We start from the raw sequence: 461,373 nt of genomic DNA, 5'->3' as shown, positions 1-461,373 counted from the left end.
TCCTGCCGAACGGGATGAATATTGAATGGACGGACCTGAGTTTCCAGCAGGCCACCCAGGGCAATACGGCGCTGATCGTCTTCCCGGTCGCGGTGCTGCTGGCGTTCCTGGTGCTGGCGGCGCTGTATGAAAGCTGGACGCTGCCGCTGGCGGTGATCCTTATCGTGCCGATGACGATGCTCTCCGCGCTGTTCGGCGTCTGGCTGACCGGGGGCGATAACAACGTCTTCGTGCAGGTGGGGCTGGTCGTGCTGATGGGGCTGGCCTGTAAAAACGCGATACTTATCGTGGAGTTTGCCCGCGAGCTGGAAATTCAGGGCAAAGGCATCATGGAGGCTGCGCTGGAGGCGTGCCGCCTGCGTTTACGCCCGATTGTAATGACCTCTATCGCCTTTATTGCCGGGACCATTCCACTGATCCTAGGTCACGGGGCAGGGGCAGAAGTCCGCGGCGTCACCGGGATCACCGTCTTCTCCGGGATGCTGGGCGTGACGCTGTTTGGTCTGTTCCTGACGCCGGTCTTTTACGTGACGCTGCGTAAGTTCGTGACGCGCGGCAAAGCGGAAAGAGAGGTGTTGCCTGCGTAGGACGTAGCAGATAACAAAAAGCCGCCTTCATTGTGAAGGCGGCTTTTTTTCGCAATCCGTCAGGATTAAGGCGCTTTTTTATGCTGCGTACAGAGTTCCGGCACCGGATCGCACCCGCTGGTATCGGCTTTTTTCACCTCTTCCAGCGCGCTGGCGACGGTATGGCGCGCTAAAACCGCTAACGAAGCCTGCTCCGCTTCATCAGCGATTGATTTGAAGTACCAGCAGGCGTTGGCGCTGACCACACAGCGGGCCGGGACGTCAGGACGGGACGCCCACAGCTTTTTATCTTCAGTGACGGAAAGGTAGATATCACGCAGGGTGATCTCTTCAGCCGGGCGGCCAAGGTGAATAGAGCCGTTGCGGCCAAGCGTGGAGACGATAATGCCGTCCCGGGCGAGAGGAACCATTAATTTGCGGATAAAGCTCGGATTCGCTTCCAGGCCGTAAGCCAGGATTGCACTCGTCGAACGTTCACCCGATTGCTCCGCCATCGCTACGCTGAGAACCATCTGCAAAGCTGTCGGGAAGCGGTAATCTAACATTTTTCTGTCCTGGGTTGCGGTGAATCTTGTTCTTTTTGGCACCGCAGAGGTGAATAATCAGTAAGTAACAATATAACAAATACGGTAATTTTATTGAAGCAATCTGCGGCATACGTGAAGTAACGCTGCGCTGACACATGTCAGGACGTGTAGCGCCGGGTTTACGTTCATGCGAACGCCGGATTCGGGAAATCAACGGTCACCATAAGACCACCTTCGGCTGACGTACTCAGATTGACCCTGCCGTTGTGTTGCTGCGTAACGGCTTTGACGATGGCAAGCCCCAGTCCACTCCCGCTTTGGGTCTGATTAGGATCGCGGAAAAATCTGTCGAACACGCGCTCCCGCAGTTCAACCGGGATACCGGGGCCCGCGTCTGAGACGCGCAGCTGAGCGGACTTATCACGCGATTGCAGTTGTACCTCAATGCGTCCACCCTCAGGGCTGTACTTCACGGCATTCTCAATTAAATTGTCGATCAGCGACACCAGACGTTCCCGAATGCCTGCGACATGGATTTCATCGTCGGCGAAGAATTCAAACTCAATCCCGCGTGCCGATGCCAGCGGCTCCAGTGCGGCCATTCGCTCCTGAATAAGCGTTGTCAGCGGCACAGGCTCCATTACCGTGTCGATGTGCGCTTCGCTGTGCTTCATCAGCAGAAGCTGATTGACGAGACGAGCAGCACGGCTATTGCTGCGAACAATGCCTGCAAGCAGCTCCTGCTGGCTTTCGCTGATGACCCAGGACTGCAGCGCCTCGACGTTGATTCGCATCGCGGCCAGCGGCGTACGCAGCTCGTGCGCGGCATCGGCAATAAACACCCTTTCCCTTTCGGCGCTTTCCCGCACCCTAGCGAGAAAGTCATTAATCGCGTCCACCGTCTGGCGCAGCTCCCTGTGCCTGGGAACGGCTTTTAAGGGAGAGAGATCGTCTGGCGTGCGCAATGAAATTTCATTCACTACCCTGTTCCAGGGGCGCATCGCGATGCGGATTGACAGCCACGCGGGAAACAGAAGAAAAGGGATGCATACAAGCAGCGGCATGACGTAATAGCCGCGCGAGTTCAGGTAGATAAAGAAATTCCAGCTGCCGGCCGGGGTGAAAAGGGTGACCTCCACGTCGGAGCGCGCAGATTTGAGCGTGCGGCTCGTCCAGGTGTGGTCTCCGGTCCGGACGCGCTGCATTTCCCCCAGGCGGCTATTTTTCACCTCCGTTGGCGCGCCACGCGAAGAAAAAATAATCTCATTATGCTTGCGAACGATCAGGTTGATAGCGAGTTCCGGATCTTCACCGCCGCCATACCCCTCCCGCAGCGCCTTGCTGAACGCGGCCAGCACCTCATTACGCGCCTGCGGCCTATCCTCCATGCTCTCAACCAGGGAAAAGAGGGTTGCGTAAGTCTCACTGCCCGTGAGTATTGGAGGGCTGCGCAGGTCCTCCAGCAAAATGAAGGTTAAAAAGAAACACCAGAGCAACGTAAGCAGCAGCATCTGGGCGACCAGCATTCGCCTGACCAGCGTAGGGAGCCTGAGGCGGTACCAAAAATTACGCATCAACCTGCCGCCTTCTGAACCGGTACGGTATCAATGACGTACCCTACGCCCCGCACCGTTCGCACAAAGCCATCGCCAATTTTTCGCCGCAGGTTACCCATATGCACGTCGAGCGCGTTGCTGAGATTTTCTTTCGTGCCGAATATCCTCTCTTCCAGATACCGCCGCGTAAGCACGCGATCGGCGCGCAGCATTAACGTTTCAAGCAGCGCATATTCGCTTGCCGTCAGCTCAATGTGGCGTGCGCTCACCGTTACGCGACGCGTCGGAATATGAAGCGACAAACCGCGAATTTCTATTGCCTCATTTTCAAAACCGTAACTGCGTCGCGCAAGGGCTCTCACGCGTGCCAGCAGCTCGGCGAGAACAAAAGGTTTGACCAGATAGTCGTCCGCGCCCGCGTCCAGCCCGCACAGGCGGTCCTGCAGCGTGCCTCGCGCCGTCAGGATAATGACGGGCATCCCCCGGAGTTGCTGACGCAGGCGCGTCATCAGGCTCATGCCATCGCCATCGGGCAGCCCCAGGTCGAGCAGAATAAGTTCCGGCACGCAGAGTTCAAGCTGATGCAGCGCATCCTCTTTCCGGCGTACCCATATGACATCAAATCCTTGATCTGCAAGGGCGATACGTACGCCGTTGCCGAGATCCAGGTCGTCTTCAATTAGTAGAATTTTCACAAAGGTAACGGTATCAGCAGTGGATGAAGAACAGCTTAAGAAAAAAACGGTATCAGGAAATCATTCAGCTTTACATAACCAGCACGTGCTTCAGCGTTTCTTCATTTTCGGCTCATAAGAACCTTAGGGAGGGTATTCAGAATGAGCGCGCTGGCGTTTAACACCGCCTGAATCGTAACCATCTGAATCCAAAAGGGCTTCTTTAATGAGAAACTGCAAACTGCGTCACAGGTTCCCCCGTTCACTCATCGGTCGCAGCGTGAAAAGCATCCTGTCGGGGGCCGTCCTGGCGTTACTGGCTACCCCGGCGCTGGCGGCCGGGCAGCGCCAGGACAACGTGTTAACCCTGGGGGGCGGCGTGGATGTTGCGCCACGCTATTCCGGTTCGGATAAGAGCCGCGTTACTGCGGCTCAGGTGGTTGATTACGCGATGGCAAATGGGTTCTTTATCAGTACCACCCGCGGGCTCGGCTACGGCAACCGCGTTGGCAACCTGGATTACAGCGCTGCGCTGAGCTATCGCGCAGGACGTAAGGATCGCGACGTAAGCAGCGATTCAATCGCCTCCGGCAGCGACTACCTGCGGGGGATGGGTGACATCAAAGGCTCGGCCGTCGTTGTGCCGGGGCTGGGGTACAGGATAACTGACTGGCTTAACGTGCAGCTGCAGGCTGAGGTCCCGGTTTCGGAAAGAGACAACGGTGAGGCTGTGCACTTTGGCATTGCCAGCCCGCTCTACACCTCTCCTGAAAACTCGGTGACGCTGGCGCTGACCGGCAACTGGGGATCCAGCAAGTACATGCAAACGTACTACGGGGTCAGCGCCGCCCAGTCGGCCGCATCGGGATTTGCCCGACATGATGCCGGATCGGGCATATACGCCTATTCGCTGAACCTGGACTGGACCCATAAGCTCACCTCCCGCTGGAGCCTGCTTGCCGCAGCTGGCGTTACGCAGCTGACGGGAGAGGCGGGCGATAGCCCCATTGTTCAGCGAAAAACGTCTCCTGTGGGAAGTTTGAAGGTGACGTATAGCTTCTGATGGTTCAGTGAGGGCGAAGGCGCGTTTGTGACAAAACCGCACATAACCCCGTTACAGGAGCCGGAAGTACATAAAGCCCGTAGGATGGCGTGGCCCGAAGTCGAACCGTTCATCATGCGGGCTTTTTTTATCACTGTTGACCCGATAACGCCTGTTCAATCGTACGGGTAACAACGTCCGGCTGGCTGACCATCGATACATGGCTTGCCGCAACCTCCGTGGTGTTGGCGTTGATTTTCTTCGCCATTGCGCGCTCAAGCTCAGGATTGATCATCCGGTCATTTTTGCTGACCACATACCAGCTCGGTTTGTCATGCCAGGCGGCATGCGCGACTTTCTCCCCAAACGCATTGGCCTTAATGGGGCTCTGCGTCGCGGCAATAACGCTGCGCTCAACGTCCTTCACGTCAGGGGCAAAATTCTCGCTGACCGCTTTTGTCGGCAGATATAAATACCCCTCTGCCGTTTTAGCGAGGCTGGCGCTCCCTGGCGGATCAGGGAAGCTATTTGCCAGTTCTGCCGTCGACTGGCCGGAATCCGGCGCAAAAGCGGCAACGTAAACCAGTGACTTCAGCGGGCATTGTTTCCCGCCTCGCTGATTACCGTCCCGCCCCAGGAGTGACCGACCAGCACCACATCCCCATGAGCCCGGGCAATAGCACGCTGCGTGGCGGCGACATCATCTTTCAGAGACGTGAGCGGAAGTTGTACCGCAATGACCTCGGTATGGTGTTTTTGCAGCCGGGTGATCACCTTATTCCAGCTGCTCCCGTCGGCAAACGCCCCGTGCACCAGCACCACGCTGGCTTTCGTCTCTGCCAGCGCGTTGGTGGAAACCGCCAGCAGCGCCGCTGTTAATACAGACAATGCTTTCATAACAGGCTCCTTAAAAGTGATGAACCGCCGCGTGGGGCGGTACGGTGAATTCAACGGTTTTATGGTCGATGGGCTTATGCATCGGGTCGGCAACGATGATGGTTAACTTGTGTTTCCCGGCGGGCAGCCCGACCAGGATCACCGGCTCGCCGCTGGTATCAGCCCAGTGCCAGGGCGCGTCATCCACCACTACGTGAATATGGCCGATACGCGGAGTGACTTTCAGCGCGTCGGGTCCAAATACAGGTTCAATGCGCAGGTTTTCGACGCGGTACTGAATAAAGACCGCACCTTTACTCAGCGGTCCCGCCAGCGGTGGGTCGACGATCAGTTTTGCTGGCGGCTGGGGTTTTTCCTGCGGCGCTACGGCGGCCGGGCCATTAACATCAGCGGCGCTCAGGCCATCCAACGGTGCCGCCAGTGCGCCAGCAAAGGACGTCAGCGCAAATACAGGAAGCAGGAAATATCGACGAATCATCTGTGTCTCTCCTCATCAGTTTATTATGGCGAGGGACACAGAAGACCATTTTTATGTATCGGGGATGTTTGCTTTTGCGGGCGTTTTGTACCGGTTTGTCAGCGTAGCGCTCGGGATACAGTGCGATACAGTTTGTCTGCCTGGAGCGAACATGCTTTAGCGCTCGGGCGAATCCACTACAAGACCTGATTGCTGTGACTGAATTTTGTCCTGATGGTGATACCAGGCGCCAATGGAGGAATAAACAAAGCGGCCAAAGAAAAACAGGAAACTGATGAGCAGTATGATGCGGGTCATCCGGGTGTTAAATCGATGTCGTTTTCGCATACGCGTAGCCTGACTCACTTTCTTTTCCTGAGTATACCCTTTTGGGCGATACGGCTATTAAGGCACAGCCGCAAGTCGGGGTCAATTCAGCGAAATGTAAAATACCGTCAATGCTTACATTAATTTATGTTATTAAAAACAACGCTTTTATTTATCGCATTGATAATTACAGGAAAAATATTCAAATAAAACGTAAGAAATGTTTATTCAGATAAATTAATTTGATTTAGGTCAACGGCATCTCGTCGTTGATATTTAAAATCCCACCTCCACTGTGCTTGCCAGGAATTTTCCGGGCATCGTGTACGTCAGGTTGGATGCCTGTCTTCATTTACCCTCTGGAGCGCAAGGGTTGTAAACGAGCATCTATGAATATTCACCACATCCTGAAGCAAAATAAAGACCGCTGGTGGGCACTTCCTCTTATATTACCCGTCGTGTTACTCCCGGTGCTTAGTGTGGCTAATACCTTAACGCAGCTGGGCGACGGTATCGTTGCGCTCTATTATCTCCCGCTCTCCTTTCTGCTGACGCTGATGTTGTTCTTTGGCCTGGAAGCCCTTCCCGGAGTGGTGGTGTCGCTGTTTTTACGTTATTACCCGTCCGTTGGGTTGTTTGAAACCGTGACCGGCATTTTGCATTTTATCGTCCCCCTGGTGCTCAGCTGGGGCGGTTACCGCGTGTTTGCGCCCCGACGCAATATGACCGCTTACGGTGACATACGCCTGATGGGGCAACGTATCTTCTGGCAGGTGTTTTGCCCGGCAACGCTTTTTCTGGTGCTATTTCAGTTTGCGGTTTATCTCGGGGTCTATGAGAGCCGCCAGAGCCTTGCAGGATTGAATCCCCTCAATATTCGGACCCTTATTAACTATCAGGGGCTGCTGGTGAGCGGGCTGACGGGTGTGCCGCTAAGCTACCTGCTGATCCGCCTGATACGTCATCCGCGCTATATCAAGGGACTGATGTCCCAGCTCCGCACGCAAATAGACAAAAAGGTGACGGCCGTTGAGTTTGTGGTGTGGTTTTTAGCTCTGGGTGGGTTGCTGGCTATGCTGCTGCTGCCCATGAATGAAAACAGTTCCATTTTCAGCACCAACTACACTTTGTCACTGCTGATGCCCGTGATGCTCTGGGGGGCGATGCGCTTTGGCTACAAGCTAATGTCAATCATCTGGACGCCGGTCCTGCTGGTGTCGATTCACTTTTTTTATCACTACATTCCGGTGCAGGAGGGTTATGGCATTCAGCTGGCGATCACCTCATCCAGCTATCTGGTCTTTTCCTTCGTTGTGACGTATATGTCGATGCTGGCGACACGTCAGCGGACCATCAATATTCGCTCCCGCAGTCAGGCTTTTCTCGATCCGGTGGTGCATATGCCCAACCTGCGGGCGCTGTCGCGAGAGCTGGCCAGTAACCCCTGGTCGGCGCTCTGTTTTCTGCGCGTGCCCGAGCTGGAAGTGCTGGGGCGTAATTACGGCGTACTGCTACGGATCCAGTATAAGCAGCAGCTGGCGCAATGGATAAATGGCACCCTTCAGCCAAAAGAGCAAGTCTATCACCTCACCGGATATGACATGGCGGTGCGACTGGAGGCGGAGTCGCATCAACAGCGCATTGAGACGCTGGACGAGCATATTAAGCAGTTTGTTTTTATCTGGGATGGTATGCCGGTGCAGCCTCAGGTTGGCGTGAGCTACTGCTATGTACGCTCACCCGTCAATCACCTCTATCTGGTGCTGGGGGAACTGGGCATCGTGGCTGACCTCTCCCTCTCAACGAATCACCCGGAAAATCTTCAGCAGCGCGGGGCTGTTCACTTGCAGCGTAGCCTGAAAGATAAGGTGGCGATGATGAGCCGTTTGCAGACAGCGCTGGAGCAGAATGCTTTTAGCCTGTTAGTTCAGCCTGTTCGCGGCCTGCGCGGCGATCATTACCACGAAGTGCTGCTGCGAATGCGTGATGATAACGGCGCGCTGATCTTTCCCGAGCAGTTCCTGCCCATAGCACAGGAGTTTGGTTTATCGTCGCGTGTCGATTTATGGGTACTGGAGCGTACGTTGAGTTTCCTGGCACAGCACCGCCAGCGTTTGCCGGGCCAGCGCTTTGCCATCAACCTCGCACCTTCAACCGTCTACCGGGCGCAGTTCCCGCTTGAAGTGAGCCGCCTGTTAGCCAGATATGCCGTTGAAGCATGGCAGCTGATCTTTGAAGTGACCGAAAGTAGCGCCTTTGGTCATGCGGATCTGGCGGCATCCACCCTCAGGCAATTGCAAAAAATGGGAATACGGATCGCCATTGATGATTTTGGCACCGGCTACGCCAGCTATGCGCGGTTAAAAAGCGTGGACGCCGACATTCTCAAAATCGACGGCGGCTTTATTCGCAATATTGTCAGCAACAGCCTGGATTACCAGATCGTGGCATCCATTTGCCATCTGGCCCGGATGAAGAAAATGCTGGTGGTGGCGGAATGTGTGGAAACAGAAGAGATACGTAGCGCGGTGCACGCGCTAGGTATCGATTATGTGCAGGGCTACTTGATTGGGTTGCCAGTTGAGCTTGATACGTTGCTCGAAACACAGCCTTCTCAGGAGAGCGCCTTAGCCGTTACGCTGCCGCCTCAGAACTCTCTTCTTCAATCTTCAACAGCCAGCCGGTGACCGCTTCCCAGTACTGCTGCTCTTTTTCCAGATCCAGCAGCACCAGCGCGTTCTGGCTAAACCAGTCGTGCGGGAAGCTCAGCGTCCAGTGATAGTCATCCGTTTTAAGCTTCAGTGTAGGCGGTGTGGTGGTCGCCTGCCGCTGATTATTGAGCAGCACGCCCAGGCGCAGAAGCTGAATGAGTGGCAGGAACTGCTTTTTCTTAAATAGCGTAAAGCGCGGCAGATCGTCGAGCTTGATGGCTTTGCGGTGATAGCGCACCAGCGTCGCCATCATGGTTTGCTGCTCCTGGTTGAAGCCAGGCAGATCGCTATTTTGCAGAATATAGGCTGAATGACGATGCATTCCGCTGTGGTTAATGTTCAGCCCCACCTCATGCAGCATCGCGGCCCATTTTAACAGCGCGGCCAGCTGCGGATGCGCCAGCTTTGGATTCTGCTCCTCCCACTGCTCGTACATCTGAACCGTGGTTTCCAGCACCCGTTTCGCCTGTTCGCGGTCGATATTGTACTGGTTGGCAAGGCTCTGCGCGGTGCGGCTGCGAATATCCTGGTGACGGAAACGGCCTTCCATCTCATACAGCACACCTTCGCGCAGGGCGCCGTCAGAGAGGCGCAGCTCTTTGATCGCCAGCGCGTCAAACACGCCGCAGAGGATCGCCAGCCCCGGTACGAACACCGCTTTACGCTCGTCGGACAAGCCCGGCAGACTCAGGGCGTCGAAGCTCTTGTGCTTAAGCACCTCTTCGGTGAGTTTCACCAGGCGCTCAGGCGTAATAAACCCGTCCTTTTCACCCATCGCTAGCAGCACTTCATGGGCCGCTTTAATCGACCCCGATGCGCCCAGCGCCACGTTCCAGCCCTGAATACGATACTGCCAGGCCAGATTTTCCAGTTTTTGCACGGCGGCCATGCGCGCGCGCTGGAAGTTTTCGCGGGTGATGACGCCGCCCGGAAAATACATTTGCGCGAAGCTAACGCAGCCCATACGGCGGCTTTCAACCAGACGCGGCTCGAAATCTTCGCCAATCACCAGTTCGGTTGAGCCTCCGCCGATATCAATCACCAGCTTGCGGCCTTTTTCCGGCTGCGTATGCTCCACGCCCATAAAAATCAGGCGCGCTTCTTCGTTACCAGAGATGATCTCAATCGGGTAGGGGATAACCTTTTCCGCGCGCTTAAGAAATTCCGGCGCGTTCAGCGCCTGGCGTAGCGTATGCGTCCCGACGATGCAGACGCTGGAGGGCGAAAAGCCTTGCAGACGTTCTGCGAACAGCGACAGGCAGTTAAGCCCGCGCTCCATTGCCTCTTCGCTCAGCATGTTACGCGCGTCGAGCCCATCGGCCAGATGCACGCGCTGCTTCAGACGACCGATGATCTGCATCGCGCCATCCACCTCGCGGGCGATGACCATATGGAAACTGTTTGAGCCAAGATCGACCGCAGCGAACTCCTGCGGGCGTGGGGTATTATCGTTTATTGGCATAGGTTAATCGGGTTGCTCAAGTGATTTGATGTAATCGTAAATCGCCAGCTGCGACCGCACTTTACGGCGATTGCCGCGCGGTACATAGCGATTACTGAGTTCTTTGTCGATATAACGTGCTTTCACCGTATCGCTGAACAGGATCTCGATAATGTCCAGGATACGCTGCTTCAGGCGAGGATCCAGCAGCGGTGCCGCCACTTCAATACGGTAATCAATATTACGCGTCATCCAGTCGGCGGACGAGAGGTATACGCGCTTATCACCGGCGTTATCGAAAATATAGACGCGATCGTGTTCAAGATAGCGATCCACAATGCTGATCACGCGGATGTTGTCGCTGATGCCTTCCAGTTCCGGAATGAGCGAGCACATGCCGCGAATGAGCAGATTTACCGGAACGCCGGAGCTGGAGGCCGCATACAGGCGATCCACCAGGCCTTTGTCCACCAGATTGTTGAGCTTCAGCGTGATGCCGGACGACAAGCCGTTCTGCGCATTGGCAATCTCTTTGTCGATCATATCGTACAGCAGGCGCCGTGAGTTCTGCGGTGACACCAGCAGATAATCGAAGCTCACCGGGCGGTACGGGTTCTCAATGAAGTTGAACACCCGACGCACTTCGTTGGTGATGCGGGCATCGGCAGTCAGCAGCGAATAGTCGGTGTAAATACGCGCGGTTTTCTCGTTAAAGTTCCCGGTACCGATATGGGCGTAGCGCACCACGTCGTCGCCCTCTTTACGGGAGATCAGGAACAACTTGGCGTGAATCTTCAGCCCCGGCGCGGAGAAGATGACGTGCACGCCCGCTTCCGTCAGTCGGCGCGCCCAGTGGATGTTGGCCTCTTCGTCGAAGCGAGCCTGGAGCTCAACCACCACGGTCACTTTCTTGCCGTTGTGCGCTGCGTGGATCATCGCATCGATGATGCGGGAATCTTTCGCCACGCGATAAATGTTGATTTTAATCGCCAGCACGTTCGGATCGAACGAGGCCTGACGCAGCAATTCCAGCACGTGTTCAAAGGTGTGATACGGATAGTAGAGCAGCACATCCCGCTCGCGGATGGCATCGAACCCGTTGCGGAATTTATCGAACCAGATATGGCGCAGGCGCGGCAGCGGTTTGTTTACCAGATTGGCTTTGCCGACGTTCGGGAAGCCAATGAAATCTTTAAAGTTGTGGTAACGCCCACCGGGGATTATGGAGTCGTAGCGGGAGATGGTCAGCTTATCGCGCAGCATCTCCACCATCGCGTCCGGCATATCGCGCTGATAGACAAAACGCACCGGCTCTGCCGTCAGGCGCTGCTTGAGGCTGGAAGACATCAGCTCCATCAGGCTGGCCTCCATCTCATGCACCAGATCGTACTCGGCGTCACGGGTCATCTTCATCGAGTAGGCGTTGAGCGCGTCGTAATCGAAGAAACCTTTGAAGATATCGTCCAGACAGTAGCGCAGAATGTTATCCAGCAGGATCATCGGCTTACGTCGGCGCGGGGTTTCCGGCGGCAGATTTACAAAGCGCGGGACTTTATCAGACGGTATTTCCAGCAGCGCGTAGTTAATGGTCTCACCACGAATGATTTCTACCGCCAGATAGGTGTAATCATCTTTCAGGAACTGCACCAGATCGGTTTCACGGTTGATCAGAATCGGGGTGATATGCTGGCGCAGATAGTGTTTGAAATAGTGGCGCAGCCAGTTTTGCTGATTCGCGGAGAGCTGGCGTTCGTTGATCAGGAAGATTTGGTTGCGTGCCATTTCCAGCAGCAGCTCGTTATAGAGGCCATCAAATTCCTGATCGGCTTTCATGACGCGAGACTGGATTTTTCCAAGCAGATGCCGCGAGTGGGAGTTTAAGCCCTGTTCTTCGCTGATGATGATTCGGCGTTTCAGTTCGGCGAAGCGAACCTTGTAGAACTCATCCAGATTGTTGGAATAGATGCCTAAAAAACGCATACGCTCAATCAGCGGGTTGCTTTTATCGGCCGCTTCCTGAAGTACACGTTCGTTGAATGCTAACCAGCTTAGCTCTTTCTCGATATATAACTTTTCCTGACCCATTACAGCTCACACTCCAGTTCAATCACAGGACGTGGTAAATCCGTCTCGTCCTTATTATGGCGAGCATTTCCACGATATGTCCAACAGTGCCAGAAAAGTATGACAGTTATTTTTTTTGTTGGGGATTTTAGGGGGTTGGAGAAGGGAATATCGGGTAATGCAATATGTAGGTCGGGTAAGCGCAGCGCCACCCGACAGAACAAACTACTCTTCAGCCGCATGACCCTGCGGGGGTAACTTCACGCCGTCCAGCCAGGCGGCACCGTCGCGCATCTCAAGACGGCCGTCAACAAACCAGCTTACCACCAGCGGATAAATGGCGTGTTCCTGAGCCTGTACACGTTCCGTCACGTCGTCTTCGTTGTCACCGTCAAAGACCGGTACTTTTGCCTGCAAAATGACCGGACCGCCGTCCAGCTCGTCGGTAACGAAATGCACGGAGGTACCATGCTCCTCATCGCCGTTCTCCAGCACCTGACGATGGGTATGCAGGCCAGGATATTTCGGCAGAAGAGAAGGGTGGATATTCAGCAAACGTCCGTTGTAATGCGCGACGAAGGACGGGCTCAGGATACGCATGTAGCCCGCCAGCACCACCACGTCAGGCGCGTAGGCGTCAATCTCCTGCACCAGCTCACGGTCAAAGGCTTCACGCCCGGCGAACTGGCTGGCTTCCAGCGCGTGCGCAGGAATGTTCGCTTCCCGCGCGCGCTCAAGGCCGAACGCATCGGCCTTGTTGCTGAATACTGCCCGAATGGTGCCATTGATTTTCTTCTGTTTGCAGGCGTCTATAATTGCCTGCAAATTGCTTCCGTTGCCGGAAATGAGCACCACGATGTTTTTCATTCAATGACCACACGCTGTTCGGAATCGGAAGCTTTAATCGTACCGATTTTCCACGCGTTTTCACCTTTTTCTGTCAGCAGTTTAACCGCTTTATCCGCTTCGCTGGCTGGCAGGGCGATAACCATGCCCACGCCGCAGTTAAAGGTGCGATACATTTCATGCTCGCTCACGTTGCCTGCGGATTGCAGCCAGTTGAAGACGGGCGGCCACTGCCATGAGGAGGCGTCGATCACCGCCTGGGTATTGTCCGGCAGCACGCGCGGAATGTTTTCCCAGAAGCCGCCGCCGGTAAGGTGAGCGATGGCGTGCACCTCAACGTTCTCAATCAGCTCCAGCACGTTTTTGACGTAGATACGGGTCGGGGCCAGCAGGTGATCGGCCAGCGGTTTGCCGTCCAGCTCGGTGGTCAGCGGGTCGCAACCGCTCACTTCGAGGATCTTACGCACCAGAGAGTAGCCGTTGGAGTGCGGACCGCTGGAGGCCAGCGCAACCAGCACATCGCCGTCAGCCACTTTGCTGCCGTCGATAATTTCTGATTTTTCTACCACACCGACGCAGAAGCCTGCGACGTCATAATCTTCACCGTGATACATGCCTGGCATTTCAGCGGTTTCACCGCCGACCAGCGCACAGCCGGATTGCAGACAGCCTTCGGCGATACCGTTAATGACGCTGGCTGCGGTATCCACATCCAGCTTGCCGGTCGCGTAGTAATCCAGGAAGAACAGCGGCTCAGCGCCCTGTACCACCAGGTCGTTGACGCACATCGCCACCAGATCAATACCAATCGTATCGTGACGCTTAAGATCCATCGCCAGGCGCAGTTTTGTACCGACACCATCCGTACCCGAGACCAGCACAGGTTCACGATATTTTTGCGGCAGCGCGCACAGTGCGCCGAATCCACCCAGGCCACCCATCACTTCCGGGCGGCGGGTTTTTTTCACCACACCTTTGATTCGGTCAACCAGCGCATTACCTGCGTCAATATCAACACCGGCATCTTTGTAGCTGAGAGAAGTTTTGTTGGTCACGGCTTAAATCCCCACGCGATTGCATAGCTAGTAAGAAAAATCGGCGCAATTCTAACAGTCCAGGCAAACGTTTGCGAGCCTATTCTCGGCGCGAGGATCTTTTTTTCTGTGCGGACTGTCCAGGGCAACAAACTTGACTCCGTTCACGAAAATGAAACCGGTTTCGGCGATCTGCTTGCAACGGCTATCCCCTTTGCACATCATCAAAATGAAACCGGTTTCTGTAACTGTTTTTGCAGAAAATAACGCAGAATGAGGGAAAGCGAATGTCAGGATTTAAAGCAGGTTTTCTGTGGGGTGGGGCCGTTGCGGCGCACCAGCTTGAAGGCGGCTGGAAAGAGGGCGGCAAGGGCGTGAGCGTTGCCGATGTCATGACGGCAGGCGCCCACGGGGTACCGCGTGAAATCACCAACGGCGTGCTGGAGGGGAAAAATTACCCAAACCACGAAGCCATCGACTTTTACCACCGCTATAAAGAAGACATCAAACTCTTTGCCGAGATGGGGTTCAAATGCTTCCGCACCTCCATTGCCTGGACGCGTATCTTCCCGAAAGGCGACGAGCTGGAGCCGAACGAAGCGGGACTCAAATTCTATGACGATCTTTTCGACGAGTGCCTGAAGCACGGCATCGAGCCGGTGATCACGCTTTCCCACTTCGAGATGCCTTTCCACCTCGTAACGGAATACGGCGGCTGGCGTAACCGTAAGCTGATCGACTTCTTTGTCCGCTTCGCGAAGGTCGTTTTTGAGCGCTATCAGCACAAAGTGAAGTACTGGATGACCTTTAACGAGATCAATAACCAGGCCAACTTTCACGAAGACTTTGCGCCGTTTACCAACTCCGGGCTGAAATATGCGCCGGGAGAAGATCGCGAGCCGGTGATGTTCCAGGCGGCGCACTATGAGCTGGTGGCCAGCGCCCTGGCGGTGAAAGCGGGGCGTGAGATCAACCCGTCACTGCATATCGGCTGCATGATTGCCATGTGCCCCATCTATCCGCTGACCTGTGCCCCGGACGACATGATGATGGCGATGAACGCCATGCATCGCCGCTACTGGTTCACCGACGTTCACGTGCGCGGCAAGTATCCGCAGCATCTGCTCAACTACTTTGAACGTCGCGGCTTCGCGCTGGATATCACCGAAGAAGATAAAGTGGCGCTGACGCAGGGCTGCGTGGATTACATCGGGTTCAGCTACTACATGTCGTTCGCCACCAAAGCGACGGCGGATAATCCGACGCTGGATTATGACGAGAGCAAGAGCCTGGTTTCTAACCCGTACGTGCAGAAATCGGACTGGGGCTGGCAGATCGATCCTGTCGGGCTGCGCTACTCTCTGAATTGGTTCTGGGGTCACTATCAGCTGCCGCTGTTTATTGTGGAAAACGGCTTTGGCGCGATCGACGTGCTGGAGAGCGACGGCACGGTGAACGACCAGTACCGCATCGACTACCTTTCCGCCCACATCCGCGAGATGAAAAAAGCGGTGGTGGAAGACGGCGTGGATCTGATGGGCTATACCCCGTGGGGCTGTATCGACCTGGTCTCTGCCGGCACTGGCGAAATGAAGAAACGCTACGGTTTTATCTTTGTCGATAAAGATAACGAAGGTAACGGCACGCTGAACCGCAGCAAGAAGAAATCGTTCGACTGGTATAAGCAGGTGATTGCGAGCAACGGCGATAACCTGTAATTGTCGGGTGGCGCTAACGCTTACCCGACCTACACTACACGTAGGCCCGCGTAAGCGCAGCGCCACCGGGCAAGACCCCGCACCCAAACCGGAGCCCAGCCTCCGGCTTTTTTGTTTTTGATTGATGTACATCAAGCAACATGGGTATGGTGCAATCCGAAAAAAGCGGTATAATCCCGCGATTTTTTTGCGGATGCCACCTCAGAGGAGAAAGAGAATGAAGATTGTGGAAGTGAAACACCCACTCGTTAAACACAAGTTGGGCCTGATGCGTGAGCATGACATCAGCACGAAGCGTTTTCGCGAACTGGCTTCTGAAGTGGGTAGCCTGCTGACCTACGAAGCGACCTCTGATCTGGAAACGGAAAAAGTGACCATCGAAGGCTGGAACGGCCCGGTACAGGTTGAGCAGATCAAAGGTAAAAAAATTACCGTGGTGCCAATCCTGCGTGCGGGTCTGGGCATGATGGAAGGCGTGCTGGAGCACGTCCCAAGCGCGCGTATCAGCGTGGTAGGTATCTACCGTAACGAAGAGACGCTTGAGCCGGTCCCATACTTCCAGAAGCTGGTCTCTAACATTGATGAGCGTATGGCGCTGGTAGTTGACCCGATGCTGGCGACCGGTGGTTCGATGATCGCCACCATTGACCTGCTGAAACAAGCAGGCTGCAGCAGCATCAAAGTGCTGGTGCTGGTCGCGGCGCCGGAAGGTATCGCGGCGCTGGAAAAAGCGCACCCGGACGTTGAACTCTATACCGCGTCTGTCGACCAGGGACTGAACGAGCACGGGTACATTATCCCGGGGCTCGGCGATGCCGGCGATAAGATTTTTGGGACTAAATAATCGAATAACGATAAAGAAGCCGACTTTGATAGTCGGCTTTTTTTTGAATAAAAACCAACAATGACACTCAGAGGAAAACACTATGACGCGCCGTGCTATCGGGGTGAGTGAAAGACCGCCGCTTTTACAGACAATCCCGCTTAGTTTGCAGCACCTGTTCGCCATGTTTGGCGCAACCGTGCTGGTGCCAATCCTGTTTCACATTAACCCGGCTACCGTGCTGCTGTTTAACGGCATCGGTACGCTGCTTTACCTCTTCATCTGTAAAGGCAAAATCCCGGCCTATCTCGGGTCGAGCTTCGCGTTTATCTCCCCGGTACTGCTGTTGCTGCCGCTGGGTTACGAGGTCGCGCTGGGCGGCTTTATCATGTGCGGCGTGCTGTTTTGCCTGGTCTCCTTCATCGTGAAGAAAGCGGGTACCGGCTGGCTGGACGTGATGTTCCCGCCTGCGGCAATGGGGGCAATCGTTGCCGTCATCGGCCTGGAACTGGCGGGTGTCGCGGCGAACATGGCTGGGCTGCTGCCTGCGGACGGTCAGTCACCGGATTCTAAAACCATTATTATTTCGCTGGTGACGCTGGGCGTGACGGTTTTCGGTTCCGTCCTGTTCCGCGGCTTTATGGCGATTATCCCGATCCTGATCGGCGTGCTGGCGGGTTACGCGCTCTCCTTCGTGATGGGCGTTGTGGATACCACACCGATTGCCGAGGCACACTGGTTCGCGCTGCCGACCTTCTACACCCCACGCTTCGAATGGTTTGCTATCTTCACCATTCTGCCTGCTGCACTGGTGGTGATTGCTGAGCACGTTGGCCACCTGGTGGTGACGGCGAACATCGTGAAGCGTGACCTGATCCGCGACCCGGGCCTGCATCGCTCCATGTTTGCCAACGGTTTCTCCACCATCATCTCCGGTTTCTTCGGCTCCACGCCTAACACCACTTACGGGGAGAACATCGGCGTAATGGCGATCACCCGCGTCTACAGCACCTGGGTTATCGGCGGCGCGGCGATCATCGCTATTCTGCTCTCCTGCGTCGGCAAACTGGCGGCGGCGATCCAGATTATCCCGGTTCCGGTGATGGGCGGCGTTTCCCTGCTGCTGTACGGGGTGATCGGTGCGTCCGGTATTCGCGTGCTGATTGAATCCAAAGTGGATTACAGCAAGGCGCAGAACCTGATCCTGACCTCCGTTATCCTGATCATCGGCGTGAGCGGCGCGAAGGTGCACATCGGCGCGGCAGAGCTGAAGGGTATGGCGCTGGCGACCATCGTCGGCGTGGGCCTGAGCCTGATTTTCAAGCTGATCTCGGTCATTCGTCCGGAAGAAGAAATCCTGGACGCTGACGATAGCGAAAAAGCACCACATTGATCCTTTAACCGGGCGGACGATCCGCCCGGTTCTCTCCTTGCTGGTTCCGTGTTAAACTCCATTCCGATTTTATGTAAGATCTCTGGTTGAGGTATTTCTGAACGGACCGGCACAGCTCTCTCTGCCACTTTATCTCCCTGACGACGAAACTTTCGCGAGTTTCTGGCCGGGTGATAACCCCTCTTTACTGGCTGCACTGCAAAACGTGCTGCGCCAGGAACACAGCGGATACATCTATATCTGGTCACGCGAAGGCGCGGGACGCAGCCACCTGCTGCATGCCGCCTGTGCGGAACTTTCGGCGCGCGGTGACGCGGTAGGCTATGTGCCGCTGGATAAACGCACCTGGTTTGTGCCTGAAGTGCTGGAGGGCATGGAACATCTCTCCCTGGTCTGCATCGATAATATTGAATGCGTGGCGGGAGACGAGCCGTGGGAAATGGCGATCTTTAACCTCTACAACCGCATTCTGGAGTCGGGCAAAACCCGGCTGCTGATCACCGGCGATCGTCCGCCGCGTCAGCTCAATCTGGGGCTGCCGGATCTGGCGTCTCGTCTGGACTGGGGGCAAATCTACAAGCTGCAACCGCTGTCGGATGAAGACAAACTCCAGGCACTTCAGTTGCGCGCCAGACTGCGCGGATTTGAACTACCGGAAGACGTAGGGCGCTTCCTGCTCAAGCGTCTGGATCGGGAGATGCGCACGCTCTTTGATACGCTCGATCAGCTCGATCGCGCCTCCATCACCGCCCAGCGCAAGCTGACCATTCCGTTTGTGAAAGATATTCTTAAGCTGTAGTTATGCCGGGTGGCGGCTGCGCCTTACCCGGCCTACATATGGCACCTGTAGGCCCGGTAAGCGCAGCGCCACCGGGCTAAAGATCCCCCATCAGGTGCTCAACCAGCAGCGGAATCGGTCTTCCCGACGCCATGCTTCTGCCGTTCTCACGCCACAGCGCCGTCCCGCTGATATCCAGATGTGCCCATGGGATCGCCGGCGGACAGAAGTGATGCAGCAGCCACGCCGCCGAGGCGCTTATCGCCGCATTGTTAGTCGGTGTGTTGCACAGATCGGCAATCGCGCTGTCGGTCTGCTTTTTCAGCCGTGCGTCCAGCGGCAGAGACCACACCTCGTCACCGCTCCGTTTTCCTGCCTGCGTCAACGCGGCGCGCAGCGGTTCATCCTGGGTCATCAGCCCGCTCAGCTCATACCCCAGCGCTTTCACCACTGCGCCCGTCAAAGTCGCCATATCAATGATGTAGCGGGCCTGCGGGTACCGCTGGCTGGCCCAGGCAATGGCGTCAGCCAGCACCAGCCGGCCCTCGGCATCGGTATTATTGATTTCAACGGTGGTTCCGTTACAGGCTGTTGCCACCGTGCCGGGCTGCATGGCGTCGGGGCCGATGGCGTTTTCCGCCAGCGCCAGCACGCCCATGATGCGCACGGGTAATTTCAGCTCCGCAACGGTCAGCATCAGCCCCAGTACGTTGGCCGCGCCGCACATGTCATATTTCATGGTGTACATGCCCGCGCCTTCCTTCAGCCACAGGCCGCCGGTGTCAAAGGTAATGCCTTTTCCCACGTAGCAGCGCATCGGGCCGTCGTTGGCACCATCATAATGAATAGCCAGCAGACGCGGCGGGCAGGTCGCCCCTTTGCCAACGGCGTGCAGCAGTCCAAGACCCTGCTCAGCAATATCTTTTTCGTGCAGCACCTCGCAGCGCAGGGCAGGGCTGGCGGCACACAGTTTTTGCGCCTCTTCCACCACAAACTGCGGCGTGCAGCGGTCGGACGGCATATCCGCCAGACGTCGCGCCGCGATCATGCCGAGCGCAATGGCCTGCTGCTGGCGGAAGGTCGTCTCCAGCTTCGCCTGCTGTTCCGGCAGGCAGAGGGCAGTGATGCAGGTAAGACGCACCGCTTCGTCCGTCTTCTTCAGCTTCAGGTCACTGAGCCTGTGCGCCTGATTAAAGAGAAAACGCAGCACCTGCGCCAGCACCACATCGTCGATATCCGTCACGTCCAGCACGAGTTCGGCGCTGGCGGGGGCGGTAAGCAGCGGTCGCAGGGCGGTGAGCAACCCTTCGGTCAGGGCGTCATGCCATAGCGCGTCCGGCAACAGAGTAATGCGCGCAAACGGCGCGCAGCCAAAGCGAGCGTCCGCGACGGTGCTCTGCTGGCGCATTTCAGCGACAAGAGCGCTTTCCGGTAACAGGGAACTGTCAGCGCGCGCAATCAAATGGCTGTTCGGCTTCGCGTCTGAAAGCGCGTTGATAAACTGGTAAGTGATCATCATGATTCCTCAATCGGCGCGCGGATCCGTGCGGCATAGGCCTGCATCCACTCCTCATCTACCGCGTGATAGTGCGTTTTCTCCCGCAGGCGTTCAGTACGAAAAACGGTGAGGGGCTGGCGAGCCGTCGCCACCACGAACGAGAAGGTTTTTATGTTAGTCGCGGCGCCAAATTCGCCCTGGTTGTTCATGCACACCACGGAGAGATCGCCCGCGCGACCGAAGCGCGACATCAGCTTGTCTTCCAGTTCGAATACGACTGAATCCGCCGCCTGCTGCGGCGTCATCCCTTGCGCCATCCGGCGAACGATTTCGTAGCTGGTACAGCCCTTCATCAGGTCTTCACCGACGCCTGTGGCGGTGGCCGCGCCGGTTTCGCTGTCGCAGTAAAAGCCGGAGCCGATGATGGGTGAGTCACCGAGGCGACCGCGTTTTTTCATAAACAGGCCACTGGTGGAGGTGGCGACGCTCATCGAACCCTGTTTATCAAGGCCAATGATGCCGACGGTGTCATGTCCGTCGTAGGGGCTTAACCCCTTATCCAGCGTTTCGCGGCAGCGCTTGCGGTAGTGCTGCATGGCGCGATCCGTGAGCATGGTTTTGTCGGCAAAGCCCTGGCTCAGCGCCCATTCGCGCGCGCCCTGGCCGACCAGCAGGCTGTTATAGCGTTGACGGCTGAGCGCGTGCGCCACGCGCACCGGGTTGGCGATATCCACCAGATTCCCCACGGCGCCGAACGCCAGCGTGTCGCCGTCCATATACGCCGCGTCCAGCTCCACCTCGCCGTTCTCGGTCGGCAGGCCACCGTAGCCGACGGATTTATACAGCGGAAAGTCTTCCACGGCAGCGACGGCATCGACCACCGCCGAAGCGACCGGTTTTCCCGCCGCCAGGGCAGACGCGGATTCCGTTACCCCTTCAAGTGCCATTCGCCAGGTTGCGATAATTCCCCACATGCTTTACTCCTGTTTTGCAAGGGTGGTGTCGGGTTGCGTAGCGGTAGTCAGCTCCGCGGCGCGGTACTGTTTATCCAGGATACGCATGAAAGGCAGGTACAGCATGGCGCCAATCAGCAGGTTGATCAGCTGCATCACGCTGCCGCTCAGGTGCCCGGTGACGATAAAGCCGCTGATAACCGGCGGCAGCGTCCAGGGAATAAACACCCCGGTGGTGACGGCGACCGCGCCAATTTTCATCGCCGCATACTGCACGGTGACCAGCACCAGCGGCACCAGATTAAACGGGATGAGCATGATCGGGTTCATGATCACCGGCAGGCCAAACAGGATCGGTTCGTTGATGTTAAACACCGAGGCACCCGCACCGAGGCGCGCCACCTCTCGCATGTTTTTGCTGCGGGCGAAAATCAGCATCGCTATCACCAGCGACAGCGTGGCGCCCGCGCCGCCCATCCAGATCATGTCAAAAAACTGTTCGGTGATGATGTGCGGCGGCGTCGTTCCCGCCTGAATCGCGGCGATGTTGTCGGTCTGGTTTTCCATCCACAGCGGGCGAATAATGCCGTTGATCATCGAACCGGAGTTAATGCCCACTGACCACAGAATGGTGATACTGAATACGGTCATCAGCGCACCGAAATAAGAGGTGCCGTAGTGGCGCACCGGGGTGGCAACCACTTCATAAATAAACTGGTGGATGGTGTGGTAGTGGGTGTTTTCGAAGATGATGCGGATAATAAGCACCAGAATCATCACCAGCAGGGCCGGGATCAGCGCCGCGAACGACTCCTGTACCGCCGGTGGTACGCCGTCCGGCATTTTGATGACCAGCTTTTTGCGCTTCAGCCAGCAGAACAGTTCCGTCCACAGCAGGGAACCGATCATCGCCACAAACAACCCTTTGCTGCCAATCCACTCCACGGGCATCACGGTAATGCCGCCGTTTTCCGCCACTTTGATAAAGGGCGTCAGGATCAGGAAGGCGACCAGCGCCAGGATGCCGCAGGAGATGCGGTCCTCGCCATAGTGCTCAGCCAGGCGGTAGGCCACCAGGAAGCTGATAAACAGCGACATGGTTGAGAATACCGCGTTGAATGGAATCTCTATAATCGCACTCCAGCTCTCACCAAAGGCCTGAGACATAAACTGCTGATAGGCCTGATTCGGGAAGGAGGAGATCACCAGCAGGATGGAGCCGACGATGATAAACGGCATGAATGAAACGTAGGCCCCACGAATGGCCCCAAGATGACGCTGCTGGGCCGTTTTCGCCGCCAGCGGCATCAGTTTTGCTTCAAGAAATCCCAGAACATTGTTCATTGTGAACTCCGTACAAGATTGAGAGGTGTTGTTTATGTTATGTCTGTGGATTATCAGTGAAGCGCGGCGAGCGAAAGGTGAAATCGGTCACAAAGCATTCGCTGCTCTACTATAAATCTCATAAGATTAGTTGCGGAGAGAGACGCGATGGAAATCAAACTGCATGCTAACGCCACCACCACACCGCGTATCCGTCGCTATCTTCAGCAGTCAGATAAAAGCGACAGAGAGCTAGCTGTTGAACTGGGGATCTCGGTCACCACCGTCAGGCGCTGGCGCAACCGCGACCAGGTTTCGGATAACCACACAACGCCAAAAGTGATACACAAAGCATTGAGACAAGAGCAGGCGGCACTGATAAATGCCCTGCGGGATATCACTGGGGCACCGCTGGATGAACTGCTGCTGCTGGTGAATGACGGACTCGGGATCGCCGTTTCCCGCGCGACCCTGAACCGCTATCTCAAACCGGCTTCGGTAAGACAAAAGGGGGCGTCGTTGCAGGGCAAAAAGGCACTGAAGGCCGGTATCATGCCGCAGAAGCTACTTCTGCATCATCAGCCGCTATCGCTGCATATGGACGACGGTGGGGAGCAACACCTGCTCTGGGCGCGTGAACCCGTCAGCGGCTGGTGCTACGCCCGGCTTTATGCCGGTGTCTCGCCGCAGTTGCTGACCCGCTGGACGAACGAGGTGCTGGCTGCCTGTCCGGCTGATATTCAATCTATTGAGACTTTTGGGCTAGAAGTGAACTTGCCGGAGCATAACGTCACCGTAAAAGTGCATTCACAGTATTATCTTGCCCTTCAGGTCGCCGTGCCGTTACGTGAGATCATTCCGCGCGTGAATAGTGAACCGGCGGGAGAACTGTTGATCCAGCTGTGTGAATTTTTCAACCGGGGAAAAGCGCAGAAAAAGCTGGGGGAGAGTACGCCGCAGGCGTTTCTGGAAGCGCTGCGGCGTAACGATTAGACGATCCCGAGTACGTCTTCCGGCGGACGGCCGATACGCGCCTTGCCGTTCGCCACGACAATCGGGCGCTCAATCAGCTTAGGATTGTCGACCATCGCCTGAATCAGCCGATCTTCGGTGAGACTGGTATCATTCAGATTGAGCGATTTATACAGATCTTCTTTCTGACGCATCAGCTCGCGTGCGCTGCCCATGTTCAGCATCTTCAGCAACTGGCGGATCGTCTGCGCGTCCGGGGGCGTCTCCAGATACAACACCACTTCCGGATCGATGTCGTTAGACTTCAGCAGATTCAGAGTCTCGCGGCTCTTGGAGCAGCGAGGGTTATGGTAAATTTTTACCGCGTCTGTCATGACTTCTCCTTTATTACATCTTCTCGTACGGCTTAAAGCGTTGTTGCAGGCCACGCAGCTGGTCGATTCGCGCATCGTAGCGGGCCTGTTGCAGGCTGCCGAGCTTCACCTGTGAGCTGGCGCTGCTTAGCAGGGAAATGGCCTGATCGAGGCGCCCCGCCAGCGCCAGACCTTCCGCACGCGCGGCCAGCTCCTGATCGCGATTACCCAGTTGCCCCTGGGCCTGGGCGAGCAGCTCCCAGCCGTTCTGGTCATCTTTATTGTTAAAGGTATAGCGGTTCAGAATGGTCACCGCCTCGCCGGGCTGGCCGCCCTGTAAGTAGGCGTTCGCCAGGTTTAGCTGCAATACCGGATTGTTGCGAATGTCTTTCGCCCCTTTCAGACGGTTGATCGCATCGGTCGCTTTTTTCTGTCCTAAATCGATATCGGTTGCGAGGTCGAGATACCACGGATTGTCAGGCGCCGACGCCAGCAGCGGCTGTAGCGCTTTACGCGCTTCATCGTACTTGCTTGCTTCCATCGCCTGGAGTGCCTGACCATACTGCGCGGCGTTCTTCTCGCGCACGTTGCCTTTCGCCAGCGCGTCCAGCAGATCGCTGGTGAGCTGATTACGTCCGGAGTTGTACATGCCAAGCGTTCTCACTTTGGCCATGTAGAAATCCTGCGAGGACTGCACGACGACCGGACGCATCTGGTTAGCACGGTTACGCGCATCCGAGAGACGGCTTTCCGGCAACGGGTGGGTCAACAGAATTTCAGGCGGGCGCGACGAGTAGCGTGCCTGGTCGAGCAGTTTTTCCAGGAAGCTCGGCATGGCCTGCGGGTCAAAGCCGGAACGCTGTAAAACCTGAATGCCGATGCGGTCTGCTTCCTGCTCGTTCTGCTGGGTAAAGCTGATCATCCCCTGACGCGTTCCCGCCAGCGTCCCGGTAAGCGCCGCCATTCCGGCCTGCGGGCTGGCCATCGCCAGCAGAATAGAGCCCAGCGCGCCCACCCAGGTCAGGGGGGCGTTACGCTTCTGATCTTCCATCGCACGCGCCAGATGGCGCTGGGTGACGTGCGAAATTTCGTGCGCCATGACGGACGCCAGCTGGCTTTCGTTATCGGAATAACGGAACAACGCCGAATGCAGCACCACGTTCCCGCCAAAGAAGGCGAAGGCGTTGATTTCGTCGTTATTGATTAAATAGAAGTGGAAGGGCGTTTTTACCGAGTCTGCGTGCGCCACCAGTCGCATCCCCAGACCGTTGATGTACTGCACCAGCAAAGGGTCGTTAATCAGCGGAGCACTGCCGCGCAGCTGGCGTACGTAATAATCACCCATCTGCATCTCCTGCCCGATGGAGAGCGTGCTTCCTGCCGTGGTGCCCATGTCCGGCAATGAATCGGACGAGTCAGCGAAAGCGGGCAACACCTGACCCACCGTCACGGCGGCAATCAGTGTCGCAACCAGTGTTTTTCTCAACTGCCTGAACATAACCACTGTCCTGTATGTTGGATGTGCTAATTTGACCGATGAACCCGCATAACGTTCATCTCCGCTGCTCTGCGAGTGTAGCCGTGTTAAGAGATGAAGAAAATCCCATTCATCAGGGTTTTGCGAAACCTGACAGTGAAACAAAAAGGAAAGTCTTTTTTGTGACAGTTAGATACAATTCACCGTCTCACTCCCGCCATTCGATTCAGGGAAGGGTTGTATGCTCGAAATGTTAATGCAGTGGTATCGGCGTCGGTTTAGCGATCCGGAAGCCATTGCTTTGCTGGTCATTCTGGTTGCCGGATTCGGTATCCTGTTCTTCTTTAGTGGCCTGTTGGCACCGCTTCTGGTGGCAATTGTGCTGGCGTATCTGCTGGAGTGGCCCACCGCGCGTCTGGAACATATCGGCTGTTCCCGACGCTGGGCGACCAGCATTGTCCTGGTGCTGTTTGTCGGCATTCTGCTGCTGATGTCCTTCGTGGTGATGCCCATCGCCTGGCAACAGGGGATCTACCTGATCCGCGACATGCCCGGCATGCTGAATAAACTGTCTGATTTTGCCGCCACGCTGCCGCGCCGCTATCCTGCGCTGATGGACGCCGGGATCATCGATGCGATGGCCGAAAACATGCGCGCCCGCATCATGACCATGGGTGACTCGGTGGTGAAATACTCTCTGGCCTCGCTGGTGGGGTTGCTGACGCTGGCGGTTTACCTTGTTCTCGTGCCGCTAATGGTGTTTTTCCTGGTCAAAGATAAAGAGCAGATGCTGAATGCGGTGCGCCGCGTGCTGCCGCGCAATCGCGGTCTCGCAGGACAGGTCTGGCAGGAGATGAACCAGCAAATCACCAACTACATTCGCGGCAAAGTGCTTGAGATGATTGTGGTGGGCGTGGCGACCTGGATTGGCTTCGTGATTTTCGGGCTGAACTACTCGCTGCTGCTGGCGGTGTTGGTCGGATTCTCGGTTCTGATCCCGTATATCGGCGCGTTTGTGGTGACCATTCCGGTAGTCGGTGTGGCGCTGTTCCAGTTTGGTCTGGGTACGGAGTTCTGGAGCTGTTTCGCCGTATACCTGATTATTCAGGGACTGGACGGGAACCTGCTGGTACCGGTGCTGTTCTCAGAAGCAGTTAACCTGCATCCGCTGGTGATTATCCTGTCAGTGGTGATTTTCGGCGGGCTGTGGGGATTCTGGGGCGTGTTCTTCGCCATTCCGCTGGCGACGCTGATTAAAGCCGTGGTCCACGCGTGGCCGGATGTGCCGGCGGTGGAGGAGAAGTAGATTTAGTGCGGGCTGATGCCCTCACCCCAACCCTCTCCCACGGGGCTGAGGGATCCCCAGTAATTTTTTTATGCAGAAGCAATAAAGTTGCTTTCTAAATGACTGAGGGCTGTCAGCGATGCTCTGGTCCGGCTGTAAATCGCTGAGGCGTTTGCCTTCCGGCCGGGGCGAGGCGCAGGGATGCGCCGAGAGGGCGGCTGTACAGGGACGTTGCCTCCGCCCATACCCGATAAGCCGGAAGGAATAAGCCGAGGGCACCGCGAAGCGGCGATTTACCGCCGGGAGCCCGGGTCGCCAGGGTGGTGGCGACTGAGCCACCCTGGCACGTTCACCGGTCATGTCGTTACAGAGTAGCAAGGAACATAAAGTGAACGGAATGACCACCACCGCCGTATGTTCCCCTCACCCTAACCCTCTCCCCGGAGGGGCGAGGGGATTGCTCAGTGCTCGCATTAATTTGTGGGGAACCCTCAGCCCACGGGGAGAGGGGGCAAACACTAAAAACGGCAACCTGGGTTGCCGTTTTGCTGTTTATCAGGCGCTTTGTTTCAGCCAGTTCAACACCACGTCGTGGTGGTTGCTGGTTTTGAAATCATCAAACACGTGCTCAACTTTACCGTCAGCGTCAATCAGGAAGCTGATGCGGTGAATACCGTCGTACGTTTTGCCCATAAAGGACTTCTCACCCCAGACGCCAAACTGCTCGCAAACCTGGTGGTCTTCATCGGAAAGCAGCGTGAAGTTCAGCAGCTCTTTTTCCGCAAAACGTGACAGCTTCTCTGGTTTATCGGTGCTGATGCCCAGCACTTCCACACCGACCTTTTTCAACTCATCCATGTTGTCGCGTAAACCGCAGGCCTGTACGGTACAGCCCGGGGTCATGGCTTTCGGGTAGAAATAGACCAGAACACGCTGTCCCTGGAAGTCGGTCAAATTTACTTGCTCGCCGTCTTGATCCGGTAAGCTAAATTTCGGTGCGATATCACCGGCTTTCAGTGGGTTCATTACTCAACTCCATCCTGTTCGTGCTGCGAATAATCGACGACGCTTATACTGCCTTGCGCGTGTAATTCTGTACAGAGGGCTTTGAACGCTTGCTCGATATTTGACGCATCCTGCGAGGCAGGGCTGTGGGCGGTAATTTGAATAAACAGCGTCGGGATGGCGTTTTCATCGCCAGGCTGCGTGCGGGAAACCAGTTCGGCAATGTTCATCTGATGGCTGTCAAACAGTGCCGTAAAACGTTCAATCAGATGAGGTGAATCAGGCACTTCAACCTGTACCCAGACTGTGGCAGGCAGAGCCGGACGCGGGCGCGCGGTGGTGCGCTTCATCACAATCAGTAAATCCAGCTCTGCGCCTTTCAGCGGCAGGGTAGATTCGATGAGGGTAATGGCATTCCATGTTCCGGAAAGCAGCATGATGAACGTGAATTCTTCGCCAAGCATAGCCAGCCGGCTGTCTTCGATATTGCAGCCGCAGCTGCTCACGTGGCGAGTGATGGTATTCACGATACCCGGCCTGTCAGCACCCAGCGCAGTGATAACCAGGTAATGTTGTGATGAGGTTGTCAAACCTGTTCTTCCTTTGCGTGGTTAAGTCTTCCTAAGGAAAGCATAAAAAAAACATGCATACAACCGCCTGAGAGCCTCAGGTCGCTTGCTTTTATTACAGTTCCAAACGTAACATTGAGGCTCTTGTTCGCACAGAGGATGGCTCATGTTCACGGGAAGTATTGTCGCGCTTGTTACACCGATGGATGAAAAAGGTAATGTCTGCCGGTCAAGCATGAAGAAGCTCATTGATTACCATGTCGCCAATGGAACCTCGGCGATCGTTTCGGTAGGGACTACCGGTGAATCCGCCACGCTGAGCCACGAAGAGCACGGCGATGTTGTGATGCTGACCCTGGAACTGGCGGACGGGCGTATTCCGGTCATCGCGGGTACGGGCGCAAACGCAACGGCAGAGGCCATTAGCCTGACTCAGCGTTTTAACGACAGCGGCATTGTTGGCTGTCTGACGGTGACCCCTTACTACAACCGCCCAACTCAGGAAGGTTTGTTCCAGCATTTCAAAGCCATCGCTGAACATACTGACTTGCCACAAATTCTGTATAATGTGCCGTCCCGTACCGGTTGCGATATGCTGCCGGAAACCGTTGGCCGTCTCTCGAAAGTAAAAAATATTATCGGGATTAAAGAGGCGACAGGGAACTTAAGCCGCGTTCATCAGATCAAAGAGCTGGTTTCAGACGACTTTATCCTGCTGAGCGGTGATGATGCGACCGCACTGGACTTTATGCAGCTCGGTGGTAACGGCGTGATTTCCGTGACGGCGAACGTGGCGGCGCGTGATATGGCTGACATGTGCAAACTGGCCGCAGCCGGTCACTTTGATGAAGCTCGCGTGATTAATCAGCGTCTGATGCCGTTGCATAATAAATTATTTGTCGAACCCAATCCGATCCCAGTGAAATGGGCATGTAAGGAGTTGGGGCTTGTAGCAACCGACACGCTGCGTCTGCCAATGACACCGATTACCGACCATGGTCGTGAAATTGTCGCTGGCGCGCTGAAGCATGCCGGTTTGCTGTAAAGTTTAGGGAGATTTGATGGCTTATTCAGTACAGAAGTCGCGCCTGGCCAAGGTTGCGGGTGTTTCGCTTGTTATGCTCCTCGCTGCCTGTAGTTCAGACTCGCGCTACAAGCGCCAGGTGAGCGGTGATGAATCCTATCTGGATGCGCCGCCGCTTGCTGAACTTCACGCGCCTGCCGGCATGATCCTGCCGATCCAGAACGGTGATTATAATATTCCGGTTACCAACGGCAGCGGCCTGGTGGGTAAAGCGCTCGATATTCGTCCACCAGCTCAGCCTCTGGCGCTGGTGAGTGGCGCACGCACGCAGTTCACCGGTGATACAGCTTCTCTGCTGGTGGAAAGCGCACGCGGTACCACGCTGTGGCCGCAGGTTGTGAGCGTCATTCAGTCGAAAAACTATACGATTGATAAACGCGACGACGCCAGCCAGACCTTAACCACCGACTGGATTGAGTGGAACCGTCTCGATGAAGACCAGCAGTATCGTGGTCGTTATCAAGTCTCCGTTAAGCCGCAGGGTTATCAGCAGGCGGTTACCGTTAAGCTGTTGAATCTTGAGCAGGCAGGTAAACCGGTTGCCGATCCGTCCGCCATGCAGCGCTACAGTACCGAAATGCTGAACGTGATTGCAGCGGGTCTGGATAAGAACGCTGCTGATGCCGCAAACGCCGCGCAGAACCGTAACGGCTCAACGTTTGACGTGCAGAGCGGTGCAGACGATACCGGCCTGCCAATGCTGGTGGTGCGTGCGCCGTTTAACCAGACCTGGCAGCGTCTGCCAGCCACGCTGGAAAAAGTGGGCATGAAGGTGACCGACAGCACCCGTTCAACGGGCAGCATCACAGCGACCTATAAGCCGCTGTCTGAAAGTGCCTGGCAGGAGCTGGGGGCAAGCGATCCACAGCTGCCTTCCGGTGACTACAAAATCCAGGTCGGCGACCTCGATAACCGCAGCAGCCTGCAGTTTATCGATCCGAAAGGACACACGCTGACCCAGGCGCAGAACGATGCGCTGGTCGCTGCCTTCCAGGCCGCATTCAGCAAATAATAGTGAGGGCTGGTTAATCCAGCCCTTTTTATTTTCGTGCCACGCAAACGTGTGCGTGGCATAATATAGCCAGTTTTGAATACAAATCATCACACCAGGAGTAATGAAGATGCAGAAGCAAGCTGAGTTGTATCGTGGCAAAGCGAAAACCGTATACAGCACGGAAAACCCGGATCTGTTGGTGCTCGAATTCCGCAATGATACGTCAGCAGGAGACGGCGCACGCATTGAGCAGTTCGATCGTAAGGGCATGGTGAACAACAAGTTCAACCACTTCATTATGACCAAACTGGCCGAAGCCGGTATCCCGACTCAGATGGAAGCGTTGTTGTCCGATACGGAATGTCTGGTAAAAAAACTGGATATGGTGCCGGTTGAGTGCGTGATCCGTAACCGTGCCGCAGGCTCCCTGGTGAAGCGTCTGGGCATTGAAGAGGGTATCGAACTGAATCCACCGCTGTTCGATCTGTTCCTGAAAAACGACGCCATGCATGACCCGATGGTCAACGAATCCTACTGCGAAACCTTCGGCTGGGTCAGCAAAGAGAACCTGGCGCGCATGCAGGAACTGACCTACAAAGCCAACGACGTGCTGAAAAAGCTGTTTGATGACGCGGGCCTGATCCTGGTCGACTTCAAGCTGGAGTTCGGTCTGTACAAAGGCGAAGTGGTGCTGGGCGACGAGTTCTCTCCTGACGGCAGCCGCCTGTGGGACAAAGAGACGCTGGATAAAATGGACAAAGACCGTTTCCGCCAGAGTCTGGGTGGCGTGGTGGAAGCGTACGAAGCGGTTGCTCACCGTTTAGGCGTTAAGCTCGACTAAACTGCGCATTTGCCAAAGGATGTTGGCATCCTTTGGCGTCTTATCCTTGTTTACTATGGTAATCCTTTCATTAACCGCCTACGATCATAGCTATTATAAATGGAATAGTTCGAGGTGTTTATGCGCTGGCAAGGGCGTCGTGAAAGTGACAACGTAGAAGACAGACGCAGCAGTGGTGGCGGTGGGCCGTCTATGGGCGGGCCAGGTTTCCGGTTACCCAGCGGCAAGGGCGGTATTATTCTGCTGGTCGTCGTGCTGGTAGCGGGCTACTACGGTGTCGACCTGACCGGTTTGATGACCGGCGAAACCGGGCAACAGCAGCAGTATTCTCAGCGCTCCATCAGCCCGAATGAAGATGAAGCGGCGAAATTTACTTCCGTTATTCTCGCGACGACCGAAGATACCTGGGGTCAGCAGTTCGAGAAAATGGGGCGGACTTATCAGCCGCCAAAACTGGTGATGTACCGGGGCGCAACCCGCACGGGCTGCGGCACCGGGCAGTCCGTTATGGGGCCGTTCTACTGCCCGGCGGACAGCACCGTCTATATCGATCTCTCCTTCTATGACGACATGAAAAGCAAGCTGGGCGCCGACGGCGATTTTGCCCAGGGCTACGTGATCGCGCATGAAGTCGGCCACCATGTGCAGAAGCTCCTCGGCATTGAACCTAAAGTGCGTCAGATGCAGCAGAATGCGTCTCAGGCGGAGGTGAATCATCTCTCCGTACGCATGGAGCTTCAGGCCGACTGCTTCGCTGGCGTCTGGGGACACAGCATGCAGCAGCAGGGCGTGCTGGAAACAGGCGATCTGGAAGAGGCCCTGAATGCCGCACAGGCGATTGGTGACGATCGCTTGCAGCAGCAAAGCCAGGGGCGCGTTGTGCCGGACAGCTTTACCCATGGCACCTCAGAGCAGCGCTACAGCTGGTTTAAGCGTGGCTTTGACAGCGGCAACCCGTCGCAGTGTAATACCTTCGGCAAAGCTATGTGATGTTGGGGGTTGAACAGCTGGTTAACCAGCTTCAGCGTACCGGGCACCGCCGGCTGGTGGTGCTTAGCGGCGATGAAGCGTGGACGTTGAGCCAGGCGACCATCCTGCGCGATACGTTACCAGGAGACTGGCTGTGGCTGGAGGAAAACCCCTCTAAGGCCATCAGCGGCCTGCTGGGACGTGAATATCTGCACGCCGTTTTTGACGCGCGTCGCGGGTTTGACGTCTCGGCCTTCGCCGCCCTCAGCGGGACCCTGCGCGCCGGAAGCCTTCTGGTGCTGCTGGTGCCGCCGTTCTCCGTCTGGGCTAACAGGCCCGACGCGGATTCTCTACGCTGGAGCGACAGCGCCGAGCCGATCGCCACCCCGCACTTTGTTTACCATTTTTGCCGGACGCTGGCCGCCGATTCAGATGCTATCGTCTGGCATCAACATCGTCCTCTGTGCCTTCCCGTTGCGCCAGATTTACCCGCCTGGCAGCCCGCCAGCGGTGAACCGCAGCGCGAGCAGGCTGAGATCCTCGACGCGCTTCTGACCATGCCTGCTGGCGTGGCTGCCGTGACGGCCCCGCGCGGACGAGGAAAGTCCGCCCTGGCGGGCATGTTGCTCAACGGCATTCAAGGTAGTGCTGTAGTGACCGCACCGGCAAAAGGGGCGACGGATGTCATCGCGCGTTTCGCCGGGGAACATTTTCACTTTATGGCCCCGGATGCGCTGCTGGCCTCCACAACAGAAGCTGACTGGCTGATTGTCGATGAGGCGGCCGCCATCCCCGGCCCGCTGCTCGAGAAACTGACGATGCGCTTTCCCCGCGTGTTGTTGACCACTACGGTGCAGGGTTATGAAGGCACGGGCAGGGGATTTCTGCTGAAGTTCTGCGCCCGGTTCAGCGGTCTGCGGCGATATACCTTATCAACTCCTGTACGCTGGGCTGCCGGATGTCCTCTTGAGCGAATCGTGGCGAACGCGCTGCTGTTCGACGATGCGCTTATCGATCGCAAACCGGTAGGGGAGGTAAGTTTAACGTCGCTGGAGCCCGGGGTGTGGGAGAGCGATCCGGCGCGCGGGGCAGGCGTGTATGAACTGCTGTGTGCCGCGCACTACCGGACGTCCCCCCTCGATTTACGCCGGATGATGGACGCCCCCGGCCAGCACTTTGCTGTTGCTCAGGCGGGCGCGGAGATCGCTGGCGCGCTCTGGCTGGTGGAGGAGGGCGGCTTATCCCCAGAGCTTAGTCGCGCGGTGTGGGCGGGATTTCGTCGGCCGCGTGGAAATCTGGTGGCACAGTCGCTGGCTGCCCACGGCGGATCGCCTCTCGCGGCGACGCTGAAAGGCCGACGCGTCAGCCGTATTGCGGTTCATCCTCATCGCCAGCGGGAAGGCATCGGCCAGGGGCTGATCCGCAGTGCCAGCGGAGAAGATTATCTCTCGGTCAGCTTTGGCTATACCGACGAGCTGTGGCGTTTCTGGCGGCAGTGCGGGTTTGTGCTGGTGCGAATGGGCAGCCACCGGGAGGCCAGCAGCGGGTGCTATACGGCGATGGCGTTGCTGCCGCTGAGCGAGGCGGGGCATCAGCTCTGCGAAGAGGCGCATCAACGTTTATGTCGTGATATGCGCGTCCTGTCGGCCTGGAATGGCGAAAAGATCCCGGTGATGGATGCATGGGAAGCTACCCTTAATAGTGACGACTGGCTGGAGCTGGCGGGGTTTGCCTTTGCGCACCGGGCGTTTTCAACCTCGGTTGCGGCGCTAACGCGATTGTTGTTAGCCGTGGATATGCCGCTCCCGGCGCTGCGTGGGAAAATGGAAGGGAATACGCACGATTTCGGGCGCAAAGCGTTGCTGGCGAAGCTACGCGAGGAAACCGCTCACGCGCTTGAAAGGCTTGATTACTCCCGTAGCCAGCGGCTGAAAGCCGACATTTTGCAATGGCAATTTTTTCAATGACTTCTTCAGTAAAGTGGCATGGTCATTACCCCGCAGAGGCGTAAAATCCTGCTTAACAATTAAGGAGATCGCCATGAAACATGACCATTTTGTTGTGCAAAGCCCGGATACACCTGCTAAACAGCTACTGCTTCTGTTTCATGGCGTGGGCGACAATGCCGTCAATATGGGACAGATTGGCAGCTGGTTTGCACCCGTTTTCCCACACGCGCTGATCGTCAGTATCGGCGGCGTGGAGCCCTGCGGTCCGGACGGGCGGCAGTGGTTTTCCGTCGAGGGCGTGACGGAGGAAAATCGTCAGGCACGTATTGATGCCGTTATGCCAGCCTTTATCAATACCGTGCGTTACTGGCAGCAGCAGAGCGGCGTAGGTGCCAATGCAACAGCGCTGATTGGCTTCTCTCAGGGCTCAATCATGTCGCTGGAAAGCGTAAAAGCGCAGCCCGGACTGGTGTCCCGCGTGATTGCCTTCAATGGGCGTTTTGCGACGTTACCGCAAAGCGCGACCACGCAGACCACGATCCATCTCATTCATGGGGGTGAAGACCGGGTAATTGAGCTTTCGCATGCGGTAGCTGCCCAGGATACGCTGATGCGCGAGGGCGGGGATGTGACGCTGGATATCGTGGACGATCTGGGGCATGCCATTGACGATCGCAGCATGCAGTTCGCGCTCGATCATCTGCGTTATACCGTACCGAAGCACTACTTTGATGAAGCGCTCAGCGGCGGTAAGCCGAATGACGATGATATCGTCGAGTTTATGTGAGGTTTCCCCTCTCCTTAGGGAGAGGGGAAACAGAGCGATTACTTCTTCTGGTCCTTCTTCGGCCAGTCGTCTTCATCGTCCCACTTGTCGTTAAAATCACGGTGCGGCGGAAGATCCGGTTTGTTGGCAAGGAACTTTTTGTGGTCAACGCGCTTGAGATCTTTAATCACGTTAAGCAGCACGCCTACCAGAAATACCAACACCAGAATCCACCAGTACTTTGAAAGCCAGTCCATTCGCTAATCCTCTTTAAGCACCCGTCAGGCGACGAGCTGCTCCATAATACGTTGATACATGCGGGCCAGCAGTTGTAAATCGGCAGCGTTCACGCATTCATTAATTTTGTGAATCGTCGCGTTAACCGGACCCAGTTCGACAACCTGTGCGCCCATGCGGGCGATAAAGCGTCCGTCAGACGTGCCGCCCGTTGTCAGCAGCTGTGGCTTAATCTCATTATAGTGCGCGATGGCGTTCACTACCGCATCCACCAGTTTACCGCGCTGCGTCAGGAACGGCTGGCCAGACAGCCACCAGTCGAGGGTATAGCGCAGCTGGTATTTTTCGAGCAGCGCAATCACGCGTGCTTTGATCATCTTGTCGGTCAGTTCGGTGCTGAAGCGGAAGTTAAACTGGACGAAGAGATCGCCGGGAATGACGTTGTTGCTGCCGGTGCCGGCCTTGATGTTGGCTATTTGCATGCTGGTTGGCGGGAAAAATTCGTTGCCTTTATCCCATTCAATGCCCACCAGTTCGTTCAGCATCGGCGCGGCGCGGTGTACCGGGTTATCCGCCAGGTGCGGATAGGCAACGTGGCCCTGCACGCCATGAATGGTCAAATTGCAGGTCAGGGATCCACGGCGGCCATTTTTCACCACATCGCCCACCACTTCGGTGCTGGACGGTTCGCCCACCAGACAGTAGTCCAGACGTTCATTGCGCGCCATCAGCGCCTCAACGACCTTCACGGTGCCGTTGTGGGCGCTGGCTTCTTCATCGGAGGTAATCAAAAACGCAAGACGGTTTTTATGGTTCGGATGCTGGGCGACGAAACGCTCTGCCGCCACCACCATCGCAGCCAGGGAACCTTTCATATCCGCAGCGCCGCGTCCGAAAAGCATGCCGTCGCGGATGGTTGGCTCAAAAGGCGGGTTGATCCAGCGGTCTGCGTCGCCTGCGGGAACTACGTCGGTATGTCCGGCAAACGCCAGCGTCTCCCCCTGACCGCGCCATGCCCAGAAGTTCTGCGTATCGCCAAAATCCATGTGCTCGACGGTAAAACCGATGGCACGCAGGCGCTCAATCATTAATGCCTGACAACCTGCGTCGTCCGGGCTAAGGGAAGGACGGCGAATAAGCTGCTGAGTCAGCTCAATGACCGGGCATGACATAGACTACACCTCAACGAATAAATCTGAATAAAGGGTTTCACTGAAACCCAGCAGCATAGGCTGACCTGGCTTGCAGAGCAATGGGCGTTTGATGATTGCCGGCATTTCAAGCATCAGTTTGGCTGCGCTGTCGGCGTTGTTGATCGTGGCCCGGAGAGATTCATCCATTTTTCGCCAGGTGGTCCCGCGGGTGTTCAGCAGCGCTTCCCAGCCCAGTTCATTGATGGCGGAATGGAGAAACGCAGGGTCAAGCCCGTCGGCACGGTAATCATGGAAGCGATAGTCGATGTTGTGTGCTTCCAGCCAGCGGCGGGCTTTTTTAATCGTATCGCAATTCTTAATGCCGTACATCACAACCATAGTGAATCCTTTTGTTCTTGTGTGGATTAAATGTTCAATATTTTCGAAGATATATCCTTAAGTGGAATATAACACATTCGGAATTTTTCGTGATTTACAATTCTCCATAATTCAACGAACAGCTGTACGCTGAATAGTGTTCCATCTTTTAAGCATAGTTGTCCACTCTGTATAAATTGCCAATAAACTCAGGGGGAAATTAAAAATGCTGTCATTTTTCTGACTATTTCAAAATATTGCTGTAGGTCACATAAAATTTACCCGGCAACGCTCATAGTGATCCTAAACCTACCAGCACAGCGGGGCTCAATCACAGCAATCGGTTAAAGTGGCTTCACAATGATGATACGTTTTCGTAGAATGCACATAATAATAAGAGAGGTTGTTATGATTGAACATGAACTGGGGAACTGGAAAGATTTTATCGAAGGCATGCTTCGTAAATGAATTTCCGGTAAGAAATGCAAGAGCACTTAATTAACTAAAATAACCATAGTGTGAAAGAATCACACAATAAAAAGGCGGCCTGTAAAGCCGCCTTTTTTTTATTTCAACGGGTTATTCCGGCTTATCCTTCAGCGGGAAACGACGGCGTATCAGCACAAAGAACAGCGGTACGAAATAGATAGCCAGAATCGTCGCGGAAATCATTCCCCCCATAACGCCCGTTCCCACCGCGTGCTGGCTGCTGGAGCCTGCGCCGGAGCTGGTGGCCATCGGCAGGACGCCAAATACAAACGCCAGAGAAGTCATCAGGATCGGGCGCAGGCGCTGACGACAGGCGTGCAGCGTGGCGGCCATCAGTTCGTGACCTTTGGCATTCATCTCATTGGCAAATTCGACGATCAGAATGGCGTTTTTCGCCGACAATCCGATTACGGTGAGGAGTCCGACCTGGAAATAGACATCGTTTTCCAGGCCACGCATCCAGGTTGCCAGCAGCGCGCCGATGACCCCGAGAGGCACCACCAGCATTACCGAGAACGGCACTGACCAGCTTTCATACAGCGCCGCCAGGCAGAGGAACACCACCAGCAGCGAAAGGGCATACAGGGCAGGCGCCTGCGCGCCGGAAAGCCGTTCCTGGTAGGACATCGCCGTCCACTCCAGGCCAAAGCCGGTCGGTAACTGCTGAACCAGTTTTTCCATAATGTCCATTGCAGTACCGGTACTAACGCCAGGCGCGGCTTCACCGACAATCTCCAGCGCCGAATAGCCGTTGTAACGCTCCAGACGCGGCGAACCGGTCTCCCAGCGTGACGTCGCAAACGCCGAGAACGGCACCATGCCGCCGGTGTTATTGCGCACATACCAGCGGTTGATATCGTCCGGCAGCATGCGGTATTTGGCAGCAGACTGAACGTAGACCTTTTTCACGCGACCGCGATCCATAAAGTCATTCACGTAGCTTGAGCCCCATGCCGTTTGCAGGGTGTCGTTAATGTCGTCGATGGAGACGCCCAGCGCCTGCGCTTTACGCTGGTCAATATCCACCTGTAGCTGAGGGCTGTCATCCAGACCGTTATGACGAACGCGGGTAAGCTGCGGATCTTTCCCGGCCAGCTCGAGCAGTTTATCGCGAGCTGCCATCAACGCGTCATGCCCGGCACCCGCGTGATCCTGAAGCTCCATATCAAATCCGGCTGAGCTGCCCAGGCCACTGATAGCGGGCGGGCTGCTGGCGAAAACGCGCGCTTCCTTGATTTTGTTGAACGCTTTAGTTGCACGTTCAATGATGGCAAAGGAGGAGCCGCTATCGCTGTCGCGCTGGTCCCAGTCTTTCAGGCGCACAAACATACGCGCCACGTTCTGCCCGTTACCGCCAGGGCCAGAGCCGACGGTGGAGAAGACGGAGACCACGTTATCCTTCTCCTGAGTATGGAAGTAGTTCTCAACCTTCTGCACCACTTTCAGGGTCTGCTGCTGGGTCGAGCCGCTCGGTAACTGTACGGAGGTGATAAACATGCCGCGATCTTCCAGCGGCAGGAACGAGGTTGGCAGCCGCAGGAATAAGAAGACCATGCCGCCGAGCAGCAGGACATAGACCACCATCCAGCGCACGCTGCGGTGCAGTACTTTACCCACGCCCGCTTCATAGCGCGCCGCATTTCGGTTAAACATGCGGTTAAACCAGCCGAAGAAGCCTTTTTGACCGTGGTGTTCGCCCTTATGCAGCGGTTTGAGCAGCGTCGAGCACAGAGCAGGGGTAAGGATCATCGCCACCAGTACGGAGAGCACCATCGCAGAGACGATGGTGATCGAGAACTGGCGATAAATCGCGCCCGTAGTGCCGCCAAAAAACGCCATCGGGATAAATACCGCCGACAGCACCATGGCGATACCGACCAGCGCACCCTGAATTTGCCCCATCGATTTACGCGTGGCCTCGCGGGGCGAAAGCCCTTCCTCGCTCATGATGCGCTCGACGTTTTCCACCACCACGATGGCATCATCCACCAGCAGGCCGATGGCCAGCACCATGGCAAACATGGTCAGGGTGTTGATGCTGTAACCGAAGGCATACAGCACCGCAAAGGTTCCCAGCAACACCACCGGCACCGCAATGGTGGGGATCAGCGTGGCGCGGAAGTTTTGCAGGAACAGGTACATCACGAGGAACACCAGCGCGATAGCTTCGAGCAAAGTTTTCACCACATCTTCGATGGAGGCTTTTACGAATGAGGTGGTTTCGTAGGCGACTTTGTACTCCAGTCCGTGCGGGAAGTAATGCGACAGCTCATCCAGACGCTCTAACACCCGCTGCGCGGTCGCCATTTCGTTGGCACCGGAGGCCAGTTTCACCCCCAGGCCGGACGCAGCATTGCCGTTAAAGCGACTCAGGTAGTCATATTTTTCCGCCCCCATTTCCACTGTGGCGACATCCCCCAGACGCACTTCGGAACCATCCTGATTCACGCGCAGAGTGATATTGCGGAACTGTTCAGGCGTCTGGAGCAGCGACTGGGAGTTGATGGTGGCGTTAAGCGCCTGGTTATCCACGGACGGCGTACCACCGAGCTGCCCCACGGCAATCTGAGCGTTCTGCGATTCGATGGCGTCGGTGACATCTTTGGCGGTCATCTGCACGCTGTTCAGCTTGTTGGGATCCAGCCAGATACGCATGGAATACTGCGAGCCGTAGGCGTCGATATCACCCACGCCGTTGATACGGCTGAGCGGGTCCTGAATATTACTGGCGACGTAGTCCGCGATGTCCTGCTTATCCATCGAGCCATCGGTTGAAACAAACGCGATGGTCAAAATATTGGTGTCACCGGTCTTACGCACGGTCACCCCCTGGTTCTGCACCGCCTGAGGCAGTTTACGCAGGGCCGATTGCAGCTGGTTTTGCACCTGCTGCACCGCTTCGTCCGGATCCGTGCCCGCCGTAAAGCTCAGGGTTACCGTCGCCTGGCCCGTGGCGCTGCTCTGCGAGGACATGTACATCAGGTTATCAAGACCCGTCATGTTCTGCTCGATAACCTGCGTGACGGTATTTTCCAGCGTCTGTGCCGAGGCGCCAGGGTAGTTCGCCGTGATACGCACGTTAGGGGGGGCGAGGTCGGGGTATTGCTCAACAGGAAGGGAAGTAATCGCCAGGACACCCGTCAGACACAACAGGATTGCTAGCACCCAGGCAAAAATGGGGCGATCGATGAAAAAATTCGCCATTAAAATGTGACCTCGTTTTGCTGCACGTCATTATTGTTTATTGCCCGCCTAACTTTAGCGGTAAGGCCCAGGTCAAACGTGGAGAAATAAAGGAGATAATGTAAATTATCATGCGCTTTTTTCAGCGCGCCTTCTTTCCCGCTATTTTTCAGCCTGCGCCGCAGGTGTCCGGAACGTCACGCTGACCTGTGTACCGCCCTGTGGCGGCTGAGAAAAGAGTAATGTTCCGCCGAGCCGTCCCGCGCGTTCGCGCATGATATTCAGCCCGTAATGCCCCGGCGGTTCACTGGCGTCGCCGATACCAATACCGTTGTCACGGATCGTGACCGTGTGAGTACCGTCCGCGGTGGTGACGCAGCTGACCACAATCTCTCTGGCGTCGGCATGTTTAATCGCATTCAGCACTGCCTCACGCACAATCTGTAAGAGGTGCACCTGTTTTTGCGCGTCCAGCGCAAGCGATGAGAGACGGCAGTCGAGCACCAGCTTCGCGCTGGTCTGGCTTTGCAAACCGTCGAGAGACTCCTGTAGCGCGGCAGGAAGATTGGCGTGGTTGAGCGTCAGGCGGAAGGTGGTGAGCAGCTCGCGTAGCTGATGCCAGGCGTTATTCAGCTCGCGGGAGAAGTCCGTAATGATGGTCTGCGCCGGGGCATTGTCGCCCGGCACGGCATGCTTCAGCAGCGTAAGCTGAATACGCAAATAGGAGAGCACCTGCGCCAAAGAATCATGTAGCTCACGCGCGATGGTGGCGCGCTCTTCCATCAGCAGCAACTGCTGATAATGTTTCTGCGCCTGATTGAAATAGAGCCCCCGGCCCAGCATCGTCGCCACGCTCTCCATGAGCGGCAGCGGAACATCCCCGGTCGCGCTTTGCCAGCGCAGTTCGCCGTACAGGGTGTCCTGCATTAATACCGGTAAATTGTGCATTTTCTCACCCGGGGACTCCTGTCCTTCGTAAAGCTGCCAGTCGTCACTGGTGCGCAATTGCAGGTAATTCATCTGCGTATAGTCATGCACAATTTGCAAAATATGCCGGAAGCAGTGGCTGTCTATCTGCCCGGTATTCAACGCCTGTGAGCATTTGAACAGCATTTCAAGCTGCTGATGCGCTTCATTCAGGTGGCGGGTTTTTTCGGCAACGGAGTGCTCCAGGGAACGGTACAGGGTGTGTAATTCCGCCGACATATGGTTGAAGGCGCGGGAAAGCTGGCCCAGCTCGTTGGGAAGCATAATATCCGGCGCGGGGGTATCGAACTGCCCCTGTTCGATACGCTCGCTCGCTGCCACCAGATTATTCAGCGGCAGCACAACCTGACGGCGGATGCGCCGCAGGGTCATCACCGCCAGCAGCAGGATGCCCAGGCCGCCCGTCAGCGACATGAAAATCACCAGCTGTATCTTATGTTCGGTGTAGTGCTGTAGCGCCAGCACAAAGGCATCTATCCGGCCCACGAAATCCTCTATGTGGCTCTGATACCACCCGGTATCGCCGCTGGCGATACGCGTGTCCATCTCCTGCCAGCCAAGCTGCAACTGCTGGTAACGCTGTTTGACGTCCTCTGGCACATACCAGCGGTTGAGCTTCTGCAACGCAGGCGCGCTCAGCGTTTTCTGCCAGACCGCGCGGTGCTCTGCCAGTGACGGGCTGGCGCGCTGCATTTCGTAGCCCAGGCGGTAGCTCTGCATGCGCAGCGATCCGGCGATGTTAATCGCCTCGGCGTCGCGCTGGCTGCTGGCGAGTGTAACCAGCGCAATGGCGCTGATCAGAACGGACAAGACAATCATCGAAAAGAAAGCCCGAGCCAGGCTTCCCGATACGGGGCGTTTAACGGTCACTCATCAGCTTCCTGAATTAAATTGATCTGCCACAGGTTCACTGGAAATAGTTCGCCTTCCTGGGCATTTGAACATTGCGTCGCCATGCCGCTGTGGGTAAATACGATAACAATAGAAAGAATAAGGTTATTGAACCAAAAACAGGTGTTGTTATGAATCGTTTTATTATGGCCAACGCTCAACAGTGTATCGGTTGTCGCGCCTGCGAAGTTGCCTGTGTGATGGCGCACAACGGGGAGCAGCACGCGCTGAGCGAGCGCCATTTTCATCCCCGCATTACGGTCCTTACCTCTGGCTTGCGAAAAAGCCCAGTGACCTGCCACCACTGTGAAAATGCGCCCTGCGCGCAAAGCTGCCCGAACGGAGCCATCACGCAACACAGCGACAGCGTACAGGTCAATCAACAAAAATGCATTGGCTGTAAAGCCTGCGTGGTGGCCTGCCCGTTTGGCACGATGGACATGCTGATCACCCCGCTTGAAAACGACAGCGTAAAGGCCTCGGCGCACAAATGCGACCTCTGCCTGGAAAGGCCGCAAGGCCCGGCCTGCGTTGAAAACTGCCCGGCGGAGGTGCTTACGCTCGCCACCCCAGCCGTGCTGGATAAGCTGGTTAAACAGCGCCGACAGCGCAGCGCAAGGCTGGACGCGCTGCCGTGGCACAGCGAGGCGGTTCAATCAGCCCCTCCGCAAACCAAACGGCAACAGATGCAAAACACCCCGGCGCGCGGTGAGCCGGATAAGCTCAGCCCCGACGCGCGCGCCGGCCATTTTAACGAGATCTACTTGCCGTTTCGCCCGGAACAGGCGCAGCGCGAAGCATCCCGGTGCCTGAAATGTGGCGACCACAGCATTTGCGAGTGGACCTGCCCGCTGCATAACCATATTCCGCAGTGGATTGAGCGGATCAGGGCGGGGGATATCATCGGTGCGGCTGAGCTTTCTCACCAGACTAACTGTTTACCGGAAATTACCGGCCGCGTCTGTCCACAGGATCGATTATGTGAAGGCGCCTGCACCCTGCGGGATGCGTCAGGGGCGGTAACCATCGGTAATATCGAACGATATATCTCGGATCGGGCGCTGGCGATGGGCTGGACGCCGGACGTCAGCCACGTTACACCGGTCGGTAAGCGCGTCGCCATCATTGGTGCCGGTCCGGCAGGGCTGGCCTGTGCCGACGTACTGGTGCGCAGCGGCATCGGTGTGACGGTCTACGATCGCCATCCGGAAATCGGCGGATTGCTGACCTTTGGTATTCCGGCCTTCAAGCTGGATAAATCCCTGTTAGCGCGGCGCAGAGAGATATTCAGCGCGATGGGTATCCGCTTCGAGCTGAACTGCGAGGTGGGAAAAGACGTGTCGATGGTCCAACTGCAAAACGACTACGATGCCCTGTTCATCGGCGTAGGGACCTATCGTTCCATGAAAGCAGGTATCCCTCATGAAGACGCGCCGGGCGTGTACGACGCGCTGCCGTTTTTAGTGGCAAATACGCGGAATGTGATGGGCCTTGATCCTGCCGCAGACGAGCCGTTTATTGACACGCAGGGGTTAAACGTGGTGGTGCTGGGCGGGGGCGATACGGCGATGGACTGCGTGCGCACCGCGCTGCGACATGGCGCGGCGAAAGTAACCTGCGCCTATCGGCGGGACGAGGCCAACATGCCGGGCTCAAAGAAAGAGGTTAAAAACGCGAAAGAAGAGGGCGCGGCGTTTGAATTTAATGTCCAGCCGGTTGAGCTCACGCTGGATACCGACGGGAAGGTCAACGGTATCCGGATGCTGCGCACCCGTCTGGGCGAGCCGGATGCGCAGGGGCGGCGTCGTCCTGTCCCGGTGGCGGGCAGTGAGTTTGTCATGCCAGCGGATGCGGTGATCATGGCGTTTGGGTTTAATCCGCACGCCATGCCGTGGCTTCAGGCGCAGGGCGTCGACACCGACGACTGGGGGCGCATCAGGGCCTCCGTGGAGAGCCGTTATCGTTACCAGACCTCGAATCCGCAGATTTTTGCTGGCGGTGATGCGGTACGTGGTGCGGATCTGGTGGTCACCGCGATGGCGGAAGGGCGCCATGCCGCGCAGGGGATCATGGACTGGCTTGGCGTGCCGCCGCGCAATATGCATTAACGCAGACGGGCGACAAAGCGGGCATCACGGCGTAGTATAAACAGACTCATTTTGCCGTGGAGCCCGTATGTCCCTGAACATTACCGTTATTAAAGACAAAATCCTTTCTGAAAATTACTTTGTCCTGCGTAACATCACTTACGATCTCACCCGTAAGAGCGGGGACGTCATTCGCCATAAACGCGAAGTCTACGACCGGGGCAATGGTGCAACCATTCTGCTGTATAACCGTGAAAAGCAAAGCGTGGTGCTGATCCGCCAGTTTCGCATCGCGACATGGGTCAATGGCAACGCGGACGGACGTCTGATTGAAACCTGTGCAGGTCTACTGGACGACGATGAGCCGGAAGTGTGTATCCGCAAAGAAGCCATTGAAGAGACGGGTTTTGAGGTGGGGGCGGTGCAGAAAGTCTTTGAGCTGTTTATGTCCCCTGGCGGGGTTACCGAGCTGGTTCACTTCTTCATTGCGGAGTACACCGATGCCCAGCGCACGCACCGGGGCGGTGGCGTGGACGATGAAGACATTGAAGTGCTGGAAATGCCTTTCGCTCAGGCTGTCGACATGGTGAAAAGCGGCGAGATCCGCGACGGTAAAGCGGTGATCCTGTTGCAGTATCTGCAAACCAGCGGTTTGATGAATGCTGCGTCGGTAGCGTGATAAGTTGTATTTCAGATAAATCTATCCGATAAATCCGATTGAGCCAGCCCGCCCAGGGCACGAAGATACGCCCCAGATTGACCTATTCGTTTCCGGGGCTGTGCCGTTCATGCGCTACTGCGTTTTTCTTCTCTTCTTCATTTGCGTGCTTCCCGCGCCTTTGGTGTGGGCTGCGCCTGCGCAGCAGTCTTTTTCAGACTGGCAGGTGACCTGCAATAATCAGAATTTCTGCGTAGCGCGCAACACCGGCGAGCATCGCGGTCTGGTCATGACGCTGAGCCGCAGTGCGGGGGCAAAAACGGACGCCAGCCTGCGCATCGATCTCGGCGGTCTTTCGACGCCTCCGGTGAAAGAGCCTGACATTGCCCCGCGCCTGCTGCTCGACAATGTGCCGCTTCAGCTCACGTCGCAACACTGGCAGTTAACCCCCTGGCATCTTAAAACAGACGATACGGGCACCATCACCACGTTTCTGAAAACCATTCAGGAGGGGCAGGCGCTGACCCTGCGCGAGGGGAAGCAGACGATCTCTCTGGCCGGTCTGAAAGCGGCGCTGCTGTTTATTGATGCCCAGCAAAAACGCGTCGGAAGTGAAACGGCATGGATTAAAAAAGGGGATAGTCCACCGCTGAGCGTGCCGCCTGCGCCGGCATTAAAAAAGGTGGCAGTGGTGAACCCCACGCCAACGCCGCTGACGCATAACGAACTTAACGATCTGCTGGATTACGGTACCTGGCGCATGAACCACAGCCAGTGCTCCCTCGATCCGAACCGGCGTGAAGTGCGCGTGACCGCGTTGACCGATGACAAAGCGCTGATGATCATCAGCTGTGAGGCGGGGGCGTACAACACCGTCGATCTGGCGTGGCTGGTGTCGCGTAAAAAACCGTTTGCTGCCAGAAGCGTGAGATTGCGCCTGCCGTTTACCCCTTCCAGCCAGAGTAGCGACATGGAGCTGATGAATGCCAGCTTCGATGAAAAAACGCGCGAGCTGACCACGCTGGCACTGGGACGCGGGATTGGCGACTGTGGGATCCAGACCCGCTGGCGTTTTAACGGCCAGCGTTTCCGCCTGGTGCGCTACGCGGAAGAGCCAAGCTGCGATAACTGGAATGGGCCAGATGCCTGGCCCACGCTGTGGATCACCAGGTAGGGCGCTGTCGCTTACCGGGCCTACGTTTTAGCGATTTGTAGGCCCGGTAAGGCGTAGCCGCCACCGGGCACGAAGACGGCACTACAGCACGCTCAGCGCCTTCTCCACCACGTTCTCAACGGTAAAGCCGAAGTACGGGAACAGCTTATCGGCCGGGGCGGATTCACCGTAACCCTTCATGCCGACAATCGCCCCTTTCAGACCCACATATTTGTACCAGTAGTCGGCAATGCCAGCTTCAACCGCCACGCGCGCCGCGACGTTTGAAGGCAGCACCGATTCGCGGTACGCCTCATCCTGGGCATCAAAGATATCCGTTGAAGGCAGGGAAACCACGCGCACCGCGTGACCCTCGGCGGTCAGTTTCTCGGCCGCTTTTACCGTGATTTCCACCTCTGAACCGGTGGCAATCAGGATCACGTCCGGCTTACCGCCGCTGTCTTTCAGGATGTACCCGCCGCGGGCGATATTTTTCACCTGCTCCGGCGTGCGCTCGATCTGCGCCAGGTTCTGGCGCGACAGGATCAGCGCTGTGGGTCCGTTATGGCGCTCTACGGCCAGCTTCCAGCCCACAGCCGCTTCAACCTGATCGCACGGACGCCAGGTACTGAAGTTTGGCGTCAGGCGCAGGCTCGCCAGCTGCTCTACCGCCTGGTGCGTCGGCCCATCTTCACCCAGTCCGATGGAGTCGTGGGTGTACACCATAATTTGCCGCGCCTTCATCAGGGCCGCCATACGCGCCGCGTTACGGGCATATTCAACAAACATCAGGAAGGTGGCGGTGTACGGCACGAAGCCGCCGTGGTGGGCGATACCGTTGGCAATGGCGGTCATCCCGAACTCGCGCACGCCGTAGTGGATATAGTTCCCGGCAATGTCTTCCTTCAGGGATTTAGAGCCAGACCAGATGGTGAGGTTACTTGGCGCCAGATCCGCCGAGCCGCCCAGCAGTTCGGGCAGGACAGGGCCAATCGCGTTCAGGGTGTTTTGTGACGCCTTACGGGTGGCAATTTTCGCCGGGTTAGATTGCAGGTTTTCAATCAGCGCCTGAGTTTTCTCTTCCCAGTCTTCCGGCAGGCCACCGCTCATGCGGCGGTTAAATTCGGCCGCCAGCTCCGGATACGCTTTTTTGTAGGCAGCAAACTTCTCGTTCCAGGCCTGCTGCGCTTTTTCACCTGTTTCGCGAGCATCCCAGGCCCTGTAGATCTCTTTTGGGATCTCAAAGGCCGGGTGTTTCCAGCCCAGTTTCTGGCGGGTCAGCGCCACTTCCTCTTCACCCAGCGCCGCGCCGTGCGCCTCTTCTTTACCCGCTTTGTTCGGCGAGCCGAAGCCGATGGTGGTGCGGCAGACGATCAGGGACGGTTTGTCCTTCACGCTCTGCGCTTCCTGAATCGCTTTTTTCACCGCCTCAGGATCGTGACCGTCGATCTCGTGAACCACGTGCCAGTGATAGGCTTCAAAGCGTTTTGCCGTGTCGTCGGTAAACCAGCCCTCGGTTTCCCCGTCAATGGAGATACCGTTGTGATCGTAGAAGCCAATCAGCTTGCCCAGCCCCAGGGTGCCCGCCAGCGAGCAGACCTCGTGGGAGATCCCCTCCATCAGGCAGCCATCACCCATAAAGACATAGGTGTAGTGATCGACAATCTCGTGGTCGGGCTGGTTGAACTGCGCGGCCAGCGTACGCTCTGCAATCGCCAGGCCGACGGCATTCGCCAGCCCCTGGCCCAGCGGGCCGGTAGTGGTTTCAACACCCGGCGTATAGCCGATCTCCGGGTGGCCCGGCGTTTTGGAGTGCAGCTGGCGGAAGTTTTTTAACTCCTCAAGCGGCAGGTCGTAGCCGGAAAGGTGCAGCAGGCTGTAGAGCAGCATCGAGGCGTGACCGTTGGAGAGAATAAAACGGTCGCGATCGTACCAGGTCGGATCGGTCGGGTTGTGCTTCAGGAAGTCGTTCCACAGCACTTCGGCAATATCAGCCATACCCATGGGGGCGCCAGGGTGGCCGGAATTGGCTTTTTGTACGGCATCCATGCTGAGGGCGCGAATGGCGTTGGCGAGCTCTTTACGGGACATAGTTCACTCCGTGGCAAGGTTAAAGTTTGGCAGCGAGAAGATCTTCGAGTTTGCGCTGGTCGACGGCGAACTGACGGATGCCGTCCGCCAGTTTTTCCACGGCCATTGGGTCCTGATTGTGCTCCCAGCGGAATTCCGCTTCGGTCATGGGTTTTGGTTTTGGCAGAACGGTAGAGGTCGGTACCAGCTTGCGGATCACCGTCTCTTCACTCTCCTGAAGCTTTTTCAGCAGGTCAGGAGAGATGGTCAGACGGTCACAGCCCGCGAGCGCCAGGATCTGCTCGGTGCGGCGGAAGCTGGCCCCCATCACGATGGTCTCGTAGCGATGCTGCTTGTAATAATCGTAGATATTACGCACCGATTTTACGCCAGGATCTTCTTCCACCACGTACGGATCCATTGGCTGTTTCGCCTGATACCAGTCGTAGATACGCCCAACAAACGGTGAAATCAGGAACACGCCCGCTTCGGCGCAGGCACGCGCCTGGGCGAAGGAGAACAGTAGCGTCAGGTTGCAGTGGATCCCCTCTTTCTCCAGCACTTCCGCCGCGCGGATGCCTTCCCAGGTAGACGCAAGCTTGATCAGAATGCGTGACTTATCGATCCCCTGCTCCTGGTAGAGTTCCACTATGCGGCGGGCCTTGTTAATGCTCTTTTCCTGGTCAAACGAGAGGCGGGCGTCCACTTCGGTAGAGACGCGTCCCGGTATGCTTTTAAGAATTTCCGCACCGATATTGACCGCCAGCTTGTCGCTGGCTTCGGCGACCTGCTGTTCCTGCGTTTTCCCGCGCTGTTTGCCGTAGGCAAGGGCGTCATCAATCAGATGACTAAAGTGCGCAAGACCGGCCGCCTTGAGTAGCAGAGAGGGATTGGTGGTCGCGTCTTCCGGCTGGTAGTGACGAATCGACTCGATGTCGCCGCTGTCTGCAACCACGGTGGTAAATTGTTTGATGCCGTCTAGCTGGTTCATAATTACTCCTTGGAAATAAAAGAGTTAGTCGAGTGCGTTAGTTCACACTTCTGAGAAAATCATGATGGACTTAACAAAAAAGCATAGCAGACGGGGGAGGCATTGCTTTCTGAGACGGGTAACATGGCTGTTATAAATTGATAACAATTTTTATTCTGCAATGGTGAGAGTTTGGCAGCCTTCAAAGTTTAGGAGCCTGCCTGCGGCGATACTATGCGGCACACCAGGGTGTGCATAGGAACGTCGACATCACCCTTTTTGACCGAAACGTGAAAGGAATAACAAGATGGATGATCAGTTAAAACAAAGCGCTCTCGATTTTCACGAGTTTCCTGTTCCGGGTAAAATCCAGGTATCCCCGACCAAACCGCTGGCGACCCAGCGCGATCTGGCGCTGGCCTACTCGCCGGGCGTGGCTGCTCCGTGTCTGGAAATCGAAAAAGATCCGCTGGCAGCGTACAAATACACTGCGCGCGGTAACCTGGTGGCCGTTATCTCTAACGGTACGGCGGTGCTGGGGTTAGGGAACATCGGTGCGCTGGCTGGTAAGCCGGTGATGGAAGGGAAAGGCGTTCTGTTTAAGAAATTTGCCGGTATCGACGTCTTCGATATCGAAGTGGACGAACTGGATCCGGATAAATTCATCAACGTGGTGGCGGCGCTGGAGCCGACCTTCGGCGGCATCAACCTGGAAGACATCAAAGCGCCGGAATGTTTCTATATCGAGCAGAAGCTGCGCGAGCGTATGAACATTCCCGTGTTCCATGACGACCAGCACGGCACGGCGATTATCAGTACCGCCGCCATTCTGAACGGCCTGCGCGTGGTGGAGAAAAATCTCTCCGACGTGCGCATGGTGGTCTCCGGCGCAGGCGCCGCGGCCATCGCCTGTATGAACCTGCTGGTGGCGCTGGGCATGCAGAAGCACAATATTGTGGTCTGCGACTCCAAGGGCGTGATCTACAAAGACCGCGAGCCAAACATGGCGGAAACCAAGGCGGCCTATGCGGTGGAAGACGACGGCAAGCGCACGCTTGAAGACGTGATTGACGGTGCTGACATTTTCCTCGGCTGTTCAGGCCCGAAAGTGCTGACCCAGGAGATGGTGCAGAAGATGGCGCGCGCGCCAATGATCCTGGCCCTGGCGAACCCGGAGCCGGAAATTCTGCCGCCGCTGGCGAAGGCGGTGCGTGAAGACGCTATCATCTGCACCGGACGTTCGGACTACCCGAACCAGGTGAACAACGTGCTCTGCTTCCCGTTCATCTTCCGCGGGGCGCTGGACGTCGGCGCCACGGCGATCAACGAAGAGATGAAGCTGGCTGCCGTTCATGCTATCGCAGAGCTGGCGCACGCCGAGCAGAGCGAAGTGGTGGCCTCCGCCTACGGCGATCAGGATCTGAGCTTCGGCCCCGACTACATCATCCCTAAACCATTTGACCCGCGTCTGATCGTGAAGATCGCGCCAGCGGTGGCCAAAGCGGCGATGGACTCCGGCGTGGCGACGCGGCCGATTGAAGATTTCGATGCCTACGTCGATAAACTCACCGAGTTCGTTTACAAAACCAACCTGTTTATGAAGCCGATCTTCTCCCAGGCGCGCGCCGACGCGAAGCGCGTGGTGCTGGCGGAAGGGGAAGAGGCGCGCGTGCTGCATGCCACGCAGGAGCTGATCACCTTAGGGCTGGCGAAACCGATCCTGATTGGTCGTCCGAGCGTGATCGAGATGCGTATTCAGAAGCTCGGCCTGCAAATAAAGCCGGGCGTGGACTTTGAGATCGTTAACAACGAATCCGATCCGCGCTTCAAAGAGTACTGGAACGAATACTATTCGATCATGAAGCGTCGCGGGATCACCCAGGAGCAGGCGCAGCGGGCGGTGATCAGCAACACCACGGTGATCGGCGCGATCATGGTTCATCGCGGTGAGGCGGATGCGCTGATCTGCGGCACCATCGGCGAGTACCATGAGCATTTCAGCGTGGTACAGGAGATCTTCGGCTATCGCGAGGGCGTCCATACTGCCGGCGCAATGAACGCGCTGCTGCTGCCAAGCGGTAACACCTTTATCGCCGATACCTACGTCAACGACGATCCCTCCCCGGACGAACTGGCGGAAATCACCGTGATGGCGGCGGAAACCGTGCGCCGCTTTGGTATCGAGCCGAAAGTGGCGCTGCTGTCGCACTCAAACTTCGGGTCATCCAAATCTGCGGCGGCGTGCAAAATGCGCCAGACGCTGGACCTGGTGCGAGCGCGCGCGCCGGAGCTGATGATCGACGGCGAGATGCACGGCGACGCCGCGCTGGTGGAGAGTATTCGTAATGAACGTATGCCGGACAGTCCGCTGAAAGGCTCGGCGAACGTGCTGATTATGCCGAACGTGGAAGCGGCGCGTATTAGCTATAACCTGCTGCGCGTGTCGAGTTCTGAAGGGGTGACCGTCGGGCCAGTGCTGATGGGGGTGTCAAAACCGGTGCATGTGTTAACGCCGATTGCCTCCGTGCGTCGTATCGTCAACATGGTGGCGCTGGCGGTGGTTGAGGCGCAGACGCAGCCGCTGTAATTTATTGCCCTCGCCCCTCACCCTAACCCTCTCCCCATAGGGGAGAGGGGACTGCTCTGAGCCGTCTTTTCACCCTCGCCCCTTTGGGGAGAGGGCCGGGATGAGGGGTAAGGGTTAAACCCAGTCCCGAACCTTAATAAACTCACTCAAGGCAGCCTCCGGGCTGCCTTCTTTTGGCGCGTAGCTGTATTCCCAGCGCACCAGCGGCGGCATCGACATCAGAATGGACTCCGTGCGCCCGCCGGTTTGCAGGCCAAACAGCGTCCCGCGATCCCACACCAGATTAAACTCCACATAGCGCCCGCGACGGTAGAGCTGGAACTCACGCTCGCGCACGCCGTAGTCGGTGTCTTTGCGGCGTTCGACAATCGGAAGATAGGCGTCGGTAAAGCCTTCACCCACCGCGCGCATAAAGCTGAACGCGGTATCAAAATCCGGCGTGTTGAGATCGTCAAAGAACAGCCCGCCGATGCCGCGCTGCTCGTCGCGATGCTTCAGATAGAAATAATCATCGCACCACTTTTTGTATTTCGGGTAAACGTCTTCGCCAAACGGCAGGCAGAGGTCGCGCGCGGTGGTGTGCCAGTGCACGGCGTCCTCTTTAAAGCCATAGTAAGGCGTTAAGTCGAAACCGCCGCCAAACCACCAGACCGGATCGGCTCCCGGTTTTTCCGCGATGAAAAAGCGCACGTTGGCGTGGCTGGTTGGCACAAACGGGTTATGCGGATGCACCACCAGCGATACGCCCATCGCCTCGAAGCTGCGGCCCGCCAGTTCAGGCCGATGCGCCGTGGCGGACGCTGGCATTGCATCACCGTGGACGTGGGAGAAGTTGACCCCGGCCTGTTCAAAAATACCGCCGTTACGCAGCACGCGGCTGCGCCCGCCGCCGCCCGCTTCGCGCTGCCAGGTGTCTTCCTGGAATTCACCGCCGTCTGCGGCGGTCAGTTTCTGGCAAATCGCGTCCTGGAGCTGCATCAGGAAAGTTTTGACCAGCTGTGCATTCGGTTTCATCAACGTTTCCTGGAGTGCGCTTTTTGATTATCGAACCAGTTGAAATAACTGATGACCCCGGAGGCGATGGCGTTCGCGATCTTCTGACGAAACGCCTTAGTGCCGAGTAAACGCTCTTCTTCCGGGTTGGTAATGAACGAGGTTTCCACCAGCACGGACGGAATAGACGGTGACTTCAGCACCACAAACGCGGCCTGCTCGGTGCTTTTACTGTGCAGACGGTGCACGGGCTTAATCCGTTTGAGGATATGCGAGCCGAGCGTCAGGCTGTTTTTGATGGTATCGGTCTGCACGAGATCGAACAGAACCTGCTGTAACAGATGGTCTTTGTCGGTGGCTTTTTTCCCGGCCACTTCATCCGCCCGGTTTTCGCGATCGGAGAGGTATTTCGCCATGGCGCTACTGGCGCCACGGTTGGAGAGCGCAAATACCGAGGCGCCTGCGGCGGAAGGGTTTGTGAAGCCATCCGCGTGAATGGACATAAACAGATCGGCGCCGTGCTTGTGGGCAATCTCCACGCGATCGTACAGCGGGATAAACGTGTCGCCCGTGCGCGTCAGGCGGGCGTCAATACCGTTGCTGCGTAAAATTGTGCGCACATTTTTTGCAATTGCCAGCACGACGTGTTTTTCTTTCGACCCGTTTCGGCCAATGGCGCCGGTGTCGATCCCGCCGTGGCCCGGATCGAGCATGACCAGACGCTTTGCGCCAGCTTTTTTGGTTTTCGGCTTGCTGTGTCCGTTACTGGTTTTAAGCGTGCTCTCTTCTTTTGCCTGAGCCTGCTTTGCGATACCCGATAACGTTAAGGCCGCCAGCCCCGCTTTGAGAACCTGACGACGCGATGTGAGTGCTTTTAATGGTTTGAATGTGCTCATGCGGCCTGAATTGTAAAAATTGGGGTCCTGGTGTTATATCGTATCGTGTTTCCCGTTACGACAGTCCTTATTGAGAATTGTTTTACTTTTCATTTCAATACGTGACAAAGTGACATTATGCCAAATTTTGGCGAGTTTTTCCCCGGTTATTGGCTAAACGCCCTGTTCACGCCATAATCACTGTTTTTAAACCCGAAAAGGCGGTTAATACCATGGAGATACGCGTTTTTCGCCAGGAAGATTTCGAAGAGGTGATCACCCTTTGGGAGCGCTGCGATCTGCTGCGTCCGTGGAACGATCCGGAAATGGACATCGAACGGAAGGTGAATCACGACGTCAGTCTGTTTCTGGTCGCTGAGGTCAACGGCGAAGTAGTCGGGACGGTGATGGGCGGGTACGACGGCCACCGCGGCTCGGCCTACTATCTGGGCGTGCACCCGGAATACCGCGCGCGCGGCATCGCCAACGCGCTGCTTAACCGTCTGGAAAAGAAACTGATCGCCCGTGGCTGCCCGAAAATCCAGATTATGGTCCGGGAAGATAACGACGTGGTGCTGGGCATGTATGAACGTCTGGGCTACGAGCACGCGGATGTACTGACGCTGGGTAAGCGCCTGATCGAAGATGAAGAGTACTGAGTTCCACCCTGGCGACTACGACATTCACGGTCGTCTGCGTCTGCCTTTTTTGTTCTGGTGCGTTCTGCTGTTGCAGGCCCGAACCTGGGTGCTGTTCGTGATGGCTGGCGCGTCGCGCGGGCAGGGCGATACGTTACTGAATCTCTTTTATCCCGATCACGATGCGTTCTGGCTGGGGTTACTGCCGGGCGTACCGGCGGTCCTGGCGTTTCTGTGCAGCGGACGGCGGCAAGCCATTCCGCGCTTCTGGCGCGCGCTTCGCTGGCTGCTGATCCTGGCGCAGTTTGTGCTTCTGGTCTGGCAACCCTTGCTCTGGCTGTACGGCGAGCCGCTTTCCGGTATCGGGATTGCACTGGTGGTGGCGGATATTGTCGCGCTGCTGTGGCTGGTCACGAATCCCCGTTTACGCGCCTGTTTTACGCAAGAGCCAGATTAAAACGGCACTTTTTGTCGATACTGCACTCCAACAAGCGTTGATTTACTACGTAAGGACGTCTCAATGAAATCGCTGCGTTTACTTTTATGCGCTCTCCCGCTGGCGTTAACCGGCTGTTCCACGCTCTCATCCATCAACTGGTCTGCGGCCTATCCGTGGAACTGGTTTGGATCCTCAATGGAAGTGACCGAGCAGGGCGTGGGCAAAATCACCGCCTCGACGGCGCTGGATCAGGATGCCATTCAGGATGCCATCGGCAGTGATTATCGCCTGCGCAGCGGCATGAAAACCGAGAACGGCAACATCGTGCGCTATTTCGAAGCGTTGAAAGATGACAAGGTGGCAATGGTCATCAACGGCGATAAAGGTACGGTCAACCGCATTGCGGTGATGGATGAAGAGATCCCGACCTCAGGTGGCGTGAAGGTGGGAACGCCGTTTGGCGAACTCTATCAGAAAGCGTTTGGCCACTGCGCCAGTGTGCCATCGGAGGAGAGCGTGGCGGTCGAGTGTAAGGCCGACGGCAGCCAGCATATTAGCTATGTGTTCAGCGGCACCTGGAACGGTCCGGAAGGGTTAATGCCGTCTGACGACACCCTGAAAAAGTGGAAAGTGAGCAAAATTATCTGGCAGCAGTAATTTGCGCCTGAGCAAGCCGCCTCGCTGAAATCCGGGTATAATAGCCGCCATCAATGCCACGCTGTCGTGGCATCTTTATTTCAGGAGGAGCGATGTCTCAGGTTCAGAGTGGCATTTTGCCAGAACATTGCCGGGCGGCGATTTGGATTGAAGCCAACGTCAAAGGGGACGTGGATGCCCTGCGCGCGGCCAGCAAAGTTTTCGTTGATAAACTGGCCACCTTCCAGGCCAAATTCCCCGAAGCCCATCTGGGCGCGGTGGTCGCCTTTGGCAGCACCGTCTGGCGTCATCTGAGCGGCGGCGAAGGCGCAGAAGAGCTGAAAGACTTTATTCCTTATGGCAAAGGTCTTGCGCCCGCCACCCAGTATGACGTTCTGATCCATATCCTCTCCCTGCGTCACGACGTGAACTTTTCTGTCGCTCAGGCTGCGATTGAGGCCTTTGGTGACAGCATCGACGTGCAGGAAGAGATCCACGGTTTCCGCTGGGTGGAAGAGCGCGATTTGAGCGGCTTCGTCGACGGCACCGAAAACCCGGCCGGGGAAGAGACGCGTCGCGAGGTGGCTGTAATCAAGGATGGCGTGGACGCGGGCGGCAGCTATGTGTTCGTCCAGCGCTGGGAGCATAACCTCAGGCAGCTTAACCGCATGAGCGTGCATGACCAGGAGATGATGATTGGCCGTACCAAAGATGCCAATGAAGAGATTGACGGCGATGCGCGTCCGGTCACTTCCCACCTGTCCCGCGTTGACCTTAAAGAAGACGGTAAGGGGCTGAAGATTGTTCGCCAGAGCCTGCCGTACGGCACCGCGAGCGGTACGCACGGCCTGTACTTCTGCGCTTACTGCGCACGCCTCTACAACATCGAACAGCAGCTGCTGAGCATGTTTGGCGATACCGACGGTAAGCGTGACGCCATGCTGCGCTTCACCCGCCCGGTGACCGGCGGCTACTACTTTGCGCCGTCCGTTGAGCGCCTGCTGGCGTTGTAAATCGCTCTCCATTCGTAGGCCGGGTAAGCGTGAGCGCCACCCGGCAATTTCTCCTGCACCTCTTATTCCCTTTTCTGCTTCTAAATCACCAAACGGTATATAAAACCGTTACTCCTTTAGACTCCGTTATAAATATTATGACTATAAGATAGTCATCACATTTATAAGGGTGCGCAATGGCCGTTACTGTACTGAAAAAAGGATCGCTGGCACTGGCAGGTTTACTGCTGGTGGCGCAGGCGCAGGCAACCGAGTTGCTGAACAGTTCTTATGATGTTTCGCGCGAGCTGTTTGCCGCCCTTAATCCCGCATTTGAACAGCAGTGGGCGAAAGAGAACAACGGCGACAAGCTGACCATCAAGCAGTCGCACGCTGGCTCATCCAAGCAGGCGCTGGCCATTTTGCAGGGGCTGAAAGCGGACGTGGTGACCTACAACCAGGTCACGGACGTGCAGATCCTGCACGACAAAGGCAAACTGATCCCGGCGAACTGGCAAAGCCGCCTGCCGAACAACAGTTCGCCATTTTACTCCACCATGGGCTTCCTGGTGCGCAAGGGCAACCCGAAGAACATCCACGACTGGAACGACCTGGTGCGTTCAGACGTAAAGCTGATCTTCCCGAATCCGAAAACCTCCGGCAACGCACGTTACACCTACCTGGCGGCGTGGGGCGCGGCGGACAAAGCTGACGGTAACGATAAAGCGAAAACCGAACAGTTTATGACCCAGTTCCTGAAAAACGTCGAGGTGTTTGATACCGGCGGTCGTGGCGCAACCACCACCTTCGCCGAGCGCGGGCTGGGCGACGTACTGATCAGCTTTGAATCCGAAGTGAACAATATTCGTAAACAGTACGAAGCGCAGGGCTTCGAAGTGGTTATCCCGAAAACGAACATTCTGGCCGAGTTCCCGGTGGCGTGGGTGGATAAAAACGTTAAGGCTAACGGCACAGAAAAGGCGGCGAAAGCCTACCTGAACTATCTGTACAGCCCGCAGGCGCAGACCGTTATCACCGACTACTACTACCGTGTCAACAACCCGGACGTGATGAGCAAGCTGAAAGACAAATTCCCGCAGACCGAGCTGTTCCGCGTGGAAGATCATTTCGGCGCCTGGCCTGAGGTCATGAAAACGCATTTTGTCAGCGGCGGTGAGTTGGACAAACTGCTGGCAGCGGGGCGTAAGTAATGTTTGCAGTGTCCTCCAGACGTGTGCTGCCGGGCTTTACCTTAAGCCTCGGGACCAGCCTGCTGTTCGTCTGTCTGATTTTGTTATTACCGCTCAGCGCGCTGGTGATGCAGCTCGCTGAGATGAGCTGGTCCCAGTACTGGGAAGTGATTACTAACCCGCAGGTGGTGGCGGCCTACAAGGTCACCCTGCTGTCTGCGTTCGTGGCCTCGATTTTTAACGGCGTGTTTGGCCTGCTGATGGCGTGGATCTTAACTCGCTATCGCTTCCCGGGCCGCACCCTGCTCGACGCGCTGATGGATCTGCCGTTTGCCCTGCCGACGGCGGTTGCCGGTTTGACGCTGGCGTCGCTCTTCTCCGTGAACGGGTTTTACGGTGAGTGGCTGGCGAAGTTTGATATCAAAGTGACCTATACCTGGCTCGGTATCGCGGTGGCCATGGCCTTTACCAGCATCCCGTTTGTGGTACGTACCGTGCAGCCGGTGCTGGAAGAGTTAGGACCCGAATACGAAGAGGCCGCAGAAACGCTCGGCGCCACGCGCTGGCAGAGTTTTCGCAAGGTCGTGCTGCCGGAACTCTCTCCGGCGTTGCTGGCGGGTATCGCGCTCTCCTTTACCCGCAGCCTCGGTGAGTTTGGCGCGGTCATTTTTATCGCCGGGAACATCGCGTGGAAAACCGAAGTAACCTCGCTGATGATTTTTGTCCGTTTGCAGGAGTTTGATTATCCGGCCGCGAGTGCGATTGCCTCGGTGATCCTTGCCGCGTCGCTGCTACTGCTGTTCTCGATTAACACTCTGCAAAGTCGCTTTGGTCGACGTGTGGTAGGTCACTGATGGCGGAAGTTACGCAATTGAAGCGCTATGACGCGCCCCGCATCAACTGGGGCAAATGGTTTCTGATTGGTACCGGCGTGCTGGTCTCCGCATTCATTCTCGTCGTGCCGATGGTGTACATCTTCGTTCAGGCCTTCAGCAAAGGGATTATGCCCGCGCTGCAAAACCTGGCCGATCCGGACATGCTCCACGCCATCTGGCTGACGGTCATGATTGCCCTGATCACCGTCCCGGTGAATCTGGTGTTTGGCGTATTGCTGGCCTGGCTGGTAACGCGCTTTAACTTCCCGGGGCGTCAGCTGCTGCTGACCCTGCTGGATATCCCGTTTGCGGTGTCACCGGTGGTGGCGGGTCTGGTTTATCTGCTCTTCTACGGTTCCAATGGCCCGCTGGGCGGCTGGCTGGATGAACACGACCTGCAGATCATGTTCGCCTGGCCCGGGATGGTGCTGGTGACCGTCTTTGTCACCTGTCCGTTCGTGGTACGCGAGCTGGTGCCGGTGATGCTCAGCCAGGGCAGCCATGAAGATGAAGCCGCGGTGCTGCTCGGCGCTTCCGGCTGGCAGATGTTCCGCAGCGTCACGCTGCCGAATATCCGCTGGGCACTGCTTTACGGCGTGGTACTGACCAACGCCCGTGCGATCGGTGAGTTTGGCGCGGTGTCGGTGGTATCCGGCTCGATTCGCGGCGAAACCCTGTCGCTGCCGTTACAGATTGAATTACTGGAACAGGACTACAACACCGTCGGTTCCTTTACTGCCGCAGCGTTGCTGACGCTGATGGCGATTTTGACCCTATTTTTGAAGAGTGTGGTGCAGTGGCGTTTAGAGAATCAGGAAAAACGTCAGCATCAGGAGGGAAATCATGAGCATTGAGATTGCCAATATTAAGAAGTCTTTTGGTCGCACCCAGGTGCTGAATGATATCTCGCTGGATATCCCTTCCGGACAAATGGTGGCGCTGCTGGGACCGTCTGGCTCCGGTAAAACCACGCTGCTGCGTATTATCGCCGGGCTTGAGCACCAGACCAGCGGACATATCCGCTTCCACGGTACGGACGTAAGCCGTTTGCATGCCCGCGACCGTAAAGTGGGTTTTGTATTCCAGCACTACGCCCTGTTCCGCCACATGACGGTATTCGACAACATCGCGTTTGGTTTGACCGTACTGCCGCGTCGTGAGCGTCCGAATGCGGCCGCCATCAAAGCGAAAGTGACCAAACTGCTGGAGATGGTGCAGCTGGCTCATCTGGCGGACCGCTTCCCGGCACAGCTTTCTGGCGGGCAGAAACAGCGCGTGGCGCTGGCGCGTGCGTTAGCCGTGGAACCGCAAATCCTGCTGCTGGACGAACCGTTTGGCGCGCTGGATGCGCAGGTGCGTAAAGAGCTCCGCCGCTGGCTGCGTCAGCTTCATGAGGAACTCCAGTTCACCAGCGTTTTCGTGACCCACGATCAGGAAGAGGCGATGGAAGTAGCCGACCGCGTGGTGGTGATGAGTCAGGGCAACATTGAGCAGGTTGACGAGCCAGAGCAACTCTGGCGTGAACCGGCGACCCGCTTTGTGCTGGAGTTTATGGGGGAAGTAAACCGCCTTCAGGGTACTATTCGCGGCGGTCAGTTCCACGTTGGCGCGCACCGCTGGCCGCTGGGGTATACCTCCGCGCACCAGGGGCCGGTGGATCTGTTCCTGCGCCCGTGGGAAGTGGACGTCAGCCGCCGTACCAGCCTGGACTCACCGCTTCCGGTGCAGGTGCTGGAAGCTAGCCCTAAAGGTCACTACACCCAATTAGTGGTACAGCCCCTGGGCTGGTACACCGAGCCGCTGACCGTGGTTATGCGTGACGACGAGCCGCCGCACCGGGGGGAACGCCTGTTTGTGGGGCTGCAACACGCGCGCATTTATCACGGGAACGAGCGCATCGAGACGCGCGAGGATATTGCTCTGGCGGAGTCAGCCTGATAGGTTATTGAGTATGTTTTTCGCCCGGTGGCGTGATGCTTACCGGGCTTTTTATTGAGTAAAAAACGTGAATACACTCGAACACACCATCGGCAACACACCTCTGGTCAAACTTCAGCGCATGGGGTGTGACAACGGCAGCGAAATCTGGGTCAAACTTGAAGGCAATAACCCGGCGGGGTCGGTGAAAGACCGGGCGGCGCTGTCGATGATTGTTCAGGCCGAAAAGCGCGGCGAAATAAAGCCCGGCGACGTGCTGATCGAAGCCACCAGCGGTAACACCGGTATCGCACTGGCGATGATAGCCGCCCTGAAAGGCTATCGTATGAAGCTGCTGATGCCGGATAACATGAGCCAGGAGCGCCGTGCCGCCATGCGTGCCTACGGGGCCGAGCTGATTCTGGTGAGCAAAGAGCAGGGTATGGAAGGGGCGCGAGATTTAGCGTTAGCGATGGCGGAGCGCGGGGAAGGCAAGCTGCTCGACCAGTTTAATAACCCGGACAACCCGTACGCGCACTACACCACCACCGGCCCGGAAATCTGGCAGCAAACCGGCGGGCGCATCACCCACTTTGTCTCCAGCATGGGGACCACGGGCACGATCACCGGTGTGTCACGTTTTCTGCGCGAGCAGGAGCAGCCGGTGACGATTGTCGGCCTCCAGCCGGAAGAGGGAAGCAGTATTCCGGGCATTCGCCGCTGGCCCGCGGAGTATATGCCGGGCATCTTTAATGCGCAGCTTGTGGACCAGGTGCTGGATATTCATCAGCGCGAGGCGGAAAATACCATGCGTGAGCTGGCCGTGCGTGAAGGCATCTTCTGCGGCGTCAGTTCGGGTGGCGCGGTAGCGGGGGCGATTCGGGTGGCTAAGGCAAACCCGGGTGCAGTAGTGGTAGCGATTATTTGCGATCGCGGCGATCGCTACCTGTCGACCGGCGTCTTTGGTGAAGAGAGTTATTCGCAGGGGGCGGGGATTTAAGCGTCATGGAGATGATTTTATTCCGGGATAACACCCGGGCGCAGCAAACCGATATTGTCGCCGTTCAGTCGCAGGTGGTGTACGGCAGTGTGGGAAACAGCATCGCGGTGCCAAATATTCGCACCCATCGATTGAACGTTACCGCCGTGCCGACGGTGCTGTTCAGCAATACGCCTCACTACGACACCTTCTACGGCGGGGTGATCCCGGACGAGTGGTTCAGCGGCTACCTGAAGGCGCTGGAAGAGCGCGAGATCCTGCGCGAGCTAAAAGCGGTCACTACCGGCTATATGGGCAGCGCCAGCCAGATCGTGCTGCTGGCGCAGTGGCTGAAGGCGATCAAAGTTCAACATCCCGATCTGCTGGTGCTGGTCGACCCGGTAATCGGAGACATCGACAGCGGGATGTACGTGAAGCCGGATATTCCTGAAGCCTACCGTGAGCACCTGCTCCCGCTGGCCCAGGGCATTACGCCCAACGTGTTTGAGCTGGAAGTGCTGAGCGGCAAACCGTGCCGTACGCCGGAGAGCGCCATTGCCGCCGCGCAGGGGCTGCTGTCTGACACGCTTAAATGGGTGGCGATCACCAGCGCGCCAGTGGCTGACGATCCGCAAAATATCCACGTCGTGCTGGTGAGCGAGGAGGGCGTTACCGTAAGCGCACACCCGCGCGTTGAGACGGACCTGAAAGGGACGGGGGATCTGTTCTGTTCGGAGCTGGTGAGCGGTATCGTCGGCGGTAAAACCGTGGCCGACGCCATTCGCATGGCGGGCGACAGGGTGACTGACGTGATGATCTATACGCAGTCGAAAGGCTACGACGAGCTTATTCTGCCTGCATAAACAAAAATGGCGCCCGAAGGCGCCATTTTACCGTGCGGCAAGAATTACTTCTTGATGCGGATAACCGGGGTTTCACCCACGGTAACGCTGCCAGACAGTTTGATCAGCTCTTTGATTTCGTCCATGTTGGAGATAACAACCGGAGTCAGGGTAGACTTCGCTTTTTCTTCCAGCAGTGGCAGATCGAATTCAATTACAGGGTCGCCAACTTTAACACGCTGGCCTTCTTCCGCGATACGTTTGAAGCCTTCGCCTTTCAGTTCAACGGTGTCGATACCGAAGTGAACGAACAGTTCGATACCGCTATCGGATTCGATAGAGAACGCATGGTTGGTTTCAAAAATCTTACCAATGGTACCGTCAACTGGAGCAACCATTTTGTTGCCAGTTGGTTTGATAGCAATGCCATCACCAACGATTTTCTCAGCAAACACTACATCCGGCACGTCTTCGATATTGACGATCTCGCCGGAGAGCGGAGCAACAATCTCAATAGTTCCGGAGTCGCTATTGCTTTTGTCACCGAACAGTTTACTAAATAAACCCATTAGACTTATCTCCTAAGCAGTAATTTGGGCCGCATCTCGTGGATTAGCAGATTGTTTTTTCTTCAATGAACTTGTTAACCAGCGTCATTAACTCGTCCGTTGTCGGTTGAGCAAGAGCCTGCTCTGCTAATACCTTCGCATCTTCGAAGTTCGTGTTACGGATAATCTTCTTGATGCGCGGGATGGAAATGGCGCTCATAGAGAATTCGTCCAGACCCATACCCAGCAACAGAAGTGTAGCACGTTCGTCGCCTGCAAGCTCACCACACATGCCAGTCCATTTACCTTCTGCATGAGAAGCATCAATAACTTGCTTGATCAAATTCAGTACAGACGGCGACATTGGCTGGTAGAGATGTGAAATCATATCATTACCACGGTCAACTGCCAGGGTGTACTGCGTTAAATCATTGGTACCGATACTAAAGAAATCAACTTCTTTGGCTAAATGACGTGCAATGGTCGCGGCTGCCGGTGTTTCCACCATCACGCCGATCTCGATTGACTCGTCAAATGCTTTACCTTCGTCACGCAGTTCCTGCTTGTAGATTTCAATCTCTTTCTTCAGTGCACGCACTTCTTCAACAGAGATGATCATCGGGAACATGATGCGCAGCTTACCGAAAGCGGATGCACGCAGGATAGCGCGAACCTGGTCACGCAGGATCTCTTTGCGATCCATGGCGATACGTACGGCACGCCAGCCCAGGAACGGGTTCTCTTCTTTCGGGAAGTTCATGTACGGCAGCTCTTTGTCGCCACCGATATCCATGGTGCGGACGATAACGGCCTGCGAGCCGCACGCTTCCGCAACCGCTTTGTACGCTGCAAACTGCTCTTCTTCCGTTGGCAGGGCGTCGCGGTCCATGAACAGGAATTCAGTACGATACAGACCTACACCTTCCGCACCGTTGCGCTCAGCGCCGTCAACGTCACGTACGGTACCAATGTTAGCGCACACTTCAACCTGATGGCCGTCCAGCGTGATGGCTGGCAGATCTTTCAGTTTAGCGAGTTCCGCTTTCTCGGTAGCAACCTGCTCCTGAACGGAACGCAGCTGCTCGATCACATCGTTAGTTGGGTTGACGTAAACCACGTTGTTTACGGCATCCAGAATCAGATAGTCGTCGTTTTTCACCTGCGAGGTGACGCTACCGGTACCCACGATGGCTGGCAGCTCCAGAGAACGCGCCATGATAGAGGTGTGGGAGGTACGTCCACCTGCATCAGTAATGAAACCCAGCACCTTGTTCAGGTTCAGCTGTGCGGTTTCAGACGGGGTCAGGTCAGCGGCAACCAGGATGACTTCGTCCTGAATCGCGCTCAGATCGATGATGGCCAGACCCAGGATGTTGCGCAGCAGGCGCTTACCGATGTCACGTACGTCAGCCGCACGCTCTTTCAGGTATTCATCGTCCAGTTCTTCCAGGGCAGTTGCCTGACCTTCGATAACTTCATGCGCAGCCGCGTCGGCCGTCATGCCTTTATCTTTAATCAGGGCTATGATTTCCTGCTCCAGCTCCTCATCTTCGAGCAGCATAATGTGCCCTTCGAAGATGGCTTCTTTTTCTTCACCGAAAGTTTCGCCAGCTTTAGTTTTAATCGCTTCCAGTTGCGCAGATGCCTTGGCACGACCGCTCAGAAAACGTTCAACTTCCTGATCAACCTTGTCGGCAGAAATTTTTTTCCGGTCAATGACGATTTCGTCTTCTTTCAGCAGCAATGCTTTGCCGAAAGCGATACCCGGGGATGCTAAAATGCCTGAAATCATAACCCTACCTTACTTGTGACTGATATTGAAAAGAACCCGGTAAACTTACTCGAGTTCAGCCATCAGCTTAACCAGATGCTCAACTGCTTTCTGCTCGTCTTCACCTTCAGCGGAGATGGTAACAACGGTACCCTGAGTCAGACCCAGAGTTTGCAGCTTGAACAGGCTTTTTGCGCTAGCGCTTTTGCCGTTGGAAGTCACAGTGATTTCAGAAGTGAAGCCTTTCGCTTCTTTAACAAACTGAGCAGCAGGGCGGGTGTGCAGACCGTTCGGAGCGGTAATGGTAACTTCTTGCTGGAACATTGTATTTCCCCAACTTATAGGTTTAGTGTTGTGGAACTAAAGTCTAGCCTGGCGACTTAACTTTAGCCTGTATAGTTAGCGCTGACGTTTCAATCGTCATTAAACATTATGCAGTGAAAGCAAGACTTGAACCAAATCATAAAATCGATTCAGCAGCGCTATTTCGTTCACCGATTAATTTCGCGCATCAAAATAATTGCTGGTTTAAATACCAGACCCAACGGGGTGAAGCAATGCCAGGAGGGGTAAAACTTTGAAGCAGGCCACAAAAAAGCACCTGAAAAGGTGCTTTTTTACGCGTTTTTAACATGCTGGCATCACTGTTGCAGTTCTTTCTCTGTGAACAGATCGGCAAACAGTGCTGTGCTTAAGTAACGCTCACCCGAAGACGGTAGGATAACCACAATATTCTTGTTGGTAAAGGTTTCGTCTTCCAGCAGTTTGAGAGCTGCAGCAACCGCCGCACCGGAAGAGATACCCGCCAGAATGCCTTCCTCGTCCATCAGGCGACGCGCCGTGGAGATGGCTTCTTCATTGGTGATTGCGACCACTTTATCGATCAGCTTCAGATCGAGGTTGCCTGGAATAAAGCCAGCGCCGATACCCTGGATTTTGTGCGGACCTGGTTTGATCTCTTCGCCTGCCAGCGCCTGAGCGATAACCGGAGAGTCGGTTGGCTCAACGGCAACGGTAATCAGATCTTTTTTACCTTTCGTGCCTTTAATATAGCGAGACACCCCGGTCAGCGTACCGCCGGTGCCTACGCCGGAGATAAACACATCAACCTGACCGTCGGTATCTTCCCAGATTTCCGGGCCGGTGGTTTTCTCATGAATTTCCGGGTTGGCCGGGTTGCTGAACTGCTGGAGCAGCAGATACTTTGCAGGATCGCTGGCGACGATTTCTTCGGCCTTCTGAATCGCGCCCTTCATGCCTTTCGCGCCTTCCGTGAGGACCAGATTCGCACCCAACGCTTTCAGCAGCTTACGGCGCTCAATACTCATGGTTTCAGGCATAGTCAGCGTCAGCTTATAGCCGCGCGCAGCCGCAACATAGGCCAGGGCGATACCGGTATTGCCGCTGGTGGGTTCAACCAGCTCAACGCCAGGTTTCAGCACGCCACGCTTTTCAGCATCCCAAATCATATTCGCACCGATACGGCATTTAACGCTGAAGCTTGGGTTACGAGATTCCACCTTCGCCAGAATGCGTCCATTACCGATACGGTTCAGTCGAACCAGGGGCGTATGACCGATAGTCAGCGAGTTGTCTTCATAAATCTTACTCATGGCCTGTCCTTAACTGTATGAAATTGGGATACCGACCCAGCATACCTGTTGAACAGGTATGGGGAAGTAAGGAAATCGCATATCTATATGCTGCAAGGAAATAATGGGGATCAGTATGGAATAAGGGGCGGCATAAGCCACCCCTCTTTTACACATTTTTGCATTACTTCCATAACGCGTGCTTAGCACGGTAGCAGTCCACCCACATCGCCGTCGCGCCGCAAACGGCAACGGGCATGATGAACAGATTCAGGAAAGGGATCATGGTGAACAGGCTGGTAAGGGCACCAAACTGCATATTGGCAACCTTCTGAGTGCGCAGGGCAGTGCGCATCTCTTTAAACGGCACTTTGTGGTTATCGAACGGATAATCACAGTACTGGATAGCAAGCATCCAGGCGCTGAACAGGAACCACAGCACGGGTGCGACCGTCTGGCCGATCCCGGGTACAAAATAAAGGATGAGCAGCACAATCGCCCGCGGCAGGTACCACGCAAACTTCTGCCATTCGCGCTTCATGATGCGGGGGACATCTTTCACGATCCCCAGTACGCCCGTGTCAGGCGGCGCCGCACCGGTCAGGCGCGCTTCCAGCTGTTCGGCCAGCAGACCGTTGAACGGCGCGGCTATCCAGTTAGCTATCGTCGAAAAGAAATAGCCGAAAACCAGCAGCACGGAGATAACCGCAATCGGCCAGAGCAGGTAGTCCAACCACTGTAACCAGTCCGGCACATAGCTCATCAGGGAAGGGATCCAGCTTTCCAGTCTGGTGAACAGCCACCAGAACGCGCCCCCCATCAGAATAATGTTGATCAGTAACGGCAAAACAACGAAGCGTCGAATGCCCGGCAGGGAGACCAGTTTCCAGCCCTGAGAAAAGTACCAGACCCCGCTACGTGGGGCAGAAGAAGATGTTGAAACCATACCAGGCTGTACTCCTTTTTACACAACCAGTGGAATTGCCCGCCTATATTATCCAGTTACGGGCCAATGACCAGTTCGGAAATGTTCGAAAAACCAGCAAAAAGCACGATTTAGTTCATCTTTATGCTGTGAATGCTCTGCATACACTTGCACTTGACGTAAACGGCAAATACTCTTAGTGAGTAAATGTTTGCCGTGGTGGCAAGGTGTTAGAACAACAGAGAATATAATGATGCAGGATTTGCGTCTGATATTAATCATTGTTGGCGCGATCGCCATAATCGCTTTACTGGTACATGGTTTCTGGACCAGCCGTAAAGAGCGTTCCTCTATGTTTCGCGATCGTCCACTGAAGCGCATGAAGTCCAGTCGCGAAGACGATGACGTTGAAGACGACATCGACGGTCTTGACGACGACGGCGTGGGTGAAGTTCGTGTTCATCGGGTCAATACTGCGCCCGGCGCAGCGCATGGAGAGCATGAAGCTCCCCGCGCTCCGCAGCACCAGTATCAACCACCGTATGCCTCTGCCCAGCCGCGCCAGCCAGCGCCGCCGCCAGTGGAAGAACCTGTTCGTCATCCGTCGCAGCAGCCTGTGCAACAGCAGCCCGTTGCGCCACAGCCTGTACAGCAGCAACCTGTGCAACAGCCTGCACAGCCAGTGCATCAGCCACAGCCAGTGCAACAGCCGCAGCCGGTAGAACAACCGCAACCTGAATCTGCACCGCCTGCGCCACAGCCCGCTCCGCGCGTTGAGCCAGAGCCTGTTGTTGAGCCAGAACCGGTTGTTGAAAAGCCGCAGCGTAAAGAAGCGGTAATCATCATGAATGTGGCTGCTCATCATGGCACCCATCTGAACGGTGACGTGCTGCTTAACAGCATCCAACAGGCAGGCTTCAAGTTCGGCGACATGAATATTTTCCATCGCCACCTGAGTCCTGACGGCAGCGGTCCGGCGCTGTTCAGCCTGGCCAATATGGTCAATCCAGGCACGTTTGACCCGGAAATGACCGGTGATTTCGTCACGCCTGGGGTTACGATCTTTATGCAGGTGCCGTCCTACGGTGACGAGCTGCAAAACTTTAAGCTGATGCTACAGTCCGCTCAGCACATCGCCGACGAAGTGGGCGGTGTGGTGCTCGACGATCAGCGTCGTATGATGACGCCGCAGAAACTGCGCGAATATCAGGACCGCATCCGCGAAGTTAAGGAAGCTAACGCGTAATCGTCGCGTTTACTTCAACTCCTCCTCAACCCCCGCCTGTCGGGGGTTTTTCTCATTGATGGTGCGATATGGACTCAATCGAACAACAACTTACTGAACTGCGAACCACGCTTCGCCATCATGAATATCTCTATCATGTTATGGACGCACCGGAAGTGCCGGATGCGGAATATGACCGCCTGATGCGTGAACTGCGCGAGCTGGAAGCGCAGCACCCCGAACTGATTACGCCCGATTCCCCAACGCAGCGCGTCGGCGCGGAACCGCTGGGTGCTTTCAGCCAGGTGCGCCACGAAGTGCCGATGCTGTCGCTGGATAACGTGTTTGATGAAGAGAGTTTTCTGGCTTTCAACAAGCGCGTGCAGGATCGCCTGAAGAGCGTCGACAATCTGAGCTGGTGCTGCGAGCTAAAACTGGATGGTCTGGCCGTCAGCATTCTTTATGAGAACGGCGTGATGGTACGTGCCGCAACGCGCGGCGACGGCACCACCGGGGAAGACATCACCACCAATGTGCGCACCATTCGTGCGATCCCGCTGAAGCTGCGTGGCGATAACATTCCTGCGCGGCTGGAAGTGCGCGGGGAAGTTTTCCTTCCGCAGGCGGGCTTTGAGAAGATCAATGAAGAAGCGCGTCGTACCGGGGGTAAAGTGTTTGCAAACCCGCGTAACGCGGCGGCAGGTTCGCTGCGCCAGCTCGATCCGCGCATCACCGCGAAGCGACCGCTTACTTTCTTCTGCTACGGCGTCGGGATCCTGGAAGGCGGTGACCTGCCGGATACCCACCTGGGTCGTTTAATGCAGTTCAAAGAGTGGGGTTTGCCGGTAAGCAACCGCGTGCAGCTTTGCGACTCTCCAGAGGCGGTGCTGGCGTTCTATCACAAGGTTGAAGAAGATCGTCCCACGCTTGGGTTTGATATTGATGGCGTAGTGATCAAGGTTAACTCCCTGGCATTGCAGGAACAGTTGGGTTTTGTTGCCCGGGCGCCACGCTGGGCAGTGGCCTTTAAGTTCCCGGCGCAGGAGCAGATGACCTTCGTTCGCGACGTGGAATTTCAGGTAGGACGTACGGGGGCGATTACGCCTGTGGCGCGTCTGGAGCCTGTGCAGGTGGCTGGCGTGCTGGTCAGTAACGCTACGCTGCATAACGCCGATGAAATTGCCCGTCTGGGGCTGCGAATTGGTGACAAAGTGGTGATTCGCCGCGCGGGCGATGTGATCCCGCAGGTGGTTAACGTAGTGGAATCAGAACGTCCTGCCGATACCCGTGCCATCGAGTTTCCTGCCCATTGTCCGGTATGTGGTTCGGATGTTGAGCGCGTGGAAGGTGAAGCGGTAACGCGCTGTACGGGCGGGTTAATCTGCGGCGCGCAGCGTAAAGAGTCCCTGAAGCACTTCGTCTCCCGCCGGGCGATGGACGTCGACGGAATGGGTGACAAGATCATCGACCAGTTAGTTGAGAAAGAGTATGTCCATACGCCAGCGGACCTCTTTACCCTGACGGCAGGTAAGCTGACCGGTCTTGATCGTATGGGGCCGAAATCTGCCCAGAACGTGGTCAATGCGCTTGAGGCGGCCAAAAATACTACCTTTGCCCGTTTCCTTTACGCGCTCGGCATTCGTGAAGTCGGAGAGGCGACGGCGGCAGGGCTGGCGGCGTATTTCGGCACGCTGGAGGCTCTTGAGAAAGCCACCATCGACGAACTACAGAAAGTCCCTGACGTTGGTATAGTGGTCGCTAGCCACGTCTTCAACTTCTTCGCCGAAGAGAGCAACCGTGAAGTGATTGGTAAATTACTGGAACAGGGCATTCACTGGCCCGCACCGGTAGTGGTTAATGCAGAAGAGATCGACAGCCCGTTTGCCGGTAAAACGGTGGTGCTGACCGGCAGTCTGAGCCAGCTCTCGCGTGATGACGCGAAAGCGCGCCTGGTGGCGCTTGGGGCAAAAGTGGCGGGAAGCGTGTCAAAGAAAACCGACCTGGTGATCGCCGGGGAAGCGGCCGGTTCGAAGCTGGCAAAAGCGCAGGAGCTCGGCATCGAGGTGATCGATGAAGCGGAAATGATGCGCCTTTTAGGAGAGTGATGTGGAAAAAGAGCAGCTCGTTGAGATCGCCAATACGGAGATGCCGTTCGGTAAATATAAGGGCCGCAGGCTGATTGATTTACCGGAAGAATATCTGCTGTGGTTTGCCCGTAAGGATGAGTTTCCTGCCGGGCGTCTTGGCGAGCTGATGGCTATCACATTACTGATCAAAACAGAGGGGCTGACCCAGCTGGTGCAGCCCCTGAAACGTCCTTAAACTTTCGCGGCGCGGGTCTCTTCCTGCGCCAGCTTTTCAGTCTGTGCCTTGTAACGCCGCGCCAGTACCGCACACACCATCAGCTGGATCTGATGGAAAATCATCAGCGGCAGTACCATCATCCCAATGACCGACGTCGGGAACAGAATATTGGCCATCGGGATCCCGTTGGCCAGGCTCTTTTTCGATCCACAGAATACGATGGTGATTTCATCGGCCTTATTGAAGCCGCATTTGCGGGCCACAAAGACGTTAACCGCGATCACAATTGTCAGCAGAACAATGCTTACCACCACAATAAACAGCAGCGATCCTGCGCCCACCCTGTGCCAGATGCCGTTCACCACGGCTTCGCTGAAGGCCGTGTAAACCACCAGCAGAATGGAGCTTTGGTCCGTTTTCCCGATCCATTTTTTGTGTTTCGCCACAAACGCCCCAATCCAGGGGCGGGATAAGTGTCCGAGCACAAACGGCAGTAGCAGTTGCAGACAAATTTTACCCACCTGCTCCAGATTACCTTCTGCACCATGCATGTTCATCAGCAGACCGACCAGCAGCGGTGAAACAAAGATCCCGAGCAGGCTGGAAGCCGAAGCAGAACATACCGCCGCCGCGACGTTGCCGCCCGCCAGCGAGGTAAAGGCAATAGCAGACTGCACGGTGGCCGGCAAAATGCACAGATAAAGGAAACCGGTATAGAGTGCCGGATCGACATTCACCGGCGCCCACCAGGCAAACAGCACGCCCAGAACAGGGAAGAGGATAAAGGTGCTGCACATTACCCAGAGGTGCAGTCGCCAGTGGCTACCGCCTGCAATAATGGCTTCCCGGGAGAGTTTGGCGCCATGCATAAAGAACAACAGGGCAATGGCTGCCGTGGTCAGCCCTTCAATGACCGGAACGAAACCGCCCCGCGCCGGGAAGAACGAGGCCAGCAAGACGACACCAATCAGGGTCAGCGTAAACGGATCAAGGATACGAAAAAGTTTCATAATCACTCCTGAAAACAGATGCCGCTATTGTGCTTTCTTCCCTTTGAGAAATAAAATTGATTTATTGCATCCATTCATGAATTAAACAGATGAATTATTCACTACGTCAGCTTCGTGTTTTCGTCACCGTCGCGCAGGCCCGCAGCTTCAGTCGGGCAGGGGAGATGATTGGCCTCAGCCAGTCGGCGGTGAGCCATAGCGTGAAAGAGCTGGAAACTCAAACCGGCGTGAAGCTGCTCGACCGCACGACGCGCGAAGTGGTGCTCACCGAAGCGGGACATCAGCTGGCAACGCGTCTGGAAAGGCTGCTGGATGAACTGAACAGTACGCTGAGGGACGTCGGACGGCTTGGACAACAGCTTTCCGGTACCGTGAGAGTGGCGGCGAGCCAGACGATTTCGGCGCATCTTATTCCCCAGTGCATCGCTGAAAGTAATCACCGCTATCCGGATATCGATTTTGTTTTGCACGACAGGCCGCAGCAGTGGGTACTGGAGAGTATTCGTCAGGGGGATGTGGATTTCGGGATTGTTATCGATCCCGGAGCGGTAAGCGACCTGGAATGTGAAGTGGTACTCTCGGAACCCTTTTTATTGCTCTGCCGCGATGATGATCCTCTGGCATCGCTGTCGCAGGTGGCCTGGCAAGCCTTACAGGGGGCAAACCTGGTGTTACAGGATTATGCATCAGGTAGCCGCCCGCTGATAGATGCCGCACTGGCCGCACAGGGCGTAAAGGCAACCATTGTGCAGGAGATTGGGCATCCTGCCACGCTCTTCCCCATGGTCGAAGCGGGGATTGGGATCAGCGTTCTGCCTGCGCTGGCGCTGCCACTGCCGCAAGGAAGTCGTTTAACGGTGAAGCGTTTCCTGCCCTGCATTGAACGCCAGCTGATGCTGGTACGCCGTAAAAACAGGTCTCTTTCCGGAGCGGCTCATGCCTGCTGGGATGTGGTGCGTATGCAGGCCAGGCGTCTGATGGAGGCCCGCACGCGCGATCCACTTTTTAACGAAACCAATGATCAGATATAGATATCAATCTGATGTTCTGCGGAGGGTTTATTGACGCCTTCCGCCACGGCCTGACCGCTTTCCTGTTTTGGCATCGCCTCTTCTGCCTGCTGACGCTGCAATTGCGCCAACTGTGCCTGCAACATTGCCAGCTGAGATTCGAGCAATTCTTGCTGCTTTTGCTTTTCTTCCGCTGTGGCATCACCCATGGCGACTTCTTTGAGTTGCTGAGTGACTTTCGTTATCTGTTTGGTCAGACGGGTGATCTGGGAAGCAATGTCGTTTCCGCCGGAGCTGTTATCTACGCTGCCGATTTCCATCGCCGACAGAGAAACGGGCTTAAGAGTTGTCATATTGAGATCCTTTTCGCCATAAAATAGAGGTATCGGCAAAGAAGGCGTGAGCTTGAGTAAAACAAGCGGTTTGGCTGCAATGGGGATGTGCTATATCGCAGATAGCAAAAAAGCGCCTTTAGGGCGCTTTTTTACATTGGTGGGTCGTGCAGGATTCGAACCTGCGACCAATTGATTAAAAGTCAACTGCTCTACCAACTGAGCTAACGACCCGAAATGGTGGGCGATGACGGGCTCGAACCGCCGACCCCCTCCGTGTAAAGGAGATGCTCTACCAACTGAGCTAATCGCCCATTTCGGAACTGCTACGATAAGGTGAGAATGGTGGGCGATGACGGGCTCGAACCGCCGACCCCCTCCGTGTAAAGGAGATGCTCTACCAACTGAGCTAATCGCCCAATCTCAATTCTTATCTACACTGCGAGTCTACCGAAGTAGATGGTGGGTGATGACGGGCTCGAACCGCCGACCCCCTCCGTGTAAAGGAGATGCTCTACCAACTGAGCTAATCACCCCCGCTGTGTGGAGTCGCATTATAGGGAGAGTTGAAAATGAGTCAACGCATTTTCTAAAGTTTTTATTCGTTCGTCGTAAAATTAGTCAAAACGATCGCAAAACGGACTGTGGTGCATGATTTCTAAACAAAAACAGCAATCTCGAACCGGATAAAGTGATCGACATTGAGGAATCGGCCCACAGTGATAGAATATTGCCCATTGTTTTCTTCCCAGGATTTGCCGATTACCGGCATCTTTATAACGTAAGGCCATTTCATGAAAATCAAAACTCGCTTCGCGCCGAGCCCGACAGGCTATCTGCATGTCGGTGGTGCACGTACTGCTCTCTACTCCTGGCTTTTCGCACGCCACAACAAAGGTGAGTTTGTGCTGCGTATTGAAGACACCGACCTGGAGCGCTCAACGCCGGAAGCAATTGAAGCCATTATGGATGGGATGAACTGGCTGAATCTGGAGTGGGACGAAGGCCCATACTTCCAGACCAAACGTTTTGACCGCTATAACGCCGTAATTGACGAGATGCTGGTCGCAGGCACGGCCTATAAGTGCTACTGCTCAAGGGAGCGTCTGGATGCGCTGCGTGAAGAGCAAATGGCAAAAGGCGAAAAACCGCGTTATGACGGTCGTTGCCGTCATGACCACAGCGAGCATGCTGCTGATGAGCCTTGCGTAGTGCGTTTTGCTAACCCGCAGGATGGCTCTGTTATCTTTGATGACCAGATCCGTGGCCCGATCGAATTCAGCAACCAGGAGCTGGATGACCTCATCATTCGTCGTACTGACGGCTCGCCAACCTATAACTTCTGCGTAGTTGTGGACGACTGGGATATGGAAATCACTCACGTGATCCGTGGTGAAGACCATATCAATAACACCCCGCGTCAGATCAACATTCTGAAAGCGCTGAACGCGCCTGTACCGGTGTATGCGCACGTATCGATGATCAACGGTGACGACGGTAAAAAGCTGTCCAAACGTCATGGCGCGGTGAGCGTGATGCAGTACCGTGATGACGGCTATCTGCCGGAAGCGCTACTGAACTATCTGGTGCGTCTGGGCTGGGCTCATGGTGACCAGGAGATCTTCAGCCGCGAAGAGATGATCGAGCTTTTCTCTCTGAACTCGGTAAGCAAATCAGCCAGCGCGTTCAACACTGACAAACTGCTGTGGCTGAACCATCACTACATCAATACCATGCAGCCAGAGTATGTGGCGACTTATCTGCAATGGCACATTGAGCAGGCAAACATCGATACCCGTACGGGCCCTGAACTGGCGGATCTGGTGAAGCTGCTTGGCGAGCGTTGCAAAACGCTGAAAGAGATCGCCGAGAGCTGCCGCTACTTTTATGAAGAGTTTGACGCGTTCGACGCCGATGCGGCCAAGAAACACCTGCGTCCGGTTGCGCGTCAGCCGCTGGAAGTGGTGCGAGATAAACTCGAAGCCATTACCGAATGGACTGCAGAAAATGTTCACCACGCGATTCAGGCAACCGCTGATGAGTTGGAAATTGGCATGGGTAAAGTCGGTATGCCGCTGCGCGTTGCGGTGACGGGGGCAGGCCAGTCTCCGGCGCTGGACGTGACCGTTCATGCCATTGGCAAATCACGTAGCGTTGCGCGTATCAACAAGGCGCTGGGCTTTATTGCTGAGCGCGAAAGCCAGCAGTAATGCTCGTGAAATACAAATAACGGCAGGGTAACCTGCCGTTTTTTATGTCTGTTATTCAGCAATACCAAGACGCGTGAGAAAACCCTGCAAACCTTCGCGAGCGAGCAGCTTGTGCAAACGTTCCTGTTCGACAGTTGTCATGTTTTCCAGCGAGTCGATAATTTGTGGAAGCAGGCTGGATGAGGTCGCCACGCCATAGAGTGAAGGGCTTTCTGCCACATGGTAAACAGCCCGACTGTTACGAATGGCGGGAAGGCTAATGATGTGCTCCTTAACGTGCGCATCGATACATATCACCCTCGCTCTTCCGCCTTTTACACCGTTGATACCCTCCGTTTTCCATCCTTTCTGTCGTATCCAGCGATTAACGGTTTGTCGGGCGACGCCCAGACTGTCCGCCAGCTCTTCCGTGGTCATTTTACTGCGTAATCTTTTCATATTAGCGTTGGTCGCGAATCCCTAAGCGTTGTAACAATCCGGTAATCCCTTCCCGCAGTAACAGAGATGTCATCTGCTTTTGCTCATCCGGCGTCATTTCATTCGCCAGCGTCAGGAGCAGGGCGTGAAGCGAGCCTTCGTGGTACGCCTTTTCTGGCATTTCCGGCGACTCTGTTACCCTGCGTGCGCTGCGAATAAAGTCGCGCACTTTTTCATTGACGTGTACCAGACGCGCCTTGCCGCCCTGAACGCCTGGTTTTGGTGATGTAATCCAACCCTCTTTGCGTACCCATTTATTGATGGTCTGTCGGCTATAGCCAGTCAGCAGGGCTAACTCTTCTGGCGTCATTCGTTCCTTGATCATATAATTTCCTGAATATCTGTGGGGTTAATTAGTGGTTCATTTTATAGCACCGTTTTACGTGAAAACGTGACAAGCTTAACTCCTGGCTGCGAGCAGACTCGCAAAGTGATTCATTTGCATGATTTTTCGGCGGTTGAAAGGCTGAGGTTGAATTTGCCGTTGACACTGTGCGGTGGAATTCATATTATGCCGCCCGTCAACATGACAGCTTTACGATGGGGCTATAGCTCAGCTGGGAGAGCGCCTGCATGGCATGCAGGAGGTCAGCGGTTCGATCCCGCTTAGCTCCACCAAACTCTGAACCCAACAGAGTACGGTAGGTAAAGTAACATGTGGGGCTATAGCTCAGCTGGGAGAGCGCTTGCATGGCATGCAAGAGGTCAGCGGTTCGATCCCGCTTAGCTCCACCAAAATTTAAACCCTCGTCGTCAGACGGGGGTTTTTTATATCTTGTAAAATATTTAGACTGTTTTTGTTGCAATTAACGTCATTTTCTATACCTCACCTCAATCCAAATCAATAAATAAGTCCATAAATAGACCTAAACTTGATTCGTCCAATTAATAAACCTATTATCGATCCGGTCAATAAGACGATGGTTAAATAGATTACCCGGATTAATGAATAGAAAAATTTACAATAATGTAAAAATATTTATGATTGCCCTGGCGCTAAGCCTGATTGCGATCCCCTTTTCCCGTTATATCTCTCCGCGCGCTATCGTTAACGAAAATGATGTTTATTTAGCGTGGCTGCCCTTAAGCGCCATGCTCGCCATCGTGTTGTTATTTGGACGACGGGCAATCATTCCTTTGTTGCTAAGTTTTAGTGTTACTAATGCTTATTACTTTGATTTAGCCCCGCTACAATCTATCGTTTTATTATGTTGTCAGACGTTTTCCGTCTTCGCCGCCTGTGGCGTTATCCGTTTGATGCTGGGCAAGCGCTGGCGCCACAGCATGCCGAATAAGTACATTGGTATACGTATTTTATGGCTCGGATTTATGGTGCCTGTGGGCATCAAATTATCGATGTATCTGGCGGGGTATTTATTTGATTTCCCGGTAACAATCTCCTCCTATTTCGGCGAAGGCTCTGCAATTTATAACGTTATCGATATTCAGAGTCTGATTTGCGCCGCCCTGATTTTCACCATGATGTTCTATTATCCATTAAGAATGATTATTAATCCTCGCTATGCCCGAACATTCTGGCGGCGAAGCGTGAAGCCCCTCTTTTGCAACAAAAAAGCGTTATTTATCGTTGTGTGGCTGATGCTGTTGGTCTCAATGATCGCTATTTTATGCGCGCCTTTTGAGTCGCAGTTTATTGCGGGTTATTTGATGCCGACCGTTTTCATTCTTTTTACCCTGGGTATTGGTCGTTTGAGCTATGCGCTCATCTCTTTATTCTGGGCAGCCTCAGCGCTCATGTTGTTGACCTATAATTATAATTTTCTCAATGGCGTTGAATCGGGCCACTCGCTCTCCTTTATTCTGTCGGTACTCATCTCTTTCGCTATCTGCCTGCTTTACATGTCGCAGATCTATCAGAAAAGTGAATGGCTTAAACAGGGGTGGCAGGAGAGGGCGCTTACCGATCCGCTCACCGGTCTGCCTAACATTCGTGCGCTGGAAGTTTTTCTACAGCATCATCCTGAGGCCAAAGTCTGCTGCTTGCGTCTGGATAATCTGGAATTCCTGAGCCGTCACTACGGCATCCTCATGCGCGTGCACTGTAAAAAGATGATCACCGCGTCGCTGCAGCCGTTATTGCAAAAAGACGAGAAGCTCTTCCAGTTACCAGGCAGTGAACTGATGTTGGTCTTGCTGGGACCGGGCACGGCTGAACGTCTGCAATTTATGGTTGACCATCTGAACAGCCGTAAAATTATCTGGAACAAGACTGAGCTCGACATTGAGTTTGGTGCCTCCTGGGGGGAAGTGCCAAATGGAGAAAGCGTGCATCACACGCTGGGTCAGTTGAGCTGGCTGTCCGAGCAGTCCTGTTCCGGGCATAACGTCCTTGCGTTAACCAACAGTCTGGATGATGTTTCTGGTCATACGACGGACAGGGTGCTAATGCTGGCCCGTATAAAACGCGCCCTTGATATCGGTGGTCTCCATCTTTACGCGCAGCCAATTCACAACGCGCGCGGAGAAGGGTACTTTGAAATCCTTTCGCGTCTTGAAAGTGATGGTGAGATCATCACCCCTGACCGCTTTATTCCGCTGATTGCTCAGTTCAACCTGAGCCACCGATTCGACCTGAACGTGGTGGAAAAATTGCTGATGTGGATGCGCAGTCATCCATCCGGACGGGCCGGAACGCGGTTCTCCGTTAATCTGATGCCGCTGACGCTGATGCAGAACGAGATTGCAGCTGAGATCATCGCGCTTTTTGAACGCTACGCCGTTGCACCGCAAGATATCGTCATTGAGATCACCGAGGAACAGGCTTTCTCTGACTCGGGAAGCAGCATCAACAATATCCAGCAGCTGCGGGATTATGGCTTCCGCATTGCTATCGATGACTTTGGTACCGGCTATGCCAACTTTGAGCGCCTGAAGCGACTGGAGGCCGATATCATTAAGATCGATGGCTGCTTCGTGAAAGATATCTGCACCGACAGCATGGATGCGATGATCGTGCAGTCCATTTGCAACATGGCAAAAACGAAATCGCTTTGTGTGGTGGCTGAATATGTGGAATCGGCTGAACAACGCGAGATGTTGCTGCGATACGGCGTTGATTATTTGCAGGGCTATTTGATTGGTAAACCACTGCCCCTGACGGCGCTGGAGACATAAAAAAACCGGGAGCGATGGCTCCCGGTTTTCATTGAGCGGTATGGATTACAGCACCAATGCTGCGATAGAGGCAGACAGGACGCTCACCAGCGTTGAACCGTAAACCAGCTTCAGGCCAAAGCGAGAAACGACGTTACCTTGCTCTTCGTTCAGGCCTTTAATCGCACCAGCGATAATACCGATGGAAGAGAAGTTCGCGAAGGAGACCAGGAAGACGGACAGGATCCCTTCCGCACGCGGGGAGAGCGTGCTGGCAATCTTCTGAAGATCCATCATCGCCACGAATTCATTGGATACCAGTTTCGTTGCCATGATACTGCCCACCTGCAACGCTTCGTGAGCGGGCACACCCATTACCCAAGCGACGGGGTAGAAGATATAGCCCAGAATACCCTGGAACGAAATACCAAGTACGGCCGCAAACAGGGCGTTCAGCGCAGCGATCAGTGCGATAAAGCCAATCAGCATCGCGGCAACGATAATCGCAACCTTGAAACCCGCCAGAATGTATTCACCCAGCATTTCGAAGAAGCTCTGTCCCTCGTGCAGGTTTGACATCTGAATGTTCTCTTCGCTGGCATCCACGCGGTACGGGTTAATCAGCGAAAGAACAATAAAGGTGCTGAACATATTCAGAACCAGCGCTGCAACCACGTATTTAGGTTCCAGCATAGTCATATACGCGCCCACGATAGACATGGAAACGGTAGACATTGCTGTCGCCGCCATGGTGTACATGCGGTTACGGGACATCTTGCCGAGGATATCTTTATACGCAATGAAGTTCTCAGACTGACCCAGGATCAGCGAGCTGACTGCGTTAAAGGATTCCAGCTTGCCCATGCCATTAACTTTCGATAACAGGAAGCCGATTGCACGGATAACCACCGGCAGAACACGAATGTGCTGGAGGATCCCGATCAGGGCAGAGATGAAGACGATAGGGCAGAGCACTTTCAGGAAGAAGAAGGCCAAACCCTGATCGTTCATGTTGCCAAAGACAAAGTTAGTCCCGTCGTTGGCAAATCCGAGCAGTTTTTCGAACATTTCGGAGAAGCCTTTCACGAAGCCGAGGCCTACGTTGGAGTTCAGGAAGAACCACGCAAGTAAAACTTCAATGACCAGCAGCTGGACAACATAGCGAATACGAATATTTTTGCGGTCAGTGCTGACCAGCAATGCGAGTGCAGTAACGACAACGAGTGCCAGGACAAAATGAAGGACGCGGTCCATATTTGCTCCAAATATGAGGCAGGTTTAATTTCCGTGCACATTCTATGTAACAAGCACAAAGAAAACGAGATCAAGCCCACACTATAGTTACATCCTGTGACGAGTCTCAAAAATAGTGATCAACAATACATTTTTGTTATGTTAGGTAAATGAGTGAAAAGTTAAGTTTGTGTGCTACGCTTCACAAATGTCTGCGCATTTTCACATTCTGTGACCTTGCTCCACCTGCCTGTCTATTGTCCCTGGCTATCAGAGTAATCATGTTAACCATTACAAATGAACTTGATAATCATTCTCATTTTGATAGCATAAAACATAGCACAGGCTATATTTCCAGAGGCAGAAATGACGAATAGTCGCGTAGAGAGTAGCAGCGGCAGGGCGGCACGCAAGCTGCGGTTCGCATTAATGGGACCTGCATTCATTGCCGCGATTGGCTACATCGATCCGGGTAATTTTGCGACCAATATTCAGGCCGGGGCCAGTTTCGGCTATAAGCTGCTGTGGGTTGTGGTGTGGGCCAACCTGATGGCGATGCTGATTCAGATGCTTTCCGCGAAGCTGGGTATTGCCACCGGGAAAAACCTGGCGGAGCAAATCCGCGATCACTATCCGCGTCCGGCGGTATGGTTTTACTGGGTCCAGGCGGAAATTATCGCCATGGCCACCGATCTCGCCGAGTTTATCGGGGCGGCGATCGGCTTTAAGCTTATTCTGGGCGTCTCCCTGCTACAGGGCGCCGTGCTGACCGGTATCGCCACGTTCCTTATTTTGATGCTCCAGAGGCGGGGACAAAAACCGCTGGAGAAAGTCATCGGCGGCCTGCTGCTGTTCGTCGCTGCCGCCTATATTGTTGAGCTGATTTTCTCCCAGCCGAATCTGGTGCAGTTGACGAAAGGGATGGTGATCCCGTCGTTACCCACCTCTGAAGCCGTATTTCTGGCCGCCGGGGTGCTGGGGGCGACCATTATGCCGCACGTAATTTATCTGCACTCTTCTTTAACCCAAAATCTGCACGGCGGGACGAGTAAAGAGCGCTACTCCGCCTCGAAATGGGATGTGGCAATTGCGATGACCATTGCCGGATTTGTGAATCTGGCGATGATGGCGACTGCCGCCGCCGCGTTTCACTTTAACGGGCATACCGGGGTTGCCGATCTCGACCAGGCGTACCTGACGCTGGAGCCGTTGCTGAGCCATGCCGCTGCCACTATTTTTGGTTTAAGCCTGGTTGCTGCGGGACTTTCCTCTACGGTTGTGGGGACACTGGCCGGGCAGGTGGTGATGCAGGGGTTCGTACGTTTCCATATTCCACTGTGGGTTCGCCGTTCGGTAACGATGCTGCCTTCCTTTATTGTAATTCTGATGGGGCTGGATCCGACCCGCATTCTGGTGATGAGTCAGGTGCTGCTGAGTTTCGGTATTGCGCTGGCGCTGGTGCCGCTACTGATATTCACCAGCAACAAATCGCTGATGGGCGATCTGGTGAATTCGATGTGGGTGAAACGCGCCGGGTGGGCCATTGTGGTCGTGGTGGTGGCGTTAAACATGTGGTTGCTGATAGGCACAGCAGCAGGCCTGTAAAAGAAAAAGGAGCCGTGAGGCTCCTTTTAGCTGTTAATGGTGATGGCCGTGACCATGGCCTCTGCCTTTTCCGTGCCCCCTGCCGCCACGGCGGTCGTCACGATCGTTCCAGCCTTCGCGGTAGCCGCGCTCGTAGGCCTTACGCTTATCCCAGCCACGGTGATAGCCGTTATCGTGTTTCCACCAGCGGTTTTTACGCCACTCATAATGTCGGTGCCAGTAGTCACGGTCGCGCCAGTAGCCACCGTCCCAGTATCTGCCGTAGTCATCACGATCGCCAATTTGTAATTTAATCGATGGCAACAGGGTGATTTCGCCCGCATTGGCGACCAGCGGGGCCGAAGCCAGTAGTACCGCTGCAAGAATCAGTGACCTGAACATACTCTTCTCCTTCACGATCGGGGCCGCTGTGCGACCTGTTAACGCAATTTTACGAGTTGGTAAACATTCGTTTCATCGCCTCAACTCCTAAATCATGAACGAGAGCACTTTTTGCTAAAAGTGTTTTTAATCTGAACTGGACAGAATCGCTTCTATCGTCTTCAGCTCTTCTGCGGAGAAATGACGATTTTCAAGCATGCCTGCAGCATCTTCAATTTGTCCGGTTTTGCTTGCGCCGATGAGCACTGATGTCACCGCATCGTGGCGCAGGAGCCAGGCCAGTGCCATTTGCGAAAGCTTTTGCCCCCGTTTTTCCGCCAGCGCATTCAGCTTGCGTACCTTTTCCAGCTTTTTGTCGGTGACCTGTTCCGGATTAAGGAACTTACTGCCGCTTGCTGCGCGAGAATCTGCCGGGATGCCGTTCAGATAGCGATCGGTCAACTGTCCGCCCGCCAGGGGAGAGAAGGGGATACATCCCACCCCATTTTGCTGCAACACGTCCAGCAACCCCTCTTCAGGCGCACGTTCAAACATGGAGTACTTCGGCTGGTGGATTAGACAGGGCGTGCCCAGATCCTCCAGTATTTCAATCGCCTGCCGCGCCAGTTCTGCCGGGTAGTTGGACAGGCCGATGTACAGCGCTTTGCCCTGGCGCACCACATGGTCAAGCGCTTTCATCGTTTCACGTAGCGGCGTTTGTGGATCGGGGCGGTGGTGATAGAAGATATCAACGTACTCCAGCCCCATACGCCTGAGGCTCTGGTCCAGGCTGGAAATCAGATATTTACGCGAGCCCCAGTCGCCGTAAGGCCCGTCCCACATGGTGTAGCCCGCTTTGGTGGAGATGATTAGCTCATCGCGCCAGGGCAGGAAATCCTCCTGCAGGATGCGCCCGAAGTTGCGTTCGGCTGAACCAGGAGGTGGGCCGTAATTATTAGCAAGGTCAAAATGTGTAATACCCAAATCGAAGGCGCGCTGTAAAAGTTGACGGCTGTTTTCGAGCAGCGTCGCGTCGCCAAAATTATGCCAAAGCCCCAGCGAGATGGCGGGAAGCTTGAGGCCGCTTTGTCCACAGCGGCGATATTGCATTGTCTGGTAACGATTTTTGTCAGGTTGATAACCCATGAGCGAGACCTCTGGCGCTGGAAAGAAAAATCAGTGTATGCGTTTACACTAACCTGAAGAAAATGAGCATAGCTCAGCTTTTTTCGTAAAGCATTCTTTCCAGCCCCTGATTGTCGCCAATTCTGGACACCCTTCACGCTTATTTAATACTCAGAGTGAGGTCAACGTCAGAAGGACACCTATAATATGCGTACCCCCTATTGCGTCGCCGATTACCTGCTGGACCGACTAACAGATTGCGGTGCCGATCATCTGTTTGGCGTGCCGGGCGACTATAACCTGCAGTTTCTCGACCATGTGATAGACAGCCCGGACATCTGCTGGGTGGGCTGTGCCAACGAGCTGAACGCGTCTTACGCCGCAGACGGCTATGCCCGCTGTAAGGGATTTGCCGCACTCCTGACGACTTTCGGCGTTGGGGAGTTAAGCGCCATGAACGGTGTAGCGGGCAGCTTTGCCGAACATGTCCCCGTGCTCCATATTGTGGGGGCTCCGGGTATGGCGGCGCAGCAGCGAGGAGAGTTACTGCACCACACCTTAGGCGACGGCGAGTTCCGCCATTTCTACCACATGAGCGAACCCATCACCGTTGCACAGGCGGTGCTTACCGAACAAAACGCCTGCTATGAAATTGACAGAGTCCTGACCACCATGCTGCGGGAGCGCCGTCCGGGCTACCTGATGCTGCCCGCCGATGTGGCGAAAAAAGCCGCTACGCCCCCTGTAAGCGCTCTCACTCTTAACTCCGCACCAGCCGATTCAGCCTGCATGCAAGCGTTCCGTGAGGCTGCCGAAAAGCGTTTGTCAACGAGCAAACGCACCGCGCTGTTAGCGGACTTCCTGGTGCTGCGCCACGGTTTGCGCGCGGCCCTTCAGACGTGGGTGAAAGAGGTGCCGATGGCACACGCCACCATGCTGATGGGCAAGGGCATTTTTGACGAACGACAGAGCGGTTTTTATGGCACCTACAGCGGATCGGCGAGCGCCGCGGCGGTCAAAGAGGCAATCGAGGGGGCTGATACGGTGCTGTGCATTGGCACGCGCTTTACCGATACGCTCACTGCCGGGTTTACCCACCAGCTGACGCCAGATCAGACGATAGAGGTTCAGCCCCACGCGTCCCGCGTCGGCGACGTCTGGTTTACGGGTATCCCGATGAGGGAGGCCATTGAAACGCTGACAGCGCTGTGCAAAACGCATGTACGTGATACGCGAGCGCCATCGGATCACAGCAGCTCTTCTTTCCCCACTATCGAAGGGGCGCTGACTCAGGAGAGCTTCTGGCGTACCCTGCAAACGTTTATTCGCCCCGGAGACATTATTCTGGCTGACCAGGGGACGTCTGCTTTCGGCGCTATCGATTTGCGTTTACCGGCAGACGTGAACTTTATCGTCCAGCCGCTTTGGGGATCGATCGGCTACACGCTCGCGGCGGCGTTTGGCGCGCAAACAGCGTGTCCGAACCGACGCGTGATTGTCCTGACGGGTGACGGTGCCGCGCAGTTGACCATTCAGGAGCTGGGCTCGATGCTGCGCGACAAGCAGCGCCCGATTATTCTGGTGCTTAACAACGAGGGATACACGGTTGAGAGAGCCATCCACGGGCCGGAGCAGCGCTATAACGATATTGCCCTCTGGAACTGGACGCAGATCCCGCAGGCGCTGAGCCTGGCGCCAGAGGCAGAATGCTGGCGCGTCAGCGAAGCGGAAACACTGGCGGAGGTGCTGGATAAAGTAGCACACCACGAGCGACTATCGCTGATCGAGGTGATGCTGCCGAAAGCCGATATTCCGCCGCTGCTGAGCGCGCTGACCAAAGCGCTGGAGGCGCGCAATAACGCCTGATTACCTGTCGTTTCGCCATGCCATCAACATCGGTTTGCCCGCCAGCAGGAGCCAGGCGGGCAACATCACGATACAAAGGAGCGGCAGAAGCGTGGTATCCGGCACCACAACGGCCGCCATAAACAGACTCAGCCACGCATCGCGCGTTACCACCAGTACCAGCCCCAGAATGGAGCAGGAGACGGTAATCGCCGCAGGGACAGCGTCGACGTGCTCATGCAGCATCAGCCCCAGCGCGACGCCAACAAATACCGCAGGGAAGATCCGTCCTCCCCGGAAACCACAGGCTGCAGCGATCACCAGCGCCGCCAGTTTTACCAGCGCGAACAGCAGATAATCGGAGACGCCAAAGACCTGGCTGAAGGCCAGCTGCTGCATCTCGTCCAGACCCTTAAACAGCGTAACCGTCCCGCCGATAGCGCCTAAAACGCCCAGAATAAAACCGCCCATACCCAGAATCAGCACCGGATGCTTCAGCCTGTGCATCAGACGATGCAGGCGCGGAAGACACCACACTGCGATCATTCCCAGCGCAATGGCTATCGCGACGACGACGGCACCGCTGACAATATCGGTGAGTTGCATCTGGCCATAGTGGGGGATGGGGAGTGAAAAATGAGGATGGAAAAACAGGCTGGTCGTGAGGGCCCCTGCTGCGGCGGCCATCAATGGCGCAAAGAGTTTATCCCACAGCGGCACATCATTGTCGCTGCTGAGCGTTTGCGAAAAGATGAGCGCAGCCGCTATTGGGGTACCAAACAGTGCCCCGATGGTACCGGCGGAAGCCAGAATCGTCCAGTCCAGCGCGCCAACGCGCGGGAAAAGACGCGCTCCCAGAAAGACCGCCAGCGCGATATTAACCGCCATAATGGGATGTTCAGGCCCGAGACTTACGCCGCCCGCAAGACCGATAATCAGCGCGATAACAAGCCCCGGCAGAGCAGAGGGAGATACTGGCGCACCAATCAAGGGTTCCAGTGCCGGGTCCGGCCCGGCATGGCCCGGGCTATAGCGGATCACCAGACCTACGGCAATTCCGGTCAGGGTCAGCATCATCATGATCCACCCTGGCGAGTCAGTGCTGATGCCAAGTTTAACCGGCAGCGCGGTCCATAAAATCGTTTGCAGCACTGCCGCTACTTTCATGACGACGATGAGCACCAGGCTCGACGCTACGCCAATAATTAGCGCCGGGACAGCCAATAACAGCATGGTTCTGGCTCGCGGATGGAGCATGATGATTTCCTTGTACAAAACGGCTTAACGTTACTTTGCACAATCAGCATTGTGGCAATAGTGCAAAAGGTGCTGAAACGGTAAAGTTATTATGTGACGAAGATCGATAATCCATGGGCAGTCACCTTCTGGTCGTTGTTGTTATCACGCCTTGAATTTACAGTGTCCCAAAGATTTATTCTGACTTTAGCGGAGCAGTAGAAGAATGACAAAGTATGCTTTGGTAGGTGATGTTGGCGGCACCAATGCGCGCCTTGCCCTGTGCGATGTAAACAGCGGTGAAATTTCTCAGGCGAAAACCTATTCAGGGCTGGATTACCCAAGCCTGGAAGCGGTAGTTCGCGTCTATCTTGAAGAGCATAAAGTGAGCGTTGAAGACGGTTGTATCGCCATCGCCTGTCCGATCACCGGCGACTGGGTGGCGATGACCAACCACACGTGGGCCTTTTCAATTGCCGAAATGCGGAAAAACCTCGGTTTCTCGCACCTTGAAATTATCAACGATTTCACTGCGGTTTCCATGGCTATCCCAATGCTTAAACCTGAGCATCTGATTCAGTTCGGCGGTACGGCCCCGGTTGAAGGCAAACCCATTGCTGTTTACGGCGCCGGAACCGGTCTGGGGGTGGCGCACCTGGTTCACGTCGACAAACGCTGGGTCAGCCTGCCGGGTGAGGGCGGCCACGTGGATTTTGCGCCGAACAGCGAAGAAGAGGGCATTATTCTTGAGGAGCTACGCGCCGAGATTGGTCACGTGTCGGCCGAGCGCGTGCTTTCTGGTCCGGGTCTGGTGAACCTGTATCGGGCGATTGTAAAATCAGACGGTCGTCTGCCGGAAAATCTGCAGCCTAAAGATGTGACCGAACGCGCGCTGGCCGACAGTTGTATTGACTGCCGTCGTGCTTTGTCGTTGTTCTGCGTCATTATGGGGCGTTTCGGCGGCAACCTGGCCCTGAATCTCGGCACCTTTGGCGGGGTCTATATTGCGGGCGGGATCGTGCCGCGCTTCCTCGATTTCTTTACCGCCTCCGGTTTCCGTGGTGGCTTTGAAGACAAAGGCCGCTTCAAAAGTTACGTGCAGGACATTCCGGTTTACCTGATTGTCCACGACAATCCGGGCTTGCTTGGCTCCGGGGCGCATCTGCGTCAGGTACTTGGCCAGATCCTCTGACATCCGTCTCCCTCTCCTGCGGGAGAGGGAACGCGCTACAGGTGCATGAGCTGGCGGAACGCTTTCACTCTGCTGCGGCTTACCGGCACCTGAAAATCCAGATCCTTCAGACGCAAAATATAGGTGTTATTAAACCAGGGTTCGATCTCGCGGATCTTGTTCAGGTTGACGCAGAACGAGCGGTGGCAGCGGAAGAAGTGCGCTGCCGGGAGTTTGTTGCAAAATTCGGTGATGTTCATCGCCATTACGTAGGCCTCACGCCGCGTATAGACAAACGTCATTTTTTCGTGCGCTTCAGCATAGTAAATATCGTCGACAGGCGTGACGATGATCCGTTCGTCCTTGACCAGATTAATGGTGTCGTTTTCCCGCGCTACCGGACTGGCACTGGCGGGCAGCGACTGCTGCTGCCATGCGGCTTCCAGCTTATGCAGCATGCTGATAATACGCGACTCCTGATACGGCTTGAGAATATAGTCAAACGCCTCCAGCTCGAAGGCTTCCACGGCATGCTCTTTCCACGCGGTGACAAACACAATAAACGGCTTGTGGGCGAACTGATTGATATTTTGCGCCAGCAGAACGCCGTCCAGAGACGGAATATTAATATCGAGAAAAATCGCGTCGACCCGGTTATGCTGCAAAAATTTCAGCACGTCCAGGCCATCCTCAAAACAGCAAACAATCTCCATCTGGCTGTGGGTTTTGATAAGCCAGCTCAACTCCTGCTGAGCCAGAATTTCATCTTCTACGATGATGACTTTCATCTGTTACTCCGGCCTACGGCAACAAGGATATGGGGGCATTAACGGGCGTTCGTTCGTTCGGAACATAAAAAGCAATCTCGGTGCCCGGCTCAAGGCGGTGAATGTGCAGCCCGTCACCGTACAGCAGCTTGACCCGGTGGTGCACGTTCAGCAGCCCGATTTTATTTCCCGGCATTTCGTTTGATTCGACGCGCTCGATCACTTTTGGATCGATGCCGTGTCCGGTATCGCGCACGGCGATTCGCACGCGGTTACCGCTTTCCGTCACGCTAATCGTGACCACGCCTTTTCCTTTACACGGCTGAATGCCGTGAACAATGGCGTTTTCCACCAGCGGCTGGATCAGCAGGCTTGGGATCACGCAGTTGACCTCTTCATCAATATCGTAAATGACCGTCAGCTTATCGCCAAAGCGTGCCTGCTCAATCGCGATGTAATCCTTGATTTGATACAGCTCTTTTTTGATGTCGATCTGCTCGTCGTCTTTTAACTCAATGTTGTAGCGCAGATAGCGCGACAGATTAAAAATCAGCTGCCGCGCGGTATCCGGATTAAGACGAATGGAAGAGGAGATAGCGTTCAGCGCGTTAAACAGGAAATGGGGATTGATCTTGCTTTGCAGGGCACGCAGCTCTGCCTTATTTGCCATCTCGCGCAACTGCTCCGCACGCGAAACTTCGAGTTGGGTGGAGATGATCTGCGACAGGCCAATCGCCATCTCCTGGAGCGAGGAGGTGATTTGGTGCGCATGGCAGTAGTAAATTTTCAGCGTCCCCGTGACCACGCCTTTTTCCCACAGCGGGATCACCAGCATTGAGTGGATCTCTGGCGTCCGGTGGGCTTCATCATTGTTTTTAATGATGATTTTTCCGTAGTTAATCGCCTGTCTGGTGGTCGGGCTGATGGTATCGTCGCTGTCGCGATAATTGTGCTCACCGACGCCAACATAGGCCAGCACGTGGTCAATATTGGTGATGGCGACCGCATCGGCGTGAATATCCCGGCGGATGATATCGCAAACCTGACGTAAAGATTCGGTGTTAACGTGTCGGAAAAGCGGCAGCGTTTTGTTGGCAATATCCAGTGCCAGCTTCGCCTGACGCGCGGCGCTGGCCTCTTTTTCGCCTTCCACGCTTTGCACCAGCAGCACGATAAAGCCTATACAGACGCTCCCGAGGATCATCGGAATACCGATCTTCGAGACGATATCCAGCCCCAGCGCAGTGGTCGGTGCCCAGACGACGACCAGGATCATGGTCAGCGTTTCGCAGACCATCCCCGCGATAATCCCCGCACGCCAGTGCTGTTTTTTCGGGATTTTGCGGTTAATCCAGCCGGAGAGTACCCCGGCAATAATGCTGGTGATAAAGCAGGGGACTGCCGTCACGCCGCCAATATCAATCAGGTATCGATGGGTGCCGGCGATAATGCCTGTGATAATCCCGACCCAGGGACCAAAGAGGATCCCGCCCGACATGACGGCGATGATGCGCACGTTCACCAGCGAGCCTTCTACCGGCACGCCGGACCAGGTGCTGAACAGGGCAAACATCGAAAAGATAAACGTAACGGCCAGCAGCTCTTTTGGCGAGTGGGCAGATTTATGCAACAGTTCGCGAAACAAGCGGATGCGGATAAGGAAAAAGAGACAGATCAGCATTAATGCCGCGCGGTCGAACACCGCCAGGAGCATATTGAAGATTTCGTGCACGGTCAGGCCTGGGAAAACGGGAAAAATCTATGATAGAAAACATAGGGCCAGATGACCAGCTATCCATCAGATTTATCAAATGGGGAAAAACCATAATTCTCAAAGGGGATTGCTGGCTTTTGACTGAAAGTCGCTGCTTTTTCGTTTGTGGAGAAACGTCAGGTAACGATACTGAAAACATTGTGTTAAATCGCAGCGCTTAAAACTGCCTGATCACGATAAGAGTTCCGCTTTTCACTACAATCGCATTCCCGTTTTAGCGCAATATATTGTTTTGCCGTTATCCCCTCGACAGCGTCTTTTTCTTCAGGTTATTTTCTAAGCATGCCACACGGGTGGCAGCGTCGCTCGGACGGTCCGGGCGCTAACGTGACTCTGAGGAATCTATGGCTGAATTCAGTCCTGAACGCCGTTTTACGCGTATCGATCGTCTCCCCCCTTATGTTTTCAATATCACTGCTGAACTGAAAATGGCTGCGCGTCGGCGCGGTGAAGACATTATCGATTTCAGTATGGGTAACCCTGACGGCCCAACGCCGCCGCATATCGTTGAGAAACTCTGCACAGTTGCCCAGCGTCCCGATACCCATGGGTATTCAACCTCACGCGGCATTCCACGCTTGCGTCGGGCTATCTCCCGCTGGTATCAGGATCGTTATCAGGTGGATATCGACCCTGAAAGCGAAGCGATTGTGACCATTGGCTCCAAAGAGGGGCTGGGCCACCTGATGCTGGCGACGCTCGATCACGGCGATACCGTCCTGGTGCCGAATCCGAGCTACCCAATTCATATTTATGGGGCGGTGATTGCTGGCGCGCAGGTGCGTTCTGTTCCACTGGTGGAAGGCGTCGACTTCTTCAACGAGCTGGAACGGGCGATTCGTGAAAGCTATCCGAAGCCGAAAATGATGATCCTCGGTTTCCCGTCCAACCCAACGGCACAATGCGTCGAACTCGAATTCTTTGAGAAAGTGGTCGCGCTGGCTAAGCGTTACGACGTGCTGGTGGTACACGATCTCGCCTATGCTGATATCGTTTATGATGGCTGGAAAGCGCCGTCAATTATGCAGGTACCGGGTGCCCGTGATGTGGCGGTTGAGTTTTTCACCCTGTCGAAAAGCTACAACATGGCGGGCTGGCGAATTGGATTTATGGTGGGAAACAAAACGCTGGTGAGCGCCCTGGCGCGTATTAAAAGTTACCATGACTATGGTACGTTTACGCCATTGCAGGTCGCGGCCATCGCGGCGCTGGAAGGGGATCAGCAGTGCGTGCTTGATATTGCCGCCCAGTACAAGCGCCGCCGTGATGTGCTGGTAAAAGGGCTTCACGAAGCGGGCTGGATGGTTGAAATGCCTAAAGCTTCCATGTACGTCTGGGCGAAAATCCCCGAGCCGTATGCGGCGATGGGATCTCTGGAATTTGCCAAAAAACTGCTTCAGGACGCGAAGGTTTGCGTTTCTCCAGGCATTGGCTTTGGTGACTACGGTGACACGCATGTGCGTTTCGCGCTGATCGAAAACAGCGACCGTATCCGTCAGGCTGTGCGGGGGATTAAAAGCATGTTCCGCGCGGATGGCCTGCTTGCAGTTAAGAGCGTCGTGGAACAACCCGAGTCGTAACGGACACCAAAAAAACAGGCGCCAACGGCGCCTGTTTTTTTGACTGCATTTTCTTAACTAGATCATCAGAGCAAACGTTCCGGCCCAAACTAAAACAATAACCGAAATGCCCATAAAGAAATATTTCACGTTTCATCGCTCCGCGTATCTTCCGGTACGCATTAAAAAAACAGAGTCCAACTGAGTATAGAGAGTTGAAATCATGCGAAAGGGGAAATCGGAATTATCCCGTTACGTCGCTAACTTCAGCTCTGAATTCTGTGCTTTCCTGTCGCCAGACGGCGCTAATGTACGCCTAAATTTCAGGAGTGACAAGAGGCATTTTTTTAAATAATTTCCGATACTTACGAGTGTCGTGGAACGGCGACAGTTTGATTTCGGTACGCAATAAATGCCTGTTGAGCGACGGTCGAAAAAAGCCGTTACGCACTGCGATTACAGGTGCTTGAAAAGGTTAGTTTCTTAGCGAAACTAACCTTCGAAAGGGGTTAGATATAAAGCGAGGCTTCGCCCAGAGGGCGGGTTTTAAAGCGGCGGTGCATCCACAGATACTGCTCAGGTGCTCGCATAATCTCAAACTCAATCACCTTATTGATAAAGGTCGCGGCTTCACTCTCATCCTCAGGATAGTTCGCCATCTCCGGTGAGATATGCAGACGATAGCCTGACTTATCCGCTTTTCTGACCATGGTCACCGTTAACATCGAGGCGCCAGAGAGACGTGAAATCACAAAGGTACCGTTCGTCGTAGCGACATCTTTAACCGCAAAGAAAGGGGCAAAGCTGCTGCCTTTAGGGCCGTAGTCCTGGTCCGGGGCAAACCAGACGGCTTCACCTTTTTTCAGGGCGCCAACCATACCGCGCAGATTGTTACGGCTGATCATCGCCTTATTTGAACGCATGCGGCCCCGCGTTTGTACCCATTCCATCAGTGCGCTGTTATGCGGGCGATAGGTTGCCATCATCGGCTGACAAAGACCCATAACGCGGCCGCCCAGCTCAAGCGACATAAAATGCACACCCACAACCATCACGCCGCGTTTTTGCATCTGGGCATGTTTGAGGTTATCCAGACCTTCAACGTCAAACCATTTACGGACACGCTCGTCTGGCCAGAACCAGGCCATACCGGTTTCAAGCAGCGCCATACCGATAGATTTAAAGTTTTCAGCGATCAGCGTTTCACGCTGCTGCGCGTTGTAATGCGGAAAGCAAAGTTCAAGATTTTTTCGGGCAATGGACTCGCGACGCTTAAGAAAGTGACGCGATGCGCTGCCGAGCTTCGAACCCAGGAAGCGAATCACGGGATAAGGAAGCTGGACCAGCAGCCAAAGTACGCCAAGGCCGAACCATGTAAACCAGTAGCGCGGGTGCAGAAACGCCCGCTGAAATTTGGATTGAGACAAAATAGTGGAACCTTTGTAAAGCCTGTGAAGGTAGCGCAGACTTCGCGATACCACGTGCCATTGAGACCGTAGGACGAGGTCATGGTTGCAGGCTTTACCGTTCTTTACGACGTTGCCTGGCCATTGCTGACTTGGGTGGGCGGCTTAATGTAGCACCGTTATACATTATGAGCTATTACTCGTTTTTGCTTAAAAAAGCGGCAATTGCGAAGCGGATTGATAAATCAGGCATTATAGTGGGAAATTAAAAGTGTCCCCTGCAGGAATCGAACCTGCAACTAGCCCTTAGGAGGGGCTCGTTATATCCATTTAACTAAGGGGACGAAGCGGCAAGAGTATAGCGTTATTTACACTTCTCGTTAAGCGCATTGCCGCCTGACTGGTCAAAGAGTCACCGTTCACGCCGATTTTTCGGCAGTTTTATCCTTTTTTTCCTGAGCCTTAAGTTCGGCCTTACGCTTGTTGGACATGTCGTTACGGATTTGCGCATGGCTCAGCAGTGCAAAGATAAAGGTTCCGCCACAAATGTTGCCTGCGAGAGTAGGCAGGGCGAACGGCCAGAAAAAGTCGCTCCAGTGGAGTGTGCCGTTAAATACCAGATAAAGGATTTCAACGGTCCCGACAACAATGTGCGTGGTATCGGCGAGTGCGATAAGCCAGGTCATCAGGATAATCACCACGATTTTCGCGCTGCCCGCTGACGGGAACATCCAGACCATAGTGGCGATGATCCAGCCGGAGATAATGGCATTAGAGAACATTTCAACCGGCGTATTTTTCATTACGTCCATGCCAATCTTCACGAATGCGTCGCGGGTCGGTTCATCAAAGATTGGCATATACTCGAAGGCCCAGGCTGCAACGCCCGTACCGATCAGGTTCCCCAGCAGCACGACGCTCCAGAGGCGCATCAGTAAACCAAAATTACCAAGGGTCGGATTTTGCATGACGGGCAGTACGGCAGTGACGGTGTTCTCCGTGAAAAGCTGCTGTCGCGCCATAATGACGATAATAAAGCCGAACGTGTAGCCTAAATTCTCCAGCAAAAAACCGCCCGGCACGCCTTCCAGTTGAACGTGAAATATACCTTTGGCGAGCAGAGAGGCACCCATCGACAGACCGGCTGCGATGGCCGACCACAGCAGGGCCATTGCGTCACGCTCCATCTCCTTTTCGCCATCCTGGCGAATATGCTCATGAATGGCCATGGCACGCGACGGCAGGCGATCCTCATCGACTTCTATCTCTTCTCCCCGGTCTTTCTCCTCACTTTCAATCTCATGTTCCTCATTGTTCTCGCCAATTTTTTCTTCGTTAATATCTTTCATAACTGCTCCTTCGGGGTAATCGCTCATTTAAGCGTAGCGGCTTTTGGCGCCTTGCCCGTGGGGAAGCTCTTAAATTGCTGAAAATGGCAATAAAGGTGAGACATCTCTTTCAAAGCCAATATAAAATTGCCAGCGAAACGAATTCTTAAAGACAGGCTATGCTGAAATTAGCGTGATGACGCGAGCGGGTCGTCATTGTCCTCGTAGACATCGGTAAGCGTGCTGTTACAATCACTTGCACGTTTCAGGCGGAGCCTCACAGGATCCGTCACAGATGGCATTCAACGATAGCCATATTGAACAGGGAGAAATATATGAAGCTTCGGCTGTCGGCGCTTGCGCTGGGCGTAACGATGCTTGTGGGCTGCGCCAGCTCTGGCGAGCAAACGGGACGCTCCGATCCTCTCGAAGGATTTAACCGTTCAATGTACAACTTTAACTATAATGTGCTGGATCCATATCTGGTTCGTCCGGTTGCCGTGGCATGGCGTGACTACGTTCCGCAGCCAGCGCGTAACGGGCTGAGCAACTTTACCAGTAACCTGGAAGAGCCAGCGGTGATGGTGAACTACTTCCTCCAGGGCGACCCGTATCAGGGGATGGTGCATTTCACCCGTTTCTTCCTGAACTCTCTGCTGGGTATGGGCGGCTTAATAGATGTCGCAGGCATGGCGAACCCGAAATTACAGCGTGAACAGCCGCATCGTTTCGGCAGCACACTGGGGCATTATGGCGTAGGTTATGGGCCGTATGTGCACCTGCCATTCTACGGCAGCTTTACCGTGCGTGATGATGGCGGCGATATGGTGGATACGCTGTATCCGGTGCTGTCATGGCTCACCTGGCCGCTGTCGATTGGTAAATGGACCGTGGAAGGTATTGAAACGCGTGCGCAACTGCTGGACTCTGACGGTCTGCTGCGTCAGTCTTCCGATCCGTACATCATGGTCCGCGAGGCCTATTTCCAGAACCATGACTTTATTGCCAACGGCGGTAAGCTGAAGCCGGAAGATAATCCGAACGCGAAAGCCATCGAGAACGAATTAAAAGATATCGATTCGGAATAAATAAAAAAGGTGAGCGATGCTCACCTTTTTTAATCGTGTTGGGATTAGAACGCGTAGTTGAAGTTGGTACCAAACAGCCAGGCTTTACCTTCAGAGGTAAACTCGTAAGGGCCTTCCTGGAAGGTCACTTTCTGTCCATGCATGTACGACACGCCCGCGTCGATAGAGGCATTCTCGTTGAACGCGTAGGTTGCCCCCGCACTTACCCAGAAACGGTCCTGATCCGGAATGGAGATAGAACGCTTATCTGCCGGTACCGGACTGTCATCAAATGCCACGCCGGTACGGAACGTCCAGTTGTCATCCATATAATAGGTCGTACCAAGTGCGATACGGTAAGCATCGTGGAAGCTTTCGTCTTTATAGAACAGCGTCTGGCCGTTGCTGCCGGTGGCTTTCAGCTCCTGGAACTGGCTCCAGCTGGTATACGCGAGGCTATAGTGAATAGCCCACTGCGGCGCAACGCGGTTATAACCTGACACTTCCCACATTTCTGGCAGATGCAGTGACAGTGAACCCGGTACGGTTTGATTCGAGGTACCCCATGGAATGGTGGTGCCTGCGCCCGGTACCATACCGTTGACTGGGCTCAGGATGCCGCTTTTGTAATCGCCATCGAAGTCAATCTTCACTTCTGAGCGGTAGGTCAGACCCCAGCGGTTGTTTTTATCCAGTTCATACAGGATACCGGCGTTCCAGCCGTAACCCCACTCGTCACCTTTCAGGCTGGCAATTTTATTGCTGTTTTTCGGCAGCGCAGCAGTTTGCTCCCCGGAATAACGCTCGATTTTTGCATCAGCGTAGACAGCATCAAAGCCCAGACCAAAGCTCCAGTTATCGTTCAGACGATATGCGCCGCTCAGGTTAAGGTTCAGGGTCGTCAGGTCGGTTTTACCGCCGTATTCCCCGGCCGGGTAGTTGTTATTGAACTCCGTTGCCAGGCCATAGTTAGAGGTGACAGAGGCACCCCAACCAAACTGTTCATTGATTGGCGCAACAAAGTGCAGGTTAGGCACCCACGCCGTTGGTGCAATGTTATCCGCCTTCAGATCTGCGCCGGTATACTGAGATTTGCCAGAAATGTTGACATCAGGATCGATGTAAACCGCACCGGCAGAGAAGGTAGGGCGATCAAACATCATGATAAGCGCCGGGTTACGGCTTGCGTTGCCTGCGTCATCGGCAATCGCACCTTCCCCGGAATACGCACGGCCAAGGCCAGAGGAAGAAAATTCGTTTAACTGGAAGCCCGCTGACCAGGCGGACGTTGAGACGATTGCCACTGCAACTGCTAAAGCAGTTTGTTTGAACAGGGTTTTCTGGCTCATGACCATAACCTCATTGAGTTATTTTTATTCAATAATTGTTACATACCGTAACAGGAGCGCGAAGTGTAGGGTCTGAGGTATGACATACAAATCAGACCAGTGGCGAGAGTATAGGTCTGACCAGCTGGGATGTTGCAAGTTTGTTTATTAATATTTTCAAACATGTTTCATGAAACGAGATCTGGTTGGCAAAATTGTGACCAGTACGATTCATCCGAAAAGGTGAATTTTGTTTTAGATCATTTTTTAGTGTGATATTGCTCACTTATCCGGTTTTGCGCCATTAACGGCTGGAGGGGGCTCGTCCGGGGGCGTAAAATAGTCGCATCGTGTTTATCTCGCGCGCTGCGCGAATACAGAGGAAATTGAGCTATGAGTAAATGCAGTGCTGATGAAACCCCGGTTTGCTGCTGTATGGATGTTGGCACCATTATGGACAACACCGATTGCACCGCCTCTTACAGCCGCGTATTCCCTAACCGCGCTGAAGCGGAAGAGACGCTGGCCGCGCTGAGCAAGCGTGCGCGTGAAGTCGAATCCGATCCATGTGAAATCAAATCTACCTTTACGGAAGTAGAAGGCGGCGTGCAGCTGGATATCGACTTTGTGTTCGCCTGCGAGGCAGAAACGCTGATCTTCCAGCTGGGCCTGCGTTAATTCCTGCGGTCTGGTGCCCTCACCCCAACCCTCTCCCACGGGAGAGGGCGCAAACACTAAAAACGGTAACCCACGGGTTACCGTTTTGCTTTTACCCTGGGCATTTTCTTTTTCTTCTCTGTGCCTTAGCTCGCAATTTTTCGCTTCCCCGATTGGCTCAATGTAAAAAAATAGTTAAGACTATTATCAGGTCAGACCACTTAACGTGCGCGCAAAATTTTTTTACAGGGGAGTGTTATGAGTCAGGCATTACCGCTTATCACCCGACACGGTGACCGCATTGCCATTGTCAGCGGGTTACGTACGCCGTTTGCACGTCAGGCAACCGCGTTTCACGGTATACCGGCTGTCGATCTGGGAAAAATGGTGGTGGGGGAGATGCTGGCTCGCAGCGAGATCCCGCCAGAGGTTATTGAGCAACTGGTTTTCGGCCAGGTGGTGCAGATGCCGGAAGCACCCAATATCGCGCGTGAAATCGTGCTGGGTACCGGCATGAATGTTCATACCGACGCCTACAGCGTCAGCCGCGCCTGCGCTACCAGTTTCCAGGCGGTGGCGAACGTGGCGGAAAGCCTGATGGCGGGGACCATTCGCGCGGGAATTGCCGGCGGCGCTGATTCCTCCTCCGTGCTGCCCATCGGCGTCAGCAAACAGCTGGCCCGCATTCTGGTGGATGCCAACAAAGCTCGCACTACCGGTGCAAAGCTTAAACTCTTCTCGCGTTTACGCCTGCGCGACCTCATGCCCGTGCCACCTGCCGTTGCTGAATACTCCACCGGCCTGCGCATGGGCGATACAGCCGAGCAGATGGCAAAAACCTATGGTATTACCCGCGAACAGCAGGATGCGCTGGCGCATCGCTCGCATCAGCTGGCAGCGAAAGCCTGGTCGGAGGGCAAACTGACCAACGAAGTGATGACCGCCTATGTACCGCCTTACCGGGAACCGCTCGCGGAAGATAACAACGTTCGCGGCACCTCAACGCTGGCAGATTACGCAAAACTGCGACCGGCCTTTGACCGTAAACATGGCACCGTTACGGCGGCCAACAGTACGCCGCTGACGGACGGTGCCGCCGCCGTGATCCTGATGACGGAATCCCGGGCGAAAGAGCTGGGCATCACACCGCTGGGCTATTTGCGCAGCTATGCCTTTACCGCCATCGATGTCTGGCAGGACATGCTGCTCGGACCGGCCTGGTCCACGCCGCTGGCGCTGGAGCGCGCGGGGCTAACGCTCTCCGATCTCACGCTAATTGATATGCACGAAGCCTTTGCCGCACAAACGCTGGCAAACGTGCAGCTTATGGCGAGCGAACGTTTTGCCCGCGACGTGCTGGGCCGCGCACATGCCACAGGCGAAGTGGATCAAAGTAAATTCAATGTGCTGGGTGGCTCCATTGCTTACGGTCATCCGTTTGCAGCGACCGGGGCGAGAATGATCACCCAGACGTTGCACGAACTGCGTCGCCGTGGCGGCGGCTTTGGTCTCGTCACCGCCTGTGCGGCGGGCGGCTTGGGCGCAGCAATGGTTCTGGAGGCTGAATAATGGAAACGACATCTGCATTTAACCTTGCTGTTCGCCTTGATAACGTGGCCGTTATCACCATTGATGTGCCCGACGAAAAAATGAATACCCTGAAGGCGGAGTTCGGCGTTCAGGTGCGTGCGATGCTCAGACAGATCCGCGAAAACAAAGCGATACGTGGCCTGGTATTTATCTCGGCAAAGCCGGATAACTTTATTGCCGGGGCCGATATCAACATGATTGCCCGGGCGACAAGCGCTCAGGAAGCAGAAGATCTGGCGCGTCAGGGGCAGCAGGTGATGGCGGAGATCCATGCGCTGTCGATACCCGTTGTCGCTGCGATCCACGGGGCTTGCCTGGGCGGCGGGCTTGAGCTGGCGCTGGCCTGCCACAATCGCATTTGTACCGACGATGCGAAAACCGTACTCGGACTGCCTGAAGTACAGCTTGGATTGCTGCCCGGTTCAGGTGGCACGCAGCGCTTGCCGCGGCTGGTGGGCGTCAGTACTGCGCTGGAGATGATTTTAACCGGTAAACAGCTGCGCGCCCGTCAGGCGTTAAAGGCGGGTCTGGTTGATGAGGTCGTTCCGCACGCAATCTTGCTTGAGGCTGCCGTTGAGCGGGCGCTGAAAGGTCGTCAGGCGAAACGCCCCCTGCCGGTGCGTGAGCGTATCCTCGCCGGGCCGCTGGGGCGCACGCTGCTGTTTAATATGGTGGGTAAAAAAACCGAGCAAAAAACCAGAGGGAACTATCCGGCAGCGACGCGCATTCTGAAGGTGATTGAAACCGGTTTATCGCAGGGCAGCAGCAGCGGTTATGCCGCGGAAGCGAAAGCGTTTGGCGAGCTGGCGATGACGCCGCAGTCGCAGGCGTTGCGCGGCATTTTCTTTGCCAGCACGGAGGTTAAAAAAGATCCGGGCAGTGAAGCTGAACCGGCTCCGCTGCGCGCCGTTGGGGTTCTGGGTGGTGGGCTGATGGGCGGCGGCATCGCGTTTGTCACCGCCAGCAAAGGCAAATTGCCCGTACGTATCAAAGATATCAATCCTAAGGGCATCAACCACGCGTTGCAGTACAGCTGGCAGAACCTTGATCGCAAAGTGAAACGCCGCCATATCAAGGCCAGCGATCGCGATAAAACCCTCGCGATGATCACTGGCGCCACCGACTACAGTGGGTTTGCACACCGCGATCTGGTGATTGAAGCCGTGTTCGAAGATCTGGCCCTTAAGCAGCAGATGGTAGCGGACGTTGAACAGCATTGCGCGCCGCACACCATTTTCGCGTCAAACACCTCGTCTTTGCCGATCGGCGACATCGCGGCGAAAGCCATGCGCCCGGAGCAGGTGATAGGGCTGCACTATTTCAGTCCTGTCGAAAAAATGCCGCTGGTGGAGGTTATCCCTCATGCCACAACCAGCCCGCAAACTATTGCCACCGTGGTGAAGCTGGCGAAAAAACAGGGCAAAACTCCTGTTGTGATCGCGGACAAAGCCGGCTTCTACGTCAACCGCATTCTGGCACCATATATTAACGAAGCGATGCGGTTGCTGACGGAAGGGGAGAAAATTGAGCACGTCGATGACGCCCTGGTGAAGTTTGGTTTCCCCGTCGGCCCAATCCAACTTTTGGATGAGGTAGGAATTGATACGGGGACTAAAATTATCCCTGTGCTGGAAGCGGCTTATGGCGATCGTTTTGCGCCGCCTGCAAACTTTGTTTCCGCAATTTTGAAGGACGATCGCAAAGGCAGAAAAAATGAACGCGGTTTCTATCTTTACGCCGCGAAAGGGCGTAAAAGCAAGAAACAGGTCGACCCTTCGGTTTATGCGCTTATTCCTGTCACGGGTCAGGGAAAACTGTCGGCGGTTCAGTGTGCTGAGCGCTGCGTGATGATGATGCTCAATGAAGCGGCGCGCTGCTTTGGTGAGCAGGTGATCAAAAGCGCGCGCGACGGCGACATCGGTGCCGTGTTTGGTATCGGTTTTCCGCCATTCCTTGGCGGCCCGTTCCGGTATATGGATACCCTCGGGGCGGGTGAAGTGGTTGCGATCCTGCAACGTCTGGCCTCGCAATACGGTCCACGGTTTACACCTTGTGACGAATTATTGCAGATGGCGGAACGGGGTCAGACATTCTGGCCCGCAAGGGAAACTGATTGCGTAAACTGAAGTCAAAGAAGGGTAAATCCTGAGGTGATGGAACCTGTTCTGGCGAAATTGTAAACAGAGATTGACTATACTTACGCCATTGAGGTAAAAAACAGCGTTTCATTCACCGAATGGATCAGGCACAATGCCCGGCCATCGGGTTTTCTACCTCAGAGCATTAATCGCGGGTAGTTAACGCCGGTGATTCTGGTTAACAAAAGCGGTGCAATATGCAAGTTTTTATCATGCGTCACGGCGACGCGGCACTCGATGCCGCCAGTGACTCAGTACGTCCTTTAACCGTCTGTGGCTGCGACGAATCCCGTCAGATGGCGACATGGCTTAAAGGTCAAAAAGTGGACATTGAACGCGTTCTGGTGAGTCCGTTCCTGCGGGCAGAACAGACGCTGGATGTGGTAGGGGAGTGTATGAACCTGCCATCCAGTGTGGATGTTCTCCCTGAACTCACGCCGTGTGGCGATGTTGGCCTTGTCAGTGCTTACCTTCAGGCGCTGTGCAACGAAGGTGTCGCTTCCGCACTGGTCATTTCCCACCTGCCGCTGGTCGGCTATCTGGTATCTGAGCTGTGCCCGGGCGAAACGCCGCCGATGTTCACAACGTCCGCCATTGCCAACGTCACCCTCGACGAAACCGGCAAAGGGGTCTTTAACTGGCAAATGAGTCCATGCAACCTGAAGATGGCTAAAGCCATCTGACGTGACGTGCGATATGGCGGGGTGCCGCGTGCCTCCCGCCATCCTGTCAGGGCAACTCTGGCGGCTGCCACTCCTCCACCTCAATCAATACCAGCAATGCGGCATCTCCGCCGTACTCTTTCGGTGCCTGATGAAAAGCCATCACGTGTGGATGCTGAGCCAGCCACAGCGGCGTCTGTTGTTTGAGAATATGTTTGCCGTGACCGTGCATCACGCAGGCGCAAAAAACATGCTCGCGTCGGCACGCCGCGATCAACGCCCCCAGCTCCTGCTTCGCCTGCATCTGGGTCAACCCATGCAGATCGAGGAACAGCTCCGGCGAGTAATCTCCCCGGCGTAATTTTTTCAGTTCAAAATGGCTGACGTCTTCGCGCACGTATTTCACCGCGCCCTGCGTATTTAGCAGCGGCTGAAACTCATCTGAAAAATAGTGGCTGTTATCGGCCTGCTCCTGAAGCAACCGTTTGACCGGAACCTCGCTGATTTTTTTACGCTGTGGGCGATGGACAATGGTGTCGTGCGTGATTTTACGCGTCCCGGTCATCAGCTGGCGGAAGAGAGCCTGATCCTCCTCGCTGAGCGATGTTTTCTTTTTCATTCGTCATTCTCATCTCGTATTTCCGATAGTGTACCCGACTAAACGCATTTTTTAACCTCAAGCGACACGCGTCATTGCTGATTTATCGCCGTCTTCATGGCAAACTAGCCGCCGAAAATTATGCGAGCATGCCCTGGAGGAAAGAGTGGATAAAATTTTTGTCGATGAAGCAGTAAACGAGCTGCATACCATACAGGACATGTTGCGCTGGTCGGTTAGCCGCTTCAGCGCCGCCAATATCTGGTACGGACACGGCACCGATAACCCGTGGGATGAGGCCGTCCAGCTGGTGCTGCCGTCACTCTACCTGCCGCTGGATATTCCGGAAGACATGCGCACCGCGCGCCTGACCTCCAGTGAAAAACACCGCATCGTTGAGCGCGTGATCCGTCGCGTGAACGAGCGTATTCCGGTGGCTTACCTGACCAACAAAGCCTGGTTCTGCGGCCATGAGTTCTATGTTGATGAGCGTGTGCTGGTGCCACGTTCGCCGATTGGCGAGCTGATCAACAACCACTTTGACGGCCTGATTAACCATCAGCCGCAGCATATTCTTGATATGTGCACCGGCAGCGGCTGCATCGCGATTGCCTGCGCGTACGCCTTCCCGGAAGCGGAAGTGGACGCCGTCGATATCTCCACCGACGCGCTGGCCGTCACCGAGCACAACATTGAAGAGCACGGCCTGATCCATCACGTCACGCCTATCCGCTCTGACCTGTTCCGCGACCTGCCGACGCTGCAATACGACCTGATCGTCACCAATCCACCGTACGTGGATGCCGAAGACATGTCCGATCTGCCGAACGAGTACCGTCACGAGCCGGAGCTGGGCCTGGCGTCAGGCTCTGACGGGCTGAAGCTGACCCGCCGCATCCTGGCCTGCGCGCCGGATTATCTGACCGACGATGGCGTTCTGATTTGTGAAGTGGGTAACAGCATGGTACATCTGATAGAGCAGTACCCGGATGTGCCGTTCACCTGGCTTGAGTTCGACAACGGCGGTGACGGCGTCTTTATGCTGACCAAAACGCAACTGCTTGATGCACGCGAATACTTCAGCATTTACAAAGATTAATCCAGCGGGCTTCGGCCCGTTTCACAACGCTCAAACACAAACAACAACATCGGAGCCGTGATGGCAGGAAACAGTATTGGACAGGTATTCCGTGTGACCACCTTTGGCGAGTCGCACGGTCTGGCACTGGGTTGTATCGTTGATGGCGTCCCGCCAGGCATCGAACTGACCGAAGCCGATTTACAGCATGACCTTGACCGTCGTCGTCCGGGTACCTCTCGCTACACCACGCAGCGTCGCGAGCCGGACCAGGTCAAAATTCTCTCCGGCGTTTTTGAAGGCCGTACCACCGGGACCAGCATTGGTCTGCTGATTGAAAACACCGATCAGCGCTCCCAGGACTACGGCGCGATTAAAGACGTCTTCCGTCCGGGCCACGCCGACTATACCTACGAACAAAAATATGGCTTTCGCGACTATCGCGGCGGCGGACGTTCTTCCGCGCGTGAAACCGCGATGCGCGTGGCGGCAGGTGCGATTGCCAAAAAATATCTCCAGCAGAAATTCGGCATCGTTATCCGCGGCTGTCTGACCCAGATGGGCGACATTCCGCTGGCAATCAAAGACTGGGATCAGGTAGAACTTAACCCGTTCTTCTGCGCCGATGCCGACAAGCTGGACGCGCTGGACGAGCTGATGCGTGGCCTGAAAAAAGAGGGCGACTCCATTGGTGCGAAAGTCACCGTGGTGGCCGACGGTGTGCCGGCTGGCTGGGGCGAGCCGGTATTTGACCGCCTCGACGCTGACATCGCCCACGCGCTGATGAGCATCAACGCGGTGAAAGGCGTTGAAATCGGCGACGGTTTTGACGTGGTTAAGCTTCGCGGCAGCCAGAACCGCGACGAAATCACGAAGGCGGGTTTCCAGAGCAACCATGCGGGCGGCATTCTGGGCGGCATCAGCAGCGGGCAGCAAATTATTGCCAATATCGCGCTGAAGCCAACGTCCAGCATTACCGTGCCGGGCCACACGATTAACCGTTCAGGCGATGAAGTAGAGATGATCACCAAAGGACGGCACGATCCATGCGTGGGGATCCGCGCGGTACCGATCGCAGAAGCGATGCTGGCGATCGTGCTGATGGATCACTTCCTGCGCCAGCGCGCGCAGAATGCGGATGTGTCGACCACCATTCCACGCTGGTAACTATGAAAAAAACCGCAATCGCTCTGCTGGCGCTGCTGGCCAGTGGAGCAAGCCTGGCCGCCACGCCGTGGCAGAAAATCACCCACCCGGTAGCGGGAAGCGCGCAGTCCATTGGCGCTTTCTCCAACGGGTGTATCGTCGGCGCGCAGGAACTTCCGCTGCAGTCGGACACCTATCAGGTGATGCGCACCGACCAGCGCCGTTACTTCGGCCATCCTGACCTGGTGCTGTTTATTCAGCGTCTTGGCAACCAGGTGCATAACCTGGGGCTGGGGACGATGCTGATTGGCGATATGGGGATGCCTGCAGGTGGTCGCTTCAACGGCGGTCACGCCAGCCACCAGACCGGACTGGATGTGGACATCTTCCTGCAACTGCCGAAAACGCGCTGGAGCTCAGCGCAGCTGCTGAAACCGCAGGCGCTGGATCTGGTCTCGGCCGACGGTAAACGGGTCGTGGCCTCGCGCTGGTCGCCGGAAATTTCCAGCATGATTAAGCTGGCGGCAGAGGATAACGACGTCACACGGATCTTTGTTAACCCGGCCATCAAGCAGCAGCTTTGCCTGGATGCGGGAACGGATCGCGACTGGCTGCGTAAAGTGCGCCCGTGGTTCCAGCACCGGGCGCATATGCATGTTCGCCTGCGCTGCCCGGCGAACAGCCTGGAATGTGAAGATCAGCCGCTGCCACCGCCTGGCGATGGTTGTGGTTACGAACTGCAAAGCTGGTTTGAACCGGCCAAGCCTGGAACCTCTAAGCCTGAGAAGAAGACACCGCCTCCGTTGCCGCCTTCCTGCCAGGCGCTACTGGATGAGCATGTACTTTAATGGATAATTTCGTCGATCTGTTTATGGTGTCACCGCTGCTGCTGGCGGTGCTCTTTTTTGTTGCGATGTTAGCCGGATTTATCGATGCCCTGGCGGGCGGTGGCGGGTTGCTCACCGTTCCGGCGCTGCTGGCGGCAGGCATGAGCCCTGCCCAGGCGCTTGCCACCAACAAACTCCAGGCATGCGGCGGTTCGCTCTCCTCATCGCTCTACTTTGTTCGGCGCAAAGTGGTGAATCTTGCCGATCAGAAGCTCAATATCCTGATGACGTTTATTGGCTCGACGGCGGGCGCGCTGCTGGTCCAGCACGTACAGTCCGACATTCTGCGCCAGATCCTGCCGATTCTGGTTATCTGTATTGGCCTCTATTTCTTACTGATGCCAAAGCTCGGCGAGGAAGACCGGGCGCGGCGACTGCACGGCCTGCCGTTTGCGCTGATTGCCGGTGGCTGCGTCGGTTTTTACGACGGCTTCTTTGGTCCGGGAGCAGGCTCGTTTTACGCGCTGGCATTCGTGACGCTGGCCGGGTTCAACCTCGCCAAATCCACCGCCCACGCCAAAGTCCTCAACGCAACCTCCAACGTTGGCGGTCTGCTGCTGTTTATCATTGGCGGCAAGGTTATCTGGGCTACCGGATTTGTGATGATGGCGGGGCAGTTTTTGGGCGCGCGCGCAGGCTCGCGTCTGGTATTAAGCAAAGGGCAAAAGCTGATCCGCCCGATGATTGTTGTCGTCTCGGCGGTGATGAGCGCCAAACTTCTTTATGACAGCCATGGACAGGAGATCCTCACCTGGTTGGGGATGAACTAATGAACAGTACGCATAAATACGAACAGCTGATTGAGATCTTCGACAGCTGTTTTGCTGATGATTTTAATACCCGTCTGATTAAAGGCGACGACGAACCGATCTATCTTCCTGCTGATGACCAGGTTCCATACAACCGCATCGTCTTTGCCCACGGCTTTTACGCCAGCGGTTTGCACGAGATTTCGCACTGGTGCATCGCGGGGAAAGCGCGTCGCGAGCTGGTGGACTTTGGTTACTGGTACTGCCCGGACGGGCGCGACGCCGCCACCCAAGGGCAGTTCGAAGATGTGGAGGTGAAACCGCAGGCGCTGGAGTGGCTGTTCTGCGTGGCGGCGGGTTTCCCGTTCAACGTCAGCTGTGACAACCTTGAAGGCGACTTCGAGCCAGACCGTATCGTCTTCCAGCGCCGCGTGCATGCGCAGGTGATGGAATATCTTGAGAAAGGCATCCCGGAACGTCCGGCACGCCTGATCGAGGCTTTACAAAATTATTACCATACGCCGGAGATCACGGCGGAATGCTTCCCGTGGCCGGAAGATTTATAACAGAGGAAAGAAGATGATCGCAGAATTTGAATCACGCATTCTGGCGTTAATTGATGACATGGTGGAACACGCCAGCGATGATGAGCTGTTCGCCAGCGGTTATCTGCGTGGTCACCTGACGCTGGCGGTAGCCGCGCTGGAAGCCGGGGACGATCACTCTGCCGACGCCGTTCACGCGGAAGTTACTCGCAGCCTTGAAAAAGCCATTCTGGCCGGGGAACTGTCTCCACGCGACCAGTCTTTAGTGCTGGGCATGTGGGACAATTTGTTCCAGCAGGCTAAACGCTAAGTTGCCGCCTTCTCTTCCCTCTCCCTTTTGGGGAGAGGGCCAGGGTGAGGGCACCAGACCGCACCCTACTTAACCCTTTTCCCCTTCAGCAATTTCCGCACCCACAGTCGGTTCGGATTAAGCCCCGCGAGCGTAACCCTGTCCAGCGGAACCGGCTCATCGCTCATTTGCGCGGCTAGCACTTCAGCCAGCAATGGCGCGGAGCATAATCCCCGCGAGCCTAAGCCACCCAACATAAACAGTTCCGGATAAACGGGCGCACTTACCGCCGTTTCTTTGTTGTCTGTAAGATCCTGATAGACTTCAAGCGTGGCGTCATAGTCCGGCACGTTTCCCGCCATCGGCAGGTGATCGCGGGTCGCGCAGCGTACGCCGCAGCGCGCCTGACCCTCACTGACATCAACCTCTTTCGCCCACGACGCATTCGGGAAACAGTCGAGCAGGCGCTGGCGGTTTTGCTGCTGATCCGCTTCGCTGTACTGAATATCTGTTTCACCGCGATGATAGCTGGCACCGATGCAGTGATGGCCGTTGGACGGATTTTGCGGCGTCGCGTAGCCGTCGTAACACAGCACCTGACGCAGTTTGCTCAGTTCGGGCGCGGTCGGGATATGGCTCACCTGGCCGCCGACTGGATAAACCGGCAATGACGCTGTCTGGGTAAACTGAGTGATGTGATGTCCGTTGGCCAGCACAACGCTGGCATGCTGCGACGCTTTGCCGTCAGCAAAACGCAGTTCCCAGTGCGCAGTGCGGCTTAGCGATTGAACCTTATGGGCATAATGCACTGTCAACCCACGCGACTGCCCGAGGGCTATCGCCGCAGAAGTCAGTTCAGCCGGACATAGCCAGCCGCCGAGTGGATACTGAATTCCGCCGCAGCCGGTGTCGACGCCAGCGGTCTCAGCAACCTGCTGAGCCGTCACTGCATGGGCGATGGTTTCCGGCAGCCCCAGCGACAGCATTTGGGTGATTTTCTGTTGGCTCTTCTCATCCCAGCCCAACTGCGTCACACCGCACCAGTCGTGGTCGAACGCAACCGGCAGGCTATCGTAAAGGCGACGAGCAAACGTAAACGCAGCCGGGAAGAACTGGAACAGTGCGGGATCGTGTGAACTTAATAAGGGATAAAGCGCGCCCTGACGGTTGCCTGATGCACCCATCGCCGGTGCCTCGTCAGCGCAGTAGAGCGTCACCTGCCAGCCACGGTGCAGCAGCGCCAGTGAGAGCAGGGCGCTGGCAATACCTCCGCCCACAATGGCGACCTCACGCGACGCACTGGGGCGGCGAGCAAACCAGGGTGCCTGTGCCGGGATCGCCAGATCCTGCTCCATCACCCCCACCAGCATGTCGCGTTTGCGGCCAAAGCCTTTGGTTTTCCGCATGGTAAACCCCGCCTCCTGCAACCCACGGCGGACAAAGCCCGCCGAGGTGAAGGTGGCAAGCGTCGCGCCCGGGCGTGCCAGACGTGCCATTGCGCTGAACAGGTGCGGACTCCACATGTCAGGGTTTTTGGCGGGCGCAAAACCGTCCAGGAACCAGGCGTCCACTTTCTGATGCATTGAGTCATCGAGCTTATCGGTCAGGTCGTTAATGTCGCCAAGCCACAGGTCGAGCGTGACGCGTCCGTCGTCCAGAATCAGACGATGACAGCCGCCGATAGCCGGTGGCCACTGGGCCTGAAGCTGTTCCGCCCAGTGGGCAAGCTCCGGCCAGCGCTGATGGGCAAGCCGCAGATCGTGCGCGGTAAGCGGAAATTTTTCGAAACTGATGAAATGTAATCTTTGTAAGGTAGCCTCGGGGTGTGCAGCGCGAAACTGGTCGAAGGCCTGCCAGAGGGTCAAAAAATTCAGCCCGGTGCCGAAACCGCTCTCCGCGACGACAAACAGGCTGCGCGGATGCTCAGGGAAGCGGGTGCTGAGATGATTTCCTTCGAGGAAGACATAGCGCGTCTCTTCCAGTCCGTTATCATTAGAAAAGTAGACGTCATCAAAATCTCGGGAAACAGGTGTACCCTCAGCGTTGAATTCGAGGTTGGCAGGTTGTATGGCGTTTTGTTTCACGTAAGTTACTCGTCCGACAGGCAGTGGCACGATCTTAGCGATGTGAGCCCATCGGTGCAAATTTCCACAGAAAATCGCTGATCGGACTTGTTCGGCGTACAAGTGTACGCTATTGTGCGACTCGAAACTTTTTATAGTGCGACTTACAGAGGTATTGAATGAAACGTGCAGTGATTACTGGCCTGGGCATCGTTTCCAGCATCGGTAATAACCAGCAGGAAGTCCTGGCATCTCTGCGTGAAGGACGCTCCGGGATCACTTTCTCTGAAGAGTTTAAAGATTCTGGAATGCGTAGCCACGTATGGGGTAACGTTAAACTGGATACCACCGGTTTAATTGACCGTAAAGTGGTTCGTTTCATGAACGATGCCTCTATCTACGCCTATCTTTCCATGCAGGAAGCGATCAAGGATTCTGGTCTGAGCGAAGACGCTTACCAGAACAACCCACGCGTGGGCCTGATTGCAGGCTCCGGCGGTTCCTCTAAAGCTCAGGTGTTCGGTGCTGACGCCATGCGCAGCCCGCGCGGCCTGAAAGCGGTTGGTCCATATGTTGTGACCAAAGCGATGGGTTCAGCGGTTTCCGCGTGCCTGGCAACGCCGTTCAAAATCCACGGTGTGAACTACTCCATCAGCTCCGCATGTGCGACCTCCGCACACTGTATCGGTAATGCGGTTGAGCAGATCCAGCTGGGCAAACAGGACATCGTATTTGCTGGCGGCGGCGAAGAGCTGGGCTGGGAAATGGCCTGTGAGTTCGACGCGATGGGCGCACTGTCCACCAAATACAACGAAACGCCAGACAAAGCATCCCGTACCTATGATGCACACCGCGACGGTTTTGTTATCGCTGGCGGCGGCGGTATGGTTGTGGTTGAAGAGCTGGAACACGCTCTGGCGCGTGGCGCGCACATCTACGCTGAGATCGTGGGCTACGGCGCAACGTCTGACGGCGCTGACATGGTTGCTCCATCCGGCGAAGGCGCGGTGCGCTGCATGAAGATGGCGATGCACGGCGTTGATACCCCAATCGACTACCTGAACTCCCATGGCACCTCAACGCCGGTAGGTGACGTGAAAGAGCTGGGTGCGATCCGTGAAGTGTTCGGCGACAACAGTCCGGCTATCTCTGCAACCAAAGCCATGACCGGTCACTCTCTGGGTGCGGCGGGCGTGCAGGAAGCGATCTACTCTCTGCTGATGCTGGAAAACGGCTTTATCGCGCCAAGCATCAACATCGACGAGATGGACGAGCAGGCGGCAGGCCTGAACATCGTGACCGAAACCACCGAACGTGAGCTGACGACCGTTATGTCCAACAGCTTCGGTTTCGGCGGCACCAACGCCACGCTGGTGATGCGTAAGCTGAAAGCGTAAGCGTTTGAAGATATAGTAGAAGGGAGCCACGCGGCTCCCTTTTTTTATGCCTGAACACGGAGTTATGCATGACGGCTGTTACCCCTGAGAAGAGCGCTCCTTCCGGGAACCTTTCCCTTTTCCGCATCGCCTTTGCGGTGTTTCTGACCTACATGACCGTTGGTCTGCCGCTGCCGGTGATCCCCTTGTTCGTTCACCAGGAGCTGGGCTATGGCAACACCATGGTCGGTATTGCGGTGGGCATTCAGTTTTTAGCGACGGTATTAACCCGGGGCTACGCCGGTCGCCTCGCGGATCAGCACGGCGCAAAACGCTCGGCGTTGCAGGGCATGTTTGCCTGCGGGCTGGCGGGGGGAGCCTGGCTGCTGGCGGCGCTGTTGCCGATAGATGCAGCGTATAAATTCGCGCTGCTGGTGGCAGGGCGCCTGATCCTCGGCTTTGGCGAAAGCCAGCTGCTGACTGGCACCCTGACCTGGGGAATGGGGCTGGTGGGACCTGCGCGTTCCGGAAAAGTGATGTCCTGGAACGGGATGGCGATTTACGGCGCGCTGGCGGCAGGCGCACCACTGGGGCTGCTGATCCACAGCCAGTTTGGTTTTGCGGTGCTGGCAGGCACCACCATGGTATTACCGCTGCTGGCGTGGGCGTTTAACGGTTCGGTGCGCAAGGTGCCCGCCCATAAAGGCGAGCGTCCTTCGCTGTGGAGCGTGGTGGGGCAAATCTGGCAACCGGGGCTTGGGCTGGCGCTTCAGGGAGTGGGCTTTGCGGTTATCGGTACCTTCGTCTCCCTCTATTTCATGAGCCGCGGCTGGGCGATGGCAGGCTTTACGCTGACGGCTTTTGGCGGCGCGTTTGTATTGATGCGCGTGCTGTTTGGCTGGATGCCGGATCGCTTTGGCGGCGTGAAGGTGGCGGTGGCGTCACTGGTCATTGAGACCGCGGGTCTGGTACTGCTCTGGCAGGCGCCGTCCGCATCCGTTGCGCTGCTGGGTGCAGCGTTAACCGGCTGCGGCTGCTCGCTGATCTTCCCGGCGCTGGGCGTTGAAGTGGTGAAGCGCGTGGCTCCGCAGGTGCGCGGCACGGCGCTGGGCGGCTATGCGGCGTTTCAGGATATCTCATACGGCATCACCGGGCCGCTGGCGGGGCTGCTGGCAACGTCGTTTGGCTATCCTTCCGTATTTCTCGCCGGTGCGGTGTCAGCGGTGGTGGGGATTGTGGTGACGCTGGTGGCGTTTCGCAGGTCGTAGTTTTTGCCCGGTGGCGCTCCGCTTACCGGGCCTACAACCGCGCGAACCGTAGGCCGGGTAAGGCGTAGCCGCCACCCGGCAGTTTTAAGCAACCAGCCAGAAAATCGCCAGCGAAATCAGCAACGCGATAAACATCAATCCCGGACGGGCAGAAAGCGTTTTGAACGTGTCAACAACGGGGGCAAACAGCGGGTTGTAGATCGGCTGAATGTTTCTTACCTCTGGCACGCCGCCTTCCCGCTCGGCGCGGCGAACGAAGATCTGATTCAGTAAATCCTGTACCTGCGCGGTGGTCAGCACGGTTTGCGGTGTCGCCTGCCAGCTCTGCTGGGCGTAATCCCGGATCATATCGAACTCGTGCGGTTCCAGTGGTTGTTTCAGTGCCGCCTGTACGCTGTGCAGGGTCGGAGCGCTCTGGGTGCTGAGCGTCTGACGCGCCTGGAGCCAGGTGACCAGATGGGTAAACAGTTTTGCCGGGATCATCTCGCCCGCTTTCACACCGGAAAGTTCCAGCATGGATTGCCAGATAAGCTTTGTCGGTTCGCCGGTGGCGGCAGCCAGCTTAGTGACCATCTGCTTGAGCGTATTATGCTCCGCAGGCTGTAATGGCCGCTCTGTAGACGGGCGCTGTTGCGGCTGCGGGATAGAAAGCTGATTGCTTTGCAGCAGGGTCAACACGGTTTTCAGCTGTTCCGGCGAAAGCTGGCTCAGGGCGGTATGACCGTACTGTTGACGGATAAAATCACTCACCGCCTGACGATTATTCCCCTGGCCCAACAGCTCGGTCAGCTGCGAGATAATCTGGCGGGTAGTATGTTGCTGCTGTGCGCTGGTAAGACGCTGGTTCAGGTTTTGTTCGGCGGCAGGGAAATGGCGCGACTGTAGCGGCGCATCGTTTCTGACGCCCAAATCGTGCTTAACGCCGGCCCATACCTCTGCGTTTTGCTGTGAGGTCAACGCAATAAGACGCGTGATAAGACGCTCCAGTACGGTGCGTTGCTGCGTGGAGAGCGGTTGTTCGCCTGGCGTGTTGGGCGTTACGGGGCCTTCACCCGGAGGGCGCGGAGGCGTACCTGAAATGGGCTGCATCGTCAAAAATCCTTAAAGTCAAACTCTGCGTAACCGGGCGGAGATATATGCCCGGCGGCGAGATTATGGCACACTTGGCAGGTTTACTTCCTCTCAAACAGGTACTCAGACGTGAAAATCCTCGTTGATGAAAATATGCCTTACGCCCGTGAGCTGTTCAGCCGCCTGGGTGAGGTTAAGGCTGTCCCTGGTCGCCCGATTCCGGTCAGCGAACTGGACGATGCAGACGCCCTGATGGTGCGCTCGGTGACCAAAGTAAATGAGGCGCTGCTCACCGGCAAAGGGGTTAAATTTGTCGGGACGGCAACGGCCGGGACCGATCATGTGGATGACCAGTGGCTTAAGCTGGCGGGGATTGGTTTTTCCGCGGCGCCAGGCTGTAACGCCATTGCCGTCGTGGAATATGTATTCTCCTCGCTATTGATGCTGGCCGAGCGCGATGGTTTTGCGCTGAAAGACCGCACCGTCGGGATTGTGGGTGTGGGCAACGTGGGCGGACGTCTGCAAAAGCGTCTGGAAGCCTGGGGCATCCGCACTCTGCTGTGCGATCCGCCGCGTAAGGATAACGGCGATGAGGGCGATTTCCGCACGCTGGATGAGCTGGTCGACGAGTGCGACGTCATCACCTTCCATACGCCGCTCTTTAAAGAAGGGCCGTACAAGACTCTGCACCTGGCCGACGAAAAGCTGATCCGCCGTCTGAAGGCTGGCACTATTCTGATAAATGCCTGCCGGGGACCGGTGGTGGATAACGCGGCGCTGCTGACATGTCTCGACGAGGGACAAGATCTTAGCGTCGTACTGGACGTCTGGGAGCCAGAGCCGGATCTCAACGTCGCATTGCTGAATAAGGTGGACGTGGGTACCGCGCATATCGCGGGTTATACCCTTGAAGGCAAAGCGCGTGGTACAACCCAGGTGTTTGAGGCTTACAGCGCCTTTATCGGCCATCCGCAGCAGGTAGCGCTGGATACGCTGCTGCCCGCCCCGGAATTTGGTCGCATTACCCTTCATGGACCGCTGGATGAGGCAACGCTGAAAAGACTGGTGCATTTGGTGTATGATGTGCGCCGCGATGACGCGCTGCTGCGTAAAGTGGCGGGTATTCCGGGTGAGTTTGACAAGCTGCGCAAAAATTACCTTGAGCGCCGCGAGTGGTCCTCCCTGTATGTGATGTGCGATGACGCCCCCGCGGCGGCGCTGTTGCATCAGCTGGGATTTAACGCCGTTCACCACCCGGCACGTTAATGTCTTCTTAATGCTCCCTGTCGGATATTCCGGCAGGGACGCTTTTTTATTTCTGGAGTAAACCACCATGTCTGAAGGCTGGAACATTGCCATTTTGGGTGCCACTGGCGCCGTGGGCGAAGCCCTGCTTGAAACCCTTGCTGAGCGTCAGTTCCCGGTGGGCGACATTTACGCGCTGGCGCGTACCGACAGCGCAGGAGAACATCTGCGTTTCGGCGGGAAATCCGTGATGGTGCAGGATGCCGCCGCGTTTGACTGGACACAGGCTCAGCTGGCGTTTTTTGCCGCAGGTGCGGAAGCCACGGCATCCTACATTGAAGAAGCGACCAATTCAGGCTGTCTGGTGATCGACCTGAGCGGCCTGTTCTCCCTGGAGCCGGATGTGCCGCTGGTGGTGCCGGACGTCAACCCGTTTGTGCTGGCTGACTACCGCAACCGCAATATCATTGCAGTACCGAACAGCCTCACCAGCCAGCTGCTGACCGCGCTGAAGCCGCTGATCGACGACGGTGGCCTGTCGCGTATTTCCGTGACCAGCCTGCTGTCAGCCTCCGCTAACGGCAAAAAAGCCGTAGACGCACTGGCAGGGCAGAGCGCGAAGCTGCTGAACGGTATCCCGATCGACGAAGATGATTTCTTTGGCCGCCAGCTGGCGTTCAACATGCTGCCGCTGCTGCCGGATCGTGAAGGTTCGGTGCGGGAAGAGCGTCGTATCGTCGATGAAGCACGCAAAATTCTGCAGGATGACGGTCTGATGATCTCCGCGAACGTCGTGCAGTCTTCGGTCTTTTACGGCCACGCGCAGATGGTCGGGTTTGAAGCCCTGCGTCCGCTGGCGGCTGAAGAAGCCCGCGACGCGTTTGGCCGCGGAGAGGACCTTGTCCTGTCCGAAGAGAGTGAATTCCCGACGCAGGTGGGCGACGCTACCGGCAGCGCGCATCTCTCTGTGGGCTGCGTGCGTAACGATTACGGTATGCCTGAGCAGGTGCAGTTCTGGTCCGTTGCCGACAACGTGCGTTTTGGCGGCGCGCTGATGGCGGTCAAAATCGCGGAAAAACTGGTGCAGGAGTATCTGTACTGATGTCAGATGTGGAACAAAAGCCGGTCCACAGAATTGCCCTCGGCATTGAATACGATGGCAGTAAATACTATGGCTGGCAGCGGCAGAATGAGGTGCGCAGCGTCCAGGAGAAGCTGGAGAAAGCGCTCTCTCAGGTGGCGAATGAACCGATAAGCGTCTTCTGTGCGGGCCGCACCGATGCCGGCGTTCACGGCACGGGGCAGGTGGTGCATTTTGACACCACCGCCGTGCGCAAAGACGCGGCCTGGACGCTGGGTGTAAATGCGAATTTGCCTGGTGACATTGCCGTGCGTTGGGTGAAAGCTGTGCCGGATGATTTTCACGCGCGTTTCAGTGCGACGGCGCGGCGCTACCGTTATGTCATCTACAACCAGCGCCTGCGCCCGGCGGTGTTAAGCCAGGGCGTGACGCATTTTTATGAACCGCTGGATGCAGAACGTATGCAGCGTGCGGCGCAGTGTCTGATTGGAGAGAATGATTTTACGTCGTTTCGTGCGGTGCAGTGTCAGTCCCGTACGCCGTGGCGTAACGTCATGCACATTAACGTCAGTCGTTATGGCGCGTATGTGGTGGTGGATATCAAAGCCAATGCCTTTGTACATCATATGGTGCGGAATATTGTAGGCAGCCTGATGGAAGTGGGCGCCGGACACCAGCCGGAGAGCTGGATTGCAGAACTGCTGGCAGCGAAGGACAGAACGCTTGCGGCAGCAACGGCGAAAGCGGAAGGTCTGTATCTGGTTTCGGTGGATTACCCGGACCGGTTCGACCTGCCAAAACCGCCAATGGGCCCGCTGTTTTTAGCGGACTAAACAAAGGCGCAATTAGGGCTTAGACAATATGGACGTAATACGTTTTCTGATTGATTTCATCCTGCACATTGATGTTCACCTGGCGGAGCTGGTCGCGCAGTACGGCGTCTGGGTATACGCCATTCTGTTCCTCATTCTGTTCTGTGAAACCGGCCTTGTGGTTACGCCGTTCCTGCCGGGAGATTCACTGCTGTTCGTGGCGGGCGCGTTATCCGCACTGCCAACGAATGACCTGAATGTCCACCTGATGGTCGTCCTGATGATCATCGCCGCGATTATTGGTGATGCGGTCAACTACACTATCGGGCGGGTGTTTGGCGAGCGGTTGTTCAGTAATCCGGACTCGAAGATTTTCCGCCGCAGTTATTTAGATAAGACCCATGCGTTCTATGAGCGCCATGGCGGTAAAACCATTATCCTTGCCCGTTTTGTGCCTATTGTGCGCACATTTGCACCGTTTGTGGCGGGAATGGGTCACATGTCCTATCGTCATTTTGCCATGTACAACGTGGTGGGCGCGCTGCTGTGGGTACTGCTGTTTACCTATGCGGGCTACCTGTTTGGCGATCTGCCGGTGGTTCAGGAAAACCTTAAGTTACTGATTGTAGCGATTATTGTGCTTTCCGTTCTGCCGGGTGTGATCGAAATTATTCGTCACAAACGCGCGGCGGCAAAACAAGCGAAGTAAATGCACGCTGGCGGTTCGACCACTTTTTTATCCAAAGTTTCGGGCTGTTATGTTTTAATGTGCAACATTCATGGTCTGTTGGAGGCAAAAATGGCATTATTCGCCTCTTACAGCAAAACTGGCATACGACCAGGTTCAGGCAGAAAGGTTATCAATGAGCTGGATTGAACGAATTAAAAGCAACATTACCCCAACGCGTAAAGCGAGCATTCCTGAAGGGGTATGGACGAAGTGTGATAGCTGCGGCCAGGTTCTGTATCGCGCAGAGCTGGAACGCAATCTTGAGGTGTGTCCGAAGTGTGACCACCATATGCGTATGTCGGCGCGCAACCGCCTGCATAGCCTGCTGGACGAAGGTTCTCTGGTAGAACTGGGCAGCGAACTGGAGCCAAAAGATGTGCTTAAGTTCCGCGACTCCAAAAAATACAAAGATCGTCTGGCCTCTGCACAGAAAGAGACCGGCGAGAAAGACGCGCTGATCGTCATGAAAGGCACCCTGCATGAGATGCCGGTGGTTGCCGCCGCGTTTGAGTTCGCCTTTATGGGCGGCTCAATGGGCTCTGTGGTTGGTGCGCGTTTCGTGCGTGCCGTTGAGCAGGCGCTGGAAGACAACTGCCCGCTGATCTGCTTCTCCGCCTCCGGTGGCGCACGAATGCAGGAAGCGCTGATGTCCCTGATGCAGATGGCGAAAACCTCTGCCGCGCTGGCGAAAATGCAGGAGCGCGGTCTGCCGTACATCTCGGTACTGACCGACCCAACCATGGGCGGCGTTTCTGCAAGCTTCGCGATGCTGGGCGACCTGAACATCGCTGAGCCAAAAGCGCTGATCGGCTTTGCCGGTCCTCGCGTTATCGAGCAGACCGTACGTGAGAAACTGCCGCCGGGCTTCCAGCGCAGTGAGTTCCTCATTGAGAAGGGTGCTATCGACATGATCGTCCGCCGCCCGGAGATGCGCCTCAAACTGGCAAGCGTCCTGGCGAAGCTGATGAATCTGCCGTCGCCGAGCCCGGACGAGCCGCGCGAAGGCGTGGTGGTACCGGATCAGGAACCCGAGGCCTGATAACTGAAAAGGGCAGGGCCAAATGGCGCTGCCCTTTTGCTTTCTAAACCGTTAATGACAACCGGGCATCATGGAAAATAAAAGCATTCCTCAAGCCACGTCGCCCCTGGCCGCGTGGCTTTCTTATCTGGAAAACCTGCACAGTAAAACTATCGACATGGGCCTTGAGCGCGTAAGCCAGGTTGCCGCGCGCCTTGACGTGCTGAAACCTGCGCCTTTCGTGTTTACCGTGGCCGGCACTAACGGTAAAGGCACCACCTGCCGCACGCTGGAATCTGTCCTGATGGCAGCCGGTTATAAGGTAGGCGTTTACTGCTCGCCGCATCTGGTGCGCTACACCGAGCGGGTGCGGGTGCAAAACACCGAGCTGGCCGAATCGGCCCATACGGCGTCGTTTGCCGCTATCGAAGCCGCGCGCGGCGATACCTCATTAACCTATTTCGAATACGGCACCCTGTCGGCGCTGTGGCTGTTTAAGCAGGCGCAACTGGACGTGGTGATCCTGGAAGTGGGTCTGGGTGGACGTCTGGATGCCACAAATATGGTAGATGCGGATGTCGCCGTCGTCACCAGCATCGCGCTGGATCACACCGACTGGCTGGGGCCCGACCGCGAAAGCATTGGCCGTGAGAAGGCCGGTATTTTCCGGGCCGATAAGCCTGCCGTGGTTGGCGAACCGGACATGCCACATACCATCGCTGAAGTGGCGAAAGAGAAGGGTGCTCGTCTGCTGCGTCGCGGCGTGGACTGGCAGTATGAGGTGCAGGACAACGGCTGGCGCTTCAGCGATGCGCAGGGCGTGCTGGAGAATCTGCCGCTGCCGCAGGTGCCACAGCCTAACGCGGCGACTGCGCTGGCAGCCCTGCGCGCCAGCGGGTTAACGGTGAGCGAGCAGGCAATCCGCGATGGCATTCAGAACGCACTGCTGCCGGGACGTTTTCAGATTGTGAGTGAGTCACCGCGTCTGATTCTGGATGTTGCACATAACCCGCATGCGGCGGCGTACCTCGCAGGACGTCTCAAATCGTTACCAAAAACCGGGCGCGTGCTGGCGGTTATCGGTATGCTTCATGATAAAGATATCGGCGGCACGCTGGCCTGCATGGAGAGTGTGGTCGATAGCTGGTATTGTGCTCCTCTGGAAGGGCCGCGCGGCGCGACTGCTGAGCAGTTGATGGAACATCTCGGCAAAGGCGAAATCTACAGCAGTGTGGTTTCGGCCTGGCGTGCCGCGATGGCGGAGGCTAAACCAGAAGATACCGTGCTGGTGTGTGGGTCATTCCACACGGTGGCACATGTCATGGAAGTGATGGACGCGGGGAGAACCGGTGGCGAGTAAGTTTCAGAACCGTTTAACAGGAACCATTGTGCTGGTCGCGCTCGGGGTGATTATTCTCCCGGGATTGCTCGACGGGCAGAAAAAGCATTACCAGGATGAATTTGCGGCCATTCCGCTGGTACCCAAACCGGGCGATCGCGACGAGCCCGATATGCTGCCAGCGGCAACGCAGGCGCTGCCAGCCCAGCCGCCTGAAGGCGCAGCGGAAGAGGTGCGCGCAGGTGATGCAGCCGCGCCGTCTCTTGACCCGTCGCGTCTGGCCGCGAATAACAATGTTGAAATCGATCCCGTACCGGTAGAGCAACCCAAACCGGTTGAAAAACCGAAACCGGTAGAGAAAACGCAGCCTAAACCGCAGCGTGACAAAGCCGACGAGCAGCTGGCTGCGGCAACCGAAACGCCGCCACCGGCCAAACAGACCCAGCAGGAGGCTGCCCCTACGGGCAAAGCCTATGTCGTTCAGCTCGGTGCATTGAAAAATGCAGATAAGGTCAATGAGATTGTGAGTAAACTGCGCGGCGCGGGATACCGTGTTTATACTTCACCCACCACGCCGGTACAGGGTAAAATTACCCGTATCCTCGTGGGGCCGGATGCGTCTAAAGATAAGCTCAAAGGTTCGCTTGGCGAGCTGAAGCAAATCTCCGGCCTGAGCGGTGTGGTGATGAACTACAGCGCAAATTGACAGAAATTACCCCCTCACCCTAACCCTCTCCCCAAAGGGGCGAGGGGATGGTTTGCTCCCTCTCCCTTGAGGGAGAGGGCCGGGGTGAGGGGGGGGCAGACGTTCACAGAAACGTCAAAGGTGCGGTGGCGTTGAGCATTTTTTCAGCGCCTTTTTTATTTACGCGTGGGAAGGAAATCCCTACGCAAACGTTTTCTTTTTCTGTTAGAATTCGCCCCGAACTGGATGACAGGGCGTTTAATCGTGGGACACATATGGTCTGGATTGATTACGCCATCATTGCGGTGATTGGTTTTTCCTGTCTGGTTAGCCTGATCCGTGGCTTTGTTCGTGAAGCGTTATCGCTGGTAACCTGGGGTTGTGCTTTCTTTGTTGCCAGTCATTACTACACTTACCTGTCTGTCTGGTTCACGGGCTTTGAAGATGAACTGGTCCGAAACGGAATCGCCATCGCGGTGCTGTTTATCGCGACGCTGATTGTCGGCGCTATCGTCAATTACGTGATAGGCCAGCTGGTCGAGAAAACCGGTCTGTCAGGAACGGACAGGGTGCTCGGCATCTGTTTCGGCGCGTTGCGAGGCGTGCTCATTGTGGCCGCGATCCTGTTCTTCCTGGATACCTTTACCGGGTTCTCCAAAAGTGAAGACTGGCAAAAATCGCAGCTCATTCCGGAGTTCAGCTTCATCATCAGATGGTTCTTTGACTATCTGCAAAGCTCGTCGAGTTTCTTGCCCAGGGCATAAACCCTGAGATGTGGCTTAACGAGGAAAAGACGAATGTGCGGTATTGTCGGTATCGCCGGTTTCATGCCGGTAAACCAGTCGATTTATGACGCGTTAACGGTGCTTCAGCACCGTGGGCAGGATGCTGCGGGTATCATCACCATTGATGCAAACAATTGCTTCCGTTTACGCAAGGCGAACGGCCTGGTAAACGATGTGTTTGAAGCCCGCCATATGCAGCGTCTGCAAGGTAATATGGGGATCGGTCACGTTCGTTATCCTACTGCTGGTAGTTCCAGCGCCTCTGAGGCTCAGCCTTTTTACGTTAACTCCCCGTATGGCATCACGCTTGCCCACAATGGCAATCTGACCAATGCCCACGAGCTGCGTAAAAAGCTGTTTGAAGAGAAACGTCGCCACATTAATACCACCTCTGATTCTGAAATCCTGCTCAATATCTTTGCCAGCGAGCTGGATAACTTCCGCCATTATCCGCTGGAAGCAGACAACATTTTTGCCGCCGTTGCCGCGACTAATCGCCAGATCCGTGGCGCGTACGCTTGCGTGGCGATGATTATCGGTCACGGCATGGTGGCCTTCCGCGATCCAAACGGCATTCGCCCGCTGGTGCTCGGCAAACGTGACCTCGGCGATGGCCGTTCCGAGTACATGGTTGCCTCCGAAAGCGTGGCGCTGGACACGCTGGGCTTCGAATTCCTGCGTGATGTCGCGCCAGGCGAAGCGGTCTACATCACCGAGAAGGGCCAGCTGTTTACCCGCCAGTGCGCCGACAACCCGGTGAGCAACCCGTGCCTGTTCGAATACGTTTACTTCGCGCGTCCGGACTCGTTCATCGACAAAATTTCCGTTTACAGCGCGCGCGTCAACATGGGGACGAAGCTGGGCGAGAAGATTGCCCGCGAGTGGGACGATCTCGACATCGACGTCGTGATCCCAATCCCTGAAACCTCCTGTGATATCGCGCTGGAAATTGCCCGTATTCTGGACAAGCCGTACCGTCAGGGCTTCGTGAAAAACCGCTACGTTGGCCGCACCTTTATCATGCCGGGCCAGCAGCTGCGTCGTAAGTCCGTACGTCGTAAGCTGAACGCTAACCGTGCCGAGTTCCGCGACAAGAACGTGCTGCTGGTGGACGACTCCATTGTGCGCGGCACGACGTCTGAGCAGATCATCGAGATGGCGCGTGAGGCCGGGGCGAAGAAAGTATATCTCGCCTCCGCAGCGCCGGAAATTCGCTTCCCGAACGTGTATGGCATTGATATGCCAACCGCTAATGAGCTGATTGCGCATGGCCGTGAAGTGGATAAGATTCGCCAGATCATCGGGGCCGACGGCCTGATTTTCCAGGATCTGAACGATCTGATCGATGCGGTGCGCGCCGAGAACCCGGATATTCAGCAGTTCGAATGCTCGGTATTCAATGGGATCTACGTGACAAAAGACGTAGACCAGCAGTATCTCGACTACCTTGATTCTCTGCGTAACGACGATGCGAAAGCCGTCCAGCTGCAAAACGATCTCGAAAGCTTAGAGATGCACAACGAAGGTTGATGCTCCGGCAAGTGAGGGGGCTCGCCCTCACTTGCAACTCCCCGTAAAATCCTGCACAGTCAGCCCTGAAATCAGCAAGGGCAAAAATCATGAAACGACTCATTGTAGGGATCAGCGGTGCCAGCGGCGCGATTTATGGCGTCCGGCTGTTACAGGTGCTGCGTGACGTTGCAGGCGTAGAAACTCATCTGGTGATGAGCCAGGCGGCGCGTCAGACCCTCTCTCTTGAAACCGATCTCTCTCTGCGCGACGTTCAGGCGCTGGCTGATGTTGTCCACGATGCCCGCGATATCGCCGCCAGCATCTCTTCGGGCTCGTTTAAAACGGCCGGCATGGTTATTTTGCCCTGTTCGATTAAAACCCTCTCCGGTATCGTAAACAGCTATACCGACACGCTGGTGACGCGTGCGGCGGACGTGGTGCTGAAAGAGCGTCGTCCTCTGGTGCTCTGCGTGCGGGAAACGCCGCTACACCTGGGACATCTGCGTTTAATGACGCAGGCAGCCGAACTGGGAGCTGTGATAATGCCGCCGGTCCCCGCGTTCTATCATCGTCCACAAACGCTGGACGATGTCATCAACCAGACCGTTAACCGCGTGCTGGATCAGTTCGATATAGACCTGCCGGAAGATCTCTTTACCCGCTGGCAGGGGCGTGAAGCTGTGCACAAGCAAGGTGCATGAAATGACTGTTTGCCCTGTTTCAGGGCAAAACTGCAACCGCGATCATATCCTCGACATTTAATTCGCTTTTTCCCTTTTTCTCTTTCCGGTTCGTTCGGCAGACCTGCTATCTTTCACCATTAAGGCAGTATCGCAACGTTTTATTAACATATTTAACGTCGTAGTTTTAACCCGACGACAATGTGGCATAAGACCTGCAAGAGCAGCCTGCAACACAACACACAACATAAACCATAATAAAATCACGGTTCTTGAGGGTAAATGTATGAAGAAGACGGTTCTGGCTCTGTCTTTGCTCGTGGGCTTGAGTGCAGCAGCAAGTAGCTATGCAGCGCTACCACAGACAGTTCGTATCGGTACAGACGCAACCTACGCGCCATTCTCCTCCAAGGATGCGAAAGGCGACTTCGTGGGGTTTGATATCGATCTGGGAAATGAGATGTGCAAACGCATGGAAGTGAAATGCACATGGGTGGGCAGTGACTTTGACGCGCTGATCCCGTCGCTGAAAGCCAAGAAAATTGATGCCATTATCTCTTCTCTCTCCATCACGGAAAAACGTCAGCAGGAGATCGCCTTCTCAGAGAAGCTCTACGCTGCCGACTCACGTTTGATTGCCGCGAAAGGCTCGCCAATCCAGCCGACCATCGACTCGCTGAAAGGCAAACATGTTGGCGTGCTTCAGGGCTCGACCCAGGAAGGTTACGCCAATGCTAACTGGCGCGAGAAAGGCGTCGATGTGGTCGCTTACCAGAACCAGGATCTGATCTACTCTGACCTGGCGGCAGGCCGTCTGGATGCCGCGTTTCAGGATGAAGTCGCCGCGAGCGAAGGCTTCCTGAAACAGCCTGCGGGTAAAGAGTACGCCTTTGCCGGCCCGTCGGTGAAAGACAAAAAATACTTTGGCGACGGCACCGGTATTGGCCTGCGTAAGGATGATACCGAGCTGAAAGCCGCCTTCGACAAAGCGTTTAATGAGCTGCGTAAAGACGGTACCTACGACAAACTGGCGAAGAAATACTTTGATTTCAACGTCTACGGTGATTAATACCTGAATGAGATGCACTGATGTGGTGCATCTTTAGGGGAAGTGTTCCAGCATGGTGCAAGCAATGCACCATATTGGAACGCTGTGTGCATAGTTAAGCATTTTAAATGCAAAAATTCCCGTTCAGAGGCATTAATCTTTGCCTGAGTGAGGGGATTAATGGCACATTAACGGCACCCCGTAGTCGTAAAATCTCGTATTTAGACAGTTTGTTGAGGACAGATATGAAAAAACTGGTGTTGTCACTTTCTCTGGTACTGGCCTTTTCCAGCGCCACCGCAGCATTCGCAGCCATTCCGCAGAAAATTCGTATTGGGACTGACCCAACCTACGCGCCTTTCGAATCGAAAAATGCGAAGGGGGAACTGGTCGGTTTTGACATCGATCTGGCTAACGAGCTGTGCAAACGCATTAAAGCGCAATGTACCTACGTTGAAAACCCGCTGGACGCGCTAATCCCGTCCCTGAAAGCGAAAAAAATTGACGTGATCATGTCCTCCCTGTCTATCACCGAAAAACGTCAGCAGGAGATTGCCTTCACGGACAAACTCTACGCGGCTGACTCACGTCTGGTGGTGGCGAAATCCTCTGACATTCAGCCAACCCTTGAATCTCTGAAGGGCAAACGCGTGGGCGTGTTGCAGGGTACGACGCAGGAAACCTACGGTAACGAGCACTGGGCGCCAAAGGGGATTGAAATTGTCTCTTACCAGGGTCAGGAAAACATCTACGCAGACCTGACGGCAGGCCGTATTGACGCGGCATTCCAGGATGAAGTGGCGGCAAGCGAAGGCTTCCTGAAACAGCCTGTGGGTAAAGATTACAAGTTCGGGGGTCCGTCCATTAAGGACGAAAAACTCTTTGGCGTTGGTACCGGTATGGGCCTGCGGAAAGAAGACAACGAACTGCGTGAAGCCCTGAACAAAGCGTTCGCCGAGATGCGCGCGGACGGCACTTACGACAAGCTGGCGAAAAAGTACTTCGATTTTAATGTTTACGGCGGCTAATCGCCCCGTCTGATAACGTGCGGCCCCTCCCGTTGCGGGAGGGGAAAAGACACGGTTCTACCACTCACGAGACGACAGGGCACGCGGTATGCTGTACGGATTTTCTGGCGTTATTTTACAGGGCGCGCTTGTCACCCTTGAGCTGGCTATCAGCTCCGTGGTGCTGGCGGTGCTGATAGGCCTGGCGGGCGCGGGGGCAAAGTTATCCGCCAACAGACCGCTGGCGCTGATATTTGAAGGCTATACCACGCTGATTCGCGGCGTGCCTGACCTGGTGCTGATGCTGCTGATCTTTTATGGCCTGCAAATCGTACTTAACGGCGTCACGGATGCCATCGGCATGGATCAGATCGATATCGACCCGATGGTGGCCGGTATTATTACCCTTGGTTTTATCTACGGTGCTTATTTCACTGAGACCTTTCGCGGCGCTTACATGGCTGTGCCGAAAGGGCACATTGAAGCGGCGACCGCCTACGGTTTTACCTCCTCACAAACGTTTCGCCGGATCATGTTCCCGGCCATGATGCGCTACGCGCTGCCGGGCATCGGTAACAACTGGCAGGTTATTCTCAAGGCAACGGCGCTGGTCTCCCTGCTGGGTCTGGAAGATGTGGTGAAGGCCACGCAGCTGGCGGGTAAAAGTACCTGGGAACCGTTCTATTTTGCGGTGGTCTGCGGCGTAATCTATCTGGTCTTTACGACCGTCTCCAATGGTGTGCTGCTTCTGCTCGAACGTCGCTACTCCGTGGGTGTGAAGAGGGCTGACCTGTGATTGAGATTATTCAGGAGTACTGGAAATCCCTGCTGTGGACGGATGGCTACCGCTTTACTGGCGTGGCGATCACGCTGTGGCTGCTGATCTCCTCGGTGGTCATGGGCGGCATTCTGGCGGTGTTCCTCGCCATTGGCCGCGTGTCGAACAATAAATTTATCCAGTTTCCGATCTGGCTGTTCACCTACGTGTTTCGCGGTACGCCGCTGTACGTGCAACTGCTGGTGTTCTATTCCGGAATGTACACGCTGGAGATCGTGAAAGGCACCGAGATGCTGAACGCGTTCTTCCGCAGCGGTCTGAACTGTACGGTGCTGGCGCTGACCCTCAATACCTGCGCCTATACCACCGAAATCTTCGCCGGGGCCATTCGTTCCGTGCCGCACGGTGAGATTGAGGCGGCGCGCGCGTATGGCTTTTCCTCCGTAAAGCTCTACCGCTGTATTATTTTGCCTTCAGCGCTGCGCATTGCGCTGCCGGCGTACAGCAACGAAGTGATTTTAATGCTGCATTCGACGGCACTGGCGTTTACCGCCACGGTGCCGGATCTGTTAAAGATTGCCCGCGATATTAACTCTGCCACCTACCAGCCGTTTACGGCGTTTGGCATTGCGGCAGTGCTCTATTTGATCATTTCTTACGTCCTGATCAGCCTGTTCCGTAAGGCTGAAAAACGCTGGTTGCAGCATATAAAACCGTCGACGCACTGAGAATTTATGATGGCTGAGAACAAATTAAACGTAATTGATTTGCACAAGCGCTACGGCGAACATGAAGTGCTGAAAGGGGTGTCGCTGGAGGCTAACGCGGGCGACGTGATCAGTATTATCGGCTCATCAGGTTCGGGTAAAAGTACCTTCCTGCGCTGCATCAACTTCCTCGAAAAGCCGAGCGAAGGATCGATTGTGGTGAGCGGACAGAACATCAACATGGTCCGTGATAAAGACGGTCAGCTTAAGGTGGCGGATAAAAACCAGCTGCGCCTGCTGCGCACACGCCTGACCATGGTATTCCAGCACTTTAATCTCTGGAGCCACATGACGGTGCTGGAGAACGTGATGGAAGCGCCGGTTCAGGTGCTCGGCTTAAGCAAGCAGGAAGCCCGCGAGCGTGCGGTGAAATACCTGGCGAAAGTGGGTATCGACGAGCGGCAGCAGATCAAATATCCGGTGCACCTGTCAGGGGGACAGCAGCAGCGTGTTTCCATCGCCCGCGCGCTGGCGATGGAGCCGGAAGTATTACTGTTTGACGAACCGACTTCCGCGCTGGATCCTGAACTCGTTGGCGAAGTGCTGCGCATCATGCAGAAGCTGGCGGAAGAGGGCAAAACGATGGTGGTGGTGACGCACGAGATGGGCTTTGCCCGTAACGTTTCTAACCACGTTATCTTCCTGCATCAGGGAAAGATTGAGGAGCAGGGTCATCCGGACGAGGTGCTGGCGAACCCGCAAAGCCCGCGTTTGCAGCAGTTCCTGAAAGGCTCGTTGAAGTAGGTTTGGCCTTTCTCCCTCTCCCTGTGGGAGAGGGCCGGGGTGAGGGCATCAGGCCGCAGAGCCGCCCAATTGCCCGGTGGCGCTTCGCTTTCCGGACCTACAAAAACCGTAGGCCGGGCAAACGCAGTGCCGCCCGGCATTCAGACCGCACCACACTCCAGCCGATACACCCAGTCGTCATACCGTACGCCGTCAATCTCATACGCCTTTTCCAGCACCTGCGTACGCACAAACCCCGCTTTCTCCAGTACCCGCACAGATCCGCCGTTGTCCGCCAGCACGTACGCGTTAATCGCTTTTACGCTGGTCTGGCTAAACGCATAGTCACATACCGCGCGCAGCGCCTCGCTGGCGATGCCTTTTCCCTGTGCGGCAGGCACAACCGTGTAGCCGATATCCGCCTCTTCACGGTTCTCAGGGCTGATTTGCAGGCCGATATCGCCCAGCGGCGTATCGTCATTCTGAAAACGAATCACGAAAACATGCTCCGCCATCAGACGTGCGGCAAACACGCGTCGGGTCTCTTTTTCGGGTGCAATAGCGGCCATATAGCGCATGATGTCGCGGTTTTCGCGCAGCGAGCGGAAGAACGCCCAGTCAGAGGGTTCGAAAGGGGTGAGGTGAAGCCGGGGAGTGGTGATGGTTGCCATTGTTACGCCATTCCGATGAAATTGGCTTATTACCTTAACACCGGAATGTAACTGGCGGACAGAATGGATTTTGGTGATGGAGGTTAGCGTTTGGTCCTCATTAACTGAGAACGATCAACATAGTTGCCATATTGATCGTAGTAGCGACTGGGCCAGATCGACGCCGCATCTTTTTCTAGTGCCTCCGCGATGATCTTTTCCCCCTTGGGCCACGGCCTGGAGAGCGCGTTTGCAAGAGTAGAAGAACTCAAACCAGCCTGGCGGGAAAGAGCTGCCAGTGAAAGTTTACGCTTATGGAGCATGGCGATGATATCCGCTGGGTGCATGTCCTGATCTCTATTCATATATTTTCCTTTATATATAATTTTGTTCAAATTGCAGACACAAATGCTAAGTAATACTTAGTGTAATTTCAATAACGGAATACCAGAATCATGACTCTACTTCCAGATTTTGAAGAGTTATCATGCTTCCCCATCGACTTAAAGCGGCTAGGCTGAAAGCCGGACTATCACAGCAAAAACTTGGGATCCTCGCGGGGATTGATGAAGCGACTGCTAGCGCACGTATGAACCAGTATGAAAAGGGGATCCACACGCCTGATTTCGTACTGGCGTGTAAATTGGCTGAGGTGCTGAATATCCCGGCTTGTTATTTTTATACTGTTGAGGATGATTTGGCTGAGTATATTTACACTTATCTTATTAAATAAATTTTAATTAGGAATCGAGTTATGAGAATAGAGCAGAGATTAAAGCAGCTTGCTGAAGGTAACCCTAATTACTCATTATTATGGGCGCAGTGGGAATTTGATAAAAAATTATTATCAAGAGCGCTTAATACAGTATCAAGAGATTTCCCTCATTACAGTTTACATGACGCATCACATTCATCCACAATAATTACACAAATAGAGAAAGTTATTTCTCCAAATATTTATAAATTGACCGCAACAGATTGTTGGTTGCTGTTAGAGTCTTGCTACTGGCATGATGCCGGTATGGTAATTACTAATGAAGAAAAAAAGGAACTCTTAAGAGATCCGTCATTTCATTTTTATCTTGAGGAGTTATCCCAAAATGAAAGTGAACTATCAAAACATGCAAAAGAAATATTACAACGTAAAAATGAAAATGATATCATAAAAGCACTTTCTATATCTAATTCTTTGACATTTGTTTTAGCTGATTATTTCAGGAAATTACACGCAGATAGATCTGGACACTTTGTAAAAGAACCATCAAAGATAAATGTATTTTCACCTAGAACTTCATTAATTCCACAAAGGCTGTTTAATTTTGTGGCGCAAATAGTTCAGTGCCATGGAAGAAATCCCGATGCCATTTTGGAGCTTGCAAAGTATAATGATGGAATGGATGCAGAAGATTATGCTCACCCTCGATATATAGCAGCTTTATTAAGAATAGGAGATCTATTGGATATTGATGATGGCAGGTTTTGCCCTACTTTATTAGCAAATATTGGGAATGTACCTGTTTCCTCTAAAAATCATCAAGAAAAACATGCATCAATAAAACACTTATTTATAAATAGCGAAGTAATTGAAATAAAAGCTGAGTGCGAACAATATGGAGCATATCACGCACAACAAGGTTGGTTTAATTATATACAAAATGAATTCGATTATCAGAAGAGGGTTTGGAATGAAATAGTTCCCGATAGTGATTTCAGGGCTTTGCCGACCATCGGTATACTTGAGTGTAGAATAAAAGACTATATAGCTATTGATGGCAAAGTACCAAAAATAACTTTAAATCCTAAACGAGTTTATGAATATATTACAGGCTCTCAGATATATAGTGAGAAATATCCTTTCGTTCGTGAATTGTTACAAAATTCTATTGATGCAACATATTATAAAGTTTGGGATGAGCTGATTTCTAATAGCAGTTTATCTCATGATGATGTAAAAGATCGAGAGTTTTTTATAAATGAATTAGAGAAATATAAAATAGAATTGTTAATTGAAGAATATGACAGTGAAGAAGGTGTGAAATTTAATAGTTTCATTATTAAAGATTTTGCCCTTGGCATGGATATTAATGATATAAGGAAGATTCTAGTAGTAGGATCGGAGTCAGTTGAATTAATAAAAAAATTAAATTGAACAATGCCAGATTGGGCAAAGCCGTCTGGATATTTCGGTATTGGCCTTCAGACAGTTTTTAAATTATGTGATGAGGTTGTAATTAAAACTAGGAAAAAGGAAAATCCTTGCTATGAAATAAAGGTTATAAATAATGCCGATAATGAATTCTTTGATATCTCAATAAAAGAATTGGATGATAGACGATTTGAAGGAACTGAAATCAAATCAATTTTTAAAAGCAAAAATGAGAATTTTATAAATTACAGAGGTCGCCGTATTGAAAACTATGAAGATCCATTGCTTTTAGAACAAAAAAACGATTTTTATCAAAATGTAATGCAGATGTTAACCTCAGATTTTAAAAAGTCCCATATTCCATTAATAATCAATAAAACTAAATTAGAAAGGAGAGTTGACGTTGAAAATAAAGAAGGTAATGTTTTTATGTCAGACTATTCTCTTGGTGCAGATTTTAGCATAAAAATAAACATGGAAGATTACATTTTTGCTAATCTAACCTTCAAATATAAAGGCGTTGAATTTGATACAAGTTTTAATGTTAAATGCTTGGTTGGCGAACTGGATATTTTCAAAAACAGTGCTGGATATTGGTTAACGATAGATAGAAAAAAAGGTCGAACAGACAGGCATAAAGAAATTGAAGAAATCATCACTTATATACTTGAGAATCATTCATCAAACTTGAGGGAAAATACTAAAGATGATAAGTTATCTGATTTTTATTTATATTCCGTGACTGGAAAGTCTATTAACTATGAATGGAAACAATATGAGATAAATGGGATAAAATTAGAGCAGTATATATCTGGTGAAAACGATCTGTTTGTTTATGAACACAAATATGGTTTTTTATATAATACTAAATTTAATGACATTGATTTGAATGTCATGCAAATACTGTCTGGTATTTTCAAAAAAGAATCATTATCTCTAGTTGTTGAAGAATATTATGGCGATTTGCCATTTGATGAATCTGAAAGCTATGATGAAGATGATGGTATTGGTTTTATATTCAAATTTAAAAATGATGGGTTAAAAACTTTTACCTGTCCGTCAGCATTATTAAGAAAAGAAATTGAGTTGAATGTTTCTGAACCACCTACGAGAAGATTAATTCCGTGCTATAACGAATATTACAGCGACATATCTATTTGTGAGGGAGATATACCATTAAATATTAATGTTGGCTCATCTTTCAATCGTTGGGTTGATAAGTTCATGTTCACGCCAATGATTTCTTCACCTTCAAGTGAGTTTGATTTGGAACAGCAGTTATCTTTACTTTTAAATTTTTATATATCATTAAATATATTAAGTTGTACTGAGGATAGTTTCAAGGCTAAATATAAAGAGTGTTGGCTTGAGTTGGGGTTTATTAATTAACATTAAAAACGAAATAAGCCTCAGTTAATTTACTATTAGCATTGAGGCTTAAATGATATTATTAGACTACATCCCCCAGCGCCTCTTCTAAATCATACCAGCGGAAGGCAAACCCGGCCGCTTCCAGACGTTTTGGCAGCGCGCGCTGCCCGCCCAGCACCAGCACCGATGATTCTCCCATCAACAGCCGGATCGCCGTCGCAGGCACGCGTAAAATCGCCGGACGATGCAGGGCATGCCCCAGCGCGTGGGCAAACTGTTCATTACGCACCGGATAGGGCGCAACCATGTTAAACGGCCCGCGCAGATCGTTATCCAGCAGCCAGATAATGCCGTTCACCATATCGTCGATGTGGATCCACGCCAGATACTGACGCCCGTTGCCAATTGGCCCGCCGAGCCCCAGCTTGAAGGGAGGAAGCATTTTACCCAGAATGCCGCCTTTCGGCGCAAGTACCACGCCGGTACGCAGCAGGCAGACGCGGGTACGATCGCTCTGCGCCGCGCAGGCGATACGCTCCCACTGGGCGCAGAGTTTATGGGTAAATTCATTATGCGGCGGCTCCTCTTCGGTCACCACCACTTCGCCGAGATCGCCGTAATAGCCCGTCGCAGAGCCTGAAATGAGCACCGATGGCGGCGTATGGCTGTTGCGAATCAGCTCGACCAGCTTCTCGGTGATAGTCCAGCGGCTGCTGCACAACCGCTGCTTCTGCTCTTCGGTCCAGCGCCTGTCGGCAATGGGTTCACCCGCGAGGTTGATGACGGCGTCAAAGCCGTCCAGATTCTGCTGCTCAGCCAGACCTTTCCAGATGTCGACACCTGCCCCCAGCACCTGACGTGCTTTCTCCGGGCTGCGCGTCACCACGGTAATCTCGTGATGCAGCGCGTGCAGACGGGGAATGAGATGGCGACCAATCAGCCCCGTACCGCCGGTGAGCAGGATCTTCATACAACCTCCAGGTTTACGCCTGGCGCTGCCAGCTTAACGTCATGGAGACGGAGTCGGCGTAGCGCAGGGCGTGAAGTTTATCGATCTCCACTTCAGCATAAGTGACCCAGTGGTGTTCGCGTGCGATGTCGAGCACATCCTGAGTTAATTTTTCCAGTAGCGCAAAACGGTTGTTCTCAACGTACTGGATGATGCTTTTGGTGATCGTGCGATAGTTCAGCGCGTCATTGATGTCTTCGCTGGCGCGCGCCTTGTCTGCCGGGTAATGGATCACGACATTCACCACGATATCCTGGCGATTCGCGATCTCCTCCTCTTTGATACCAATGAATGTGCGTAAGCGTAGGTTTTTTATACGAATAATAGCGTCATGCTGGGACATTGCAGGTCTTCTCCGTGTCAGTATTTTTACCTCATCATACATGAGGAGAACACCTGCACCCAACGGGGCACAGGCTCAAATCTGATGGATTTTTTGCATGGCGCGTTCGGTTGCCGGGCGGGTCCGGATGCGCTCAAACCAGTTGTTCACCGCCGGATAAGTGGCCAGGTCGATCCGGTGGCGTTCATGGGTGTTGATCCACGGCCAGCAGGCGATATCTGCGATGCTGTAATGCTCACCTCCCAGCCACGGTGATTTTTCCAGCCGACGGTTCAGGACTCCGTACAGGCGCTGGGTTTCGACCTGATATCGCTCAATGGCGTAAGGGATCGTCTGCGGCGCATAGGCGGTAAAGTGATGATTCTGCCCCAGCATCGGCCCCAGGCCGCTCGACTGCCAGAATAACCATTGCAGCGTGTGATGACGCTCGCGCAACTCCCCGCTCAGGAGCTTGCCGGTTTTCTCTGCCAAATAAAGCAAAATCTCTCCGGACTCAAACAGGCTTAACGGTTTGCCCCCGTCAGAAGGCAGGTTATCAATGATGGCCGGAATTTTATTGTTGGGCGAGATGGCCAGAAAAACGGGGCGGAACTGATCGCCTTTGCTGATATCCACGCGAATGATCCGGTAGTCCAGTTCGGCTTCTTCAAGAAAGAGGGTGATCTTATGGCCATTAGGGGTGGGGGCATAATAGAGATCTATCATTCTCAACTCCTGTCAGTGCGAATAGTGTTGCCATGAAAAATCAGTATAGGTGCTTGTTGTAAATCGTGAGTTTTCATCAAGTGACAGCGAGGCAAAGAGATTATATGTTGAGTGAAAACCGATCAGCCGATGAGGATGTTATGAGCCAGCCTGTAATAACGTTGTGGTCCGATGCGAACTTTTTTTCTCCTTATGTCATGAGCGTTTATGTGGCGCTGGCAGAAAAGGGGCTAACTTTTAGTCTGAAAACCGTTGACCTGGACAGCGGCGAACATCTGAAGCCTCAGTGGCAGGGCTACGCGCTCACCCGCCGTGTCCCTGTGCTGGAGATTGACGGTTTTGAGTTGAGTGAATCCTCAGCGATTGACGAGTACCTTGAAGACCGCTTTGCCCCACCAGAGTGGGAACGCATCTATCCTCACGATCTGCAAAAGCGCGCCCGCGCCCGCCAGATCCAGGCGTGGCTGCGTAGCGACCTGGTGCCGATTCGCACAGAACGCTCCACGGACGTGGTGTTCGCTGGCGTCAAAAAGCCCGCCCTCAGCGAGGAAGGCTTATCCAGCGCCCGGAAGCTGATTGAAACGGCGTCATCGCTGCTGGCGCAGGGTAACCCCAACCTGTTTGGCGAGTGGTGTATTGCCGACACCGATCTGGCGCTGATGCTCAATCGCCTGATCCTCAACGGCGATGACGTCCCACAGCTACTGGTGGATTACGCCACATTCCAGTGGCAACGCGCGTCGGTACAGCGCTATCTGGCACTCTCTGCTAAGCGCGCGGGCTGATAAGACGGGGCGCTTGAGGTATGATAGGGGCAGTCTGAATTCCCGAGGAGTAACTGATGAAACTGATGTTTGCGTCGGATATTCATGGATCGCTGCCCGCGACCGAACGCGTGTTATCTCTGTTTGCCCAAAGCGGGGCGCAATGGCTGGTGATCCTGGGCGATGTGTTAAACCACGGCCCACGCAATGCGTTGCCGGAAGGGTATGCTCCCGCGCAGGTGGCGGAAAAACTTAATCATTTTGCCTCGCGCATTATCGCCGTTCGCGGCAACTGCGACAGCGAAGTTGACCAGATGCTGCTGCAATTTCCCATCACCGCTCCCTGGCAACAGGTGTTGATGGAAAACAGCCGTTTGTTCCTGACCCACGGGCACCTGTTCGGCCCGGATAACCTGCCGTCACTTGCCGCTGGCGATGTCCTGATTTATGGTCATACTCATATTCCGGTGGCGGAAAAACGCGGGGCGTTTTATCACTTTAACCCCGGGTCTGTCAGCATTCCTAAAGGCGGCAACCCGGCAAGTTACGGCATGTATGAAGACGGGACATTAAGCGTTATCGCACTTAATGATCAGCAAGTTATTGCGCAGATAGCGATTAATCCGTAAGTTACACCACAACTGCAAACGCGCCGAAAGAGCGCTTAGACGAGAAGGTTTCCCGATGGTGGAGCAGAATCATTTGGCAAGTACTGAGTGGGTTGACATTGTCAGCGAAGAGAATGAAGTGATCGCGCAGGCCAGCCGCGAACAAATGCGTGCGGAGCGTCTGCGTCACCGCGCGACGTACATCGTTGTTCATGACGGCATGGGCAAGATTCTGGTCCAGCGTCGCACCGACACCAAAGATTTTCTTCCTGGTATGCTGGATGCCACAGCGGGTGGCGTCGTGCAGGCCGATGAAGTATTGCTGGATTCCGCGCGTCGTGAAGCGGAAGAAGAGTTAGGTATCGCTGGCGTGCCGTTTGCCGAGCACGGACAGTTTTATTTCGAAGATGAGCATTGTCGCGTCTGGGGCGGGCTGTTTAGCTGCGTTTCCCACGGACCTTTCGCCTTGCAGGAAGAGGAAGTGAGCGAAGTGTGCTGGATGACGCCGGAAGAGATCACCGCGCGTTGCGACGAATTCACGCCGGATTCCCTTAAAGCACTGGCGCTGTGGATGACCCGCAACGCCAAAAACGAATCCGCTAAACCGGAAAATAAGGCGGAAAAAGAGGAAGAGGCTGAGTAAGCCTTAACAGCTTTCCCGCAGACACAGGCTGGACGCGATGGGTTTATGGTCGCGCCAGTCTCCGTCATTCAGACGTTCCAGTAACGCTTTCCCGGCTTCAATCCCAATCTTGCGATGCGGTACTGCCATCGTCGTCAGCGGCGGCTGACAGACGCGGCTGACGTCGCTGTCGCCAAAGCCCACGACCGCTAAATCGTCCGGCACCTTGATGCGCCGACGCTGGCACTCATACAGCGCGCCGCAGGCCAGTTCATCTGATACGCACACCAGCGCATCCAGCTCCGGCCACGCCAGCAGAAACTCCGGCAATTGTGCCGCACCGGTGGAGAAGTTCGGCGGCATGGCGGCATTAATCACTCTGTTTGGCGCCAGGTGGTGGCGCAGCATCGCCTTGTACCAGCCCTGCAAATGCTGCTGAAAAATCCACTGCTCCTGGTTAGCGCACAGCAGGCCAATATTCTGGTAGCCGCGCTGAATCACCATTTCGGTAAGTTCATACATGGCGGCGACGTTATCAATCCCGATATTCATATCAATAGGATCGGCACGCATTGCACCCATTTCCATCACCGGGATAGAGGCGTTTTTTAGCCAGTGTCGCACGGTATCGGAGTGCTCGACGCTGAGCAGTATCGCCGCGGCGATGTTCGAGGCCAGCAGCGTTTCAAGCAGTTTCTCTTCCTGTTCAAGACGATGCTGAGATTCCGCCAGCATAATCTGATATCCGGCTGGCTGGAGCACCTGCTGTAGCCCGGCGAACATCTCGGAACAGCCAGCTTCGGAAAGATTGGGTACTACCATCGCAATCGTCCATGACGATGCCGATGCCAGTGCGCTGGCGGCAAGATTGGGCATGTAACCCAGCTCCTGCACCGCGGCTTCAATTTTTTCACGCAGTTTATCGGAAACCTGTTCGGGCGTGCGGAGGGCACGGGAAACAGTCATCGTGCCTACGCCGGCAAGCTGCGCGACATCCGCGAGCGTTACTTTTCCGGTACTGCGCCGTTTTCGGGTTAAAGACATACATCTTCCTGCTGACAGGACGCGATTTAGTTTCATCCTTCATTTTACGTGACAGGCAGTATACGCCTTAAATCCCTTTTTTTGCTGTGATTTCGCACCAGGATAGCAATTTGATAGCGCTATCACAGTTCTGCATGTTGGTTGTTGGTAGCGCTATCTTTGTGATCGCGATCGCAGTCATTAATTGATGGGTTGAATAGAGTTTGCCCATGTCTGGTCTTTAGCGGGAGTGAAAAATGCTCAAAAAGTGGATATATGATACAACCATCATCCTACAGGATAGCGTTGAAAGCTGGCCCCAGGCGCTGGAACTGTGCGCGAAACCGCTGCTGGATTTGCAGGTCATTGCGCCGGAATATGTCACGGCTATCATTGAGCAGCATCACAGGTTAGGTCCCTACTATGTGCTGGCTCCTGGGCTGGCAATGCCACATGCGCGACCGGAAGAAGGGGCGAAAGGACTTGGCCTGTCATTATTAAAACTGAAACAGGGCGTCTCATTTGGTGCTGGTGAGTTTGACCCCGTCGATGTGATTGTGATGCTGGCGGCGCCGGACAAACATAGCCATATCGAAATGATCTCCGCCTTAGCAGAATTATTTTCCAGCGACGAAGATATGGCTGAATTACATCGGGCGAATACGCTGGAGGAGATAAAAACCGTCATCAATCGCTTCTGATTTAATTATTTAATCCGATTCATCTCAACATTACGCGTCAGCGTGATGGGGCGTACTCTACTCAAAAAAGGGGATAACAATGAAAATTATGGCTATTTGCGGCTCCGGCCTGGGCAGCAGTTTTATGGTCGAAATGAATATTAAAAAGGTGCTCAAAAAACTGGAAATTGAGGCAGAGGTTGAACACTCCGATCTCTCCTCGGCCACGCCGGGCGCGGCGGACCTGTTTGTAATGGCGAAAGACATTGCCGCCAGCGCCAGCGTGCCGGAAAGCCAGCTGGTGGTGATCAACAATATTATCGATATCAACGAACTCGAAGCGCAGCTGCGCGCCTGGTTCGAAAGACAATAATCCTGAAAAGGCGAGGTGGATATGTTTATCCTTGAAACGCTGAATTTCGTTGTTGATATCTTAAAAGTCCCTTCAGTCCTGGTCGGCTTAATTGCCCTGATTGGTCTGGTGGCGCAGAAAAAAGCCTTTTCAGATGTGGTAAAAGGCACAATTAAAACCATTCTCGGCTTTATTGTACTGGGCGGCGGCGCAACCGTGCTGGTGGGCTCTTTAAATCCGCTCGGTGGTATGTTTGAGCACGCCTTTAATATTCAGGGCATTATTCCCAACAATGAAGCTATTGTGTCGATTGCCCTGGAAAAATATGGTGCCTCCACCGCGCTCATTATGGCTTTCGGGATGGTGGCGAATATTATTGTCGCGCGCTTTACCCGCCTGAAGTACATCTTCCTGACCGGGCATCACACCTTCTACATGGCGTGCATGATTGGCGTGATCCTGACGGTCGCAGGCTTCGAAGGGGTAGGGCTGGTCTTCACCGGTTCGTTGATCCTCGGCCTGATTATGGCCTTCTTCCCGGCGATTGCGCAACGCTATATGAAGCGTATTACCGGCAACGATGAGATCGCCTTCGGTCATTTCGGCACGCTGGGCTACGTGCTGTCCGGCTGGATTGGTAGCAAGGTCGGTAAAGGCTCGCGCTCCACCGAAGAGATGAACCTGCCGAAGAACCTCAGCTTCCTGCGCGACAGTTCGATCTCCATCTCACTGACCATGATGATTATCTACCTGATTATGGCGGTGAGCGCCGGGCGTGAGTACGTGGAGGCCACCTTCAGCGGCGGCCAGAACTACCTGGTGTACGCCATCATTATGGCCATCACCTTCGCGGCAGGCGTGTTTATCATCTTGCAGGGTGTGCGCCTGATTCTGGCGGAAATTGTCCCGGCCTTTACCGGCTTCTCGGAAAAACTGGTGCCCAATGCGCGACCTGCGCTGGACTGCCCGGTGGTCTACCCGTATGCGCCAAACGCGGTGCTGATTGGCTTCCTGTTCAGCTTCCACGGCGGGATTGTAGGCTTGTTCATCTGCGGTCAGTTTAGCTGGGTGCTGATCCTGCCGGGCGTCGTGCCGCATTTCTTCACCGGTGCAACGGCGGGCGTGTTTGGGAACGCCACCGGCGGACGTCGCGGGGCGATGATTGGCGCCTTTGCTAACGGCCTGCTGATCACCTTCCTGCCGGTCCTGCTGCTGCCTGTTCTGGGCGCGATTGGCTTTGCGAATACGACCTTCTCGGACGCCGACTTTGGCGCCGTCGGGATTGTGCTCGGCAACCTGGCGCGCTTCCTGTCGCCGCTTGCCATCACCGGACTGGTTGTTGTGTTGTTTGCGCTGCTGGTGGCCTACAACGTCTTCGCTAAAAACAAACCTGCCAGCGGTAACGCGCAGGAAAACCCCGGAGCCAAATCATGAATGAAAATGAAATAACCGAACTGGCGCGTCAGATCCGCCTTGAGACGCTGAAATCCCTGACGCAGCTGGGTTTTGGTCACTACGGCGGCAGCATGTCAGTCGTTGAAACACTGGCCGTTCTGTACGGCGCGGTAATGAAAATTGACCCGGCCGATCCGGACTGGCCAGAGCGCGATTACTTTGTGCTGTCGAAGGGACATGCGGGCCCGGCGCTGTACAGCACGCTGGCGATTAAGGGCTACTTCCCGATTGAAGAGCTGAGCACGCTAAACCAGAACGGAACGCGTCTGCCAAGCCACCCGGATCGCCTGAAAACACGCGGCGTGGATGCCACCACCGGATCGCTGGGGCAGGGGATCTCCATTGCAGGCGGCATGGCGCTGTCGCACAAGCTGGCAGGAAGGCCAAACCGGGTGTTTTGCATCGTTGGCGATGGGGAGCTGAACGAAGGGCAGTGCTGGGAAGCCTTCCAGTTTATTGCTCACCATCGACTGAACAATCTGACGGTGTTCGTGGACTGGAACAAACAGCAGCTCGACGGCGAGCTGGACGAAATCATCAGCGCCTTCGATCTGGAAGGCAAATTCCGCGCCTTTGGTTTTGACGTGGTGACGGTGAAAGGGGACGACATTCCGGCGCTGCTGGAGGTGACCGCGCCGATCCCTGAGACCGATGCGCGTCCGCGGGTGGTGATCCTCGACAGCATCAAAGGGCAGGGGGTGCCATACCTGGAACAGCTCAGCAACTCGCATCACCTGCGATTAACTGAGGAGAGCAAAGCGGCGCTCAACGAGACGATTCGCCAACTGGAGGCTTCACATGATTAAGGTTGCACCGACAGGACAGAAAGATGCCGTTGAGATGCGTAAGGTCTATGCGGGTTTTGTGGCAAAACAGATTGAGGCCGGGAGCGAGATTATTGCGCTCGAAGCGGATCTGATGAGTTCGATGGCGATGGACGGCGTAGCGCGTGATTATCCACAGCACGTCATCAACTGCGGCATTATGGAGGCCAACGTGATTGGGACGGCCGCCGGGCTGTCGCTCACCGGACGTAAGCCGTTCGTCCATACCTTTACCGCCTTTGCCAGCCGTCGCTGCTTCGACCAGCTGTTTATGTCCCTGGACTACCAGCGCAATAATGTGAAGGTGATTGCCTCGGATGCGGGCGTGACGGCCTGCCACAACGGCGGGACGCATATGTCGTTTGAGGATATGGGCATCGTGCGCGGTCTGGCGCATTCAGTGGTGCTGGAGGTGACCGATGCGGTGATGTTCGAAGATGTGCTGCGTCAGCTTATCGACATGGAAGGCTTCTACTGGGTGCGGACCATCCGTAAACAGGCGCCGAGCGTCTATGCCCCGGGGTCAACCTTCACCATCGGCAAGGGCAACGTGCTGCGCGAGGGAACCGATATTACCCTGATTGCTAACGGCATTATGGTGGCGGAAGCGCTGGAGGCGGCGCGCCAGCTGGAGCAGGAGGGGGTAAGCGCAGCGGTCATCGACATGTTTACCCTGAAGCCTATAGATCGGATGCTGGTGAAAAATTATGCCGAGAAAACCAGGCGTATTGTGACCTGCGAAAACCACAGCATTCACAACGGGCTGGGGTCGGCGGTGGCGGAAGTGCTGGTGGAAACCTGTCCGGTGCCGATGCGGCGGGTTGGGGTGAAGGAGCGTTACGGTCAGGTAGGCACGCAGGACTTCCTGCAGAAGGAGTATGGCCTGACGGCACATGACATTGTGTCGGCGGCACGAGAGTTGCTGTAATAAAAAAGGCGACCCGTTGAGTGGTCGCCTTTTTTTGCCGGATGGCGCTTCGCTTATCCGGCCTACAAAACCCTGGGCCCGGTAAGCGCTAGCGCCACCGGGCTTTTTAGCTTACTGCTGCTGCGAAGACTGGATCGCCGTCAGCGCGATGGTGTAGACGATATCGTCTACCAGCGCACCACGAGACAGGTCGTTCACAGGCTTGCGCATACCTTGCAGCATTGGCCCGATGGAGATCAGGTCTGCTGAACGCTGTACCGCTTTATAGGTGGTGTTACCGGTGTTCAGATCCGGGAAGATGAACACGGTAGCGCGACCTGCAACCGGCGAGTTAGGCGCTTTAGATTTCGCAACGTCAGCCATTACCGCGGCATCGTACTGGAGCGGGCCGTCGATCATCAGATCCGGACGTTTTTCCTGCGCAATGCGGGTCGCTTCACGGACTTTCTCTACGTCGCTGCCTGCACCAGAAGTACCGGTGGAGTAGGAGAGCATCGCTACGCGCGGTTCGATACCGAAGGCAGTCGCGGAGTCCGCAGACTGGATAGCGATTTCTGCCAGCTGCTCTGCGGTTGGGTCCGGGTTGATCGCGCAGTCGCCGTAAACGTAAACCTGTTCAGGCAGCAGCATGAAGAACACGGAGGAGACCAGAGAGCTGCCCGGTGCGGTTTTGATCAGCTGCAACGGTGGACGGATGGTGTTCGCGGTGGTGTGAACCGCACCGGAAACCAGGCCGTCAACTTCGTCCTGCTCCAGCATCAGCGTACCCAGCACGACGTTGTCTTCCAGCTGCTCGCGCGCAACGGCTTCGGTCATGCCCTTGTTCTTACGCAGCTCAACCAGGCGGGCAACGTAGCTTTCGCGAACCACTTCCGGGTCAACGATCTCAATGCCAGCGCCCAGCTCAACGCCCTGAGACGCCGCAACGCGGTTGATCTCATCCGGGTTACCCAGCAGCACACAGGTCGCGATACCGCGCTCTGCACAGATGGCCGCCGCTTTAACGGTACGTGGTTCGTCACCTTCTGGCAGAACCACGCGTTTGCCCGCTTTACGCGCCAGCTCGGTCAGCTGGTAACGGAAGGCTGGAGGAGACAGACGACGGCTGCGCTCGGACGTCGCCGTCAGGGATTCAATCCAGTCTGCGTTGATGTAGCCCGCAACGTATTCCTGAACTTTCTCGATACGCTCGTGGTCATCAACCGGCACTTCGAGGTTGAAGCTTTGCAGGCTCAGGGAGGTCTGCCAGGTGTTGGTGTTCACCATGAAGACTGGCAGGCCAGTGGCGAACGCACGTTCGCACAGCTTGCTGACGCGCGGGTCCATCTCGTAGGCACCGGTCAGCAGGATCGCACCGATTTCCACGCCGTTCATCGCAGCCAGGCACGCTGCAACCAGCACGTCTGGACGGTCAGCAGAGGTCACCAGCAGGGAACCTGCGCGGAAGTGTTCCAGCATGTGCGGAATGCTGCGCGCGCAGAAGGTCACGGACTTCACGCGGCGGGTGTTGATATCGCCTTCGTTAACGATGGTGGCATTCAGGTGACGCGCCATATCGATTGCACGGGTGGCAATCAGATCGAAGCTCCATGGCACCGCACCCAGCACCGGCAGTGGGCTGGAATCCTGCAGCTTAGCCGGGTCAACTTTGATGACTTTCGCTTTGGAAGAGTCGTCGAAGATTTCGGACAGGTCAGGACGCGTACGGCCCTGCTCATCTACTGGCGCGTTCAGCTTGTTAACAATCACGCCGGTGATGCTGGTGTTTTTCGCACCGCCGAAGCTGCTGCGCGTCAGTTCGATACGCTCTTTCAGCTGCTCTGGGGTGTCCGTGCCCTGAGACATCACGAAAACAATCTCTGCGTTCAGGGTTTTCGCGATTTCAAAGTTCAGAGACTGGGCAAACTGGTGTTTACGGGTCGGGACCAGGCCTTCAACCAGCACCACTTCAGCGTCCTGCGCGTTTGCGTGGTAGTTGGCGATGATCTCTTCCATCAGCACGTCTTTCTGGTTGCTGGAGAGCAGAGATTCAACGTGGCTCATCTTCAGCGGTTCAGCCGCTGGCAGATTGGAGTTCTTACGAACGATGGAGGTGGTCTGGTCTGGCGCATCGCCACCGGCACGTGGCTGGGCGATAGGCTTAAAGACACTCAGACGAACGCCTTTGCGTTCCATAGCGCGGATCACGCCGAGGCTGACGCTGGTCAGGCCGACGCTGGTTCCGGTAGGGATCAGCATAATAGTACGGGACACGGTTTATCCTCTTTCGTTACCGCCGCGTTGGGCGGGCTACAAAACAGCACCGCCAGCATTGCTGGCGGTGTGGAATCAGGCAGTCAGGCGGCACGCGTCTTGCGCGATGACCAGCTCTTCGTTAGTTGGGATAACGATAGCCGGGCGGGTGCCTTCTTTGTTGATGAAGCCAGACTTGCCGAAGCGGGCAGCCAGGTTACGCTCGTGATCGACTTCGAAGCCCAGTACGCCCAGTTTGCCCAGGGACAGCTCACGTACCATTGCCGCGTTCTCACCGATGCCGCCGGTGAAGATAACCGCGTCCAGACGACCGTCCATCAGCGCGGTGTAAGAACCGATGTACTTCGCCAGACGGTGGCAGTAAACGTCCATTGCACGTTTAGCGTCAGCTTTTTCTGCGTAGTTGTCTTCAACGTAACGGCAGTCGCTGGTGACTTCGGTCAGACCCAGCAGGCCAGACTCTTTGGTCAGCATTTTGTTGATGTCGTCAACGCTCATGCCCAGGGTGTCGTGCAGGTGGAAGATGATCGCCGGGTCGATATCACCGGAACGGGTACCCATCACCAGACCTTCCAGCGGGGTCAGACCCATAGAGGTATCAACACACTTACCGTTGCGGATAGCAGAAACAGAGCCACCGTTGCCCAGGTGGCAGGTGATGATGTTGACTTCTTCAACCGGCTTGTTCAGTACTTTTGCGGCTTCCTGAGTCACATAGAAGTGGCTGGTGCCGTGTGCGCCGTAGCGACGTACGCCGTGCTCTTTGTACAGGCTGTATGGCAGGGCATAGAGGTAAGACTCTTCCGGCATGGTCTGATGGAACGCGGTGTCAAACACGGCCACGTTTTTATCTTTCAGATTCGGGAAGGATTTCAGTGCTTCAGCGATACCGATCAGGTGAGCCGGGTTATGCAGCGGTGCGAAAGACGCAGAGTCTTTGATGCCCTGAATCACAGAGTCGTCGATTACCACGGAGCTGGTGTATTTTTCGCCGCCGTGGACGATACGGTGACCAATCGCAGTCAGCTGAGCAGACAGTTCTGGTTTTTGTGCCAGAATAGTGTTAACGATAAAGTTCAGCGCTTCACTGTGAGCGGCGCCTGCACCTAAAGCCGCTTCTTGTTTGCTGCCGTCCATCTTCCACTTGATACGTGCTTCAGGCAGATGGAAACATTCGGCCAAACCAGAGAGGTACTCATCACCGTTGAGCGCATCGATGATGGCGAATTTCAGTGAAGAGCTACCGCAGTTCAGAACCAGTACTAACTTACTCGACATGGAAGTACCTATAATTGATACGTGGCTAAAAAAACGTCAATAAGTCTAAAGCGTAACGCATGCTGACTCAGACATTTATGATTAACATCATGCCAAACGAACATTCTGGCAGGATGGAAGAAATACCTATGATTTTAAGCCATTTTGAACATTTTTCAGACAATGGCATAATATGCGATAATTTGACGAGTTAACGCTTCTCGTCTACGGCCTATCAGGCTGGCACAGGATACCCGATACGGGGTAGCGATGACAAAATATTTTGAACGTTGTCATAGCCTGTTGTGGTTTTGCACGAAAATTTTAATTTTTATATGTGAAGTTGAGGTACAGCCATGTCAACACCTGAAATCCCGTCCGTGAACTTTTTTAGTCTGTTTCGTCGGGGACAGCATTACGCAAAGACATGGCCGATGGAAAAGCGCCTCGCGCCCATGTTCATTGAAAATCGCACTATTCGCGCCACGCGCTATGCGATTCGCTTTATGCCCCCGATCGCTGTCTTTACTCTTTGCTGGCAAATTGCGCTGGGTGGACAGCTTGGACCTGCCGTCGCGACGGCGCTCTTTGCGTTAAGCCTGCCGATGCAGGGATTGTGGTGGTTAGGTAAACGTTCCGTCACGCCACTTCCGCCTTCTATTTTACACTGGTTTTATGAAGTGCGTGGAAAACTGGAGGAGGCCGGCCAGGCGCTCGCCCCGGTTGAAGGCAAGCCGGATTATCAGGCGCTGGCGGACACCCTCAAGCGCGCGTTTAAACAGCTTGATAAAACATTCCTCGATGACTTGTGATTGATCATCGAAACGACGACCAAAAGAAGGCACAGTAACAATCAGTTACCGTGTCTTTTTTTTACAGTGCAATGCGCTACAGGAGTCGAAAGATGGAAATGACCCATGCTCAACGTCTGATTTTGTCTAACCAGTACAAGATGATGACAATGCTTGATCCCGATAACGCTGCGCGCTACAGCCGCCTGCAAACCATTGTTGAACGTGGTTTTGGCTTGCAGATGCGTGAACTGGATCGCGAATTTGGCGAACTGAAAGAGGAAACCTGCCGTATCGTTATCGACATCATGGAGATGTATCATGCGCTGCATGTGTCCTGGACCAATCTGAAAGACCAGCAGTCCATTGATGAGCGCCGCGTGACGTTCCTGGGCTTTGATGCCGCGACGGAAGCGCGCTATCTGAGCTATGTGCGCTTTATGGTGAACACCGAAGGGCGCTACACTCATTTTGATGCGGGTACGCACGGCTTCAACGCCCAGACCCCAATGTGGGATAAGTATCAACGTATGCTGAGCGCGTGGCACGCCTGTCCGCGTCAGTACCATTTAAGCAGCAACGAAATTCAACAAATCATTAATGCCTGACGGAGGTGCGTGTGCAGTGTAAAGGTTTTCTGTTTGATCTGGACGGTACGCTGGTGGATTCGCTGCCGGTAGTGGAGCGTTCCTGGTGTCATTGGGCCGACAGGCACGGCATTGACCATCAGGATGTACTGAATTTCATCCATGGCAAACAGGCCATTACCTCATTGCGGCACTTCCTGGCGGGACGTCCTGAGGAAGAGATTCAGGCGGAGTTCAAATATCTGGAGCAGATTGAAGCTACCGACACTGAGGGCATCACCGCGCTGCCCGGTGCGCGCGAATTGCTTGAGCATCTGAATGAAGCGCAGATCCCGTGGGCTATCGTCACCTCCGGCTCGGTTCCTGTCGCGCATGCCCGCCATAAGGCGGCCGGTTTACCGACGCCGGACGTCTTCATTACCGCTGAGCGCGTAAAGCGCGGCAAGCCCGAACCGGATGCGTTTCTGCTCGGCGCTGAACTGCTCGGCCTTGCGCCAGCGGAGTGCGTGGTGGTGGAAGACGCGGCGGCAGGCGTGCTGGCCGGGCTGAACGCCGGAAGCCACGTCATTGCCGTTAACGTCCCGGCGGGGTCCCCCCGGCTGGAGGAGGCGGATTTTGTGCTTAATACTCTGACCGCCATCGACGTCTCGAAGGCATCAGACGGCGTTGTAACCGTCTCGCTAAAAATGTAATCCCATGATATAGCCCCGCATTACCGGGGCTTTTTTATGGCAAAATTGCTTCTCCTCCACTGACAAGGACATGTTGTGAACGGTGAACTGATTTGGGTCCTGAGCCTGCTGTTAATCGCCATCATTCTTTTTGCCACAGGCAAGGTGCGCATGGATGCCGTCGCCCTGTTTGTGATTGTCGCGTTCGTTCTGAGCGGTACCCTTTCCCTGCCGGAAGCCTTTTCCGGGTTTAGCGATCCCAACGTTATTTTGATTGCCGCCCTGTTTATTATTGGCGACGGGCTGGTACGCACCGGCGTGGCGACGATGATGGGGTCGTGGCTGGTTAAAGTGGCGGGCAGCAGCGAAACCAAAATGCTGATTTACCTGATGCTGACGGTCGCCGGACTGGGTGCGTTTATGAGCTCGACGGGCGTCGTGGCCATCTTTATTCCGGTTGTGCTGAGCGTCTGCATGAGGATGCAGATCTCCCCGTCGCGGCTGATGATGCCGTTGAGCTTTGCCGGGCTCATCAGCGGCATGATGACGCTGGTCGCGACGCCGCCGAACCTCGTCGTAAACAGCGAACTGATCCGTGAGGGGCTTGAGGGGTTTAGCTTTTTCAGCGTCACGCCGATCGGGCTGGTTGTACTGGTGATGGGCATTATCTATATGCTGTTGACCCGTTTCGCGCTGAAAGGGGAGAAGCAGGACAAAGCCAAAGAGGGCTGGAAGCGGCGAACTTTTCGCGATTTGATCAAAGAGTACCGTCTGACCGGGCGCGCCCGTCGGCTGGCTATCCGCCCCGGTTCGCCGATGATAGGCCAGCGGCTGGACGACCTTAAGCTACGCGAACGCTATGGCGCGAACGTCATCGGGGTTGAGCGCTGGCGTCGTTTTCGTCGGGTAATCGTTAACGTGAATGGGGTGTCAGAGTTTCGCGCGCGTGACGTCCTGCTGATTGATATGTCCACCGCGGACGTGGATCTGCGAGAGTTTTGTAGCGAGCAGCTGCTGGAGCCGATGGTGCTGCGCGGCGAGTATTTCTCCGACCGGGCGCTGGATGTGGGAATGGCCGAGGTGTCGCTGATCCCGGAATCGGAGTTATTGGGCAAAACCGTGCGCGAAATCGGCTTTCGTACCCGCTATGGCCTCAACGTAGTGGGCCTGAAGCGCGATGGCGTAGCCCTTGAAGGGGCGGTGGTGGATGAGCCGATCCTGCTGGGGGATATCTTCCTCGTGGTCGGCAACTGGAAACTGATTAGCCAGCTCGGGCAGAAAGGCCGCGATTTTGTGGTGCTGAATATGCCGATTGAAGAGAGCGACGCGTCACCGGCGCACAGCCAGGCGCCCCATGCGATTTTTTGCCTGGTGTTGATGGTCGCGTTGATGCTGACAGACGAGATCCCTAACCCGGTGGCGGCGATAATCGCCTGTCTGTTAATGGGCAAATTCCGCTGTATCGACGCCGAAAGCGCTTACAAAGCGATTCACTGGCCAAGCATCATTCTCATCGTTGGGATGATGCCCTTTGCCCTGGCGCTACAGAAAACCGGCGGGGTGGATTTGATCGTAAAAGGCTTAATGGACGCGGGCGGGGGATATGGTCCGTACCTGATGATGGTTTGCCTGTTCGTCATGTGCGCCACCATTGGTTTGTTCATCTCCAATACCGCAACGGCGGTGCTGATGGCGCCTATTGCGCTGGCGATGGCAAAATCGATGGGCGTTTCGCCCTATCCGTTTGCGATGGTGGTAGCGATGGCGGCGTCCGCGGCATTTATGACGCCGGTATCTTCCCCGGTCAATACCCTGGTGCTGGGGCCGGGAAACTATCGATTCAGCGATTTTGTAAAGCTGGGCGTGCCGTTCACCGTGCTGGTGATGCTGGTATGCGTGGTGCTGATTCCGGTGTTATTCCCGTTCTGAGAACATCGCCGGGTGGCGGCTACGCCTTACCCGGCCTACGTGATTCGTAGGCCCTGCAAGCGCAGCGCCGCTGGGCGAAAAACTACAGCGGCGAATCCTTGCTAATCTCATCCAGCGACTTCGTGAAATTGGCGTGCCGTTCACCGTGCTGGTGATGCTGGTATGCGTGGTGCTGATTCCGGTGTTATTCCCGTTCTGAGAACATTGCCGGGTGGCGGCTACGCCTTACCCGGCCTACGTGATCCGTAGGCCCTGCAAGCGCAGCGCCGCTGGGCGAAAAACTACAGCGGTGAATCCTGACTGATCTCATCCAGCGACTTCGTGAAATTGGCGTGCCGTTCACCGTGCTGGTGATGCTGGTATGCGTGGTGCTGATTCCGGTGTAATTCCCGTTCTGAGAACATCGCCGGGTGGCGGCTACGCCTTACCCGGCCTACGTGATCCGTAGGCCCTGCAAGCGTAGCGCCGCTGGGCGAAAAACTACAGCGGCGAATCCTTGCTAATCTCATCCAGCGACTTCGTGAAGATTGGCGTGCCGTTCACCGTGCTGGTGATGCTGGTATGCGTGGTGCTGATTCCGGTGTTATTCACGTTCTGAGAACATCGCCGGGTGGCGGCTACGCCTTACCCGGCCTACGTGATTCGTAGGCCCTGCAAGCGCAGCGCCGCTAGGCGAAAAACTACAGCGGTGAATCCTGACTGATCTCATCCAGCGACAAATGGAAGCTCGGCACAAACACCTGCATAAAGTAATCCATCTCTTCGCTACGGCGGGAGTCGAGCGTTTTCTCCAGGCGCGTTTTCGCCAGCAGGAACTCGTTATTCCCCGCGGATAACTCTTCCAGACATTTCAGGTAGGCGCACAGCGCATCGGCCTGCTTAACCAGGGATTTCTCCTCTTCCGTATACTGATGCTCGTCGATCAGTGGCCCGAAGATATCACGCAGCTCATCAGGCACCATATCGATCAGCTTCTGCTGGGCAATCTTCTCAATGGCCTTATATTCCTGGGCAATCTGCGAGTTGAAATATTTCACCGGCGTAGGCAGATCCCCGGTCAGCACTTCCGATGCATCGTGGTACAACGCCAGCAGGGCGATACGTTCGGCATTAACCTGCCCGTTGAATTTGCGGTTTTTAATCGCGGCCAGCGCATGAGCGACCATGGCAACCTGCAAACTGTGCTCAGACACATTTTCAGTGCGCACGTTGCGCATCAGCGGCCAGCGGTTGATGAGTTTCAGGCGGGAGAGGTGGGCAAAGAAATGACTCTGACTCATAGGTTACCTTATGTCTTCACTGCGACGGACTTCATTGTGCGGGGAGGGGAGGGAAGATGCAAATTTGCAGATGTTACAGGCCGGGTAAGCGCAGCGCCACCCGGCGGAAAGTTAGCGTTACTGATGGTACCCCGAGAGGAATCGTCCGAAGCGGCTGATGGCCATTTCGAGATCGTCTTCGCGCGGCAGGGTTACAATACGCACGTGATCCGGCCACGGCCAGTTAAACGCCGTCCCCTGAACCAGCAGCACTTTTTCCTGCAACAGGAAGTCGAGCACCATTTTCTGGTCGTCGTGAATATTGAAGCGCTTCGCGTCGATTTTCGGGAACATATACAGCGCGCCGTTAGGCTTCACGCAGGAGACGCCCGGAATATCATTAATTAATTCCCATGCACGGTTGCGCTGTTCATAGAGGCGGCCGCCTGGAACGATAAACTCGCTGATGCTTTGATAGCCCCCGAGTGCTGTCTGGATCGCATGTTGCGCCGGTACGTTGGCGCACAGACGCATGGATGCCAGCATCTCCAGCCCTTCAATGTAGCCTTTCGCATGTTTTTTCGGACCGTTCAGTACCATCCAGCCCTGACGGAAACCGGCAACGCGGTAAGTTTTAGACAGTCCGTTAAAGGTGACCGTCAGCAGATCGGGCGCCAGCGCGGCGATAGAGTGGTGCTGCGCCGCGTCGTACAGGATCTTGTCGTAAATCTCGTCGGCAAAGATGATCAGGTTGTGCAGGCGGGCGATCTCGACGATCTCCATCAGCAGCTCTTTTGAATAGACCGCGCCCGTCGGGTTATTCGGGTTAATGATCACGATTCCCCGGGTGCGCGGTGTTATTTTGGCGCGAATGTCATCCAGATCCGGGAACCAGTCCGACGATTCATCGCAAAGATAGTGCACCGCTTTACCGCTGGAGAGCGATACCGCAGCCGTCCACAGCGGATAGTCTGGAGCGGGAACCAGCATTTCATCGCCGCTGTTCAGGAGCGCCTGCATCGCCTGAACGATCAGCTCCGAGACACCGTTGCCAATGTAGATATCTTCAACGGTGACGTCGCGCATACCGCGAGCCTGATAGTGCTGCATAATGGCTTTACGGGCGGAATAAAGCCCTTTTGAATCGCAGTAGCCTTGTGCAGTGGGCAGGTTACGGATCACATCCACCAGGATCTCATCCGGCGCTTCAAAACCAAATGGCGCGGGGTTGCCGATGTTGAGTTTCAGAACCTTATTGCCTTCCTCTTCAAGGCGTTTTGCCTCTTTGAGTACCGGGCCACGGATGTCGTAACAGACGTTGTCGAGCTTGCTGGATTTTTCGATAGGGGACATGAACCTTTAACCTTTTCGCTATTATTGCAACTTCCTGCCGTGGAAGCAGCACGGAACAATGTACTCCCACCGCGCTTCGTTTTGAAGGGCGCACAGAAGAAGATTTTGTCCAACCAGGCAGCACTGCTGTGATTGCTTAATCTAATGATGGAGTGATTTTGCGCCTGAAATTACCGTGAAAACGCTTAATGTTGGGTTTTTTATGCTGAAAGTTTCACATAAATATTAATATTATTCTGATTTAAATAAAAAGACGATCCGGGCTGAAGCGTTAGTCCCCCTGAGTGACCATTCGTAAAACCTGAATGCTGAGATACAGTTTGCTCTATTAGCAAAGCCAGGTTAAAAGTTACTCATGTGAAATTAATGTTAAGTGTTATTAATGAATGGCCTGAATCTAAATTAAACTTTATTTATTATTAACGACGAAAATGCAACTTTCGTTAATTTTAATAAAAAGAGTGTAGTTGCTTATCATTGGCGTTAAATCCGTTATATTGTAATAAGACTTATAAATATAGTGGATTTGGGTTAAGATGTGTTTTGGGAATGCAGCGTAGCGATAGGTCTGTTACGTATATCAGCTTCTGCCTTCCTGTATTAATCGATTGTTATTGTTAAAGTAATCTCTGGCTGATTGGGTAAGTCACATCTTGCTACGCTGGCAACGCCGCGATATAGATGGCAGAAAACATGTCTTACTCTTAATGGAATTTACATCTACCTTCAGATAACGAAATATCCTGAACGCAAGAGAATAAAAATAACGTCATGAAACGTGATTTCTGACTGTTGATATACCAAAGTACAATAACTATCTGTCAGGCAGTCTGCCGGGCCGGGACGCGAGGGAAACTCTTCAGAAGGAATTGCTTAACTGTTACACACAGCTTCAACCCGGGCAGCTCCGCACGAGCAACCTGAAAGTGAAAAGATATGATAAATGCAAATCGTCCGATAATGAATCTCGACCTCGATCTGCTGAGAACGTTTGTTGCGGTCGCCGATCTCAACACTTTTGCAGCAGCTGCTGCCGCCGTTTGCCGTACCCAGTCCGCCGTGAGTCAGCAAATGCAGCGGCTGGAACAACTGGTTGGTAAAGAGCTTTTTGCGCGTCATGGACGTAATAAGCTTTTAACAGAACATGGTATTCAGCTTCTGGGTTATGCCAGAAAGATACTGCGCTTTAATGATGAAGCCTGTATGTCATTAATGTTTAGCAACCTTCAGGGAGTGTTAACATTAGGGGCGTCAGATGAATCAGCAGATACCATTTTGCCCTTCCTTCTCAACCGAATTAGCTCGGTTTATCCGAAGCTTGCCCTGGACGTTAGCGTTAAACGCAATGCCTTCATGGTTGAGATGCTGAAAGAAAACGAGGTTGACCTGGTGGTCACCACGCATCGACCTGGCCAGTATGACTGCCTGACGCTGCGTACTTCTCCTACGCACTGGTACTGTGCCGCGGAGTACGTATTGCAAAAAGGTGAGCCAATACCCCTGGTCCTGCTGGACGATCCTAGTCCGTTCCGCGATATGGTGCTGACTGCGCTCAACGAAGCCAGTATTCCGTGGCGCCTGGCGTACGTTGCGTCAACGTTGCCTGCGGTACGAGCGGCAGTGAAGGCCGGACTTGGCGTAACAGCCCGTCCGGTGGAGATGATGAGCCCCGATCTGCGTGTGCTGGGTCAATCTGAGGGACTCCCGTCGTTGCCGGATACGGAGTACCTGCTGTGCCATAATGCCGCCAGCAACAACGAGCTAGCGAAAGTGGTATTCGAGGCAATGGAAAACTACCACAATCCATGGCAGTACGCGCCTGTTACTCCGGAAGGAGGGGATGACTCCCTGATTGTGGAAAGGGATTTTGAGTGATCATTCCCCCAAAATTCTCGTAACAAAATGTAAGTGCAAAAAAGAGCCACTCGCATGATTTTTTCCTGCGAGTGGTTTTTTTTGCTATTCATAACCGCGAACGGAGCAGGGTTAAAGCAAATACCGCTTATTTATCAATGCAGAAAATGCTTTTGGTTAAGGTGTAAACGATACCTCTTCTAACTTGCCTAATACCCCGCCGATGTTAAAAAAACAGGAAATATGTTGCTGTTTTTTTGATTGAATTAACAAAAGCGTGTCTCAGATCAAGAAAATACTCCCATTTGGGGGGAGGAATCGTTGGCAAATCCTGTCAAAATAGGAGGGTTATTTTTTTTACTTCCAAAACGGACACGATTCAACAAGATGCATTTGACGTAAAGTCATGTACCCACCAGGGTTAAAGGGCACCAAATGTTAATGAGAATCGCACGTTGTAATTTAATGTGAAGAAACCTTTGTTAAAGTTGACAAAAGGTTATAGAAAGGAGTAAAAAACCCCATCATTTTGCTGTCTATGTCTCATTTCTGACAGTTAGTGTAAGGTTATTTTGTTCCTCCCCATGAATCGATGTGATGCCCATCTGCCAGCAAGAGCAGTGTCGTCGGTATCACTTTTGATGAGTAAGCAATGAGTATGTCAACATCCACAGAAGTCATCGCTCATCACTGGGCATTCGCAATCTTTCTTATTGTAGCCATTGGCCTGTGCTGCCTGATGTTAGTCGGCGGCTGGTTCCTGGGCGGTCGCGCCCGCGCAAGGCACAAGAACACACCTTTCGAATCAGGTATTGATTCAGTAGGTACCGCTCGCTTACGCCTGTCTGCCAAGTTCTACCTGGTAGCCATGTTCTTCGTCATTTTCGACGTGGAAGCGCTTTACCTCTTCGCGTGGTCTACCTCCATTCGCGAAAGTGGTTGGGTGGGCTTTGTCGAGGCCGCAATTTTCATTTTAGTGTTACTGGCCGGTCTGGTTTATCTGGTGCGTATTGGCGCGCTGGACTGGACACCTGTGCGTTCACGCCGTGAACACATCAACCCGGAAAACAGTATCTCTAATCGTCAGCAGTAACAGCGAGGCAATAAGATGGATTATACGCTCACCCGCATAGATCCTAACGGTGAGAATGACCGTTACCCCCTGCAAAAACAGGAGATCGTAACCGACCCCCTGGAGCAAGAAGTCAACAAAAGCGTGTACATGGGCAAGCTCGAACATGCCATGCACGATATGGTCAACTGGGGTCGTAAGAACTCCATCTGGCCATACAACTTTGGCCTTTCTTGCTGCTACGTTGAAATGGTGACGTCATTCACTGCGGTGCATGACGTTGCGCGTTTTGGGGCCGAGGTACTGCGTGCTTCTCCACGTCAGGCTGACCTGATGGTGGTGGCCGGGACCTGCTTTACCAAGATGGCACCGGTTATTCAGCGTCTTTATGACCAGATGCTGGAGCCAAAATGGGTTATCTCCATGGGCGCATGTGCAAACTCCGGCGGTATGTACGACATTTATTCCGTTGTGCAGGGCGTTGATAAGTTCATTCCGGTGGATGTGTACATCCCGGGCTGCCCGCCGCGTCCAGAGGCCTATATGCAGGCGCTGATGCTGCTGCAGGAGTCAATCGGTAAAGAACGCCGTCCGCTCTCCTGGGTTGTTGGCGATCAAGGTGTCTATCGCGCGAACATGCAGTCTGAGCGCGAGCGTAAACGTGGTGAACGTATTGCCGTCACCAACCTGCGTACGCCTGACGAAATTTAATTTGCGCCTGTGGGCCTGGAGAACACCTTCGCATATCACTACTCAAATAGCGCGAAGCCAGGCTTAACAGTCACCACGGACCATTTGCAATGGTGAACAATATGACCGACTTAACCGCGCAAGAAGCCGCCTGGCAGACCCGGGATCATCTCGATGACCCCGTCATTGGCGAACTGCGCAACCGTTTTGGGCCGGATGCCTTTACTGTTCAGGCCACCCGCACCGGGGTACCCGTTGTTTGGGTGAAGCGTGAGCAATTACTGGAAGTTGTCGATTTCCTCAAGAAATTGCCAAAACCTTACGTCATGCTGTTTGACTTACACGGCATGGACGAACGTCTGAGAACGCACCGCCAGGGTCTCCCTGCTGCGGATTTTTCCGTTTTCTACCACCTGATCTCAATAGACCGCAACACGGATATCATGCTCAAGGTGGCATTGTCTGAAAACGACATGCATTTGCCGACGATCACCAAACTTTTCCCAAACGCTAACTGGTACGAGCGTGAAACCTGGGAAATGTTCGGCATGACCTTCGACGGCCACCCGCATCTGACGCGCATCATGATGCCGCAGACCTGGACCGGCCACCCGCTGCGTAAAGACTACCCGGCACGCGCCACCGAATTCGACCCGTTTGAGCTGACCAAAGCCAAGCAGGATCTGGAGATGGAAGCGCTGACCTTCAAGCCGGAAGACTGGGGCATGAAGCGCGGCACCGAAAACGAGGACTTCATGTTCCTTAACCTCGGTCCAAACCACCCGTCTGCGCACGGTGCATTCCGTATTATTCTTCAGCTTGACGGCGAAGAGATTGTCGACTGCGTGCCTGACATTGGCTACCACCACCGTGGTGCTGAGAAGATGGGCGAGCGTCAGTCCTGGCACAGCTACATTCCGTATACCGACCGTATCGAATACCTCGGCGGCTGCGTAAACGAGATGCCATACGTGCTGGCTGTTGAGAAACTGGCAGGCATCACCGTCCCGGATCGCGTTAATGTGATTCGCGTGATGCTGTCTGAACTGTTCCGTATTAACAGCCACCTGCTGTACATCTCCACGTTCATTCAGGACGTCGGCGCGATGACGCCGGTCTTCTTCGCCTTTACCGACCGTCAGAAAATCTACGATCTGGTGGAAGCGATTACCGGTTTCCGTATGCACCCGGCCTGGTTCCGCATCGGCGGCGTGGCGCACGATCTGCCGCGCGGCTGGGACCGCCTGCTGCGTGAATTCCTCGACTGGATGCCGAAACGTCTGGCGTCTTACGAGAAAGCCGCGCTGCGTAACTCCATCCTGAAAGGCCGCTCCCAGGGCGTTGCTGCCTACGGCGCGAAAGAGGCGCTGGAGTGGGGAACCACAGGTGCTGGCCTGCGCGCAACCGGTATTGATTTCGACGTGCGTAAAGCCCGTCCTTACTCTGGCTACGAGAACTTCGACTTTGAAGTCCCGGTTGGCGGCGGCGTTTCCGACTGCTACACCCGCGTGATGCTGAAAGTGGAAGAGCTGCGCCAGAGCCTGCGCATCCTTGAGCAGTGCCTCAACAACATGCCGGAAGGCCCGTTCAAGGCGGATCACCCGCTGACGACGCCGCCACCGAAAGAGCGCACGCTGCAACATATCGAAACCCTGATCACCCACTTCTTGCAGGTTTCCTGGGGCCCGGTCATGCCGGCACAAGAATCCTTCCAGATGATTGAAGCGACCAAGGGTATCAACAGCTACTACCTCACCAGCGACGGCAGCACCATGAGCTACCGTACCCGCGTGCGTACGCCAAGCTTTGCGCACCTGCAGCAGATCCCGGCCGCCATTCGCGGCAGTCTGGTCTCCGACCTGATTGTGTATCTGGGTAGTATCGATTTTGTTATGTCAGATGTGGACCGCTAATTATGCACGAGAATCAACAACCACAAACCGAGGCTTTTGAGCTGAGTGAAGCAGAGCGTGCCGCCATTGAGCACGAGATGCACCACTACGAAGACCCGCGTGCGGCGTCCATTGAAGCGCTGAAAATCGTACAGAAACAGCGTGGTTGGGTGCCGGATGGGGCGATCTATGAGATCGCAAAAGTGCTGGGCATTCCGGCAAGTGACGTAGAAGGCGTAGCCACGTTCTACAGCCAGATCTTCCGTCAGCCGGTCGGCCGCCATGTGATCCGCTACTGTGACAGCGTTGTCTGCCACATTACCGGTTATCAGGGCATTCAGGCTGCGATTGAGAAGAAACTTAATATTAAGCCGGGCCAGACCACGTTCGACGGACGCTTTACCCTGCTGCCAACCTGCTGCCTGGGTAACTGCGACAAGGGACCGACCATGATGATTGATGAGGACACTCACAGCCATCTGACGCCGGAAGCGATTCCTGACCTGCTGGAGCAGTACAAATGAAAACTGTAATTCGTACTGCTGAGACGCATCCGCTGACCTGGCGTCTGCGCGATGACAAACAGCCGGTCTGGCTCGACGAATATCAGAGCAAAAACGGCTATGCCGGTGCGCGTAAAGCCCTCGGCGGCATGGCACCAGACGACATCGTTAATGCGGTAAAAGATTCTGGCCTGAAAGGGCGCGGCGGTGCGGGCTTCTCCACCGGTCTGAAGTGGAGCCTGATGCCGAAAGATGAATCCATGAACATCCGTTACCTGCTGTGTAACGCCGATGAAATGGAGCCGGGTACCTATAAAGACCGCCTGCTGATGGAACAGCTGCCGCACCTGCTGGTGGAAGGCATGCTGATCTCCGCGTTCGCGCTGAAAGCGTACCGTGGCTACATCTTCCTGCGCGGCGAATACATCGAAGCGGCTGAAAACCTGCGTCGCGCGATTGCCGAAGCCACTGAAGCCGGACTGCTGGGTAAAAACATCCTGGGCACCGGGTTTGACTTCGAGCTGTTCGTGCACACCGGTGCCGGGCGTTATATCTGCGGTGAAGAAACCGCGCTGATTAACTCCCTGGAAGGCCGCCGCGCGAACCCGCGCTCCAAGCCACCGTTCCCGGCAAGCTCCGGCGTGTGGGGTAAACCGACCTGTGTAAACAACGTCGAAACCCTGTGTAACGTTCCGGCTATCCTTGCGAACGGCGTGGAGTGGTATCAGGGCATCTCATCAAGTAAAGATGCCGGTACCAAGCTGATGGGCTTCTCCGGTCGCGTGAAGAATCCTGGCGTCTGGGAGCTGCCGTTCGGCACCACCGCACGTGAAATTCTTGAAGACTACGCCGGCGGCATGCGCGATGGCCTGAAATTCAAAGCCTGGCAGCCGGGTGGGGCAGGGACAGACTTCTTAACCGAAGCCCACCTTGACCTGCCAATGGAGTTCGAAAGCATTGGTAAAGCAGGCAGCCGTCTGGGTACCGCGCTGGCGATGGCCGTCGACCACGAGATCGGCATGGTATCCCTGGTGCGTAACCTGGAAGAGTTCTTCGCCCGCGAGTCCTGCGGCTGGTGTACACCATGCCGTGACGGTCTGCCGTGGAGCGTGAAGATCCTGCGCGCTATCGAACGTGGCGAAGGCCAGCCTGGCGATATCGAGACACTTGAGCAACTGTGTCGATTCTTAGGGCCAGGTAAAACCTTCTGTGCTCACGCACCGGGTGCCGTCGAGCCGCTGCAGAGCGCGATTAAATATTTCCGCGACGAATTCGAAGCAGGCATCAAGCAGCCGTTCAGCAATACCCATTCTATCAATGGTATTCAGCCGAACCTGCTGAAAGCACGCTGGTAAAAACAGAATTTTGATTAACGCTCGGTTTCGGCCGAGCCAACTGGAAGCATGCTAATGGCTACGATTCATGTAGACGGCAAAGAATACGAAGTCAACGGGGCGGACAACCTGCTGGAAGCTTGTCTGTCTCTTGGCCTCGATATTCCGTACTTTTGCTGGCATCCGGCGCTGGGCAGCGTCGGTGCTTGCCGCCAGTGTGCGGTGAAGCAATATCAAAACGCGGAAGACACGCGTGGTCGACTGGTGATGTCCTGTATGACGCCAGCCACCGAAGGCACTTTTATTTCGATTGATGACGAAGAAGCCAAACAGTTCCGCGAAAGCGTAGTGGAGTGGTTGATGACCAACCACCCACACGACTGTCCGGTGTGTGAGGAGGGTGGTAACTGCCACCTTCAGGATATGACCGTCATGACTGGTCACAGCTTCCGTCGCTATCGCTTTACCAAGCGTACTCACCGAAATCAGGATCTGGGGCCGTTCATCTCTCACGAAATGAACCGCTGCATCGCCTGCTACCGCTGCGTGCGTTACTACAAAGATTATGCAGACGGTCAGGATCTGGGCGTGTATGGCGCGCATGACAACGTTTACTTCGGTCGTCCGGAAGACGGTACGCTTGAAAGCGAATTCTCCGGTAACCTGGTAGAAATCTGCCCGACCGGCGTGTTCACGGATAAAACCCACTCCGAGCGTTACAACCGTAAATGGGACATGCAGTTTGCGCCAAGCATCTGCCAGCAGTGCTCCCTCGGCTGTAACACCAGCCCGGGTGAACGTTACGGTGAACTGCGTCGTATCGAAAACCGTTACAACGGTACCGTTAATCACTACTTCCTCTGCGATCGCGGTCGTTTTGGCTATGGCTATGTGAACCTGAAAGACCGTCCGCGTCAGCCGGTTCAGCGCCGTGGCGACGACGTCATTACCCTCAACGCTGAACAGGCGATGCAGGGCGCGGCAGATATTCTGCGCCAGTCGAAGAAAGTGATCGGCATCGGCTCCCCGCGCGCCAGCATCGAAAGCAACTTCGCGCTGCGTGAGCTGGTTGGGGCGGAAAACTTCTATACCGGTATCGCCCATGGCGAGCAGGAACGTCTGCAACTGGTGCTGAAAGTGCTGCGTGAAGGCGGTGTACACACGCCTGCGCTGCGCGAAATCGAATCCTATGATGCGGTTCTGGTGCTCGGGGAAGACCTGACGCAGACCGGCGCACGCGCGGCTCTGGCGGTTCGTCAGGCGGTGAAGGGTAAAGCACGTGAAATGGCAGCGGCGCAGAAAGTGGCTGACTGGCAGATTGCGGCGATCCTCAACATCGGCCAGCGCGCGAAGCATCCTCTGTTTGTGACTAACGTCGACAACACCCGTCTGGACGATATCGCCGCGTGGACCTACTGCGCACCGGTTGAAGATCAGGCGCGCCTCGGCTTTGCCATTGCCCACGCGCTGGACAGCAACTCGCCGGCCGTTGAACTGGATCGCGACCTGCAGAACAAGGTCGACGTGATTGTTCAGGCGCTGGCGGGGGCGAAAAAACCACTGATCATTTCCGGTACCAACGCCGGTAGCGCTGAAATCATTCAGGCCGCAGCGAACGTTGCCAAAGCCCTGAAGGGCCGTGGCGCTGACGTCGGTGTGACCATGATTGCCCGTGCGGTGAACAGCATCGGACTGGGCATGATTGGCGGCGGCTCGCTGGAAGAAGCGTTAAGCGAACTGGAATCCGGTTCTGCTGATGCGGTGGTAGTGCTGGAAAATGACCTGCATCGCCACGCTTCCGCCGCTCGCGTTGACGCCGCGCTCTCCAAAGCACCGCTGGTGATGGTTATCGACCATCAGCGCACCGCGATCATGGACAAAGCACACCTGGTGCTCTCTGCTGCAAGCTTCGCAGAAAGCGACGGGACGGTGATCAACAACGAAGGCCGCGCACAGCGCTTCTTCCAGGTTTATGACCCGGCCTACTACGACAGCAACACCGTGATGCTGGAAAGCTGGCGCTGGCTGCACTCTCTGCACAGCACCGTGCAGAGCCGTGAAGTGGACTGGACGCAGCTCGACCACGTTATCGACGCGGTTGTTGAGAAACTGCCTCAGCTGGCGGGCATTAAAGACGCCGCGCCTGACGCAAGCTTCCGTATTCGCGGCCAGAAACTGGCGCGTGAGCCGCACCGCTACAGCGGTCGTACTGCGATGCGTGCCAACATCAGCGTGCACGAACCGCGTCAGCCGCAGGATAAAGACACCATGTTCGCCTTCTCGATGGAAGGGAACAACCAGCCGTCTGCGCCGCGTTCGCAAATCCCGTTTGCATGGGCACCGGGCTGGAACTCCCCGCAGGCATGGAACAAATTCCAGGCTGAAGTGGGTGGTCATCTGCGCCACGGCGATCCGGGCGTGCGTCTGATTGAAGCCACCGAAACCGGTCTGGACTTCTTCTCTACCGTTCCGGAACGTTTCCAGGCACAGGAAGGCCACTGGCGTATTGCGCCGTACTACCATCTGTTCGGTAGCGACGAAATGTCCCAGCGTTCTCCGGTATTCCAGCAGCGTATGCCGCAGCCGTACATCAAGCTCAACCCGGCGGATGCCGCGAAGCTTGGCGTTAACGCGGGTGCGAACATTGCCTTTAGCTACGACGGCCAGACAATCAGCCTGCCGCTGATTATTTCGGAAAGCCTGTCAGCAGGGCAGGTGGGTCTGCCGATGGGTATGCCTGGCATCGCGCCGGTCCTGGCGGGTGCGCATCTTGATAACCTTCAGGAGGCAAAAGCATGAGTTGGTTAACGCCGGATCTTATCGACATCCTGCTGAGCATTCTGAAAGCGGTCGTCATTCTGCTGGTGGTCGTCACCTGCGGCGCGTTCATGAGCTTTGGTGAACGTCGTCTGCTCGGTCTGTTCCAGAACCGTTACGGACCGAACCGCGTGGGCTGGGGTGGTTCACTCCAGCTGGTGGCGGACATGATCAAGATGTTCTTTAAAGAGGACTGGGTTCCGCGCTTCTCGGACCGCGTGATCTTTACGCTGGCGCCGATGATCGCCTTTACCTCGCTGCTGCTGGCGTTTGCTATCGTTCCCGTCAGCCCGACCTGGGTGGTGGCTGACCTGAACATCGGCATTCTGTTCTTCCTGATGATGGCAGGCCTCGCGGTGTACGCGGTGCTGTTCGCAGGCTGGTCCAGTAACAACAAATACTCGCTGCTGGGTGCGATGCGTGCTTCCGCGCAGACGCTGAGCTACGAAGTGTTCCTGGGGCTCTCCCTGATGGGCGTGGTGGCGCAGGCCGGTTCATTCAACATGACCGACATCGTCAACAACCAGGCCGACATCTGGAACGTTATCCCGCAGTTCTTTGGTTTTGTGACCTTTGCTATCGCGGGCGTGGCGGTGTGTCACCGTCACCCGTTTGACCAGCCAGAAGCCGAACAGGAACTGGCCGACGGTTACCACATTGAATATTCCGGTATGAAATTCGGTCTGTTCTTCGTGGGCGAGTACATCGGTATCGTCACCATTTCCGCGTTGATGGTAACGCTGTTCTTTGGTGGCTGGCATGGCCCGTTCTTACCGCCGTTCATCTGGTTCGCGCTGAAAACCGCGTTCTTCATGATGATGTTCATTTTGATTCGTGCGTCCTTACCGCGTCCGCGTTATGACCAGGTAATGTCCTTCGGCTGGAAAGTGTGCCTGCCGCTGACGCTCGTCAACTTGTTGGTAACGGCGGCTGTCATTCTCTGGCAGCAGCCATAAGGGGCTTTGAGATCATGACCTTAAAAGAATTACTCGTAGGCTTTGGCACCCAGGTACGCAGTATCTGGATGATCGGCCTGCACGCGTTTGCCAAACGCGAAACCCGGATGTATCCGGAAGAGCCGGTATATCTGCCGCCGCGCTACCGTGGCCGTATCGTGCTGACGCGCGACCCGGACGGTTCCGAGCGCTGCGTAGCCTGTAACCTGTGTGCGGTAGCGTGTCCGGTAGGCTGTATCTCTCTGCAGAAAGCCGAGACGGTAGACGGCCGCTGGTACCCTGAGTTCTTCCGCATCAACTTCTCACGCTGCATTTTCTGCGGTCTGTGTGAAGAAGCGTGCCCAACCACGGCGATTCAGCTGACTCCAGACTTCGAGCTGGGTGAGTACAAGCGTCAGGACCTGGTGTACGAGAAAGAGGATCTGCTGATTTCCGGTCCGGGCAAATACCCGGAATATAACTTCTACCGGATGGCGGGTATGGCAATCGACGGCAAAGATAAGGGCGAAGCAGAGAACGAAGCTAAGCCTATCGACGTCAAGAGCCTGTTACCGTAAGGAGAGGGGAATGGAATTCGCTTTTTATATCTGTGGCCTTATCGCCATCCTGGCTACGCTGCGAGTGATCACGCACACCAATCCGGTGCATGCGTTGCTGTATTTAATCATTTCGCTGCTGGCTATTTCCGGGGTGTTCTTTGCGCTGGGCGCGCACTTCGCCGGTGCGCTGGAAATTATCGTCTACGCGGGTGCCATTATGGTGCTGTTCGTGTTCGTGGTGATGATGCTCAACCTGGGCGGCTCTGAAATTGAGCAGGAACGTCAATGGTTAAAACCGCAGGTGTGGATTGGCCCGGCAATTTTGTCGGCCATCATGCTGGTGGTGATTGTTTACGCTATTCTGGGCGTTAACGACCAGGGCATTGACGGCACGCCAATCAGCGCCAAGGCTGTTGGTATTGCGCTGTTTGGTCCGTACGTTCTGGCGGTTGAACTGGCCTCTATGCTGCTGCTGGCGGGCCTGGTTGTTGCCTTCCACGTCGGTCGCGAAGAACGTGTGGGTGAGGTGCTGAGCAACCGCACTGATGACCGTGCGAAAAGAAAAACGGAGGAGCGCGCATGATCCCCTTAACACATGGACTGATCCTCGCTGCGATTTTGTTCGTTCTGGGCTTAACCGGTCTGGTTATCCGCCGCAATCTGCTGTTTATGCTGATCGGTCTGGAAATCATGATCAACGCTTCCGCGCTGGCCTTTGTGGTCGCCGGCAGCTACTGGGGCCAGGCCGACGGTCAGGTGATGTACATTCTCGCCATCAGCCTCGCGGCTGCCGAAGCGAGTATTGGCCTGGCGCTGTTGCTGCAGCTCCATCGTCGCCGCCAGAACCTGAACATCGATTCAGTAAGTGAGTTGCGTGGATGAACATGCTTGCCTTAACCATTATTTTTCCGCTGATTGGCTTCGTGCTGCTGGCATTTTCTCGCGGCCGCTGGTCTGAGAATCTGTCTGCCACCGTGGGCATTGGCTCAATCGGTCTGGCTGCGCTGGTGACAGCGTATGCGGGTATCGATTTCTTTAACAATGGACGTCAGGCCTACAGCGTGCCGCTGTGGAACTGGATGTCGGTCGGTAACTTCAACATCGGTTTCAACCTGGTGCTGGATGGTCTGTCTCTGACCATGCTCTCCGTGGTCACCGGCGTGGGCTTCCTGATCCACATGTTCGCCTCCTGGTATATGCGCGGTGAAGAGGGATACTCCCGCTTCTTCGCCTACACCAACCTGTTTATCGCCAGCATGGTGGTTCTGGTGCTGGCCGATAACCTGCTGCTGATGTATCTGGGCTGGGAAGGCGTGGGTCTGTGCTCTTACCTCCTGATCGGTTTCTACTACACCGATCCGAAGAATGGCGCAGCGGCCATGAAAGCGTTCGTCGTGACCCGCGTGGGTGACGTCTTCCTCGCTTTCGCGCTGTTCATTCTCTACAACGAACTGGGCACGCTGAACTTCCGCGAAATGGTGGAACTGGCGCCAGCGCACTTCGAAGCAGGCAACAACATGCTGTGGTGGGCAACGCTGATGCTGCTGGGTGGTGCTGTGGGTAAATCCGCACAGCTGCCGTTGCAGACATGGCTTGCTGACGCGATGGCGGGTCCAACCCCTGTCTCCGCGCTGATCCACGCCGCGACCATGGTCACCGCCGGTGTCTACCTGATTGCGCGTACCCATGGCCTGTTCCTGATGACCCCGGAAATTCTGCATCTGGTGGGTATCGTCGGTGCGGTTACGCTGGTGCTGGCAGGCTTTGCCGCGCTGGTGCAGACCGACATCAAACGCGTTCTCGCGTACTCCACCATGAGCCAGATTGGTTACATGTTCCTGGCGCTGGGCGTTCAGGCGTGGGACGCAGCCATTTTCCACCTGATGACGCACGCGTTCTTTAAAGCGCTGCTGTTCCTCTCATCCGGTTCGGTGATCCTGGCCTGCCACCACGAGCAGAATATCTTCAAAATGGGCGGACTGCGTAAGTCCATCCCGCTGGTCTATGTCTGCTTCCTGGTAGGCGGCGCGGCGCTGGCGGCACTGCCGCTGATTACCGCAGGCTTCTTCAGTAAGGATGAAATCCTGGCGGGTGCCATGGCGAATGGTCATATCAATCTGATGGTTGCGGGTCTGGTCGGTGCGTTTATGACTTCCCTGTACACCTTCCGTATGATTTTCATCGTCTTCCACGGTAAAGAACAAATTCACGCCCACGCAGGGAAGGGGATTACCCACCACCTGCCGCTGATTGTGCTGCTGGTACTCTCCACCTTCGTTGGCGCGATGATTGTGCCACCGTTGCAGGGCGTACTGCCGGCAACAACCGAGCTTGAGCACGGTCGCGTTCTGACGCTTGAAATCACCTCCGGCGTTGTGGCTATCGCGGGCATCCTGATTGCCGCATGGCTGTGGCTGGGCAAACGCACGCTGGTGACTGCCGTTGCCAACAGCGCGCCGGGCCGTCTGCTGGGCACCTGGTGGTACAACGCATGGGGCTTCGACTGGCTGTACGACATGATCTTCGTGAAGCCGTTCCTGGGCATTGCGTGGCTGTTGAAGCGCGATCCGCTGAACAGCCTGATGAATATCCCGGCGATCCTCTCTCGCTTTGCAGGTAAAGGCCTGCTGTACAGCGAGAACGGCTATCTGCGCTGGTATGTGGCATCCATGAGCATCGGTGCGGTTGTCGTGCTGGCGCTGCTGATGGTGTTGCGATAGTGGTTTTTGCCCGGTGGCGCTGCGCTTACCGGGCCTACGAGACCGTAGGTCGGGTAAGCGTGAGCGTCACCCGACACCACAAACCGCACTAACACGTGAATTTTGTCGAATTCGTTGAAAATCGGTCCCTGAGGGACTTTAACAAGGAATAAAAATCGCCATGTTATTACCCTGGCTAATATTAATTCCCTTCATCGGCGGCTTCCTGTGCTGGCAGACTGAACGCTTTGGCGTGAAGATGCCGCGCTGGATCGCGCTGATCACCATGGGATTGACGCTCGCGCTTGGCCTGCAACTGTGGTTGCAGGGTGGCTACTCATTGACCCAGTCTGCGGGCCTTCCGCAGTGGCAATCTGAGTTCATTCTGCCGTGGATCCCACGTTTCGGTATCACGATCCACCTTGCGATTGACGGTCTGTCGCTGCTGATGGTCGTGCTGACCGGTCTGCTCGGCGTTCTGGCGGTACTCTGCTCCTGGCGAGAAATCGAAAAATACCAGGGCTTCTTCCACCTGAACCTGATGTGGATCCTGGGCGGCGTTATCGGCGTGTTCCTGGCCATCGACATGTTCCTGTTCTTCTTCTTCTGGGAGATGATGCTGGTGCCGATGTACTTCCTGATCGCGCTGTGGGGCCACAAGGCATCCGACGGTAAAACGCGTATCACGGCGGCCACCAAGTTCTTCATCTACACCCAGGCGAGCGGTCTGGTGATGTTGATTGCCATCCTGGCGCTGGTGTTTGTGCATTACAACGCCACCGGCGTCTGGACCTTCAACTATGAAGATCTGCTGAAGACCCCGATGTCCCACGGCGTGGAATACATGCTGATGCTCGGCTTCTTCATCGCCTTCGCGGTGAAAATGCCGGTGGTTCCGCTGCACGGCTGGCTGCCGGACGCCCACTCTCAGGCGCCAACGGCGGGTTCCGTTGACCTGGCGGGTATCTTGCTGAAAACGGCGGCCTACGGTCTGCTGCGTTTCTCCCTGCCGCTGTTCCCGAACGCCTCCGCAGAGTTTGCGCCGATTGCCATGTGGCTTGGCGTGATCGGTATCTTCTACGGTGCATGGATGGCCTTCACGCAGTACGACATCAAACGTCTGATTGCTTACACCTCCGTATCCCACATGGGCTTCGTACTGATTGCCATCTACACTGGCAGCCAGCTGGCGTACCAGGGCGCGGTGATCCAGATGATTGCGCACGGCCTGTCCGCTGCCGGTCTCTTCATCCTGTGTGGTCAGCTGTACGAACGTCTGCATACCCGCGACATGCGTATGATGGGCGGCCTGTGGGGCAAAATGAAATGGCTGCCTGCACTCTCCATGTTCTTCGCGGTTGCCACCCTGGGTATGCCAGGTACCGGTAACTTCGTTGGCGAATTTATGATTCTGTTCGGCAGCTTCAAAGTGGTTCCGATGATTACCGTCATCTCCACCTTTGGTCTGGTGTTCGCCTCCGTGTACTCGCTGGCGATGCTGCACCGCGCCTACTTCGGTAAAGCGAAGAGCGAAATTGCTGCTAAAGAACTGCCGGGGATGTCGCTGCGTGAGCTGTCCATCATCCTGCTGCTGGTCGTACTGCTGGTGCTGCTGGGCTTCTATCCGCAGCCGATTCTGGATACCTCGCACTCCGCAATGGGTAACATCCAGCAGTGGTTTGTTAATTCTGCTTCTACTACAAGGCCGTAATTCGCCATGACAATAACTCCACAACAACTGATCGCGCTGCTACCGCTGCTGATCGTCGGATTGACGGTGGTGGTTGTGATGCTCTCCATTGCGTGGCGACGCAATCACTTCCTGAATGCGACCCTGTCCGTTCTGGGTCTGAACGCTGCGTTAGTCTCCCTCTGGTTTGTTGGCCAGGCGGGCGCAATGGACGTCACGCCGCTGATGCGCGTTGACGGCTACGCCATGCTCTACACCGGTCTGGTGCTGCTGGCGAGCCTGGCAACCTGTACCTTTGCGTACCCGTGGCTCGAAGGGTACAACGACAACAAAGAAGAGTTTTACCTGCTGGTACTGATTGCCGCACTGGGCGGCATTCTGCTGGCGAACGCGAACCACATGGCCGCGCTGTTCCTCGGTATTGAGCTGATCTCACTGCCGCTGTTCGGCCTGATTGGTTACGCCTTCCGCCAGAAACGCTCACTGGAAGCGGCTATCAAGTACACCATCTTGTCCGCTGCTGCGTCGTCGTTCCTGCTGTTCGGTATCGCGCTGCTGTATGCACAGACGGGTAACCTCTCCTTCCTGGCGCTCGGCAAGAGCCTCGGCGACGGCATGATGCATGAGCCGCTGCTGCTGGCGGGTCTGGGCATGATGATTGTAGGCCTTGGCTTTAAACTCTCTCTGGTGCCGTTCCACCTGTGGACGCCAGACGTTTATCAGGGTGCGCCAGCGCCGGTCTCTACCTTCCTGGCGACGGCGAGTAAAATCGCTATCTTTGGCGTGGTCATGCGTCTGTTCCTGTACGCCCCGGTGGGTGACAGCGAAGCGGTTCGCGTAGTGCTGGGCATTATCGCGTTCGTCTCCATCATCTTCGGTAACCTGATGGCGCTGAGCCAGACCAACATTAAGCGTCTGCTGGGCTACTCCTCAATCTCCCATCTGGGCTACCTGCTGGTGGCGCTGATTGCGCTGCAAAGCGGTGAGATGTCGATGGAAACCGTGGGTGTGTATCTGGCCGGTTACCTGTTCAGCAGTCTCGGCGCGTTCGGCGTGGTGAGCCTGATGTCCAGCCCGTACCGTGGCCCGGATGCAGATTCCCTGTTCTCCTACCGTGGTCTGTTCTGGCACCGTCCGATTCTGTCTGCGGTAATGACCGTGATGATGCTCTCTCTGGCGGGTATCCCGATGACGCTGGGCTTTATCGGTAAGTTCTACGTGCTGGCCGTCGGTGTGCAGGCGGGTCTGTGGTGGCTGACTGCCGGTGTCGTTATCGGCTCCGCGATTGGTCTTTACTACTACCTGCGTGTGGCTGTGAGCCTGTACCTGAGCGCGCCTCAGCAGCTCAACCGTGATGCACCGTCCAACTGGCAGTACAGCGCCGGGGGGATCGTGGTGCTGATCTCCGCGCTTCTGGTGCTAATCTTCGGTATCTATCCGCAGCCGCTGATTGAGATTGTGCAGCGCGCGATGCCGCTGATGTAAAAGCAAAAAACCCGCCTCGGCGGGTTTTTTATTGCCCAGCGGCGCTACGCTTGCAGGGCCTAAGGGTCTTGTAGGTCGGGTAAGCGAAGCGCCACCCGACTAAGCTAACTGCTTCCTGCTTATAAGCGGCCCGTCAATCTTCTTCATCGAGCGGTCCAGCACCTCTTCAATCACCGACGACAGCTCATTCAGCTCAAACTTCGCCACATAGCCGTCAGCCTTCACTTTGCGTATATGATCTTCGTTCGCGTTGCCGGAAAGAGACGAGTGGATCACCACCGGAATATCTTTCAGTACCGGGTCAGTTTTGATTTTGCGCGTCAGCGTAAAGCCGTCCATCTCCGGCATTTCGAGGTCGGTTAATACCAGGGCAATCTTATCGGTAACGGGGACGCCCTCAGCCTGAGCCTGCGCGGCCAGCTGAGTGATTTTCTCCCATGCGTCTTTGCCGGTGATATGTAGCTGAGCCGGGATCTCCATTGCCTGCAATCCCTTCTCCAGCATTGAGCGCGCTACTTTCGAGTCTTCAGCAACAATCGCGACAGAGCCAGGCTTGATGTTGAATTTGGTGGTTTCCAGATGGGTGGCGTGCAGATCGTGGTTCGCCGGGGTGATGTCATACAGGATCTGCTCCACGTCGAGCACCATTGCCAGATCGTTGGTATCGGTCTTTTCGTCCAGACAGGCAATGCTGGTGATGTAGCGACCGCTGACGGCGGTTTCCGCGGCGTGCACCTGCTTCCAGTCGAGACGCATGATGTTCTCCACCGATTCCACGGCAAACGCCTGCACGCTGCGGGCATATTCGGTGATCAGCAAAATGTTTAGCCCGGTGGCTGGCTTGCAGCCGGCGACGGCGGCCAGATCGATCACCGGGATCACCTGGTCGCGAATATTTACCATCCCCATCAGCGGAGACTTCATTCCCGCTGGTTTGGTGAAGGTCGGCATCGGCACAATTTCGCGCAGTTTGAACACGTTGATGCCGAACAGCTCGGATTTATTTTCGTTCAGAGAGGTGCCAAGACGGAACAGCAACAGTTCAAAACGGTTGGACTGGGTCAGGTTCGCCCTGTCATCAATATCTTTCTGGAAATTATCCATTCTACCCTCAAGAGAAATGCTGGCCTTTTAATCGTTATCGGCACCCTGAGGGAAAAATGAAGGACTAAACGCTGACCTGAGCAAAATCTTCCGCCAGCTCGCATGCCGGGAACACCTCCCGACACTCTGCCAGCAGGCTTTCACAGCCGCGGACGTCATAGCGTGAGCTGACGTGAGTGACAATCAGTTTCCGGACGCCAGCCTCGCGCGCCAGCTGCGCAGCCTGACGCGTTGAGCTGTGCCCCCGGCTGTTGGCTTTTTCTTCCATCGCCGCTTCCAGCGTTGCCTCATGCACCATCACATCCACACCCCCGGCAAGCCGGAGCGCCGAAGGGCAGGGGGCGGTATCCCCAAAAATAGCCAGTTTTTTGCCCGGCTGCGGCGGCGCAAGGTAATCCTGACCGTTGATGACGCGCCCGTCTTCCAGCGTGACGGTCTCGCCGTGCTTCAGACGCTGGAACAGCGGGCCAGGTTTCACCCCATCGGCCTGCAACGCGGCGGCGTTCAGCGCGCCGGGCTTGTCATGCTCCTCAACGCGATAGCCGTAGCATTCCACCGGATGGTTAAGCGGGTAAGCGCGCACCTGGTAATCTCCGTCGTCGAACACCAGACCTTCGCCGATCTCAACCACCTCCAGCGGATAATCGGTCCACGAGCCGCTCAGGCGCAGCGTGGTCTCAACGAATGCCTGAATACCCGCAGGGCCATAAATGGTCAGCGGGTTAGCGTTACCGGCCATCGAACGGCTACACAGCAGGCCCGGCAGGCCAAACAGATGGTCGCCGTGCAGATGGGTGATAAATATTTTATCCACTTTCCCCGGGTGGTATGAGGTATGCAGCAACTGATGCTGCGTACCTTCGCCGCAGTCAAACAGCCACAGCCCGCCGCGGGTAGGATGCTTAAGATCCAGCAGAATCGCCGTCACGTTTCGTGAGCGGGTTGGCACGCCCGCGGACGTACCCAGAAAAATCAGTTCCATAACGCAATCAGCCCTTTGCCGAATGGGAAGGGGTTTAGTATAACGTGATGAACCCCAGGAAGGAGAAACACATGATCCAGTGGCAAGATCTACACCACAGCGAACTGACTATTCAGTCACTCTACGCCCTGCTCAAACTGCGCTGCGAAGTTTTTGTGGTTGAACAAACCTGCCCGTATCAGGATATCGACGGCGATGACCTGGTCGGCGAGAACCGGCACATCCTCGGCTGGCGCGATAACGAGCTGGTGGCGTATACGAGGATTCTGAAAAGCGAAGAGGATTTTGACCCTGTCGTCATTGGCCGCGTCATTATCAGCGGAAGCGCGCGCGGTGAAAAGCTGGGCTATCAGCTGATGGAAAAAACGCTGGACGCATGCCTGAAACGGTGGCCAGACAAGGCGTTATACCTGGGCGCGCAGGCGCATTTGCAATCATTCTATGGCCATTTTGGTTTTACCCCAGTCACGGACATTTACGATGAAGATGGCATCCCACATATTGGTATGGCGCGCGAAGCGAAACAGGCGCAATAGCGAGACGTTGTCTATAGTTATCGGACTGGTGTACTAACATGGAGAAAAATATGTCATTTCAATCCTGGGATACCCGAGCAGACGACGATTTAACGCTGTTAAGCGAAACGCTGGAAGAAGTACTGCGCTCTTCAGGCGATCCTGCCGATCAGAAGTACATTGAGCTCAAAGCCCGCGCCGAGCAGGCGCTGCATGACGTGAAAAACCGCGTCAGCAACGCATCCGACAATTACTACTACCGCGCCAAACAGGCGGTTTATCGTGCCGACGATTATGTGCACGAAAAGCCGTGGCAGGGCATTGGGGTCGGTGCGGCCGTAGGGCTGGTGCTGGGCCTGCTGTTAGCCCGTCGTTAAGCCGGTAAACCCCTCCCTACACGTGGGTACTGCTATTTATCATCAGTACCCCGTATAATGTAAGGTTTTAACAGGGAGAGGTTCGCGTGCATTCGATTTCCATCGCGCTGGAACGCCTGCGCACTCAGCTTGCGCAAGCGTTACCCGCTACACCCGGTTTACGCCATTTCGATGTCTCTTTCCCGTTAAACGACGCCTTCGATCCGCTGGCCTGGCTGGGTGTGCAGCGATGCTATCCCCAGTTTTACTGGCAACAGCGGAGCGGTGATGAAGAACTTGCCGCGCTCGGAAGCCTCGCCCATTTTGACTCTCTGGCCTCGGCCTCCCGGTTTTTGCACACCCATGACGTAGCCAATGATACCCGTATCTGCGGCCTGAACGCCTTCAACCCGGCACAGGGAAAGCTGTTTTTACCGCGCCTTCTCTGGCGACGGTCTGGCGGGGTCGCCACGCTGCGCCTGCAACTGTGGAGCGAAACGTCGCTGTGTGACGATGCCGGTGACGCACTGAAGTTTATTGATAACCTGCGCGACGCCGCGCCGATCCGCCCGTTGTCCGTGCAGATTGTGCAGGAAACCCATCATCCGGAAAAACCGGAATGGCTGGCGTTGATTCGTCAGGCGACGGATACCCTTGCTCGCGGCGATTTTGAGAAAGTGGTGCTCGCACGTGCTACAGACGTGCAGTGCCGGCAGCCCGTGAACGCCATCGCGCTAATGGCCGCCAGCCGCGCGCTAAACCTCAACTGCTATCATTTTTGTATGGTCTTTGACGCCAGCAACGCGTTCCTCGGCTCGACGCCCGAGCGACTTTGGCGGCGACGCGGCATGCTGCTGCGCACTGAAGCGCTGGCAGGCACCGTCGCCAGCCATTCTGACGATAAGCAGGCCCAGCGTCTGGGCGACTGGCTGATGAACGACGACAAAAATCAGCGGGAAAATATGCTGGTGGTGGAAGATATCTGCCAGCGTCTTCAGCACCATACCCGGACGCTGGAGATCCTCCCAGCGCAGGTGCTGCGTCTGCGCAAGGTGCAGCATTTACGCCGCTGTATCTGGACCGAACTCAAACAGTCTGATGACGAGCAGTGTCTGCATATTCTGCAACCGACGGCGGCGGTGGCCGGGCTGCCGCGTCAGGCAGCGCGAGAATTTATTGCGAAAGTGGAGCCGTTTGACCGGGAGTGGTACGCCGGATCGGCGGGCTATTTATCGCGCAATCAAAGCGAGTTCTGCGTGGCATTACGCTCCGCCCGCGTTCATGACGCCGCGCTGCGTCTTTATGCGGGGGCGGGCATCGTCAGCGGCTCCGATCCAGAGCAGGAGTGGCAGGAGATCGAAAATAAGGCCGCCGGGCTGCGTTCCCTCCTCCTGAGGGATTAATACTGATTCGTGCAATCCCGATTCATATCAAAATTCTGACTTTTTCTATTATTTATACTGTGTCGCATTCTTGATACTGGACAATCTCATGTCAGTAAGTTCTTTTAACCGACGCTGGGCGACGGTGATCCTTGAAGCCCTGACTCGCCATGGTGTCAGGCATGTGTGTATTGCTCCGGGCTCTCGCTCCACGCCGCTCACCCTTGCTGCGGCGGAAAACAGGGCTTTTATTCATCACACCCATTTTGACGAGCGTGGTCTCGGCCACCTGGCGCTCGGGCTGGCGAAAGTCAGCAACGCGCCCGTGGCGGTGATAGTGACTTCCGGCACGGCGGTGGCAAACCTCTATCCGGCGCTGATTGAAGCGGGGTTAACCGGCGAAAAGCTGATTTTACTCACCGCCGATCGTCCTCCGGAACTTATTGACTGCGGCGCGAACCAGGCGATTCGTCAGCCTGGCATTTTTGCCTCGCATCCTTCACAGACGGTCTCGTTGCCGCGCCCCACCCAGGATATTCCCGCCAGCTGGCTGGTCTCAACTCTCGACCACGCCATGAACGCACTGCGCAGCGGCGGGCTGCACATTAACTGCCCGTTTGCCGAACCGCTGTACGGCGAAATGAACGAGACCGGCCTAGCCTGGCAACAGCAGCTGGGAGAATGGTGGGAGAGCGAAAAGCCCTGGCTGCGTGAGCAGACGCATCTGGAAAGCGCTAAGCAGCGCGACTGGTTCTTCTGGCGCCAGAAGCGCGGGGTGGTGATTGCCGGGCGGATGAGTGCGGCGGAAGGCAAGCTGGCGGCGGAGTGGGCACAAACGCTTGGCTGGCCGCTGATTGGTGACGTGCTTTCCCAGACGGGCCAGCCGCTGCCCTGCGCTGACCTCTGGCTGGGGAACGCGAAAGCGGTCACCGAGCTGGCGCAGGCGCAAATTGTCGTCCAGCTGGGCTCGAGCCTGACGGGCAAGCGACTGCTCCAGTGGCAGGCCACCTGTACGCCAGAAGAGTACTGGCTGGTGGACCCGCTCGAAGGACGCCTTGACCCGGCGCACCATCGCGGTCGCCGCCTGGTGAGCGATATTGACAGCTGGCTGGAATTGCATCCGGCGGAAAAACGCAAACCCTGGGCGGTGGAGATCCCGGCGCTGTCGCGTCAGGCGTGGGAACTCACCAAAGCGCAGTGCGAGGAGTTCAGTGAAGCCGGGCTGGCGCACCGTATCCGCAAATATCTTCCCGAGCAGGGGCAACTTTTTGTCGGTAACAGCCTGGTGGTGCGCCTGATTGACGCCTTTTCGCAGCTGCCCGCGGGTTATCCGGTATACAGCAACCGGGGCGCGAGCGGCATTGACGGGCTGATCTCCACCGCCGCTGGCGTACAGCGGGCCAGCGCAAAATCCACGCTGGCGATTGTGGGGGATCTCTCAGCCCTCTACGATCTCAACGCGCTGGCGCTCCTGCGTCAGGCGTCGGCTCCGTTCGTGCTGATTGTTGTTAACAATAACGGCGGACAGATTTTCTCCCTGCTGCCGACGCCGCAAAGCGAACGTGAGCGCTTCTATCTGATGCCGCAAAACGTGCAGTTCGAACACGCCGCCGCCATGTTCAGCCTGAAGTACCATCGCCCGGAAAACTGGGACGCGCTGGAGACGGCGCTGAACACCGCCTGGCGGCAGCCTGGCGCGACGCTGATTGAGCTGGTGGTAAACGATTCTGACGGCGCGCAGAAGCTGCAACATCTGCTGGCGCAGGTGAGTCACCTGTGATCCTCGCTGGCGTCACTCAGCCCGGAAAACCAGGCTACCCCTGGCTGGTTTTCCTGCACGGTTTTTCCGGCGACTGTCGTGAGTGGCAGACCGTTGGGGCGTCGCTGCATGACTACCCCAGGCTCTACCTTGACCTGCCCGGGCACGGTGGTTCAGCGGATACGGGCGTGACGGGGTTTGCAGAGGTAAGTGAATTGCTCACGTATACCTTAATTAGTTACAACATACTAAATTACTGGCTGGTAGGGTACTCACTCGGTGGCCGCATTGCGATGTTCCATGCCTGCCAGCATCCTGCGGGGTTAGACGGGGTGATTGTGGAAGGTGGACACCCTGGGCTGCAAGACGTCGAGGCGCGCCAGACGCGGCTGACCTCGGACCGCCGCTGGGCGTCACGTTTTCGCAGTGAGCCGCTTGAAGCCGTCTTTGCCGACTGGTATCAACAGCCGGTCTTTACCTCCCTTACGGATGAACAGCGCAACGCGCTGATCGCGCTGCGTAGCCGGAACAACGGCCCGAGGCTGGCTGAGATGCTGGAAGCCACCTCGCTTGCCGTTCAGCCTGATTTACGTCCCGCGCTCACCGCGCGTGATTTTTCTTTCGACTATCTCTATGGCGAACGTGACGGGAAGTTTGCAGCCATCGCTGCTGAACTTAACGCCATGCGTCATGCTATCCCTCATGCCGGACACAACGCCCACCGGGACAACCCGGAAGCGGTTGCCGCGAGTCTGGCTCAGATACTGCGTTATCGAACAAAGGACACGCTATGATCTATCCTGATGAAAACATGCTTTACGCGCCGGTTGAATGGCAGGACTGCTCCGAAGGCTACACCGACATTCGCTACCACAAATCCACCGATGGTATCGCCAAAATCACCATCAATCGTCCACAGGTACGCAACGCGTTTCGTCCGCTGACCGTAAAAGAGATGATCCAGGCGCTGGCGGATGCCCGCTACGACGACAACATCGGCGTCATCATCCTCACCGGGGAAGGGGAGAAAGCCTTCTGCTCGGGCGGCGATCAGAAAGTCCGCGGCGACTACGGCGGATACCAGGATGATGCCGGCACGCACCACCTGAACGTGCTGGATTTCCAGCGCCAGATCCGCACCTGTCCAAAACCAGTGGTTGCGATGGTGGCAGGTTATTCCATCGGCGGCGGTCACGTGCTGCACATGATGTGTGACCTGACTATCGCGGCGGAAAATGCCATTTTCGGTCAGACTGGCCCGAAAGTTGGCTCCTTCGACGGCGGCTGGGGGGCGTCCTACATGGCGCGCATCGTCGGCCAGAAAAAAGCCCGCGAAATCTGGTTCCTGTGCCGTCAGTACAACGCCCAGGAAGCGCTGGACATGGGGCTGGTTAACACCGTGGTGCCGATCGCCGATCTGGAAAAAGAGACCGTGCGCTGGTGTCGCGAAATGCTGCAAAACAGCCCAATGGCGCTGCGCTGCCTGAAAGCGGCCCTCAACGCCGACTGTGACGGTCAGGCGGGACTTCAGGAGCTGGCGGGTAACGCCACCATGCTGTTCTATATGACCGAAGAGGGTCAGGAAGGGCGCAACGCGTTCAACGAAAAACGCCAGCCAGACTTCAGCAAATACAAACGGAACCCGTAATGCGTCGCGCGCAGGTTTACCGCTGGCAGATACCGATGGACGCGGGCGTGGTACTGCGTGAAAGGCGGTTAAAAACCCGTGATGGCTTTTTCGTGCATCTCCGGCAGGGCGAGCGGGAAGGGTGGGGCGAAATCGCCCCGCTTCCGGGCTTTAGCCTGGAAACGCTGGATGAGGCGCAGGCGGCGCTGATGGCCTGGACGCACGAATGGCGTGAGGGGGCAGATCCGTCGCTGCCGGACGTTCCTTCCGTCGCGTTCGGCATCAGCTGCGCGCTGGCAGAGCTGGACGGCCGTTTGCCGGATGCGGCGAATTATCGCGCCGCGCCACTCTGTTCCGGCGATCCGGATGAACTTTTCGTGCTGCTCTCCGGGATGCCTGGCGAGAAGGTGGCGAAAATTAAGGTCGGCCTGTACGAAGCGGTGCGCGACGGAATGGTGGTTAACCTGTTACTGGAAGCCATTCCCGATCTGCACCTGCGCCTGGACGCCAACCGCGCCTGGACGCCGCTCAGGGCGCAGCAGTTTGCGAAGTACGTCAACCCGGCGTACCGCAACCGCATCGCGTTTCTCGAAGAGCCGTGCAAAACGCGCGACGACTCTCGCGCCTTCGCCCGGGAAACCGGCATTGCCATTGCCTGGGATGAGAGCCTGCGCGAAGCCGGTTTTACGTTTGCCGCCGAGCCGGGCGTCGGTGCCGTGGTCATTAAGCCAACGCTGACCGGCAGCCTCGACAAGGTGCGCGAGCAGGTTGCGGCGGCCCATGCCGCAGGGCTGACGGCGGTGATCAGTTCATCCATCGAATCCAGCCTCGGGCTGACGCAACTGGCGCGCATCGCTGCATGGTTAACGCCGGACACCGTTCCCGGTCTTGATACGCTAAACCTGATGCAGGCCCAGCTGATTCGCCAGTGGCCGGACAGCACCTTGCCGTGCCTCGATGTCGGGACGCTGGAGCCGCTGCAATGACTTTTACCGACTGGCCGTGGCGGCACTGGCGCTCCAGGAGTGCCGATACACCCGCGCTGCGTTTAGACGATATAACGCTCAACTGGTCACAGTTGGGCGAGCGTATCGATCGTCTGGCAGCCGGTTTTCAGTCTCAGGGTGTCAGGGACGGGGACGGCGTCATGCTGCTCGCCCACAACCATCCGCAGACCCTGCTGGCCTGGCTGGCGCTGCTTCAGTGCGGCGCCCGCATTTTGCCGGTGAACCCTCAGCTTCCCCGTCCACTGCTGGACGTCCTCCTGCCGCAGATGACCCTGCGCTTTGCGCTGGTGCTTAACGGTGAGTATGACGGTCTGCCTGGGCTGGTATTAAGAGAGGGCGAGGAGCAGGGCGGCGTGACGTGGCGGGCAGAACGGCTGGCCTCGATGACGCTCACCTCCGGCTCCACCGGCTTGCCAAAAGCGGCGGTGCACACCTGTGCCGCCCACCTTGCCAGCGCAAAAGGCGTGTTGTCGCTGATGCCTTATGGCGGTGATGACGACTGGCTGCTGTCCTTGCCGCTGTTTCACGTCTCCGGTCAGGGGATTTTGTGGCGCTGGTTGCAGGGCGGAGGCCGTCTCACCGTGCGTGAAAAACAGCCGCTGGAGCAGGCCCTGCAGGGCTGTACCCACGCCTCGCTGGTGCCGACGCAGCTGTGGCGGCTGCTCAATTCACACCATCCCGTTGCGCTGAAAGCCGTGCTGCTCGGCGGGGCGGAAATCCCCGTTGAGCTGACCGAACAGGCGCGCAAGCAGGGGATCCGCACGTTCTGCGGCTACGGTCTGACCGAGTTCGCCTCCACCGTCTGCGCCAAAGAGGCCGACGGCGCGCCGGACGTGGGCAGCGCGCTGCCGGGCAGAGACCTTCAGGTGGTGAACGGTGAAGTCTGGATCCGGGCGGAAAGCATGGCGGCGGGCTACTGGCGAGACGGCGCCTTACTGCCGCTGGTCAACGAGCAGGGCTGGTTCGCCACCCGCGATCGCGGCGAGTGGCATGACGGACGCCTGACCATTCTGGGCCGAATGGACAATCTCTTTTTCAGCGGCGGAGAAGGGATCCAGCCGGAAGCGCTGGAGCGCGTTATCGTCACACATCCGCAGGTAAGCCAGGTGTTTATCGTCCCGCTGGATGACGCCGAATACGGGCAACGCCCGGTGGCGGTAGTGGAATGTGAGCCGGGCACGGATATCACGCTGTTGCCGGAGTGGGTTCAGGGCAGGCTGGCGCGCTTTGAGCAGCCGGTACACTGGCTGGCGCTGCCGTCAGAACTGAAAAATGGCGGGATAAAGATCTCCCGCCAGGCGTTAAGGCAGTGGGTCAATGCCCTGTTGAGGGGCTAATCAGCCGATATCCGGCTGCGGTTTCTGCTGGCGTCGACGCATCCAGCGCAGCACCGGCGGCACGACAATCACCATGATCGCCATCGCCAGCAGGATCTTCGTCACGCTGCTCTCCCACAGGATCGCCATGTTGCCATTGCTGATGGAGAGGGCGCGGCGCAGGTTCTGCTCCAGCATTTCCCCCAATACAAACCCTAAAATCAGCGGCGACATCGGGAAGTGCATCTTGCGCAGAATGTAGCCCAGCACGCCGAGCAGCACCATTAACACCAGGTCGAAGGTGGTGCTGTGCACTGCGTACACCCCAACCGCAGAGACGGCGGCGATGGCCGGGACCAGGAACCACAGGGGAATGGTCAGCATGCGGGTGAACAGCCCGATCAGCGGGATGTTCATCACCAGCAGCATCACGTTGGCGATCAGCAGCGCCGCAATCAAGCCCCAGACGATATCGGGCTGCTCGGTAAACATCGCCGGACCCGGGGTGATGTTATAGAGCGTCAGCGCGCCCATCATCACCGCCGTGGTGCCGGAGCCCGGCACGCCGAGGGTCAGCATCGGGATAAACGAGCCGCAGGCCGAGGCGTTATTCGCCGCCTCCGGTGCCGCCACGCCGCGGATATCGCCTTTGCCGAAGCTGTCGCTGTTACCGCTCAGCTTTTTCTCGGTCATGTAGGTGATGGCGCTGGCGATAGTCGCCCCCGCGCCGGGCAGAATGCCGACGAAGAAACCGATCACCGCTGAACGCAGGGTGGCACCCACACACTGCGCCCCCTCTTTGGCATTAAAGAGCATACGTCCGGTTTTACGCACCAGCGTCTGCCCGCTGCTGGTATGTTCCAGCATCAGTAAGATTTCTGAGACAGAGAACAGACCAATCACCACGACGATAAACTGCACGCCGTCAGACAGGTGGACGCTGTCGAAGGTAAAGCGATAAACCCCGGTGTTGGCATCCACGCCGACGGTGGCCAGACTGAGGCCAATCAACGCAGACAAAAACGACTTCAGCGGATTCTGCGCCATCATGCTGCCGAGACAGGCGATGGCGAATACCATCAGGGCAAAATACTCGGCCGGACCAAACGCCAGCGACCACTGGGCCAGCGCCGGGGCGAAGAGGATGATGCCGCCAATGGCGATCAGGGAGCCAAAGAACGAGCTGACGGCGGAAATAGAGAGCGCCACGCCGCCGCGTCCCTGCTGCGCCATCGGATAGCCATCCAGCGCGGTCATAATGGCAGCGGCATCGCCGGGCACGTTAAGCAGTATCGAGGAAATACGCCCCCCGTATTCGCAGCCGATATAAACCGTCGCCAGCAGGATCAACGCCGATTCCGCAGGCAGGTGCAGCGCAAAGGCCAGCGGCAGTAAAATCGCCACGCCGTTGATAGGCCCAAGGCCCGGCAGCAGGCCAACGATCGTCCCGACGAAACAGCCGATCAGGGCGATCACCAGGTTTTCCGGGGTCATCGCTACCGCGAACCCCTGAGAGAGATAGATCCAGGTATCCATAGCGTGCTCCGTTAGTTAAACCATGCGCCGAGCGGCAGGGTCACGTCCAGCAGGCGGTCGAAGGCGTACCAGAGTAAAATGCCCAGTACGACCCCGGAGATCCCCGCCGCAGGCAGCGAGGCGTTAAACAGTATGCCAATCACCATCGTCAGCAGGGCGGTGGCGATCGGGAAGCCGAGCCACTCAAAGCCCCACGCGTACATCAGCAGAACAATCACCATTACCAGCAGACGTTGCAGCGTGCGGCGTGGCGGCCACTCCACGGTGTCCGGATGGCGCAGCAGCAGGGCCACCGAGCAGAGCAGCATCAGGCCGACAATGCCTACGGGAAAGGGGCGTGGCCCCACGGGTTCATAGCTGTATTCGCTGTGGATCTGCCAGGCGACGAACAGGCCGCCAATGCAGAGCAGCAGCCATATCCCGGCAAAAATGCGATCGCTCATAGCGCCTCCGGTTATTTCGCAAGACCAAAGGCTTTCGCCTGTTCGCGATAGTCATTCACCTGTTTTTTCACGTACTCGTCCAGCTGCTTGCCGTTCAGGTTGAACTCAAACAGCCCGCGCAGATCGCGCTGTTTTTTGAACTCCTCGGTTTGCTGAAGTTTTGCGAAGGTATCCACCCACCACTGGTACTCGGCGTCGGTCACTTTTGGCCCGACGAAGAAGCCACGGATGATCGGCCAGACCAGGTTATAACCCTGCTCTTTGGCGGTTGGGACGTCTGCCAGCTGGCCCGGCAGACGGTTTTCTGAGAAGACCGCCAGCACGCGGATCTTATCCCCGCTCAGGTAGGGCACCATTTCGCTGAGATCGCCCGATACTGCCTGCACGTGATTGCCCATCAGCGCCGTCACCGGCTCACCGCCGCCTTCAAAGGCCACGTAACGCATTTTGTGCGGATCTACTTTGGCCTGCTGCGCCAGCAGCGCGGCTTTCATCCAGTCCTGGCTGCCGATAGAGGCGCCTGCGCCAATCACCACGCTGTTCGGATCTTTTTCCATGGCGGTCAGCAGATCTTTCAGGGATTTCCACGGGGAGTCCGCGCGAACGGCGATCATGCCGTAATCGGTGCCCACGGTGGCGAGCCAGCGCACGTCATTTACGTCATAACGACCAAATTTCCCCTGCGACAGGTTCAGCAGCGAGCCGCCGGAGAAGGCCACCACGGTGCCGGGTTCAGCAGGGCGCTGGGCGACGATGGCGTTATAGGCTACCGCGCCCACGCCGCCGGGCATGTAGGTGACGCGCATCGGTTTCTCAATGGCCTTCGTCTCCAGCAGGCTGACCTGAATCAGCTTACAGGTCAGGTCGAAGCCGCCGCCGGGTTTGGCCGGGGCGATACACTCGGTGCGGGACGGGGTGTCCTGCGCCTGGACGACAGAGGCACTCAACAGCAATGCGCTTGCAGCAAGGGTAGAAAGTAATTGTTTTTTCATCGTTTATCCTCACGCCGGAGAACCGGGAGTACGAGTACGGGTGTCTTTTTTCTGATTATGTGAACCACCTTGTAGCGGTTCCGTTGCGTGATTGTTAAAACAATAACCTTTCATTTCCCTTTCACTGCGACACCAACTTTACAGGATGTGATATGCGTCTCTTACTCGCGGAAGATAATCGTGAGCTGGCTCACTGGCTGGAGAAAGCGCTGGTACAAAGCGGATTTGCCGTGGATTGCGTCAACGATGGACGGGCGGCCGATCACCTTTTGCAGGGGGAAAACTATGCCGTCGCGATCCTTGATATCGGCATGCCCGGCTTCGGCGGGCTGGAGGTGGTGCATCGTCTGAGAAAGCGCGGGCAGACGCTGCCGGTGCTGTTTCTCACCGCCCGCAGCAACGTAGCAGACAGGGTGAAAGGGCTGAATGCCGGGGCGGATGACTATCTGCCGAAGCCGTTCGAGCTGGAGGAGCTTGATGCCCGCCTGCGTGCGCTGCTGCGCCGCAGTGAAGGACGAACCCAGGAGCGCCAGCGGCTGGGAGAGCTGGAGTACGAGGATGAAGGCTTTTTTCTGCTGCGCGATGAACCCCTTTCCCTCACGCCACGCGAACTCTCTTTGCTGAAGGTGCTGATGCACCGCCGGACCCGTCCGGTCTCCCGGCAACAGCTCTTCGACCAGGTGTTCAGCCTGAACGACGACGTCAGCCCCGAGAGTATCGATCTCTATATTCACCGCCTGCGTAAGAAGCTGACCGGCAGCGGCGTGCGGATCACCACCCTCCGGGGACTGGGCTACGTGCTGGAGTGCGGCGATGAAGTGGGTTAAGCCGCAGTCGCTTTACCTGCAACTTTTGCTCTTTCTGGGTTTGCCGCTGCTGCTGTTATGGGGGCTGTCAGCCTTTAACAGCTACGTTAGCGCGCTACAGGCGGCGACGCAGGCCTATGACCGTACGCTGTTATCCTCGGCGCGCACCGTGTCTGAGCGGCTGGTGGTGCACAAGGGCAAGCTGCTGGTGAACGTGCCCTGGGTCGTGCTCGACAGCTTTGAGCTGAACATGAACGATCGCCTCTACTACAAGGTGGTTGACCCTGACGGGCGGACGATCTCCGGCTATGACGATCTGCCAAATATGCCTCCCTCCACGTCGCGTACCACTCACTATCCGGCGCTGGCGTGGTTTTATCATACCGAGTATCGCGGGCAGGCGATCCGCGTGGCGAAGCTGCTCCAGCCGGTTAACGAAGATAATGTGTTCGGGATGGCGGAAATTTATGTCGCAGAAACGTTGCAGTCGCGGCGCTATCTGGCCACACAGCTGCTGTTTTCCTCACTCGTGTCGCAGGGGCTGCTGGTGCTGCTGACGCTGGTCCTGACCGCCTGGCTGCTGCGCCGCGTGCTGCGCCCAATGCGGCAACTCTCTTCGCTGATGGTGCGCCGTGAGCCCGGGCTGCTGGCCCCGCTGCCGGAGCTGCTGCCCTGGTCGGAAACGCGGCTGCTGATTGTGGCGTTTAACCGTTACATCGACCGGTTGCGCGGCGTACTTTCGCGGCAGGAGCGCTTCAATGCCGATGCCTCACACCAGCTCAAAACGCCGCTGGCGGTGCTAAAAACGCAGGTATCCGTTGCTCTGACGCGTAACGATCCGGCGCTGTGGCAGGAGAGCTTACGGGCAATGAACGTTACGCTGGATAACACCATCGTGCTGACGGAAAGGCTGTTACAGCTTTCGGCGGTGAAGCGGAAAGAGCAGGGGGAGCGACAGTTTGCCCCTGTCGATCTGGTGCAGGTGGTGCAAAACTGCTGCTTTTCGCGGCTGGCACAGGCGCGCAGCAAGGGTATCGATCTCGGTTATGACGGCGTACAGCAGCCGGTAATGATTGAGGGGGATGACGTTTTGCTGGGCGAACTCTGCGCTAACCTGCTGGAGAATGCGATCAAATACACGCCGGAGCAGGGCATCGTGACGGTGTACCTGCGCATGGATAACGATGCCGTTGAGCTGAGCGTGGAGGACAGCGGACCGGGTATTGCCGAAGACCAGATCTCCCAGGCCATGCTGCCGTTTCATCGGCTGGATAACGTGGGCGATGCCGCCGGGTCCGGCATTGGCCTAGCGCTGGCCAACGATATTGCCCGCCTGCACCGCAGCCATCTTCAGCTGATGCACAGTGAAAATCTGGGCGGCCTGTGCGTAAAAATGCGTTTTTTATTGATGATATAAATACCGATATTATCAAATCGTTACAAACTAATTGCCCGATGTCCACTGAGCGCATTGATCCCACAGACAGTCAGGTTAAAATCTCGCGGTTTTTGGACATCTCTGAATATATTGTGCGGGATCACGACAATGAAAAAAGTGGCATTAATGGGCTTAGGCCTGATGTTTGTATCGGCAGCAGCCAACGCTATTTCCTTCAACGGCTCGGCGGGCGAAGATTATACCCACCTGGGCTTTGGTCTTGGCACGGATAGCGCAGGCCTGGCGATGACCGGCGGCTGGACGCATAACGACGACGATGGGGATGCGGCAAGCCTGGGGCTGGGCTTCAACGTACCTTTGGGTCCTTTCCTGGCGACAGTCGGCGGTAAAGGGATTTACACCAACCCGAACGACGGTGACGAAGGTTACGCGGCGGCAGTGGGCGGCGGTTTGCAATGGAAAATCGGCGACAGCTTTGGCCTGTTCGGTGAGTACTACTACTCTCCGGATTCCCTCTCCAGCGGTATCGATAGCTATGAGGAAGCCAACGTGGGTGGACGCTGGACCATCATCCGTCCTGTCACCATCGAAGCGGGTTATCGTTATCTGAACCTGGCGGGTAAAGACGGCCACCGCGACAACGCGCTGGCAGATGGTCCCTACATCGGTGTGAGCGCAGGTTTCTAATCCTTTCGGCGCGGCGTTCAGTCGCGCCAGTTTCTCTCTTCCCCCGGTCTTCGATTGCGCTATAGTGTTTTGACCATTGAAATGGGAGAACACAATGATAAACGTGGAAATGTTATCCACTGGCGACGAAGTGCTGCATGGGCAAATCATTGATACCAATGCCGCCTGGCTCGCCGATCTCTTCTTTGAGCAAGGATTACCGTTAACGCGCCGCAACACCGTGGGTGACAATCTTGAGTCGCTGGTCAACGTTCTGCGCGAGCGCAGCGAACGCTGCGACGTGCTGATTGTGAACGGCGGGCTTGGGCCCACCAGCGACGATCTCAGCGCGCTGGCCGCCGCCACGGCCAGAGGTGAAGGCCTGGTCCTGCACGAGGCGTGGCTGGCACAGATGGAGCGATTTTTCTCCGAGCGTGGCCGCGTGATGGCCCCCAGCAACCGCAAGCAGGCTGAAATTCCCGCCAGCGCGGAACTGATTGATAACCCGGTCGGCACCGCCTGCGGGTTTGCCGTTCAGCTGAACCGCTGCCTGATGTTCTTCACCCCGGGCGTGCCGTCGGAATTTAAAGTGATGGTCGAGCAGCAGATCCTGCCGCGCCTGCGCGCGCGCTTCACGCTGCCTGAACCGCCGCTGTGCCTGCGTCTGACCACCTTTGGCCGCTCGGAAAGCGACCTGGCCCAGAGCCTCGATCACCTGCAACTGCCTCCCGGCGTGTCGATGGGCTATCGCTCCTCCATGCCGATTATTGAACTGAAGCTGACCGGACCGGCGTCAGAGAAAGCCGCTATGCTGGCACTGTGGCCGGAAGTGCAGCGCGTCGCCGGGGAAAGCCTGATTTTCGAAGGAACGGAAGGGCTGCCGGCGCAGATCGCAGCGCATTTGCAGTCCCGCCAGTTGAGCGTGACGCTAAGCGAGCAGTTTACCGGTGGGCTTCTGGCGCTTCAGCTTACCCGGGCGGGTGCGCCGCTGCTGGCCAGTGAAGTGGTGCCGTTCCAGCAGGAGACGCTGGCGCAGACGGCGCGCTGGGCGTCCGAGCGCAGAGTGAAGCATTTCGCGGGGCTGGCGCTGTTTGTGGGCGGGCTGGATGAGGAGCACCTCAACTTTGCCCTGGCAACGCCGGAAGGGACGCACGCCCTGCGGGTCAGGATGAGCATTACCCGCCACAGCCTGGCCGTGCGTCAGGAGGTGTGCGCGATGATGGCGCTGAACATGCTGCGCCGCTGGCTGAACGGGAAAGAGGTCGCCAGCGAGCACGGCTGGATCAACGTCGTGGAATCGCTGTTCGTAGAGTGAGGATGTGCCGGGGCAGTGTCCCCGGCAACGGTTACGCCAGTGCGTTTGCCAGCAAGGTAATGGGATGTTCACAGCGTTTGCTGGTGGACATCTCGATCTGCCACTTGCAGGTTTCACAATCCGTCACCACGATATCTGCGCCGCTCTCTTCAATCTGCCGGAACAGCGGCGCGCCAATGGCCTGTGACGTTGGGTAGTTTTCACGCTTGAATCCGTAGGTGCCAGCGATGCCGCAGCAGCGTGAGTCCAGCACCGTCAGCTCCAGCCCCGGGATCAGCCGCAGCAGCTCCAGCGTATAGATCGACCAGCCCATCTTCTCCATATGACATGGCGTGTGATACACCACCTTCAGCGGCAATTTGCCCAGCGGTAACGTCTGCCCGCTGTCCAGCTTGCGCCAGAGAAAACGGGTCGCCAGCTCAATGTGCTCGCGCAAGCCGGTGTTATCCACATCCAGCAGATGCGGATATTCATCGCGCAGCGTGAAGGTACAGGTTGACGACGTCGCCAGTACCGGTATCCCTTTGTCGACGATCGCCTCGCGTAAAGCGGTGACGTTGCTTTTCGCCTGCCTGCGCGCTTTGTCGGTAAAACCGTTGGCAATCAGCGGAACGCCGCAGCACTTCTCTTTGCTCAGCAGCTGAACGCCCGTCCCCATGGCGTTCAGCACTTTCAGCAGGTCTTTCCCCAGCTGCGGATGGTTGTAGTTCACGTAGCAGCCGTGGAAGAAGGCAACCTGCTCAGCGAACTGCGCCTGTTCTGCCGCCACGGATTTATACCAGCGGCGGAAGGTGCCGTGAGAATATTTCGGCAGACTGCGGTGATGGTCGATTTTGAGCGTCGCATCCAGCAGCCTGCGCACCGGCTTCAGGGCGGTGGCGGCATTGACGACCGGCGCGAAAGGCGTCGAGAGGCTGCCCATCAGATCGGTGTGGCTTAGTATCGCGTCGCGCAGCGTCGGTTTTTGCGTACTGTAGCGGGCGCGGGCGCGCTGGATGATATCGCCTATTTTCACGTCCGACGGGCAGGCAACTTCGCAGCGTTTACAGTTGATACAGTATTTCAGCGCCTCGTCGTAGAGCGCGCCGTCCTTCAGGCGCAGACGCTCCCCGTCGGGGCCGGCCTGTTTCGGGCCGGGATAGCGCGGATCGACGCCGCTGACCGGGCAAACCGTGGTGCAGACCGTGCATTTGATACAGCTTTCAAATCGGGTGTCGTTCATTGTGCTCCCTCCCTGCGCTGGATAATCTGCTCCGCGACATGCAGCGCGGTGACGGCGCAGACGCCGCCACCGCAGCCCTGTGCCACGGGATCGTACCCGCCCAGAACCGAGCCGATGGCGTAAAGATTTTCAACCGGTTCCCCGCCCAGCTGCGGGCGCAGCTGGGTGTCGACGATCACGCCGAACTGCTGCCAGGGCTGCGGGGTGAAGAAATCGCTTTGATACCAGTCCGCGCGGGAAGCGCTTTGCCGGACATCCAGCCCGAGAATTGCCTCACGCACGCCATCCCGGCTGCTCAGCAGACCGTTACTGAAAAAACTGCCGCTTGCCAGCACCGTATAGCGTGCACGAAGCGGGATGTCGCCGTGGTTGCGGGTCCAGATTTCGCTTACCGCGCCCTCTGCCAGGGTGATTTTTTTCACCTCGTCGCCTGCCAACCAGACGCCACCCTGGGCGACAAACTGACGTTGAAGCTGGGTATGCAGACGAATGCCGGGCACGGAAGGGGGGAGCGTCGGCAGTAAACCGAGCGTACAGGGCAGGCGCGCCGAGAGCCAGCGCCAGAGCCGGTTGTCCGTTAAGCCAAAACAGGCGGGCATAAACAGGGCGTCGCAGGTCTCGCCGAGCGGTTGAAGCGCCGCGTACAGCTGCGGCCAGTAGCGTTCATTATCCAGCAGGCGGGCAATGTTCACCGCACGAAACTCGCTGGGGTTTTCGCGCAGCACGTCGAGCTCGGGGAGATCAATCTCCTCCGTATCCACCTGAATGCCTTGCTGTCTGAGAGACGCGGCGGCAAGATGCGGCTGGAAATCAAGGAAACCGCTGATCCCCACCACCCGCACGTGCCCGGCAGCGATGGGGGCGACAGGCACCTCTTCCGGGCTAAGCCAGGCGGCGCGCAGAGTGCCGAGCGGCGTGACGCGCTGATGATTTTGCTCGGCGTCACCCTGCATGCGTGCGCCGCAGGCGGTCAGCAGGTGTTCGGTTTCGCAGGCAAAGCGGGCCATATTCTCTGCGCCCGTCAGGCGGTAGGGATGTTCAGGCGGCAGATCGGCGAACGATAGCGCGCCCAGTAAATCCAGCGAGCCGGAAGAGAAGTGCAGGGCACTTTGACCGCGAGTGACAATGGCGCAGCGCAGACCCCGCTGCGTCAGTTTGAGACCGCACAGCAGGCCCGCCAGCCCTCCACCCACAATCACGGTATCAAATTTCATGGTTGTGCTCCTTCTCCAGACCGCAAAGTCCCTGATAGACCCAGCGGGTAAACTCACTTTCGCGCAGGGCATCGCCCCAGGCGACGGGCTGAATGCCTTTCCAGCGCTCATTTAAAAAATCGCTGAGCTGGGCGAGCGACTGGGTTGAGGAGGTGGCATGAAAACGTTGTAGCAGCCCGGCGGCACGGCAGGCGCACAGTTCCCCCTGACAGGTGCCCATCCCGACGCGCGTGCGGCGGCGTAAATCAAGCAGGTTGTTCACCGTCAGGTTTTCCACGGCATATTGCACCTCGCCTGCGGTCACGGCTTCGCATTCGCACACCAGGCTGCGGCTGAGTCGCCCTTCACCAAGCCAGGTCGGGGTGCGGTCGCCGTGGCGGTAAATCGCCGAACCGCGAAGCGGGGCAGGAAGTGAAATGATTTTGTGCAGCGTTTTTTCTGTCGATTGCTGCGAGCCGGGCAGGGCCCGCTCCGCTGTCACGCACGGCGCGGTGTTGCCGAGCTTACGGCAGACGGCATCGGTGGCCCACTGGGCCATCAGCCGGTAGGTCATCAGCTTGCCGCCGGTAATGGTGATAAACCCGTCCATGCCGTCACGTTCGGCGTGATCGAGCAGCACGATGCCGCGGCTGACGTTACGCCCGCTCGGATCGTTATCGCTGGCGACAAGGGGACGCACGCCCGCGTAGGCACGCAGAATACGCGTCTGCGCCATCACCGGGGCCAGCTTTTCCCCTTCGCGCAGCAGGATATCCACCTCTTCAGCGGTGACGCGGTTGTAATCAATTTCGCTGTAGTCCACATGCATTGAGGTCGTGCCGATCAACGAAATGGTGTCCCCCGGCACGAGGATGTCGGCGTCAGACGGTTTACGGCAGCGGTTGATGACATGGTTATTGATGCGATGGTCGAGGATCAGCAGCGAGCCTTTGGCCGGGAACATGCGGACGGATAAATCGGCGTATTCCGCGATGCGCTGGCCCCAGATCCCTGCCGCGTTGACCACGACGGTGGCATACAGCTCGCGGTGTTCATTGTACTGCGTATCACACACGCGCACCCCGCGCACGGTATTACCTTCACGAATAAGCCCGGTGACGTGATGCCCGGTCAGGATCTGTGCGCCGTGTTCCCGCGCGTCGAGCATATTGGCGGCGGTCAGGCGGAAAGGATCAATGGTTCCGTCAGGCACTTTTACCGCGCCCAGTAACGCCGGGTTCACCGAGGGTTCCAGACGGCGCGCCTGCGCAGGATCGAGCGCCTCGGCCTGAATGCCTGCCGCCGTGCAGGCGGTAATAAAGGTTTGCTGAAAGCCGAGGTCATCCTCGGGAAGGGTGATAAAAAGGCCGTTGGTCGGTTCAACGCAGTGGCGGGCGATGCGCCTGAGGATCTGGTTTTCAGCAATACACTCGCGCGCGGACTCAGCGTCAGTGACCGCATAGCGGGCGCCGCTGTGCAACAGACCGTGGTTACGCCCCGTTGCGCCGGTGGCGATGTCGTGGCGTTCCAGAAGCGTGACGCTCAATCCCCGCAGGGCGCAGTCGCGTGCGATGCCGGCACCCGTCGCGCCACCGCCAATGATAATCACATCGCTGAAGCGTGGATCGTGAATTGTCATTGCCTTTCCTCTATGTTCGTTTTTTAGCATTTAGCCACATTGATCGTGTGGTTTGTTTGATTTCGAACATAAACGCGCGAAATTCGAAAGTGAAACGTGATTTCATGCGCTTTTTTGCGCATTCTGTCATATTTCTGTAACAATCTGTGCGTTGATTCACAGTAACATTCACCGTGATTTCTTAACATCGCCGCCTCTGTAGCCGGGCGCGAGATGCCCGGTCATTTTTGAAAGGCCACGGAGGCTGTTATGCTCAGTATCTTTAAACCTGCGCCACACCGGGCGCGACTGCCAGAGGCAGAGATTGATCCTCTCTACCGCCGTCTGCGTTGGCAAATCTTCCTCGGGATCTTCTTCGGGTATGCGGCGTACTATCTGGTACGTAAAAACTTTGCGCTCGCCATGCCGTACCTGGTGGAACAAGGCTTCTCCCGCGGCGATCTGGGCTTTGCGCTGTCGGGGATCTCCATCGCGTACGGTTTTTCGAAGTTCATTATGGGGTCGGTGTCGGATCGCTCGAATCCGCGCGTGTTCCTGCCCGCCGGTCTGATCCTCGCGGCAGCGGTGATGCTGTTCATGGGCTTTGTGCCATGGGCGACCTCCAGCATTGCCGTCATGTTCGTACTGCTGTTCCTCTGCGGCTGGTTCCAGGGGATGGGGTGGCCGCCATGCGGACGTACCATGGTGCACTGGTGGTCACAGAAAGAGCGCGGTGGGATTGTATCGGTCTGGAACTGCGCGCATAACGTCGGGGGCGGGCTTCCGCCGCTGCTGTTCCTGCTGGGGATGGCCTGGTTCAACGACTGGCACGCGGCGCTCTATATGCCTGCCTTTGGCGCCATTCTGGTGGCGATTATCGCCTTCGCCCTGATGCGCGACACGCCGCAGTCCTGCGGCCTGCCGCCGATTGAAGAGTACAAAAACGACTACCCGGATGATTACAGCGAGAAGCACGAAGAAGAGCTGACCGCGAAACAGATCTTCATGAAGTATGTGCTGCCAAACAAGCTGCTGTGGTACATCGCGGTGGCGAACGTGTTTGTCTACCTGCTGCGCTACGGCATCCTCGACTGGTCCCCGACTTACCTGAAAGAGGTGAAGCACTTCGCGCTGGATAAATCCTCCTGGGCCTATTTCCTGTATGAATACGCGGGCATTCCCGGCACGCTGATCTGCGGCTGGATGTCGGACAAAGTGTTTAAGGGTAACCGTGGGGCGACAGGCGTGTTCTTTATGACGCTGGTGACCATCGCGACAGTCGTTTACTGGCTTAACCCGCCGGGTAATCCGGGTGTGGATATGGCCTGTATGATCGTAATCGGCTTCCTGATTTATGGACCGGTTATGCTGATCGGCCTGCACGCGCTGGAGCTGGCACCGAAGAAAGCGGCAGGCACGGCGGCAGGCTTTACCGGTCTGTTTGGCTACCTCGGCGGTTCAGTGGCGGCAAGTGCCATCGTCGGTTACACCGTCGATTTCTTCGGCTGGGACGGTGGCTTTATGGTGATGATTGGCGGCAGCGTGCTGGCGGTTCTGCTGTTGATCGTCGTGATGATTGGTGAAAAACGTCACCATGCCGAGGTGCTGGCGCGTCGTCAGTAAGGAGCATTGCGATGAAATTAACTCAGTTAGCGACAGGCCTGCTGCTGGCGGGCCTGATGACAGGCTCCGCGCTGGCGGCAGATAAAATCGTGATCGCCCACCGTGGCGCCAGCGGTTATCTGCCGGAGCATACGCTGCCGGCAAAAGCGATGGCCTATGCCCAGGGCGCGGATTATCTGGAGCAGGATCTGGTGATGACGAAGGACGACCAGCTGGTCGTTCTGCATGACCACTATCTTGACCGCGTGACGGACGTGGCGGAGCGTTTCCCGAACCGCGCCCGTAAAGATGGCCGCTACTACGCCATCGACTTCACGCTGGCGGAGATCCGCTCGCTGAAGTTTACCGAGGGCTTCGAGATTGAAAACGCAAGAAGGTGCAGGTCTATCCGGGGCGTTTCCCGATGGGCAAGTCTGACTTCCGTATTCACACCTTCGAAGAGGAGATCGAGTTTGTTCAGGGGCTGAACCACTCGACGGGCAAAAATATCGGTATCTACCCGGAAATCAAAGCGCCGTGGTTCCACCATCAGGAAGGAAAAGACATTGCCGCGAAGACGCTGGAGGTACTGAAAAAGTACGGCTACACCAGCAAGCAGGATAAGGTTTTCCTGCAATGTTTCGATGCCGCGGAACTGAAGCGCATCAAAACTGAGCTGGAGCCGAAGATGGGAATGGATCTCAATCTGGTGCAGCTGATTGCCTATACCGACTGGAATGAAACTCAGGAAAAACAGCCGGACGGGAAGTGGGTGAACTACAGCTACGACTGGATGTTTAAGCCGGGCGCGATGAAGCAGATTGCGCAGTACGCCGACGGCATCGGGCCGGATTACCACATGCTGGTGGCGGAAGGCTCAACGCCGGGCCACGTGAAGCTGACGGCGATGGTGAAAGAGGCGCATGCGAGCAAGATGCAGGTGCATCCGTATACCGTGCGTGCAGACCAGCTGCCGGAGTATGCGACGGACGTGGATCAGCTTTACGACGTGCTGTATAACCAGGCGGATGTGGACGGATTGTTTACGGATTTCCCGGATAAAGCGGTCGAATTCATTCACCGGAAGTAGGTTTTGTAGGTCGGGTAAGGCGAAGCCGCCACCCGACAATCAGGCTCTGCGGCCTCATGCCCTCACCCTAACCCTCTCCCACCGGGAGAGGGGATAAGGACAACATCACATCTCGATCTCAATATCGCCTTTTGCCCGGCAGCAGCAGGGCAAAATTTCCCCTTCACTGATAAAGGCTAGCGGTTCGGTCAGCCAGTCTACCTGGCCTGCGACCAGACGGCAGCGGCAGGAGCCGCAGTAGCCTTCACGACACTGGTACTCGACTTCTACCTGATGTGCTTCAAGCGCCACCAGCAGAGAAGGGTGCTCTTCCTGGCACAACACCTCTGTACCCGAAAGGCTCAGCGTTACGCGGCTCATCAGAGCTGGAAATCGCTCAGGTCGTCGGTGTTGACTTCAGAATCAATCTGACCGACCAGGTAAGAACTCACTTCCACTTCCTGTGGCGCGACCTGCACGTTATCGGACACCAGCCAGGTGTTGATCCACGGGATTGGGTTAGAGCGCGTCTGGAACGGCAGGTCGAGACCGACGGCCTGCATGCGGATGTTGGTGATGTACTCAACGTACTGGCACAGAATGTCTTTGTTCAGGCCAATCATGGAGCCGTCGCGGAACAGGTAGTCTGCCCACTCTTTCTCCTGCTGGGCCGCCAGCACGAACAGGTCGTAGCATTCCTGTTTGCACTCTTCCGCAATTTCCGCCATCTCCGGATCGTCTGCACCGCTGCGCAGCAGGTTCAGCATATGCTGAGTCCCGGTCAGGTGCAGGGCTTCGTCACGGGCAATCAGACGGATAATTTTGGCGTTGCCTTCCATCAGTTTGCGCTCGGCAAACGCGAAGGAGCAGGCGAAGCTCACGTAGAAGCGGATCGCTTCCAGGGCGTTGACGCTCATCAGGCACAGATAGAGCTGTTTTTTCAGGGTCCGCAGGTTTACGGTGACGGTTTTACCGTTCACGTTGTGCGTACCTTCGCCCAGCAGATGCCAGTAGCTGGTCATCTCGATCAGTTCGTCATAGTAGTGCGCAATGCCTTCGGCGCGCTTCTGGATCTGTTCGTTGGTGACGATATCATCAAACACCACCGCCGGATCGTTAACGATGTTGCGGATGATGTGGGTGTAAGAGCGGGAGTGGATCGTCTCGGAGAACGCCCAGGTCTCAACCCAGGTTTCCAGCTCAGGAATCGAGATCAGCGGCAGCAGCGCCACGTTCGGACTACGACCCTGAATGGAGTCCAGCAGCGTCTGGTATTTCAGGTTGCTGAGGAAGATGTGCTTTTCGTGTTCCGGCAGCGCCTGGAAATCGATACGGTCGCGGGAAACGTCAACTTCTTCCGGACGCCAGAAGAAGGAGAGTTGCTTTTCAATCAGCTTTTCGAAGATGTCATATTTTTGCTGATCGTAGCGTGCCACGTTGACCGGCTGGCCGAAGAACATCGGCTCTTTGAGCTGGTCGTTTTTCGTCTGTGAAAAGGTGGTATATGCCATTGCGGTGAGTCCTGTGGTGTTATTTCCCCTCACCCCGGCCCTCTCCCACAGGGAGAGGGGGAAAGAGTTCCCTCTCCCTGTGGGAGAGGGTTAGGGTGAGGGAATTTATTAGATCTTACATGCGCCGCTTTCGCAGCCATCGTCCTGAATTGACGGCACCAGGTCGTCCTGGGCGTCTTCCGCACCATCACGGGTGTTGTGATAGTACAGCGTTTTCACGCCAAATTTGTAGGCGGTGAGCAGGTCTTTCAGCAGTTGCTGCATCGGAACCTTGCCTGACGGGAAGCGCGTCGGGTCGTAGTTGGTATTGGCAGAGATCGACTGGTCGATAAACTTCTGCATGATACCCACCAGTTGGAGGTAGCCGTCGTTGTTTGGCATTTCCCACAGCAGCTCGTAGTTGTTGCCCAGCGTTTCGTAATCCGGTACCACCTGACGCAGCACGCCGTCTTTCGACGCTTTGATGCTGACGTGGCCGCGCGGTGGCTCAATACCGTTGGTGGCGTTGGAGATCTGCGAAGAGGTCTCGGACGGCATCAGGGCAGAGAGCGTGGAGTTACGCAGGCCGTGAGTTTTAATGGACTCGCGCAGGCCTTCCCAGTCGAGGTGCAGCGGCTCGCTGACGATCGCATCCAGGTCTTTTTTGTAGGTGTCGATCGGCAAAATGCCTTTAGCGTAGGTGGTTTCATTGAACCACGGGCACGCGCCTTGTTCTTTCGCCAGCTCGTTGGAGGCTTTCATCAGGTAGTACTGAATGGCTTCGAACGTCTGGTGCGTCAGATTGTTGGCGCTGCCGTCGGAGTAACGCTTGCCGTTTTTCGCCAGCCAGTAGGCGAAGTTGATCACGCCGATACCTAAAGTGCGACGGCCCATTGCGCCGCGTTTTGCCGCCGGGATTGGGTAATCCTGGTAGTCCAGCAGGGCGTCGAGCGCACGAACCGCCAGCACGGCCAGCTCTTCCAGCTCGTCCAGGCTCTTAATCGCACCCAGGTTGAACGCAGAGAGCGTACACAGGGCGATTTCACCATTTTCATCGTTCACATCGTCCAGCGGTTTGGTCGGCAGGGCGATCTCCAGGCACAGGTTGGACTGGCGCACTGGCGCAACCACCGGATCGAACGGGCTGTGGGTGTTGCAGTGGTCAACGTTCTGGATGTAGATACGGCCGGTAGAGGCACGTTCCTGCATCATCAGGGAGAACAGATCGACCGCCTTCACGCGCTGCTTGCGGATGCTGTCGTCTTTTTCGTATTTGGTGTACAGACGCTCGAATTCGTCCTGATCGGCGAAGAACGCGTCGTACAGACCCGGGACGTCGGATGGGCTGAACAGGGTGATATCTTCACCTTTCAGCAGGCGGGTGTACATCAGCTTGTTGATCTGCACGCCGTAGTCCATGTGACGCACGCGGTTGCCTTCCACGCCGCGGTTGTTCTTCAGAACCAGCAGGCTTTCCACTTCCAGGTGCCACATTGGGTAGAACAGGGTGGCAGCGCCACCGCGCACGCCGCCCTGAGAGCAGGATTTTACTGCCGTCTGGAAGTGCTTGTAGAACGGGATACAGCCGGTGTGGAACGCTTCACCGCCGCGGATCGGGCTGCCCAGTGCACGGATACGACCAGCGTTGATGCCGATACCAGCACGCTGGGAGACGTATTTCACGATGGCGCTGGAGGTCGCGTTGATGGAATCCAGGCTGTCACCACACTCGATCAGTACGCAGGAGCTGAACTGACGGGTAGGGGTACGCACGCCAGACATGATTGGCGTAGGCAGAGAAATCTTGAACGTAGAGACCGCATCGTAGAAACGCTTCACGTAGTCCAGACGGGTTTCACGTGGATAATTAGAGAACAGGCAGGCGGCCACCAGAATATAGAGGAACTGGGCGCTCTCGTAGATTTCGCCCGTCACACGGTTCTGAACCAGGTATTTGCCTTCGAGCTGCTTCACCGCCGCGTAGGAGAAGTTCATGTCGCGCCAGTGATCGATAAACCCGTTCATCTGCTCGAACTCTTCTTCCGTATAGTCTTCCAGCAGATGCGTGTCGTATTTGCCCAGCTCAACCATTTTCACTACGTGATCGTAAAGCTTCGGCGGCTCGAACTGGCCGTAGGCTTTCTTACGCAGGTGGAAAATCGCCAGACGCGCAGCGAGGTACTGATAATCCGGTGCGTCGCGGGAGATCAGATCTGCCGCTGCTTTGATAATGGTTTCGTGGATATCAGACGTTTTGATGCCGTCGTAGAACTGAATGTGAGAACGCAGTTCGACCTGGGATATAGATACGTTGTTCAGTCCTTCTGCTGCCCAGTCGAGAACTCGATGGATTTTGTCCAGATTGATACGCTCGGTAGTACCGTCGCGCTTTGTCACCAGCAGACTCTGATTCATGTGGGTTTTTACCTGTCCGTGAAATAAAAAAATATCCCCCGCTTATCCACAGAACCGTCTTGTGACTAACTCTGTGGATAAATACTACATATAGGGGTTTTGCGATAAGAAGAACGCTATATGGTGAGTATTCTAGTATCGAATCTTTTCAGCACAAGGGTTGATTTTGACGTTAAATTGAGGTTGTGAAAGGGTAAAAAAGGCTAAGTCCTCGTACCGTAAGGCCTGGAAGAGATGTCAATATTCCAGAAAAAAAATTCAAAATTTGATCGAGTGCTGATTTCTTCAACGGGAGGTCAGAATTGCGCAACATGATGTCGCGCAATCTTTATAAGAATAACGAATGACGTTAGTCGTTTTTGGCGGTTGTGTGCAACATATAGTTAACATCCACGCCCGGGGCAAGTTTGAATTTATCCGTCAGAGGATTGTAGTGCAGACCCGTCATGTGCTGCTCCTTAAGCCATGTCTGGTCAACCCAGCCCAGCAGTTCGGCAGGCTTGATGAACTTCTTCACGTCGTGCGTCCCTTTCGGCACCATGCGCAGCACATATTCCGCGCCTACCACGGCCATCAGCCAGGCTTTGCCGTTGCGGTTGATGGTCGAGAAGAAGACCTGTCCACCCGGTTTCACCAGTTTTGCACAGGCGCTGACGACCGACTGCGGATCGGGAACGTGCTCCAGCATCTCCATGCAGGTCACCACGTCATACTGGTGCGCATGTTTAGCCGCGTGCTCTTCCACGGTTTCCTGGACATATTCTACCTGTACGCCGGACTCCAGCGCATGAAGACGCGCAACCTGTAGAGGTTCGAAGCCCATGTCCAGACCGGTGACGGTGGCCCCTTCGCGCGCCATGCTTTCCGCCAGGATGCCGCCACCGCAGCCGACGTCGAGCACTTTCTTACCGAACAGACCGCCGGAACGCTCCGCGATATAGCCCAGACGTAGCGGGTTAATACGATGCAGAGGTTTGAACTCACCTTCGAGATCCCACCAGCGGGACGCCACCGCTTCAAATTTGGCAATCTCTTCGTGGTCAACGTTGTGAGCCACCGGGGATTTTTCGGCATTCATGGGCGCTTTTACTCCTTATTTAGCAAGACAAATGAGTATATCAGGCAATCCCTATGAATAAAGCGTATAGGTTTACCTGTATCACCGCGGCTGTGTTATAATTTGCGACCTTTGAATCCGGGATACAGTAGAGGGATAGCGGTTAGATGAGCGACCTTGCGAGAGAAATTACACCGGTTAACATCGAGGAAGAGCTGAAAAGCTCCTATCTGGACTATGCGATGTCGGTCATTGTTGGCCGTGCGCTGCCGGACGTCCGCGATGGCCTTAAGCCGGTACACCGTCGCGTACTATACGCCATGAACGTATTGGGCAATGACTGGAATAAAGCCTACAAAAAATCTGCCCGTGTCGTTGGTGACGTAATCGGTAAATACCATCCCCATGGTGATATCGCGGTGTACGACACCATTGTCCGTATGGCGCAGCCTTTCTCGCTGCGTTACATGCTGGTAGATGGTCAGGGTAACTTTGGTTCTATCGACGGCGACTCCGCCGCGGCAATGCGTTATACGGAAATCCGTCTGGCGAAGATTGCCCATGAGCTGATGGCTGACCTGGAAAAAGAGACGGTTGATTTCGTTGATAACTACGACGGCACGGAAAAAATTCCTGACGTTATGCCAACGAAGATCCCAAACCTGCTGGTGAACGGTTCGTCCGGTATCGCAGTGGGTATGGCGACCAATATTCCGCCGCACAACATCACGGAAGTGATTAACGGCTGCCTGGCCTACATCGACGATGAAGACATCAGCATTGAAGGGCTGATGGAACACATCCCGGGCCCGGACTTCCCGACGGCGGCAATCATCAACGGCCGTCGCGGTATTGAAGAAGCGTACCGTACCGGTCGCGGCAAGATTTACATCCGTGCCCGCGCCGAAGTGGAAGCGGACGCCAAAACCGGCCGTGAAACCATTATTGTTCACGAGATCCCGTATCAGGTGAACAAAGCGCGTCTGATTGAAAAAATCGCCGAGCTGGTAAAAGAAAAACGCGTTGAAGGCATCAGCGCGCTGCGCGACGAGTCTGACAAAGACGGTATGCGCATCGTGATTGAAATCAAGCGCGACGCGGTGGGTGAAGTTGTGCTGAACAACCTTTACTCCCAGACTCAGCTTCAGGTCTCCTTCGGTATCAACATGGTTGCGCTGCACCATGGCCAGCCGAAGATCATGAACCTGAAAGAGATCCTGAGCGCGTTTGTGCGTCACCGCCGTGAAGTGGTGACTCGCCGTACCATCTTTGAACTGCGCAAAGCGCGCGATCGTGCCCATATCCTTGAAGCACTGGCCGTTGCGCTGGCGAACATCGACCCGATAATCGAGCTGATCCGCCGTGCGCCGACGCCGGCAGAAGCGAAGGCGTCGCTGGTTGCGCGTCCATGGGATCTGGGCAACGTGGCGGCGATGCTGGAACGTGCCGGCGATGATGCTGCGCGTCCTGAGTGGCTGGAGCCGGAATTCGGCGTGCGTGACGGTCAGTACTATCTGACTGAACAGCAGGCCCAGGCGATTCTGGATCTGCGTTTGCAGAAACTGACCGGCCTTGAGCATGAAAAACTGCTCGACGAGTACAAAGAGCTGCTGGAGCAGATTGCCGAGCTGCTGCATATCCTGGGTAGCGCAGAGCGCCTGATGGAAGTGATCCGTGAAGAGCTGGAGCTGGTTCGCGATCAGTTCGGCGACGAGCGTCGCACCGAAATCACGGCCAACAGCTCTGATATCAACATTGAAGATCTGATCAACCGCGAAGACGTGGTCGTGACGCTGTCTCACCAGGGTTACGTGAAGTATCAGCCGTTGACCGACTACGAAGCACAGCGTCGTGGCGGTAAAGGTAAATCTGCGGCGCGTATTAAAGAAGAAGACTTCATTGACCGTCTGCTGGTGGCCAACACCCACGACACGATCCTCTGCTTCTCCAGCCGGGGCCGTCTGTACTGGATGAAAGTCTATCAGCTGCCGGAAGCGAGCCGTGGCGCGCGGGGTCGACCTATCGTTAACCTGCTGCCGCTGGAAGCGAACGAACGTATCACCGCCATTCTGCCGGTACGCGAGTACGAAGAGGGCGTGAACGTCTTTATGGCAACCGCGAGCGGTACCGTGAAGAAAACCGCGCTGACCGAATTCAGCCGTCCACGTTCCGCCGGGATCATCGCGGTGAACCTGAACGAAGGCGACGAGCTGATCGGCGTGGATCTGACCTCCGGTTCTGATGAAGTGATGCTGTTCTCTGCGGCCGGTAAAGTGGTGCGCTTTAAAGAGAACGCCGTGCGCGCAATGGGTCGTACGGCGACCGGCGTGCGTGGTATCAAGCTGGCGGGTGAAGACAGCGTGGTTTCCCTGATCGTTCCGCGTGGCGAAGGCGCAATCCTGACCGTCACTCAGAACGGCTACGGTAAACGTACGGCGGAAAGCGAATACCCGACCAAGTCTCGCGGCACGCAGGGCGTTATCTCCATCAAAGTGACCGAGCGCAACGGTTCCGTTGTTGGCGCGGTACAGGTGGACGATGCGGACCAGATCATGATGATCACCGATGCCGGTACGCTGGTGCGTACCCGCGTGTCAGAGATCAGCGTGGTGGGTCGTAACACCCAGGGCGTTATCCTCATCCGTACTGCGGAAGATGAAAACGTCGTCGGTCTGCAACGCGTTGCTGAGCCGGTGGATGACGAAGAGCTCGACTCTATCGACGGCAGCGTCGCGGAAGGGGATGATGAAATCGTCCCGGAAGCGGACACCGATGATGAAGCAGCGGATGACGCTGACGAGTAACGTCTCCTGACGCATAAAGGGCCGGTTTCCGGCCCTTTTGTTTTGCGCAAGCAGACAAGTGAACGTTGCGACAAGCCGCGTTTACCGCTACCTTAACCACATTCTTTTTTCCCCGATGGCGGAGCCTCGCCCCTTTGAAATACCTCGTCTCCTTTCGTACCACGTTAAAAGTCTCTCGCTATCTGTTTCGGGCGCTTGCGCTACTGCTATGGTTGCTGGTGGCACTGCTCTCGGTGTTTTACATCGTTAACGCGTTACACCAGAAAGAAGCGGAGATCCGCCAGGAGTTTAACTTAAGCTCGGATCAGGCCCAGCGCTATATCCAGCGCACGTCTGACGTGATGAAAGAGCTTAAGTATATCGCTGAGAATCGACTGACGGCGGAGAACGGCATTCTTGCCCTCCGCGGTCGGGATGAAAAAACCGAAGTACCTGATTTCGAACCGCTCTTCCCGGACTCCGATTGTTCCGCGATGGGCAAAGCCTGGCGTGGCTCACTGGAGTCCCTGTCATGGTTTATGCGCTACTGGCGCGATAATTTTTCGGCCGCTTACGATCTAAACCGCGTCTACCTGATTGGCAACGAAAATCTTTGCATGGCGGACTTCGGTCTGCGAGATATGCCCGTCGAACGCGAAGATGCGCTGAAAAGCCTGCATGAGCGGATAGTGAAATACCGCAATGCGCCTCAGGAAGAGCGCGGGAACAACATCTTCTGGATAAGCCAGGGGCCGCGCATGGGCGTCGGCTATTTCTATGCCCTGACTCCGGTTTACCTCGGAAACCGCCTGCAAGCGCTGCTGGGGATTGAACAAACCATCCGCATGGAAAACTTCTTCACGCCGGGCAGTCTGCCGATGGGCGTGACCATTCTGGATGAGAACGGCCACCCACTCATCTCCCTTACCGGGCCTGAAAACCGCCTGAAAGTGGAGCCCAGCTGGATGCAGGAGCGGTCATGGTTTGGCTATACCTCCGGGTTCCGCGAGCTGGTGCTGAAGAAAAGTTTACCGCCATCGTCGCTGAGCATTGTTTATTCGCTGCCGGTGGACAAGGTGCTGGAGCGCATTCGCATCCTGATCCTTAACGCCATTTTGTTGAACATTGCGGTAGGCGTCGCGCTGTTTATGCTGGCGAGAATGTATGAGCGGCGGATCTTTATTCCGGCGGAAGCGGATGCTCAGCGTCTGGAGGAGCACGAGCAGTTTAACCGTAAGATTGTCGCCTCGGCGCCGGTAGGGATCTGTATCCTGCGTACTCAGGACGGGACAAATATCCTCAGTAACGAGCTTGCCCATAACTACCTGAACATGCTCACGCATGAAGACCGCCAGCGGTTAACGCAGATCATCTGTGGGCAACAGGTTAACTTTGTGGATGTGCTGACCAGCACCCACACCAATCTGCAAATCAGCTTCGTCCATTCGCGCTACCGCAATGAAAACGTGGCGATTTGCGTGCTGGTGGACGTCTCCGCGCGCGTTAAGATGGAAGAGTCATTGCAGGATATGGCGCAGGCGGCGGAGCAGGCCAGCCAGTCGAAATCGATGTTCCTCGCGACCGTCAGCCATGAGCTGCGTACGCCGCTGTACGGCATTATCGGTAACCTCGATCTTCTCCAGACCAAAGAGCTGCCGAAAGGGGTCGACCGCCTGGTGACGGCGATGAACAACTCGTCCAGCCTGCTGCTGAAAATTATCAGCGATATTCTCGACTTCTCTAAAATTGAATCCGAGCAGTTGAAAATAGAACCGCGTGAGTTCTCCCCGCGCGAGGTGATGAACCATATCAGCGCCAACTATCTGCCGCTGGTGGTGCGCAAACAGCTGGGGCTGTACTGCTTTATCGAGCCGGATGTGCCGCTGACGCTGCATGGCGATCCGATGCGTCTGCAACAGGTCATCTCGAACCTGCTAAGCAACGCCATCAAATTCACCGATATCGGCTGTATTGTGCTGCATGTCTGCCGGGCAGGGGAGTACCTGACTATTCGCGTACGCGACACGGGTGTTGGCATTCCGGCGAAAGAGGTCGTTCGCCTGTTCGATCCGTTCTTCCAGGTGGGGACGGGCGTCCAGCGTAATTTCCAGGGGACCGGGCTGGGTCTGGCGATTTGCGAGAAGCTTATCAGCATGATGGACGGGGATATCTCCGTCGATACCGAGCCGGGTATGGGCAGCCAGTTCACCATCCGTATCCCGCTCTACTCGGCACACTATCCAGTGAAAACCACGGTCGACGGGCTGAGCGAAAAGCACTGCTGGCTGGCGGTGCACAACGCCTCCTTACATGATTTCCTGACCTCGATGCTGACCAGCAGCGGCGTGCGGGTCTCACGCTATGAAGGCCAGACGCCGGACGCAGATGACATGCTGATTACTGACGTTGAGTCAGACAAGGCGTGGGCGGGGCGGGGCGTGGTGATGTTCTGCCGCCGTCATATCGGTATTCCGATTGAGCGTTCGCCCGGGGTATGGGTGCACAGTGTGGCGACACCGCACGAAATGTTGGGCTTGCTGGCGCGTATTTACAGCGTACAGCTTGAGGACAGCGATGGCGCTACCGTGCTGGCTTCCCCTGATGAGCTGGCATCGGTGAATGACGATATGATGATTCTGGTCGTCGACGATCATCCGATTAACCGTCGTCTGCTCGCAGACCAGCTTGGCTCTCTGGGCTATCAGTGTAAAACGGCCAATGATGGCGTGGATGCCCTGAATGTCTTAAGTAAGAATCATATTGATATTGTGCTCAGTGATGTGAACATGCCTAACATGGACGGCTATCGTCTGACGCAGCGTATCCGACAGCTGGGGCTGACGCTGCCGGTGGTGGGGGTGACAGCCAACGCACTGGCGGAGGAGAAGCAGCGCTGTCTGGAGTCGGGAATGGACAGCTGCCTGTCGAAGCCGGTCACGCTGGATGTACTGAAGCAGACGCTATCCGTGTATGCGGAGCGGGTGCGAAAAGCGAGACAATAAAAAAGGCCCGAAAGGGCCTTTTTTATGTGTCCGACGGCACTGCGCTTGCGCGGGCCTACGGGGTCTTTAGACCGGGTAACCGCGAGGGTCACCCGGCGTAGACAGCGACGATCAATCTTTGTCCGTTGCGCTCAGCGTCACGGAAGAGAGATAGTTCAGCAGGGCGATATCGTTATCCACACCCAGCTTCATCATCGCGGATTTTTTCTGGCTACTGATGGTTTTGATACTGCGGTTCAGTTTCTTGGCGATTTCAGTAACCAGGAAACCTTCAGCGAACAGACGCAGAACTTCACTCTCTTTAGGCGAGAGACGCTTGTCGCCATAGCCACCCGCGCTGATTTTTTCAAGCAGGCGTGAGACGCTCTCAGGCGTGAATTTCTTCCCTTTCTGTAGCGCCGCCAGCGCTTTAGGCAGATCGGTAGGTGCGCCTTGTTTCAGCACAATCCCTTCAATATCAAGATCCAGAACGGCGCTCAGGATCGCCGGGTTATTGTTCATGGTCAGAACAATGATCGAAATGTCCGGGAAGTGGCGTTTAATGTATTTGATGAGCGTAATCCCATCACCGTATTTATCCCCAGGCATGGAGAGATCGGTAATGAGCACGTGCGCATCAAGTTTAGGCAGGTTGTTAATAAGGGCTGTGGAATCTTCAAATTCACCGACTACATTCACCCACTCGATCTGTTCAAGTGATTTGCGAATACCGAACAGTACAATCGGATGGTCATCGGCAATAATTACGTTCATATTGTTCATGTATAAGGCTACCTTGCTACAGCAAGCTCTTGACGTAAGCGTCAATGTCGCTGATGTATTTTTCAATGCCAGAGGCATCTTTCTCACGAATTAGATGTTCCAGCGTTTCACATAACTGCTTGCCGGGAACCAGATTAAGCATGGCAAACACCCCTTTAAGCCGGTGTGCTGTCTGTGCCAGCGCTGCAAAATCCTGCGCAGCGGACTCAGTATACAACCGCTTAACATCATCTGGTACTGTATCAACGAAGAGCGAATAATATCCGCTGGCATGGAGTTCGGCATTTTCATCGCCGCCTAACGGTGACTCCAGGATCTCTTCCTGCGCCAGATTCTCTTCAATCAGTTGTAATACAGCTTCCTGCATTGCATTGCTCATATTAAAGTTGACGCGCAGCTGCCCAGGGCCGATTTTCCGCACGCCTGGCTCATCATCGCTTAAAAGCAAGCCGGAGGCAGTAAGATTAGACGGATTATCAGTTAAAAATAGATCAAATTCTTGACTCGCGAGCCTTTCGTCCGGGGTAATGCAGGACGCGCCCCAGTTTTCCAGCTGACGAACGACGATATTACGGATCTCACTGGAGGTCACGTCCACCATCACCACCACATCATCCAGCAGACGCTCTTCATCCTCTTCCTGAGGATTCGCCGCCATTTTAACATGCAAGGAGTAGCGGGTGCCGAGGGATTCGCGCGCCTTAATGTTCAGATGACCGCCCAGCTTACGCGCCAGCTGATCGCAGAGCCAGAAGGTGAGGGCATTCGCCTTACCGTAGTGGTCGCGCTGGGTATCGTTCAGGAACGGGAAGTGCAGGTTATCGATTTCGCTCACGGTGACGCCTTCGCCCGTATCCAGAATACGGAACGTCAGACGATCGTCGGTGGACTCATCGGTGCTGACTTCAAGGGTGATCTTGCCGATCTGTGTCGTGGTGACGGCATACTGAATCAACATCATCAGGATGCGACGCAGGGCATCGCGATCGCCGTGACGCTCGTCGTTGGCCGGTAAATGGTTGTTGATCAGCAGCTGGAGCCCTTTGCGCTTGATCACCGGCAGGACTTCCGGAACCACCTCATCAATCAGATCCTGGATGGAGAAGAGCGTAGGGGTGCCCTTCCAGATGTCATTCTCCAGCATGTTCGCAAGCTGGATTTCGTCCACCAGACGAACCAGCGAGTCGGCCTGGCTGCTAAGCTGTCGGCTTTCCGGCGTGCTTAAATCAGCAATCTGCGTGGCGAGTGACTTCAGCGGCTGTTTAAAGGCATCGCCAATGTTTTGCATAAACGCCGCGCGGCCATGCTGGTTTTTCTCATACAGCCTTTGCGCCTGCTTGAGCTTTTTATTCACCAGCACTTCGCGATCCTGATCGCGGATGATGAAGATTTGCGTGCGCGAGGCGACCTGACTGCGGAACTGACGGATCTCATACAGTTCATTATTAATGGTGGCCTGAATGACGCCCTGATGCTGGTCCGCCATGGCCGTAATATTTTGCAGGTTAAGATGCGGCAGAAGGTGATCGGCAATTTTGTTGCTCATCACCGTCCGGTTTGCCTCCTGATCGTGAACAAGCACCCCAAGCGGCAGCACGGAAATAATCTCTTCATTCAGGGCACGAAGAACACGCAACTCGTTGCTGGTCCCGGCTGATACCGACGTCGAGTCGCTCTGGCGGCCCGACTGGAAACGGAAGGTGCTGTAGCCAAACAGCGCCAGCGCCAGCAGGCCGATATTCAACAGCAGCGGCAGCATAATGTTTTGCAGGGTATCAAGCATCAGGGTGCCAAAAGGCACCTGCCACACCAGCCGCATACCGGTTGAGTTGAGCGATGAGGCAATCTCAATCTTCGAGCCATTAAATGAGATCGCTACGCTGTCCGGGCCTTCTTTATCCGACGGCGTGCGCATATTTTGGGTGCTGTTGTCTGGCTCCAGTCGGAAACTGTCCAGCGGCATATCCGGCGGGATAAGATCGTTAATTGGCAGATCGAAGGCAACCACGGTCGCCAGATGGCCCGGCTGGTTAAAGGTGGTTCGCAGCGTAAAGTAGTGGCCATTCTGCCAGGCAAGACGGCGTAATGACGAGAAACTTTCGCGCTCGTCCAGCGCGTTGGCCTGTTGCAGCATTTCTGCCCGACGGGAATCGACAATGCTGCCAACGGTGGTCTCTTTAAAGCCCGACGAGAGATCCTTAAGCGGCAGGGTCGAGATCAGGATCATGCTGTTGTCCTGACCGTTCAGGTAATACATGGACCACGGTACGGTCTCGGCGCCCCACAGGGTGTCCAGATAGGAGGAGATCCGCTGCGTCATCTCAAGCGTTGCGCTGTCGTGCGAGCCGAAAATCAGGGCTTCCGTCTTACGCTGCGGTTTTTCAAGGTAATACACATCCTGCTTAAGGCGCGTTTCCTGCAACCCTTCGCCTGATGAGGTGGCAGGTGTGGCGGCGATATTGTCGTAGATTTGCCAGGTCGCGTAGCGCCACGTATCAATGCGCTTATGCACCGCATGGGTGATATCGACAATTTGATAGCTTTTATCTTTAAGCCAGGTATTCACGGCGCTCTGAACCATCACTCCCATTGTGACTAACAGCACAACGATCAATAGAAGAAAGAAACGGGTGATGCTGCCCGGTAGAAGGGAGAATTTGCTCGGGGCGGTAGTTTCAGTCTGACTCATCGATGTGTTTAACCCGTAATGGCCGCGCGGTAATGGGATAGGGCAGTATAAAGGGTAATAACTGAATTTCCAGCGTCGTTATCGGTATGACCTTGACTTTTTATCTGTCGCAACCCGCTTCAACGTCATCCGTGTGAAAGATGTACAAAACCCAGTGAAATGTACAAATATGCTGTTACAGCGGCAGTAAAATAGCACGAATTAACAAGAAATTAATTTTGAAAGTGAAAAGGAAAATCTGTAAACGCCGGGCGATGGATTTAGTTAATAGTCGTTATCATTACAGACGGGTAGCACATAAAATGTCTGTTGACGTAAAGAAAGGTAAAAAAAAACCGAATGCGGAGCATCCGGTTCAATTAGGGATAAACAGACATTCAGAACTGAATGACGGTAATAAATAAAGTTAATGATGATAGCGAGGGTTATTTTAGTGGTGTTGACGGGAATTTTTTTGTCATTCAGTGCTGTACTCTTTTTTAAGTTAGTCTTTTGAATTTTATAGGATATATTTTTGTTTTGATTATCCGTGCTATATTTTTAAACTTTTGATGCTTTGTGAAAGTTCCTTGAAATTTACATATTGAAACATCTTGATGGTAAAGTGAAACATCTTCAAAGTTTTCGTATCATATTCCTGTTGGATTATTCTGCATTTTTGAGGAGAATGAACTTGCCGACTGGTTAAGAGGGTTGATCAGTAAGCAGTGGTAAATAATAAGGCATATAACAGAGGGTTAATAAAATGAAAGTTAAAGTACTGTCCCTCCTGGTACCAGCTCTGCTGGTGGCAGGCGCAGCAAATGCGGCTGAAATTTATAACAAAGACGGCAACAAATTAGATCTGTACGGTAAAGTGGATGGCCTGCACTATTTCTCTGATGACGACAGTGCAGACGGCGACCAGACCTACATGCGTCTGGGCTTCAAAGGCGAAACTCAGGTTAACGACCAGCTGACCGGTTACGGCCAGTGGGAATACCAGATCCAGGGTAACTCTGGTGAGAACGAAAACAACTCATGGACGCGTGTGGCGTTCGCAGGTCTGAAATTCGCTGATGCGGGTTCATTCGACTACGGTCGTAACTACGGCGTTGTTTACGATGTGACTTCCTGGACCGACGTTCTGCCGGAATTCGGCGGCGACACCTACGGTTCTGACAACTTCATGCAGCAGCGTGGTAACGGCTTCGCGACCTACCGTAACCAGGACTTCTTCGGTCTGGTTGATGGTCTGAACTTCGCGTTGCAGTACCAGGGTAAAAACGGCAGCGCAAGCGGCGAAGGCCAGACCAACAACGGTCGTGAGGCACTGCGTCAGAACGGTGATGGCTACGGCGGCTCTCTGACCTATGATCTGGGCGAAGGCTTCGCTATCGGTACGGCAGTCACCAGTTCTAAACGTACTGCTGACCAGAACGCTGCGGGCTACTACGGTGAAGGCGATCGCGCAGAGACCTACACCGGTGGTCTGAAATATGACGCGAACAACATCTACCTGGCTGCACAGTATACTCAGACTTACAACGCGACCCGTGCGGGCGACCTGGGCTGGGCTAACAAAGCGCAGAACTTCGAAGTGGTTGCGCAGTATCAGTTCGACTTCGGTCTGCGTCCATCCGTGGCGTACCTGCAATCTAAAGGTAAGGACCTGGAAAACGGCTACGGCGACCAGGATCTGCTGAAATATGTTGATGTTGGCGCGACTTACTACTTCAACAAAAACATGTCCACCTACGTTGATTACAAAATCAACCTGGTTGATGAGAACGACTTCACTCGCGCAGCAGGTATCGGTACTGACGATATCGTCGCGCTGGGTCTGGTTTACCAGTTCTAATTGCTCATACAGCGACAAAGGGGCCATCAGGCCCCTTTTTTCATGCTTTTTTAGGGTCTTACAAATACGCTGTTTTAGTGTACTCTTGCCGCCCTGGCATGAGGATAATAACCAATGGATATGACTTTTTTACGCGCCAGCGTTCTGGCGACTTTTTTACTCCTGACCGCGTGTGACTCTTCTACACAGCCCGCAAAAATCGACGCACCCGCCGCGACGGTGCTAGAAGGGAATACCATGGGGACCTTCTGGCGCGTCAGCGTGATGGATATTGATAAGTCCCGCGCTGAAGAACTACGCGGTAAAATTCAGGCGCAGCTGGACGCCGACGATCAGCTACTCTCTACCTATAAAAATGACTCAGCGCTGATGCGTTTCAATCGCTCCAGCAGCACCTCGCTGTGGCCGGTGAGCGAAGCAATGGCCGATATCGTCACGGAAGCCATGCGCGTGGGCTACAAAACCAACGGCGCAATGGACGTGACCGTGGGGCCGCTGGTGAACCTGTGGGGATTTGGCCCCAACAAGCAGCCGGTGACCACACCCGATCAAGCCGCCATCGACGACGCCCGCGCGCGTACAGGGTTACAGCATCTGGCGGTGATCTCCCAGTACGGTCAGCAATACCTGCAAAAAGACATTCCCGACCTGTTTGTGGATCTCTCCACGGTAGGCGAGGGGTATGCTGCGGATCATCTCGCGGCCCTGATGGCGCAGGAAGGTATTCCCCGTTATCTGGTTTCCGTCGGGGGCGCGCTCGTCAGCCGGGGCATGAACGCCAGCGGCAGGCCGTGGCGAGTGGCCATCCAAAAACCAACCGATCAGCAGAACGCGGTGCAGGCGATTGTCGACATCAACGGGCACGGTATCAGCACCTCCGGAAGCTACCGCAACTATTACGAGCTGGATGGCAAACGTATCTCGCATGTGATTGATCCGCAAACCGGACGCCCGATTACCCACAACCTGGTGTCCGTGACGGTGATAGCGCCAACTGCGCTGGAAGCCGACGCCTGGGATACCGGATTGATGGTGCTCGGCACGGAGAAGGCCAAAGAGGTGGTGCGTCAGGAAGGGCTGGCCGTTTATATGATCACCAAAGAGGCTGACGGGTTTAAAACCTGGAGTTCACCGCAGTTCAACAGCTTCCTGGTGAGCGAAAAAAATTAAAAAGCAAGGTTGCGGGTTTTTGTTCGGTGGCGTTCAGGCAAGCTGAGCGTATGCTTGTAAGAGGAGCCGATGATGAAAAACACAACCTATCTTACCGATGAGGATCGCTGGCAGGCTGTTCTGGCCCGCGATCCGCGTGCGGATAACCAGTTTGTCTTTGCCGTGCAGACGACCGGCATTTATTGTCGTCCGTCCTGCCGTGCCCGCCACGCGCTGCGTAAAAATGTCTGCTTTTATCCTGATGCTCACCAGGCCGCGCAGGCGGGTTTCCGCCCCTGTAAGCGCTGTAGGCCGGACCAGGTCGACCCTATGGCGCAGAAAAAGTCCAACGTTGCGCTGGCCTGCCGACTGCTTGAGCAGGATGCCGCGCTGAACCTGGAGGCCCTGGCGCAGCAGGTTGGCATGAGTCCGTTCCATTTCCACCGCTTGTTTAAATCCGTCACCGGCATGACGCCGAAAGCATGGCAGCAGGCCGCGCGTGAACAACGCCTGCGTAGCCTGCTTGCACAGGGCGGTAAAATCACCGACGCCGTACTGGCCGCTGGCTTCCCGGACGGCAGCAGCTACTACCGTAAAGCCAACGGCGCGCTGGGCATGACGGCGAAACAGTACCGTAACGGAGAGGCTGCGGTCCGCTATGCCATCAGCGACTGCTCGCTGGGCCACTGTCTGGTGGCGGAAAGCGAGCGCGGGATCTGCGCAATACTGCTGGGTGATGACGACGCCGGGCTGACGGCTGAGCTGCTGTCACTGTTTCCGCTTGCCGTCCGCGAACCGATGGAAGGCGCATTTGCCGGGCGTGTTCGTCAGGTGATTGCCTCTGTCGACAGCCGCGCGACGCCGTTGACGTTACCGCTGGATATCCGGGGTACCGCCTTCCAGCAGCAGGTCTGGCAGGCGCTGCGGGCTATCCCCTGCGGTGAAACGGCGAGCTATCAGCAGGTGGCGAAGGCCATTGGTAAACCCAATGCCGTACGTGCCGTGGCAGGAGCCTGCGGAGCCAACAAACTGGCGATAGTTATCCCCTGTCACCGCGTGGTGCGTAACGACGGTGCGCTGTCGGGTTATCGCTGGGGCGCAGCGCGTAAGGTGCTATTGTTGAAACGTGAGGCGAACAACCCGGAGGGATAATGCTCGATCTTTTTGCTGATGCTGAACCCTGGCAGGAGCCGCTCGCGCCGGGGGCGACGATCCTGAGACGTTTTGCGCTTTCCCGCGCGGCGGCGCTGTTCGACGGTATTGATAACGTCACCGCCCGTTCGCCGTTTCGCCATATGGTCACGCCGGGCGGGTATACCATGTCTGTGGCGATGACCAACTGCGGCGAACTGGGATGGGCGACGAATGAGCGGGGCTATGTATATGCCGCGAACGACCCGCTGACGGATCGGCCGTGGCCGCCGATGCCGGAGGCGTTTCAGGCGCTGTGTCACGATGCCGCCGTCGCGGCCGGCTATCCTGATTTTCGTCCCGATGCCTGTCTGATCAACCGCTATGCCGTCGGGGCAAAGCTCTCCCTGCATCAGGATAAGGACGAGCCTGACCTGCGCGCGCCGATTGTCTCGGTATCCCTTGGGTTGCCCGCTGTCTTTCAGTTTGGCGGCCTGCGGCGCAACGACCCGCTCAAACGGCTGATGCTGGAGCATGGCGATGTGGTGGTCTGGGGCGGTGAATCACGGCTTTTTTATCACGGCATTCAGCCGCTTAAAAATGGCGATCACCCGGTGGCGGGGGCGTTTCGCTACAACCTCACGTTCCGCCAGGCAGCGTACAGAGAATAAAAATAAGAATTATTCTTGATGTGTGTGAAAGGCAGTTTACACTGCTGGCTGATTTTTCTTGTCCGGATTGCTCTGCATGCAACTACTTCTTCTTGTCTGGCGGCAGTATCGCTGGCCTTTTATCGCGGTGATGGCGCTAAGCCTTGCCAGCGCGGCGCTGGGGATCGGCCTGATTGCCTTCATTAACGTGCGTTTGATCGAAATGGTCGACACGTCACTCTCCGTCCTGCCGGAATTTCTGGGTTTACTGCTGCTGCTGATGGCAGTCACGCTCGGGTCACAGCTGGCGCTGACCGCGCTCGGCCACCACTTCGTTTTCCGTCTGCGCAGCGAGTTCATCAAACGGATCCTTGATACTCAAGTGGAACGCATCGAACAGCTGGGAAGTGCTTCTCTGCTGGCGGGGCTGACCAGCGATGTGCGCGCCATTACCATCGCCTTTGTGCGCCTGCCGGAGCTGGTGCAGGGGATCATCCTGACCTTTGGCTCGGCAGCCTATCTCGCCTGGCTCTCCAGCAAAATGCTGGCGGTAACGGCGCTGTGGATTGTTATTACCATCTGGGGCGGGTTCCTGCTGGTATCACGCGTCTATAAGCACATGGCGGTGCTGCGCGAAACGGAAGACAAGCTCTATAACGATTATCAGACAGTGCTGGAAGGGCGCAAAGAGCTGACGCTGAACCGCGAGCGCGCCGAACATATCTTCAACCATCTCTATATCCCGGATGCGCACGAATATCGTCATCACATTATTCGCGCCGATACGTTCCACCTGAGTGCCGTGAACTGGTCCAACATCATGATGCTGGGTGCCATTGGCCTGGTGTTCTGGATGGCGAACAGCCTGGGGTGGGCGGATACCAACGTGGCGGCAACGTACTCCCTGACGCTGCTGTTTTTACGCACGCCGCTGCTGTCGGCCGTTGGCGCACTGCCGACGCTGCTGAGTGCACAGGTGGCCTTCAACAAGCTGAAGAAGTTCGACCTTGCGCCGTTTAAGGCTGAGTTCCCGCGCCCGCAGGCCTTCCCGAACTGGCAAACGCTTGAGCTGCGTAACGTGACCTTCCGCTATCAGGATAACGCCTTCTCCGTGGGGCCGATAAATCTGACCATTCACCGCGGCGAACTGCTGTTCCTGATCGGCGGTAACGGCAGCGGCAAATCCACGCTGGCGATGCTGCTGACGGGCCTCTACCAGCCGCAGTCAGGCGAAATTTTGCTGGATGGTAAAGCGCTGAGCGCGGAGAAACCGGAGGACTACCGCAAGCTCTTCTCGGCGGTATTTACCGACGTCTGGCTGTTCGACTGGCTGCTGGGCCCGGAAGGGCAGCAGGCGGATCCGGCGCTGGTGGAGAAGTGGCTTGCGCATCTGCAAATGTCACACAAGCTGGAGCTACAGGATGGCAAAATCCTGAATCTCAAGCTGTCGAAAGGGCAGAAGAAGCGCGTGGCGCTGCTGCTGGCGCTGGCCGAAGAGCGCGACATCATCCTGCTGGATGAATGGGCCGCCGATCAGGACCCGCACTTCCGTCGCGAGTTTTATCAGGTCCTGCTGCCGCTGATGCAGGCGATGGGGAAAACCATTTTTGCCATCAGCCATGACGATCACTACTTCATTCACGCCGACCGTCTGCTGGAGATGCGCGACGGCAAACTGAGCGAGCTGACCGGCGATGAGCGCGATGCGGCGTCACGGGACGCGGTGGCGCGCACGGCCTGATTGCAATTGTGCCGGGTGGCCCCCGGCACACTCATTTTTCATATATGCCGTTTTTTTCTCCATCCCGACCCGCCGTTTATTCTTATTTACATATCCCCGCGCTATGCTTAACGCCAACTCATTTAATGGATTTATGATTGATGTCGGTATTAAAGAAAAACAGCGCCAGGCAGCGTGACCAGGAGCGTGCGCGGCTCATCTGGCTCCTGACGACCGATAAAGCGGTCACGTCAACGTTATTGGGTAAGCTAACCCTGGCTGAGCAATATGATGTCGGCACGCTGGCCGACGATATTGCTGAGGTAGGTGCGCTGGTTGCACATTTACCACCTCCGGATCTGGCGGACACCCTGGAGGCATTGCCTTCCGAGGAGCGCCACGCCCTGTGGCGGCTGGTGCAGGATCATGAGCGCGGTCAGGTGCTGCTTGAAGCCTCGGAAAACGTCTGGGATGACCTTATCGATGAGATGAGCGACCGGGACATTCTTGACGCCCTGCAAACGCTGGATATCGACGAGCAGATTTACCTCGTTCAGCATCTTCCGCGCAACCTGACCGGACGCCTGCTGGCTTCCCTGCCTGCCGAAGAGCGGGCGCGCGTGCGTCAGGTGATGCACTACGAGAAAAATAGCGTCGGCGCGATCATGGAGTTTGGCGTCATCACCGTGCGTCCGGACGTCACCCTGGGTACGGTGCAGCGCTATCTTCGTCGCCTGGGCAGTATGCCGGACAACACCGATAAACTGTTCGTCACCTCGCGGGATAAAACCCTGCTCGGGGAGCTGGAGCTGAAAACGATCCTGCTGAACAGCACCCAGCAGCGGGTAAGTGAGGTCATGGAAACCGAGCCGATGGTCTTCTCGCCGGAAGACGATGCCGAAAAAGCCGCGCGTACCTTCGAACGTGATGACCTGGTGAGCGCGGCGGTGGTGGATTCGGTGGGCAAGCTGATGGGGCGTCTGACCATTGATGAGATCGTTGACGTGGTCTATGAAGAGACCGATAACGACCTGCGTGCCCTTGGCGGTATCAGTGCCGAAGACGATGTTCATGCCTCCGTCGGCAAGGCCGTCAAAACCCGCTGGGCGTGGCTCGCCATCAATTTATGCACCGCGTTCGTGGCGTCCCGCGTTATTGACGGCTTCGAACATACCATTTCCCAGCTGGTGGCCCTGGCGTCGTTGATGCCGATTGTGGCGGGGATCGGCGGGAACACCGGCAACCAGACTATCACCATGATCGTTCGCGCCCTGGCGCTGGAAAACATTCAGCCGGGTAATTTTTCGTGGCTGATTTTCAGGGAGATGGGCGTCGCGCTGATTAACGGCCTGGTCTGGGGCGGCATCATGGGCGGCATTACCTGGTGGCTGTACGATGATATGGCGCTGGGCGGGGTCATGATGCTGGCGATGGTGCTGAACCTGCTGGTGGCGGCGATGATGGGCGTGATTATCCCATTGACGATGACCCGGCTGGGGCGCGACCCCGCGGTGGGGTCGAGCGTGATGATCACCGCCATTACCGATACTGGCGGTTTCTTTATTTTTCTTGGACTGGCGACGATTTTTCTTCTGTAGCCAGTGCTTTTTGCTTAAGTCGGGCAGGGAGGATGAACATCATCACAATCCCGCCCAGCACGCCAATCGCCAGGTTGCCGGTGGAAACCGTTGCCACAACCGTCACCAGCATCACGACGGTTTCAGCCACCGGCGCGTTTTTCAGCGTTCCGGGCTGAACGCTATGCCAGCTAAAGGTCTTGACGGCCACAATGGCCATAATACCCGCCAGTACCGCCATCGGGATTTTGGCCATCACCTCGCTGAGCGCCGTAACCAGCACAAGCAGTACGATACCCGCCGCAAGGGTGGAGATACGGCTTCTGCCTTTCCCCATCTCCACGTTAACGATGGTCTGCCCAATCATCGCGCAGCCCGCAATGCCGCCGTAGAACCCGGCCATAATATTCCCCACGCCCAGACCGATGCTCTCGCGGCGCTTGCTTGAAGGGGTAACGGTCAGTTCATCCACCAGTTTTGCCGTCAGCAAGGATTCCAGCAGGCCAACAAAAGCGATACTTAGCGCACACGGCCAGATAATGCTCAGGGTTTCCAGATTGAGCGGCACCAGCAGTTGCGTAAAGCCCGGCAAACCGCCGCTCATGGAGCCTTCATCCCCTACCGTTGGCAGGATTTGCCCGCTGGTGACGGTGAACAAAGTCAGCAGCACAATGGCAATCAGCGGGGAGGGCACGCTTTTGATATAGCGTGGCACCCACAGCACAATCAGCAGCGTCAGCACGAACAGGCCCACTATCAGCGGGCTTCGGCTCCAGAAATGGGGCACCTGGGCAAAGAAAATCAAAATGCCAAGGGCGTTAACAAACCCGGTCATCACCGACTGGGGAATAAAGCGCATCAGCCGCGCCATTCCCAGCGCGCCGAACAGGATCTGAATCACGCCAGCCATCACCACCGCGGGCAGAATGTACTGTACGCCGTGTTGATGGACCATCGGGCCAATCACCAGCGCGACGGAACCGGCCGCCGCCGTCACCATGGCCGGACGCCCGCCGATCAGGGAAAGGGCGAAACAGAGCACCACGGAGGCGATAAGGCTCACTTTCGGATCCACGCCCGCGACCACGGAAAACGAAATCACTTCCGGGATCAGCGCCAGCGCGGTAATCACGCCGGCCAGGGTTTCGCGCATCAGACGTTGAGGCGAACGTAAAACGGTGGCGACATGGCCTTCTTGGGGTACAGACGAGTGAGGTAATGACATAACAATTCGCTGGTAGGGGCAGGCTTCCGTGCGCGCGATCACAAAGTGCAGCATCATAGCCAGGAAAATCGTCGGGTGCCAGCCTGTATGCCAAAACCCTACAAACAATCCATCATTAAATTTCACAATTACAATAATTTCGTAACCTTTAAACAATATTTAAAAGTTGCTACCGTGCCACCGCAGCGTGTTTCACCTGTAATTTCTACGCATCAAGCACTATTCAACTAAGGCATAAATGATGAAAAAAATGACTGCCGTGCTCTTTTCTCTGGCCGTGGGGCTGAACGCCGTCTCGCTGGCGGCGAAGGCTGACGCACCAAAAGAGCAGGAAACGGATGTCCTTTTAATTGGTGGCGGCATCATGAGCGCCACGCTGGGCACATATCTTCAGGAATTAGAGCCGAACTGGTCCATGACCATGGTCGAGCGCCTTGATGGCGTGGCGCAGGAAAGCTCTAACGGCTGGAATAACGCCGGGACGGGGCACTCGGCACTTATGGAACTGAACTATACGCCGCAGAAAAAGGACGGTTCCATTAGTATCGAGAAGGCGGTAGAGATCAACGAAGCGTTCCAGATCTCACGCCAGTTCTGGTCTCACCAGGTGAACAGCGGCGTGTTGCACAATCCGCACTCCTTCATCAACACCGTACCGCACATGAGCTTTGTGTGGGGCGATCAAAACGTCAACTTCCTGCGTGCGCGCTACGCTGCCCTGCAACAGAGCACGCTTTTCCGCGGGATGAAATACTCTGAAGATCACGCTCAAATCAAAGAGTGGGCGCCGCTGGTTATGGAAGGCCGCGATCCGAACCAGAAAGTGGCGGCGACCCGCACTGAAATTGGTACTGACGTTAACTACGGTGAAATCACCCGTCAGCTGGTGGCCTCTCTGAAGAAAAAAGAGAACTTTAACCTGCAACTCAGCTCCGAAGTGCGTGGTTTCAAGCGCAACGCGGATAACAGCTGGAGCGTGACCGTTGCCGATCTGAAAAACAACGAAGCCGAGCATGTGATTAAGGCGAAGTTCGTGTTTATCGGTGCTGGCGGCGCGGCGCTGAAACTGTTGCAGGAGTCCGGTATTCCGGAAGCGGACGACTACGCCGGCTTCCCGGTTGGCGGCCAGTTCCTGGTGTCGGAAAACCCTGAAGTGGTTAACCGTCATCTGGCTAAAGTGTACGGTCAGGCTTCTGTTGGTGCGCCACCGATGTCCGTTCCCCATATCGACACCCGTATGCTGGACGGTAAGCGCGTAGTGCTGTTCGGGCCGTTCGCCACATTCTCCACCAAGTTCCTGAAAAACGGTTCCCTTTGGGATCTGCTGAGCGCGACCACGACGTCGAACGTCAAGCCAATGATGGACGTGGGACTGGATAACTTCGATCTGGTGAAATACCTGATTAGCCAGGTGATGCTCTCTGATGAAGAACGCTTCGAGGCGCTGAAAGAGTACTATCCGCAGGCGAAGAAAGAAGACTGGCGTCTGTGGCAGGCGGGTCAGCGCGTGCAGATCATCAAACGCGATCCGAAAGAGGGCGGTGTGCTGCGTCTGGGTACCGAAGTAGTAAGCGATAAGGATGGCACTATTGCCGCGCTGCTGGGAGCATCCCCGGGGGCGTCTACCGCTGCGCCAATCATGCTACACCTGATGGAAAAAGTGTTTAAGGACAAAGTATCCAGCCCGGAATGGCAGGCGAAGCTGAAAACCATTATTCCATCCTACGGTACGAAGCTGAACGGTAACGTTGACGCCACGGAACAAGAGCTGGAATACACCAGTCGCGTTCTGCAACTGCAATACGTCAAACCGCAGGCTGCGGATGCTGCGCCACAGGCAGAGCTGAAGCCTCAGGCGGAAAACAAGCCGGTTGCGGATATCGCGCTGTAAGGTAAACGCAAAACGGTAACATCCGTTACCGTTTTTCGTGTTTTCTCCCTCTCCCACCGGGAGAGGGTTGGGGTGAGGGCACCAGAACGCACCCTTTCCAGGTCGGGTAAGCGTGAGCGCCACCCGACTTATTTTTAACGAACTACTGCTTGTCCTACCGTCTCATCCGCCTTCCATACGCGATATTTCACATCCACGTTTTCCGGCGTATAAACGACAATCGGCAGCTTGCTGTTATAGCGCAGCAGACTGTTATCACCCAGATAGGCGGTGATAAATTTCTTCTCTTTCTTGCCGTCCGGGCACGCCATCATGGTGGAGACTGGCGAGGTTACTTTGTCGAAGACATAGTAGTCATAACCCCAGCCTTCCAGCGTTTTGCTTTCCAGTTGGCCGCCCAGACGATGCTGGTTGCAGTCCACTTCCAGCGTCTGGCCGATTAACAGCTCGACTTTGAAATTCCCTTCATTCTGCTGAGCCGGGAGCTGAATAACCTGGCGCTTCATCCCTTTGTCCGCTTGCGGATACGGGGCAACTTTTTCCAGCGGCTGCTCTTTTGGGGTTTCGCTGGCGAAAGCGCTGGTGCTCGCGCACGCAGCGGCGATAAGGGCGATGGCAAATTTAGGTGCGTTTTTCACTGTCATTCCTTTTTGTTAAAACGATCCCGAAAAGACTAACATAATGTATGTGAATGGTTGGCGTAATTTACTCACATTTTCATTTTAAACGGAGTAAAGCACTGCTTTTATGCTCTTTTATTGGTGTTTAATGCTGTGGTGGAGTCGGTGCAGAGATCGTGTTATTTTACGCGTTAATTATTGTTATTCATCTGTAAAGGGAGAAGAGATGGTACGGGAAAAACTGAAGACACCTGAAGGCCGCAAGTTCCTGCTGGCGTTACTGGTTGTGTTTATGATTGCTGCTGCATGCGTGGGGCGAGCAACCATTGTCGGCGTGATCGAGCAGTACAACATCCCGCTCTCTGCGTGGACAACCAGCATGTTTGTCCTGCAATCAGCGATGATCTTTGTTTACAGTCTGGTGTTCACCGTCCTGCTGGCGATTCCGCTGGGGATTTTCTTTCTCGGTGGGCGTGAGAAGCACTAAGCATTGTGCATGCGAAGACAGGTAATAAAAAACCAGCCATAAGCGGCTGGTTTTTTTGTGTAGTTTTGGTCGGCACGAGAGGATTTGAACCTCCGACCCCCGACACCCCATGACACCTGCGTAAAATGCTTATAAGCCGCACCACTACTGGCCTGTGGCGCTTTTGACTGTATGAACAAACAGTGATTTTTATGCATTATCTGCACTATATACATCAATAAGTTAGGGGGTGGTTTCGCCATTAGCTAGCCTGCCTTTATCTCACCGTGTGGAACCATAACCCAGTCGATATGATTGCTGGTATAAATCTTTGTTGACTTGGCATCACTATGGGCCATCCTTCCTTGTGGATCGATACCCTGGCTATCAAACAAATGCGCGGCCAGTGCCCTTATCTCGTGAAATGTTGGGCGTTCATCCATTGGAAGATGATCACATAATCCAAGCTTGTCACGTAGTGCAGAAAACGCTCGGCTAAGATAATCAGGTGCTACCTGAGTAGGGTGTGAAACCTCTTTACTCCGTTTGTTATTTCGTTCAGGTATTCGGTGTACGACATACGGACTGGCAACACTATCCCGGCTATCGTCAATAATCCTCTTCAGCTCCCCTCCAATTGGGATCGCTACGTGTGATGCCTCTTTCTTTTGAACTTTCTGCCGGTGGATGTACAACGTACCGTATATCCCGTTTTCAGGTTCGTCTAACCATACACATCCACAAACGCCGTTTTTCGGCTCTCTTATCGAATATTTTATTCGCGAAACTTCGAGGCGGGCATGTGTCGTCTGCAGTGCCAAATCCATAGCTGTTCTTAACCATGGTTCAGCCGCGTTCCTCATAGTAATAAAGACATCCAACGGAAGACGTTTACGCTTCTTCTCTTCAACACGCCGCATTTTTTTACGTGCTGCAGGATTGTCCATCATTAATGATTCATCAACTGCATAAGAGAACAGCTTTTTGAGAAAGCTTACCTTTCTGTTTTGAACGTTAGCGGATGCATCGGCATGGTACCGATTAATAAATTGGTTCACGTGTTCAAGATCAATGTCACAAGCCGGTATATTGATAAAAAATTCCTTTACCCTGAACACGTCATTATTCCAATCATCCAGGGTGCTTGGTGATGGTTTTTCATCGGCAACGGCGCGGGCCATAATTCGGTCAACATGGTCACTGAATGGTTGAGCTTCTCCATTAATTCCGCCTGAGTCTCTAATCAAGCTTTCTACTGACGGCACCTTTTCAGGTCTCATTCTGAGGTTATATTCTTTGGCAATGGCGATTGCCATTACGCGATCAGTTCCTATGCTTTTACGTTTTCCGCTTATAAGCGTAAAGCGATATTGCCCGGTAGCTTTATCAAAAAGCAGGAAGTCAGGGAGATTGCGGTTCTCCCTTTTGCGTGGTCTTGCAGCCATGTTAATCCTCTTGAATTAACTGACGAACTCTTTCACTGACAATTGAGTCAACGCCCCATTTTTCTGAGGAACTAACCAGGATCGTACCATCTACGATACGGCCCTGAAGCTTACCGTTTTCAATCCAGCGTCGGATAGTTCTGTTATCTGGAACAGAGCCTGGTTCAAACTCTCGTTTACCCCACAGACTCGCCTTCATCAACTTGGCCATGGCTATTCTCCACTTAACCGGCTGCACCCGGCTATCTCTTATAGAAAATGCAAGATGAGCAACCACCACGAAGCCCATCATTGCAGGTACGACATCTTTTTGTTTCGGTGTAATAAAGCTGGTGGACCATCTCCTTCGGCATGAGAACAGGCATCGGCACACGGATAACCAGCTTTTTGAGCCTGTCTATCTCGGCTGCGTGCTCCAGCGCTATATCCTTCCAGTCCTGCGCTTCGGCCATCCACCAGGCTATGTCGGATTTATAGCGGCGCGCACGCCGCTGTTTGAGTTTGCTCACCATGGCAGCCACCCCATACCCTGAAGTGCGCCGATGACCAGCAGCACGAACATTACTGCGTCGAATGGGTTAGGCATGGATGTTCACCTTGATAGCGAAAACCTTCACCGGGTCTGGGCCGAAGTGCGGATGTGTTATCACCTTCAATTCGTAACCGTCATACGGAATGTCGATGCGCTTGCTCGCGTCATCACGCTTTGGATAGCCTCGGGTGATTATCAGGCGGTCAAACCGACGCGGTAATTGCTGATTGTGGCCATGCGATAGCCTGCGGCACCAGTACGGATTTACCAGGCGATACTCTTCGGTTTTCTCACCAGACTTCATCTGGTCGAAGTATTCACCGTTAACAGCCAGCTGCAGGTTAGCCATGATTGAACACCCCCTTAATCGCACCCCAGGCTATCTCCATGAGCGACGCCCAGGCTACGTAAAGATGAACCCCAGCGGCCACGCCAAAGCCAATTATCATTGCGTATTTCATCGCTTCGGATTTGCTCACGGCTTCACCTCCCTCTTCGCCAGTTCATTCATGGCGTCGCCATAGCGCTCCATCCCTTTGGCGAGCGCCTGAGTAACCTCCTGCTGCGGTGCTGCTGGGATTTCAGTCCAGTGCGTTACTTGCTTAAGATGCAGGTCATTTCCATCTCCGTCATCCCAGCATGGACATCCGTCATCGAACCAGTCTGCGTAAATCCCAATCTGAATGTTTGGCAAGTTTGCTGGGTACTGTTTTCCACTAAAATCGGCAGCCAGCACATAATCGCGCTCCGGCATCCGCTCACTGCAAGCCACCCAACCATCCGGAATCACCGTAAAGTTGCCAGCGGCAACATCGGCGCGAACATATAACGTGTCGTCAGTGTGCTGATTGTCGCTGCACCATGTTAATTCGCTGAACTCGCCATTCTCTGGCCATACTCCAGCGGTTTGAAGCCAGATATGCTCTGGCGCTTCCTTGCATGACGTATTGGCTGGCAACTTGTAAGCCATCGTTACAGGTTCGGCACCCTGAAGCATGGCGGCGCGGCAGGCTTCAAATACCGCATTGTTAAACTTCACACCCTCGAACAAAATTTTCCCATCATGCTCAAACCAGAACTCTGCCCTCTCAGCATCGGGCAAGAGCCTTTTCAGCACTTCATCAGGCACAGATTCCGTCGCTGGAGGCGCAGCGTACAAGCGAGTTCCATCCTTGAAGTTTTCCCAATCAGCCTGACCATCAGCGGCTATGCAAGCCACCCTTGCATTCGGGTGGCATCCGCAATCGTCATATTCGCCCAGGACGACCTTGCCAACAGCCTCCGCTTCGAGCGATGCCAGCGCGATACGCGCCAGCTCACGTTCTTCAGATGCGGTTGGCTCAGGACCGTTACCTAGGAAAATTTCTTGTGCGCGTTCTTTGGTAATAGTGCTCATGGGTTTTCCCTCAGCCATCTCTTCATCGGTTTCCAATAAAACGCGCGCCTGTCCCTCACAGACCTGAATGACACCGCCACGACAGCAAGAATTGCATTTAACGGCATCGTCATCCCACAAGGCACTTTCGTTTCCGCGAGCGGTCTTTACTGAGTGTGATTTGTTGCCACAACGGCATTTGTTGAGCCAGCCAATGGTGAAAGTTTTCATGATGCCTCTCCTTTACCGGCTGCTGCGATCATCTTGATACAATGCTTGGATAGCTCTTTGTTTACAGAATCAATATGGCAATAAGCACCACTTTTGAACGGAGATCCTTGCTTGAAGTCGAAGAACGAATATGGCGGCAGATTGATTTCACGTGATTCCAACTCTGCTATGCGCTGGCGCAGACCTTCAATTTCACCACTCCTGTTTAACAGCTCAAGAGCCATACGCTCGTTTTCGGTTTCTTTGGCATCCAGCTCATCCAGCAGCGCCAGAAAGGTAGCGGGGTTAGCAGCGGCGATATATCTCAATACGTTTTCAGACTGTTTCACTCCCCCTGCGGCTTTATTCAGACAGTAGATAGCCTCTGCTCCGCCTACTGTGATATATCCCCGCCCTGGGGCGCTGAGGTCGCTGGTGTAGACGTACTCCCAGTCATTTTTTCCGACTGCCTTAGCAGCTTCCCGTAATGCGCGTTTGTCGATGCTGCTCATTGGGCGGCCTCCGCTTCTTCACGAATAGCAATGCGTGCTGCAACGTCTTTCAGCAGCTTTGTGAGGTTTTCCGTCAAGTGATCACAGCTGTGCATCTTACTGAACTTTGCCAGACTGTTACCCAGAGCGATAACGGCTTCAGCAGCACTATCAAGCTGGAAATCTTTGCTGTAGTCGTTACGCCATTCCTCAGTTTCACGGTCAAAATAACGGGAAGATAGGTACCAGCTACCCAGGCGGAATTGCATTTCGTAACTGAAGCCATTGCCGACTTCACACTCAACGTCATCAACAGTGAACCAATCAAGCGAGTAGCGGAAACGTTTAATCTTCACGGTTTTTTTCGGTTCTCTTTTCATGACTGCACTCCTTTGCGAAGCTGGGCGGCTATGGCTTTGTGCTCATCTATAATTTGCGATGCTTCTGCATGGGCCAATCCTTCGAGAGAGATAACACCTGTGTCGCTTATACCTGCCAGGCTGATCAGCTCTACAAGGCGCCGCGCTTTCTTAACGCTAATTTCTGGCGCTATAACGCTGCGGGTGACTTTCTTCTTACCTCTGGCAGCAGCAGAAGCTTTGTCCTTCTGAAGAACCTCACCTGCCTTTTCACCGAACTCTTTTACGCGTTCAACGGCCACATCTACTGACACGGACCCAGATTTAACTTCTTTCTGAACGTCGTGGTTAGCCGTACTCAGAAGCAGGAGCTTTTCTACTGTCGGTACGGACTTGTTGACCAGTTTTGCTATCTCGCTGGTGGTCTGGTTGAAGGCGATATGCAACTCTTGAATAACTGCAGCCTGCTCCATATCTGAGAGCGGCAGTTGGTTGTTACTGGTCATGATGCGAGCCAGGCGCTGAACATCGCTTCCGTTGAACGGCATGATGTGGATGCGGTCAACTGGCTTGCCAGCTTCAGCACAGCGCGCATAGCAGCGACGGCGGCGGTGACCTTCTACAACCCACACACCACCTTCATCACGAGCGATAACCTCCAGCGGGGGAACGGAGCCACCATTCATCAGAAAGTTGAAAAGGTCATCATCTGCCTGGCGAGTACGTTCATCATCTTCGCGTTTGTTGAAACCTTCCCGCACATGGATTTGGTCGAGGCTGATGAACATCCCGGTATCGGTGCGCTTGATGGTCCCGTCACGGGTCATTTGCTTGAATGAGTTAGCCATTAGAGAGCAACCTCACTATTCAGGGAAATCACCACAGGAGGCAGTTCGCGCAGTTCACGCTGAGCTTCCAGAAGATGCATATTGGTTCGGGTCTTAGTGTGTCGCTCCACAATGCGGTCGCACTCTTTGGCCCAACTCGCTACATCCTGGCGAAGGGTGGCATTCTGCTCGGCCAGTTCCTTACGCTGCGCCATCGCTTCACAAAGCGCGACGCTGGTATAGTCCAGGCGGTTAGCCAGTTCGTTAACCATCCAGCCGTAAGCGGCAGGGAGGAGTGGGGCGGCCTTACGAGCTGCGTCGATAAGCTGCTCTCTGGTCATGCGTGGTTGTAACTCGGTGACGTTCTGTGTGTTCGTCATGGATAGTTTCTCCGTGTTATAAGCGCTCTGCACAGCGCTGATTTTTGGTTGCACGAATCCCTCGCCAGATGGCGACAAAACATAAAGGGGGTTCGTTTTAGTAAGCACCCAACCAGGGCACTTAGTGAAACGGGCGGCTGCCACCGCCAGTTAGCTTCTCCACAATTGAGAGCGCGTTCTCCTGAGTTGATTTAACGACTACGGCCTCTCAAGTTGAACGCTGAACGCGCTTTCAGTTGTGTAAAAGGGGCGGTCGACATTAAGGACATTCAAAACTGCCGACCGCCAAGACTACACACAGCAATGAAACTTTTGCCTGTCTTTTCACCACATCAGGCTCGGTGGTATTCTTGGAGTTCTCACACAACCAAGAAGGATATTACAAATGGACGAAGTTAAGTTCTCTTGCCCAGAATGCAGTGGCGAACTCTTCGATAGCACCGCGATACCTGAAGGTTCTGACAGTTTTGCGGGAGCTGTCTGTGGAAATTGTGGTCACGTTGTAACTGAAGACGAGAGCTCTCAGTTCGATGATCAGCTTGCCAATGATTACTTCGACAATCTCACCAGGAACCTTTTCGATTAATGGCAAGTAACGCTTGCTGACCGCCTCAACAACCTGCGTTTGAGCTTTCAAGGCGCTGCAATCTACATGCAGCGTCAATTCGACATAGCCACAGCTCTTACACTTATTGCTAATAGGCGCAAAGGTCACGCCGGCTGGCAACTTAATCGTCTTTCTGTTTGCGCTAGTGCTCATACTGCCTACCTACAATGTTCGCTGCTGATGGAATAAAATCTAACTTAACTTAGTTTTTAGGTCAAGGGTAAACACCAAACTTTTCTTAGTTTAGTGTTTTGAGAAGTTAGGGAACTTAGATTTCGTACTGAACGCCTTTGACAACGCCAATAATAAGGCAGTTACCGTTGATCGGTATGTTGGGGTAGCGAGGATTTAGTGGGACTAAAAATTTTTGTGGGCCATCAATGACAAGTTTTTTAACAGTCGCTTCGTTAGTGCCATCAATACGCGCAACAACAATCTTCCCATGAAGGGGTTCGACATCTGGATCAACAATAACGGTAGCCCCTTCAGGTATTGTTGGGAGGCCATTTGGATTGGTCATTGAATCCCCTTTGACCTCTAAAGCGAACGAGCTATCTCCAATGCGAAGTGATGTCTCAACCCATTTATCGACATCGCTGAACAAATCAGCAGTTTTACATTCCGTAAACTGCCCAGCCTGAACCCAAGAAATCACTGGCACACGCCGCATTTTAGTTATGAGGGCACCTTCAAATTCGGTGCCGTAAAGAATGTAATCTATTGATGTATTGAAAAATTTCGCCAGCTTAACCAGCGATTCACCGTTTGGGATATTCACATCCTTTTCCCAATAACCGACCGCTACGTCACTAACACCGCAGAATTTACCCAGTTCTTTTTGAGAGGTTCTTGTAACCCTACGTAGGGCTTTAATGCGCTGACCAACCGTTTCCATGAAAGCACCAAATTTAAAAAAGACTAAGCAATCTTAGTTTTTATTGACCAAAGTTAGATTGGTTATTAATATCTAATCAAACTTAGCTAAGGAGGCTTCATGACAACCGACGAGATTGAACAACATTTCGGCAGCACTGAAAAAGTTGCCGAATTTTTTGGCATCACTAGTGAGGCCGTTTACCAGTGGCGTAACCGCCCAGGACGCTTAATCCCAAAAGGACGAGCTGCTGAAGCTGCGTATCGAACTGCTGGTGAACTGGAATTCAACCCAGAACGTTATGGCAAGAATACATCGCCAAGCGATCAGAAATAACCACAGAGATAAGGGGTTAACCGTGGGTAAAGAACCTGAATGGAAAGTTGAGAAGCAGCCCGCCTGGCTGGTGAGCGCAATCAGGAAGACGATTGCCGCTTTGCCAGGCGGATACGCTGAAGCGGCGGAGATTCTGGACGAAACCCAGAATTCACTCTTTAACCGCCTTCGTGCTGGTGGCGACCAGATCTTTCCAATGGGCTGGGCAATGGTGCTTCAGAGAGCTGCTGGCGTAAGTTACATCGCTGACGCGTACTCTCGTGAAACTGATAACGGAATACACGTTCCCGGCGCCGTGCCTGATGATGAAAACGAAGAGATTGGCCTGAAACTGGCCGAGCTGGTGGGGAGACTTGGTGAGCTGGTCAATGCTTACCGTCATTACATTGAAGATGGTGTAGTTGACCGGAGCGAGTGGCAAAGTCTTAACGATATCGCATATCAGTTCAGGGTCACTCTCATGACGTTCCTGAACCTTATTTCCCGTGTTTATTGCCTCCCAGAAATGGGTGAGGCCCGCGAGTGTGCAGCTCCGGGCCCCTTGGCGTGTCGTATCAGTGGAGAAACTAACGCATGAACAGTGTAACGGTAAACAACCGTCTCCCGCAACTACGTGGTATTCCCGTTGTTGGAACCTCGTCGTTTCGGTATGAGCGGATGGTATCAGGCCGCTGGGTTCCATGTAACCACAGCAGGGCTATGGCGATTGTGGGTGTCTGGCGTCGGAAGGGGAGAGCGCTATGCGAGAACTTAACCGGCGTTTCAGAGATCACTATGGCGTCCCGGTGCGCGTCATCAGATGGGAGCCCGAGACTCGACGCGTTATATACCTTCGCGAAGGGTACGATCATGAGTGCTTCAGCCCTCTTGAGCAATTCCAGCGTAAATTTACAGAGTTAAAGGACGACCATGAGCACTAAATTAACCGGTTACGTTTGGGACGCTTGCGCTTCTTCAGGCATGAAGCTGTCCAGCGTTGCCATCATGGCGCGCCTGGCAGACTTCAGCAGTGATGAAGGGGTTAGCTGGCCTTCTATTGCTACCATCGCGCGCCAGATTGGTGCTGGTGAGAGCACGGTTCGCACAGCTATATCTCAGCTGGAAAAAGACGGTTGGTTAACCCGCCAGCAGCGTCGTAAAGGCAACCGTAATGCATCGAATGTTTACCAGCTCAATGTTACGAAATTACAGGCGGCTGCCTTTTCTCACCTGTCAGAATCTGACGCGTCAAAATCCGACCCGTCAAAATTTGATGCGTCGAAAAACAGTAATAATGGCAGTTTTCACCCGTCAGAATCTGGTGGGGATCCGTCAGTAAAATCAACTACTGATCCATCAGATAAAAAACCTAATTGTCAGGTTGCGTCGCAACCCGACACTGCATGTGTCAGTCAGGTTGATTTGATAACTGGTCAGGCAGTCTTAATCCTCAACCATCTCAATGACGTTACTGGTAAGACATTCCGCAAGGGGAAAAGCTCCCTGGATAATATTCGCGCCAGACTTCGTGAGAACTTCACACTCGATGAGTTGCTGTTGGTTATTGATTACAAGCACGAGCAGTGGAAAGACACGAAATACTACGAACACATGCAGCCTACAACTTTGTTCAGGCCAACGAAGTTCGAAGGATATTTGCAGAACGCGTTGCGCTGGAATAGCAAAGGCCGACCTAAGCGTGAGGACTGGGACGCTGTCCGCAAACAAGATCCGTTGAAATTCGGTCAGCCAGACAAAGTCATCCCGGCAGGTTTCAGAGGAGCGAACTCATGAGCCTTCTGAAAGATATTCAAATTTTCATCGCTGAAAACCCTGGGTTAACTAACAAACAGATCGCAGCATCAATGCACCAGTACGACGTTCACGCTGTTCAGCGCGGTGTATGCAATCTGGTCAAATTGAATCGCGCAACACGGCAGCATAACGGTAAGTGCTACCAGTATTTTGCCAAAGCGCCGGGTGGTGACGTTAGCGAGGGGCGTTCTGCACTGAAAATTAACCGGGCAGATACACCAGCTGTATCGGAACAGGAAGAAGCGCCGAATCCAGCTGTAACCAGGATGATGGATAAGGCTCAAGACCTGTTTGAAAAAGGGCTCTACCAGCGTGCGGCCACAGTTCTGTTGGATGCCTTTAATCGCTCTAAGAACGAAGAGCAGCGGATGAAGATACTGATTGAGCGTCAGCGTTGCTTGAGCATGGCGCCGAAAGTGAAAGCACCCTCTGATGCATGGTGTCTGGCTGGCCGAGCGAGGAATGTCTGATGAAATACTCACTGATTTACGCTGACCCAGCCTGGCTTTATGACAACAAAGCCAGTAACGGTGCAGCAGAAGATCACTACGACACGATGAAACTGATCGACATGAAGCGGTTACCGGTTTGGGACCTGGCTGCCGATGATGCAGTTCTGGCTATGTGGTTTACTGGAACCCATACCCGCGAAGCTATCGAACTGGCTGAAGCGTGGGGCTTTAAGGTCCGCACGATGAAGGGCTTTACCTGGGTAAAGTTCAACCCACTGGCAGAGAAGCATATCAACAAAGTACTTCAGGCAGGCCGTGTGGAAGATTTTTACGACTTCCTCGACCTGCTGAACGCACAGACACGCATGAACGGCGGGAACTACACCCGAGCCAATACCGAAGACCTCTTGATCGCCACCAGGGGAAAAGGACTTGAACGCAAATGCGCCAGCATCAAGCAGGTTATTTACAGCCCACTCGGAGAACACAGCCAGAAGCCAGCAGAGGCCCGTTTCCGTCTGGAGAAGCTTTACGGTGACGTTCCGCGCATCGAACTGTTCAGCCGTTGCGGTGCACCAGGCTGGGACCACTGGGGAAATCAGGCTGAATCACCAGCTGTTGAGCTTATACCGGCAGTTGCCGTTCCCATGAAAAAACAACAGGAGCGCGCCGCATGAAACCTGAATTAACGCCGCGTCAGAATGAAGTGTTTGAAGCTATCAAGGTTCATATCGAAAAGGCAGGCTTCCCACCTACGATGCTGGAGCTTGCCGGATTAATTGGCTGCGCATCACCGAACGCTGCTGTAGCGCACGTGAAGTCACTTAAGAAAAAGGGTTACATCACTGTTGCTCCTGGCGCAGCCAGGGGCATTACCGTCGTCAAAACGGAATGGGATGCAGATCCAGTAACGATCATCAAAGACCTGCTATCCGGTGGAGATAAGGCCAGAGATAACGCTGTTGATTGGCTGAAAAAACAGGGAGTGAGTTTATGAAACTGGTGCTCCCGTTCCCACCGAGCGTAAACACATACTGGCGAGCCCCAAACAAGGGGCCGTTAAAAGGCCGCCATCTTATCAGCGAGAAGGGCAGGGCATATCAAAGCGCGGCATGTGCAGCGATCATTGAGCAACTGCGTTGCTTACCAAAACCATCATCATCACCAGCTGCGGTGGAAATCCTTCTCTTTCCTCCAGATGCCCGCCGCCGCGACATCGACAACTACAACAAGGCTCTGTTTGACGCGCTCACGCATGCAGGCATTTGGGAGGATGACAGCCAGGTGCAGAGAATGTTGGTGGAGTGGGGGCCGAAAGTGCGTGGCGGAAGGGTAGAAATATCGATAACCAGGCATCAACCAACAATGGGGGGAATTGGGTGAGAGCCATACTGACGCCTGAAATTGCGCCGATATCCGGGGTGGTTCTGTTCCGCCCTGGTACCGAACTGCTCTGGTTATTCCGTCAGGGAAGGGTAGTTATTGAGCCACCATCCGAAGCCATACAGCATCTGCCATCGGGATTAATCCCTGAAGCCCACCAGCCCCTGACTGACGATGCCAACATGCAGGCTATTTTCGTTAACGAAAGGGTCATTCAGCGAGCTGGTGGATTGAGTAGCCTTGATGCCTGGCTGGAGAGAAAATTTGAATGTCAGTGGCCTCACACTGACTGGCATGCCAGTGACTTTACGGTAATGCGCCACGCTCCGGGGAGCATTCGTCTTTGCTGGTCTTGTGATAACCATTTACGTGAGCAAACCACTGAAAGACTGGCAGGAATTGCCATGCAGAACCTGGTAAAATGGCTGCTGGAAAGGGTAAATATTGATTTAGGTTTCAGCCCTGACCACACTCTTTCGCTTCCTGAGTTCTGCTGGTGGATGGTACGTAACGATCTGGCTGACCTTGTTCCTGAATCGGTGGCGAGTAAAGCACTCAGAATCAAGCCAGAACAACACAGGTCAGTGATGAGGGAAAGCGACATTGTCCCGTCATTACCGGCTACGCAAATCTTTCAGGAGAAGGCAAAAAAGATAGTAGCGGTGAAGGTCGATCCTGAAACGCCGGAATCTTTCATGCTGAGGCCAAAGCGCCGACGCTGGGAAAACGAGAAATACACCCGCTGGGTGAAGTCGCAGCAGTGCAGTTGCTGCAATAACCCGGCAGACGACCCCCACCACCTGATAGGCCACGGGCAGGGGGGAATGGGTACTAAAGCGCATGACCTGTTTGTGATACCGCTGTGCAGAGCGCATCACGACGAGTTACACGCTGATCCCGTGGCATTTGAAGCGAAGCACGGCGACCAGCTAACGCTGTTGTTTCGGTTTTTAGATCGTGCGCTGGCAATAGGCGTACTGGCGTAAGTGGAGACGCAAATGATCAATCCTTCAGAAGTAGGCAAATCCGGCGAGTTGGTTCGCCTTCGCACTCTCGAAAGTATCTGGGTACAGGGAAAGCTCCGCATGTGGGGTCGCTGGTCTTATATCGGTGGTGGCTCGGGCGGAAACATGTTCAACCAGCTGCTGGCATCCGGGAAAATAACCAAATCCGCCATCAACGATGCGCTGCGCCGCATGAAGAAATCCGGCATCACTAAACCCGAGCTGGAAGCATACCTGCGTGAAATCCTCGACAGTAAAAACAAAACTGGCCTGGCGTTCTGCTCAGACGAGGAGGGGCTAAAGATTGACGGCGTTATTGCTGCGGTATTGATGAACGAAGAATACCGTGGGCTGTATGGCGTGATTGTTGATCGTCATCGTCTGCGTAAAAGCAAACTCCAGATGGCTAAAGAGCTTAATTCAAAACACCCCGACTGGACCCTTATTACATGCCGTCGTCGCATTGATACATGGGTTAGTCTTGCAGAATCGATCCTTTACGCACCACTTTGTGACGCATTCGCCACAAATAGCGACAGATTTAAGTTGCAGAGTGAGCAGGAAAGTGCTTAAATTGTGTTAGGCTCGGGACAGTAAAGCGTACTGAGCAACAAATCAAAACATAAACCCGCCACTGCTGCGGGTTTTTTATTTTAAGGGCTGCCTCCGGGTGGCCTTTTTTGTTTCCCCTCGTTCTGAGAGGACTCACGGCAATAAGAGGGGGCTAAATGTCCGATCCTGTTTCTGGCACTACGGTAGCGGCTGGTGGTCTGATGGGGGCCAGCATGTTCGGTCTTGCAACCGGCATTGATTACGGTGTGGTGTTTGGTGCATTTGCTGGCGCGGTGTTCTACGTCGCTACGGCGGTAAATATCAGCCGCCTGAAGCTGGTGGGCTACTTCATCACCTCATTCATCTTCGGCGTTATTGGCGCTCCACTTCTTGGCTCTTACTTCTCCAAATGGACGGGGTATAGCGACAGGCCACTTGATGCGCTGGGCGCGGTAATCGTAGCCGCTATTGCGATTAAGCTGCTGACGTTCGTCAACAGCCAGGATTTGGGTAGCCTGTTTGGAATTCTCTCTCGTTTACGTGGAGGAGGGACCAGCAATGGTAACAAGTGATCCGAGTGCAATGGCGAATGCCATCATCTGCGGGGTGATCGTTCTTGCCCTCATGTTCTACCAGCGTGGAGGGGCGAGACATCGTCCACTGATATCGCTGATGGCTTATTTCACGGTGCTGGTTTATGCCAGCGTCCCTTTCCGTTACCTGTTCGGCCTGTATCACGAATCACACTGGTTTGTGGTGCTGGTGAACGTCCTGATTTGCGCTGCTCTTCTCTGGGCACGGGGAAACATGGCGCGCCTGGTTGATGTACTGAGGCACTAATGAACCAATCACAATTTCAGAAGGCGGCTGGTATCAGCGCCGGGTTAGCTGCGCGCTGGTTTCCGCATATCGACGCCGCTATGAAGGAATACGGCATCACCGCACCGCTTGATCAGGCCATGTTTATTGCCCAGATGGGGCATGAAAGCACCAGATTTACCCGGCTGGTGGAGAACCTGAATTACGCGGCAGAAAACCTGGTACCTACGTTCGGCAGCCACCGCATCACGCAACAGCAGGCCGCCGCACTTGGCAGAACTGCAACGCAACCGGCAAACCAGAAAGCGATCGCTAATCTGGTATACGGTGGGGAGTGGGGAAAAGAACACCTGGGCAATCAGGTTGCCGGTGATGGCTGGAAATATCGCGGTCGTGGGCTGAAACAGATTACCGGCCTGAGCAACTATCGCAGTTGTGGCCACGCATTGAAACTGGACCTCGTTACCCACCCGGAGCTGCTTGAACAGGATGAATACGCCGCGCGCTCAGCTGCATGGTTCTATTCGTCTCGCGGTTGCCTGCTTCATTCCGGCGACGTGGAGCGCGTGACGCTTCTTATCAATGGCGGCAGAAACGGGCTGGATAAACGCCGCGCGCTGTTTAACCTGGCGAAATCCGTTCTGGTGTGAGGTGAATGTGGGTATCGAAACGATAATCGGGCTGACCGCACTGGTGATTTCCGCCATTGCAGGCGCTTTTGGCCTGGGACATATTCGCGGCACCAGCAAAGCGGAAGCGAAAGCCGACCAGCAGCGCACTGAAGATAACGCAGCTGCAACGGTCGCAGCAGCGGAACGCCGGGTAGAAGCAACTAAAGAGGCCAGCAATGTACAGCAGACTGTTAACCATATGTCTGGCGACGATGTTGATCGCGAGCTGCGGGACAACTGGACCCGTAAAGGTTGAGGTAGTGGACACGGCTTGCGACTGGGTTAAACCCATCTACGGAACGGATCACGACTGGGATGTTCTGGACCGCCAGACGAAGAAAGACATCCTGGCGCATAACAAAGCGTGGCAGGCGAACTGCCAGAAACAGGAGTGAAGCATGCTGCTGTGTTCACATTCAATAGCGGGTATTTTTCCATACCCACCCAAAAGAGAGAAACCGATGAGCGAAGCTAAACCGCAGGACGGCACCACCGTTAAAGGCTATCGAACCTTAACGCCTGGTGATATTGAGCGCATGAATCGCCTGAAGGGTGTCAGCCGACACTTCTGTAATTTACTTGATACAGAACGTGAGCATGTCAACGATGAGTTATCTGCTACCGGCAACCACTCAACTGAAGCACACGAAGCTGCCCGCTGTCTCGCCATTGCGCGCACCAAAATGCAGGAAGCCTGCATGTGGGCCTGTCGCGCTGTAGCGCGTCCAGATGCCGACTGTTAGCCATTACAAAGCTCACCTGCTGGTGGGCTTGATAATTGTTTTATCAACCAGATGTAAAAAAGCCCCTGTTAGGGGCTAGAGGATTATCAGTTTCAATTGCTATGAAATATTACTTCGCGCAATAGACGCGTGCTTCACGAGGGGTGTAGATGCCGAAGGTGACAAATCCCAGCAACCCATTCACAAAAGTCTGTTGAACTTCAGTACGAACAACTTTATCAGCACCACCGCAAACCTGAGCAGCATCAATTTGCTTGGATTGACCAATCCCGCTAACGAAGAAATGATGTGTCGTAACTTGCTGTGGCGTAGTCGTTATGCCTTTGTTTACTGAAAATGATTGTTGAGCGCAGCCAGAAACAGCTGCGGCAACCAGAGCTACCATAATTAACTTTTTCATAAATGACCTTATTGTTGGTTTGGTTCGCAAAAATAATGACATGTATCATTAATTTATACATATCAGACCAGTAGTTTAACTTAGATTTGTTCTACTTCCCTAGTGATTAACTATCAACATCATCCATTGCTATCGTCAGACCATCCATTATTACGAATAAGATAATTAATAAACTTCCCAGAGGAAAATTATGCAGGTCACTATTGATGGTGTCCCGTATGCGCCTGCCAGCATCATTTCATCGCGGATCGGTATTGCAATAACGACACACCAGCGCGCCGACGTTCTGAAAAGAGCTATCGAACAGCACATGAAGCACCTGCCAGCTGGTGCGCTGGTGGTGGTTGTGGATGATGGTTCGAAACCTCCAGCGGTAGTTCCCGACGGCGTGCAGTTGCTCCGCCATGAAACATCACTCGGCATTGTTGCGTCGAAGAACGCCAGCCTGTCAGCATTGATGGATGCCGGGTGTGAACATCTTTTCTTGTGGGACGACGATGCCTGGCCGATTGCTGATGACTGGCACCTGCCTTACATCGAATCACCTGAACCGCATCTGGCTTATCAGTTCCTCGATCTGGCTGGCCGCAATAAGCTGAATGACATGTCTGTGCTGTACCGGGATGATAAGCACATCGCTTACACCGGGCAGCGTGGCGTGATGCTGTATTACCACCGCAGCGCTATCGAGAAGGTTGGTGGTTTCGATCCGGTATACGGTCGCGGCATGTACGAACACAGTGACCTCGCGCTACGTATCCATAACGCTGGCCTGACGACGTGGGCTTACGGTGATGTGGTCGGTTCAGAAAAGCTAATCCATTCTCTCGATGAGCATGAAGCCGTAGAGCGTTCGGTACCGCGTCCCGACCGACAGGCGCTGGTGGAACGTAACGTGAAGATCCACAACGAACGGCGTGATTCCGTGTTTACTGGTTACGTTGAATACCGTCAGCAGCGCGATGTAGTTATCACAACGCTGCTCACCAGTCAGCCTGACCCGCAGCGCGGCACGAAAATGGCGGCCTCGCCTGACATGCTGAGCAAATGGGCGGCCTCGCTTCGCCAGTGTGGGCGTATAGCGCTGGTGGATGAATTACTGACGGCCCCGGCCGATGTTGAGCTGTATCTCGTACCTGACGTGAAGATGAATGTCTACTTTCGTCGCTGGCTGCACATCTGGCAGCACCTGCGAGATCACCCTGAATACCGGTTCGTCTGGTGTACTGATGGTACCGATGTCGAAATGCTTCGCGCGCCGTGGGAAGAAATGGAACCCGGGAAGGTGTATGTCGGTTCTGAACCGAAGACCTACGCCGACTCCTGGGCGAAACAGAATCATCCTGAGCGTATCTATCAGGAGTTCATTGAAGCGCACCGCAACAATGTGATGCTTAACGCTGGTCTGCTGGGTGGCAGCCGCGCTGATGTGATGGCGTTCGCTCACGGCATCATCCGTCTTTACTACCGGATCGAGAGCTATCGTTTCTGGAAGAAAGAACAGGCTGGCGCCGCGGTGGGGGATATGATCGCTTTTGGCATTGTTGCTAAATCGTTTGGCGATCGCATTATCACCGGCCCGCGCATCCACACTATTTTTAAGTCCGATGGTGTCGGTAAAGAGTACGCTTTCTGGCGCCATAAATAATTTGAAAATAAATCAAGGTCGCTTCGGCGGCCTTTTTTATTGGTTGCGAGATATGTACATGTCTAAAAAATGTTCCGTGAATGACTGCGATAATCGTTCTGAAAAAAGAGGGATGTGCGGAAAGCACTATTTCAGATGGCGGAAATACGGTGATCCATTGGTTGTGCGGAACACAGTTTATAGCTCGCCACAGGAAGCAATTAAGGCCAGGACAAAGATTGAAGGCGAATGCCAGGTATGGACCGGCGCAAAGTTAAAAACAGGTTACGGCAGCATACGAACTGGCGGTAAGGCATTACGTGTGCATCGCTTTGTTTGGGAGTCCGTGAACGGTCCTGTTCCTGATGGTATGGATGTCGATCATATTTGTCGCAACAGGCTCTGCTGCAATATCAATCACCTCAGGTTGGCCAGCAGAAGCGAGAACAATCAAAACCTCGGCGGCGCTAAGAAAAATAGTAAAACTGGAGTACTCGGGGTTACTTATCTGAATCGCGGCAACAGGCGCTGGCTCGCGCAAGTTAAGCTCAATGGCAAGTTAAGCTCAATGGCAAGTTTGTTCTAAGGAAAACATTCATGTCACTTGAAGAAGCCAGGGACGCAGCTATTGCCGCCAGACTTGAGCATTTCACACACAATGAGGCTGACAGATGTTGATCGCTATCGTGGCTCACCATTCCCGCCGCACCATGGCTGAAGAGTTAGCGAGTAAGCTTGAGGCTGACATTGTCTTCATGGATGAGCATAGTGCTGGTGCAAATTCAAACCACCTTCGCGCTCTTCGTTGGGCTGCTGAGCAATCAGACAGAGTGATTATCATCGAAGAGGATGCATTACCCGTTGATGGTTTTCGTTATAAGGCTCAGGACTGGCTGGCTCGTTTTCCTGGCGACATGCTGAGCTTTTATCTCGGTACCGGGCGGCCTCCACAATATCAAATGCAGATTGCTGAGCGGCTAATCGTGGCTGATAAGACACGCGCTGATTACATCACGCTGTCGAGACTCATTCATGGCGTTTGCTATAGCGTCCCGCCTGAGCATGTGCATCGCGTGCTATCCCGTTGGGATAACAGCAAACCCGCCGATTACGCTGTGGGTGATGCATGGGGTGGCTCAGTGATCTATCCGTGTTACTCGCTGGTGGACCATGCTGACGGCGAACCGGTTGAGCGTCACCCAGACTCAGCGCCACGCACAGAACGCCGCCGGGCGTGGAGGTTAGCCTGATGCCTGCGTTAATACCGAGAGCATGCCGCAAGCGTGGCTGCCCTGGCACAACCACTGACCGCTCAGGTTATTGTCCCAAGCACCTTAACGAAGGCTGGCAGCAGCATCAGCGAGGACAGAGCAGGCATCAGCGAGGTTATGGCAGCAAGTGGGACAGGCTGCGCTCAATCGTTCTCGACAGAGATAAACACCTTTGTCAGGAATGCCTGCGAAATGGAAGGTATACACCCGCTGAGACGGTGGACCACATCACCGCCAAAGCAAATGGGGGGACCGATGACCTGTCCAACCTCGAAAGCCTCTGCAAGCCTTGCCACAGGGCGAAGACAGCGGTCGAAAGACTCAAATGACATCAATTCTCATTTGAAGCGACAGAGGGGGAGGGCGGGTTGAAAGTTCAGGAACGACGCGCCAAAGGACCGCCGCCTAACCTCTTTTCACATCGCCGCAGGTTAGAAAACTTTTTTATGGGGTCCCCCACTCGATGATTAATAGGAGTTTTCGATTATGTCTGGACCACCGAAAACCCCGACCCATCTACGTTTGGTGAGGGGTAACCCATCTAAACGCCCGATCAATGAGAACGAACCAAAACCCCCTTCAGGGGTACCCCCAACGCCGAAGCATTTCGACAAGCAGGGGAAATACTGGTTTAAACGGATGGCCGACGAGCTTGATGCTATCGGTGTGATGTCTCAGCTTGATGCCAGAGCCCTTGAGCTGCTGGTTGAGGCCTATACCGAATACCGGCATCACTGCGACACGCTTGAAGTTGAGGGCTACACCTACCGGACCGAAACGCAGAGCGGGGATGTGCTGATCAAGGCTCACCCCGCCGCCATCATGAAAGCTGATGCCTGGAAACGTCTGCGTGCCATGCTTGGTGAGTTCGGCATGACTCCAGCCAGCCGATCGAAAGTGAATGCAAAAGGTCCTGAAGCGGTTGATCCGCTGGCCGAGTTTATGAAAGCGAGGGATTAATGGCTAAAGTTGCAGAAGGCATCCGCTACGCCGAGAGGGTAGTGGCGGGGGAAATTATTGCCTGTGAGTATGTGCGCCTTGCCTGTCAGCGTTTTCTTGACGATCTGGCACACGGCGAAGAGCGCGGTATTTTCTTCAGTGAACCGCGCGCGCAGCACATTCTGAATTTCTATAATTTTGTACCTCACGTAAAAGGCGCACTGGCAGGGCAGCCTATTGAGCTGATGGACTGGCACGTTTTCATCCTGATTAATATTTTTGGTTTCGTGATCCCGCTGGTTAACGAGGAAACGGGAGAAACCGTTTTGCGTAACGACGGCAGCGGTCGTCCAGTAATGGTTCGGCGCTTCCGTACAGCAGATGTTGAGGTGGCCCGTAAAAATGCCAAATCAACGCTTTGCTCCGGCGTGGGGCTTTATATGGCTGGTGCCGATGGCGAGGGCGGTGCGGAGGTTTATTCCGCTGCAACCACCCGTGACCAGGCACGCATTGTTTTTGAAGACGCGAAGAATATGGTCAAGAAGGCGAAAGCCACTCTTGGGCGGATCTTCGAATTCAACAAGCTCGCTATCTACCAGGAGCAAACGGCCTCCAAATTCGAGCCTTTATCATCAGATGCGAACAACCTCGACGGCCTGAACATCCACTGTGCCATCGTCGACGAGCTGCATGCTCACAAAACCCGTGACGTCTGGGACGTTCTGGAGACGGCAACCGGCGCACGTCTGCAATCGCTGCTTTTCGGTATCACCACCGCCGGTTTCAACAAAGAAGGCATCTGCTATGAATTGCGTGATTACGCCATCAAGGTGCTGCGTGGGCTGGTAAAAGACGATACGTTTTTTGCCATCATCTACACCTTAGATGAAGGTGACGATCCCTTTGATGAAAAAGTCTGGCAGAAGGCGAATCCGGGGCTGGGTATCTGTAAGCGCTGGGATGACCTGCGCCGCCTGGCTAAAAAGGCGAAAGAGCAGGTTTCGGCCAGAATTAACTTTTTCACCAAGCATATGAATATCTGGGTTACCGCTGAGTCAGCCTGGATGGACATGATGAAATGGGAGAAATGCGAGTTTATCGCCCCGCAGCACGAACTTAAAACCTATCCCTCCTGGGTGGGCGTTGACCTGTCAAACAAAATTGATATCTGTGCGGCCGCTAAAGTCTGGCGCGCGCCAGATGGCCACGTTCATGCGGATTTCAAATTCTGGCTACCGGAAGGACGCCTTGAGAAATGTTCACGCCAGATGGCAGAGCTCTATCGTAAGTGGGCCGGGATGGACAAGCTGATCCTTACCGACGGGGATGTAATCGACCATGCTCAGATTAAGGAAGAGCTACAGCTGTGGGTAGCTGGCGAGAGCCTGAAAGAAATTGGATTCGACCCGTGGAGTGCGACGCAGTTCAGCCTTGCGCTGGCAGAAGAAGGGTTGCCGCTGGTGGAAGTGCCGCAGACGGTTCGCAATTTCTCTGAGGCGATGAAAGAGGTCGAAGCGCTGGTATACGGTGGCCGCTTCCATCACAGCGATCACCCGGTGATGAACTGGATGATGTCCAACGTAACCGTCAAACCTGACCGGAACGAGAACATTTTCCCGAATAAGTCCACACCAGAGGCCAAAATTGATGGCCCTGCGGCCTTATTCACAGCAATGAGCCGCGTTCTGGTTAACGGTGGCAACGACCAGCAGGATCTCTCCGGATTCTTCAATAATCCCATCATGGTAGGTTTCTGATGAAAAAAAACAAACGGCCAGGCAGGGTTAAAAGTGCTCTGCTTAACTGGCTTGGTGTGCCTATCAGCCTGACTACCGGCACATTCTGGGAGGAATGGTTTGGTACCAGCAGCAGCGGAAAGGTGGTAACGGCCGATAAAGCCATCCAGCTATCGGCTGTGTGGGCATGTGTAAGACTGTTAAGCGAGTCTATTTCAACGCTTCCGCTGAAAATATACGTTCGACAGCCTGACGGTTCTCGTAAAGCGGCAACCGATCATCCGGCCTATTCGATACTGTGCCGCCGACCCAATTCAGAAATGACACCATCACGCTTTATGTTGATGGTTGTCGCCAGTATTTGCCTGCGCGGGAACGCCTTCATTGAGAAGAAATTCATCGCAAACCGCCTGGTTTCGCTGGTGCCTTTGCTGCCGCAGAACATGGTGGTTAAACGTCTCACGACCGGGGCGCTGGAATACAAATACACTGAAAACGGTAACGAGCGCGTCATTCCCGTCAAAAACATCATGCACATTCGCGGGTTCGGTCTTGACGGTGTTTGCGGCATGATGCCGATGAAAACAGGCCGGGATGTGATCGGTTCTGCAATGGCGGTTGAGGAGTCTGCTGCGAAGATATTTGAACAGGGGCTTCAGAGTTCAGGTTTTCTCTCCGCTGAGAATGCGCTGTCTGACGAACAACGTGAAAGACTTCGCAGCTACATGGCTGCATTTACCGGTTCAAAAAACGCCGGGAAAATCATGGTGCTTGAAGGCGGATTGAAGTACCAGGGCGTCACCATGAATCCCGAAGACGCCCAGATGCTGGAAAGCCGCTCTTTCAGTATTGAGGAAATCTGTCGCTGGTTTCGCGTTCCGCCTTTCATGGTCGGTCACACCACGAAGCAAAGCAGCTGGGCATCCAGTCTGGAGGGCATGAACCTCCAGTTCCTGACACATACCCTGCGACCCCTGTTGGTGAACATAGAACAGGAAATAGGACGGTGCCTGCTGGACAGCGATGATGAGGTGTTCGCGGAGTTCTCTGTAGAAGGACTGCTGCGCGCCGACAGCGCGGGCCGTGCTGCGTACTATACCAGCGCGCTCCAGAATGGGTGGATGTCCCGCAATGACGTGCGCCGTCTTGAGAATATGCCACCGATTGAAGGGGGTGACATTTACACCGTTCAGCTCAACCTGACGCAACTGAAAAATCTCGAAAGCAGCAATCCTGCTGTGCAGGCTCTGGCCCTGAGAGAACTGCATAACCACATATTCCCTGACATTTCCTTTGAACAATCTCCGCTGAAACAGGCCGCTTAGGAGCACTTTCCTGATGAGCAAAAAACAACTTCCGGCAGCACCGGCGGGTCGCCCCTGCGCGCGGGTCACCTGTGAAACTTTACCCTCCGCCCTGGATCGCTGGGATGGCGGGATCAAAGCTGCGGCCACCGACGACAACAGTATTTCTGTTTTTGATGTGATCGGACAGGACTACTGGGGTGAAGGCGTAACAGCCAAACGTATCGCCGGTGCGCTACGGGCGATGAATGGCGCCGACGTCACGGTCAATATCAACTCCCCTGGCGGTGACATGTTCGAAGGCCTGGCAATCTACAACCTTCTGCGTGAATACGAAGGCCGTGTGACGGTGAAGGTGCTCGGAATTGCCGCCAGTGCCGCCTCAGTCATTGCGATGGCCGGGGATGATATTCAGATCGGTCGTGGTGCATTTCTGATGATCCACAACTGCTGGGTCTACGCGATGGGTAACCGCCATGACTTTGCGGAACTGGCACAGTCTCTGGAGCCATTCGATAACGCTATGGCAGACATCTACGCGGCGCGTTCCGGTCTTGATATGGCAGCTGTTCAGAAACTGATGGATGCCGAGAGTTATATCGGTGGCAGTGACGCTGTGGCGAAGGGACTGGCAGACAGCCTTCTTTCTGCTGATGCGGTCAGTGATAGCGATGAATCACCCGCGGCCGCGCTTCGAAAACTTGATGCGCTGCTGGCTAAAACCAACACCCCGCGCTCTGAGCGCAGAAAACTCATTAAAGCCTTATCCGGTGGCATGCCTGGCGCTGTCACCACCAACGACGGTACGCCGGGCGCTGCCGAAGAGATCAAACCTGAAACCCTCAATTCACTTGAAAGCGCTCTTGCGGCGTTAGTCAAATAAGGACCCTTTATGTCTGAAGTAAACGAAATTCTGAAAAAAGTCACTGCCAGCATTGAAGATGCAACCAGCAAATTCAACGCGAAAGCAGAAGAGGCACTGACCGAAGCGAAAAAGAATGGTCAGCTCTCAGCTCAGACCAAAGATGTTGTAGATAAAATGGCGACAGAGCTCAATGCTCTTAAGGAAGCTGAAAAAACCCTTAAGGCCAGCCTTGGTGAGCTGGAACAGCATGTTGCCCAAATGCCATTGAACAACGCTGCTAAAGTTACCGAAACTGTTGGACAGGTGGTGATTAATAGCGAGGCGTTGAAGGCCTTTGCCGCGAGCGTTGAAGGCAATAAGCGCGTAAGCGTCCCAGTTCACGCGGCCTTGCTTTCTACAGATGTTGCAGATGGCGTGGTTGAACCACAGCGACTGCCTGGCATCGACACTGCACCAAAACAGCGTCTCTTCATTCGTGATCTGATTGCGCCTGGCCGCACATCTTCACCGGCTATTTTCTGGGTGCAGCAAACGGGCTTTACCAATGCAGCGAAAGTCGTTGCAGAGGGGACTGCCAAACCTTACAGCGATATTGAATTCGCAACTAAAATCACGCCGGTGACAACCATCGCGCACATGTTTAAGGCATCCAAGCAGATCCTTGACGATTTCGCTCAACTCCAGTCTACGGTTGACGCTGAGATGCGTTACGGCCTGAAATATGTTGAGGAACAGGAAATCTTGTTCGGCGACGGTACTGGTGTGCACCTGCACGGCATCGTTCCTCAGGCCTCAGCATTCGACCCGGCATTTTCTGTTGAGAGCCAGAACGGGATTGATGATCTGCGCCTGGCAATGCTTCAGGCTCAACTGGCTCGTTTCCCTGCATCTGGCCACGTTCTGCACTTCATCGACTGGGCGAAAATTGAGCTCACGAAAGACAGTCTGGGCCGCTATATCCTGGCTAACCCGGCATCTCTGACTGGCCCTACGCTTTGGGGGCTTCCGGTGGTAGCTACTGAGGCAGCAGCTTTCCAGGGCAAATTCCTGACAGGCGCATTCAATGCCGCAGCTCAACTGTTCGATCGTGAAGATGCCAACGTGGTTATCTCCACCGAAAACGCCGACGACTTCGAGAAAAACATGATCTCCATTCGCTGCGAAGAACGTCTGGCGCTGGCCGTGAAACGTCCTGAGGCGTTCGTTTACGGTTCATTCAGCACCGGCGCGGGTAGCTGATAACTATTGCGGCCTTCGGGCCGCTTTTTTTCGGGGCAAATAAATGCTTGATCAGAATGTGGTGAAACAGCATTGCCGCATTGATACCGACTTTACGGGTGATGATGCTCTGCTGGAGATTTACACAGGTGCGGCGGCCCGGTACGTCCAGACATGGACACGGCGAACGCTCTATGAAAAGGAAAGCAGCCCTGGCTACGCTGACGACCCGGACCCGATACTGCTCAATGATGATGTCAAGGCAGCCATGCTACTGCTTATCGGTCACTGGTATGCAAACCGGGAATCCGTGGTCATCGGACAAACCGTTGCAGAGGTCCCGCTTGCAGTTGAAGCCCTGCTTCAGCCATACCGAATTTACGGAGTGTAGGAGGGGTTATGCAGGCCGGAAGACTGAGAGATAGGGTGGTAATTCAGAACATCACAACATCGCGTGATCCTTCTGGTCAGCCTGTTGAAACGTGGCATGACGGTGCAGAAGCCTGGGCAGAAGTTAAGGGCATCAGTGGGCGTGAGTTGGTAGCCGCTGGTGCTGAAACCGCAGTCGCAACCATCAGGGTATGGACACGATTTCGTAGCGATATAACTGCTGCGTCCAGACTCAGGGTTATGACTGGCCCGCTCAAGGGGGCCATTTTAAATATCATTGGTCCGCCGATACCTGATTCTCGCGGCATTCAGCTCGAAATTCTTTGTAAGCAGGGGATCGAAAAATGATAGACACGAGCCTCGATTTTTCCGGGTTAAATGACATCGCAAAGGATCTGGAAGCGCTTAGCCGCGCGGAAAACAACAAGGTTCTGCGTGATGCCACGCGCGCCGGGGCAGAAGTTCTAAAGGAAGAAGTGATCGCACGCGCTCCTGAGAGAACCGGAAAACTGAAAAAAAACGTTGTGGTGGTTACCCAAAAAAGCCGCCGCCGCGGGGAGATTTCTTCCGGCGTCCATATTCGTGGTGTTAACCCGCGCACCGGGAACAGCGATAACACGATGAAGGCGAGTAACCCGAGAAACGCCTTTTACTGGCGATTCGTTGAGCTGGGCACCGCGAACATGCCTGCACATCCGTTTGTGCGACCCGCTTACGATACTCGCGAGGAAGAGGCCGCCAGCGTCGCCATTGCCAGGATGAATCAGGCTATTGATGAGGTATTGAGCAAGTGAATGAAGATAATATCTACGCCTTGCTTTCTTCCCTGGCAGAAGGACGGGTATACCCCTATGTTGCGCCATTAGGTAGTGACGGGAAACCGTCTGTCTCTCCACCCTGGATTATCTTTTCCATCGTCGATGATGTTTCCGCTGACGTACTGTGTGGCCAGGCAGAGAGCAGGGTTTCCGTTCAGGTCGATGTGTATTCCACTTCGATCGCTGAATCACGATCCATGAGAGATTTGGTGCTCGCTTCGCTTGAGCCGTTAACCCCTACAGAGGTGGTAAAAATCCCCGGGTACGAGCCAGATTATCGGCTCTACCGTGCCACCCTGGATTTTAAAGTTACCCCCTGACAATTAATTCACCCAACGAACCCGCCTGATGGCGGGTTTTCTTTTTCCAGGAGACAGCTATGTCTGCACTTTATGAAAAATCGCAGCTGACGAAGATCCTTATTTCCTCCCTGCCAGCCACCAAAGAAACGATGGATTCCGCAACCTTCCTCGATCTGAGTTGCACCATCAAAGAAATTCAGTTCACCGGTGGTCAGAAGCAGGATATCGACGTAACAACACTTTGCTCTACCGAGCAGGAGAACATCAACGGCCTGCCTTCTCCGTCAGAAATCTCTCTGTCCGGCAACTTCTACAAGAATCCGGCGCAGGACGCCTTGCGTGAGGCGTATGACAACGATACGACCTACGCTTTCCAGGTTATCTTCCCGTCCGGCAAGGGCTTTAAGTTCCTGGCTGAAATCCGCCAGCACACCTGGTCTTCCGGTACCAACGGCGTAGTGGCGGCAACGTTCTCCCTGCGCCTGAAAGGTAAGCCTGAAAACATCGAGTCTGGCTCCTGAGAGGTCTCATGAAGAATATTAAAAATCTCGCCCTGGCTAAGATGTCGGGATTTCGTCATAAGACGGTCGCCGTTCCTGAGTGGGAAGGCGTCAAAGTGGTTCTCCGTGAGCCGTCAGGTGAAGCCTGGCTGCGCTGGCAGGAAGTGGTGAAAGCGGGTGCTGATGATGAAAATGTGTCGGTATCGGAAAAGGCACACCGTAATCTTTGCGCTGACGTGGTGCTCTTCATTGACGTCCTGTGCGACACCGATAAGCAACCGGTATTCAGCGTAGACGAAGAAGAGCAGGTGCGTGAAATCTACGGCCCCGTCCATTCACGCCTGCTCAAACAGGCTCTTGACCTGATCAACAATGCGGACGAAGCGCGGGAAAAGTCTCAACCCCCGGCGTAAAGTTTCTGATGTCGCTTGCGCTCCGGATGGGGCGCACGCTCTCAGAGCTTCGGCAGAATATGACGGCAAGCGAGCTTCTGATGTGGATTGAGTTCGACAGGCAAAGTCCGGTTGGCGATATCCGTGGCGACATTCAGGCCGCCCAGCTCGTCTCTGCCATCTACGGCTCGCAGGGGGAAAAAGTACCGCTGGACGATGCGATCCTGCGCTGGGGTGGTGATGAGCAATCAGCACCGAAGGACCCGTTTGCTGGGCTTGAGGCTGCACTTACAGCAGCAACTCAGTGACTTTTTACCCAGAAAACATTAGGATTTTAGCCACTAATAATTCTGGGAATAGAAAATGGAAATTTTACTTGTTTCAATTGTAATAGGCTTAATTCCAGCCTTAATAGCTCAAAGCAAAGGCCGCTCTTTCTTTGCTTGGTGGGTTTATGGTGCATTGCTGTTTATTATTGCCTTTGTACACTCGTTGGTAATTAAGAAAGATGTGGCAGCTGAAGAAAAAGACTTAATTGAAAATGAGGGTATGAAAAAGTGTCCGTTCTGTGCGGAAATAATCAAAAACGCAGCCATTAAATGTAAACATTGTGGCAGTGATTTGATGGCCGAATCACCTCCGGCTAAAACAGATGAAGAATACCTTGAAGAGGCCAGGCAAAAGGTCTGGAAACAATAAAAATAAAACCGCTTCGGCGGTTTTTTTACGTCTGGAGTTTGGATAAATGGCAACCTTACGCGAATTAATAATCAAAATTTCCGCCAATTCTCAATCTTTCCAGACGGAAATTTCCCGCGCCTCACGAATGGGGCAGGATTATTACCGCACCATGCAAAATGGTGGTCGGCAGGCCGCTGCTGCTGCCAGAGAGAGCGAAAGGGCGCTATCTGATTTGACTGCCGGATTTGCATCAGCAGGAAGAGCTGCTGCCGCTGCTACGGCAGCTTTTGCGACTGGTAAGATCGTTCAGATTGCTGACGAGTGGAACTCCGTAAACGCGCGACTCAAGCAGGCATCATCTTCTGCTGATGATTTTGCCGCTTCTCAGCGTCAATTAATGGAAATCAGCCAAAGAACCGGCACGGCATTTTCAGATAACGCAAACCTTTTTTCCCGCGCAGCAGCCTCAATGCGCGAGTACGGTTATAGCTCTGACGAAGTTCTGAAAATTACCGAAGCTGTCTCTACCGGCCTTAAACTTTCTGGGGCTAACACTCAGGAGGCGAGTTCTGTTATCACTCAGTTCAGCCAGGCGCTCGCACAAGGCGTTCTTCGCGGTGAAGAATTTAATGCCGTTAACGAAGCCGGTGATCGGGTAATCCGCGCTCTGGCTGCGGGAATGGGTGTAGCCCGTAAAGACCTCAAGAGCATGGCTGACCAGGGACAGCTTACGATCGATAAGGTTGTCCCAGCTTTAATGAGCCAGTTAGGAGCATTGCAGGGCGAATTTGCCAGCATGCCACAAACGGTTTCTGGATCCCTTCAAAAAGTAACTAACTCATTCATGGCCTGGGTGGGCGGTGTAAACCAGGCAACCGGTGCTACTGATGCGTTGTCTGGCGGATTGGATAATGTTGCCCAGACGCTTGATTCTTTTACTTCATCAGCAGTGAGCGGCGCGCTGAATGACGTTGCTGACAATATGTCAACAATTACAACAGTCGCTGGGGCGCTTGTTGGTGTTGGGTTGGCAAGATACCTCAGCGGAGTTGTAACCAGCGCCAGTAGCGCAACAGGTGCGCTAATTTCAGCTGCGAAATCAGAGGTTGCCCTTGCTGTCGCGCAGGATAAAGCGGCTCAGTCTGCTGTTGCAGCTTCAAGGGCAGAAGTTTATCGAGCCCAGCAAGCTGTTCAAAGATCGCGAAGTGCAGATGTTCAGGCCGCTCAGCAAGAAAAAATTGCGGCAGCGGAAGCCAAAGTCACAGCAGCTCAAGCCAGGCTGACCACTGCTCTTGCAAGTGGCTCCGCCACAGAAAAAGTCAGGGCCAGAACTGCGCTTGAGCGTGCGCAGGCAGGGCTGGTGGCTGCAAAAAATGCCGACGCTCAGGCTATTGCTGAAAGACGACTGGCTTCTGCGGAGGCAGCCAGAGACAGGAATCTGGCAAATCGCGTCTCCACCCAGCGAAATCTCAACAATGTAACATCAGTTGGTACTCGCCTGATGAGTGGTGCACTTGGTCTCATCGGCGGAATACCAGGTTTGGTCATGTTGGGTGCTGGTGCATGGTATGCGATGTATCAAAATCAGGAGCAGGCGCGTCGTTCTGCGCAGGAATACGCCACCACGATTGATGAAGTCAGTAAAAAGTCGAAGGCAATGTCTTTGCCTGAAGCTTCAGACAATGCTGAGAAAACTCGCGCAGCATTGAATGAGCAGAACAGGCTGATAGATGAACAAAAGAGCAAGATAGAAAATCTGAAAGAGCAGATAGCTGGTTATCAGTCAGTGATCAGTAATCCCGGTCCAACGACCAGCGGTGGTTTCATGATTAACCACCTGACATCTTTGGATACCGTGACCCGTGGACTGGCTACAGCCACTGAACAGTTATCTGTTGAGCAGGAAAGACTTGCCCAGATGCAGGAGAAATCTGCCTCTATCCAACAGGTTCTTGAAGGTCTTGAGCATCGGCGTGTGACGCTAATTCGGGAGGAGGCGGCGAATCAGAACCGGGCTTATCAATCACTTCTGTTGATGAATGGGCAGCACGATGAACTTAATCGATTACTCGGCCTGGGTAACCAACTCCTTATGGCGCGTCAGGGGCTGGCTAACGTCCCGCTCAGACTTCCTCAGGCCGACCTCGACAAAAAGCAAACCGATGCCCTCGAAAAGAGCCGCCGGGATCTGAAGTTGTCACGCCTGAAGGGTGAGGCCAAAGAGCGCCTGCGTCTGAGTTATGCAGCCGATGACCTGGGGTTAACCAGTGATCCGCAATTCCAGACAGGCCGTCAGGAGTTGATTAATAACGGTCTTGCTGAATGGCGGAATAATGAGGCCAACAAACCTAAGGCGAAGGGCGGTAAAACCGAAGGCGAGAAAACCGAGGATGTATATAAGCGCCTTATCAAGCAGCAAAAAGAGCAGATTGCCCTGCAAGGTCAGAATACTGAACTGGCGAAGGTTAAATATCAGGTCAGCCAGGGCGAACTTGCTTCTCTGACGGAAGCCCAGAAAAAGACGGTATTGCAGAATGCTGCGCTGATTGACCAGGTTAAATTACGTGAGCAACTGCGAAATTACGAAGCCAACCTTGCTGACAGTAACGCCAGCGCCCGCGCAGCCAATGAAGCGCAACTGCTGGGCTACGGGCAGGGCTCCAGGTTCCGTGAAAGACTTCAGGAGCAGTTCAATCTGCGTAAGGAGTTTGAGCAGAAGAATACCGATCTTCTCCGCCAGCGTCAGGCTGGTGAAATCGACGAGACGTTCTATCAGCAGGGGCTGGCACTTAATAAGCGCTACCTCGAAGAGCGCCTGCGCGACCAGGAGGGATATTACGTCGCTTCTGATGCGCAGCGTGACGACTGGATGACGGGCTTGTCTGAGGGGTATGCGAACTGGGTGGACGAAGCTACTGATTATTCTTCCATGGCTGCTGACGGCATGAAGCAGGCCATGGGTGGCGCGGTCACCACGATCACCGACATGCTCAATGGCAACGTTGACAGCTGGAAGGACTGGGGCGTGAGCGTACTGAAGATTATCCAGAACGTTCTGGTCAACATGGCTGTTGCTAATGGCGTCAGCTCAATTGGATCACTGTTCAGTTTTGGCGCCTCGTCAGCCGCAACCGCCAGCAGCGGTACCGCTATTCAGAATGCCGGCGCGAACTTTACCTTTAATGCGAAGGGTAATGTTTACGACTCTCCGTCCCTGAGCGCTTACAGCAATGGCGTTTTTCAGACACCTCAGCTGTTTGCTTTTGCTAAAGGCGCAGGGATTTTCGGCGAGGCAGGTCCTGAAGCAATCATGCCCCTCACGCGGGCACCTAATGGTGATCTTGCCGTTCGCGCAGTGGGGATGCCGCAGGTCTCTGGCGGTGTGCCTTCAGTTAACTTCGGCGATATCAATATTCAGGGCGGATCTCCACAGGCGTCCAGTCAGGGTACTGCCGGAGCAGCAGGCAGGCAGCTTAAGGATGCCATCACTGGTGTCATTAACGAACAGGCCAGCATGCCGGGCTCGCCTCTGTGGCGATTAATCAAGGGAGTTTAACCATGGCAGTCGAAACCTTCAGCTGGTGCCCAAAGGTTGCCTCTCAGGTTGATACAAGTTTTCGTACCCGAAAGGCGCAGTTTGGTGATGGCTATACACAGGTGGCCGGGGACGGCATCAACCCGGTAACACCTCAGTGGAGCGTGAGCTTTACCGGCGACGAGGCTTACATTCAGGCCATTAAAAACTTTCTCAACAGACATGCAGGGTGGAAGTCATTTATCTGGAAGCCGCCGCTTGAGCCCTCAGGCTTATGGCGCGCGGAATCCTTCCAGATATCTACCCACGGCAACAAGAAATACACCCTCAGCAGCACATTCATACAGGCATACCATCCATGAGCATTTCATCTGATGTCCAGAAACTGGAACCGGGTAAGCGCGTCCGCCTGATCGAGGTGGACGGCTCAGCGTTCGGTGCGGGTATTCTTCGCTTTCACAACGAGACAATCCCGCATACCGAGGCGGAAATCATCGCCGCAGGCGGCGACGAGTCAAAACTTGAGCCGAAGTCGGTGTGGTGGCAGGGGCAGGAGTATGGCGCGTGGCCGTATGAACTGACCGGCATATCTGTAAGCAGTGACGGCCAGAGTTCACGGCCGTCTCTCACCGTGGCAAACATCAGTGGCACGATTGGCGCGCTGTGCCGAAGGTTTCAGGGGATGGCTAAGGCAAAGGTGATCATCCATGACACTTTCGCCCACTACCTGGACGCAAGAAATTTTCCTGACGGGAACCCAACTGCGAATCCCAACGAGGAGCGCAAACAGGTTTATTACATCGACCGTAAATCAGGATCAGACGATGAAACCGTAGAGTTTGAGCTTTCCAGTCCAGCCGATTTGCGCGGGCAACTCATTCCGACCCGGCAAATTCAGCCAATGTGCACGTGGTGCATGCGGGGCTGGTACAAAACGGGGAACGGCTGCACCTACGCCGGGCAAAACGGCTGGTTCGATAAAGACGGCAACCGGGTGGACGATCCTTCACAGGATGTTTGCTCCGGACTGCTGTCAACAGGCTGTAAACCTCGCTTCGGAGAGAATGAACAGCTGGATTATGGCGGGTTTCCTGGGGCTTCACTTCTGAGAGGATAATTATGCGCGACAAAACAGTTAGCGCCATTCTGGCACATGCCGCCGCATCCTTCCCTGAAGAGTGCTGTGGCGTGGTTATCCAGAAGGGGCGGGTGGAGAAGTACATCCCCTGCAAAAATAATGCTGAGTCGCCGACTGAGCAATTCGAACTCAATCCTGAGGATTATGCGGCCGCCGAAGAGCAGGGCACTGTGGTGGCGATCGTCCACAGTCACCCCGGCGACGGTGCAACAACCCAACCGAGCGAGCTCGACATGCTGATGTGTGATGCCACGGAACTGCCGTGGATTATTGCATCGTGGCCGGAGGGCGACATTCGCACCGTCATGCCTCGCGGAGACCGTCCCCTCACAGGGCGCCAGTTTGTACTCGGGTATGCAGACTGCTGGTCTCTCATCATGGACTATTTCCGCATCGAGCACGGCATTGAACTGCCCAACTACAGCGTAGATCGCCACTGGTGGGAGCAGGGCGAAAACCTCTACATGGACAACTGGTATGAGTGTGGATTCAGGGAGTTCGACGGGCCTTCCCAGCCAGGTGACATGGTGATCATGCAGGTACAGTCCGCAGTCCCAAACCACGCGGGTATTTTGCTTGAGGGTAATGTGCTCCTTCACCACATGTATGGCCAGCTAAGTCAGCGCATTCCATACGGTGGCTATTATCGTGACCGTACCATCAAAATTCTGCGCTATAAGGATTTGATGTAATGGAAAGAAAAACCGTCATTAAACTCAGTGGTTCAATGGCTCAGCGATTTGGCAGGACCCACCGCCGCGCGTTAACGTCTGCCAGTGAGGTATTCAGGGCGCTATCTAACACAATTGATGGATTTGATGCCTACCTGCGTGAGACCAGAGCGAAGGGGCTGGACTTTGTCATCTTCCGAAACCAAATAAACATAGGAAAGGAAGAGTTTGATCTTCTTGGACCTGGCGATGAACTTCGCATTATCCCTGTAATACGCGGCAGTAAAAGGGCTGGCCTCTTTCAAATTGTTACTGCCGCCGCAATTGCGGCTTTTACCTGGTGGAACCCAATAGGATGGGCAGCAGGTACACAAATGGCGCTATATGCCGCAGCTGGTTCTATGGCTGTGGGTGGTGTAGTGCAAATGCTTTCCCCTCAGGTTGCTGGTCTGAGGATGCGACAGGACCCAGATAATAAGCCTTCCTATGCGTTTGGCGGACCCGTCAATACTACGGCATCCGGTAACCCCGTTCCTTTGCTTTACGGACAGAGGGAAATAGGCGGTGCGATTATCTCAGCCGGGATTTATGCAGAAGATCAGCAATAAACCAAACTACCCATTTCAAGCCACCTGACGGTGGCTTCTTTTATGGACGCGATATGACGACGACGATCATCAAAGGCCGCGGTAAAGGTGGCAGCAATCAGACCCGAACACCCGTTGAAGCACCGGACAGCATTCAGTCCATTGCAAGGGCAAAGGTGCTGATTGCGCTTGGAGAGGGTGAGTTCGCTGGCGGGCTTGATGGTAAAAACATTTTTCTTGGTGACTCATCTTCGTACACGCCTCTTCAGAACGCCGACGGAAGTTATAACTTCAATAATGTGAAATATGAGTTCCGTTCCGGTACTCAGGACCAGGACTACATTCAGGGCTTCCCCGGCATTGAAAACGAACTTCAGGTTTCATACGAGCTGAAACAGGCTGTGCCGTACGTGCGCGCGGTATCCAACACGCAGCTCTCTGCGCTGCGAATTCGCCTGGGATGGCCAACTCTTTTACTCCAGAAAAACAACGGTGATAAAGTCGGCACCCGCGTCGAGTATGCTATCGATCTGTCGGTCGATGGCGGGCCGTATGAAACGGTGGTTAACGGTGCTGTTGATGACAAAACCACGTCGCTTTATGAGCGCAGTCACCGCGTTAACCTTCCAAAATCCTCGACTGGCTGGCAGTTACGGGTTCGCAGAATCACGCCGGATTCCACGAGCGTGAATATCGTGGACACCATGCGCGTTGTAGCTGTAACTGAAATTATTGACGCCAAACTTCGCTACGTTAACACAGCGCTGCTGTATGTAGAGTTTGACGCAAAGCAGTTCCCTAATGGCATTCCTCAGGTTGTGTGCAATCCGAAGGGGAGAATCATCCGTGTACCTGATACCTACGATCCTGAAACCCGCACTTACTCTGGTACATGGGAAGGTGTGTTTAAATGGGCATGGACGGATAACCCCGCCTGGATTTATTACGACATCATTCTGAACGAGCGTTTCGGGCTGGGGCAAAGAATCGATGCGACTCAGATAGACAAGTGGGAACTTTATCGCATCGCCCAGTATTGCGATCAGCTGGTACCAGACGGCAAGGGCGGCAGCGGGACGGAGCCTCGTTTTCGTTGCAACGTTTATATCCAGGACCGTAATGACGCCTGGACCGTACTTCGTGATCTGGCGGGTATATTTCGCGGCATGACGTACTGGGGCGACAATAAGATGTATGTCCTGGCTGATATGCCACGGGATGTGTGGCACATCTATAACCACGCCAGCGTTGTTGAAGGAAAATTTACCTTTGCGGATCCGAGTGAAACCACCCGAAACACTGCCGCGCTGGTGAACTGGTCAGACCCTGCAAACCACTATAAAGACACGCCTGAGCCTGTTTACGATAACGATCTGGCCATGCGCTTCGATTATCGTCAGCTCGAAATGACTGCGATCGGCTGCACCAGGCAGTCAGAGGCAAACCGGCGGGGGCGCTGGGCGCTGCTCACTAACGGTATCGGCGAGGTGGTGACCTTCAGCACGGGCATGGACGTTCCACCTGTCGGGGAGGTGATCGGCGTGGCTGCTAACGAGCTGGCCGGAAGAACTATCGGCGGCAGGGTGAGTGCGGTTAACGGCCGCAACATAACCCTCGATCGCGCCGCTGATGTGAAGGCCGGGAACCGGCTGTTTTTGAATCTTCCATCAGGCACAGCTCAGGCCAGAACCGTCCAGGCCGTTAACGGAAACACAGTCACTGTCACCACACCCTACAGCGAAACGCCGGAGGCTGAATGTAACTGGGGTGTGGACTCTGACGATCTGTTTATAGCGCTTTTCCGTGTTACGGGAACGCGGGACAACAACGACGGCACTTTCGAAGTCACCGGGACGACTTACAACCCTGACATCTATTCCGCCGTTGATACCGGCGCAAGACTGGACGAGCGGCCAGTCAGTGTCATTCCACCTGGGGTTCAGGCTCCACCAGGAAATATTGTCGTAGACAGTTACTCTACGGTTAACCAGAACATTGCGATTACCACTATGCGCGTTGCCTGGGATTCTGTTCAGGGTGCAGTTGCTTACGAGGCGGAATGGCGGCGTGACAGCGGCAACTGGGTAAGCGTGCCCCGAATGTCTTCTCTCGGTTTTGAAGTGCAGGGTATCTACTCGGGTCGCTATCTGGTCCGCGTCAGGGCGGTGAACGCCAGCGACGTTTCATCGGTGTGGGCGACATCATCAGAAGTGAATCTTACGGGTAAAGTGGGTAATCCGCCGAAACCTGTCGGCTTCATCGCTTCTGATAATGTGGTTTTCGGTATCGAGCTGAGCTGGGGATTCCCGGCGAACACCGACGACACGCTGAAGACGGAAATTCAGTACAGCCTGACAGGGACGGAAGACGATGCGATGCTGCTGGCAGACGTACCTTATCCGCAGCGCAAATATCAGCAGATGGGCCTTAAGGCTGGGCAGATTTTCTGGTACCGCGCGCAGCTGGTGGACCGCAGCGGCAACGAATCAGGGTACACAGAATGGGTGCGCGGGCAGGCCAGCATCGATGTATCCGATATCACCGATGCGATCCTGGAGGATATGAAAGGCTCCGATACGTTCAAAGACCTGATCGAGAACGCGGTAGACAGCAATGAAAAAATTGCTGGCATGGCTGACGACATCAAACAGGCCAACGACGAACTGGCGCAACAGGCGCAGGAAATCGCCAAAAACGCCCAGGATATCGGGAAGGTTCAGACCAGCGTTACAAACCTGTCGAGCACGGTCGGAGATGTGTCTTCTTCTCTGAGCGAGCTTGAGCAGACAGTGGCGACGGCCGATACCGCACTGGGTCAGCGTATCGATAATATCAGCGTGTCTGTGGACGGCATGACGGGGGGAGTGAAGAACTCCGCTATCGCGATTATTCAGGGCAACCTGGCGCAGGTGGCCGCGCGCAAAACGCTGTCTGCATCCGTCGCCGGTAACAGCGCGCAGCTGGACCGCATTGATGAGGTGATCGTCAACGAGAAGGAGGCAACGGCGCGTTCGCTGCTGAGTTTGCAGACTGACGTGAACGGAAACAAGGCATCCATCAACAGCCTGAACCAGACGTTCTCCGATTACCAGCAGGCCACGGCCACGCAGATAAACGGCATCACGGCGACCATCAACGGGCATACGTCAGCCATTACCACTAACGCTCAGGCCATCGCGAACGTAAACGGCCAGCTCAGCGCGATGTATAGCATCAAGGTCGGGTTATCCAGTAATGGTCAGTATTACGCTGCTGGGATGGGGATTGGCGTTGAGAATACGCCATCCGGCATGCAGTCGCAGGTTATCTTCCTGGCCGACCGCTTTGCGGTGACTCACCAGGCCGGTGCTGAGGTTACGCTGCCGTTCGTTATTCAGAACGGGCAAACCATAATCCGGGACACGGTCATTGGTGACGGGACAATTGGCAACCTCAAAATCGGCAGCTACATCCAGTCGACAACCTGGGACGGAACCGGAAACGTTGGCTGGCACATCAACAAATCGGGTTATGCCGTTTTCAATAATGTGACGGTTCGTGGCGGGGTTTACGCCCAAAACGGGCAGTTTGGATTTACCAACTCAACAGGAGGAGTCACGATCGATAACAACGGTGTCACTGTCAATTTGTCGAACGGTGGGCGTATTGTTCTAGGAGAATTTTGATGGCCAGGGGGCTTTATATCGATTTGAATGACGGGCGTCCGGCAATGACCATCACTGCCGGAATGAAGTGTCCGTCGTATGGTGGGGAGGCTGTGGAGGCATGGGGCCAGCAGACCATGACTGTTCAGGGCTATGTTGCCGGAGCGACCCCTTTTTTCATTCCATCAAACTCGGTTGTGAATGTGACTCGCTCGCCGAATCTGATAACAACGATTATGGTTCTCGATGGGATAACCAATAACGGCAACGGAACCCTGACTCAGAGAGTCTGGTCATCAGATGGCTGGGGGAAAGATAAAACATTTCCCGGCACAGTCTGGCAGATTTTACCCGCGGGGCAGAGTGGAAACCGTGGTTTGCTCATTGAGGATTCGACAGACTTTATTGCGATCACTGATGTCAGCCGTGTTGCCTCCTGTGTTTTCAGTGGAACGGTCAATGTAAATGGTACTTACGCACTTCCGGCCAAAGGGCTCGTTTTTGCCCGCTGGAATGACAGTGCCGCTACGCTTGAATGTGATGGTAATAATATTTACTCCCGGCAGGATTACACGGGCTATGACGATATTGCCCGTTCTGTGAATGTCGATATTGCGATTTTTGCGGTTCAGGCTCCTGTGCCAGGGAGGGGATTAAATTTCATCAACGCCGCTGGTCAGTGCACTTTCTCTACCACCCGCCGTCCATTTATATTCCGCAATCAGTTTTATTCACCGGGCAATAGCTGGGTCGATATTGGCAACAGCATGATTGCGCTTGGCTGCTATGGTTTCAACTCGTCTACAGCCAGTGGGTGGTGCAACATGCGCTCCAAGGGACTGGTGATGAGCGGTAACTCGGTAAAATGTGGAAATGGCCGTGTCCGTTCCCGTTGGACAGACAAGTATTCTGTGACCGGCGAGAGATATACCGGAATGAGTATTCCCGTCATCCCCGCAATGTACTGACAAAACCCCACTAACAAGCCCCGCCATGGCGGGGTTTTTTATTGCCTGGAGAAAATATGCTTTATAACACTGGCACCATCGCCATTAATGGAAACACCGCAACCGGCACGGGCACGAACTGGACGGCTCCGGCCAGCCAGGTTCGCGCTGGCCAGACGATTATCGTGATGTCGAGTCCGGTTCAAATTTTCCAGATCTCAAGCGTGGACAGCTCCACCTCGATGATGGTTACACCTGCCGCCGCTCCGGCACTGAGTGGACAGAAATATGGGATTTTGGTGTCGGACAATATCTCTGTTGACGGACTGGCACAGGCGATGTCGCAGCTTATCAAAGAGTATGACGAGAACATTGGCGCGTGGGAGACGTTCGCCACCACCTCAGCCAATCAGAGCATCACGGTAACCATCAACGGTACCTCCGTAACCATCCCTGGCATCGGTAAGCTGGCACAGAAAGGGAGCAACGGTGCGCTTGTTGTCGCAGATGGCGGAACCGGCGCAACGAATGCCGCAGACGCTCGCACAAACCTCGGTTTGGGAAGCTCTGCAACAAAAAACACAGGAACAACGAGCGACAATGTCATGCAGCCCGGCATGTTTGGGCTTGGTCGTCCGGATGGGGCATTAATATTCAACACAACTAGCCAGGATGATCTTCTTGTTGGATTGACAGGGTATGGGCTTACGGTTCTTCGAAATAATGCACAGATACCAGAGCCATGGAATATATGGAACTATTCACCGACAATATTTGCCCGGACAGGTGATACGTATAGCCTTTTTTCAATGCCTTTTCAGTCATCTGGCAAAGTTCGTATTTTTGGTGGTGCAGCAGCAACTGGATGGAATCACAGCAGGATATTATACGATGATAAAAACACAGTCGTGGATAGCAATGGCTTTATAAAGCAGGCATCCCCGGTCGTCAAAATCTTCACTGATGGTAAGTATGAAACTAACGACGAATCAGAAGGCGTCACGGTGACTCGTCTGGATGTCGGGCAATATCTTATTGAAGGCTGTAAAGCACTCAATTCAGACGCTGCCTGGGGCGGTATCGACGGAGGATTTGAAATCCCCACAGACAGGAATAAGCAACCGCTCATATGGCTGGATTATGAGGTTAGCGCGGATGGTTCTGTGCTGGTGAAAACCTACCACCGAACTCACCCTGATGCGCCAGCATTTGCCAGGAATGAGCGTGATGGATTGGCAGATGGTGAGCCGGTTGACATCCCGGCTCACCAGTTCGTCAGCGTTCGTGTAGAAATGCCAGTTGACAGCATCTGGAATCAGAAACAAACGGAAGAGGCTTTAAAGCAGGAACAGGGCTCGTAAAAAACCGCCGCCCATTTTGTGTAAGAATGAGCGGCGGCTGATTGCTCAGTGTTCATGCCCGAGCAAACGTCGGGAATATTACCCGAACAATATCTACAGGCCAACCTGGCGAACGGTCGGGAACTCAGAAACCAGCCACATATCGGACTCTTCAAACATCTCCTCCAGCAAGCGGTTCAGTTTTTCCCGATCGCTTTTGCTGGCATCGCTGTTCAGGCCGTTCGCCTGCATCGGCTTCACCTTCACTTCGGCATCAGGGAAAATCTGGTGCACCCGCTTCGTCAGCTCGGCCAGTATTATTTCTTTAGCCCCAGCAAGCCCACAACATTACGCTTGTCATATACCAGTTCAACAAACATTACTATCCCTCTTGGCTAACTTGATCTGTAATCACAAAAATACTACTGTATATGTATACAGTCAATAATCCAGTGAGGGTGCTCTTATGCCTCGTCAACCTGATATACGTGCAGCCTTTTTAGCGGCCATACAACAGAATCCAAAGGGATATCTTTGTTTGAACACTGACAAATTCATCACTGAATTGCGCGTTAGGAATTGGCATTTCAGTCAGGAAGATGCCAATACATGGATTGAGAGATACCAACCAGACTTTGCTGATAAGACGACGGATGGAAGCGATAACCGTTACTGGATCTTGCGTAATATGGGGAGGGTTTTCTGATGGGCTTTCCTTCACCGGCTATGGATTACCAGGAACAGCGGTTAACCATAGATCTGTTATGCGGAATTGACGGGAACAGCAGGGTAATAGAAACATCCTGTGGTTGGGCAGTGATTAACATTGCTCTGAGGCCAGAGCAGGGAGATACGCTACTGGTAAGAATGGATAACAGGAACGAGTTTGCAAAGCTCTACGGGTCGGCATTGATAACTGAAGATGGTGAAGCGATAGAAGGCGATGAGCTGAATGACGTTGAGGTTTTTGGCGTGCTAACACATAGTCTTAACCGGGTCGGTAACGATGATTGCCCTGCAATTTAAAGTAAGGTTCTACCATCATTTCACCATCGTTTCGCCATTACAATTTCCAGAAAATAAAAAACCAGCCGTAAGAGGCTGGTTTTCAATGTGTTTTTGGTCGGCACGAGAGGATTTGAACCTCCGACCCCCGACACCCCATGACGGTGCGCTACCAGGCTGCGCTACGTGCCGACGCATAAAAGGAATACTACTCGATTCCTTTTTGATTGCAAGGGGGAAGCAACGCTAACTGATTCATAAATAATCAGTTAGCGATAAAGCGCTTCTCGTCTGTCAGCACCTGCAACAGCAAGCTGAGCTGCGGTTTCTGGTCTTTCAGCTTCTCACCTTCGAGGCTGTACGTCTGGTAATTGCCGTTGCTGTTCAGCACAAGGGACAGCGTCGGCGTGGTCACCACCAGCGTGTTTTCGCCAGCAGCCGTGACCCAGTTATGACGCCGCGTGGCGCTAAAGAGGTCTTGTCCCTGCGAGTATTCAATTGCCGGCGTGCTAACGTGCAGCAGCCGCTGCATTAACGTGGTCATGACGTCTTTATGGTCGGTCAGCATGTTGATGCGTTGCGCGGGAGTGCCCGGCCAGTGGATCACCAGCGGGACATGCAGGTTCGGGCGCGACCAGTCCATGCCCTTCGCTTCGTCGCCGAGCGGCACGCCATGCCCCGCCGTGATAATGACGACCGTATTATCCAGCTTGCCCGCGTCGCGCAGGGCGGTCAGCACGCGAGCGATCTGCGCGTCAACATCACCCGCCGCACGGCTATAGCGGCGCGCGAAGCCTTTCTGATTGCTGTCATCAAGATTTGTGCCGTTAAACGCAACCCAGGAGAACCAGCGGTTATCTTCCTGTGCATAGCGCTTCAGCCAGTCTATCCACTGGTCAGCAGTCCGATCGTCAGACTGGCTCTGCGCGGCTGGCAGTGAGAAATCAGACAGCAGCGCCTGGCGGTACAGCGAGCTGTTGAAACCATCAGAGGCGAACAGCCCCAGCTGGTAGCCCTGCTGATTAAGCCCGGTAATCAATGCAGCCGGAATACGGGCCGACAGCACGCCGTCCATATAGCTCGGTGAAATACCGTAGAACAGACCGAAAATACCCGCGTCGGTCGAATTACCGGAACTCATATGCTGAGTGAATACGATGTTGTTCTCAGCGAATTCAGCCAGGGCAGGCATTTGCTTCTCATAGCGAGAATAGTTCAGGCCATCGACGGTAATCAGCAGCACGTTCTGACCGCGCCCCATGTCGCGATATTTCAGATCGCTTAGGGGATACTGCACGCTGACCGCTTCCGGATTACCCTGTTCGACCAAACGACGCTGATACTCCTGCGCGTCCAGCAGACCGTGTTTTTCAAGGAAACGACGTGCCGTCATCGGATAGGAGAGCGGCAGATTCGCGCGCTGCATGGTAATAGGGCGGTAGAAGTTCGCATCTGCCCAGATATACATCAGGTGCGAACCGATAAATGAGGCGAAAAAGAGCGCCGCGACGGGCTTCGCATAATGTCGGCGTCGGGTCAGGCTGCGGAGCTTTTGCCAGCTCCACGTCGCGAACAACATTTCGATCAGCAGGATAATCGGCACGCTGATAAACATCAACTGCCAGTCGCGGGCGGTCTCGTTCTGATCCGGGTTGATCACCAGCTCCCAGACGACAGGATTCAGGTGCAGGTGGAACCGGGTAAAAACTTCGCTGTCGATAAGCAACAGCGTCATGCCCGCCGTCGCAAGAATGGCGGACAGGAAGCGCATCAGCCGCTGCGACATGACGATAAACGTCAGTGGGAACAGGATCAGCAGATAGGTGGCGAAGACCAGAAAGCTAAAGTGACCAACAAGGCTCATCCACGAGTAGATACGCCCGGTTAACGTGGTTGGCCAGTCCGCCACAAACAGATAACGGCAGCCGAGCACCATCGCCAACAGAATGTTGAACAGGGCAAACCAGTGCCCCCAGCTGACCATCTGGGAGACTTTTTCACGGTAGCGCTGACGATTCGTCACCATAAACTGTTGTTCGTTTCCCTTAGTGTGCCTGGTCGTCGCTAACGGATGACTGCAAAGCCTGGGCGAAAGATTTGGCGATCGCCTGACGCTGAGCCGGAGCAACGCTGGTATTGATCAGGTTGGTAACCATATTTCCCAAAACCATCAGGGAGAGATCGGTTGGCGTTTTATGTTTTTCCAGTACGTTGACCAGCTCACTGAGCAGTTGTTCAACGTGTTCGTCACTGTAGCGGGAATGTTGTGGCATAAATCAAAATCAGTTTGTTGAGAGAAGGGCGACATATTACCGTAGCAACAGCTTTTTTTCCCCTTTTTTATCTTCTGTTGCACACATGCGTTGGTGGTGGTTGAATACCGCCCGGTCTAAAAGGAGAGTTTATCATGAGTCTGGAAATCAACCAGATTGCCTTGCACCAGCTTATCAAGCGTGATGAGCAAACCCTTGAAGTGGTGCTACGCGATTCGTTACTGGAACCAACGCCTACCGTTGTCGAGATGATGGCGGAGTTGCATCGCGTCTACAGCGCGAAAAATAGAGCCTATGGCTTGTTCAGCGAAGAGAGCGAGCTGGCGGATAGCCTGCGCCTGCAACGTCAGGGCGAAGAGGATTTCCTGGCATTCAGCCGCGCTGCAACCGGCCGTCTTCGTGACGAACTGGCGAAATATCCCTTCGCCGATGGCGGTATCGTCCTGTTCTGCCACTACCGCTATCTGGCGGTAGAGTATCTGCTGGTCACCGTGCTGAATAATTTAAGCAGCATGCGTGTGAACGAGCAGTTGGATATCAGCTCAACGCACTATCTGGATATCAACCATGCGGATATTGTGGCGCGTATTGATTTAACCGAATGGGAAACCAATCCGGAATCGACGCGCTACCTGACCTTCCTTAAAGGCCGCGTGGGCCGCAAAGTGGCCGATTTCTTTATGGACTTCCTCGGTGCCAGTGAAGGGCTGAACGCCAAAGCGCAGAACAAAGGTCTGCTCCAGGCGGTGGATGACTTTACCGCTGAGGCGCAGCTGGATAAATCTGAGCGTCAGACCGTGCGTCAGCAGGTTTACAGCTACTGTAACGAGCAGTTACAGGCCGGGGAAGAGATTGAGCTGGAGTCGCTGTCCAAAGAGCTGGCGGGCGTCAGCGAAGTCAGCTTCCAGGAATTTACCGCGGAAAAAGGCTATGAGCTGGAAGAGAGCTTCCCGGCGGATCGCAGTACGCTCCGTCAGCTGACGAAATTTGCCGGTAGCGGCGGTGGGTTAACCATTAATTTTGATGCCATGCTGCTCGGGGAACGTATCTTCTGGGATCCGGCGACCGACACGCTGACCATTAAAGGCACGCCGCCGAATCTGCGCGATCAGCTCCAGCGTCGCACCTCAGGCGGTAAGTAGCGGCCATAAAAAAACCCCGCATAAGCGGGGTTTTTCTCGACAGGTTTGCGATTACGCGCGAACGAAGTCGATGTGAGACAGTTTTGGCTTGAACGGGTGACGCTGAACAGCCTGAACTTTCACTTTTTCTTCTTTACCGCCAACAACGATGGTCAGAACTTCGCTGTAGAATTCAGCTTTGTTCTGCATGTTCCACACTTTGTCGTGATCCAGTTCGATTGCAACTGGAGCAGCTTCGCCACCGTAAACGATAGCCGGGAACTTGTTAGCGTTACGCAGGCGGCGGCTCGCACCCTTACCCTGCACGTTACGTACTTCTGCTTCGATAGTGAACATTGATTTCTCTCTGTATTTAAAACCCTGCTACAGGCGACCCAGCAGCAGGTGAGTGTTCTGCCTCACGGATGTGAAGCGGGCGGCATTTTATACTCAAATGGCTCGCGCATCAACGAAAAGTCCCGTTAACCGCGCAATTCGTTTGCCCGGCGAAAGCGTCCTTCATAGTCAAAGACCTTCTCACGCACCTGCCAGAACTGCCCTTTTTTACGGGCGACAACAAAATCAGGATGGCGCAGCAGCGCCTGCTGGCGCACGATATCGGCAACGGTTATCCAGCGCAGCGGCACGCCGGGCGTGCGGGTATGCGGGCGGATAAAGAGCTGTTCGAACGCGGTGCGCTGGGCGGGCGTCTGGACCCTGAACCGCTCGCTGACGTCTGCGCCGTCCTCGTCGTAATAGGTAATCTTTAGCCACTCGCCTTTTTCATCCGCACCGGGCTGTAAGACCATGCCGGAACAGCGCAGCACCAGCGCATCTTTCAGTTTCAGCGCCGCTTTCAGCATGTCATCCGGGTCGACCAACACCGTGTCACATTCCCGACAGCGGCGGGCAGCGATATCGTTCTCGGCGTTGCACTGCGGGCAGTTTTTGAAGCGGAAGCGGAAATCACACTGTTCGCGATGGCCTTCATCGTCTTCAAACCAGCCCTGACAGCGGCGGCCAAAATGTTCGATCAGCGTGCCGTCGGCGGTAGTTTTGCCCCAGAAAGTGTTGGCAAACCCGCAGGCCGGACAAAACACCTGTACCGGCACGTTGTCGCTCTTGCCTTTTGGCGTGCCCACTTCCGGGGAGTAGAGATCGTGCGGATTACCGGCATAATCGAGGATCAGACAGTCGGTTTTGCCCGGTGCCAGGCGCAGGCCACGGCCGACAATCTGCTGGTACAGGCTGACGGATTCGGTCGGGCGAAGAATCGCAATCAGGTCAACGTGCGGTGCGTCAAACCCGGTGGTTAATACGGAGACATTCACCAGGTAGCGGAACTGCTGGGCTTTGAAAGCCTCAATCAGGCTGTCGCGCTCCGGCCCGGGGGTTTCACCGGTAATTAACGCCGCGTCGTTGGTGGGCAGAAGCCCCGTGATTTCACGCGCGTGTTCGACGGTAGCAGCAAAAATCATCACCCCTTTGCGCGTTTGCGCAAACTCTTCAATCTGGCTGATGATATGCGGCGTGATCCGCTTCTGTTTTTTCAGCTCATGGTTAAGATCCGCCTCGCTGAACAGCCCGTTGCTCTGCGCCTGTAAGCGGCTGAAATCGTACTGCACGACCGGCATATCCAGCCGCTCCGGTGGCGTCAGATAGCCATGCTTGATCATGTAGCGCAGCGGAAGCTCATAGATACAGTCGCGGAACAGGGCCTTTTCATCGCCACGCACCATGCCGTGATAATGAAACTGATAAATCCAGCCCTTGCCCAGACGAAATGGCGTGGCGGTCAGGCCAAGCAGGCGTAAGTGAGGGTTCACCTCTCTCAGATGAGTGAGGATTTGCTGATACTGGCTGTCGTCGTCATCGCTGATGCGGTGACACTCATCGACAATCAGCAGGGAAAACTCGCTGCGAAACAGGTCCAGGTTGCGCGCAACGGACTGTACGCTGCCAAACACCACTTTCCCGTGGCTCTCTTTGCGCTTCAGCCCGGCGGCAAAAATATCGGCCTCCAGGCCGAGCGCGCAATATTTGGCGTGGTTTTGCGCCACCAGCTCTTTTACGTGCGCCAGCACCAGCACGCGCCCGCGAGCCAGGCGCGCCAGTTCGGCAATCACCAGGCTTTTACCGGCTCCGGTCGGGAGCACGATGGCGGCGGGTTCCCGGTGCTTGCGAAACCAGGCGAGGGTGGCATCAACGGCTTCTTGCTGATAGGGGCGTAGTGTGAACGTCATGGCTTCTCTATTCAGTTAACTCGCATATAGTATGCCACGAAACTTTTTCCCTTGAGTGGCGCAACCAGACCATTATACTGAACTGTTTCTGACTGCTTCTTTTTCGGACGCGTAGTCCGACTTCCAGCACCATTAAGGCTAAAAAGATTTCATGCGACTTGATAAGTTTATCGCTCAGCAACTCGGCGTAAGCCGCGCTATTGCCGGGCGTGAAATTCGCGCCAGCCGCGTAACCGTGGACGGCGACATTGTGAAAGACAGCGCTTTTAAACTCCAGCCTGACCACCAGGTGGAGTATGACGGCAACCCGCTGACCCAGCAGAATGGCCCGCGCTACTTCATGCTCAACAAACCGGAAGGTTACGTCTGTTCAACGGACGATCCGGATCACCCGACGGTGCTCTACTTCCTCGACGAACCTGTGGCGCACAAGCTGCATGCGGCAGGGCGTCTGGATATTGATACCACCGGCCTGGTGCTGATGACCGATGACGGTCAGTGGTCGCACCGCATCACCTCCCCGCGCCATCACTGTGAGAAAACCTATCGGGTGACACTTGAGTCGCCGGTCTCGGATGACACGGCAGAGCAATTCGCGAAAGGCGTTCAGCTACATAATGAAAAAGATCTGACCAAACCGGCGGTGCTGGAAGTCATTACCCCAACGGACGTCCGTCTGACCATCAGTGAAGGCCGTTACCACCAGGTGAAACGGATGTTTGCCGCCGTGGGCAACCACGTTGTGGGGCTGCATCGTGAACGTATCGGCGCGATTGAACTCGATCCAGACCTGGCGCCAGGGGAATATCGCCCGCTGACGGAAGAAGAGATTGCCAGCGTCGGGCTGCTTTCACGCTAAATTCAGGAGAACCCTGTGACCACCAGGCCACACTCGTCGTTTAAAATCGTATTTATCCTTGGCCTGTTGGCCATGCTGATGCCGCTGTCTATCGATATGTATCTGCCCGCGCTGCCGGTGATTTCCGCGCAGTTTGGCGTACCGGCAGGCAGCGCACAGATGACGCTCAGCACCTACATTCTTGGTTTTGCGCTCGGCCAGCTCTTTTATGGCCCAATGGCAGACAGCCTGGGGCGCAAACCCGTTATTCTGGGCGGGACGTTGATATTTGCCGCGGCGGCGGTGGCCTGCGCGCTGGCGCAGAGTATCGATCAGCTGATCGTGATGCGTTTCTTCCATGGCCTGGCTGCGGCTGCGGCAAGCGTGGTGATTAACGCGCTGATGCGCGACATCTACCCGAAGGAAGAGTTCTCACGCATGATGTCGTTCGTCATGCTGGTCACAACCATTGCGCCGCTGGTCGCCCCCATGGTGGGCGGGGCGGTGCTGGTGTGGTTCAGCTGGCATGCGATTTTCTGGATCCTGGCGATTGCCGCGCTGCTGGCCTCGGTGATGATCTTCGTCTTTATCGATGAAACGCTGCCGGTCGAGCGCCGTCAGAAGTTTCACGTCCGCACCACGCTTGGCAACTTTGCCTCGCTGTTTCGCCATAAGCGCGTACTGAGCTATATGCTGGCCAGCGGCTTTAGCTTTGCCGGGATGTTTTCGTTCCTGAGCGCGGGGCCGTTTGTGTACATCGAACTGAACCATGTGTCACCCCAGCACTTTGGTTACTACTTCGCGCTGAATATCGTGTTCCTGTTTGTGATGACCATTATCAACAGCCGCTTTGTCCGGCGGGTCGGGGCGCTGAATATGTTCCGCGCCGGGCTGTGGATCCAGTTCGTGATGGCTATCTGGCTGGTATTGAGCGCATTGTTGGGCGTCGGTTTTTGGGCGCTGGTGGTGGGCGTGGCGGCGTTTGTTGGCTGCGTCTCGATGGTCTCATCCAACGCGATGGCGGTGATCCTCGACGAATTCCCGCATATGGCGGGCACCGCCTCGTCGCTGGCAGGGACGTTCCGTTTCGGGATTGGCGCGATTGTCGGGGCGCTGCTCTCAATGGCGACGTTTAATACTGCCTGGCCGATGCTGTGGGCGATTGCCCTCTGCGCGACCTGCTCCATCCTCTTCTATCTTTACGCCAGCCGGCCCCGTAAGACGGCGCATAAATGAGCACTTAAGGCCCGAAACGGGCCTTTTTGTTGACCCATATCAACCAACCCTCGGTTCGTTTACCCGGTGTTTGTTTCTTTTATGTAAAATCTATTTATGTAAAAAGTCACATCATTGTATTTAAAAAGGTTGAGTTAGATCGCAGAAACGGGTACATATAGCGCCGACGCGAGCCTGCAACGCCTATAAAATCCGCTAAACAGTGCAGGTTGGCGATGATGTGTTACTATAAATGTAAATAAATTGTGAAGTAAATTTGCTTCCGGGGATCTGAACGTGAATACATTACAACTCTCCATTGTCCATCGCTTGCCCCAGAGCTATCGCTGGTCGACGGGTTTTGCAGGTTCGAAAGTTGAACCGATTCCGCAAAGCGTTGCCGGGGAGGATAATTGTCTGGTAGCGCTCAAGCTGCTTAGCCCGAGCGATGAAAATGCGTGGCCGGTTATGGAACGTCTCAGCCAGGCGCTGACGGACATCGAAGTAGACAGCTCCGTGCTGGAATGCGAAGGTGAGCCGTGCCTGTTTGTTAACAGCCAGGATGAATTTGCTGCGACCTGCCGTCTGAAAAACTTCGGCGTGGCGATTGCCGAACCGTTCTCCGGTCAATATCCTTTCTGAGTGCTAGTCAGCGGACAATAGCTGGCGCGTGTAATCCTGCGCAGGCGCAGTGAATACGCGCTGGCACTCTCCCTGCTCAACGACTTCTCCCTGCCGCAATACCACCACCTGATGGCAAAGCGCACGCACCACCTGTAAATCGTGGCTGATAAAAATATAGGCCAGCCGATGCTTTTCCTGTAGCCCCTTCAGCAGCGCCAGAATTTGCGCCTGCACGGTGCGGTCCAGTGAAGAGGTAGGCTCGTCCAGCACGATCAGCTCCGGTTTCAGGATCAACGCGCGGGCAATCGCTATACGCTGGCGCTGTCCGCCGGAAAACTCAGCCGGATACCGGTGCCGGGTATCGGGATCTAAACCCACTTCCGCCATCACCCGCTTCACGTCGATTTCACGCTGTTGTGCCGTCAGCGCGGGCTGATGAACGCGCAGGCCCTCTTCAATAATCTGCAATACGCTCAGCCGCGGGTTCAGCGAAGAGTTCGGATCCTGAAAGACCACCTGCATCCGCGGGCGGACGGGCAGCATTTGGCGGCGGCTCAGGTTTTGCAGCGGCATGCCGTCAAAGAGAATGCTTCCCTGCGAGGCGATCAGGCGCAGCAGCGCCAGGCCGGTGGTGCTTTTGCCCGAACCGGATTCGCCCACAAGCCCAAGCGACTCGCCCGGACGCAGAGAGAAGCTCATGTTTTTCAGAACATGATTGTGATCGACCACGCGACGCAAAATGCCTTTGCGGATCGGGAATGACACCGACAGGTCCTCAACCTTCAGCAACGGTGCGCTGTCAGCGTTAAGCGGAACCGGGTCGCCAGAGGGTTCGCTATCGAGCAGGCGCTGTGTATACGGGTGCTGAGGCGCGCTCAGCAGGGCAGTTGCCCTGTTCTGTTCGACGCAGCGGCCGTTTTGCATCACGGCCACCGCGTCAGCGAGCTTTTTCACGATGCCCAGGTTATGCGTAATAAACAGCAGGCTCATGTTCAGCTCGTCGCGCAGTTCACGCAGCAGTTGCAGAATTTGCGCCTGCACCGTGACGTCCAGCGCGGTGGTGGGTTCATCCGCAATCAACAGTTCGGGGCGCGTCAGCAGCGCCATCGCGATCATCACGCGCTGGCGCTCGCCGCCGGAAAGCTGATGCGGGAAATCGTTCAGCCGTTTCGCCGCATTACGAATGCCGGTGCGTTCAAGGCAGTCCAGAATTTCCCCCCTCGCTGCCTCTTTACGCATTCCCCGATGAAGTGACAGCACTTCATAGAGCTGTTTTTCCAGCGTATGCAATGGATTGAGCGACACCATCGGCTCCTGAAAAATCATGGCAATCTTATTGCCACGAATGCCGCGCAGGGTTTGCTCATCAGCGTTCAGCAGGGATTGTCCATGGAACAGAATATCCCCGTGCGGATAGCTGACCGGCGGGGAAGGGAGCAGGCGCAGCACCGACAGCGCCGAAACGCTCTTACCGGAGCCGGATTCCCCGACCAGCGCCAGCGTCTCTCCGCGCTGGATCTGCAACGATAAATCCGTCACCACCGGGCGAGATTCGCCCTGCTTTGAAAACGCAATCGACAGATTTTCTATGCTCAGAAGAGGCCGGGTCATGTCATACCGCCTTGTTGGGATCGAAGGCATCGCGCACGGCTTCGCCAATAAAAATCAGCAGGGAAAGCAGCACAGCCACGGAGAGGAATGCGGCGATGCCCAGCCAGGGGGCCTGGAGGTTGTTTTTGCCCTGCAACAGCAGTTCGCCAAGAGACGGTGAGCCCAGCGGCAAACCGAAACCAAGAAAATCGAGCGACGTCAGGGTGGTAATGGAGCTACACAAAATAAACGGCAGGAAGGTGAGGGTCGCCACCACCGCATTGGGAAGCATGTGACGGAAGATAATTGCGCGATCGCTCACGCCTAATGCCTGCGCGGCGCGAATATAATCGTAATTTCGCGTGCGCAGAAACTCCGCGCGCACCACGCCGACCAGTGCCATCCAGCCGAACAGAACGGTGATGCCTAACAGCCACCAGAAGCCAGGCTGTACTACGCTGGACAGCAGGATAATCAGAAACAGCGTCGGCATACCGGACCAGACTTCAATTACGCGCTGCCCCCACAAATCGATTTTTCCACCGTAATAGCCCTGCATGGCGCCCGCCACGACGCCCATCACGCTGCTAAAGAGCGTCAGAAGCAGCCCAAACAGGAGCGAGATGCGGGTGCCATAGAGGATGCGCGCCAGCACATCGCCGCCGTTGGCGTCCGTTCCCAGCCAGTTCTGCGAGGAAGGCGGGGAAGGGAAGGGGGTGGACGTGGCGTAGTTAATACTGTTCGCGCCAAAGCGAATCGGTGCCCAAAGCGCCCAGCCGTGCTGCGCGATCTGTTCACGTAACCAGGGATCCTGATACTCGGCTGGCGTCGCAAACGGACCGCCAAAATCGCTTTCGCTATAGGTAGTAAGCACCGGCACGTACCAGCGATCTTTGAAATGCACCAGCAGGGGTTTATCGTTGGCAATCAGTTCGGAACACAGACTTAAGGCGAACAGGACGGCGAAGATCCACAGCGACCAGTAGCCGCGACGGTTGTGGCGAAAGCGCGCCCAGCGGGCCTGATTGACGGGGCTTAAACGCGACATCAGCGGCCCTCAAAATCGATACGGGGATCGACCAGCGTATAGCTGATATCGCTGATGATATTCAGCAGCAGGCCGATCAGGGTGAAAATGTACAGTGTGCCAAACATCACCGGGTAATCACGGGAGACGGTGGCCTCATAGCCGAGCAGCCCTAAACCGTTGAGAGAGAACATCACTTCTATTAGCAGAGAGCCGGTAAAAAACATACTGATGAACGTGGCGGGAAAACCGGCAATCACCAGCAGCATGGCGTTACGAAAAACGTGCTTCCACATAATCTGCTTTTCACCGACGCCTTTGGCGCGCGCGGTGACGACGTACTGTTTGCGGATCTCATCAAGAAAGGCATTTTTGGTCAGCATCGTAAGCGCCGCAAAACCGCCGATAACCGTCGCCAGCACCGGAAGCGTGATGTGCCAGAAGTAATCGGTGATTTTCTGATACCACGGCAACGTGCTGAAATCCGCAGAGACCAGCCCGCGCAGCGGGAAGAGGTCGAAATAACTGCCGCCAGCGAAAAAGACAATCAGCAGCACGGCAAACAGAAACGCCGGGATAGCGTAGCCGATGATAATGAACGTGCTGCTCCAGATATCAAAACGGCTACCGTTGTAGACCGCTTTGCGGATCCCCAGCGGAATGGAGACCAGATAAATAATCAGCGTCCCCCACAGTCCGAGCGTGATGGAAACCGGCAGGCTTTGCTTGATCAGGGTTAGCACCGAGGCGCTGCGAAACAGGCTGTCGCCAAAATCGAAACGGACATAATCCCAGAGCATCCTGAAATATCGCTCGTGCAGCGGCTTGTCAAAACCATAGCGATGGGTGATCTCGGCGATCACCTCCGGATCCAGTCCCCGACCGCCCCGGTAGTGGCTTTCGCTGATATTGCCCACGCCCGTCCGGGCATGGCTGGCCCCCATTCCTTCACCGCCGCCGCCCGGCATGCCGCCAGCGTGACCAAATTCTATGGCCGCAATCGCCTGGTCCACCGGGCCGCCGGGGGCAATCTGCACGATAAAAAAGTTAATGGTAATGATGGCCCATAGCGTCGGGATAACCAGCAGCAGCCTGCGGATAAGATAAGCGCCCATCGTCACTCCTCAACGCCGCGCTGCGGGCAGTTTTGCGGCTTTATTCACGTCATACCACCACGTATCAAAACCAAGCGTATAAACCGGGCGAACGGCGGGCAGGGAGAATTTGTCCCAGCGGGCCACGCGATCTTCACCCATGTACCACATCGGCAGCATGTAATAGTTCCAGGTTAACACCCGGTCAAGCGCGCGCCCGAGCGGCAGAAGTTTCTCTTTATCGCCCTGAGCGGCAACGATTTTCGCGATCAGCGCATCAATCACCGGACTCTTTACCCCCGGAGCGTTGTAGGAGGAGTCGATATACCCCGATGCCCAGGAGATTTGCAGGTCTGAACTCGGCCACGGCTGGGCAGCCCACAGGGTTTGCATCATGTCGTAATCGCGACTGCGCTTGCGGTTGGTCAGCTGGGCAATATCGACCTGGCGGATATTCATGGTCACCCCAAGACGGGCAAGGTTCTTCTTAAACGGCAGCACCCACTGATCGTTTGCGCCGGAGGCAATCAGCAGTTCGAAGCTGAGCGGCTTACCAGTTTTAACATTTACTCGTAGCCGATTTTTCAACACCCAGCCAGCGTCATCCAGCAGTTTGCTGGCTTTCAGCAGGTTGTCCCGGTCGAACCCGTTTCCGTCGGATTTTGGCGGTTCAAATACGCGGGTGAACACCTCCGGCGGCAGCTGCGCTTTCATCGGAGCCAGCAGAACCAGTTCATCCGCGTGGGGATAATCACGGGCGGCATATTCAGTATTCTGGAAATAGCTGTTCGCCCGGCTGTAGGCGCCGTAAAACAGCGCTTTGTTCATCCATTCGAAATCAAACGCCAGGGTAATAGCTTCACGCACCCGACGATCGGAAAAAACCGGGCGCTGAATATTAAACGCCAGCCAGCGCGTGTCCTGCGCGGATTCGTTTTTATGTTCGTCTTTAACGATATAGCCTTTCGCGAAATTTTTTCCGATATACCGGGTCGCCCAGTTTTTGGCGCTGTTCTCGACACGTAAATCAAATGCGCCTGCCTTAAACGCCTCGAAGGCCACGTTATCATCCAGGTAGTAGTCGTAGCGGATTGTATCGAAGTTCCAGCGGCCCCGGTTTACCGGCAGCGTGGCTGCCCAGTAATCTTTCACGCGGGAATAGATCACGTACTGGCCCATTCGCCAGTCGGTAATGCGATACGGTCCTCCGGCCAGCGGCGGGGAAGAGAGGGGATCGCTCAGCTTATGGTTTTTCCAGAATGATTCGGGCATGACGGGCAGGGAGAACAGGCTCAGCATATTCTCTTTGTTTGGCTCAGGGAGTTCGATTCGCACGGTCAGCGGGGCGATGGCTTTCACCGTGGTGCCCTTGTACACCAGACGAAACTGCGGCACGCCTTCGGTCATAAATTTATGAAAGGTGAACGCCACATCGCGGGCGCTAACCGGCGTACCGTCGTGAAAACGCGCCCGCGGATTAATCGCGATTTCTGCCCAGCTAAAATCATCGGCGTAACGCACGTTCTCAGCGACCAGGGGATAATAGCTGCCGGGCTCGTCGTCGGAGGTGACGAACAGCGTGTCATAGAGGGATTCGGTACGCGCTGCCGCCACGCCGCGCAGGGCGAAGCGGTTAAAGTTGTCAAACGTTCCGGTCGCGGAAAGCGTCACGTTCCCGCCTTTCGGGGCGGCGGGGTTCACATAATCGTAGTGAGTAAAGTTGACCGCATACTTCGGCTCGCCAATGACGGCAAAGGCCGTGCTCTCTTTGATGGTCTGCGCCTGGCTCGACAGGCTCACCAGCGCCAACAGCATCAATACAACGCGCATAATCATAGTGCGGCGGATCCCTTTGTTCACAGGCAGGCTCGGTTGAGGAGAATAATAAGGGACAGCGCCGTGATTGTGAAATTATTCCCCGAGCGTGATGTCGGGTTGCCACGTCCTGAACTGCTCCAGCGGCATTGGTCGGCCGATCCAGTAGCCCTGAAGATAGTTCACGCCATGCTCGCGCAGCCACGCCGCCTGCTCGGGCGTTTCAACACCCTCGGCGACGGTTAACATATTCAGGCGTTCTGCCAGCGTCAGCACCGCGTCCAGCACTGGCGAGGTAACGGTTTCAGTCCCGATGGCATTCACGAAGCCACGGTCAATTTTCAGGTAATCCATCGTGAAGCGTTCCAGATAGATCAGCGCGCTGTGGCCGGTGCCAAAATCATCGATGGCGATTTCAAAACCTTCACTGTGCAGCCATTCAAACAGCTGATTTGCCTCGCGGTGGTTGATCATGTCGCGCTCGGTTATTTCCAGCACAATCTGGAAGTGATCGGGCGGAAGGGCAGCGGCAAACGCGCGCATATCCTCTTTAAAGCTTTCCGCATGCAGATGACCGGGCGCGATGTTGATCCCAAACTTGGCACCAGGCGGGAGAACCGTTTGCAGGACAGGGGCATCGCGGATAATCAGGTCAAAAAGATGCAGCGTCAGCGGGACGATCAGCTTCTGCGCTTCAGCAAAATTAATAAAGGCATCCGGTGGAATTTCGCCCATCACCGGATGCTTCCAGCGCATCAGGACTTCCAGCCCGGTCATTCTGAGCGACTGCGCATCCACGACGGGCTGATAGACCACGTAGAACTGATCGTGCTTGATGGCCGTAAGGATCTCTTTCCCGGGATTAAGACGGATAGTGAGAATATAGAAATTCAGCAGACCTGCCGCAATACCGCAGACCAGGCCGAAGAACACGGCGTAGAGCAGTTCATCGGTCTTCCAGGCTTGCGCATAGACGTTAACGGTCAGAGGTATATTTTTCAGCGTGGCGGTGCGAGCGGGGACGTCAGGCAAATCCCGCGCCTGAACCAGCATCCCGGACTGGGTGGATAATGCGGAGTCGCCAATGACGATCGATATTCCGGAAAATTCATCCTGACGTGACGTATAAAGAAGGTAAGGCGTCAGGTTGATGTTCACGGAGGTAAATACGCCGCCGTCTTTTACCAGCGGATTGCGATACCAGATAGCGATCGCGGGTTTATCCGGCAGCATGGGCGTACCCGGCAGGAGCGCGATATCAACAGGTTTGCTGATGTGTAGCTGAGGGATAAGCGTTTCCATTGGGGTATTCATCGGACCTGTTGCCGAAGAGCAGAAGGCCTGTTTATCCCGGACCAGCAAAAAGGCGCGCACGTTAATACTGAAGGCCGCGCGTGAGGTGAGCGCCGCACTGACCTCTTCACAGCTGTTCAGCGTGAGCGGCTGGAGCGTATCAATAGAGGTTTTAAGCTCGTCGAAAAAGCTCTCCATGTAGACGCTTAAATCCGTAATGAGGGTATCGTACCTGACTTCTCGCTTGTGATAACTCCAGTAAAACTGTAACGCACTCAGAAGCAGGGCGGTAAACAACCCCGTCAGAATACTGAGAAACAGTATCTTGCGGTTGCTGGAGAAGTAGCGGGTAAACATAGATGTCGTGATTCCTGAAATGACGCGGGATGTCTATCAGTGTAACGGGCAAAAAAAAACACTGCCGGAGCAGTGCTTTTTTAATCGTATCGCCAGCCAAGGGATAACCAACGATACGACAGCAATATTAACTACGGCTCAGAACGCGGCGAGCTTCGTTGTAGCGCTTCTTCCAGTAAGGTTCGTTCATGCTGGAAATCGTCACACCACTGCTGGTGGAAGCATGGACAAACTGATCGTTACCGATATAGATGCCAACGTGTCGACCGGTTGAACCTGCTCTGAACAGGACTAAATCGCCCGTACGCAGTTTAGTGCGCGAAATGGACTTGCCCATTTCCTGCTGTTCATAAGTAGAACGCGGAAGGTCTAACCCAAACTGCTCACGGAAAGTACGCTGTACGAATGCGGAGCAATCGATGCCTTTCTTGGTGCTGCCGCCCAGGCGGTAACGCACGCCTTTCCAGTCAGCATACTGATCCATAATACGCGACTTAACGTCGAGATTACGTACCATATTTTCAAATTCATCCTGAGAGGCTTGCAGTGAAGAGGAATCTTCCATTCCCACAACACGCGTCTCAGGATGCATATTCTTCGCGGTGTTCGTCGTACTACATGCCGAAAGCAGAACCGCCACTGCAATCGCCGGGATCCCCCGCAAGATATATCTCAAAATTGGTTGAGATTTGACCATTTTGTTTGTTTTCCCTTGAAGTCCTTAACGAAAATATCGTTATAAAAATGCCAACCGTGACGAGACTAATTATCTGTTCACAATGAGACAATTCTTTATGGTGAAATCTGTGGCACAACGCACAAAATTATTCACCACGATAATAATTATCTCAATGGGGCAAAACGAGTTCGAGGTTAACCGATTGCAAAGGGCATTGCGAGCAAAAAAGACCGTTTTTTTATAAGAAAATGTGATACACAACGTTACAGCGCGGAATTGCTCAAAATGCCGCCATTCATACCGGTAATCCCTGCAATTGCTTCATTTTTATCACGAATTGTATGACGGAATGATGACAGCGCTGAATGATGCCGGAAAGAAATGACTCAGGGATCGAAAACGATCCCTGATGAATGGTGTTAATTAGCGTTATTTATTTGTTTCAGACTTGTTTAAATTTGCCGGGAAGATAGCGATCAAAAATACTTATTACGCGATCGCTCAGGGGAGTCATCAGCACCCAGGGTAAACCAATTAACACCGCCGTGAGGGAGCCTACGGCGATATCTGTCAGCCAGTGAGCGCCAATCATCACCCGCGGGAATGCAAATACAACCACAATAACCAGGGCGATGGCGAAGGCTTTTTTACCGAAATAGCGCAGCATGAAGCCAGCAAAAATCAGCAGCATCATACCGTGGTCGCCCGGGAAGCTGTCCTTCGAGGCGTCTTTGGTTGGAATATGAAGCAGCTCGCTGACGCGGTTAATATTCGGGAAAGAGAGCGACGGACTGGCGCGTTTAACCGGCATCAGATGCTGCGCCAGCTGGTTGATAATCACGGCTGCCAGCAGCATGACCAGGCCGATAATCAGAATACGGCGACGACCCGTTTTGTCTTCCTTCAGCCAGAAGGAGAGCATCAGACAGCCCATTGCCAGCAGCGAACAGCCGTCAAACGCGCGGTTGTTGGTGATCGCCACCAGCCACAGGAAGGCTTCACTCTTCGCCAGCGCCTGGTTAAAGAAGTGGAACAGCCCGGAATCCAGTGGGAACCAGAAACCGTGATCCGCCGGGATATACCAGGAGAAAAAGATCGCCAAACCGGCAGCGTTGAGCAATAAAATAGCAGGAAGTCGAGTCGTCATAGTCTTCAGCAATGTGTAAAATCAGGGGCAACGTTAGCCGCCCAAACTTAAACGAAGCTTCAACAGGCTTGACTGGAGGGCATTCCAGTCGGTATTAACCGCACTAATTAACTCTATCCGGCTGTCGGGTGGCGCGACGTTCTGGGTTTCTATAAAGAAATCCTCGCCCTGACGATTAATGCGCACCAGACCATCCGGGGTGCGCATGATCCCTTTTACCCGCTCAACCGGCGCCAGTCTCGCCCATTCCAGTATACCAATGGTGTCGAAAACCGTATCGGCATCGAAGATCCAGCCGCAGGCCTGGTGTCCCTGGCCGCTGTTCAGATTTCGACGCCAGCGCTGATGTTCCGGCAGGCTCAGCGCTGCCAGACCTTGCTTCGCGCCGTGGCTATGCGAATGCTCAGCGCTGGCAGGCAGTTGCGTCTGGTTGAGGCGGGGAAGATCGAGCAGGGCGCCATCAATGTTGCCCTGGGTGGTCTGCACATACTGACGTCCACCGCCAGCCTGCTGCCACCAGGCATTGAACGCGGCCTGACTTTCAGGCGTCGCGCGATCGGATTTATTCGCCACGATGATATCTGCCGAGGCGAGCTGGTCGCGGAAATTGTCGTTATTGATCGCTTTTTCATCCAGCAGCTGGCGGGGGTCGAGCAGGCAAAGCGTCGCACGCAGCTCAAGCCACGGCTCGTAGACCGGGGCGGTCAGTAAATCAAGAATTTGCTTCGGATGACCCAGCCCAGTGGGTTCAATCAGCAGACGGTCAGGCTTGCCCTGACGCAGCAGCGTATTCAGCCCGACCTGCATCGGCAGACCATTCACGCAGCACATACACCCGCCCGGGATCTCTTTCACCATCGCGCCGCTGTCGGCGAGCAACGCGCCGTCGATCCCCACTTCGCCAAATTCGTTGACCAGCACGGCCCACTTTTCCGCCGGATCTTTATTGGCCAGCAAATGCAGAATGGACGTAGTTTTACCGCTGCCGAGAAAACCGGTGATCAGGTTGGTTTTGGTCACGTGCGCTCCGATAAATAATTGTGATGTAGTAACAACTATCTATCATCCTGACGAAAAAATCGGGCATTGAGAAGAGGGAGGGCGAACGGAGCGTAAAACCGTTCGCCTTAAACGCAATAATCGCTAAATTTTTAACGTTTCGATAACGGCCTGACGCGCGCCGAGCCGGACGAGGCGCTGGTACGCGCCGGTGATTGCCTCGACAAAGACAGGGTTTTGCGGCAGGTCGTCGCCAAAGATTTCTTTTAGCCTCAGCAGGGCGCTAACGCGTTCTGCGTCACTGCTGGTAGCGACAATGGCCTGAAACTTGTCGCTCAGCGGATCGCGCACGTCAATGGCGTTGCCCTGGTCGTCCGTCCCGCTGACGTAGCGCATCCAGCCTGCGACGCCCAGCGCCAGTAATGGCCAGGCGGTGTTACGCTCAAGATGCATGCGGATCCCATCCAGCATGCGCTGAGGCAGCTTCTGACTGCCGTCCATAGCGATTTGCCAGGTGCGGTGCTGTAGCGTCGGGTTGGCGAAGCGGTCAAGCAGGCTGTCAGCATAGGCTGTCAGATCGACGTTGGTGATGCGCAGCGTAGGGGCCTGCTCATTCAGCATCAGCCTGCGGGCAGCCTCGCGGAAGCTGTCGTCCTGCATACATTCATTTATGTGCGCGTAGCCGGCAAGGTAGCCCAGATACGCCAGGAAGGAGTGGCTGCCGTTCAGCATCCGCAGCTTCATCTGCTCCCAGGGCAGGACATCCTCAACCATCTGTACGCCTGCAACCTCCCATTCCGGACGCCCGGCGACAAAGTTATCTTCCACTACCCACTGAATGAACGGTTCACAGCTGATGGCGCAGGGATCTTCAACGCCAAGTTCCTGGGTGATTTCCGCGAGTGAGGCGTCAGTGGCGGCGGGCACGATTCGGTCGACCATGGTGCCAGGGAAGCTCACGTGCGCCTCGATCCATCCGGCCAGCTCTGCGGAACGCTTTCCGGCCATGCCGAGAACGGCATTTTTCACCACGTGGCCGTTATCGGGAATGTTGTCGCAGGAGAGCACGGTAAACGCTGGCAGGCTGCGCTCGCGGCGGCGATGAAGCGCTTCGACCAGAATACCCGGCGCGGAATGCGGCTCAGACGGATGCTCAAGATCGTGCAGAATGCGGCTGTTGTGCATATCCAGTTTCCCCGTCGCCGGATCGATGCAGTAGCCTTTTTCGGTAATGGTGAGGGAGACAATGGCCACCTGCGGTTCGCAGAACTTCTCAATAATGGCTGCCAGCGAGTCGAGTTTTGCGTTCAGGCACTCTTTTACCGCACCGATAATAATGGGCTGATTGCCTTCGGCACCTTTCTCCAGCACGGTAAACAGATGATCCTGCGCGCGGAGCTGGCGCATGAGAACATCGCCGCTAAAGAGGCTAATCTCACAAATACCCCAGTCGCCTCCTTTGGCGTTCAGCACCCGGTTTGTTAACAACGCCTGATGCGCCCGGTGGAACGCGCCAAAGCCGAAATGGACGATGCGGGAGCGTAACTGCTCGCGATCGTAGCGGGGCTGCTGGACATGAGCAGGAAGCGCGGTGGAGGCAATAGTCTTCATGTAGTACACACCTGATTAACCATTAATTAACAATGCCAGTGTAAAGTTATATGACAACAAATTAAATTGGTAAGCCGTAAATATCCCGGTTATGTGAGTTTGATCAATCAATGTCGCGCGCTGTGTTGACCACTTCGATTAAACATGTATGGTAGTCGTCATTGAGGTAATCCATATTGGTATAACAACTTGAGAGGGTGGGGCAATGGAACAAACCTGGCGTTGGTACGGGCCGAACGATCCGGTTTCTCTTGATGATGTGCGTCAGGCTGGCGCAACGGGTGTGGTCACGGCGCTGCATCATATTCCGAACGGTCAGGTGTGGCCGGTGGAGGAAATCCAAAAGCGTCAGGCACAGCTGGCAGAGAAGGGTCTAACCTGGTCTGTCGTGGAAAGTATTCCGGTTCACGAAGATATCAAAACCCACTCCGGTGAGTGTGAAACCTGGATTGCGAATTATCAGCAGAGCATTCGTAACCTGGCGGCCTGCGGTATTGATACCGTCTGCTATAACTTTATGCCAATTCTGGACTGGACGCGTACCGACCTGGAATATGAAATGGCCGATGGTTCGAAGGCGCTGCGTTTCGATCAAATCGCTTTTGCGGCTTTCGAGCTGCACATTCTGAAGCGTCCGGGGGCGGAAGCAGACTACACCGCCGAAGAGCAGCAGCAGGCGCTGGCGTGGTTCAATGCCGCCAGTGAAGCGGACATTGAGAAGCTGGTTCGCAATATTATCGCGGGCCTGCCGGGGGCGGAAGAGGGCTATACCCTCGATCAGTTCCGCGCGCGCCTGGCGGAATATGGCGATATCGATAAAAACCAGCTGCGTGAAAACATGGCGCACTTCCTGCGCGCTATTGTGCCGGTGGCAGAAGAAGCGGGCGTGCGGCTGGCGGTCCATCCGGACGATCCTCCGCGCCCAATCCTCGGCCTGCCGCGTATCGTGTCGACCATTGAGGATATGCAGTGGCTAAAAGAGACGGTAGACAGCATCTACAACGGCTTTACCATGTGTACGGGCTCTTACGGCGTGCGTGCGGATAACGATCTGGTGCGGATGATCGAAACCTTTGGGGATCGCATTCATTTCACTCACCTGCGTGCAACCTGCCGTGAAGAGAATCCAAAAACCTTCCATGAAGCAGCCCACCTTGGCGGCGACGTGAACATGGTTGCGGTGGTGGATGCCATTCTCTCTGAAGAAGTACGTCGTAAGCAGGCGGGGGATGTACGTCCTATCCCGTTCCGTCCGGATCACGGGCATCAGATGCTGGACGATCTGCGCAAGAAAACGAATCCAGGGTATTCGGCGATTGGCCGTCTGAAAGGGATGGCGGAAGTGCGCGGTATCGAGCTGGCGCTGAAAATGACGAAGTATCCAGAGCTTCTGTAAGCCTGATTGCCCGGTGGCGCTACGCTTACCGGGCCTACGAAAAACCGGCTCTGAGGCCGGTTTTTGTGTTTTTGTAGGCCGGGTAAGGCGCAGCTGCCACCCGGCAAACGCCACAATCAGTCAGCGCGACCCATATAGCGTTTTTCTTCGATATGGATACGGATTTTCTCGCCCGCTGACAGGTATTCTGGCACCTGTACGACCAGACCGGTAGTCAGGGTAGCCGGTTTGTTACGCGCGCTTGCAGACGCGCCTTTGATGCCCGGTGCCGTTTCAACGATTTCCAGATCAACGGTCTGCGGCAGCTCCAGCGCCAGCAGCACGCCATCCCAGGTCAGCACCTGCATGTCCGGCATTCCACCTTCAGGAATAAACAGCAGCTCTTCTTCGATCTGATCTTTGGTGAAGATATACGGGGTGTAATCTTCTTTATCCATGAACACGTATTCGTTGCCGTCAATGTAGGAGAAATCAACGTAGCGACGGGTCAGGGTCACGGTATCCACGATATCGTCGCCTTTAAAACGTTCTTCCACTTTCAGGCCGGTACGGACATCGGAGAAACGCATTTTATACAGCGTTGCTGCGCCACGGGCGCTGGGTGCCTGAATGTCGATATCTTTCACAATCAGCAGTTTGCCGTTGTAATTCAGTACCATACCTTTCTTGATTTCGTTCGCTCTTGGCATTGCAGTAATCCTGTTTACGGGAGGTAAAAAATATCGCGCCAAATTACTCGCGCGCGGCCTTTCAGGCAAGCGGAATTCGTGGGTTTTGCTATCAATACATAAAAGGTGTTACTGTGCGCGCAATGCCCGACTGCGCGGGCATCTGCCACCAACAGAGAGCATGTATGGATTGTCGTTCCGACTGTGGCGCGTGCTGTACCGCACCGTCCATCTCAAGCCCCATTCCAGGCATGCCACAAGGCAAGCCTAATAGTCAATCATTCGCAGTATAAAAATGATATAGCTAAGCAGAAATGACTTTTTTGCTAAGTGTTTCAATTGAATGTGAAAAGCTCTCTCCATAGCCAGTTTTAGACAATTGTAATAACTCATTTAGTCCAGAATGACTTGTAAATGAAAGGTTCTCGTACAGACATATAGGAAGTTCTGAATTGTCTTTAAATCTTCTGTCTGGGCCTCCAGACTTGTTCACATACTTCCATGTCCTGCCTACGACTATGGCATCTCCAGGTACACCTTCGCTTTCAATGAATCGACTATCACCAACATTAACGAATAGCTGGTTATAACCAACAGCGCCTACACCTTCACGGTCATAAACAAGTACTCTATCTGGAAAAAAATGTAATGTTTGGCGACCGACATTGATAGCAATCGTCTCAATATTTGTTTTAACAAAGGGAGGCTTTGATTTGCTGATAGAGGTTACTTTTCTGCGTAGTAAGTTACCAGCCCCGGCATGATATTTGGGATCATAAACGGCTCCAGAAGCTTCTATATGCCAAACTTTTGAGCAGCTTGCGAGCTTGGCTCCACTATCATGAAGTTGCTGGTAACATGCCATCATTTGATCATCAAAATCATAAAAAAGAACAGTAGTCTTTCTTAGCTGATCGTACATGTAAGCTAAAACAGATATTGCTACCCCTACAATAAATCCTATAGCGAGGCACCACTCAGGCCATGCCTGTGAAAAACCGTAAAGTAACAGCGCAATCGAAAAGCACATTACCAAGGGCCATATTTGTGACTTCTTACGTTTATTGTTCAACTCTTCAAGCAGTTCTCGGGAACTTGAATCAACGATTTCCGAGATATGGGATGACTCGATTTCCTCAAGAGGTGCATGTGTAGTGTCATATTCTATTCGGGATTCGTCTGATACATTCAGAACCTTCTTTCGGTTCTGTGGGACCAGGTTTGGTGAAAGCGAAGCACGATAATAGACTCCGCCAGCACCTATGTGGATGTAATTTCCTCTTGGGCCAGTACCAAACCTCAGTCCTTTCATACCAATGGATGCACCGACTCCTGATTTGGATAGGTTAAATCTCATTAGTCCAACGCGAATGCTTTTCCTAACATAAATTCCCATAGTAACTCCATGTAATAAGTAGCAATGCTTCTGAGCAACATCTAAGAGCGATTTTACACTGAAAAAGAATAGGTTAAGAAATCGGGAGGATTTTCATTATTTTTCAATCTGTTATAAGTTAATTGCTTCATTTAGAAAGCTTCGATATAGATGGTATGCTACCAGTCAGTAGGACATTCTGTTACTGTCAATGATTGAAGGTGGATTAGCAAGGATTCTATAGTGAATTGTCGTATCGATTGCGGTGCTTGTTGTATTGCACCTTCAATTTCAAGTCCAATTCCGGGAATGCCGCAGGGTAAACCTGCTAATGTAAGATGCGTTCAGTTATCAGAAGATAACTTATGTGGCATCTTTGGCTCACCCCTGCGCCCTAAAGTATGCGGCAGTCTACAACCGTCGATAGATATGTGTGCTACGAACCGTGAAGAGGCAATTATTTATCTTATCCAATTAGAGGAAGAAACAGCACCTTTCGATTGAGAATAGTTTCCATTTAGAATTTTATTCGGCATTATTTTGTTTTTTTAACCGCTCTACTTCCTTGCGTAAAGCTTCATTCTCAGCCAACAAAGATGCATAATCAGAAGACGGTTCACCTTCGGATAATTTTTTAATTTTTGACGGACCACGTCTTTTTGTAACCAATTTGTATTCAGAATGAAATCGAAGGTTTATATACCCATATTTCGTATCGGGGCTAGTCAAATTGTAAGTTGTTTTATAGACGGAACGTCTGGTCGTTGAGTCTATGGATATGGTGTCATTAGTAAAAACCATCTCAGGTGCAGATAGGTACGCTACATTGTCTTCACAGATGAAAAGATAACATAAAGCAGATTGGTTGCTTTCAACAGGTGCAATGATCCAGCGAGCAATACCTATCAATTTATGATCAGGAAGCCGTTGTTTTATTTTTCTGACCCGGTCTACTTCACTTTTATCGAGGCCCAGAATGAGGGCTATATGGTTGAAAGAAGGTTTAAAAATGAATTGCGATTTTACGCGGTTATTGTCCACCCGGTTAAGTTTTACCGTGGATTCGCGAAGGAAATAGGGTTCTTTTTGTATTCTTTTAGGAAAGATTGTAAAGTGTAAATTCATGGTTTCGTCTACTTGGAATCGTTGTTGATGCCATTATTTAGCATCTTCCGTAGACAATCAAATTTTGTATGCCCCAAAAAACGCGACATGCAAAGACATGTAATTTTAACTTGTTGATATATATTGATTTTTATTTTCGCCAAAACGCCATTAAAGAGACATGAAAAAGACATGCAATCCATTAGTTAATTGATTTTAAAGGTTTTTATTTTTGTCTATAATATATAGCAACTTCGGCTGCGCCTCGTTGAAATCATACCTAAGCAATAATTCTGAAAGGTTTCGAGCGAAGCGAGTTCAGACGTGAGCGTAGCGAACGGATGATAGGTATCAATCTGATCAAATTTGTTAACAACACCAAACAACCACTTTAAGTCGCGAAGCGACAAAGTATGGTGCAGTGGGTGAAACGAACAAGTGATAATCTTGCGATTAATTTCAATCGATGTTATGTATCACTTCGGCTTCGCCTCGCGAAACTTCGTCGCTTCGCGACTCGTCGGGTTTAATAAAGATTCCTAGATTTTGTCAAGTAAGTGGTTTTGAACTGAATAATCACTCATTGTATTAGTTTGAAACTGTAAAGTGATATGTCACTTTTTAATCAATAATACATGGTTATACTCCCGAACTGCTTACTGTTCTGATGAGATGATGATAATTGTATGATAAATGATGAGATTTATATTTCAGTTGATGTAGAAACTTCAGGTCCGATCCCAGGTGAGTTTAGTCTCCTTTCCGTTGGTGCTTGTCTCGTACATAACCCGACAGAATCTTTTTATGTGGAATTGCAACCTGACAGTCTCCATCACGATGCTGAAGCACTTGCAGTAACAGGGTTGAGCTTGGAAGCACTTCAGCAGAATGGACTTCCTCCCATCCAAGCAATGGAACACCTTTCTGAATGGCTCAATACGATAAAACAACCGGGGATGAAGGTAATTTTCGTTGGACTTAATGCTCCTTTTGACTGGTCCTTTATCAATTATTATTTCCATAAGTATATTGGCTATAATCCATTCGGATTTACTGCGATTGATATCAAAGCATATTATATGGGGCTAACGGGATGTTCTTGGGCTGAAACCAAATCTTCACGCATGGCCGAGAGATTTCATCCCGTCAGCCAACCTAGCCACAATGCTCTGGATGACGCGAAATTTCAGGCTGAATTGTTTGCGTTGATGACTGAAGGGCAGATCGTCGGCTGAAAGATGGATGCGTGGCATGCCACGCGTCATGATGATGGGTCGGGTTGACCGCATACTGACAATAATCAGTAAACAAACCTTAGCGAGATAATAATCAGCAACTTGGCTTTTCAATCAGGCCGCATAACAATCCCACTATTTTCATATCGGTGTGACAAACCATATACACCCCAAGGATATGGGTTAATATTTGACTGTTCATATTGATAAACAATCACATCGGCCATATTTCTATTGTCATAACGTCGGCCAAAATTGAGGACGATGCTACTTTGCGCCGATAGGATCAGATGTACAGTACGGATACCCTGCATGGACAGAGTTTTAATTTTTTCTGCAAACTCCAGTGAGAGACGTCGTTGCTTTGCCAGCGACCAGTGATTATCGAACCTGTTAGTTTCAAGATAAATGTGCTCAATGCCCTGACCGGCAAAACTTCTGGTCACTTGCTCGATGTTCACCCTGTAGGAGCAAGAAACAACCAGCACTATCTGGTCCGAAGTCGATTCGATGATGGTTTCATGTACAAAGCTTTCACCATCATCAATATTATTTGAAGAGATATGCTTCCATTTCTCATCTTTGCGGTCCCAGTCGAATACGGTGACATCCCCTTTATCATCCAGAACATTTCCGAGGAAGAAGGTAAATGGCACGGGGAGAAAACCACCATAAGCAACCTGCGTAAGGTCTGGTTCACCTTTACATAAAATTTGAGTAATGATGTCCTTTTCGGGCAATATCTGTCGATTGAAAGTTGATTCAGGCTCGATAACAACCCCGTCCCGGATGCGTTGGGTAATGTCAATGTCCCGTGGCTGAATCAAACCTTTCAATACTGTTCGGACAACTTTATCCAGACCAGTACCTGTCGTTGTCCTTAGACCATTACCAGTAATTAGTAAGATACGTTTGCGAGAGTTTTGCTTGATAGACTGATATTCACCGATAGATAAAAAAACTAGACCAGCAAGAACGAGTATCCCACCTATGATTGGTACTATATAGTCACTTACCACATTGCCTTCAGCGGTGCTGATAGAAAGTGACTCTCCGTGAAAAGTGCCCTTAAACACAAAGCTCAACAACTTCGGGCCTGCCGCAAGAGTCGCCCCTGTTACCATCATCAATACACCCGGGCGCTTTTGACGGGTCATATAGTCGATAATTTTGGAAAGCTGATGTTTCCAGTATTCACTCATGTTACTTCCTATGATCATGTGATAGTGCGTTAATCTAAATTACGGCTTTCTTCTGTCTCGCGAGTAAGTCCCCTGGCGCGGGATTTTTTCATAATAAATGCCATCGTCATCGTCATTTGGATGTGCGCCTCCCCCCTCCCATATGCCAGAATGCAACCACTGTTCAAAGTAAAACAGCCAAAGTGAAGCCCAGGGAAGTATTGTTTCACTCAATTGGTACTGTGGCACCCATTCGGCATGTTTATCTGGGTGTCTTTCTCTTGGTAAATACAGACATAGCTGTGTTATTTTCGACGATGCTAACGAAGCATAAGTGTGAGGGATCTTCTTACCATCAGATAATTTTTTCAAATCTGGAGAAACCACAAAGCAACGTGGAGCGGAAGGAGGGGCATATTCCAGCCGAATTTTATACCCACGACTAAATGGGACTGGCTTAAGCATGCCCTCCCAGACTAGCTTCTTGTTTTTTCCCGTGATTGTGCATTTGCCATCAGGAAAGTGGGCACGAAGCCCATGGTATTGTTCAGCTAGAGTTAGTCGCCGATGAGGTCTGAATACGTTCATCTAATATCAATCCCCAAAGAAAGTATTCTTTTGCACCACAACGGATGATGTTGCTTCTCCACCATAAAAGGTATTAGATGGTACCAATCGGGCTGAGGCAGTTCCAGTTACAGCACCTGCTGATAGCGCTCCGGTGAAGGGAAGGACGTTCAAATTATTTTGGCTTCGTGCGGCATTGATATTCTCAAGCATTGCTTCACGCACAGCTTTAACTGGTCGTTCCCCAAAATACTTACTTAAGTTTTCGAGTAATTCATCTTCGCCCTCCGAGGCTGCAATCTCATTGATGCTTTCAATCGCAGCCTTATGCCACAAGTCAAAGTGCTTTTTGAGCCTTTCGCCTTTTCCACTTTCCGGGTTGTTCCATTTTTCAGCAAAATTCTCTGCTGGCATACTCGGGTTGGAGACGTGGTAGTTACCTAAGCTGCCTACAATAAACTTCGGCATCAAGTAAAGTACATCGAGTATTACGTCGAAGTCTGTATCGTAAGTCGTTTTCTGATCGCAGATATGGTTATATGCGTGTGCAGAAAGAGTTGTAATAATTGCTGAGATTGGTTTGAATTCAATATAATCTTTCCCTTGGCTTGCAGCCCAGACATCGCGATGACGCTTAAAAATCTGTACAATGCGGTTCAGAAGCTTCTTATGGGTGTGATTTGGCAATGGTCTTACTGACGCAGATTTAGCCAAGTTTTCGCAGGCGACCATACGCGTTAAAAACGTAGGAAGTTTTTCAGTGATATTGTCAAACCACGTCGCGTAACCTGCTGGGTTAGACTCTTTCCAGCCCCTTAGGCGCGTGTCTGGCACAAGAAGAGGGTGGTTTTCCTCCGTTGGATTAGTACTCCAATCAATCCCGGGAGTAATGTCCAGATGATAGTCCCCTGCATACATGATGCGATAGCCTCTTGGGAGCGGGTGGAGCATTTTGCGGTACGTCTCATGACTGCTCAGGCGATCACGGACAGCGTCTAGCACCTGCGCCCAACCGGTAATATGGCTGGCATTTGGCAAATAGCAAAGCAGATCCACATCATACTGTTCACTACCTTTGGGCTTAACCGTTGTGTTAAGACGGACGCTTCCCTGTGAATAAATCATGGCCCCTTTAAGAATAGGGTTGTCACCTTCAGAAAGGAATTTGCCCACGGAGTGGTAGGCACTTTTAATATGCTTGTGTTGTGTTTCGGTCAGATCTAAACAATCAACAATGCAATCCAGAAAATCGCCAACATATTGCCTTTTTTCTTTACTGATATTTAAAGCCAAATTACCATTACTCACGTGGGGTCTCCTTACCTTGTGTCCAAGATAGTGTGTTTAAATTTCTCGCCAATGCGTACATGTTGTGTTTTGTGTCGGTATAGCGACTATCATAGTAAGGAAAAAAAACAGATCAAGGCTTGAAATTTAGCTTACCCATGAGTGCATTTTTTTCATTATGCGCCGGAGCCTATCTGGTAAGACCTGAGCTTGTTGTCAATGCAAAATAAATTTTTTTTCGTGCCGATTAAAAACGAGTTTTGAGGACACTAGACCGGATGAAAATTGAGTGGAATCATTACATACGAGACCTTGACATTCTTCAAAGAGTATGTTTTTAAGAAAAATCTTCCTGAATTGAAAGCAATTTTTCCCCGCCACTCGTCAAAGAACCTATCCATTTTGTTCCAACTAAACTTTCGAACTTAGGCCATCAGTGAGAGAGACGAATCCAGACATCGACGTGTTGAGTTGTATCTGAGGTCTTTCAAGTTGGTCACTTCTTAGGAGGGTGAATCCATTATGGCCCCACAAGGCAAACAGGCACTGCTTACAGGTAAATGCATGGAGGTTTGCTTTGTACTAGTTGCGACTAGAGTAAATGTCTGTAGATTGATCAAAACTGAAGATGCTGGTTGTTACCAACAGTGCAAAACTGATCCACCCCAGCGGTTGAAAATTGATCCAGGGGTTAATCTGCTCCTCTGAATACAGGGGAGCTTATGAACACTTTTGAGATTCGTATTGAAATTTAAGTCCTGCACAAGCGGGGAATGAATATCCGGGCTATTGCAAAGGAACAGGGTATTCTGCGCAATACTGTCCGCAGCCATCTGAAAGCCAAATCTGAAAAGCCGCAGTATTCACCATGCCCGGCATCATCATCACTGCTAGATGAATTCCGTGATTACATCTCTAAGCGGATCAGCGATGCGCATCCCTACAAAATTCCGGCGACTGTCCTTCCAGGTCATCGCCAAACGTTACGAAAAGAGTGCGATGATCCTGACCTCTACCCTGCCCTTAGTGCAGTGAGACCAAACGTTCGCCGGGGATGTAGCTCTGACATTGGCGATGCTGGACCGGATCTTACATCACTCGTACAAAGTCCAGATAAAAGGAGAGAGCTATCGGCTGAAGCAGAAACGAAAGGCCGGGGTTATAGCGGAAGCAAATCCTGAGTAAACAAGGTGGATCAATATTAGACCGTTGGTGGTGACGGTAAGTGGATCACTTTTTACCCGTTGTTGACACTGGTGACGTTATTGATGATGAAACCACATGTTACTGCCTAACTAAAAGCTTGTGTTGAAGGCTGTTTGTAGGACATCGAATTCGACTGGTTAATGCTGTACGGACTTAGTATTTCAAATTCCTAGCGAAGGGCGGTACGTTAGATTAGATATGGCCCCGTTCCTAAGTTTTGTCAAATCAAAATTCTTACGGTTACAAGATAGTATCCTTCAGTTCAAACAGGCTTCAAGATGTCGTCGGAAGTGGGGAAAATGAGTTTATTATCTCCTTCTTGATTCGATAAAACGTTGCGCGACTGATACCAGCAGCTTTCATTATATGCTCTGGCTTAACTTTCTGTGCCAGCATTTCACGTACAACTTCACGGGCCGCGCTGTTCTTTTCTCTTCCTGTGTATAGACCTTCCGCTTTTGCTCTCTTGATCCCTTGAGCCTGGCGTTTACGGCGAGTTTCGTAATCTTGTCGTGCCATTGTTGCTAGGATATCGATTAGCATGTCATTGACTGCCCTAAGAATGCCCTTGGTAAGGTCGTTAGCCGACATTTCAACCATTTGCCAACTGGTTGGTAAGTCCATTGATATGATCACCAGCCCTTTACTGTTCAGCGTAGCTTTGAGTTCAGCCCATTCTTCATGTTTAAGACGGCTAAGACGGTCAATCGCTTCAATAAGAAGTAGATCACCGGGTTGTGCTTCCGCCAGTAGATGCATTAGTTCAACACGCTCTAGCTTCGCACCACTTGCATTCTCAATGTATTCTCCGGCAACCGACCAGTTTTTACTTTGCGCAAATTCGCGCAGGCTAATCAATGCACGATCGGCATGTTGGCCTTCTGTCGATGCACGGCAATAGATACGGACATTCATGATGATTTCTCATTTAAGTATTAAGTTAATATCCATATGATACGTCACATGAATTTGCAGTCAATAGGTTTGTTTTTAAACTCTATTGATACTTTGTTTCATTGTCTATGTAAGGTATACCATGATGATACTGAATGTATTCAAGCATCGGACAGATTGGATAGTAGTAACAATTTCATGTTGATAAGATTGATCGTGAATCATGTGACATCTCACTGATTTTATTTAAACAGCGGGATACTATCGTTTACGACTATATCTTTTAGATTGATACATTTCATAAGGACGCGGTCCATGCCAGTAATCCGTCAATTAGAAATCCTTAACTTCCGTGCAGTTAGACAACTAAAATGGTCACCATCACCGGGTCTTAATTGTTTAATCGGGCCGGGAGACACTGGCAAATCTACTGTACTTGATGCTATTGACCTCGCTTTAGGGGCAAGAAGATCCTATGCCTTCAATGATGCTGATTTTTTTCAGATGAACGTGGACTCCCCAATTGTCATCGCTGTCACATTGGGCGAGTTAAACGATGAATTATTAAATATTGAAAGATATGGACCTTTCTTACGAGCGTTCAACGTAAACGATAAGTTAATTGTTGATGAACCGCGGCCTGAGGATGGTTTTGAAACAGTCCTGACTGTAAAGTTGGTTGTTGATTCTGACTTGGAGCCTGACTGGAGATTATTTTCAGAGAGAGCAGAAGCTGAGGGGATTGAGCGTCGTCTGCCATGGAAGCATCGTGAATTGATATCACCGTCTAGACTTGGAGCAACATCCCATCATCATTTGGCTTGGGGAAGTAGGTCAGTATTAAATAAACTAACTGAAAATACTTTTGATGTTTCGTCAGTACTATCCCAACTAGGTAGGCAGACTCGACAGGCCTTCGCTGCACAGCAACTCCCAGAAATCACTACTATATTGTCGCAAATACAAACAATCGGCGAAAACCTGGGGGTGCCAGTTACCGGAGTGAAAGCTTGTTTAGATGTGAATGGTGTATCTCTCTCAAATGGTGCGATAAGCCTCCACAATTCAGACGAGACACCGCTAAGGCTCTTAGGAACTGGCTCATCCCGTCTCCTAATTAGTGGCATACAAAAGGCAGCTAATCGCTCCAGCATACTTCTTGTTGATGAAGCAGAATTTGGGTTAGAGCCATACCGTATTACCCGATTTCTTCATGAGTTGGGCTCTAAGGATACAGATCCAGAGAAGCAGGTTTTTATCACCACTCATTCTCCGCATGTTCTTCGCGAGTTACAAGCACACCAACTTCATGTAATTCGACGTTTACCTCCGCCACCTCCAGCTAACGATGTAGCTACTGCATCACACCATGTTTACGATCTTGGAAGTGGAAATGATGAACAATCCACATTAAGAGTTTGTGCTGAAGCTTTTTTGAGCAAGAAAGTTATTGTTTGTGAAGGGAAAACTGAAATAGGCTTAATGAGAGGTGTTGACTTATTCTATCAAGATAGTGGAATTCCAACGAACTGTTCAAAAGGAATAAGTTTTGCAGATGGTGGTGGAGATAGCATGTTTGCCCGTGCAAAAGTTTTCTCTTCTTTAGGATATTTAACAGTCTTATTTAAAGATTCAGATAAAGAACAAGTTCATAAGCCATTCACACAGGAAGTATTAGCTGCAGGTATAAAAGTTGTTGAGTGGGGCAATAATAATTCTACGGAAGACGCAATTTTTCAATCATGTCCCGCAGAACTAATCGCTGCCATTCTTACGATCGCTATTGACCGTAAAGGTTTTGATTCGGTAGATGCAGCTATCCAGAGTGCTTCTCAAAATCGTTACAGACTGGATGATTGTCTCCATCGCTTTGAAGAAGAACATCGTAAGATACTGGCAGCCGCTGCTGGTAAAAAAAGTTGGTACAAAGATATTGATCCTTCGGAGCAAATATTCCGTCATATTGTATGTCCTTCATACAAAGAATTTGGCCCAGCTTTAACAAATACATTGTACGATTTGCTCACTTGGGCACGACAGTAAGGAAAAAAGATGGAGGATTTGATTCTTGAAAGTAGGTTGAGTTCCATCGTTGCGCCTGCGGGATGTGGTAAAACGCAATTAATAGTTAACATTTTGCGTAGAAATCAACCCAAACCTTATCTCGTGCTTACTCATACAACTGCTGGTGTTTCTGCTTTAAAAAAACGGCTTACTCGCGAGCACATCCCTTCAAAAAATTACTCTGTGGCAACGATTGATGGTTGGTTGATAAGAATTGCGTACTCTTTCAGAGGCTCGTGCCACGTTGGATCTACAATGGAAAATCCAAAACTATTTTACCCTGAGGTTCGTCGAGCCGTACTTAAATATCTCAATTCTGGCGCACTAAATTGCATTTTAAAAGCTTCCTATTCACGGCTTTTAGTAGATGAGTATCAAGATTGTGATGTTACCCAACACGATTTGATTAAGGCTTTGGCTACGATTCTACCGACGACCATTTTTGGTGATCCCATGCAATGTATTTTTGATTTTGGGCGACGTAATGCAATGCCCGAATGGAATATGTGCATAGGGCAAGATTTTCCGCTTTTAGGGGAGTTGTCTACGCCATGGCGTTGGGAAAATGCTGGAACACCTCGTTTGGGTCGGTGGATTTTAGATGTAAGAGAAGAACTCATGCGAGGAGGACAAGTTGACTTACTATCTTGTCCCGAGTATGTGACATGGCATCGTTTGACTGGGCTGCAACAAGTTGATCTGGCTATGCAGAGGAATGTTCAACATTCTATTCTTAACAAGTATCCAAATGATTCTCTGTTGGTTATAGGAAGTTCAGTAAATGAATTATCTCGCCATCAATATGCACAAGGTACCTCTAGAATCGAAGTTGTTGAACAAGTTCAGTTATGCGGTGTGATATTAGCTGCGACTATGTTCGATCAACAAGTCGGTTTTCAGCTAATAAAATCACTGCTTGATGTTACAGCTTCAATGATTACGAATATTGAAGTTACCCATACCCTTAGACGAGTTACCTCCATACTTGCTAAGAGAAATAAAACAGCTCCTTTCCCCCATGAACAAGCATTATGTACATTAGCTATTGAGGGGACCAGGCGTAATCTACTGACTGTACTGGAACTCTTGCCCCTTAAGTCAGGAACAAGAATCTACCGTAAGACAGCTTATGAAGCGTTGAAAGATGCCGTTAGCCATTCTATTAGTCAGCCATCTCAAACAATAGCTGAAGCGGCATCTGTCATACGAGAAAGAATACGTCACAATGGGGATAAACGAATACCAAGTCGAGCAATTGGTTCAACTCTTTTACTAAAGGGACTTGAGACCGATCATTGCATAATATTAGATGCGCAAGGTAAAGGTATGAATGCAAAAAATTTATATGTCGCGCTTTCTCGAGGTGCAAAGTCAATTACGGTTTTCTCCGCTGATCGGTACATCGGTTACCCATGAGGAAGGTTAGAAAATTAAATGACTAAATATGTATTAACGGTTTTGTCAATAGTGAATGCTAGAGAAATTACACATCAACTAACCCCAGATATAATTTATTGAATGAATGAGTAAATCATTTGCAAAGGGGCAGGGGGCTCCCCCCTGCTTTTGAAGATTATATAGAGCATTACTTATGGCAAATCTCCCGATCATAGACGCCACCATTTACAGCAAGCATTTGCATTTTTTTCTTTGAAATCATATTAGTCATGATTTTCGAATGCTCTAAAAAAACACCTTCGAATGTTCCAGGGTGTGCATTCCATCCCGCAATAATTACTGTATCTCCCACGTTTAATGCCGCTACCTTATCGTTATCATAGTCCGTATTCTCAAAAATAAACTTTAGCCCTTCATTCGAACCAGAAATACCCAATGTAACTAATGGATTATTACTGAATGTAAGAGTGCCGATATTGACTATTTTACCTGTAACCATTAATCGACAATTTTTAAAGTCGTTAGTTGCCCGAAACTCATGTTCTTTAAATCGTGAATAAATCTCGTCTACTGTATAAAGTCTCGGAAGTATATCGATGATAGACGGTCTGGATAATTGCGTGGTTTGTTGTAAAGAAACAGTATCTGCGTTTGAAGTCGGTTTTACTTCAGTTGATTTCGCTTGGCATGGGTTTAAAGCAATCCCCTGAAACACGTAAAAATTGAAGGCGATAGCAACAGTTATGACTGATTGTTTAATGCGACATTCAATTCTTGAGTTCATTGTTATATTCCATAAATTTTATCTCAACAATCTTCTTATCATTGCGATATATTTTCAGGTCGTCAGAAGGAAATTTCACTGCATTGCGGATCTCATTAATTGTTTTTTTAGTCAACATATCACAACCTTCCATATACATAACCTTACGGGTATCGAGATTTGATATGTTAGTGAAACAGCTAATAATCCACGAATCAGGTATTTCTATTCCATGTATCAGTTTCATATATTCAACGATGAACGTATCTGTCAGATGAAATTGTCCGAGAGTGTATTTTCCGTTATAGGTATGTTCCAAAGGGAAAGTCACCCAATCATTTTTTAAAACTAAAGTCAGTACATTACTTTCCATTTTCAGACTCCAGTTCAGTAATGCGCTTATTGGTCATGTCGATAAGGCATTTCTGTTCATTATTGCAGCCGGACTTTTGCTTTATCCATTCTCTTTGCGAACGGAGTAAACGTTTTCGGGTTTCAGGGCTAAGGCTCTTCCAGACCGAATTAAGTTTCTCATCACTTGCTTTATAACTGTAAGTATCGACGTTTGAGTTGACTGCATTGTTTTTGGGGACTTCGCTATCGCTTCCATAGAAAATGGGGGCACGTACTCCCTGAGTGTAGCCTTTAGCTGCTTTTGCCCACACGTCTTGCCCATTGGCAGTCAATATTTTCCTGAACTCTCTAGTATCGAAGCTGTAACTGCGGATCTCGCCATTGAAATCCAGCTTCACGTTAACGAATGTAGACTTCGAAATGCCAGTCAAGAAATCCCCGGCCTCTGAACCAAGAGAGCAGACCAATTCCTTTGTATCGTCGTTATTATTTGGGCGTAGCCCATGCATCGTGAATCTGCCGTTATCAGTTGTTGCAGTGATATCCACCAGCGGCACGATCGATGATGATTGCTTTGCCATCGCGAAGCATATTCCCTTCAGATTTACATCCCTGTCCATGCCGAGAAACATCAGGGCTTTTTGGTCGCGGCTGGCGACACCCGCTGATTTTGCCTCTGGCAAGAAATAGACGGTATTAGATGCGGCGGTTATGCCTGAAATGAAAACAACACCTGATGCCATGATTTTTAAGGTTTTTATAAGGATTGTCATTCTGGATACCTTCTTTCTTTCGTACTAAATCGGGGGGCAGAGCACTCATCCCGAGAGTCTTGCCTGCGAGAAACACCACACGAAGAATCATGATCTTACATCGATCTATAAAATCTATCAATAACGCGATATTGATCTATAAAAACGATCGATTGGCATGGGTGAAAGAGGGGGGATGGGTACGAGGATGATTGTATTTTATGGTTTTTCAAAGGGTTAATATGCTTGATGCTAAGGTGGGGTAGGTTGCGTTTAGTCTTGTGTATTCTAGCTTGAGGGGATTTCCTTCGATTTAGTACGGGCTTTCAAGCAACCGCAGCAGTGGTTCGATAAGAAGCAGTGCAATGGGCTCAGTTTGTAGACATAAGGTAACTGATGTAATTTGCCCCCTTGCTCTGAAACGCTCTGTATCGAGTTTTACGGGGTTTTGGTATTGAATGATATCTGGGGAGACTGGTTGGTTTCCCCTTGTCAGTAGGCAAGGGGAGAGTGATTTAGCGTGAAAGTTTTTCTAAGTCTTCCAGAGAGTTAATCTCGTACTTAATACCATTGACAGTTGCATATGATTTGTTTTTATTGCCATCCACCATGATAGCCATTCCATCACCTTCGGCTTTACCTACACCATCTTCCAGTTCAGTGATAAACGTCGGGTTTAGAATGCTGACTTCTTGTTTGTCCTTAATATGCTGGGCAAATTTTTCAGGCTCAATCAGTTCATCAATGAAAGAGTGCAACACAAGTCCTTGCATTTTTAGTAAGTCATGAGCGTTGACTGTTTGTGCTTCTACATACGAAACACCAGGAGATCGGTTGCGATTGAACTTAATCACTATTCTCTGCTTTGTCTCGTCGGCGAAAGTCACTTCGAAATGATCATGTCGCTCATCAATGTCATAACAATCAATACGTTTGATAGCTTGTTTTACCTTTAGTCTAATCCGCTTACGGTTAGGGTTCTTTGTGTCATGAACATCGAAATGTCGGAATTGTTCCCAGCCAGTGGTTTGAATTTCTGAACGGCTGATTTTGTACTGTTGAAATTCTCGCTCAAGCGTTACTTTTTTCTGTTTATTGGCTTTAATCTGATCTGCCAATTCTTCGAGGCCGTCAGTTAAAGTTGCTAGTTTATACAGCGTATTAACAGCTTCTGATGCCTTTTCAATCTCAGATTCGTACCAGGCTGTTTTATCTTCTTGGTGGTTGTTCCAGACGTGATCAGAGATTAGTTGCAAAACAGTATGCTCAAGCTGATATGACGTAAACCCTTTCTTACCGCAGGGCTTACCCTGAACAATCTTTGAACCACATATGTAACGGTACTTGTTTTTGCTTGAACCTGATTTGAACATGAAAGACCCACATTTTCCGCAAAAAAGGATACCAATGCCTGAGAGTAGCGGGATTTCTGGTTCAGGGTTGCCCTCTGGGTATTTTGAGGAACTTCGAGTAATTGCTCGGTGTCGGTCCAGTTTTGATAGTGTCAGATAGTCTATTTCTGACATCAGCGCCGGGTAGTAATCAGGAATAGTTAACGTTTCTTTCAATGGCGCATCTGTATCCGGATCGCACATAATGGCACCTGATTCATCGCGCTTATCTAGCGTAAAAACCTTTTGCCCATGAACAGTAGGGTTCAAGAAGGTCCGAATTAAATGCTTTCCCCATTGCTCCGTTTTGGGTGTCAGTGCTTGACCTGTCTGGTCTTTATAAATCCTCTTTTTAGGTGCAGGGTAATGTTTGTTAAGATATCGTTGGATCCCAAGAAGAGTTTCACCGCTTTGCTTTAGTTCGATAATCTTCTGCGCTGCGGAAAAATACATTGGGTGTGGAGTAACGTATCCTGACTTTGTGTCTACCCACCAGACATTTTGACCCACTGATTCTATTGATTTTGCTGGCGTTCCAGATTTTCTTGTTAGGTTATGCCTTATCAGAGAACGGGCTTGTGATTCAACTCGGTTCTTTTTTGTTAACGATTCATCGTGTGCGCGGGTGAACATCAACAATGAGATGATCAGGTCCGTTGGATTATTCTTTACATCCGCATATTTATAAACCTTTTCATCCATACCGGTAACAATGACAATTCCCTTACTCAGTATACTTTTGAAAATATCCAACGCGCTCCAGGCATCATCACGGCTAATACGGTCAAGATTTTCGACTACCAACCACGATCCAACAGGAACTTTGATTCCAATCTGTTTGATGAATTCTGATAGCTTCCCTTCATGCGCGTTTTTTCCTTTGAACGCAGACATGCCAAGATCGTGGAAAGCAGTTGTATCAAGCTCAAGGTCATAGCGGGATGCAATTCTTAGCGCTGTATCTTGCTGACGCTCCAGCGAGTTACCTTCCCGTTGCTTCGCAGATGAAAAGCGTACATACGAATACAGCTTTGGCTTCATAGAGAGATGTCCTTCTGATCTCAATGATAAGACGGTTGTGATGCTAACAGCAACGATGCATATTTTAAACAGTGAATAATTGTATGCTAGGCAAGCCTGCCAATACCCGCTGCGTTCAGCTCTCTGACTCCAACCTGTGCATGATCTTTGGCTCGCCTTTACGCCCGAAGGTGTGCTCCGGGCTCCAGCCTGACGCCGAAATGTGCGGCAGTACGCGCCAGCAGGCCATCACTTACCTGCTTGAGCTGGAAGCGCTCACCGCGCCTTAAACGTCTTTGATCCGCGTCAGGCAGCTCAGCGTCAGGACGCACATCACCAGCGCAATCCAGAACACCGTATGATAGTTCCAGATTTCAGCCACAACGCCCGCCAGTGAGCCTGCAATAATCCAGCCCACGCGGGTGGTATTAGTATAAAGGGTGGTGGCAGCGCCTGCCTGACCCGGCATCAGATCCTGGAAGTAGAGCATGCCGATACCGGCCAGAATGCCGATATAAATGGCGTTCAGCAGCTGTAAAGCAAGAAGCAGCGCTGGCGTATGGACCGTCAGCATGCCGACATAAAACAGCAGCCCGGCAACGGCGGCGATGCGCATCAAAAAGCGCTTGCCGAAGCGCTTCGCGTAATAGCCCGCAATCAGCATGGTGGGGATCTCAAGCCCCGCGGCGGTTCCCATCATGATCCCGGCCAGCTTTTCCGGCAGATGCAGCTCATCAATAATAAACAACGGCATATTAATGATATAGAGGCTGTTCGTTCCCCACATCAGCGTACAGATAATGAATAACAGTAGTGCGTCGCGCCGGTTACGCCGCGGTGCTTCCAGCGTACCGGTCGCCACTTTCGGCTCTTTACGCATGGAAGGCAGGAAGAACCATACCATTGCGCCACACACCACGAAGGCTACCGCCGCGCTGAGGTACATTACCGTAAAGCCAAAACCCATTGCCAGCGCGTAGGCGAGCGGGGGGCCAATCACCCACGCAAGCGACACCTGCGCGCGCAGTATCGAGCTGAACATTACCGCTTCCCGCCCGGTGCGGTCGGCGTGCTCGCGGGCAAGGGCGAACATCTGCGGGTTGGCGGTCGAGCCGAAGCTGCTCAGGAACACCCCAACAAACAGCAGAATGAAATAGTTGCGGTTCCAGGCAAACAACACGCAGGCGAAAACGCCCAGCAGACAGCAAAAAACAATCAGGCTTTTGCGATCGCCTTTTCTGTCGGAACGCCCGGCCAGAAACTGGCTGACCAGGATGCCAATGATGGCGCTCCCGGTGAAGAAGAAGCCAACCATCGCCGGACGCGCGTGGACTTCGTTGGTCAGAAACAGGCTCAGCGTAGGCGTTTGTAACGCACCGGCAATACCGGTGAGGAAAGCAACAATCAAAAACGCCGTTGACGTCAAATCAAAGGGCTTTGGTGAGGCGGCAGCGGGGGTGTTATGCATGTTCAGTCTTTGCGAGTAACAGAGAGAGGCGGAGTTTACGCCGCCTGTCATTAAATAAACAGAGGGCAAAATCAAGATTGCCACAATAAATCAAAATAGCATTTCAGTTTAACGCTGTTTCGCTGAAGCGTGCTGAACCTGTTTGCTGAACATCAGCAAAAACCTCCCTATTGAAGAAGAAATGTGCTGCACTTCTAAATTCTGCAACAAGAAATGTAACTTTTCTTGCAACCTTTTGTAGAAAAGACAAGACTTCTTGAAACGTTTCAGCGCTATCTTGCATGTCCTGTAGAAGCAGGTTAGCGCATATTTTCTCAGTTAAGCTGAAACGATTCAATTTCAGCAGGAGAGGAGAATCATGTTCCAGTTATCTGTTCAGGATATCCACCCGGGCGAACAGGCCGGGAATAAAGAAGAGGCTATTCGCCAGGTCGCCGCTGCGCTCGTGCAGGCTGGCAACGTGGCGGACGGCTACGTCAACGGCATGCTGGCGCGTGAACAGCAGACCTCCACCTTCCTCGGTAACGGTATTGCAATTCCGCACGGCACCACGGACACCCGCGATCAGGTGCTGAAAACCGGCGTGCAGGTTTACCAGTTCCCGCAGGGCGTGCTCTGGGGCGAGGGGCAGGTGGCTTACGTGGCGATCGGTATCGCGGCCAGCGGTGACGAACATCTGGGCCTGCTGCGTCAGCTGACGCACGTGCTGAGCGATGATGCCGTCGCGGAACAGCTTAAATCCGCCACCACTGCTGAAGAGCTGCGTGCCCTGCTGATGGGCGAAAAACAGAGCGAAGCGCTGAAGCTGGATAATGAAACCCTGATGCTGGACGTCGTTGCGTCCGATCTGGTGACGCTCCAGGCGCTGAACGCGGCTCGCCTGAAAGAGGTGGGGGCGGCTGATACCGCCTTTGTGACCCGCACCATCAATGATAAGCCTTTAAACCTGGGTCAGGGCATCTGGCTGAACGACAGTGCTGAAGGCAACCTGCGCAGTGCTATCGCGGTCAGCCGTGCTGCGGTTGCCTTTGAGACAGACGGCGAACGCGCCGCGATGCTGGTAACGGTTGCCATGGCTGACGATCAGCCGGTTTCCGTGCTGAAGCGCCTTGGCGATCTGCTGCTGAACAATAAAGCTGAAAAACTGCTGAACGCAGACGCGGCGACGGTGCTGGCCCTGCTGACCAGCGACGATGCGCTGACGGACGACCTGCTGAGCGCAGAGTACGTGGTGCGTAACGAACACGGCCTGCATGCCCGTCCGGGCACCATGCTGGTGAATACTATTAAACAATTTGAAAGTGAGATCACCGTGACCAATCTGGACGGTTCGGGTAAACCAGCCAACGGGCGCAGCCTGATGAAAGTTGTCGCGCTGGGTGTGAAGAAAGGCCATCGTCTGCGTTTTACCGCGCAGGGTGCTGATGCTGAACAGGCGCTGAAAGCGATTGGCGACGCCATCGCGGCCGGTCTGGGGGAGGGCGCATAATGAGCAGACGTGTTGCGACCATTACGCTGAACCCGGCTTACGATCTGGTGGGCTTCTGCCCGGAAATTGAGCGTGGCGAAGTTAACCTGGTGCGAACCACCGGCCTGCATGCTGCAGGGAAAGGGATTAACGTGGCGAAGGTGCTGAAAGATCTCGGCATCGACGTCACCGTTGGCGGCTTCCTTGGCAAAGACAACCAGGACGGTTTTCAGCAGTTGTTCAGTGAACTGGGCATCGCCAACCGTTTTCAGGTTGTGCAGGGCCGTACCCGTATTAACGTTAAGCTGACCGAGAAAGACGGTGAAGTTACCGATCTGAACTTCTCTGGCTTCGAAGTGACCCCGGCTGACTGGGAGCGCTTCGTTGCCGATTCCCTGAGCTGGCTGGGCCAGTTTGACATGGTGTGCGTCAGCGGCAGCTTGCCGTCCGGCGTCAGCCCGGAAGCGTTCACCGACTGGATGACGCGCCTGCGCAGCCAGTGCCCGTGCATTATTTTTGACAGCAGCCGCGACGCGCTGGTCGCCGGTCTGAAAGCCTCGCCATGGCTGGTTAAGCCTAACCGCCGTGAACTGGAAATCTGGGCGGGCCGTAAGCTGCCAGAATTAAAGGATGTGATTGACGCTGCCCATGCGCTGCGCGAGCAGGGTATCGCTCATGTGGTGATTTCGCTGGGTGCAGAAGGTGCCCTGTGGGTTAACGCCTCCGGGGAATGGATTGCCAAACCGCCTTCTATGGAAGTGGTCAGCACCGTGGGTGCCGGGGATTCGATGGTTGGCGGCCTGATCTACGGTCTGCTGATGCGCGAATCCAGTGAACATACCCTACGCCTTGCTACCGCCGTTGCGGCCCTGGCCGTGAGCCAGAGCAATGTCGGTATTACCGATCGTACCCAGTTAGCCGCGATGATGGCGCGCGTTGACTTAAAACCTTTTAACTAACAGCAGGAGAGGAATAATGAAAACGCTGCTGATCATTGACTCCGGTCTCGGACAGGCTCGTGCCTATATGGCGAAGACCCTGCTGGGCGCGGCGGCACAAAAAGCGCATCTGGATATCATTGATAACCCGGGTGATGCTGAAATGGCGATTGTTCTGGGCGACAAAATCCCCGCGGACAGCGCCCTGAACGGCAAAAAAGTATGGCTGGGCGATATTAACCGCGCGGTGGCACACCCTGAACTGTTTCTGAGCGAAGCAAAAGGTCATGCGACGGTTTACAGTGCACCCGTTGAGGCCGCGCCGGTCGCAACCGCTGGGCCGAAACGCATTGTTGCGGTAACGGCTTGCCCGACAGGTGTGGCTCACACCTTTATGGCGGCTGAAGCCATTGAAACCGAAGCGAAAAAACGCGGCTGGTGGGTGAAGGTTGAAACTCGCGGCTCTGTTGGCGCGGGTAATGCCATCACGCCGGAAGAGGTGGCCGAAGCCGATCTGGTGATCGTGGCGGCCGATATCGAAGTGGATCTGGCGAAGTTTGCCGGTAAGCCGATGTACCGCACCTCAACCGGCCTGGCGCTGAAGAAAACTGCGCAGGAGTTTGATAAAGCGCTGGCGGAAGCCAAACCTTATCAGGCGACCGGTGCGGCTAAAACGCCTGGCGAAGGTAAGAAAGAGTCTGCGGGTGCCTATCGTCACCTGTTAACCGGGGTTTCCTACATGCTGCCGATGGTGGTGGCGGGCGGCCTGTGTATTGCGCTCTCCTTTGCCTTTGGTATCGAAGCCTTTAAAGAGCAGGGCACGCTGGCGGCAGCGTTGATGCAGATTGGCGGCGGCTCCGCGTTTGCGCTGATGGTACCGGTGCTGGCGGGCTTTATCGCCTTCTCCATTGCTGACCGTCCGGGTCTGACGCCGGGTCTTATCGGCGGTATGCTGGCCGTGAGCACTGGTTCTGGCTTTATCGGCGGTATTATTGCCGGTTTCCTTGCCGGTTACGTGGCGAAGCTCATCAGCTCTAAGCTGAAGCTGCCGCAGAGTATGGAGGCGCTGAAACCTATCCTGATCATCCCGCTGATTTCCAGCTTGGTGGTCGGTCTGGCGATGATTTACCTGATTGGTAAGCCGGTCGCGGGCATTCTGGAAGGTCTGACCCACTGGCTGCAAACCATGGGGACGGCGAACGCGGTGCTGTTGGGCGCAATCCTCGGCGGTATGATGTGTACCGACATGGGCGGTCCGGTAAACAAAGCGGCATACGCGTTCGGCGTTGGCCTGCTGAGTACCCAGACCTACGCGCCGATGGCGGCGATCATGGCGGCAGGTATGGTGCCTCCGCTGGCACTTGGCCTGGCGACAATCATTGCCCGTCGTAAGTTCGATAAAGCGCAGCAGGAAGGCGGCAAAGCGGCGCTGGTGCTGGGTCTGTGCTTCATTACCGAAGGCGCAATCCCGTTTGCGGCGCGCGATCCAATGCGTGTTCTGCCATGCTGTATCGTCGGCGGTGCGGTAACGGGAGCTATCTCCATGGCGGTAGGTGCGAAACTGATGGCACCGCACGGCGGTCTGTTCGTCCTGCTGATCCCTGGCGCCATCACGCCGGTGCTGGGCTACCTGCTGGCGATTGTTGCCGGTACGCTGGTGGCGGGTCTGTCTTACGCGGTGCTGAAGCGTCCGGAAGCGGAAGTGGTCGCAAAAGCAGCCTAAAAGAGGTGTCGGGTGGCGGCTTCGCCTTACCCGACCTACAAAAAAGCCGGGTCGCGTTAAGCGCCCGGCTTTTTTTATGCCGCCTGTTCAGCGGTCTGCTGTGCCTTCAGCCAGGCAATCTCTTCTGCCCAGATATCCGGATTGATGGTTTCCAGCACCATTGGAATGCCGTCGAAGCGGGCATCCTGCATGATAAAGCGGAACGCATCGTGGCCGATGTTGCCTTCGCCCAGGCTGTGGTGACGGTCTACGCGGCTGCCGAACGCGCTTTTCGCATCGTTTAAGTGCATACCGCGAAGATACTTAAAGCCAACAATACGTTCGAACTCCTCGAAGGTATTTTTTGTGGCCTCGGTTGTGCGCAGGTCATACCCGGCGGCAAACGCGTGGCAGGTATCAATGCACACGCCCACGCGGGATTTGTCTTCCACGCCGTCGATGATCGCCGCCAGATGCTCAAACTTAAAGCCGAGGTTGCTGCCCTGACCGGCGGTATTCTCAATCACCGCCGTCACGCCCTGGGTTTTATCCAGCGTCATGTTGATGGACTCGGCGATGCGCGCCAGACAGGCGTCTTCGTCGATTTGCATCAGATGGCTACCGGGATGGAAGTTCAGCAGCGTCAGCCCCAGCTGTTCACAGCGCTGAACCTCATCCAGGAATGCTTCGCGGGATTTACCCAGCGCCTCAGCAACCGGGTGGCCGAGGTTAATCAGGTAGCTGTCGTGCGGGAGGATCTGCCCAGGCCCATAGCAGTATTTCTCGCAGGCGGCTTTGAAGTCATCAATCACTTCCGCGGTGAGGGGAGCTGCGCGCCACTGGCGCTGGTTTTTGGTGAACAGGGCGAAAGCGGTCGCCTCGATTTCGGCGGCGCGAATGGCGGCATTCGCAAGGCCACCGGCAGCGCTGACGTGCGCTCCAACATATTTCATAAAAAGACTCCTGTTAACCCGAAATGCCTATGATAGCGGGTTAACAAGAGAAGGACGAGATGGTTTATGCCAACAGGCTGTGTACCGCAAGGTTAATCGCACCGCCGCCAACAATCAGCCAGATGAACAGCACCAGCGCCATCAGCAGCGGTTTCGCCCCGGCTTTTTTCAGCGCGCTGACGTGCGTGGTGACGCCCAGCGCCGCCATTGCCATCGCCAGCAGGACCGTATCCAGCGTGACCAGCATATCCACCATCGCTTTTGGCAGCAGGTGGAAAGAGTTGAAGATAGCGACCACGATGAACAGGATCGCAAACCACGGAATGGTGATTTTGCTTTTCTCGCTGCCGCCTGCCGGAGCCAGCTGTTTAACCCGCGCCGCAAGGAAAATCAGGAACGGGGCCAGCATCATCACGCGCAGCATTTTGGCGATGACCGCCGCGTTTTCCGCTTCCGGGTTAATGGCGTGACCTGCCGCCACCACCTGCGCCACTTCGTGCATGGTTGAGCCGATATAAATGCCGTAGGTTTCCGGGCTAAACCAGTGCGCCACCAGCGGATACATGGCTGGATACAGAAAGATCGCCAGCGTACCGAAGATAACTACCGTCGCGACGGCAACCGTGACTTTACTGGCTTCGGCTTTGACTACCGGCTCTGTTGCCAGTACAGCCGCTGCGCCGCAGATGCTGCTACCCGCACCGATCAGCCAGCTGGTCTGTTTGTCCAGTCCAAAGATCTTCTGGCCGATAAAGCACGCCAGTAAAAAGGTGCTCGAAAGGGTCAGGACGTCGATGGCAATCCCGCTGACACCCACATCCGCAATCTGCGAAAAGGTGAGACGGAAGCCATAAAGGATGATCCCGAGACGTAATAAATGCTGCTTGGCGAAAATCACGCCGCCGTCGCAGGATTTCCAGATATGCGGGTAAACGGTGTTCCCGACCACCATGCCGAGCAGAATGGCCAGCGTCAGGGCGCTGAACCCTGCACCGGCAACAGCCGGTATACTGCCACCCCATAAGGCCACGCCGGTAACCACGGCGCTGAGCGCGAGACCCGGCACGAAGTGCCACACTGTACGATGATGTTGTAAGGTGATTTCTGACATAACCTTCTCCTTTGTCTGGCTAAAGGTTACGGCGCTCTGGCTTAAAAATAAAATTGATTATATATTTATAATCAATCTTTATAAGTGGTAAGCAACCATGCACATTACATTGCGTCAGCTGGAAGTTTTTGCCGAGGTGCTGAAAAGCGGCTCGACAACCCAGGCGTCACAAATGCTGGCGCTCTCGCAGTCCGCCGTTAGCGCGGCCTTGACCGATCTTGAAGGGCAACTGGGCGTCCAGCTTTTCGACAGGGTAGGAAAGCGACTGGTGGTGAACGAACATGGCCGCCTGCTGTATCCGCGTGCCCTGGCCTTACTTGAGCAGACAACGGAGATCGAACAGCTGTTCCGCGAGGACAACGGCGCTATTCGCGTCTACGCTAGCAGCACGATCGGTAACTACATCCTGCCGGAAGTGATCGCCCGCTACCGCCGGGATTTTCCGACCCTGCCGCTGGAGATGAGCGTCGGCAACAGCCAGGACGTGATTAACGCGGTGATTGATTTCCGCGTGGACATCGGTCTTATCGAAGGGCCGTGCCACAACGTCGATATCATTGCGGAGCCCTGGCTTGAGGATGAGCTGGTGGTGTTTGCTTCCCCGGCCTCTTCTTTACTCCAGGGCGAGGTTACGCTGGAGCGTCTGGCGCAGGCGCAGTGGATCCTGCGAGAGCAGGGCTCCGGCACGCGTGAGATTGTCGATTATCTGCTGCTGTCCCATCTGCCGCAATTCCAGCTAGGGATGGAGTTAGGTAACTCCGAGGCCATTAAGCATGCCGTACGTCATGGCCTGGGCATTAGCTGTCTTTCCCGACGGGTGATCGCCGAACAGCTGGAAACCGGCTCTCTGGTTGAGATCCCCGTTCCGCTGCCGAAGCTGGTGCGCACGCTGTGGTGCATCCACCATCGTCAGAAACACCTTTCCAGCTCGCTCCAGCGTTTTCTGCGCTACTGCGAGATGTAAAAGCGCCCCTCACCCTGGCCCTCTCCCCAAAGGGGAGAGGGAAAAATTATGCTTTACTTATAATCCTGGCCGAGTCATGAAGCTCTCTTATAACTGAGCATTTCTGCCGGAAGCAACGCAGATCGTCTGCTACAATCGCGCCTCATTTATTGAATGGACAGCATTTTCACATGGTTTCAGAAACTAAAACCACAGAAGCGCCCGCGCTACGTCGCGCACTTAAGGCGCGTCACCTGACGATGATCGCCATTGGCGGCTCCATCGGTACGGGTCTTTTCGTTGCCTCTGGCGCAACAATTTCGGCAGCCGGCCCGGGTGGGGCATTATTCTCTTATATCCTGATTGGCCTGATGGTCTACTTCCTGATGACCAGCCTGGGCGAACTGGCGGCATACATGCCGGTGTCTGGTTCGTTTTCGACCTACGGACAAAAATACGTTGAGGAAGGCTTCGGCTTCGCGCTGGGCTGGAACTACTGGTACAACTGGGCGGTGACCATCGCCGTTGACCTGGTCGCGGCACAGCTGGTGATGACCTGGTGGTTCCCGGACACGCCCGGCTGGATCTGGAGCGCCCTGTTCCTGGCGGTCATCTTCCTGCTGAACTACATCTCCGTGCGCGGTTTCGGCGAAGCGGAATACTGGTTCTCTTTGATTAAAGTGGCAACCGTCATCATCTTTATCGTCGTCGGTGTGGCGATGATCGTTGGTATTTTCAAAGGGGCCGAACCGGCGGGCTGGAGTAACTGGACAATAGGCGATGCGCCGTTTGCCGGAGGCTTCTCGGCGATGATTGGCGTGGCGATGATTGTCGGCTTCTCCTTCCAGGGCACCGAACTGATTGGCATTGCGGCCGGTGAATCCGAAAACCCGGAGAAGACCATCCCGCGCGCGGTGCGTCAGGTGTTCTGGCGTATCCTGCTGTTCTATGTGTTCGCGATCCTGATTATCAGCCTGATCATTCCGTATACCGACCCAAGCCTGCTGCGTAACGATGTGAAAGACATCAGCGTCAGCCCGTTCACCCTGGTCTTCCAGCACGCGGGTCTGCTCTCTGCGGCGGCGGTGATGAACGCGGTTATCCTGACGGCGGTACTGTCTGCGGGTAACTCCGGGATGTACGCCTCTACCCGCATGCTCTACACCCTGGCCTGCGACGGTAAAGCGCCACGTATTTTCTCGAAACTGTCTCGCGGTGGCGTGCCACGCAATGCGCTGTATGCGACCACGGTGATTGCGGGTCTCTGTTTCCTGACCTCCATGTTCGGCAACCAGACGGTCTACCTGTGGCTGCTTAACACCTCTGGTATGACGGGCTTCATTGCCTGGCTGGGCATTGCCATCAGCCACTACCGTTTCCGTCGCGGGTACGTCAAGCAGGGTCATGATCTGAATAATCTGCCGTACCGGTCAGGGTTCTTCCCGCTGGGGCCGATCTTCGCCTTCGTTCTGTGCCTGATCATTACCCTGGGCCAGAACTATGAGGCCTTCCTTGCGGACACCATTGACTGGGGCGCCGTCACGGCTACCTATATTGGCATTCCGCTGTTCCTGATCATCTGGTTTGGCTACAAACTGACGAAAGGAACGCGCTTCGTTCGCTACAGTGAAATGGATTTCCCGGAACGATTTAAACAATAACCGCACTTCCTCTCTTTTAGCCCGCTCAATCGAGCGGGCTTTTTTATGGGCAGATCAGAAGCTGTAAGTCATGCCAACGGTATAGCGACGGCCATCCAGCACGGTGTCATACGTATCGTAGTCAATCTGCTTATCGAGCACGTTATACACACCGGCAGTAACCAGCAGGTTTTTGTTGGCGTTGTAGCGCATACCGACATCAACCTGAGTGTAGGACGGTGTACCCTGGGACATTGACGTGCGGCTCAGGTACTCAGACGTTTTACCGCGCAGGTTCAGACGGCTCCAGAAGCCGACGTCGGGAGTCGCCTGCCAGTCCAGGGTGGTGTTGAACATGTGTTTTGGCATTTTGTTCAGTGGCTTGCCGGAGAACTGGCCGCTCTTCTGCTCGGATTCCGTATAGGTGTAGTTTGCAGTCCAGTTCACATCGCGCGTGATTTTCCAGCCGAAAGAGGACTCCACACCGCGCATATTGGCTTTGTCCACGTTGACGCGATCGCTGACGAAATCATAGCTATGATCGCCAATCGTACAGGCGGGATCGGCGCTGCTGTTACAGCGGCGAACTTCCGTAATTTTGTCCTTGAAGTCGGTATTAAACAGCGTTACGCCGGCATTCAGGTTATCGTTGTTATCCCAGAGCAGGGCGAGCTCTTCGCTCAGGCTCTTCTCGGGTTTCAGATCCGGGTTGCCGACGATGATACCGTCAAGACGGCCGCCACCTGTCACCTGGCCCCAGCTGGCAGACGACTGACGCAGATCCGGCGCACGATAGCCAGCAGAAACCCCGCCTTTCAACGTCCACTGATCGGCCAGGTGCCATACGCCGTAACCGCGCGGCGTCCAGTTCGTCCCGTAGTTTTGGTCTTTATCCATACGCAGGCCGCCGGTCAACGTAAAGCTTTCCGTCATTGACCATTCATCTTCGGCAAACAGGGCCCAGCTCCAGCGCGTCAGTTTGTTCAGGCCGTCAGCAGCTTCCAGCTGATTACCGTTGTCGCGCAGTTTCTCATAACGGTACTGTCCGCCGAGGGTCAACGTATGATCGCCGAGGAAGATCTGGTTCTGGTTGTTAAAGGTGGTGTTGTAGGAACGCATTTTGCGACCTGGATTATTGGTCTCTTCCTGCTGGATATAGCTGGTGGTATTGAAGTCGTCGTAATAACCACTGTGGGTTAACGAGTAGGTCGTGTGCTCATAGCGCGAGTCGCTTTTGGTATTTGGCGTACAAGTTGTTCCCCGGCAGGTTTCAGCCGCTTTCGACATCCCCGGGGTGCTGTTTCTGTCCTGAAGCTCGCGAGCAAAGTCGAGGTCGAAATCATTCTTCTCGTCCGGCGTGAAGTTCAGCGTAATGCCACCGTTACGCATTTTCTGCTCGTTATAGCCGTTCACGATTTTATCTTCTGCGCGGCGTGACAACAGCCCCGTCACTTTTGCACCCAGCAGCCCGTCAATCAGGGGACCAGAGGCGTAGGCGTTGGTCTGGAAGATATCGCCGGAATCATGGTTTTCCTGGAAGGTTGCATCGCCATGCAACGAACCGGTCCAGGCTTTGGTGTTCGAGACTTTTTTGGTAATGACGTTAATGACGCCACCCATAGCATCGGAGCCGTAAAGCGAGGACATCGGGCCGCGGATGACCTCGATGCGCTCAATGGACTCCAGCGGCGGCAGCCAGCCTTGTTCAATACCCGAGTTGTCGCTGTTTGGGCGGGTGCTTCGCGTACTGACGCGTTTGCCGTTCACCAGGAACAGGGTGTACTGAGAGGCCATGCCGCGAATACTGATATCACTGCTACTTCCACCGCCGGTGACGACGACGCCCGGGACATCTCTCAGGGCATCGGTAACATCACGGTAGGCTTTATCTTCAATCTGCTGTTTTGAAATCACAGAGATGGAGGCGGGGGCATTCTGGATCTTTTGTTCAAAACCCGTCGCGGTAACGACAACGGTGTCCTGATCGGCTGCGTGAACGAAGGGGGAACATGTGGCAGCGCCAATGGCGACGGCCAGGAGCTTAATGCGTGGTATTGTCATTTGTACATTCCGTATAAAAATGAAAAAAACTCCATCGGGATAACCCTGAGAACTGTATGTTTTTGTCTTGTAAGAACTCTTTGAGATGGAGAAGAGCCTGGAATTGTACAAAAGAATGTAGAATTGTAAACACAAATGATAATTGAAATCATTTGTGTTTGAGTGAGGGCGACGGAAAACAGGCTGGATTCAAGCGGATAGGATTATGTAAATGAGGGGAAAGGCCCGACAGGCGAGAGGCTATCGGGCAAACAGCTGTATTTACGCGAACAAATGTGTCGCATGGAAGCGAAGATGATCTTCAATAAAGGACGCCATAAAGTAATAGCTGTGATCGTATCCCGGCTGTATGCGCAGAGTCAGCGGCCAGTCCTTCTGGCGCGCGGCTTCCGCCAGCACCGCAGGCTGTAACTGCCCGGCGAGGAACTGATCGGCATCACCCTGATCCACCAGCATCGGGATAGCGTCTTCTGGCTGGCTTGCCAGCAACAGCGCACAGCTGTCCCATTCCTGCCATTTCTCTGCATCCTCACCCAGATAGTGCGTGAAGGCTTTTTGCCCCCACGGCACCTGCGTTGGGTTCACAATCGGCGCAAATGCGGACACGCTGGTGTATTTCCCCGGATTTTTCAGCGCCATTATCAGCGCCCCGTGGCCACCCATCGAATGTCCGCTTATCGCGCAGCGCTCGCTGACCGCGAACTGAGAGTGCACCAGGGCAGGCAGTTCATCGCGAATGTAGTCATACATGCGGTAATGGCTCGCCCAGGGTTGTTCCGTGGCGTTGAGATAGAACCCGGCGCCTTTACCCAAATCGTATCCGGCATCGTCGGCCACGTCATCGCCACGCGGGCTGGTATCTGGCATCACCAGCGCAATGCCCAGTTCGGCAGCAATACGCTGGGCACCCGCTTTGGTGGTGAAGTTTTCGTCGTTGCAGGTCAGGCCTGAAAGCCAGTACAACACCGGTGAATTGTCCGCAGGGGGCAGGAAAATGCTGAACGTCATAGCACAGTTCAGCGTGGTGGAGTCGTGCCGCCAGCGCTGCTGTCGACCTTCAAAACAACGATGCTCTTCGAGCAGTTCCATGCAGGGCTCCTTATCCGAAAGACTATTCATAAAACGCATAATACAGAGTTTTCATTGACCTGTGAGCAACTTTCACTTTCGCAGGACGGCGAGATGTTGCATCATAAATTTACTTTTCTTTAACAATTGGAGCGATCATGGCGCTGCGTATCGCGCTCAGCGGATTTGTGGTTCTGGTCGTGGCGATGGGGATAGGGCGCTTCGCCTTCACGCCTCAGGTGCCGCTGATGATTGCCGCCGGGCAACTCACGCTCACCAGCGCGGGGCTGGTGGCGGCAATGAACTACCTGGGCTATCTGGTGGGGGCATGGGATGCTATGCGCGCTCATCGCTTCGTTGAAACGCGTCTCTGGCTTGGCATCACTGGCGCGGTGGCGCTGACGCTGCTCTCTGCGGCGGCAGATAATGCTGTCGTTCACGGTCTGCTGCGCTTTGTGATCGGCTGCATGAGCGGCTGGTCGATGGTGCTGATTGCCGCCTGGACCAACGAGCGGCTGGGGCAGCTGGGCAAGCCGGGGCTTAGTGCAGCCGTCTTTGCCGGACCCGGGGCCGGCATCGCCCTGAGTGGCCTGCTGGCGGTCTATATTCAGGCGAGATCCCTGTCTGCCGGCGCGGCATGGCAAATCTACGGCGTACTGGCGTTGGTGCTGATTGCGCTGGTGGCGCGCTACCTGCCGCGCGCGGGCCAGCTTCATCGCCCCGGTACCGCGCCTGAGCCGTTGCTGCTGACTGCAGATCTCAGGCGTCTGGTCTGGAGCTACAGCCTGGCAGGGTTCGGCTATATCCTCCCTGCGACCTTCCTGTCGCAAATGGCGGCGGTGCGTTTCCCGGGCAGCCTGTTTGCCCAGTTTGTCTGGCCAATATTTGGCGCCGCCTCGGTGGTGGGGATTGCGCTCAGTATTGCCCTGCGGCATACATCAAGCGCTAACCGCAGGCTGGCGATTGTTCTCTGGTTACAGGGGATAGGCGTGCTGGCGGCCTGGCTGCTGCCGGGCATTGGCGGCTTGCTAACGGGTGGGCTGCTGGTGGGCGGCGGGTTCCTCTGCGCCGTGCAGCTCTCTCTTCTGTACGGTCGCGAGCTGGCGCCAGATCATACGCGTTATATGGCAGGACTGCTCACCACCGGGTATGCCATTGGTCAGCTGATTGGTCCGGTCACGTCGGCACTCTCGACCTGGCTCACGCACCGGCTGGAACCTGCGCTGGGGCTGGCGGGGATCGCGCTGTTCGCTGGCGGAGCGTTAGTCTGGAACCGTCAGGCTGAAAGGCAACAGCAATTGCAATAATTATCGACGTGAATACTGGATTATGTGCGTCGCCTCACGCACAATGAGCGCACACTTTTGCCACAACGAGGGCAAAAGACGCCACACCTGCAGGAGAAAAGAATGTCATCACTCAGTAAAGAAGCAGCCCTTGTCCATGAAGCGCTGGTTGCGCGCGGTCTTGAAACGCCACTGCGCCCGCCCGTGCAGGAGCTGGACAATGTTACCCGCAAGAGTCTGATCGCCGGCCATATGACGGAGATCATGCAACTGCTGAATCTCGATCTGAGCGACGACAGCCTGATGGAGACGCCGCACCGCATCGCGAAAATGTACGTCGACGAAATTTTCTCCGGCCTGGATTACGCGAACTTCCCGAAAATCACCGTCATTGAAAACAAGATGAAGGTCGATGAGATGGTGACGGTACGCGATATCACGCTGACCAGCACCTGCGAGCATCACTTTGTGACCATCGATGGTAAAGCGACGGTGGCCTATATTCCAAAAGATACGGTCATTGGCCTGTCCAAGATCAACCGCATCGTGCAGTTCTTTGCCCAGCGTCCTCAGGTGCAGGAGCGTCTGACGCAGCAGATCCTGACCGCACTGCAAACCCTGTTGGGGACTAACAACGTGGCGGTGTCTATTGACGCGGTTCACTACTGCGTGAAAGCGCGTGGCGTGCGTGATGCAACCAGCGCGACTACCACCACCTCGCTGGGCGGCCTGTTCAAATCGAGCCAGAACACCCGCCAGGAGTTTCTGCGCGCCGTGCGCCACCACAACTAATCAGACAGGGCAGGGACCATGGAGCGAAACGTCACGCTCGATTTTGTTCGCGGCGTCGCCATTCTCGGTATCCTGCTGCTGAATATCAGCGCCTTCGGTCTGCCGAAGGCCGCCTATCTGAACCCTGCATGGTATGGCGACATCACGCGCAGCGACGCCTGGACGTGGGCAATCCTTGATCTCTTCGCACAGGTTAAATTTCTGACCCTCTTTGCGCTTCTGTTTGGCGCGGGACTTCAGCTTCTCCTCAAACGCGGTACGCGCTGGATCCAGTCGCGTTTAACGCTGCTGGTTATCCTCGGTTTTATTCACGGGCTGCTTTTCTGGGACGGCGATATTCTGCTCGCGTATGGTCTGGTGGGCCTGATTTGCTGGCGGCTGATCCGCGACGCGCCCGGTGTAAAAAGCCTCTTTAACACTGGCGTGATGCTCTATGTCATGGGACTGACCGTGTTATTGCTGCTTGGCATGATTGCCGATGCTTCCACCAGTCGTTCGTGGATCCCGGATGCGGCCAATCTGCAATATGAGCAGTTCTGGAAGCTGAAAGGCGGCATGGAAGCGATCGGCAACCGGGCCGATATGCTCGGCGATAACCTGCTGGCGCTGGGGGCGCAATACGGCTGGCAGCTGGCGGGGATGATGCTGATGGGCGCAGCCCTGATGCGCACCGGCTGGCTGAAAGGAGAATTTAGCCTGCGACACTATCGTCTCACAGGCGCTGGCCTGGTACTGCTCGGCGTGATGATTAACCTTCCGGCGGTGATCGTACAGTGGCATCTTCAGTGGGATTATCGCTGGTGCGCCTTCCTGTTGCAGGTGCCGCGCGAACTGAGCGCGCCGTTCCAGACCATTGGCTATGCGGCGCTGATCTATGGCTTCTGGCCCCGGCTTTCTCGCCTGTGGATCGTCAGTGCGGTGGCCTGCGTTGGACGGATGGCGTTAAGCAATTACATCCTGCAAACGCTGATATGTACCACGCTTTTCTACCGATTCGGCCTGTTTATGAAATTCGACCGCCTGACGCTGCTGGCGTTTGTTATTCCGGTCTGGATTGTTAACGTGGTGTTTTCAGTTATCTGGCTGCGTTTTTTCCGCCAGGGCCCGCTGGAGTGGGTATGGCGACGGTTAACCGCCCTTGCGTCGGGCGTGTCATTGCGTAATACATCCAGATAACGATCTGGATCACAATCATTAACAAAACGGATGTAAGCGTTTTCATCTGTGTGAGCTTCTTCACGTAGTCTCCTCTCTCTCGCTGCCAGAATAGCCACCTTGCTAAACACAGGGGGTGTCTGTGAGTTGCTGCAATCCTTTTAAGGGTGGTGAATATGATCACCATTCGTGACGTCGCCCGCCAGGCGGGTGTTTCTGTTGCTACTGTCTCCCGCGTGCTGAACAACAGTGCGCTGGTCAGCCCTGAAACGCGTGAAACCGTAATGAAAGCCGTGACCCAGCTGGGGTACCGGCCAAACGCCAATGCTCAGGCGCTGGCGACGCAGGTCAGCGATACCATTGGTGTCGTGGTGATGGACGTGTCGGACGCCTTCTTCGGCGCGCTGGTCAAAGCGGTGGACGTCGTTGCCCAGCAGCACCAGAAATATGTGCTGATTGGCAACAGCTATCACGAGGCTGAAAAAGAGCGTTATGCCATTGAGGTACTGATCCGCCAGCGCTGTAACGCCCTGATTGTGCACTCAAAAGCCCTGAGCGATGAAGAGCTGGCCGGGTTTATGGAGCAGATCCCCGGTATGGTGCTGATCAACCGTATCGTCCCCGGTTATGCGCACCGCTGTGTCGGTCTGGATAACATCAGCGGCGCGATGATGGCGACGCGGATGCTCATCAGCAACGGCCATCAGCGCATTGGTTATCTGGCTTCCAGCCACGGTATTGAAGACGACATGATGCGCCGTGAGGGCTGGCAAAACGCCCTGAAAGAACAGGGCATTGCGCCGCTGGAGAGCTGGGTTGGTACCGGTTCGCCGGACATGCAGGGCGGTGAAGCGGCAATGGTGGAACTGCTGGGGCGTAATCTTCAGCTGACGGCCGTGTTTGCCTATAACGACAGCATGGCGGCAGGTGCGCTTACCGCGCTGAAAGATAATGGCATTGCGGTGCCGCAGCATTTATCGCTGATCGGTTTTGATGATATTCCGATTGCCCGTTACACCGATCCGCAGCTGACAACGGTGCGTTACCCCATTGCGTCGATGGCGAAACTGGCGACAGAGCTGGCGTTACAGGGGGCGGCAGGACTGTTAGATCCTGACGCAACGCATTGTTTTATGCCGACTTTAGTACGCCGCCATTCGGTCGCTATCCGACAAACTGTGGCTCCGATCACTAACTGATAACATCACGTGATGTAACCGTTTTCAATCTGTGAGTAAATTCACAGTATCTTAACAAGCCGCTGTCTATGATGTCAGCGTTTTAGGGGCTGAAACACAATGTAACGGTGATTATTCACTTTTACCGTTACCAGAATGCCTCAAACAACGAATAAAACGCATTTCTGGAGCGTTACCGAACACGGAAGCTGGACATTTTATAAGTGAACTTCGGCGATCAGTAACGTTTTATTAACATCTGCCCGCCGACCGTTTTTCACAAGAACTACCCTGCATAAAAAAAACCGGAGATACCATGAATAAGAAGGTGTTGACTCTGTCTGCTGTCATGGCAAGCATGCTTTTTGGCGCAGCAGCACACGCAGCGGATACCCGTATTGGCGTGACTATCTATAAATACGACGACAACTTCATGTCCGTTGTGCGTAAAGCAATTGAAAAAGATGCTAAATCAGCGCCAGACGTGCAGCTGCTGATGAATGACTCCCAGAATGACCAGTCTAAACAGAACGATCAGATTGACGTTCTTCTGGCAAAAGGCGTGAAAGCGCTGGCTATTAACCTGGTTGACCCGGCTGCGGCAGGTACGGTGATCGAGAAAGCACGCGGCCAGAACGTGCCGATTGTCTTCTTCAACAAAGAGCCTTCCCGTAAAGCGCTGGACAGCTACGATAAAGCGTATTACGTGGGTACTGACTCCAAAGAGTCCGGGATTATCCAGGGCGATCTGATTGCGAAACACTGGGCGGCGAACCCAAACTGGGATATGAACAAAGATGGTCAGATTCAGTTCGTTCTGCTGAAAGGCGAACCGGGCCATCCGGATGCTGAAGCACGTACCACCTACGTTATTAAAGAGCTGAACGACAAGGGCCTGAAAACCCAGCAGCTGGCGTTAGACACCGCAATGTGGGACACCGCTCAGGCGAAAGATAAGATGGATGCGTGGCTCTCTGGCCCGAACGCCAACAAAATTGAAGTGGTCATCGCCAACAACGATGCAATGGCAATGGGTGCAGTTGAAGCGCTGAAAGCACACAACAAATCCGCCATTCCTGTATTCGGTGTGGATGCTCTGCCAGAAGCGCTGGCGCTGGTGAAATCTGGCGCAATGGCCGGTACCGTGCTGAACGATGCTAACAACCAGGCGAAAGCCACCTTCGATCTGGCGAAAAACCTCGCTGATGGTAAAGGCGCTGCTGACGGCACTAGCTGGAAAATTGAAAACAAAATCGTTCGCGTTCCTTACGTGGGCGTAGACCAGTCCAACCTGGCTGAGTTTATCGGTAAATAAGTTAACTGAATTGTCTTCACTGGGCGCAATTCGTTGCGCCCTTTTATAACGCGATATGCGAGGCCAACAAGGTATAATTATGGTCAGCACAACTACTCAGTCGTCCGGTGAATACTTGTTGGAAATGACCGGTGTTAACAAGTCATTCCCCGGTGTTAAGGCGCTCGATAATGTTAATTTAAAAGTTCGTCCTCACTCTATTCATGCGTTAATGGGTGAAAACGGTGCGGGTAAATCAACATTATTAAAATGCCTTTTTGGGATCTATCAAAAAGATTCTGGCAGCATTCTTTTTCAGGGAAAAGAGATCGACTTCCATTCAGCGAAAGAAGCGCTGGAGAACGGTATCTCGATGGTACACCAGGAATTAAACCTGGTTCTGCAACGTTCAGTTATGGATAATATGTGGTTGGGCCGCTATCCAACCAAAGGTGTCTTTGTCGATCAGGATAAAATGTATCGCGACACCAAAGCCATTTTTGATGAGCTGGATATTGATATCGACCCGCGCGCACGCGTCGGGACATTATCGGTTTCCCAGATGCAGATGATCGAAATTGCCAAAGCGTTCTCCTATGATGCGAAAATCGTGATCATGGATGAACCGACATCGTCATTAACGGAAAAAGAGGTTAACCACCTTTTTACCATCATCCGTAAGCTGAAAGATCGCGGCTGCGGCATTGTCTATATCTCACATAAAATGGAAGAGATCTTCCAGCTGTGCGATGAAATTACCATCCTGCGCGATGGCCAGTGGATTGCCACCCAGCCGCTGGAAGGGCTGGACATGGACAAGATCATCGCCATGATGGTTGGCCGTTCATTGAACCAGCGCTTCCCGGATAAAGAAAACAAGCCGGGCGAAGTGATTCTGGAGGTGCGTAACCTGACCTCACTGCGTCAGCCGTCCATCCGCGATGTCTCTTTCGATTTGCACAAGGGCGAGATCCTTGGTATCGCAGGGCTGGTGGGCGCTAAGCGCACCGATATCGTGGAAACCCTGTTTGGTATCCGTGAGAAAGCCGAAGGCACCATTACCCTGCACGGTAAGAAAATCAACAACCATAATGCCAACGAAGCCATTAATAATGGCTTCGCGCTGGTGACGGAAGAGCGGCGTTCCACCGGTATTTACGCTTATCTTGATATTAACTTTAACTCGTTAATTTCTAATATTCGCAATTACAAAAACAAGGTCGGGTTGCTGGATAATTCCCGCATGAAGAGCGATACCCAATGGGTGATTGACTCCATGCGCGTGAAAACGCCGGGCCACCGCACGCAAATTGGCTCACTCTCGGGAGGGAACCAGCAGAAAGTCATTATTGGTCGCTGGCTATTAACCCAGCCTGAAATACTGATGCTGGATGAACCTACGCGCGGTATCGACGTGGGTGCAAAATTCGAGATTTACCAGCTGATCGCAGAGCTGGCGAAAAAAGATAAAGGGATCATTATTATTTCTTCCGAAATGCCGGAATTGTTAGGGATCACAGACCGTATTCTGGTTATGAGCAATGGTCTCGTTGCCGGTATTGTTGAAACCAAAACGACAACGCAAAACGAAATTTTGCGTCTTGCGTCTTTGCACCTTTAAGATCAGGGGCTCCTCATGAGTGCGTTAAATAAAAAAAGTTTTCTCACTTATCTGAAAGAAGGCGGTATTTACGTTGTTCTTTTAGTCTTGCTGGCGATAATTATTTTCCAGGACCCAACGTTCTTAAGTCTGCTGAACTTAAGTAATATTCTGACCCAGTCTTCCGTACGTATTATCATCGCACTGGGCGTGGCTGGGCTCATCGTTACCCAGGGGACAGATCTTTCGGCAGGGCGCCAGGTGGGTCTGGCGGCGGTTATTGCGGCAACCCTGTTGCAGTCGATGGAAAACGCCAACAAGGTGTTCCCGGAGATGGCGACCATGCCGATTTTCGTGGTGATCCTGATCGTATGCGCCATCGGCGCGGTAATTGGCCTGATTAACGGCATCATCATTGCTTACCTGAACGTGACGCCATTCATCACTACGCTTGGCACGATGATCATCGTTTATGGTATCAACTCCCTGTACTACGATTTCGTCGGCGCGTCTCCAATCTCTGGCTTCGAAAGCGGCTTCTCGACCTTCACGCAGGGGTTTGTTGCGCTGGGCAGCTTCCGTCTCTCCTATATCACCTTCTATGCGCTGATTGCGGTGGCGTTCGTCTGGATCCTGTGGAACAAAACCCGCTTCGGTAAAAACATCTTTGCTATCGGGGGTAACCCGGAAGCGGCGAAAGTCTCCGGCGTCAATGTGGCTCTGAACCTGCTGATGATTTATGCCCTGTCCGGTGTGTTCTACGCCTTCGGCGGGATGCTGGAAGCAGGCCGTATCGGCTCTGCCACCAACAACCTCGGCTTTATGTACGAGCTGGATGCGATTGCGGCCTGCGTGGTCGGCGGCGTCTCCTTCAGCGGCGGCGTGGGTACCGTGCTGGGCGTGGTGACCGGTGTGATCATCTTCACCGTGATCAACTACGGCCTGACCTACATCGGCGTGAACCCGTACTGGCAGTACATCATCAAGGGCGCGATCATTATCTTCGCGGTTGCCCTGGATTCACTGAAGTACGCGCGTAAGAAATAAGTTCTTCAGAATGGAAAGGCCCGCTCACGTAGCGGGCCTTTTTTTGCCCGGTGGCGCGACGCTTACCGGGCCTACAAAATCGCGATCGTAGGTCGGGTAAGGCGAAGCCGCCACCCGACATCAGTTATTACTTCTTCTGCATTTCCAGCAGCTGCTCCGGCGTCACCGCCGGATAACCTTGCGCATTTTCAGGCACTTCGTGCATCGTTGGGATCGGCACCAGCGGGCCTAAAAAGCGCGGTTCACGCTTGAACAGGTACAGGTCAGCCAGCGCGCCAAAACGGGCGCCAAACTCACGTACGCGTACGCTCAGCATATCTTTTGGCGACGGCACGGCGTAGCACTGGGCCTGGATCCCCATATGCAGGGCGATAAACAGCGCCCGCTCGCAGTGGAAACGCTGGGTGATGATGATGAAATCATTGGTGTCGAACACCTTGCGGGTACGCACGATGGAATCAAGCGTGCGGAATCCGGCGTAGTCGAGCACGATATCGGCCGGGTCGACGCCTGCGGCAATCAGGTCTTTGCGCATCGTCACCGGCTCGTTATAGCTTTGCAGGGCGTTATCGCCGCTTAACAGCAGATAGTTCACCTTGCCGCTGTTATAGGCGTTCAGTGCGCCCTGAATACGATACCGGTAATACTGATTGATGACGCCGGTGCGGTAATACTTGGCGGTGCCAAGCACCACGCCAACCTGGCGGTAGGGGAGGTCCTGTAGGTCATCAAAAATGTAGGGAGCTGTTTTCCAGCTCATCCAGCGGTCGAGACCCAGCACGATCAACAGCAGTATGCCGACCAGGACAGACAGGCTGTAAAACACGCGCTTTAACATGCAGATGGCTCGTACCGATGATGAAATTTCCCTCAGGCTACTGTACCCGCCTGGTTAGCGCAAGAAACAGCGATTCAACTGAGGGGTTTTTCGTCAGACTGGCGGGCAAATTTGCCCGCCGAACAGATTATGCCAGCAGCACGCGGTCGATGGTTGAACAGCCCAGCGCTTTCAGCGTGGCTGCGGTCGCGTCCCACTGGATCAGCGGTGCATCGGCCTTTTCAGCGAGGATCGCGCGCTGAATATCCGGGTAGTCATACCCGTTCAGGCTGAGCAGGTTCAGGGCGCCCTGGAGCGGAGGCAGCGTCGGGTTAAACGCGGCGTTCTCTGCATAGCTGCCGGTGAAGATGCGGCCGTCGCGGCACTGAAGGGCGACGCCGCTTGGTGATTTGCTGTATGGCGTGTGGCTTTTATTGGCGGCGGCAATGGCCGCTTCGCTGAGCGCATCCCCTGAGAGCGCGTAACCGTGGTCCTGCTCGTCCATCAGCAGGGTTTTGATCTCAAGATCTTTAGGGCCAAAAGCATCCGGCAGGTAATCACCCAGCGTATGCGGCGCGCGTCCCGGCAGGTTGATACGCAGTTCAAGACCGCTGTTCAGCTCATTCATAAACTGGCGGCAGTGGCCGCAAGGGGTATAGTTGACGGTGATGGCGCGCAGGGCCTTTTCGCCGCGCAGCCAGGCGTGACTGATGGCACTCTGCTCCGCATGAACGGTTTGCTGCATGGTCGCACCGAGAAACTCCATGTTCCCGCCGAAGTACCAGGTCCCGCTCACGCCGCGCGCAATTGCGCCTACGTTAAAATGGGAAAGGTCAGCGCGGGCGCAAGCAGCCGCCAGCGGTAGCAGGGCGAAAGCCAGCGCGTCTTCGTCCAGCCCCGTTGCCTGTTTAAGCGTCGTGACCTGATCTGCCGTCAGCAGGGCGGGGAAATGCGCATCCGCCAGAACCGGAGCCAGGGCTGATTGCAAATTCTCTGCAAGCTGAGAGAAAGCAGCTTGAAAACGTGGATGCATGACGTTGCCTCATCAAGGTTAATGGATCGGTAGTGTACGGAGCCGTACGGCCTTTATATGTGATCCAAATCTCATTATGTATGCAACTTATGAAATGAAAATGAAATTTGCGCGACGCATCGCAAATTTTAGCCCATTACTGCCAGAATAATCGGGAAGATAAACGGCGCGAGCAGGGAGGTTATAATCCCGCAGATCACCAGCGCCAGGGAGCTGAATGCCCCTTCCTGATAATCCAGCTCCGCGCAGCGTGCGGTGCCCAGCGCGTGCGAGGCGGTACCCATCGCCAGACCGCGCGCCGCTTTGGTACGAATTTTCATGATATTCAGCAGCGTATGACCAAACACCGCGCCCAGGATACCGACGAAAATCACGCACACGGCGCTGATGGCCGGAATGCCGCCGATACTGCCGCCCACGGCCATGGCAATCGGCGTAGTAACGGATTTAGGCAGAATAGAGGCGGCGATCTGCGGCGATGCGCCCATCAATAAGGCCACCGAGGTACCGGTGATCATCGCAACAAGGCTACCCACAAAGCAGATGGTTATGATGGATTTCCAGCGTGCGCGGATCTGATGCAGTTGCTCATATAAAGGAAACGCCAGCGCCACCACGGCAGGCTGCAACAAATCGTTGAGGATCTTGCTCCCGGCGAAGTAACGTTCATAAGAAATGCCGGTGAGCAGCAGAAAAGGAATAATCACCACCATGGCGACCAGCAGCGGGTTGAGCAACGGCATTTTGAAACGAACCGCAAGCTTACGCGCAGCAAAGAACACCACCAGGGTTAACGGCAGGGACCACCAGATATTCGCCATCATTTTTTTGTTTTCTCCCCGATGACCTTACGTTCGCCATGCACAATGTGTGAGCTCCAGCTGACGACCAGGAAAACTACCAGCGTACTGATGGCGCAGGAGACCACTATCGGGCCGAACTGCGCCTTAAGCACATCGTAATACTGCATAACCCCAACGCCGATAGGCACAAAAAGCAGGGCCATATAGCGAATGAGAACGAAGCACCCCGGGTTGACCCATTTCGCAGGCAGCACCTGTAATGCCAGCAGCACAAACAGGATCAACATGCCGATAATGCTGCCGGGGATGGTAATAGGCAGCAGCGACGCGATAAAAATGCCGGCGTACAGGCAGGCATAAATCAGGACGAAGGCGCGAAGGTATTGCCAGATAGTATTCAGTGATTTGCTCATGGTGAAAGTCCTTGCTGAGACGTATTCATCATACAATTAAACCTGAAAATGTGCCACGGATCACATCATGAATTTTGGGCATACCAGACATTCCAGAATGGAACGCCGGGCTTTCAACATACATGGAGAGCAGCTACTATAGCGCGTCTTTTTTCACAGGTACTCAGAATGCGTGTTTTACTGGCCCCGATGGAAGGCGTGCTCGACTCTCTCGTGCGCGAGCTGCTTACCGAGGTGAACGATTACGATCTCTGCGTGACGGAGTTTTTGCGCGTGGTCGATATGTTGCTGCCAGAAAAATCATTTTATCGTCTCTGTCCGGAACTGCATCGTCAGAGCCGCACCCCCTCCGGTACGCTGGTGCGCGTCCAGCTGCTCGGCCAGTATCCTGAGTGGCTGGCGGAAAACGCCGCCCGCGCGGTAGCGCTTGGCTCGTACGGTGTCGATCTTAACTGCGGCTGTCCGTCAAAGCTGGTCAACGGCAGCGGCGGCGGGGCGACGTTACTCAAAGATCCGGAATTGATTTATCGCGGCGCAAAGGCCATGCGTGAGGCGGTGCCATCGCATCTGCCGGTGACGGTCAAAGTGCGTCTGGGATGGGACAGCGGCGACAAGCAGTTTGAAATTGCCGACGCGGTGCAGCAGGCGGGCGCCACCGAGCTGGTGGTGCACGGGCGAACCAAAGAGGATGGTTATAAAGCCGAGCGCATTAACTGGCAGGCGATTGGCGAGATCCGCAAACGGCTTACTATTCCGGTGATTGCTAACGGCGAAATCTGGGATTATGAGAGCGCGCAGGCCTGCCTCAAAGAGACCGGCTGTAATGCCGTGATGATTGGCCGCGGTGCGCTGAACGTGCCGAACCTCAGCCGGGTGGTGAAATACAATGAGCCGCGGATGCCGTGGGCGGACGTGGTGAAACTCCTGCAAAAATACACGCGGCTGGAAAAGCAGGGCGATACCGGGTTGTATCACGTCGCGCGCATTAAGCAGTGGCTGAGTTATTTACGGAAAGAGTACGACGACGCGCTGGGATTATTTCAGGAGATCCGTACGCTACAGACGTCGGCGGATATTGCCCGTGTGATCCAGTCGAAGCACTGAGTGAAGTGTGAATACGTTTGCCCGGCGCGGAGCCGGGCAAACGTATCAGAAAATCATTTTGAATACGCCGGTTACCACCAGCAGCCCTATCAGAAATATAATCAAAACAGCCCACAATAATATTTTCATTCGCCTCTCCTGCGTATGTCTGTCGTCAGTAAGTGTAGCAGTCAATTCATAATTGGTATGAATAGGTGAAATTAAATCATTCGCTTGGGGAATAAATTTCCGGATATGAAAATGTATAACAATATGCGGATTGCCACGCGTTACTAAAAAACGGAACGTCAGTAAGCGTAAGTTGCGCCTTTATTTTTTTTGAGTTTATGGCGTAATGAAACGTTCTCTTACTTTATCTCTGAGTGCTCCCCTTATTTTTATGCTGTCCGCCTGCGCGCCGGAACATGCCACGGTGTCTCCAGTGAAAACGCAAGCCGCCGCCGCTGCTGTAAATACCCAACTAAGTCATGCCGACTGGCCAAAAAACGAATGGTGGAAAGATTTTAATGACCCTCAGCTTAACGCGCTGATTGCTAAAGCGCTGGCGGATGCACCGGATATGCAAATTGCCCGGCAGCGCATCACCCTGGCAGAAGCACAGGCGAAAGCCGCTGTCGCTGCTGATGGTCCACAAATGGATTTTTCCGCAGATGTGGAACGGCAAAAGATGTCGGCAGAGGGGCTGATGGGGCCATTCGCCCTGACTGACCCGGCGGCGGGGACAACCGGACCCTGGTACACCAACGGCACCTTTGGTCTGACGGCCGGATGGGATCTGGATTTATGGGGTAAAAACCGCGCCCAAATTGAGGTCCGCATCGGTAAAGTGAATGCGCAAAAAGCGGAGCTGGAGCAGACCCGACAGCTGCTCGCCAGCAGCGTCGCGCGGCTGTACTGGGACTGGCAGACCGAGGCCGCGGTGGGTGACGTGCTCGCGCAGATCAAACGGGAGCAGGAAAATATCATCGGTGCCGATCGTGAGCTTTATCAGCACGGCATTACCTCCTCGGTGGAAGGCGTTGAAACAGATATCAATGCCAGCAAAACCGATGAACAGCTCGCTGACGTGCACGGCAAAATGAAGGCCATTGAGGCGCGTCTGAATGCATTGACCAATACCCCTTCAGTCACGCTCGCCCGGCATGCCTTACCTGACGCAGAGGCGTCGCTGCCGTCAACGCTCGGTTATGAGCTGCTGGCTCGCCGCCCGGATTTGCAGGAGGCGCACTGGTATATCGAAGCGTCCATGAGCGAAGTGGATGCCGCCAGAGCCGCGTTCTACCCTGACATCAATTTGATGGCGTTCTTGCAGCAGGATGCGTTGCACCTTAGCGACCTGTTCCGCTCATCTGCTCAGCAAATGGGCGTAACCGCGGGGCTGACGCTGCCAATTTTTGACAGTGGTCGGTTGAATGCGAACCTGGATATCGCCCAGGCGCAAAACAACCTCTCCGTGGCGAACTACAATAAGGCCGTAGTGGACGCCGTAAACCAGGTTGCCCGGACGGCCAGCGAAGTGGAAACCCTGACCGCCAAAAATCAGCACCAGCAGCAGATCGAAAAAGATGCGGCGCGCGTCGTTGCGCTGGCACAGGCGCGCTTCAGCGCGGGGATCATTGCCGGCTCGCGGGTGAGTGAAGCAAAAATTCCGGCGCTCAAAGAGCGTATTGCCGGGTTGATGCTGAAAGGTCAGTACGTGGATGCTACGCTCCAGCTCACCTCCGCGCTGGGTGGCGGATATCATCACAGCTAAAATCGCGCATTATCTATACTTACCTCTTTGCAGATTTTCAGGAGGTGAGTATGACGCGAGTCGCAATTGTTACCGCATCGGATTCAGGAATTGGCAAAACGACGGCCCTGATGCTGGCCGAACGCGGGTTTGATATCGGGGTGACCTGGCATTCAGATGAGGAAGGGGCGCTGGCAACCTGCCGTGAAATTGAAGCGCGCGGGCAGCGTGCCGAGGCCATCCAGCTCGACTTAAGCAATTTGCCGGAAGGCGCAAAGGCCATTGAAACCCTGATTACGCGTTTCGGGCGGCTGGATGTGCTGGTTAACAATGCCGGGGCGATGAACAAAGCGCCATTTCTGGACCTGTCGTTTGACGACTGGCGGCACATATTCACCGTTGACGTGGACGGCGCGTTTCTCTGCTCGCAAATCGCGGCGCGTCAGATGGTGAAGCAGGGAGAAGGGGGGCGGATCGTGAACATCACCTCGGTGCATGAACATACACCATTGCCGGACGCCAGCGCCTATACGGCGGCCAAACATGCCCTGGGCGGGTTAACAAAGTCGATGGCGCTGGAGCTGGTTAAACATAAGATTCTGGTGAACGCCGTTGCGCCTGGTGCGATCGCCACGCCGATGAATGATATGGACGACAGCGAAGTGAAAGAAGGCTCAATGCCGGAAATCCCGCTGGCACGGCCAGGGCATACCAAAGAAATAGCCAGCCTGGTGGCGTGGCTGTGTGACAGCGACGCCAGCTACACCACCGGGCAGTCGTTTATCGTCGACGGTGGTTTTATGCTGGCGAATCCGCAGTTTAAGCCAGCAGAATAAACATTCCCCTCACCCCAGCCCTCTCCCCAAAGGGGAGAGGGTGTATAGAGTTCCCTCTCCCCTTTGGGGAGAGGGGTAGGGTGAGGGGCAGCAGGCCGCACTCACTCTTCATCCCGCCGCTTTTCACGATGCTTGAGCCACAGCCGTACCCCAATCACCACCGCAACAACCAGGATCAACCAGGCCCAGTGTTTAAGATGCTGATCGAGATTATGCAGCCACGGGCCGATCACTTCGCCACCCACGTAGCCAAGCGTGGTAAAAATCAGCGCCCAGGCAATCGCCCCGATAATGTTCAGCGGCAGGAAAATTTTCGGCGGTAAGCGGCTCGCGCCAATCAGTATTGGCCCAATGATGCGAAAGCCATACATAAAGCGGGTGCCAATCACAAACATATAGGGATGCCGATGGATAAGCCGCTGAGCACGACGAATTTTCTTTTGATGCTTAGCAAAACGTTGTAAAAGCGTCGGACCAAAGCGCAGACCCAGAAAGTAGAGCAGCTGGTCGCCAATCATACCGCCCAGTGCGACGGCGGCGACCACCAGCGGGAATTTCAGCAATCCCTGATGTGCGGCCACTCCGCCCAGCAGCGTGATGGTTTCACCCTCTGCCACGCTGCCGATGACCAGCGCGGCGTATCCATATTGTTCAATAAGACCGTTGATATCCATTAAGTAAATGTCGTCTCCCTTACTGTGCCTGCGTTAATCATATACCCCATCCATCAACCACGCGGCAATCAACGGAAATTTCCCACTGTACATAAAATAATCTAAAGCCTGCATTATACTTTAGCTATCGCTGACGGGCCGACAACAAGGGGGCGTTATGAACCATGTCTGGGGACTTTTCTCCCATCCCGATCGTGAAATGCAGGTCATCCGTAACGAGAACGAAACGGTCGCGCATCACTACACCCACCACGTCCTGCTGATGGCAGCGGTGCCGGTGGTCTGCGCGTTTATTGGTACTACGCAAATAGGCTGGAACTTTGGTGACGGCACCGTGGTTCAGCTTTCCTGGTTTACCGGACTGTACCTGGCCATTCTGTTTTATGGCCTGATGCTGGCCGGGGTGGCGGTAATGGGGCGGGTCATCCACTGGATGGCGCGCAACTATCCGCAACGCCCGTCGCTGGCACACTGTATGGTCTTCGCCGGATACGTCGCGACCCCGCTGTTCTTAAGCGGTATTGTTGCGCTCTATCCACTGGTCTGGCTGTGCGCGCTGATCGGTACGGTTGCCCTCTTTTACACCGGTTATCTGCTGTATGTAGGAGTGCCAACCTTCCTCAACATCAATAAAGAAGAGGGCCTGAGCTTCTCCAGCTCTACGCTTGCCATCGGCGTGCTGGTCCTTGAGGCGCTACTGGCCCTGACAGTTATTCTTTGGGGTTATGGATACCGTCTCTTTTAAGTCCCCTGCATTGCTGGCGTAAATGCCAGCAATGCAGCATCTGGTTATGATTCTCCGCTGGCGACAACGCACGGTGACCGCTATGATGCCGAAGCCAGCCTGTGTTTATCCGTCGACACAGGCGGTGTACGTCATAACGTGCGTGAATCATTATCAGAAGTCTCATCATGCTGAAATTTCGAGTGTCACTCCTTAGTCTTGCGCTACTGTTGGGCGTCTCCGCTACCGCGCCAGCCATCGCCAAAACGCCCGCAGTTGCCACCGCTGCTGCGCAACCCCAGATTGCGTCCGGCAGCGCGATGATCGTTGACCTGAATACCAACAAGGTGATCTACGCCAGTCACCCGGATCTGGTGCGCCCGATCGCTTCCATAACCAAAGTCATGACCGCGATGGTGGTGCTTGATGCACGACTGCCGCTGGACGAAAAGCTAAAAGTGGATATCAGCCACACGCCAGAGATGAAAGGGATCTACTCTCGCGTGCGTCTGAACAGTGAAATCAGCCGTAAAAATATGCTGCTGTTGGCGCTGATGTCCTCAGAGAACCGCGCGGCGGCGAGCCTTGCCCACCATTATCCTGGCGGTTACGACGCGTTTATCCGCGCGATGAATGCCAAAGCCAAAGCGCTGGGGATGAAAAATACCCATTTCGTGGAGCCAACCGGTCTGTCGATCCATAACGTCTCGACGGCGCGTGATTTAACCAAGCTGCTGATCGCCAGTAAGCAATACCCGCTGATTGGTCAGCTCAGCACCACGCGTGAGGAGATGGCGACATTCTCGAACCCGGCGTATACGCTGCCGTTCCGCAACACTAACCATCTGGTGTATCGCGATAACTGGAATATTCAGTTAACCAAGACCGGATTCACCAATGCGGCAGGGCACTGCCTGGTGATGCGCACCGTGTTTAATGGTAAACCAGTGGCGCTGGTGGTGATGGATGCCTTCGGCAAATATACCCACTTTGCGGATGCCAGCCGCCTGCGCACCTGGATTGAAACCGGGAAAGTGCAACCGGTGCCGGCTTCAGCGCTGGCGTATAAAAAGCAGAAAGCGGAACAGATGGCGACGGCGCAGAACGACTGAGTCGCCTGTCTGTGCCGGGTGGCGGCTTCGCCTGACCCGGCCTACGGCCCTAAAGCGGCCCCGATACGTAGGCCCGGTAAGCGGAGTGCCACCGGGCGAAAGCGCCTACTCCGGCAGCGTCCAGTCACCATCGTTGAGTGGACGCTGCATGATCAACGTATCCCGCCAGTCGCCCTTCTTATACCCCACGCTGCGCAGTTGACCGACAACCTCGAAGCCATGTTTTTTATGCAGCCGTAACGATCCCGCATTATTGTTTCCGTCACCGACCACAGCAATCATCTGCCGCCAGGGACCTTGCTCACACCGTGCAATCAGGGCATCCATCAGCGCCGAGCCAAACCCGCGCCCGGTGGTGCTGGCATCCACATAGATGGATTCCTCAAGGGTGTACCGGTAGGCCTGACGTGGACGATAAAACGTGGCGTAGCAGTAGCCGACGACAATGCCGCGATACAGCGCAACCAGCCACGGTAAACCGCTGTCGGTCACACTCTTCATCCGCTGACGCATCTCATCGACGGTGGGGGGAACTTCCTCGAAGGACGCACGGCCATGAAGCACATGCCAGGCGTATATCGCCGAGATGGCATGTGCATCGTCAGGAAGGGCGTCGCGCACCTCGATTTCAGTTTCGGGTAAAATCTCTACAGCCGACATGTTCTGCCCGCTCCTTGTTTGGAAAGCCAGAGAAACGTTTCTCTGGCAACAGGCAGATACTCTAGTACGATTGAGGAGAGCTTAACAATCTCTTAAATTTGGCTATAGGCGTTCATCAGAGGCTTGCGTATTGTGCTCCTCTGTTTCGGCACTCTCTTTCCAGTATTTCTTCCGCGTTGTCTTACCAATGCCGGGGTTCATACTGTTTGTAGGGTCATTTTTGCGATAAAACTGTTTAAGCGTCTCCGGCGCTTTGTACAAATGCCCCACGTTGTGCTCGGCAGGATATTGCGCGCCACGCTCGTGCAGCAACGCCAGCATCTGCTCTTTCAACGCATGCGCATCCACCCCTTTTTTGACGATGTAATCCTGGTGGAAGACATAGCACATGAAGTGGCCGTAATAGAGCTTGTGCACCAGCTTGCTGTCAATCTCCGGCGGCAGATGTTCAAACCACTCGGTATCGTTGCGACGCAGGGCAATATCCAGCGCCAGAATATCCTCTACCTCTTCGGAATGCACAGCCTGATAACGGATAGCCGCACCCGCCGCGGCGAAGCGGTGCAGGAAGGCTTTGCTGCCTTCTTCCGGCGTGCAGGCGAAGAAATCCCCGTCGGCAGTTTTGAAGAACTCGGTGAGCCAGCTCTGCGCTTCGGCAATTCCGTCCCCGGCCATTTTCAGCAGCAGGTGGTGCTCATACTTATCGCGCCAGGTCTTCATCCGCTCCGGTAAATGCGCCGGGAAGGCGTTGCCCAGTTTCTGCATAAAGCGGTCGGTGAAGTGCGGTTTGAACAGCGACACTTTCTCCAGCATCGCGTCGGTGCGGCCCTTCATGGTGAAGAAGAACGGCATTTTGTCGGTGCCGAGCTTGTCGATCATCAGGAAGGTATCTTTGCCGTAGCGCTCAGCGATGTCATAAATGTCCCGGTGCATATACTCGCCCGCCACCGGCAGGTGAGTGAACTCGGCCAGAATATGACGGCGGATCTCCGTCAGCACCTCCGGCTGATTGGTGCCAATGTAAAACACCTGCTGCTTTTTCTCTGCCGGGAAGGTATCGAGGCGCACCGCAAAAACGGCCAGCTTGCCCGCGCAGCCGGAGGATTCAAACAGGCGATCCGGATCGGCGTTATAGCGCGCTGGCGTATCGGCATTGATATCGCGCACGCGGGTGATGTAATCGTGGTCATGCGCGTGACGGCCATCGTGCTGAACGTCTTCGTCCTTCACGCGGTCATCGTCAAGTTTGCTGAGGATCTGCTCTGGCGTTACACCCAGATCGATCCCCAAATGGTTAACCAGCGTCAGCTTGCCATTTTCATCGATACGGGCAAACAGCGACATCTCCGTGTAGGCCGGGCCGCGCTGCACCAGCGAGCCGCCGGAGTTATTGCAGATCCCGCCGATCACCGAGGCACCAATGCACGAAGAGCCGATCACCGAGTGCGGTTCGCGACCCAGCGGCTTAAGCGCCTTTTCCAGCGAGTAGAGCGTGGTGCCGGGGAAGGCGAGTACCTGTTCGCCCTTGTCCAGCAGGTGCAGTTTGTCGAGGCGCAGGGTGCTGATAATCACGATGTCACGATCGTAATCGTTGCCGTTCGGCGTGGAGCCTTCAGTCAGGCCGGTGTTAGCAGCCTGCATTAAAATAATCTTGTCTGCCGCAACGCAGGCGCTGAGCACGCGCCACAGTTCGAGCAACGTACCGGGGAAGACCACCGCCAGCGCGTCGCCCTGGCCGGAGCGAAAGCCCTTACGGTAGCGGGCGGTTTTGGCCGGGTCGGTAAGCAGGTGAGAGTGACCAACCAGGCGCGACAGTTCGTTAATAAAAGTAGTGTTATCGTTAGTTCGAACAGAAGACATCTTCCACTCCTTGTGGTGGGGCAAATTTCTCGCTGTAAAGCATAGCGCGATTAGCCGTTGAGCGGTCGGGTATTCATGAGAAAAATCAGAGAATAACCCTGCAAGGTTTTCAGGCTTTGTGGCACACTGCGCTTTTCGCACGGTCTGGCCGGGTGCTTCCCGCGGTTATTGATGAGAGAGAATAACAACATGAAATGGCTATGTTATGTAGGTGTCGCCGTCAGCCTGGCGCTGCAACCTGCGCTGGCAGAGGATTTGTTTGGTAATCACCCGCTCACGCCTGAAGCCCGCGACGCCTTTGTCACGGATTTACTCAAAAAGATGACGGTCGATGAGAAAATCGGCCAGCTGCGCCTGATCAGCGTCGGCCCGGATAACCCGAAAGAAGCCATTCGCGAGATGATCAAAGACGGGCAGGTAGGAGCCATTTTTAACACCGTTACCCGCCAGGATATCCGCAAAATGCAGGATCAGGTGATGGAACTGAGCCGCCTGAAAATTCCGCTGTTCTTCGCCTACGACGTGGTGCACGGCCAGCGTACCGTCTTCCCGATTAGCTTCGGCTTAGCCTCCTCCTTTAACCTCGATGCGGTGAAAACCGTCGGGCGCGTATCGGCATATGAAGCCGCAGACGACGGCCTGAACATGACCTGGGCGCCGATGGTAGACGTCTCCCGCGATCCGCGCTGGGGCCGTGCTTCGGAGGGCTTTGGTGAAGATACCTGGTTAACCGCCACGATGGGCAAAACCATGGTGGAAGCGATGCAGGGCAAAAGTCCGGCAGATCGTTACTCGGTGATGACCAGCGTCAAGCACTTCGCCGCCTATGGCGCGGTGGAAGGCGGCAAAGAGTACAACACCGTGGACATGAGTCCGCAGCGCCTGTTTAACGACTATATGCCGCCGTACAAAGCGGGGCTGGACGCAGGCAGCGGCGCGGTGATGGTGGCGTTGAACTCTCTCAACGGCACGCCTGCCACCTCCGATTCGTGGCTGCTGAAAGATGTGCTGCGCGACCAGTGGGGCTTCAAGGGCATCACCGTTTCGGATCACGGGGCGATTAAAGAGCTGATCAAGCACGGCACAGCGTCTGACCCGGAAGATGCGGTACGCGTGGCACTCAAGTCCGGGATCAACATGAGCATGAGCGACGAATACTACAGCAAATACCTGCCGGGGCTGGTGAAGAGCGGCAAGGTGACGATGGCGGAGCTGGACGATGCCGCTCGCCACGTGCTGAACGTGAAATATGACATGGGGCTGTTTAACGATCCTTACAGCCATCTGGGGCCGAAGGAGTCTGACCCGGCGGACACCAATGCTGAAAGCCGCCTGCACCGCAAAGAAGCCCGCGAAGTGGCGCGCGAAAGCCTGGTGCTGCTGAAAAACCGTCTCGACACGCTGCCGCTGAAAAAATCCGGCACCATTGCCGTGGTCGGTCCGCTGGCCGACAGCAAGCGTGACGTCATGGGCAGCTGGTCCGCCGCAGGCGTGGCGGATCAGTCCGTTACCGTGCTGACAGGCATTAAGAGCGCTGTGGGTGATAATGCAAAAGTGGTTTACGCCAAAGGCGCAAACGTCACCGACGATAAAGACATCGTGACCTTCCTCAACCAGTATGAGGAAGCGGTGAAGGTGGATCCACGCACGCCGAAAGAGATGATCGACGAAGCGGTTAACGCCGCGAAGCAGTCCGACGTGGTGGTTGCCGTGGTGGGTGAAGCGCAGGGGATGGCGCACGAAGCCTCCAGCCGGACCGACATCACTATCCCGCAAAGCCAGCGTGACCTGATCGCGGCCCTGAAAGCCACCGGCAAGCCGCTGGTGCTGGTGCTGATGAACGGGCGTCCGCTGGCGCTGGTGAAAGAAGACCAGCAGGCTGACGCCATTCTGGAAACCTGGTTCGCCGGTACCGAAGGCGGTAACGCCATTGCCGACGTGCTGTTTGGCGATTACAACCCGTCCGGCAAGCTGCCGATGTCCTTCCCGCGCTCCGTCGGGCAGATCCCGGTTTACTACAGCCACCTGAACACCGGTCGTCCGTACAACGCCGACAAGCCGAACAAGTACACGTCCCGTTACTTCGACGAGGCTAACGGCCCGCTCTATCCGTTTGGCTATGGCCTGAGCTACACCACGTTTAAGGTCTCTGACGTGAAAATGTCGGCGCCGACCCTGAAGCGTGACGGCAAAGTGACCGCCAGCGTGGAAGTGACCAACAGCGGCAAACGCGAAGGCGCGACGGTGATCCAGATGTACGTTCAGGATGTCACGGCCTCCATGAGCCGTCCGGTGAAACAGCTGCGCGGCTTCGAAAAGGTCAACCTGAAACCGGGCGAAACCAAAACGGTCAGCTTCCCGATTGACGTAAATGCGCTGAAGTTCTGGAATCAGCAGATGAAATACGATGCCGAGCCTGGCAAATTCAACGTCTTCATCGGCGTGGATTCCGCCCGCGTGAACAAAGCCGAGTTCGAACTGCAATAATCTTACCTTTCTCCCTATCCCCCGCCTGGCGGGGGATGCCTCTCATCTGGTACGAAAAACGGTTAAATTCACTGTTTTAAGCTACGCTTTTCTCTCAAGCCTATGAAAAAGGCCACAAAATAATGAGGAAAGTAGAATGACGATTATTAAGGGGATAACAGGGTCGGCGGTGCTACTGGCGGCGCTGAGCCTGCCGTTACAGGCCGCAGAGCCGGTTAAGGTGGGTTCCAAAATTGATACCGAGGGCGCGTTGCTCGGCAATATCATTTTGCAGGTGCTCGAAAGCCACGGCGTGAAAACGGTCAATAAAGTGCAGCTTGGCACCACGCCTGTCGTGCGCGGTGCTATCACTTCCGGCGAGCTGGATATCTACCCGGAATACACCGGCAACGGGGCATTCTTCTTCAAGGATGAAAACGATCCGGCCTGGAAAAATGCCAAAGCCGGGTACGAAAAAGTCAAAAAGCTGGACGCGGAAAAAAATAAGCTGGTCTGGCTTACACCGGCACCGGCCAACAACACCTGGACCATCGCGGTGCGCAAAGATATCGCCGAGAAAGGCAAGCTCACCTCGCTTGACGATCTCAGCCGCTACCTGAAAGAGAAGGGCGAGTTTAAGCTCGCGGCCTCGGCAGAGTTTATCGAGCGCGCTGATGCCCTGCCAGCGTTTGAAAAAGCTTATGATTTCAAGCTCGATCAGGCACAGCTACTCTCTCTGGCGGGCGGCGACACGGCGGTGACCATTAAGGCGGCGGCGCAGAAAACCTCCGGCGTCAACGCGGCGATGGCTTACGGCACCGACGGCCCGGTCGCGGCGCTTGGTCTGCAAACCCTGACCGACCCGAAAGGCGTTCAGCCAATTTACGCCCCAACCCCGGTCGTGCGCGAGGCGGTGCTGAAAGCCTACCCGGATATCGACGATTGGCTCAAACCGGTGTTTGAAAAACTGGATGCGAAAACGCTGCAACAGCTGAATGCCAGCATTGCCGTAGAGGGGCTGGATGCCAAAAAAGTGGCTGCCGACTTCCTGAAACAACAAGGGCTTGTGAAGTAACGGGATAAGGCTGTGCCAATAAAATGTCATAACCGCGTCCTGCTGCTGTTGGTCTGTATGGCCATCGTGGCGGTCGCGTTACCTTTTGTGAATGTCGCGCCAAACCGTCTGGTGTCGGGCGAACCGCGCGCGCTGTGGCAGATCTGGGCATTTACGCCGCTGCTGCTGGGCGCGGCGCTGGCGAGTACCGTAGTCTTAGCCTTCTGGCCGGGGCGAACCGCGCTGTGGCTGACGCTTCTGCTCAGCGAAGCGCTGTTTATCGTACTGTTCTGGAGCGCAGGACAGGCGGCAACGCAGATGGCCTCGGTTGAAAGCCCGCTGGCGCGCACGTCGATTGGCAGCGGCCTGTGGCTGTGGCTGGCACTCTGCCTGCTGGCCTGTAGCGATGCCATTCGCCGCCTGACGCCGATACCTGTGTGGCGCTGGCTGCTGAACGCGCAATTCTGGGTGATTCCCCTGCTGATCCTCTTCAGCGGCGAGCTGAATCAACTCTCGCTGTTAAAAGAGTACGTCAACCGTCAGGAGGTGTTTGACAACGCGCTGGCGCAACATCTGACGATCCTGTTCGGGACGCTGGTCCCGGCGCTGCTGCTGGGCGTGCCGCTGGGCATGTGGTGCTACCGACATCCCAGCCGCCAGGGTGCCGTCTTTACCGTGCTCAACGTTATTCAGACCATCCCCTCCGTTGCCCTGTTTGGCCTGCTGATTGCCCCCCTCGCCGGTCTGGTTAAATCCTTCCCTGCGTTGGCCGCGGCAGGCATTGCCGGAACCGGGCTGACCCCGGCGCTGATTGCCCTTGTGTTGTATGCGCTGCTGCCACTGGTGCGCGGCGTGGTGGCGGGGTTAAGCCAGGTTCCGCCCGACGTGCTGGAAAGCGCCCATGCGATGGGGATGAGTGCGCGCCAGTGTTTCTGGAAAATACAGCTGCCGCTTGCGCTTCCGCTGCTTGTTCGCAGCCTGCGGGTGGTGACGGTGCAAACCGTTGGGATGGCGGTAATTGCCGCGCTGATCGGGGCGGGCGGCTTTGGGGCGCTGGTGTTCCAAGGGCTGCTCAGCAGCGCGCTGGATCTGGTGTTGCTGGGCGTTGTGCCCACGATTGCGCTGGCGGTCGTGCTGGATGCCTTATTTGCCCTGTGGCTCGCGCTGCTCAGGAGAAGAGCCAATGATTGAATTTCATGATGTGAGTAAAACCTTTGCGGGCCGTCCGGCGGCAAGCCATCTCAATCTGCATTTTGCCGAGGGGGCGTTCTCGGTATTGATCGGGACGTCGGGGTCGGGAAAATCGACGACGCTGAAGATGATCAATCGGCTGGTGGAGCACGACAGCGGGACGATTCGCTTTGCCGGAGAGGAGATCCGCAGCCTGCCGGTGCTGGAGCTGCGGCGGCGTATGGGCTACGCCATTCAGTCCATCGGCCTGTTTCCCCACTGGACGGTGGCGCAGAACATTGCCACCGTGCCACAGCTGGAAAAATGGTCCCGGGGGAAGATCAATGAGCGTGTCGACGAGTTGATGGCGTTGCTGGGCCTGGACGCGTCGCTTCGCGACCGCTACCCGCACCAGCTTTCCGGCGGACAACAGCAGCGGGTCGGGGTGGCGCGCGCGCTGGCCGCTAACCCGCAGGTACTGCTGATGGATGAGCCCTTCGGCGCGCTGGATCCGGTCACCCGCGGCGCACTTCAGGCCGAGATGAGCCGCATCCACCGTATTCTCGGGCGCACCATCGTGCTGGTGACGCATGATATCGACGAAGCACTGCGGCTGGCCGATCGTCTGGTACTGATGGATCACGGCGAAGTCGTCCAGCAGGGTACGCCGCTTGAGCTGTTAACGTCGCCGGCAAACGATTTTGTGCGTGAGTTCTTTGGCCGCAGCGAGCTGGGTGTCAGGCTGCTCTCGCTGCGCACCGTCAGGGACTATCTGCGTCCGCAGGATGCGCAAATCGGTGGTGAACCGCTGCATGACGGGATGAGCCTGCGCGATGCCCTTTCGGCGTTTGTCGCCCGGCAGTGTGAGGTGTTACCCGTTGCGGACGGGCAGGGGACACCATGCGGGACGATCCATTTTCGCGATCTGCTGGCGGGGGAGGTGACGCGTGAAGTGGGTCCGTGATCCGTTACTCTGGCTGACAGGGCTGTTTATCGCCTTACTCTACCTGATGCCGCACAGCGCGGCGCTGTTTAATGCGCTTATTCCCGGGCTGCCGCGCCCGGTGTACCAGCAGGAGAGCTTTGTTAATCTCACCCTGGCGCACTTCTGGCTGGTAGCGGCGTCAAGCGTGATTGCCATCGTGCTGGGCACAGGTGCCGGTATTGCGGTGACGCGGCCTGCGGGCAGGGAGTTCCGTCCGCTGGTGGAGACCATCGCCGCAACGGGGCAGACCTTCCCGCCGGTGGCCGTGCTGGCGATTGCCGTGCCGGCGATCGGTTTTGGGCAGGAGCCTGCCATCATTGCGCTGATCTTGTACGGCGTGTTGCCCATTCTGCAAGGGACGCTGGCGGGCATTGCGGCGGTGCCTGCATCGGTGCTGAGCGTAGCGGAAGGGATGGGAATGAGCGCCTGGCAGCGGCTGCTGAAGGTTGAACTGCCGCTGGCCGCACCGGTGATTATTGCCGGTGTGCGGACGTCCGTGATCATCAACATTGGTACGGCAACCATCGCGTCGACGGTCGGGGTCAATACGCTGGGGACGCCAATCATTATTGGGTTAAGCGGGTTTAACACGGCTTATATTATTCAGGGGGCGGTTCTGGTTGCGCTGGCGGCGATTGTGGTGGATCGCCTGTTTGAACGCCTGGCCGGATACCTCAGCCAACACCGCCGCGAACAATAAACGAGTAACCTGCAAGCATAACGCCACCGATACCGCTGACGGCCATCAGTGCAAAAAGGGTAATTACGGCCAGTTTCGTTGCCTTCATCATGTGCTCCTGTTGTTAACGGAACAATTATACGGTGAAGCGCAGCTGTTAATGAACCATTAAATGCCGTTACAACGCATTTGGCCCCAGCGAGTAAACGGGATAACCATGTTCGCGCCATTCCGTGAGGAGCTGCTGTTGGGAAGCGGAGGGGACTTCGCCACACCAGACCAGCAGCGTCTGCCCCTCAAACAGTTCCGGCCTGAGCTGTGCCAGGGAGTGTGCAAGCACGTCAACGCGCCAGCCTTGCTGGGTGGCAATCCAGGCTTCGAGCCACAGCCGGGTAGTATCGTGGACGTTCCAGCCGATCACCAGCGCATCTTTGCTGTTTTTATTCCGCGCTGAGGCAAGACAGACGGAAATATAGTTAATCAGCACGCCATCAAGCATGCTGAGCAGTGCCTGTAAGGTGGTTTGCTGACACTGAAGCCGACGCCGTAGGGGAATAAAAAGATGGGTGATCAGGGTTTGCGCGGGGTAGTCTCGACCCTGTTCTTTGATCCAGCCGCGCAGACGCTGCAAATTGCCGGTCTGCAACAGCCTCAGCAGCGTTTCCTGCTGCTCGCGCCAGAGATGCTGCGTATCAGGATCGTCCTGGCTCAGAAGCGACTTCACCTTGCCGACCTGTACGCCATTGTCGATCCAGCTTTTGATCTCGCGGATCCGGTCAATATCCGCATCGTTAAACAGGCGGTGCCCGCCGTCCGTTCTTTGCGGCTTAAGCAATCCATACCGTCGCTGCCACGCCCGTAGCGTAACGGGATTGATATCACACAGGAGTGCCACTTCACCTATCGTGTAAAGCGCCATTTTCGCCCCCAGGCTTGCGCGTCCCCAGCTTAACTGTAGACCCACTTTGCGGAACCAGGAAGATTTGATTCTTTTTTGTACAAATTATACGAAAGACAGGTTATCTCCGGCAAAAGGTGTGATGACGGACACGATTTATCGCTTTTTTGGCACGTTTCAAAGAAAGTTAACCGCCATCAGTGTATGTTACGCGTTTTTAGAATGTGCGGTTTGTGAGTATGTACGAGTTTAATCTGGTGCTGCTGTTGCTTCAGCAGATGTGCGTGTTTCTTGTCATCGCCTGGTTGATGAGCAAAACGCGCCTGTTCATTCCGCTGATGCAGGTCACCGTCCGTCTGCCGCACAAATTCCTCTGCTACGTCGTATTTTCCATATTCTGCATTATGGGGACCTGGTTTGGTCTCCATATTGAAGATTCCATCGCCAATACGCGCGCCATTGGCGCGGTAATGGGCGGGCTGCTCGGAGGCCCGGTCGTGGGCGGTCTGGTGGGGTTAACCGGCGGCCTGCACCGCTATTCGATGGGCGGTATGACGGCACTAAGCTGCATGATCTCCACCATTGTCGAAGGGCTACTCGGTGGTCTCGTCCACAGCTATATGATTAAGCGCGGACGGCCGGATAAAGTGTTCAGTCCCCTTACCGCCGGGGCGATTACCTTCGTGGCGGAAATGGCGCAGATGGCGATCATCCTGCTGATCGCGCGCCCGTTTGACGATGCGTTACATCTGGTCAGCAGCATTGCCGCACCGATGATGGTCACCAATACCGTTGGTGCGGCGCTGTTTATGCGCATTCTGCTCGACAAACGCGCCATGTTCGAAAAATACACCTCGGCATTTTCTGCCACCGCATTAAAAGTTGCGGCGTCGACGGAAGGGATCCTGCGGCAGGGATTCAACGAGGAGAACAGCATGAAGGTGGCGCAGGTGCTGTATAAAGAGCTGGATATCGGGGCCGTGGCGATTACCGATCGCGAAAAGTTGCTGGCGTTTACCGGTACCGGGGACGACCACCATCTTCCAGGTAAGCCGATCTCCTCGGCCTACACTTTGCGCGCTATTGAAACGGGTGAAGTGGTGTATGCCGACGGGAATGAAGTGCCGTACCGCTGTTCCCTGCATCCGCAGTGCAAACTTGGCTCTACGCTGGTTATTCCCCTGCGGGGCGAAAACCAGCGCGTCATGGGCACCATTAAGCTTTACGAAGCCAAAAATCGCCTGTTCAGCTCCATCAACCGCACGCTGGGGGAGGGTATCGCCCAGCTGCTTTCGGCGCAAATCCTGGCGGGGCAGTATGAACGGCAAAAAGCGCTGCTGACGCAGTCAGAAATTAAGCTCCTGCACGCTCAGGTGAATCCGCATTTCCTGTTTAACGCGCTCAACACGCTGAAGGCGGTGATCCGCCGCGACAGCGATCAGGCCGCGCAGCTGGTGCAATTTCTGTCGACATTTTTCCGCAAAAACCTGAAGCGTCCCTCGGAGATCGTCACCCTCGCGGACGAGATTGAGCATGTAAACGCCTATCTGCAAATTGAAAAAGCGCGCTTCCAGTCACGTTTACAGGTGTCGTTATCCGTCCCGGATGAGCTGGCGTATCAGCATCTTCCGGCCTTTACCCTGCAACCGATTGTGGAGAACGCCATTAAGCATGGGACGTCGCAGCTGCTGGGAACCGGAGAAATCATGATTTCCGCTTCCCGTTTTAACCACCATCTTGTACTGGATATTGAAGATAACGCGGGGCTGTATGAAGCCTCCGCGTCAGGCGGTCTGGGCATGAGCCTGGTGGATAAGCGCCTGCGCGCACATTTTGGTGATGACTGCGGTATCACCGTCGCCTGTGAGCCAGACCGCTATACCCGAATTACCTTACGATTGCCGCTGGAGGAGAACGCATGTTAAGAGTGCTGATTGTTGATGATGAGCCGTTAGCACGGGAAAACCTGCGTGTCCTGTTGCAGGAGCAGAGTGATATTGAGGTCGTGGGGGAATGCGCCAATGCCATTGAAGGCATCGGTGCTGTGCATAAACTGCGCCCGGACGTGCTGTTCCTCGATATTCAGATGCCGCGCATCAGCGGTCTGGAGATGGTCGGCATGCTCGACCCGGAGCACCGTCCCTATATCGTCTTTCTGACGGCCTTTGATGAGTACGCGGTAAAGGCGTTTGAAGAGCACGCGTTTGATTATCTGCTGAAACCGATTGAAGAGAAACGCCTTGAAAAGACCCTGACCCGTCTGCGCCAGGAGCGTACCGCGCAGGACGTGACGCTGCTGCCGGAGCATCAGCAGCCCCTGAAGTTTATCCCCTGTACCGGGCACAGCCGGATTTACCTCCTGCAAATGGACGACGTTGCCTTTGTCAGCAGTCGTCTGAGCGGGGTATACGTCACCAGCGCCGAAGGTAACGAAGGCTTTACCGAGCTTACGTTACGCACGCTGGAGAGCCGCACGCCGCTGATTCGCTGTCATCGACAGTATCTGGTGAACATGGCGCACCTGAAGGAGATCCGCCTGGAAGATAACGGCCAGGCCGAACTGGTGCTACGTGCAGGGCAAACCGTGCCCGTCAGTCGTCGCTATCTGAAAAGTTTGAAAGAGGCGATAGGGCTGTAAAACTGGTACACTGCGCGCCATTGCATCATCGACATTCGAAGGCTCTATGCTAAGTAACGATATTCTTCGTAGCCTGCGCTACACCCTGAAAGCGAACAATAATGACATGGTGCGCATTCTTGCGCTCTCCGACATGGAATCCACGTCCGCCGGGTTCGACACCTGGATGACTAAAGAAGATGAAGAGGGTTTTGTTCGCTGCCCGGACATCATTCTGTCGGGCTTCCTGAACGGCCTGATCTACGACAAGCGCGGCAAAGATGAATCTGCGCCTGAGCTGGCGCTTGAGCGTCGGGTGAATAACAACACGGTGCTGAAAAAGCTGCGTATTGCGTTCTCCCTGAAAACTGACGACATTCTGGCGATCATGACCGAGCAGAAATTTCGCGTATCGATGCCGGAAATCACCGCCATGATGCGCGCGCCGGATCATAAAAATTACCGCGAGTGTGGGGATCAGTTTCTGCGTTATTTCCTGCGTGGGTTGACGCAGCGGGTGCATAACCAGAAGGGGTGATTTTTAGCCGGGTGGCGGCCTCGCCTTACCCGGCCTAAAAACTCGTAGGCCCGTGCAAGCGTAGCGCCGCCGGGCAAAAAAAAGCCGGATTCTCATCCGGCTTTTTTATTACTTCACCTGCTGACCCGGCTTCGCGCCTTCGTCAGGGCTTAACAGGAAGATGTCTTTTCCGCCCGGGCCTGCGGCCATCACCATCCCTTCAGAGATGCCGAAGCGCATTTTACGCGGCGCCAGGTTTGCCACCATCACGGTCTGACGACCGATCAGCACCTGCGGATCAGGGTACGCGGAACGAATGCCGGAGAAGACGTTACGTTTCTCGCCGCCCAGATCCAGCGTCAGACGCAGCAGTTTGTCAGAACCTTCAACGAACTCCGCGTTTTCGATCAGCGCCACGCGCAGGTCGACTTTGGAGAAATCATCAAAGGTGATGGTCTCCTGAATCGGATCGTCCGCCAGCGGGCCGGTCACCGGCGCGGCAGCCGCTTTCACCTCTTCTTTTGATGCTTCCACCAGCGCGTCAACCTGTTTCATCTCGATGCGGTTATACAGCGCCTTGAAGGTGTTAACCTTGTGGCCGAGCAGCGGCTGCTGGATGGCATCCCAGGTCAGTTCGGTGTTCAGGAATGCTTCCGCGCGGGCTGCCAGCTGCGGCAGAACCGGCTTCAGCCAGGTCATCAGCACGCGGAACATGTTCAGACCCATGGTGCAGATCGCCTGCAAGTCGGCGTCGCGGCCTTCCTGTTTCGCCACCACCCACGGCGCCTGCTCGTCGACATAGCGGTTGGCCACGTCTGCCAGCGCCATGATTTCGCGAATGGCTTTACCAAATTCACGACTTTCCCAGGCTTCGCCAACCGCAGCGGCGGCGTCGGTGAAGGTTTTATACAGCTCAAGATCGGCCAGTTCGGCAGAGAGCACGCCGTCAAAGCGTTTAGCGATAAAACCTGCGTTACGGGACGCCAGGTTCACCACCTTGTTGACGATGTCCGCGTTCACGCGCTGCACGAAATCTTCCAGATTCAGGTCGATATCGTCGATGCGGGAAGAGAGCTTCGCGGTGTAGTAGTAGCGCAGGCTATCCGCATCGAAGTGGTTCAGCCAGGTGCTGGCCTTAATAAACGTCCCGCGAGATTTGGACATCTTCGCACCGTTGACCGTTACGTAGCCGTGTACGAACAGGTTAGTCGGCTTGCGGAAATTGCTGCCTTCCAGCATCGCTGGCCAGAACAGGCTGTGGAAGTAAACGATGTCTTTGCCGATGAAGTGGTACAGCTCGGCGGTGGAATCTTTCTTCCAGTACTCGTCGAAGCTTAGGGTATCGCCGCGCTTGTCACACAGGTTCTTGAAGGAGCCCATGTAGCCGATTGGTGCATCCAGCCAGACGTAGAAATATTTGCCCGGCGCGTTCGGGATTTCGAAGCCGAAGTATGGCGCATCGCGGGAGATATCCCACTGCTGCAGACCGGATTCAAACCACTCCTGCATCTTGTTCGCCACCTGCTCCTGCAGCGCGCCGCTGCGGGTCCACGCCTGCAGCATTTCGCTGAACGACGGCAGGTCGAAGAAGAAGTGCTCGGAGTCACGCATCACCGGCGTGGCGCCGGAAACCACGGATTTCGGCTCGATAAGCTCGGTCGGGCTGTAGGTCGCGCCACACACTTCGCAGTTATCGCCGTACTGGTCCGGGGATTTACATTTCGGACAGGTGCCTTTGACGAAACGGTCCGGCAGGAACATGCCTTTTTCCGGATCGTACAGCTGAGAGATGGTGCGGTTTTTAATGAAACCGTTCTCTTTCAGACGGGTGTAGATCAGCTCTGACAGCTCGCGGTTCTCGTCGCTGTGCGTGGAGTGATAGTTGTCATAGCTGATGTCAAAGCCAGCAAAATCGGTCTGATGCTCCTGACTCATTTCGGCGATCATCTGTTCCGGGGAAATTCCCAGCTGCTGTGCTTTCAGCATGATTGGGGTGCCGTGGGCATCGTCCGCACAGATGAAGTTCACCTCGTGGCCGCGCATTCGCTGGTAACGGACCCAGACATCAGCCTGGATATGCTCCAGCATGTGGCCGAGGTGGATTGAGCCGTTGGCGTACGGCAGGGCGCACGTTACCAGAATTTTTTTCGCGACTTGAGTCATAGTAGGCATTACTTCTTTTAACTGTGAAAAGGGTTTTCGATATTACCAAAAGGGGCATTATTAAGTAAGCACAAACCACGGCCTTTCAGGTAAACTTGTTCATCTAAGGTCTTATTCACAAGAACAAAGGAGTCGGGATGAGTTCTCAATCCCAGGCCAAATCACCGGAAGCCTTACGAGCAATGGTCGCCGGGACGCTGGCTAATTTTCAGCATCCAACCCTGAAGCACAATCTCACGACGCTGAAAGCGCTTCATCATGTCGCATGGCTGGACGATACGCTGCACATTGAGCTGCAGATGCCGTTCGTCTGGACCAGCGCCTTTGATGCCCTGAAAGAGCAAACCAGCTCTGAGCTGCTGCGCATTACTGGCGCAAAAGCAATTGACTGGAAGCTAAGCCACAGCATCGCCACGCTCAAGCGCGTGAAAAATCAGCCGGGCGTTAACGGCGTGAAGAACATCATCGCCGTCAGTTCTGGCAAGGGTGGGGTGGGTAAATCGTCGACCGCCGTGAACCTGGCGCTTGCTCTGGCGGCAGAAGGGGCGAAAGTCGGCATTCTGGATGCTGATATTTATGGCCCGTCCATTCCGAACATGCTGGGTGCTGAAAACCAGCGTCCAACTTCGCCGGACGGTACCCACATGGCGCCGATCGTGGCGCACGGTCTGGCGACCAACTCCATTGGTTACCTGGTCACGGACGATAACGCAATGGTCTGGCGTGGCCCGATGGCCAGCAAAGCGTTGCTGCAAATGTTGCAGGAGACAATGTGGCCTGACCTCGATTATCTGGTGCTGGACATGCCGCCGGGCACCGGTGATATCCAGCTGACGCTGGCGCAGAACATTCCGGTCACCGGCGCCGTCGTGGTCACCACGCCGCAGGATATCGCGCTGATCGACGCCAAAAAAGGCATCGTCATGTTCGAGAAGGTGGAGGTGCCGGTACTCGGCATCGTCGAGAACATGAGCATGCACATTTGCAGCAACTGTGGACACCATGAGCCGATCTTCGGTACCGGCGGTGCGGAGAAGCTGGCGGCGCAATATCACACCCAACTGCTGGGGCAACTGCCGCTGCATATCACACTGCGTGAAGATCTGGATAGCGGGAAGCCGACGGTGGTCAGCCGTCCTGATAGCGAATTCACGGAAATCTATCGTCAGCTGGCGGGGCGCGTTGCGGCGCAACTGTACTGGCAGGGGGAAGTGATCCCGAGCGAGATCGCCTTCCGCGCGGTGTAACGCCTCTGCGCGTTAGTGCCGGGTGGCGGCTTCGCCTTACCCGGCCTACCTCGATTTTGTAGGTCAGGTAAGCGTAGCGCCACCTGACTTTACCCAAGCCGATAATGCATCAAATAATACTCTCCTTCCGGAGAATCCCCCGTCGCCTCAATGTGCCAGCCGTGGCGCTGGTAAAACGCAACCGCCCGCTCATTCTTCACCAGACACTTCAGCGCGCCTGTACTGGTAAACGTCCTCTGTACTTGTTCCAGTAACAAACGGCCAACTCCCAGACGCTGATACTGCGGGTCGACAAACAGATTGTGCAAAAAGTTATCATTTTCCCAGACGGAGGCAAACCCTACCCGGTGACCGTCGTGAATCGCAACCCAGATCTGCTCGTCACGCGTTGCGGCGTCAAAATCCTCAAGCTGCCATTCAGAATTGTCCAGCCATGGCCAGGCCACGCGTCGTGCATGCAGGTACAGCGTGCGCAGAAATGGCCGGTCGTCCTCCTGCCAGGGCCGGATCATCGTATCAGCGGTGATAGAAAATATCTCCGTTATAGGCTTTGTAGATTTTGCCATCAGCATCGCCAATCAGAACGTAATTTTCACCCATGTAGGTCCAGTGCGTACCGGCATCGGGCGCGGGAAGGTTACGTAGCTGGTACTGTTTGATGGTGTACTCTGGCGTCTGATACTGCGCGGGCGCGGTATCGCCAATCTTAAATTTGGTGAAGTCGGCGATGAACTCCTGCTCTTCATAAGCCTTAATGCCGGAAGGCGCGGCGGCCGTTTGCGGGGCTGCGAATGCGGAGCCCGCCAGAGACAGTAATACACCCAGAAGCACCAATTTACGCTTAGCCATTTTTTCTCCAGTGATATCGTTATGGATACGCTTGTCTGCGGGGGACAGTGCGGCAGACAGCCCATTTTAAGTATCAAAACAGGGTGTGTTTGAAAAAAAATGTAACAAAAGTGAACGGTTTTGTGTAGTGCCAGCGGTTGTGAGTATTTTTGATATGAATGCGTGCTGACGGGAATAATTCATTGTAACTATCGTTTTGCTGAATTAATTCTGAAAATACATTGTTGCCATAATTTTATAAACTGTAGATCGTGCTTTTTTTTGCCACAGGCAGTAAGATTTTCAGGAAGATTATATTTTAATTAATTGCCCGTCACAGATCGGGCAATTCGTGTCTTCACTTTTACATTACGTTTTAGTATTCCCTTGAAAAGAAACTTATTTCAAGCGTGGGTTAGCGCAGGGCTGCGCCCCGTCGGGCGTTCGCTACGAGCAGGGATGATAAGTATATATAAATGAAAAACACAACAGCATTATCTGTAATATTCTTAGCAATAAGTCAGTTGGCGGGGTGCGTAATTTCTCCCGGCCAAACGTTAAGTTCCGCAGGCAAAAAAATAATTGCGCCGGCTGATCTCAATAATAGTTTAGATAAACAAATCGAAATTTATCCACTTACGCCCGGATTAATTGAGAAACTACGTCCCGCAGCAGCTAAATCTCAGGCAAATCCTAATCTTGATGAGCAGGTCAAAAACTGGGAATACCGTATTGGAATCGGTGACATCCTGACGGTCACCGTCTGGGATCACCCGGAGCTGACTACGCCCGCGGGACAGTATCGTAGCGCAAGCGATACGGGAAACTGGGTCAATGCCGATGGCACGCTCTTTTATCCTTACGTGGGTAAACTGCACGTGGCGGGAAAAACGGTTTCCAGAGTGCGCGAGGAGATCACCGCGCGGCTGGATAACGTCATTGAAAGCCCTCAGGTCGACGTCAGCGTTGCCGCTTTCCGTTCGCAAAAAGCCTACGTTACGGGAGAAGTGGCGAAATCTGGCCAGCAGGCCATCACCAACATTCCGCTGACGGTTATGGATGCCGTTAATGCCGCAGGTGGGCTTACTGCTGATGCGGACTGGCGGAACGTGGTGCTGACTCACAACGGTCAGGATTCCCGAATTTCCCTTTATGCCCTGATGCAGCATGGCGATTTAACCCAGAATAAGCTGCTCAACCCTGGCGACATCTTGTTTATTCCCCGCAACGATGCGCTGAAAGTATTCGTGATGGGCGAAGTTGTTAAACAGAGCACGCTGAAGATGGATCGCAGCGGCATGACGTTGGCCGAAGCGCTCGGCAATGCCGGTGGCCTGGACCAGAATATGGCTGATGCGACGGGTATTTTTGTTATCCGCTCGGTACGCGAGTCCGGGAAAATTGCGAATATCTATCAACTGAATGCAAAAGACGCTTCGGCCATGGTGCTGGGCACCGAGTTTCAGCTTGAGCCTTACGACATTGTCTATGTCACCACTGCTCCACTCTCCCGCTGGAATCGCGTAATAACACAGCTTGTTCCGACAATCAGCGGGGTGCATGACCTCACCGAAACGGTTCGTTATATCAGATCGTGGCCGCAATAATGTTCGAATCAATACTCGTGGTATGTACCGGAAATGTCTGCCGTTCTCCGATTGGAGAACGGCTTTTGCGCCAGCACTTGCCCGACAGACACATCACCTCGGCGGGAATACTCGGCCTTGAGGGGTATCCGGCGGATGAGTGCGCCCAGGACGTGGCCTGGCGGCATGGGATCTCCCTCGACGGCCATGTGGCGCGCAGGCTGACACGCAGGCTGATGCAGGGATCCGATCTCATCCTGGTTATGGAGCCGGAACATCTTCGCTTCATTGCAGCCATGGCACCGGAAAACAGGGGGAAGTCGCTGCTTTTTGGGCAGTGGCTGGAGCCGCAGGATATCCCAGACCCCTATCGTAAAAGCCGTGAAGCGTTTGAATATGTGTTCGGGCTATTGGGTAAAGCCAGCCAGGAATGGGCACGTCGTTTAGGACAGAAAGGAATAAAGCATTAATGTCGTCTTACACAACAGACAATTATGGTGCAGGGGCACCCGAACAAAATGAAATCGATCTCGTTCGTTTGCTCGGCGAAATGATCGACCACCGCACGATGATATTGTGCGTGACTTTCCTTTTCACTTTATGCGCGGGCCTCTATGCCTGGGTTACGCCACCTGTTTATCAGGCGGATGCTATGGTGCAAATAGAAAGCAAACAGGATAACGGCCTGCTCAAAGGCTTGAGCCAGCTGGGCACCGATATTTCGCCGGATGTTGCCCCTGAAATTTTACTGTTGAAATCTCGCATGATCCTCGGCGAGACCGTCGACAAATTAGATCTGACGTATCAGGCAAAGCAGCGCGTTTTGCCTGTGGTGGGGCGTCTCTGGCAGCGTCTGCAAGGGCGTGGCCAGGGCAACATAACGTTAGGCGAACTCCAGATCCCGCAGGTGGAGGGCAAAGCGCAAGAACTCACGCTGACCGTACAGGAAGCGGGAAGGTATCACCTGACGGGCGAAAACATTGAGGCAGACGGCCAGGTTGGTAAAACGCTGGTTACGCAAGGGATCGTGCTGCGGGTGACCTCGATTGAGGCGACGCCAGGCACACAGTTTTCGCTTAAGTCGTTGACGCGCCTGGAGACGATCAACACGCTGAAGAAGCGTCTGACGGTCGTGGAATCGGAGAAACAGAGCGGTATTGTGACCTTAACCCTGACGGGTGAAGATCCTGACAAAATCGCCCGGGTGCTGAATGCGATTGCTGAAAATTATCTTCAGCAAAATATCACGCGCCAGGAGGCTCAGGATTCGCGTAGTCTGGATTTTTTACAGGAGCAGTTACCGAAAATCAGAGCGGACCTGGATCAGGCTGAAGCGCGGCTGAATGCCTACCGGGCGCAGCGCGACTCTGTGGATCTGTCTTTAGAGGCAAAATCCGTCCTGGATCAGGTTGTGAACGTTGAGAATCAGCTAAATGAGCTGACGTTCCGGGAGGCAGAAATTTCCCAGCTCTTTAAAAAGAGTCACCCTACCTACCGTGCATTGCATGAAAAAAGACAAACCCTTGTGCGGGAACGGGATCGTCTTAATAACCGTGTGTCCTCGATGCCCTCCACGCAGCAGGAGATTTTACGCCTGAGCCGCGATGTTGAGTCGGGCCGCACGATTTATTTACAGCTTTTGACGCGTCAGCAGGAGCTGAATATTTCCCGCTCCAGCGCTGTCGGGAACGTGAGGATCATTGATGAGGCGGTTACACTCCCGGATCCGATAAAACCGCGAAAAGCGCTAATCATTGCGCTTGGCGCGCTGTTCGGGCTCATCCTTTCAATGGGGACCGTACTGGTACGTCAAGCGTTCAAACGTGGGATCACGCTTTCCGAACAGCTGGAAGCGCAGGGGATGCCGGTTCTGGCGACGTTACCACGTTCACAGTGGCTGTGGAGTAAAACGCATTTGCGCAGAAAAAATCCGTTTTCTCGTCGCTGGACACACAAAACCTCGGATGTGCCTTTCCTGCCAGTCGATCGCCCTGCTGATATGTTTGTTGAAGCGGTACGCGGGCTGCGAACCAGTCTGCATTTCACCATGATGGAGGCTGAGAATCGCATTGTGATGATTTCTGGCCCCACGCAGGACTGCGGAAAAACACTGGTGGCGACGAACCTGGCGGCCATTGCCGGGCAGAGCGGTCAGCGGGCGCTGTTTATTGATGCGGATATGCGCCAGGGTTATGTGCATAATATTTTTGGCCTGGAGAACCGCCACGGATTATCCTGCCTGCTGGAAGGGAAGCGCGACTTTGGGGAGGTCATTCAGCATGCTGAAAAAGGGGGAATTGACGTCATCACCTGCGGCCCGGAACCCCTGCGTCCGTTAGAAATGCTGTTAAGCGAACGGTTCATTGACATCATGTCCTGGGTTAACGAGCACTATGACATTGTCATCATCGATACACCCCCAGTTCTTGCCGTCAATGATGCTGCGCTGGTTGCCAGAGCAGCCGGAACAACGCTAATGGTTGCCCGTTACGATAAAACCAGCGTGAAAGAGATGGAGAATACCGTTAAACGTCTACAGCACGTTGGCGTGAAGGTCAGCGGCACAATCCTCAACGATATTGTTAAATCCGCAGCGCTGTTTTACAGCTCGGGGTACAGCCAGTATGACTACGGTTATGCTTCGAGGAAAAAAGGATAGGGGCGTCAGGACGGGATAATAAACCCTCTCCCGGATGGGAGAGGGAAAAGCATTACTTCGCCATCACTTCCTGCGCGGTACGCTCAACCAGAGACAGCAGGACTTTAACGTCCTCCAGCGTCACGGTTGGGTTCAGCAGGGTCAGCTTCAGGCAGGTGACGCCGTTATGCTCGGTCACCCCGACGTTTGCGCGGCCGGATTCCAGCAGCGCATCGCCAATTTTCTGGTTCAGCAGGGCGATACCGGCGTCAGCCATCTGGGTCTGCGGACGGAAGCGGAACAGCACGCTTGCCAGCTGGGGTTGCATAACCAGTTCCAGAGCAGACTGCTCTTTTACGTAAGCCGCAACCTGCTGTGCCAGCGTCACGCCGTGATCGATAATTGCCGCATATTGCTCCTGACCCAGCGCTTCCAGGCTCATCCACAGTTTCAGCGCGTCGAAACGACGGGTGGTTTGCAGAGATTTGGAAACCAGGTTAGGCACGCCCGCTTCTTCATCGAACTCAGAGTTCAGGTAAGCCGCCTGATAGCGCATCAGCTCATAATGACGTGCTTCTTTCAGCAAGAAGGCACCGCAGCTGATGGTCTGGAAGAACTGCTTGTGGAAGTCCAGCGTCACGGAATCCACCAGCTCGATGCCGTCCAGGTAGTGACGATACTGCTCAGACATCAGCAGCGCGCCGCCCCAGGCCGCATCAACGTGTACCCAGATATTCTGTTTCGCAGCCAGCTCGGCAATGGCACGCAGCGGATCGATAGCACCCGCATCCGTCGTGCCGGCCGTGGCCACAATCGCCAGGATCTGTTCGCCGTTCGCGTTGCACTGTTCGATTTTCGCCGCCAGATCGGTGAGATCCATGCGGGAGAATTCATCAGTTTTCACCTGCACCACGGACTGGTAGCCCAGACCCATCAGCGCCATGTTTTTCTGCACGGAGAAGTGGGCGTTTTCAGAGCACAGCACGCGAATTTTGCGCAGATCGCCCACCAGACCGTCCTGCTGTACCGAGTGGCCCTGACGCGCGAAGAACGCATCACGCGCCAGCATCAGGCCCATCAGGTTACTCTGGGTGCCGCCGCTGGTGAAGACGCCTGCGTCGCCAGCCTGATAACCCACGCGGGTACGCAGCCATTCGATCAGCTTGATCTCAATAATGGTTGCGGACGGGCTTTGATCCCAGGAGTCCATACTCTGGTTGGTGGCGTTAATCAGCACTTCCGCCGCCTGGCTAACCACCAGGCTTGGGCAGTGCAGGTGCGCCACGCACTGCGGGTGATGAACGGACAAACTGTCTTTCAGGAAGAACTCCACGGCGCGTTCAATCGCCGCTTCGTTGCCCAGCCCTTTCGGGTTGAAATCCAGCTTAATACGGTCGCGCAGCTCCGCGACCGTTTTGCCCTGGTACATCTCAGGTTGTTTCAGCCACTGCATCACAGCCTGAGTGCTTTGTTCAATCGCCTGCTGGTAAGCTTCAATGCTCTGGGCAGAGGAGAACAAAATTGGGTTAGAATCAGACATCGTAATCAACAACTCCGGTTACGCCGGGCGAACGCCCGCAGCAAGCAGTGCCTGCTCGAATTTATCCAGGAAGACTTTCAGCTCGTCATCGCTGATCAGCAGTGACGGCAGCAGACGCAGAACGATACCGTTACGGCCGCCACGCTCCAGAATCAGGCCTGCTTCGAAGCACTTCTTCTGGATCAGTGCAGACAGCTCGCCATCGCCCGGGAAGCAACCCATGTGGTCGGCGGCTTCATGTGGCTTAACGATTTCAATACCGATCATCATGCCCAGACCGCGAACGTGGCCGATAACCGGATAGCGTTTCGCCATCTCTTTCAGCTGGCCTTTCAGCCATTCGCCCTGTGCGGCAACTTTGCCCGCGATATTCTGGTCTTTCAGGATCTTCAGCGTTGTCAGACCGGTTGCCATCGCCAGCTGGTTGCCGCGGAAGGTACCGGTGTGGTGACCAGGCGCCCACGCATCGAACTGCTTCTTGATACCGAGCACAGCCAGTGGCAGACCGCCGCCAACTGCTTTGGACATCACGATGATGTCAGGCTCAATGCCTGCGTGTTCGAAGGCAAAGAATTTACCGGTACGGGCAAAGCCAGCCTGAACTTCGTCGAGGATCAGCAGAATGCCGTGTTCCTGAGTCACTTTACGGATGCGCTGCAACCACTCAGCCGGAGCCGGGTTCACGCCGCCTTCGCCCTGAACAGCTTCCAGGATCACCGCGGCAGGTTTACGCACGCCGCTTTCAACGTCGTTGATCAGGTTATCGAAGTAGTAGGTCAGCGCCTTCACGCCCGCTTCACCACCGATACCCAGTGGGCAGCGGTACTCGTGTGGGTAAGGCATGAACTGGACTTCTGGCATCATACCGTCAACCGCTTCTTTCGGAGACAGGTTACCGGTGACGGACAGTGCACCGTGGGTCATACCGTGGTAACCACCAGAGAAACTGATGATACCGCTGCGACCGGTTACTTTTTTCGCCAGCTTCAGCGCCGCTTCAACGGCGTCAGCCCCGGACGGGCCAGTGAATTGCAGGCAGTACTCTTTGCCCTGACCAGGCAACAGAGAGAGGAGGTATTCTGAAAACGCGTCCTTCAACGGCGTAGTCAGATCCAGGGTATGTAACGGCAAGCCGCTGGTAATGACATTTTGGATGCTTTGCAGCACATCAGGATGATTGTGGCCAAGCGCGAGGGTGCCTGCGCCTGCTAAACAGTCAAGGTATTCTTTATTATCTGCATCGGTGATCCACACGCCTTCTGCTTTCGTGATCGCTAAAGGCAGTTTGCGCGGATAACTCCTGACGTTAGATTCAAACTCGGCCTGACGGGCCAGATAGGTTTCGTTGCTTTTGTGGGCATCTACGGTGTCAATACGGACTTTATCCGTCATCATATCACTCCTACAACCGCCGCTTCGTTATGAGCAACGATTGAATAAAAAGTTAAAAAACAGATGGGGCCTGAAAAAAACGCCGCCAATATAGAGCCTTTTGTCACCGGGCTCAATGGTTAATTTGTTTACTGTTTTGTGACACAGGGCACAGGGGAGGGGATAACCTCATTTTCCGGCAAAAATATGCAGTTTATTCTCAATAAAAACAGTGGCTTATATATGGATTGTCAGCATTGTAAAATCAGATGAAAGAGTGTGGCAAATTGTGCGCCTGGCAGGCTAAAAGGAGGCTGAGAGCCTCCTTAGACTGTTTATTTTTGGGTAACGCGTAAAACGCCGTGTTCACGTCCCTTTGTTTTATTCCATGACGCATCCGTAATACCGTTTTCATCCAGGCTAATCGATATCACAAAACCGTTACCATGGATCTCATAGAAATTCGCATTCAGACGTTTAACGCTGGCTTTTTTGCCGTTCACGGTAGCGCTAAAAAAGCCGTTAGAAAGGGTAGCGTTAACCGTATCCGACGAGAACGAGGCTTCGCGAAGGGGATCGTGAACGGATGCCGTTGGTTCGTGTTGTGCCGCGTTTTCCGCTTTGGTTTTGCTGATATCGCAAGATCCATCGCCAGCGCTAATTTGCGTGCATCCCGAGCGCTCTAACTGAGCACGATAGTGTGCGCTAATGGCGTGTGCAGGCGAAATACACCCAGCAAGTACGGCAGCGCTTAACACTAGCATCATTGATTTTTTCATTTTATCACCTTAAAAACGACACAAATAATAAGAAACGTACATAATGCCGATCCAGACCCCGACCGAAATAAGCAATAGATACAGGGCAGCTGAAATAAAAATGTGTTTGAGCATGTTATTGGCCATCATCATACTTTCCATCAGCGAAGTACTGTCGCCCTGAAAAGCTTCCTCTATTATGAATGTAGTCGAGTTACGTGTTTTTCTTAAAAGCCAATCCCGATGCCTGCGCCCATAGCAAGATCATTATTTGTAGAATCGCTTACGCCAGCTTTAACGATGGTGTTGCTACCAACGTGGAAGGATGCACCCACACTAACAGCTTGCTCGTCTTTAAAGCTACCTACACCAGCAGAGAACATGACAGCCTGTTCTTTCTCTACTTGAGGCATAGAGGCGATAGCTACAGCGCTAGCAGCACCTGAACGGGCTTCTTTCTTATTGCTATCAACTTCATCTTTCAGGCTCTTGAATTGAGAGTTAGTGTTAACTTGCGCTTGTGCGAACACTTGTTGAGCAGCTTTCAGATCTTTAGCTTGTGCTGTAGTTTGGGTATTGAGTGACTTAACCAGATTGATAGTTTTAGTATCAACTTCTTTCTTAGTGATGGTAGTTGTGATTCCGTTAGAGCCAGCTTTACCTGCATCCCCTTTATCACCTTTAGCGCCAGTGTCGCCCTTATCACCTTTGATGGAATCTCCTTTATCTCCTTTCTCACCCTTAACACCTGGAGCACCATCTTTCCCAGCTATTCCTTGTGCGCCTGTATCACCTTTTAAACCTTGCGCACCAGTTGCACCTGCAGCGCCTGTAGCACCCGTTGCCCCGTCTTTACCGTCAACACCATCTTTACCATTAACACCGTCTTTAGGTGGTGTTTGGTTCTCTAAAGCGGTGATCCGTTGATCATGGTTAATCAATACAGAACCTTGTAACGCGCTTTCATCTTGCAATGATTTAATATCGGAACCATTGTTAACAACACCTTGTAAAGCAGTGTCTGCTTTGTTTTTAATGTCATTAATCAAAATATTTTGTTTGTTGTCGGTGGAGATCTGATCAGCTTTGTTATCATCTACTTTCTGATTCAAAGTAGAGTTAAATTGTGCATTAGCATTAACACCAGCTTGAGCAGCATCAGCTTTATTTACAGCAGTGTTAGCAGTATCTTGTGCATTATTGATAGCAATGTTTGCCTTCTCAACATCCCCTTGCAGATTATAGATTTGTCCGTCTTGTTGAGTGTTGCTAGCCTTGATGTTATCAAGGTTATATGCGGTGTTGTTAGTCCCTTGAACCTGAATAAAAGTACCTGAATTGGTAACATTATCGTTAAGATTTACATTTACATCAGCAGCTTTAGCTACGTTCATTGAACCAGCAAAAAGAGCACCGATAATAGCGACAGCGATGACGGTTTTACTAACAGGTTTCATTTGAAATGACTCACAGTGTTTGGCAGATAAAATATACGCTAGCGATATTGCTAACGTTTGTTTAAGCAGAGCTGAATGGGTAAGTTTAAGTGTGTCGAATTTTATAGTTGTATTTAATATTTATGTTGGTAACGGAGCGAAACTATAGATATTTCGCGACGAGAAATATTGATTTTGATCATGTTTCTTATTAATGATAAGAATGATGAGAAATAATGCTCTTGCATTGTTTCTTCTTTAAAATCAAGTTGTTGTGATGCGCTTGTGAATTGTCTTAATTTAACCTTATGATTTTTATGAGATTTTATTTTAACACTTATGCGGGTTTTATTTAAGTGATGGAAATTAAGGTTTACACGGGGGTTTTCAAATGAAAATCACAACCTTTAAAGCTGAAAGTAAACATTATCGAGTGGGTGTATTTAAATAAAGGGCAAGATATTCTTCCGTAAGATTTCCAATGTAGACATTAAATAAAGATATTTGTAATGTGAATTCAATGTTAGTTATTTATTCAGTACAAATAATACCGGAAAACGAACAATAGAATTTCTCATTTTTATGTAACCTGAACCCGTCTGTACCTTCTGAGGCAGTGAGATAAAGGGAAAATGGTTGTCAGCAGGCTCAACCACGGGTACACTAAATAACAAAGTATTGTTTAAACTTTTGTTTTATAAATGATTTGACTCGGGGTGCCCTTCCTTGTGAAGGCTGAGAAATACCCGTATTACCTGATCTGGATAATGCCAGCTTAGTCCTGGCAATTATCCAAGATAAAATCAAAGACTTATCTGCGATTTTCGAACCGTTTTGTTTAGCCGATCACATCGAGGCTCACGAAATGGGACACCAGACCATACGCTACACCATTAAACGTAACGGGTTTATTACGTTCGTTTTCGCCTGCCTGATAATAAGTTTTTCCGTAAGTCGTTAGAGACTGACAGCCACACCCAGGCGCAGTTGCTCATGTCTTTTGCTTCTCCTGTAATTCCACTGGTTCAACGTGGAACCATCCAACCGGATCACTTCGGTAAGCGTCTTTCCGAGTATGGCACTAGCCTGAAGCAGCAGAATGAACAATGGCTGGCGCACCAATTTCTCAGTGAAGAACGTCGCACTCTTCAGCCGATAGTTGTCCAGGAATACCGCGAGGTTGTTGCGCCTTCAGAAGATGAGGAAGAACAAACAGAAGCACAGTCAAAGGATGTGTTAACACTGGCTGGCGCTTGGAATATGTACAAAAAAGAGAAAGCCCAAAACTGGATGAAGGCAATTTCACAGGCCAATGAGCGCTTTATGGAAGTTGTTGAAAACTTGCCTAAGCGTGTAGTGCAGCCTTATCGGTCAATGACTGTTCAGCAACTGATCGAGTGTGATGATGTCCCGCCTGAAGATTTGGTTGTCGCTGAGTCTATCCACAAGCATTTGAAGATTTATAAATCGCTCTTCAAAACCTTCCTGACTGATAATAAAGATATTCTGGAGAAGTCTCCGACAGATGGAGTAGTCGCCGTACCGTCGAAAGCGAGGTTTGGAGCTTACAGTGCAGCGGAAATGAGAAAGTTTGTAGGGTGGGCGCTCAAGCAGCCTGACGGGTGGCAGAAGTGGATCACCTTGCTGTTGGCGTACACGGGAGCAAGAAGAAGGGAGATCGTCAAGCTGGAGAAATCACAAATCAAATTTGATGAAGTTAGCCAGCGGCACTATCTCCTGATCGCTGAAGGAGGACAGGGTAAAACCGAGAACGTTACAAGGCAGGTGCCGATCCATCCCAAACTGATCGAGTGGGGTTCCTCGATTTTGTAAATCATCAATGGAAAGAGAAGATTTTCTCGCCTGTGTCTGGCAAGAATATGCCGAAGATCGGCAAAATTTTAGCCGACGTCCGCGATCAGCTTGGTATTCCGTACCGTGATGATTATGGACAGCGGCGGCTAGTTCACAGTGTCCGGCACACCATGATTTCAACCTGTTTAGCTGGCTGGGTGGGTAACTTGGCACATCTGCAACAGATGGTCGGTCATGAGAAGAGCGGCCTGGTATTACCAGACGCTATTTGCACACCTTTCCGTTATGATCAGTTTGTTACGTGATAGATGGTTTGGCTTGGTTGTAACGTCTTGGTATTACCAGGACTAAGGAAAGGGCGGTAGAGTCTGCCGCAAAGTTTCGGCTGGATTGCTGTAAAGTTCATCAGTATGATTGTGTATACCATCGCCAGTTAAGAAATGCTGAGAGATAATATGGATGTTACAGAAGACGCCTTACTACGTTCTGGCTTTACTCAGTCTGATGTACAGAAGATAAAAAACAACGTTGAAAGCTATGGCGGCACGTTGGGAGAGGCGATTCAGGATCTAGCTAATCGATTCAGGATAGTTCTTTGGATCTTTTGCGCTTTCACAGCAATGTTTATCTGGGTAATTATTTCAAATGAAATAGAATACGTCATATCAACCGGGATCGGTTTATTCATAGCAATGCTGATTGCTGTTTTTGTTCAACCGCCAGTCCTTTCTTACAAATCCTGGCGGTTCTGGAGAAAATACAGGGGCTAATGATTCGGTGATTCGGTGGAAAGCAGGTCAAAAATAACCTTAGCCTTGATACCGTAGCCTACTATTTTCATAGTTAACTTGGGGCGGCTCATTGTGTTGACTTGACGGTAGTAATCGTGGGGAAGCCAACGGAACAATCGCCAGGCACCTGCTTTTCGCGCTAATCCAACAATGCTGTAGATGTTTGCGCTTAGTGTTAGAGTGTTATAAAAAGCCAGACCAGATTCAGCCTTAAACCCCATAAACTGAGCAATATTAATCACTTTGTCAGCGACCACACCTTCAGAGTTAGATTGTCCTTCAGATAAAAATTTATTCACTTCTTTAGTTATACCGTTAGCGCCATCTGCAACTAAGAGTGCACCAGCGAGGACTCCAATAGGGGTCATCGTCGAGATCATGATCATTCCGCCGTAGAAAACCATCCCTGAAAGCACCACATTCACAGCCGAAATCACATACCCGACTATCTTGTTATTTTCCCTGACAAACTCGACCTTTGCATAAAGTTGCGCGGCTCTGGTTCTTAACAGGCGTTCTTGTTCTTGTAGATTATCTCTTTCGGCACGCAGATTTTTGATGCATGCAATGCATTCTTCATCGGTTTTGGCCCGTCGTGCAGTTTCAAATTCTTTCTCTACGACCTGCCTTATCTCTTCGACAAACTTGATACGTGTAAGACCATTTTGCAAATAGAATGCTGACAGCCGGTTTGCTGTTTCGACGAGTTTACGGGCTTCCAGATTCACCATTGTATCTGACCATGTTCTGTTCCAGCCCCTGTCGAGCAGCGCGATATCCATTGAAGACTCCTTCCCAAAATGTGTCTGGTCATTTTACGTGCATCCCGGCTTTTTTGTACCTTAAACCGGTATTCCGTAATAGTGGCAAATAGCATTAGTCAGTAATACCGGGGCTGCACTTCCTGCGATCCTCAGTGTACCTGCATATTCTTATACTCGAGACGGCTTGAGTCTAAGAAAGGGATGGATACTTGTGTCACACAAACTGTCACTCATCCTGTCACTCACGGCTCTAAAGGGCCGCTTTCGCCGTTTACAAGTCTTCCCGCTGGCATTACTATCCTGACCAGGGATTAATGAGGAGCATTAATCGCAAGATTTTGATTTTGTTTTATTTGACTCGGGGTGCCCTTCTTCGTTGAAGGCTGAGAAATACCCGTATTACCTGATCTGGATAATGCCAGCGTAGGGAAGTCAGATGCCTACCCGGTCATCGCTTCTTTCCGCACGGCAGGAGCGAAACCATGCAGCCTGACCTGCTCGACTCACACGTTTTACATCAATTCCGAACCCGTTCCCCGCTCACGCACTGTATGACCAACGATGTCGTGCAGACCTTCACCGCCAACGTTCTGCTCGCGCTCGGTGCTTCCCCGGCAATGGTGATCGAAGCCGAGGAAGCGGAACAGTTTGCCGCGCTTGCCGATGCCCTGCTCGTCAACGTTGGCACGCTCACCGCGCCGCGCGCCCAGTCGATGCGTCGGGCTATTGAGAGCGCGGTAGCCGCGGGCACACCCTGGGTTCTGGACCCCGTCGCGGTTGGCGCGCTGGCGTTCCGCACCCGTTTTTGCCAGCAAATATTATCCCTTAAACCTGCGGCCATTCGTGGCAACGCCTCCGAAATCCTCGCCCTTGCCGGAATGAGTGCGGGCGGACGTGGGGTCGATTCCACCGATACGGCAGCGAGCGCGTTGACCGCTGCGCAGGTGCTTGCCCGCCAGACCCACGCCGTTGTAGTCGTCACAGGGGAAGTGGATCACATCACCGACGGCCAGCGAACCCGTACGGTCGCGGGCGGCGACCCGCTGATGACCCGCGTGGTAGGAACTGGCTGTGCGCTCTCGGCGGTCGTCGCCGCCTGCTGCTCGCTGCCTGGCGACAGGCTTGATAACGCGGCGGCAGCCTGCGGCTTTATGAAGCGCGCAGGGTCAGTTGCCCTGACTCAAAGCCGGGGGCCCGGCAGCTTTGTCTCCGCGTTTCTGGACGCGCTTTACGCGCTGGAGGAACAGGTATGACGCGCATTAATGCCCTGACTATTGCGGGTACCGATCCCAGCGGCGGAGCGGGGATCCAGGCAGACCTGAAAACTTTCTCTGCGCTCGGCGCATACGGGTGCTCGGTTATCACCGCGCTGGTTGCGCAAAACACGCGCGGCGTACAGTCGGTGTATCGCATTGACCCGGATTTTGTCGCCGCGCAGCTGGATTCGGTATTCAGCGACGTACGTATCGACACCACCAAGATCGGCATGCTGGCAGAGGCGGACATTGTTGAAGCGGTCGCTGAACGTCTCAAACACTACCAGATAAAAAACGTGGTGCTTGATACCGTGATGCTGGCCAAAAGCGGCGATCCGCTGCTCTCCGCCTCGGCTGTCGACACCCTGCGTAAAAAGCTGCTGCCGCAGGTTGCGCTGATCACGCCAAACCTGCCTGAAGCCGCCGCGCTGCTGGATGCGCCACACGCGCAAAACGAACGTGAGATGAAAGAGCAGGGGAATGCGCTGCTGGCGATGGGGTGTCGCGCGGTGCTGATGAAAGGCGGCCATCTTGATGATGCAGAAAGCCCGGACTGGCTTTTCACCCACGATGGCACGCAACGTTTCACCGCGCCACGTGTCCAGACCAAAAACACCCACGGCACGGGCTGTACGCTCTCGGCGGCGCTGGCGGCGCTGCGTCCTCGTCACGCCGCATGGGCGGATACGGTGCAGGAGGCGAAGGTCTGGCTCTCGGGCGCGCTGGCAAAAGCCGATTCTCTGGAAGTGGGTCACGGTATTGGTCCGGTTCACCATTTTCATGCATGGTGGTAAGCCGTATACTGGCATGAAACTCATGCCAGAGAAAAACAGAGATGGAACAAGCGCATACCCGGTTAATTGCTCAACTCAAGGAACGAATTGCCGCACCGGACAACACGCCGCTGTATCTGAAATTTGCCGAAACGGTCAAGAACGCGGTGCGCAGCGGTGTGCTCGCGCACGGTAATATTTTGCCCGGCGAGCGCGATCTGAGCCAGCTGGCCGGAGTGTCGCGTATTACGGTGCGTAAAGCCATGCAGGCGCTGGAAGAGGCTGGCGTCGTTACCCGCGCGCGTGGATACGGGACGCAAATCAACAATATCTTTGAATATTCGCTGAAAGAGGCGCGCGGCTTTTCTCAGCAGGTGGTGCTGCGTGGCAAAACGCCCAACACCCTGTGGGTCAATAAACGCATCGTGAAGTGCCCGGAAGAGATCGCCCGCCATCTTTCCCTTGCGCCGGAAAGCGATGTGTTTTTGCTTAAGCGCATCCGTTACGTGGATGACGATGCGGTATCGATAGAGGAGTCCTGGGTACCGGTAGGATTAATTCCCAACCCGGACGACATTGGCGTCTCGCTTTATGATTACTTCCGCAGCCAGAATATCTTTCCGCAGCGCACCCGTTCCCGCGTCAGCGCCCGGATGCCGGACAGCGAGTTTCAGGCGCATATCAAGATGGACGATAAGATACCGGTGCTGGTGATCAAGCAAGTCGCGCTCGATCAACAGCAGCGGCCAATTGAGTACAGCATCAGCTACTGCCGCAGCGACCTATACGTCTTTGTGTGCGAGGAGTAGGGCCTCGCGCGTGGGGGCGCAGTCTCCACCGCGATGGCTGACTACCCAGGCGGCCACGGCATTGCCAAGCTGCACCGACTCTGGCAGTGACCATCCCGCAGCCAGCCCGGCAAGGGTACCTCCCGCATGGCTGTCACCGGCACCGATGGTATCGACGACGGTAGCAGGAAACGCCGGAACGTGTCCGGAAGCGTCAGCGTTGTACCAGACCGCCCCGTCTTTATCATGGCGTACGATTAGCGCAGCGCCAAACCGTTGCTGCCACTGAGTGCCGAGCTGTTCCACGTTCACGCCAAGCCATTCGGCGGCAAGTTCCGCCTCCTGCCGATTGAGCGAGACAACCGGTTTACGGGCCATAATCCGCGCCATCAGCGGGTCGGGAATATCCGCGATGCGCGGACCGAAATCGATAAAGAGCGTCACATCCTGAAGACGTTCCACCCAGGCCGTCAGCAGCTCGCCGCTGGGCGACGCCAGCTGGTAGCCGGACAAATAGATCAGGCTTTTCTCCGGCACGCTCAACCCATCCAGCCAGCGTTGCTGCCACTGATTCTCCACACCGCTAAACGACATGAAGGTCCGTTCACCATCAGGCTCCACCAGCGCCAGGCACCAGCCGTTATCGCCCGTTTCCGCTTCCACGGCGCTGTGCAGATCCTGCTTCGCCATGGCATTACGGATAATATCGGCCCACACGCCGTGGCCAACGGGAAGCGCGTTTTGCGCTGCAATGCCGAGCCGCTTGAGGGCGATGGCGATATTCAGCGCGCAGCCGCCAATATTCACTCCCTGTTGCTTAAGCTCGATATCACACCCGCGCCAGGGCAGGGCGTAGGCGTCGGCAATCACGTCGATGACCGCCGCGCCGAGCACCGTTACGGGGCGCGTAGCGTGAAGGGTTTCGAGACGGCGGGCAAAAGCACTCATACGCCCTCCCTTTGCTCCCGGAAGTGCAGCAGTTTTTCGCAGTAGCGTCCGAAATCAAGCTGGTTTACGGCATCAAGTTCGCTTTTAAGCGCCGGATCAATGGCCTGTACACCGTGCAGCGCGCCACAGATGGCCGTTGCCATCGCGCCGATAGTGTCCGTATCACCGCCCAGGTTAGCGCATAACACCGCGCAGCGGTTCGGATCGGTGCCCGCGAGTTCGACCATCGCAATCGCCGCCGGAACGGACTCCAGTGTGCTCGTGCCCGCGCCAATAAGCTGATAGATCTGCTCGCTGGCGGTCTCCGTACCGTTGGCTTCGCGCACGGTTTTCAGGGCCAGCTCAATACGAGCGGAAAGCGATGCGCTGAAGGTGGTGGTGTTCGCCTCCTGTGCCGCACGGGCAATACCCGGCAGGGCATCGGCGATGTTCTGCCAGCGCTCGCCGTCGATAGCGCGTGAAACCGCCCACGCGATCACCACCGCACCGGCGATGGCGAGATCCGATTTATGGGTCGGGCTGGAGGCTAACGCAACCTGTTCAACAAAATGTGCCAGACGCGTGGCCGGTAGCAGGCATCCCAGCGGGGAGGCGCGCATCGCCGCCCCGTTGGTGACGCCGTTATTTTCCAGCTCGCTCACCGGCTTGCCGTCACGGATGGCGTTCAGGGCAATTTTGGAGGTTGGGCCGAGCACATTCTTATTGAACGCGTCAAAATCCAGCGCCCAGTCCAGAATATGCTTACCGATAACGTCAGGATTAATTTCCCCGTCGCATTCGATAATCGCGTCGGCCAGGCACAGCGCCATCGACGTATCATCCGTAAATTCGGCCTGATTAAAGTAGCAGGCAGCATTATTCTCAGCCGGGCCGGGTAAGAAACGGTCAATCCAGCCGAAGTGCGCTTTCACCCGCTTGCGCGGCCACAGTTCAGACGGCATCCCCATCGCATCCCCTAACGCCTGCCCGTAAAGAGCACCGAGAATACGGTCTTGTTTCATTTAACTTCCCCTCGTGTCAGCGCGGTATCGCCATCAACCACCTCAATTGCGGTGATCTCTTTATCCGATTCGCGGAAAAACAGCATAAACAGCACGGCAATCACTACAATCATGATTGCACCAAACGTCCACATTCCGGCCCAGTTGAAGGTCAGCCCATTCACCGGCTCTTTATAGGCGAACATTTTTTCCATCATCACGCCGCCGAGACGGTAACCCAGCAGGCTACCAAAGCCCTGACAGCACAGCGTGATCAAGCCCTGCGCTGCGTTGCGCATATGCACGGGCGCTTTTTTATCCACGTAGATGTACGCGGTGACGTAATAGAAGTCATAGCTTACGCCGTGCAGCAGAATGCCGAGGAACAACAGGGCGTAGGTGAAGTATTGTTCGGCGCCGCCGTAAACAAAGAAGCCGTAGCGAATGGCGGCGGTGATCAGGCCCAGCAGCAAGACCTTCTTAATACCAAAGCGTTTGGTAAAGAACGGCAGAGCGAGCATGAAGAAGATTTCAGAGAACTGGCCGAGGGTCATCCAGCCGGTGGCGTTTTTCATCCCCACTTCGGTGAGATAGCCGTTGGCAAAGATGTAGTAGAAAGCCAGCGGCATGGCGAACAGGAATGAGCAGAAGAAGAACACCAGGAAGTTTTTATCGCGCAGCAGGATCAGCGCATCCAGCCCCAGCATCACTTTGATATCCAGCTTGCCGGTGCTCTTCGGCGGGGTATTCGGCAGGAAAAGTGCGAAGACGCCGAGCAGAAGGGAGCTGGCAGCGGTCATCAGCAGCGGGATATTGGTGTCAGAGATGTCGCTATAGCCCATCATCTGCGGCAGGAAGCCGCACGCCAGGCCGGAGGCAATCCAGCCGATGGTGCCCATCACGCGGATGCGCGGGAAATCAGCCTCCACGTCATCGACGTTCGCAAAAGCGATGCTGTTCGTCAGCGCGATGGTCGGCATATAGGTCAGGGAGTAGGCCAGTAACAGCGGGAAGAAGGTGCTGAACTGGGTTTGCTGTGCTGCGAAATACATCAGAATCGCGCCAGCGAACATCAGCACGGCCAGCACTTTCTGGGCGGCGAAGAAACGGTCGGTCAGCGAGCCGACCAGGATAGGAGAGAGGATCGCGGCAATAGCGGTACAGGCATAGGACCAGCCAATTTCCCCGGCGGTAAACCCGCTCTTGCTCAGCCACAGCCACAGCGGCACAAACCACGCGCCCCAGATAAACCATTCAACAAACATCATGAATGACAGTTGGACTTTCGTTTTCATTTTTTAATCCTGCATGTCAGAGGTACGCATGTAACATACCATGTGATAATACCTTTTAAATACCTTTAAGGCGATTGTTTGATCAGTGTAACAAAAATGTTGTACATGAAACGAGCCAGCAGATTGTGCTTAAAAAAGTTGCAAATGGTGGAAAATAGGTTAAGTCGGTACCAGGCTTAGTCTGCCTGCAAAAACGTGGGCTTGGATCACACGCTCCGACATCATGTCGGACATACGGGAGCATCACTATGACTGATATTGCGCAGCTGCTTGGCAAAGACGCCGACAGCCTTTTACAGCATCGTTGTATGACCATTCCAGCCGACCAGCTTTATCTGCCTGGCCATGATTACGTAGACCGCGTCATGGTCGACAATAACCGTCCTCCTGCCGTACTGCGAAACATGCAGACGCTTTATAATACCGGCCGCCTGGGCGGAACCGGGTACCTCTCTATTCTGCCCGTTGACCAGGGCGTTGAACACTCTGCGGGGGCATCGTTTGCCGCGAACCCGCTCTATTTTGATCCGAAAAATATCGTCGAGCTGGCGATTGAGGCGGGCTGTAACTGCGTGGCCTCCACCTACGGCGTGCTGGCCTCCGTGTCGCGTCGCTATGCCCACCGCATTCCGTTCCTCGTTAAGCTGAACCACAACGAAACCCTGAGCTACCCAACCGAATACGACCAGACGCTCTACGCCAGCGTCGAGCAGGCGTTCAATATGGGTGCGGTGGCGGTCGGGGCAACCATCTATTTCGGCTCTGAACAGTCGCGTCGTCAGATAGAAGAGATCTCCGCGGCGTTCGAGCGCGCCCACGAGCTGGGCATGGTAACCGTGCTATGGGCCTATCTGCGTAACGGCTCGTTCAAAAAAGACGGTGTGGATTACCACGTGTCTGCGGATCTGACCGGTCAGGCAAACCACCTTGCGGCGACCATCGGCGCGGACATCGTGAAGCAGAAAATGGCCGAGAATAACGGCGGCTATAAAGCGGTGAACTTTGGCTATACCGACGACCGCGTCTACAGCAAGCTGACCAGCGACAACCCGATCGATCTGGTGCGCTACCAGCTGGCGAACTGCTATATGGGCCGCGCCGGGCTGATTAACTCCGGCGGTGCGGCAGGCGGTGAAACCGATCTGACCGACGCGGTGCGCACGGCGGTGATTAACAAACGCGCTGGCGGCATGGGGCTGATCCTTGGTCGTAAGGCGTTTAAAAAGTCCATGGCCGACGGTGTGAAGCTGATTAATGCGGTTCAGGACGTCTATCTGGACAGTAAGGTCACGATCGCTTAAGTCTTTTCCCCTCACCCTAACCCTCTCCCCAACGGGGAGAGGGGACTGTTCAGTGCATACGGGAAGAGGGCCGCCACCCGGCAACACATCAGCGCAAAAGCTGACAGTCCGGCGGCAACCGGCACTGCAACGCCCCGGGCAACACCTCAATGCGGAATCGCTCGCCGCTGAGCGGCTCTCCGTCGAGGTTAAAGGTCATGCCGTGTGGGGCGATCACCTCAAACCACGCGGATGTGCCGTCGATGATATTGGGGCTCTCCTCTGGCTGCGTCAGCGTCGTAAACAGCGCAGGCAGCAGCCCGTCGCCGGTAAAAATACGCAGCTGTAATTGACCGTCGTTGATCAATGCTTCCGGGCAAAGCTGCTGACCGCCCCCCGCCTGCCGCCCGTTGCCGATACCAATCACCAGCGCGTCGCCCTGCCAGTGGAAGTTTTCACCTTGGATCTCACAGCTGTCGGGCCTGAGCGTGTCCATACGCATCAGACCATGGATGAGATACGAAACGCCGCCCAGCGCGGCCTTCAGTTTTTCCGGCGTTTCGCTGGTAATGCGCGTGCCGAACCCGCCGGTCGCCATATTGATAAAGCAGGTTCTTTCATTCACCTGAGCAATATCGACGGCGGTAGCCTTACCGAGAATGGCCAGCTGTAGCGCTTTGCCTACATCCTCCGGAATACCGGCGCTGGTGGCAAAATCGTTGGCGGTACCGAGCGGTAAAATCCCCATCGCCGGGCGAGCTGCGGCGTTGAGGTCAATGAGCGCACCGGCGATCTCGTTGATCGTTCCGTCGCCGCCGCCGGAAATGATGGTCTGAACACCTAAGCTGATGCCCTCGTCGATGTAGCGCGCCGCATCGCCTTTTTCAAACGTTACCCGCACGTGTATGCATGCTCCGTCTTCACGCAATTCGGTAATCGCCTGGCGCAGCAGATCGTTGCCTGCACTCTTGCCGTTAAGAATTAATAAACTGTCTGGATAGGTTGCCATCCGGGTTGCTCCCTTTTTTAGCTATAGAAAGAGTGTATCCCAGAGAGGGAAAAAGCGGGTAAGAACAGGATGAAAGGCAAAAAATAAGCCCGCGTAAGGGCTTTGAAATCGACTAAAGAACCCCGTAGCGCTTACAGTGCATACTACTGCCGCTCAATTGACTATTGTGGTCAACGTTTGAGGTGTGACATTGGCCTTGCCTCGATTTTGAGCTGCTTACGCCAGACCCGATTATGTAGCGTTAGCGCAATGGAGCGGTAAAAAATCGATGAATTCATCCACATAATGTTCAAAAAGAAACATCCCAGCCCCAGCAAAGAGGTTATTTGCGGTGTGTAGTTCTCAACAGGGCCGAATAAAAGCGAAATCCCCGTCCAGATGAAATAAATGATGCTCATTATGCCTGTCAGCATAATGACGAAAATATGCAGTTTATATCCAGGTAAAGAACCTCGTGTAGTCAGAAACATCGTGCTCATCACTACCAGACAATACACAATCGCTGCAATGAATACTCCCATCATAACCTTAAATTCGGGTAAGCCGAGCCAGCGAAACAGCAACAACCAGAGGGACACTTGCAGCATGGCGTAGCAAAAAATAGCCAGTAACGTGCTCACTGCCAAAGGAATTCCTGTCATATGGACGCCCACAGGAACGCCGAACCGATCTTTTAACTGTTCTTTTAATGTTTCAAGCTGGTTGGGATCATCGGTCGCCATTTTACTTTTAACCAAAGCACTTAATGCAAGGCTATCTTTAATGTATTTCATCATGGACGGGTCAATAACTTCCTGTAAATGAAAAAGACTGAATTAAACCAAAAATGTATTTACCCGTTTGTGCAACATTCTGTGGATTTCTGATATTTCCTGAGATGGCACTTCCAACGAAGGCTGAAGAATTTGAAATGGTATTCAGCAACTCACGCTGTAAGAGCAACTGCAACGCTTCTGACGGATAACGTTTGGGATACACGCCTGCCTTCATTGCTGCTTTTACACCTGAATTCGAGATGCCGGGATTGCGGATACGAATAATCTCCTCTGTTAATCGCGTACGGTCGGCCCGGCTCATTTTTTGTAATAAGGAGAGCAAACTCTCAGACGATGAACGGTTAAGAAGGCGATATGTTAATGCAGCGCTTTTTAAACCCGCAGCAGCCCCGGCAAGAGAAATCGCATCCAGGGCTGTGTTGGTTGCTGTATACCACTCCTGGGAGTCCATCCACGCAACGTAGTCATCGTGATTCATAGCAATCAACGATAGTCGGCCAAGCCCATTTGCACATTGAATTCCAGTTGCTACACCACCGGCTAAAATCACAGCGGCTATAGCACCGGAAGACCCTGCAGTGAGAGGTATAGCCATACCGGCCCCTGCCGCAAGTACAACAGTAAGAATTGCGGCTCCGCAGGAAATTGCCGTTGAACCAATTTCAGTCGCCAGGGAAGGGGACTGAATCGTAGCCGTTGTTGCGTGAACGGGGTTAACTTGTGAGGCATTTACTTTGGTTATGACTACATGACTAACCGAGCTTTCGTTTGGTGTCGCAATCTTTCTTGATGGCCGTACTAGCCACTGACGTGTACCGTCTGAGTAGATAATCCCGGCCTGGCTAAAATTTCTGCTGCAGTCCAGTTGACCTGCAAGTGCTGTGAAATTTATATCGCCGCCAGAGGCAAGACCAAGACTGCGTGCGAGTTCGTAATCTGGAAGATCCTTTGAAAGTTGTCCTGTGAATGTCACTTCATCTCTCCGTCCGTGTGAAGCATTGATTGTTAATAAATCAAGAGTAAAGGTCCTGTTAACACTTAAAATTAGGAATGTTCCGAATAGTGTTCATCCCTCTCAAATCCATTAAAAATGTGATTAGGATCCTTTGTTCGTTCGACTTGCTTAGATGACACGCCTAATGCTGACACAAACCTTTCCCGGGTCAATGCAACGCCATATTTATCAGGGGGAAAAATTTCAGGAGTTAACAAAAAAAATAAGCCCGCGTAAGGGAGATTACGCAGGCTAAGGAGGTGGTTCCTGGTACAGCTAGCATTTATGGGTTATGTTTTTCAGCGGGGGGATAATACCCGTATTGAACGAAGCGGTATGTGATCCGATTCTAAGAATTATCCCAGCGTGAAAAAATCCCGTTGATTGACTATTTGCCGTGCGGATTTCGGGTATTTTCACCTTCAAAATTGCGCATCAGCAGCGCAAACTCCAGCTCTACTTCTTCAGGAACCGGCAGCCAGACCACATGGCCGTCGCCAGGTGCGACCTCAATCGCCTCACCTTTTTTGTTTTCCAGATGCTCCAGGCGGAAGTTCATGTTGCCCTGCGGCGTCATCAGCTCCAGGCTGTCGCCTTTAGTGAATTTGTTTTTTACGGCGACGGCGGCCAGCGGGCCTTTACGCTCGCCGGTGAAGTCGCCTACAAACTGCTGGCGTTCGGAAATCGAATAGCCATGCTCGTAGTTCTGGTAGTCGTCGTGGGTATGTCGACGCAGGAAACCTTCGGTATAACCGCGATGCGCCAGGCCTTCCAGCGTTTCCAGCAGGCTGGTGTCGAACGGTTTACCGGCGGCGGCATCGTCGATGGCTTTGCGATACACCTGCGCGGTACGAGCGCAGTAGTAATAGGACTTGGTGCGGCCTTCGATTTTCAGGGAGTGCACGCCCATCTGGGTTAAACGCTCCACGTGCGCGATGGCGCGCAGATCCTTCGAGTTCATGATGTAGGTGCCGTGCTCGTCTTCGAAGGCGGTCATGTACTCACCCGGACGTTTGGCTTCTTCGATCATAAACACGCTGTCGGTAGGCGCGCCGATACCCAGCGTTGGCTCAACGTTGGTGACCGGGATCGGCTCGTGTTTATGCACGATGTTACCGATGTCATCCTCTTTGCCTTCCTGAACGTTATATTCCCAGCGGCAGGCGTTGGTGCAGGTGCCCTGGTTCGGGTCACGCTTGTTGATGTAGCCAGAGAGCAGGCAGCGGCCGGAGTAGGCCATGCACAGCGCGCCGTGGACGAAGATTTCGATCTCCATATCCGGCACCTGGGTGCGGATCTCTTCGATCTCTTCGAGAGACAGCTCGCGAGACAGAATGACGCGGGTCAGCCCCATCTGCTTCCAGAATTTCACCGTTGCCCAGTTGACGGCGTTAGCCTGCACCGAGAGGTGAATGTCCATCTCCGGGAAGTTCTCCCGAACCAGCATGATTAAACCCGGGTCCGACATGATCAGCGCGTCCGGCCCCATCTCCACGACCGGCTTCAGGTCACGAATGAATGTTTTCAGCTTGGCGTTGTGCGGCGCGATGTTCACCACCACGTAGAATTTTTTGCCCAGGGCATGCGCTTCGTTGATGCCGAGCTGAAGATTCTCGTGGTTGAATTCGTTGTTACGCACGCGCAGCGAATAGCGCGGCTGGCCCGCGTAGACGGCGTCGGCACCATAGGCGAAAGCGTAACGCATATTTTGCAGCGTTCCCGCCGGGGAAAGGAGTTCCGGTTTAAACATGTTTGTTCTCGTTCTGATGACAGGTCAGATCCGCGTGCACCAGGTGCAGCGGTAAGGGGAGATCCCCCACTTTAAGGGCGGGCATTGTAGCGCTGCGGGGCGGGGAGGTAAAGCCCGGACCCCTCACCCTAACCCTCTCCCCCCTGGGGAGAGGGCAGGGTGAGGGGAGAATGTTGTCAGGCAATCCTGCAGGCATCCGCTTCCCAGCGATACCCCACGCCGTACACCGCGCGAATAAACGACTGGTCGGCGTCCAGCGCCTCCAGCTTGCGGCGCAGGTTTTTGATGTGGCTGTCGATGGTGCGGTCGGTCACCACGCGGTAATCGTCATACAGATGGTTGAGCAGCTGCTCGCGGGAAAACACTTTTCCCGGCTCGTGGGAGAGGGTTTTCAGCAGGCGGAACTCCGCGGGGGTGAGATCCAATAGTTTGCTGCGCCAGCTCGCCTGGAAGCGGCTTTCGTCGACGATCAGTGGGCTTTGTGCATCCAGCACCTGCAATTCACGCTGCGGCTTGCAGCGGCGGAGGATGGTTTTCACGCGAGCGACCACCTCCCGCGGGCTGTAAGGCTTGCAGATGTAATCGTCGGCGCCGATTTCGAGCCCCAGCAGACGGTCGATCTCTTCGATTTTGGCCGTCACCATCACGATGGGCACATCGGAGAAACGACGAATTTCCCGGCACAGGGTCAGGCCGTCAGTACCCGGCAGCATCAGATCCAGCAGGATCAGATCCGGCGGCGTCTGGCGCACGTAGGGCAGCACCTGGTCGCCGTGGCTGATAAGCGTTGGCGCATAGCTCGCGGCACGTAAATAGTCGATCAGCAGTTGCCCAAGTTTAGGCTCGTCTTCCACGATCAAAATACGCGGTGTGTTGTCGTCAATCGGTAACTCGGTCATGCTTCCCTCGATAAATCCCGTTCCAGAGGTAACTCTACTGTAATGCTAACCCCGCCAAAAGGCGAATGGGCGGCGCGGATGGTGCCACCATGCGCCTCCACAATGTTTACGCAAATCGCCAGCCCAAGGCCGGAGCCCCCGCTGGCGCGGTTGCGTGAACCTTCGGTGCGATAGAAGCGCTCGAACAGTTTTTCCAGCTGCGCATCCTTCACGCCAGGGGCGGAGTCCGCAAAGGTCAGGGCAAAGCGCCCGTTTTCCTGCTTGCCGGAGATATGCAACCCGCCGCCGCCGTCGGTGTAGCGGAGGCTGTTCTCCAGCAGATTATTGAACAGCTGCATCAGGCGATCTCTGTCGCCGAATACCACCGCGCTGTCAGGCAGCGAGAGGTTGATTTTCAGGTCACGGCTGGCGAAGCGTTCGCGGAACGCGCCGGTCACGACTTCAAGGATATTGATCACGTCGATTGGGGCTTTCTGGTAGGCCAGGGCGCCTTCATCGGACATGGAAAGCTGATGCAGATCGTCCACCAGCTTGGTCAGCGTGCCGACTTCCGCCTGTAGCGAGGCCACGGATTCGGGGGTGAACTGCCGCAAGCCGTCCTGAATCGCCTCCAGCTCGCCGCGCAGCACCGCCAGTGGGGTGCGCAGCTCGTGCGAAATGTCGGCCATAAAGTCGCGGCGCATCTGCTGGTTTTTCTCCAGCGTGCTGGCGAGCTGGTTGAAGTCCTGCGCCAGCTTGCCCAGTTCATCCTGACTGCGGGTGTCCACGCGGGTCGAGAAATCACCCGCCGCCAGCTTATGCGTGCCTTCCACCAGGCGTTTAACCGGCGCCAGCAGGCCGCGCGCCAGCGGGAAGGTGGCGAGCGCCGCAAGCAGGGTAGAAAGCGCGACAATCAGCCAGCTGGTCTGGCGCTGCTGGCGATCAAAGTTGATGTCGGTGTTGCGCGTCAGCCGCTCGACCGGCGAGGCAATAACCCAGCCCACCGTGGCGCCGTTCGAGGTGATGGCGCGCTTTGTACCGTCCGGCGGTACCGGCGAGCGTGGGCCAACGAGCACGCGCATCTCCTGATCAATCACCCAGAACTGGGTGCGCCAGCCGTGCGGCGGCATGCCCGGCCCCGGACGGTCGTCGTCATTATCGTGCTCCAGCGAGCGCAGAATTTGAAATATAAAACGATCGTTATTGCGCAGAAAACGCCAGTTACCGTGCAGGCTATACTGTTCCCCCAGCGCGTCGCTTAAGCCCTGTAAACGCTGTTCGTTACCGTGCTTAATGTAGTCAATAAAGCCGCGCTCAAAGCTGACCCGCACCGCCCAGTGCATGGTAATCAGCAGGACGATACAGGTGGCGAAAATCGCCACAAAAAGCTTACCGGTGATCCCCGGACGCCAGAATTTCATGGTGCACTCCTTTTGCCGCGTCGGATCACGACGTTTTTGGTCGTGTCATTCGGTACTCTGGCAAAGATAAAAGCGGGCAGGGCGATAATTACCGCCATGCTGAGGTAAGTGTATAAAAAGACCTGATGCGCGACGGGGGTGTCGGCGCTGAGATGGTGCTGACCGTACATGCCGAGCAGCAATCCGGCGACCGTGACCCCCACGCTCATAGAGAGCTGCATGATCATCGAGAGCAGGCTGTTACCACTGCTCGCCAGTTCGTCCGGCAGATCTTTCAGCGTCAGGGTGTTCATCGACGAGAAGCGCATGGAGTTGATGATCCCCTGGCAGAACAGCACCAGCGGCAGGATGTAGTACCAGCCCAGCAGCGCCACGGTCATAAACAGCAGACTAACCAGCGCCAGCCCGAGCGTGGCGGCCACTAGCACCCGGCGATAGCCAAAGCGGTTTACCACCTGCACCACAATACGCTTCATCCCCATGCTGCCGAGCACCATCGGGATCATCATCAGCCCGGCATGGAACGGCGAGAAGCCCATCCCAATCTGTAAAAATACCGGCGTCATAAACGGCAACATGCCGCTGCCGATGCGTCCGGCAAAGCTGCCGAACAGACCAAGACGGTAGGTGGGATTCTTGAACAGGTTCAGGCTAAACAGCGCGTTAGCGTTGCCTCTGGCATGCCACAGATACCAGAGAATGGCGGTGACACCCAGCGCTACCAGCAGGGCGAGCGACAGGGAGGAGATCCCCAGCCCTTTTTGTCCGTCGAGCGCCAGAGTGAGCGTCGCCATGCCAGCTGCCAGCAGGATGAAGCCAAGGAAATCAAAGCGCCGGGTCTGCATTTTATAGTTCGGCATCAGCGTCAGGGTGGCAATCGCGCCGATAATACCGACCGGCAGGTTGATCAGGAAGATCCAGTGCCAGGAGGCATACTCCACCAGAATACCGCCCAGCGCCGGGCCCAGCAGCGGGCCGACCTGACCGGGCAGGGTGACGAAGGTCATCGCCGCCATATACTGCGCGCGCGGAACAATTTTCATCACCGTTAACCGCCCGACGGGCACCATCATCGCGCCGCCGACGCCCTGTAGCACGCGCGCCATCACCAGCTGGTCGAGGGTATTGGCCTGGGCGCAAAACAGCGAGCCGGTGGTAAACAGCACAATGGCGGTGAAGAAGATGTTCCGTACGCCCACTTTATCCGCCAGCCAGCCGCTGGCGGGCAGCATCACGGCGACCGTCAGCACGTAGGCGACAATCACCATATGCATGTGCAGCGGGCTCTCCCCCAGGCTTTTCGCCATTGAGGGGAGGGCTGTGTTCACGATGGTCGTGTCCAGCGACTGCATAAAGAAGCCGAACGCGACGATCCACAATTGCCAGCGAACGTTACTGGGTAGGTCGGTCATTTACTCGGTCACCGTGGTTCTCTTTTTACGCGAAAAACGCAGCCGCAGGCGGTCAAAGAACAGATAGACTACCGGCGTGGTGTAGAGCGTCAGCAACTGGCTCATCACCAGGCCGCCAACGATCGTGATCCCCAGCGGCTGGCGCAGTTCAGAGCCGTCACCGCCGGATATGACCAGCGGCAGTGCGCCGAACAGCGCGGCCAGCGTAGTCATCATGATCGGGCGAAAACGCAGCAGACAGGCCTGGAATATCGCCTCGTCCGGCGTCAGGTTGCCGTTACGCTGGGCATCCAGGGCAAAGTCGACCATCATAATCGCGTTTTTCTTCACAATACCTATTAATAGCATGATCCCAATGAGCGCGATGAGGCTGAATGGAGCACCGAACAGCTCCAGCGCCAGCAGCGCCCCCACGCCCGCAGAGGGAAGCGTGGAGAGAATGGTCAACGGGTGCACGTAGCTTTCGTACAGCACGCCCAGCACGATGTACACCGTGGCAATGGCCGCCAGGATCAAAATGACCTGCGAGTTCATGGTGTCCTGGAACACCTGCGCCGTACCGGCAAAGCTGCCGCGCACGGAGGAGGGCACCCCAAGCTGGGTCATGGCGCGGTTAATGGCATCGCTGGCCTCAGACAGCGACGAGCCGGTTGGCAGGTTAAACGACACGGTCGAGGCGGCGGAAAGCCCCTGGTGGTTTACCGACAGCGGCGCGTTCGACGGCTGCCAGCTGGCGAAGTACGACAGCGGGATCGCCTTGCCGTCATCATTGATCACAAACATCTTGTCCAGCGCGCTGATGTCCTGGGTGTAGCGCGGATCAACTTCCATTACCACCTTGTACTGGTTCATCGGCTGATAGATGGTGGAGACTTCACGCTGCCCGAAGGCGTTGTTAAGCAGGCTGTTGGCCGCCTCCACGTTAATGCCCAGGCGGGCCATAGTTTCACGATCGTAGGTGAGCGCCATCTCCGCGCCGTTGTTCTGGCTGTCGGAGTTCACGTCCGCCAGCTGCGGCAGCGCGGCCAGCGCTTTACGGATCTTCGGCTCCCACTCGCGCAGGGCGGCTAAGTCATCCGAGAGCAGGGTGTACTGATAGCTGGCGTTAGCCTGTCGTCCGCCGACGCGGATATCCTGAACGGCCATCAAAAACAGGTTCGCCCCCGGCTCTTTGGCGAGCTTCACCCGCAAGCGGTCAATGATCTGCTGCGCCGTTTCGTGACGTTCACCGCGCGGCTTAAGGGTAATAAACATCATCCCGCTGTTAACGCGCGAGCCGCCGGTAAAGCCGGTAACGTTGTCTACGGCCGGATCTTCCCGGATGATTTTCATAAAGTCCTGAAGCTTGCCGCGCATCGCCTGGAACGAAATGCTCTGGTCTGCCTGAATACCGCCCATCAGCACGCCGGTATCCTGCTCCGGGAAGAAGGTTTTCGGGATGGTGATATACATCCAGACGTTGAGCCCGATGGTGGCGATAAGCACCAGCCCGACAATACGCGTGTGGTTCAGCACCCATTTCAGCGATTTGCCGTAGCCGGACTGCATCGCCATCAGGACGTGGCCAAAGCCTTTCCTGCGCGGCTGTGAGTGTGGTTGGCTGCGCTTTAGCATCCAGCCGCACATCATCGGCGTTAGCGTCAGCGAAATCACCAGTGAGATACCAATGGCGACGGAGAGCGTGACGGCAAATTCGCGCAGCAGTCGCCCCGGCAGGCCGCCCATCAGCAGCAGCGGCAGGAACACCGCCACCAGCGACAGGCTCATGGACAGGACCGTGAAGCCCACTTCGCGCGTCCCCTGAAGCGCCGCCTGGAGCGGCTTCATGCCCGCTTCCAGATGACGCGAGATATTCTCCAGCACCACGATGGCATCATCCACCACAAACCCGGTGGCAATCGTCAGCGCCATCAGCGACAGGTTGTTAAGGCTAAACCCGCACAGGTACATGGCGGCAAAGGTGCCTATCAGCGATACCGGGACCGCTACCGCCGGGATCAGCGTGGCGCGCCCCGAGCGCAGGAACAGGAACACCACCAGAATTACCAGCGCGACGGAGATGATCAGCGTTTGCTCTACCTCTTCAAGCGAGGCGCGGATGGTGGGGGAGCGGTCCTGCGCAATCTGGAGATCGATGGCCGCCGGAATGGTTTCCTGAAGCTCCGGCAGCCGCGCGCGGATGCTGTTCACCGTCTGAATGATGTTGGCTTCCGGCAGCTTGCGGATCATCAGCAAAATCGCCGGTTTGGCATTGGTCATCCCGGCGTTACGCACGTCCTGCACCGAATCGGTGACGCTGGCGACGTCGCTCAGGCGCACCGCCGCGCCGTTGTTGTAGTGAATAATCAACGGCTGATACTCGGCGGCGGTTTTCAGCTCGTCGTTGGTCTGGATTTGCCAGCGGTGGCTGCTGTCCTCAATCGCGCCCTGCGGCTTACGCACGTTGGCGTTGCTGATGGCGGATCGCACGTCGTCCAGCGACACGCCCTGATTAAACAGCGCCTGCGGATTCAGCCCCACGCGCACGGCGGGCAAGGAGCTGCCGCCGACGTCCACGTCGCCCACGCCGTCAATCTGGGCGATGGTTTGCGCCAGCTGGGTGGAGGCAAAATCGTACAGCTCGCCCTGGGAGTAGGTCTCTGACGTAAGCGTCAGGATCATGATCGGCGCATCGGACGGGTTGGCCTTGCGGTAGGTTGGACGGCTCGGCATGCCGCTCGGCAGCAGGCTTTGGGCGGCGTTAATCGCGGCCTGCACGTCGCGCGCCGCACCGTTGATATCCCGGTCGAAGTTAAATTCCAGAATGATGCGCGTGCTGCCCAGCGAACTGCTGGAGGTCATCTCGTTAACCCCGGCAATCCGCCCAAGCGATCGCTCAAGCGGCGTCGCCACCGATGAGGCCATGGTTTCCGGCGATGCGCCCGGCAGCGAGGCGCTGACCATGATCACCGGGAAATCGACCTGCGGTAGCGGGGCCACCGGCAGCAGCCGGAAGCCGAGCACGCCGCACAGGGTGATAGCGACGGAGAGTAAAATCGTCGCCACCGGACGGTAAATGAAGAGGGCGAAAAACTTCACTTACGCCTCCTCTTCACGTTTCGGGAAGCGGCTTTTTGTCCACAGGGCCAAACGGTCAAACAGCAGGTAGATAACCGGCGTGGTAAACAGCGTCAGCACCTGGCTCACCAGCAGACCGCCGACCATGCCGATGCCCAGCGGACGGCGCAGTTCGGCCCCCACGCCGGTGCTCAGCATCAGCGGCAGCGCGCCCAGCAGGGCGGCGAGAGTGGTCATCAGGATCGGGCGAAAACGCAGCAGACAGGCCTGGTAAATGGCCTCGCGCGGCGCCATACCCTGCTCGCGCTCGGCGGCCAGCGCAAAGTCGATCATCATGATGGCGTTTTTCTTCACGATGCCGATAAGCAGGATGATGCCAATTATCGCAATCACGTCCAGTTCGCTCCCCGCCAGCATCAGCGCCAGCAGCGCCCCCACGCCCGCCGTCGGCAGGGTGGAGAGGATGGTGATCGGGTGGATGAAACTCTCATACAGCACGCCAAGCACGATATACATCGCCACCACCGCCGCGACAATCAGCCAGACGGTGCTGCCCAGCGCGGCCTGGAACGCCAGCGTACTGCCCTGGAACTGGGTCTGAATATCGGACGGGAAGCTGAGTTCTTTCTCCGCGCCCAGAATGGCCTCCACCGCTTCGCCCAGCGAATACCCATCCGGCACGTTGAACGAAATGGTGGTGGACGGGAACTGATCGAGATGGTTAATCGACAGCGGGGTGTGGCGCTCTTCCACGCTGGCAATGGCGCTGAGCGGCACAATCCCGCCGTCTTTGCTGGTCAGGCGTATTGAGTCCAGCACGGCAAGCCCGGGCGTGTTCTCGGTGTTATGTTCCAGCACCACGCGATACTGGTTGGCCTGGGTGTAAATGGTGGAGATCAGTCGCTGACCAAAGGCGTTATACAGGGCGTTATCCACATCGGACATGGTAATGCCCAGACGGCTGGCGGTGTCGCGGTTGACGTTCACGTACGCCGCCAGCCCTTTATCCTGCCAGTCGCTGCTGACGTCAGAAACCTGCGGCAGTGCTTTCAGCTTATCCACCAGCTGCGGCACCCAGGTGCTGAGTGCATCAAGCGAGGTGGCCTGGAGCGTAAACTGGTACTGCGTGCGGCTCACCTGCGTATCAATGGTTAAATCCTGGATCGGTTGCAGATACAGCTCAATGCCCGGCACGCGCGCCACCGCGCTTTGCAGGCGCTCAATTACCGCGTTGACGCGATCGTCGCGGTCATCAAGCGGTTTAAGGTTAATTTGCAGGCGCGCGCTGTTGAGCGACGGGTTGGTGCCGTCCACGCCCACGTAGGCGGTCAGGCTTTCCACCGCCGGATCTTTCATGATGATCTCAGACACCTGCTGCTGGCGCTGCGCCATGTTGGCGAAGGAGACCGTCTGCGGCGCCTGAAGCGTGCCCTGAATAATGCCGTTGTCCTGAATCGGGAAGAAGCCTTTCGGAATGAAAATCCACAGCATCACGCTGAGCGCCAGGGTGCCGAGCGCCACGCCGAGCGTCGCCCAGGGATGGTTCAGGACTTTCGCCAGCACGCGGCCGTAGGCGGCGATAATGCGCTCGAACATCCGCTCGGAGGCGCGCGAGAAGCGGTTTTGCTTGCGCAAAGATTCGTGGCTCAGCATGCGGGCGCACATCATCGGCGTTAGCGTCAGCGACACCACGGCAGAGATCAGAATGGCGACCGCCAGCGTCACGGCAAACTCGCGGAACAGCCGCCCGACGATATCCCCCATAAACAGCAGCGGGATCAGCACCGCAATCAGCGAGAAGGTGAGCGAGATAATGGTAAAGCCAATTTCTCCTGCGCCCTTCAGCGCGGCGGCTAAGGGCTTTTCACCTTTTTCGATATAGCGCGAGATGTTCTCGATGACCACGATGGCATCGTCCACCACGAACCCGGTGGCGATGGTGAGCGCCATCAGCGTCAGGTTATTAATCGAAAAGTCGAGGAACACCATCACCGCAAACGTCCCGACCAGCGAGAGCGGCACGGCGACGGCGGGAATGATGGTTGCCGGAACGTTGCGCAGGAACAGGTAGATGATCATCACCACCAGCGCAATCGCCAGCATCAGCTCGAACTGGGTGTCTGACACCGAGGCGCGAATATTCGTGGTGCGGTCAGAAAGCACTTTCACGCTCACCGATTTTGGCAGGCTTTCCACCAGCTGCGGCAGCATGGTGCGAATGCTGTCGGCGGTATCAATAATGTTCGCGCCTGGCTGGCGCTGAACGTTCATGACAATCGCCTGCTGCTTATTGGCCCACGCCCCGAGCCAGCTGTTTTCCGCGCCTTGTTCGACGGTTGCCACGTCGCCCAGGCGGATCGGCGCGCCGTTTTGATAGGCCACAATCAGCTGGCGGTATTCATCGGCGGACTGCATCTGGTCGTTGGCAGAGAGCGTGACCGCACGGGTTGGGCCGTCCAGCGAGCCCTTCGCTGAGTTAACGTTGGCGCTGCTGATGGCGGTGCGAATGGTTTCGCTGGTTAACCCCAGCGCGGCAATGGCCTGGGCATTGAGCTTAACGCGCACAGCGGGGCGTTGACCGCCCGCCAGCGTCACCAGTCCCACGCCGGTCACCTGCGAAATCTTCTGCGCCACGCGGGTTTCAACCATGTCTTCCACCTGCGTCATCGGCATGGCGGAGGAGGTGACGGCAAGCGTCATGATCGGCGGGTCTGCCGGGTTCACCTTGCTGTAAACCGGTGGATTCGGCAGGTCAGACGGCAGCAGGTTAGTGGCGGCGTTAATCGCGGCCTGCACCTCCTGCTCGGCGACGTCCAGCGACAGCGTGAGCTGGAACTGAAGCGTGACGACCGAGGCGCCGCCGGAGCTCTGGGAGGACATCTGCTTCAGGCCAGACATCTGGCCAAACTGACGCTCCAGCGGGGCGGTGATGGCGGACGTCACCACATCCGGACTGGCGCCCGGATAGAGGGTGACAACCTGAATGGTCGGGTAGTCCACTTCCGGCAGCGCCGACACGGGCAGAAAACGGTAGCCAATGATCCCGGCCAGCAGGATCGCCACCATCAACAGGGTCGTCGCAACCGGACGTAAGATAAACAGGCGTGATGGCCCACCTGTAGAGCTCGGCGGCATCACCTGCATCAGGCTTTTGCTCCTGTATTCTGCGCTACCACCACCTCGACCTGCGCCCCTTCGGTCAGACGGTCAATACCGTCGGTCACGACGCGGTCGCCAGCGGACAGCCCGGCACTGATCACCACCGTCTGACTGTCCTGGATCCCGGTTTTCACCAGATGTTTGCTGACCTTGTTTTCGCTGTTCAGCACCCAGACAAAGTTACCTTCACTGCCCATTTGCAGGGCCGCCGTCGGGATCACCACGGCGTTTTCTTCTGTCGCGACCAGCATTCGCGCATTGACGAACTGATTCGGGAACAGGGCATCGTCCTGATTGTTGAAGCGTGCTTTAAGCTTGATGGTGCCGGTGGTGGTATCGATCTGGTTATCCAGGCTAAGTAGCGAACCTTCGCTCAGCTTCTGCTTGTTGGTGCGATCCCAGGCTTCAACCACCAGCGCTTTTCCGGCCTTCTGCGCCTGTATCACCGTCGCAATGTCGCTTTCCGGCAGGGTAAAGACGAGATCGATAGGGTGCGTCTGGGTGATCACCACGATGCCCGTGGTATCTCCGCTGGAGATTTGGTTGCCAATATCAACCTGTTTCAGGCCCACGCGGCCGTCAATCGGCGCGGTGATCCGGCTCCAGTCGAGCTGGAGCTGGGCGCTGGCGACCGCGGCTTCGTCGGCCTTGATGGTGCCCTGAGATTCACTGACCAGAGACTGCTGGGTATCCAGCTCCTGGCGCGACACGAGGTTGGTTTTTACCAGCTGCTGATAGCGGGCTAAATCGCGGCGGGCATTGGCGAGGGTGGCTTTGTCTTTCGCGAGCTGCCCCTGCGCCTGCGCCAGGGCCACCTTAAACTGGCTTGGGTCGATTTCCGCCAGCAGATCGCCGGCTTTCACCTGCTGGCCTTCCTGGAAGTGGATGGCCATCAGCTGACCGTCCACGCGGCTACGTACCGTCACGGTGTTGGCGGCGGTAATGGTTCCCAGCCCGGAGAGATAACGAGGCACCGCTTTATTCACCGCCGTTGCCGCCTGCACCGGTGCCAGCGCCGCGCCGCGCATACCGTGGCGCCCGCCGCCCGTTGGACGTTGTGAGGGGCTATTGGCGCCAGCAGGTGCCGTGGAGTTCGCGGACTGGCTGTGCCAGTACCAGGCGGCCAGGACCACCACAATCAGACCAACGGCGATTGCCCAGCGGGATTTGTTACTGCCTTTCATCGTTATACGTTCTCGTCCTGAAACACTTTCGGGGAATGATACTAGTTTAGTCAGGTAACACAGCGGAAAAATGGAGGAAATATGGAAGACTGTCAGGAATGGTCTGAGTGTGGTGCGTTGTTTCGCCGGGTGGCGGCTTCGCCTTACCCGGCCTACAAGATCCTCGAACCGTAGGCCGGGTAAGCGCAGCGCCACCCGGCACAACCCCATTAGCTAAACACCACCTGCGCCCAGCGGGCCAGTCCTGCCGTAACGGAGCCAAAGTCATCGCCGCCGGCAATCGGGATCCCCGGCAGCTGTTCCGCCAGCGCTTTCTTGATCAGCGGTGAACGGGCGCTACCGCCGGTCAGGTAAATCACGTCCGGTTTCTCTTTGCCATTCTCAAGCGCCAGCTGCACCTGCTCCAGAATACGCTGTAGCGGCTGAGCCAGCGCCATTTCCAGCCCTTCCTGGGTGATAGCCGTAGCCAGATCGTCACTGATAAACGGCAGCGTAACCGCATGCTCAGGACGATCGGAAAGGGCGATTTTGCTCTCTTCGGCGGTGCGCACCACCCGGTAGCTCAGACGCTGACGCCACACCTTATACAGCAGCGCGACCTTCTCTGCATCCTGCGCATCACGCACCAGATCGTTAAGGAGACGCCCATTCGCGGTGCTGTAAAAATCACTCTGGGCAGGGACGTCGTTGATGGCAATCGCATTCCACCATGGCAGGATCGGCAGGGCGATGCCTTTCTCGGTTTGACCGCCCATGCCGAGCAGCGGCATCAGGCTCTTGAATGCCAGGGCGATATCCAGATCGTTACCGCCCACGCGGCAGCCGCTGTGCCCCAGCAGGCTGTTTTCACGATCGCGACGATGATGCCACTGCGGACCCATCAGCAGTAATGAACAGTCCGTCGTACCACCGCCGATGTCCACCACCAGCACCCGTTTCTCTTCCGTCAGCGTTGCTTCAAAATCCAGTCCCGCCGCAACCGGCTCATACTGGAACACCACGTCACGGAAGCCAGCCCGGTGCGCTGCACGCTCAAGGATCCCCTGCGCCTGCTGGTTGGCTTCGTCGCCGCCCAGCCCCTGGAAGTTGATCGGACGGCCAATCACCGCCTGGGTGATGGCATCCGGCACCTGGGATTGCGCCTGATTGCGGATGTGCAGCATCATCGCGCAGACCAGATCTTCAAACATCGCCACCTGCTGTGGCTTCAGGCCGCTGGCGCCGAGGAAGGATTTCGGCGATTTAACGAAGTAGACCTCTTCCGGGTCTTCAATGTACTGCCCGAGGGAAGAGAGGCCGAACTGCACGCTGGAAGGGGTAACGTCGATATCTTCCTCGCGGTTAAAGCTGACCGCACGGCGCAGCAGCGCCTGGGTTTCCGCCGCCGTGGCCGGAACCTGATGATGGCGGAACAGCCACTCGCTCACCGCTTCACGCGTGGGCGCACAGAGCATTGACGGCAACAGCGTACTGCCGTTTTCCATTTTCAGGAGCTGTGGTTGTCCGTTTTGCATTATCGCAACCGAGCAGTTTGCGGTGCCGTAGTCGAATCCAATAAACACAATAAATCCCCATGCCGGTGAGAAGGGGCGAGACTTTAGCGAAATGTCTGCCAGGCGACAACAGGAATATGAAAGCAAGGCGCAACGCGATCTTTCGGTTTATGCTGAGGTAAATACAAAAGGAGAGACGATGTACACTCTGAACTGGCAACCGCCCTACGACTGGCAGTGGATGTTTGGCTTTCTTGCCGCGCGTGCGGTCACAGGGGTTGAGACCGTTACGGAGGATTACTACGAACGCAGTTTTGGCTATGCGGAGCATCAGGGCATATTTCGGGTTGTGCCAGACAGCGCAACCCATACGCTGGCGGTGTCGCTCAGCCCTGGCCTGATCCCGGTGGCGGATATTTGCCTGGACCGCATTGCCCGCCTGTTCGATCTTGATTGCGACCCGCTAAGAATTGCGCAGACCCTGGGCGACCTCGGCGCGGCGCGGCCGGGGTTACGTTTGCCGGGCGCGATGGATGCCTACGAGCAGGGCGTGCGCGCCATTCTCGGGCAACTGGTGAGCGTGGCGATGGCGGCAAAACTGGCGTCAAGAGTGGTGGCGCTGTGCAGTGAACCCATCCAGGACGCGCCGGGCTACCTCTGTTTTCCTCCGCCAGAGGTACTGGCCGCGGTGGATCCGCTGGCGTTGAAAGCCCTTGGGATGCCGCTCAAGCGTGCGGAGTCGTTGATTCATCTGGCGCAGTCGGTGGTGGACGGTGAATTCCCGCTGTTCCCGCCTGCGAACATCGAGGCCGGGATGAAGGCGCTACAGCAGCGCCCCGGCATCGGGCGCTGGACCGCAAATTATCTGGCCTTGCGCGGCTGGCAGGCGAAGGATGTTTTCCTGCCGGATGATTATCTCATTAAACAGCGCTTTGCCGGTATGACGCCCGCGCAGATCCGTCGCTATGCCGAGCGCTGGCAGCCGTGGCGCTCGTATGCGCTGTTACATATCTGGTACACCGACGGCTGGTCGCCGTCAGTTGATGGCGAAATAGCTGGTATTCAGCAGTAGATCGAGCGGCTGCGCTTCCCCGATGGTGTCGCCGTAAATAAAGTCAATGCCGATGCCCGACAGCGTATTCATCATGATCGACTGATGGCATGGCCCGGCAATGGTTTTTATGCCCAGACGCTGGGCGTGGCCCTGAATGATGGTCACCATCATCTCATCCATCAGATTGCCGTGGACGTTGGTCACCACGTCTGCATCCAGCAGCAGATAATCAGCAGTGTTGGCGCTGAGCTGGCTGAAGACGTTCATATCGCGTCCAACCCGGGTCAGCACCACGCGACAGCCAGCCTGACGAAGCTTTTGCAGACCCTGCTGCACGTTTTCATCCGTATTGCTCAGCACATCAACGGCGATCGCCAGATGCAGCAGCCGCGCCGGCAGCGGACCTCTGGTGATGAGGTCGAGCAGCTCATCCACCAGCGTGACGCTGGCTAAACCCGCTTCTGAGAGCGGCAGCGCGACGCCCATCCCTTTGGCCGCCACCTGTGCGGCATAGGTACGGAAAAATTCGCTGAATATACGTCGGTCAAGGGCGTGCAGCAGCTCCGGCTCCGCCAGCCCGGCGCGGAAGGCATGCTCTTCCAGCACTTCCCCCTGGCTGGTCCACAACCGCAGGGAAATCAGCCAGAAGCTACTGCTCTCGGGAATGCGCGGTGAGGCGACGCTGCGGGCGATCATCAGCAGATGATTATCTTTGATCATGTGCCACTGCTCATCCAGCGACATCATGCTGCGCGTGCTGTGGATCCGCTCCTGCTGGGGTTCATAGACGGTGACCACACCGCGCCCGCTGTTTTTCGAGGCGTAACAGGCGATATCGGCCTGAGACATCACTTCCGCTGTCTGATAATTAGCGTCGTCAATCAACGTGATCCCCGCGCTGGCGCCGATGCGGTGCAGGCGTCCTTCCCAGGAAAAATGATAGTTGTTGATGGCGTCGATCAACCGGCCCGCAATATAGCGTGCGCTTTCGACGTTGCAGTCCGGCAGCAGCAGGCCAAACTCGTCGCCGCCCAGACGCGCCAGCACGTCGCTGGAGCGCAGCATGGTCAGCATCAGCGAAGAGAGTTCGCGCAGGAGCGCGTCGCCCGCCGCGTGGCCTGCGGTATCGTTCACCGCCTTAAAACGGTCAAGATCGATAAAGACCAGCGCGTGACGCTGATGGGTCTCCTGTACCGTCTGCAACAGGCGCTTAAGATGGTTTTCAAAACTGACGCGGTTCGCCAGGTGGGTAAGGGCGTCATGGGAAGCGCTGTAGCTCAGCTGGCGCAGCATTTTGCGCGACTCGGTGACATCCTGAATCACCAGCACCGAGCCGATAGCGTGCCCCTCCAGGGTGCTGAGCGGGGTAATGCTGTAATGAATGTCGAAACTGCCGCCATTCCGGCAGTTAAGCACCACATCCTGTTCGATATCGGTACGGGACATATCGCCGCTGTGGATGTTTTCCATTAACGGGCCGTTCTCGCCGAAGGTAATGTGCAGCACCTTCAGAACGGGCTGACCCAGCGCTTCGCTTTGCGACCAGCCGCTCATCTTCTCGGCGACCGGGTTCATAAAGGTGATGTTCATGTCGATATCGGTGCACAGCACCGCTTCGCCGATGGAGTCGAGGGTGATATGCAGGCGCTCTTTTTCCTGAAACAGCGCCTCGTTCAGCTGCTTCACCTCGGTCATATCCATGTTGATCCCTAACAGCCGCTCCACTTCGCCCTGTTTGTTCAGCACCCGGTTCGCCAGCGAACGAATGTGGCGAATGCCATCCTTGACGCGAATGCGAAATTCCAGCTTGAAAGGCACCCTGGCCTGGAGTGACTCACGCAGTACCTGTTCGGCGTGCGCACGATCTTCAGGCACCATGGCCGCATGCCAGAGCTGCCAGGTGGGTTTAATGTGCGGGGGGATCTCGTACAGCTCAAACATCCGTTTATCCCAGCTGATCACGTCCGGCTCGAGATCCCACTCCCAGATCCCGATGCCGCCGGCTTCGTTCGCGAGGGTGATACGCTCCATCAGACGCTTATTCACCCACTCGGTCTGTTTCAGGTCGTTGATGTCTTCAATCTGGGCAATAAAGTAGAGCGGCGTGCCGTCTGCATGGCGCACAACGGAAACGGCCAGCAGCGCCCACACCACCTCGCCGCTGCGGGTGTAGTAGCGTTTTTCGAGGCTGTAGCTGTTGATCTCCCCGTTAATCAGCTGTTGCAACTGCTCCAGGTCGGTATTTAAATCTTCCGGCCAGGTTAACTGCTGGAACGTGAGCGACTGAAGCTCAGACTGACTGTAACCGAGGAAATTGCACAGCGCCTTGTTGGCCTGAAGCCACTGGCCCTCAATGCCCACCAGCGCCATACCAATCGCGGAATATTCCATCGCATTACGAAAACGTTCTTCGCTTTCCGTAATATGTTTACGTTCGGCCCGGAAGGCATACATCACCATCGTCATAATGTTGGCGGGGAGCAGCATCATCAGGAAGGGAAGCCATGGCGCGTTGAAGGTCACCATCATGTTTGAAGGTGTCATGGAGGGCGGGTTTCGCGCCATCATCAAGGACACCATCATGATGGTGAATAAAAAAATCAGGAATGCTTCCATTCGCGGCAGGCGTACCGCGCTCCACATCAGCAAAACGATGATGCAGGTGAACGGCCACGGCAGCCAGGTGATAGCCGTCCAGCTCAGGACCAGGGTGATGACCAGGGTCACCAGCGTTTCCAGCAGCAGTTTCGGGTTGCGGTGGCGCAGCAGGTAATGCGGTTTAAACAGCAGACCTAACGGTACAAGCGCCAGTGCGCCAATGGCTTCTGAAAGTACCCAAAACAGAAAATTACGCAGCGGCTCCGCGCCTGGCACCAGAAAATGAACCAGAATGCCGCCCACCAGCGGCGGCACCAGGGCGCTGCCGAGGGCAAGGCGTATCCAGTCGTTGAGGTTTTGCAGCGGGTTATACCAGGGGAGCAGCTTACGCAGCAACACCGCACCAACACAGGCCTCAATAATATTGATTGCCGTGTAGGTTAAGTTGATTGATTCCCATGAAAAGAGCATCCACGAGGCAAAAATATTGCCAAAGGAGCAGGCGAGGGCGATGCCGGGCCACATTTTTCCCGCATGGCGGTAAAACGCCACCATCATAATGGAGGTCGGGAACCACAATGGCGCCAGCAGCGAACCGAAGCGAGTCAGCTCAAGGGAAAATAAGGTGAAGATGAACGTGACCAGACCCAGACAGACAAGCCGCAGTAAAGGATGTGGGGTAGTAACCAAAACCCGCTGGTATTGTTTATTCATTACCGCTCTATCCAGGGACGCCGTGTTGTCAGGAGCCAGCTCCGGACGCGTGAAATCATTAATTTGGTTTATGCTAGTACAAACATTTTACAATTCATATGCTGAGTGCTCAGATTTTGACTTCATAGACTTATAAAATAGTTACTCTGCGAAGAAGGGGGATGAAATGGTGAAAATCCGTGCGTAAAAATTTCGCTAAAGGCGTGAAACGGCGCTTTTCAGCCCGCCTCGCATAACCTGCGCATTCGACTGGTATCACGCCACCGAAATCCCTATAATTGCCGCGTTTGACGCTCCGGCGTCGTCCTTCCTTACATCCAGGTTAATCAGGTCGCTAAATTTATGACTGATAAGTCTCATCAGTGCGTCATCATAGGCATTGCCGGCGCATCGGCTTCAGGTAAAAGTCTTATTGCCAGTACGCTTTATCGCGAACTGCGTGAACAAGTGGGTGATGAGCATATCGGTGTTATTCCCGAAGATAGCTATTACAAAGATCAATCCCATCTTTCGATGGAAGAGCGCGTAAAAACCAACTACGACCACCCCAGTGCGATGGATCACAGTCTGCTGTTCCAGCATCTGGAAGCGCTGAAGCGCGGCGAGGCGATTGAGCTGCCCGTCTACAGTTACGTGGAACATACCCGCACCCAGGAAACGATCCGCATTGAGCCCAAGAAGGTGATTATCCTTGAAGGGATTTTGCTGCTCACCGACGCCCGTCTGCGCGAATCAATGAACTTCTCGATTTTCGTCGATACCCCGCTGGATATCTGCCTGATGCGGCGTATTAAACGCGACGTTAACGAACGCGGTCGCTCCATGGACTCCGTGATGGCGCAGTATCAGAAAACCGTTCGCCCGATGTTCCTGCAATTTATTGAGCCTTCTAAACAATACGCCGATATTATTGTGCCTCGCGGCGGTAAAAACCGTATTGCCATTGATATCTTAAAAGCGAAAATCAGTCAGTTTTTTGAATAAGCCGTGTGAATTGTGTACCGTTCAGAGATAACCTGGTTTTGCCCTGACGCCGTAAGGATTCAGGGCGCGATGCACGAAAGGAGAAAGTGCCATGCGTCTTTGTGACCGCGATATAGAAGCCTGGCTGGATGAAGGCCGCCTGTCTATCACCCCGCGTCCGCCGGTTGAGCGTATTAACGGCGTGACCGTCGATGTACGCCTGGGGAATAAGTTCCGCACCTTCAGCGGCCACACGGCACCGTTTATCGACCTCAGCGGGCCGAAAGACGAAGTCAGTGCGGCGCTGGATCGCGTCATGAGTGACGAAATCGTCATCGAAGAAGGAGAGGCGTTTTATCTCCATCCTGGCGAACTGGCGCTGGCGGTGACCTTTGAATCGGTCACGCTGCCTGCGGATCTGGTCGGCTGGCTTGACGGACGCTCTTCTCTGGCGCGTCTGGGCCTGATGGTGCACGTCACCGCGCACCGTATCGATCCGGGCTGGTCTGGCCGTATCGTGCTGGAGTTCTTTAACGCCGGTAAACTGCCGCTGGCGCTTCGCCCGGGAATGATGATCGGTGCGTTGAGCTTCGAACCGCTGACCGGCCCGGCAGACCGTCCTTATAACCGCCGTCAGGACGCAAAATATCGCGACCAGCAGGGTGCGGTTGCCAGCCGTATCGATAAAGACTGATCTGTGAGTTCACTGAGGAAGCCATGAGAAGAGTTCTGACAACGCTGATGATTTTGCTGGTGGTGCTGGTGGCTGGCCTTTCAGCGTTGGTGCTGCTGGTTAACCCGAATGACTTCCGGACCTACATGGTGCGGCAGGTTGAAGCGCGCAGCGGGTATGAACTCAAGCTGGACGGGCCGCTGCGCTGGCACGTCTGGCCGCAGCTCAGCATTCTCTCCGGACGTATGTCGCTCACCGCGCCGGGCGCCGCGCAGCCGCTTGTTACGGCGGATAACATGCGTCTTGATGTCGCGCTCATCCCGCTCTTATCCCATCAGCTCCAGGTTGAACAGGTGATGCTGAAAGGGGCGGTGATTCAGCTTACGCCACAAACCGAAGCCGTTCGTCAGGCGAATGCTCCGGTCGCACCGCGTGAAAATACTTTGCCTGACGTTCCGTCTGACACTGGCTGGTCTTTCGATATTGGTAATCTGAAAGTCGCTGACAGCGTGCTGGTTTTCCAGCATGAGGATGACGAACAGATCACCGTCCGCAATATCAACCTCAAGATGGAGCAGGACGCCAACCATCACGCGACCATGGAGTTCTCCGGGCGGATCAACCGTAACCAGCGCGATCTCAACCTGTCGATGAATGCGAACGTGAACGCCTCTGACTACCCGCACCAGCTGACGGCGGACGTTCAGCAGGTCAACTGGCAGCTGACCGGCGCGGATTTACCCGCGAAGGGGATCGCCGGCCAGGGCACGATGCAGGCGGTGTGGCACGAAGAGCGCAAACAGCTCGAACTGAACGCGCTCAACCTCCAGGCCAACGACAGTTCCCTGAAGGGGCAGGCGAGCGTCACGCTTGATGAGAAACCCAAGTGGGTGTTGGATCTGCAATTCGACAAGCTGAACCTTGAGAACCTGCTCGCGGCCCAAACGGTGAATGCGACCGATGAGGGTGTCGCGCAGGTAGGGCAAAGCCAGGTCACGCAGTCGCGTCCGGTGATCTCCTCCAATCTCGATCTGCCTGACTACAATGGTCTGCGCGGATTTACCGCCGACATTCTGCTGAAAGCGAACAGCGTGCGCTGGCGTGGGATTGATTTTACTGACGTCAACAGCCAGATGTTCAACCACAACGGCCTGCTGGTCATCTCTGAGCTCAGCGGAAAAATGGGGGCAGGAAATCTCTCCCTGCCGGGCACGCTGGACGTACGTAAAGACGTTGCCAGCGCCGCGTTCCAGCCGCGTCTGGAAAACGTTGAGATTGGCACCATCCTGAAAGCCTTTAATTACCCGATTTCCCTCACGGGGCAGCTGTCGCTGGCCGGGGATTTCTCCGGCACGAAGATTGATGCGGACGCCTTCCGTCGTAGCTGGAAGGGGCAGGCGCACGTTGAGCTAAAAGATTCGCGCATGGAAGGGCTGAACTTCCAGCAACTGGTGCAGCAGGCGGTAGAGCGCAGCAGCAGCGTGAAGGCGAATGAAAACTACGACAGCGCAACCCGTCTCGACAGCTTTACCAGCGAGCTTGCCCTCGACAACGGTCAGCTCTCACTCGACGAGATGCAGGGAATCTCGTCCCTGCTGGCGCTGACCGGAAACGGCGCGCTGGATCTGGTGAAAGAGACGGTTGACACCCGCTTCAACGTCCGCGTGAAGGCTGGCTGGGAAGGGGAAGGCCAGCTTGTCGAGTTCCTGAAACAGACGCCGATACCGCTGCGCGTGTACGGAAAATGGCAGGAACTCAATTACAGTTTGCAGGTCGATCAGATCCTGCGTAAGCACCTTCAGGATGAAGCGAAACGTCGGCTGAATGACTGGGCGGACCGCAATAAAGAGTCTCAGTCTGGTAAGGACGTGAAAAAGTTGCTCGATAAGCTCTGATGCCTGTTGTGCCGGGTGGCGGCTTCGCCTTACCCGGCCTACAAAAGCCAGACACCGTAGGCCGGGTAAGCGAAGCGCCACCCGGCTTTTTTACACCTCAAAATCCATCTCATCCTCACCGCGCAGCGGTATCAGCTGCACCTTCTGCACGCGATGGCTCTCGACCTGCAAGGTTTTGATCATGTAATCCCCCACCTGGACCTCTTCGCCCGGCTGCGGAATACGTTGCAGATATTCCATCAGCAAACCGGCAATGGTGTGGTATTCGCGCTTCTCGTCCAGCGGAAGCGGAACGAACTGCACCAGATCTTCAAGCGGCATGTGGCCGTTGGCGGTCCAGCTGCCGTCGGCGTTTTTCTGAATATCGTGACGCGCATCGATCTCATCCACCTCATTAGGCAGATTACCGGCGATGGTTTCCATCACGTCGCTGAGCGTCACCAGCCCTTCCACAGAACCAAACTCATCAACGACAAACGCGAAGTGGGTACGCGCGTTGCGGAACTGCTCCAGCGCGGAGAGCAGCGGCAGCGCTTCCGGGAAGACCAGCGGCTGGCGCACCAGCGCGCGCAGGTTGAGCGGCTCACCGTGAAGCTGCTGTTGCAGCAGGTCAATCACGTGTACCACGCCCAGCAGCTCTTCTTCCTCTTCTCCGCCGGTCACCACCACGCGGGTGTGCTGGTTTTTATCCAGCAGGGCACGGATCTGCTCTTCCGGTGCCGTCAGGTCAATATGCTCAATGTCGTGGCGGGAGGTCATGATACTGCTGACCGAGCGCTGGTTGAGGTTAAGCACGCGCTCTATCATCCGGCGTTCCTGCGGGTTGAAGATCTGCCCGTCGCTGTGGTCGGCTAGCATCGCAGCGGATTCAGCATCCAGCTCGGCATCCTCTTTTTTGCCGCTCAGCAGGCGCATCACCGTATCTGCGGTGCGCTGTCGTAATGTCTGGTTCGCGGAAAGAAAACGGCGGCGGTTGAAAATGGCCAGCTGGTTAAGAAACTCAATAAGCACCGAGAAACCAATGGCAGCGTACAGATATCCTTTCGGGATATGGAAGCCAAAACCATCCGCCACCAGGCTAAAGCCAATCATCAGCAGGAAGCTCAGACAGAGAATGACGATAGTCGGGTGACTGTTCACGAAGCGCGTCAGGGCTTTACTGGCGAGCACCATCAGGGTGATGGCAATGATCACGGCGGCCATCATCACCGCCAGATGGTCAACCATCCCGACGGCAGTAATCACGGAGTCGAGAGAAAAGACGGCATCCAGCACCACTATCTGCGCGACCACCGGCCAGAATTTAGCGCCGCGCCGCTGGGTGGGGTTTTCACTGTCTTTTCCTTCCAGCCGCTCATTAAGCTCAACCGTGGCTTTGAACAGCAGGAACAATCCGCCGAAAAGCATGATCAGGTCGCGGGCGCTAAAGCTCAGACCCTGCACGCTGAATAAGGGTTTGGTCAGCGTGACCAGCCATGATATTGAGGCCAGTAACAGCAGACGCATCACCATGGCGAGCAGAAGACCGGTCACGCGGGCGCGGTCGCGTTGTGAAGGGGGTAATTTATCGGCAAGGATGGCGATAAACACCAGGTTATCAATGCCGAGCACTAATTCGATGACGACCAGCGTCACCAGCCCGGCCCAGATTGATGGATCGGCAATCCATTCCATAGTAAATGCAATACCTTCTGTTATATGACTAATGTCACACTTCGATCATGGATAAAGCAGACGGAAATTGCAATGCCGGGGTGAGATTTCTCTTAATGCTACACTTAGGTAAAACCCATTTGCGGGGCTGTGTAAATAAGTTAAATGCGAAGATTTAATTACATAAGACGATATTTAGGATATATCGCAATAAATGGTCTGGTGCTCTATTTTGTCAATATAAAGAAAATCCGAAAACCTCAAAACTTTGCTCTTAATATTAATCTTAAAAACGAATATTAGGACGGTTGTCTCCTTGCCTGCTATTAGGTTAGCTGCAACAATTCTTCCAGCATCAAATGTTAAATCTCCTTGTTGCTATTTTTGTTTCAGTCTTTGGTGAAGGTTATACATTATCAATCACCCGTTTAAGGTGGCGGATATATTTCTCAAAAGGCCTGATCCAAGAGGGTGTCTAACCATAACGCATTGTTTAGTCAGTGGATTGGTAACTGAAAGCCAAGGGCGGTAGCGTGCCTGAAAGCGTGTGAATCAGCCTCAATTATTCTGTCAATAGCCAATGGATGAATAAGCTTTTTTTAGGACTGATGCCAGTTATATTGCTAAATGATTAACTGCATTCTGATTGTCACCACGACCCGCGCTTATTTTAATTGCACAGGATAATTACTCTGCCAAAGTGATAAATAATCAATGATGAAATCCAAAATGAAATTGATGCCATTATTGGTGTCTGTGACCTTGATGAGTGGTTGCACGGTCTTTCCCGGCAGCAATATGTCAACAATGGGCAAGGATGTGATTAAACAGCAGGATGCTGATTTTGATCTCGACAAAATGGTGAATGTTTACCCATTAACCCCACGTCTGGTAGAACAATTACGCCCACGTCCGAATGTTGCTCAGCCAAATATGTCTCTGGACCAGGAAATTGCCTCTTACCAGTATCGCGTTGGTCCGGGTGACGTGATTAACGTGACCGTCTGGGATCACCCGGAACTGACCACACCTGCGGGCCAGTACCGCAGCTCAAGCGACACCGGTAACTGGGTACAGTCCGATGGCACCATGTTCTATCCCTACATTGGCAAAGTGCACGTCGCGGGCAAAACGCTTGCTGAGATCCGTAGTGATATTACCGGCCGCCTGGCGCAGTACATTGCTGACCCGCAGGTGGACGTTAATATCGCCGCGTTCCGATCCCAGAAAGCCTATATCTCAGGCCAGGTCAACAAATCCGGCCAGCAGGCTATCACCAACGTCCCGCTCACCGTGCTTGATGCGATCAATGCCGCAGGCGGCTTAACCGACGGTGCTGACTGGCGCAACGTGGTGCTCACCCACAACGGCAAAGAGCAGCGCATTTCGCTTCAGGCGCTGATGCAAAACGGTGACCTGACCCAGAACCGTCTCCTCTATCCGGGCGATATTCTTTACGTGCCGCGCAACGACGATCTGAAAGTGTTCGTGATGGGTGAAGTGAAGAAACAGAGCACCCTTAAGATGGACTTCAGCGGTATGACCCTGACCGAAGCGCTGGGCAACGCGGAAGGTATCGATCTGACCGCCTCCAACGCCAGCGGCATCTTTGTGATCCGTCCGATCAAAGGCGAAAACGCGAAAGGCAAGATTGCCAACATCTACCAGCTGGACATGTCCGACGCGACGTCGCTGGTCATGGCAACGTCGTTCCGTCTCCAGCCATACGATGTGGTCTATGTCACCACCGCGCCGGTTGCCCGCTGGAACCGTCTGATCAACCAGTTGCTGCCTACCATCAGTGGCGTTCGCTACATGACGGATACGGCGAGCGACATTCATACCTGGTAAGCCGCGATGTTTAACAAAATTCTGGTGGTGTGTGTGGGGAACATTTGCCGTTCCCCCACGGCTGAAAGGCTGTTGAAAAATTACCAGCCTGCGTTAACGGTCGACTCCGCAGGGCTGGGCGCGCTGGTCGGAAAAGGTGCCGACGAACGTGCCGCAAGCGTCGCCCTTGAGCATAACCTCTCACTCGACGGGCACGTTGCCCGTCAGGTCTCTGGCCGAATGTGCCGGGAATATGACCTGATCCTCGCGATGGAAAAACGCCACATTCACGCGCTGTGCGATATTGCACCGGAGATGCGCGGCAAGGTGATGCTGTTTGGTCACTGGGATGGTGAGCGCGAAATTCCCGATCCGTATCGCAAGAGCCGCGAGGCCTTTGAGGCGGTATACACCTTACTAGACCAGTCTGCCCGCCAGTGGGCGCAGGCATTGAAAGCTCAGCAGGGATAACAATGACAGAAAAAACAAGACCTTCTGCCGCCCCGACGTCGGGCAGTGATGAAATCGATATCGGTCGCCTGGTCGGGACCGTTATTGAAGCGAAATGGTGGGTGCTGGGTATAACCGCCATCTTTGCCGTGGCGGCGATCGTTTATACGCTGTTCGCGACGCCTATTTACAGCGCCGACGCGCTGGTGCAGATCGAACAAAATACCGGAAACTCGCTGGTTCAGGATATCGGCTCTGCGCTGGCCAACAAGCCGCCGGCATCGGAGGCTGAAATTCAGCTGATCCAGTCGCGCCTGGTATTGGGCAAAACGGTTCACGATCTGGGGCTGGATATCGCGGTCACCAAAAACACCTTCCCGGTGTTTGGCGCAGGCTGGGATCGCCTGATGGGGCGCAGTAACGATACGGTAAAAGTGACCGACTTCGTGATTCCAAAAGGGGCTGGGGACCAAACCTTTACCCTGACCGTGCTGGGACCAAAACAGTATCAGCTGACCAGCGACGCAGGCTTCAGCGCGCGCGGCGAAGTGGGGCAGATGCTGACCAAAGATGGCGTGAGCATCAGGGTTGGTGCCATCCAGGCGCACGAGGGCGGTGAGTTTACGGTCACCAAATTCTCGACGCTCGGAATGATCAACAATCTGCAAAACAACCTGACCGTCACCGAAAACGGTAAGGATACCGGCGTCCTGAGCATGACCTTCACCGGTGAAGACAAGGATCAAATCCGCGACATCCTGAACAGCATCACCCGTAACTACCTTGAGCAGAACGTTGAGCGCAAGTCAGCGGAAGCCGCTAAAAGCCTCGCGTTCCTCAGTAAACAGCTGCCGGAGGTGCGCGCCCGTCTGGATGACGCCGAGAACAAGCTGAACGCATACCGTCAGGATAAAGACTCCGTCGACCTGCCGCTGGAGGCGAAATCGGTTCTCGACTCCATGGTCAATATTGATGCGCAGCTGAACGAGCTGACCTTTAAAGAGGCGGAAATTTCCAAGCTCTATACCAAACGTCACCCGGCGTACCGCACGCTGCTCGAGAAACGTCGTACCCTGGAAGAAGAGAAGGCGAAGCTGAATGACCGCGTGACCGCGATGCCGAAGACGCAGCAGGAAATCGTACGCCTGACGCGTGATGTGGAATCCGGCCAGCAGGTTTACATGCAACTGCTGAACAAGCAGCAGGAGCTGAAAATCACCGAAGCCAGCACCGTGGGCGACGTGCGTATCGTTGACCCGGCGATTACCCAGCCGGGCGTGCTGAAGCCGAAGAAAGCGCTGATTATCCTCGGCAGCATTATTCTCGGCCTGATGCTCTCTATCGTCGGCGTGCTGCTGCGCTCGCTGTTCAACCGCGGTATCGAAAGCCCGCAGGTGCTGGAAGAGAACGGGATCAGCGTGTACGCCAGCATCCCGCTTTCGGAGTGGCAGAAGTCCCGTGACAGCGTCAAAACTGTTAAGGGCGTCAAGCGTTACAAACAGAGCCAGCTGCTGGCCGTGGGTAACCCGACCGACCTGGCGATTGAAGCGGTGCGTAGCCTGCGTACCAGCCTCCACTTCGCCATGATGCAGGCCAAAAACAACGTACTGATGATGACCGGTGTCAGCCCGTCAATTGGTAAGACCTTCGTCTGTGCCAACCTGGCGGCGGTGGTGAGCCAGACCAACAAGCGCGTGCTGCTGATCGACTGCGACATGCGTAAGGGCTACACCCATGAGCTGCTGGGTACCAACAACGTTAACGGCCTGTCGGAAATCCTGCTGGGTAAAGGGGAGATCAGCGAGAGCGCCAAGCCGACCTCGATTCCGAAATTTGACCTGATCCCGCGTGGCCAGGTACCGCCGAACCCGTCTGAACTGCTGATGAGCGAGCGCTTCACGCAGCTGATCGAGTGGGCAAGCAAAAACTATGACCTGGTGCTGATCGATACCCCACCAATTCTGGCGGTCACCGACGCCGCCGTGGTAGGGCGTCATGCGGGCACCACGCTGATGGTTGCACGCTATGCGGTGAACACCCTGAAGGAAGTGGAAACCAGCCTGAGCCGCTTTGAGCAGAACGGTATTGAGGTGAAAGGGGTCATTCTGAACTCCATCTTCCGCCGTGCGACGGGTTATCAGGATTACGGCTACTACGAGTACGAATACAAGTCTGACTCTAAATAACAAAACACACCCCACACCCCTCACCCTAACCCTCTCCCCTGAGGGGAGAGGGGACTGCCTGGTGCGGTCTTTCACCCTCTCCCTTTCGGGGAGAGGGCCGGGGTGAGGGGCAGGAGGAATACATGAGCACACAACGCCCTTTGATTTCTATCTATATGCCGACATGGAATCGTCAGCAGCTGGCGATCCGCGCGATTAAATCGGTCCTGCGTCAGGATTACGATAACTGGGAACTGATTATCGTGGATGACTGTTCCTCCTCTTACGAACAGCTACAAAAGTTTGTCGAAGACCTGAACGACCCGCGCGTGGTGTACACGCATAACGCCATCAACTCCGGGGCGTGCGCGGTGCGCAATCAGGCGATTATGCAGGCGAAAGGGCAGTATCTGACCGGTATCGACGATGATGACGAATGGACGCCAAACCGTCTGTCGATCTTCCTGTCGCACAAAGCGCAGCTGGTGACCCACGCGTTTCTGTATGCCAACGACTATGTCTGTCAGGGCGAGGTCTATTCGCAGCCGGCCAGCCTGCCGCTGTATCCGAAATCACCGTATTCCCGCCGCCTGTTCTACAAGCGCAACATTATCGGCAACCAGGTGTTTACCTGGGCCTGGCGCTTTAAGGAGTGTCTGTTCGATACCGAGCTGAAGGCCGCACAGGACTACGACATTTTCCTGCGGATGGTGGTGGAGTACGGCGAGCCGTGGAAGGTGGAAGAGGCCACGCAGATCCTGCACATCAACCACGGGGAGATGCAGATCACCTCGTCACCGAAAAAATTCTCGGGCTACTTCCATTTTTACCGCAAGCACAAGGACAAGTTTGACCGTGCCAGTCGGAAGTATCAGCTCTTTACCCTCTATCAGATCCGCAATAAGCGCATGAACTGGCGCACGCTGCTGACGCTGCTGTCGGTGCGTAACGGCAAGCGTCTGGCTGACGGGCTTCGGGGGAAATAATGTTTCTGGAAGATTGCCGCGCTAACAGCTGGAGCCTGCGCCCGTGCTGCATGGTTCTGGCCTACCGTATTGCGCACTTTTGCTCGGTGTGGCGCAAAAAAAATGTGCTGAACAATATCTGGGCCGCGCCGGTGCTGGTGCTGTACCGCATCATCAACGAATGCTTTTTTGGCTATGAAATTCAGGCCGCAGCCACCATTGGCCGCCGCTTTACCATTCATCACGGCTATGCGGTTGTCATCAACAAATTCGTCGTCGCGGGTGATGATTTCACCATTCGCCACGGGGTGACAATCGGCAACCGTGGGCCAGACAGCCTGGCCTGCCCGGTGATTGGCAATAACGTCGAGTTGGGCGCCAACGTGGTGATGATCGGGGAGATTACCGTGGGCAATAACGTGACGGTTGGCGCAGGCAGCGTGGTGCTGGACAGCATTCCGGACAATGCGCTGGTGGTGGGCGAGAAAGCCCGCGTGAAGGTGATTAAATGAACATTCTGCAATTTAACGTACGCCTCGCAGAGGGCGGGGCGGCAGGCGTAGCGCTGGATCTGCACCAGCGCGCGCTGCAAAAAGGATTACAGTCGCGCTTTGTTTACGGTTACGGCAAGGGCGGCAAGAAAAGCGTCAGCCATGATAACTATCCGCATGTGCTGAAGCAGACGCCACGTCTGACCTCCATCGCCAATATTGCGCTGTTCCGCCTGTTTAACCGCGACCTGTTCGGCAACCTGAATAACCTCTACCGCACCGTCACCCGCACCCGCGGGCCGGTTGTGCTGCACTTCCACGTGCTACACAGCTACTGGCTGAATCTGGAAGAGGTGGTAGCGTTTTGTGGCAAAGTGAAGGCGCACAAGGCGGACACCCGTTTCGTCTGGACGCTACACGACCACTGGAGCGTGACCGGACGCTGCGCCTTTACCGACGGCTGCGAAGGCTGGAAAGATAACTGCCAGAAATGCCCTACGCTCAGCAACTATCCGCCGGTGAAGGTCGATCGCGCGCATCAGCTGGTTGAGGGCAAGCGTCAGCTGTTCCGCGACATGCTCTCGCTCGGCTGCACCTTTATCTCTCCAAGCCAGCACGTGGCAGATGCCTTCAATAGCCTGTACGGAGCAGGGCGCTGCCAGATTATCAACAACGGTATTGATGTGGCGACGGAAGAGATCCTGGCCGAACTGACGCCCGTAGCCATTACCACGGGCAAGCCGAAAATCGCTGTCGTCGCCCATGACCTGCGCTACGACGGCAAAACCAACCAACAGCTGGTGCGCGACATGATGGCGCTCGGCGACAAGATTGAACTGCATACCTTCGGCAAATTCTCGCCGTTCGAAGGCGCTAACGTGGTGAATCACGGGTTTGAAACCGACAAGCGCAAACTGATGAGCGCTCTCAACGGTATGGACGCGCTGGTGTTCAGCTCCCGCGTGGACAACTACCCGCTGATCCTGTGCGAAGCGCTCTCCATTGGCGTGCCGGTCATTGCCACCCACAGCGACGCGGCGCGCGAAGTGCTGGAGAAATCGGGCGGTAAAACCTTCAGTGAGAACGAGGTGCTGCCGCTGGTGCAGCTGTCGAAGGCCGATATCGCGCAGGCTGTTTTTGGCACGGACCTGGAATCGTTCCGCAACCGCAGCCGCAAAGCGTACAGTGGACAACAGATGCTGGAGGAGTATGTCTCGTTCTATCAGAATCTGTAGTTATCTGCTGCTGCCGCTGATCTACCTGCTGGTCAACGTCAAGATTGCCCAGCTCGGTGAAAGCTTCCCAATCACCATCGTCACCTTCCTGCCGGTTCTGCTGTTGCTATACGTTGATAAGCTTAACCTCAAAAAGCTGATGATTGCGCTGGGGATCGGGTTTGGTCTGACGGCGTTTAACTACATCTTTGGTCAGTCGCTGGACGCCAGCAAATATGTCACCTCCACCATGCTGTTTGTTTATATCGTTATCATTATTGGCATGGTGTGGAGTATTCGTTTTAAAACTATCTCTCCGCACAATTATAGGAAAATCCTCAGGTTCTTTTATATTGTCGTCGGGCTGATTGTTATGCTTGCGGCATTGGAGATGGCGCAAATTATTCTCACAGGCGGCAGTAGCCTGATGGAAATAATTTCGAAATATCTTATATACAGTAACAGCTATGTACTGAACTTCATTAAGTTTGGTGGCAAGCGTACCACTGCGCTCTATTTTGAACCGGCGTTTTTTGCTCTGGCATTAATCTCAATTTGGCTCAGCATCAAACAGTTCGGTATCAAAACCCCCAAGACCGATGCTATGATTCTTGCAGGAATCGTTCTGTCAGGGTCGTTCTCAGGGGTAATGACGTTTATTCTGTTTTACCTGCTGGAGTGGGCGTTCCAGTACCTGAACAAAGAGGCGATTAAGAAAAAACTGCCGCTGGCGATCATTTCTCTGACGGTATTTTTAGTGGGCGTAATATTCGCCTTCCCGTACATTTCTGAACGTCTGGGTGATTTGGGAACGGAAGGTTCGTCGTCCTATTATCGCATCATTGGTCCACTGGTGATGGTGGGTTATTCCTTAACCCATATTGATGGCGTAGTAAGATTCGGCTCACTTTACGAATATGTTGCATCATTCGGAATCTTTAACGGTGCGGATGTCGGTAAAACCATAGACAATGGTCTGTATCTGTTAATTATCTATTTTTCCTGGTTCGCCGTACTGTTGACACTGTGGTATCTGTTTAAAGTTTTCAAAATGATGATTAACGCGTTTGGTGATAACCAGAACTTTCGCGTGCAACTTTATCTGTTCACACCGGTGTCGTTGTTTTTTACCGGGTCAATATTTAGCCCGGAATATGCATTCTTAATTGTATGTCCGTTTATTTTGCGCAAAGCGCTGAATATTACGAGCGTATGACGAAATGAGGTGATTTATGTTTCTTAGCGTCATTACTGTCGCCTTTCGTAACCACGAAGGGGTGGTAAAAACCTGGCGCTCGCTGCGCAACCTGGCGCGCGATCCGAGCCTCACCTTTGAGTGGATCGTGGTCGATGGCGGCTCGAACGACGGCACGGCGGAGTTCCTGGAAAAACTTAACGGTGAGTTCAACTTACGTTACATCAGCGAGAAAGATAAAGGCATTTACGATGCCATGAATAAAGGCATCAACATGGCGCAGGGGCGCTACGCCATCTTCCTCAATTCCGGCGACGTGTTCCATGAAGATGTGGCGCTGTTTGCACGCCAGCTGGCGCGCCAGAAAGAAGATGCCATGTTTATCGGTGATGCGCTGCTTGATTTCGGCGAGGGGAAAAAAGTCCTGCGCGGCGCGAAACCAGGCTGGTATATCTACCACAGCTTGCCGGCAAGCCATCAGGCTATTTTCTTTCCGATGAGCGGCCTGAAAAAGCAGCCTTACGATTTGCGTTATAAAGTGTCATCAGATTATGCCCTGGCCGCCAGCCTGTACAAATCTGGCTACCCGTTCCGTCGAATTAAAGGACTGGTATCCGAATTTTCAATGGGCGGCGTGTCAACCTCGAATAATCTGGAATTGTGCCAGGATGCCAAAAACGTGCAGCGTAAAATATTACGCGTGCCGGGGTTCTGGGCGGAATTATCTTATTTCTTACGTCTGAAAACGACGGGTAAAGCGAAAGCCTTATATAACAAAGCCTGAGATATAAGGAAACGTAATGCAGGAATTAAATGGATTCTCCGTGCCGAAAGGTTTTCGGGGCGGGAGCGGTATTAAAGTTCAACTGTGGTGGGCTGTACAGGCAACGTTATTTGCCTTGTCGCCGCAAATACTGTACCGCTGGCGCGCATTTTTACTGCGTCTGTTTGGCGCAAAAATAGGAAAAAACGTAGTCATTCGTCCTTCGGTGAAAATTACTTATCCCTGGAAATTAACGCTTGGGGATTACGCCTGGGTTGGGGATGACGCGGTGTTATATACCCTTGGCGAGATTACGATTGGCGCAAATTCGGTGGTTTCACAGAAGTGTTATTTGTGCGCCGGCAGCCACGATTTTATGAGCCCGCATTTTGATATTACCGCTTCGCCTGTTGTGATCGGTGAAAAATGCTGGCTGGCAACAGACGTCTTTGTTGCACCCGGTGTTTCTGTTGGCGATGGCACGGTAGTCGGTGCCCGCAGCAGCGTTTTTAAATCGCTACCGGCAAATAAAATTTGCCGTGGCAACCCCGCAGTGGTGATACGCGAACGCGTTGAAACTGATTAAATTCATAAGTAGAGGAATATAAACATGTCTAAAGTCGCTCTCATCACCGGCGTTACCGGGCAGGATGGTTCTTACCTGGCAGAGTTACTGCTGGAAAAAGGGTATGAAGTACACGGTATTAAACGTCGTGCCTCTTCATTTAACACCGAACGTGTCGATCATATTTATCAGGATCCTCACGCGGCGAACCCGAAATTCCACCTGCACTACGGCGACCTGACCGATACCTCCAACCTGACCCGCATCCTGCAGGAAGTACAGCCGGATGAAGTCTACAACCTGGGCGCGATGAGCCACGTTGCGGTCTCCTTCGAATCCCCGGAATACACCGCTGACGTGGACGCCATGGGTACCCTGCGTCTGCTGGAAGCGATTCGCTTCCTGGGTCTTGAGAAGAAAACCCGTTTCTATCAGGCATCTACCTCTGAGCTGTATGGTCTGGTGCAGGAAATTCCGCAGAAAGAGACTACGCCGTTCTACCCACGTTCTCCGTACGCGGTAGCGAAACTGTACGCTTACTGGATCACTGTGAACTACCGTGAATCCTACGGCATGTACGCCTGTAACGGCATTCTGTTCAACCACGAATCCCCACGTCGTGGCGAAACCTTCGTGACCCGTAAAATCACCCGCGCTATCGCCAACATCGCTCAGGGCCTGGAGTCTTGCCTGCACCTCGGCAACATGGACTCCCTGCGTGACTGGGGCCATGCGAAAGACTACGTGAAAATGCAGTGGATGATGCTGCAGCAGGAACAGCCAGAAGACTTCGTGATCGCGACCGGCGTGCAGTACTCCGTACGTCAGTTCGTTGAGATGGCTGCGGCACAGCTGGGCATCAAGCTGCGCTTCGAAGGCACCGGCGTGGAAGAGAAGGGTATCGTTGTTTCCGTGACCGGCCACGACGCACCGGGCGTGAAGCCAGGCGACGTGATTGTTCAGGTGGATCCGCGTTACTTCCGTCCTGCTGAAGTGGAAACCCTGCTGGGCGACCCAACCAAAGCGCACGAGAAGCTGGGCTGGAAACCAGAAACCACCCTGCAAGAAATGGTATCCGAGATGGTGGCCAAAGATCTTGAAGCAGCGAAAAAACACTCCCTGCTCAAGTCCCATGGCTACGAGGTTGCCATCGCGCTGGAGTCCTGAGAATGACAAAACAACGTATTTTTGTCGCCGGTCATCGCGGAATGGTGGGTTCCGCGATTGTCCGCCAGCTTGAACAGCGCGGCGACGTTGAGGTGATTGTTCGCACCCGCGACGAGCTGAACTTGCTTGACAGCAAAGCGGTGCAGGACTTCTTCGCCAGCGAACGTATCGACCAGGTGTATCTGGCGGCGGCGAAGGTGGGCGGCATTGTCGCTAACAACACCTACCCGGCGGATTTCATCTACGAGAACATGATGATTGAGAGCAACATCATTCACGCGGCGCATCTGCACAACGTGAACAAGCTGCTGTTCCTCGGTTCATCCTGTATCTACCCAAAAATGGCGAAACAGCCGATCGCCGAGAGCGAACTGTTGCAGGGCACGCTGGAAGCCACCAACGAGCCGTACGCGATTGCCAAAATTGCCGGGATCAAGCTGTGTGAATCGTACAACCGTCAGTATAACCGCGACTATCGCTCGGTGATGCCGACCAACCTCTACGGACCGCACGACAACTTCCACCCGAGCAATTCGCACGTGATCCCGGCGCTGCTGCGTCGTTTCCACGAGGCGACTGCCGAAAACGCCCCGGACGTGGTGGTGTGGGGCAGCGGCACGCCAATGCGCGAGTTCCTGCACGTGGACGATATGGCGGCAGCCAGCATTCACGTCATGGAGCTGGATCGCGAGGTGTGGCAGGAAAACACCGAGCCGATGCTGTCGCACATTAACGTCGGGACCGGCGTGGACTGCACCATTCGCGAGCTGGCGCAGACCATCGCGCAGGTGGTGGGCTACAAAGGACGCGTGGTGTTTGATGCCACCAAACCGGACGGCACGCCGCGCAAGCTGCTGGACGTGACCCGTCTGCATCAGCTTGGCTGGTATCACGAGGTCTCACTGGAGCAGGGGCTGGCCAGCACCTACCAGTGGTTCCTGGAAAACCAGCACCGCTTCCGGGGGTAATGATGTTTTTAAGTCAGGAAGATTTTGCCACGGTGGTGCGTTCCACTCCGCTCATCTCAATTGATTTGATCGTGGAGAACGAACGCGGCGAGTTCTTGCTGGGGAAACGAACCAATCGTCCTGCACAGGGCTTCTGGTTCGTGCCCGGCGGGCGCGTGCAGAAGGATGAGACGCTAAGCGATGCGTTTGAGCGTCTCACTCTGGCGGAACTGGGCCTGCAACTGCCGATGGCAGCGGGCCAGTTTTACGGGGTCTGGCAGCACTTCTATGACGATAACTTTTCGGGCACCGGGTTCACCACGCACTACGTCGTGCTGGGGTTCCGCCTGAAGGTGAGTGAGGCAGACCTGCGTCTGCCTGATTCTCAGCATGACGATTACCGCTGGTTAACGCCAGAGGCGCTGCTGGCAAGCGACAACGTCCATGACAACAGTCGGGCGTACTTCCTTGCGGAACGTCAGGCCGAGGTGCCAGGCCTATGAAAATCCTCGTCTACGGAATTAACTACTCGCCGGAGCTTACCGGTATCGGGAAATACACCGGCGAGATGGTCGAGTGGATGGCGAGCCAGGGACATGACGTGCGGGTGATTACCGCCCCGCCGTATTACCCGGAGTGGAAGGTAGGCGAACGCTATTCCAGCTGGCGCTACCGCCGCGAAGAGGGGGCTGCGACCGTCTGGCGCTGCCCGCTCTACGTGCCGAAACAGCCCTCGACGCTGAAACGTTTAATTCATCTGGGCAGCTTTGCCCTGAGCAGTTTTTTCCCGCTGATGGCGCAACGTCGCTGGAAGCCGGATCGCATCATCGGCGTGGTGCCGACCCTGTTCTGCACGCCAGGCATGCGCCTGTTGGGCAAACTCTCCGGCGCGCGCACCCTGCTGCACATTCAGGATTATGAAGTGGACGCCATGCTCGGGCTGGGGATGGCCGGGAAAGGCAAGGGCGGCAAGGTGGCGAAGCTCGCCAGCGCCTTTGAGCGCAGCGGCCTGCACAACGTGGATTACGTCTCGACCATCTCGCGCTCGATGATGAACAAGGCGCAGGAGAAGGGTGTCCCGGCGGAGAAGGTGATCTTCTTTCCGAACTGGTCCGAAGTGGCGCGTTTCCGCGATGTGACAGACCAGGATGCGCAGGCGTTACGCGCGCAGCTCGGTTTGCCTGAAGATCAAAAAATCATTCTTTACTCAGGCAACATCGGCGAAAAACAGGGGCTGGAGAGCGTGATTGACGCCGCGCTTCAGCTGAGCGAACACCCGTGGATGTTCGTGATAGTCGGGCAGGGCGGCGGTAAAGCGCGGCTGGAAAAAATGGCCAGCGAGCGCGGACTGACCAACATCCGCTTCTTCCCGCTTCAGTCTTATGACGCGCTGCCCGCGCTGCTGAAAATGGCGGATTGCCATCTGGTGGTGCAAAAACGCGGCGCGGCGGATGCGGTGCTGCCGTCCAAGCTGACCAACATTCTGGCAGTGGGCGGAAATGCGGTGATTACGGCAGAAGCCGCAACAGAATTAGGCCAGCTGTGCAACAGCTACCCGGGCATTGCCGTTTGCGTAGAGCCAGAATCGGTTCCTGCGCTGGTGACCGGAATTGAGCAGGCACTCGCCATGCCAAAAGAGAACACGGTGGCACGTGAATATGCCGAACGCACGCTCGAGAAAGAGAACGTGCTGAGCCAATTTATTGCAGATATACGGGGATAAATCATGAGTCAAACCACTTTGTATCCGGTCGTAATGGCGGGTGGATCCGGGAGCCGGTTGTGGCCACTGTCCCGCGTGCTTTATCCAAAACAATTTCTGTGCCTGAAGGGCGACCTCACCATGCTGCAAACGACGGTTAACCGTCTGCACGGCGTGGAGTGTGAAAGCCCGGTGGTGATCTGTAACGAGCAGCACCGCTTTATCGTTGCCGAGCAACTGCGCCAGCTGAATAAACTGACCGAAAATATCATTCTGGAGCCTGCCGGACGCAACACCGCGCCTGCTATTGCTCTTGCGGCGCTGGCGGCAAAACGCAGCAGCCCGGACTGCGACCCGCTGATGCTGGTGCTGGCGGCTGACCACGTTATTCAGCAGGAAGACGCCTTCCGCGACGCGGTTCGCGCGGCGATTCCTTACGCTGAGAACGGCAAGCTGGTGACCTTCGGCATCGTGCCGGATCTCCCGGAAACCGGCTATGGCTACATTCGCCGCGGCAGCGTTACGCCTGGTGAAGGCGACAGCGTGGCCTTTGACGTGGCGCAGTTTGTCGAAAAACCGAATCTGGAAACCGCCCAGGCCTACGTGGCCAGCGGTGAATACTACTGGAACAGCGGTATGTTCCTGTTCCGCGCCGGTCGCTACCTGGAAGAGCTGGAAAAATATCGCCCGGATATCTTAAATGCCTGCGAAAAAGCGATGGCGGTGGTGGATCCGGATCTCGATTTTATCCGCGTGGACGAAGAAGCCTTCCTCGCCTGTCCGGAAGAGTCCATTGACTATGCGGTGATGGAACGTACGGCAGATGCGGTAGTGGTGCCGATGGATGCGGGCTGGAGCGACGTTGGCTCCTGGTCGTCACTGTGGGAGATTAGCGCGCATACCCCGGAGGGTAACGTCCATCACGGTGATGTGATCAGCCACAAAACGGAAAACAGCTACGTCTACGCCGAATCTGGCCTTGTCACCACGGTAGGGGTGAAAGATCTGGTGGTCGTGCAGACCAAAGACGCGGTGCTGATTGCCGACCGTAATGCCGTGCAGGACGTTAAAAAAGTGGTGGAGCAGATCAAGGCCGATGGCCGCCACGAACACCATATTCACCGTGAAGTCTACCGCCCGTGGGGCAAATATGACTCCATCGACGCTGGCGAGCGCTATCAGGTGAAACGCATCACCGTGAAGCCGGGTGAAGGGCTGTCGGTGCAGATGCACCATCACCGCGCCGAACACTGGGTAGTGGTGGCGGGAACCGCCAAAGTGACCATCAACGGTGAAGTGAAGCTGCTCGGTGAAAACGAGTCCATTTATATTCCGCTGGGTGCCACGCACTGCCTGGAAAACCCGGGGAAAATTCCACTCGACTTAATTGAGGTGCGTTCCGGTTCGTATCTGGAAGAGGACGATATCGTGCGCTTCCAGGACCGCTACGGGCGGGTGTAGCGCCGTCTTAACGCCGGATGGCGCTTCGCTTATCCGGCCTACGAATGAATAAAAAACAATTAAGCCTGTTAACGGGCGGGCCAACTGTTGCCTGAAAAAGGGGTCATCATGGAAAAATTAACCTGTTTTAAAGCCTACGATATTCGCGGCAAGCTGGGCGAAGAGCTGAACGAAGATATTGCGTGGCGCATCGGCCGCGCGTACGGCGAATACCTGAAACCACAAACTATCGTGCTGGGCGGCGACGTGCGTCTCACCAGCGAATCCCTGAAACTGGCGCTGGCGAAAGGGCTACAGGACGCGGGCGTCGACGTGCTGGACATTGGCCTTTCCGGTACCGAAGAGATCTATTTTGCCACCTTCCACCTGGGCGTGGACGGCGGTATCGAAGTGACGGCCAGCCATAACCCGATGGACTACAACGGCATGAAGCTGGTGCGCAAGGGCGCGCGTCCTATCAGCGGCGACACCGGTCTGCGCGACGTGCAGCGTCTGGCCGAGGCCAACGACTTCCCGCCGGTGAACGAAGCGAAGCGCGGCAGCTATAAGCAGATCAACCTGCAAAAAGAGTACATCGACCACCTGCTGGGCTACATCAACGTGGCGAACCTCAAACCGCTGAAGCTGGTGATTAACTCCGGCAACGGCGCGGCAGGCCCGGTTGTCGATGCACTTGAAGCCCGCTTTAAGGCGCTGAACGTGCCGGTGACCTTCGTCAAAGTGCACAACACGCCTGACGGCAACTTCCCGAACGGTATTCCTAACCCGCTGCTGCCGGAGTGCCGCGACGACACCCGCAACGCGGTGATTGAGCACGGCGCCGATATGGGTATCGCCTTTGACGGCGATTTCGACCGCTGCTTCCTGTTCGACGAGAAAGGGCAGTTTATCGAAGGCTATTACATTGTCGGCCTGCTGGCGGAAGCGTTCCTTGAGAAAAACCCGGGGGCGAAGATCATTCATGATCCGCGCCTCTCCTGGAACACCGTCGACGTGGTGAAGGCCGCGGGCGGCGAGCCGGTGATGTCTAAAACCGGCCACGCGTTTATCAAAGAGCGTATGCGCGAGGAAGACGCCATCTACGGCGGCGAGATGAGCGCCCACCACTATTTCCGTGATTTTGCCTACTGCGACAGCGGGATGATCCCGTGGCTGCTGGTAACCGAGCTGCTGTGCCTGAAAGGACAGAGCCTGGGCGAACTGGTGCGCGACCGCATGGCGGCGTTCCCGGCGAGCGGGGAGATCAACAGCAAACTGGCACAGCCAGCCGAGGCCATCGCCCGCGTCGAACAGCACTTTGCCATTCATGCGCTGGAGATTGACCGTACCGACGGTATCAGCATGGCGTTCCCGCAGTGGCGCTTCAACCTGCGCTCCTCCAACACCGAGCCGGTGGTGCGCCTGAACGTGGAGTCCCGCGCCGATACCGCGCTGATGGAAGCCCGAACGAAGGACATTCTGGCGCTGTTGAATCAGTAAAAAGAAAACCTTACCCCTCACCCTAACCCTCTCCCCTTTGGGGAGAGGGCCGGGGTGAGGGGCGAGGGGAAAGGTTTAGAACTAAAGGAACAACGATGACAAATCTAAAAAAGCGCGAGCGAGCGAGAACGAATGCATCGTTAATCTCTATGGTGCAGCGTTTTTCTGATATCACCATCATGGTCGGCGGACTGTGGGCGGTGTGTTGGGTCAGCGGGCAGCCGTTCTTATACATGCACTTGCTGATGGCGTTGATTGCGCTGGTGGTGTTTCAGATGATCGGCGGCATGACCGATTTCTATCGTTCATGGCGTGGCGTCAAAATGACCACCGAACTGATGCTGCTGCTCCAGAACTGGACCTTAAGCCTGATTTTCAGCGCAGGCCTGGTGGCGTTCAGCCATGATTTTGATAATCGGCTTGTGACCTATCTCTGCTGGTATCTGTTAACCAGCGTTGGCATGGTGGTCTGCCGCTCGCTGATCCGCTTTGGCGCGGGCTGGCTGCGCAACCGTGGGTATAACCGTCGCTTTGTTGCCGTGGCGGGCGACCTGCCGGTGGGACAGGTGTTGCTCGACAGCTTCCGCAAAGAGCCGTGGTTAGGTTTTGAAGTGGTCGGGGTTTATCACGACGCGAAGCCCGGCGGCGTACCATCTGACTGGGCGGGCAGCTACGAACAGCTGTTAGAAGACGCGAAAGCCGGCAAAATTCACAACGTCTACATCGCCATGCAGATGAAAGATGAATCCCGCATCAAGACACTGATGCGCGAGCTGGCCGATACAACCTGCTCGGTGATCCTCATCCCGGACGTCTTCACCTTCAACATTCTTCACTCCCGTATTGAAGAGGTCAACGGGGTACCGGTTGTTCCGCTGTACGACACGCCGCTGTCGGGGATTAACCGCGTGCTGAAGCGCGTGGAGGATATCGTACTTTCGTCCCTGATCCTGCTGCTCATCTCCCCGGTGCTGTGCTGCATTGCGCTGGCGGTGAAGCTCAGCTCTCCGGGGCCGATCATCTTCCGTCAGACCCGCTACGGCATGGACGGTAAGCCGATCATGGTGTGGAAATTCCGCTCCATGAAGGTGATGGAGAACGACAAGGTGGTGACCCAGGCGACGCAGAACGATCCGCGCGTCACCCGCGTGGGTAACTTCCTGCGCCGTACCTCGCTCGATGAGCTGCCGCAGTTCATCAACGTGTTCACCGGCGGGATGTCCATCGTCGGTCCTCGTCCTCACGCCGTGGCCCATAACGAGCAGTACCGTACCCTGATTGAAGGCTACATGCTGCGCCATAAGGTGAAGCCAGGCATCACCGGCTGGGCGCAGATCAACGGCTGGCGCGGCGAGACCGACACGCTGGAAAAAATGGAAAAACGCATCGAGTTCGATCTGGAGTACATCCGCGAGTGGAGCCTCTGGTTCGATATCAAGATTGTTTTTCTGACCATTTTCAAAGGCTTCGTGAACAAAGCGGCGTACTAAGATGAGCTTACGAGAAAAAACCATCAGCGGCGCAAAATGGTCAGCCATGGCCACCATCGTCATCATTGGCCTCGGCCTGGTGCAGATGACGGTGCTGGCGCGCATTATCGATAACCACCAGTTTGGTCTGCTGACCGTCTCGCTGGTGATTATCGCCCTGGCCGATACGCTGTCGGACTTTGGTATCGCCAACTCCATTATCCAGCGCAAAGAGATCAGCCATCTTGAGTTGACCACCCTCTACTGGCTGAACGTCGGGCTGGGTATCTTCGTCTTTGTGCTGGTGTTCCTGCTGAGCGATGTGATTGCCGGCGTGCTGCATAACCCGGACCTGGCGCCGCTGATGCGCACCCTGTCGTTTGCTTTCGTGGTGATCCCGCACGGGCAGCAGTTCCGTGCGCTGATGCAGAAAGAGCTGGAGTTCAACAAAATCGGCATGATTGAAACCAGCGCCGTGCTGGCGGGCTTTACCTTCACCGTGGTCAGCGCCCATTTCTGGCCGCTGGCGATGACCGCCATCCTCGGCTACCTGGTTAACTCTGCCGTGCGCACGCTGCTGTTCGGCTTCTTTGGCCGTAAGATTTATCGCCCGGGGCTGCATTTTTCGCTGGCGTCTGTTTCATCCAACCTGCGCTTCGGCGCGTGGCTGACGGCAGACAGCATTATCAACTACGTAAATACTAACCTCTCCACGCTGGTGCTGGCGCGCATTCTGGGCGCGAGCGTCGCGGGTGGCTACAACCTGGCGTATAACGTAGCGGTTGTCCCGCCGATGAAGCTCAACCCTATTATTACCCGCGTGCTGTTCCCGGCGTTCGCCAAAATTCAGGACGATACCGAGAAGCTGCGCGTGAACTTTTACAAGCTGCTCTCCGTGGTGGGGATCATCAACTTCCCGGTCCTGCTGGGGCTGATGGTGGTCGCCAGCAATTTCGTACCGCTGGTGTTTGGCGAGAAGTGGAACAGCATCATCCCAATCCTGCAACTGCTGTGCGTCGTGGGGCTGCTGCGCTCGGTGGGGAACCCGATTGGTTCTCTGCTGATGGCGAAGGCGCGCGTGGATATCAGCTTCAAGTTCAACGTGTTTAAAACCTTCCTGTTTATTCCGGCAATTATTGTGGGCGGGCACATGGCGGGTGCCATTGGCGTGACGCTCGGCTTCCTGCTGGTGCAGATCGTCAATACCGTGCTGAGCTACTTCGTGATGATCAAACCGGTGCTGGGCTCCAGCTACCGTCAGTACATTCTCAGCCTGTGGCTGCCGTTTTATCTCTCCTTACCGACTCTGGCGGTGAGCTACGGCCTTGGCGTGGTGCTCAACGGGCATCTGCCGCTGGCGGCGCTGCTTGCGGTGCAGGTCGCGGCAGGCGCGCTGGCATTCGGCGTGATGATTGTGCTGTCACGCAATGCGCTGGTGGTTGAGATAAAGCGCCAGTTTTGCCGTAACGAAAAAATGAAAACGCTGCTTCGCGCAGGCTAATTTTACGAGGCCATTATGAAATTACTTATTCTTGGCAACCATACCTGCGGCAACCGTGGCGACAGCGCCATCCTGCGCGGTTTATTGGATGCAATTAACACCCTTAAGCCTGAGACAGAAGTGGATGTGATGAGCCGTTATCCGGTCAGCTCATCCTGGTTACTGAACCGCCCGGTGATGGGCGACCCGCTCTACAGCCAGATGAAACAGCACAACAACGCTGCGGGCGTGATGGGGCGCGTGAAGAAAGTGCTGCGTCGCCGCTACCAGCATCAGGTGCTGCTTTCTCGCGTAACCGACACCGGCAAGCTGCGCAACATTGCCATCGCGCAGGGCTTTACCGATTTCGTGCGTCTGCTGTCCGGCTATGACGCCATTATTCAGGTGGGCGGCTCGTTCTTCGTCGACCTGTACGGCGTGCCGCAGTTTGAGCATGCGCTCTGCACCTTTATGGCGAAAAAACCGCTGTTTATGATTGGCCACAGCGTCGGGCCGTTCCAGGATCCGCAGTTCAACCAGCTGGCGAACTATGTCTTCGGCCACTGTGACGCGCTGATCCTGCGCGAATCGGTCAGCCTCGACATGATGAAGCGTAGCGAAATCGACACCACCAAAGTGGAGCACGGCGTAGACACCGCCTGGCTGGTGGATCATCAGGATGACAGCTTCCAGGCCAGCTACGCGGTACAGCACTGGCTGGACGTGGCGGCAAAACAGAAAACCGTCGCCATTACCCTGCGTGAACTTGCGCCCTTCGATAAACGCCTCGGCACGACTCAGGCGGCGTATGAAAAAGCCTTTGCCGAGGTGGTGAACCGCGTGCTGGACAGCGGTTACCAGGTGCTGGCGCTTTCCACCTGTACCGGTATCGACAGCTACAACAAAGATGACCGCATGGTGGCGCTCAACCTGCGTAACCTGGTCAACGACCCATCCCGCTACCACGTGGTGATGGACGAGCTGAACGACCTGGAGATGGGCAAGCTGCTCTCCGCCTGCGACCTGACCGTGGGCACGCGTCTGCACTCGGCCATTATTTCGATGAACTTCGGCACGCCAGCCATCGCTATCAACTACGAGCACAAGTCCGCAGGCATTATGCAGCAGCTCGGTATGCCGGAAATGGCCGTCGATATTCGTCATCTGCTGGACGGATCGCTGGGTGCGATGGTGGGCGACACGCTCGGCCAGCTGCCTGCGATCAACGAACGTCTGGCGGTGGCGGTGAAAGCCGAACGCGAAAAAGGTATTGGCATGGTGAAATCCGTCCTCGACCGCGTCCGGGAGGGGAAATGAAGGTTGGTTTCTTCTTACTGAAATTTCCGCTGTCGTCTGAAACTTTTGTGCTGAACCAAATCACCGCGTTTATCGATATGGGGTATGACGTGGAGATTATCGCCCTGCAAAAGGGCGATACGCAAAACACCCATGCGGCGTATACCCAGTATGGGCTGGAGGCGAAAACCCGCTGGTTGCAGGACGAACCCGCCGGACGGATGAACAAACTGCGCCATCGCACTGGCCAGACGCTGCGCGGCCTGCATCGCGCCTCGACGTGGCGGGCGCTGAATATGTCGCGCTATGGGGCGGAGGCCCGCAACCTGATCTTATCCGCCATTTGCGGGCAAACGGCCCAGCCGTACCGGGCCGATGTCTTTATCGCTCACTTTGGCCCGGCTGGCGTCACGGCGGCAAAACTGCGTGAGCTGGGGGTGATTGACGGCAAAATCGCCACCATTTTCCACGGTATCGATATCTCCAGCCGTGAAGTGCTGAACCACTACACCCCGGAATATCAGCAGCTGTTTCGCCGTGGTGACATGATGCTGCCGATAAGCAACCTGTGGGCCGGACGCCTGAAAACCATGGGGTGCCCGAGCGAGAAAATCGCCGTTTCACGCATGGGCGTGGACATGGAACGCTTCACCCAGCGACCGGTCAAGGTGCCGGGCAAGCCGCTGCAAATTATCTCTGTTGCCCGCCTGACCGAAAAGAAAGGGCTGCACGTAGCCATCGAAGCCTGTCGCCAGCTGAAGGCGCGCGGCGTGGACTTCCACTACCGCATCCTGGGCATCGGGCCGTGGGAGCGTCGCCTGCGCACGCTGATTGAACAGTATCAGCTGGAAGATGTGGTGGAGATGCCGGGCTTCAAGCCGAGCCACGAAGTGAAAGCCATGCTCGACGAGGCGGATGTGTTCCTGCTGCCTTCCGTAACCGGCGCTGACGGCGATATGGAAGGCATTCCCGTGGCGCTGATGGAGGCGATGGCGGTCGGCATTCCGGTGGTCTCGACGTTACACAGCGGCATCCCGGAGCTGATCACCTCTGAGCATTCCGGCTGGCTGGTCCCTGAAAACAATGCGCTGGCGCTGGCGGACCGTCTGGCCGCGTTCAGTGATATCGATCAGCAGACGCTGATCCCTGTGCTGCAAAATGCGCGGCAAAAAGTTGAAGCAGAATTCAATCAGCAGGTGATTAATCGCCAGTTAGCGAGCCTGCTGCAAACGCTGTAACGCTGAGGTTGTATGCTGAATAAGATTACCCGACGCCGATTTGTCTCTTCTTTATCCGTCCTGGCTGCCATGCCGCTGCTGTCGCCCCGCGCTGCGCGGGCGGCAACCGGGAAGACGGTTTCTGTCGATCGCTACAACAATAACGACTGGATCGCCGCCTTCAGGCAGGCATTTGCCGAGGGCGATACCGTTGTTGTTCCCGCCGGGTTAACCTGTGAAAACATCAATACCGGCATTTTCATTCCTGATGGCAAAACCCTGCTGATCCGCGGTGCGCTGAAGGGCAACGGGCGCGGGCGGTTTGTGCTTCAGGAGGGCTGCAAGGTCATTGGGGAAGGAGAGGGGCGCACGCATAACATCACGCTGGACGTGCGTGGCTCCGACTGTGTCATTAAAGGGCTGGCGATGAGCGGCTTCGGCCCCGTCACCCAGATCTACATCGGCGGTAAAAAACGGCGAGTGATGCGCAACCTGCTCATCGATAACATCACCGTGACGCAGGCCAACTACGCGATCCTGCGTCAGGGATTCCACAATCAGGTGGACGGTGCGCGCATTACCAACAGTAAATTCAGCTACTTGCAGGGTGATGCGATTGAGTGGAACGTGGCGATTAACGACCGCAACATTCTGATCTCGGACCACGTGATCGATAACATCAACTGCACCAACGGCAAGATCAACTGGGGCATAGGCATCGGGCTGGCCGGCAGTACGTACGACAATGATTATCCGGAACAGCAGACCGTTAAAAACTTCGTGGTGGCAAATATCACCGGCAGCAACTGTCGGCAGCTGGTGCATGTCGAAAACGGTAAACACTTTGTGATCCGTAATATCAAGGCCAGCAATATTACCCCTGACTTCAGTAAAAAGGCCGGAATTGATAACGCGACGGTAGCTATTTATGGCTGTGATAATTTCGTTATTGATAATGTCGATATGGTCAACAGCGCCGGAATGCTAATTGGCTATGGCGTGATCAAGGGCGATTATCTGTCGATACCGCAGAACTTCAAACTTAACGATATTCGCCTGGATAACCGACAGCTTGCCTATAAGCTGCGCGGGATACAGATTTCCTCCGGCAATGCCACGTCGTTTGTTGCCATCACCAACGTGGAGATGCAGCGGGCAACGCTTGAGCTGCATAACAAACCCCAACACCTTTTCTTACGTAATATCAACGTGATGCAGGAGTCAACGACGGGACCGGCCCTGAAGATGAACTTCGATTTGCGTAAAGACGTGCGCGGGAAATTTATGGCTAAAAACGAGACGTTGCTGTCGCTTGCTAACATAAAAGCGGTTAGTGAAAAGGGGCAGAGCTCGGTGGATATTGATCGCGTTGATCAACACGTGGTGAATACGGAACGGTTGAATTTTGCGCTGCCGCACAGGTAATCATCCAGACTATTTTGCGACAATTCCTGGAACGAAATCGCGATCTATTCAGATTACAACTACTGTAATTTGTGGTGGGGTGACCTAGGATTACTTCATATTTACGGCAAAACATGCTGGCGAAAACAGGTTTAAAAGCTATAATTCGTCAACCATTTTAAGGTGGAAGAAATAATGATTAATTTGAAAGCAGTCATACCGGTAGCGGGTCTGGGCATGCATATGTTGCCAGCCACGAAGGCAATTCCCAAAGAGATGCTGCCGATCGTTGACAAGCCGATGATTCAGTACATCGTCGACGAGATTGTTGCTGCAGGGATCAAAGAAATCGTTCTGGTGACGCACTCTTCGAAGAATGCGGTAGAGAACCACTTCGACACCTCTTATGAACTCGAAGCGCTGCTCGAGCAGCGCGTTAAGCGTCAGCTTCTGGCGGAAGTTCAGTCTATCTGCCCTCCTGGCGTGACCATCATGAACGTGCGTCAGGCGCAGCCGCTGGGTCTGGGCCATTCAATTTTGTGCGCGCGTCCGGTCGTAGGCGATAACCCGTTTATCGTGGTACTGCCCGATATCATCATTGATACCGCTTCTGCCGATCCGCTGCGTTACAACCTGGCGGCAATGGTCGCTCGCTTCAACGAAACGGGTCGCAGCCAGGTGCTGGCGAAACGTATGAAGGGCGATCTCTCTGAGTACTCTGTTATTCAGACTAAAGAGCCGCTGGAGACGGAAGGGCAGGTGAGCCGTATCGTTGAGTTTATCGAAAAACCCGATCAGCCGCAGACCCTGGACTCCGACCTGATGGCAGTCGGCCGTTATGTGCTGAATGCCGATATCTGGGCTGAGCTGGAAAAAACCGAGCCGGGCGCCTGGGATCGTATCCAGCTGACCGATGCGATTGCTGAGCTGGCGAAGAAGCAGTCAGTTGATGCCATGCTGATGACCGGTGACAGCTATGACTGCGGTAAAAAAATGGGGTATATGCAGGCGTTTGTGAACTATGGCCTGCGTAACCTGAAGGAAGGGGCGAAGTTCAGAAGCCGGATTGAGAAGTTGCTGGCTAACGACTGATAGTCCTTCCGCAGCCTGAAAGACCTTATGCGCGGCAGCCATCATTTTGTTATGTTGTTACATAAACAAAATGATGGCTGCCGCTTTTTGTTATTAATTCCTGTGATAACAGAGAGTTACCTGCTTCAAATCTGGGCTGATTTGTAGCGATTTGTGCTTGTTTCTGACGCCATTTAGGACGACAATTAACGCCAGTTTTTGTCTGTAATCAGACCAGAAAATTCTTCTCTAAACTTCTCTCAGTGCACTGGTAGCTGTTAAGCCAGGGGCGGTAGCATACCTCGCATAAGTTAATGAATAAAGAACGAATGGCTCTGGATAGTAAAGTGATCGCGTTCCAGCACTCCTCGCGGGGTAAAAATAACAAATTAAGCAGATAGGGGATGGCAATGAAAGTATTGGTGACGGGCGGAACCGGATTTCTTGGTACTGCTTTAGTCCAGACGTTGAAATCATCGGGGCACGAGGTGATACTAACAACGCGCAGGCAAGAGAACATTGCAGAAGGTATTTTCAACTTGGGTGATATCTCAGCCGACACCAACTGGGCTCATCTTCTCCAGGGGTGCGACACCGTCATTCATACTGCGGGAAGGGCACATATTCTCAATGATGACGCACAGGATGCATTAGCGGAATTCCGACGGGTTAATCACGATGCGACGATAAAATTAGCTAAAGATGCCGCCAGTAGCGGTGTAAAGCACTTTATTTTCATAAGCTCTATCGGTGTCAACGGTAATTCCACTTCAGGAACTCCCTTTACAGAAACATCGGCACCTCGACCGACTTCTGATTATGCCATTTCCAAGCTCGAAGCTGAGCAGAGCCTGTTAAAAAATTTTGGAGGGACCGATATGGCTATCACTATTGTCCGTCCGGCTTTAATTTGTGGCGAAAATGCACCGGGTAATATTCAGCGTCTTTTGAAACTTGTATCGAAAAACCTGCCGTTACCGTTTAAAAATGTTAAGAATAAGCGTGCTCTTGTTTCGCTGGATAATGTCGTCAGTTTTATCAATGAATGTGTCGTAAACGAGAAAGCTAAGAATCAACTCTTTTTACTCGCTGATGCAGAACGACCTTCAACGGAAGAGATGATTGAAACTTTTGCTGCTGGTATGGATATCAAAGCGAAAATTATTTATTTCCCTAAAAGCATTATGAAGTTACTGCTTTCCGGTGCTGGAAAAGGTGGTATTTACGATCAGTTATTTGGCGATCTGGAAGTCGATGCCTCCAAATCGCGGGAACATTTGCACTGGACACCCCCGATAACACTTCATGAAACTATGAAAAAAACGGCGAAATATTATACTGAAGGTAATAAATAATGTTGAATTTTGGAATTGTGATATTCGCTTTTTTAGCATCGTGTGCGCTGACTTGGGGATTGCGGGGGTATGCAATAAAGCATAATGTTATTGACCGCCCAAACCAGCGAAGTTCGCATTCTGTGCCCACCCCGCGAGGTGGTGGAGTAGCGATCGTCCTGACGCTCCTGGTCGCTTTGGTAGGATTTTATTTTAACCATACGCTAACGTTCGACAGCTTCCTGGGTTTATTTATTCCAGGTGTAATTGTCGCCATCATTGGTTTTCTTGATGATCATGGTCATATTGCGGCACGATGGCGTCTATTAATGCATTTCCTGGCAGCAGCAATTGGCATTTATTTCCTGGGATCCTTCCCTGTAATTACGCTGTTTGGTTACGATTTTTCTTTATCCTGGATTGGTATGATTCTCGGCTGTGTATATCTGGTCTGGATGCTGAACTTATATAATTTTATGGATGGGATTAATGGCTTAGCCAGCGCTGAAGCAATAACATTCGCCGCATGTAGCGCAATGTTGATTGTTGTAAACCAGTACACGGACGCGCCTGGAAGTATTTATCCGCTGACGCTTGCCCTAATCGGTGCCGCCGCCGGTTTTATTGTCTGGAATTTCCCGAGAGCAAAAATCTTCATGGGGGATGCCGGGAGTGGTTTCCTGGGGATAACTATTGGACTGATGATTCTCCATATTGCGAAAGCAGATACGCATTTCTTTATTGCAGAATTATGTTTGCTGGGCGTATTTATCGTCGATGCCACGACAACGCTATTGAGGAGGCTCGTAGCAGGTAAAAAGGTCTATGAAGCACATGCCAGCCATGGCTACCAAATCCTCGCAAGAAAATATGGCAGCCACGTTCCGGTGACATCATTGGCAATTGCCGTCAATCTGCTGTGGCTTTTCCCCTTCGCCTTTTTTATTGCCTCAGGCAAAATTGATGGTGTTGTGGGGCTGCTCATCGCCTGGTTCCCGCTTCTCGTTGTTGCACTGAAATGTGGTGCAGGCGTTAAAGACAAAGAGAGCAATGTCAATGCATGACTTATTGATTTTGGGCGCGGGTGGTCATGGCCGTACGCTGTACGAGACAGCGAGACTGCTGGGATATAAGGATATCGTTTTCCTCGACGATAATACCTCTGCCTGCCAGGAAATTAATCAGCTGATTATTGGAAAAATTTCCGAACTACAGTTACATATTGGTAAGGTCAGTCATGTCGCTATTGGCATCGGAAACAATAAAGTCAGAGAGCAGCTCTATCAGCAACTGCTCGGCTTAGGTATTCATCCTGTAACGCTTATACATCCCTTTGCATTTGTCAGTCCATCGGCGACCCTTGCTGAGGGAACTGTTGTGTTAGCGGGAGCTGTAGTGGGTGCCAACGCAAAATTAGGTTTGGCGACGATTGTGAATAGCCACTCGACAATAGATCACGATGCCATTCTTGGTGATTTCGCTCATTTAGGTGTTGGTGTCCATCTTGCGGGCAGCGCTGTGATTGGGAAAGCAGCGTTTCTCCAGGCGGGGACAGTGGGCGGTTATAATACTAAAGTAGACGATTACTCAGTGTGTCCTGCTGGTACTATTTTATAAACTGAATGCAAGCTTTAGTGAGGCGACCAGTTTTTAGTATGCTAAATTATTTAATATCTTTACCACGACCAATAAAACGTATTATCACACTCTCTATAGATGTTGTGCTTCTGCTGTGCGCATTTTGGTTTGCATTTTGGGTGCGCATTGATTCAATGACTCCAGTATATAGTACAGAGCATTGGCTTTTTATTCTTTCAATAATTTTAGTTACTTTGGCAATCTTTGTTAAATTAGGGCTGTATCGGGCCGTAATTCGTTATATTACTGCCAAAATATTACTGGTAGTAACGATGGGGATGGTCATATCGTCCATTTTGCTTATTATCGCAGCGTTCTATACCAACCTCTATTTGCCGAGAACGATTCCTTTTATCTATTTCTCATTCGGTCTACTGCTTATTGCCGGATCACGGCTTGGGATGAGAATGTTGGTGAATCGTGGGTTGAATCTGGGCACTCGGGTAGTTATTTATGGTGCAGGTGCATCCGGTCGTCAATTACTGCCTGCGCTGAGCCAGATGGACGAATATTACCCCGTTGCTTTTGTCGATGATAACCGTGCCCTGCAAGGTCAGGTGATTCACGGGGTAAGCGTTTTTGCGCCAGAAAAACTGCCCTGGCTGGTTGAGAAATACGAAGCGAAGAAAATTCTGCTGGCCATGCCAAGCGCAAGCCGGGCAAGAAAGAACGAAGTCATTAAAACACTGGAAGGTCTGCCGTGCGAAGTGCTCTCCATCCCGGGAATGGTCGATCTGGTGGAGGGGAAGGCAAGTATTGATTCCTTGCGGAAAGTCGTTATTACAGACCTGCTGGGCCGCGATCCTGTCTCACCCATTCCGGAATTGATATCCCGAAATATTAACGGGAAAGCAGTGATGGTTACCGGGGCAGGGGGGTCAATAGGGTCTGAACTATGCCGACAGATAATTAAAAATAAGCCAAACCAGCTTATTCTTTTCGAACTGTCCGAATTCTCCCTCTATTCCATTGATTCCGAACTGCGTAACCTGAATCTGGGTCAGGATTTTAAGGTTAAAATCTATCCGATCCTCGGAAACGTTCAGGATAAAGAGCATCTCGAAAGGTTAATCAGAGCATTCAACGTCGACACAATTTATCATGCTGCGGCGTACAAGCATGTACCGCTTGTCGAGTTCAACGTTCTTGATGGCGTGCGCAATAATATATTTGGTACGTTAAGCTGTGCTCAGGCCGCGGCAAGTTGTGGTGTTGAAAACTTTGTCTTAATTTCGACCGATAAAGCCGTACGGCCCACCAACACAATGGGGGCGACCAAACGCATGGCGGAGCTGGTGCTGCAAGCGCTGGCGAAGGAATCCAATAATACCTGCTTTAGTATGGTTCGTTTCGGCAACGTGTTAGGCTCATCAGGCTCAGTTGTGCCGTTATTTGAAAAACAGATTGCTGCAGGTGGGCCGGTGACGCTGACACACGAAGATATCACGCGTTACTTTATGACCATTCCTGAAGCGGCTCAACTGGTGATCCAGGCGGGAGCCATGGGCACGGGCGGCGATGTTTTTGTTCTGGATATGGGGGAACCCGTCAGGATTATCGATCTTGCACACCGCATGATTACGCTGCAAGGGCTAACCGTTCGTGATGATAAAAACCCTTATGGTGATATTGCGATAAAAACGACAGGTCTGCGTCCAGGTGAGAAACTGTATGAAGAGTTGCTTATCGGCGACAATGTATCCGTTACGCAGCACCCGCGTATCAGAACAGCTAACGAAGTAATGTTGCCATGGAGTGAAATGAGCCACATTCTTCAGGATCTCGACAACGCCTGCCGTGAGTTCGACTACGAACGTGTGCGTGAAATACTCTTGCAGGCACCTGCCGCGTTCAATCCAACGGATGGTATCTGCGATTTACTATGGAATAAAAATGTGAGTTAAAAGCCTATCGTCGCCCTTCTCCTCCCTGTTTACTTATAATGAGTAAACAGGGTGGTAGGCATACCATCTTTTGTTTCAGAAAACTTTAAGAGCGAAATAAACGTGAAAATACTGGTCACGGGTGGAGCTGGTTTTATTGGGTCTGCTGTTGTACGACACATTATTAATCACACGCAGGACACTGTGATTAATGTCGATAAATTGACCTACGCCGGTAATCTCGAATCGCTAGCCACCGTCGCACAGAGCGATCGTTATTATTTTGAACATGCTGATATTTGCGATAACGCTGCTATGGAACGTATTTTGTCTTATCACCAACCTGATGCAGTGATGCATCTGGCGGCTGAGAGCCATGTCGATCGTTCGATAAGTGGTCCTGCAGCCTTTATCGAAACTAATATTATCGGCACTTATGTGCTATTAGAAGCTAGCCGTAAATACTGGTCCGAACTTAGCGCAGAGAAAAAAACTAGATTCCGTTTCCATCATATTTCTACAGATGAAGTGTATGGCGATCTTCCGCATCCGGATGAAGTTGTAAAGGGCACTGAACTGCCGCTGTTTACTGAAAAAACCGCATATGCCCCAAGCAGCCCGTATTCTGCTTCAAAAGCCTCAAGTGATCATCTAGTCCGCGCATGGCTGCGAACCTATGGCTTCCCTACCATCGTAACCAATTGTTCAAACAACTACGGCCCGTATCACTTCCCAGAAAAATTAATCCCGTTAGTAATTCTCAATGCACTAGAAGGCAAACCTCTGCCAGTGTATGGCAACGGAGATCAAATACGTGACTGGCTGTATGTAGAAGATCACGCCCGTGCTTTATATATCGTAGTAACGCAAGGTAAAATCGGTGAGACCTATAATATAGGAGGCTATAATGAACAGAGAAACCTTAATGTTGTGCATACGATCTGTGATCTGTTAGATGAAATTGTACCAAAAAAAGTTTCCTACCGAGAACAAATAACTTTCATACCAGATCGGCCCGGTCATGATCGTCGTTATGCAATTGATGCTAAAAAGATTAGCAAGGAACTGGGATGGAAACCACTGGAGACTTTTGAAAGCGGAATTCGTAAAACGGTTGAGTGGTTTCTAGCGAATAGGGAGTGGATAGCAAATGTTAATAACGGAAGTTACCACTCCTGGATAAAGCAAAATTATGAGGGCGGTTAGTAATGAAGGGTATTATTTTAGCGGGGGGGTCAGGTACACGATTATATCCAATTACAATGGGCGTATCGAAACAGTTACTTCCTGTTTATGATAAACCCATGATCTATTACCCGCTTTCAGTATTAATGTTGGCTGGCATTAAAGATATTTTAATTATTACAACACCAGATGATCAGCCAGCTTTTATACGTTTACTCGGTGATGGCCGTCAGTTTGGCATAAACATAGAATATGCAATCCAACCCAGCCCTGATGGTTTAGCTCAAGCATTTATCATCGGTGACAACTTTATTGGTAATGATTCTGTTTGTTTGGTCCTTGGGGATAATATTTTCTTTGGTCAAGGATTTACACCAAAACTTAAAACGGCAGCAAATAGAAATAAAGGTGCTACTGTATTTGGTTATCAGGTTATGAATCCTGAGAGTTTTGGTGTCGTCGAATTTGATAAAAATTACACGGCATTGAGTATAGAAGAAAAACCTGTAGCACCCAGATCAAATTGGGCAGTAACAGGTCTTTATTTTTACGATAATGAAGTTGTTGATATTGCTAAACATATAAAGCCATCACCCCGAGGTGAACTCGAAATTACAACTGTTAACCAAGTATATCTAGAAAATAATATGTTGACAGTCGAGTTGTTAGGTCGAGGATTTGCTTGGCTTGATACAGGTACTCATGACAGTTTAATTGAGGCAGGAAGCTTTGTTGAGACGGTTCAAAAACGTCAGGGGATGATGATTGCGTGCCTTGAGGAAATAGCGTGGAGAAATGGCTGGTTAAGCGATCAGGATTTATATTCAAGAGCGGGGCTATTTGTGAAAACTAACTACGGCGCATATTTACTAAAATTAATTAATAGATAACAAAACTTTATAAACATAATGTCGCCTGCATGGTTTGTGTTTACGAGCCTTATATAATATAAGAAACAGATAGGTTAGATGATGAAGAAAATTTTATTTGTAACTGCACGTTTCCCTTGGCCAATTATTACTGGAGATGCTCTGCGTGCTTATAATCAAATAAAAGAGCTTTCGAAAGAAAATTTAGTGGATGTTTTTTCGGTAGAAAAAGCAAACACCACAAGTGGTAATGTCAATAATTTTATAAATTCGTGTTCTTCTGGTAATTTATCAAAGATCGGTAAAATAAAAAACATAATTAAAAATAGGGGGCAAACTGCATTGCAATGTGCGGTGTATAATGATAAGGCCTCGTGGCAAAAATTAAAAAAACTTTTACTTTCTAATAATTATGACATGATAATTTTCCAATTGGTTAGGTTGGAGTTCCTTATCTTTAAAACTATTTCTTTAAGAAAAGAACACAGTATCAAATCATTAATATATTGTGATTTTGTTGATGCTCTTTCATTAAATATGCAGAATAGAGCTGCAACAGAAAACTTTCTCATGAAGAAAATATGTGGCTTCGAAAGTAAAAAGCTGTCCGCGATTGAGAGGGAAATATACGAAGTAATCGATGCGGGATTTATAATTTCAGAAAGAGATGCTAAACATATAGGTAAAGAAGGTTTTAAGATTATACCTAATGGCGTGAACATTCCCGGAGTAAAAAAAACCTTAAAAAAAGACGACGGCGTTATAAATTTAGCTTTTTGGGGGAATATGAGTTATTACCCCAATGTTAAAGCTGCAATCTTTTTAACTGATTTGTTTAATAGTCTACCAAAAGAAAAATATAAACTTCATATCATCGGTGCTCAGCCATGTAAACAAGTTTTGGCTTTGAATAAACCAAATGAAGTTATCGTTCATGGTTATGTTGATGATTTGAAGAATCTTCTGGCAAATATGGATATAGCGGTATTCCCTATTTTCGACGGTTCTGGTCTTCAGAATAAAGTATTAGAAGCGTTTGCATTAGGCCTGCCAGTCATAACTACAAATATAGTTCTGGATTCAATGCCAAAACTTAGTGAATACGCTATCGTTGCCAATAGTAAAAATGATTTTATCCGTTCTATCGAGCTTTTTGAGTCTAGAGAAGAGATTGCTAATAAAAATTCTCTTTGTGCGATAGAAGTATTGAAGAAACATTACAACTGGAATCTTATCAACTGTGTGACAGGAATGAAATGAAAAAAGTATTGTTGTTCAATTTCTATAAGGGAATATTGTACAGAGGTATTCCGATCTATTCATCCAACTTAATTACAGCACTTGAAAAGAATGGATGTATAGTCAATGAGTGGAGTTGTCCAAAATTTGCACAAAAATTACCTAGGGCAATTATAGACTTACTCTTTGTTCTTTGTGAGCAAGTTATTATTCCTATGATAAGTATTATGGGAAGATATGAAAAAGTTATATATCCTTATAACTCATGTTCTGTAATATCGGCTTTTTCCAAAAAATCCATATTAATAATTCATGATTTCATCCCAAATAAAAGAATTAAGGAAAGGCTAAGTCTTTCTGCGTTATATATTGTACTAACACAGCGATTTCATGCTTTTTTGAAAAGAGATGTAGCATTTGTCTCAGCAACAACAAAAAGAATTGGAATGAATGTTAAATGGTTAAAAGATAGTAATGTTTATCTTTTCCCTAACTCATTCTATCAACTAGAAGCTAAATTATCACAAGGTAATATTCGAAAAAGTAATGCTGAATCCTATGCAGTATTAATTTCAGGTAATGGTTCTAATAAAGAATTTAATCACGCAATGCAGTTATGGAAAACATGTGCATACGCTGCTTCGCATAAGCTTAAGGTTATAGGATTAGGCTCTCACAGAGAATGGGCATTGAATATACTTAGAGAGTTAAAGATTGAGAATGTCCAGGTGCTGCCGGTTCTTACAGATGACGAATTATTATCGGAACTAAAGAACGCTTCAATGGTCTGGGCTCATTCGACTCATGAAGGATTCGGAAGGCCAGTAATTGAAGGCAGAATATGTGGTAAAAGCGTTTTAGCGTCAAATATTTCTGCATTTAGAGAACATAGAGACGAAAGTGTTTATTTATATGACGATCATTCTTTTTGTGAGAAATATTTTTTGGCTCATGTGACTAGTGATTCATCAGGTTATAAGATTAAGTATCATATTATTTTAGAGGAAGAAATTGAAAAATGGCTACTAGCAAATTGATACCTGTTATAATGGCTGGCGGTACAGGTAGTCGTTTATGGCCACTATCCCGTGAACTTTATCCCAAACAGTTCATTCCAGTAAAGGGTGATTACACGATGTTGCAATCAACAATCAACCGTTTGGATGGACTTGATTGTAATAATCCTATAGTAATTTGTAATGAAAAACACCGTTTTATCGTGGCAGAGCAGTTACTACAATTAAACAAGCTAACTAAAAATATTGTCCTTGAACCTGCAGGGCGAAATACTGCTCCAGCCGTCGCTCTTGCTGCATTAGCCGCGAAAAAGAATAACGCCGAAAGCAATCCATTATTACTGGTACTTGCTGCCGACCATATTTTTGAGAAGGAAGAAGTTTTCAGAGATGCGATCAGACAAGCGATTCCTTGTGCAGAACAAGGCAAACTTGTAACTTTTGGGATTGTGCCTGATAGAGCTGAAACTGGTTATGGTTATATTCTCCGCGGCGATAGCATAAGTCAGAAAGGATGTAAGGAAGCATATAAAGTCTCAAGGTTTGTAGAAAAACCCGATCTGGATACTGCTAAATCTTATGTAGATAGCGGGAAATATTATTGGAATAGCGGTATGTTTCTTTTCCAGGTTGATAGCTATCTGGCCGAGTTGAGAAAGTTCAGGCCTGATATTCTTGAGGCATGCGAAAAAGCAATGAGTGCTATCAATCCTGACCTTGATTTCACCAGAGTTGATGAGAAGTCATTCTTGGCTTGTCCGGATGAGTCGATTGATTATGCTGTGATGGAGAAAACTGAGGACGCCGTTGTAGTGCCAATGGATGCCGGCTGGAGCGATGTTGGATCATGGTCATCATTGTGGGATATTAGCCCACATGACACCGATGGTAATGTCCATCGTGGTGATGTCATTAGTTTCCGAACAAAAAATAGTTACGTACATTCAGAATCAGGTCTCGTTGCCACTGTGGGCGTGAAAGACCTTATCATTGTGCAGACCAAAGATGCAGTTCTCATTGCTGATAGGCATGCCGTACAGGATGTTAAAAAGATAGTGGAGAAAATAAAGGCTGAGGGGCGTTTAGAGCATCATAAACACCGCGAAGTTTTTCGTCCCTGGGGTAAATATGATTCGATTGACGCTGGAGAACGCTACCAGGTTAAGCGTATAAGCGTAAAACCTGGGGAGGGGCTATCAGAACAAATGCATCATCACCGTTCTGAACACTGGGTTATTGTATCTGGGACTGCGAAAGTAACAATTAACGGAGAAGAAAAAATTTTGACAGAAAATCAATCCGTTTATATCCCACTTGGCGTTATTCATTCTCTTGAGAACCCAGGGAAAATCATGCTTGAACTGATTGAAGTGCGTTCTGGTTCCTATTTGGAAGAAGATGACATTATTCGCCTTTCAGATCGTTATGGGCGAATTTAGAAATTGTCATAGCAAATACGTTATATCAAGATTTAAGGTAATAATTGCCAGAGATATATGAGGAAAATAATGGATAAATTGACTTGTTTCAAGGCGTATGACATTCGCGGCCGCTTAGGTGACGAACTTAATAATAATATAGCAAAGCGAATTGGTCGAGCCTATGGTGAATATCTGAAACCTCGGACCGTTGTATTAGGTGGTGATGTGCGCCTTACAAGTGAATCTCTAAAAATGTCACTAGCCGAAGGTTTGCAGGACGCAGGTGTTGACGTACTGGATATTGGAATGTCAGGGACCGAAGAAATCTATTTCTCTACATTCCATCTCGGTGTTGACGGAGGAATTGAAGTTACAGCAAGTCATAATCCGATGGATTACAATGGGATGAAGTTGGTTCGCGAGGGAGCCCGGCCTATCAGCGGTGATACAGGGCTGCGAGATATACAACGTTTAGCTGAAGAAAATAATTTTTCTCATGTAGATATTGCGAAACGTGGAAGTTATGAAAAAATAGATACTAAAAAAGCATATATTGATCATATTCTCAGCTATATCAAACCTGAAAATATTAAACCACTTAAACTTGTTATTAACTCAGGTAACGGAGCCGCAGGCCCTGTTATTGATGAGATTGAAAAACGTTTCAAGGAAATTCAGATTCCAGTTGAATTTGTGAAAATTCACAATTTACCTGATGGAAATTTCCCTAATGGGATTCCAAACCCTCTTCTTCAAGAATGCCGTGCTGACACAAGCGAAGCCGTTATTAATCACAAGGCAGATATGGGCATTGCGTTCGATGGCGATTTTGACAGATGTTTCCTCTTCGATAATGAAGGTAATTTTATTGAAGGTTATTACATTGTCGGGTTGCTTGCAGAATCTTTCCTCGAAAAGCAACCAGGCGCGCGGATCATACATGATCCCCGCCTTTCATGGAATACTATAGATGTGGTTCAGCGAGCAAAGGGTATTCCTGTAATGTCCAAAACAGGCCATGCTTTCATCAAAGAACGCATGCGTTTGGAAGATGCTGTCTATGGTGGTGAAATGAGTGCTCATCATTATTTTCGTGACTTTGCCTACTGTGATAGCGGAATGATTCCGTGGCTACTTGTAGCCGAGTTAGTGAGTATTAAAAATAAAACGTTGGCAGAACTAGTCCATGATCGGATGAAATCTTTCCCAGCCAGCGGAGAGATTAATAGCATCGTTAATGATCAAGAAAAAGTGATTTCTGAAATACTTGAATTCTATAAAAGTGATGCCTCGGTAGTAGACTATACCGATGGAATCAGTATTGAATTTTCTGACTGGCGTTTTAATCTCCGAAGCTCAAACACTGAGCCTGTTATCCGCTTGAATGTTGAGTCTCGTGGTAATACTGCGTTAATGGAAGCCAAAACAGCAGAGTTATTGAATAAAATTCGAGCATAGCTTGTCTTTTATATGGGTGCACATGTAGTAATTGTGCACCCATTAATATATGGATTAAATATTATTATTTATAATATCTGATTCCTTAATAATCTTGTATGTTGGGAAGTATACAATTCCTATGAATGATAAGAGTTTAAAAAATAACCACTTCAAAATAAGTGCGCATTTAGCGTTTATATATTTCCTGCTTACTTCTTCTTTATTATTGATTTTTTTAACGGAATCGGCAAGTGCTACACTTTATGGAACTGTAGAGGATATTTTTGCGGTTTTTTGTGCCATTATATTGTTTGGTGAGATGATTTACTTCTATATGCATAGAGTGAAGTTTATCTCGTTGCAATTAATGTTTGCTTTTGTATTTTCTTTAATTATAGGTATTCCTTCTTTTTATTTGTATTTCTTTAAAAAAGCTTCTGATGGCTTTGAATTGACTTGTATATGGGGTATGTTAATAAATATCATACTCTATCTTACAGCTATCAAAAATGTTCATAGGCAACAAGCAAAAAGTATAAATAATCTATTTAAGATTATATTTTCCATTGTTGGTGTTTGTCAGTTAATTAAAATTGTTTTTTATCTGAAATTTATTTTATCATCAGGCTTAGGGCATTTAGCTATTTATACTGATAGTGAAGAATTACTTTCAAGTATTCCTTTTGCTGTCCGTGCTATTAGTGGCTTTTCTTCTATAATGGCTTTGGCAGTCTTTTATTATAAATCATCGAAAAAATATAAGATGCTAGCATTTATTTTGCTCGCATCTGACCTTGTTATTGGGATAAGAAATAAATTCTTTTTTGCTTTTATATGCATTATTATTCTCTCGTTATATTCAAATAGAAAGAAAATAATAGCAATATTCGCTAGAATATCCAAAGTACACTATTTATTAATTGGCTTCGTCGGTTTTTCAATGATTTCATATCTTCGTGAAGGATATGAAATCAATTTTATTAATTATCTTGGCGTTGTACTTGACTCTCTGTCGTCTACGCTTGCAGGTTTACAAGATTTATACTATTTGCCCGATGAAAATGGTTGGGCGTTACTAAACCCCCTTACGATATTATCGCAAGTGTTGCCGCTCAGTGGTTTTGGCTTCATAAGCGATGCACAAATTGCTCATGAATATTCAACAATTGTGCTTGGCAGCGTGTCTAATGGGATAGCGTTGTCATCTTCTGGTCTTCTTGAAGCAAGTATAATAAGTTTGCATTTCAATTTATTTATTTATCTTGCCTATCTGTTAATTATGATCTCGATAATTCAAAAAGGTTTGAATAGTAATTATGTTATTTTTAACTTTTTTGCCCTGGCTATGATGACTGGTTTCTTCTATTCTGTTCGTGGAGAATTAATTTTGCCATTTGCTTATGTTTTAAAATCGTTTCCAATAATAATAATTGCAAATCTATTGACTCAACAAAAAAGTAGAAATTGAAATGCTAAAAGATATTCTTAGTGATGGTATCTATGCACTCTTTAATAAGGTAAGTTATTTTGGGGCAAAAACACTCGCTATTGTTTTAATTACTCGAGAACTTGGCATAGAATCAGGAGGCGTATTTATATTTTTAATTGGTACGCTAGAAATATTAAGAGTTGTATCTGATTTTGGTGTGGATATATTTGTAATCAAGAAGTACTCTGATGTTGAAAATCCCATTCGATTGTTGAAGAGGGTGTTCTATCAAAAAATATTCGTCGGGGTAGTAGTATCAATATTGTTTTTTGTAATTTGTTATGCATTAGGATATAACAGAGATATTTATATTCCGATTTCACTGTCATTATTTTTTGCACTTCTCTTTAATTTATCTAATAGCTTTTTTCAATCACAAAATTTGAATAAAGCTTTATCTCCTTCCATAGCGTTAGCCCTGTTTTTAACTTTTGTAATTTATGGTGTTCAGTTTATTTTAAGAATGCCTTTTACTGCCTGGAATTATTTGCTTGCAGAGAGTTTATTTGTTTCGGTAGTTACAATTCATTTATTTAGAAAAGTTGGTTGGAAAAAGATTCTTGCTGCAGGGAAGATTTCTCCTAAAGATGTATTCTTGTTGTATCAGCATACTGTCAGTATAGGCCTTAATGCTATGGTGGTAATTATTTACAGTAGACTGGATAATATATATATAAAAAATATAGTTCCTGAGGGTTTAGCTGCGTATGGACAAATTTTTCGTCTGGTTGATCCACTAGTAATGGTGTCATCATTATTTTCTACTGTGGCTTATGCAAAATTTAGTCGTTTGGATTTAAGAAGCCATAGGAACATAAATAAGGTTTATCCGTTTATCTACATGATCCTTGGGTATATAATCTTAAGTTCAGTGTGTTACTTTACTGTTCTATTTTTCTTTGGTCGGTACTTAATATTGGATAATGAAAGTAATAACATAATGATACTCGGGTTTCTATTAATTGCCGGAATCAAGTGTATGAATGGTGCACTAACATCAATCATTCAATCTCAGGGACTATATCGTTTTGGCTTATATATCGCAATAATCTGTATGTGCATAGCTATTCCACTAATGTATATACTAGTTCATCAATATGGTACGATTGGTGCTATTTTTACAATAGCTTCAGTAGAGTTAACAAGCATGATATTATTAGCTGTAAGTATTGGGCTGTTAACTAAGAGAAAAATTTGAATTGCTGAATGTTCACAATACTTTAAGTGAGTATATTTAACAAAACGAAATATAATCCATTGCTATATGCTCTATTCTATTGAATATATGGCTGTTTTTTTTGTGGTTCATTCCCCCCTCCTGGAGACCAAATTTTTTATTTCGTAATTTCCAATTTGTGCTTTATTATAAAAATAATATCTCAAATGCTTTCTCTTCTCACAAACATAAGATAGTATTTATAAATTGTGCTTGCTCAATAATAATGTTACCTGACAGGAGTATGTAATGTCCAAGCAACAGATCGGCGTTGTCGGTATGGCAGTGATGGGGCGCAACCTGGCGCTCAACATCGAAAGCCGTGGTTATACCGTCTCCGTTTTCAACCGCTCCCGTGATAAAACCGAAGAAGTCATTGCCGAGAACCCAGGCAAGAAGCTGGTTCCTTTCTATACGGTGAAAGAGTTCGTTGAGTCTCTGGAAACGCCTCGTCGTATCCTGTTAATGGTGAAAGCAGGGGCGGGTACCGATGCAGCTATCGACTCCCTGAAGCCTTACCTCGAAAAAGGCGACATCATCATTGATGGCGGTAACACCTTCTTCCAGGACACCATTCGTCGTAACCGTGAGCTGTCTGCTGAAGGCTTCAACTTCATCGGTACCGGTGTTTCCGGTGGTGAAGAGGGCGCGCTGAAAGGCCCATCCATCATGCCTGGCGGCCAGAAAGATGCATACGAACTGGTTGCGCCAATCCTGACCAAAATCGCAGCCGTGGCTGAAGATGGTGAGCCTTGCGTAACCTATATCGGTGCGGACGGTGCAGGTCACTACGTGAAAATGGTGCACAACGGCATCGAATACGGCGACATGCAGCTGATTGCTGAAGCTTATTCCCTGCTGAAAGGCGGCCTGAACCTCACCAATGAAGAGTTGGCTGAAACCTTTACCGAGTGGAACAAAGGCGAGCTGAACAGCTACCTGATCGACATCACCAAAGATATCTTCACGAAAAAAGATGAAGAGGGTAAATACCTGGTTGATGTGATTCTGGATGAAGCAGCGAACAAAGGTACCGGTAAATGGACCAGCCAGAGCTCTCTGGATCTGGGCGAACCGCTGTCTCTGATCACCGAATCCGTCTTTGCGCGTTACATCTCTTCTCTGAAAGAGCAACGCGTCGCGGCATCTAAAGTGCTGTCTGGTCCACAGGCTAAACCAGCCGGCGACAAAGCTGAGTTCGTTGAGAAAGTGCGTCGTGCACTGTACCTGGGTAAAATCGTTTCTTACGCACAGGGCTTCTCTCAGCTGCGTGCGGCGTCAGACGAGAATAACTGGGATCTTAACTACGGTGAAATCGCGAAGATCTTCCGCGCGGGTTGCATCATTCGTGCACAGTTCCTGCAGAAAATCACCGATGCCTATGCTGAAAACGCCGGTATCGCCAACCTTCTGCTGGCACCGTACTTCAAAAAGATTGCGGACGAGTACCAGCAGGCGCTGCGTGACGTGGTTGCTTACGCAGTACAGAACGGTATTTCGGTTCCAACCTTCTCCGCTGCGGTGGCATACTACGACAGCTATCGTGCTGCCGTGCTGCCTGCCAACCTGATTCAGGCGCAGCGTGACTACTTCGGTGCGCATACCTACAAGCGTACGGATAAAGAGGGTGTCTTCCATACCGAATGGATGGAATGAGTTAACTCTCTGCAATAACATCAACCCGGAGCTCGTCTCCGGGTTTTTTTATGCAAAAAATGCCGCGCAATAATCGAAGTAGTCTGAATCTCGTCCCGCTCGTAATGATTACTCCTGGTTTGCCTTGACAGTGTTGTTTGCCAGGAGGTACAAAGCCCAACAGTTATGTTTATCGCGATGGTCTGGCGGCCATCAGTACAGTTAACTAAAAGAAGTCATTAGCGAATGAAAATAACAATTTCCGGAACAGGGTATGTCGGTCTCTCAAACGGCATTTTGATTGCTCAGAACCATGAAGTGGTTGCACTTGATATCGTGCAGGCCAAAGTGGATATGCTCAATGAGAAGAAATCGCCGATCGTCGACAAAGAAATCCAGGATTATCTCAGCAACAAAACGCTGAATTTCCGCGCCACGACGGATAAAGAAGATGCATACCGCGATGCGGATTACGTCATTATTGCCACGCCTACTGACTACGATCCAAAAACCAACTATTTCAACACCTCAACCGTCGAAGCGGTTATCAAAGATGTTATCGGCATTAACCCTGATGCAGTAATGGTTATCAAGTCGACGATCCCGGTTGGTTTTACCAAATCCATCAAAGAAAAATTTGGTATTGATAATATCTTCTTCTCGCCAGAGTTCCTGCGTGAAGGAAGGGCGCTTTACGATAACCTGCACCCATCCCGTATCGTGATTGGCGAGCGTTCCGAGCGTGCGGAGCGTTTTGCTGCACTGCTTCAGGAAGGCGCAATCAAAAAAGATATTCCGGTGCTGTTCACCGATTCCACCGAGGCAGAAGCGATTAAGCTTTTCGCTAACACCTATCTGGCCATGCGCGTGGCTTACTTCAACGAGCTGGACAGCTATGCCGAGAGTTTAGGTCTGAATACCCGTCAGATCATCGAGGGCGTATGTCTCGACCCGCGTATCGGTAACCATTACAACAACCCGTCATTCGGTTACGGCGGCTACTGTCTGCCAAAAGATACCAAGCAGCTGCTGGCAAACTATCAGGCAGTGCCGAACAACCTGATTTCCGCTATTGTGGATGCCAACCGCACGCGTAAAGACTTCATCTCAGATTCTATTCTCGCGCGTCAGCCGAAAGTGGTGGGCGTGTATCGCCTGATCATGAAGAGCGGTTCCGATAACTTCCGCGCTTCTTCCATTCAGGGGATCATGAAGCGTATTAAGGCGAAGGGCGTGCAGGTCATTATTTATGAACCGGCCATGCAGGAAGACGAGTTCTTCCATTCACGTGTGATCCGCGATCTGGATGCGTTTAAGAAAGAAGCGGACGTGATTATCTCCAACCGTATGGCGGAAGAGCTGGCGGACGTGAAAGATAAAGTTTATACCCGCGATTTGTTCGGCAGTGACTGATTAAACTCGTGATAAAAAACCCGGCACTATGCCGGGTTTTTTGTTTTTAAACGTTATAGAAGTTGCGGTACCAGTCGACGAAGTTTTTCACGCCTTCTTTGACTGAGGTTTGTGGTTTAAACCCAATAACGTCATACAGCGCTTTGGTGTCCGCACTGGTCTCCAGCACGTCCCCCGGCTGGATCGGCATCATATTTTTTACCGCTTCTTTGCCCAGCGCCTCTTCGAGCGCGGTGATGTAATCCATCAGTTCGACAGGTGAACTGTTACCGATGTTATACACGCGATACGGGGCAGAGCTGGTTGCTGGCGAACCGGTTTCGACCGTCCAGTCGGCATCGGCCTGAGGAATAACGTCCTGTAGGCGAATAATCGCCTCCGCAATATCATCGATATAGGTGAAGTCGCGCTTCATCTTGCCGTAGTTGTATACGTCGATGCTGTTGCCTTCAATCATGGCCTTGGTGAATTTGAACAGCGCCATGTCCGGTCGGCCCCATGGGCCATAGACGGTAAAAAAGCGCAGGCCAGTGGTCGGCAGGTTATACAGATGCGAATAGGTATGCGACATCAGCTCATTGGCTTTTTTGGTTGCCGCATACAGGGATACCGGGTGGTCCACGGAGTCGTCAGTAGAAAACGGCATCTTACGGTTGAGGCCGTAGACAGAGCTGGATGACGCATAAAGGAGATGCTGAACCTTGTTGTGGCGACAGCCTTCCAGCACGTTAAGGTGACCTACCAGGTTAGCATCTGCGTAGGCATGCGGCTTTTCCAGCGAGTAACGCACGCCCGCCTGTGCGGCAAGATGGATCACGCGGTCAAATTTTTCATTGGCGAAGAGCGCAGCCATGCTCTCGCGGTCCGCTAAGTCCAGCTTGTGGAAGGTGAAACTCCCGGATTTGAGCAGTTCGAGGCGAGCGAGCTTGAGGTTAGGGTCATAGTAATCATTCAGATTATCAATCCCAACAACTTCATGCCCTGCATCAAGCAGGCGCTTGCTGACATGAGAACCGATAAAGCCCGCCGCGCCCGTTACCAGAAATTTCATAGCTTCCCTCATTCACAGTGTTCTTGTTGATGTCCCAGGACATCAGATTCCGACTATGATAGCGCGTTGCTCTTCACATACATAACCCATCTTTCCGATATAACTCATCGTATTCTTATAGAATTTTCTACAACAAGAGATACACTATGGAAACAAGATTATTTTTGCCCTTTTTCATCTGTTAGGGATTGTATGACGCAGAACAACGATAGCCTGGTCAATCGCAGCAATGACCCGGAGCAAATTGATTTACTTGATGTAATGCTACAGCTGTGGCGTGGTAAGTGGGTAATAGGGGCTTTTATTGCTGCTTTTATCGTTCTTGCTGGCGTTTACATCACTGTAGCCAAAGAGAAATGGACGTCATCAGCCATCATAGCCCAGCCTGATGCGGCACAAATCGCCACCTATTCCAATGCATTGAATATCCTCTATGGCGGGGCAGCTCCCTCCATGTTAGACATTCAGAATCGTGCTATTGGACGTTTCAATTCCTCCTTCTCGGCATTAGCTCAGGCGCTGGAGAATCAGGAAGATCCGGAAAAACTGACTATTGAGCCTACGGTTAAAGGACAAAGTTTGCCTTTAACCGTAAGCTATCAGGGCGAATCCGCTGAAGCAGCTCAAAAGCAATTAGCTCAGTACATTCAGCAGGTTGACGAGCAGACGGCAAAAGAACTGACGCTTGATCTCAGAGATAACCTCAAGCAGCAGATCACAACCCTGAACGACTCCCTCCAGAATCAGGAGAAAGTTGCTCAGGAGCAGAAAGATCTACGCATCAAGCAGATTACTGAGGCGCTGAAGAACGCAGAAGCCGCTAAGATCACCACTCCGCAGCTTCAACAGACTCAGGATGTTACTCAGGAAACCATGTTCCTGTTGGGTACCGTAGCGCTCAAATCAATGGTTGATAACGAAGCGTCTCGCCCGCTGGTCTTCTCAGGCGCTTACTACCAAACCAAACAAAATTTACTGGATATTCAGAACCTCAACGTTAACCCAGACACTATTCACGTCTATCGTTACGTCATGAAGCCGAACCTGCCTATCCGACGCGACAGCCCGAAAAGTGCTATTACCCTTATCCTTGCCGTACTGCTCGGCGGAATTATCGGTTCTGGTGTCGTCCTCGGCCGTAACGCGCTGAGAAACTACAAGCCACGAGCCTGATTTACACACAAAAAAAGACCGGGTCTCCCCTAATGCCGATCGTTTAAGGGTCGGTTGACCGATCCAGCGGCTGGTGTAAAAAGGGTTCTGTGTTCATCATGGAGCCCTTTTTAAATGGAACTGTCCCAGGCCCTCGGCATTATTAATCTTACCGCCCCCGAAGAGGTCCAGAGCCTTGCCGACCTTCTTCCCCACGACCTCATTCAGCAGGCTTTTTCCCTGACTGATACAGTGACTCTGCGTAAACGTAAACTCCCGCTCGAATCCATGGTCTGGCTGGTTATCGGCATGGCGATTTTCAACAACAAACCTCTCTCTCATATCGTCAACCTGATGGATATCGTTGACCGCACCGGAAGGTCATTTACTGCCCCCAGCTCCGTTATCGCCCGCCGTAAAACACTGGGCGAGGATGCTATCCGGGAGTTGTTTAACCTTACGCAACAGCACTGGCACAAGGAAGCCCGGCATCCGCTCTGGCATGGACTGACGCTGAATGCCGTTGATGGTGTGGTCTGGCGAACGCCGGACACACCGGAAAACGCTGCTGCCTTCGCAAAAGCGGAAAACCAGCATGGCGAAAAGGGCTTCCCGCAGGTTCGTATGGTGTGTCTGATGGAACTGAGCAGCCATCTGCTGCGTGCCAGTGTAATGGGCCGGTATGACGTTAATGAAATGCGCCTGGCAGCAGGGCTGACTGAACAGGTACCGGATAACAGCGTGACGCTGTTCGACCGGGGGTTCTGGTCAGCCGGTCTGCTGGATAACTGGCACCGGGCCGGAGAAAACCGTCACTGGCTGCTGCCGCTGAAAAAAGGCACGCAGTATGAAGTGGTTCGCAGGCTGGGTAAACAGGATGCGCTGATAACCCTGAAGACTTCCCCGCAGGCCAGAAAGCAGTGGGAAGGACTGCCGGATACGCTCACAGTCCGGCTGGTGAGCCGTAAGGTAAACGGCGTGGAGCGACAGGTTGTCACGTCAATGACAGATGCCATGCGTTACCCGGCGGCAGACATAGCGGAACTGTATAAACACCGGTGGGAAATAGAGCTGGGGTACCGTGAAGCAAAACAGTATCTGTGCGGCAACCGCTGGACACTGAGAAGTAAGTTACCGGAGATGGTAAGGCAGGAGTTGTGGGGAATACTGCTGACCTACAATCTGGTGCGGTATCAGATGGTAAAAATGGCGTTCAGCCTGAAAGGTGACTATCTGCCGTATCAGCTGAGCTTCAGCGGCTCACTGGCAGAGATAATGCGGTTGTTAATCGGGCTGCCATGGTCATCACCGGGCGCAGTACCGGGGCATCTGAAGCACTTCTACAGTAATGCGGCAATGCTGAAACTGCCACTGAGGAGGGAGCGGGAATATGAAAGGGAAATCAGGCAGGAAAAATCAAAATATCCCTTTAAAAACAATGCTGGTCACCTTAAGTGACCAGCATTAGGGTTTCCCCGGTCTTTTTTTATTTATGTCGTTTCCGCAGATTCTCAATCACCGTCGTTAAATCCAGCTCCTGATCCTGAAGCAGCACCAGCAAGTGATACATCAAATCCGACGCTTCGTTCGTCAGCTCCTCCCGATCATGCACGGTGGCCGCCAGCGCCGTTTCAACGCCTTCCTCACCCACTTTCTGCGCAATACGTTTGGTGCCGCTGGCGTACAGTTTCGCCGTGTATGAGCTCTCGGGATCCGCTGATTTACGCTCTGCCAGCAGCTGTTCCAGCTGATAGAGGAACAGCCACTGGTGGCTCGCCTCGCCGAAGCAGCTGCTGGTGCCTTTGTGGCAGGTCGGCCCAATCGGGTTGACCAGCACCAGCAGGGTGTCGTTGTCGCAGTCTGGCGTAATGCTGACCACATTCAGGAAGTGACCCGAGGTTTCCCCTTTCGTCCACAGGCGCTGTTTGGTGCGCGAGAAAAACGTCACCTTGCCGCTGTCGATCGTTTTTGCCAGTGCCTCCTGGTTCATGTATCCCAGCATCAGCACTTCGCCTGAAACGGCATGCTGTACAACCACCGGCAGTAATCCGTCAGTTTTTTCCCAGTCCAGCTGCGCCTGTTGTTGCTCTGTTAACATACCCTGATCTCCACGCCCTGGTCGGCCAGGTACGTTTTTAACTCACCAATATTGATAATCTGTTTGTGGAACACGGAAGCGGCCAGCGTGCCGTCTACGTTCGCATCGCGGAAGGCTTCAAGGAAGTGTTCCATGGTTCCCGCGCCGCCGGAGGCAATCAGCGGAACCTGGCAGACCGCGCGCACTTTTTTCAGCTGCTCCAGGTCGTAACCGTTACGAACGCCGTCCTGGTTCATCATGTTCAGAACGATTTCACCCGCACCGCGTTTTTGCACTTCCTGCACCCAGTCCAGCGTCTCCCATTGGGTGACGCGCGTGCGGCTTTCATCTCCGGTGTACTGGTTAACGTGATATTTGCCCGTTGCGGCATCAAACCAGGTGTCGATCCCCACGACAATGCACTGCACGCCAAAGCGATCCGCCAGACGCGTAATCAGCTCCGGGTCGGCCAGGGCAGGGGAGTTAATCGAAATTTTATCCGCTCCGAAAGAGAGAATTTTCGCCGCATCGTCAGCAGATTTAATCCCGCCCGCCACGCAGAAGGGTATATCAATCACCTCTGCCACGCGCGCCACCCAGCTTTTGTCCACCACACGGCCATCGCTGGAGGCGGTGATATCGTAAAATACCAGTTCGTCTGCGCCTTCTTCAGCATAGCGCTTAGCCAGGGGAACGATGTCGCCAATGATCTCGTGGTTGCGGAACTGCACGCCTTTCACAACCTGTCCGTCACGCACGTCGAGGCAGGGTATTATCCGTTTTGCCAGCATTGAATCGCCTCCTTAACCGTAAATTTGCCTTCCAGCAGCGCGCGACCCACGATCACGCCGCGTACACCGGTTCCGCGCAGAGCGGCGATATCCGCCAGGTCGCCGATACCGCCAGAGGACTGGAACGCCACCTGCGGATAACGCGCGCAAACCTCTTCATACAGCGAGACGTTAGAGCCTGCGAGCGTACCATCGCGTGAAATATCCGTGCACAGCACATGCTTTAGCCCCACGGGGAGATACATCTCAACCAGCTCTTCCAGCGTCACGCCGGAGTTTTCCTGCCAGCCGCTGACCGCGACCTGCTTGTTACCCTGTTCGTCAATGCGCACATCCAGCGCCAGCACCAGCGCATCCGCGCCGAAGCGGCGGAACCAGCCCTTGACCGTCTCAGGATCTTTCACAGCGGTCGAACCGACCACCACGCGCGCCACGCCCGCGTCCAGTAAGGCGGCAACATCGGCTTCCGTACGCACGCCGCCGCCCACCTGCACCGGGACGTCCACGCCAGCCACCAGTGTTTTAAGCAGTGGGATCTGGCGCTTCGCCGGATCTTTCGCGCCGGTCAGATCGACCAGGTGCAACACCTCAGCGCCCTCAGCGGCGTAAGCCTTTAACCGCGGCAGCGGGTCGTTGCCATAGTCGCGCTGCTGCCCGTAATCGCCCTGGTGGAGACGAACAACTGTGCCGTCAATCAAATCTAAAGCGGGAATTATCATCACATCTCCAGGAAATTTTTCAGCAGCTGCGCACCGGCGGCGCCGGAGCGTTCCGGGTGGAACTGCACGCCGTAAAAGTTATCTTTCTGCACGGCGGCGGTGAACGCCTCGCCGTAATTGCACTGGGCGATGGTGTAGGTATTCACGGGCATGGCGTAGCTGTGGACGAAATAGAAGTACGCGCCGTCTTCGATTCCCTGGAACAGCCTGTTGCCCGCCTTCGGATAAACGCGGTTCCAGCCCATGTGCGGCAGCGGCAGGCCGTGGTCGGTCATTTTCGGCACGTCTTCTTCTATAATGCCCAGCAGATCGACGCCGTTGCTCTCTTCGCTGCGGCGGCCAAGCAGCTGCATGCCGAGGCAAATGCCCAGCACCGGTTGAGTACAGGCTTTGATGAGATCCACCAGCTCGCGCTCGTGGATCTGATCCATCGCCGCCTGGGCGGTGCCTACGCCCGGCAGAAAGAGTTTATCCGCGCGCAGCACCACGTCCGGGTCGCGGCTCACCACCGGCTCGTAGCCGTGGCGCATAATCGCCGACTGTACGGAGTTCAGGTTGGCGCATCCGGTGTCCAGAATCACCACGTTCATTACAGCACTCCTTTCGACGAGGGAAGGGCGTCACCTTCCACGCGGATCGCCTGGCGCAGGGTACGGCCAAAGGCTTTGAACAGGCTCTCGACGCGGTGGTGATCGTTTTTGCCTTTGGTTTTCAGGTGCAGCGTCAGGCCCATGGTGTAAGAAAGCGAGCGGAAGAAGTGCTCCACCATCTCGGTGCTGAGATCGCCCACGCGCTGGTAAGTAAAGTCGGCTTTATATTCCAGGTGCGGACGCCCGGAGATATCCATCGCGCAGCGCGCCAGGCACTCGTCCATCGGCAGAACAAAGCCGAAGCGGTTGATGCCGCGTTTGTCGCCGAGCGCCAGCTTCAGGGCTTCGCCCAACGCCAGGCCGGTATCTTCCACGGTGTGGTGATCGTCGATATACAGGTCACCCTTAACGGCGATCTCCATGCGGAAGCCGCCGTGAGTGGCGATTTGATCCAGCATATGGTCGAAGAAACCGACGCCGGTGTGGATCTTGCTGCCGCCTTCGCGATCGAGCCAGACCTTCACGTCGATCTGTGTCTCTTTGGTGTTGCGTTCAACGTGAGAATAGCGGTCGCGTCTGGTGAGCTGCTCGCTAATCATCGCCCAGTTTAGCGTGTCGCGGTTATAGCGCAGGCCTGCAATGCCCATATTTTCGGCCAGCGTGATGTCCGTGACGCGATCGCCAATCACATAGCTGTTCGCTTTATCCAGCGCCTCTTCCGCCAGATAACGCTCAACAAGCTTCACTTTTGGCTTGCGGCAGTCGCACTCGTCGGCAGGCATGTGCGGGCAGATCAGCACCTCGTCGAAGGCGATGCCCTGCGAGGTCAGCACCTGCATCATCAGGTTGTGCGGGCCGTCAAAGTCCGCCTGCGGGAAGCTGTCTGTGCCCAGACCGTCCTGGTTGGTGATCATCACCAGCTTATAGCCTGCTTTCTGAAGCTTCAGCAGCACCGGGATCACGTCGGGTTCAAACGCCAGCTTGTCGAAACGATCGACCTGAAAATCGCTGGGTGGCTCCGAGATGATGGTGCCGTCACGATCGATAAAGAGATACTTCTGACTCATACTTTCTCCGCTTTCAGGGCGTCAATCACGCGCTGGCTCTCCGCGCGGGTGCCGACGGTAATACGCAGGCAGCCGCTCAGGGTAGGTTGTTTATTCTGGTCTCGTAAGATAATGCCCTGATCCCACAACGATTTAAATATCGCGCTTGAGGCGGTGAAGCGCACCAGGATGTAGTTGGTCTCCGAGTCGAACACCTGCTCCACGCACGGAATCGTTTTCAGGGCATCGACTAGATACTGACGCTCCTCCAGGATCTGCGCCACACGCTCGCGCATCGCGCTGATGCCCTGCGGGGCCAGCGCCTGTGCCGCAATATCGGCAACCGGCGTTGAGAGCGGATACGGGGCGATCACTTTCAGCAGCAGGTCGATAACCGCTTTATTTGCCAGCGTAAAACCGCAGCGAAGACCGGCGAGAGCGAAGGCTTTCGACAGGGTACGCAGCACGACGAGATGCGGATACTCTTCAAGCCAGCCTGCCAGTGTCGCCTGCGGGCAGAACTCAATGTAGGCTTCGTCGGCCACAACCAGCGCTTTGCCGCGCGTCATTTCCAGCAGGGAACGGATATCCTGCGGATTGATAATCTGACCGGTCGGGTTGTTCGGGCTACAGACAAACACCACCTTCACACCGTCAAGGTTATCGGCGATGCCCTGCAAATCCAGCTGCCAGTTGTCGAGCGCCTGTACGTTGCGGCAGGCCACTCCAAAGGTTTCGGCGCTGACACTGTACATCCCGTAGGTGGGCTGGCAGTACATCACCGCGTCTTTGCCCGGCTCGCAGAAGGCGCGGATCAGCAGCTCAATCCCTTCATCCGCCCCACGGCTGACCAGCACCTGCTCAGGCTTCACGCCTGCATACTGCGCATAGTTCTCGATCACCGCTTTCGGCTGACACTCCGGGTAGCGGTTCAGCGTCTGCTGCGAGAGCTCAAAGGCCACCGCCGTGGGGTATTCGTTGGCATTCAGCCAGACGTCGCCGTTCCCGCCGAGACGACGCGCAGACTGATAGGGCGTCAGGCGACGGACATTTTCGCGGGCTAATTCTTCAATGTTCATGCTTGCTCCTTCAGGGCGGCAACGCGCAGCGTCACGGCATTTTTGTGGGCAGTCAGGCGCTCGGCGGCGGCCAGGGTTTCAATGGTCGACGCCAGCGAGGCAAATCCCTCGCGAGAGAGTTCCTGCACGGTCATGCGCTTCTGGAAATCCGCCAGCCCCAGGCTGGAGCAGGTTGAGGTATAGCCATACGTGGGCAGCACGTGGTTGGTGCCGGAGGCGTAATCCCCGGCGGATTCCGGTGACCAGTCCCCGAGGAACACCGAGCCTGCGCTGGTTATGCTGTCGACCAGATCGCGCGCGTTACGGGTCTGAATAATCAGGTGCTCAGGACCGTACTGGTTGGAGATGGCGATGCATTGGTCGATATCGCGAGCCACAATCAGTCGGCTGGCCGATAGCGCCTGACGCGCCGTTTCCGCACGCGGCAGGTCGGCCAGCTGACGCTCAACGGCCTCGCCCACGCGTTTTGCCATATCGGCATCTGGCGTCAGTAAAATCACCTGCGAGTCAGGGCCGTGCTCGGCCTGCGAGAGCAGGTCAGAGGACACGAAATCCGGTGTAGCGCCGCTGTCGGCAATCACCAGCACTTCAGACGGACCGGCAGGCATATCAATCGCCGCGCCGTCCAGACGCTGACTAACCTGGCGCTTCGCTTCGGTAACGTATGCGTTGCCCGGGCCAAAGATTTTGTCGACTTTGGGAACAGACTCCGTCCCGAACGCCAGGGCGGAAATCGCCTGCGCGCCGCCCACTTTATAGATCGCCTTTACGCCGCACAGCTTCGCCGCATACAGGATCTCATCGGCGATCGGTGGCGGAGAGCAGAGCACCACCTTTTGACAACCGGCAATACGTGCCGGAGTGGCCAGCATCAGGACGGTCGAAAACAGCGGGGCAGAGCCGCCAGGAATATAGAGGCCAACGGACGCCACCGGGCGCGTCACCTGCTGGCAGCGCACGCCGGGCAGGGTTTCCACATCCACCGCCTGCAATTTCTGCGCGGTGTGGAAGGTATCAATATTTTTCACCGCGACGGCCATCGCCTGTTTGATCTCATCCCCAAGGCGGCTTTCCGCCCCGGCGATCTCCTGCGCGGTGACCTGTAACGCGTCGACCTCAGTTTTATCAAACTTCGCGCTGTACTCGCGCAGCGCGTCGTCTCCGCGGGCTTTGACGTTATCGAGGATCTCCGCCACGGTGCGGGTGATGCTCTCCGAGGCGGAAATTGCCGGGCGCATCAGCAGCTCACGCTGTTGCGCGTCGCTACAGGTATTCCAGTCGATGATTGTGTTAAAGCTCATGGTCGTTACTCCATCATCTTCTCAATTGGCAGCACCAGAATAGAACTCGCGCCCAGCGCCTTCAGTTTTTCCATCGTTTCCCAGAACAGGGTTTCGCTGCTGACCATGTGCATCGCCACGCGCTGCTGGTCGCCCGCCAGCGGCAGAATGGTTGGGCGCTCAGCACCTGGCAGCAGGGCAATCACTTCGTCCAGGCGCTCGGTAGGCGCGTGCATCATGATGTATTTGGATTCACGCGCCTGAATCACGCCCTGAATTCGGGTCAGCAGCTTGTCGATGAGCTGCTGTTTGGCATCGGCCATCTCGCCGTCGCGCTGGATAAGGCACGCTTTGGAACGGTAGATCACCTCCACTTCGCGCAGGCCGTTCGCTTCGAGCGTGGCGCCCGTGGAGACGAGGTCACAGATGGCATCGGCCAGGCCCGCGCGTGGCGCCACTTCAACAGAGCCATTCAGCAGACAAGATTTAAACTGCACGCCTTTTTGATCGAGGTAACGCTTCAGCAGGTGAGGGTAAGAGGTGGCGATACGTTTGCCGTTCAGCGCGGCCGGGCCATCCCAGGCTTCATCAACCGGCGTGGCCAGCGACAGGCGGCAGCCGCCGAAGTCCAGACGACGCAGGGTAAAGTAGCGCGGATCTTCGCCCTGCGCGCGGCGGGTTAATAACTCTTCTTCCAGTACGTTTTCGCCGATGATGCCGAGGTCAACGACGCCATCCATCACCAGGCCCGGAATATCGTCATCACGTACGCGCAGAATGTCGATCGGCATATTTTCAGCCAGGGCGATCAGGCGCTGGGTGTGCAGGTTGATTTTAATCCCGCAGCGGGCCAGCAGTTCGCGTGAATCATCGCTTAAACGGCCTGATTTTTGAATAGCTATGCGTAAACGTGAGTTATCTAACATTCTGTGTTCCTCGTTAACCTGTTTTAATCTGTCTGAATGCGGTCCAAAAAAAAGCCCCCGGAAGAAGATCTTCCGGGGGCTTTTTCATGCGTTCATGCACCACTGGAAGATCCAAACGTCTTCCAGCACACATCGCCTGAAAGACTAGTCAGGATGATGGTGATGATGGTGGTTTTTAAAAGGAACGCGTGTCATATAAATTCTCGTTGAATGCTTATGCATTTGATGTCTTTTAACCTAAACCAGTTGTACGCCATAAAGCAAGGGCTTTTTTTGATCATTAATTCATTTCATATTGATGGTATGAATTGTGCGTTCCATAAGGCTGGCGTAGCCTTATAACAGGCGTCGTTAAGCGGAGAATGTCATGAAAAAGGTCGCGATTGTCGGATTAGGGTGGTTAGGAATGCCACTGGCGATGTCATTAGCCGCGAAAGGCTGGCAGGTGACAGGGAGTAAGACCACGCGGGACGGGGTTGAGGCGGCGCGCATGTGCGGCATTGATGGTGTCGAGCTGCGTCTCGAACCCGAGCTTATCTGCGATACCGACGAGCTGGATGAACTGATGAATGTGGACGCGCTGGTCATTACCTTACCGGCGCGGCGCAGCGGGCCGGGCGAGACGTTTTACCTGCAGGCGGTGCAGGAGATTGTCGACAGCGCCCTGGCGCACCATATTCCGCGTATCATTTTCACCAGCTCGACCTCCGTCTATGGCGATATCGACGGTACGGCGAAAGAAAACACCGAGCGCCGTCCCGTAACCGCCAGCGGACGGGTACTGAAAGAGCTGGAAGACTGGCTGCACAATTTGCCTGGCACGCAGGTGGATATTTTACGCCTCGCCGGGCTGGTGGGGCCGGGGCGTCATCCGGGACGCTTCTTTGCCGGTAAATCCGCGCCGGATGGTCAGCACGGCGTTAACCTTGTACACCTTGAAGATGTTATCGGTGCGATAGAGCTGCTTTTACAGGCTCCGAAAGGGGGGCACATCTATAATATATGTGCGCCTTCGCATCCGCCACGCAGCACCTTTTATCCGCTGATGGCGCGCCAGCTGGGTCTGGCGCCGCCGGTGTTCAGTGAGGCGCAGGGGGAGCGCAAAGGCAAAATTATTGATGGCAATCGTATTTGCCATGAACTGGGATTTGAATATCAGTATCCCGATCCGCTGGTTATGCCTATGGAATAATTGCGCCGGCGGAGGCCATCGCACACCGCAAGGGGGCGAAGATGAAACCGCTGCTGGATGTTCTTGTTATTCTGGATGCGCTGGAAAAAGAGGGGAGCTTTGCCGCCGCCTCGGCGAAGCTCTATAAAACCCCTTCGGCTCTGAGCTACACCGTGCAAAAGCTCGAGAGCGATCTTAATATTCAAATCCTTGACCGCACTGGCCATCGCGCGCGTTTCACCCGTACTGGGCAGATGCTGCTGGAAAAAGGGCGTGACGTGCTGCATACGGTTCGCGAGCTGGAAAAACAGGCCGTCAAACTTCATCAGGGCTGGGAAAATGAGCTGGTGATTGGGGTTGATGATACTTTCCCTTTTTCGCTGCTTACCCCGCTTATTGAGGCGTTCTATCAGCGCCATAGCGTCACGCGGCTGGTTTTTATCAACGGCGTGCTGGGCGGCTCGTGGGACGCCTTAACGCAGGGCAGGGCGGATATCATCGTTGGAGCGCTGCATGAGCCTCCTCAACTGAGTGAATTTGGTTTCGCCCGGCTGGGCGTTCTGGAGCAGATCTTTGCCGTTGCGCCTCACCACCCGCTGGCGAATGAACCGGAGCCTGTTTCAAGACGCGTCATTAAAAACCATCGCGCCATTGTGGTGGGAGACAGCTCCCGCCCCGAGTGCGGCATTTCATCGCAGCTTCTGGATGAGCAGGAGGCCATCACCGTTTTTGATTTTAAAACCAAGCTGGAACTGCAAATAAGCGGCCTGGGGTGCGGCTACCTTCCCCGTTATTTAGCACAGCGCTTTATTGAAAGCGGCGCGCTGGTGGAAAAACAGGTTTTAGCGCAGAGCAGTAACGAATCGGTATGGGTGGGCTGGAATGAACAGACCGCCGGGCTTGCCAGCGCCTGGTGGCGAGACGAAATTTTAGCAAATAGTGCTATCGCCACAGTTTACACTCAGGCAGATGATGGGAAATCAACCAGTTAGTAAAATTAATTTATGGGCAGGTTTCTCAATGTATTGCCTTTTGTATCTGGAATAGGGCAAAATGCCGCCGCTGCAAACAAATGAATAATCGACGATATAAAAGGCGTCGGTTATTTTTTTTTGCATGTACGAAACGAAACTAAAAACCAAGAGGCCGGGCTTCGTACCGGATAGATATTTACTAAAATCCGACAGTTGTTGTCGCTGAGGAAGAAAGAAATGGGGCAATTTTTCGCTTACGTGGCGGTTATCACCGTAAAGGAGAATAACTATGTCGCATAACGCAACTCCAAACACCTCTCGCGTGGAATTACGTAAAACGCTTACGTTGATTCCGGTTGTTATGATGGGCCTTGCCTATATGCAACCGATGACGCTGTTCGATACATTCGGTATCGTATCAGGCCTTACTGACGGTCACGTTGCAACGGCGTACGCCTTTGCACTGGTCGCCATTCTCTTTACAGCGCTGAGCTACGGTAAACTGGTTCGCCGTTTCCCGTCCGCTGGCTCTGCGTACACCTATGCTCAGAAATCCATTAGCCCGGCTGTTGGCTTTATGGTGGGCTGGTCATCACTGCTGGACTACCTGTTCATGCCGATGATCAACATTCTGCTGGCAAAAATTTACTTCGAAGCGCTGGTACCTTCCGTACCATCGTGGATCTTCGTTGTGGCGCTGGTGGCCTTTATGACCATCTCTAACCTGCGCAGCATCAAGACCGTGGCTAACTTCAACACCCTGATCGTGATCCTTCAGATGGGGATTGTTGCGGTTATCGTTGGGCTGATCATCTACGGCGTTTCCCACGGTGAAGGCGCAGGTACGCTGACCAGCACCCGTCCGTTCTGGTCTGAAGGTGCGCACGTTGTGCCGATGATCACCGGGGCGACTATCCTGTGCTTCTCGTTCCTGGGCTTCGACGGTATCTCTTCTCTGTCTGAAGAGACCAAAGATGCCGAGCGTGTGATCCCGAAAGCGATTTTCCTGACCGCGCTGATTGGCGGCCTGATCTTCATCGGTGCGTCTTATTTCTTACAGCTGTACTTCCCGGATATCTCTCGCTTTAAAGATCCGGATGCATCGCAGCCTGAAATCATGCTGTACGTGGCGGGTAAAACCTTCCAGTGGGGCGTGCTGATCTTCTCCAGCGTCACCGTACTGGCATCCGGTATGGCAGCGCACGCGGGCGTTTCTCGTCTGATGTACGTGATGGGCCGTGACGGTGTGTTCCCAACTCGCTTCTTTGGTTACGTGCATCCGAAATGGCGTACCCCGGCGTGGAACGTGCTGCTGGTGGGCGCGATTGCCCTGCTGGCAATCAAGTTTGACCTGGTAACGGCCACTGCGCTGATTAACTTTGGTGCGCTGGTGGCGTTCACCTTCGTTAACCTCTCCGTGATTTCGCAGTTCTGGATCCGTGAGAAGCGCAACAAGACGCTGAAGGACCACATCAACTATCTGGTGCTGCCAGTGTGTGGTGCCCTGACGGTGGGCGCCCTGTGGATCAACCTGGAAGAGAGCTCAATGGTTCTGGGTCTGATCTGGGGTGCAATCGGTCTGATTTACCTGGCTTGCGTAACGAAGAGCTTCCGCAACCCGGTTCCTCAGTACGAAGACGTCGCGTAAGACTGTGTCGGGTGGCGGCTTCGCCTTACCCGACCTACGGACTTCTACATCGTAGGCCCGCGTAAGCGAAGCGCCACCGGGCAAAAAAAAAGCCGGAGACATCGCCTCCGGCTTTTTTGTACCCGCTACTCAGACAATTTCTTGCGCGTACTGGAACAGCGCTTTCAGCAGCGCCTGTTTCTCAGCATCCCCTTCATACTGGCCGTAAAGCATCTCCAGCTCCTGGGCATAGCTATTAAGAAACTCCGGTGTAAACACGTTGCGCCGATGCTGTAACCAGCGCTCCTGCTCTGCTTCATCCAGCGAGCCTGGATAGTTGCGCGCACGGTAGTTAAACATCAGCTTCTCAATGCGCTTATCTGCGAAGGTGATATCCAGCGCGGGCAGGTTACGCGGGTCGGTTTGCAGCACGATGTTCATCGCCGCGCGATCGGCATCGCTGAAGAAGCCGTTATAAAGCTGCGCATCCACATTATCAGACGGCACGAACGGCTCTGCTTCGGCAAAAATGGCGACGACTTTCTCGCGCACCTGCGGGTTGTCGCGCAGCACTTTCAGGTTATCGAGGCAGTGCTGACGATTAATCCCCAGCCGGTCGGCGTCTTCCGGACGCAGCGTGTTGGCCTGCGCAAGCACCGGGCATTTATTGATGTGCACCAGTTTTACCGGTACGGCTGGCAGGTCACCCAGCGCCTCTTTCGGCGTATAAAGCCGTTCACGTAAGGTGTCGCTGTCGAGCTCAAGCAGCGGCGAGATATCCCCGGCAAGATCCACCATGATGACGGCGTTACGGTTGTCCGGATGCCAGGCAAGCGGCGCCACCCAGCTTGTGTTCCCGCGCCACGCGCCGAACATCCCTGAAATATGCACCAGCGGTTTCATCTGCGGCACGTCAATCAGCGTCATCAGCTTTTGCTTGCTGCGATGGCTCAACAGATACTCAAACAGGCGAGGCTGCGCGGTTTTTACGAGCTTCGCCATAGCGATGGTCGCGTAGACGTCTGCCATCGCGTCGTGGGCGTTGCTGTGCTCAATGCCGTTGGCCCGCGTCAGGTGCTCGAGCCTGAAGCTCGGCAAGCCGTCGTCGTTCTCCGGCCAGTTAATTCCCTCCGGGCGCAGCGCATAGCAGGCGCGCATAATATCCAGCAAATCCCAGCGCGAATTGCGGTTCTGCCAGCTCCAGGCATAGGGATCGTAGAAGTTGCGGTAGAAGATATTACGCGTCACTTCATCGTCAAAACGGATGTTGTTGTAACCCACCACGCAGGTATCAGGCACCGTGAACAGGTCGTGGATGCGACGGGCAAATTCTGCTTCGCTAACGCCTTTATCCCGCGCTTCCTGAGGGGTGATGCCCGTCACCATCACCGCGCCCGGCTGCGGCAGGTAGTCATCGGCGGGTTTACAGTAAAACACCTCGGGTTCGCCGATAACGTTAAATTCGTCATCGGTTCGGATAGCCGCAAACTGCGCCGGTCGGTCCAGCGCCGGATGGGTACCAAAGGTTTCGTAATCGTGGAACAAAAAAGTCGGGCGCGCGGCAGAGTCAGACACCAGTAATCTCATCCTGTTAAAAATTGACGTCTCTATGGTAAACGATTGGGGTGAGCAGTCCGAATAAAAAGCACCTTCAGGCAAGAAATTTGCGAGATTTGTTCCGAAAAAATCTGCGTGCTGTCACATTTTTTTGCAATTAAGGCAGGTAACGACATCAGAACTCCCGTAAAAAGGTCATCGATTTTTACTGACCTGAGGATATACCGTTGAAACGCCGTCTGTTTATTGCTGTTTCTTTACTCGCTTCGAGTATTTCATCCGCGCTGGCTGCCGAGCCGCTGGATTTTTCACCTCAGCCGCCTGCCATCCAGGCAGGATCCTGGGTATTGATGGATTACACCACGGGTCAAATCTTAACGGCGGGCAACGAACATCAGCAGCGTAATCCGGCGAGCCTGACCAAACTGATGACGGGGTACGTTGTCGATCGTGCCATTGATAGCCACCGCATCAGCCCCGATGACATTGTGACGGTCGGACGTGACGCCTGGGCAAAAGGCAATCCGGTCTTTGACGGTTCGTCTCTGATGTTTCTGAAGCAGGGAGATCGGGTTTCTGTGCGCGATCTCAGCCGCGGCCTGATTGTTGATTCCGGCAATGACGCCTGCGTGGCGCTGGCGGATCACGTGGCGGGCGGTCAGCCGCAGTTCGTCAGGATGATGAATGACTACGTTGAAAAGCTGAACCTGCGCGATACCCACTTCGAAACCGTACACGGGCTGGATGCACCGGGTCAGCACAGCTCCGCTTACGATCTCGCCGTACTTTCCCGCGCCATCATCCACGGCGAGCCTGAGTTCTACCACATGTACAGCGAGAAGAGTCTGACCTGGAACGGCATCACTCAGCAGAACCGCAACGGCCTGCTGTGGGATAAGACCATGAACGTGGATGGTCTGAAAACGGGACACACCTCGGGCGCGGGCTTTAACCTGATCGCCTCTGCGGTGGATGGTCAGCGTCGACTGATTGCGGTGGTGATGGGGGCAGACAGCCCGAAAGGACGTGAAGATCAGGCGCGCAAGCTGCTCCACTGGGGACAGCAAAATTTCGATACGGTGCAGATCCTGCATAACGGCAAAAAAGTGGGAACCGAACGCATCTGGTATGGCGATAAAGAGCAGATCGCGCTGGGCACGGATCAGGATTTCTGGCTGGCATTACCCAAAAAAGAAGTGCCGAACATCAAGGCGAAATATGTAATGGATAAAAAAGAGCTGGAAGCGCCGATCGCCGCGCATCAGCGGGTAGGAGAGATCCAGCTGTACGATCGTGACAAGGTGGTAGCGCACTGGCCATTGGTTACGCTGGAGCGCGTTGAAAAGGGTGGCCTTTTCTCCCGCCTCGGCGATTATCTGCATCATAAACTCTAACCTTTTCGGGCAGACTGGCAGTGTTGCGAGTCTGCTCACATAATAAACACTCCTGGTTTGCCGATAATCTCGATTCTGCTTTATAGTGTATATATATACAGTAATAAACGGAGGCAGCATGGACTACAGCATCAGGCAGCAACAGAAACGTACGATCGCTGGCTTTCATCTCGTGGGGCCGTGGGAAAAGACGGTCAAGCAGGGATTTGAACAGCTGGTCATGTGGGTAGATGGACGACATATTCAGCCGCAGGAGTGGGTGGCCGTTTATTATGACAATCCGGATGACGTGCCGGCAGAAAAGCTTCGCTGCGTTACCGCCGTAACGGTAGCGGACGATTTCACTATCCCTGATAACAGCGAAGGGGTAATGCTGACCGAAATTGCTGCCGGAGAGTATGCTATTGCCGCCGCGCGCGTCGAAAATCATGATTTCGCCACCCCATGGTATCAGTTCTTCAACTCCCTGCTGGAAGACAGCAAATTCCAGATTGCGCCAAAACCCTGCTTCGAACGCTATCTGAACGATGGCAATGCTGACGGCTACTGGGATATTGAGATGTTTGTACCGGTAGAGCACAAAGTGGGATAATCCTGCGAAACGCAGGGTTTTTCAGCCGGGCGCGATCCACCCGGCTGAAAACACAGTACAATTGTGGTTTGCCGTAGAGCTGGAGACGGGTGTGCGCCCCGACAAGTCATTAACCCCTTTTGAAATTCGGTTATACAAACATTATCGCGTGGTGCATGGTTGCCGCATTGCGCTGGCGTTTGTGCTGACCTTCGTACTGGTTCGTTTGCTGGATATTCCGGAAGGAACGTGGCCGCTGATCACGCTGGTGGTGGTGATGGGGCCGATCTCATTCTGGGGGAACGTGGTCCCTCGCGCTTTCGAACGCATAGGCGGTACCGTTTTAGGCTCGGCGCTTGGGCTTATCGCCCTGAAGCTGGAGCTAATTTCATTTCCGTTCATGTTGCTGTGGTGCGCGGTGGCGATGTTTCTTTGCGGATGGCTGGCCCTCGGCAAGAAACCGTATCAGGCGCTGCTGATTGGCATTACGCTCGCCGTTGTGGTCGGCGCACCGGCGGGCGATATGACCACCGCATTGTGGCGAAGCGGGGACGTGATCCTCGGCTCGTTGCTCGCCATGCTGTTTACCGGCATCTGGCCGCAGCGCGCCTTCCTGCACTGGCGCATTCAGATGGCAAACTACGTCACGGCATTTAACCGGGTCTACCAGGCCGGGTTTTCGCCGAATCTGATTGAGCGTCCGCGGCTGGAAAAGCACCTGCAAAAAATCCTTAATGATGTGGTCAAAATGCGCGGGTTAATTACCCCGGCAAGCAAAGAGACGCATATCCAGAAAGCCATTTTTGAAGCCATTCAAACGGTCAGCCGTAATCTGGTCTGTATGCTTGAACTGCAAATCAATGCCCACTGGGCCTCACGCCCCAGCCATCTTCTGATGCTCAACGCGCATACGCTGAAAGAGACGCAGCAGATGACGCAACAGACCCTGCTGACCATCGCTCATGCACTTTACGAAGGTAACCCACAGCCGATACGGGCGAACAGCGAGCGGCTGAATGACATCGTCATCGAGCTCAAACAGCTGATGAATGAGCGTCAGGGCGACAATGTGTCGGAAACGCCCATCCACGGCTATGTCTGGCTGAGTATGGAGCTGGCGCGACAGCTGGAGTTGTTATCGCAGCTGATTTGCCGGGCACTGCGCAAATAAAAAGCGTATGTGATGCCTGCTGCTTCGATTCAGCAACAATTAGGGTTATGATGGTTTTAAACGATATACTCATTGTCATTCGCAGCCGCTGTCTGTTAAAACGGTTGCTTTAACGAATCCGAATCTCACATTATCAGGGGTGTAAAAATGGAAACTACCAAGCCTTCGTTCCAGGATGTTCTGGAGTTCGTCCGCCTGTTCCGCCGCAAAAACAAGCTACAGCGCGAAATCCAGGACGTAGAGAAGAAGATCCGTGACAACCAGAAACGTGTCCTGCTGCTGGACAACCTGAGCGACTACATCAAGCCAGGTATGAGCGTTGAAGCCATTCAGGGCATCATCGCCAGCATGAAGAGCGATTATGAAGATCGCGTTGATGACTACATCATCAAAAACGCTGAGCTGTCCAAAGAGCGTCGCGACATCTCCAAAAAGCTGAAAGTGATGGGCGAAATCAAAAACGTCGACGCTAAAGGCGAGTAATCGCACACTCTGTTGCCCGGAGGCGCTGCGCTTACCGGGCCTACAGGACCGTAGGTCGGGTAAGCGCAGCGCCACCCGACAATTTTACTGAACGCAGAAAAGCAAAAAGCCTGCTCTAAAAGCAGGCTTTTTTAATTTGGCTCCTCTGACTGGACTCGAACCAGTGACATACGGATTAACAGTCCGCCGTTCTACCGACTGAACTACAGAGGAATCGTTGTGGAGGCTTATCTTAACGGCGAAAAAACTTTTGTCAAACCTGATCTCAGGCAAAAGTGATTGTTTGATGATTCTGTCGTCATTTTGTTGTAAATCCAAACATAATTTTATGGAAAATACTTTGCAGGATACGCATTTCTGCCCCATCATTTGAAATGGAGTTTCAACTTTCTCGTTAAGGTCCATTTTGAACGTCACCGCACCCCTGCGCCAGGCGATTATGCGCACGCCCTGGTATGCAAAACGTAAGAGTTACCGAGTTCTGTTCTGGCGTGAAATCACCCCCCTTGCTGTGCCTATTTTCCTGGAGAATACCTGCGTCCTGTTGATGGGGGTATTAAGCACCTTCCTGGTGAGCTGGCTCGGTAAAGAAGCCATGGCCGGGGTAGGGCTGGCGGACAGTTTCAACATGGTTGTGATGTCCTTCTTTGCCGCTATCGATCTCGGTACAACGGTAGTGGTGGCGTTTAGTCTTGGAAAACTCGATCCAAAACGCGCCCGGGAGGCGGCCAGACAGTCGCTGATGATCATGACCCTCTTTTCGATCATCCTGGCGGCGGTTATCCATTATTACGGCAAAGAAATTATCGACATCGTCGCGGGTGAAGCGACAGGTGAAGTGAAGGATCTGGCGCTCACCTATCTGGAAATGACGGTGCTGAGCTATCCGGCGGCTGCCATCGCGCTGATTGGTAGCGGTGCGCTTCGTGGCGCAGGGAATACCAAAATTCCGCTGCTAATAAATGGCGGCATGAACATCCTGAACATCATTATCAGCAGTGTTTTGATTTATGGCGTCTTTTCCTGGGAGGGGCTGGGCTTTGTCGGCGCGGGATTAGGGCTGACCATTTCCCGTTATATTGGTGCGGCGGCGATAATCGGCGTACTGATGGCGGGAATTACGCCATCGCTGCGCCTGACGCTTAAAAGCTATTTCCGTCCGCTTAACTTCGCCATTATCTGGGAAGTGATGGGGATCGGGATTCCGGCCAGCATCGAATCCGTGTTGTTTAATGGTGGGAAACTGCTGACGCAGATGTTTGTTGCCGGGATGGGAACAGACGTCATCGCCGGCAACTTTATTGCTTTTTCCATCGCCTCGCTCATTAACCTGCCCGGAAACGCACTGGGATCGGCGTCGACGATCATCACCGGCAGACGCCTCGGAAAGGGGCAGATAGGGCAGGCGGAACGGCAGCTTCGGCATGTCTTCTGGCTTTCATCCATTGGACTGACAGCGATTGCGTGGGGAACTGCGCCTTTAGCCGGGCTAATGGCCTCGTTCTATACGCATGAAAATGACGTGAAAGAGGTCGTGAAGGTGCTGATTTGGCTCAACGCGGCGTTTATGCCAATTTGGGCCGCGTCCTGGGTACTTCCTGCCGGGCTGAAAGGGGCGCGCGATGCCCGGTTTGCGATGTGGGTCTCCATGCTCGGCATGTGGGGCTGCCGCGTCGTGGCGGGCTACACGCTGGGGGTAATGTTAGGTATGGGCGTTGTCGGCGTCTGGCTGGGGATGTTCCTTGACTGGGCCGTGCGCGGGGCGCTGTTCTACTGGCGCATGGTGAGCGGACGCTGGCTGTGGAAATATCCGCGAAAAAAACCGGAGCAGGAGGTTTCGGAAACGGCAAGTGCCTGACAAATGTGCGAAGTGGAGAATAAATCGGCAAACGATTGAAAATCTGCATTCACCCTTTGACATCCTCAGGGCGCATCGATAATATGCGCCCCGTTCACACGATTCCTCTGTAGTTCAGTCGGTAGAACGGCGGACTGTTAATCCGTATGTCACTGGTTCGAGTCCAGTCAGAGGAGCCAAATTTGAAAAGCCTGCTTTTATAGCAGGCTTTTTGCTTTTCTGCGTTCAGTAAAATTGTCGGGTGACGCTCCGCTTACCCGACCTACAAAAACATCGAATCGTAGGCCGGGTAAGGCGAAGCCACCACCCGGCAAAAGCCGCACTATCCGTTCACACGAATTGGCGCCGTTGCCTCCACCAGCCACGGCCGCGCATCGCTGTCCACCCGGGGTGAAAGCGCCTCTCGTACCTGCTGGTGGTACTCATCCAGCCACTGTTTTTCTGACTCGCTCAACAGATGCAGCTCCACCTGGCTTAAATCGATTGGGATCAGCGTCAGCGAGGCAAACTTACAAAATCCCGGACGGCTTTCGCCAATCTCCACCTGGTTTTCAATGCGAATACCGTGGCTATCGCCCAGGTAGTAACCCGGCTCAATGGTCATAATATTGCCCGCCACCAGCGGCCACGGGTTGACCTTTTGCGCAAAACGGTGCGGGTTCTCGTGGATCAGAAGCTGATGCCCTACGCCATGCCCGGTGCCGTGGTCGTAATCCAGTCCCAACTCCCACAGCGGACGGCGCGCAAAGGCATCCAGCTGGTGCCCCTGAGTGCCGGACGGGAACTGAAGGGTAATCAGCGACAGGAAGCCTTTAAGCACTGCGGTGTAGTGCAAACGCTGCTGTGGATCGACCTTTCCCCAGGCCAGGGTACGCGTCGCGTCCGTGGTGCCGTTTCGGTACTGCCCCCCGGAATCATTCAGGTAAAAGTGGTCGTGGCCGATGGGCTTGTTGCTGGCCTCGCTTGAGTGGTAATGGCACATCGCCGCGTTACTCGCGGAAGCGGAAATGGTGGCGAAACTCGGCTCGACAAAGCCAGGCTGTTGCAGGCGGAACGCAAGCTGTTTCGCCTGCACGTCAAGCTCGGTCAGCGGCATTCCCGACGCGGCCCGCTGAGGAACTTCCCGGCTCAGCCAGGCCAGGAAATTCACCCATGCCGCACCGTCCTGGTGATGGCATTCACGATAGCCCGCCAGCTCCACCGGGTTTTTCGTAGCTTTCATCAGGGTGATCGGGTCGGTCTGCCAGATAATTTCCCCCTGAGGTTCAACCGCAAAGCGTAACGCCACCGGTGCGGAATCGGGATCGATCATGACCCGCTTACCCTGCGCAAGCTGCCTACAGCGCGGGATAAAGGCTTCCTGAGGCGCAATCGTGAAGGCGTTCCGCACGGCATCCGGCAGCGCATTCAGCTTGCTGTCATCCACAAACCATTCCACCGCACCCTCGCGGCTCAGCAGGGCAAACGACAGAGGCACCGGGCAAAAGGGGATATCTGAGCCCCGCACGTTCAGCAGCCAGGCGATATTGTCCGGCAGGGTAACGGCCAGATAATCCGCGCGGTGCTCTGCCAGCACGGCGGCGGCGCGCTGGCGTTTGGCGGCGCTGCTTTCGCCGCTGATGTCTACAGGCATCTCGCGGATAAGCCCTGCGGGGGCGGCAGGGCGGTCAACCCAGAGGGTATCGAACGGAGAGCGCGCGAGCGGTACCAGTTCGCACGGCGTGGCCGAGAGCCGCGTAAACTCTGCATTGGTCATCAGCAGCGCATCAAAGCCGATGCGCGTGCCGGCCGCAACGTTTTTCGCCAGCCACTCGGCCAGCGGCTCGTTGTGCAGATGGTGGATCTCCACCTCGTCGAGATTGACCTGTACGCGGGCCTGAACCTGATAGCGTCCGTCAACAAACAGCAGCGCTCTGTCTTTCAGTACCAGCGCAAGCCCCGCCGAGCCGTCAAAGCCCGTCAGCCAGGCCAGCTTTGCATCATACGGTGCGCAAGATTCGCTCTGCCAGGCATCGACGCGCGGCACAATCATCCCGTCGAGCTGATTATCCTGTAGCCACTGGCGCAGGGCCGTAAGCGGTGATGTGGTGTGCATATTGTGTCCTTAGTATCACCTAAACGGTGGCTCATTGAAGGTGCGCAGCTTACGGGAATGCAGTTTGTCGCCCTCTGCACGCAGTAAATCGATGGCGCGAATACCAATCTGAAGGTGCTCTGAGATCGCCCCTTCGTAGAAACGGTTCGCCTGACCCGGCAGTTTGATCTCGCCGTGCAGCGGTTTATCGGACACGCACAGCAGCGTGCCGTACGGGACGCGGAAGCGGTAGCCCTGCGCGGCAATGGTGGCGCTTTCCATATCGATCGCGACCGCACGGCTGAGATTGAAACGCAGGGCGGAGGCGGAATAGCGAAGCTCCCAGTTACGATCGTCGGTGGTGACGACCGTACCGGTACGCAGGCGCTGCTTCACCTCTTCACCCGGCATGCCGCTCACCTCTTTGGTGGCGTCGTACAGGGCGCGCTGCACTTCCGCAATACTCGGGATAGGAATGTCCGGCGGCAGAACCGCGTCAAGAACATGGTCGTCACGCAGATAAGCGTGGGCGAGGACATAATCACCAATCAGCTGGCTTTCACGCAGGCCGCCGCAGTGGCCGATCATCAGCCAGACGTCCGGGCGCAGAACCGCCAGATGGTCGCAGATGGTTTTCGCATTCGACGGGCCAACGCCTATGTTAATCAACGTAATGCCCTGACCGTCGGCGGTAACCAGGTGCCAGGCGGGCATCTGGTGCTTTTTCCACGCCAGGTCGGAGATGGCCTCTTCCGGTGCTTCGGTTTCGGCGGTGATCCAGATCCCGCCCGCGCAGGAGAGAGCGATGTAAGGGCTGTCCGGGTCAAGGATCTGGCTACAGCCCCAGCGGACAAATTCGTCTACATAGCGGGTGTAGTTGGTAAACAGTACGAACGGCTGGAAATGTTCGGCTGGGGTGCCGGTGTAGTGGCGCAGGCGTGCCAGCGAAAAATCGACACGGCGGGCATCAAAGTGCGACAGCGGTGAAAACTCTGCCGGGTGATAGATCCCGTCCGCCGTCTCATCGCCAATCTGCGACAGCTCAGTGGTCGGGAAATGGCGGGTCAGTCCCGCGCTCATGGAGCGATCCAGCGTCAGCGCTGAGCCGTCTATCACGTACGGGTAGGGGATCTCGTGCAGGGACGGTTCAACGCTGATATGCGCGCCGTAATCCTGATACAGCAGGGTAAGCTGCTCTTCCAGGTAGGGGCGGAACAGCGCAGGACGCGTGATGGTCGTGCTGTAACAGCCGGAGTGGGTGAAACGCGCATAGGCGCGGGTTTTCGGATTGCTGCTGGCGCTGCCGTCCCAGGTGACAGAGAGCGATGGATAAACAAAAAGGCCCTGGGTTCTGGCCTTTTCATCGGGAAGTTTCCCTGTTTCGATATAGTCACTGATGGCGCTGCGCAGTGCATTGACGGACTGTTCATACAGCGCGTCGAGTTTTTCCAGCGCCTGAGCCGGGGTCAGGCTGGAGCCCTTATTATTCATGTCTGTCTCCTTGTTCCACAGGTGTGCGGCTATACCCGATAGTATGTCACACGCCTGTGAAACAAAAGTGAGGAGATCAGCTGTGCGCGGTTTCCTTCATCAACAGGGCGGTGGCAGCAGAAAGCAGGCAACCTGCCAGCAGATAAATCGCCACGCTATGCCAGTTCCCGCCGGAGAACGTCACCAGCGCGGCGGCGATAAACGGCGTAAACCCGCCGCCGACCACGCTCGCCACCTGATATCCCACGCCCGCGCCGCTGTAGCGGTAGCTTGCGCCAAACAGCTCGGTAAACATCGGCTGCTGCACGCAGACCACCATATCGTGAGCGATGTTCGCGAGCATGATCGCGAAGAAGACAATCCAGAAGACCGACTGGGCCTCCAGCGCCATAAAGAACGGCCAGGCGCTGAGTGTGCCGATAAGCGCCCCGGTGATATACACCCGTCGACGGCCAAAGCGATCCGCCAGCCAGGCGAAGCAGGGGATGGTCAGGCAGCTGATCCCGCCCACCACCAGGCCAATGTTCAGGAACAATTCCCGCGGCAGGCCGAGGTTTTGCGTGGAGTAGTTGAGGGCGAAGGCGGTGACGATATACATCGTCAGCAGTTCGCACAGGCGCAGGGCGATAATTTTCAGAAAAGCGCCAGGGTGCTGCACCAGCGCTTCCATCACCGGCAGCCGTTTTTTCGCGACCGGTTTTTCGCGTTGCTGCTGCTCAAACTCAGCCGACTCTTCCATGCCGTTACGGATCCACAGGGCCACCACGACCAGCACAATGCTGAAGATAAACGGAATACGCCAGCCCCAGCTCAGGAACTGCTCGTCTGTCGTGAGCTGGCTTATGAGCGACACCAGGCCCGTGGAGAGCAGCAGACCCACGCCATAACCTACCTGCACGCCGCTGCTGTAGAACGCTTTCTTGTTCTTCGGCGCGCTTTCCACGGACAGCAGTGCCGCGCCGCCCCATTCGCCGCCGACGGCAAAGCCCTGAATGGCGCGAAGCGTCACCAGCAACACCGGGGCCCACCAGCCAATCGATGCAAAGGAGGGCAAAATACCGATCAGCGCGGTGGCAATGCCCATCATCCAGACGGTGAGCATCAGCATGCGCTTACGGCCAAGGCGATCGCCGAAGTGGCCGAAAATTATCCCGCCCAGCGGACGAAACAGAAAACCGACGCCGAAGGTGGCAAACGCAGCAAGCGTGCCCATGGCGGGGCTGATCTGAGGAAAGAATTCACGGTTAAAGACCAGCGCAGCGGTAATACCGTAGAGCAGAAAGTCATACCAGTCGACGACGGCGCCTGCGAAGCTACCTAAAGCGGCGCGGCGGGCGCGGTTAAGCGAAGGTGTCTCCTCGTTGCGGCGAGCGGAGATGAGGGTGGAGTCCATAGTTGTCCTGTCTGTACTGATTTTTAATTATTGGTATAAGAAAAGGTCACTCACGTTGCAGCCGTCATATTGACGGAACGTATGAGACTACCGCGACAGACGGCCTGAGAAAACGTTTTTATCTTTCCTGAAAGCGCAGAATCAATAAATTTCATCTTATCGGGTCCCAATATAAATCAGCCTGTTTGGCTCCGGTTAGGGCTGAATGGTTTACAGTAATAATGATCGCTGTGTGACGTAAGCTGAGGGAATAATGATGCAACGCCTCTTACCTGCACTCTGGGTAGTCCTGTTTTTGGTGGCTTCGCCGCTGCATGCGGAGCCAAAAGTCTACGGCGAACAGCGCATCCACCGCTGGTGGGATGCGGTAACAGACGATATTTCCCAGACATGGGAACAGCCGGATCGTTACGATCTCTACCTGCCGTTTCTGAGCTGGCATGCCCGCTTTATGTATGACAAAGAGAAAACGGATAACTACAACGAAATGCCGTGGGGCGGCGGACTGGGCGTTTCTCGCTACAACGACGAGGGCAACTGGAGCGCACTCTTTGCCATGATGTTTAAAGATTCACATAACGAGTGGCAGCCCGCGATGGGCTACGGCTGGGAAAAGGGCTGGTATCTGGATAACGCAAAAGATTTCCGTCTGGGGCTGGGGGCCGCCGCGGGGATCACCGCGCGCGACGACTTTGCCAACTATGTCCCGCTGCCATTTATTTTCCCGCTTTTCTCTGCCGGATATAAGCGCGTCACCGTCCAGTTCACCTATATTCCCGGAACCTACAACAACGGCAACGTGCTGTTTGCCTGGCTGCGCCTGGGCTTTTAAAGAGTAATCACTTTTTTGGCCACTGCGTTGGACAGAATCAGCAGCGAAAACAGGACCGACGTAACAAAGGTGAGCACAATCAGAGCAAGTTTGGTGCTCAGGGACGTTACCGGAATGAGCGCCGTCAGCAGGTGAAACACCGAGTAGTGCATGATATAGACCCCGG

General features: G+C 54.3%; 421 protein-coding genes, 10 tRNA genes, 10 pseudogenes, 2 riboswitches and 1 other annotated feature (2 of these 444 only partly in view). Of the genes and pseudogenes, 267 read left to right on the top strand and 174 right to left on the bottom strand.

All coding sequences use genetic code 11. The features are described 5' to 3' along the window. On the top strand, positions 1 to 587 hold the end of the coding sequence (oqxB, locus tag L2Y28_RS15945; protein WP_022648991.1) for a multidrug efflux RND transporter permease subunit OqxB. Its footprint begins 2,566 nt before the window's first position; 587 of the gene's 3,153 nt are visible here — the last part of the coding sequence; its start codon lies beyond the left edge, outside the window; it ends in the stop codon at positions 585 to 587. A 65-nt stretch (positions 588 to 652) separates the two neighbouring features. On the opposite strand, the gene L2Y28_RS15940 is transcribed toward oqxB, so the two are convergent. The 3 genes from L2Y28_RS15940 to L2Y28_RS15930 form a co-directional block, all read right to left on the bottom strand. Further along, a complete protein-coding gene (locus tag L2Y28_RS15940; protein ID WP_003860591.1) occupies positions 653 to 1,132 on the bottom strand; it encodes an Rrf2 family transcriptional regulator in 480 nt (159 codons plus the stop codon). 167 nt (positions 1,133 to 1,299) lie between these two features. Then, positions 1,300 to 2,688 (bottom strand): HAMP domain-containing sensor histidine kinase, encoded by a 1,389-nt coding sequence (locus L2Y28_RS15935; RefSeq protein WP_022648990.1) that lies wholly within the window; start codon positions 2,686 to 2,688, stop codon positions 1,300 to 1,302. After that, positions 2,688 to 3,365 carry a response regulator gene (locus L2Y28_RS15930; protein ID WP_022648989.1) on the bottom strand — a complete coding sequence of 226 codons (678 nt, stop codon included), beginning with the start codon at positions 3,363 to 3,365 and terminating at the stop codon, positions 2,688 to 2,690. The genes L2Y28_RS15935 and L2Y28_RS15930 overlap by 1 nt, the downstream gene beginning before the upstream one ends. 205 nt (positions 3,366 to 3,570) lie before the next feature. Here L2Y28_RS15930 and L2Y28_RS15925 point away from each other — a divergent pair, with 205 nt between their 5' ends. After that, positions 3,571 to 4,407, top strand: coding sequence for a MipA/OmpV family protein (locus L2Y28_RS15925; protein WP_022648988.1), 837 nt, complete (start codon positions 3,571 to 3,573; stop codon positions 4,405 to 4,407). A 130-nt stretch (positions 4,408 to 4,537) separates the two neighbouring features. Here L2Y28_RS15925 and L2Y28_RS15920 read toward each other — a convergent pair. The 3 genes and pseudogenes from L2Y28_RS15920 to L2Y28_RS15910 form a co-directional block, all read right to left on the bottom strand. Continuing rightward, positions 4,538 to 5,283: pseudogene (locus tag L2Y28_RS15920) on the bottom strand (alpha/beta fold hydrolase). Between the two features lie 10 nt (positions 5,284 to 5,293). Then, positions 5,294 to 5,761 carry a DUF6130 family protein gene (locus L2Y28_RS15915; protein ID WP_022648985.1) on the bottom strand — a complete coding sequence of 156 codons (468 nt, stop codon included), beginning with the start codon at positions 5,759 to 5,761 and terminating at the stop codon, positions 5,294 to 5,296. Positions 5,762 to 5,917: 156 nt separating this feature from the next. Next, on the bottom strand, positions 5,918 to 6,088 hold the full coding sequence (locus tag L2Y28_RS15910; protein ID WP_017383512.1) for a YfgG family protein: 171 nt from the start codon (positions 6,086 to 6,088) through the stop codon (positions 5,918 to 5,920). A gap of 368 nt (positions 6,089 to 6,456) precedes the next feature. On the opposite strand from L2Y28_RS15910, the gene L2Y28_RS15905 reads away from it, so the two are divergent. Then, positions 6,457 to 8,754, top strand: a complete 2,298-nt coding sequence (locus tag L2Y28_RS15905; protein WP_022648983.1) for an EAL domain-containing protein — start codon at positions 6,457 to 6,459, stop codon at positions 8,752 to 8,754. On the opposite strand, the gene ppx is transcribed toward L2Y28_RS15905, so the two are convergent. The 4 genes from ppx to purM all read right to left on the bottom strand — a co-directional run bounded on the left by ppx (position 8,702) and on the right by purM (position 14,184). Further along, positions 8,702 to 10,240 (bottom strand): exopolyphosphatase, encoded by a 1,539-nt coding sequence (gene ppx / locus L2Y28_RS15900; protein ID WP_003860570.1) that lies wholly within the window; start codon positions 10,238 to 10,240, stop codon positions 8,702 to 8,704. The genes L2Y28_RS15905 and ppx overlap by 53 nt on opposite strands. Before the next feature lie 3 nt (positions 10,241 to 10,243). After that, positions 10,244 to 12,304 (bottom strand): polyphosphate kinase 1, encoded by a 2,061-nt coding sequence (ppk1, locus tag L2Y28_RS15895; protein WP_006811494.1) that lies wholly within the window; start codon positions 12,302 to 12,304, stop codon positions 10,244 to 10,246. 204 nt (positions 12,305 to 12,508) lie between these two features. Beyond that, entirely contained in the window at positions 12,509 to 13,150 is a 642-nt protein-coding gene (gene purN / locus L2Y28_RS15890) for a phosphoribosylglycinamide formyltransferase (RefSeq protein WP_022648982.1), read from the bottom strand. After that, positions 13,147 to 14,184: a phosphoribosylformylglycinamidine cyclo-ligase gene (purM, locus tag L2Y28_RS15885; protein WP_022648981.1), complete on the bottom strand. Its 1,038-nt coding sequence runs from the start codon at positions 14,182 to 14,184 to the stop codon at positions 13,147 to 13,149. The genes purN and purM overlap by 4 nt, the downstream gene beginning before the upstream one ends. A gap of 266 nt (positions 14,185 to 14,450) precedes the next feature. Between purM and L2Y28_RS15880 the strand changes: the two genes are divergently transcribed. From L2Y28_RS15880 to L2Y28_RS15865, 4 genes are all read left to right on the top strand, one after another. After that, a complete protein-coding gene (locus L2Y28_RS15880; protein WP_022648980.1) occupies positions 14,451 to 15,881 on the top strand; it encodes a 6-phospho-beta-glucosidase in 1,431 nt (476 codons plus the stop codon). A gap of 217 nt (positions 15,882 to 16,098) precedes the next feature. Further along, on the top strand, positions 16,099 to 16,725 hold the full coding sequence (gene upp, locus L2Y28_RS15875) for a uracil phosphoribosyltransferase (RefSeq protein ID WP_022648979.1): 627 nt from the start codon (positions 16,099 to 16,101) through the stop codon (positions 16,723 to 16,725). An 82-nt stretch (positions 16,726 to 16,807) separates the two neighbouring features. Continuing rightward, a complete protein-coding gene (gene uraA / locus L2Y28_RS15870; protein ID WP_022648978.1) occupies positions 16,808 to 18,097 on the top strand; it encodes a uracil permease in 1,290 nt (429 codons plus the stop codon). A gap of 97 nt (positions 18,098 to 18,194) precedes the next feature. Then, positions 18,195 to 18,896: a DnaA inactivator Hda gene (locus tag L2Y28_RS15865; RefSeq protein ID WP_211482948.1), complete on the top strand. Its 702-nt coding sequence runs from the start codon at positions 18,195 to 18,197 to the stop codon at positions 18,894 to 18,896. A gap of 76 nt (positions 18,897 to 18,972) precedes the next feature. Here L2Y28_RS15865 and L2Y28_RS15860 read toward each other — a convergent pair whose 3' ends face one another. From L2Y28_RS15860 to celB, 3 genes are read right to left on the bottom strand one after another with little or no spacing between them, the layout of a single operon-like run. Beyond that, a complete protein-coding gene (locus L2Y28_RS15860; protein WP_022648977.1) occupies positions 18,973 to 20,391 on the bottom strand; it encodes a M17 family metallopeptidase in 1,419 nt (472 codons plus the stop codon). Further along, complete coding sequence (locus tag L2Y28_RS15855) at positions 20,391 to 21,347, bottom strand: N(4)-(beta-N-acetylglucosaminyl)-L-asparaginase (RefSeq protein ID WP_022648976.1); 957 nt, start codon at positions 21,345 to 21,347, stop codon at positions 20,391 to 20,393. The genes L2Y28_RS15860 and L2Y28_RS15855 overlap by 1 nt, the downstream gene beginning before the upstream one ends. 3 nt (positions 21,348 to 21,350) lie before the next feature. Then, a complete protein-coding gene (gene celB / locus L2Y28_RS15850; protein ID WP_022648975.1) occupies positions 21,351 to 22,670 on the bottom strand; it encodes a PTS cellobiose transporter subunit IIC in 1,320 nt (439 codons plus the stop codon). 147 nt (positions 22,671 to 22,817) lie between these two features. Here celB and L2Y28_RS15845 point away from each other — a divergent pair, with 147 nt between their 5' ends. After that, positions 22,818 to 23,642, top strand: coding sequence for a hypothetical protein (locus L2Y28_RS15845; RefSeq protein WP_022648974.1), 825 nt, complete (start codon positions 22,818 to 22,820; stop codon positions 23,640 to 23,642). Here the strand turns inward: L2Y28_RS15845 and arsC are convergent. Next, entirely contained in the window at positions 23,639 to 23,995 is a 357-nt protein-coding gene (gene arsC / locus L2Y28_RS15840) for an arsenate reductase (glutaredoxin) (protein WP_022648973.1), read from the bottom strand. The two genes, L2Y28_RS15845 and arsC, sit on opposite strands and share 4 nt — an antisense overlap. A gap of 13 nt (positions 23,996 to 24,008) precedes the next feature. Then, positions 24,009 to 25,472 carry a beta-barrel assembly-enhancing protease gene (gene bepA, locus L2Y28_RS15835; RefSeq protein ID WP_003860547.1) on the bottom strand — a complete coding sequence of 488 codons (1,464 nt, stop codon included), beginning with the start codon at positions 25,470 to 25,472 and terminating at the stop codon, positions 24,009 to 24,011. Between the two features lie 220 nt (positions 25,473 to 25,692). Between bepA and L2Y28_RS15830 the strand changes: the two genes are divergently transcribed. Further along, positions 25,693 to 26,757 (top strand): AI-2E family transporter, encoded by a 1,065-nt coding sequence (locus tag L2Y28_RS15830; protein WP_003860546.1) that lies wholly within the window; start codon positions 25,693 to 25,695, stop codon positions 26,755 to 26,757. Positions 26,758 to 27,291: 534 nt separating this feature from the next. Here the strand turns inward: L2Y28_RS15830 and bcp are convergent. Beyond that, on the bottom strand, positions 27,292 to 27,762 hold the full coding sequence (gene bcp / locus L2Y28_RS15825) for a thioredoxin-dependent thiol peroxidase (RefSeq protein ID WP_022648972.1): 471 nt from the start codon (positions 27,760 to 27,762) through the stop codon (positions 27,292 to 27,294). Beyond that, entirely contained in the window at positions 27,762 to 28,331 is a 570-nt protein-coding gene (locus tag L2Y28_RS15820; RefSeq protein ID WP_000213743.1) for a glycine cleavage system transcriptional repressor, read from the bottom strand. The genes bcp and L2Y28_RS15820 overlap by 1 nt, the downstream gene beginning before the upstream one ends. A gap of 145 nt (positions 28,332 to 28,476) precedes the next feature. Here L2Y28_RS15820 and dapA point away from each other — a divergent pair, with 145 nt between their 5' ends. The 6 genes from dapA to ypfH all read left to right on the top strand — a co-directional run bounded on the left by dapA (position 28,477) and on the right by ypfH (position 34,934). Then, complete coding sequence (gene dapA / locus L2Y28_RS15815) at positions 28,477 to 29,355, top strand: 4-hydroxy-tetrahydrodipicolinate synthase (protein WP_003860542.1); 879 nt, start codon at positions 28,477 to 28,479, stop codon at positions 29,353 to 29,355. A gap of 16 nt (positions 29,356 to 29,371) precedes the next feature. Further along, positions 29,372 to 30,406, top strand: coding sequence for an outer membrane protein assembly factor BamC (gene bamC, locus L2Y28_RS15810; protein ID WP_022648971.1), 1,035 nt, complete (start codon positions 29,372 to 29,374; stop codon positions 30,404 to 30,406). A gap of 109 nt (positions 30,407 to 30,515) precedes the next feature. Continuing rightward, a complete protein-coding gene (purC, locus tag L2Y28_RS15805) occupies positions 30,516 to 31,229 on the top strand; it encodes a phosphoribosylaminoimidazolesuccinocarboxamide synthase (protein ID WP_001171626.1) in 714 nt (237 codons plus the stop codon). Positions 31,230 to 31,349: 120 nt separating this feature from the next. After that, positions 31,350 to 32,219 carry a neutral zinc metallopeptidase gene (locus L2Y28_RS15800; protein ID WP_022648970.1) on the top strand — a complete coding sequence of 290 codons (870 nt, stop codon included), beginning with the start codon at positions 31,350 to 31,352 and terminating at the stop codon, positions 32,217 to 32,219. Continuing rightward, entirely contained in the window at positions 32,219 to 34,165 is a 1,947-nt protein-coding gene (locus L2Y28_RS15795; protein ID WP_022648969.1) for a tRNA(Met) cytidine acetyltransferase TmcA, read from the top strand. Before L2Y28_RS15800 ends, L2Y28_RS15795 begins: the two co-directional genes overlap by 1 nt. A gap of 73 nt (positions 34,166 to 34,238) precedes the next feature. After that, positions 34,239 to 34,934, top strand: coding sequence for an esterase (ypfH, locus tag L2Y28_RS15790; RefSeq protein ID WP_022648968.1), 696 nt, complete (start codon positions 34,239 to 34,241; stop codon positions 34,932 to 34,934). A 38-nt stretch (positions 34,935 to 34,972) separates the two neighbouring features. Here the strand turns inward: ypfH and L2Y28_RS15785 are convergent, their stop codons facing one another. Genes L2Y28_RS15785 through L2Y28_RS15775 form a run of 3 tightly spaced genes read right to left on the bottom strand, consistent with a single transcriptional unit; the run spans position 34,973 to position 36,682 of the window. After that, positions 34,973 to 35,170, bottom strand: a complete 198-nt coding sequence (locus L2Y28_RS15785) for a YpfN family protein (protein WP_000383991.1) — start codon at positions 35,168 to 35,170, stop codon at positions 34,973 to 34,975. 24 nt (positions 35,171 to 35,194) lie between these two features. Continuing rightward, on the bottom strand, positions 35,195 to 36,322 hold the full coding sequence (dapE, locus tag L2Y28_RS15780; RefSeq protein ID WP_022648967.1) for a succinyl-diaminopimelate desuccinylase: 1,128 nt from the start codon (positions 36,320 to 36,322) through the stop codon (positions 35,195 to 35,197). Between the two features lie 3 nt (positions 36,323 to 36,325). Next, positions 36,326 to 36,682, bottom strand: a complete 357-nt coding sequence (locus L2Y28_RS15775; protein ID WP_022648966.1) for an ArsC family reductase — start codon at positions 36,680 to 36,682, stop codon at positions 36,326 to 36,328. 387 nt (positions 36,683 to 37,069) lie between these two features. On the opposite strand from L2Y28_RS15775, the gene ypfM reads away from it, so the two are divergent. After that, complete coding sequence (gene ypfM / locus L2Y28_RS15770; protein ID WP_100181659.1) at positions 37,070 to 37,129, top strand: protein YpfM; 60 nt, start codon at positions 37,070 to 37,072, stop codon at positions 37,127 to 37,129. Positions 37,130 to 37,240: 111 nt separating this feature from the next. Here the strand turns inward: ypfM and acrD are convergent, their stop codons facing one another. Beyond that, positions 37,241 to 40,354, bottom strand: a complete 3,114-nt coding sequence (gene acrD, locus L2Y28_RS15765) for a multidrug efflux RND transporter permease AcrD (protein WP_022648965.1) — start codon at positions 40,352 to 40,354, stop codon at positions 37,241 to 37,243. A 141-nt stretch (positions 40,355 to 40,495) separates the two neighbouring features. Beyond that, the gene (narQ, locus tag L2Y28_RS15760; RefSeq protein WP_022648964.1) at positions 40,496 to 42,190 is read right to left on the bottom strand and encodes a nitrate/nitrite two-component system sensor histidine kinase NarQ; all 1,695 of its coding nucleotides are present in this window, start codon (positions 42,188 to 42,190) and stop codon (positions 40,496 to 40,498) included. A 152-nt stretch (positions 42,191 to 42,342) separates the two neighbouring features. On the opposite strand from narQ, the gene aegA reads away from it, so the two are divergent. The 3 genes from aegA to L2Y28_RS15745 all read left to right on the top strand — a co-directional run bounded on the left by aegA (position 42,343) and on the right by L2Y28_RS15745 (position 46,130). After that, complete coding sequence (aegA, locus tag L2Y28_RS15755) at positions 42,343 to 44,319, top strand: formate-dependent uric acid utilization protein AegA (RefSeq protein WP_023330168.1); 1,977 nt, start codon at positions 42,343 to 42,345, stop codon at positions 44,317 to 44,319. Between the two features lie 67 nt (positions 44,320 to 44,386). After that, positions 44,387 to 44,977 carry a GDP-mannose pyrophosphatase NudK gene (gene nudK / locus L2Y28_RS15750; RefSeq protein ID WP_022648962.1) on the top strand — a complete coding sequence of 197 codons (591 nt, stop codon included), beginning with the start codon at positions 44,387 to 44,389 and terminating at the stop codon, positions 44,975 to 44,977. 109 nt (positions 44,978 to 45,086) lie between these two features. Further along, positions 45,087 to 46,130: a DUF1176 domain-containing protein gene (locus L2Y28_RS15745; protein WP_022648961.1), complete on the top strand. Its 1,044-nt coding sequence runs from the start codon at positions 45,087 to 45,089 to the stop codon at positions 46,128 to 46,130. Between the two features lie 81 nt (positions 46,131 to 46,211). Here the strand turns inward: L2Y28_RS15745 and tkt are convergent, their stop codons facing one another. Both tkt and tal read right to left on the bottom strand, forming a co-directional pair. Then, a complete protein-coding gene (tkt, locus tag L2Y28_RS15740; protein ID WP_022648960.1) occupies positions 46,212 to 48,200 on the bottom strand; it encodes a transketolase in 1,989 nt (662 codons plus the stop codon). A 19-nt stretch (positions 48,201 to 48,219) separates the two neighbouring features. Continuing rightward, entirely contained in the window at positions 48,220 to 49,170 is a 951-nt protein-coding gene (gene tal / locus L2Y28_RS15735) for a transaldolase (RefSeq protein WP_022648959.1), read from the bottom strand. A gap of 286 nt (positions 49,171 to 49,456) precedes the next feature. On the opposite strand from tal, the gene maeB reads away from it, so the two are divergent. Next, a complete protein-coding gene (maeB, locus tag L2Y28_RS15730; RefSeq protein WP_022648958.1) occupies positions 49,457 to 51,736 on the top strand; it encodes an NADP-dependent oxaloacetate-decarboxylating malate dehydrogenase in 2,280 nt (759 codons plus the stop codon). Positions 51,737 to 51,850: 114 nt separating this feature from the next. On the opposite strand, the gene hemF is transcribed toward maeB, so the two are convergent. Both hemF and amiA read right to left on the bottom strand, forming a co-directional pair. Further along, the gene (hemF, locus tag L2Y28_RS15725) at positions 51,851 to 52,750 is read right to left on the bottom strand and encodes an oxygen-dependent coproporphyrinogen oxidase (protein WP_022648957.1); all 900 of its coding nucleotides are present in this window, start codon (positions 52,748 to 52,750) and stop codon (positions 51,851 to 51,853) included. Then, positions 52,750 to 53,625, bottom strand: coding sequence for an N-acetylmuramoyl-L-alanine amidase AmiA (gene amiA, locus L2Y28_RS15720; protein ID WP_022648956.1), 876 nt, complete (start codon positions 53,623 to 53,625; stop codon positions 52,750 to 52,752). Before amiA ends, hemF begins: the two co-directional genes overlap by 1 nt. 212 nt (positions 53,626 to 53,837) lie before the next feature. Between amiA and L2Y28_RS15715 the strand changes: the two genes are divergently transcribed. From L2Y28_RS15715 to pdxK, 10 genes are all read left to right on the top strand, one after another. Beyond that, positions 53,838 to 54,263, top strand: coding sequence for a GNAT family acetyltransferase (locus L2Y28_RS15715; RefSeq protein ID WP_003861292.1), 426 nt, complete (start codon positions 53,838 to 53,840; stop codon positions 54,261 to 54,263). Beyond that, positions 54,250 to 54,699, top strand: coding sequence for a DUF2919 domain-containing protein (locus L2Y28_RS15710; RefSeq protein WP_022648955.1), 450 nt, complete (start codon positions 54,250 to 54,252; stop codon positions 54,697 to 54,699). Before L2Y28_RS15715 ends, L2Y28_RS15710 begins: the two co-directional genes overlap by 14 nt. A 63-nt stretch (positions 54,700 to 54,762) precedes the next feature. Then, positions 54,763 to 55,338, top strand: coding sequence for an RpoE-regulated lipoprotein (locus L2Y28_RS15705; protein WP_022648954.1), 576 nt, complete (start codon positions 54,763 to 54,765; stop codon positions 55,336 to 55,338). Between the two features lie 92 nt (positions 55,339 to 55,430). Beyond that, positions 55,431 to 56,330: a Dyp-type peroxidase gene (locus L2Y28_RS15700; RefSeq protein ID WP_022648953.1), complete on the top strand. Its 900-nt coding sequence runs from the start codon at positions 55,431 to 55,433 to the stop codon at positions 56,328 to 56,330. A gap of 176 nt (positions 56,331 to 56,506) precedes the next feature. Then, positions 56,507 to 57,520 (top strand): sulfate ABC transporter substrate-binding protein, encoded by a 1,014-nt coding sequence (locus tag L2Y28_RS15695; RefSeq protein WP_022648952.1) that lies wholly within the window; start codon positions 56,507 to 56,509, stop codon positions 57,518 to 57,520. Further along, positions 57,520 to 58,353 (top strand): sulfate/thiosulfate ABC transporter permease CysT, encoded by an 834-nt coding sequence (gene cysT, locus L2Y28_RS15690; protein WP_022648951.1) that lies wholly within the window; start codon positions 57,520 to 57,522, stop codon positions 58,351 to 58,353. The genes L2Y28_RS15695 and cysT overlap by 1 nt, the downstream gene beginning before the upstream one ends. Then, the gene (gene cysW / locus L2Y28_RS15685; RefSeq protein WP_022648950.1) at positions 58,353 to 59,228 is read left to right on the top strand and encodes a sulfate/thiosulfate ABC transporter permease CysW; all 876 of its coding nucleotides are present in this window, start codon (positions 58,353 to 58,355) and stop codon (positions 59,226 to 59,228) included. The genes cysT and cysW overlap by 1 nt, the downstream gene beginning before the upstream one ends. Continuing rightward, positions 59,218 to 60,312, top strand: coding sequence for a sulfate/thiosulfate ABC transporter ATP-binding protein CysA (cysA, locus tag L2Y28_RS15680; protein WP_022648949.1), 1,095 nt, complete (start codon positions 59,218 to 59,220; stop codon positions 60,310 to 60,312). The genes cysW and cysA overlap by 11 nt, the downstream gene beginning before the upstream one ends. Positions 60,313 to 60,379: 67 nt before the next feature. Then, entirely contained in the window at positions 60,380 to 61,291 is a 912-nt protein-coding gene (gene cysM, locus L2Y28_RS15675) for a cysteine synthase CysM (protein WP_022648948.1), read from the top strand. Positions 61,292 to 61,296: 5 nt separating this feature from the next. Further along, complete coding sequence (gene pdxK, locus L2Y28_RS15670; RefSeq protein ID WP_022648947.1) at positions 61,297 to 62,133, top strand: pyridoxine/pyridoxal/pyridoxamine kinase; 837 nt, start codon at positions 61,297 to 61,299, stop codon at positions 62,131 to 62,133. A gap of 44 nt (positions 62,134 to 62,177) precedes the next feature. Here pdxK and crr read toward each other — a convergent pair whose 3' ends face one another. The 5 genes from crr to cysZ all read right to left on the bottom strand — a co-directional run bounded on the left by crr (position 62,178) and on the right by cysZ (position 66,969). Then, entirely contained in the window at positions 62,178 to 62,681 is a 504-nt protein-coding gene (crr, locus tag L2Y28_RS15665; RefSeq protein WP_022648946.1) for a PTS glucose transporter subunit IIA, read from the bottom strand. 43 nt (positions 62,682 to 62,724) lie between these two features. Beyond that, positions 62,725 to 64,452 carry a phosphoenolpyruvate-protein phosphotransferase PtsI gene (ptsI, locus tag L2Y28_RS15660; protein ID WP_022648945.1) on the bottom strand — a complete coding sequence of 576 codons (1,728 nt, stop codon included), beginning with the start codon at positions 64,450 to 64,452 and terminating at the stop codon, positions 62,725 to 62,727. A 45-nt stretch (positions 64,453 to 64,497) separates the two neighbouring features. Continuing rightward, the gene (gene ptsH, locus L2Y28_RS15655; protein WP_000487600.1) at positions 64,498 to 64,755 is read right to left on the bottom strand and encodes a phosphocarrier protein Hpr; all 258 of its coding nucleotides are present in this window, start codon (positions 64,753 to 64,755) and stop codon (positions 64,498 to 64,500) included. 317 nt (positions 64,756 to 65,072) lie between these two features. Further along, on the bottom strand, positions 65,073 to 66,044 hold the full coding sequence (cysK, locus tag L2Y28_RS15650) for a cysteine synthase A (protein ID WP_006811453.1): 972 nt from the start codon (positions 66,042 to 66,044) through the stop codon (positions 65,073 to 65,075). A gap of 163 nt (positions 66,045 to 66,207) precedes the next feature. Then, a complete protein-coding gene (cysZ, locus tag L2Y28_RS15645; RefSeq protein WP_022648944.1) occupies positions 66,208 to 66,969 on the bottom strand; it encodes a sulfate transporter CysZ in 762 nt (253 codons plus the stop codon). 229 nt (positions 66,970 to 67,198) lie between these two features. On the opposite strand from cysZ, the gene zipA reads away from it, so the two are divergent. From zipA to L2Y28_RS15630, 3 genes are all read left to right on the top strand, one after another. Continuing rightward, the gene (gene zipA / locus L2Y28_RS15640; protein WP_022648943.1) at positions 67,199 to 68,194 is read left to right on the top strand and encodes a cell division protein ZipA; all 996 of its coding nucleotides are present in this window, start codon (positions 67,199 to 67,201) and stop codon (positions 68,192 to 68,194) included. Positions 68,195 to 68,262: 68 nt separating this feature from the next. Then, complete coding sequence (ligA, locus tag L2Y28_RS15635) at positions 68,263 to 70,278, top strand: NAD-dependent DNA ligase LigA (protein WP_032622331.1); 2,016 nt, start codon at positions 68,263 to 68,265, stop codon at positions 70,276 to 70,278. A gap of 1 nt (position 70,279) precedes the next feature. After that, positions 70,280 to 70,495, top strand: coding sequence for a DUF3820 family protein (locus tag L2Y28_RS15630; protein WP_003861328.1), 216 nt, complete (start codon positions 70,280 to 70,282; stop codon positions 70,493 to 70,495). On the opposite strand, the gene L2Y28_RS15625 is transcribed toward L2Y28_RS15630, so the two are convergent. Next, on the bottom strand, positions 70,492 to 71,487 hold the full coding sequence (locus tag L2Y28_RS15625) for a bile acid:sodium symporter family protein (RefSeq protein ID WP_022648941.1): 996 nt from the start codon (positions 71,485 to 71,487) through the stop codon (positions 70,492 to 70,494). The genes L2Y28_RS15630 and L2Y28_RS15625 overlap by 4 nt on opposite strands. An 89-nt stretch (positions 71,488 to 71,576) precedes the next feature. Between L2Y28_RS15625 and L2Y28_RS15620 the strand changes: the two genes are divergently transcribed. Next, positions 71,577 to 72,518, top strand: a complete 942-nt coding sequence (locus L2Y28_RS15620; protein ID WP_022648940.1) for a LysR family transcriptional regulator — start codon at positions 71,577 to 71,579, stop codon at positions 72,516 to 72,518. On the opposite strand, the gene L2Y28_RS15615 is transcribed toward L2Y28_RS15620, so the two are convergent. The 5 genes from L2Y28_RS15615 to L2Y28_RS15595 form a co-directional block, all read right to left on the bottom strand. Next, positions 72,509 to 72,850, bottom strand: coding sequence for a FlxA-like family protein (locus tag L2Y28_RS15615; protein ID WP_022648939.1), 342 nt, complete (start codon positions 72,848 to 72,850; stop codon positions 72,509 to 72,511). The genes L2Y28_RS15620 and L2Y28_RS15615 overlap by 10 nt on opposite strands. Before the next feature lie 137 nt (positions 72,851 to 72,987). After that, a tRNA-Lys gene (locus L2Y28_RS15610) sits at positions 72,988 to 73,063 on the bottom strand. A gap of 4 nt (positions 73,064 to 73,067) precedes the next feature. Beyond that, positions 73,068 to 73,143: transfer RNA gene (locus tag L2Y28_RS15605), tRNA-Val, on the bottom strand. 29 nt (positions 73,144 to 73,172) lie between these two features. After that, a tRNA-Val gene (locus tag L2Y28_RS15600) sits at positions 73,173 to 73,248 on the bottom strand. Positions 73,249 to 73,289: 41 nt separating this feature from the next. Further along, positions 73,290 to 73,365, bottom strand: a tRNA-Val gene (locus tag L2Y28_RS15595). 258 nt (positions 73,366 to 73,623) lie between these two features. On the opposite strand from L2Y28_RS15595, the gene gltX reads away from it, so the two are divergent. Next, a complete protein-coding gene (gltX, locus tag L2Y28_RS15590) occupies positions 73,624 to 75,039 on the top strand; it encodes a glutamate--tRNA ligase (RefSeq protein ID WP_022648938.1) in 1,416 nt (471 codons plus the stop codon). 51 nt (positions 75,040 to 75,090) lie between these two features. On the opposite strand, the gene L2Y28_RS15585 is transcribed toward gltX, so the two are convergent. Together L2Y28_RS15585 and L2Y28_RS15580 are read right to left on the bottom strand one after the other, a co-directional pair. Then, on the bottom strand, positions 75,091 to 75,477 hold the full coding sequence (locus L2Y28_RS15585; protein WP_032622330.1) for a YfeC-like transcriptional regulator: 387 nt from the start codon (positions 75,475 to 75,477) through the stop codon (positions 75,091 to 75,093). Position 75,478: 1 nt separating this feature from the next. After that, a complete protein-coding gene (locus L2Y28_RS15580; RefSeq protein WP_022648936.1) occupies positions 75,479 to 75,841 on the bottom strand; it encodes a YfeC-like transcriptional regulator in 363 nt (120 codons plus the stop codon). Positions 75,842 to 76,058: 217 nt separating this feature from the next. Between L2Y28_RS15580 and L2Y28_RS15575 the strand changes: the two genes are divergently transcribed. From L2Y28_RS15575 to L2Y28_RS15565, 3 genes are all read left to right on the top strand, one after another. Beyond that, positions 76,059 to 76,134, top strand: a tRNA-Ala gene (locus L2Y28_RS15575). 41 nt (positions 76,135 to 76,175) lie between these two features. After that, a tRNA-Ala gene (locus L2Y28_RS15570) sits at positions 76,176 to 76,251 on the top strand. A gap of 210 nt (positions 76,252 to 76,461) precedes the next feature. After that, positions 76,462 to 78,651: an EAL domain-containing protein gene (locus L2Y28_RS15565; protein ID WP_022648935.1), complete on the top strand. Its 2,190-nt coding sequence runs from the start codon at positions 76,462 to 76,464 to the stop codon at positions 78,649 to 78,651. Positions 78,652 to 78,696: 45 nt separating this feature from the next. Here the strand turns inward: L2Y28_RS15565 and nupC are convergent, their stop codons facing one another. After that, positions 78,697 to 79,884 carry a nucleoside permease NupC gene (gene nupC / locus L2Y28_RS15560; protein ID WP_022648934.1) on the bottom strand — a complete coding sequence of 396 codons (1,188 nt, stop codon included), beginning with the start codon at positions 79,882 to 79,884 and terminating at the stop codon, positions 78,697 to 78,699. 345 nt (positions 79,885 to 80,229) lie between these two features. Here nupC and L2Y28_RS15555 point away from each other — a divergent pair, with 345 nt between their 5' ends. Then, positions 80,230 to 81,468: an Nramp family divalent metal transporter gene (locus L2Y28_RS15555; protein ID WP_022648933.1), complete on the top strand. Its 1,239-nt coding sequence runs from the start codon at positions 80,230 to 80,232 to the stop codon at positions 81,466 to 81,468. Positions 81,469 to 81,501: 33 nt separating this feature from the next. Here L2Y28_RS15555 and ypeC read toward each other — a convergent pair whose 3' ends face one another. Continuing rightward, on the bottom strand, positions 81,502 to 81,849 hold the full coding sequence (gene ypeC, locus L2Y28_RS15550; RefSeq protein WP_022648932.1) for a DUF2502 domain-containing protein YpeC: 348 nt from the start codon (positions 81,847 to 81,849) through the stop codon (positions 81,502 to 81,504). A 126-nt stretch (positions 81,850 to 81,975) separates the two neighbouring features. Then, positions 81,976 to 82,974 (bottom strand): L-glyceraldehyde 3-phosphate reductase, encoded by a 999-nt coding sequence (gene mgrA / locus L2Y28_RS15545; protein WP_022648931.1) that lies wholly within the window; start codon positions 82,972 to 82,974, stop codon positions 81,976 to 81,978. Between the two features lie 186 nt (positions 82,975 to 83,160). Between mgrA and ipdC the strand changes: the two genes are divergently transcribed. Continuing rightward, positions 83,161 to 84,819, top strand: a complete 1,659-nt coding sequence (gene ipdC, locus L2Y28_RS15540; RefSeq protein ID WP_022648930.1) for an indolepyruvate decarboxylase — start codon at positions 83,161 to 83,163, stop codon at positions 84,817 to 84,819. On the opposite strand, the gene L2Y28_RS15535 is transcribed toward ipdC, so the two are convergent. Beyond that, on the bottom strand, positions 84,820 to 86,055 hold the full coding sequence (locus L2Y28_RS15535; protein ID WP_022648929.1) for an ion channel protein: 1,236 nt from the start codon (positions 86,053 to 86,055) through the stop codon (positions 84,820 to 84,822). A 205-nt stretch (positions 86,056 to 86,260) separates the two neighbouring features. Here L2Y28_RS15535 and glk point away from each other — a divergent pair, with 205 nt between their 5' ends. Continuing rightward, complete coding sequence (gene glk, locus L2Y28_RS15530; protein ID WP_022648928.1) at positions 86,261 to 87,226, top strand: glucokinase; 966 nt, start codon at positions 86,261 to 86,263, stop codon at positions 87,224 to 87,226. Positions 87,227 to 87,261: 35 nt separating this feature from the next. Here the strand turns inward: glk and L2Y28_RS15525 are convergent, their stop codons facing one another. Then, positions 87,262 to 87,993: a LytTR family DNA-binding domain-containing protein gene (locus L2Y28_RS15525; RefSeq protein WP_022648927.1), complete on the bottom strand. Its 732-nt coding sequence runs from the start codon at positions 87,991 to 87,993 to the stop codon at positions 87,262 to 87,264. 13 nt (positions 87,994 to 88,006) lie between these two features. Continuing rightward, positions 88,007 to 89,704, bottom strand: coding sequence for a sensor histidine kinase (locus L2Y28_RS15520; protein ID WP_022648926.1), 1,698 nt, complete (start codon positions 89,702 to 89,704; stop codon positions 88,007 to 88,009). Between the two features lie 386 nt (positions 89,705 to 90,090). Between L2Y28_RS15520 and alaC the strand changes: the two genes are divergently transcribed. Further along, complete coding sequence (gene alaC, locus L2Y28_RS15515; RefSeq protein WP_022648925.1) at positions 90,091 to 91,326, top strand: alanine transaminase; 1,236 nt, start codon at positions 90,091 to 90,093, stop codon at positions 91,324 to 91,326. A gap of 57 nt (positions 91,327 to 91,383) precedes the next feature. Here the strand turns inward: alaC and ypdK are convergent, their stop codons facing one another. The 4 genes from ypdK to L2Y28_RS15495 all read right to left on the bottom strand — a co-directional run bounded on the left by ypdK (position 91,384) and on the right by L2Y28_RS15495 (position 94,060). Next, entirely contained in the window at positions 91,384 to 91,455 is a 72-nt protein-coding gene (gene ypdK, locus L2Y28_RS15510; RefSeq protein WP_099458937.1) for a membrane protein YpdK, read from the bottom strand. 359 nt (positions 91,456 to 91,814) lie between these two features. After that, on the bottom strand, positions 91,815 to 92,735 hold the full coding sequence (gene lpxP, locus L2Y28_RS15505; protein ID WP_168713920.1) for a kdo(2)-lipid IV(A) palmitoleoyltransferase: 921 nt from the start codon (positions 92,733 to 92,735) through the stop codon (positions 91,815 to 91,817). A 248-nt stretch (positions 92,736 to 92,983) separates the two neighbouring features. Further along, positions 92,984 to 93,055, bottom strand: a tRNA-Arg gene (locus L2Y28_RS15500). A 75-nt stretch (positions 93,056 to 93,130) separates the two neighbouring features. Next, on the bottom strand, positions 93,131 to 94,060 hold the full coding sequence (locus tag L2Y28_RS15495; RefSeq protein WP_022648872.1) for a formate/nitrite transporter family protein: 930 nt from the start codon (positions 94,058 to 94,060) through the stop codon (positions 93,131 to 93,133). 314 nt (positions 94,061 to 94,374) lie between these two features. On the opposite strand from L2Y28_RS15495, the gene mlaA reads away from it, so the two are divergent. Then, positions 94,375 to 95,127, top strand: a complete 753-nt coding sequence (gene mlaA, locus L2Y28_RS15490) for a phospholipid-binding lipoprotein MlaA (RefSeq protein WP_022648871.1) — start codon at positions 94,375 to 94,377, stop codon at positions 95,125 to 95,127. Between the two features lie 44 nt (positions 95,128 to 95,171). Here mlaA and fadL read toward each other — a convergent pair whose 3' ends face one another. Then, positions 95,172 to 96,455, bottom strand: a complete 1,284-nt coding sequence (gene fadL, locus L2Y28_RS15485; RefSeq protein WP_022648870.1) for a long-chain fatty acid transporter FadL — start codon at positions 96,453 to 96,455, stop codon at positions 95,172 to 95,174. Between the two features lie 372 nt (positions 96,456 to 96,827). Between fadL and L2Y28_RS15480 the strand changes: the two genes are divergently transcribed. From L2Y28_RS15480 to sixA, 4 genes are all read left to right on the top strand, one after another. Then, a complete protein-coding gene (locus tag L2Y28_RS15480) occupies positions 96,828 to 97,112 on the top strand; it encodes a YfcZ/YiiS family protein (protein ID WP_022648869.1) in 285 nt (94 codons plus the stop codon). A 237-nt stretch (positions 97,113 to 97,349) separates the two neighbouring features. Further along, positions 97,350 to 98,660: an acetyl-CoA C-acyltransferase FadI gene (fadI, locus tag L2Y28_RS15475; protein WP_022648868.1), complete on the top strand. Its 1,311-nt coding sequence runs from the start codon at positions 97,350 to 97,352 to the stop codon at positions 98,658 to 98,660. After that, on the top strand, positions 98,660 to 100,807 hold the full coding sequence (gene fadJ / locus L2Y28_RS15470) for a fatty acid oxidation complex subunit alpha FadJ (RefSeq protein WP_022648867.1): 2,148 nt from the start codon (positions 98,660 to 98,662) through the stop codon (positions 100,805 to 100,807). The genes fadI and fadJ overlap by 1 nt, the downstream gene beginning before the upstream one ends. Before the next feature lie 209 nt (positions 100,808 to 101,016). Then, entirely contained in the window at positions 101,017 to 101,502 is a 486-nt protein-coding gene (gene sixA, locus L2Y28_RS15465) for a phosphohistidine phosphatase SixA (RefSeq protein ID WP_003861375.1), read from the top strand. Positions 101,503 to 101,548: 46 nt separating this feature from the next. Here sixA and smrB read toward each other — a convergent pair whose 3' ends face one another. Next, positions 101,549 to 102,100 carry an endonuclease SmrB gene (gene smrB / locus L2Y28_RS15460; RefSeq protein WP_022648866.1) on the bottom strand — a complete coding sequence of 184 codons (552 nt, stop codon included), beginning with the start codon at positions 102,098 to 102,100 and terminating at the stop codon, positions 101,549 to 101,551. A 145-nt stretch (positions 102,101 to 102,245) separates the two neighbouring features. On the opposite strand from smrB, the gene prmB reads away from it, so the two are divergent. From prmB to L2Y28_RS15430, 6 genes are read left to right on the top strand one after another with little or no spacing between them, the layout of a single operon-like run. Next, positions 102,246 to 103,178, top strand: coding sequence for a 50S ribosomal protein L3 N(5)-glutamine methyltransferase (gene prmB / locus L2Y28_RS15455; RefSeq protein ID WP_022648865.1), 933 nt, complete (start codon positions 102,246 to 102,248; stop codon positions 103,176 to 103,178). Between the two features lie 60 nt (positions 103,179 to 103,238). Next, complete coding sequence (gene aroC / locus L2Y28_RS15450; RefSeq protein ID WP_022648864.1) at positions 103,239 to 104,324, top strand: chorismate synthase; 1,086 nt, start codon at positions 103,239 to 103,241, stop codon at positions 104,322 to 104,324. Between the two features lie 2 nt (positions 104,325 to 104,326). Continuing rightward, positions 104,327 to 105,151, top strand: coding sequence for a penicillin-insensitive murein endopeptidase (gene mepA, locus L2Y28_RS15445; RefSeq protein WP_003861385.1), 825 nt, complete (start codon positions 104,327 to 104,329; stop codon positions 105,149 to 105,151). Further along, positions 105,151 to 105,960, top strand: coding sequence for a sulfite exporter TauE/SafE family protein (locus L2Y28_RS15440; RefSeq protein ID WP_022648863.1), 810 nt, complete (start codon positions 105,151 to 105,153; stop codon positions 105,958 to 105,960). Before mepA ends, L2Y28_RS15440 begins: the two co-directional genes overlap by 1 nt. After that, on the top strand, positions 105,960 to 106,505 hold the full coding sequence (locus tag L2Y28_RS15435) for an elongation factor P hydroxylase (RefSeq protein ID WP_022648862.1): 546 nt from the start codon (positions 105,960 to 105,962) through the stop codon (positions 106,503 to 106,505). Before L2Y28_RS15440 ends, L2Y28_RS15435 begins: the two co-directional genes overlap by 1 nt. A gap of 13 nt (positions 106,506 to 106,518) precedes the next feature. Then, complete coding sequence (locus L2Y28_RS15430; RefSeq protein ID WP_022648861.1) at positions 106,519 to 106,794, top strand: YfcL family protein; 276 nt, start codon at positions 106,519 to 106,521, stop codon at positions 106,792 to 106,794. 65 nt (positions 106,795 to 106,859) lie between these two features. Here L2Y28_RS15430 and mnmC read toward each other — a convergent pair whose 3' ends face one another. Next, entirely contained in the window at positions 106,860 to 108,857 is a 1,998-nt protein-coding gene (gene mnmC, locus L2Y28_RS15425; RefSeq protein WP_022648860.1) for a bifunctional tRNA (5-methylaminomethyl-2-thiouridine)(34)-methyltransferase MnmD/FAD-dependent 5-carboxymethylaminomethyl-2-thiouridine(34) oxidoreductase MnmC, read from the bottom strand. A gap of 158 nt (positions 108,858 to 109,015) precedes the next feature. Here mnmC and fabB point away from each other — a divergent pair, with 158 nt between their 5' ends. Together fabB and L2Y28_RS15415 are read left to right on the top strand one after the other, a co-directional pair. Continuing rightward, positions 109,016 to 110,233, top strand: coding sequence for a beta-ketoacyl-ACP synthase I (gene fabB, locus L2Y28_RS15420; RefSeq protein WP_022648859.1), 1,218 nt, complete (start codon positions 109,016 to 109,018; stop codon positions 110,231 to 110,233). A gap of 68 nt (positions 110,234 to 110,301) precedes the next feature. Next, positions 110,302 to 111,480: an MFS transporter gene (locus L2Y28_RS15415; RefSeq protein WP_022648858.1), complete on the top strand. Its 1,179-nt coding sequence runs from the start codon at positions 110,302 to 110,304 to the stop codon at positions 111,478 to 111,480. Between the two features lie 84 nt (positions 111,481 to 111,564). On the opposite strand, the gene flk is transcribed toward L2Y28_RS15415, so the two are convergent. Then, positions 111,565 to 112,569, bottom strand: a complete 1,005-nt coding sequence (gene flk / locus L2Y28_RS15410; protein WP_022648857.1) for a flagella biosynthesis regulator Flk — start codon at positions 112,567 to 112,569, stop codon at positions 111,565 to 111,567. Positions 112,570 to 112,680: 111 nt separating this feature from the next. Here flk and pdxB point away from each other — a divergent pair, with 111 nt between their 5' ends. The 15 genes from pdxB to hisP all read left to right on the top strand — a co-directional run bounded on the left by pdxB (position 112,681) and on the right by hisP (position 126,782). Beyond that, on the top strand, positions 112,681 to 113,817 hold the full coding sequence (gene pdxB / locus L2Y28_RS15405) for a 4-phosphoerythronate dehydrogenase PdxB (RefSeq protein WP_022648856.1): 1,137 nt from the start codon (positions 112,681 to 112,683) through the stop codon (positions 113,815 to 113,817). A gap of 67 nt (positions 113,818 to 113,884) precedes the next feature. Then, positions 113,885 to 114,898, top strand: coding sequence for an aspartate-semialdehyde dehydrogenase (locus tag L2Y28_RS15400; protein ID WP_022648855.1), 1,014 nt, complete (start codon positions 113,885 to 113,887; stop codon positions 114,896 to 114,898). Beyond that, positions 114,898 to 115,710: a tRNA pseudouridine(38-40) synthase TruA gene (truA, locus tag L2Y28_RS15395; protein ID WP_001286071.1), complete on the top strand. Its 813-nt coding sequence runs from the start codon at positions 114,898 to 114,900 to the stop codon at positions 115,708 to 115,710. The genes L2Y28_RS15400 and truA overlap by 1 nt, the downstream gene beginning before the upstream one ends. Positions 115,711 to 115,738: 28 nt before the next feature. Beyond that, positions 115,739 to 116,398 carry a DedA family protein gene (locus L2Y28_RS15390; RefSeq protein WP_006811410.1) on the top strand — a complete coding sequence of 220 codons (660 nt, stop codon included), beginning with the start codon at positions 115,739 to 115,741 and terminating at the stop codon, positions 116,396 to 116,398. 154 nt (positions 116,399 to 116,552) lie between these two features. Then, positions 116,553 to 117,458 (top strand): acetyl-CoA carboxylase, carboxyltransferase subunit beta, encoded by a 906-nt coding sequence (gene accD / locus L2Y28_RS15385; protein ID WP_022648854.1) that lies wholly within the window; start codon positions 116,553 to 116,555, stop codon positions 117,456 to 117,458. 70 nt (positions 117,459 to 117,528) lie between these two features. Next, entirely contained in the window at positions 117,529 to 118,797 is a 1,269-nt protein-coding gene (folC, locus tag L2Y28_RS15380; protein WP_022648853.1) for a bifunctional tetrahydrofolate synthase/dihydrofolate synthase, read from the top strand. Further along, positions 118,787 to 119,482: a cell division protein DedD gene (dedD, locus tag L2Y28_RS15375; protein ID WP_017383444.1), complete on the top strand. Its 696-nt coding sequence runs from the start codon at positions 118,787 to 118,789 to the stop codon at positions 119,480 to 119,482. Before folC ends, dedD begins: the two co-directional genes overlap by 11 nt. Positions 119,483 to 119,736: 254 nt before the next feature. Then, a complete protein-coding gene (cvpA, locus tag L2Y28_RS15370; RefSeq protein WP_000262116.1) occupies positions 119,737 to 120,225 on the top strand; it encodes a colicin V production protein in 489 nt (162 codons plus the stop codon). A 33-nt stretch (positions 120,226 to 120,258) separates the two neighbouring features. Beyond that, positions 120,259 to 121,776 carry an amidophosphoribosyltransferase gene (gene purF / locus L2Y28_RS15365; protein ID WP_022648851.1) on the top strand — a complete coding sequence of 506 codons (1,518 nt, stop codon included), beginning with the start codon at positions 120,259 to 120,261 and terminating at the stop codon, positions 121,774 to 121,776. Positions 121,777 to 121,865: 89 nt separating this feature from the next. Next, positions 121,866 to 122,459 (top strand): UbiX family flavin prenyltransferase, encoded by a 594-nt coding sequence (locus tag L2Y28_RS15360; protein ID WP_022648850.1) that lies wholly within the window; start codon positions 121,866 to 121,868, stop codon positions 122,457 to 122,459. A gap of 265 nt (positions 122,460 to 122,724) precedes the next feature. Further along, positions 122,725 to 123,507, top strand: coding sequence for a lysine/arginine/ornithine ABC transporter substrate-binding protein ArgT (gene argT / locus L2Y28_RS15355; RefSeq protein ID WP_015572255.1), 783 nt, complete (start codon positions 122,725 to 122,727; stop codon positions 123,505 to 123,507). Between the two features lie 224 nt (positions 123,508 to 123,731). Beyond that, positions 123,732 to 124,514: a histidine ABC transporter substrate-binding protein HisJ gene (gene hisJ, locus L2Y28_RS15350; RefSeq protein WP_003861421.1), complete on the top strand. Its 783-nt coding sequence runs from the start codon at positions 123,732 to 123,734 to the stop codon at positions 124,512 to 124,514. A gap of 88 nt (positions 124,515 to 124,602) precedes the next feature. After that, positions 124,603 to 125,289, top strand: coding sequence for a histidine ABC transporter permease HisQ (locus L2Y28_RS15345; RefSeq protein ID WP_022648849.1), 687 nt, complete (start codon positions 124,603 to 124,605; stop codon positions 125,287 to 125,289). Continuing rightward, positions 125,286 to 125,999 (top strand): ABC transporter permease, encoded by a 714-nt coding sequence (locus tag L2Y28_RS15340; protein WP_003861424.1) that lies wholly within the window; start codon positions 125,286 to 125,288, stop codon positions 125,997 to 125,999. The genes L2Y28_RS15345 and L2Y28_RS15340 overlap by 4 nt, the downstream gene beginning before the upstream one ends. A 9-nt stretch (positions 126,000 to 126,008) precedes the next feature. Then, entirely contained in the window at positions 126,009 to 126,782 is a 774-nt protein-coding gene (gene hisP / locus L2Y28_RS15335; protein ID WP_003861426.1) for a histidine ABC transporter ATP-binding protein HisP, read from the top strand. Between the two features lie 140 nt (positions 126,783 to 126,922). Here the strand turns inward: hisP and L2Y28_RS15330 are convergent, their stop codons facing one another. Together L2Y28_RS15330 and L2Y28_RS15325 are read right to left on the bottom strand one after the other, a co-directional pair. Next, positions 126,923 to 127,432 (bottom strand): GNAT family N-acetyltransferase, encoded by a 510-nt coding sequence (locus L2Y28_RS15330; protein WP_022648847.1) that lies wholly within the window; start codon positions 127,430 to 127,432, stop codon positions 126,923 to 126,925. 83 nt (positions 127,433 to 127,515) lie between these two features. Continuing rightward, a complete protein-coding gene (locus L2Y28_RS15325) occupies positions 127,516 to 127,776 on the bottom strand; it encodes a helix-turn-helix transcriptional regulator (RefSeq protein ID WP_022648846.1) in 261 nt (86 codons plus the stop codon). Positions 127,777 to 127,898: 122 nt separating this feature from the next. On the opposite strand from L2Y28_RS15325, the gene L2Y28_RS15320 reads away from it, so the two are divergent. The 3 genes from L2Y28_RS15320 to L2Y28_RS15310 are packed head-to-tail and all read left to right on the top strand — an operon-like array spanning position 127,899 to position 130,946. After that, positions 127,899 to 128,144, top strand: a complete 246-nt coding sequence (locus tag L2Y28_RS15320) for a helix-turn-helix transcriptional regulator (RefSeq protein ID WP_022648845.1) — start codon at positions 127,899 to 127,901, stop codon at positions 128,142 to 128,144. Positions 128,145 to 128,165: 21 nt separating this feature from the next. Continuing rightward, positions 128,166 to 129,560, top strand: a complete 1,395-nt coding sequence (locus tag L2Y28_RS15315) for a hypothetical protein (RefSeq protein WP_022648844.1) — start codon at positions 128,166 to 128,168, stop codon at positions 129,558 to 129,560. Positions 129,561 to 129,563: 3 nt separating this feature from the next. Further along, positions 129,564 to 130,946 (top strand): hypothetical protein, encoded by a 1,383-nt coding sequence (locus L2Y28_RS15310; protein ID WP_022648843.1) that lies wholly within the window; start codon positions 129,564 to 129,566, stop codon positions 130,944 to 130,946. 61 nt (positions 130,947 to 131,007) lie between these two features. On the opposite strand, the gene L2Y28_RS15305 is transcribed toward L2Y28_RS15310, so the two are convergent. From L2Y28_RS15305 to yfcG, 3 genes are all read right to left on the bottom strand, one after another. Beyond that, on the bottom strand, positions 131,008 to 131,898 hold the full coding sequence (locus tag L2Y28_RS15305) for a TIGR01777 family oxidoreductase (protein WP_022648842.1): 891 nt from the start codon (positions 131,896 to 131,898) through the stop codon (positions 131,008 to 131,010). 13 nt (positions 131,899 to 131,911) lie between these two features. Continuing rightward, positions 131,912 to 132,280 carry a dihydroneopterin triphosphate 2'-epimerase gene (folX, locus tag L2Y28_RS15300; protein ID WP_003861432.1) on the bottom strand — a complete coding sequence of 123 codons (369 nt, stop codon included), beginning with the start codon at positions 132,278 to 132,280 and terminating at the stop codon, positions 131,912 to 131,914. Between the two features lie 75 nt (positions 132,281 to 132,355). Continuing rightward, positions 132,356 to 132,985 carry a GSH-dependent disulfide bond oxidoreductase gene (yfcG, locus tag L2Y28_RS15295; RefSeq protein ID WP_022648841.1) on the bottom strand — a complete coding sequence of 210 codons (630 nt, stop codon included), beginning with the start codon at positions 132,983 to 132,985 and terminating at the stop codon, positions 132,356 to 132,358. A gap of 140 nt (positions 132,986 to 133,125) precedes the next feature. On the opposite strand from yfcG, the gene yfcF reads away from it, so the two are divergent. The 3 genes from yfcF to yfcD are packed head-to-tail and all read left to right on the top strand — an operon-like array spanning position 133,126 to position 135,000. Then, complete coding sequence (gene yfcF, locus L2Y28_RS15290; protein ID WP_017692996.1) at positions 133,126 to 133,770, top strand: glutathione transferase; 645 nt, start codon at positions 133,126 to 133,128, stop codon at positions 133,768 to 133,770. Between the two features lie 56 nt (positions 133,771 to 133,826). Then, positions 133,827 to 134,378, top strand: coding sequence for a phosphodiesterase (gene yfcE, locus L2Y28_RS15285; protein WP_022648840.1), 552 nt, complete (start codon positions 133,827 to 133,829; stop codon positions 134,376 to 134,378). Positions 134,379 to 134,433: 55 nt separating this feature from the next. Continuing rightward, a complete protein-coding gene (gene yfcD / locus L2Y28_RS15280; RefSeq protein WP_006811396.1) occupies positions 134,434 to 135,000 on the top strand; it encodes an NUDIX hydrolase YfcD in 567 nt (188 codons plus the stop codon). A 3-nt stretch (positions 135,001 to 135,003) separates the two neighbouring features. On the opposite strand, the gene L2Y28_RS15275 is transcribed toward yfcD, so the two are convergent. Beyond that, on the bottom strand, positions 135,004 to 136,023 hold the full coding sequence (locus L2Y28_RS15275; protein WP_003861441.1) for a LacI family DNA-binding transcriptional regulator: 1,020 nt from the start codon (positions 136,021 to 136,023) through the stop codon (positions 135,004 to 135,006). 236 nt (positions 136,024 to 136,259) lie between these two features. On the opposite strand from L2Y28_RS15275, the gene L2Y28_RS15270 reads away from it, so the two are divergent. From L2Y28_RS15270 to L2Y28_RS15250, 5 genes are all read left to right on the top strand, one after another. After that, positions 136,260 to 136,703 carry a PTS sugar transporter subunit IIA gene (locus L2Y28_RS15270; protein ID WP_022648839.1) on the top strand — a complete coding sequence of 148 codons (444 nt, stop codon included), beginning with the start codon at positions 136,260 to 136,262 and terminating at the stop codon, positions 136,701 to 136,703. A 79-nt stretch (positions 136,704 to 136,782) separates the two neighbouring features. Continuing rightward, the gene (locus tag L2Y28_RS15265) at positions 136,783 to 137,055 is read left to right on the top strand and encodes a PTS sugar transporter subunit IIB (protein ID WP_003861447.1); all 273 of its coding nucleotides are present in this window, start codon (positions 136,783 to 136,785) and stop codon (positions 137,053 to 137,055) included. A 21-nt stretch (positions 137,056 to 137,076) separates the two neighbouring features. Then, positions 137,077 to 138,468: a PTS ascorbate transporter subunit IIC gene (locus L2Y28_RS15260; protein WP_236919559.1), complete on the top strand. Its 1,392-nt coding sequence runs from the start codon at positions 137,077 to 137,079 to the stop codon at positions 138,466 to 138,468. Next, complete coding sequence (locus L2Y28_RS15255; RefSeq protein WP_022648838.1) at positions 138,465 to 139,295, top strand: transketolase; 831 nt, start codon at positions 138,465 to 138,467, stop codon at positions 139,293 to 139,295. Before L2Y28_RS15260 ends, L2Y28_RS15255 begins: the two co-directional genes overlap by 4 nt. Next, positions 139,288 to 140,241, top strand: a complete 954-nt coding sequence (locus L2Y28_RS15250) for a transketolase family protein (protein ID WP_022648837.1) — start codon at positions 139,288 to 139,290, stop codon at positions 140,239 to 140,241. The genes L2Y28_RS15255 and L2Y28_RS15250 overlap by 8 nt, the downstream gene beginning before the upstream one ends. 111 nt (positions 140,242 to 140,352) lie before the next feature. Here L2Y28_RS15250 and pta read toward each other — a convergent pair whose 3' ends face one another. Together pta and ackA are read right to left on the bottom strand one after the other, a co-directional pair. Continuing rightward, positions 140,353 to 142,494: a phosphate acetyltransferase gene (pta, locus tag L2Y28_RS15245; RefSeq protein ID WP_022648836.1), complete on the bottom strand. Its 2,142-nt coding sequence runs from the start codon at positions 142,492 to 142,494 to the stop codon at positions 140,353 to 140,355. Between the two features lie 75 nt (positions 142,495 to 142,569). Next, positions 142,570 to 143,772 carry an acetate kinase gene (ackA, locus tag L2Y28_RS15240; RefSeq protein ID WP_022648835.1) on the bottom strand — a complete coding sequence of 401 codons (1,203 nt, stop codon included), beginning with the start codon at positions 143,770 to 143,772 and terminating at the stop codon, positions 142,570 to 142,572. A gap of 335 nt (positions 143,773 to 144,107) precedes the next feature. Here ackA and yfbV point away from each other — a divergent pair, with 335 nt between their 5' ends. The 5 genes and pseudogenes from yfbV to L2Y28_RS25585 form a co-directional block, all read left to right on the top strand. Then, entirely contained in the window at positions 144,108 to 144,563 is a 456-nt protein-coding gene (yfbV, locus tag L2Y28_RS15235; protein WP_003861459.1) for a terminus macrodomain insulation protein YfbV, read from the top strand. 92 nt (positions 144,564 to 144,655) lie between these two features. Beyond that, positions 144,656 to 145,150 (top strand): YfbU family protein, encoded by a 495-nt coding sequence (locus L2Y28_RS15230; protein WP_008502874.1) that lies wholly within the window; start codon positions 144,656 to 144,658, stop codon positions 145,148 to 145,150. Between the two features lie 11 nt (positions 145,151 to 145,161). Then, positions 145,162 to 145,821 (top strand): sugar phosphatase, encoded by a 660-nt coding sequence (locus tag L2Y28_RS15225; RefSeq protein ID WP_022648834.1) that lies wholly within the window; start codon positions 145,162 to 145,164, stop codon positions 145,819 to 145,821. Positions 145,822 to 145,896: 75 nt separating this feature from the next. After that, a complete protein-coding gene (locus L2Y28_RS15220) occupies positions 145,897 to 147,729 on the top strand; it encodes an SLC13 family permease (RefSeq protein ID WP_022648833.1) in 1,833 nt (610 codons plus the stop codon). Positions 147,730 to 148,234: 505 nt separating this feature from the next. Continuing rightward, a pseudogene (locus L2Y28_RS25585) lies at positions 148,235 to 148,327 on the top strand (hypothetical protein); the annotation flags it as partial. A gap of 82 nt (positions 148,328 to 148,409) precedes the next feature. Here L2Y28_RS25585 and yfbR read toward each other — a convergent pair. After that, complete coding sequence (yfbR, locus tag L2Y28_RS15215; RefSeq protein ID WP_022648832.1) at positions 148,410 to 149,009, bottom strand: 5'-deoxynucleotidase; 600 nt, start codon at positions 149,007 to 149,009, stop codon at positions 148,410 to 148,412. A gap of 117 nt (positions 149,010 to 149,126) precedes the next feature. Then, a complete protein-coding gene (gene alaA, locus L2Y28_RS15210) occupies positions 149,127 to 150,341 on the bottom strand; it encodes an alanine transaminase AlaA (RefSeq protein WP_022648831.1) in 1,215 nt (404 codons plus the stop codon). Between the two features lie 936 nt (positions 150,342 to 151,277). Between alaA and lrhA the strand changes: the two genes are divergently transcribed. The 14 genes from lrhA (at position 151,278) to nuoN (ending at position 167,872) form a co-directional block, all read left to right on the top strand. Further along, complete coding sequence (gene lrhA, locus L2Y28_RS15205) at positions 151,278 to 152,216, top strand: transcriptional regulator LrhA (RefSeq protein ID WP_032622483.1); 939 nt, start codon at positions 151,278 to 151,280, stop codon at positions 152,214 to 152,216. A gap of 631 nt (positions 152,217 to 152,847) precedes the next feature. Continuing rightward, complete coding sequence (nuoA, locus tag L2Y28_RS15200) at positions 152,848 to 153,288, top strand: NADH-quinone oxidoreductase subunit NuoA (RefSeq protein ID WP_003861475.1); 441 nt, start codon at positions 152,848 to 152,850, stop codon at positions 153,286 to 153,288. A gap of 15 nt (positions 153,289 to 153,303) precedes the next feature. Beyond that, a complete protein-coding gene (gene nuoB, locus L2Y28_RS15195; protein ID WP_003861482.1) occupies positions 153,304 to 153,978 on the top strand; it encodes an NADH-quinone oxidoreductase subunit NuoB in 675 nt (224 codons plus the stop codon). Between the two features lie 89 nt (positions 153,979 to 154,067). After that, a complete protein-coding gene (gene nuoC, locus L2Y28_RS15190) occupies positions 154,068 to 155,870 on the top strand; it encodes an NADH-quinone oxidoreductase subunit C/D (RefSeq protein WP_003861484.1) in 1,803 nt (600 codons plus the stop codon). A gap of 2 nt (positions 155,871 to 155,872) precedes the next feature. After that, positions 155,873 to 156,373 carry an NADH-quinone oxidoreductase subunit NuoE gene (gene nuoE, locus L2Y28_RS15185; RefSeq protein ID WP_006176513.1) on the top strand — a complete coding sequence of 167 codons (501 nt, stop codon included), beginning with the start codon at positions 155,873 to 155,875 and terminating at the stop codon, positions 156,371 to 156,373. Then, a complete protein-coding gene (gene nuoF, locus L2Y28_RS15180) occupies positions 156,370 to 157,707 on the top strand; it encodes an NADH-quinone oxidoreductase subunit NuoF (protein ID WP_006811381.1) in 1,338 nt (445 codons plus the stop codon). The genes nuoE and nuoF overlap by 4 nt, the downstream gene beginning before the upstream one ends. Before the next feature lie 54 nt (positions 157,708 to 157,761). Next, complete coding sequence (gene nuoG, locus L2Y28_RS15175) at positions 157,762 to 160,485, top strand: NADH-quinone oxidoreductase subunit NuoG (RefSeq protein WP_022648829.1); 2,724 nt, start codon at positions 157,762 to 157,764, stop codon at positions 160,483 to 160,485. Then, the gene (gene nuoH, locus L2Y28_RS15170; RefSeq protein ID WP_022648828.1) at positions 160,482 to 161,459 is read left to right on the top strand and encodes an NADH-quinone oxidoreductase subunit NuoH; all 978 of its coding nucleotides are present in this window, start codon (positions 160,482 to 160,484) and stop codon (positions 161,457 to 161,459) included. The genes nuoG and nuoH overlap by 4 nt, the downstream gene beginning before the upstream one ends. A 14-nt stretch (positions 161,460 to 161,473) precedes the next feature. Then, complete coding sequence (nuoI, locus tag L2Y28_RS15165) at positions 161,474 to 162,016, top strand: NADH-quinone oxidoreductase subunit NuoI (RefSeq protein WP_003861491.1); 543 nt, start codon at positions 161,474 to 161,476, stop codon at positions 162,014 to 162,016. 10 nt (positions 162,017 to 162,026) lie between these two features. Next, positions 162,027 to 162,581, top strand: coding sequence for an NADH-quinone oxidoreductase subunit J (gene nuoJ, locus L2Y28_RS15160; protein ID WP_006176507.1), 555 nt, complete (start codon positions 162,027 to 162,029; stop codon positions 162,579 to 162,581). Further along, positions 162,578 to 162,880 carry an NADH-quinone oxidoreductase subunit NuoK gene (nuoK, locus tag L2Y28_RS15155; protein ID WP_006176506.1) on the top strand — a complete coding sequence of 101 codons (303 nt, stop codon included), beginning with the start codon at positions 162,578 to 162,580 and terminating at the stop codon, positions 162,878 to 162,880. Before nuoJ ends, nuoK begins: the two co-directional genes overlap by 4 nt. Then, complete coding sequence (gene nuoL / locus L2Y28_RS15150) at positions 162,877 to 164,718, top strand: NADH-quinone oxidoreductase subunit L (RefSeq protein ID WP_022648827.1); 1,842 nt, start codon at positions 162,877 to 162,879, stop codon at positions 164,716 to 164,718. The genes nuoK and nuoL overlap by 4 nt, the downstream gene beginning before the upstream one ends. A 160-nt stretch (positions 164,719 to 164,878) precedes the next feature. After that, a complete protein-coding gene (nuoM, locus tag L2Y28_RS15145; protein ID WP_022648826.1) occupies positions 164,879 to 166,408 on the top strand; it encodes an NADH-quinone oxidoreductase subunit M in 1,530 nt (509 codons plus the stop codon). A 6-nt stretch (positions 166,409 to 166,414) separates the two neighbouring features. Then, entirely contained in the window at positions 166,415 to 167,872 is a 1,458-nt protein-coding gene (gene nuoN, locus L2Y28_RS15140; protein WP_022648825.1) for an NADH-quinone oxidoreductase subunit NuoN, read from the top strand. Between the two features lie 99 nt (positions 167,873 to 167,971). On the opposite strand, the gene L2Y28_RS15135 is transcribed toward nuoN, so the two are convergent. After that, positions 167,972 to 168,976: a chemotaxis protein gene (locus tag L2Y28_RS15135; protein WP_022648824.1), complete on the bottom strand. Its 1,005-nt coding sequence runs from the start codon at positions 168,974 to 168,976 to the stop codon at positions 167,972 to 167,974. Between the two features lie 64 nt (positions 168,977 to 169,040). Continuing rightward, entirely contained in the window at positions 169,041 to 169,958 is a 918-nt protein-coding gene (gene rbn / locus L2Y28_RS15130; RefSeq protein WP_022648823.1) for a ribonuclease BN, read from the bottom strand. Between the two features lie 71 nt (positions 169,959 to 170,029). On the opposite strand from rbn, the gene L2Y28_RS15125 reads away from it, so the two are divergent. The 8 genes from L2Y28_RS15125 to menE all read left to right on the top strand — a co-directional run bounded on the left by L2Y28_RS15125 (position 170,030) and on the right by menE (position 177,941). Next, positions 170,030 to 170,494: a GNAT family N-acetyltransferase gene (locus L2Y28_RS15125; protein ID WP_022648822.1), complete on the top strand. Its 465-nt coding sequence runs from the start codon at positions 170,030 to 170,032 to the stop codon at positions 170,492 to 170,494. Between the two features lie 50 nt (positions 170,495 to 170,544). Next, entirely contained in the window at positions 170,545 to 170,850 is a 306-nt protein-coding gene (gene elaB, locus L2Y28_RS15120; protein WP_022648821.1) for a stress response protein ElaB, read from the top strand. A gap of 86 nt (positions 170,851 to 170,936) precedes the next feature. Beyond that, positions 170,937 to 172,232, top strand: coding sequence for an isochorismate synthase MenF (menF, locus tag L2Y28_RS15115; protein ID WP_022648820.1), 1,296 nt, complete (start codon positions 170,937 to 170,939; stop codon positions 172,230 to 172,232). Between the two features lie 88 nt (positions 172,233 to 172,320). Continuing rightward, a complete protein-coding gene (menD, locus tag L2Y28_RS15110) occupies positions 172,321 to 173,991 on the top strand; it encodes a 2-succinyl-5-enolpyruvyl-6-hydroxy-3-cyclohexene-1-carboxylic-acid synthase (RefSeq protein WP_022648819.1) in 1,671 nt (556 codons plus the stop codon). After that, positions 173,988 to 174,764, top strand: a complete 777-nt coding sequence (menH, locus tag L2Y28_RS15105) for a 2-succinyl-6-hydroxy-2,4-cyclohexadiene-1-carboxylate synthase (RefSeq protein ID WP_022648818.1) — start codon at positions 173,988 to 173,990, stop codon at positions 174,762 to 174,764. Before menD ends, menH begins: the two co-directional genes overlap by 4 nt. Beyond that, entirely contained in the window at positions 174,761 to 175,618 is an 858-nt protein-coding gene (menB, locus tag L2Y28_RS15100) for a 1,4-dihydroxy-2-naphthoyl-CoA synthase (protein WP_022648817.1), read from the top strand. Before menH ends, menB begins: the two co-directional genes overlap by 4 nt. Further along, positions 175,618 to 176,583: an o-succinylbenzoate synthase gene (gene menC, locus L2Y28_RS15095; RefSeq protein ID WP_022648816.1), complete on the top strand. Its 966-nt coding sequence runs from the start codon at positions 175,618 to 175,620 to the stop codon at positions 176,581 to 176,583. The genes menB and menC overlap by 1 nt, the downstream gene beginning before the upstream one ends. Beyond that, positions 176,580 to 177,941, top strand: coding sequence for an o-succinylbenzoate--CoA ligase (gene menE / locus L2Y28_RS15090; RefSeq protein WP_022648815.1), 1,362 nt, complete (start codon positions 176,580 to 176,582; stop codon positions 177,939 to 177,941). Before menC ends, menE begins: the two co-directional genes overlap by 4 nt. Here the strand turns inward: menE and L2Y28_RS15085 are convergent, their stop codons facing one another. The 3 genes from L2Y28_RS15085 to L2Y28_RS15075 are packed head-to-tail and all read right to left on the bottom strand — an operon-like array spanning position 177,942 to position 180,891. Then, the gene (locus L2Y28_RS15085; protein ID WP_022648814.1) at positions 177,942 to 179,456 is read right to left on the bottom strand and encodes a tripartite tricarboxylate transporter permease; all 1,515 of its coding nucleotides are present in this window, start codon (positions 179,454 to 179,456) and stop codon (positions 177,942 to 177,944) included. Positions 179,457 to 179,467: 11 nt separating this feature from the next. After that, complete coding sequence (locus L2Y28_RS15080; RefSeq protein ID WP_022648813.1) at positions 179,468 to 179,899, bottom strand: tripartite tricarboxylate transporter TctB family protein; 432 nt, start codon at positions 179,897 to 179,899, stop codon at positions 179,468 to 179,470. 11 nt (positions 179,900 to 179,910) lie between these two features. Continuing rightward, positions 179,911 to 180,891, bottom strand: a complete 981-nt coding sequence (locus L2Y28_RS15075; RefSeq protein ID WP_022648812.1) for a tripartite tricarboxylate transporter substrate binding protein — start codon at positions 180,889 to 180,891, stop codon at positions 179,911 to 179,913. 152 nt (positions 180,892 to 181,043) lie between these two features. On the opposite strand from L2Y28_RS15075, the gene tctD reads away from it, so the two are divergent. The 4 genes from tctD to L2Y28_RS15055 all read left to right on the top strand — a co-directional run bounded on the left by tctD (position 181,044) and on the right by L2Y28_RS15055 (position 185,077). Then, positions 181,044 to 181,718, top strand: coding sequence for a transcriptional regulator TctD (gene tctD / locus L2Y28_RS15070; RefSeq protein ID WP_022648811.1), 675 nt, complete (start codon positions 181,044 to 181,046; stop codon positions 181,716 to 181,718). Further along, positions 181,705 to 183,114, top strand: coding sequence for a sensor histidine kinase (locus L2Y28_RS15065; RefSeq protein WP_022648810.1), 1,410 nt, complete (start codon positions 181,705 to 181,707; stop codon positions 183,112 to 183,114). Before tctD ends, L2Y28_RS15065 begins: the two co-directional genes overlap by 14 nt. Before the next feature lie 129 nt (positions 183,115 to 183,243). Further along, a complete protein-coding gene (locus tag L2Y28_RS15060) occupies positions 183,244 to 183,783 on the top strand; it encodes a YfaZ family outer membrane protein (protein ID WP_022648809.1) in 540 nt (179 codons plus the stop codon). Positions 183,784 to 183,877: 94 nt separating this feature from the next. Then, positions 183,878 to 185,077 carry a nicotinamide mononucleotide deamidase-related protein YfaY gene (locus L2Y28_RS15055; RefSeq protein ID WP_022648808.1) on the top strand — a complete coding sequence of 400 codons (1,200 nt, stop codon included), beginning with the start codon at positions 183,878 to 183,880 and terminating at the stop codon, positions 185,075 to 185,077. 31 nt (positions 185,078 to 185,108) lie between these two features. On the opposite strand, the gene glpC is transcribed toward L2Y28_RS15055, so the two are convergent. From glpC to glpA, 3 genes are read right to left on the bottom strand one after another with little or no spacing between them, the layout of a single operon-like run. After that, positions 185,109 to 186,299 (bottom strand): anaerobic glycerol-3-phosphate dehydrogenase subunit GlpC, encoded by a 1,191-nt coding sequence (glpC, locus tag L2Y28_RS15050; RefSeq protein ID WP_022648807.1) that lies wholly within the window; start codon positions 186,297 to 186,299, stop codon positions 185,109 to 185,111. Beyond that, positions 186,296 to 187,513 (bottom strand): glycerol-3-phosphate dehydrogenase subunit GlpB, encoded by a 1,218-nt coding sequence (gene glpB, locus L2Y28_RS15045; RefSeq protein WP_022648806.1) that lies wholly within the window; start codon positions 187,511 to 187,513, stop codon positions 186,296 to 186,298. The genes glpC and glpB overlap by 4 nt, the downstream gene beginning before the upstream one ends. After that, on the bottom strand, positions 187,503 to 189,131 hold the full coding sequence (gene glpA / locus L2Y28_RS15040; protein ID WP_022648805.1) for an anaerobic glycerol-3-phosphate dehydrogenase subunit A: 1,629 nt from the start codon (positions 189,129 to 189,131) through the stop codon (positions 187,503 to 187,505). The genes glpB and glpA overlap by 11 nt, the downstream gene beginning before the upstream one ends. 249 nt (positions 189,132 to 189,380) lie before the next feature. Between glpA and glpT the strand changes: the two genes are divergently transcribed. Both glpT and glpQ read left to right on the top strand, forming a co-directional pair. Next, entirely contained in the window at positions 189,381 to 190,733 is a 1,353-nt protein-coding gene (gene glpT, locus L2Y28_RS15035; RefSeq protein WP_022648804.1) for a glycerol-3-phosphate transporter, read from the top strand. A gap of 11 nt (positions 190,734 to 190,744) precedes the next feature. After that, positions 190,745 to 191,802: pseudogene (glpQ, locus tag L2Y28_RS15030) on the top strand (glycerophosphodiester phosphodiesterase). A gap of 105 nt (positions 191,803 to 191,907) precedes the next feature. Here the strand turns inward: glpQ and yfaE are convergent. The 4 genes from yfaE to ubiG all read right to left on the bottom strand — a co-directional run bounded on the left by yfaE (position 191,908) and on the right by ubiG (position 196,764). Beyond that, on the bottom strand, positions 191,908 to 192,162 hold the full coding sequence (gene yfaE, locus L2Y28_RS15025; RefSeq protein ID WP_003859419.1) for a class I ribonucleotide reductase maintenance protein YfaE: 255 nt from the start codon (positions 192,160 to 192,162) through the stop codon (positions 191,908 to 191,910). Beyond that, positions 192,162 to 193,292 (bottom strand): class Ia ribonucleoside-diphosphate reductase subunit beta, encoded by a 1,131-nt coding sequence (gene nrdB, locus L2Y28_RS15020; protein ID WP_022648802.1) that lies wholly within the window; start codon positions 193,290 to 193,292, stop codon positions 192,162 to 192,164. The genes yfaE and nrdB overlap by 1 nt, the downstream gene beginning before the upstream one ends. A gap of 108 nt (positions 193,293 to 193,400) precedes the next feature. Then, entirely contained in the window at positions 193,401 to 195,686 is a 2,286-nt protein-coding gene (gene nrdA / locus L2Y28_RS15015; RefSeq protein WP_022648801.1) for a class 1a ribonucleoside-diphosphate reductase subunit alpha, read from the bottom strand. A gap of 349 nt (positions 195,687 to 196,035) precedes the next feature. Beyond that, positions 196,036 to 196,764, bottom strand: coding sequence for a bifunctional 2-polyprenyl-6-hydroxyphenol methylase/3-demethylubiquinol 3-O-methyltransferase UbiG (gene ubiG, locus L2Y28_RS15010; RefSeq protein WP_006811346.1), 729 nt, complete (start codon positions 196,762 to 196,764; stop codon positions 196,036 to 196,038). A 146-nt stretch (positions 196,765 to 196,910) separates the two neighbouring features. Here ubiG and gyrA point away from each other — a divergent pair, with 146 nt between their 5' ends. Both gyrA and rcsC read left to right on the top strand, forming a co-directional pair. Then, positions 196,911 to 199,547: a DNA topoisomerase (ATP-hydrolyzing) subunit A gene (gene gyrA / locus L2Y28_RS15005; RefSeq protein ID WP_022648800.1), complete on the top strand. Its 2,637-nt coding sequence runs from the start codon at positions 196,911 to 196,913 to the stop codon at positions 199,545 to 199,547. A 134-nt stretch (positions 199,548 to 199,681) separates the two neighbouring features. Further along, positions 199,682 to 202,528 (top strand): two-component system sensor histidine kinase RcsC, encoded by a 2,847-nt coding sequence (rcsC, locus tag L2Y28_RS15000; RefSeq protein WP_022648799.1) that lies wholly within the window; start codon positions 199,682 to 199,684, stop codon positions 202,526 to 202,528. A gap of 111 nt (positions 202,529 to 202,639) precedes the next feature. On the opposite strand, the gene rcsB is transcribed toward rcsC, so the two are convergent. Both rcsB and rcsD read right to left on the bottom strand, forming a co-directional pair. Beyond that, positions 202,640 to 203,290 carry a response regulator transcription factor RcsB gene (gene rcsB / locus L2Y28_RS14995; protein ID WP_003859405.1) on the bottom strand — a complete coding sequence of 217 codons (651 nt, stop codon included), beginning with the start codon at positions 203,288 to 203,290 and terminating at the stop codon, positions 202,640 to 202,642. 16 nt (positions 203,291 to 203,306) lie between these two features. Continuing rightward, entirely contained in the window at positions 203,307 to 205,979 is a 2,673-nt protein-coding gene (gene rcsD / locus L2Y28_RS14990) for a phosphotransferase RcsD (protein WP_022648798.1), read from the bottom strand. 745 nt (positions 205,980 to 206,724) lie between these two features. Here rcsD and L2Y28_RS14985 point away from each other — a divergent pair. From L2Y28_RS14985 to mgtE, 6 genes are all read left to right on the top strand, one after another. Further along, positions 206,725 to 207,819: a porin OmpC gene (locus L2Y28_RS14985; protein ID WP_003859401.1), complete on the top strand. Its 1,095-nt coding sequence runs from the start codon at positions 206,725 to 206,727 to the stop codon at positions 207,817 to 207,819. 114 nt (positions 207,820 to 207,933) lie between these two features. Further along, positions 207,934 to 208,989: an FAD:protein FMN transferase ApbE gene (gene apbE, locus L2Y28_RS14980; RefSeq protein ID WP_022648797.1), complete on the top strand. Its 1,056-nt coding sequence runs from the start codon at positions 207,934 to 207,936 to the stop codon at positions 208,987 to 208,989. A 72-nt stretch (positions 208,990 to 209,061) separates the two neighbouring features. Continuing rightward, the gene (ada, locus tag L2Y28_RS14975; protein ID WP_022648796.1) at positions 209,062 to 210,120 is read left to right on the top strand and encodes a bifunctional DNA-binding transcriptional regulator/O6-methylguanine-DNA methyltransferase Ada; all 1,059 of its coding nucleotides are present in this window, start codon (positions 209,062 to 209,064) and stop codon (positions 210,118 to 210,120) included. Next, positions 210,120 to 210,770: a DNA oxidative demethylase AlkB gene (gene alkB, locus L2Y28_RS14970; RefSeq protein ID WP_022648795.1), complete on the top strand. Its 651-nt coding sequence runs from the start codon at positions 210,120 to 210,122 to the stop codon at positions 210,768 to 210,770. The genes ada and alkB overlap by 1 nt, the downstream gene beginning before the upstream one ends. 76 nt (positions 210,771 to 210,846) lie before the next feature. Beyond that, a complete protein-coding gene (locus L2Y28_RS14965; protein ID WP_022648794.1) occupies positions 210,847 to 212,490 on the top strand; it encodes a multidrug ABC transporter permease/ATP-binding protein in 1,644 nt (547 codons plus the stop codon). 140 nt (positions 212,491 to 212,630) lie between these two features. Beyond that, positions 212,631 to 214,067, top strand: coding sequence for a magnesium transporter (gene mgtE / locus L2Y28_RS14960; protein WP_006811337.1), 1,437 nt, complete (start codon positions 212,631 to 212,633; stop codon positions 214,065 to 214,067). Here the strand turns inward: mgtE and L2Y28_RS14955 are convergent. Further along, positions 214,030 to 215,325 (bottom strand): SulP family inorganic anion transporter, encoded by a 1,296-nt coding sequence (locus L2Y28_RS14955; RefSeq protein WP_045261992.1) that lies wholly within the window; start codon positions 215,323 to 215,325, stop codon positions 214,030 to 214,032. The two genes, mgtE and L2Y28_RS14955, sit on opposite strands and share 38 nt — an antisense overlap. Before the next feature lie 187 nt (positions 215,326 to 215,512). On the opposite strand from L2Y28_RS14955, the gene mqo reads away from it, so the two are divergent. After that, positions 215,513 to 217,162 carry a malate dehydrogenase (quinone) gene (gene mqo / locus L2Y28_RS14950; RefSeq protein WP_032622479.1) on the top strand — a complete coding sequence of 550 codons (1,650 nt, stop codon included), beginning with the start codon at positions 215,513 to 215,515 and terminating at the stop codon, positions 217,160 to 217,162. A gap of 134 nt (positions 217,163 to 217,296) precedes the next feature. Here mqo and eco read toward each other — a convergent pair whose 3' ends face one another. After that, positions 217,297 to 217,806, bottom strand: a complete 510-nt coding sequence (gene eco, locus L2Y28_RS14945) for a serine protease inhibitor ecotin (protein WP_032622478.1) — start codon at positions 217,804 to 217,806, stop codon at positions 217,297 to 217,299. Positions 217,807 to 218,008: 202 nt separating this feature from the next. On the opposite strand from eco, the gene L2Y28_RS14940 reads away from it, so the two are divergent. After that, on the top strand, positions 218,009 to 218,269 hold the full coding sequence (locus L2Y28_RS14940) for a DUF2534 family protein (protein WP_006811332.1): 261 nt from the start codon (positions 218,009 to 218,011) through the stop codon (positions 218,267 to 218,269). A gap of 245 nt (positions 218,270 to 218,514) precedes the next feature. On the opposite strand, the gene L2Y28_RS14935 is transcribed toward L2Y28_RS14940, so the two are convergent. The 12 genes from L2Y28_RS14935 to L2Y28_RS14880 form a co-directional block, all read right to left on the bottom strand. Further along, entirely contained in the window at positions 218,515 to 219,693 is a 1,179-nt protein-coding gene (locus L2Y28_RS14935) for a phage integrase Arm DNA-binding domain-containing protein (RefSeq protein ID WP_058645241.1), read from the bottom strand. 1 nt (position 219,694) lies between these two features. Then, the gene (locus L2Y28_RS14930; RefSeq protein WP_032659100.1) at positions 219,695 to 219,904 is read right to left on the bottom strand and encodes a hypothetical protein; all 210 of its coding nucleotides are present in this window, start codon (positions 219,902 to 219,904) and stop codon (positions 219,695 to 219,697) included. Positions 219,905 to 219,935: 31 nt separating this feature from the next. Beyond that, positions 219,936 to 220,205: a hypothetical protein gene (locus tag L2Y28_RS14925; protein ID WP_058645242.1), complete on the bottom strand. Its 270-nt coding sequence runs from the start codon at positions 220,203 to 220,205 to the stop codon at positions 219,936 to 219,938. Positions 220,206 to 220,271: 66 nt separating this feature from the next. Further along, on the bottom strand, positions 220,272 to 220,574 hold the full coding sequence (locus tag L2Y28_RS14920) for an ASCH domain-containing protein (protein ID WP_058645243.1): 303 nt from the start codon (positions 220,572 to 220,574) through the stop codon (positions 220,272 to 220,274). Further along, positions 220,567 to 220,704 carry a hypothetical protein gene (locus tag L2Y28_RS14915; RefSeq protein WP_176686759.1) on the bottom strand — a complete coding sequence of 46 codons (138 nt, stop codon included), beginning with the start codon at positions 220,702 to 220,704 and terminating at the stop codon, positions 220,567 to 220,569. The genes L2Y28_RS14920 and L2Y28_RS14915 overlap by 8 nt, the downstream gene beginning before the upstream one ends. Beyond that, on the bottom strand, positions 220,701 to 221,831 hold the full coding sequence (locus L2Y28_RS14910; protein WP_058645244.1) for a DUF551 domain-containing protein: 1,131 nt from the start codon (positions 221,829 to 221,831) through the stop codon (positions 220,701 to 220,703). Before L2Y28_RS14910 ends, L2Y28_RS14915 begins: the two co-directional genes overlap by 4 nt. Beyond that, positions 221,828 to 222,322, bottom strand: coding sequence for an ead/Ea22-like family protein (locus L2Y28_RS14905; protein ID WP_058645245.1), 495 nt, complete (start codon positions 222,320 to 222,322; stop codon positions 221,828 to 221,830). The genes L2Y28_RS14910 and L2Y28_RS14905 overlap by 4 nt, the downstream gene beginning before the upstream one ends. Beyond that, the gene (locus L2Y28_RS14900) at positions 222,319 to 222,681 is read right to left on the bottom strand and encodes a hypothetical protein (protein WP_236919558.1); all 363 of its coding nucleotides are present in this window, start codon (positions 222,679 to 222,681) and stop codon (positions 222,319 to 222,321) included. Before L2Y28_RS14900 ends, L2Y28_RS14905 begins: the two co-directional genes overlap by 4 nt. After that, positions 222,678 to 223,508 (bottom strand): hypothetical protein, encoded by an 831-nt coding sequence (locus tag L2Y28_RS14895; RefSeq protein WP_058645247.1) that lies wholly within the window; start codon positions 223,506 to 223,508, stop codon positions 222,678 to 222,680. The genes L2Y28_RS14900 and L2Y28_RS14895 overlap by 4 nt, the downstream gene beginning before the upstream one ends. Next, positions 223,508 to 223,867, bottom strand: a complete 360-nt coding sequence (locus tag L2Y28_RS14890) for a hypothetical protein (RefSeq protein ID WP_236919557.1) — start codon at positions 223,865 to 223,867, stop codon at positions 223,508 to 223,510. Before L2Y28_RS14890 ends, L2Y28_RS14895 begins: the two co-directional genes overlap by 1 nt. Positions 223,868 to 224,246: 379 nt before the next feature. Continuing rightward, positions 224,247 to 224,627 carry a hypothetical protein gene (locus L2Y28_RS14885; protein WP_176686760.1) on the bottom strand — a complete coding sequence of 127 codons (381 nt, stop codon included), beginning with the start codon at positions 224,625 to 224,627 and terminating at the stop codon, positions 224,247 to 224,249. Between the two features lie 115 nt (positions 224,628 to 224,742). Beyond that, positions 224,743 to 225,369, bottom strand: a complete 627-nt coding sequence (locus L2Y28_RS14880) for a LexA family transcriptional regulator (protein ID WP_023315868.1) — start codon at positions 225,367 to 225,369, stop codon at positions 224,743 to 224,745. Between the two features lie 99 nt (positions 225,370 to 225,468). Here L2Y28_RS14880 and L2Y28_RS14875 point away from each other — a divergent pair, with 99 nt between their 5' ends. From L2Y28_RS14875 to L2Y28_RS14805, 16 genes are all read left to right on the top strand, one after another. Then, the gene (locus L2Y28_RS14875) at positions 225,469 to 225,684 is read left to right on the top strand and encodes a Cro/CI family transcriptional regulator (RefSeq protein ID WP_023315869.1); all 216 of its coding nucleotides are present in this window, start codon (positions 225,469 to 225,471) and stop codon (positions 225,682 to 225,684) included. Positions 225,685 to 225,706: 22 nt separating this feature from the next. Further along, positions 225,707 to 226,261 (top strand): YmfL family putative regulatory protein, encoded by a 555-nt coding sequence (locus L2Y28_RS14870; protein ID WP_032634986.1) that lies wholly within the window; start codon positions 225,707 to 225,709, stop codon positions 226,259 to 226,261. 163 nt (positions 226,262 to 226,424) lie between these two features. Then, positions 226,425 to 226,604 carry a DUF4222 domain-containing protein gene (locus tag L2Y28_RS14865; RefSeq protein WP_032619902.1) on the top strand — a complete coding sequence of 60 codons (180 nt, stop codon included), beginning with the start codon at positions 226,425 to 226,427 and terminating at the stop codon, positions 226,602 to 226,604. Continuing rightward, positions 226,594 to 227,457, top strand: a complete 864-nt coding sequence (locus tag L2Y28_RS14860; protein ID WP_058645248.1) for a conserved phage C-terminal domain-containing protein — start codon at positions 226,594 to 226,596, stop codon at positions 227,455 to 227,457. The genes L2Y28_RS14865 and L2Y28_RS14860 overlap by 11 nt, the downstream gene beginning before the upstream one ends. Next, positions 227,454 to 227,948 carry a hypothetical protein gene (locus tag L2Y28_RS14855; RefSeq protein WP_058645249.1) on the top strand — a complete coding sequence of 165 codons (495 nt, stop codon included), beginning with the start codon at positions 227,454 to 227,456 and terminating at the stop codon, positions 227,946 to 227,948. The genes L2Y28_RS14860 and L2Y28_RS14855 overlap by 4 nt, the downstream gene beginning before the upstream one ends. Continuing rightward, positions 227,948 to 228,607, top strand: a complete 660-nt coding sequence (locus L2Y28_RS14850; protein ID WP_058645250.1) for an MT-A70 family methyltransferase — start codon at positions 227,948 to 227,950, stop codon at positions 228,605 to 228,607. Before L2Y28_RS14855 ends, L2Y28_RS14850 begins: the two co-directional genes overlap by 1 nt. Beyond that, positions 228,604 to 228,927 (top strand): LexA family transcriptional regulator, encoded by a 324-nt coding sequence (locus L2Y28_RS14845; RefSeq protein WP_058645251.1) that lies wholly within the window; start codon positions 228,604 to 228,606, stop codon positions 228,925 to 228,927. The genes L2Y28_RS14850 and L2Y28_RS14845 overlap by 4 nt, the downstream gene beginning before the upstream one ends. Beyond that, positions 228,924 to 229,313 carry a RusA family crossover junction endodeoxyribonuclease gene (locus tag L2Y28_RS14840; RefSeq protein WP_058645252.1) on the top strand — a complete coding sequence of 130 codons (390 nt, stop codon included), beginning with the start codon at positions 228,924 to 228,926 and terminating at the stop codon, positions 229,311 to 229,313. Before L2Y28_RS14845 ends, L2Y28_RS14840 begins: the two co-directional genes overlap by 4 nt. Then, a complete protein-coding gene (locus tag L2Y28_RS14835; protein WP_058645253.1) occupies positions 229,310 to 230,299 on the top strand; it encodes a DUF968 domain-containing protein in 990 nt (329 codons plus the stop codon). The genes L2Y28_RS14840 and L2Y28_RS14835 overlap by 4 nt, the downstream gene beginning before the upstream one ends. 12 nt (positions 230,300 to 230,311) lie before the next feature. Then, entirely contained in the window at positions 230,312 to 230,890 is a 579-nt protein-coding gene (locus L2Y28_RS14830; protein WP_053504493.1) for a DUF1133 family protein, read from the top strand. A gap of 155 nt (positions 230,891 to 231,045) precedes the next feature. Continuing rightward, complete coding sequence (locus tag L2Y28_RS14825; RefSeq protein WP_017145563.1) at positions 231,046 to 231,441, top strand: phage holin family protein; 396 nt, start codon at positions 231,046 to 231,048, stop codon at positions 231,439 to 231,441. Beyond that, entirely contained in the window at positions 231,428 to 231,709 is a 282-nt protein-coding gene (locus L2Y28_RS14820) for a phage holin family protein (protein ID WP_058645254.1), read from the top strand. The genes L2Y28_RS14825 and L2Y28_RS14820 overlap by 14 nt, the downstream gene beginning before the upstream one ends. Then, positions 231,709 to 232,338: a glycoside hydrolase family 19 protein gene (locus L2Y28_RS14815; RefSeq protein WP_058645255.1), complete on the top strand. Its 630-nt coding sequence runs from the start codon at positions 231,709 to 231,711 to the stop codon at positions 232,336 to 232,338. The genes L2Y28_RS14820 and L2Y28_RS14815 overlap by 1 nt, the downstream gene beginning before the upstream one ends. 7 nt (positions 232,339 to 232,345) lie before the next feature. Continuing rightward, positions 232,346 to 232,615 carry a hypothetical protein gene (locus tag L2Y28_RS14810; protein WP_058645273.1) on the top strand — a complete coding sequence of 90 codons (270 nt, stop codon included), beginning with the start codon at positions 232,346 to 232,348 and terminating at the stop codon, positions 232,613 to 232,615. A 4-nt stretch (positions 232,616 to 232,619) separates the two neighbouring features. Further along, positions 232,620 to 232,754 (top strand): hypothetical protein, encoded by a 135-nt coding sequence (locus tag L2Y28_RS25520; RefSeq protein ID WP_255298879.1) that lies wholly within the window; start codon positions 232,620 to 232,622, stop codon positions 232,752 to 232,754. A gap of 66 nt (positions 232,755 to 232,820) precedes the next feature. After that, positions 232,821 to 233,102 (top strand): hypothetical protein, encoded by a 282-nt coding sequence (locus tag L2Y28_RS14805; RefSeq protein WP_042889599.1) that lies wholly within the window; start codon positions 232,821 to 232,823, stop codon positions 233,100 to 233,102. Positions 233,103 to 233,211: 109 nt separating this feature from the next. On the opposite strand, the gene L2Y28_RS14800 is transcribed toward L2Y28_RS14805, so the two are convergent. Beyond that, positions 233,212 to 233,502 (bottom strand): Bor family protein, encoded by a 291-nt coding sequence (locus L2Y28_RS14800; RefSeq protein ID WP_032671404.1) that lies wholly within the window; start codon positions 233,500 to 233,502, stop codon positions 233,212 to 233,214. Between the two features lie 190 nt (positions 233,503 to 233,692). Here L2Y28_RS14800 and L2Y28_RS14795 point away from each other — a divergent pair, with 190 nt between their 5' ends. The 25 genes and pseudogenes from L2Y28_RS14795 to L2Y28_RS14675 all read left to right on the top strand — a co-directional run bounded on the left by L2Y28_RS14795 (position 233,693) and on the right by L2Y28_RS14675 (position 257,428). Further along, the gene (locus L2Y28_RS14795) at positions 233,693 to 235,150 is read left to right on the top strand and encodes a glycosyltransferase family 2 protein (RefSeq protein WP_058645257.1); all 1,458 of its coding nucleotides are present in this window, start codon (positions 233,693 to 233,695) and stop codon (positions 235,148 to 235,150) included. 58 nt (positions 235,151 to 235,208) lie between these two features. Further along, positions 235,209 to 235,715, top strand: a complete 507-nt coding sequence (locus L2Y28_RS14790; protein WP_218055591.1) for an HNH endonuclease signature motif containing protein — start codon at positions 235,209 to 235,211, stop codon at positions 235,713 to 235,715. An 85-nt stretch (positions 235,716 to 235,800) separates the two neighbouring features. Beyond that, a complete protein-coding gene (locus L2Y28_RS14785; RefSeq protein ID WP_042889601.1) occupies positions 235,801 to 236,379 on the top strand; it encodes a hypothetical protein in 579 nt (192 codons plus the stop codon). Beyond that, positions 236,379 to 236,729 (top strand): HNH endonuclease, encoded by a 351-nt coding sequence (locus L2Y28_RS14780; RefSeq protein ID WP_042889602.1) that lies wholly within the window; start codon positions 236,379 to 236,381, stop codon positions 236,727 to 236,729. Before L2Y28_RS14785 ends, L2Y28_RS14780 begins: the two co-directional genes overlap by 1 nt. A gap of 157 nt (positions 236,730 to 236,886) precedes the next feature. Further along, complete coding sequence (locus tag L2Y28_RS14775) at positions 236,887 to 237,360, top strand: phage terminase small subunit P27 family (RefSeq protein WP_022650844.1); 474 nt, start codon at positions 236,887 to 236,889, stop codon at positions 237,358 to 237,360. Continuing rightward, entirely contained in the window at positions 237,360 to 239,096 is a 1,737-nt protein-coding gene (locus L2Y28_RS14770) for a terminase large subunit (RefSeq protein WP_016063095.1), read from the top strand. Before L2Y28_RS14775 ends, L2Y28_RS14770 begins: the two co-directional genes overlap by 1 nt. Then, positions 239,096 to 240,400, top strand: coding sequence for a phage portal protein (locus L2Y28_RS14765; RefSeq protein WP_045342765.1), 1,305 nt, complete (start codon positions 239,096 to 239,098; stop codon positions 240,398 to 240,400). The genes L2Y28_RS14770 and L2Y28_RS14765 overlap by 1 nt, the downstream gene beginning before the upstream one ends. Positions 240,401 to 240,413: 13 nt before the next feature. Continuing rightward, a complete protein-coding gene (locus L2Y28_RS14760) occupies positions 240,414 to 241,262 on the top strand; it encodes a head maturation protease, ClpP-related (RefSeq protein ID WP_045342764.1) in 849 nt (282 codons plus the stop codon). A 9-nt stretch (positions 241,263 to 241,271) separates the two neighbouring features. Next, positions 241,272 to 242,483, top strand: coding sequence for a phage major capsid protein (locus L2Y28_RS14755; protein WP_023296252.1), 1,212 nt, complete (start codon positions 241,272 to 241,274; stop codon positions 242,481 to 242,483). A 43-nt stretch (positions 242,484 to 242,526) separates the two neighbouring features. After that, positions 242,527 to 242,853 carry a head-tail connector protein gene (locus L2Y28_RS14750; RefSeq protein ID WP_058645259.1) on the top strand — a complete coding sequence of 109 codons (327 nt, stop codon included), beginning with the start codon at positions 242,527 to 242,529 and terminating at the stop codon, positions 242,851 to 242,853. An 8-nt stretch (positions 242,854 to 242,861) separates the two neighbouring features. After that, the gene (locus L2Y28_RS14745) at positions 242,862 to 243,200 is read left to right on the top strand and encodes a phage head closure protein (protein ID WP_058645260.1); all 339 of its coding nucleotides are present in this window, start codon (positions 242,862 to 242,864) and stop codon (positions 243,198 to 243,200) included. Further along, a complete protein-coding gene (locus L2Y28_RS14740) occupies positions 243,197 to 243,646 on the top strand; it encodes an HK97-gp10 family putative phage morphogenesis protein (RefSeq protein ID WP_058645261.1) in 450 nt (149 codons plus the stop codon). Before L2Y28_RS14745 ends, L2Y28_RS14740 begins: the two co-directional genes overlap by 4 nt. After that, on the top strand, positions 243,643 to 243,990 hold the full coding sequence (locus L2Y28_RS14735) for a DUF3168 domain-containing protein (RefSeq protein ID WP_058645262.1): 348 nt from the start codon (positions 243,643 to 243,645) through the stop codon (positions 243,988 to 243,990). Before L2Y28_RS14740 ends, L2Y28_RS14735 begins: the two co-directional genes overlap by 4 nt. 59 nt (positions 243,991 to 244,049) lie before the next feature. Then, positions 244,050 to 244,469 (top strand): annotated as a pseudogene (locus L2Y28_RS14730) (phage tail tube protein); the annotation flags it as partial. A 32-nt stretch (positions 244,470 to 244,501) separates the two neighbouring features. After that, positions 244,502 to 244,885 (top strand): phage tail assembly chaperone, encoded by a 384-nt coding sequence (locus L2Y28_RS14725; protein ID WP_001549114.1) that lies wholly within the window; start codon positions 244,502 to 244,504, stop codon positions 244,883 to 244,885. An 8-nt stretch (positions 244,886 to 244,893) separates the two neighbouring features. Continuing rightward, entirely contained in the window at positions 244,894 to 245,172 is a 279-nt protein-coding gene (locus tag L2Y28_RS14720; protein WP_058645263.1) for a DUF4035 domain-containing protein, read from the top strand. A 55-nt stretch (positions 245,173 to 245,227) separates the two neighbouring features. After that, positions 245,228 to 245,563, top strand: a complete 336-nt coding sequence (locus L2Y28_RS14715; RefSeq protein ID WP_032634878.1) for a zinc ribbon domain-containing protein — start codon at positions 245,228 to 245,230, stop codon at positions 245,561 to 245,563. Positions 245,564 to 245,609: 46 nt separating this feature from the next. Further along, on the top strand, positions 245,610 to 249,101 hold the full coding sequence (locus tag L2Y28_RS14710; protein WP_058645264.1) for a phage tail tape measure protein: 3,492 nt from the start codon (positions 245,610 to 245,612) through the stop codon (positions 249,099 to 249,101). Positions 249,102 to 249,103: 2 nt separating this feature from the next. Continuing rightward, positions 249,104 to 249,442, top strand: coding sequence for a phage tail protein (locus tag L2Y28_RS14705; protein ID WP_022648745.1), 339 nt, complete (start codon positions 249,104 to 249,106; stop codon positions 249,440 to 249,442). Continuing rightward, positions 249,439 to 250,197, top strand: coding sequence for a phage minor tail protein L (locus L2Y28_RS14700; protein ID WP_006809150.1), 759 nt, complete (start codon positions 249,439 to 249,441; stop codon positions 250,195 to 250,197). Before L2Y28_RS14705 ends, L2Y28_RS14700 begins: the two co-directional genes overlap by 4 nt. A 2-nt stretch (positions 250,198 to 250,199) precedes the next feature. Next, the gene (locus L2Y28_RS14695) at positions 250,200 to 250,910 is read left to right on the top strand and encodes a C40 family peptidase (protein ID WP_022648744.1); all 711 of its coding nucleotides are present in this window, start codon (positions 250,200 to 250,202) and stop codon (positions 250,908 to 250,910) included. Next, positions 250,910 to 251,497 carry a tail assembly protein gene (locus L2Y28_RS14690; RefSeq protein ID WP_001549121.1) on the top strand — a complete coding sequence of 196 codons (588 nt, stop codon included), beginning with the start codon at positions 250,910 to 250,912 and terminating at the stop codon, positions 251,495 to 251,497. Before L2Y28_RS14695 ends, L2Y28_RS14690 begins: the two co-directional genes overlap by 1 nt. A 53-nt stretch (positions 251,498 to 251,550) precedes the next feature. Further along, positions 251,551 to 255,141 (top strand): host specificity protein J, encoded by a 3,591-nt coding sequence (locus L2Y28_RS14685; RefSeq protein ID WP_236919556.1) that lies wholly within the window; start codon positions 251,551 to 251,553, stop codon positions 255,139 to 255,141. Next, positions 255,141 to 256,088, top strand: coding sequence for a DUF6453 family protein (locus tag L2Y28_RS14680; RefSeq protein ID WP_234097483.1), 948 nt, complete (start codon positions 255,141 to 255,143; stop codon positions 256,086 to 256,088). The genes L2Y28_RS14685 and L2Y28_RS14680 overlap by 1 nt, the downstream gene beginning before the upstream one ends. A gap of 56 nt (positions 256,089 to 256,144) precedes the next feature. Continuing rightward, positions 256,145 to 257,428, top strand: a complete 1,284-nt coding sequence (locus L2Y28_RS14675; RefSeq protein WP_236919555.1) for a phage tail protein — start codon at positions 256,145 to 256,147, stop codon at positions 257,426 to 257,428. 93 nt (positions 257,429 to 257,521) lie between these two features. Here L2Y28_RS14675 and L2Y28_RS14670 read toward each other — a convergent pair. Continuing rightward, positions 257,522 to 257,787, bottom strand: a pseudogene (locus L2Y28_RS14670) (DinI family protein). Positions 257,788 to 257,873: 86 nt separating this feature from the next. Between L2Y28_RS14670 and L2Y28_RS14665 the strand changes: the two are divergent. Beyond that, positions 257,874 to 258,113 carry a hypothetical protein gene (locus L2Y28_RS14665; RefSeq protein ID WP_058645268.1) on the top strand — a complete coding sequence of 80 codons (240 nt, stop codon included), beginning with the start codon at positions 257,874 to 257,876 and terminating at the stop codon, positions 258,111 to 258,113. Next, entirely contained in the window at positions 258,113 to 258,433 is a 321-nt protein-coding gene (locus L2Y28_RS14660) for a hypothetical protein (RefSeq protein ID WP_058645269.1), read from the top strand. Before L2Y28_RS14665 ends, L2Y28_RS14660 begins: the two co-directional genes overlap by 1 nt. A gap of 94 nt (positions 258,434 to 258,527) precedes the next feature. Here L2Y28_RS14660 and L2Y28_RS14655 read toward each other — a convergent pair. From L2Y28_RS14655 to L2Y28_RS14645, 3 genes are all read right to left on the bottom strand, one after another. Beyond that, a tRNA-Pro gene (locus L2Y28_RS14655) sits at positions 258,528 to 258,604 on the bottom strand. Positions 258,605 to 258,677: 73 nt separating this feature from the next. After that, positions 258,678 to 260,438, bottom strand: a complete 1,761-nt coding sequence (yejM, locus tag L2Y28_RS14650; protein WP_022648735.1) for an LPS biosynthesis-modulating metalloenzyme YejM — start codon at positions 260,436 to 260,438, stop codon at positions 258,678 to 258,680. Positions 260,439 to 260,457: 19 nt separating this feature from the next. Further along, entirely contained in the window at positions 260,458 to 260,685 is a 228-nt protein-coding gene (locus tag L2Y28_RS14645; RefSeq protein ID WP_001135586.1) for a YejL family protein, read from the bottom strand. A 134-nt stretch (positions 260,686 to 260,819) separates the two neighbouring features. Here L2Y28_RS14645 and yejK point away from each other — a divergent pair, with 134 nt between their 5' ends. Continuing rightward, positions 260,820 to 261,827 carry a nucleoid-associated protein YejK gene (yejK, locus tag L2Y28_RS14640; RefSeq protein WP_022648734.1) on the top strand — a complete coding sequence of 336 codons (1,008 nt, stop codon included), beginning with the start codon at positions 260,820 to 260,822 and terminating at the stop codon, positions 261,825 to 261,827. 51 nt (positions 261,828 to 261,878) lie between these two features. Here yejK and rplY read toward each other — a convergent pair whose 3' ends face one another. Together rplY and L2Y28_RS14630 are read right to left on the bottom strand one after the other, a co-directional pair. Further along, entirely contained in the window at positions 261,879 to 262,163 is a 285-nt protein-coding gene (gene rplY / locus L2Y28_RS14635) for a 50S ribosomal protein L25 (protein WP_022648733.1), read from the bottom strand. Positions 262,164 to 262,288: 125 nt separating this feature from the next. Beyond that, on the bottom strand, positions 262,289 to 264,049 hold the full coding sequence (locus tag L2Y28_RS14630) for a DEAD/DEAH box helicase (RefSeq protein WP_022648732.1): 1,761 nt from the start codon (positions 264,047 to 264,049) through the stop codon (positions 262,289 to 262,291). Between the two features lie 151 nt (positions 264,050 to 264,200). On the opposite strand from L2Y28_RS14630, the gene rsuA reads away from it, so the two are divergent. The 3 genes from rsuA (at position 264,201) to L2Y28_RS14615 (ending at position 266,744) form a co-directional block, all read left to right on the top strand. Further along, the gene (rsuA, locus tag L2Y28_RS14625) at positions 264,201 to 264,908 is read left to right on the top strand and encodes a 16S rRNA pseudouridine(516) synthase RsuA (protein ID WP_022648731.1); all 708 of its coding nucleotides are present in this window, start codon (positions 264,201 to 264,203) and stop codon (positions 264,906 to 264,908) included. A gap of 15 nt (positions 264,909 to 264,923) precedes the next feature. After that, complete coding sequence (locus tag L2Y28_RS14620) at positions 264,924 to 266,123, top strand: Bcr/CflA family multidrug efflux MFS transporter (protein ID WP_022648730.1); 1,200 nt, start codon at positions 264,924 to 264,926, stop codon at positions 266,121 to 266,123. Positions 266,124 to 266,399: 276 nt separating this feature from the next. Continuing rightward, a complete protein-coding gene (locus tag L2Y28_RS14615; RefSeq protein ID WP_003859372.1) occupies positions 266,400 to 266,744 on the top strand; it encodes a YejG family protein in 345 nt (114 codons plus the stop codon). Between the two features lie 3 nt (positions 266,745 to 266,747). Here L2Y28_RS14615 and yejF read toward each other — a convergent pair whose 3' ends face one another. The 9 genes from yejF to L2Y28_RS14570 form a co-directional block, all read right to left on the bottom strand. Further along, positions 266,748 to 268,337, bottom strand: a complete 1,590-nt coding sequence (gene yejF / locus L2Y28_RS14610) for a microcin C ABC transporter ATP-binding protein YejF (protein ID WP_022648729.1) — start codon at positions 268,335 to 268,337, stop codon at positions 266,748 to 266,750. Position 268,338: 1 nt separating this feature from the next. Beyond that, positions 268,339 to 269,364, bottom strand: a complete 1,026-nt coding sequence (locus tag L2Y28_RS14605; RefSeq protein ID WP_023330165.1) for a microcin C ABC transporter permease — start codon at positions 269,362 to 269,364, stop codon at positions 268,339 to 268,341. Then, positions 269,364 to 270,458: a microcin C ABC transporter permease YejB gene (locus L2Y28_RS14600; protein WP_003859369.1), complete on the bottom strand. Its 1,095-nt coding sequence runs from the start codon at positions 270,456 to 270,458 to the stop codon at positions 269,364 to 269,366. Before L2Y28_RS14600 ends, L2Y28_RS14605 begins: the two co-directional genes overlap by 1 nt. A 9-nt stretch (positions 270,459 to 270,467) precedes the next feature. Further along, positions 270,468 to 272,273 (bottom strand): extracellular solute-binding protein, encoded by a 1,806-nt coding sequence (locus L2Y28_RS14595; RefSeq protein ID WP_032622477.1) that lies wholly within the window; start codon positions 272,271 to 272,273, stop codon positions 270,468 to 270,470. 75 nt (positions 272,274 to 272,348) lie between these two features. Beyond that, positions 272,349 to 273,902: a cyclic di-GMP phosphodiesterase gene (locus tag L2Y28_RS14590; protein WP_022648726.1), complete on the bottom strand. Its 1,554-nt coding sequence runs from the start codon at positions 273,900 to 273,902 to the stop codon at positions 272,349 to 272,351. A gap of 127 nt (positions 273,903 to 274,029) precedes the next feature. Next, entirely contained in the window at positions 274,030 to 274,599 is a 570-nt protein-coding gene (gene mepS, locus L2Y28_RS14585; RefSeq protein WP_003859364.1) for a bifunctional murein DD-endopeptidase/murein LD-carboxypeptidase, read from the bottom strand. 424 nt (positions 274,600 to 275,023) lie between these two features. Next, positions 275,024 to 275,728, bottom strand: a complete 705-nt coding sequence (locus tag L2Y28_RS14580) for a phosphatase PAP2 family protein (RefSeq protein ID WP_022648725.1) — start codon at positions 275,726 to 275,728, stop codon at positions 275,024 to 275,026. Between the two features lie 33 nt (positions 275,729 to 275,761). Further along, positions 275,762 to 276,748: a GTP-binding protein gene (locus L2Y28_RS14575; protein ID WP_022648724.1), complete on the bottom strand. Its 987-nt coding sequence runs from the start codon at positions 276,746 to 276,748 to the stop codon at positions 275,762 to 275,764. A gap of 123 nt (positions 276,749 to 276,871) precedes the next feature. Beyond that, on the bottom strand, positions 276,872 to 278,338 hold the full coding sequence (locus tag L2Y28_RS14570) for a mannitol dehydrogenase family protein (RefSeq protein ID WP_022648723.1): 1,467 nt from the start codon (positions 278,336 to 278,338) through the stop codon (positions 276,872 to 276,874). Between the two features lie 205 nt (positions 278,339 to 278,543). Between L2Y28_RS14570 and uxuA the strand changes: the two genes are divergently transcribed. Continuing rightward, entirely contained in the window at positions 278,544 to 279,734 is a 1,191-nt protein-coding gene (gene uxuA / locus L2Y28_RS14565; RefSeq protein WP_022648722.1) for a mannonate dehydratase, read from the top strand. Between the two features lie 116 nt (positions 279,735 to 279,850). On the opposite strand, the gene yeiP is transcribed toward uxuA, so the two are convergent. Beyond that, positions 279,851 to 280,423 carry an elongation factor P-like protein YeiP gene (gene yeiP / locus L2Y28_RS14560; protein WP_003859355.1) on the bottom strand — a complete coding sequence of 191 codons (573 nt, stop codon included), beginning with the start codon at positions 280,421 to 280,423 and terminating at the stop codon, positions 279,851 to 279,853. A gap of 164 nt (positions 280,424 to 280,587) precedes the next feature. Between yeiP and L2Y28_RS14555 the strand changes: the two are divergent. Further along, a pseudogene (locus L2Y28_RS14555) lies at positions 280,588 to 280,671 on the top strand (YkgJ family cysteine cluster protein); the annotation flags it as partial. A 35-nt stretch (positions 280,672 to 280,706) separates the two neighbouring features. Here L2Y28_RS14555 and L2Y28_RS14550 read toward each other — a convergent pair. Beyond that, positions 280,707 to 281,798 carry a DUF4236 domain-containing protein gene (locus L2Y28_RS14550; protein ID WP_022648721.1) on the bottom strand — a complete coding sequence of 364 codons (1,092 nt, stop codon included), beginning with the start codon at positions 281,796 to 281,798 and terminating at the stop codon, positions 280,707 to 280,709. A 222-nt stretch (positions 281,799 to 282,020) separates the two neighbouring features. On the opposite strand from L2Y28_RS14550, the gene L2Y28_RS14545 reads away from it, so the two are divergent. Next, the gene (locus L2Y28_RS14545; protein WP_071785214.1) at positions 282,021 to 282,281 is read left to right on the top strand and encodes a YkgJ family cysteine cluster protein; all 261 of its coding nucleotides are present in this window, start codon (positions 282,021 to 282,023) and stop codon (positions 282,279 to 282,281) included. A 21-nt stretch (positions 282,282 to 282,302) separates the two neighbouring features. Here L2Y28_RS14545 and L2Y28_RS14540 read toward each other — a convergent pair whose 3' ends face one another. After that, the gene (locus L2Y28_RS14540; RefSeq protein WP_022648720.1) at positions 282,303 to 282,902 is read right to left on the bottom strand and encodes a hypothetical protein; all 600 of its coding nucleotides are present in this window, start codon (positions 282,900 to 282,902) and stop codon (positions 282,303 to 282,305) included. A gap of 665 nt (positions 282,903 to 283,567) precedes the next feature. On the opposite strand from L2Y28_RS14540, the gene L2Y28_RS14535 reads away from it, so the two are divergent. Beyond that, on the top strand, positions 283,568 to 284,116 hold the full coding sequence (locus L2Y28_RS14535) for a 3'-5' exonuclease (RefSeq protein ID WP_022648719.1): 549 nt from the start codon (positions 283,568 to 283,570) through the stop codon (positions 284,114 to 284,116). Positions 284,117 to 284,226: 110 nt separating this feature from the next. On the opposite strand, the gene L2Y28_RS14530 is transcribed toward L2Y28_RS14535, so the two are convergent. The 3 genes from L2Y28_RS14530 to L2Y28_RS14520 form a co-directional block, all read right to left on the bottom strand. Further along, entirely contained in the window at positions 284,227 to 285,318 is a 1,092-nt protein-coding gene (locus L2Y28_RS14530) for an SAVED domain-containing protein (protein WP_022648718.1), read from the bottom strand. Between the two features lie 39 nt (positions 285,319 to 285,357). Next, positions 285,358 to 285,762: a hypothetical protein gene (locus L2Y28_RS14525; protein WP_227746614.1), complete on the bottom strand. Its 405-nt coding sequence runs from the start codon at positions 285,760 to 285,762 to the stop codon at positions 285,358 to 285,360. A 129-nt stretch (positions 285,763 to 285,891) separates the two neighbouring features. Further along, positions 285,892 to 287,172 carry a nucleotidyltransferase gene (locus L2Y28_RS14520; RefSeq protein ID WP_022648716.1) on the bottom strand — a complete coding sequence of 427 codons (1,281 nt, stop codon included), beginning with the start codon at positions 287,170 to 287,172 and terminating at the stop codon, positions 285,892 to 285,894. Positions 287,173 to 287,924: 752 nt separating this feature from the next. Here L2Y28_RS14520 and L2Y28_RS14515 point away from each other — a divergent pair. Together L2Y28_RS14515 and L2Y28_RS14510 are read left to right on the top strand one after the other, a co-directional pair. Further along, a pseudogene (locus L2Y28_RS14515) lies at positions 287,925 to 288,116 on the top strand (IS21 family transposase); the annotation flags it as partial. Further along, positions 288,106 to 288,336 (top strand): annotated as a pseudogene (locus tag L2Y28_RS14510) (ATP-binding protein); the annotation flags it as partial. The pseudogenes L2Y28_RS14515 and L2Y28_RS14510, both read left to right, overlap by 11 nt. A 294-nt stretch (positions 288,337 to 288,630) precedes the next feature. Here the strand turns inward: L2Y28_RS14510 and L2Y28_RS14505 are convergent. Continuing rightward, the gene (locus tag L2Y28_RS14505; RefSeq protein ID WP_022648714.1) at positions 288,631 to 289,272 is read right to left on the bottom strand and encodes a recombinase family protein; all 642 of its coding nucleotides are present in this window, start codon (positions 289,270 to 289,272) and stop codon (positions 288,631 to 288,633) included. Positions 289,273 to 289,566: 294 nt separating this feature from the next. Between L2Y28_RS14505 and L2Y28_RS14500 the strand changes: the two genes are divergently transcribed. Both L2Y28_RS14500 and L2Y28_RS14495 read left to right on the top strand, forming a co-directional pair. After that, entirely contained in the window at positions 289,567 to 291,294 is a 1,728-nt protein-coding gene (locus tag L2Y28_RS14500) for an ATP-dependent endonuclease (protein ID WP_022648713.1), read from the top strand. A gap of 9 nt (positions 291,295 to 291,303) precedes the next feature. Further along, positions 291,304 to 292,731: a UvrD-helicase domain-containing protein gene (locus tag L2Y28_RS14495; protein WP_022648712.1), complete on the top strand. Its 1,428-nt coding sequence runs from the start codon at positions 291,304 to 291,306 to the stop codon at positions 292,729 to 292,731. A gap of 169 nt (positions 292,732 to 292,900) precedes the next feature. Here L2Y28_RS14495 and L2Y28_RS14490 read toward each other — a convergent pair whose 3' ends face one another. The 4 genes from L2Y28_RS14490 to L2Y28_RS14475 all read right to left on the bottom strand — a co-directional run bounded on the left by L2Y28_RS14490 (position 292,901) and on the right by L2Y28_RS14475 (position 297,014). Continuing rightward, a complete protein-coding gene (locus tag L2Y28_RS14490) occupies positions 292,901 to 293,497 on the bottom strand; it encodes a hypothetical protein (protein WP_022648711.1) in 597 nt (198 codons plus the stop codon). Continuing rightward, positions 293,481 to 293,849, bottom strand: coding sequence for a hypothetical protein (locus L2Y28_RS14485; protein ID WP_022648710.1), 369 nt, complete (start codon positions 293,847 to 293,849; stop codon positions 293,481 to 293,483). The genes L2Y28_RS14490 and L2Y28_RS14485 overlap by 17 nt, the downstream gene beginning before the upstream one ends. After that, positions 293,839 to 294,603: a lysozyme inhibitor LprI family protein gene (locus L2Y28_RS14480; protein ID WP_022648709.1), complete on the bottom strand. Its 765-nt coding sequence runs from the start codon at positions 294,601 to 294,603 to the stop codon at positions 293,839 to 293,841. Before L2Y28_RS14480 ends, L2Y28_RS14485 begins: the two co-directional genes overlap by 11 nt. A gap of 494 nt (positions 294,604 to 295,097) precedes the next feature. Further along, entirely contained in the window at positions 295,098 to 297,014 is a 1,917-nt protein-coding gene (locus L2Y28_RS14475) for a recombinase family protein (protein ID WP_022648708.1), read from the bottom strand. Between the two features lie 83 nt (positions 297,015 to 297,097). Here L2Y28_RS14475 and L2Y28_RS14470 point away from each other — a divergent pair, with 83 nt between their 5' ends. Continuing rightward, positions 297,098 to 297,283, top strand: coding sequence for a hypothetical protein (locus L2Y28_RS14470; protein WP_022648707.1), 186 nt, complete (start codon positions 297,098 to 297,100; stop codon positions 297,281 to 297,283). Here the strand turns inward: L2Y28_RS14470 and setB are convergent. Together setB and L2Y28_RS14460 are read right to left on the bottom strand one after the other, a co-directional pair. Beyond that, entirely contained in the window at positions 297,280 to 298,461 is a 1,182-nt protein-coding gene (setB, locus tag L2Y28_RS14465; RefSeq protein WP_032622475.1) for a sugar efflux transporter SetB, read from the bottom strand. The two genes, L2Y28_RS14470 and setB, sit on opposite strands and share 4 nt — an antisense overlap. A 103-nt stretch (positions 298,462 to 298,564) precedes the next feature. Further along, positions 298,565 to 298,744, bottom strand: a complete 180-nt coding sequence (locus L2Y28_RS14460; RefSeq protein ID WP_139152663.1) for a hypothetical protein — start codon at positions 298,742 to 298,744, stop codon at positions 298,565 to 298,567. A gap of 75 nt (positions 298,745 to 298,819) precedes the next feature. Here L2Y28_RS14460 and fruB point away from each other — a divergent pair, with 75 nt between their 5' ends. From fruB to fruA, 3 genes are read left to right on the top strand one after another with little or no spacing between them, the layout of a single operon-like run. Continuing rightward, on the top strand, positions 298,820 to 299,950 hold the full coding sequence (gene fruB, locus L2Y28_RS14455) for a fused PTS fructose transporter subunit IIA/HPr protein (protein WP_022648705.1): 1,131 nt from the start codon (positions 298,820 to 298,822) through the stop codon (positions 299,948 to 299,950). Beyond that, the gene (fruK, locus tag L2Y28_RS14450) at positions 299,950 to 300,888 is read left to right on the top strand and encodes a 1-phosphofructokinase (protein WP_006811313.1); all 939 of its coding nucleotides are present in this window, start codon (positions 299,950 to 299,952) and stop codon (positions 300,886 to 300,888) included. The genes fruB and fruK overlap by 1 nt, the downstream gene beginning before the upstream one ends. Before the next feature lie 16 nt (positions 300,889 to 300,904). Next, positions 300,905 to 302,590 (top strand): PTS fructose transporter subunit IIBC, encoded by a 1,686-nt coding sequence (gene fruA, locus L2Y28_RS14445; protein ID WP_022648704.1) that lies wholly within the window; start codon positions 300,905 to 300,907, stop codon positions 302,588 to 302,590. Positions 302,591 to 302,664: 74 nt separating this feature from the next. Here the strand turns inward: fruA and nfo are convergent, their stop codons facing one another. Together nfo and L2Y28_RS14435 are read right to left on the bottom strand one after the other, a co-directional pair. Further along, a complete protein-coding gene (gene nfo / locus L2Y28_RS14440; RefSeq protein ID WP_022648703.1) occupies positions 302,665 to 303,522 on the bottom strand; it encodes a deoxyribonuclease IV in 858 nt (285 codons plus the stop codon). A 64-nt stretch (positions 303,523 to 303,586) separates the two neighbouring features. After that, positions 303,587 to 304,633, bottom strand: coding sequence for a YeiH family protein (locus L2Y28_RS14435; protein ID WP_022648702.1), 1,047 nt, complete (start codon positions 304,631 to 304,633; stop codon positions 303,587 to 303,589). Between the two features lie 97 nt (positions 304,634 to 304,730). Between L2Y28_RS14435 and yieE the strand changes: the two genes are divergently transcribed. Continuing rightward, positions 304,731 to 305,597: a DNA-binding transcriptional regulator YeiE gene (yieE, locus tag L2Y28_RS14430; protein ID WP_022648701.1), complete on the top strand. Its 867-nt coding sequence runs from the start codon at positions 304,731 to 304,733 to the stop codon at positions 305,595 to 305,597. Positions 305,598 to 305,767: 170 nt separating this feature from the next. Further along, the gene (locus L2Y28_RS14425) at positions 305,768 to 307,237 is read left to right on the top strand and encodes an amino acid permease (protein WP_022648700.1); all 1,470 of its coding nucleotides are present in this window, start codon (positions 305,768 to 305,770) and stop codon (positions 307,235 to 307,237) included. A gap of 54 nt (positions 307,238 to 307,291) precedes the next feature. On the opposite strand, the gene L2Y28_RS14420 is transcribed toward L2Y28_RS14425, so the two are convergent. Next, positions 307,292 to 309,277, bottom strand: a complete 1,986-nt coding sequence (locus L2Y28_RS14420; protein WP_023306610.1) for a ligand-gated channel protein — start codon at positions 309,275 to 309,277, stop codon at positions 307,292 to 307,294. Positions 309,278 to 309,538: 261 nt separating this feature from the next. Further along, positions 309,539 to 310,366 carry an S-formylglutathione hydrolase gene (gene fghA, locus L2Y28_RS14415; protein WP_022648698.1) on the bottom strand — a complete coding sequence of 276 codons (828 nt, stop codon included), beginning with the start codon at positions 310,364 to 310,366 and terminating at the stop codon, positions 309,539 to 309,541. Positions 310,367 to 310,503: 137 nt separating this feature from the next. On the opposite strand from fghA, the gene L2Y28_RS14410 reads away from it, so the two are divergent. The 7 genes from L2Y28_RS14410 (at position 310,504) to mglC (ending at position 318,697) form a co-directional block, all read left to right on the top strand. Further along, positions 310,504 to 311,652 (top strand): YbfB/YjiJ family MFS transporter, encoded by a 1,149-nt coding sequence (locus L2Y28_RS14410; RefSeq protein WP_022648697.1) that lies wholly within the window; start codon positions 310,504 to 310,506, stop codon positions 311,650 to 311,652. Positions 311,653 to 311,754: 102 nt separating this feature from the next. Then, positions 311,755 to 312,423, top strand: coding sequence for a GTP cyclohydrolase I FolE (gene folE / locus L2Y28_RS14405; RefSeq protein ID WP_017383384.1), 669 nt, complete (start codon positions 311,755 to 311,757; stop codon positions 312,421 to 312,423). Between the two features lie 18 nt (positions 312,424 to 312,441). After that, complete coding sequence (gene yeiB, locus L2Y28_RS14400; protein ID WP_022648696.1) at positions 312,442 to 313,599, top strand: DUF418 domain-containing protein YeiB; 1,158 nt, start codon at positions 312,442 to 312,444, stop codon at positions 313,597 to 313,599. A gap of 155 nt (positions 313,600 to 313,754) precedes the next feature. After that, the gene (gene galS, locus L2Y28_RS14395; RefSeq protein ID WP_003859324.1) at positions 313,755 to 314,777 is read left to right on the top strand and encodes an HTH-type transcriptional regulator GalS; all 1,023 of its coding nucleotides are present in this window, start codon (positions 313,755 to 313,757) and stop codon (positions 314,775 to 314,777) included. A 295-nt stretch (positions 314,778 to 315,072) separates the two neighbouring features. Continuing rightward, positions 315,073 to 316,071 (top strand): galactose/glucose ABC transporter substrate-binding protein MglB, encoded by a 999-nt coding sequence (mglB, locus tag L2Y28_RS14390; protein ID WP_022648695.1) that lies wholly within the window; start codon positions 315,073 to 315,075, stop codon positions 316,069 to 316,071. 79 nt (positions 316,072 to 316,150) lie between these two features. After that, on the top strand, positions 316,151 to 317,671 hold the full coding sequence (gene mglA, locus L2Y28_RS14385; protein ID WP_003859320.1) for a galactose/methyl galactoside ABC transporter ATP-binding protein MglA: 1,521 nt from the start codon (positions 316,151 to 316,153) through the stop codon (positions 317,669 to 317,671). Between the two features lie 15 nt (positions 317,672 to 317,686). Then, positions 317,687 to 318,697 carry a galactose/methyl galactoside ABC transporter permease MglC gene (gene mglC / locus L2Y28_RS14380; protein WP_022648694.1) on the top strand — a complete coding sequence of 337 codons (1,011 nt, stop codon included), beginning with the start codon at positions 317,687 to 317,689 and terminating at the stop codon, positions 318,695 to 318,697. A gap of 127 nt (positions 318,698 to 318,824) precedes the next feature. Here the strand turns inward: mglC and sanA are convergent, their stop codons facing one another. From sanA to L2Y28_RS14360, 4 genes are all read right to left on the bottom strand, one after another. After that, positions 318,825 to 319,535: an outer membrane permeability protein SanA gene (gene sanA, locus L2Y28_RS14375; RefSeq protein ID WP_022648693.1), complete on the bottom strand. Its 711-nt coding sequence runs from the start codon at positions 319,533 to 319,535 to the stop codon at positions 318,825 to 318,827. Positions 319,536 to 319,662: 127 nt separating this feature from the next. Continuing rightward, positions 319,663 to 320,547: a cytidine deaminase gene (gene cdd / locus L2Y28_RS14370; protein ID WP_022648692.1), complete on the bottom strand. Its 885-nt coding sequence runs from the start codon at positions 320,545 to 320,547 to the stop codon at positions 319,663 to 319,665. A 128-nt stretch (positions 320,548 to 320,675) separates the two neighbouring features. After that, entirely contained in the window at positions 320,676 to 321,371 is a 696-nt protein-coding gene (locus L2Y28_RS14365) for a CidB/LrgB family autolysis modulator (RefSeq protein ID WP_022648691.1), read from the bottom strand. Beyond that, positions 321,368 to 321,763, bottom strand: a complete 396-nt coding sequence (locus L2Y28_RS14360) for a CidA/LrgA family protein (protein ID WP_022648690.1) — start codon at positions 321,761 to 321,763, stop codon at positions 321,368 to 321,370. The genes L2Y28_RS14365 and L2Y28_RS14360 overlap by 4 nt, the downstream gene beginning before the upstream one ends. A 168-nt stretch (positions 321,764 to 321,931) precedes the next feature. On the opposite strand from L2Y28_RS14360, the gene dusC reads away from it, so the two are divergent. Continuing rightward, on the top strand, positions 321,932 to 322,867 hold the full coding sequence (gene dusC, locus L2Y28_RS14355) for a tRNA dihydrouridine(16) synthase DusC (protein WP_022648689.1): 936 nt from the start codon (positions 321,932 to 321,934) through the stop codon (positions 322,865 to 322,867). Between the two features lie 45 nt (positions 322,868 to 322,912). Here dusC and yohP read toward each other — a convergent pair whose 3' ends face one another. Next, a complete protein-coding gene (yohP, locus tag L2Y28_RS14350) occupies positions 322,913 to 322,996 on the bottom strand; it encodes a small membrane protein YohP (protein WP_071785213.1) in 84 nt (27 codons plus the stop codon). A gap of 205 nt (positions 322,997 to 323,201) precedes the next feature. On the opposite strand from yohP, the gene mdtQ reads away from it, so the two are divergent. Both mdtQ and L2Y28_RS14340 read left to right on the top strand, forming a co-directional pair. Continuing rightward, positions 323,202 to 324,620, top strand: coding sequence for a multidrug resistance outer membrane protein MdtQ (gene mdtQ, locus L2Y28_RS14345; protein WP_022648688.1), 1,419 nt, complete (start codon positions 323,202 to 323,204; stop codon positions 324,618 to 324,620). Positions 324,621 to 324,670: 50 nt separating this feature from the next. Next, positions 324,671 to 325,435: an SDR family oxidoreductase gene (locus L2Y28_RS14340; RefSeq protein ID WP_022648687.1), complete on the top strand. Its 765-nt coding sequence runs from the start codon at positions 324,671 to 324,673 to the stop codon at positions 325,433 to 325,435. 101 nt (positions 325,436 to 325,536) lie between these two features. Here the strand turns inward: L2Y28_RS14340 and L2Y28_RS14335 are convergent, their stop codons facing one another. Continuing rightward, positions 325,537 to 326,109 carry a DedA family protein gene (locus L2Y28_RS14335; RefSeq protein WP_236919554.1) on the bottom strand — a complete coding sequence of 191 codons (573 nt, stop codon included), beginning with the start codon at positions 326,107 to 326,109 and terminating at the stop codon, positions 325,537 to 325,539. 157 nt (positions 326,110 to 326,266) lie between these two features. Between L2Y28_RS14335 and L2Y28_RS14330 the strand changes: the two genes are divergently transcribed. Next, the gene (locus tag L2Y28_RS14330; protein ID WP_003859296.1) at positions 326,267 to 326,854 is read left to right on the top strand and encodes a Yip1 family protein; all 588 of its coding nucleotides are present in this window, start codon (positions 326,267 to 326,269) and stop codon (positions 326,852 to 326,854) included. A gap of 167 nt (positions 326,855 to 327,021) precedes the next feature. Next, positions 327,022 to 327,945, top strand: a complete 924-nt coding sequence (gene pbpG, locus L2Y28_RS14325) for a D-alanyl-D-alanine endopeptidase (RefSeq protein WP_006811291.1) — start codon at positions 327,022 to 327,024, stop codon at positions 327,943 to 327,945. Positions 327,946 to 328,050: 105 nt separating this feature from the next. Here the strand turns inward: pbpG and L2Y28_RS14320 are convergent, their stop codons facing one another. Both L2Y28_RS14320 and dld read right to left on the bottom strand, forming a co-directional pair. After that, positions 328,051 to 328,605 carry a GNAT family N-acetyltransferase gene (locus L2Y28_RS14320; RefSeq protein ID WP_022648685.1) on the bottom strand — a complete coding sequence of 185 codons (555 nt, stop codon included), beginning with the start codon at positions 328,603 to 328,605 and terminating at the stop codon, positions 328,051 to 328,053. Positions 328,606 to 328,707: 102 nt separating this feature from the next. Next, positions 328,708 to 330,465, bottom strand: a complete 1,758-nt coding sequence (gene dld, locus L2Y28_RS14315; RefSeq protein ID WP_023330164.1) for a D-lactate dehydrogenase — start codon at positions 330,463 to 330,465, stop codon at positions 328,708 to 328,710. A 189-nt stretch (positions 330,466 to 330,654) separates the two neighbouring features. Between dld and bglX the strand changes: the two genes are divergently transcribed. The 5 genes from bglX (at position 330,655) to L2Y28_RS14290 (ending at position 336,840) form a co-directional block, all read left to right on the top strand. Further along, positions 330,655 to 332,952: a beta-glucosidase BglX gene (gene bglX, locus L2Y28_RS14310; RefSeq protein WP_022648683.1), complete on the top strand. Its 2,298-nt coding sequence runs from the start codon at positions 330,655 to 330,657 to the stop codon at positions 332,950 to 332,952. A 136-nt stretch (positions 332,953 to 333,088) separates the two neighbouring features. Continuing rightward, on the top strand, positions 333,089 to 334,006 hold the full coding sequence (locus L2Y28_RS14305) for an ABC transporter substrate-binding protein (protein WP_022648682.1): 918 nt from the start codon (positions 333,089 to 333,091) through the stop codon (positions 334,004 to 334,006). A gap of 12 nt (positions 334,007 to 334,018) precedes the next feature. Next, positions 334,019 to 335,176 (top strand): ABC transporter permease, encoded by a 1,158-nt coding sequence (locus L2Y28_RS14300; protein WP_022648681.1) that lies wholly within the window; start codon positions 334,019 to 334,021, stop codon positions 335,174 to 335,176. Further along, positions 335,169 to 336,119 (top strand): ABC transporter ATP-binding protein, encoded by a 951-nt coding sequence (locus L2Y28_RS14295; protein ID WP_022648680.1) that lies wholly within the window; start codon positions 335,169 to 335,171, stop codon positions 336,117 to 336,119. The genes L2Y28_RS14300 and L2Y28_RS14295 overlap by 8 nt, the downstream gene beginning before the upstream one ends. Next, on the top strand, positions 336,103 to 336,840 hold the full coding sequence (locus tag L2Y28_RS14290; protein ID WP_022648679.1) for an ABC transporter permease: 738 nt from the start codon (positions 336,103 to 336,105) through the stop codon (positions 336,838 to 336,840). The genes L2Y28_RS14295 and L2Y28_RS14290 overlap by 17 nt, the downstream gene beginning before the upstream one ends. On the opposite strand, the gene L2Y28_RS14285 is transcribed toward L2Y28_RS14290, so the two are convergent. Together L2Y28_RS14285 and mlrA are read right to left on the bottom strand one after the other, a co-directional pair. Then, entirely contained in the window at positions 336,815 to 336,928 is a 114-nt protein-coding gene (locus L2Y28_RS14285) for a protein YohO (RefSeq protein WP_022648678.1), read from the bottom strand. The genes L2Y28_RS14290 and L2Y28_RS14285 overlap by 26 nt on opposite strands. 69 nt (positions 336,929 to 336,997) lie before the next feature. Next, entirely contained in the window at positions 336,998 to 337,738 is a 741-nt protein-coding gene (gene mlrA, locus L2Y28_RS14280; RefSeq protein WP_022648677.1) for an HTH-type transcriptional regulator MlrA, read from the bottom strand. Between the two features lie 218 nt (positions 337,739 to 337,956). On the opposite strand from mlrA, the gene L2Y28_RS14275 reads away from it, so the two are divergent. Genes L2Y28_RS14275 through L2Y28_RS14265 form a run of 3 tightly spaced genes read left to right on the top strand, consistent with a single transcriptional unit; the run spans position 337,957 to position 340,872 of the window. Beyond that, the gene (locus tag L2Y28_RS14275; RefSeq protein ID WP_003859271.1) at positions 337,957 to 339,642 is read left to right on the top strand and encodes a sensor histidine kinase; all 1,686 of its coding nucleotides are present in this window, start codon (positions 337,957 to 337,959) and stop codon (positions 339,640 to 339,642) included. After that, positions 339,636 to 340,355, top strand: a complete 720-nt coding sequence (gene btsR / locus L2Y28_RS14270; RefSeq protein WP_022648676.1) for a two-component system response regulator BtsR — start codon at positions 339,636 to 339,638, stop codon at positions 340,353 to 340,355. Before L2Y28_RS14275 ends, btsR begins: the two co-directional genes overlap by 7 nt. Positions 340,356 to 340,401: 46 nt before the next feature. Beyond that, complete coding sequence (locus tag L2Y28_RS14265) at positions 340,402 to 340,872, top strand: DUF1456 family protein (RefSeq protein ID WP_015572337.1); 471 nt, start codon at positions 340,402 to 340,404, stop codon at positions 340,870 to 340,872. A 108-nt stretch (positions 340,873 to 340,980) separates the two neighbouring features. Here the strand turns inward: L2Y28_RS14265 and metG are convergent, their stop codons facing one another. Continuing rightward, a complete protein-coding gene (gene metG, locus L2Y28_RS14260) occupies positions 340,981 to 343,014 on the bottom strand; it encodes a methionine--tRNA ligase (protein WP_022648675.1) in 2,034 nt (677 codons plus the stop codon). Between the two features lie 137 nt (positions 343,015 to 343,151). Here metG and apbC point away from each other — a divergent pair, with 137 nt between their 5' ends. Next, positions 343,152 to 344,261, top strand: coding sequence for an iron-sulfur cluster carrier protein ApbC (gene apbC / locus L2Y28_RS14255; RefSeq protein WP_022648674.1), 1,110 nt, complete (start codon positions 343,152 to 343,154; stop codon positions 344,259 to 344,261). An 89-nt stretch (positions 344,262 to 344,350) separates the two neighbouring features. Here apbC and L2Y28_RS14250 read toward each other — a convergent pair whose 3' ends face one another. Both L2Y28_RS14250 and L2Y28_RS14245 read right to left on the bottom strand, forming a co-directional pair. Next, positions 344,351 to 344,827: a GNAT family N-acetyltransferase gene (locus L2Y28_RS14250; RefSeq protein ID WP_032622520.1), complete on the bottom strand. Its 477-nt coding sequence runs from the start codon at positions 344,825 to 344,827 to the stop codon at positions 344,351 to 344,353. Beyond that, positions 344,778 to 345,110: an RcnB family protein gene (locus L2Y28_RS14245; protein ID WP_022648672.1), complete on the bottom strand. Its 333-nt coding sequence runs from the start codon at positions 345,108 to 345,110 to the stop codon at positions 344,778 to 344,780. The genes L2Y28_RS14250 and L2Y28_RS14245 overlap by 50 nt, the downstream gene beginning before the upstream one ends. A gap of 455 nt (positions 345,111 to 345,565) precedes the next feature. Between L2Y28_RS14245 and L2Y28_RS14240 the strand changes: the two genes are divergently transcribed. From L2Y28_RS14240 to L2Y28_RS14230, 3 genes are read left to right on the top strand one after another with little or no spacing between them, the layout of a single operon-like run. Continuing rightward, a complete protein-coding gene (locus tag L2Y28_RS14240; protein ID WP_022648671.1) occupies positions 345,566 to 346,696 on the top strand; it encodes a polysaccharide export protein in 1,131 nt (376 codons plus the stop codon). Next, positions 346,696 to 347,145, top strand: coding sequence for a phosphotyrosine protein phosphatase (locus L2Y28_RS14235; protein ID WP_022648670.1), 450 nt, complete (start codon positions 346,696 to 346,698; stop codon positions 347,143 to 347,145). Before L2Y28_RS14240 ends, L2Y28_RS14235 begins: the two co-directional genes overlap by 1 nt. After that, the gene (locus L2Y28_RS14230) at positions 347,145 to 349,334 is read left to right on the top strand and encodes a polysaccharide biosynthesis tyrosine autokinase (protein ID WP_022648669.1); all 2,190 of its coding nucleotides are present in this window, start codon (positions 347,145 to 347,147) and stop codon (positions 349,332 to 349,334) included. Before L2Y28_RS14235 ends, L2Y28_RS14230 begins: the two co-directional genes overlap by 1 nt. Before the next feature lie 52 nt (positions 349,335 to 349,386). On the opposite strand, the gene L2Y28_RS14225 is transcribed toward L2Y28_RS14230, so the two are convergent. The 4 genes from L2Y28_RS14225 to L2Y28_RS25530 all read right to left on the bottom strand — a co-directional run bounded on the left by L2Y28_RS14225 (position 349,387) and on the right by L2Y28_RS25530 (position 354,439). Beyond that, on the bottom strand, positions 349,387 to 350,853 hold the full coding sequence (locus L2Y28_RS14225; protein WP_022648668.1) for an aspartate aminotransferase family protein: 1,467 nt from the start codon (positions 350,851 to 350,853) through the stop codon (positions 349,387 to 349,389). An 18-nt stretch (positions 350,854 to 350,871) separates the two neighbouring features. Then, on the bottom strand, positions 350,872 to 352,248 hold the full coding sequence (locus L2Y28_RS14220; RefSeq protein ID WP_032622473.1) for a diaminobutyrate--2-oxoglutarate transaminase: 1,377 nt from the start codon (positions 352,246 to 352,248) through the stop codon (positions 350,872 to 350,874). Positions 352,249 to 352,559: 311 nt separating this feature from the next. Continuing rightward, a complete protein-coding gene (locus L2Y28_RS14215; RefSeq protein WP_022648666.1) occupies positions 352,560 to 353,003 on the bottom strand; it encodes a hypothetical protein in 444 nt (147 codons plus the stop codon). A 206-nt stretch (positions 353,004 to 353,209) separates the two neighbouring features. Then, a complete protein-coding gene (locus L2Y28_RS25530; protein WP_022648665.1) occupies positions 353,210 to 354,439 on the bottom strand; it encodes a YadA-like family protein in 1,230 nt (409 codons plus the stop codon). A 681-nt stretch (positions 354,440 to 355,120) separates the two neighbouring features. Next, positions 355,121 to 355,217, top strand: a riboswitch (TPP riboswitch). Positions 355,218 to 355,283: 66 nt separating this feature from the next. On the opposite strand from L2Y28_RS25530, the pseudogene L2Y28_RS14205 reads away from it, so the two are divergent. Beyond that, a pseudogene (locus L2Y28_RS14205) lies at positions 355,284 to 356,522 on the top strand (tyrosine-type recombinase/integrase). A 166-nt stretch (positions 356,523 to 356,688) separates the two neighbouring features. Further along, positions 356,689 to 357,003 carry a hypothetical protein gene (locus L2Y28_RS14200; protein ID WP_022648662.1) on the top strand — a complete coding sequence of 105 codons (315 nt, stop codon included), beginning with the start codon at positions 356,689 to 356,691 and terminating at the stop codon, positions 357,001 to 357,003. Here the strand turns inward: L2Y28_RS14200 and L2Y28_RS14195 are convergent. Beyond that, positions 357,000 to 357,806, bottom strand: coding sequence for a DUF4225 domain-containing protein (locus L2Y28_RS14195; RefSeq protein ID WP_022648661.1), 807 nt, complete (start codon positions 357,804 to 357,806; stop codon positions 357,000 to 357,002). The genes L2Y28_RS14200 and L2Y28_RS14195 overlap by 4 nt on opposite strands. A gap of 331 nt (positions 357,807 to 358,137) precedes the next feature. After that, a riboswitch (TPP riboswitch) is annotated at positions 358,138 to 358,235 on the top strand. Positions 358,236 to 358,270: 35 nt separating this feature from the next. Between L2Y28_RS14195 and thiM the strand changes: the two genes are divergently transcribed. The 3 genes from thiM to L2Y28_RS14180 are packed head-to-tail and all read left to right on the top strand — an operon-like array spanning position 358,271 to position 360,626. After that, positions 358,271 to 359,041, top strand: a complete 771-nt coding sequence (thiM, locus tag L2Y28_RS14190) for a hydroxyethylthiazole kinase (protein WP_022648660.1) — start codon at positions 358,271 to 358,273, stop codon at positions 359,039 to 359,041. Next, positions 359,038 to 359,838, top strand: coding sequence for a bifunctional hydroxymethylpyrimidine kinase/phosphomethylpyrimidine kinase (gene thiD / locus L2Y28_RS14185; protein WP_022648659.1), 801 nt, complete (start codon positions 359,038 to 359,040; stop codon positions 359,836 to 359,838). Before thiM ends, thiD begins: the two co-directional genes overlap by 4 nt. Positions 359,839 to 359,879: 41 nt before the next feature. Further along, positions 359,880 to 360,626: a GntR family transcriptional regulator gene (locus tag L2Y28_RS14180; RefSeq protein WP_022648658.1), complete on the top strand. Its 747-nt coding sequence runs from the start codon at positions 359,880 to 359,882 to the stop codon at positions 360,624 to 360,626. On the opposite strand, the gene L2Y28_RS14175 is transcribed toward L2Y28_RS14180, so the two are convergent. The 3 genes from L2Y28_RS14175 to L2Y28_RS14165 are packed head-to-tail and all read right to left on the bottom strand — an operon-like array spanning position 360,600 to position 363,828. Next, positions 360,600 to 361,553 (bottom strand): PfkB family carbohydrate kinase, encoded by a 954-nt coding sequence (locus L2Y28_RS14175; protein ID WP_022648657.1) that lies wholly within the window; start codon positions 361,551 to 361,553, stop codon positions 360,600 to 360,602. The two genes, L2Y28_RS14180 and L2Y28_RS14175, sit on opposite strands and share 27 nt — an antisense overlap. After that, a complete protein-coding gene (locus L2Y28_RS14170; protein ID WP_022648656.1) occupies positions 361,550 to 362,554 on the bottom strand; it encodes an ADP-ribosylglycohydrolase family protein in 1,005 nt (334 codons plus the stop codon). Before L2Y28_RS14170 ends, L2Y28_RS14175 begins: the two co-directional genes overlap by 4 nt. Next, positions 362,551 to 363,828 (bottom strand): nucleoside permease, encoded by a 1,278-nt coding sequence (locus tag L2Y28_RS14165; protein ID WP_022648655.1) that lies wholly within the window; start codon positions 363,826 to 363,828, stop codon positions 362,551 to 362,553. The genes L2Y28_RS14170 and L2Y28_RS14165 overlap by 4 nt, the downstream gene beginning before the upstream one ends. A 248-nt stretch (positions 363,829 to 364,076) precedes the next feature. On the opposite strand from L2Y28_RS14165, the gene fbaB reads away from it, so the two are divergent. Further along, a complete protein-coding gene (gene fbaB, locus L2Y28_RS14160) occupies positions 364,077 to 365,129 on the top strand; it encodes a class I fructose-bisphosphate aldolase (RefSeq protein WP_022648654.1) in 1,053 nt (350 codons plus the stop codon). Between the two features lie 88 nt (positions 365,130 to 365,217). On the opposite strand, the gene yegS is transcribed toward fbaB, so the two are convergent. The 11 genes from yegS to yegD all read right to left on the bottom strand — a co-directional run bounded on the left by yegS (position 365,218) and on the right by yegD (position 382,310). After that, positions 365,218 to 366,117 (bottom strand): lipid kinase YegS, encoded by a 900-nt coding sequence (yegS, locus tag L2Y28_RS14155; protein ID WP_022648653.1) that lies wholly within the window; start codon positions 366,115 to 366,117, stop codon positions 365,218 to 365,220. A 170-nt stretch (positions 366,118 to 366,287) separates the two neighbouring features. Continuing rightward, positions 366,288 to 366,893, bottom strand: a complete 606-nt coding sequence (locus tag L2Y28_RS14150; RefSeq protein ID WP_022648652.1) for a hypothetical protein — start codon at positions 366,891 to 366,893, stop codon at positions 366,288 to 366,290. A 7-nt stretch (positions 366,894 to 366,900) separates the two neighbouring features. Further along, a complete protein-coding gene (locus L2Y28_RS14145; protein ID WP_022648651.1) occupies positions 366,901 to 367,866 on the bottom strand; it encodes a hypothetical protein in 966 nt (321 codons plus the stop codon). Positions 367,867 to 368,275: 409 nt separating this feature from the next. Then, on the bottom strand, positions 368,276 to 369,637 hold the full coding sequence (gene yegQ / locus L2Y28_RS14140) for a tRNA 5-hydroxyuridine modification protein YegQ (protein ID WP_017383261.1): 1,362 nt from the start codon (positions 369,635 to 369,637) through the stop codon (positions 368,276 to 368,278). A 176-nt stretch (positions 369,638 to 369,813) separates the two neighbouring features. Continuing rightward, on the bottom strand, positions 369,814 to 370,536 hold the full coding sequence (gene baeR, locus L2Y28_RS14135) for a two-component system response regulator BaeR (RefSeq protein WP_015572364.1): 723 nt from the start codon (positions 370,534 to 370,536) through the stop codon (positions 369,814 to 369,816). Further along, positions 370,533 to 371,936 (bottom strand): two-component system sensor histidine kinase BaeS, encoded by a 1,404-nt coding sequence (gene baeS, locus L2Y28_RS14130; protein WP_022648650.1) that lies wholly within the window; start codon positions 371,934 to 371,936, stop codon positions 370,533 to 370,535. The genes baeR and baeS overlap by 4 nt, the downstream gene beginning before the upstream one ends. Beyond that, positions 371,933 to 373,348 (bottom strand): MFS transporter, encoded by a 1,416-nt coding sequence (locus L2Y28_RS14125; RefSeq protein ID WP_022648649.1) that lies wholly within the window; start codon positions 373,346 to 373,348, stop codon positions 371,933 to 371,935. Before L2Y28_RS14125 ends, baeS begins: the two co-directional genes overlap by 4 nt. Beyond that, positions 373,349 to 376,426 carry a multidrug efflux RND transporter permease subunit MdtC gene (gene mdtC / locus L2Y28_RS14120; protein ID WP_022648648.1) on the bottom strand — a complete coding sequence of 1,026 codons (3,078 nt, stop codon included), beginning with the start codon at positions 376,424 to 376,426 and terminating at the stop codon, positions 373,349 to 373,351. It lies immediately after the preceding gene. Continuing rightward, a complete protein-coding gene (locus tag L2Y28_RS14115) occupies positions 376,427 to 379,549 on the bottom strand; it encodes an MdtB/MuxB family multidrug efflux RND transporter permease subunit (protein WP_022648647.1) in 3,123 nt (1,040 codons plus the stop codon). It lies immediately after the preceding gene. Further along, entirely contained in the window at positions 379,549 to 380,748 is a 1,200-nt protein-coding gene (locus L2Y28_RS14110) for an MdtA/MuxA family multidrug efflux RND transporter periplasmic adaptor subunit (protein ID WP_032622470.1), read from the bottom strand. The genes L2Y28_RS14115 and L2Y28_RS14110 overlap by 1 nt, the downstream gene beginning before the upstream one ends. Positions 380,749 to 380,957: 209 nt before the next feature. Next, on the bottom strand, positions 380,958 to 382,310 hold the full coding sequence (gene yegD / locus L2Y28_RS14105; protein ID WP_022648645.1) for a molecular chaperone: 1,353 nt from the start codon (positions 382,308 to 382,310) through the stop codon (positions 380,958 to 380,960). A 130-nt stretch (positions 382,311 to 382,440) separates the two neighbouring features. On the opposite strand from yegD, the gene alkA reads away from it, so the two are divergent. After that, on the top strand, positions 382,441 to 383,313 hold the full coding sequence (alkA, locus tag L2Y28_RS14100; RefSeq protein WP_022648644.1) for a DNA-3-methyladenine glycosylase 2: 873 nt from the start codon (positions 382,441 to 382,443) through the stop codon (positions 383,311 to 383,313). Here alkA and L2Y28_RS14095 read toward each other — a convergent pair. Next, positions 383,278 to 386,607, bottom strand: coding sequence for a diguanylate cyclase (locus tag L2Y28_RS14095; protein WP_022648643.1), 3,330 nt, complete (start codon positions 386,605 to 386,607; stop codon positions 383,278 to 383,280). The two genes, alkA and L2Y28_RS14095, sit on opposite strands and share 36 nt — an antisense overlap. A gap of 342 nt (positions 386,608 to 386,949) precedes the next feature. Here L2Y28_RS14095 and udk point away from each other — a divergent pair, with 342 nt between their 5' ends. The 3 genes from udk to asmA all read left to right on the top strand — a co-directional run bounded on the left by udk (position 386,950) and on the right by asmA (position 390,138). Continuing rightward, a complete protein-coding gene (udk, locus tag L2Y28_RS14090; protein ID WP_000130320.1) occupies positions 386,950 to 387,591 on the top strand; it encodes a uridine kinase in 642 nt (213 codons plus the stop codon). A 91-nt stretch (positions 387,592 to 387,682) separates the two neighbouring features. Further along, the gene (gene dcd, locus L2Y28_RS14085; RefSeq protein ID WP_006811250.1) at positions 387,683 to 388,264 is read left to right on the top strand and encodes a dCTP deaminase; all 582 of its coding nucleotides are present in this window, start codon (positions 387,683 to 387,685) and stop codon (positions 388,262 to 388,264) included. A 23-nt stretch (positions 388,265 to 388,287) separates the two neighbouring features. Next, positions 388,288 to 390,138, top strand: coding sequence for an outer membrane assembly protein AsmA (asmA, locus tag L2Y28_RS14080; protein ID WP_022648642.1), 1,851 nt, complete (start codon positions 388,288 to 388,290; stop codon positions 390,136 to 390,138). Between the two features lie 90 nt (positions 390,139 to 390,228). Here asmA and L2Y28_RS14075 read toward each other — a convergent pair whose 3' ends face one another. Next, complete coding sequence (locus L2Y28_RS14075; RefSeq protein ID WP_015572372.1) at positions 390,229 to 391,812, bottom strand: TerC family protein; 1,584 nt, start codon at positions 391,810 to 391,812, stop codon at positions 390,229 to 390,231. A 693-nt stretch (positions 391,813 to 392,505) separates the two neighbouring features. Between L2Y28_RS14075 and L2Y28_RS14070 the strand changes: the two genes are divergently transcribed. The 35 genes from L2Y28_RS14070 to ugd all read left to right on the top strand — a co-directional run bounded on the left by L2Y28_RS14070 (position 392,506) and on the right by ugd (position 433,900). Then, a complete protein-coding gene (locus L2Y28_RS14070; protein WP_022648641.1) occupies positions 392,506 to 393,642 on the top strand; it encodes a polysaccharide export protein in 1,137 nt (378 codons plus the stop codon). Positions 393,643 to 393,648: 6 nt separating this feature from the next. Further along, positions 393,649 to 394,092 (top strand): low molecular weight protein-tyrosine-phosphatase Wzb, encoded by a 444-nt coding sequence (gene wzb / locus L2Y28_RS14065; RefSeq protein WP_003862078.1) that lies wholly within the window; start codon positions 393,649 to 393,651, stop codon positions 394,090 to 394,092. A 2-nt stretch (positions 394,093 to 394,094) separates the two neighbouring features. Continuing rightward, complete coding sequence (gene wzc / locus L2Y28_RS14060) at positions 394,095 to 396,257, top strand: tyrosine-protein kinase Wzc (protein ID WP_022648640.1); 2,163 nt, start codon at positions 394,095 to 394,097, stop codon at positions 396,255 to 396,257. Between the two features lie 122 nt (positions 396,258 to 396,379). Then, on the top strand, positions 396,380 to 397,222 hold the full coding sequence (gene wcaA / locus L2Y28_RS14055; protein WP_006811246.1) for a colanic acid biosynthesis glycosyltransferase WcaA: 843 nt from the start codon (positions 396,380 to 396,382) through the stop codon (positions 397,220 to 397,222). Then, positions 397,222 to 397,713, top strand: a complete 492-nt coding sequence (wcaB, locus tag L2Y28_RS14050; RefSeq protein ID WP_022648639.1) for a colanic acid biosynthesis acetyltransferase WcaB — start codon at positions 397,222 to 397,224, stop codon at positions 397,711 to 397,713. Before wcaA ends, wcaB begins: the two co-directional genes overlap by 1 nt. Then, entirely contained in the window at positions 397,710 to 398,927 is a 1,218-nt protein-coding gene (gene wcaC / locus L2Y28_RS14045) for a colanic acid biosynthesis glycosyltransferase WcaC (protein WP_022648638.1), read from the top strand. The genes wcaB and wcaC overlap by 4 nt, the downstream gene beginning before the upstream one ends. Beyond that, positions 398,902 to 400,122 (top strand): colanic acid polymerase WcaD, encoded by a 1,221-nt coding sequence (gene wcaD / locus L2Y28_RS14040; RefSeq protein ID WP_022648637.1) that lies wholly within the window; start codon positions 398,902 to 398,904, stop codon positions 400,120 to 400,122. Before wcaC ends, wcaD begins: the two co-directional genes overlap by 26 nt. 16 nt (positions 400,123 to 400,138) lie before the next feature. After that, positions 400,139 to 400,885 (top strand): colanic acid biosynthesis glycosyltransferase WcaE, encoded by a 747-nt coding sequence (gene wcaE / locus L2Y28_RS14035; RefSeq protein WP_022648636.1) that lies wholly within the window; start codon positions 400,139 to 400,141, stop codon positions 400,883 to 400,885. A 16-nt stretch (positions 400,886 to 400,901) separates the two neighbouring features. Next, entirely contained in the window at positions 400,902 to 401,450 is a 549-nt protein-coding gene (gene wcaF, locus L2Y28_RS14030; RefSeq protein ID WP_022648635.1) for a colanic acid biosynthesis acetyltransferase WcaF, read from the top strand. 24 nt (positions 401,451 to 401,474) lie between these two features. Beyond that, positions 401,475 to 402,596 (top strand): GDP-mannose 4,6-dehydratase, encoded by a 1,122-nt coding sequence (gene gmd / locus L2Y28_RS14025; protein WP_003863514.1) that lies wholly within the window; start codon positions 401,475 to 401,477, stop codon positions 402,594 to 402,596. Between the two features lie 2 nt (positions 402,597 to 402,598). Continuing rightward, a complete protein-coding gene (locus tag L2Y28_RS14020) occupies positions 402,599 to 403,564 on the top strand; it encodes a GDP-L-fucose synthase (protein ID WP_015572377.1) in 966 nt (321 codons plus the stop codon). Positions 403,565 to 403,566: 2 nt separating this feature from the next. Next, on the top strand, positions 403,567 to 404,046 hold the full coding sequence (locus L2Y28_RS14015) for a GDP-mannose mannosyl hydrolase (protein ID WP_072201098.1): 480 nt from the start codon (positions 403,567 to 403,569) through the stop codon (positions 404,044 to 404,046). Beyond that, the gene (gene wcaI, locus L2Y28_RS14010; RefSeq protein WP_022648633.1) at positions 404,043 to 405,266 is read left to right on the top strand and encodes a colanic acid biosynthesis fucosyltransferase WcaI; all 1,224 of its coding nucleotides are present in this window, start codon (positions 404,043 to 404,045) and stop codon (positions 405,264 to 405,266) included. The genes L2Y28_RS14015 and wcaI overlap by 4 nt, the downstream gene beginning before the upstream one ends. Positions 405,267 to 405,269: 3 nt before the next feature. After that, positions 405,270 to 406,706: a mannose-1-phosphate guanyltransferase gene (cpsB, locus tag L2Y28_RS14005; RefSeq protein ID WP_022648632.1), complete on the top strand. Its 1,437-nt coding sequence runs from the start codon at positions 405,270 to 405,272 to the stop codon at positions 406,704 to 406,706. A 108-nt stretch (positions 406,707 to 406,814) separates the two neighbouring features. Then, complete coding sequence (gene cpsG, locus L2Y28_RS14000; protein WP_022648631.1) at positions 406,815 to 408,185, top strand: colanic acid biosynthesis phosphomannomutase CpsG; 1,371 nt, start codon at positions 406,815 to 406,817, stop codon at positions 408,183 to 408,185. 95 nt (positions 408,186 to 408,280) lie between these two features. Next, positions 408,281 to 409,675, top strand: coding sequence for an undecaprenyl-phosphate glucose phosphotransferase (gene wcaJ, locus L2Y28_RS13995; RefSeq protein ID WP_022648630.1), 1,395 nt, complete (start codon positions 408,281 to 408,283; stop codon positions 409,673 to 409,675). A 1-nt stretch (position 409,676) separates the two neighbouring features. Next, positions 409,677 to 411,155, top strand: coding sequence for a colanic acid undecaprenyl disphosphate flippase WzxC (wzxC, locus tag L2Y28_RS13990; RefSeq protein WP_022648629.1), 1,479 nt, complete (start codon positions 409,677 to 409,679; stop codon positions 411,153 to 411,155). A 15-nt stretch (positions 411,156 to 411,170) separates the two neighbouring features. Beyond that, positions 411,171 to 412,451 carry a colanic acid biosynthesis pyruvyl transferase WcaK gene (gene wcaK / locus L2Y28_RS13985; protein WP_022648628.1) on the top strand — a complete coding sequence of 427 codons (1,281 nt, stop codon included), beginning with the start codon at positions 411,171 to 411,173 and terminating at the stop codon, positions 412,449 to 412,451. Further along, positions 412,448 to 413,668, top strand: a complete 1,221-nt coding sequence (wcaL, locus tag L2Y28_RS13980) for a colanic acid biosynthesis glycosyltransferase WcaL (RefSeq protein WP_022648627.1) — start codon at positions 412,448 to 412,450, stop codon at positions 413,666 to 413,668. The genes wcaK and wcaL overlap by 4 nt, the downstream gene beginning before the upstream one ends. Positions 413,669 to 413,680: 12 nt before the next feature. Further along, positions 413,681 to 415,072, top strand: a complete 1,392-nt coding sequence (wcaM, locus tag L2Y28_RS13975; protein ID WP_022648626.1) for a colanic acid biosynthesis protein WcaM — start codon at positions 413,681 to 413,683, stop codon at positions 415,070 to 415,072. 174 nt (positions 415,073 to 415,246) lie between these two features. Further along, the gene (galF, locus tag L2Y28_RS13970; protein WP_017383282.1) at positions 415,247 to 416,143 is read left to right on the top strand and encodes a GalU regulator GalF; all 897 of its coding nucleotides are present in this window, start codon (positions 415,247 to 415,249) and stop codon (positions 416,141 to 416,143) included. Between the two features lie 383 nt (positions 416,144 to 416,526). Then, positions 416,527 to 417,477, top strand: coding sequence for an NAD-dependent epimerase/dehydratase family protein (locus tag L2Y28_RS13965; protein ID WP_080337765.1), 951 nt, complete (start codon positions 416,527 to 416,529; stop codon positions 417,475 to 417,477). Then, positions 417,477 to 418,520 carry a glycosyltransferase family 4 protein gene (locus L2Y28_RS13960; RefSeq protein ID WP_022648624.1) on the top strand — a complete coding sequence of 348 codons (1,044 nt, stop codon included), beginning with the start codon at positions 417,477 to 417,479 and terminating at the stop codon, positions 418,518 to 418,520. Before L2Y28_RS13965 ends, L2Y28_RS13960 begins: the two co-directional genes overlap by 1 nt. Next, entirely contained in the window at positions 418,507 to 419,073 is a 567-nt protein-coding gene (locus tag L2Y28_RS13955; RefSeq protein WP_223861945.1) for a sugar O-acyltransferase, read from the top strand. Before L2Y28_RS13960 ends, L2Y28_RS13955 begins: the two co-directional genes overlap by 14 nt. 155 nt (positions 419,074 to 419,228) lie before the next feature. Further along, positions 419,229 to 420,998 (top strand): nucleoside-diphosphate sugar epimerase/dehydratase, encoded by a 1,770-nt coding sequence (locus tag L2Y28_RS13950; RefSeq protein WP_096148930.1) that lies wholly within the window; start codon positions 419,229 to 419,231, stop codon positions 420,996 to 420,998. A 102-nt stretch (positions 420,999 to 421,100) separates the two neighbouring features. Further along, the gene (gene rfbB / locus L2Y28_RS13945; protein ID WP_022648621.1) at positions 421,101 to 422,183 is read left to right on the top strand and encodes a dTDP-glucose 4,6-dehydratase; all 1,083 of its coding nucleotides are present in this window, start codon (positions 421,101 to 421,103) and stop codon (positions 422,181 to 422,183) included. A gap of 2 nt (positions 422,184 to 422,185) precedes the next feature. Continuing rightward, positions 422,186 to 423,052, top strand: a complete 867-nt coding sequence (gene rfbA / locus L2Y28_RS13940; protein WP_022648620.1) for a glucose-1-phosphate thymidylyltransferase RfbA — start codon at positions 422,186 to 422,188, stop codon at positions 423,050 to 423,052. A gap of 78 nt (positions 423,053 to 423,130) precedes the next feature. Beyond that, on the top strand, positions 423,131 to 424,291 hold the full coding sequence (locus tag L2Y28_RS13935; RefSeq protein WP_226860865.1) for a glycosyltransferase: 1,161 nt from the start codon (positions 423,131 to 423,133) through the stop codon (positions 424,289 to 424,291). Next, positions 424,288 to 425,307, top strand: coding sequence for a glycosyltransferase (locus tag L2Y28_RS13930; protein WP_022648618.1), 1,020 nt, complete (start codon positions 424,288 to 424,290; stop codon positions 425,305 to 425,307). Before L2Y28_RS13935 ends, L2Y28_RS13930 begins: the two co-directional genes overlap by 4 nt. Beyond that, a complete protein-coding gene (gene cpsB, locus L2Y28_RS13925; protein ID WP_022648617.1) occupies positions 425,289 to 426,725 on the top strand; it encodes a mannose-1-phosphate guanyltransferase in 1,437 nt (478 codons plus the stop codon). The genes L2Y28_RS13930 and cpsB (L2Y28_RS13925) overlap by 19 nt, the downstream gene beginning before the upstream one ends. Positions 426,726 to 426,794: 69 nt before the next feature. After that, the gene (gene cpsG / locus L2Y28_RS13920; protein ID WP_022648616.1) at positions 426,795 to 428,165 is read left to right on the top strand and encodes a phosphomannomutase CpsG; all 1,371 of its coding nucleotides are present in this window, start codon (positions 426,795 to 426,797) and stop codon (positions 428,163 to 428,165) included. A 121-nt stretch (positions 428,166 to 428,286) separates the two neighbouring features. After that, the gene (locus L2Y28_RS13915; RefSeq protein WP_022648615.1) at positions 428,287 to 429,615 is read left to right on the top strand and encodes a hypothetical protein; all 1,329 of its coding nucleotides are present in this window, start codon (positions 428,287 to 428,289) and stop codon (positions 429,613 to 429,615) included. Between the two features lies 1 nt (position 429,616). After that, complete coding sequence (locus L2Y28_RS13910; protein WP_022648614.1) at positions 429,617 to 430,834, top strand: lipopolysaccharide biosynthesis protein; 1,218 nt, start codon at positions 429,617 to 429,619, stop codon at positions 430,832 to 430,834. 267 nt (positions 430,835 to 431,101) lie between these two features. After that, positions 431,102 to 432,508: an NADP-dependent phosphogluconate dehydrogenase gene (gene gndA, locus L2Y28_RS13905; protein ID WP_022648613.1), complete on the top strand. Its 1,407-nt coding sequence runs from the start codon at positions 431,102 to 431,104 to the stop codon at positions 432,506 to 432,508. A 225-nt stretch (positions 432,509 to 432,733) separates the two neighbouring features. Next, entirely contained in the window at positions 432,734 to 433,900 is a 1,167-nt protein-coding gene (ugd, locus tag L2Y28_RS13900) for a UDP-glucose 6-dehydrogenase (protein WP_022648612.1), read from the top strand. A gap of 46 nt (positions 433,901 to 433,946) precedes the next feature. Here ugd and L2Y28_RS13895 read toward each other — a convergent pair whose 3' ends face one another. Beyond that, positions 433,947 to 434,951: an NAD-dependent epimerase gene (locus tag L2Y28_RS13895; protein ID WP_022648611.1), complete on the bottom strand. Its 1,005-nt coding sequence runs from the start codon at positions 434,949 to 434,951 to the stop codon at positions 433,947 to 433,949. Positions 434,952 to 435,143: 192 nt separating this feature from the next. Between L2Y28_RS13895 and wzzB the strand changes: the two genes are divergently transcribed. Both wzzB and L2Y28_RS13885 read left to right on the top strand, forming a co-directional pair. Further along, on the top strand, positions 435,144 to 436,124 hold the full coding sequence (gene wzzB, locus L2Y28_RS13890) for an LPS O-antigen chain length determinant protein WzzB (RefSeq protein WP_022648610.1): 981 nt from the start codon (positions 435,144 to 435,146) through the stop codon (positions 436,122 to 436,124). A 114-nt stretch (positions 436,125 to 436,238) separates the two neighbouring features. Continuing rightward, entirely contained in the window at positions 436,239 to 437,561 is a 1,323-nt protein-coding gene (locus tag L2Y28_RS13885; protein WP_022648609.1) for an IS4 family transposase, read from the top strand. A gap of 28 nt (positions 437,562 to 437,589) precedes the next feature. Here the strand turns inward: L2Y28_RS13885 and hisIE are convergent, their stop codons facing one another. From hisIE to hisL, 9 genes are all read right to left on the bottom strand, one after another. Further along, positions 437,590 to 438,201, bottom strand: a complete 612-nt coding sequence (gene hisIE / locus L2Y28_RS13880; protein ID WP_017693103.1) for a bifunctional phosphoribosyl-AMP cyclohydrolase/phosphoribosyl-ATP diphosphatase HisIE — start codon at positions 438,199 to 438,201, stop codon at positions 437,590 to 437,592. Further along, positions 438,195 to 438,971 (bottom strand): imidazole glycerol phosphate synthase subunit HisF, encoded by a 777-nt coding sequence (gene hisF, locus L2Y28_RS13875; RefSeq protein WP_022648608.1) that lies wholly within the window; start codon positions 438,969 to 438,971, stop codon positions 438,195 to 438,197. The genes hisIE and hisF overlap by 7 nt, the downstream gene beginning before the upstream one ends. Then, positions 438,953 to 439,690, bottom strand: a complete 738-nt coding sequence (hisA, locus tag L2Y28_RS13870; RefSeq protein ID WP_022648607.1) for a 1-(5-phosphoribosyl)-5-[(5-phosphoribosylamino)methylideneamino]imidazole-4-carboxamide isomerase — start codon at positions 439,688 to 439,690, stop codon at positions 438,953 to 438,955. The genes hisF and hisA overlap by 19 nt, the downstream gene beginning before the upstream one ends. After that, positions 439,690 to 440,280 (bottom strand): imidazole glycerol phosphate synthase subunit HisH, encoded by a 591-nt coding sequence (gene hisH, locus L2Y28_RS13865; RefSeq protein ID WP_003859485.1) that lies wholly within the window; start codon positions 440,278 to 440,280, stop codon positions 439,690 to 439,692. The genes hisA and hisH overlap by 1 nt, the downstream gene beginning before the upstream one ends. Next, positions 440,280 to 441,347: a bifunctional histidinol-phosphatase/imidazoleglycerol-phosphate dehydratase HisB gene (hisB, locus tag L2Y28_RS13860; RefSeq protein ID WP_022648606.1), complete on the bottom strand. Its 1,068-nt coding sequence runs from the start codon at positions 441,345 to 441,347 to the stop codon at positions 440,280 to 440,282. The genes hisH and hisB overlap by 1 nt, the downstream gene beginning before the upstream one ends. Next, a complete protein-coding gene (hisC, locus tag L2Y28_RS13855) occupies positions 441,344 to 442,405 on the bottom strand; it encodes a histidinol-phosphate transaminase (protein ID WP_022648605.1) in 1,062 nt (353 codons plus the stop codon). Before hisC ends, hisB begins: the two co-directional genes overlap by 4 nt. Continuing rightward, positions 442,402 to 443,706 carry a histidinol dehydrogenase gene (hisD, locus tag L2Y28_RS13850; protein ID WP_022648604.1) on the bottom strand — a complete coding sequence of 435 codons (1,305 nt, stop codon included), beginning with the start codon at positions 443,704 to 443,706 and terminating at the stop codon, positions 442,402 to 442,404. Before hisD ends, hisC begins: the two co-directional genes overlap by 4 nt. Before the next feature lie 5 nt (positions 443,707 to 443,711). Continuing rightward, positions 443,712 to 444,611 (bottom strand): ATP phosphoribosyltransferase, encoded by a 900-nt coding sequence (hisG, locus tag L2Y28_RS13845; protein ID WP_000886595.1) that lies wholly within the window; start codon positions 444,609 to 444,611, stop codon positions 443,712 to 443,714. Positions 444,612 to 444,656: 45 nt separating this feature from the next. Continuing rightward, positions 444,657 to 444,780: a sequence feature (His leader region), on the bottom strand. Then, entirely contained in the window at positions 444,756 to 444,806 is a 51-nt protein-coding gene (hisL, locus tag L2Y28_RS13840; protein ID WP_099516347.1) for a his operon leader peptide, read from the bottom strand. (Overlaps the previous feature by 25 nt.) A gap of 172 nt (positions 444,807 to 444,978) precedes the next feature. Between hisL and L2Y28_RS13835 the strand changes: the two genes are divergently transcribed. The 4 genes from L2Y28_RS13835 to L2Y28_RS13820 all read left to right on the top strand — a co-directional run bounded on the left by L2Y28_RS13835 (position 444,979) and on the right by L2Y28_RS13820 (position 448,404). Next, complete coding sequence (locus tag L2Y28_RS13835) at positions 444,979 to 445,803, top strand: SDR family oxidoreductase (RefSeq protein ID WP_006811206.1); 825 nt, start codon at positions 444,979 to 444,981, stop codon at positions 445,801 to 445,803. Positions 445,804 to 445,844: 41 nt separating this feature from the next. Further along, on the top strand, positions 445,845 to 446,774 hold the full coding sequence (locus L2Y28_RS13830) for a LysR substrate-binding domain-containing protein (protein ID WP_022648603.1): 930 nt from the start codon (positions 445,845 to 445,847) through the stop codon (positions 446,772 to 446,774). A gap of 219 nt (positions 446,775 to 446,993) precedes the next feature. Next, positions 446,994 to 447,056, top strand: a complete 63-nt coding sequence (gene yoeI / locus L2Y28_RS13825) for a membrane protein YoeI (protein ID WP_099458931.1) — start codon at positions 446,994 to 446,996, stop codon at positions 447,054 to 447,056. Further along, complete coding sequence (locus L2Y28_RS13820; protein WP_022648602.1) at positions 447,046 to 448,404, top strand: APC family permease; 1,359 nt, start codon at positions 447,046 to 447,048, stop codon at positions 448,402 to 448,404. The genes yoeI and L2Y28_RS13820 overlap by 11 nt, the downstream gene beginning before the upstream one ends. 129 nt (positions 448,405 to 448,533) lie before the next feature. Here L2Y28_RS13820 and sbcB read toward each other — a convergent pair whose 3' ends face one another. After that, on the bottom strand, positions 448,534 to 449,970 hold the full coding sequence (gene sbcB, locus L2Y28_RS13815) for an exodeoxyribonuclease I (RefSeq protein WP_022648601.1): 1,437 nt from the start codon (positions 449,968 to 449,970) through the stop codon (positions 448,534 to 448,536). Positions 449,971 to 450,161: 191 nt separating this feature from the next. Here sbcB and dacD point away from each other — a divergent pair, with 191 nt between their 5' ends. The 4 genes from dacD (at position 450,162) to L2Y28_RS13795 (ending at position 453,559) form a co-directional block, all read left to right on the top strand. Then, positions 450,162 to 451,334 carry a serine-type D-Ala-D-Ala carboxypeptidase DacD gene (dacD, locus tag L2Y28_RS13810; RefSeq protein WP_139152664.1) on the top strand — a complete coding sequence of 391 codons (1,173 nt, stop codon included), beginning with the start codon at positions 450,162 to 450,164 and terminating at the stop codon, positions 451,332 to 451,334. Between the two features lie 118 nt (positions 451,335 to 451,452). Further along, the gene (gene sbmC / locus L2Y28_RS13805; protein ID WP_022648599.1) at positions 451,453 to 451,926 is read left to right on the top strand and encodes a DNA gyrase inhibitor SbmC; all 474 of its coding nucleotides are present in this window, start codon (positions 451,453 to 451,455) and stop codon (positions 451,924 to 451,926) included. Between the two features lie 91 nt (positions 451,927 to 452,017). Continuing rightward, entirely contained in the window at positions 452,018 to 453,076 is a 1,059-nt protein-coding gene (locus L2Y28_RS13800) for an FUSC family protein (RefSeq protein WP_022648598.1), read from the top strand. A gap of 147 nt (positions 453,077 to 453,223) precedes the next feature. Beyond that, positions 453,224 to 453,559 carry a DUF496 family protein gene (locus L2Y28_RS13795; protein ID WP_000450410.1) on the top strand — a complete coding sequence of 112 codons (336 nt, stop codon included), beginning with the start codon at positions 453,224 to 453,226 and terminating at the stop codon, positions 453,557 to 453,559. A 137-nt stretch (positions 453,560 to 453,696) separates the two neighbouring features. Here the strand turns inward: L2Y28_RS13795 and L2Y28_RS13790 are convergent. Continuing rightward, positions 453,697 to 453,772 (bottom strand) — tRNA-Asn (locus tag L2Y28_RS13790). A gap of 161 nt (positions 453,773 to 453,933) precedes the next feature. On the opposite strand from L2Y28_RS13790, the pseudogene emmdR reads away from it, so the two are divergent. Then, a pseudogene (gene emmdR, locus L2Y28_RS13785) lies at positions 453,934 to 455,417 on the top strand (multidrug efflux MATE transporter EmmdR). Between the two features lie 103 nt (positions 455,418 to 455,520). Continuing rightward, positions 455,521 to 455,596 (top strand) — tRNA-Asn (locus L2Y28_RS13780). Between the two features lie 143 nt (positions 455,597 to 455,739). Here the strand turns inward: L2Y28_RS13780 and L2Y28_RS13775 are convergent. The 3 genes from L2Y28_RS13775 to shiA all read right to left on the bottom strand — a co-directional run bounded on the left by L2Y28_RS13775 (position 455,740) and on the right by shiA (position 460,375). Next, positions 455,740 to 457,512, bottom strand: coding sequence for an aminopeptidase P family protein (locus L2Y28_RS13775; protein WP_022648596.1), 1,773 nt, complete (start codon positions 457,510 to 457,512; stop codon positions 455,740 to 455,742). A gap of 15 nt (positions 457,513 to 457,527) precedes the next feature. Next, the gene (locus tag L2Y28_RS13770) at positions 457,528 to 458,982 is read right to left on the bottom strand and encodes an AMP nucleosidase (protein WP_022648595.1); all 1,455 of its coding nucleotides are present in this window, start codon (positions 458,980 to 458,982) and stop codon (positions 457,528 to 457,530) included. Between the two features lie 76 nt (positions 458,983 to 459,058). After that, a complete protein-coding gene (gene shiA, locus L2Y28_RS13765; RefSeq protein WP_022648594.1) occupies positions 459,059 to 460,375 on the bottom strand; it encodes a shikimate transporter in 1,317 nt (438 codons plus the stop codon). Between the two features lie 256 nt (positions 460,376 to 460,631). Here shiA and pagP point away from each other — a divergent pair, with 256 nt between their 5' ends. After that, on the top strand, positions 460,632 to 461,207 hold the full coding sequence (gene pagP / locus L2Y28_RS13760) for a lipid IV(A) palmitoyltransferase PagP (protein ID WP_032622465.1): 576 nt from the start codon (positions 460,632 to 460,634) through the stop codon (positions 461,205 to 461,207). Here the strand turns inward: pagP and L2Y28_RS13755 are convergent. Further along, positions 461,204 to 461,373 carry the 3' end of an acyltransferase gene (locus L2Y28_RS13755; protein WP_022648592.1) on the bottom strand. Its footprint extends 796 nt past the window's final position, so 170 of the gene's 966 nt are visible here — the last part of the coding sequence; its start codon lies beyond the right edge, outside the window; it ends in the stop codon at positions 461,204 to 461,206. The two genes, pagP and L2Y28_RS13755, sit on opposite strands and share 4 nt — an antisense overlap.

It is taken from the genome of Enterobacter sp. JH25 (assembly GCF_021725435.1).
GTDB lineage: Bacteria > Pseudomonadota > Gammaproteobacteria > Enterobacterales > Enterobacteriaceae > Enterobacter > Enterobacter intestinihominis.
The sequence above is the reverse complement of the archived record's forward strand: the minus strand, read 5'-3'. Positions and strand labels throughout refer to the sequence as shown.

Coding starts and splice junctions, on each gene's coding strand:
- L2Y28_RS15940 (WP_003860591.1), bottom strand. CDS start 1,132: ATGTTAGATTACCGCTTCCCGACAGCTTTGCAGATGGTTCTCAGCGTA.
- L2Y28_RS15935 (WP_022648990.1), bottom strand. CDS start 2,688: ATGCGTAATTTTTGGTACCGCCTCAGGCTCCCTACGCTGGTCAGGCGA.
- L2Y28_RS15925 (WP_022648988.1), top strand. CDS start 3,571: ATGAGAAACTGCAAACTGCGTCACAGGTTCCCCCGTTCACTCATCGGT.
- L2Y28_RS15915 (WP_022648985.1), bottom strand. CDS start 5,761: ATGATTCGTCGATATTTCCTGCTTCCTGTATTTGCGCTGACGTCCTTT.
- L2Y28_RS15910 (WP_017383512.1), bottom strand. CDS start 6,088: ATGCGAAAACGACATCGATTTAACACCCGGATGACCCGCATCATACTG.
- L2Y28_RS15905 (WP_022648983.1), top strand. CDS start 6,457: ATGAATATTCACCACATCCTGAAGCAAAATAAAGACCGCTGGTGGGCA.
- ppx (WP_003860570.1), bottom strand. CDS start 10,240: ATGCCAATAAACGATAATACCCCACGCCCGCAGGAGTTCGCTGCGGTC.
- ppk1 (WP_006811494.1), bottom strand. CDS start 12,304: ATGGGTCAGGAAAAGTTATATATCGAGAAAGAGCTAAGCTGGTTAGCA.
- purN (WP_022648982.1), bottom strand. CDS start 13,150: ATGAAAAACATCGTGGTGCTCATTTCCGGCAACGGAAGCAATTTGCAG.
- L2Y28_RS15880 (WP_022648980.1), top strand. CDS start 14,451: ATGTCAGGATTTAAAGCAGGTTTTCTGTGGGGTGGGGCCGTTGCGGCG.
- upp (WP_022648979.1), top strand. CDS start 16,099: ATGAAGATTGTGGAAGTGAAACACCCACTCGTTAAACACAAGTTGGGC.
- uraA (WP_022648978.1), top strand. CDS start 16,808: ATGACGCGCCGTGCTATCGGGGTGAGTGAAAGACCGCCGCTTTTACAG.
- L2Y28_RS15860 (WP_022648977.1), bottom strand. CDS start 20,391: ATGATCACTTACCAGTTTATCAACGCGCTTTCAGACGCGAAGCCGAAC.
- L2Y28_RS15855 (WP_022648976.1), bottom strand. CDS start 21,347: ATGTGGGGAATTATCGCAACCTGGCGAATGGCACTTGAAGGGGTAACG.
- celB (WP_022648975.1), bottom strand. CDS start 22,670: ATGAACAATGTTCTGGGATTTCTTGAAGCAAAACTGATGCCGCTGGCG.
- L2Y28_RS15845 (WP_022648974.1), top strand. CDS start 22,818: ATGGAAATCAAACTGCATGCTAACGCCACCACCACACCGCGTATCCGT.
- arsC (WP_022648973.1), bottom strand. CDS start 23,995: ATGACAGACGCGGTAAAAATTTACCATAACCCTCGCTGCTCCAAGAGC.
- bepA (WP_003860547.1), bottom strand. CDS start 25,472: ATGTTCAGGCAGTTGAGAAAAACACTGGTTGCGACACTGATTGCCGCC.
- L2Y28_RS15830 (WP_003860546.1), top strand. CDS start 25,693: ATGCTCGAAATGTTAATGCAGTGGTATCGGCGTCGGTTTAGCGATCCG.
- bcp (WP_022648972.1), bottom strand. CDS start 27,762: ATGAACCCACTGAAAGCCGGTGATATCGCACCGAAATTTAGCTTACCG.
- dapA (WP_003860542.1), top strand. CDS start 28,477: ATGTTCACGGGAAGTATTGTCGCGCTTGTTACACCGATGGATGAAAAA.
- bamC (WP_022648971.1), top strand. CDS start 29,372: ATGGCTTATTCAGTACAGAAGTCGCGCCTGGCCAAGGTTGCGGGTGTT.
- purC (WP_001171626.1), top strand. CDS start 30,516: ATGCAGAAGCAAGCTGAGTTGTATCGTGGCAAAGCGAAAACCGTATAC.
- L2Y28_RS15800 (WP_022648970.1), top strand. CDS start 31,350: ATGCGCTGGCAAGGGCGTCGTGAAAGTGACAACGTAGAAGACAGACGC.
- L2Y28_RS15795 (WP_022648969.1), top strand. CDS start 32,219: ATGTTGGGGGTTGAACAGCTGGTTAACCAGCTTCAGCGTACCGGGCAC.
- ypfH (WP_022648968.1), top strand. CDS start 34,239: ATGAAACATGACCATTTTGTTGTGCAAAGCCCGGATACACCTGCTAAA.
- L2Y28_RS15785 (WP_000383991.1), bottom strand. CDS start 35,170: ATGGACTGGCTTTCAAAGTACTGGTGGATTCTGGTGTTGGTATTTCTG.
- dapE (WP_022648967.1), bottom strand. CDS start 36,322: ATGTCATGCCCGGTCATTGAGCTGACTCAGCAGCTTATTCGCCGTCCT.
- L2Y28_RS15775 (WP_022648966.1), bottom strand. CDS start 36,682: ATGGTTGTGATGTACGGCATTAAGAATTGCGATACGATTAAAAAAGCC.
- acrD (WP_022648965.1), bottom strand. CDS start 40,354: ATGGCGAATTTTTTCATCGATCGCCCCATTTTTGCCTGGGTGCTAGCA.
- aegA (WP_023330168.1), top strand. CDS start 42,343: ATGAATCGTTTTATTATGGCCAACGCTCAACAGTGTATCGGTTGTCGC.
- nudK (WP_022648962.1), top strand. CDS start 44,387: ATGTCCCTGAACATTACCGTTATTAAAGACAAAATCCTTTCTGAAAAT.
- L2Y28_RS15745 (WP_022648961.1), top strand. CDS start 45,087: ATGCGCTACTGCGTTTTTCTTCTCTTCTTCATTTGCGTGCTTCCCGCG.
- tkt (WP_022648960.1), bottom strand. CDS start 48,200: ATGTCCCGTAAAGAGCTCGCCAACGCCATTCGCGCCCTCAGCATGGAT.
- tal (WP_022648959.1), bottom strand. CDS start 49,170: ATGAACCAGCTAGACGGCATCAAACAATTTACCACCGTGGTTGCAGAC.
- maeB (WP_022648958.1), top strand. CDS start 49,457: ATGGATGATCAGTTAAAACAAAGCGCTCTCGATTTTCACGAGTTTCCT.
- hemF (WP_022648957.1), bottom strand. CDS start 52,750: ATGAAACCGAATGCACAGCTGGTCAAAACTTTCCTGATGCAGCTCCAG.
- amiA (WP_022648956.1), bottom strand. CDS start 53,625: ATGAGCACATTCAAACCATTAAAAGCACTCACATCGCGTCGTCAGGTT.
- L2Y28_RS15715 (WP_003861292.1), top strand. CDS start 53,838: ATGGAGATACGCGTTTTTCGCCAGGAAGATTTCGAAGAGGTGATCACC.
- L2Y28_RS15710 (WP_022648955.1), top strand. CDS start 54,250: ATGAAGAGTACTGAGTTCCACCCTGGCGACTACGACATTCACGGTCGT.
- L2Y28_RS15705 (WP_022648954.1), top strand. CDS start 54,763: ATGAAATCGCTGCGTTTACTTTTATGCGCTCTCCCGCTGGCGTTAACC.
- L2Y28_RS15700 (WP_022648953.1), top strand. CDS start 55,431: ATGTCTCAGGTTCAGAGTGGCATTTTGCCAGAACATTGCCGGGCGGCG.
- L2Y28_RS15695 (WP_022648952.1), top strand. CDS start 56,507: ATGGCCGTTACTGTACTGAAAAAAGGATCGCTGGCACTGGCAGGTTTA.
- cysT (WP_022648951.1), top strand. CDS start 57,520: ATGTTTGCAGTGTCCTCCAGACGTGTGCTGCCGGGCTTTACCTTAAGC.
- cysW (WP_022648950.1), top strand. CDS start 58,353: ATGGCGGAAGTTACGCAATTGAAGCGCTATGACGCGCCCCGCATCAAC.
- cysA (WP_022648949.1), top strand. CDS start 59,218: ATGAGCATTGAGATTGCCAATATTAAGAAGTCTTTTGGTCGCACCCAG.
- pdxK (WP_022648947.1), top strand. CDS start 61,297: ATGGAGATGATTTTATTCCGGGATAACACCCGGGCGCAGCAAACCGAT.
- crr (WP_022648946.1), bottom strand. CDS start 62,681: ATGGGTTTATTTAGTAAACTGTTCGGTGACAAAAGCAATAGCGACTCC.
- ptsI (WP_022648945.1), bottom strand. CDS start 64,452: ATGATTTCAGGCATTTTAGCATCCCCGGGTATCGCTTTCGGCAAAGCA.
- ptsH (WP_000487600.1), bottom strand. CDS start 64,755: ATGTTCCAGCAAGAAGTTACCATTACCGCTCCGAACGGTCTGCACACC.
- cysK (WP_006811453.1), bottom strand. CDS start 66,044: ATGAGTAAGATTTATGAAGACAACTCGCTGACTATCGGTCATACGCCC.
- cysZ (WP_022648944.1), bottom strand. CDS start 66,969: ATGGTTTCAACATCTTCTTCTGCCCCACGTAGCGGGGTCTGGTACTTT.
- zipA (WP_022648943.1), top strand. CDS start 67,199: ATGATGCAGGATTTGCGTCTGATATTAATCATTGTTGGCGCGATCGCC.
- ligA (WP_032622331.1), top strand. CDS start 68,263: ATGGACTCAATCGAACAACAACTTACTGAACTGCGAACCACGCTTCGC.
- L2Y28_RS15625 (WP_022648941.1), bottom strand. CDS start 71,487: ATGAAACTTTTTCGTATCCTTGATCCGTTTACGCTGACCCTGATTGGT.
- L2Y28_RS15620 (WP_022648940.1), top strand. CDS start 71,577: ATGAATTATTCACTACGTCAGCTTCGTGTTTTCGTCACCGTCGCGCAG.
- L2Y28_RS15615 (WP_022648939.1), bottom strand. CDS start 72,850: ATGACAACTCTTAAGCCCGTTTCTCTGTCGGCGATGGAAATCGGCAGC.
- gltX (WP_022648938.1), top strand. CDS start 73,624: ATGAAAATCAAAACTCGCTTCGCGCCGAGCCCGACAGGCTATCTGCAT.
- L2Y28_RS15585 (WP_032622330.1), bottom strand. CDS start 75,477: ATGAAAAGATTACGCAGTAAAATGACCACGGAAGAGCTGGCGGACAGT.
- L2Y28_RS15580 (WP_022648936.1), bottom strand. CDS start 75,841: ATGATCAAGGAACGAATGACGCCAGAAGAGTTAGCCCTGCTGACTGGC.
- L2Y28_RS15565 (WP_022648935.1), top strand. CDS start 76,462: ATGAATAGAAAAATTTACAATAATGTAAAAATATTTATGATTGCCCTG.
- nupC (WP_022648934.1), bottom strand. CDS start 79,884: ATGGACCGCGTCCTTCATTTTGTCCTGGCACTCGTTGTCGTTACTGCA.
- L2Y28_RS15555 (WP_022648933.1), top strand. CDS start 80,230: ATGACGAATAGTCGCGTAGAGAGTAGCAGCGGCAGGGCGGCACGCAAG.
- ypeC (WP_022648932.1), bottom strand. CDS start 81,849: ATGTTCAGGTCACTGATTCTTGCAGCGGTACTACTGGCTTCGGCCCCG.
- mgrA (WP_022648931.1), bottom strand. CDS start 82,974: ATGGGTTATCAACCTGACAAAAATCGTTACCAGACAATGCAATATCGC.
- ipdC (WP_022648930.1), top strand. CDS start 83,161: ATGCGTACCCCCTATTGCGTCGCCGATTACCTGCTGGACCGACTAACA.
- L2Y28_RS15535 (WP_022648929.1), bottom strand. CDS start 86,055: ATGCTCCATCCGCGAGCCAGAACCATGCTGTTATTGGCTGTCCCGGCG.
- glk (WP_022648928.1), top strand. CDS start 86,261: ATGACAAAGTATGCTTTGGTAGGTGATGTTGGCGGCACCAATGCGCGC.
- L2Y28_RS15525 (WP_022648927.1), bottom strand. CDS start 87,993: ATGAAAGTCATCATCGTAGAAGATGAAATTCTGGCTCAGCAGGAGTTG.
- alaC (WP_022648925.1), top strand. CDS start 90,091: ATGGCTGAATTCAGTCCTGAACGCCGTTTTACGCGTATCGATCGTCTC.
- L2Y28_RS15495 (WP_022648872.1), bottom strand. CDS start 94,060: ATGAAAGATATTAACGAAGAAAAAATTGGCGAGAACAATGAGGAACAT.
- mlaA (WP_022648871.1), top strand. CDS start 94,375: ATGAAGCTTCGGCTGTCGGCGCTTGCGCTGGGCGTAACGATGCTTGTG.
- fadL (WP_022648870.1), bottom strand. CDS start 96,455: ATGAGCCAGAAAACCCTGTTCAAACAAACTGCTTTAGCAGTTGCAGTG.
- L2Y28_RS15480 (WP_022648869.1), top strand. CDS start 96,828: ATGAGTAAATGCAGTGCTGATGAAACCCCGGTTTGCTGCTGTATGGAT.
- fadI (WP_022648868.1), top strand. CDS start 97,350: ATGAGTCAGGCATTACCGCTTATCACCCGACACGGTGACCGCATTGCC.
- fadJ (WP_022648867.1), top strand. CDS start 98,660: ATGGAAACGACATCTGCATTTAACCTTGCTGTTCGCCTTGATAACGTG.
- sixA (WP_003861375.1), top strand. CDS start 101,017: ATGCAAGTTTTTATCATGCGTCACGGCGACGCGGCACTCGATGCCGCC.
- smrB (WP_022648866.1), bottom strand. CDS start 102,100: ATGAAAAAGAAAACATCGCTCAGCGAGGAGGATCAGGCTCTCTTCCGC.
- aroC (WP_022648864.1), top strand. CDS start 103,239: ATGGCAGGAAACAGTATTGGACAGGTATTCCGTGTGACCACCTTTGGC.
- mepA (WP_003861385.1), top strand. CDS start 104,327: ATGAAAAAAACCGCAATCGCTCTGCTGGCGCTGCTGGCCAGTGGAGCA.
- L2Y28_RS15440 (WP_022648863.1), top strand. CDS start 105,151: ATGGATAATTTCGTCGATCTGTTTATGGTGTCACCGCTGCTGCTGGCG.
- L2Y28_RS15435 (WP_022648862.1), top strand. CDS start 105,960: ATGAACAGTACGCATAAATACGAACAGCTGATTGAGATCTTCGACAGC.
- L2Y28_RS15430 (WP_022648861.1), top strand. CDS start 106,519: ATGATCGCAGAATTTGAATCACGCATTCTGGCGTTAATTGATGACATG.
- fabB (WP_022648859.1), top strand. CDS start 109,016: ATGAAACGTGCAGTGATTACTGGCCTGGGCATCGTTTCCAGCATCGGT.
- L2Y28_RS15415 (WP_022648858.1), top strand. CDS start 110,302: ATGACGGCTGTTACCCCTGAGAAGAGCGCTCCTTCCGGGAACCTTTCC.
- flk (WP_022648857.1), bottom strand. CDS start 112,569: ATGCAGCCCATTTCAGGTACGCCTCCGCGCCCTCCGGGTGAAGGCCCC.
- L2Y28_RS15400 (WP_022648855.1), top strand. CDS start 113,885: ATGTCTGAAGGCTGGAACATTGCCATTTTGGGTGCCACTGGCGCCGTG.
- truA (WP_001286071.1), top strand. CDS start 114,898: ATGTCAGATGTGGAACAAAAGCCGGTCCACAGAATTGCCCTCGGCATT.
- L2Y28_RS15390 (WP_006811410.1), top strand. CDS start 115,739: ATGGACGTAATACGTTTTCTGATTGATTTCATCCTGCACATTGATGTT.
- accD (WP_022648854.1), top strand. CDS start 116,553: ATGAGCTGGATTGAACGAATTAAAAGCAACATTACCCCAACGCGTAAA.
- folC (WP_022648853.1), top strand. CDS start 117,529: ATGGAAAATAAAAGCATTCCTCAAGCCACGTCGCCCCTGGCCGCGTGG.
- cvpA (WP_000262116.1), top strand. CDS start 119,737: ATGGTCTGGATTGATTACGCCATCATTGCGGTGATTGGTTTTTCCTGT.
- purF (WP_022648851.1), top strand. CDS start 120,259: ATGTGCGGTATTGTCGGTATCGCCGGTTTCATGCCGGTAAACCAGTCG.
- L2Y28_RS15360 (WP_022648850.1), top strand. CDS start 121,866: ATGAAACGACTCATTGTAGGGATCAGCGGTGCCAGCGGCGCGATTTAT.
- argT (WP_015572255.1), top strand. CDS start 122,725: ATGAAGAAGACGGTTCTGGCTCTGTCTTTGCTCGTGGGCTTGAGTGCA.
- hisJ (WP_003861421.1), top strand. CDS start 123,732: ATGAAAAAACTGGTGTTGTCACTTTCTCTGGTACTGGCCTTTTCCAGC.
- L2Y28_RS15345 (WP_022648849.1), top strand. CDS start 124,603: ATGCTGTACGGATTTTCTGGCGTTATTTTACAGGGCGCGCTTGTCACC.
- hisP (WP_003861426.1), top strand. CDS start 126,009: ATGGCTGAGAACAAATTAAACGTAATTGATTTGCACAAGCGCTACGGC.
- L2Y28_RS15330 (WP_022648847.1), bottom strand. CDS start 127,432: ATGGCAACCATCACCACTCCCCGGCTTCACCTCACCCCTTTCGAACCC.
- L2Y28_RS15325 (WP_022648846.1), bottom strand. CDS start 127,776: ATGAATAGAGATCAGGACATGCACCCAGCGGATATCATCGCCATGCTC.
- L2Y28_RS15320 (WP_022648845.1), top strand. CDS start 127,899: ATGCTTCCCCATCGACTTAAAGCGGCTAGGCTGAAAGCCGGACTATCA.
- L2Y28_RS15315 (WP_022648844.1), top strand. CDS start 128,166: ATGAGAATAGAGCAGAGATTAAAGCAGCTTGCTGAAGGTAACCCTAAT.
- L2Y28_RS15310 (WP_022648843.1), top strand. CDS start 129,564: ATGCCAGATTGGGCAAAGCCGTCTGGATATTTCGGTATTGGCCTTCAG.
- L2Y28_RS15305 (WP_022648842.1), bottom strand. CDS start 131,898: ATGAAGATCCTGCTCACCGGCGGTACGGGGCTGATTGGTCGCCATCTC.
- folX (WP_003861432.1), bottom strand. CDS start 132,280: ATGTCCCAGCATGACGCTATTATTCGTATAAAAAACCTACGCTTACGC.
- yfcG (WP_022648841.1), bottom strand. CDS start 132,985: ATGATAGATCTCTATTATGCCCCCACCCCTAATGGCCATAAGATCACC.
- yfcF (WP_017692996.1), top strand. CDS start 133,126: ATGAGCCAGCCTGTAATAACGTTGTGGTCCGATGCGAACTTTTTTTCT.
- yfcE (WP_022648840.1), top strand. CDS start 133,827: ATGAAACTGATGTTTGCGTCGGATATTCATGGATCGCTGCCCGCGACC.
- yfcD (WP_006811396.1), top strand. CDS start 134,434: ATGGTGGAGCAGAATCATTTGGCAAGTACTGAGTGGGTTGACATTGTC.
- L2Y28_RS15275 (WP_003861441.1), bottom strand. CDS start 136,023: ATGTCTTTAACCCGAAAACGGCGCAGTACCGGAAAAGTAACGCTCGCG.
- L2Y28_RS15270 (WP_022648839.1), top strand. CDS start 136,260: ATGCTCAAAAAGTGGATATATGATACAACCATCATCCTACAGGATAGC.
- L2Y28_RS15265 (WP_003861447.1), top strand. CDS start 136,783: ATGAAAATTATGGCTATTTGCGGCTCCGGCCTGGGCAGCAGTTTTATG.
- L2Y28_RS15260 (WP_236919559.1), top strand. CDS start 137,077: ATGTTTATCCTTGAAACGCTGAATTTCGTTGTTGATATCTTAAAAGTC.
- L2Y28_RS15255 (WP_022648838.1), top strand. CDS start 138,465: ATGAATGAAAATGAAATAACCGAACTGGCGCGTCAGATCCGCCTTGAG.
- L2Y28_RS15250 (WP_022648837.1), top strand. CDS start 139,288: ATGATTAAGGTTGCACCGACAGGACAGAAAGATGCCGTTGAGATGCGT.
- ackA (WP_022648835.1), bottom strand. CDS start 143,772: ATGTCGAGTAAGTTAGTACTGGTTCTGAACTGCGGTAGCTCTTCACTG.
- yfbV (WP_003861459.1), top strand. CDS start 144,108: ATGTCAACACCTGAAATCCCGTCCGTGAACTTTTTTAGTCTGTTTCGT.
- L2Y28_RS15230 (WP_008502874.1), top strand. CDS start 144,656: ATGGAAATGACCCATGCTCAACGTCTGATTTTGTCTAACCAGTACAAG.
- yfbR (WP_022648832.1), bottom strand. CDS start 149,009: ATGAGTCAGAGTCATTTCTTTGCCCACCTCTCCCGCCTGAAACTCATC.
- alaA (WP_022648831.1), bottom strand. CDS start 150,341: ATGTCCCCTATCGAAAAATCCAGCAAGCTCGACAACGTCTGTTACGAC.
- lrhA (WP_032622483.1), top strand. CDS start 151,278: ATGATAAATGCAAATCGTCCGATAATGAATCTCGACCTCGATCTGCTG.
- nuoA (WP_003861475.1), top strand. CDS start 152,848: ATGAGTATGTCAACATCCACAGAAGTCATCGCTCATCACTGGGCATTC.
- nuoB (WP_003861482.1), top strand. CDS start 153,304: ATGGATTATACGCTCACCCGCATAGATCCTAACGGTGAGAATGACCGT.
- nuoC (WP_003861484.1), top strand. CDS start 154,068: ATGGTGAACAATATGACCGACTTAACCGCGCAAGAAGCCGCCTGGCAG.
- nuoE (WP_006176513.1), top strand. CDS start 155,873: ATGCACGAGAATCAACAACCACAAACCGAGGCTTTTGAGCTGAGTGAA.
- nuoF (WP_006811381.1), top strand. CDS start 156,370: ATGAAAACTGTAATTCGTACTGCTGAGACGCATCCGCTGACCTGGCGT.
- nuoG (WP_022648829.1), top strand. CDS start 157,762: ATGGCTACGATTCATGTAGACGGCAAAGAATACGAAGTCAACGGGGCG.
- nuoH (WP_022648828.1), top strand. CDS start 160,482: ATGAGTTGGTTAACGCCGGATCTTATCGACATCCTGCTGAGCATTCTG.
- nuoI (WP_003861491.1), top strand. CDS start 161,474: ATGACCTTAAAAGAATTACTCGTAGGCTTTGGCACCCAGGTACGCAGT.
- nuoJ (WP_006176507.1), top strand. CDS start 162,027: ATGGAATTCGCTTTTTATATCTGTGGCCTTATCGCCATCCTGGCTACG.
- nuoK (WP_006176506.1), top strand. CDS start 162,578: ATGATCCCCTTAACACATGGACTGATCCTCGCTGCGATTTTGTTCGTT.
- nuoL (WP_022648827.1), top strand. CDS start 162,877: ATGAACATGCTTGCCTTAACCATTATTTTTCCGCTGATTGGCTTCGTG.
- nuoM (WP_022648826.1), top strand. CDS start 164,879: ATGTTATTACCCTGGCTAATATTAATTCCCTTCATCGGCGGCTTCCTG.
- nuoN (WP_022648825.1), top strand. CDS start 166,415: ATGACAATAACTCCACAACAACTGATCGCGCTGCTACCGCTGCTGATC.
- L2Y28_RS15135 (WP_022648824.1), bottom strand. CDS start 168,976: ATGGATAATTTCCAGAAAGATATTGATGACAGGGCGAACCTGACCCAG.
- rbn (WP_022648823.1), bottom strand. CDS start 169,958: ATGGAACTGATTTTTCTGGGTACGTCCGCGGGCGTGCCAACCCGCTCA.
- L2Y28_RS15125 (WP_022648822.1), top strand. CDS start 170,030: ATGATCCAGTGGCAAGATCTACACCACAGCGAACTGACTATTCAGTCA.
- elaB (WP_022648821.1), top strand. CDS start 170,545: ATGTCATTTCAATCCTGGGATACCCGAGCAGACGACGATTTAACGCTG.
- menD (WP_022648819.1), top strand. CDS start 172,321: ATGTCAGTAAGTTCTTTTAACCGACGCTGGGCGACGGTGATCCTTGAA.
- menB (WP_022648817.1), top strand. CDS start 174,761: ATGATCTATCCTGATGAAAACATGCTTTACGCGCCGGTTGAATGGCAG.
- menC (WP_022648816.1), top strand. CDS start 175,618: ATGCGTCGCGCGCAGGTTTACCGCTGGCAGATACCGATGGACGCGGGC.
- menE (WP_022648815.1), top strand. CDS start 176,580: ATGACTTTTACCGACTGGCCGTGGCGGCACTGGCGCTCCAGGAGTGCC.
- L2Y28_RS15085 (WP_022648814.1), bottom strand. CDS start 179,456: ATGGATACCTGGATCTATCTCTCTCAGGGGTTCGCGGTAGCGATGACC.
- L2Y28_RS15080 (WP_022648813.1), bottom strand. CDS start 179,899: ATGAGCGATCGCATTTTTGCCGGGATATGGCTGCTGCTCTGCATTGGC.
- L2Y28_RS15075 (WP_022648812.1), bottom strand. CDS start 180,891: ATGAAAAAACAATTACTTTCTACCCTTGCTGCAAGCGCATTGCTGTTG.
- tctD (WP_022648811.1), top strand. CDS start 181,044: ATGCGTCTCTTACTCGCGGAAGATAATCGTGAGCTGGCTCACTGGCTG.
- L2Y28_RS15065 (WP_022648810.1), top strand. CDS start 181,705: ATGAAGTGGGTTAAGCCGCAGTCGCTTTACCTGCAACTTTTGCTCTTT.
- L2Y28_RS15060 (WP_022648809.1), top strand. CDS start 183,244: ATGAAAAAAGTGGCATTAATGGGCTTAGGCCTGATGTTTGTATCGGCA.
- L2Y28_RS15055 (WP_022648808.1), top strand. CDS start 183,878: ATGATAAACGTGGAAATGTTATCCACTGGCGACGAAGTGCTGCATGGG.
- glpC (WP_022648807.1), bottom strand. CDS start 186,299: ATGAACGACACCCGATTTGAAAGCTGTATCAAATGCACGGTCTGCACC.
- glpB (WP_022648806.1), bottom strand. CDS start 187,513: ATGAAATTTGATACCGTGATTGTGGGTGGAGGGCTGGCGGGCCTGCTG.
- glpA (WP_022648805.1), bottom strand. CDS start 189,131: ATGACAATTCACGATCCACGCTTCAGCGATGTGATTATCATTGGCGGT.
- glpT (WP_022648804.1), top strand. CDS start 189,381: ATGCTCAGTATCTTTAAACCTGCGCCACACCGGGCGCGACTGCCAGAG.
- yfaE (WP_003859419.1), bottom strand. CDS start 192,162: ATGAGCCGCGTAACGCTGAGCCTTTCGGGTACAGAGGTGTTGTGCCAG.
- nrdB (WP_022648802.1), bottom strand. CDS start 193,292: ATGGCATATACCACCTTTTCACAGACGAAAAACGACCAGCTCAAAGAG.
- nrdA (WP_022648801.1), bottom strand. CDS start 195,686: ATGAATCAGAGTCTGCTGGTGACAAAGCGCGACGGTACTACCGAGCGT.
- ubiG (WP_006811346.1), bottom strand. CDS start 196,764: ATGAATGCCGAAAAATCCCCGGTGGCTCACAACGTTGACCACGAAGAG.
- gyrA (WP_022648800.1), top strand. CDS start 196,911: ATGAGCGACCTTGCGAGAGAAATTACACCGGTTAACATCGAGGAAGAG.
- rcsB (WP_003859405.1), bottom strand. CDS start 203,290: ATGAACAATATGAACGTAATTATTGCCGATGACCATCCGATTGTACTG.
- rcsD (WP_022648798.1), bottom strand. CDS start 205,979: ATGAGTCAGACTGAAACTACCGCCCCGAGCAAATTCTCCCTTCTACCG.
- L2Y28_RS14985 (WP_003859401.1), top strand. CDS start 206,725: ATGAAAGTTAAAGTACTGTCCCTCCTGGTACCAGCTCTGCTGGTGGCA.
- apbE (WP_022648797.1), top strand. CDS start 207,934: ATGGATATGACTTTTTTACGCGCCAGCGTTCTGGCGACTTTTTTACTC.
- ada (WP_022648796.1), top strand. CDS start 209,062: ATGAAAAACACAACCTATCTTACCGATGAGGATCGCTGGCAGGCTGTT.
- alkB (WP_022648795.1), top strand. CDS start 210,120: ATGCTCGATCTTTTTGCTGATGCTGAACCCTGGCAGGAGCCGCTCGCG.
- L2Y28_RS14965 (WP_022648794.1), top strand. CDS start 210,847: ATGCAACTACTTCTTCTTGTCTGGCGGCAGTATCGCTGGCCTTTTATC.
- mgtE (WP_006811337.1), top strand. CDS start 212,631: ATGTCGGTATTAAAGAAAAACAGCGCCAGGCAGCGTGACCAGGAGCGT.
- L2Y28_RS14955 (WP_045261992.1), bottom strand. CDS start 215,325: ATGCTGCACTTTGTGATCGCGCGCACGGAAGCCTGCCCCTACCAGCGA.
- mqo (WP_032622479.1), top strand. CDS start 215,513: ATGAAAAAAATGACTGCCGTGCTCTTTTCTCTGGCCGTGGGGCTGAAC.
- eco (WP_032622478.1), bottom strand. CDS start 217,806: ATGACAGTGAAAAACGCACCTAAATTTGCCATCGCCCTTATCGCCGCT.
- L2Y28_RS14940 (WP_006811332.1), top strand. CDS start 218,009: ATGGTACGGGAAAAACTGAAGACACCTGAAGGCCGCAAGTTCCTGCTG.
- L2Y28_RS14935 (WP_058645241.1), bottom strand. CDS start 219,693: ATGGCTGCAAGACCACGCAAAAGGGAGAACCGCAATCTCCCTGACTTC.
- L2Y28_RS14930 (WP_032659100.1), bottom strand. CDS start 219,904: ATGGCCAAGTTGATGAAGGCGAGTCTGTGGGGTAAACGAGAGTTTGAA.
- L2Y28_RS14925 (WP_058645242.1), bottom strand. CDS start 220,205: ATGGTGAGCAAACTCAAACAGCGGCGTGCGCGCCGCTATAAATCCGAC.
- L2Y28_RS14920 (WP_058645243.1), bottom strand. CDS start 220,574: ATGGCTAACCTGCAGCTGGCTGTTAACGGTGAATACTTCGACCAGATG.
- L2Y28_RS14910 (WP_058645244.1), bottom strand. CDS start 221,831: ATGAAAACTTTCACCATTGGCTGGCTCAACAAATGCCGTTGTGGCAAC.
- L2Y28_RS14905 (WP_058645245.1), bottom strand. CDS start 222,322: ATGAGCAGCATCGACAAACGCGCATTACGGGAAGCTGCTAAGGCAGTC.
- L2Y28_RS14900 (WP_236919558.1), bottom strand. CDS start 222,681: ATGAAAAGAGAACCGAAAAAAACCGTGAAGATTAAACGTTTCCGCTAC.
- L2Y28_RS14895 (WP_058645247.1), bottom strand. CDS start 223,508: ATGGCTAACTCATTCAAGCAAATGACCCGTGACGGGACCATCAAGCGC.
- L2Y28_RS14890 (WP_236919557.1), bottom strand. CDS start 223,867: ATGACGAACACACAGAACGTCACCGAGTTACAACCACGCATGACCAGA.
- L2Y28_RS14885 (WP_176686760.1), bottom strand. CDS start 224,627: ATGAGCACTAGCGCAAACAGAAAGACGATTAAGTTGCCAGCCGGCGTG.
- L2Y28_RS14880 (WP_023315868.1), bottom strand. CDS start 225,369: ATGGAAACGGTTGGTCAGCGCATTAAAGCCCTACGTAGGGTTACAAGA.
- L2Y28_RS14875 (WP_023315869.1), top strand. CDS start 225,469: ATGACAACCGACGAGATTGAACAACATTTCGGCAGCACTGAAAAAGTT.
- L2Y28_RS14865 (WP_032619902.1), top strand. CDS start 226,425: ATGCGAGAACTTAACCGGCGTTTCAGAGATCACTATGGCGTCCCGGTG.
- L2Y28_RS14860 (WP_058645248.1), top strand. CDS start 226,594: ATGAGCACTAAATTAACCGGTTACGTTTGGGACGCTTGCGCTTCTTCA.
- L2Y28_RS14855 (WP_058645249.1), top strand. CDS start 227,454: ATGAGCCTTCTGAAAGATATTCAAATTTTCATCGCTGAAAACCCTGGG.
- L2Y28_RS14850 (WP_058645250.1), top strand. CDS start 227,948: ATGAAATACTCACTGATTTACGCTGACCCAGCCTGGCTTTATGACAAC.
- L2Y28_RS14845 (WP_058645251.1), top strand. CDS start 228,604: ATGAAACCTGAATTAACGCCGCGTCAGAATGAAGTGTTTGAAGCTATC.
- L2Y28_RS14840 (WP_058645252.1), top strand. CDS start 228,924: ATGAAACTGGTGCTCCCGTTCCCACCGAGCGTAAACACATACTGGCGA.
- L2Y28_RS14830 (WP_053504493.1), top strand. CDS start 230,312: ATGATCAATCCTTCAGAAGTAGGCAAATCCGGCGAGTTGGTTCGCCTT.
- L2Y28_RS14825 (WP_017145563.1), top strand. CDS start 231,046: ATGTCCGATCCTGTTTCTGGCACTACGGTAGCGGCTGGTGGTCTGATG.
- L2Y28_RS14820 (WP_058645254.1), top strand. CDS start 231,428: ATGGTAACAAGTGATCCGAGTGCAATGGCGAATGCCATCATCTGCGGG.
- L2Y28_RS14815 (WP_058645255.1), top strand. CDS start 231,709: ATGAACCAATCACAATTTCAGAAGGCGGCTGGTATCAGCGCCGGGTTA.
- L2Y28_RS14805 (WP_042889599.1), top strand. CDS start 232,821: ATGAGCGAAGCTAAACCGCAGGACGGCACCACCGTTAAAGGCTATCGA.
- L2Y28_RS14800 (WP_032671404.1), bottom strand. CDS start 233,502: ATGAAAAAGTTAATTATGGTAGCTCTGGTTGCCGCAGCTGTTTCTGGC.
- L2Y28_RS14795 (WP_058645257.1), top strand. CDS start 233,693: ATGCAGGTCACTATTGATGGTGTCCCGTATGCGCCTGCCAGCATCATT.
- L2Y28_RS14790 (WP_218055591.1), top strand. CDS start 235,209: ATGTCTAAAAAATGTTCCGTGAATGACTGCGATAATCGTTCTGAAAAA.
- L2Y28_RS14785 (WP_042889601.1), top strand. CDS start 235,801: ATGTTGATCGCTATCGTGGCTCACCATTCCCGCCGCACCATGGCTGAA.
- L2Y28_RS14780 (WP_042889602.1), top strand. CDS start 236,379: ATGCCTGCGTTAATACCGAGAGCATGCCGCAAGCGTGGCTGCCCTGGC.
- L2Y28_RS14775 (WP_022650844.1), top strand. CDS start 236,887: ATGTCTGGACCACCGAAAACCCCGACCCATCTACGTTTGGTGAGGGGT.
- L2Y28_RS14770 (WP_016063095.1), top strand. CDS start 237,360: ATGGCTAAAGTTGCAGAAGGCATCCGCTACGCCGAGAGGGTAGTGGCG.
- L2Y28_RS14765 (WP_045342765.1), top strand. CDS start 239,096: ATGAAAAAAAACAAACGGCCAGGCAGGGTTAAAAGTGCTCTGCTTAAC.
- L2Y28_RS14760 (WP_045342764.1), top strand. CDS start 240,414: ATGAGCAAAAAACAACTTCCGGCAGCACCGGCGGGTCGCCCCTGCGCG.
- L2Y28_RS14755 (WP_023296252.1), top strand. CDS start 241,272: ATGTCTGAAGTAAACGAAATTCTGAAAAAAGTCACTGCCAGCATTGAA.
- L2Y28_RS14750 (WP_058645259.1), top strand. CDS start 242,527: ATGCTTGATCAGAATGTGGTGAAACAGCATTGCCGCATTGATACCGAC.
- L2Y28_RS14745 (WP_058645260.1), top strand. CDS start 242,862: ATGCAGGCCGGAAGACTGAGAGATAGGGTGGTAATTCAGAACATCACA.
- L2Y28_RS14740 (WP_058645261.1), top strand. CDS start 243,197: ATGATAGACACGAGCCTCGATTTTTCCGGGTTAAATGACATCGCAAAG.
- L2Y28_RS14725 (WP_001549114.1), top strand. CDS start 244,502: ATGAAGAATATTAAAAATCTCGCCCTGGCTAAGATGTCGGGATTTCGT.
- L2Y28_RS14720 (WP_058645263.1), top strand. CDS start 244,894: ATGTCGCTTGCGCTCCGGATGGGGCGCACGCTCTCAGAGCTTCGGCAG.
- L2Y28_RS14715 (WP_032634878.1), top strand. CDS start 245,228: ATGGAAATTTTACTTGTTTCAATTGTAATAGGCTTAATTCCAGCCTTA.
- L2Y28_RS14710 (WP_058645264.1), top strand. CDS start 245,610: ATGGCAACCTTACGCGAATTAATAATCAAAATTTCCGCCAATTCTCAA.
- L2Y28_RS14705 (WP_022648745.1), top strand. CDS start 249,104: ATGGCAGTCGAAACCTTCAGCTGGTGCCCAAAGGTTGCCTCTCAGGTT.
- L2Y28_RS14700 (WP_006809150.1), top strand. CDS start 249,439: ATGAGCATTTCATCTGATGTCCAGAAACTGGAACCGGGTAAGCGCGTC.
- L2Y28_RS14695 (WP_022648744.1), top strand. CDS start 250,200: ATGCGCGACAAAACAGTTAGCGCCATTCTGGCACATGCCGCCGCATCC.
- L2Y28_RS14690 (WP_001549121.1), top strand. CDS start 250,910: ATGGAAAGAAAAACCGTCATTAAACTCAGTGGTTCAATGGCTCAGCGA.
- L2Y28_RS14685 (WP_236919556.1), top strand. CDS start 251,551: ATGACGACGACGATCATCAAAGGCCGCGGTAAAGGTGGCAGCAATCAG.
- L2Y28_RS14680 (WP_234097483.1), top strand. CDS start 255,141: ATGGCCAGGGGGCTTTATATCGATTTGAATGACGGGCGTCCGGCAATG.
- L2Y28_RS14675 (WP_236919555.1), top strand. CDS start 256,145: ATGCTTTATAACACTGGCACCATCGCCATTAATGGAAACACCGCAACC.
- L2Y28_RS14665 (WP_058645268.1), top strand. CDS start 257,874: ATGCCTCGTCAACCTGATATACGTGCAGCCTTTTTAGCGGCCATACAA.
- L2Y28_RS14660 (WP_058645269.1), top strand. CDS start 258,113: ATGGGCTTTCCTTCACCGGCTATGGATTACCAGGAACAGCGGTTAACC.
- yejM (WP_022648735.1), bottom strand. CDS start 260,438: ATGGTGACGAATCGTCAGCGCTACCGTGAAAAAGTCTCCCAGATGGTC.
- L2Y28_RS14645 (WP_001135586.1), bottom strand. CDS start 260,685: ATGCCACAACATTCCCGCTACAGTGACGAACACGTTGAACAACTGCTC.
- yejK (WP_022648734.1), top strand. CDS start 260,820: ATGAGTCTGGAAATCAACCAGATTGCCTTGCACCAGCTTATCAAGCGT.
- rplY (WP_022648733.1), bottom strand. CDS start 262,163: ATGTTCACTATCGAAGCAGAAGTACGTAACGTGCAGGGTAAGGGTGCG.
- L2Y28_RS14630 (WP_022648732.1), bottom strand. CDS start 264,049: ATGACGTTCACACTACGCCCCTATCAGCAAGAAGCCGTTGATGCCACC.
- rsuA (WP_022648731.1), top strand. CDS start 264,201: ATGCGACTTGATAAGTTTATCGCTCAGCAACTCGGCGTAAGCCGCGCT.
- yejF (WP_022648729.1), bottom strand. CDS start 268,337: ATGACCCGGCCTCTTCTGAGCATAGAAAATCTGTCGATTGCGTTTTCA.
- L2Y28_RS14605 (WP_023330165.1), bottom strand. CDS start 269,364: ATGTCGCGTTTAAGCCCCGTCAATCAGGCCCGCTGGGCGCGCTTTCGC.
- L2Y28_RS14600 (WP_003859369.1), bottom strand. CDS start 270,458: ATGGGCGCTTATCTTATCCGCAGGCTGCTGCTGGTTATCCCGACGCTA.
- L2Y28_RS14595 (WP_032622477.1), bottom strand. CDS start 272,273: ATGATTATGCGCGTTGTATTGATGCTGTTGGCGCTGGTGAGCCTGTCG.
- L2Y28_RS14590 (WP_022648726.1), bottom strand. CDS start 273,902: ATGTTTACCCGCTACTTCTCCAGCAACCGCAAGATACTGTTTCTCAGT.
- mepS (WP_003859364.1), bottom strand. CDS start 274,599: ATGGTCAAATCTCAACCAATTTTGAGATATATCTTGCGGGGGATCCCG.
- L2Y28_RS14580 (WP_022648725.1), bottom strand. CDS start 275,728: ATGACGACTCGACTTCCTGCTATTTTATTGCTCAACGCTGCCGGTTTG.
- L2Y28_RS14570 (WP_022648723.1), bottom strand. CDS start 278,338: ATGAAGACTATTGCCTCCACCGCGCTTCCTGCTCATGTCCAGCAGCCC.
- uxuA (WP_022648722.1), top strand. CDS start 278,544: ATGGAACAAACCTGGCGTTGGTACGGGCCGAACGATCCGGTTTCTCTT.
- yeiP (WP_003859355.1), bottom strand. CDS start 280,423: ATGCCAAGAGCGAACGAAATCAAGAAAGGTATGGTACTGAATTACAAC.
- L2Y28_RS14550 (WP_022648721.1), bottom strand. CDS start 281,798: ATGGGAATTTATGTTAGGAAAAGCATTCGCGTTGGACTAATGAGATTT.
- L2Y28_RS14540 (WP_022648720.1), bottom strand. CDS start 282,902: ATGAATTTACACTTTACAATCTTTCCTAAAAGAATACAAAAAGAACCC.
- L2Y28_RS14535 (WP_022648719.1), top strand. CDS start 283,568: ATGATAAATGATGAGATTTATATTTCAGTTGATGTAGAAACTTCAGGT.
- L2Y28_RS14530 (WP_022648718.1), bottom strand. CDS start 285,318: ATGAGTGAATACTGGAAACATCAGCTTTCCAAAATTATCGACTATATG.
- L2Y28_RS14525 (WP_227746614.1), bottom strand. CDS start 285,762: ATGCTTAAGCCAGTCCCATTTAGTCGTGGGTATAAAATTCGGCTGGAA.
- L2Y28_RS14505 (WP_022648714.1), bottom strand. CDS start 289,272: ATGAATGTCCGTATCTATTGCCGTGCATCGACAGAAGGCCAACATGCC.
- L2Y28_RS14500 (WP_022648713.1), top strand. CDS start 289,567: ATGCCAGTAATCCGTCAATTAGAAATCCTTAACTTCCGTGCAGTTAGA.
- L2Y28_RS14495 (WP_022648712.1), top strand. CDS start 291,304: ATGGAGGATTTGATTCTTGAAAGTAGGTTGAGTTCCATCGTTGCGCCT.
- L2Y28_RS14490 (WP_022648711.1), bottom strand. CDS start 293,497: ATGAACTCAAGAATTGAATGTCGCATTAAACAATCAGTCATAACTGTT.
- L2Y28_RS14485 (WP_022648710.1), bottom strand. CDS start 293,849: ATGGAAAGTAATGTACTGACTTTAGTTTTAAAAAATGATTGGGTGACT.
- L2Y28_RS14480 (WP_022648709.1), bottom strand. CDS start 294,603: ATGACAATCCTTATAAAAACCTTAAAAATCATGGCATCAGGTGTTGTT.
- L2Y28_RS14475 (WP_022648708.1), bottom strand. CDS start 297,014: ATGAAGCCAAAGCTGTATTCGTATGTACGCTTTTCATCTGCGAAGCAA.
- L2Y28_RS14470 (WP_022648707.1), top strand. CDS start 297,098: ATGCTAGGCAAGCCTGCCAATACCCGCTGCGTTCAGCTCTCTGACTCC.
- setB (WP_032622475.1), bottom strand. CDS start 298,461: ATGCATAACACCCCCGCTGCCGCCTCACCAAAGCCCTTTGATTTGACG.
- L2Y28_RS14460 (WP_139152663.1), bottom strand. CDS start 298,744: ATGCAAGATAGCGCTGAAACGTTTCAAGAAGTCTTGTCTTTTCTACAA.
- fruB (WP_022648705.1), top strand. CDS start 298,820: ATGTTCCAGTTATCTGTTCAGGATATCCACCCGGGCGAACAGGCCGGG.
- fruK (WP_006811313.1), top strand. CDS start 299,950: ATGAGCAGACGTGTTGCGACCATTACGCTGAACCCGGCTTACGATCTG.
- fruA (WP_022648704.1), top strand. CDS start 300,905: ATGAAAACGCTGCTGATCATTGACTCCGGTCTCGGACAGGCTCGTGCC.
- nfo (WP_022648703.1), bottom strand. CDS start 303,522: ATGAAATATGTTGGAGCGCACGTCAGCGCTGCCGGTGGCCTTGCGAAT.
- L2Y28_RS14435 (WP_022648702.1), bottom strand. CDS start 304,633: ATGTCAGAAATCACCTTACAACATCATCGTACAGTGTGGCACTTCGTG.
- yieE (WP_022648701.1), top strand. CDS start 304,731: ATGCACATTACATTGCGTCAGCTGGAAGTTTTTGCCGAGGTGCTGAAA.
- L2Y28_RS14425 (WP_022648700.1), top strand. CDS start 305,768: ATGGTTTCAGAAACTAAAACCACAGAAGCGCCCGCGCTACGTCGCGCA.
- L2Y28_RS14420 (WP_023306610.1), bottom strand. CDS start 309,277: ATGACAATACCACGCATTAAGCTCCTGGCCGTCGCCATTGGCGCTGCC.
- fghA (WP_022648698.1), bottom strand. CDS start 310,366: ATGGAACTGCTCGAAGAGCATCGTTGTTTTGAAGGTCGACAGCAGCGC.
- L2Y28_RS14410 (WP_022648697.1), top strand. CDS start 310,504: ATGGCGCTGCGTATCGCGCTCAGCGGATTTGTGGTTCTGGTCGTGGCG.
- folE (WP_017383384.1), top strand. CDS start 311,755: ATGTCATCACTCAGTAAAGAAGCAGCCCTTGTCCATGAAGCGCTGGTT.
- yeiB (WP_022648696.1), top strand. CDS start 312,442: ATGGAGCGAAACGTCACGCTCGATTTTGTTCGCGGCGTCGCCATTCTC.
- galS (WP_003859324.1), top strand. CDS start 313,755: ATGATCACCATTCGTGACGTCGCCCGCCAGGCGGGTGTTTCTGTTGCT.
- mglB (WP_022648695.1), top strand. CDS start 315,073: ATGAATAAGAAGGTGTTGACTCTGTCTGCTGTCATGGCAAGCATGCTT.
- mglA (WP_003859320.1), top strand. CDS start 316,151: ATGGTCAGCACAACTACTCAGTCGTCCGGTGAATACTTGTTGGAAATG.
- mglC (WP_022648694.1), top strand. CDS start 317,687: ATGAGTGCGTTAAATAAAAAAAGTTTTCTCACTTATCTGAAAGAAGGC.
- sanA (WP_022648693.1), bottom strand. CDS start 319,535: ATGTTAAAGCGCGTGTTTTACAGCCTGTCTGTCCTGGTCGGCATACTG.
- cdd (WP_022648692.1), bottom strand. CDS start 320,547: ATGCATCCACGTTTTCAAGCTGCTTTCTCTCAGCTTGCAGAGAATTTG.
- L2Y28_RS14365 (WP_022648691.1), bottom strand. CDS start 321,371: ATGATGGCGAATATCTGGTGGTCCCTGCCGTTAACCCTGGTGGTGTTC.
- L2Y28_RS14360 (WP_022648690.1), bottom strand. CDS start 321,763: ATGAGCAAATCACTGAATACTATCTGGCAATACCTTCGCGCCTTCGTC.
- dusC (WP_022648689.1), top strand. CDS start 321,932: ATGCGTGTTTTACTGGCCCCGATGGAAGGCGTGCTCGACTCTCTCGTG.
- yohP (WP_071785213.1), bottom strand. CDS start 322,996: ATGAAAATATTATTGTGGGCTGTTTTGATTATATTTCTGATAGGGCTG.
- mdtQ (WP_022648688.1), top strand. CDS start 323,202: ATGAAACGTTCTCTTACTTTATCTCTGAGTGCTCCCCTTATTTTTATG.
- L2Y28_RS14340 (WP_022648687.1), top strand. CDS start 324,671: ATGACGCGAGTCGCAATTGTTACCGCATCGGATTCAGGAATTGGCAAA.
- L2Y28_RS14335 (WP_236919554.1), bottom strand. CDS start 326,109: ATGGATATCAACGGTCTTATTGAACAATATGGATACGCCGCGCTGGTC.
- L2Y28_RS14330 (WP_003859296.1), top strand. CDS start 326,267: ATGAACCATGTCTGGGGACTTTTCTCCCATCCCGATCGTGAAATGCAG.
- pbpG (WP_006811291.1), top strand. CDS start 327,022: ATGCTGAAATTTCGAGTGTCACTCCTTAGTCTTGCGCTACTGTTGGGC.
- L2Y28_RS14320 (WP_022648685.1), bottom strand. CDS start 328,605: ATGTCGGCTGTAGAGATTTTACCCGAAACTGAAATCGAGGTGCGCGAC.
- dld (WP_023330164.1), bottom strand. CDS start 330,465: ATGTCTTCTGTTCGAACTAACGATAACACTACTTTTATTAACGAACTG.
- bglX (WP_022648683.1), top strand. CDS start 330,655: ATGAAATGGCTATGTTATGTAGGTGTCGCCGTCAGCCTGGCGCTGCAA.
- L2Y28_RS14305 (WP_022648682.1), top strand. CDS start 333,089: ATGACGATTATTAAGGGGATAACAGGGTCGGCGGTGCTACTGGCGGCG.
- L2Y28_RS14295 (WP_022648680.1), top strand. CDS start 335,169: ATGATTGAATTTCATGATGTGAGTAAAACCTTTGCGGGCCGTCCGGCG.
- L2Y28_RS14285 (WP_022648678.1), bottom strand. CDS start 336,928: ATGAAGGCAACGAAACTGGCCGTAATTACCCTTTTTGCACTGATGGCC.
- mlrA (WP_022648677.1), bottom strand. CDS start 337,738: ATGGCGCTTTACACGATAGGTGAAGTGGCACTCCTGTGTGATATCAAT.
- L2Y28_RS14275 (WP_003859271.1), top strand. CDS start 337,957: ATGTACGAGTTTAATCTGGTGCTGCTGTTGCTTCAGCAGATGTGCGTG.
- btsR (WP_022648676.1), top strand. CDS start 339,636: ATGTTAAGAGTGCTGATTGTTGATGATGAGCCGTTAGCACGGGAAAAC.
- L2Y28_RS14265 (WP_015572337.1), top strand. CDS start 340,402: ATGCTAAGTAACGATATTCTTCGTAGCCTGCGCTACACCCTGAAAGCG.
- metG (WP_022648675.1), bottom strand. CDS start 343,014: ATGACTCAAGTCGCGAAAAAAATTCTGGTAACGTGCGCCCTGCCGTAC.
- apbC (WP_022648674.1), top strand. CDS start 343,152: ATGAGTTCTCAATCCCAGGCCAAATCACCGGAAGCCTTACGAGCAATG.
- L2Y28_RS14250 (WP_032622520.1), bottom strand. CDS start 344,827: ATGGCAAAATCTACAAAGCCTATAACGGAGATATTTTCTATCACCGCT.
- L2Y28_RS14245 (WP_022648672.1), bottom strand. CDS start 345,110: ATGGCTAAGCGTAAATTGGTGCTTCTGGGTGTATTACTGTCTCTGGCG.
- L2Y28_RS14240 (WP_022648671.1), top strand. CDS start 345,566: ATGAAAAACACAACAGCATTATCTGTAATATTCTTAGCAATAAGTCAG.
- L2Y28_RS14235 (WP_022648670.1), top strand. CDS start 346,696: ATGTTCGAATCAATACTCGTGGTATGTACCGGAAATGTCTGCCGTTCT.
- L2Y28_RS14230 (WP_022648669.1), top strand. CDS start 347,145: ATGTCGTCTTACACAACAGACAATTATGGTGCAGGGGCACCCGAACAA.
- L2Y28_RS14225 (WP_022648668.1), bottom strand. CDS start 350,853: ATGTCTGATTCTAACCCAATTTTGTTCTCCTCTGCCCAGAGCATTGAA.
- L2Y28_RS14220 (WP_032622473.1), bottom strand. CDS start 352,248: ATGATGACGGATAAAGTCCGTATTGACACCGTAGATGCCCACAAAAGC.
- L2Y28_RS14215 (WP_022648666.1), bottom strand. CDS start 353,003: ATGAAAAAATCAATGATGCTAGTGTTAAGCGCTGCCGTACTTGCTGGG.
- L2Y28_RS25530 (WP_022648665.1), bottom strand. CDS start 354,439: ATGAAACCTGTTAGTAAAACCGTCATCGCTGTCGCTATTATCGGTGCT.
- L2Y28_RS14200 (WP_022648662.1), top strand. CDS start 356,689: ATGGATGTTACAGAAGACGCCTTACTACGTTCTGGCTTTACTCAGTCT.
- L2Y28_RS14195 (WP_022648661.1), bottom strand. CDS start 357,806: ATGGATATCGCGCTGCTCGACAGGGGCTGGAACAGAACATGGTCAGAT.
- thiM (WP_022648660.1), top strand. CDS start 358,271: ATGCAGCCTGACCTGCTCGACTCACACGTTTTACATCAATTCCGAACC.
- thiD (WP_022648659.1), top strand. CDS start 359,038: ATGACGCGCATTAATGCCCTGACTATTGCGGGTACCGATCCCAGCGGC.
- L2Y28_RS14180 (WP_022648658.1), top strand. CDS start 359,880: ATGGAACAAGCGCATACCCGGTTAATTGCTCAACTCAAGGAACGAATT.
- L2Y28_RS14175 (WP_022648657.1), bottom strand. CDS start 361,553: ATGAGTGCTTTTGCCCGCCGTCTCGAAACCCTTCACGCTACGCGCCCC.
- L2Y28_RS14170 (WP_022648656.1), bottom strand. CDS start 362,554: ATGAAACAAGACCGTATTCTCGGTGCTCTTTACGGGCAGGCGTTAGGG.
- L2Y28_RS14165 (WP_022648655.1), bottom strand. CDS start 363,828: ATGAAAACGAAAGTCCAACTGTCATTCATGATGTTTGTTGAATGGTTT.
- fbaB (WP_022648654.1), top strand. CDS start 364,077: ATGACTGATATTGCGCAGCTGCTTGGCAAAGACGCCGACAGCCTTTTA.
- yegS (WP_022648653.1), bottom strand. CDS start 366,117: ATGGCAACCTATCCAGACAGTTTATTAATTCTTAACGGCAAGAGTGCA.
- L2Y28_RS14150 (WP_022648652.1), bottom strand. CDS start 366,893: ATGATGAAATACATTAAAGATAGCCTTGCATTAAGTGCTTTGGTTAAA.
- yegQ (WP_017383261.1), bottom strand. CDS start 369,637: ATGTTTAAACCGGAACTCCTTTCCCCGGCGGGAACGCTGCAAAATATG.
- baeR (WP_015572364.1), bottom strand. CDS start 370,536: ATGACCGAGTTACCGATTGACGACAACACACCGCGTATTTTGATCGTG.
- baeS (WP_022648650.1), bottom strand. CDS start 371,936: ATGAAATTCTGGCGTCCGGGGATCACCGGTAAGCTTTTTGTGGCGATT.
- L2Y28_RS14125 (WP_022648649.1), bottom strand. CDS start 373,348: ATGACCGACCTACCCAGTAACGTTCGCTGGCAATTGTGGATCGTCGCG.
- L2Y28_RS14115 (WP_022648647.1), bottom strand. CDS start 379,549: ATGCAGGTGATGCCGCCGAGCTCTACAGGTGGGCCATCACGCCTGTTT.
- L2Y28_RS14110 (WP_032622470.1), bottom strand. CDS start 380,748: ATGAAAGGCAGTAACAAATCCCGCTGGGCAATCGCCGTTGGTCTGATT.
- alkA (WP_022648644.1), top strand. CDS start 382,441: ATGTACACTCTGAACTGGCAACCGCCCTACGACTGGCAGTGGATGTTT.
- L2Y28_RS14095 (WP_022648643.1), bottom strand. CDS start 386,607: ATGAATAAACAATACCAGCGGGTTTTGGTTACTACCCCACATCCTTTA.
- udk (WP_000130320.1), top strand. CDS start 386,950: ATGACTGATAAGTCTCATCAGTGCGTCATCATAGGCATTGCCGGCGCA.
- dcd (WP_006811250.1), top strand. CDS start 387,683: ATGCGTCTTTGTGACCGCGATATAGAAGCCTGGCTGGATGAAGGCCGC.
- asmA (WP_022648642.1), top strand. CDS start 388,288: ATGAGAAGAGTTCTGACAACGCTGATGATTTTGCTGGTGGTGCTGGTG.
- L2Y28_RS14075 (WP_015572372.1), bottom strand. CDS start 391,812: ATGGAATGGATTGCCGATCCATCAATCTGGGCCGGGCTGGTGACGCTG.
- L2Y28_RS14070 (WP_022648641.1), top strand. CDS start 392,506: ATGATGAAATCCAAAATGAAATTGATGCCATTATTGGTGTCTGTGACC.
- wzb (WP_003862078.1), top strand. CDS start 393,649: ATGTTTAACAAAATTCTGGTGGTGTGTGTGGGGAACATTTGCCGTTCC.
- wzc (WP_022648640.1), top strand. CDS start 394,095: ATGACAGAAAAAACAAGACCTTCTGCCGCCCCGACGTCGGGCAGTGAT.
- wcaA (WP_006811246.1), top strand. CDS start 396,380: ATGAGCACACAACGCCCTTTGATTTCTATCTATATGCCGACATGGAAT.
- wcaB (WP_022648639.1), top strand. CDS start 397,222: ATGTTTCTGGAAGATTGCCGCGCTAACAGCTGGAGCCTGCGCCCGTGC.
- wcaC (WP_022648638.1), top strand. CDS start 397,710: ATGAACATTCTGCAATTTAACGTACGCCTCGCAGAGGGCGGGGCGGCA.
- wcaD (WP_022648637.1), top strand. CDS start 398,902: ATGTCTCGTTCTATCAGAATCTGTAGTTATCTGCTGCTGCCGCTGATC.
- wcaE (WP_022648636.1), top strand. CDS start 400,139: ATGTTTCTTAGCGTCATTACTGTCGCCTTTCGTAACCACGAAGGGGTG.
- wcaF (WP_022648635.1), top strand. CDS start 400,902: ATGCAGGAATTAAATGGATTCTCCGTGCCGAAAGGTTTTCGGGGCGGG.
- gmd (WP_003863514.1), top strand. CDS start 401,475: ATGTCTAAAGTCGCTCTCATCACCGGCGTTACCGGGCAGGATGGTTCT.
- L2Y28_RS14020 (WP_015572377.1), top strand. CDS start 402,599: ATGACAAAACAACGTATTTTTGTCGCCGGTCATCGCGGAATGGTGGGT.
- L2Y28_RS14015 (WP_072201098.1), top strand. CDS start 403,567: ATGTTTTTAAGTCAGGAAGATTTTGCCACGGTGGTGCGTTCCACTCCG.
- wcaI (WP_022648633.1), top strand. CDS start 404,043: ATGAAAATCCTCGTCTACGGAATTAACTACTCGCCGGAGCTTACCGGT.
- cpsB (WP_022648632.1), top strand. CDS start 405,270: ATGAGTCAAACCACTTTGTATCCGGTCGTAATGGCGGGTGGATCCGGG.
- cpsG (WP_022648631.1), top strand. CDS start 406,815: ATGGAAAAATTAACCTGTTTTAAAGCCTACGATATTCGCGGCAAGCTG.
- wcaJ (WP_022648630.1), top strand. CDS start 408,281: ATGACAAATCTAAAAAAGCGCGAGCGAGCGAGAACGAATGCATCGTTA.
- wzxC (WP_022648629.1), top strand. CDS start 409,677: ATGAGCTTACGAGAAAAAACCATCAGCGGCGCAAAATGGTCAGCCATG.
- wcaK (WP_022648628.1), top strand. CDS start 411,171: ATGAAATTACTTATTCTTGGCAACCATACCTGCGGCAACCGTGGCGAC.
- wcaL (WP_022648627.1), top strand. CDS start 412,448: ATGAAGGTTGGTTTCTTCTTACTGAAATTTCCGCTGTCGTCTGAAACT.
- wcaM (WP_022648626.1), top strand. CDS start 413,681: ATGCTGAATAAGATTACCCGACGCCGATTTGTCTCTTCTTTATCCGTC.
- galF (WP_017383282.1), top strand. CDS start 415,247: ATGATTAATTTGAAAGCAGTCATACCGGTAGCGGGTCTGGGCATGCAT.
- L2Y28_RS13965 (WP_080337765.1), top strand. CDS start 416,527: ATGGCAATGAAAGTATTGGTGACGGGCGGAACCGGATTTCTTGGTACT.
- L2Y28_RS13960 (WP_022648624.1), top strand. CDS start 417,477: ATGTTGAATTTTGGAATTGTGATATTCGCTTTTTTAGCATCGTGTGCG.
- L2Y28_RS13955 (WP_223861945.1), top strand. CDS start 418,507: ATGTCAATGCATGACTTATTGATTTTGGGCGCGGGTGGTCATGGCCGT.
- L2Y28_RS13950 (WP_096148930.1), top strand. CDS start 419,229: ATGACTCCAGTATATAGTACAGAGCATTGGCTTTTTATTCTTTCAATA.
- rfbA (WP_022648620.1), top strand. CDS start 422,186: ATGAAGGGTATTATTTTAGCGGGGGGGTCAGGTACACGATTATATCCA.
- L2Y28_RS13935 (WP_226860865.1), top strand. CDS start 423,131: ATGATGAAGAAAATTTTATTTGTAACTGCACGTTTCCCTTGGCCAATT.
- L2Y28_RS13930 (WP_022648618.1), top strand. CDS start 424,288: ATGAAAAAAGTATTGTTGTTCAATTTCTATAAGGGAATATTGTACAGA.
- cpsB (WP_022648617.1), top strand. CDS start 425,289: ATGGCTACTAGCAAATTGATACCTGTTATAATGGCTGGCGGTACAGGT.
- cpsG (WP_022648616.1), top strand. CDS start 426,795: ATGGATAAATTGACTTGTTTCAAGGCGTATGACATTCGCGGCCGCTTA.
- L2Y28_RS13915 (WP_022648615.1), top strand. CDS start 428,287: ATGAATGATAAGAGTTTAAAAAATAACCACTTCAAAATAAGTGCGCAT.
- L2Y28_RS13910 (WP_022648614.1), top strand. CDS start 429,617: ATGCTAAAAGATATTCTTAGTGATGGTATCTATGCACTCTTTAATAAG.
- gndA (WP_022648613.1), top strand. CDS start 431,102: ATGTCCAAGCAACAGATCGGCGTTGTCGGTATGGCAGTGATGGGGCGC.
- ugd (WP_022648612.1), top strand. CDS start 432,734: ATGAAAATAACAATTTCCGGAACAGGGTATGTCGGTCTCTCAAACGGC.
- L2Y28_RS13895 (WP_022648611.1), bottom strand. CDS start 434,951: ATGAAATTTCTGGTAACGGGCGCGGCGGGCTTTATCGGTTCTCATGTC.
- wzzB (WP_022648610.1), top strand. CDS start 435,144: ATGACGCAGAACAACGATAGCCTGGTCAATCGCAGCAATGACCCGGAG.
- L2Y28_RS13885 (WP_022648609.1), top strand. CDS start 436,239: ATGGAACTGTCCCAGGCCCTCGGCATTATTAATCTTACCGCCCCCGAA.
- hisIE (WP_017693103.1), bottom strand. CDS start 438,201: ATGTTAACAGAGCAACAACAGGCGCAGCTGGACTGGGAAAAAACTGAC.
- hisF (WP_022648608.1), bottom strand. CDS start 438,971: ATGCTGGCAAAACGGATAATACCCTGCCTCGACGTGCGTGACGGACAG.
- hisA (WP_022648607.1), bottom strand. CDS start 439,690: ATGATAATTCCCGCTTTAGATTTGATTGACGGCACAGTTGTTCGTCTC.
- hisH (WP_003859485.1), bottom strand. CDS start 440,280: ATGAACGTGGTGATTCTGGACACCGGATGCGCCAACCTGAACTCCGTA.
- hisB (WP_022648606.1), bottom strand. CDS start 441,347: ATGAGTCAGAAGTATCTCTTTATCGATCGTGACGGCACCATCATCTCG.
- hisC (WP_022648605.1), bottom strand. CDS start 442,405: ATGAACATTGAAGAATTAGCCCGCGAAAATGTCCGTCGCCTGACGCCC.
- hisD (WP_022648604.1), bottom strand. CDS start 443,706: ATGAGCTTTAACACAATCATCGACTGGAATACCTGTAGCGACGCGCAA.
- hisG (WP_000886595.1), bottom strand. CDS start 444,611: ATGTTAGATAACTCACGTTTACGCATAGCTATTCAAAAATCAGGCCGT.
- L2Y28_RS13835 (WP_006811206.1), top strand. CDS start 444,979: ATGAAAAAGGTCGCGATTGTCGGATTAGGGTGGTTAGGAATGCCACTG.
- L2Y28_RS13830 (WP_022648603.1), top strand. CDS start 445,845: ATGAAACCGCTGCTGGATGTTCTTGTTATTCTGGATGCGCTGGAAAAA.
- L2Y28_RS13820 (WP_022648602.1), top strand. CDS start 447,046: ATGTCGCATAACGCAACTCCAAACACCTCTCGCGTGGAATTACGTAAA.
- sbcB (WP_022648601.1), bottom strand. CDS start 449,970: ATGAGATTACTGGTGTCTGACTCTGCCGCGCGCCCGACTTTTTTGTTC.
- sbmC (WP_022648599.1), top strand. CDS start 451,453: ATGGACTACAGCATCAGGCAGCAACAGAAACGTACGATCGCTGGCTTT.
- L2Y28_RS13795 (WP_000450410.1), top strand. CDS start 453,224: ATGGAAACTACCAAGCCTTCGTTCCAGGATGTTCTGGAGTTCGTCCGC.
- L2Y28_RS13775 (WP_022648596.1), bottom strand. CDS start 457,512: ATGCACACCACATCACCGCTTACGGCCCTGCGCCAGTGGCTACAGGAT.
- L2Y28_RS13770 (WP_022648595.1), bottom strand. CDS start 458,982: ATGAATAATAAGGGCTCCAGCCTGACCCCGGCTCAGGCGCTGGAAAAA.
- shiA (WP_022648594.1), bottom strand. CDS start 460,375: ATGGACTCCACCCTCATCTCCGCTCGCCGCAACGAGGAGACACCTTCG.
- pagP (WP_032622465.1), top strand. CDS start 460,632: ATGCAACGCCTCTTACCTGCACTCTGGGTAGTCCTGTTTTTGGTGGCT.